This is a genomic window from Leucobacter ruminantium, from assembly GCF_017565705.1.
GTDB classification, from domain to species: Bacteria; Actinomycetota; Actinomycetes; order Actinomycetales; family Microbacteriaceae; genus Leucobacter; species Leucobacter ruminantium.
Window position 1 is genome coordinate 1 of record NZ_JAGDYL010000001.1, and the last position, 437,666, is coordinate 437,666.

At 70.1% G+C, this 437,666-nt stretch carries 398 protein-coding genes, 4 tRNA genes, 1 other RNA gene, 2 pseudogenes and 2 riboswitches; of the genes and pseudogenes, 150 read left to right on the forward strand and 255 right to left on the reverse strand.

Features of this window, described 5'->3' with window-relative positions; genetic code table 11:
• Window positions 1-118 (forward strand): annotated as a pseudogene (locus tag J4H91_RS00005) (IS481 family transposase); the annotation flags it as partial.
• A 116-nt stretch (window positions 119-234) separates the two neighbouring features.
• On the opposite strand, the gene J4H91_RS00010 reads toward J4H91_RS00005, so the two are convergent.
• Both J4H91_RS00010 and J4H91_RS00015 read right to left on the reverse strand, forming a co-directional pair.
• Window positions 235-3,618: an ATP-dependent DNA helicase gene (locus J4H91_RS00010; RefSeq protein WP_208044204.1), complete on the reverse strand. Its 3,384-nt coding sequence runs from the start codon at window positions 3,616-3,618 to the stop codon at window positions 235-237.
• Window positions 3,615-6,947 carry a UrvD/REP family ATP-dependent DNA helicase gene (locus J4H91_RS00015; RefSeq protein ID WP_208044205.1) on the reverse strand — a complete coding sequence of 1,111 codons (3,333 nt, stop codon included), beginning with the start codon at window positions 6,945-6,947 and terminating at the stop codon, window positions 3,615-3,617. Before J4H91_RS00015 ends, J4H91_RS00010 begins: the two co-directional genes overlap by 4 nt.
• Before the next feature lie 342 nt (window positions 6,948-7,289).
• Between J4H91_RS00015 and J4H91_RS00020 the strand changes: the two genes are divergently transcribed.
• Window positions 7,290-10,025 (forward strand): penicillin acylase family protein, encoded by a 2,736-nt coding sequence (locus J4H91_RS00020; protein ID WP_208044206.1) that lies wholly within the window; start codon window positions 7,290-7,292, stop codon window positions 10,023-10,025.
• A gap of 164 nt (window positions 10,026-10,189) precedes the next feature.
• Window positions 10,190-10,417, forward strand: a complete 228-nt coding sequence (locus J4H91_RS00025) for a DUF3107 family protein (protein WP_208044207.1) — start codon at window positions 10,190-10,192, stop codon at window positions 10,415-10,417.
• 86 nt (window positions 10,418-10,503) lie between these two features.
• On the opposite strand, the gene J4H91_RS00030 is transcribed toward J4H91_RS00025, so the two are convergent.
• The gene (locus tag J4H91_RS00030; RefSeq protein ID WP_208044208.1) at window positions 10,504-11,940 is read right to left on the reverse strand and encodes a bifunctional phosphopantothenoylcysteine decarboxylase/phosphopantothenate synthase; all 1,437 of its coding nucleotides are present in this window, start codon (window positions 11,938-11,940) and stop codon (window positions 10,504-10,506) included.
• 43 nt (window positions 11,941-11,983) lie between these two features.
• Between J4H91_RS00030 and J4H91_RS00035 the strand changes: the two genes are divergently transcribed.
• Complete coding sequence (locus tag J4H91_RS00035; RefSeq protein WP_341783357.1) at window positions 11,984-12,895, forward strand: HNH endonuclease family protein; 912 nt, start codon at window positions 11,984-11,986, stop codon at window positions 12,893-12,895.
• Between the two features lie 10 nt (window positions 12,896-12,905).
• Here the strand turns inward: J4H91_RS00035 and J4H91_RS00040 are convergent, their stop codons facing one another.
• Both J4H91_RS00040 and J4H91_RS00045 read right to left on the reverse strand, forming a co-directional pair.
• On the reverse strand, window positions 12,906-14,066 hold the full coding sequence (locus tag J4H91_RS00040; protein ID WP_208044561.1) for a methyltransferase domain-containing protein: 1,161 nt from the start codon (window positions 14,064-14,066) through the stop codon (window positions 12,906-12,908).
• A 14-nt stretch (window positions 14,067-14,080) separates the two neighbouring features.
• On the reverse strand, window positions 14,081-14,800 hold the full coding sequence (locus J4H91_RS00045) for a ferritin-like fold-containing protein (protein ID WP_208044209.1): 720 nt from the start codon (window positions 14,798-14,800) through the stop codon (window positions 14,081-14,083).
• Between the two features lie 179 nt (window positions 14,801-14,979).
• Between J4H91_RS00045 and J4H91_RS00050 the strand changes: the two genes are divergently transcribed.
• Window positions 14,980-16,485, forward strand: a complete 1,506-nt coding sequence (locus tag J4H91_RS00050; protein WP_243752483.1) for a DEAD/DEAH box helicase — start codon at window positions 14,980-14,982, stop codon at window positions 16,483-16,485.
• A gap of 98 nt (window positions 16,486-16,583) precedes the next feature.
• Here J4H91_RS00050 and J4H91_RS00055 read toward each other — a convergent pair whose 3' ends face one another.
• Window positions 16,584-17,435 (reverse strand): PHP domain-containing protein, encoded by an 852-nt coding sequence (locus J4H91_RS00055; RefSeq protein ID WP_208044211.1) that lies wholly within the window; start codon window positions 17,433-17,435, stop codon window positions 16,584-16,586.
• 103 nt (window positions 17,436-17,538) lie between these two features.
• Complete coding sequence (locus J4H91_RS00060) at window positions 17,539-18,294, reverse strand: SDR family NAD(P)-dependent oxidoreductase (protein ID WP_208044212.1); 756 nt, start codon at window positions 18,292-18,294, stop codon at window positions 17,539-17,541.
• A 161-nt stretch (window positions 18,295-18,455) separates the two neighbouring features.
• Between J4H91_RS00060 and J4H91_RS00065 the strand changes: the two genes are divergently transcribed.
• On the forward strand, window positions 18,456-19,877 hold the full coding sequence (locus J4H91_RS00065; RefSeq protein WP_208044213.1) for an aminopeptidase P family protein: 1,422 nt from the start codon (window positions 18,456-18,458) through the stop codon (window positions 19,875-19,877).
• A gap of 48 nt (window positions 19,878-19,925) precedes the next feature.
• On the opposite strand, the gene J4H91_RS00070 is transcribed toward J4H91_RS00065, so the two are convergent.
• Complete coding sequence (locus J4H91_RS00070; protein ID WP_208044214.1) at window positions 19,926-21,530, reverse strand: phytoene desaturase family protein; 1,605 nt, start codon at window positions 21,528-21,530, stop codon at window positions 19,926-19,928.
• Between the two features lie 66 nt (window positions 21,531-21,596).
• On the opposite strand from J4H91_RS00070, the gene J4H91_RS00075 reads away from it, so the two are divergent.
• Window positions 21,597-22,148, forward strand: a complete 552-nt coding sequence (locus J4H91_RS00075) for a hypothetical protein (protein WP_208044215.1) — start codon at window positions 21,597-21,599, stop codon at window positions 22,146-22,148.
• 48 nt (window positions 22,149-22,196) lie between these two features.
• On the opposite strand, the gene J4H91_RS00080 is transcribed toward J4H91_RS00075, so the two are convergent.
• Window positions 22,197-22,586, reverse strand: a complete 390-nt coding sequence (locus tag J4H91_RS00080) for a YchJ family protein (RefSeq protein WP_208044216.1) — start codon at window positions 22,584-22,586, stop codon at window positions 22,197-22,199.
• 166 nt (window positions 22,587-22,752) lie between these two features.
• Here J4H91_RS00080 and J4H91_RS00085 point away from each other — a divergent pair, with 166 nt between their 5' ends.
• Window positions 22,753-22,977, forward strand: a complete 225-nt coding sequence (locus tag J4H91_RS00085) for a hypothetical protein (protein WP_208044217.1) — start codon at window positions 22,753-22,755, stop codon at window positions 22,975-22,977.
• A 55-nt stretch (window positions 22,978-23,032) separates the two neighbouring features.
• Window positions 23,033-23,950, forward strand: coding sequence for a LysR substrate-binding domain-containing protein (locus J4H91_RS00090; protein WP_208044218.1), 918 nt, complete (start codon window positions 23,033-23,035; stop codon window positions 23,948-23,950).
• A 34-nt stretch (window positions 23,951-23,984) separates the two neighbouring features.
• On the opposite strand, the gene J4H91_RS00095 is transcribed toward J4H91_RS00090, so the two are convergent.
• On the reverse strand, window positions 23,985-25,463 hold the full coding sequence (locus tag J4H91_RS00095; protein WP_208044219.1) for an MDR family MFS transporter: 1,479 nt from the start codon (window positions 25,461-25,463) through the stop codon (window positions 23,985-23,987).
• 128 nt (window positions 25,464-25,591) lie between these two features.
• Entirely contained in the window at window positions 25,592-26,200 is a 609-nt protein-coding gene (locus J4H91_RS00100; protein WP_208044220.1) for a hypothetical protein, read from the reverse strand.
• A 49-nt stretch (window positions 26,201-26,249) separates the two neighbouring features.
• Between J4H91_RS00100 and J4H91_RS00105 the strand changes: the two genes are divergently transcribed.
• Window positions 26,250-26,591, forward strand: a complete 342-nt coding sequence (locus tag J4H91_RS00105; RefSeq protein ID WP_208044221.1) for a GNAT family N-acetyltransferase — start codon at window positions 26,250-26,252, stop codon at window positions 26,589-26,591.
• A 78-nt stretch (window positions 26,592-26,669) separates the two neighbouring features.
• On the opposite strand, the gene J4H91_RS00110 is transcribed toward J4H91_RS00105, so the two are convergent.
• Window positions 26,670-27,314 carry an asparagine synthase gene (locus J4H91_RS00110; protein ID WP_208044222.1) on the reverse strand — a complete coding sequence of 215 codons (645 nt, stop codon included), beginning with the start codon at window positions 27,312-27,314 and terminating at the stop codon, window positions 26,670-26,672.
• Between the two features lie 168 nt (window positions 27,315-27,482).
• Here J4H91_RS00110 and J4H91_RS00115 point away from each other — a divergent pair, with 168 nt between their 5' ends.
• Together J4H91_RS00115 and J4H91_RS00120 are read left to right on the forward strand one after the other, a co-directional pair.
• Window positions 27,483-27,797: an SMR family transporter gene (locus J4H91_RS00115; RefSeq protein WP_208044563.1), complete on the forward strand. Its 315-nt coding sequence runs from the start codon at window positions 27,483-27,485 to the stop codon at window positions 27,795-27,797.
• Between the two features lies 1 nt (window position 27,798).
• Entirely contained in the window at window positions 27,799-28,170 is a 372-nt protein-coding gene (locus J4H91_RS00120) for a DMT family transporter (RefSeq protein WP_208044223.1), read from the forward strand.
• Window positions 28,171-28,173: 3 nt separating this feature from the next.
• Here the strand turns inward: J4H91_RS00120 and J4H91_RS00125 are convergent, their stop codons facing one another.
• A complete protein-coding gene (locus tag J4H91_RS00125) occupies window positions 28,174-28,848 on the reverse strand; it encodes a metal-dependent transcriptional regulator (protein ID WP_341783359.1) in 675 nt (224 codons plus the stop codon).
• 58 nt (window positions 28,849-28,906) lie between these two features.
• Here J4H91_RS00125 and J4H91_RS00130 point away from each other — a divergent pair, with 58 nt between their 5' ends.
• Window positions 28,907-29,293, forward strand: a complete 387-nt coding sequence (locus J4H91_RS00130; protein ID WP_208044225.1) for a DUF488 domain-containing protein — start codon at window positions 28,907-28,909, stop codon at window positions 29,291-29,293.
• Between the two features lie 64 nt (window positions 29,294-29,357).
• Here the strand turns inward: J4H91_RS00130 and pdxR are convergent, their stop codons facing one another.
• Window positions 29,358-30,920, reverse strand: a complete 1,563-nt coding sequence (pdxR, locus tag J4H91_RS00135) for a MocR-like pyridoxine biosynthesis transcription factor PdxR (protein WP_341783361.1) — start codon at window positions 30,918-30,920, stop codon at window positions 29,358-29,360.
• Between the two features lie 95 nt (window positions 30,921-31,015).
• Complete coding sequence (locus tag J4H91_RS00140; protein ID WP_208044226.1) at window positions 31,016-31,876, reverse strand: DNA methyltransferase; 861 nt, start codon at window positions 31,874-31,876, stop codon at window positions 31,016-31,018.
• Window positions 31,877-31,991: 115 nt separating this feature from the next.
• Here J4H91_RS00140 and J4H91_RS00145 point away from each other — a divergent pair, with 115 nt between their 5' ends.
• A complete protein-coding gene (locus J4H91_RS00145; RefSeq protein ID WP_208044227.1) occupies window positions 31,992-32,348 on the forward strand; it encodes a VOC family protein in 357 nt (118 codons plus the stop codon).
• 29 nt (window positions 32,349-32,377) lie between these two features.
• Here J4H91_RS00145 and J4H91_RS00150 read toward each other — a convergent pair whose 3' ends face one another.
• Complete coding sequence (locus J4H91_RS00150; protein WP_208044228.1) at window positions 32,378-33,508, reverse strand: enoyl-CoA hydratase/isomerase family protein; 1,131 nt, start codon at window positions 33,506-33,508, stop codon at window positions 32,378-32,380.
• A 41-nt stretch (window positions 33,509-33,549) separates the two neighbouring features.
• On the opposite strand from J4H91_RS00150, the gene J4H91_RS00155 reads away from it, so the two are divergent.
• The 5 genes from J4H91_RS00155 to J4H91_RS00175 all read left to right on the forward strand — a co-directional run bounded on the left by J4H91_RS00155 (window position 33,550) and on the right by J4H91_RS00175 (window position 38,238).
• A complete protein-coding gene (locus J4H91_RS00155) occupies window positions 33,550-34,386 on the forward strand; it encodes a DUF3097 family protein (RefSeq protein ID WP_208044229.1) in 837 nt (278 codons plus the stop codon).
• 51 nt (window positions 34,387-34,437) lie between these two features.
• A complete protein-coding gene (locus tag J4H91_RS00160; protein ID WP_208044230.1) occupies window positions 34,438-35,280 on the forward strand; it encodes an arginase family protein in 843 nt (280 codons plus the stop codon).
• 86 nt (window positions 35,281-35,366) lie between these two features.
• The gene (locus J4H91_RS00165) at window positions 35,367-35,696 is read left to right on the forward strand and encodes a Fe-S oxidoreductase (RefSeq protein ID WP_208044565.1); all 330 of its coding nucleotides are present in this window, start codon (window positions 35,367-35,369) and stop codon (window positions 35,694-35,696) included.
• Window positions 35,697-35,928: 232 nt separating this feature from the next.
• Complete coding sequence (locus J4H91_RS00170) at window positions 35,929-36,996, forward strand: hypothetical protein (RefSeq protein ID WP_208044231.1); 1,068 nt, start codon at window positions 35,929-35,931, stop codon at window positions 36,994-36,996.
• A gap of 282 nt (window positions 36,997-37,278) precedes the next feature.
• Window positions 37,279-38,238: an alpha/beta fold hydrolase gene (locus J4H91_RS00175; RefSeq protein WP_208044232.1), complete on the forward strand. Its 960-nt coding sequence runs from the start codon at window positions 37,279-37,281 to the stop codon at window positions 38,236-38,238.
• Between the two features lie 154 nt (window positions 38,239-38,392).
• Here the strand turns inward: J4H91_RS00175 and J4H91_RS00180 are convergent, their stop codons facing one another.
• Entirely contained in the window at window positions 38,393-38,662 is a 270-nt protein-coding gene (locus J4H91_RS00180; RefSeq protein WP_208044233.1) for a zf-HC2 domain-containing protein, read from the reverse strand.
• Window positions 38,659-39,315, reverse strand: coding sequence for a sigma-70 family RNA polymerase sigma factor (locus tag J4H91_RS00185; protein WP_424960814.1), 657 nt, complete (start codon window positions 39,313-39,315; stop codon window positions 38,659-38,661). Before J4H91_RS00185 ends, J4H91_RS00180 begins: the two co-directional genes overlap by 4 nt.
• Window positions 39,316-39,359: 44 nt before the next feature.
• On the opposite strand from J4H91_RS00185, the gene aroA reads away from it, so the two are divergent.
• A complete protein-coding gene (aroA, locus tag J4H91_RS00190) occupies window positions 39,360-40,880 on the forward strand; it encodes a 3-phosphoshikimate 1-carboxyvinyltransferase (protein ID WP_208044234.1) in 1,521 nt (506 codons plus the stop codon).
• Window positions 40,881-40,883: 3 nt separating this feature from the next.
• A complete protein-coding gene (gene rsgA / locus J4H91_RS00195) occupies window positions 40,884-41,957 on the forward strand; it encodes a ribosome small subunit-dependent GTPase A (RefSeq protein ID WP_208044235.1) in 1,074 nt (357 codons plus the stop codon).
• A 74-nt stretch (window positions 41,958-42,031) separates the two neighbouring features.
• On the opposite strand, the gene J4H91_RS00200 is transcribed toward rsgA, so the two are convergent.
• Complete coding sequence (locus J4H91_RS00200; RefSeq protein WP_208044236.1) at window positions 42,032-44,248, reverse strand: NADP-dependent isocitrate dehydrogenase; 2,217 nt, start codon at window positions 44,246-44,248, stop codon at window positions 42,032-42,034.
• A 163-nt stretch (window positions 44,249-44,411) separates the two neighbouring features.
• On the opposite strand from J4H91_RS00200, the gene J4H91_RS00205 reads away from it, so the two are divergent.
• Complete coding sequence (locus tag J4H91_RS00205) at window positions 44,412-44,885, forward strand: peroxiredoxin (protein WP_208044237.1); 474 nt, start codon at window positions 44,412-44,414, stop codon at window positions 44,883-44,885.
• A 9-nt stretch (window positions 44,886-44,894) separates the two neighbouring features.
• On the opposite strand, the gene J4H91_RS00210 is transcribed toward J4H91_RS00205, so the two are convergent.
• Window positions 44,895-45,323 carry a hypothetical protein gene (locus J4H91_RS00210; protein ID WP_208044238.1) on the reverse strand — a complete coding sequence of 143 codons (429 nt, stop codon included), beginning with the start codon at window positions 45,321-45,323 and terminating at the stop codon, window positions 44,895-44,897.
• 194 nt (window positions 45,324-45,517) lie between these two features.
• Here J4H91_RS00210 and J4H91_RS00215 point away from each other — a divergent pair, with 194 nt between their 5' ends.
• Window positions 45,518-45,766 carry a WhiB family transcriptional regulator gene (locus J4H91_RS00215; protein WP_010156721.1) on the forward strand — a complete coding sequence of 83 codons (249 nt, stop codon included), beginning with the start codon at window positions 45,518-45,520 and terminating at the stop codon, window positions 45,764-45,766.
• 64 nt (window positions 45,767-45,830) lie between these two features.
• Here J4H91_RS00215 and argG read toward each other — a convergent pair whose 3' ends face one another.
• Together argG and J4H91_RS00225 are read right to left on the reverse strand one after the other, a co-directional pair.
• On the reverse strand, window positions 45,831-47,252 hold the full coding sequence (gene argG / locus J4H91_RS00220; protein WP_208044239.1) for an argininosuccinate synthase: 1,422 nt from the start codon (window positions 47,250-47,252) through the stop codon (window positions 45,831-45,833).
• Between the two features lie 53 nt (window positions 47,253-47,305).
• Window positions 47,306-48,787, reverse strand: a complete 1,482-nt coding sequence (locus tag J4H91_RS00225; RefSeq protein WP_208044240.1) for a PucR family transcriptional regulator — start codon at window positions 48,785-48,787, stop codon at window positions 47,306-47,308.
• 194 nt (window positions 48,788-48,981) lie between these two features.
• Here J4H91_RS00225 and J4H91_RS00230 point away from each other — a divergent pair, with 194 nt between their 5' ends.
• Both J4H91_RS00230 and speB read left to right on the forward strand, forming a co-directional pair.
• Window positions 48,982-50,340 (forward strand): MFS transporter, encoded by a 1,359-nt coding sequence (locus J4H91_RS00230; RefSeq protein ID WP_243752461.1) that lies wholly within the window; start codon window positions 48,982-48,984, stop codon window positions 50,338-50,340.
• Between the two features lie 43 nt (window positions 50,341-50,383).
• Window positions 50,384-51,331, forward strand: a complete 948-nt coding sequence (gene speB, locus J4H91_RS00235; RefSeq protein WP_208044241.1) for an agmatinase — start codon at window positions 50,384-50,386, stop codon at window positions 51,329-51,331.
• A gap of 126 nt (window positions 51,332-51,457) precedes the next feature.
• On the opposite strand, the gene J4H91_RS00240 is transcribed toward speB, so the two are convergent.
• Together J4H91_RS00240 and J4H91_RS00245 are read right to left on the reverse strand one after the other, a co-directional pair.
• Window positions 51,458-52,477 carry a malate dehydrogenase gene (locus tag J4H91_RS00240; RefSeq protein ID WP_208044242.1) on the reverse strand — a complete coding sequence of 340 codons (1,020 nt, stop codon included), beginning with the start codon at window positions 52,475-52,477 and terminating at the stop codon, window positions 51,458-51,460.
• 72 nt (window positions 52,478-52,549) lie between these two features.
• Complete coding sequence (locus J4H91_RS00245) at window positions 52,550-53,386, reverse strand: aldo/keto reductase (protein WP_208044243.1); 837 nt, start codon at window positions 53,384-53,386, stop codon at window positions 52,550-52,552.
• A gap of 45 nt (window positions 53,387-53,431) precedes the next feature.
• Between J4H91_RS00245 and hrpA the strand changes: the two genes are divergently transcribed.
• Window positions 53,432-57,541, forward strand: a complete 4,110-nt coding sequence (hrpA, locus tag J4H91_RS00250; protein ID WP_208044244.1) for an ATP-dependent RNA helicase HrpA — start codon at window positions 53,432-53,434, stop codon at window positions 57,539-57,541.
• 30 nt (window positions 57,542-57,571) lie between these two features.
• Here hrpA and J4H91_RS00255 read toward each other — a convergent pair whose 3' ends face one another.
• From J4H91_RS00255 to J4H91_RS00265, 3 genes are all read right to left on the reverse strand, one after another.
• Window positions 57,572-58,720: a hypothetical protein gene (locus J4H91_RS00255; RefSeq protein WP_208044245.1), complete on the reverse strand. Its 1,149-nt coding sequence runs from the start codon at window positions 58,718-58,720 to the stop codon at window positions 57,572-57,574.
• A gap of 94 nt (window positions 58,721-58,814) precedes the next feature.
• On the reverse strand, window positions 58,815-59,312 hold the full coding sequence (locus J4H91_RS00260; protein ID WP_243752462.1) for a YflT domain-containing protein: 498 nt from the start codon (window positions 59,310-59,312) through the stop codon (window positions 58,815-58,817).
• Between the two features lie 43 nt (window positions 59,313-59,355).
• The gene (locus tag J4H91_RS00265; RefSeq protein WP_208044246.1) at window positions 59,356-60,516 is read right to left on the reverse strand and encodes a YncE family protein; all 1,161 of its coding nucleotides are present in this window, start codon (window positions 60,514-60,516) and stop codon (window positions 59,356-59,358) included.
• 163 nt (window positions 60,517-60,679) lie between these two features.
• Between J4H91_RS00265 and J4H91_RS00270 the strand changes: the two genes are divergently transcribed.
• From J4H91_RS00270 to J4H91_RS00280, 3 genes are read left to right on the forward strand one after another with little or no spacing between them, the layout of a single operon-like run.
• Window positions 60,680-61,954, forward strand: a complete 1,275-nt coding sequence (locus tag J4H91_RS00270; RefSeq protein WP_208044247.1) for a magnesium transporter MgtE N-terminal domain-containing protein — start codon at window positions 60,680-60,682, stop codon at window positions 61,952-61,954.
• 2 nt (window positions 61,955-61,956) lie between these two features.
• A complete protein-coding gene (locus J4H91_RS00275; RefSeq protein ID WP_208044248.1) occupies window positions 61,957-62,505 on the forward strand; it encodes a DUF1003 domain-containing protein in 549 nt (182 codons plus the stop codon).
• Entirely contained in the window at window positions 62,489-63,640 is a 1,152-nt protein-coding gene (locus J4H91_RS00280) for an Mrp/NBP35 family ATP-binding protein (RefSeq protein ID WP_208044249.1), read from the forward strand. Before J4H91_RS00275 ends, J4H91_RS00280 begins: the two co-directional genes overlap by 17 nt.
• Window positions 63,641-63,660: 20 nt before the next feature.
• On the opposite strand, the gene J4H91_RS00285 is transcribed toward J4H91_RS00280, so the two are convergent.
• Window positions 63,661-64,020 carry a twin-arginine translocase TatA/TatE family subunit gene (locus J4H91_RS00285; protein WP_208044250.1) on the reverse strand — a complete coding sequence of 120 codons (360 nt, stop codon included), beginning with the start codon at window positions 64,018-64,020 and terminating at the stop codon, window positions 63,661-63,663.
• 119 nt (window positions 64,021-64,139) lie between these two features.
• On the opposite strand from J4H91_RS00285, the gene J4H91_RS00290 reads away from it, so the two are divergent.
• The gene (locus tag J4H91_RS00290) at window positions 64,140-64,772 is read left to right on the forward strand and encodes a class I SAM-dependent methyltransferase (protein WP_208044251.1); all 633 of its coding nucleotides are present in this window, start codon (window positions 64,140-64,142) and stop codon (window positions 64,770-64,772) included.
• A 94-nt stretch (window positions 64,773-64,866) separates the two neighbouring features.
• Here J4H91_RS00290 and J4H91_RS00295 read toward each other — a convergent pair whose 3' ends face one another.
• Together J4H91_RS00295 and dapE are read right to left on the reverse strand one after the other, a co-directional pair.
• Window positions 64,867-65,037, reverse strand: coding sequence for a DUF3117 domain-containing protein (locus J4H91_RS00295; RefSeq protein ID WP_208044252.1), 171 nt, complete (start codon window positions 65,035-65,037; stop codon window positions 64,867-64,869).
• A gap of 65 nt (window positions 65,038-65,102) precedes the next feature.
• Window positions 65,103-66,191, reverse strand: a complete 1,089-nt coding sequence (dapE, locus tag J4H91_RS00300; protein ID WP_208044569.1) for a succinyl-diaminopimelate desuccinylase — start codon at window positions 66,189-66,191, stop codon at window positions 65,103-65,105.
• A 107-nt stretch (window positions 66,192-66,298) separates the two neighbouring features.
• Between dapE and dapD the strand changes: the two genes are divergently transcribed.
• Window positions 66,299-67,255, forward strand: coding sequence for a 2,3,4,5-tetrahydropyridine-2,6-dicarboxylate N-succinyltransferase (gene dapD / locus J4H91_RS00305; protein WP_208044253.1), 957 nt, complete (start codon window positions 66,299-66,301; stop codon window positions 67,253-67,255).
• Window positions 67,256-67,806: 551 nt separating this feature from the next.
• Window positions 67,807-68,478: a hypothetical protein gene (locus J4H91_RS00310; protein ID WP_208044254.1), complete on the forward strand. Its 672-nt coding sequence runs from the start codon at window positions 67,807-67,809 to the stop codon at window positions 68,476-68,478.
• Between the two features lie 271 nt (window positions 68,479-68,749).
• On the opposite strand, the gene J4H91_RS00315 is transcribed toward J4H91_RS00310, so the two are convergent.
• The 7 genes from J4H91_RS00315 to J4H91_RS15820 all read right to left on the reverse strand — a co-directional run bounded on the left by J4H91_RS00315 (window position 68,750) and on the right by J4H91_RS15820 (window position 80,144).
• Window positions 68,750-70,042, reverse strand: a complete 1,293-nt coding sequence (locus J4H91_RS00315) for a citrate synthase (protein ID WP_208044255.1) — start codon at window positions 70,040-70,042, stop codon at window positions 68,750-68,752.
• 296 nt (window positions 70,043-70,338) lie between these two features.
• A complete protein-coding gene (locus J4H91_RS00320; RefSeq protein ID WP_208044256.1) occupies window positions 70,339-73,746 on the reverse strand; it encodes an OmpL47-type beta-barrel domain-containing protein in 3,408 nt (1,135 codons plus the stop codon).
• A gap of 21 nt (window positions 73,747-73,767) precedes the next feature.
• Complete coding sequence (locus J4H91_RS00325) at window positions 73,768-74,349, reverse strand: hypothetical protein (protein WP_208044257.1); 582 nt, start codon at window positions 74,347-74,349, stop codon at window positions 73,768-73,770.
• Window positions 74,346-75,101, reverse strand: a complete 756-nt coding sequence (locus J4H91_RS00330; protein WP_208044258.1) for a hypothetical protein — start codon at window positions 75,099-75,101, stop codon at window positions 74,346-74,348. The genes J4H91_RS00325 and J4H91_RS00330 overlap by 4 nt, the downstream gene beginning before the upstream one ends.
• A gap of 270 nt (window positions 75,102-75,371) precedes the next feature.
• Window positions 75,372-76,046, reverse strand: a complete 675-nt coding sequence (locus J4H91_RS00335) for a response regulator (protein ID WP_208044259.1) — start codon at window positions 76,044-76,046, stop codon at window positions 75,372-75,374.
• Between the two features lie 28 nt (window positions 76,047-76,074).
• A complete protein-coding gene (locus tag J4H91_RS00340; protein WP_208044260.1) occupies window positions 76,075-78,201 on the reverse strand; it encodes a sensor histidine kinase in 2,127 nt (708 codons plus the stop codon).
• Window positions 78,198-80,144 (reverse strand): histidine kinase, encoded by a 1,947-nt coding sequence (locus tag J4H91_RS15820; protein WP_208044261.1) that lies wholly within the window; start codon window positions 80,142-80,144, stop codon window positions 78,198-78,200. Before J4H91_RS15820 ends, J4H91_RS00340 begins: the two co-directional genes overlap by 4 nt.
• Before the next feature lie 153 nt (window positions 80,145-80,297).
• Here J4H91_RS15820 and J4H91_RS00350 point away from each other — a divergent pair, with 153 nt between their 5' ends.
• Entirely contained in the window at window positions 80,298-81,392 is a 1,095-nt protein-coding gene (locus tag J4H91_RS00350) for a DNA alkylation repair protein (RefSeq protein ID WP_208044262.1), read from the forward strand.
• Between the two features lie 89 nt (window positions 81,393-81,481).
• On the opposite strand, the gene J4H91_RS00355 is transcribed toward J4H91_RS00350, so the two are convergent.
• The 27 genes from J4H91_RS00355 to J4H91_RS00480 form a co-directional block, all read right to left on the reverse strand.
• A complete protein-coding gene (locus J4H91_RS00355) occupies window positions 81,482-81,760 on the reverse strand; it encodes a hypothetical protein (RefSeq protein WP_208044263.1) in 279 nt (92 codons plus the stop codon).
• A 16-nt stretch (window positions 81,761-81,776) separates the two neighbouring features.
• On the reverse strand, window positions 81,777-83,384 hold the full coding sequence (locus J4H91_RS00360) for a S1C family serine protease (RefSeq protein ID WP_208044264.1): 1,608 nt from the start codon (window positions 83,382-83,384) through the stop codon (window positions 81,777-81,779).
• A 252-nt stretch (window positions 83,385-83,636) separates the two neighbouring features.
• Window positions 83,637-84,743 (reverse strand): succinyldiaminopimelate transaminase, encoded by a 1,107-nt coding sequence (gene dapC / locus J4H91_RS00365; RefSeq protein WP_208044265.1) that lies wholly within the window; start codon window positions 84,741-84,743, stop codon window positions 83,637-83,639.
• Window positions 84,744-84,747: 4 nt separating this feature from the next.
• Window positions 84,748-85,068: a ferredoxin gene (gene fdxA, locus J4H91_RS00370; protein WP_208044266.1), complete on the reverse strand. Its 321-nt coding sequence runs from the start codon at window positions 85,066-85,068 to the stop codon at window positions 84,748-84,750.
• 149 nt (window positions 85,069-85,217) lie between these two features.
• On the reverse strand, window positions 85,218-87,869 hold the full coding sequence (locus J4H91_RS00375; RefSeq protein WP_208044570.1) for a glycoside hydrolase family 65 protein: 2,652 nt from the start codon (window positions 87,867-87,869) through the stop codon (window positions 85,218-85,220).
• The gene (locus tag J4H91_RS00380; RefSeq protein WP_208044267.1) at window positions 87,869-88,573 is read right to left on the reverse strand and encodes an HAD family hydrolase; all 705 of its coding nucleotides are present in this window, start codon (window positions 88,571-88,573) and stop codon (window positions 87,869-87,871) included. Before J4H91_RS00380 ends, J4H91_RS00375 begins: the two co-directional genes overlap by 1 nt.
• Window positions 88,574-88,593: 20 nt before the next feature.
• Window positions 88,594-89,550 carry a carbohydrate ABC transporter permease gene (locus J4H91_RS00385; RefSeq protein ID WP_243752464.1) on the reverse strand — a complete coding sequence of 319 codons (957 nt, stop codon included), beginning with the start codon at window positions 89,548-89,550 and terminating at the stop codon, window positions 88,594-88,596.
• The gene (locus J4H91_RS00390; protein ID WP_208044268.1) at window positions 89,547-90,902 is read right to left on the reverse strand and encodes a carbohydrate ABC transporter permease; all 1,356 of its coding nucleotides are present in this window, start codon (window positions 90,900-90,902) and stop codon (window positions 89,547-89,549) included. Before J4H91_RS00390 ends, J4H91_RS00385 begins: the two co-directional genes overlap by 4 nt.
• Before the next feature lie 13 nt (window positions 90,903-90,915).
• Window positions 90,916-92,037: an ABC transporter substrate-binding protein gene (locus tag J4H91_RS00395; protein WP_341783366.1), complete on the reverse strand. Its 1,122-nt coding sequence runs from the start codon at window positions 92,035-92,037 to the stop codon at window positions 90,916-90,918.
• Window positions 92,038-92,052: 15 nt separating this feature from the next.
• Window positions 92,053-92,244, reverse strand: coding sequence for a hypothetical protein (locus tag J4H91_RS15395; RefSeq protein WP_243752465.1), 192 nt, complete (start codon window positions 92,242-92,244; stop codon window positions 92,053-92,055).
• 166 nt (window positions 92,245-92,410) lie between these two features.
• Window positions 92,411-92,953, reverse strand: coding sequence for a prepilin peptidase (locus J4H91_RS00400; RefSeq protein ID WP_208044269.1), 543 nt, complete (start codon window positions 92,951-92,953; stop codon window positions 92,411-92,413).
• Window positions 92,950-93,852, reverse strand: a complete 903-nt coding sequence (argB, locus tag J4H91_RS00405; RefSeq protein ID WP_208044270.1) for an acetylglutamate kinase — start codon at window positions 93,850-93,852, stop codon at window positions 92,950-92,952. Before argB ends, J4H91_RS00400 begins: the two co-directional genes overlap by 4 nt.
• Window positions 93,853-93,860: 8 nt before the next feature.
• On the reverse strand, window positions 93,861-95,036 hold the full coding sequence (gene argJ, locus J4H91_RS00410) for a bifunctional glutamate N-acetyltransferase/amino-acid acetyltransferase ArgJ (RefSeq protein WP_208044271.1): 1,176 nt from the start codon (window positions 95,034-95,036) through the stop codon (window positions 93,861-93,863).
• 85 nt (window positions 95,037-95,121) lie between these two features.
• Window positions 95,122-96,180: an N-acetyl-gamma-glutamyl-phosphate reductase gene (gene argC, locus J4H91_RS00415; RefSeq protein WP_208044272.1), complete on the reverse strand. Its 1,059-nt coding sequence runs from the start codon at window positions 96,178-96,180 to the stop codon at window positions 95,122-95,124.
• An 80-nt stretch (window positions 96,181-96,260) separates the two neighbouring features.
• Complete coding sequence (locus tag J4H91_RS00420; RefSeq protein WP_208044273.1) at window positions 96,261-96,533, reverse strand: hypothetical protein; 273 nt, start codon at window positions 96,531-96,533, stop codon at window positions 96,261-96,263.
• 61 nt (window positions 96,534-96,594) lie between these two features.
• A complete protein-coding gene (locus tag J4H91_RS00425) occupies window positions 96,595-97,941 on the reverse strand; it encodes an aspartate aminotransferase family protein (RefSeq protein WP_208044274.1) in 1,347 nt (448 codons plus the stop codon).
• Between the two features lie 148 nt (window positions 97,942-98,089).
• Window positions 98,090-98,509 (reverse strand): RidA family protein, encoded by a 420-nt coding sequence (locus tag J4H91_RS00430; RefSeq protein ID WP_208044275.1) that lies wholly within the window; start codon window positions 98,507-98,509, stop codon window positions 98,090-98,092.
• Between the two features lie 78 nt (window positions 98,510-98,587).
• The gene (locus tag J4H91_RS00435) at window positions 98,588-99,382 is read right to left on the reverse strand and encodes a GntR family transcriptional regulator (RefSeq protein ID WP_208044276.1); all 795 of its coding nucleotides are present in this window, start codon (window positions 99,380-99,382) and stop codon (window positions 98,588-98,590) included.
• Window positions 99,383-99,461: 79 nt separating this feature from the next.
• Window positions 99,462-100,469 carry a phosphotransferase gene (locus tag J4H91_RS00440; protein WP_208044277.1) on the reverse strand — a complete coding sequence of 336 codons (1,008 nt, stop codon included), beginning with the start codon at window positions 100,467-100,469 and terminating at the stop codon, window positions 99,462-99,464.
• Between the two features lie 4 nt (window positions 100,470-100,473).
• Window positions 100,474-101,178, reverse strand: a complete 705-nt coding sequence (locus tag J4H91_RS00445; RefSeq protein WP_243752466.1) for a hypothetical protein — start codon at window positions 101,176-101,178, stop codon at window positions 100,474-100,476.
• 2 nt (window positions 101,179-101,180) lie between these two features.
• Window positions 101,181-101,462, reverse strand: coding sequence for a BMC domain-containing protein (locus J4H91_RS00450; RefSeq protein WP_208044278.1), 282 nt, complete (start codon window positions 101,460-101,462; stop codon window positions 101,181-101,183).
• Complete coding sequence (locus tag J4H91_RS00455) at window positions 101,452-101,760, reverse strand: EutN/CcmL family microcompartment protein (protein WP_208044279.1); 309 nt, start codon at window positions 101,758-101,760, stop codon at window positions 101,452-101,454. Before J4H91_RS00455 ends, J4H91_RS00450 begins: the two co-directional genes overlap by 11 nt.
• Window positions 101,757-102,185: a hypothetical protein gene (locus J4H91_RS00460; RefSeq protein WP_208044280.1), complete on the reverse strand. Its 429-nt coding sequence runs from the start codon at window positions 102,183-102,185 to the stop codon at window positions 101,757-101,759. Before J4H91_RS00460 ends, J4H91_RS00455 begins: the two co-directional genes overlap by 4 nt.
• Window positions 102,182-102,790, reverse strand: coding sequence for a BMC domain-containing protein (locus J4H91_RS00465; protein WP_208044281.1), 609 nt, complete (start codon window positions 102,788-102,790; stop codon window positions 102,182-102,184). Before J4H91_RS00465 ends, J4H91_RS00460 begins: the two co-directional genes overlap by 4 nt.
• Window positions 102,790-104,316: an aldehyde dehydrogenase family protein gene (locus J4H91_RS00470; RefSeq protein ID WP_208044282.1), complete on the reverse strand. Its 1,527-nt coding sequence runs from the start codon at window positions 104,314-104,316 to the stop codon at window positions 102,790-102,792. The genes J4H91_RS00465 and J4H91_RS00470 overlap by 1 nt, the downstream gene beginning before the upstream one ends.
• Before the next feature lie 268 nt (window positions 104,317-104,584).
• The gene (locus J4H91_RS00475; RefSeq protein WP_208044283.1) at window positions 104,585-105,511 is read right to left on the reverse strand and encodes a choline kinase family protein; all 927 of its coding nucleotides are present in this window, start codon (window positions 105,509-105,511) and stop codon (window positions 104,585-104,587) included.
• Window positions 105,508-106,452 (reverse strand): hypothetical protein, encoded by a 945-nt coding sequence (locus J4H91_RS00480; RefSeq protein WP_208044284.1) that lies wholly within the window; start codon window positions 106,450-106,452, stop codon window positions 105,508-105,510. Before J4H91_RS00480 ends, J4H91_RS00475 begins: the two co-directional genes overlap by 4 nt.
• A gap of 161 nt (window positions 106,453-106,613) precedes the next feature.
• Here J4H91_RS00480 and J4H91_RS00485 point away from each other — a divergent pair, with 161 nt between their 5' ends.
• From J4H91_RS00485 to J4H91_RS00515, 7 genes are all read left to right on the forward strand, one after another.
• Window positions 106,614-107,990, forward strand: coding sequence for an amidase (locus J4H91_RS00485; RefSeq protein ID WP_208044285.1), 1,377 nt, complete (start codon window positions 106,614-106,616; stop codon window positions 107,988-107,990).
• 25 nt (window positions 107,991-108,015) lie between these two features.
• Window positions 108,016-108,708 (forward strand): HAD family hydrolase, encoded by a 693-nt coding sequence (locus J4H91_RS00490; RefSeq protein WP_208044286.1) that lies wholly within the window; start codon window positions 108,016-108,018, stop codon window positions 108,706-108,708.
• Window positions 108,709-109,198: 490 nt separating this feature from the next.
• Window positions 109,199-110,215: a sugar ABC transporter substrate-binding protein gene (locus J4H91_RS00495; RefSeq protein WP_208044287.1), complete on the forward strand. Its 1,017-nt coding sequence runs from the start codon at window positions 109,199-109,201 to the stop codon at window positions 110,213-110,215.
• A 48-nt stretch (window positions 110,216-110,263) separates the two neighbouring features.
• A complete protein-coding gene (locus J4H91_RS00500; protein WP_208044288.1) occupies window positions 110,264-111,772 on the forward strand; it encodes a sugar ABC transporter ATP-binding protein in 1,509 nt (502 codons plus the stop codon).
• 38 nt (window positions 111,773-111,810) lie between these two features.
• A complete protein-coding gene (locus J4H91_RS00505) occupies window positions 111,811-112,848 on the forward strand; it encodes an ABC transporter permease (protein WP_208044289.1) in 1,038 nt (345 codons plus the stop codon).
• 76 nt (window positions 112,849-112,924) lie between these two features.
• Entirely contained in the window at window positions 112,925-113,467 is a 543-nt protein-coding gene (locus tag J4H91_RS00510; protein WP_208044290.1) for a MarR family winged helix-turn-helix transcriptional regulator, read from the forward strand.
• A 186-nt stretch (window positions 113,468-113,653) separates the two neighbouring features.
• Window positions 113,654-115,093 carry an amidase gene (locus J4H91_RS00515; RefSeq protein WP_208044291.1) on the forward strand — a complete coding sequence of 480 codons (1,440 nt, stop codon included), beginning with the start codon at window positions 113,654-113,656 and terminating at the stop codon, window positions 115,091-115,093.
• 133 nt (window positions 115,094-115,226) lie between these two features.
• On the opposite strand, the gene J4H91_RS00520 is transcribed toward J4H91_RS00515, so the two are convergent.
• The 7 genes from J4H91_RS00520 to J4H91_RS00550 form a co-directional block, all read right to left on the reverse strand.
• Entirely contained in the window at window positions 115,227-116,414 is a 1,188-nt protein-coding gene (locus J4H91_RS00520; protein ID WP_208044292.1) for a bifunctional 2-methylcitrate synthase/citrate synthase, read from the reverse strand.
• Window positions 116,415-116,457: 43 nt separating this feature from the next.
• Window positions 116,458-117,357: a methylisocitrate lyase gene (gene prpB, locus J4H91_RS00525; RefSeq protein WP_208044293.1), complete on the reverse strand. Its 900-nt coding sequence runs from the start codon at window positions 117,355-117,357 to the stop codon at window positions 116,458-116,460.
• A gap of 109 nt (window positions 117,358-117,466) precedes the next feature.
• Window positions 117,467-118,990 (reverse strand): MmgE/PrpD family protein, encoded by a 1,524-nt coding sequence (locus J4H91_RS00530; protein WP_208044294.1) that lies wholly within the window; start codon window positions 118,988-118,990, stop codon window positions 117,467-117,469.
• On the reverse strand, window positions 118,987-119,628 hold the full coding sequence (locus J4H91_RS00535; protein WP_208044295.1) for a GntR family transcriptional regulator: 642 nt from the start codon (window positions 119,626-119,628) through the stop codon (window positions 118,987-118,989). Before J4H91_RS00535 ends, J4H91_RS00530 begins: the two co-directional genes overlap by 4 nt.
• Window positions 119,629-119,728: 100 nt before the next feature.
• Entirely contained in the window at window positions 119,729-121,540 is a 1,812-nt protein-coding gene (locus J4H91_RS00540; RefSeq protein WP_208044296.1) for a YhgE/Pip domain-containing protein, read from the reverse strand.
• Entirely contained in the window at window positions 121,537-122,301 is a 765-nt protein-coding gene (locus J4H91_RS00545) for a P-loop NTPase family protein (RefSeq protein WP_208044297.1), read from the reverse strand. The genes J4H91_RS00540 and J4H91_RS00545 overlap by 4 nt, the downstream gene beginning before the upstream one ends.
• A 78-nt stretch (window positions 122,302-122,379) precedes the next feature.
• Window positions 122,380-123,285: a VOC family protein gene (locus J4H91_RS00550; protein WP_208044298.1), complete on the reverse strand. Its 906-nt coding sequence runs from the start codon at window positions 123,283-123,285 to the stop codon at window positions 122,380-122,382.
• A gap of 84 nt (window positions 123,286-123,369) precedes the next feature.
• On the opposite strand from J4H91_RS00550, the gene J4H91_RS00555 reads away from it, so the two are divergent.
• Window positions 123,370-123,648: a PIN domain-containing protein gene (locus J4H91_RS00555; RefSeq protein WP_208044299.1), complete on the forward strand. Its 279-nt coding sequence runs from the start codon at window positions 123,370-123,372 to the stop codon at window positions 123,646-123,648.
• Window positions 123,649-124,092: 444 nt separating this feature from the next.
• Here the strand turns inward: J4H91_RS00555 and pheT are convergent, their stop codons facing one another.
• The 5 genes from pheT to J4H91_RS16015 form a co-directional block, all read right to left on the reverse strand.
• Window positions 124,093-126,681, reverse strand: a complete 2,589-nt coding sequence (gene pheT, locus J4H91_RS00560; protein WP_208044300.1) for a phenylalanine--tRNA ligase subunit beta — start codon at window positions 126,679-126,681, stop codon at window positions 124,093-124,095.
• Entirely contained in the window at window positions 126,681-127,730 is a 1,050-nt protein-coding gene (pheS, locus tag J4H91_RS00565) for a phenylalanine--tRNA ligase subunit alpha (protein WP_208044301.1), read from the reverse strand. The genes pheT and pheS overlap by 1 nt, the downstream gene beginning before the upstream one ends.
• Window positions 127,731-127,803: 73 nt before the next feature.
• A complete protein-coding gene (locus tag J4H91_RS00570; RefSeq protein ID WP_208044302.1) occupies window positions 127,804-129,690 on the reverse strand; it encodes a 5-oxoprolinase subunit B/C family protein in 1,887 nt (628 codons plus the stop codon).
• A complete protein-coding gene (locus J4H91_RS00575; RefSeq protein WP_208044303.1) occupies window positions 129,690-130,445 on the reverse strand; it encodes a LamB/YcsF family protein in 756 nt (251 codons plus the stop codon). The genes J4H91_RS00570 and J4H91_RS00575 overlap by 1 nt, the downstream gene beginning before the upstream one ends.
• An 18-nt stretch (window positions 130,446-130,463) precedes the next feature.
• Complete coding sequence (locus J4H91_RS16015; RefSeq protein WP_208044304.1) at window positions 130,464-132,881, reverse strand: ABC transporter permease subunit; 2,418 nt, start codon at window positions 132,879-132,881, stop codon at window positions 130,464-130,466.
• Window positions 132,882-133,120: 239 nt separating this feature from the next.
• Between J4H91_RS16015 and J4H91_RS00585 the strand changes: the two genes are divergently transcribed.
• From J4H91_RS00585 to J4H91_RS00610, 6 genes are all read left to right on the forward strand, one after another.
• On the forward strand, window positions 133,121-133,972 hold the full coding sequence (locus tag J4H91_RS00585) for a GntR family transcriptional regulator (protein ID WP_208044305.1): 852 nt from the start codon (window positions 133,121-133,123) through the stop codon (window positions 133,970-133,972).
• Complete coding sequence (locus tag J4H91_RS00590) at window positions 133,965-134,810, forward strand: urea carboxylase-associated family protein (protein ID WP_208044306.1); 846 nt, start codon at window positions 133,965-133,967, stop codon at window positions 134,808-134,810. Before J4H91_RS00585 ends, J4H91_RS00590 begins: the two co-directional genes overlap by 8 nt.
• 36 nt (window positions 134,811-134,846) lie before the next feature.
• Window positions 134,847-135,479 carry a hypothetical protein gene (locus J4H91_RS00595; RefSeq protein ID WP_208044307.1) on the forward strand — a complete coding sequence of 211 codons (633 nt, stop codon included), beginning with the start codon at window positions 134,847-134,849 and terminating at the stop codon, window positions 135,477-135,479.
• 287 nt (window positions 135,480-135,766) lie between these two features.
• Window positions 135,767-136,468, forward strand: coding sequence for a copper resistance CopC family protein (locus J4H91_RS00600; protein WP_208044308.1), 702 nt, complete (start codon window positions 135,767-135,769; stop codon window positions 136,466-136,468).
• Window positions 136,465-137,010 carry a copper chaperone PCu(A)C gene (locus J4H91_RS00605; protein ID WP_208044309.1) on the forward strand — a complete coding sequence of 182 codons (546 nt, stop codon included), beginning with the start codon at window positions 136,465-136,467 and terminating at the stop codon, window positions 137,008-137,010. The genes J4H91_RS00600 and J4H91_RS00605 overlap by 4 nt, the downstream gene beginning before the upstream one ends.
• Complete coding sequence (locus tag J4H91_RS00610) at window positions 136,991-138,307, forward strand: Dyp-type peroxidase (RefSeq protein WP_341783371.1); 1,317 nt, start codon at window positions 136,991-136,993, stop codon at window positions 138,305-138,307. Before J4H91_RS00605 ends, J4H91_RS00610 begins: the two co-directional genes overlap by 20 nt.
• A 199-nt stretch (window positions 138,308-138,506) precedes the next feature.
• Here the strand turns inward: J4H91_RS00610 and J4H91_RS00615 are convergent, their stop codons facing one another.
• The 4 genes from J4H91_RS00615 to infC all read right to left on the reverse strand — a co-directional run bounded on the left by J4H91_RS00615 (window position 138,507) and on the right by infC (window position 140,712).
• Window positions 138,507-139,310, reverse strand: a complete 804-nt coding sequence (locus J4H91_RS00615) for a TrmH family RNA methyltransferase (protein ID WP_208044310.1) — start codon at window positions 139,308-139,310, stop codon at window positions 138,507-138,509.
• Between the two features lie 106 nt (window positions 139,311-139,416).
• Window positions 139,417-139,800: a 50S ribosomal protein L20 gene (gene rplT / locus J4H91_RS00620; protein ID WP_208044311.1), complete on the reverse strand. Its 384-nt coding sequence runs from the start codon at window positions 139,798-139,800 to the stop codon at window positions 139,417-139,419.
• A 41-nt stretch (window positions 139,801-139,841) separates the two neighbouring features.
• Entirely contained in the window at window positions 139,842-140,036 is a 195-nt protein-coding gene (gene rpmI / locus J4H91_RS00625) for a 50S ribosomal protein L35 (RefSeq protein WP_010156662.1), read from the reverse strand.
• Between the two features lie 76 nt (window positions 140,037-140,112).
• Complete coding sequence (infC, locus tag J4H91_RS00630) at window positions 140,113-140,712, reverse strand: translation initiation factor IF-3 (RefSeq protein ID WP_208044574.1); 600 nt, start codon at window positions 140,710-140,712, stop codon at window positions 140,113-140,115.
• A gap of 232 nt (window positions 140,713-140,944) precedes the next feature.
• Between infC and J4H91_RS00635 the strand changes: the two genes are divergently transcribed.
• Window positions 140,945-141,325: a DUF1844 domain-containing protein gene (locus J4H91_RS00635; RefSeq protein ID WP_208044312.1), complete on the forward strand. Its 381-nt coding sequence runs from the start codon at window positions 140,945-140,947 to the stop codon at window positions 141,323-141,325.
• Window positions 141,326-141,389: 64 nt separating this feature from the next.
• Here the strand turns inward: J4H91_RS00635 and J4H91_RS00640 are convergent, their stop codons facing one another.
• Both J4H91_RS00640 and J4H91_RS00645 read right to left on the reverse strand, forming a co-directional pair.
• A complete protein-coding gene (locus J4H91_RS00640) occupies window positions 141,390-142,439 on the reverse strand; it encodes an aldo/keto reductase (RefSeq protein WP_208044313.1) in 1,050 nt (349 codons plus the stop codon).
• Between the two features lie 23 nt (window positions 142,440-142,462).
• Window positions 142,463-142,897, reverse strand: coding sequence for an Lrp/AsnC family transcriptional regulator (locus J4H91_RS00645; RefSeq protein WP_208044314.1), 435 nt, complete (start codon window positions 142,895-142,897; stop codon window positions 142,463-142,465).
• A 79-nt stretch (window positions 142,898-142,976) separates the two neighbouring features.
• Between J4H91_RS00645 and J4H91_RS00650 the strand changes: the two genes are divergently transcribed.
• Together J4H91_RS00650 and J4H91_RS00655 are read left to right on the forward strand one after the other, a co-directional pair.
• On the forward strand, window positions 142,977-143,732 hold the full coding sequence (locus J4H91_RS00650) for an AzlC family ABC transporter permease (RefSeq protein WP_208044315.1): 756 nt from the start codon (window positions 142,977-142,979) through the stop codon (window positions 143,730-143,732).
• Entirely contained in the window at window positions 143,725-144,057 is a 333-nt protein-coding gene (locus J4H91_RS00655) for a branched-chain amino acid transporter permease (protein ID WP_208044316.1), read from the forward strand. The genes J4H91_RS00650 and J4H91_RS00655 overlap by 8 nt, the downstream gene beginning before the upstream one ends.
• Window positions 144,058-144,094: 37 nt before the next feature.
• On the opposite strand, the gene J4H91_RS00660 is transcribed toward J4H91_RS00655, so the two are convergent.
• The 9 genes from J4H91_RS00660 to J4H91_RS00700 all read right to left on the reverse strand — a co-directional run bounded on the left by J4H91_RS00660 (window position 144,095) and on the right by J4H91_RS00700 (window position 151,718).
• Entirely contained in the window at window positions 144,095-144,268 is a 174-nt protein-coding gene (locus J4H91_RS00660; protein WP_208044317.1) for a methionine/alanine import family NSS transporter small subunit, read from the reverse strand.
• Window positions 144,265-145,869 carry a sodium-dependent transporter gene (locus J4H91_RS00665; protein WP_208044318.1) on the reverse strand — a complete coding sequence of 535 codons (1,605 nt, stop codon included), beginning with the start codon at window positions 145,867-145,869 and terminating at the stop codon, window positions 144,265-144,267. The genes J4H91_RS00660 and J4H91_RS00665 overlap by 4 nt, the downstream gene beginning before the upstream one ends.
• 110 nt (window positions 145,870-145,979) lie before the next feature.
• The gene (locus J4H91_RS00670) at window positions 145,980-146,876 is read right to left on the reverse strand and encodes an SseB family protein (RefSeq protein WP_208044319.1); all 897 of its coding nucleotides are present in this window, start codon (window positions 146,874-146,876) and stop codon (window positions 145,980-145,982) included.
• Window positions 146,876-147,625, reverse strand: coding sequence for a bifunctional 1-(5-phosphoribosyl)-5-((5-phosphoribosylamino)methylideneamino)imidazole-4-carboxamide isomerase/phosphoribosylanthranilate isomerase PriA (gene priA, locus J4H91_RS00675; protein WP_208044320.1), 750 nt, complete (start codon window positions 147,623-147,625; stop codon window positions 146,876-146,878). The genes J4H91_RS00670 and priA overlap by 1 nt, the downstream gene beginning before the upstream one ends.
• A 36-nt stretch (window positions 147,626-147,661) precedes the next feature.
• On the reverse strand, window positions 147,662-148,342 hold the full coding sequence (gene hisH, locus J4H91_RS00680; RefSeq protein WP_208044321.1) for an imidazole glycerol phosphate synthase subunit HisH: 681 nt from the start codon (window positions 148,340-148,342) through the stop codon (window positions 147,662-147,664).
• The gene (gene hisB / locus J4H91_RS00685) at window positions 148,339-148,947 is read right to left on the reverse strand and encodes an imidazoleglycerol-phosphate dehydratase HisB (protein WP_208044322.1); all 609 of its coding nucleotides are present in this window, start codon (window positions 148,945-148,947) and stop codon (window positions 148,339-148,341) included. Before hisB ends, hisH begins: the two co-directional genes overlap by 4 nt.
• A gap of 29 nt (window positions 148,948-148,976) precedes the next feature.
• On the reverse strand, window positions 148,977-149,780 hold the full coding sequence (locus J4H91_RS00690; RefSeq protein WP_208044323.1) for a cytochrome c biogenesis CcdA family protein: 804 nt from the start codon (window positions 149,778-149,780) through the stop codon (window positions 148,977-148,979).
• A 14-nt stretch (window positions 149,781-149,794) separates the two neighbouring features.
• Window positions 149,795-150,571 (reverse strand): DsbA family protein, encoded by a 777-nt coding sequence (locus tag J4H91_RS00695; RefSeq protein WP_208044324.1) that lies wholly within the window; start codon window positions 150,569-150,571, stop codon window positions 149,795-149,797.
• A gap of 73 nt (window positions 150,572-150,644) precedes the next feature.
• Entirely contained in the window at window positions 150,645-151,718 is a 1,074-nt protein-coding gene (locus J4H91_RS00700; RefSeq protein WP_208044325.1) for a histidinol-phosphate transaminase, read from the reverse strand.
• Between the two features lie 259 nt (window positions 151,719-151,977).
• Between J4H91_RS00700 and J4H91_RS00705 the strand changes: the two genes are divergently transcribed.
• Window positions 151,978-153,636 carry an LPXTG cell wall anchor domain-containing protein gene (locus tag J4H91_RS00705; protein WP_208044326.1) on the forward strand — a complete coding sequence of 553 codons (1,659 nt, stop codon included), beginning with the start codon at window positions 151,978-151,980 and terminating at the stop codon, window positions 153,634-153,636.
• 143 nt (window positions 153,637-153,779) lie between these two features.
• On the opposite strand, the gene J4H91_RS00710 is transcribed toward J4H91_RS00705, so the two are convergent.
• Window positions 153,780-154,160, reverse strand: a complete 381-nt coding sequence (locus J4H91_RS00710) for a hypothetical protein (RefSeq protein ID WP_208044327.1) — start codon at window positions 154,158-154,160, stop codon at window positions 153,780-153,782.
• A gap of 256 nt (window positions 154,161-154,416) precedes the next feature.
• Between J4H91_RS00710 and lexA the strand changes: the two genes are divergently transcribed.
• From lexA to lipA, 3 genes are all read left to right on the forward strand, one after another.
• Window positions 154,417-155,082 carry a transcriptional repressor LexA gene (gene lexA / locus J4H91_RS00715; RefSeq protein WP_208044328.1) on the forward strand — a complete coding sequence of 222 codons (666 nt, stop codon included), beginning with the start codon at window positions 154,417-154,419 and terminating at the stop codon, window positions 155,080-155,082.
• A 206-nt stretch (window positions 155,083-155,288) separates the two neighbouring features.
• A complete protein-coding gene (gene lipB / locus J4H91_RS00720) occupies window positions 155,289-155,990 on the forward strand; it encodes a lipoyl(octanoyl) transferase LipB (protein ID WP_208044329.1) in 702 nt (233 codons plus the stop codon).
• Window positions 155,991-156,178: 188 nt separating this feature from the next.
• Window positions 156,179-157,147, forward strand: coding sequence for a lipoyl synthase (gene lipA / locus J4H91_RS00725; RefSeq protein WP_208044575.1), 969 nt, complete (start codon window positions 156,179-156,181; stop codon window positions 157,145-157,147).
• 70 nt (window positions 157,148-157,217) lie between these two features.
• Here lipA and J4H91_RS00730 read toward each other — a convergent pair whose 3' ends face one another.
• From J4H91_RS00730 to hflX, 4 genes are all read right to left on the reverse strand, one after another.
• The gene (locus J4H91_RS00730) at window positions 157,218-158,126 is read right to left on the reverse strand and encodes a methylenetetrahydrofolate reductase (RefSeq protein ID WP_208044330.1); all 909 of its coding nucleotides are present in this window, start codon (window positions 158,124-158,126) and stop codon (window positions 157,218-157,220) included.
• Window positions 158,123-159,355: a uroporphyrinogen decarboxylase/cobalamine-independent methonine synthase family protein gene (locus tag J4H91_RS00735; protein ID WP_341783372.1), complete on the reverse strand. Its 1,233-nt coding sequence runs from the start codon at window positions 159,353-159,355 to the stop codon at window positions 158,123-158,125. Before J4H91_RS00735 ends, J4H91_RS00730 begins: the two co-directional genes overlap by 4 nt.
• Window positions 159,352-161,706, reverse strand: a complete 2,355-nt coding sequence (gene metE / locus J4H91_RS00740) for a 5-methyltetrahydropteroyltriglutamate--homocysteine S-methyltransferase (protein WP_208044331.1) — start codon at window positions 161,704-161,706, stop codon at window positions 159,352-159,354. The genes J4H91_RS00735 and metE overlap by 4 nt, the downstream gene beginning before the upstream one ends.
• Before the next feature lie 190 nt (window positions 161,707-161,896).
• A complete protein-coding gene (gene hflX, locus J4H91_RS00745; RefSeq protein WP_208044576.1) occupies window positions 161,897-163,492 on the reverse strand; it encodes a GTPase HflX in 1,596 nt (531 codons plus the stop codon).
• Between the two features lie 368 nt (window positions 163,493-163,860).
• Here hflX and J4H91_RS00750 point away from each other — a divergent pair, with 368 nt between their 5' ends.
• Both J4H91_RS00750 and J4H91_RS00755 read left to right on the forward strand, forming a co-directional pair.
• Complete coding sequence (locus J4H91_RS00750; protein ID WP_341783373.1) at window positions 163,861-164,487, forward strand: class I SAM-dependent methyltransferase; 627 nt, start codon at window positions 163,861-163,863, stop codon at window positions 164,485-164,487.
• A 6-nt stretch (window positions 164,488-164,493) separates the two neighbouring features.
• The gene (locus J4H91_RS00755; RefSeq protein ID WP_208044333.1) at window positions 164,494-165,003 is read left to right on the forward strand and encodes a P-loop nucleotide/nucleoside kinase family protein; all 510 of its coding nucleotides are present in this window, start codon (window positions 164,494-164,496) and stop codon (window positions 165,001-165,003) included.
• Here J4H91_RS00755 and dapF read toward each other — a convergent pair.
• Window positions 164,976-165,851, reverse strand: a complete 876-nt coding sequence (gene dapF / locus J4H91_RS00760) for a diaminopimelate epimerase (protein ID WP_208044334.1) — start codon at window positions 165,849-165,851, stop codon at window positions 164,976-164,978. The two genes, J4H91_RS00755 and dapF, sit on opposite strands and share 28 nt — an antisense overlap.
• A 279-nt stretch (window positions 165,852-166,130) precedes the next feature.
• Here dapF and J4H91_RS00765 point away from each other — a divergent pair, with 279 nt between their 5' ends.
• Complete coding sequence (locus J4H91_RS00765; RefSeq protein ID WP_208044335.1) at window positions 166,131-167,111, forward strand: polysaccharide deacetylase family protein; 981 nt, start codon at window positions 166,131-166,133, stop codon at window positions 167,109-167,111.
• 19 nt (window positions 167,112-167,130) lie between these two features.
• Window positions 167,131-168,462, forward strand: a complete 1,332-nt coding sequence (locus tag J4H91_RS00770) for an aspartate aminotransferase family protein (RefSeq protein WP_208044336.1) — start codon at window positions 167,131-167,133, stop codon at window positions 168,460-168,462.
• A 73-nt stretch (window positions 168,463-168,535) separates the two neighbouring features.
• Here the strand turns inward: J4H91_RS00770 and J4H91_RS00775 are convergent, their stop codons facing one another.
• Window positions 168,536-169,948: a purine-cytosine permease family protein gene (locus J4H91_RS00775; RefSeq protein WP_208044337.1), complete on the reverse strand. Its 1,413-nt coding sequence runs from the start codon at window positions 169,946-169,948 to the stop codon at window positions 168,536-168,538.
• Between the two features lie 195 nt (window positions 169,949-170,143).
• On the opposite strand from J4H91_RS00775, the gene J4H91_RS00780 reads away from it, so the two are divergent.
• Window positions 170,144-171,277, forward strand: a complete 1,134-nt coding sequence (locus tag J4H91_RS00780; RefSeq protein WP_208044338.1) for an asparaginase — start codon at window positions 170,144-170,146, stop codon at window positions 171,275-171,277.
• Here the strand turns inward: J4H91_RS00780 and J4H91_RS00785 are convergent.
• The 17 genes from J4H91_RS00785 to dapA all read right to left on the reverse strand — a co-directional run bounded on the left by J4H91_RS00785 (window position 171,235) and on the right by dapA (window position 190,036).
• Window positions 171,235-171,936: a FadR/GntR family transcriptional regulator gene (locus tag J4H91_RS00785; RefSeq protein WP_208044339.1), complete on the reverse strand. Its 702-nt coding sequence runs from the start codon at window positions 171,934-171,936 to the stop codon at window positions 171,235-171,237. The two genes, J4H91_RS00780 and J4H91_RS00785, sit on opposite strands and share 43 nt — an antisense overlap.
• Before the next feature lie 47 nt (window positions 171,937-171,983).
• A complete protein-coding gene (miaA, locus tag J4H91_RS00790; protein WP_208044340.1) occupies window positions 171,984-172,922 on the reverse strand; it encodes a tRNA (adenosine(37)-N6)-dimethylallyltransferase MiaA in 939 nt (312 codons plus the stop codon).
• Window position 172,923: 1 nt separating this feature from the next.
• On the reverse strand, window positions 172,924-174,471 hold the full coding sequence (miaB, locus tag J4H91_RS00795) for a tRNA (N6-isopentenyl adenosine(37)-C2)-methylthiotransferase MiaB (RefSeq protein ID WP_208044341.1): 1,548 nt from the start codon (window positions 174,469-174,471) through the stop codon (window positions 172,924-172,926).
• 23 nt (window positions 174,472-174,494) lie between these two features.
• Window positions 174,495-175,367 (reverse strand): regulatory protein RecX, encoded by an 873-nt coding sequence (locus tag J4H91_RS00800; RefSeq protein WP_208044342.1) that lies wholly within the window; start codon window positions 175,365-175,367, stop codon window positions 174,495-174,497.
• A 3-nt stretch (window positions 175,368-175,370) separates the two neighbouring features.
• A complete protein-coding gene (recA, locus tag J4H91_RS00805) occupies window positions 175,371-176,456 on the reverse strand; it encodes a recombinase RecA (RefSeq protein ID WP_208044343.1) in 1,086 nt (361 codons plus the stop codon).
• Window positions 176,457-176,705: 249 nt separating this feature from the next.
• A complete protein-coding gene (locus J4H91_RS00810) occupies window positions 176,706-176,927 on the reverse strand; it encodes a DUF3046 domain-containing protein (protein WP_208044344.1) in 222 nt (73 codons plus the stop codon).
• Between the two features lie 64 nt (window positions 176,928-176,991).
• Window positions 176,992-177,300: a helix-turn-helix domain-containing protein gene (locus J4H91_RS00815; protein ID WP_208044345.1), complete on the reverse strand. Its 309-nt coding sequence runs from the start codon at window positions 177,298-177,300 to the stop codon at window positions 176,992-176,994.
• Window positions 177,301-177,464: 164 nt separating this feature from the next.
• On the reverse strand, window positions 177,465-178,016 hold the full coding sequence (locus J4H91_RS00820) for a nicotinamide-nucleotide amidohydrolase family protein (protein WP_208044346.1): 552 nt from the start codon (window positions 178,014-178,016) through the stop codon (window positions 177,465-177,467).
• Complete coding sequence (pgsA, locus tag J4H91_RS00825; RefSeq protein WP_208044347.1) at window positions 178,013-178,609, reverse strand: CDP-diacylglycerol--glycerol-3-phosphate 3-phosphatidyltransferase; 597 nt, start codon at window positions 178,607-178,609, stop codon at window positions 178,013-178,015. The genes J4H91_RS00820 and pgsA overlap by 4 nt, the downstream gene beginning before the upstream one ends.
• A gap of 78 nt (window positions 178,610-178,687) precedes the next feature.
• Window positions 178,688-179,152, reverse strand: a complete 465-nt coding sequence (locus J4H91_RS00830) for a hypothetical protein (protein WP_208044348.1) — start codon at window positions 179,150-179,152, stop codon at window positions 178,688-178,690.
• 96 nt (window positions 179,153-179,248) lie between these two features.
• Window positions 179,249-180,298 (reverse strand): hypothetical protein, encoded by a 1,050-nt coding sequence (locus J4H91_RS00835; RefSeq protein WP_208044349.1) that lies wholly within the window; start codon window positions 180,296-180,298, stop codon window positions 179,249-179,251.
• A 31-nt stretch (window positions 180,299-180,329) separates the two neighbouring features.
• Entirely contained in the window at window positions 180,330-183,278 is a 2,949-nt protein-coding gene (locus J4H91_RS00840) for an FtsK/SpoIIIE family DNA translocase (RefSeq protein WP_208044350.1), read from the reverse strand.
• Window positions 183,279-183,460: 182 nt separating this feature from the next.
• Window positions 183,461-184,504, reverse strand: a complete 1,044-nt coding sequence (locus J4H91_RS00845; RefSeq protein ID WP_208044351.1) for a peptidoglycan bridge formation glycyltransferase FemA/FemB family protein — start codon at window positions 184,502-184,504, stop codon at window positions 183,461-183,463.
• The gene (gene murJ, locus J4H91_RS00850; protein ID WP_208044352.1) at window positions 184,501-186,120 is read right to left on the reverse strand and encodes a murein biosynthesis integral membrane protein MurJ; all 1,620 of its coding nucleotides are present in this window, start codon (window positions 186,118-186,120) and stop codon (window positions 184,501-184,503) included. Before murJ ends, J4H91_RS00845 begins: the two co-directional genes overlap by 4 nt.
• On the reverse strand, window positions 186,120-187,295 hold the full coding sequence (locus J4H91_RS00855) for a peptidoglycan bridge formation glycyltransferase FemA/FemB family protein (RefSeq protein ID WP_208044353.1): 1,176 nt from the start codon (window positions 187,293-187,295) through the stop codon (window positions 186,120-186,122). The genes murJ and J4H91_RS00855 overlap by 1 nt, the downstream gene beginning before the upstream one ends.
• A gap of 4 nt (window positions 187,296-187,299) precedes the next feature.
• Window positions 187,300-188,976, reverse strand: coding sequence for a ribonuclease J (locus tag J4H91_RS00860; protein ID WP_208044354.1), 1,677 nt, complete (start codon window positions 188,974-188,976; stop codon window positions 187,300-187,302).
• A gap of 82 nt (window positions 188,977-189,058) precedes the next feature.
• A complete protein-coding gene (gene dapA, locus J4H91_RS00865; RefSeq protein WP_208044355.1) occupies window positions 189,059-190,036 on the reverse strand; it encodes a 4-hydroxy-tetrahydrodipicolinate synthase in 978 nt (325 codons plus the stop codon).
• Window positions 190,037-190,551: 515 nt separating this feature from the next.
• On the opposite strand from dapA, the gene J4H91_RS00870 reads away from it, so the two are divergent.
• Window positions 190,552-191,592 carry a hypothetical protein gene (locus J4H91_RS00870; RefSeq protein WP_208044356.1) on the forward strand — a complete coding sequence of 347 codons (1,041 nt, stop codon included), beginning with the start codon at window positions 190,552-190,554 and terminating at the stop codon, window positions 191,590-191,592.
• A gap of 156 nt (window positions 191,593-191,748) precedes the next feature.
• On the opposite strand, the gene J4H91_RS00875 is transcribed toward J4H91_RS00870, so the two are convergent.
• From J4H91_RS00875 to J4H91_RS00900, 6 genes are all read right to left on the reverse strand, one after another.
• A complete protein-coding gene (locus tag J4H91_RS00875; RefSeq protein WP_243752468.1) occupies window positions 191,749-192,327 on the reverse strand; it encodes a dihydrofolate reductase in 579 nt (192 codons plus the stop codon).
• A gap of 46 nt (window positions 192,328-192,373) precedes the next feature.
• On the reverse strand, window positions 192,374-193,183 hold the full coding sequence (locus J4H91_RS00880; protein ID WP_208044357.1) for a thymidylate synthase: 810 nt from the start codon (window positions 193,181-193,183) through the stop codon (window positions 192,374-192,376).
• Between the two features lie 260 nt (window positions 193,184-193,443).
• Window positions 193,444-195,042 (reverse strand): APC family permease, encoded by a 1,599-nt coding sequence (locus tag J4H91_RS00885; protein ID WP_208044358.1) that lies wholly within the window; start codon window positions 195,040-195,042, stop codon window positions 193,444-193,446.
• A 129-nt stretch (window positions 195,043-195,171) separates the two neighbouring features.
• Complete coding sequence (locus J4H91_RS00890; RefSeq protein ID WP_208044359.1) at window positions 195,172-195,633, reverse strand: tetratricopeptide repeat protein; 462 nt, start codon at window positions 195,631-195,633, stop codon at window positions 195,172-195,174.
• On the reverse strand, window positions 195,630-196,376 hold the full coding sequence (gene dapB / locus J4H91_RS00895) for a 4-hydroxy-tetrahydrodipicolinate reductase (protein WP_208044360.1): 747 nt from the start codon (window positions 196,374-196,376) through the stop codon (window positions 195,630-195,632). Before dapB ends, J4H91_RS00890 begins: the two co-directional genes overlap by 4 nt.
• A 27-nt stretch (window positions 196,377-196,403) precedes the next feature.
• Window positions 196,404-197,771, reverse strand: a complete 1,368-nt coding sequence (locus J4H91_RS00900; protein WP_208044361.1) for a M16 family metallopeptidase — start codon at window positions 197,769-197,771, stop codon at window positions 196,404-196,406.
• Between the two features lie 105 nt (window positions 197,772-197,876).
• Between J4H91_RS00900 and J4H91_RS00905 the strand changes: the two genes are divergently transcribed.
• Window positions 197,877-198,128 carry a hypothetical protein gene (locus J4H91_RS00905; RefSeq protein WP_208044362.1) on the forward strand — a complete coding sequence of 84 codons (252 nt, stop codon included), beginning with the start codon at window positions 197,877-197,879 and terminating at the stop codon, window positions 198,126-198,128.
• 323 nt (window positions 198,129-198,451) lie between these two features.
• Here the strand turns inward: J4H91_RS00905 and J4H91_RS00910 are convergent, their stop codons facing one another.
• Together J4H91_RS00910 and J4H91_RS00915 are read right to left on the reverse strand one after the other, a co-directional pair.
• Complete coding sequence (locus tag J4H91_RS00910) at window positions 198,452-200,719, reverse strand: polyribonucleotide nucleotidyltransferase (protein ID WP_208044363.1); 2,268 nt, start codon at window positions 200,717-200,719, stop codon at window positions 198,452-198,454.
• 309 nt (window positions 200,720-201,028) lie between these two features.
• Window positions 201,029-201,514 (reverse strand): SRPBCC domain-containing protein, encoded by a 486-nt coding sequence (locus J4H91_RS00915; RefSeq protein WP_208044364.1) that lies wholly within the window; start codon window positions 201,512-201,514, stop codon window positions 201,029-201,031.
• A gap of 63 nt (window positions 201,515-201,577) precedes the next feature.
• On the opposite strand from J4H91_RS00915, the gene J4H91_RS00920 reads away from it, so the two are divergent.
• The 4 genes from J4H91_RS00920 to J4H91_RS00935 are packed head-to-tail and all read left to right on the forward strand — an operon-like array spanning window position 201,578 to window position 204,929.
• Complete coding sequence (locus tag J4H91_RS00920) at window positions 201,578-203,224, forward strand: radical SAM protein (RefSeq protein WP_243752470.1); 1,647 nt, start codon at window positions 201,578-201,580, stop codon at window positions 203,222-203,224.
• Window positions 203,221-203,556, forward strand: a complete 336-nt coding sequence (locus tag J4H91_RS00925) for a hypothetical protein (protein ID WP_243752471.1) — start codon at window positions 203,221-203,223, stop codon at window positions 203,554-203,556. The genes J4H91_RS00920 and J4H91_RS00925 overlap by 4 nt, the downstream gene beginning before the upstream one ends.
• 7 nt (window positions 203,557-203,563) lie before the next feature.
• Window positions 203,564-204,370, forward strand: coding sequence for a prolipoprotein diacylglyceryl transferase (locus J4H91_RS00930; RefSeq protein ID WP_208044365.1), 807 nt, complete (start codon window positions 203,564-203,566; stop codon window positions 204,368-204,370).
• Window positions 204,351-204,929 (forward strand): hypothetical protein, encoded by a 579-nt coding sequence (locus J4H91_RS00935; RefSeq protein WP_208044366.1) that lies wholly within the window; start codon window positions 204,351-204,353, stop codon window positions 204,927-204,929. The genes J4H91_RS00930 and J4H91_RS00935 overlap by 20 nt, the downstream gene beginning before the upstream one ends.
• A gap of 107 nt (window positions 204,930-205,036) precedes the next feature.
• On the opposite strand, the gene J4H91_RS00940 is transcribed toward J4H91_RS00935, so the two are convergent.
• Both J4H91_RS00940 and J4H91_RS00945 read right to left on the reverse strand, forming a co-directional pair.
• Window positions 205,037-206,722, reverse strand: a complete 1,686-nt coding sequence (locus tag J4H91_RS00940; RefSeq protein ID WP_208044367.1) for an amidase — start codon at window positions 206,720-206,722, stop codon at window positions 205,037-205,039.
• Between the two features lie 166 nt (window positions 206,723-206,888).
• Window positions 206,889-208,109, reverse strand: a complete 1,221-nt coding sequence (locus tag J4H91_RS00945) for an acyl-CoA dehydrogenase family protein (RefSeq protein WP_208044368.1) — start codon at window positions 208,107-208,109, stop codon at window positions 206,889-206,891.
• Between the two features lie 177 nt (window positions 208,110-208,286).
• Between J4H91_RS00945 and J4H91_RS00950 the strand changes: the two genes are divergently transcribed.
• Window positions 208,287-208,970 carry a TetR/AcrR family transcriptional regulator gene (locus tag J4H91_RS00950; protein ID WP_208044369.1) on the forward strand — a complete coding sequence of 228 codons (684 nt, stop codon included), beginning with the start codon at window positions 208,287-208,289 and terminating at the stop codon, window positions 208,968-208,970.
• Window positions 208,971-209,054: 84 nt separating this feature from the next.
• Here J4H91_RS00950 and J4H91_RS00955 read toward each other — a convergent pair whose 3' ends face one another.
• The gene (locus J4H91_RS00955) at window positions 209,055-210,224 is read right to left on the reverse strand and encodes an ROK family transcriptional regulator (RefSeq protein WP_208044370.1); all 1,170 of its coding nucleotides are present in this window, start codon (window positions 210,222-210,224) and stop codon (window positions 209,055-209,057) included.
• A gap of 165 nt (window positions 210,225-210,389) precedes the next feature.
• Between J4H91_RS00955 and J4H91_RS00960 the strand changes: the two genes are divergently transcribed.
• The 3 genes from J4H91_RS00960 to J4H91_RS00970 are packed head-to-tail and all read left to right on the forward strand — an operon-like array spanning window position 210,390 to window position 213,543.
• Window positions 210,390-211,454 carry a substrate-binding domain-containing protein gene (locus J4H91_RS00960; protein WP_208044371.1) on the forward strand — a complete coding sequence of 355 codons (1,065 nt, stop codon included), beginning with the start codon at window positions 210,390-210,392 and terminating at the stop codon, window positions 211,452-211,454.
• A 59-nt stretch (window positions 211,455-211,513) separates the two neighbouring features.
• Window positions 211,514-212,320, forward strand: a complete 807-nt coding sequence (locus J4H91_RS00965) for an ATP-binding cassette domain-containing protein (RefSeq protein ID WP_208044372.1) — start codon at window positions 211,514-211,516, stop codon at window positions 212,318-212,320.
• Window positions 212,317-213,543, forward strand: coding sequence for a sugar ABC transporter permease (locus tag J4H91_RS00970; protein ID WP_208044373.1), 1,227 nt, complete (start codon window positions 212,317-212,319; stop codon window positions 213,541-213,543). The genes J4H91_RS00965 and J4H91_RS00970 overlap by 4 nt, the downstream gene beginning before the upstream one ends.
• Window positions 213,544-213,662: 119 nt before the next feature.
• Here J4H91_RS00970 and J4H91_RS00975 read toward each other — a convergent pair whose 3' ends face one another.
• The 4 genes from J4H91_RS00975 to J4H91_RS00990 all read right to left on the reverse strand — a co-directional run bounded on the left by J4H91_RS00975 (window position 213,663) and on the right by J4H91_RS00990 (window position 216,469).
• The gene (locus tag J4H91_RS00975; protein WP_208044374.1) at window positions 213,663-214,289 is read right to left on the reverse strand and encodes an MBL fold metallo-hydrolase; all 627 of its coding nucleotides are present in this window, start codon (window positions 214,287-214,289) and stop codon (window positions 213,663-213,665) included.
• The gene (locus J4H91_RS00980) at window positions 214,289-215,374 is read right to left on the reverse strand and encodes an S-(hydroxymethyl)mycothiol dehydrogenase (protein ID WP_208044375.1); all 1,086 of its coding nucleotides are present in this window, start codon (window positions 215,372-215,374) and stop codon (window positions 214,289-214,291) included. Before J4H91_RS00980 ends, J4H91_RS00975 begins: the two co-directional genes overlap by 1 nt.
• A 135-nt stretch (window positions 215,375-215,509) precedes the next feature.
• Window positions 215,510-216,082: a GNAT family N-acetyltransferase gene (locus J4H91_RS00985; RefSeq protein ID WP_208044376.1), complete on the reverse strand. Its 573-nt coding sequence runs from the start codon at window positions 216,080-216,082 to the stop codon at window positions 215,510-215,512.
• A 54-nt stretch (window positions 216,083-216,136) separates the two neighbouring features.
• Window positions 216,137-216,469 carry a hypothetical protein gene (locus tag J4H91_RS00990; RefSeq protein WP_341783374.1) on the reverse strand — a complete coding sequence of 111 codons (333 nt, stop codon included), beginning with the start codon at window positions 216,467-216,469 and terminating at the stop codon, window positions 216,137-216,139.
• A 197-nt stretch (window positions 216,470-216,666) separates the two neighbouring features.
• Here J4H91_RS00990 and J4H91_RS00995 point away from each other — a divergent pair, with 197 nt between their 5' ends.
• Window positions 216,667-217,377 (forward strand): helix-turn-helix transcriptional regulator, encoded by a 711-nt coding sequence (locus J4H91_RS00995; RefSeq protein ID WP_208044377.1) that lies wholly within the window; start codon window positions 216,667-216,669, stop codon window positions 217,375-217,377.
• Here the strand turns inward: J4H91_RS00995 and J4H91_RS01000 are convergent.
• From J4H91_RS01000 to J4H91_RS01020, 5 genes are all read right to left on the reverse strand, one after another.
• Window positions 217,359-218,669 (reverse strand): amidohydrolase, encoded by a 1,311-nt coding sequence (locus J4H91_RS01000; RefSeq protein ID WP_208044378.1) that lies wholly within the window; start codon window positions 218,667-218,669, stop codon window positions 217,359-217,361. The two genes, J4H91_RS00995 and J4H91_RS01000, sit on opposite strands and share 19 nt — an antisense overlap.
• A complete protein-coding gene (locus J4H91_RS01005; RefSeq protein WP_208044379.1) occupies window positions 218,666-219,325 on the reverse strand; it encodes a VOC family protein in 660 nt (219 codons plus the stop codon). The genes J4H91_RS01000 and J4H91_RS01005 overlap by 4 nt, the downstream gene beginning before the upstream one ends.
• A gap of 101 nt (window positions 219,326-219,426) precedes the next feature.
• Window positions 219,427-220,320, reverse strand: coding sequence for a dihydrodipicolinate synthase family protein (locus J4H91_RS01010; protein ID WP_208044580.1), 894 nt, complete (start codon window positions 220,318-220,320; stop codon window positions 219,427-219,429).
• Window positions 220,321-220,325: 5 nt separating this feature from the next.
• Window positions 220,326-220,691 (reverse strand): antibiotic biosynthesis monooxygenase family protein, encoded by a 366-nt coding sequence (locus J4H91_RS01015; protein ID WP_208044380.1) that lies wholly within the window; start codon window positions 220,689-220,691, stop codon window positions 220,326-220,328.
• Window positions 220,688-221,668: a MerR family DNA-binding transcriptional regulator gene (locus tag J4H91_RS01020; protein WP_208044381.1), complete on the reverse strand. Its 981-nt coding sequence runs from the start codon at window positions 221,666-221,668 to the stop codon at window positions 220,688-220,690. The genes J4H91_RS01015 and J4H91_RS01020 overlap by 4 nt, the downstream gene beginning before the upstream one ends.
• 208 nt (window positions 221,669-221,876) lie before the next feature.
• Here J4H91_RS01020 and J4H91_RS01025 point away from each other — a divergent pair, with 208 nt between their 5' ends.
• The gene (locus tag J4H91_RS01025; RefSeq protein ID WP_208044382.1) at window positions 221,877-222,551 is read left to right on the forward strand and encodes a hypothetical protein; all 675 of its coding nucleotides are present in this window, start codon (window positions 221,877-221,879) and stop codon (window positions 222,549-222,551) included.
• 172 nt (window positions 222,552-222,723) lie between these two features.
• Here the strand turns inward: J4H91_RS01025 and J4H91_RS01030 are convergent, their stop codons facing one another.
• The gene (locus J4H91_RS01030; protein ID WP_208044383.1) at window positions 222,724-224,580 is read right to left on the reverse strand and encodes an ABC-F family ATP-binding cassette domain-containing protein; all 1,857 of its coding nucleotides are present in this window, start codon (window positions 224,578-224,580) and stop codon (window positions 222,724-222,726) included.
• 76 nt (window positions 224,581-224,656) lie between these two features.
• On the opposite strand from J4H91_RS01030, the gene J4H91_RS01035 reads away from it, so the two are divergent.
• The gene (locus J4H91_RS01035; RefSeq protein WP_208044384.1) at window positions 224,657-226,435 is read left to right on the forward strand and encodes a lipase family protein; all 1,779 of its coding nucleotides are present in this window, start codon (window positions 224,657-224,659) and stop codon (window positions 226,433-226,435) included.
• 74 nt (window positions 226,436-226,509) lie between these two features.
• On the opposite strand, the gene J4H91_RS01040 is transcribed toward J4H91_RS01035, so the two are convergent.
• Window positions 226,510-227,985, reverse strand: a complete 1,476-nt coding sequence (locus J4H91_RS01040; protein ID WP_208044385.1) for an aldehyde dehydrogenase family protein — start codon at window positions 227,983-227,985, stop codon at window positions 226,510-226,512.
• A 221-nt stretch (window positions 227,986-228,206) separates the two neighbouring features.
• Here J4H91_RS01040 and J4H91_RS01045 point away from each other — a divergent pair, with 221 nt between their 5' ends.
• From J4H91_RS01045 to J4H91_RS01070, 6 genes are read left to right on the forward strand one after another with little or no spacing between them, the layout of a single operon-like run.
• A complete protein-coding gene (locus J4H91_RS01045) occupies window positions 228,207-228,401 on the forward strand; it encodes a tautomerase family protein (protein WP_208044386.1) in 195 nt (64 codons plus the stop codon).
• The gene (locus tag J4H91_RS01050; protein WP_208044387.1) at window positions 228,398-229,393 is read left to right on the forward strand and encodes an isochorismatase family protein; all 996 of its coding nucleotides are present in this window, start codon (window positions 228,398-228,400) and stop codon (window positions 229,391-229,393) included. The genes J4H91_RS01045 and J4H91_RS01050 overlap by 4 nt, the downstream gene beginning before the upstream one ends.
• Window positions 229,394-229,442: 49 nt before the next feature.
• On the forward strand, window positions 229,443-230,597 hold the full coding sequence (locus J4H91_RS01055; RefSeq protein ID WP_208044388.1) for a mandelate racemase/muconate lactonizing enzyme family protein: 1,155 nt from the start codon (window positions 229,443-229,445) through the stop codon (window positions 230,595-230,597).
• Window positions 230,594-231,661, forward strand: a complete 1,068-nt coding sequence (locus J4H91_RS01060; protein ID WP_208044389.1) for an NAD/NADP-dependent octopine/nopaline dehydrogenase family protein — start codon at window positions 230,594-230,596, stop codon at window positions 231,659-231,661. The genes J4H91_RS01055 and J4H91_RS01060 overlap by 4 nt, the downstream gene beginning before the upstream one ends.
• Window positions 231,662-231,695: 34 nt before the next feature.
• Window positions 231,696-232,583: a dipicolinate synthase subunit DpsA gene (locus J4H91_RS01065; protein WP_208044390.1), complete on the forward strand. Its 888-nt coding sequence runs from the start codon at window positions 231,696-231,698 to the stop codon at window positions 232,581-232,583.
• A complete protein-coding gene (locus tag J4H91_RS01070) occupies window positions 232,580-233,962 on the forward strand; it encodes a dihydroorotase (RefSeq protein WP_208044391.1) in 1,383 nt (460 codons plus the stop codon). The genes J4H91_RS01065 and J4H91_RS01070 overlap by 4 nt, the downstream gene beginning before the upstream one ends.
• A 472-nt stretch (window positions 233,963-234,434) precedes the next feature.
• Here the strand turns inward: J4H91_RS01070 and J4H91_RS01075 are convergent, their stop codons facing one another.
• Complete coding sequence (locus tag J4H91_RS01075; RefSeq protein WP_208044392.1) at window positions 234,435-235,553, reverse strand: M24 family metallopeptidase; 1,119 nt, start codon at window positions 235,551-235,553, stop codon at window positions 234,435-234,437.
• A 110-nt stretch (window positions 235,554-235,663) separates the two neighbouring features.
• On the opposite strand from J4H91_RS01075, the gene J4H91_RS01080 reads away from it, so the two are divergent.
• Both J4H91_RS01080 and J4H91_RS01085 read left to right on the forward strand, forming a co-directional pair.
• On the forward strand, window positions 235,664-237,091 hold the full coding sequence (locus J4H91_RS01080; RefSeq protein WP_208044393.1) for an amidohydrolase family protein: 1,428 nt from the start codon (window positions 235,664-235,666) through the stop codon (window positions 237,089-237,091).
• A gap of 150 nt (window positions 237,092-237,241) precedes the next feature.
• On the forward strand, window positions 237,242-238,237 hold the full coding sequence (locus J4H91_RS01085; RefSeq protein ID WP_208044394.1) for an ABC transporter substrate-binding protein: 996 nt from the start codon (window positions 237,242-237,244) through the stop codon (window positions 238,235-238,237).
• Between the two features lie 297 nt (window positions 238,238-238,534).
• On the opposite strand, the gene J4H91_RS01090 is transcribed toward J4H91_RS01085, so the two are convergent.
• Entirely contained in the window at window positions 238,535-239,818 is a 1,284-nt protein-coding gene (locus J4H91_RS01090; RefSeq protein WP_208044395.1) for an amidohydrolase family protein, read from the reverse strand.
• Between the two features lie 76 nt (window positions 239,819-239,894).
• On the opposite strand from J4H91_RS01090, the gene J4H91_RS01095 reads away from it, so the two are divergent.
• From J4H91_RS01095 to J4H91_RS01120, 6 genes are all read left to right on the forward strand, one after another.
• On the forward strand, window positions 239,895-240,665 hold the full coding sequence (locus tag J4H91_RS01095; RefSeq protein ID WP_208044396.1) for a FadR/GntR family transcriptional regulator: 771 nt from the start codon (window positions 239,895-239,897) through the stop codon (window positions 240,663-240,665).
• A gap of 283 nt (window positions 240,666-240,948) precedes the next feature.
• On the forward strand, window positions 240,949-241,731 hold the full coding sequence (locus J4H91_RS01100) for an ABC transporter ATP-binding protein (RefSeq protein WP_208044397.1): 783 nt from the start codon (window positions 240,949-240,951) through the stop codon (window positions 241,729-241,731).
• A 2-nt stretch (window positions 241,732-241,733) separates the two neighbouring features.
• Complete coding sequence (locus tag J4H91_RS01105; protein WP_208044398.1) at window positions 241,734-242,594, forward strand: ABC transporter permease; 861 nt, start codon at window positions 241,734-241,736, stop codon at window positions 242,592-242,594.
• Between the two features lie 52 nt (window positions 242,595-242,646).
• Window positions 242,647-243,630, forward strand: a complete 984-nt coding sequence (locus J4H91_RS01110; protein WP_208044399.1) for an ABC transporter substrate-binding protein — start codon at window positions 242,647-242,649, stop codon at window positions 243,628-243,630.
• A gap of 113 nt (window positions 243,631-243,743) precedes the next feature.
• The gene (locus J4H91_RS01115) at window positions 243,744-244,559 is read left to right on the forward strand and encodes a TIM barrel protein (protein ID WP_208044400.1); all 816 of its coding nucleotides are present in this window, start codon (window positions 243,744-243,746) and stop codon (window positions 244,557-244,559) included.
• Window positions 244,556-245,302: an SDR family NAD(P)-dependent oxidoreductase gene (locus J4H91_RS01120; RefSeq protein WP_208044401.1), complete on the forward strand. Its 747-nt coding sequence runs from the start codon at window positions 244,556-244,558 to the stop codon at window positions 245,300-245,302. Before J4H91_RS01115 ends, J4H91_RS01120 begins: the two co-directional genes overlap by 4 nt.
• Before the next feature lie 186 nt (window positions 245,303-245,488).
• Here J4H91_RS01120 and J4H91_RS01125 read toward each other — a convergent pair whose 3' ends face one another.
• Genes J4H91_RS01125 through J4H91_RS01140 form a run of 4 tightly spaced genes read right to left on the reverse strand, consistent with a single transcriptional unit; the run spans window position 245,489 to window position 248,555 of the window.
• Entirely contained in the window at window positions 245,489-245,764 is a 276-nt protein-coding gene (locus J4H91_RS01125; RefSeq protein ID WP_208044402.1) for a biotin/lipoyl-containing protein, read from the reverse strand.
• A 53-nt stretch (window positions 245,765-245,817) separates the two neighbouring features.
• The gene (locus J4H91_RS01130; RefSeq protein ID WP_208044403.1) at window positions 245,818-246,807 is read right to left on the reverse strand and encodes an alpha-ketoacid dehydrogenase subunit beta; all 990 of its coding nucleotides are present in this window, start codon (window positions 246,805-246,807) and stop codon (window positions 245,818-245,820) included.
• Window positions 246,804-247,790: a thiamine pyrophosphate-dependent dehydrogenase E1 component subunit alpha gene (locus tag J4H91_RS01135; protein WP_208044404.1), complete on the reverse strand. Its 987-nt coding sequence runs from the start codon at window positions 247,788-247,790 to the stop codon at window positions 246,804-246,806. Before J4H91_RS01135 ends, J4H91_RS01130 begins: the two co-directional genes overlap by 4 nt.
• A gap of 42 nt (window positions 247,791-247,832) precedes the next feature.
• The gene (locus tag J4H91_RS01140) at window positions 247,833-248,555 is read right to left on the reverse strand and encodes an SDR family NAD(P)-dependent oxidoreductase (RefSeq protein WP_208044405.1); all 723 of its coding nucleotides are present in this window, start codon (window positions 248,553-248,555) and stop codon (window positions 247,833-247,835) included.
• Between the two features lie 102 nt (window positions 248,556-248,657).
• On the opposite strand from J4H91_RS01140, the gene J4H91_RS01145 reads away from it, so the two are divergent.
• Entirely contained in the window at window positions 248,658-249,164 is a 507-nt protein-coding gene (locus J4H91_RS01145) for a VOC family protein (protein WP_208044406.1), read from the forward strand.
• Between the two features lie 124 nt (window positions 249,165-249,288).
• On the opposite strand, the gene J4H91_RS01150 is transcribed toward J4H91_RS01145, so the two are convergent.
• The 8 genes from J4H91_RS01150 to J4H91_RS01185 form a co-directional block, all read right to left on the reverse strand.
• A complete protein-coding gene (locus tag J4H91_RS01150) occupies window positions 249,289-249,492 on the reverse strand; it encodes a hypothetical protein (RefSeq protein WP_208044407.1) in 204 nt (67 codons plus the stop codon).
• Window positions 249,493-249,551: 59 nt separating this feature from the next.
• The gene (locus tag J4H91_RS01155; RefSeq protein ID WP_208044408.1) at window positions 249,552-250,238 is read right to left on the reverse strand and encodes a DsbA family protein; all 687 of its coding nucleotides are present in this window, start codon (window positions 250,236-250,238) and stop codon (window positions 249,552-249,554) included.
• A 54-nt stretch (window positions 250,239-250,292) separates the two neighbouring features.
• Entirely contained in the window at window positions 250,293-251,228 is a 936-nt protein-coding gene (locus J4H91_RS01160; RefSeq protein ID WP_208044409.1) for a 4-(cytidine 5'-diphospho)-2-C-methyl-D-erythritol kinase, read from the reverse strand.
• Between the two features lie 47 nt (window positions 251,229-251,275).
• Complete coding sequence (rsmA, locus tag J4H91_RS01165) at window positions 251,276-252,145, reverse strand: 16S rRNA (adenine(1518)-N(6)/adenine(1519)-N(6))-dimethyltransferase RsmA (RefSeq protein WP_208044410.1); 870 nt, start codon at window positions 252,143-252,145, stop codon at window positions 251,276-251,278.
• Window positions 252,138-253,076, reverse strand: coding sequence for a TatD family hydrolase (locus J4H91_RS01170; protein WP_208044411.1), 939 nt, complete (start codon window positions 253,074-253,076; stop codon window positions 252,138-252,140). Before J4H91_RS01170 ends, rsmA begins: the two co-directional genes overlap by 8 nt.
• Complete coding sequence (gene metG / locus J4H91_RS01175; protein WP_208044412.1) at window positions 253,073-254,659, reverse strand: methionine--tRNA ligase; 1,587 nt, start codon at window positions 254,657-254,659, stop codon at window positions 253,073-253,075. Before metG ends, J4H91_RS01170 begins: the two co-directional genes overlap by 4 nt.
• Window positions 254,660-254,810: 151 nt before the next feature.
• Window positions 254,811-255,413 (reverse strand): DUF4304 domain-containing protein, encoded by a 603-nt coding sequence (locus J4H91_RS01180; RefSeq protein ID WP_208044413.1) that lies wholly within the window; start codon window positions 255,411-255,413, stop codon window positions 254,811-254,813.
• A gap of 204 nt (window positions 255,414-255,617) precedes the next feature.
• Window positions 255,618-256,094 carry an OsmC family protein gene (locus J4H91_RS01185; RefSeq protein WP_208044414.1) on the reverse strand — a complete coding sequence of 159 codons (477 nt, stop codon included), beginning with the start codon at window positions 256,092-256,094 and terminating at the stop codon, window positions 255,618-255,620.
• Between the two features lie 48 nt (window positions 256,095-256,142).
• On the opposite strand from J4H91_RS01185, the gene J4H91_RS01190 reads away from it, so the two are divergent.
• Entirely contained in the window at window positions 256,143-257,495 is a 1,353-nt protein-coding gene (locus J4H91_RS01190) for an aminotransferase class III-fold pyridoxal phosphate-dependent enzyme (protein ID WP_208044415.1), read from the forward strand.
• 90 nt (window positions 257,496-257,585) lie between these two features.
• Here the strand turns inward: J4H91_RS01190 and J4H91_RS01195 are convergent, their stop codons facing one another.
• From J4H91_RS01195 to prmC, 15 genes are all read right to left on the reverse strand, one after another.
• A complete protein-coding gene (locus tag J4H91_RS01195) occupies window positions 257,586-258,425 on the reverse strand; it encodes a PP2C family protein-serine/threonine phosphatase (protein WP_208044416.1) in 840 nt (279 codons plus the stop codon).
• Between the two features lie 183 nt (window positions 258,426-258,608).
• Complete coding sequence (locus J4H91_RS01200; RefSeq protein WP_208044417.1) at window positions 258,609-259,532, reverse strand: PfkB family carbohydrate kinase; 924 nt, start codon at window positions 259,530-259,532, stop codon at window positions 258,609-258,611.
• 52 nt (window positions 259,533-259,584) lie between these two features.
• Window positions 259,585-260,373, reverse strand: a complete 789-nt coding sequence (locus J4H91_RS01205; protein ID WP_208044418.1) for a peroxide stress protein YaaA — start codon at window positions 260,371-260,373, stop codon at window positions 259,585-259,587.
• A gap of 228 nt (window positions 260,374-260,601) precedes the next feature.
• A complete protein-coding gene (locus tag J4H91_RS01210) occupies window positions 260,602-260,862 on the reverse strand; it encodes a F0F1 ATP synthase subunit epsilon (RefSeq protein ID WP_208044419.1) in 261 nt (86 codons plus the stop codon).
• Between the two features lie 3 nt (window positions 260,863-260,865).
• Complete coding sequence (atpD, locus tag J4H91_RS01215; RefSeq protein WP_208044420.1) at window positions 260,866-262,329, reverse strand: F0F1 ATP synthase subunit beta; 1,464 nt, start codon at window positions 262,327-262,329, stop codon at window positions 260,866-260,868.
• Window positions 262,330-262,351: 22 nt separating this feature from the next.
• Window positions 262,352-263,242, reverse strand: a complete 891-nt coding sequence (locus J4H91_RS01220) for a F0F1 ATP synthase subunit gamma (RefSeq protein WP_208044421.1) — start codon at window positions 263,240-263,242, stop codon at window positions 262,352-262,354.
• An 81-nt stretch (window positions 263,243-263,323) separates the two neighbouring features.
• Complete coding sequence (atpA, locus tag J4H91_RS01225) at window positions 263,324-264,949, reverse strand: F0F1 ATP synthase subunit alpha (RefSeq protein WP_208044422.1); 1,626 nt, start codon at window positions 264,947-264,949, stop codon at window positions 263,324-263,326.
• A 55-nt stretch (window positions 264,950-265,004) separates the two neighbouring features.
• The gene (locus J4H91_RS01230; protein ID WP_208044423.1) at window positions 265,005-265,781 is read right to left on the reverse strand and encodes a F0F1 ATP synthase subunit delta; all 777 of its coding nucleotides are present in this window, start codon (window positions 265,779-265,781) and stop codon (window positions 265,005-265,007) included.
• Complete coding sequence (locus tag J4H91_RS01235) at window positions 265,781-266,329, reverse strand: F0F1 ATP synthase subunit B (RefSeq protein WP_208044424.1); 549 nt, start codon at window positions 266,327-266,329, stop codon at window positions 265,781-265,783. Before J4H91_RS01235 ends, J4H91_RS01230 begins: the two co-directional genes overlap by 1 nt.
• Window positions 266,330-266,366: 37 nt before the next feature.
• Window positions 266,367-266,591, reverse strand: a complete 225-nt coding sequence (atpE, locus tag J4H91_RS01240; RefSeq protein WP_200132758.1) for an ATP synthase F0 subunit C — start codon at window positions 266,589-266,591, stop codon at window positions 266,367-266,369.
• A 63-nt stretch (window positions 266,592-266,654) separates the two neighbouring features.
• Window positions 266,655-267,461 (reverse strand): F0F1 ATP synthase subunit A, encoded by an 807-nt coding sequence (gene atpB / locus J4H91_RS01245; RefSeq protein ID WP_243752473.1) that lies wholly within the window; start codon window positions 267,459-267,461, stop codon window positions 266,655-266,657.
• A 171-nt stretch (window positions 267,462-267,632) separates the two neighbouring features.
• Window positions 267,633-268,106, reverse strand: a complete 474-nt coding sequence (locus J4H91_RS01250) for a Cg1360 family ATP-synthase-associated protein (RefSeq protein ID WP_341783378.1) — start codon at window positions 268,104-268,106, stop codon at window positions 267,633-267,635.
• On the reverse strand, window positions 268,103-269,320 hold the full coding sequence (locus J4H91_RS01255) for an MraY family glycosyltransferase (protein WP_208044426.1): 1,218 nt from the start codon (window positions 269,318-269,320) through the stop codon (window positions 268,103-268,105). Before J4H91_RS01255 ends, J4H91_RS01250 begins: the two co-directional genes overlap by 4 nt.
• 1 nt (window position 269,321) lies before the next feature.
• On the reverse strand, window positions 269,322-269,987 hold the full coding sequence (locus J4H91_RS01260) for an L-threonylcarbamoyladenylate synthase (RefSeq protein ID WP_208044427.1): 666 nt from the start codon (window positions 269,985-269,987) through the stop codon (window positions 269,322-269,324).
• A 153-nt stretch (window positions 269,988-270,140) separates the two neighbouring features.
• The gene (gene prmC / locus J4H91_RS01265) at window positions 270,141-271,040 is read right to left on the reverse strand and encodes a peptide chain release factor N(5)-glutamine methyltransferase (protein WP_424960815.1); all 900 of its coding nucleotides are present in this window, start codon (window positions 271,038-271,040) and stop codon (window positions 270,141-270,143) included.
• 134 nt (window positions 271,041-271,174) lie between these two features.
• On the opposite strand from prmC, the gene cysK reads away from it, so the two are divergent.
• A complete protein-coding gene (gene cysK, locus J4H91_RS01270) occupies window positions 271,175-272,110 on the forward strand; it encodes a cysteine synthase A (RefSeq protein ID WP_208044428.1) in 936 nt (311 codons plus the stop codon).
• 112 nt (window positions 272,111-272,222) lie between these two features.
• Complete coding sequence (gene epsC, locus J4H91_RS01275; RefSeq protein ID WP_341783380.1) at window positions 272,223-272,792, forward strand: serine O-acetyltransferase EpsC; 570 nt, start codon at window positions 272,223-272,225, stop codon at window positions 272,790-272,792.
• Between the two features lie 70 nt (window positions 272,793-272,862).
• On the opposite strand, the gene J4H91_RS01280 is transcribed toward epsC, so the two are convergent.
• From J4H91_RS01280 to argS, 9 genes are all read right to left on the reverse strand, one after another.
• Window positions 272,863-274,254: an MFS transporter gene (locus tag J4H91_RS01280; RefSeq protein WP_208044430.1), complete on the reverse strand. Its 1,392-nt coding sequence runs from the start codon at window positions 274,252-274,254 to the stop codon at window positions 272,863-272,865.
• Window positions 274,255-274,441: 187 nt separating this feature from the next.
• Window positions 274,442-274,990, reverse strand: a complete 549-nt coding sequence (locus tag J4H91_RS01285) for a GNAT family N-acetyltransferase (RefSeq protein ID WP_208044431.1) — start codon at window positions 274,988-274,990, stop codon at window positions 274,442-274,444.
• A gap of 202 nt (window positions 274,991-275,192) precedes the next feature.
• The gene (gene prfA / locus J4H91_RS01290) at window positions 275,193-276,266 is read right to left on the reverse strand and encodes a peptide chain release factor 1 (protein ID WP_208044583.1); all 1,074 of its coding nucleotides are present in this window, start codon (window positions 276,264-276,266) and stop codon (window positions 275,193-275,195) included.
• The gene (locus tag J4H91_RS01295; protein ID WP_243752474.1) at window positions 276,266-278,158 is read right to left on the reverse strand and encodes a hypothetical protein; all 1,893 of its coding nucleotides are present in this window, start codon (window positions 278,156-278,158) and stop codon (window positions 276,266-276,268) included. The genes prfA and J4H91_RS01295 overlap by 1 nt, the downstream gene beginning before the upstream one ends.
• 192 nt (window positions 278,159-278,350) lie before the next feature.
• Window positions 278,351-279,289, reverse strand: coding sequence for a homoserine kinase (gene thrB / locus J4H91_RS01300; RefSeq protein WP_208044433.1), 939 nt, complete (start codon window positions 279,287-279,289; stop codon window positions 278,351-278,353).
• Window positions 279,286-280,596 carry a homoserine dehydrogenase gene (locus J4H91_RS01305; RefSeq protein ID WP_208044434.1) on the reverse strand — a complete coding sequence of 437 codons (1,311 nt, stop codon included), beginning with the start codon at window positions 280,594-280,596 and terminating at the stop codon, window positions 279,286-279,288. Before J4H91_RS01305 ends, thrB begins: the two co-directional genes overlap by 4 nt.
• A 68-nt stretch (window positions 280,597-280,664) precedes the next feature.
• Window positions 280,665-282,068, reverse strand: coding sequence for a diaminopimelate decarboxylase (gene lysA / locus J4H91_RS01310; RefSeq protein WP_208044435.1), 1,404 nt, complete (start codon window positions 282,066-282,068; stop codon window positions 280,665-280,667).
• Between the two features lie 185 nt (window positions 282,069-282,253).
• Complete coding sequence (locus tag J4H91_RS01315; protein ID WP_208044436.1) at window positions 282,254-283,012, reverse strand: LmeA family phospholipid-binding protein; 759 nt, start codon at window positions 283,010-283,012, stop codon at window positions 282,254-282,256.
• A 6-nt stretch (window positions 283,013-283,018) separates the two neighbouring features.
• Window positions 283,019-284,692, reverse strand: a complete 1,674-nt coding sequence (gene argS / locus J4H91_RS01320; protein ID WP_208044437.1) for an arginine--tRNA ligase — start codon at window positions 284,690-284,692, stop codon at window positions 283,019-283,021.
• 149 nt (window positions 284,693-284,841) lie between these two features.
• On the opposite strand from argS, the gene J4H91_RS01325 reads away from it, so the two are divergent.
• On the forward strand, window positions 284,842-285,060 hold the full coding sequence (locus J4H91_RS01325; protein ID WP_208044438.1) for a hypothetical protein: 219 nt from the start codon (window positions 284,842-284,844) through the stop codon (window positions 285,058-285,060).
• A gap of 136 nt (window positions 285,061-285,196) precedes the next feature.
• The gene (locus J4H91_RS01330; protein WP_208044439.1) at window positions 285,197-285,583 is read left to right on the forward strand and encodes a DUF1304 domain-containing protein; all 387 of its coding nucleotides are present in this window, start codon (window positions 285,197-285,199) and stop codon (window positions 285,581-285,583) included.
• A gap of 255 nt (window positions 285,584-285,838) precedes the next feature.
• Here the strand turns inward: J4H91_RS01330 and J4H91_RS01335 are convergent.
• The 17 genes from J4H91_RS01335 to J4H91_RS15735 form a co-directional block, all read right to left on the reverse strand.
• Window positions 285,839-285,911 (reverse strand) — tRNA-Arg (locus tag J4H91_RS01335).
• A gap of 102 nt (window positions 285,912-286,013) precedes the next feature.
• Window positions 286,014-286,667, reverse strand: coding sequence for a dihydrofolate reductase family protein (locus J4H91_RS01340; RefSeq protein ID WP_208044440.1), 654 nt, complete (start codon window positions 286,665-286,667; stop codon window positions 286,014-286,016).
• Window positions 286,668-286,796: 129 nt separating this feature from the next.
• Window positions 286,797-288,209 (reverse strand): L-serine ammonia-lyase, encoded by a 1,413-nt coding sequence (locus J4H91_RS01345; protein WP_208044441.1) that lies wholly within the window; start codon window positions 288,207-288,209, stop codon window positions 286,797-286,799.
• Window positions 288,210-288,300: 91 nt separating this feature from the next.
• A complete protein-coding gene (gene glyA, locus J4H91_RS01350) occupies window positions 288,301-289,623 on the reverse strand; it encodes a serine hydroxymethyltransferase (protein WP_208044442.1) in 1,323 nt (440 codons plus the stop codon).
• Window positions 289,620-289,997 (reverse strand): glycine cleavage system protein GcvH, encoded by a 378-nt coding sequence (gcvH, locus tag J4H91_RS01355; RefSeq protein ID WP_208044443.1) that lies wholly within the window; start codon window positions 289,995-289,997, stop codon window positions 289,620-289,622. Before gcvH ends, glyA begins: the two co-directional genes overlap by 4 nt.
• A 48-nt stretch (window positions 289,998-290,045) precedes the next feature.
• Window positions 290,046-291,158, reverse strand: coding sequence for a glycine cleavage system aminomethyltransferase GcvT (gcvT, locus tag J4H91_RS01360; protein WP_208044444.1), 1,113 nt, complete (start codon window positions 291,156-291,158; stop codon window positions 290,046-290,048).
• A gap of 93 nt (window positions 291,159-291,251) precedes the next feature.
• Window positions 291,252-294,098 (reverse strand): aminomethyl-transferring glycine dehydrogenase, encoded by a 2,847-nt coding sequence (gene gcvP, locus J4H91_RS01365; RefSeq protein ID WP_208044445.1) that lies wholly within the window; start codon window positions 294,096-294,098, stop codon window positions 291,252-291,254.
• 48 nt (window positions 294,099-294,146) lie between these two features.
• A riboswitch (glycine riboswitch) is annotated at window positions 294,147-294,255 on the reverse strand.
• A gap of 1 nt (window position 294,256) precedes the next feature.
• Window positions 294,257-294,348: riboswitch (glycine riboswitch) on the reverse strand.
• A gap of 162 nt (window positions 294,349-294,510) precedes the next feature.
• A complete protein-coding gene (locus J4H91_RS01370) occupies window positions 294,511-296,889 on the reverse strand; it encodes a penicillin acylase family protein (RefSeq protein ID WP_208044446.1) in 2,379 nt (792 codons plus the stop codon).
• Between the two features lie 3 nt (window positions 296,890-296,892).
• A complete protein-coding gene (locus tag J4H91_RS01375; RefSeq protein ID WP_208044447.1) occupies window positions 296,893-297,906 on the reverse strand; it encodes an ABC transporter permease in 1,014 nt (337 codons plus the stop codon).
• Window positions 297,903-299,411 (reverse strand): ATP-binding cassette domain-containing protein, encoded by a 1,509-nt coding sequence (locus J4H91_RS15835; protein ID WP_208044448.1) that lies wholly within the window; start codon window positions 299,409-299,411, stop codon window positions 297,903-297,905. The genes J4H91_RS01375 and J4H91_RS15835 overlap by 4 nt, the downstream gene beginning before the upstream one ends.
• Before the next feature lie 59 nt (window positions 299,412-299,470).
• Window positions 299,471-300,511, reverse strand: a complete 1,041-nt coding sequence (locus J4H91_RS01385) for a sugar ABC transporter substrate-binding protein (protein WP_208044449.1) — start codon at window positions 300,509-300,511, stop codon at window positions 299,471-299,473.
• A 55-nt stretch (window positions 300,512-300,566) separates the two neighbouring features.
• The gene (locus J4H91_RS01390; RefSeq protein WP_208044450.1) at window positions 300,567-301,409 is read right to left on the reverse strand and encodes a polysaccharide deacetylase family protein; all 843 of its coding nucleotides are present in this window, start codon (window positions 301,407-301,409) and stop codon (window positions 300,567-300,569) included.
• Between the two features lie 34 nt (window positions 301,410-301,443).
• Window positions 301,444-302,166 (reverse strand): SDR family NAD(P)-dependent oxidoreductase, encoded by a 723-nt coding sequence (locus J4H91_RS01395; protein ID WP_208044451.1) that lies wholly within the window; start codon window positions 302,164-302,166, stop codon window positions 301,444-301,446.
• 22 nt (window positions 302,167-302,188) lie between these two features.
• A complete protein-coding gene (locus J4H91_RS01400) occupies window positions 302,189-302,908 on the reverse strand; it encodes an SDR family NAD(P)-dependent oxidoreductase (RefSeq protein ID WP_208044452.1) in 720 nt (239 codons plus the stop codon).
• Window positions 302,909-303,033: 125 nt separating this feature from the next.
• Window positions 303,034-304,761, reverse strand: a complete 1,728-nt coding sequence (locus J4H91_RS01405; protein WP_208044453.1) for an ABC transporter substrate-binding protein — start codon at window positions 304,759-304,761, stop codon at window positions 303,034-303,036.
• 151 nt (window positions 304,762-304,912) lie between these two features.
• Window positions 304,913-306,469 carry an amino acid permease gene (locus J4H91_RS01410; RefSeq protein WP_208044454.1) on the reverse strand — a complete coding sequence of 519 codons (1,557 nt, stop codon included), beginning with the start codon at window positions 306,467-306,469 and terminating at the stop codon, window positions 304,913-304,915.
• A 233-nt stretch (window positions 306,470-306,702) separates the two neighbouring features.
• On the reverse strand, window positions 306,703-306,825 hold the full coding sequence (locus tag J4H91_RS15735; protein WP_279542910.1) for a hypothetical protein: 123 nt from the start codon (window positions 306,823-306,825) through the stop codon (window positions 306,703-306,705).
• On the opposite strand from J4H91_RS15735, the gene J4H91_RS15420 reads away from it, so the two are divergent.
• The 5 genes from J4H91_RS15420 (at window position 306,826) to J4H91_RS01430 (ending at window position 312,043) form a co-directional block, all read left to right on the forward strand.
• Window positions 306,826-308,196 (forward strand): glutamine synthetase family protein, encoded by a 1,371-nt coding sequence (locus J4H91_RS15420; protein ID WP_243752475.1) that lies wholly within the window; start codon window positions 306,826-306,828, stop codon window positions 308,194-308,196.
• Window positions 308,183-308,971, forward strand: a complete 789-nt coding sequence (locus J4H91_RS15425) for a gamma-glutamyl-gamma-aminobutyrate hydrolase family protein (RefSeq protein ID WP_243752476.1) — start codon at window positions 308,183-308,185, stop codon at window positions 308,969-308,971. Before J4H91_RS15420 ends, J4H91_RS15425 begins: the two co-directional genes overlap by 14 nt.
• Window positions 308,968-310,323 carry an aldehyde dehydrogenase family protein gene (locus J4H91_RS01420; RefSeq protein ID WP_208044455.1) on the forward strand — a complete coding sequence of 452 codons (1,356 nt, stop codon included), beginning with the start codon at window positions 308,968-308,970 and terminating at the stop codon, window positions 310,321-310,323. The genes J4H91_RS15425 and J4H91_RS01420 overlap by 4 nt, the downstream gene beginning before the upstream one ends.
• Before the next feature lie 117 nt (window positions 310,324-310,440).
• Entirely contained in the window at window positions 310,441-311,232 is a 792-nt protein-coding gene (locus J4H91_RS01425; protein ID WP_208044456.1) for a 3-oxoacyl-ACP reductase, read from the forward strand.
• Between the two features lie 73 nt (window positions 311,233-311,305).
• Window positions 311,306-312,043, forward strand: a complete 738-nt coding sequence (locus tag J4H91_RS01430; RefSeq protein ID WP_208044457.1) for a FadR/GntR family transcriptional regulator — start codon at window positions 311,306-311,308, stop codon at window positions 312,041-312,043.
• Between the two features lie 9 nt (window positions 312,044-312,052).
• Here the strand turns inward: J4H91_RS01430 and J4H91_RS01435 are convergent, their stop codons facing one another.
• The 4 genes from J4H91_RS01435 to trmB are packed head-to-tail and all read right to left on the reverse strand — an operon-like array spanning window position 312,053 to window position 315,753.
• Window positions 312,053-313,309 carry a Zn-dependent hydrolase gene (locus tag J4H91_RS01435; RefSeq protein WP_208044458.1) on the reverse strand — a complete coding sequence of 419 codons (1,257 nt, stop codon included), beginning with the start codon at window positions 313,307-313,309 and terminating at the stop codon, window positions 312,053-312,055.
• A gap of 30 nt (window positions 313,310-313,339) precedes the next feature.
• Window positions 313,340-314,683: an MFS transporter gene (locus tag J4H91_RS01440; protein WP_208044459.1), complete on the reverse strand. Its 1,344-nt coding sequence runs from the start codon at window positions 314,681-314,683 to the stop codon at window positions 313,340-313,342.
• Between the two features lie 26 nt (window positions 314,684-314,709).
• On the reverse strand, window positions 314,710-314,955 hold the full coding sequence (locus tag J4H91_RS01445; protein WP_208044460.1) for a hypothetical protein: 246 nt from the start codon (window positions 314,953-314,955) through the stop codon (window positions 314,710-314,712).
• Between the two features lie 54 nt (window positions 314,956-315,009).
• Window positions 315,010-315,753, reverse strand: coding sequence for a tRNA (guanosine(46)-N7)-methyltransferase TrmB (trmB, locus tag J4H91_RS01450; protein WP_208044461.1), 744 nt, complete (start codon window positions 315,751-315,753; stop codon window positions 315,010-315,012).
• 268 nt (window positions 315,754-316,021) lie between these two features.
• On the opposite strand from trmB, the gene J4H91_RS01455 reads away from it, so the two are divergent.
• Window positions 316,022-317,008, forward strand: a complete 987-nt coding sequence (locus J4H91_RS01455) for a type IV toxin-antitoxin system AbiEi family antitoxin domain-containing protein (RefSeq protein WP_208044462.1) — start codon at window positions 316,022-316,024, stop codon at window positions 317,006-317,008.
• 253 nt (window positions 317,009-317,261) lie between these two features.
• Window positions 317,262-317,702 carry a type II 3-dehydroquinate dehydratase gene (gene aroQ, locus J4H91_RS01460; RefSeq protein ID WP_208044463.1) on the forward strand — a complete coding sequence of 147 codons (441 nt, stop codon included), beginning with the start codon at window positions 317,262-317,264 and terminating at the stop codon, window positions 317,700-317,702.
• A gap of 31 nt (window positions 317,703-317,733) precedes the next feature.
• Here aroQ and J4H91_RS01465 read toward each other — a convergent pair whose 3' ends face one another.
• From J4H91_RS01465 to J4H91_RS01480, 4 genes are all read right to left on the reverse strand, one after another.
• The gene (locus tag J4H91_RS01465; protein WP_208044464.1) at window positions 317,734-318,651 is read right to left on the reverse strand and encodes a CPBP family glutamic-type intramembrane protease; all 918 of its coding nucleotides are present in this window, start codon (window positions 318,649-318,651) and stop codon (window positions 317,734-317,736) included.
• A gap of 405 nt (window positions 318,652-319,056) precedes the next feature.
• Window positions 319,057-320,034, reverse strand: coding sequence for a ribose-phosphate diphosphokinase (locus J4H91_RS01470; RefSeq protein ID WP_208044465.1), 978 nt, complete (start codon window positions 320,032-320,034; stop codon window positions 319,057-319,059).
• 24 nt (window positions 320,035-320,058) lie between these two features.
• Complete coding sequence (glmU, locus tag J4H91_RS01475) at window positions 320,059-321,510, reverse strand: bifunctional UDP-N-acetylglucosamine diphosphorylase/glucosamine-1-phosphate N-acetyltransferase GlmU (protein ID WP_208044466.1); 1,452 nt, start codon at window positions 321,508-321,510, stop codon at window positions 320,059-320,061.
• A 171-nt stretch (window positions 321,511-321,681) separates the two neighbouring features.
• Window positions 321,682-321,753, reverse strand: a tRNA-Gln gene (locus J4H91_RS01480).
• Window positions 321,754-321,849: 96 nt separating this feature from the next.
• Here J4H91_RS01480 and J4H91_RS01485 point away from each other — a divergent pair.
• A complete protein-coding gene (locus J4H91_RS01485; RefSeq protein WP_208044467.1) occupies window positions 321,850-322,392 on the forward strand; it encodes a MarR family winged helix-turn-helix transcriptional regulator in 543 nt (180 codons plus the stop codon).
• 54 nt (window positions 322,393-322,446) lie between these two features.
• Here J4H91_RS01485 and serA read toward each other — a convergent pair whose 3' ends face one another.
• The 6 genes from serA to J4H91_RS01515 form a co-directional block, all read right to left on the reverse strand.
• Window positions 322,447-324,039: a phosphoglycerate dehydrogenase gene (gene serA / locus J4H91_RS01490; RefSeq protein ID WP_208044468.1), complete on the reverse strand. Its 1,593-nt coding sequence runs from the start codon at window positions 324,037-324,039 to the stop codon at window positions 322,447-322,449.
• A gap of 179 nt (window positions 324,040-324,218) precedes the next feature.
• The gene (locus J4H91_RS01495; protein WP_243752477.1) at window positions 324,219-324,641 is read right to left on the reverse strand and encodes a hypothetical protein; all 423 of its coding nucleotides are present in this window, start codon (window positions 324,639-324,641) and stop codon (window positions 324,219-324,221) included.
• Window positions 324,638-325,156 (reverse strand): hypothetical protein, encoded by a 519-nt coding sequence (locus J4H91_RS01500; protein WP_208044469.1) that lies wholly within the window; start codon window positions 325,154-325,156, stop codon window positions 324,638-324,640. The genes J4H91_RS01495 and J4H91_RS01500 overlap by 4 nt, the downstream gene beginning before the upstream one ends.
• An 86-nt stretch (window positions 325,157-325,242) precedes the next feature.
• Window positions 325,243-325,557 (reverse strand): hypothetical protein, encoded by a 315-nt coding sequence (locus tag J4H91_RS01505; protein WP_208044470.1) that lies wholly within the window; start codon window positions 325,555-325,557, stop codon window positions 325,243-325,245.
• Window positions 325,554-326,927, reverse strand: a complete 1,374-nt coding sequence (locus J4H91_RS01510; RefSeq protein ID WP_208044471.1) for a TFIIB-type zinc ribbon-containing protein — start codon at window positions 326,925-326,927, stop codon at window positions 325,554-325,556. Before J4H91_RS01510 ends, J4H91_RS01505 begins: the two co-directional genes overlap by 4 nt.
• Before the next feature lie 16 nt (window positions 326,928-326,943).
• A complete protein-coding gene (locus tag J4H91_RS01515; RefSeq protein WP_208044472.1) occupies window positions 326,944-328,161 on the reverse strand; it encodes an SHOCT domain-containing protein in 1,218 nt (405 codons plus the stop codon).
• A 131-nt stretch (window positions 328,162-328,292) separates the two neighbouring features.
• Between J4H91_RS01515 and J4H91_RS01520 the strand changes: the two genes are divergently transcribed.
• The 4 genes from J4H91_RS01520 to J4H91_RS01535 all read left to right on the forward strand — a co-directional run bounded on the left by J4H91_RS01520 (window position 328,293) and on the right by J4H91_RS01535 (window position 334,512).
• Entirely contained in the window at window positions 328,293-329,147 is an 855-nt protein-coding gene (locus J4H91_RS01520) for a hypothetical protein (RefSeq protein ID WP_208044473.1), read from the forward strand.
• A gap of 124 nt (window positions 329,148-329,271) precedes the next feature.
• Window positions 329,272-331,983 (forward strand): ABC transporter ATP-binding protein/permease, encoded by a 2,712-nt coding sequence (locus J4H91_RS01525; protein ID WP_208044474.1) that lies wholly within the window; start codon window positions 329,272-329,274, stop codon window positions 331,981-331,983.
• Window positions 331,980-333,710 carry an ABC transporter ATP-binding protein gene (locus J4H91_RS01530; RefSeq protein ID WP_208044475.1) on the forward strand — a complete coding sequence of 577 codons (1,731 nt, stop codon included), beginning with the start codon at window positions 331,980-331,982 and terminating at the stop codon, window positions 333,708-333,710. The genes J4H91_RS01525 and J4H91_RS01530 overlap by 4 nt, the downstream gene beginning before the upstream one ends.
• Window positions 333,711-333,834: 124 nt before the next feature.
• On the forward strand, window positions 333,835-334,512 hold the full coding sequence (locus J4H91_RS01535; RefSeq protein ID WP_208044476.1) for a VanZ family protein: 678 nt from the start codon (window positions 333,835-333,837) through the stop codon (window positions 334,510-334,512).
• Between the two features lie 45 nt (window positions 334,513-334,557).
• On the opposite strand, the gene J4H91_RS01540 is transcribed toward J4H91_RS01535, so the two are convergent.
• Entirely contained in the window at window positions 334,558-335,637 is a 1,080-nt protein-coding gene (locus J4H91_RS01540) for an ATP-binding protein (RefSeq protein ID WP_208044477.1), read from the reverse strand.
• Complete coding sequence (locus tag J4H91_RS01545) at window positions 335,630-336,388, reverse strand: response regulator transcription factor (protein WP_243752478.1); 759 nt, start codon at window positions 336,386-336,388, stop codon at window positions 335,630-335,632. Before J4H91_RS01545 ends, J4H91_RS01540 begins: the two co-directional genes overlap by 8 nt.
• Before the next feature lie 87 nt (window positions 336,389-336,475).
• On the opposite strand from J4H91_RS01545, the gene J4H91_RS01550 reads away from it, so the two are divergent.
• The 3 genes from J4H91_RS01550 to J4H91_RS01560 all read left to right on the forward strand — a co-directional run bounded on the left by J4H91_RS01550 (window position 336,476) and on the right by J4H91_RS01560 (window position 340,353).
• Window positions 336,476-337,153 (forward strand): M15 family metallopeptidase, encoded by a 678-nt coding sequence (locus J4H91_RS01550; protein ID WP_208044478.1) that lies wholly within the window; start codon window positions 336,476-336,478, stop codon window positions 337,151-337,153.
• Window positions 337,154-337,230: 77 nt separating this feature from the next.
• Window positions 337,231-339,900, forward strand: a complete 2,670-nt coding sequence (gene hrpB, locus J4H91_RS01555) for an ATP-dependent helicase HrpB (protein ID WP_208044479.1) — start codon at window positions 337,231-337,233, stop codon at window positions 339,898-339,900.
• 21 nt (window positions 339,901-339,921) lie between these two features.
• Window positions 339,922-340,353: an acyl-CoA thioesterase gene (locus J4H91_RS01560; RefSeq protein WP_208044480.1), complete on the forward strand. Its 432-nt coding sequence runs from the start codon at window positions 339,922-339,924 to the stop codon at window positions 340,351-340,353.
• Window positions 340,354-340,577: 224 nt separating this feature from the next.
• On the opposite strand, the gene ilvC is transcribed toward J4H91_RS01560, so the two are convergent.
• The 4 genes from ilvC to ilvD form a co-directional block, all read right to left on the reverse strand.
• Entirely contained in the window at window positions 340,578-341,603 is a 1,026-nt protein-coding gene (gene ilvC, locus J4H91_RS01565; protein ID WP_208044481.1) for a ketol-acid reductoisomerase, read from the reverse strand.
• 79 nt (window positions 341,604-341,682) lie between these two features.
• Window positions 341,683-342,192 carry an acetolactate synthase small subunit gene (gene ilvN, locus J4H91_RS01570; protein ID WP_208044482.1) on the reverse strand — a complete coding sequence of 170 codons (510 nt, stop codon included), beginning with the start codon at window positions 342,190-342,192 and terminating at the stop codon, window positions 341,683-341,685.
• Window positions 342,193-342,194: 2 nt separating this feature from the next.
• Entirely contained in the window at window positions 342,195-343,988 is a 1,794-nt protein-coding gene (locus J4H91_RS01575; protein ID WP_208044483.1) for an acetolactate synthase large subunit, read from the reverse strand.
• 88 nt (window positions 343,989-344,076) lie between these two features.
• Window positions 344,077-345,768, reverse strand: a complete 1,692-nt coding sequence (gene ilvD, locus J4H91_RS01580; RefSeq protein WP_208044484.1) for a dihydroxy-acid dehydratase — start codon at window positions 345,766-345,768, stop codon at window positions 344,077-344,079.
• Between the two features lie 84 nt (window positions 345,769-345,852).
• Between ilvD and J4H91_RS01585 the strand changes: the two genes are divergently transcribed.
• The 5 genes from J4H91_RS01585 (at window position 345,853) to J4H91_RS01605 (ending at window position 348,919) form a co-directional block, all read left to right on the forward strand.
• Window positions 345,853-346,068: a hypothetical protein gene (locus tag J4H91_RS01585; RefSeq protein ID WP_208044485.1), complete on the forward strand. Its 216-nt coding sequence runs from the start codon at window positions 345,853-345,855 to the stop codon at window positions 346,066-346,068.
• 104 nt (window positions 346,069-346,172) lie between these two features.
• Complete coding sequence (gene nhaA / locus J4H91_RS01590) at window positions 346,173-347,435, forward strand: Na+/H+ antiporter NhaA (protein WP_208044486.1); 1,263 nt, start codon at window positions 346,173-346,175, stop codon at window positions 347,433-347,435.
• Between the two features lie 131 nt (window positions 347,436-347,566).
• Window positions 347,567-347,639 (forward strand) — tRNA-Lys (locus J4H91_RS01595).
• A gap of 63 nt (window positions 347,640-347,702) precedes the next feature.
• Window positions 347,703-348,518: an inositol monophosphatase family protein gene (locus tag J4H91_RS01600; RefSeq protein WP_208044487.1), complete on the forward strand. Its 816-nt coding sequence runs from the start codon at window positions 347,703-347,705 to the stop codon at window positions 348,516-348,518.
• Window positions 348,515-348,919: a DUF3054 domain-containing protein gene (locus J4H91_RS01605; RefSeq protein WP_208044488.1), complete on the forward strand. Its 405-nt coding sequence runs from the start codon at window positions 348,515-348,517 to the stop codon at window positions 348,917-348,919. The genes J4H91_RS01600 and J4H91_RS01605 overlap by 4 nt, the downstream gene beginning before the upstream one ends.
• Before the next feature lie 22 nt (window positions 348,920-348,941).
• Here the strand turns inward: J4H91_RS01605 and J4H91_RS01610 are convergent, their stop codons facing one another.
• The 6 genes from J4H91_RS01610 to J4H91_RS01635 all read right to left on the reverse strand — a co-directional run bounded on the left by J4H91_RS01610 (window position 348,942) and on the right by J4H91_RS01635 (window position 354,672).
• Window positions 348,942-349,721 (reverse strand): pyrimidine reductase family protein, encoded by a 780-nt coding sequence (locus tag J4H91_RS01610; protein ID WP_208044489.1) that lies wholly within the window; start codon window positions 349,719-349,721, stop codon window positions 348,942-348,944.
• Complete coding sequence (folP, locus tag J4H91_RS01615; RefSeq protein ID WP_208044586.1) at window positions 349,718-350,539, reverse strand: dihydropteroate synthase; 822 nt, start codon at window positions 350,537-350,539, stop codon at window positions 349,718-349,720. Before folP ends, J4H91_RS01610 begins: the two co-directional genes overlap by 4 nt.
• Before the next feature lie 50 nt (window positions 350,540-350,589).
• Entirely contained in the window at window positions 350,590-351,810 is a 1,221-nt protein-coding gene (locus J4H91_RS01620) for an NAD(P)/FAD-dependent oxidoreductase (RefSeq protein ID WP_208044490.1), read from the reverse strand.
• Window positions 351,792-352,388, reverse strand: coding sequence for a GTP cyclohydrolase I (gene folE / locus J4H91_RS01625; RefSeq protein ID WP_208044491.1), 597 nt, complete (start codon window positions 352,386-352,388; stop codon window positions 351,792-351,794). Before folE ends, J4H91_RS01620 begins: the two co-directional genes overlap by 19 nt.
• 215 nt (window positions 352,389-352,603) lie before the next feature.
• A complete protein-coding gene (gap, locus tag J4H91_RS01630; protein ID WP_208044492.1) occupies window positions 352,604-353,605 on the reverse strand; it encodes a type I glyceraldehyde-3-phosphate dehydrogenase in 1,002 nt (333 codons plus the stop codon).
• A gap of 128 nt (window positions 353,606-353,733) precedes the next feature.
• On the reverse strand, window positions 353,734-354,672 hold the full coding sequence (locus J4H91_RS01635) for a helix-turn-helix domain-containing protein (protein WP_208044493.1): 939 nt from the start codon (window positions 354,670-354,672) through the stop codon (window positions 353,734-353,736).
• 86 nt (window positions 354,673-354,758) lie between these two features.
• On the opposite strand from J4H91_RS01635, the gene chrA reads away from it, so the two are divergent.
• The 3 genes from chrA (at window position 354,759) to ssrA (ending at window position 356,642) form a co-directional block, all read left to right on the forward strand.
• Complete coding sequence (gene chrA / locus J4H91_RS01640; protein ID WP_208044494.1) at window positions 354,759-355,997, forward strand: chromate efflux transporter; 1,239 nt, start codon at window positions 354,759-354,761, stop codon at window positions 355,995-355,997.
• A gap of 53 nt (window positions 355,998-356,050) precedes the next feature.
• Window positions 356,051-356,227 carry a helix-turn-helix domain-containing protein gene (locus tag J4H91_RS15950; RefSeq protein WP_424960818.1) on the forward strand — a complete coding sequence of 59 codons (177 nt, stop codon included), beginning with the start codon at window positions 356,051-356,053 and terminating at the stop codon, window positions 356,225-356,227.
• Window positions 356,228-356,270: 43 nt separating this feature from the next.
• Window positions 356,271-356,642: a transfer-messenger RNA gene (gene ssrA / locus J4H91_RS01650) on the forward strand.
• Between the two features lie 83 nt (window positions 356,643-356,725).
• Here the strand turns inward: ssrA and J4H91_RS01655 are convergent.
• Together J4H91_RS01655 and J4H91_RS01660 are read right to left on the reverse strand one after the other, a co-directional pair.
• On the reverse strand, window positions 356,726-357,532 hold the full coding sequence (locus J4H91_RS01655; protein ID WP_208044495.1) for a hypothetical protein: 807 nt from the start codon (window positions 357,530-357,532) through the stop codon (window positions 356,726-356,728).
• Between the two features lie 255 nt (window positions 357,533-357,787).
• A complete protein-coding gene (locus J4H91_RS01660; protein WP_243752479.1) occupies window positions 357,788-358,546 on the reverse strand; it encodes a 2-oxo acid dehydrogenase subunit E2 in 759 nt (252 codons plus the stop codon).
• A 118-nt stretch (window positions 358,547-358,664) separates the two neighbouring features.
• Between J4H91_RS01660 and J4H91_RS01665 the strand changes: the two genes are divergently transcribed.
• The 10 genes from J4H91_RS01665 (at window position 358,665) to J4H91_RS01710 (ending at window position 368,244) form a co-directional block, all read left to right on the forward strand.
• Window positions 358,665-359,648, forward strand: coding sequence for an AEC family transporter (locus J4H91_RS01665; RefSeq protein ID WP_208044497.1), 984 nt, complete (start codon window positions 358,665-358,667; stop codon window positions 359,646-359,648).
• A gap of 384 nt (window positions 359,649-360,032) precedes the next feature.
• Window positions 360,033-361,049 (forward strand): DctP family TRAP transporter solute-binding subunit, encoded by a 1,017-nt coding sequence (locus J4H91_RS01670; RefSeq protein WP_208044498.1) that lies wholly within the window; start codon window positions 360,033-360,035, stop codon window positions 361,047-361,049.
• Between the two features lie 62 nt (window positions 361,050-361,111).
• A complete protein-coding gene (locus J4H91_RS01675) occupies window positions 361,112-361,708 on the forward strand; it encodes a TRAP transporter small permease (protein WP_208044499.1) in 597 nt (198 codons plus the stop codon).
• A complete protein-coding gene (locus tag J4H91_RS01680; RefSeq protein WP_208044500.1) occupies window positions 361,705-363,183 on the forward strand; it encodes a TRAP transporter large permease in 1,479 nt (492 codons plus the stop codon). Before J4H91_RS01675 ends, J4H91_RS01680 begins: the two co-directional genes overlap by 4 nt.
• A 19-nt stretch (window positions 363,184-363,202) precedes the next feature.
• Window positions 363,203-363,970, forward strand: a complete 768-nt coding sequence (locus tag J4H91_RS01685) for an SDR family NAD(P)-dependent oxidoreductase (RefSeq protein WP_208044501.1) — start codon at window positions 363,203-363,205, stop codon at window positions 363,968-363,970.
• Between the two features lie 180 nt (window positions 363,971-364,150).
• Window positions 364,151-364,969, forward strand: coding sequence for a PCC domain-containing protein (locus J4H91_RS15840; RefSeq protein ID WP_208044502.1), 819 nt, complete (start codon window positions 364,151-364,153; stop codon window positions 364,967-364,969).
• A gap of 66 nt (window positions 364,970-365,035) precedes the next feature.
• A complete protein-coding gene (locus tag J4H91_RS01695; RefSeq protein ID WP_208044503.1) occupies window positions 365,036-365,263 on the forward strand; it encodes a biotin/lipoyl-containing protein in 228 nt (75 codons plus the stop codon).
• An 8-nt stretch (window positions 365,264-365,271) separates the two neighbouring features.
• On the forward strand, window positions 365,272-366,252 hold the full coding sequence (locus J4H91_RS01700; RefSeq protein ID WP_208044504.1) for a thiamine pyrophosphate-dependent dehydrogenase E1 component subunit alpha: 981 nt from the start codon (window positions 365,272-365,274) through the stop codon (window positions 366,250-366,252).
• Entirely contained in the window at window positions 366,249-367,238 is a 990-nt protein-coding gene (locus tag J4H91_RS01705; RefSeq protein WP_208044505.1) for an alpha-ketoacid dehydrogenase subunit beta, read from the forward strand. The genes J4H91_RS01700 and J4H91_RS01705 overlap by 4 nt, the downstream gene beginning before the upstream one ends.
• A 175-nt stretch (window positions 367,239-367,413) precedes the next feature.
• A complete protein-coding gene (locus J4H91_RS01710; RefSeq protein ID WP_208044506.1) occupies window positions 367,414-368,244 on the forward strand; it encodes an SDR family NAD(P)-dependent oxidoreductase in 831 nt (276 codons plus the stop codon).
• Window positions 368,245-368,327: 83 nt separating this feature from the next.
• Here J4H91_RS01710 and J4H91_RS01715 read toward each other — a convergent pair whose 3' ends face one another.
• The 5 genes from J4H91_RS01715 to prfB all read right to left on the reverse strand — a co-directional run bounded on the left by J4H91_RS01715 (window position 368,328) and on the right by prfB (window position 373,379).
• Entirely contained in the window at window positions 368,328-369,062 is a 735-nt protein-coding gene (locus J4H91_RS01715) for a FadR/GntR family transcriptional regulator (RefSeq protein ID WP_208044507.1), read from the reverse strand.
• 239 nt (window positions 369,063-369,301) lie between these two features.
• Window positions 369,302-369,781 carry an SsrA-binding protein SmpB gene (gene smpB / locus J4H91_RS01720; protein ID WP_208044508.1) on the reverse strand — a complete coding sequence of 160 codons (480 nt, stop codon included), beginning with the start codon at window positions 369,779-369,781 and terminating at the stop codon, window positions 369,302-369,304.
• Between the two features lie 119 nt (window positions 369,782-369,900).
• The gene (gene ftsX / locus J4H91_RS01725; RefSeq protein WP_208044509.1) at window positions 369,901-370,815 is read right to left on the reverse strand and encodes a permease-like cell division protein FtsX; all 915 of its coding nucleotides are present in this window, start codon (window positions 370,813-370,815) and stop codon (window positions 369,901-369,903) included.
• Window positions 370,812-371,957 carry a cell division ATP-binding protein FtsE gene (gene ftsE / locus J4H91_RS01730; RefSeq protein ID WP_208044510.1) on the reverse strand — a complete coding sequence of 382 codons (1,146 nt, stop codon included), beginning with the start codon at window positions 371,955-371,957 and terminating at the stop codon, window positions 370,812-370,814. The genes ftsX and ftsE overlap by 4 nt, the downstream gene beginning before the upstream one ends.
• A 312-nt stretch (window positions 371,958-372,269) precedes the next feature.
• Entirely contained in the window at window positions 372,270-373,379 is a 1,110-nt protein-coding gene (gene prfB / locus J4H91_RS01735; protein ID WP_208044511.1) for a peptide chain release factor 2, read from the reverse strand.
• A gap of 184 nt (window positions 373,380-373,563) precedes the next feature.
• Here prfB and J4H91_RS01740 point away from each other — a divergent pair, with 184 nt between their 5' ends.
• Window positions 373,564-374,664, forward strand: a complete 1,101-nt coding sequence (locus J4H91_RS01740) for an ABC transporter ATP-binding protein (protein WP_208044512.1) — start codon at window positions 373,564-373,566, stop codon at window positions 374,662-374,664.
• Window positions 374,665-374,732: 68 nt separating this feature from the next.
• Here the strand turns inward: J4H91_RS01740 and yczR are convergent, their stop codons facing one another.
• On the reverse strand, window positions 374,733-376,169 hold the full coding sequence (gene yczR, locus J4H91_RS01745; protein ID WP_208044513.1) for a MocR-like transcription factor YczR: 1,437 nt from the start codon (window positions 376,167-376,169) through the stop codon (window positions 374,733-374,735).
• A gap of 62 nt (window positions 376,170-376,231) precedes the next feature.
• On the opposite strand from yczR, the gene yczE reads away from it, so the two are divergent.
• Complete coding sequence (yczE, locus tag J4H91_RS01750; RefSeq protein WP_208044514.1) at window positions 376,232-376,858, forward strand: membrane protein YczE; 627 nt, start codon at window positions 376,232-376,234, stop codon at window positions 376,856-376,858.
• An 11-nt stretch (window positions 376,859-376,869) separates the two neighbouring features.
• Here the strand turns inward: yczE and J4H91_RS01755 are convergent, their stop codons facing one another.
• Window positions 376,870-378,294 (reverse strand): APC family permease, encoded by a 1,425-nt coding sequence (locus tag J4H91_RS01755; RefSeq protein ID WP_208044515.1) that lies wholly within the window; start codon window positions 378,292-378,294, stop codon window positions 376,870-376,872.
• Window positions 378,295-378,652: 358 nt separating this feature from the next.
• On the opposite strand from J4H91_RS01755, the gene J4H91_RS01760 reads away from it, so the two are divergent.
• The 4 genes from J4H91_RS01760 to J4H91_RS01775 all read left to right on the forward strand — a co-directional run bounded on the left by J4H91_RS01760 (window position 378,653) and on the right by J4H91_RS01775 (window position 381,765).
• Window positions 378,653-379,120: an Lrp/AsnC ligand binding domain-containing protein gene (locus tag J4H91_RS01760; protein ID WP_208044516.1), complete on the forward strand. Its 468-nt coding sequence runs from the start codon at window positions 378,653-378,655 to the stop codon at window positions 379,118-379,120.
• Between the two features lie 2 nt (window positions 379,121-379,122).
• On the forward strand, window positions 379,123-380,517 hold the full coding sequence (locus J4H91_RS01765; protein ID WP_208044517.1) for an aspartate aminotransferase family protein: 1,395 nt from the start codon (window positions 379,123-379,125) through the stop codon (window positions 380,515-380,517).
• Window positions 380,518-380,632: 115 nt separating this feature from the next.
• Window positions 380,633-381,160, forward strand: a complete 528-nt coding sequence (locus tag J4H91_RS01770) for a hypothetical protein (RefSeq protein ID WP_208044518.1) — start codon at window positions 380,633-380,635, stop codon at window positions 381,158-381,160.
• Window positions 381,161-381,201: 41 nt separating this feature from the next.
• Entirely contained in the window at window positions 381,202-381,765 is a 564-nt protein-coding gene (locus tag J4H91_RS01775) for a hypothetical protein (RefSeq protein ID WP_208044519.1), read from the forward strand.
• Window positions 381,766-381,862: 97 nt separating this feature from the next.
• Here J4H91_RS01775 and rpsO read toward each other — a convergent pair whose 3' ends face one another.
• Complete coding sequence (gene rpsO / locus J4H91_RS01780; protein WP_208044520.1) at window positions 381,863-382,132, reverse strand: 30S ribosomal protein S15; 270 nt, start codon at window positions 382,130-382,132, stop codon at window positions 381,863-381,865.
• A 438-nt stretch (window positions 382,133-382,570) separates the two neighbouring features.
• On the opposite strand from rpsO, the gene J4H91_RS01785 reads away from it, so the two are divergent.
• Window positions 382,571-383,815: an ammonium transporter gene (locus J4H91_RS01785; protein WP_208044521.1), complete on the forward strand. Its 1,245-nt coding sequence runs from the start codon at window positions 382,571-382,573 to the stop codon at window positions 383,813-383,815.
• A 192-nt stretch (window positions 383,816-384,007) separates the two neighbouring features.
• A complete protein-coding gene (locus J4H91_RS01790) occupies window positions 384,008-384,835 on the forward strand; it encodes an inositol monophosphatase family protein (RefSeq protein WP_208044522.1) in 828 nt (275 codons plus the stop codon).
• A gap of 38 nt (window positions 384,836-384,873) precedes the next feature.
• Here J4H91_RS01790 and J4H91_RS01795 read toward each other — a convergent pair whose 3' ends face one another.
• A complete protein-coding gene (locus J4H91_RS01795; RefSeq protein WP_341783390.1) occupies window positions 384,874-386,346 on the reverse strand; it encodes an NCS2 family permease in 1,473 nt (490 codons plus the stop codon).
• Window positions 386,347-386,583: 237 nt separating this feature from the next.
• Window positions 386,584-386,955 (reverse strand): FKBP-type peptidyl-prolyl cis-trans isomerase, encoded by a 372-nt coding sequence (locus J4H91_RS01800; RefSeq protein ID WP_208044524.1) that lies wholly within the window; start codon window positions 386,953-386,955, stop codon window positions 386,584-386,586.
• Window positions 386,956-387,129: 174 nt separating this feature from the next.
• On the opposite strand from J4H91_RS01800, the gene J4H91_RS01805 reads away from it, so the two are divergent.
• Window positions 387,130-387,999 carry a fumarylacetoacetate hydrolase family protein gene (locus J4H91_RS01805; RefSeq protein WP_208044525.1) on the forward strand — a complete coding sequence of 290 codons (870 nt, stop codon included), beginning with the start codon at window positions 387,130-387,132 and terminating at the stop codon, window positions 387,997-387,999.
• Between the two features lie 8 nt (window positions 388,000-388,007).
• Here the strand turns inward: J4H91_RS01805 and J4H91_RS01810 are convergent.
• A pseudogene (locus J4H91_RS01810) lies at window positions 388,008-388,433 on the reverse strand (L-serine ammonia-lyase, iron-sulfur-dependent, subunit alpha); the annotation flags it as partial.
• Between J4H91_RS01810 and J4H91_RS01815 the strand changes: the two are divergent.
• Window positions 388,396-388,647 carry a DUF6457 domain-containing protein gene (locus J4H91_RS01815; RefSeq protein ID WP_208044526.1) on the forward strand — a complete coding sequence of 84 codons (252 nt, stop codon included), beginning with the start codon at window positions 388,396-388,398 and terminating at the stop codon, window positions 388,645-388,647. The pseudogene J4H91_RS01810 and the gene J4H91_RS01815 overlap by 38 nt on opposite strands.
• Before the next feature lie 6 nt (window positions 388,648-388,653).
• Here J4H91_RS01815 and J4H91_RS01820 read toward each other — a convergent pair whose 3' ends face one another.
• The 4 genes from J4H91_RS01820 to J4H91_RS01835 all read right to left on the reverse strand — a co-directional run bounded on the left by J4H91_RS01820 (window position 388,654) and on the right by J4H91_RS01835 (window position 393,167).
• Entirely contained in the window at window positions 388,654-390,072 is a 1,419-nt protein-coding gene (locus J4H91_RS01820) for an aspartate ammonia-lyase (protein WP_208044527.1), read from the reverse strand.
• Window positions 390,073-390,198: 126 nt separating this feature from the next.
• Window positions 390,199-391,668, reverse strand: a complete 1,470-nt coding sequence (locus J4H91_RS01825; protein WP_208044588.1) for an MFS transporter — start codon at window positions 391,666-391,668, stop codon at window positions 390,199-390,201.
• Window positions 391,669-391,709: 41 nt separating this feature from the next.
• Complete coding sequence (locus tag J4H91_RS01830; RefSeq protein ID WP_208044528.1) at window positions 391,710-392,585, reverse strand: M48 family metalloprotease; 876 nt, start codon at window positions 392,583-392,585, stop codon at window positions 391,710-391,712.
• Window positions 392,586-392,597: 12 nt separating this feature from the next.
• Window positions 392,598-393,167 carry a LemA family protein gene (locus tag J4H91_RS01835; RefSeq protein WP_208044529.1) on the reverse strand — a complete coding sequence of 190 codons (570 nt, stop codon included), beginning with the start codon at window positions 393,165-393,167 and terminating at the stop codon, window positions 392,598-392,600.
• 126 nt (window positions 393,168-393,293) lie between these two features.
• On the opposite strand from J4H91_RS01835, the gene J4H91_RS01840 reads away from it, so the two are divergent.
• Window positions 393,294-393,367 (forward strand) — tRNA-Leu (locus tag J4H91_RS01840).
• Between the two features lie 293 nt (window positions 393,368-393,660).
• Here the strand turns inward: J4H91_RS01840 and J4H91_RS01845 are convergent.
• Window positions 393,661-395,502, reverse strand: coding sequence for a phosphoenolpyruvate carboxykinase (GTP) (locus tag J4H91_RS01845; protein ID WP_208044530.1), 1,842 nt, complete (start codon window positions 395,500-395,502; stop codon window positions 393,661-393,663).
• A 130-nt stretch (window positions 395,503-395,632) separates the two neighbouring features.
• On the opposite strand from J4H91_RS01845, the gene J4H91_RS01850 reads away from it, so the two are divergent.
• Both J4H91_RS01850 and J4H91_RS01855 read left to right on the forward strand, forming a co-directional pair.
• Window positions 395,633-397,102 (forward strand): helix-turn-helix domain-containing protein, encoded by a 1,470-nt coding sequence (locus J4H91_RS01850; protein WP_208044531.1) that lies wholly within the window; start codon window positions 395,633-395,635, stop codon window positions 397,100-397,102.
• A 168-nt stretch (window positions 397,103-397,270) separates the two neighbouring features.
• Window positions 397,271-399,133 (forward strand): DUF2207 family protein, encoded by a 1,863-nt coding sequence (locus J4H91_RS01855; protein WP_208044532.1) that lies wholly within the window; start codon window positions 397,271-397,273, stop codon window positions 399,131-399,133.
• A gap of 62 nt (window positions 399,134-399,195) precedes the next feature.
• Here J4H91_RS01855 and J4H91_RS01860 read toward each other — a convergent pair whose 3' ends face one another.
• From J4H91_RS01860 to J4H91_RS01885, 6 genes are all read right to left on the reverse strand, one after another.
• Entirely contained in the window at window positions 399,196-400,206 is a 1,011-nt protein-coding gene (locus J4H91_RS01860; protein ID WP_208044533.1) for a methyltransferase family protein, read from the reverse strand.
• Window positions 400,207-400,311: 105 nt separating this feature from the next.
• On the reverse strand, window positions 400,312-401,655 hold the full coding sequence (locus J4H91_RS01865; RefSeq protein WP_208044534.1) for an FAD-dependent oxidoreductase: 1,344 nt from the start codon (window positions 401,653-401,655) through the stop codon (window positions 400,312-400,314).
• A gap of 210 nt (window positions 401,656-401,865) precedes the next feature.
• Entirely contained in the window at window positions 401,866-402,348 is a 483-nt protein-coding gene (locus J4H91_RS01870; protein WP_208044535.1) for a DUF501 domain-containing protein, read from the reverse strand.
• Complete coding sequence (locus tag J4H91_RS01875) at window positions 402,345-402,872, reverse strand: septum formation initiator family protein (RefSeq protein WP_208044536.1); 528 nt, start codon at window positions 402,870-402,872, stop codon at window positions 402,345-402,347. Before J4H91_RS01875 ends, J4H91_RS01870 begins: the two co-directional genes overlap by 4 nt.
• Window positions 402,873-402,894: 22 nt before the next feature.
• Window positions 402,895-404,175, reverse strand: a complete 1,281-nt coding sequence (eno, locus tag J4H91_RS01880) for a phosphopyruvate hydratase (protein WP_208044589.1) — start codon at window positions 404,173-404,175, stop codon at window positions 402,895-402,897.
• 88 nt (window positions 404,176-404,263) lie between these two features.
• Window positions 404,264-405,775, reverse strand: coding sequence for a YibE/F family protein (locus J4H91_RS01885; protein WP_208044537.1), 1,512 nt, complete (start codon window positions 405,773-405,775; stop codon window positions 404,264-404,266).
• Window positions 405,776-406,093: 318 nt separating this feature from the next.
• Here J4H91_RS01885 and J4H91_RS01890 point away from each other — a divergent pair, with 318 nt between their 5' ends.
• On the forward strand, window positions 406,094-407,392 hold the full coding sequence (locus tag J4H91_RS01890; protein WP_208044538.1) for an oligosaccharide MFS transporter: 1,299 nt from the start codon (window positions 406,094-406,096) through the stop codon (window positions 407,390-407,392).
• A gap of 124 nt (window positions 407,393-407,516) precedes the next feature.
• Here J4H91_RS01890 and J4H91_RS01895 read toward each other — a convergent pair whose 3' ends face one another.
• The 6 genes from J4H91_RS01895 to J4H91_RS01920 all read right to left on the reverse strand — a co-directional run bounded on the left by J4H91_RS01895 (window position 407,517) and on the right by J4H91_RS01920 (window position 418,589).
• On the reverse strand, window positions 407,517-408,158 hold the full coding sequence (locus J4H91_RS01895) for a spermidine/putrescine ABC transporter substrate-binding protein (protein ID WP_424960816.1): 642 nt from the start codon (window positions 408,156-408,158) through the stop codon (window positions 407,517-407,519).
• Window positions 408,155-408,637 (reverse strand): hypothetical protein, encoded by a 483-nt coding sequence (locus tag J4H91_RS01900; protein ID WP_208044540.1) that lies wholly within the window; start codon window positions 408,635-408,637, stop codon window positions 408,155-408,157. The genes J4H91_RS01895 and J4H91_RS01900 overlap by 4 nt, the downstream gene beginning before the upstream one ends.
• Complete coding sequence (locus J4H91_RS01905; protein ID WP_208044541.1) at window positions 408,634-409,647, reverse strand: Asp23/Gls24 family envelope stress response protein; 1,014 nt, start codon at window positions 409,645-409,647, stop codon at window positions 408,634-408,636. The genes J4H91_RS01900 and J4H91_RS01905 overlap by 4 nt, the downstream gene beginning before the upstream one ends.
• Window positions 409,648-409,814: 167 nt before the next feature.
• Complete coding sequence (locus J4H91_RS01910; protein ID WP_208044542.1) at window positions 409,815-413,708, reverse strand: DNA-directed RNA polymerase subunit beta'; 3,894 nt, start codon at window positions 413,706-413,708, stop codon at window positions 409,815-409,817.
• Between the two features lie 81 nt (window positions 413,709-413,789).
• On the reverse strand, window positions 413,790-417,287 hold the full coding sequence (rpoB, locus tag J4H91_RS01915; protein ID WP_208044543.1) for a DNA-directed RNA polymerase subunit beta: 3,498 nt from the start codon (window positions 417,285-417,287) through the stop codon (window positions 413,790-413,792).
• 258 nt (window positions 417,288-417,545) lie between these two features.
• Window positions 417,546-418,589 (reverse strand): LacI family DNA-binding transcriptional regulator, encoded by a 1,044-nt coding sequence (locus J4H91_RS01920; RefSeq protein WP_208044544.1) that lies wholly within the window; start codon window positions 418,587-418,589, stop codon window positions 417,546-417,548.
• Window positions 418,590-418,831: 242 nt separating this feature from the next.
• Here J4H91_RS01920 and J4H91_RS01925 point away from each other — a divergent pair, with 242 nt between their 5' ends.
• The 5 genes from J4H91_RS01925 (at window position 418,832) to J4H91_RS01945 (ending at window position 423,714) form a co-directional block, all read left to right on the forward strand.
• Window positions 418,832-421,234, forward strand: a complete 2,403-nt coding sequence (locus J4H91_RS01925) for a PfkB family carbohydrate kinase (protein WP_208044545.1) — start codon at window positions 418,832-418,834, stop codon at window positions 421,232-421,234.
• Between the two features lie 87 nt (window positions 421,235-421,321).
• The gene (locus J4H91_RS01930) at window positions 421,322-421,993 is read left to right on the forward strand and encodes a phosphatase PAP2 family protein (protein WP_208044546.1); all 672 of its coding nucleotides are present in this window, start codon (window positions 421,322-421,324) and stop codon (window positions 421,991-421,993) included.
• Window positions 421,994-422,040: 47 nt separating this feature from the next.
• Window positions 422,041-422,367 (forward strand): glutaredoxin domain-containing protein, encoded by a 327-nt coding sequence (locus J4H91_RS01935; RefSeq protein WP_208044547.1) that lies wholly within the window; start codon window positions 422,041-422,043, stop codon window positions 422,365-422,367.
• Window positions 422,364-423,260, forward strand: a complete 897-nt coding sequence (locus J4H91_RS01940; protein ID WP_208044548.1) for a spermidine synthase — start codon at window positions 422,364-422,366, stop codon at window positions 423,258-423,260. The genes J4H91_RS01935 and J4H91_RS01940 overlap by 4 nt, the downstream gene beginning before the upstream one ends.
• Complete coding sequence (locus J4H91_RS01945) at window positions 423,253-423,714, forward strand: SprT-like domain-containing protein (RefSeq protein WP_208044549.1); 462 nt, start codon at window positions 423,253-423,255, stop codon at window positions 423,712-423,714. Before J4H91_RS01940 ends, J4H91_RS01945 begins: the two co-directional genes overlap by 8 nt.
• Window positions 423,715-423,722: 8 nt before the next feature.
• Here J4H91_RS01945 and J4H91_RS01950 read toward each other — a convergent pair whose 3' ends face one another.
• Window positions 423,723-424,298, reverse strand: coding sequence for an NUDIX hydrolase family protein (locus J4H91_RS01950; protein ID WP_208044550.1), 576 nt, complete (start codon window positions 424,296-424,298; stop codon window positions 423,723-423,725).
• 149 nt (window positions 424,299-424,447) lie between these two features.
• On the opposite strand from J4H91_RS01950, the gene J4H91_RS01955 reads away from it, so the two are divergent.
• Window positions 424,448-424,906 carry an NUDIX hydrolase gene (locus J4H91_RS01955; RefSeq protein ID WP_208044551.1) on the forward strand — a complete coding sequence of 153 codons (459 nt, stop codon included), beginning with the start codon at window positions 424,448-424,450 and terminating at the stop codon, window positions 424,904-424,906.
• A 50-nt stretch (window positions 424,907-424,956) separates the two neighbouring features.
• Here J4H91_RS01955 and J4H91_RS01960 read toward each other — a convergent pair whose 3' ends face one another.
• From J4H91_RS01960 to J4H91_RS01985, 6 genes are all read right to left on the reverse strand, one after another.
• The gene (locus J4H91_RS01960; protein ID WP_208044552.1) at window positions 424,957-425,292 is read right to left on the reverse strand and encodes a TfoX/Sxy family protein; all 336 of its coding nucleotides are present in this window, start codon (window positions 425,290-425,292) and stop codon (window positions 424,957-424,959) included.
• Window positions 425,293-425,383: 91 nt separating this feature from the next.
• Window positions 425,384-426,805 carry a mycothione reductase gene (locus J4H91_RS01965; RefSeq protein WP_208044553.1) on the reverse strand — a complete coding sequence of 474 codons (1,422 nt, stop codon included), beginning with the start codon at window positions 426,803-426,805 and terminating at the stop codon, window positions 425,384-425,386.
• A gap of 159 nt (window positions 426,806-426,964) precedes the next feature.
• Window positions 426,965-427,909 carry an ABC transporter substrate-binding protein gene (locus tag J4H91_RS01970; protein WP_208044554.1) on the reverse strand — a complete coding sequence of 315 codons (945 nt, stop codon included), beginning with the start codon at window positions 427,907-427,909 and terminating at the stop codon, window positions 426,965-426,967.
• 2 nt (window positions 427,910-427,911) lie between these two features.
• Window positions 427,912-428,700, reverse strand: a complete 789-nt coding sequence (locus J4H91_RS01975) for an ABC transporter permease subunit (RefSeq protein ID WP_208044555.1) — start codon at window positions 428,698-428,700, stop codon at window positions 427,912-427,914.
• The gene (locus J4H91_RS01980) at window positions 428,697-429,461 is read right to left on the reverse strand and encodes an ABC transporter permease subunit (protein ID WP_208044556.1); all 765 of its coding nucleotides are present in this window, start codon (window positions 429,459-429,461) and stop codon (window positions 428,697-428,699) included. The genes J4H91_RS01975 and J4H91_RS01980 overlap by 4 nt, the downstream gene beginning before the upstream one ends.
• Window positions 429,458-430,270, reverse strand: a complete 813-nt coding sequence (locus J4H91_RS01985; RefSeq protein WP_208044557.1) for an ATP-binding cassette domain-containing protein — start codon at window positions 430,268-430,270, stop codon at window positions 429,458-429,460. The genes J4H91_RS01980 and J4H91_RS01985 overlap by 4 nt, the downstream gene beginning before the upstream one ends.
• 338 nt (window positions 430,271-430,608) lie before the next feature.
• On the opposite strand from J4H91_RS01985, the gene J4H91_RS01990 reads away from it, so the two are divergent.
• The 5 genes from J4H91_RS01990 to J4H91_RS15740 all read left to right on the forward strand — a co-directional run bounded on the left by J4H91_RS01990 (window position 430,609) and on the right by J4H91_RS15740 (window position 437,578).
• Window positions 430,609-431,292, forward strand: coding sequence for a lysophospholipid acyltransferase family protein (locus tag J4H91_RS01990; RefSeq protein WP_341783386.1), 684 nt, complete (start codon window positions 430,609-430,611; stop codon window positions 431,290-431,292).
• A 103-nt stretch (window positions 431,293-431,395) separates the two neighbouring features.
• Window positions 431,396-432,334 carry an SDR family oxidoreductase gene (locus J4H91_RS01995; RefSeq protein WP_341783388.1) on the forward strand — a complete coding sequence of 313 codons (939 nt, stop codon included), beginning with the start codon at window positions 431,396-431,398 and terminating at the stop codon, window positions 432,332-432,334.
• A 100-nt stretch (window positions 432,335-432,434) separates the two neighbouring features.
• Complete coding sequence (locus J4H91_RS02000) at window positions 432,435-434,159, forward strand: NAD-dependent epimerase/dehydratase family protein (RefSeq protein ID WP_208044558.1); 1,725 nt, start codon at window positions 432,435-432,437, stop codon at window positions 434,157-434,159.
• A 90-nt stretch (window positions 434,160-434,249) separates the two neighbouring features.
• Window positions 434,250-435,431, forward strand: a complete 1,182-nt coding sequence (locus tag J4H91_RS02005; RefSeq protein WP_208044559.1) for a baeRF2 domain-containing protein — start codon at window positions 434,250-434,252, stop codon at window positions 435,429-435,431.
• Window positions 435,432-435,613: 182 nt separating this feature from the next.
• Window positions 435,614-437,578, forward strand: a complete 1,965-nt coding sequence (locus tag J4H91_RS15740; protein ID WP_208044560.1) for a DUF7507 domain-containing protein — start codon at window positions 435,614-435,616, stop codon at window positions 437,576-437,578.
• Window positions 437,579-437,666: the final 88 nt, after the last annotated feature.

The following is a 437,666-nucleotide window of genomic DNA, read 5'->3' on the forward strand; positions in this document are numbered from 1 at the left end:
CACGAACACGGAACGCACGAGGGCGCTTGCACCCTGGCTCGAGTTCTACAACACTGGACGCTGCCACTCAGCCCTGAGAGGCTTCCCACCGATCAGCCGACTGGAACCAACGTCCTGACCGGGTACAGCTAGCCGGCGCCGGCTGCGCGGCTCGTCCGCAGCCGGCGACTCGCGGCTGCACCGACGGAACGCTCCGTGCGCCGACGGTGCCAGGTACCGCTGCGCCCGCCGCCCTCAGCCTGTGAGCCGGGCTGCCGCCTCTCTCCAGATCCGTTCGAGCTCGGCGAGGCTGTGCGCCTCCCCGCCGCGCAGCTCCACACCCTCGGCCACGTAGAACAACGCGACGTCGATGCGCTCGGGGTCGACGCCCGCCCACTGCGCGTAGGCATGGCGGTAGAGGTCGAGCTGGAAGAAGCGTTTCTCGCGCTCGGCATCGGTGCGGGGCGATCGGCCCGCCTTCCAGTCGACCACCTCGAAGCGCGCATCGTCGCCCGAGCCCGAGCGGTAGACGGCGTCGAGCTTGCACACGAGGGTGCGGCCGGCGAACGGCAGGGTGACCTCCTGCTCCACGGCGATCGGCCTGAGGCCGGCCCATCGCGACCGCTCGAACACGTCGATGAGCGGTTCGAGCTCCCGTTCGACGTCGAACTCCGCGCGCCCGGGGTCCCACTCCTCGGGGTCGAAGCCGAACAGCGGAAGCGCTGTACCGAGCGCCGTGGTGGCCCTGCGCTCGACCCACTCGTGGAAGCGGTTGCCGATACGCGTGCGCCGGAACGGGCGCTGCGGAACGGGGCGAAGTCTGCGCCGCTCGGCCGCGCCGGGATCCTCGACGAACTCGTGGAAGGCGGAGGCCGTGATGCGCTCGGGCAGCCGCACGGCCGCTCCTTCGCCGCGCTCGGCCGCCGCGCGCTCGGCGAGCAGCAGCCGCACGGTCTCGTCGACGGCCGCGCGCGGCTGCGCCTCGTCGGCTGCGAGCTCGGCTCGGAGCGCGGCGGCGGCTCGCAGCACGGGCTCCGTGCGCGCTCCGAGCGGATCGAGCGGCCAGGTCTCGGTCAGCTCGGCCGCCCCTCCTGGGTCGGTGTCGTACGCGCTCGCGACGGGCAGGTCCGAGATGACGCCGTGCTCCTGCAGTTCGAGCAGGTAGGGCGACGGCTGCCGGGGCCTCGACTGCCCGCCCCAGAACGACCCGCTCAGCAGGAGACGACCGGCCGAGCGCGTGATCGCGACGTAGGCGAGTCTGCGCTCCTCCTCGGCATAGCGCTCCTTCGACTCGGCCTGGTAGTCGGCGATCCGGTCCTTCAGCTCCTTCTGGGTCGAGGCGAGCCGCCAGAGCAGCTGCGGACGCGCCGGGGCATCGCCGCGCAGTTCGTCGGGCAGCTGTCCCTTGCGCAGCCATCCGACGCCGCGCCTCGGCGCGGCGGGAAACTCCCCCTCGACGAGTCTCGGGATCGCTACGATGTCCCACTCGAGCCCCTTCGAGCCGTGCGCAGTGATGAGCTGCACGGTGCCGGGGGCGGGCGCGGCGACGTGCTCGTCCACCTCGTCGGCCTCGATCGCCCGTTCGATCCACTCGAGCAGCGAGGGCAGCGTGCCGCGGTCGTCGACGGCGAGGTAACCGGCGACGAGTTCGCCGAAGACGTCGAGGTTTGCGAGCGCGGCGGCCCCGCCACCGTGATCCCTCGCCTCGTTCGCCTCGAGTTCGATGTCCAGGCGCAGGGCGTGCACGGCCGCGGAGATGAGCTCGCCGATGTCTCCGCCGACGCTCTGTCTCAGGTTCGCCAGCATCCGGCCGGCCTCGCGCAGGCGCGCGATTCCGGTCTCGCTGATCCCGGTGAGGGCGCGGTGCGAGGGATCCCTGATCGTCGCGATCTGGTCGAGCGCGTCGATGAGCGTGAACTGCCGATCCGGGTCGGGGAGCACGCTGTCGGCCTCGCGGTCGGCCTCGCTGAGGCGCTGCTGGCCGACGTCGCGCGAGGAGAACCACCGTGCGGCGTCTCGGAGGCCCGCCAGGTCGGCGACGCCGATGCGGAAGCGTGGGCCCGCGAGCAGTCTGATGAGGTCTCCGCCGGCGTCGGCGTACCAGACGCAGCGCAGCGCGCTCACGACGTCGGTGACCTCCGGGGTGCTGAGCAGACCGCCCAGGCCGATGATGCGGTTGGGAACGCCGACCGCTGAGAGCGCCGCGGCGAAGGCGGGCATGTGGCGCCGGTTGCGGAAGATCACCGCGGCGCTCGGCGGTTCGCCGTGTTCGGCGAGGTGTGCCGCACGCGCGTCGGCGACCCAGCGGGCGAGCTGCTCCCGCTCCTCGTGCACGCTCTCCGGGAAGAGCCACTCGACGCTGCCTGCGACCGCGGCGGGACTCGGCGCCAGCCGCGGCACGGAGATCGGCGAGTCGGCGGCGAGCGGCGCGGACACGGCCGCGGCCGCATCGAGCACCGTGCGCGGATTCCTCCAGCTCGTCGACAGCGTGAGCGTGGCGGCGGCCTCGCGCTCCCCTGCGGGCCCGGCCGCGCGCCCGCGGAAATCGGCGTGGAAGGACTGCAGGCCCGCGGCCGAGGCGCCGCGCCAGCCGTAGATGGACTGGTGGGGGTCGCCGACCGCCATCACGGGCGACCCCGCGAAGATCCGCGAGAGCAGCCGGGTCTGCCCGACCGAGGTGTCCTGCACCTCGTCGAGCAGCACGGCCGCGTGGCGGCGCCGCAGCACGGCGACCGCGTCCGGGGATCCCTCGAGCGTGCGCGTCGCGAGCGCGAGCTGATCGGAGAACTCGATGAGCCCGCGACGCTGCTTGGCGGCCGCGAACTCTCGCGCGAGTCTCGTGAGCAGGGGCGTCTCCGCGACGTTCGCTACGGCCTTCGCCACGTCGGCGTAGTTCTTCCCGTCGGCGCCTCCGACGGTGTCTTTCTCGTTGTAAGGGAGCTCGATGACCCGCGCGAACTCGCCGACGATCTGCTCGACCCGATCGAACGAGGTCAGGTTGTCCGCGACCGCGTGGTCGATCGCGAGCACGTGCCGCACGAGCTCGGGCGTGCGGAGCGAACTCGTCACGAGGTCGGGGTCGTCGCTGGAGAGGATCGTCTCGCGCGCGACGCGCCAGGCGGTGGCCTCATCGATGACGACGGCTCCCGGCGGGATGCCCGCAGCGACCCCGAACTCCTGCAGCACGCCGGAGGCGAAGGCGTTGTAGGTGCTGACCTCCGGCAGGTCGAGGCCGTCGCCCAGCAGCCGCGCCAGCTCATGAGCGCGCTCGGACTCGCGGGCCGAGAGTCGGCCGAGCTCGGCAGCGTCTCCCAGCCGTGCGCTGAAGTTCTCGAGGCGGGTGGTGATCCGCTCGCGCAGCTCGCCCGCAGCCTTCCTGGTGAAGGTGAGGCCGAGCACCCGGTCGGGTTCTACCAGGCCGTTGGCGACGAGCCAGACGACGCGGTTCGCCATCGTCTCGGTCTTGCCGCTGCCCGCGCCGGCTATGACGAGCGCGCTGCCCGCGAGCGGGTGCTCGATCACCGCGCGCTGCTCCGCCGTCGGCAGGAGCGGCGGTCTCTCCGGGTCGGCGAGCAGCTCCGCGATGCGATCGGCGGTGAACACCGGCGCGGATCCCGCCTGGTTCGTGCTCGCCATCATGCGCGGCTCACCGCCTCGATGATGTGGAGTCTGCAATTGCCCGGCTGATGCGGGTCGGAGCAGTGGTGCTCGATGCGGGCGGTGAAGGCGCCGGCCGCCATGATCTCGGCCGCGGCGAGCACGCGCTGCACGAGTTCGGCACGCCCTTCCTCGGAGAGCGGCTGCTGGACTCGCTCGATGAAACCCGCGCCCTTCGCGGCGTCGGGATGCACGTAGAGCAGCCGTGCGCCGCCGCTGCGCACGGCGCCCGGGCCGGGCTCCCCCGTGTGGACCGAAGCGGCCTCGGAGCCGGGCTCTTCCGCGCCGCCCGGCCCGGCACCGGAGCCGGCCTCGGAGCCGAGCACGGCTTCGGACTCGTGCCCGGTCGCAGAGGAGTCGATGGCGGAGGCACCGAGGTCGAACGCACCGAGCATCACCCCGAGCTGATAGGCCTGCAGCTGAGCGTGGCGCTCGGCCTCCGGTTTCGACGGCGGCGTGGCGCCGGTCTTGAGATCGAGCACGGTGATCTCCGCCCCCGTCGGAGTCTCGCGCAGTTCGAGCCGATCGGCCTTGCCGCGCAGCTCAGCCGGCCCAAGAGGGATCGCGAAGCCCGACTCGCGCCCGATGAGGCGTCGGTCGGACGCGTCGAATTCGCGCAGGTAGTCGGCGAGGCCCCGGGCCATCGCCGCCGCGGTCGATTTCGCGCGCTCCGACTCCCACTCGGCGTCGAAGGGCAGTTTGCCCCACTCGCTCGTGATGGCCTCGAGCAGCTCCTCGGGGTCGTGCCCCTCCGCGGTCTCGAGCGCGTGATGCACGAGCGTTCCGAGGCTGGCCTGCACGCTGCCGCTGCTCCCCCCGAGCGCCGTCACCGCCCAGTCGAGAGGACAGCGCTCGGCGGCCTCGAGTTGGGAGGGGCTGACCGGGATCCTCCGCTCGCCGTCTCCCTCCCCCGCACGGCCGATCGGGGCGTAGAGCGGGGCCTCCGTGCTCGGCGGCAGCACGCCGTACCACTCGTCGGGGTGCGCGCCGGGCACGCCCGCGCGCACGAGTTCGGAGAGCGACACCAGCGCCTCGCCGTCCGACGGATCGGCGACGACCCTGCGACGCAACGCAGCGACGGCCCCGCGCAGGGTGAGCCGTGAACTCGGCAGTCCGTCGCGCAGGTGCTCGCGACCGAAGCCGAAGAAGGGGCTGGGGTGGTGATCCTCGTCTGCGATCGCCACCACCAGCAGTTCCTCGCGCGCCCGCGCGCAGGCCTGCGCGAAGAGCCGCAACTCGTCGTGGATCGTGTCCTTGCGCGACGGGGCGGTCGCCTCGCCGCCCCGCAACCAGCGTTCGAGAGCGACGGTGCCGAGCAGGGATCCGCGGGAACGCGTGTTCGGCCAGACCCCGTCTTCGGGACCGATGATCGCGACGAACCCGAACTCCCTGCCGATCGCGCCCTGCGGCGTGGTCACGGTGACCGCGGCGCGCTCGCCTCGCTGCGCCAGCGTGTCCTCGGGAACCGTGTTCTCGAGCAGATCGTCGAGCAGTTCGGAGACGGGCTGCTCGCTGGCCTGCTCCTCGTGCCGCTGCAGCGCGAAGAAGAGGCCGAGCGCGGCGTCGAGGGATCGGTTCGCCTCGTCCGAACGGGCCCCGCGGCCCGCGAGAGCCTCATCCTGCCACCTATCGGCGAGCCGCGTGCCGTCCCAGATCGCCCAGAGCACTTCGCGGGGGGTGCCCCCGGCCTCGCGTACCCGATCTCCCGCCGCCGCGATGAGGCCGAGGCGACGCAGAGCCCTGCCCCCGGCGCTGTCCACGGCCGGTTCGGCCCCGGGGAACGCGAACGCATCGAGCACCACCTCGTCGGTCGCCCTCGGGTCCCTCTCCTCGTCGCGCGCCGCGCGGCGCTCCCGCATGAGGAGCGCGCCGCGGAGCCGCCGCACCGCGACAGGGTCGAGCCCGCCGACCGGGCCGCCGAGCAGGTGGAGCACGCCCTCCGCGTCGAGTCGGGCGATGTCGAGGGCGTGCTGCAGCAGCCCCACGAGATCGCGCACGATCCGATGCTCGCGCAGCACGATGCCGCCGGCGACGACCCCCGTGGGCACCTGGTGCGAGGCGAGACCGCGCGAGATGCGCGCCGCCTCGGACCGCGAGCGGCAGAGCACCGCCATTCCACCCCAGTCGAGTGGTTCGCCGCCCTCGAGCCCGAGCCTGCGCGAGCGCATGCGGTGGGCCACGATCCCGAGCTGTTCGGCAGGCGAAGACGCCCGCGCGAAATCTATGCGCCCTGCGGCATCCCCGGACGCCGCGGAGCGCTGCGCACCTGCGCCGGCGGCGCCGACGCGGGCCGTGAGCCCGCGCACCAGCTCGCGGATCTCCCGCCCGTGTCGGTGCACCGTGCCGAGCACTGCAGCCTGCTCGGGCTCCGCACCCGCTACGCCGCCCGTCACTCCCCCTCCGCCGACTCCCCCGCGCCTCGCGAGCTCTGAGGTGAGGGCCGTGAGCATGCGGGTCCGCTCGCCGTGGAAGGCCGCTGTCGCCACGTCCGGGTCGCCGAAGACCCAGACGGCGCTGCCCGCAGCGGCGCAGGCGGCGAGCAGCGCGAGCTGCCCCTCGCCGAGTTCCTGGGCGTCGTCGACGAGCAGCAGGCGCGGTGGCTCTGCCCGGCCTGCGCGCAGCTCGCCCGCCGCGGCCCGCAGCAGCGCACTCGAGCTCAGCTCTTCCGGCCTCTCGACTCCGAGACGGCGATCGACCGCACCGATGATCGCGAGCGCCTCGCGCCAACGGGCGATCAGCTCATCGGCCGGGGCGTCGGTCCGCGCGTCGAGCGCGGCCCGGCCCCGCAGTCGCGCGAGCTCGTCGCCCAACGAGCCGGTGTGGAGGTCGAAGTCGTCGATCACGCGCCAGAACTCGCGCAGCTCCGCCCTGAACGCCGGACTGCGCAGCACCTCGTCGACGAGCACGGCGGAGGTCCCATCAGCCGCACGCTCCGCAAGACGATCCTCGATGACGGCGGCGATCGCCTCGTCCTGCGCCGTACCGGTGAGCAGCCTGGGCACGGGGTCGCCCGAGGCGGCCGCGGCCTGGGCGAGCACCGCGAAGGCGAGCGAGGCCGGAGTGCGGGCGGGGGTGCCCCCGAGTGCACGCCGCGCACGGGACTCGATGGAACCGCGCAGCGCAGCCGCGGCCAGGCGATTCGGCGCGATCGCCAGCACATCGGCCTCGCTGCGCCCCGGGCGCTCGAGCACCCGGGCGTAAGCCTCGACGAGCACGGAGCTCTTGCCGCTGCCGGGCGCCCCGAGCACACGTGCGTGCCGGTCGGGGTCGAACGCCAGAACGGCGAGCTGCGCGGGGTCGAATCGGATCATGCGATCAGCCTACTGAGCGCCTCGGACATTCCGGCCGGGGTGTCGGCGCGGGATCCCCGGCCCCGATGCGAGGCGCATCCCGACGCTGCGAAGCCCAGCCGAACGACGCTCAGGAGGACCGCCCGGAACAGCCGGGCCGCCGGTACGCGGCAGCCGTTCAGCGCGATGCGTCCGCGTCGCGGGATCCGACAATTCCGCGCCGATTCCGGAGCATTCCTTCGGCCCGTCCGACAACCCCTCCCGAGAATGTCCGGGGCGGTCGCTACTCTGTGCCGTGAGATCAGCGCCGAACACCGACCACCGGCAGGCGGGCGGCGCACGAGCAGCGAGGAGGCTGATCGCATGACCCAGCGCACCGACGAGCACCGACCCGCACGTCAGCGGAGGCGTCGCCTGCGGCGAGCGCTGCTCGGCGTGCTCGCCGGTCTCGTGGGCCTCGCGGTCGTCGTCGCGGGCATCGGCGCGTGGGCGGTGACGCGGTCGTTCCCGCAGCTCGACGGCCGAATCGACGCTGCGGGCATCGACTCGCGGGTCGATGTGCAGCGAGATGCCCGGGGCATCCCGACCATCACCGCCGACTCCAGCGCCGACCTCTTCTTCGTGCAGGGCTTCGTGCACGCGCAGGATCGCTTCTGGGAGATGGACTTCCGGCGCCACCTCACGAGCGGTAGGCTCTCCGAGCTGTTCGGCGAGTCGCAGCGCGACACCGACGTGTTCCTCCGCACGCTCGGCTGGCACCGGGTCGCCGAGCAGGAGGTCGAAGCGCTTCCAGAGGAGGTGCGCGGTTACTACGAGGCCTACGCCGAAGGGGTGAACGCCTACCTCGCCGACCGCAGCGGCGGTCGGATCTCGTTGGAGTACACCGTGCTCGGCATGCAGAACCCCGACTACGAACCCGAGCCGTGGACTCCGGCCGACTCCGTGGCGTGGTTCAAGGCGATGGCGTGGGATCTGCGCACGAACATCGAGGACGAGACGGCGCGGGCTCTCGAGAGCCGTTCGCTCTCCCCCGAACGGCTCGCCGAGCTGTATCCGGGCTACCCCTTCGACGAGCACCCGGTGATCCTCGCGGACGACCGGGCCGGCGGGGCGGTGATCGCGGCCTCCGCCGGCGCCCCCGCGGTGGAGGAGGCCGGGTCCGGTGGAGAGGGACTCGCCGAACCGGGCGCATCGGCCTCCGACCCGGGCGGCTCCGCCTCCCCGCAGTCCGAATCGGCGCAGTCCGCGCCCGCCGACGCCTCGGCGCCTGCCGCCGAATCCGTACTCGGCAGGGTCGACGCGCTCATCTCCTCTCAGAGCGAGGGTGTGGGATCGAACTCCTGGGTGGTGTCGGGCGAGTTCACCGAGAGCGGCAAGCCGCTCCTCGCCAACGACCCCCACCTCGGCGCGGAGATGCCGTCGGTGTGGACCCAGATGCAGTTGCGATGCCGATCCGTCGACGAGCGGTGCCCGTTCGACGTCGCGGGTTTCAGCTTCTCGGGCCTGCCCGGCATCGTGATCGGGCACAACCGCGAGGTCGCTTGGGGCTTCACGAACCTCACGACCGACGTCGCCGACCTCTACGTCGAACGGGTCGAGCCCGACGGCTACTGGAAGGACGGGAAGAAGCACCCCTTCGAGACGCGTAGGGAGACGATCCGCGTCGCGGGCGGGAGCGACGAGGAGATCGAGGTGCGCTCGACCGCGCACGGGCCGATCGTCTCCGGCCTCACCCCCGACTTCACCGCGATCGCCGAGCACCCCCGCGTGGGCACAGCATCCGGCGGGGGCGGGACCGCAGTCGATCCCTCGACCCTGGGAGCGCTGCCGCCCGGCGAGTTCGCGGTGAGTCTGCGGTGGACGGCGCTCGACGCGGGCAGCACCGCAGAGGCGATCTTCCTCATGAACACGGCATCCGACTACGCGGGATTCCGCGAGGCGGCGTCGAAGTTCGACGTCCCCGCGCAGAATCTGATCTACGCGGACCTCGACGGAAACATCGGGTATCAGGCTCCGGGCAGGCTCCCCGTGCGCGGGGCGGGCGACGGCTGGCTGCCCCAGCCGGGCTGGGACAGCGCATACGATTGGCGCGGCTTCGTCCCCTTCGACGAGCAACCGCGAACGCTCAATCCCGCATCGGGATACATCGTCACCGCGAACAACGCGATCGTCGACGACGCCTACCCCTACCTCCTCAGCAGAGACTGGGACTACGGCTACCGCGCGGCGCGCATCGTCGAGCTGTTGGAGGAGCGCATCGCCGCGGGCCCGGTCGACTCGGCTGATATGACGGCCATCCAGCTCGACAACCGATTTCCTGCGGCCGCGGAGTTGCAGGCGGCCTACGCCAGCGTCTTGGATCCGACCGGGAGCCACCCGGAAGGCGTGGGCGGCACCGACTCCGTCACGGCCTCCGCACTGCGGATGCTGCAGGAGTGGGACGGGCAGAACGATGCGGATTCGGCGGCTGCGGCCTATGCGAACGTGCTGTGGGAGCACGTCACCGCCGAGATGGTGCAGGCCATCGGCGGCACGGACGCGAACGGCACCGCTGCGATCCCCCGTGACGATCAGGGGCGCTTCGCGCTCTTCTTCGCCCGGCAGCTCGATGACCCCGAGAGCGTCTGGTTCGGCGACGACCGCGAAGCCCTGCTGCTCTCGGCGGCCGAGGCGGCATCGCACGAACTCGTCGAGGCGCAGGGATCGGACCCGTCGCGCTGGAACTGGGGCGAGCTGCACGCGCTCGAACTGACGAACGGCACCTTCGGCACGAGCGGCATCGCGCCGATCGAGGCGCTCTTCAACCGAGGACCCTATCCCGTCGGCGGCGGCTCGAGCGTCGTCAACGCGACGGGCTGGACGCTCGGGGAGGGCTACGAGACCGTCACCGTACCGTCGATGCGCATGGTGATCGACCTCGACGATTGGGATGCCTCGACCTGGCAGAACCTCTCGGGCCAGAGTGGACACGCGTTCCACCCGAACTACGCCGATCAGGCCGAGAACTGGGCCTCCGGCGAGACCTACGCCTGGCCCTACTCCAGGAAGGCCGTCGAGGCGGCCACGACGCATCGCCTGGTGATCGAACCCTCGACGTAGCCGGGACGGTTCGGTCGCGCTGCGCTGCTGGCGAACGGCGCCACCGGGCGGGACGACGACCGCCCACCGCCCCCTAGACTCGGAGGCAGCGGCGCCGGAACCCGTTGTTCCGGCGCCGAGCAGCACTGTGCCGCGGCCCCGCGCCGCAACCGAGGAGGTATTCCGTGGAAGTTCGCATCGGCATCATTCAGTCCCCCCGCGAGATCAGCTTCGAGTCCGACCAGGCCGCGGACGAGGTGCGCCAGGCGGTCGAGTCGGCACTCGCCGAGGGCAAGCAGCCGCTCGTCTCGTTCACCGACGCGAAGGGCAAGCAGTACCTCGTGCCGACCGCGGCGATCGCCTACGTCGAGCTCGGCGGCGACAGCGGGCGCAAGGTCGGCTTCATCAACTGACGAGCCAGTCAGCCGACGAACGGCTCAGCTGACGAAGCGGCTCGTCAGCCGTCGCACCGGTCGCGGCCCCGCGTCGCCTGCGGGTCTCACACGAGCGGGTGCGGGCCGCCCTCGAGCTCCTCGACCACCGCGTCGAGCAGCGCGTCGGCGGCCTCGCGCTTCGTACCCGAGGCGACGCGCACCAGCTCGCCGTCCGAGTCGAGCACGTGCAGCGTGTTCTCGCCCGACTCGAAGCCCTCGCGCCATCCCACCGCGTTGACGGCGAGCAGATCGACGCCCTTGCGGGCGAGCTTGCGGCGACCGCGCTCGAGCAGCTCTTCCTCGTCTTCAACGGTCTCGGCGGCGAAACCGACGATCACCTGACCGGGCCGCTGCGCCTTCACGAGCGAGACGAGAATGTCGGGGTTCTCGGTGAGCACGATCGACGGCGCCTCTCCCGGAGCGTCCTCCTTGCGGATCTTCCGGTCCGAGACCTCCGCGACGCGGTAGTCGGCTACCGCGGCGGCCATGAGGATCACCTCGGCCCCTGCCGACGCGGCGTGCGCGGCCTGCTCCAGTTCGGCGGTCGTGCTCACGCGCACGGTGCGCACGCCGGGCCGTTCCGCAGCCGCGAGCACCGACTCGTCGATATTGGCGGCGAGCAGCACGACCTTCGCCCCCCGCTCCGCCGCGGCCGTCGCGAGCGCTACTCCTTGCCGCCCACTCGAGCGGTTGCCGATGAAGCGCACGGGATCGATGGGCTCCCTGGTGCCTCCGGCGGTGACGAGCACGTGCACGCCCTGCAGATCCCCCATCGCAGGGGCGGAATCCGTCCGGTCCGCGGTCTCCTCCGTCTCCACGGGCGACCCTTCGGCATCCTCCCCGACCGCGACCCCGACGACGGGGGCGACGACGGTGCGCGCGTCGTCGAAGTCCGCCGCAGCGGCAGGGGCCGATCCCTCATCCCGGCCTTCCTGCCCGGCGGCATCGCGACGCCCCTCGAGCTCGCCCTCCAGCACGCCGTCGAGCAGATCGTGCACGCGCGCCGCGATCGAGTCGGGTTCGCTCATGCGGCCGAGCCCGCTGTCCGAGCCCGTCAGCCGGCCGCTCTCGGGGCCGACGAAGTGCACGCCGCGGGAACGCAGGATCGCGATATTGTCCTGCGTCGCCGGATGCTCCCACATCTCCGTGTGCATCGCGGGCGCGACGAGCACGGGCGCCCGGGTCGCGAGCAGCGTCGTGCCGAGCAGATCGTCGGCGATCCCCGCGGCCATCCGCGCGAGCGTGTTCGCCGTGGCCGGCGCCACCACCACCAGGTCGGCGCGCTGCCCGAGCGCGACGTGCCGCACCTCGGGCACGTCCTCGTGCACGGAGGTGGTCACGGAGTTGCGGCTGATCGCCTCCCAGGTCGGCTTGCCCACGAAACGCAGCGCGTCCTCGGTGGGCACGACGTGCACGTCGTGCCCCTCCTCGACGAGCAGGCGGGCGAGCAGCACGGCCTTGTAGGCGGCGATGCCGCCGGTGACTCCGAGCACGATGTTCATGGATTCATCGTACTCAGAGCGACCCGTCGATAGGCTCGTGCGGGTGGGGAAAGCCGAGAGAAGCGTCGAGAGGATCGCCGTTCGGGAGGCGGCGAAAGCCCTGCGGCGCGGCGCGCGGCGCGGTTCGAGCCGCCGCGGCCGCGGCCCTCGGCGGTGGATGCTCGGCGCGCTGCTGCTCATCGGATGCGCGGTCGCGGGAACCGTACTCGCAGCGGGCTTCCCCGATACCCCCTCCGGGGCGCCCTCTGCCCCGCCGCCCGTCTCCGGCCCGGTCTCATCGGACGCGCCGGAAGGCCCGGCGCCGGAGGACCCGGTGCGGGAGAGCCCATCGTCGGAGCCCGATCCCGAGCGCCCCGCGCCGGGAGACGCGCCGATCGCACCGGACACGGCCGTCGCCGTCCTCGACTCGTTGCCGGTGAAGGGCCGCGCGCCTAAGACCGGCTACGACCGCACGGGCGAGTTCGGCAAGGCATGGACCGACGTCGACGGCAACGGCTGCCGCACGCGCGAGGACATCCTGCGGCGCGACCTCGACGACGTCGTGCTCGACGGCGCGTGCAAGGTGATGAGCGGCACGCTCGTCGATCCCTATACCGGTCGCACCGTCGCGTTCGTGCGGGGCGAGCAGACCTCGGCGCTCGTGCAGATCGACCACGTCGTCGCGCTCTCCGACGCGTGGCAGAAGGGCGCCCAGGGGATCGGGTACGAGCGGCGCGTCGCCCTCGCGAACGACCCGCTCAACCTGCTCGCGGTCGACGGCGCAGCGAACTCGGCGAAGGGAGACGGGGATGCGGCGACCTGGTTGCCCGAGAACCGCGGCTTCCGCTGCGAGTACGTCGCCAGGCAGGTCTCGGTGAAGGCGGCCTACGGCCTGTGGGTGACGCAGGCGGAGCAGACGGCGATGCGGGGCGTGCTCGCCTCGTGCCCCGAGCAGCCGGTCGCGACGGCGGAATGACTGCGAGTGATCAGCCCGCGCGCTCCAGCAGCACCGCGACCTCGAGGTGACGCGTGTGCGGGAACATGTCGAACACGCGCGCCTCTCGCACCGCGAACGACGGCATGGAGGCGAGGTCCCTCGCCAGGCTCTCGGGATTGCAGCTCGAGTAGATCGCGTGCCGCGACGGCCCGCCGTCGAGCCACGCGCAGAGCTCGGGGCCGATCCCTCGCCTCGGCGGGTTCACGATGACGAGCTCGGGGATCTCCTCGCGCGGCGCTGCGAGCGCGAACGCGGTCGCATCGGCGGCCTCGAAGCGCGCATCGATGCCCGCCTCCCGCGCACTGCGGCGGGCCGACCGCACGGCTGCCTCCGACACTTCGACGCCGAGCACGCGGCGCGTCGCAGCGCCCGCCGCACCGACACCCGCGCAGTGCAGGGCGAAGCCGCCGACCCCGCAGTAGAGGTCCCACAGCGAGGAGGGATCGACGCGCGCCACCCACTCGGCGGCCTGCGCGTAGAGCGCCCGGGCCACCGCGGTGTTCGTCTGGAAGAAGCTCTGCGGCCGCAGATGCAGTGAGACGCCGTCGAGACGCATGTCGAGCGACGAGCCGAGCAGCAGCTCCTCGCGCTCTCCCTCGAGCACGGCCTTGTGCTCGGGCAGCAGGTTCACCGAGATCACGGTCGCCTCGGGAACCGCGCGCCTCAGCTCCCGGAGGCCGGAGCGCAGCCGCGCAAGGCCCTGCTCGCCTCGGGTGACGAAGCGCACCATGAGCGCGCCGTCCGGCGCCGCGGTCACGTGCACGAACTTCAGCTCGCCGCGCCGGCGCGGCACGTCGTAGGGTGCGAGGCCCGTGCTCTCGATGAACTCTGCGAGGCGAGGGATCGCAGCCCGGATCGCGGGCGACTGGATGAGGCAGTCGCGCAGATCGACGCCGGCCCCGTCCGGCCCGAGGATGCCGAGCGTGACGCTGCCCCGCCGCCCACCGACCACGAGCTTGGCCTTGTTGCGGAAGTCGCGCACGCCGCCGACGACACTCGGCAGCCATGCCGCCTCGGGGATCTCGGGCAGCAGCTCGCGGCAGCGGGATTCCTTCTCGGCGAGCTGCGCCTCGTACGGCGTCTCGATGAGCGCGCACGATCGGCAGGCCGCGGCCTCGAAGTAGTCGCAGCGCGGCGTCTCGAAGAGCATGTCCCGCGTGGCGCTCAAGCGGTGAGGCCCAACCCGTCCATGCGGCGGATGTGGTCGGCGATGAGCTCGGTGAAGACGGGCTCGACCTCGTCGGCGTCGAACTCGCGGTTCTCGCTCAGCAGCAGCACCGCGCGCGCGACGAGCAGGGTGTCTCCGACGAGACGGCGACCCCAGAGCGCGAGCCAGCTCGAGAGCTTCGGATCGTCTGCGAGGGCCTCCTCGAGGAGCTCCTTGAGCTGCGCTCGACCCGTGTCCTCGCCCAGGATCGCGATCGCCTCGCCGCGGTAGCCGTCCTTCAGCCCCGTCGCGAGGCTCGCGAAGAAGTCGTCGAACAGCCCGCCGACGAGGTAGAGCGAGAGCACGTGCTGGTGCCAGTCGCCCGTGTCGATGCGCTCGACGTAGGCCTCGATCACGCCGCTGAAGGGCTCCATCACCACGTGCGGCTCGTGACCGCGCCTGCGGATCTCGCCCGTCAGGCGGTGGTGCTTCGAGAGCGTCTCGCCCGCGACGTTCGCGAGCGCGTCCTTCGCCTTGAGCGTAGGGGCGCCTGAGACGCCGCGCGTGGCGGCCTCGTAGAGCTCGAGCTGGAGGTAGGCCGTCAGGCCGAGGAACGGCAGGATCCCCGGCGCGAACTCGGCCAGCTCCACGCGCTCGGCCTCGTTCGCCTCGCCGCGCGATCGTATCTTGCGCGCGGGCGCGCTCTTCCGGCGCAGCCCTCGGATCCACTCGAACACCCTGTCAGCTTACCTCCGGCTCGACCGCGGGCTGGAATAGACTGGCTCCCGTACGTTATTCGCCGCCATCGCCGCAGGAGCGACGGCCGCTGCGCCCCGATCAGATGCAGAGCGCAGCACCGCATCACAGAACAGGACGCAACGTGACGACCTTCCTCGAACTCGGGGTCGACCAGGACATGGTCGATTCGCTCGCAGACCAGGGCATTATCGACGCCTTCCCCATCCAGGAGCAGACGATCCCACTCGCCATCTCGGGTCAGGACATCATCGGTCAAGCCAAGACCGGTACCGGCAAGACCTTCGGTTTCGGTCTGCCTCTGCTGCAGCGCATCGGGGCGAACCCCGAGCCGGGCGTGCAGGCGCTCGTCGTCGTGCCGACCCGCGAGCTGTGCGTGCAGGTGTTCGAGGATCTCGAGCTGGCGGCGAAGAACCGCGGCGCCACGGTCGTGCCGATCTACGGCGGCAAGGCTTACGAGGGGCAGATCGAGCAGCTGAAGGCCGGTGCCCAGATCGTGGTCGGCACCCCCGGCCGCCTCCTCGACCTCGCGAGCCAACGCGTGCTGAACCTCGGCGATGTGCGCGAGATGGTGCTCGACGAGGCCGACAAGATGCTCGACCTCGGCTTCCTCGCCGACATCGAGAAGCTGTTCTCGAAGACGCCTCCCACGCGCCACACCATGCTGTTCTCAGCGACGATGCCCGGCACGATCGTCACGCTGGCGCGACGCTTCATGTCGAAGCCGATCCACATCCGCGCGACCGATCCCGACGAGGGTCACGTGCAGGCCAACATCGAGCACATCGTCTACCGCGCCCACTCGCTCGACAAGGACGAGGTGATCGGCCGCATCCTGCAGGCCGAGGGGCGGGGCAAGACCGTGATCTTCATGCGCACGAAGCGCGCCGCGGCGAAGCTGCAGGAGGAGCTGAACGATCGCGGCTTCGATGCGGCGGCGGTGCACGGCGACCTGAACCAGGATCAGCGCGAGCGGGCCATGGCGGCGTTCAAGGCGGGCAAGAAGGACATCCTGATCGCCACCGACGTCGCGGCGCGCGGCATCGACGTCGACGACGTCACCCACGTCATCAACCACACGGTCCCCGACGACGAGAAGACCTACCTGCACCGCGTGGGCCGCACCGGCCGCGCGGGCCGCACGGGCATCGCCGTCACCTTCGTCGACTGGGACGACCTGCACAAGTGGGCGCTCATCGACAAGGCGCTCGAATTCGGCACGCCCGAGCCGAAGGAGACCTACTCCTCCTCGCCGCACCTCTACACCGACCTGAACATCCCCGAGGGCTCGAAGGGCCGGCTCAAGGCGACTCCGGTCAAGGAGTCCGCGGGCGGGCGAGGCGGCAGGGGCGCTTCGTCCCGCGGCGAGGGCGCACGCGGCGAGGGATCCGAGCGCTCGGGCGAGGCGCGCAAGCGCACGCGCCGTCGCACCCGCAGCGCGAACCCGAAGGGTCCGGGCCGTCACGAATCGCACGGCCACGAGCAGCACGGTCACGACCAGGAGGGCGGCGGCGAGCCCGGCGCTCCCCTGCTGCAGGAGACGGGCGAGGGATCCGCGCCGCGCCGCCGACGCCGTCGCCGCCGGAGCGGATCGGGGCAGGCCGGGGCTCAGGGCGAGTCGTCGCAGGGCTCGGAGACGCCGCAGGGCGAGGCCGCCTCGGAGTAGTCGGCGGTTCCTCGCCGCGCCCGCTCGCCGTACCGGGCTCGCCGTACCGCCGGGCGCGGGATCCCTCGCCGCCGGGCGCCGCGATCGCGCACGCCCGGCTAGCGCGGCACGGCCACGTTCTCGCGGATGCGCGCGACGATCGCGGGGTCGCTCGTGCGCTCCCCCAACCGATTCGGCTTGCCCGCGCCGTGGTAGTCGCTCGCGCCGGTGACCTCCAGGCGCAGCTCCGCGGCCGCGCCCTCGAGCGAGGGAAGCCAGTCGGCGCGGTTCTCGGGATGATCGAGCTCGACGCCTCCCAGGCCGACCGCCGCGAGCGCTGCGAGATCGGCGGCGGGCAGCGGTGCGCTCTGCCTGGCTGCGGCGGGGTGCGCGATCACGGCGAATCCTCCGGCCGCGCGCACGAGACGGATCGCCTCGGCCGTCTCGATGGCCTTGGTGCCCATGTAGTAGGGCGAACCCGGGAACAGCACGGCCTCGAACGCGGCGCTCCGGTCGACGGCGTAGCCTGCGGCCACGAGCGCGTCGGCGATGTGCGGGCGCCCCACGGTGCGGGCGTCGTCCGCTCCGACCACCTGGTCCCAGGTGATCGCGTAGTCGGCGGAGAGCCGCCGCACCATCTCACGCGCACGGGTGACCCGGGATTCCCGCACCTCGGCGAGCGCCGCGAAGAGCTCACCGGCCTCGGGCCTGATCCCGTAGCCGAGCAGGTGCCGCGAGCGCCCCCGGAACTTCGTCGTGATCTCGATGCCGGGCAGGAAGTCGACGCCGGCATCGCGGGCGGCCTCACGGGCCTCGCCCCAACCGTCGATCGTATCGTGGTCGGTGAGCGCGAACCCCGCGAGCCCGAGCTCCGCGGCCTCGCGAGCGATCTCGCCCGGTCTCGTCGTGCCATCGGAGCACACGGAATGCGTGTGCAGATCAAAGCCCAACGGTGTGCCGGTTCCTCCCATTCCACCAGTCTACGACCGGAGGGGCGCGGGACTTCGCCATGCGAGGCGGAGCCCCGGAAGGGCGGGCCGACGCGGAGATCGGCGCCGGCCCTCCTCGTGCCGACTACTGCGCGGTGTAGCCGCCGTCGACGAGGTGATAGCTGCCGGTGACGAAGGACGCGGCGTCGCTCGCGAGGAAGGCGACGAGCTCGGCGACCTCCTCGGCGCGCCCGAGGCGTCCCATCGGGTGCAGGGAGATGAGGTGCTGCCTCGTGGCATCGTCCGCGTCCTTGAGCAGCGGCGTGTCGATGTAGCCGGGGCCGACCGAGTTCACGCGCACGCCGATGGGCGCGTTCTCGAGGGCGGCGGTCTTCGTCAGGCCGACGACCGCGTGCTTGCACGCGACGTAGGCGGGCGATCCGGGACTGCCCACACTGCCGAGGATCGAGGCGATGTTCACGATGGATCCGCCCGACCCCGCAGCGGTCATGGCCCTCGCCTGCGCGCGGGTGCCGCGGAAGACCGCGTTCAGATTGATGGATACCACCTTCTCCCAGTCGTCATCGCCGTAGTCGACCGTGGGAGCGACCCTGCCGCCGATGCCCGCGTTGTTGACGCCGATGCGCAGCGTGCCGAGCTCCTGGGCGGCCCGGACGGTCTCGTCGACGACGTCGGTCGCCGAGGCGTCGCCGACGACCGATACGGCGCTGCCGCCGGCGGCCTCGATCTCGGCGACAACGGCGTTCGCGGCCTCGGCGCTCAGATCCTGCACGACGACCTTCGCTCCGTTCGCCGCGAGCAGCAGGGCGACGGCCCTGCCGATGCCGGATCCCGCTCCCGTGACGATCGCCGAGCGGTCTGAGACCTCGTATGCAGCCATGTGGGATACCTCCTTCTGCTCCGGCCCGTTCGGTCGGGCCCGGGCTCCCCAGGCCACGCCCCGGATGCGGGGCGCACGCAAGCTCGGTACGCCTGGAATCGCTCGGCACCTCACTGCGCGGGCGGCGAGGCTCGAGCCCGGGCGGGTGGGAAGATGGAGGGATGAACGAGCAGCCCACCCACGATGCGCGGGTCGATCACAGCAGTCGCAGCACGACGCCGCGCTCCGGCGGTTTCCTGGAGTACATCTCATCGCACTGGGCGGAGCGAGACGAGCCGCTCCCCGACCCGATCGCGGCCGCGCCGTACGCGGCGGCGCGGCGGCGGGCTCTCGGCGCCCGCTTCCCCGGCCGACGCATCGTGATCCACGCGGGTGCGATGAAGCAGCGCTCGAACGACACCTTCTACCAGTTCCGGGCGCACAGCGCGTTCGCCCACCTCACCGGATGGGGTTCCGAGAGCGAGCCGGGCGCTGTGCTGGTGCTCGACCCGGTCGGCGAGGGATCCGCGTCCGGACACGACTCGGCCGATCCCTCGCCCACTCACTCGGCGACGCTCTACTTCCGAGAGCGGGCCGGGCGCGACAGCGACGAATTCTTCGCGAACCCCGAGATCGGCGAGTTCTGGATCGGCCCCCGACCCTCGCTCGCCCAGGTGTCGGCGCTGCTCGGCATCCGCACGGCTCCGCTCGAGACCTTCGTCGCCGAAGAGGACGACTGCACGCTCGACGACCCCGAACTCTCCCGCGAGACCTCGGAGATGCGACTGGTGAAAGACGCGTTCGAACTCGCCGAGATGCGGGCCGCGGTCGAAGCCACCGCGCGGGGCTTCGACGAGGTGCTGGCCGCGCTTCCGCGGGCGAGCGCGCACCCGCGGGGCGAGCGGGTGGTCGAGGGCGTCTTCAACCAGCGCGCCAGGCTCGACGGCAACACGGTCGGCTACGAGACGATCGCGGCCGCGGGTCCGCACGCGTGCACGCTGCACTGGATCCGCAACGACGGCGCCGTGCGCGACGGCGAGCTGCTGCTGCTCGACGCGGGCGTCGAGCTCGACAGCCTGTACACGGCCGACATCACGCGCACCGTGCCGGTGTCGGGCACCTTCTCGGAGCCCCAGCGCCGGGTCTACGAGGCCGTGCTCGAGGCGGCCGATGCGGCGCGCGCCATCGTGCGGCCCGGCATCCGGTTCGGCGACGTGCACGACGCCGCGATGGCGGTGATCGAGCGGCGCACGCGCGAGTGGGGCCTGCTGCCCGAGCCCGTCGAGGGAGAATCCGTCGCCTACCACCGCCGCTACATGGTGCACGGCACGAGCCACCACCTCGGGCTCGACGTGCACGACTGCGCCCAGGCGCGGCGGGAGATGTACCTCGACGGCGTGCTCGAGGCGGGCATGGTGTTCACGATCGAGCCGGGCCTGTACTTCCAGCCGGACGATCTGACCGTGCCCGAGGAACTGCGCGGCATCGGCGTGCGCATCGAGGACGACATCGCAGTCACCCCCGACGGCTGCGAGAACCTCTCGGCGGCGATCCCCCGCACGGCCGACGCGGTCGAAGCGTGGGTGCGGGGCGCCCGGGGCTGAGCAGATCCGCGCAGCTCACCGCGTGAGCGGCCGTGCGCGGCGACCCCCTCAGCCCAGCATCTCGAGAGCGGCCTGGGCGGCGTTGTGGCCGCCGATGCCGCTCACGGCCCCGCCGCGCCGTGCGCCCGAACCGCACACGAGCAGCGTCGGGAGGTCCGTCGAGACGCCCCAGCGCGCGGCGGGGGTGTCGAGCGGCTCGCCGTCCTCGGCCCAGGGCCACGACAGCCCGCCGTGGAAGATGTCGCCGCCGATCATGCCGAGCGACTCCTCGAGGTCGAGCGTCGTGCGCGCCTCGATGCAGGGCGTGCCGTCGGGCGCCGTGTAGAGGCAGTCGGCGATCGGCTCGGCGAGCACGGAGTCGAGCGACCGCTGCGCCGCGGCGAGCAGCTCCTCGCGCAGCGCATCGTTGTCGCCGCGCTCGGCGAGGGCGTGCGGCACGTGCAGGCCGAAGAGTGTGAGCGTCTGGGCCCCCTCGGCGCGCAGCTCGGGGCCGAGGATCGAGGGATCGGTGAGCGAGTGGCAGTAGATCTCGGCGGGCAGCGGATCCGGGAGGGATCCCTCGGCCGCTCGCCCGTACGCGCCCTCGAGCTGTGTGAGCGTCTCGTTGATGTGGAAGGTGCCGGCGAACGCGGCCGAGGGATCGACCCGCTCGTCTCGCAGCTTCGGGAGCCGCTTCAGCAGCATGTTGACCTTCACCTGCGCGCCCGCGGGCCGCTCGGGGGCGCCGGGCACGCGCGCGGCGGGGGCTCCGCCCGCGACGAGCAGGCGTTCGAGCACTGCGGGGCCGACTCCGCTCATGACGATGCGGCCGCGCACGGATCCCTCGTCCGATGCGTCGGAGAACCGCACCTCGCCGTCGGCCGTGACCGCGGAGACCTCGAGGCCGGTGCGCAGCTCGGCACCGGCCTCGCGGGCGACGCGCTCGAGCTCGCCGCTCACGCGTCCCATGCCGCCCACCGGCACGTCCCAGTCGCCCGTGCCGCCGCCGATGACGTGGTAGAGGAAGCAGCGGTTCTGGTCCAGGGAGTCGTCGTCGGCCGAGGAGAAGGTGCCGATGAGCCCGTCGGTCAGCGCGATGCCGCGCGCGATGTCGCTCTCGAGCGACGAACGGATCATCTCGCCGAGCGGGCGCTCGAAGAGCTGCTCCCAGAGCTCGTCGTCGCCGACGAGCTCGCGCACCTGGGAGCGGGTCATGAGCGGGTCGGTGACCGTCGGGAAGAGGCGCTGCGCGAGCGGGGAGAGCCGCTCGTAGAAGGCGGCGAAGCGGTCGGCCTCGGCGCGGTCGCCGGTGACCCGCTCGAAGGACGCCGCGGTGGCCTCTGCGTCGCCGTTGTCGACGAGCACGCCCCGGCTCGGGTCGGAGGGGTCGGGCGTGTAGGAGGAGTAGCGCCTGCGGCTCAGCTCGATGCGCAGACCGAGGTCGTCGACGATGCGCTGCGGCAGCAGGCTTACGAGGTAGGAGTAGCGGGAGAGCCGAGCGTCGAGACCGGGCCAGGGCTCCTCGGAGACGGCGGCGCCGCCCAGGTGGTCGAGTCGCTCGAGCACGAGCGCGCTCTTACCCGCCCTGGCCAGGTATGCGGCGGCGACGAGGGCGTTGTGCCCGCCTCCGACGATGACGACATCGTGCGTGTGATCCGGGGATGCTGCGGTCATGGGCAACAGCCTATCGCCGGTCGGGGCCTTTACCGCGCCAAGATCCCGAGATACAATCGTTACATTGTGCCTGCTTCCTCCATCGCCCGCCCGCACCCCTCTCCGCTCCCCTGGGCGCGGGTCCGCGGTGTGGCGGCCGCCTCGGCGGTCGTGGTCTTCCTCGGCAGCGCGATCATGGCGCCCTTCTCGATGACGGGCGCCCTCGCCGACGGGGGCGCCGCCGGCTTCGAGCGTCAGGCCTTCACCGCCGGCGCTGCGTCCGAGCAGGCCGTCGACGTCGAGGTTCCCGCTGTCGACACGGCGAAAGCAGCGGCCGCCGTGCCGGGCGGGGCGGCTTCGGGCGCTCTCTACACGCTCGAGGAGTTCATGTTCAGCGGCGTCGTCAACTGGGGCGGCTACAAGTTCACCTACTACAGCCAGCAGGTGCTGCCCGGCTCCGGCCTCGACATCCCGGGCCGTCACGTCAACGAGGGGGGCTTCGTGAGCGACGCCGACGGCTACCTCGTGCTCGCGGGATCGGCGCCCAAGGGCACCGTCTACGAGACGCCGTTCGGCGCCCCGGGCAAGATCTACGACCGCGGCACCACGGGCAACCACCTCGACGTCTACATCCGCTGACGCGTCGGGCCCGGCGCCCTCACGTTCAGGCGTGACACCGCGCTCGCGCTACGCGGGCTCCTCGCCGTCGACGTAGACCCAGCGCCCGTCTTCCGCGCGGGAGAAGCTGCTGCGCTCGCGCTGCTCGAGTCTGCCTCCGGGGGTGCGCGCAACGGCGGTGAAGGTCACGCGCCCCTCGCGGTCGAAGGGACCGCCCGCCTCGACCGCCTCCACGAAGAGCCGCCTCCAGGCGATGGTCGGGTCGAGTTCGAGCGAATCGGGTCGGGTTGAGGGATCCCACGTGGAGAGCAGGTAGTCACCGAGCCCGAGGGCGAAGGCGCTGTACCGCGAGCGCATCAGACGTTCGGCGGTGGGAGCTGCTGCGCCGTCGTGCAGCGGCAGGCAGCAGGCGCCGTAGGGCTCGCCCCTTCCGCAGGGACAGGGATGCGTCGCGTCCATCCCTCCAGCGTAGCCGCGCGGACGGGGCGCAGCTCGAGCGGAACGCAGCTCGAGCGGGACGCAGTGCGCGCGCCGACGAGCGCACCGGCGGACGGCCGCGGCGCGAATCCGGGATAGGATGGTGGCATCGGCGCCACGCGCCCCCTGACACTCGCGAGGAGACAACGTGAAGATCCGCACCCGCATCGCCGCAGCCGTGACCGTAGCGCTCGCCTCGGTGTTCATCGGCGCCCCCGCCTTCGCGCACGACGGCCACGGCACCGAGTCGATGTTCTCGAGCGCCGGCCACCCGGTCGACGTCGTCGCGGTCTCGATCGTCGGCGTGGTGATCCTCGCGGTCGTGCTCATCGGCTCGACCCTCATCGGCAATCTCTTCGAGAAGAAGCAGTAGCAGTCCGGCAGCGGCGGCACCCGGGCGGTACCAGAGGTAACCGGGAGACGGCGTCGTGATCGATCTGCGTCAGTTGCAGGCGCTCAGCGCCGTGGCGGCCGAGGGATCGGTGGCGCGCGCAGCCCTGCGCCTCGGTTGGAGCCAGCCGACGGTCGACTACCACCTCCGCAACCTCGACCGGCTCGTCGGCGTGGAGCTCACGACGCGCAGTACGCGGGGCAGCCGCCTCACCGCCGCCGGCACCCTCATGCTCGAACGGGGCGAGGAGATTCTGAACCTCGCCGATCGCGCGGTCACCGACGTGCGCGATCTCGCCCAGCTGGGCCGCATCAGGTTGCGTTTCGGCACCTTCCCCACCGCGGCCGCGCGCCTCCTCCCCGGCATCGTGAGCCGGGTGTCCGAGCTGGGCATCGAGCTCGACGCCACGCTCGAAGAGCTCGCGCCGCTCGTCACCGGGATCAATCAGCACACCCTCGACGCCGCGCTCGTCTACACCGCGGGCGGCTACCAGCTGCCGTTCCGTTCCGAGGTTCACACGACCCACGTGTTCACCGACCCGATGCTGCTCGCGCTGCCGGCGAACCACCCGGCCGCCAGACACGCGAGCTTCGACCACGATGCGTTCATCGGTCTCGCCAGGGATTCGTGGGTGATGGGTTCCACACCCGGCGACACCCTCGACGATCTCGTGCGCGAGGTCTTCCACGCCGCGGGCCACCCGAGCGTCAACGTCGCGATCCGCACCGACGACTACTCCGTGGTGCTCGGTCTCATCTCGGCGGGGCTGGCCGTCGCACTCGTACCGAGCCTCGTCGGCAACAATCCGCCCGACGGCGTCGTGCTGCGGCCGATCGACGATCCCCGCTTCACCCGAGAGCTGCTGCTCGCGGCGCCCGCCGGCCCCGGAGGTCCCTCGGCCGCCGTGCGTCAGCTGGCCGAGGTGGTCCGCCGCTCGATCGCGGCGCTCGGGTAGCCCCGGCTCTTGCCGTGAGGCCACCCGAACGGCGTCAGTGACCGCCCGCTCCGGGCTCCTGGTCGGCAGGCTTCCGAATGAAGAACGCGAGCACGACCGGCACCACCGCGATGCACGCGGCGACGAAGAACGCGGCGTGGGCACCCGGCTCCCCCGCCACCGCCGTCGGCACGCCCTTCGCCTCTCCCGTGTGCAGGAACACCGAGTAGATCGAGATCAGGACCGCGGTGCCGGCTGCACCGCCGACCTGCTGCAGCGTGTTGAGCGCGGCGGAGCCGTGCGAGTACAGCGAGCGGTCGAGGGATCCGAGCGAGGCCGAGAACAGCGGGGTGAACGATCCGGCGAGACCGAGCGACATCAGGATCTGCACGATCATGAGGAACCAGGTCGGCGTGTCGGTACCCACCGTCGAGTAGACGAACATCGAGACCGCGATGAGGATCGTACCGGGCACGAGCAGGGTCTTGGGGCCGCGGGCATCGTAGATGCGGCCCATGACCGGGCCGAGGAGGCCCATGAGGATCGAGCCGGGCAGCAGCACCAGACCGGCCGCAGTCGGTTCGAGGCCCGCGACGTCCTGCAGATAGAGCGGCAGCAACGAGAAGGTGCCGAACATCGACAGCGCGACCACGCCCATGATGATCACGGCGACCACGTAGTTCCGCGAGGTGAACACCCGCAGGTCGAGCAGCGCGTCGTTCTTCTTCTGCAGTACGAGCTGGCGCCACACGAAGAGCGCGAGGAACACCAGCCCGCTCGCGATCACGGTCCAGGGCAGGGCTCCGCCTCCGGCTCCGCCGTGGCCGCCGAGCTGGCTGAGGCCGTAGACGATACCGCCGAAGGCGAGGGCCGACAGAACGATGGAGAGCACGTCGATGGGAGCGCTGGTGGTCTCGCCGAGGTTGGTCATCCACTTCGCGCCGAGCGCGAGGGCGACGACTGCGATGGGCAGGATGATGCCGAACAGCCAGCGCCACCCCAGGTGATCGAGCACGACGCCGGAGAGCGTGGGGCCGAGCGCCGGAGCGAGGCTCATGACGAGGCCGACGCGCCCCATCATGCGTCCACGAGAGTTCGGCGGCACGACGTTCATCATGGTCGTCATGAGCAGCGGCATCATGACGCCGGTTCCCGCAGCCTGCACGATGCGGCCGACGAGCAGCAGCGAGAACCCGGGGGCCACGAGGCAGATCGCCGTGCCGAGCACGAACGAGCCGATCGCCGCGAGGAACACCTGTCGAGTCGTGAAACGCTGCAGCAGGAAGCCCGTGGTCGGGATCACGACCGCCATCGTCAGCATGAACGCGCTGGTGAGCCACTGCCCGAGCTCCGGTGGGATGCCGAGGGTGTGGTTCAGCGAGGGGATCGCGATGGCCATCGTCGTCTCGTTGAGGATGGCGACGAAGGCCGCAGCGAGCAGAAGCCAGATGACCCGCATGCCTGCGGGATCGATACCGGCGGAGCGGTCGGGGGCGGAAGGGGTGTCGAGGGGCTTCTCGGCAGTTTCAGACATAAGAGGTTTATCTTACACCTGTTTCGCCGATCCCGCGGGTCGAGCGAGCGAAGCGAGTCGAAACCCAGCAGCCCCGACGGTTTCGACTCGTCGCAAGCTCCTCGCCGGGCCAGCGGAGTGGGGCTCCGTCAATCGGTGGGGCGTTCACCTTTCTTCTCGGTCTGCTTCGCGGCCTTCTCGGCCTCCTCCGCAGCCTCCGCCTCGGCACGCTGCTGCTCCCACTGCGCGCACGCCGTGACCGGGTCGGCGGGAAGGCCGAGCACCGCGCGCGCCTCCGCGGCGGTCGTTCCGACCTCGGCCGAGTCCTTCCAGGCGTAGCCGAGCACGTCGTCGATCGGCATGGCGGCCACCTTCGCCGCCTGCTTCGCATCCGAGCGCAGCGTTTCCCGAACGGCCGCGATCTCATCGGTCGCGTCATCCGGCCAGGCTCGGTCCTTGGGCTCGAGCTGCTTCGCCGCCTCTTCGCTCGCCTTCCCGACCGCGCGCATCGCCTCCGCGAAGTCGTCGGTGCCCGTCTCACCCCGGGTCTGGGCGATGCGCAGGCGGTCGATCTCCACGTCGACAGCGCCCCAGGCCTCGTTCACGGGACAGACGGCGTCGAGGTACAGCCCGCCCGCCTTGGTAGCGGAGAGCACCTCGACCTCGGGTTCGGCGGGCGTCTCGGGCTCCGGCGCGCAGCCGCCGAGCACGAGCAGCAGAGCCGCCCCGGCCACGACGGGCAGAGTCTTCCTACGCATCCCCTCAGAATACCTCGGCCGACGCGGTCGGCCGCGCTAGGGTGGCGCCATGGCCAGATACCGGGACGAGGATCAGGCGGCCGCCGACGGCATCCGCATCGTGCACGAGCCGGAGCGCAGCAGATATGCGGCGTTGCGGGGATCCGGTGACGACGCGCTCCTCATCGGGGAGGCGCACTACACCCTGCTCGGCGACGATGCGATCGACTTCGACCACACCGTGGTGACTCCTCCCATGCGCGGCACCGGCGTCGCAGGCCTGCTCGCGCAGCGCGCCCTCACCGGCGAGGCCGCACGGGGGCGGCGGGTGCGAGCGTCCTGCTGGTTCATCGCGGGGTACCTCGGGAGACACCCCGAGCTGCTTGATGACGAGGGCCGGCCGACGCGCTGAACCCACCGGCTCGGCGCACCGATTCGTCAACCCCGCCAACGCCCCGGGCTCGACCGACACCACGAGTTCGACCGAAGACTACTTCTCCTTGCGGATGCGCTTCCGGACCTTCGACGGCTTCTCGCCGCGCTCCTGGAGCAGTTCGGTCAGGTCGTGCTCGATGAGCTGCTGGATGCGCTCGTCGCGATGGCTGCGATACTCCTCGTCGTGCCCGCCGCTGTAGTAGGGGTGCGTTGCGCGCTCCTTCAGCGAGTCGCCGATCTCGCCCCAGGCGAGATCGCGGGCCCGGGCGGCGGTCTCGGCGAGATACTGCTCGTCCGCGCAGCGCAGGCGCAGCTCGGCGGCGACGCCCTCGTAGACCTCGAGCCGGTGCCGCAGCGTGCGGCTGTCGTCATTGCCGTAGTCGGATTCGCTCCACGAGCTGCGCCCCGTCTCGCGGATCTCGCCGATCATCCGCGAGATGTGCTTCGCGTCGCGCTCGCGCTCCTCAGCGAGCGCCTCGGTGGCCGAACGCACCATCTCCACGATCTGCGCCTCGTCGTAGTCGATGTTGCGCTTCAGCGCGTTCATGATGATGTCGTTCTTCACCGTCATGCGCACGGCGACGTCGGCGACCATCAGGCCCTGCTCGACGATCTCCTCGACGGGGGCCAGCACTCGGCGCGGCAGGCGTCGCGAGCTATGCCCGCCACGACGCTTGCGTTTCTTCGACCAGCCGAACACGGCACTCCTCCCGGGGCGCACATGCGCACCTCGATCCATTATCGCCGATACTCACTCCGCACGGGCACAGGAGTGTGAGAGAATCGAGTGAGGCCCCGCGAACCGGGGCGCGGACGAGGGAGCTGTACCCGCACACTGACGACGGCCGGAAGGATGATCGTCATGTCCATCGCATGGGTGCTCCTCATTCTGAGCGGCATGCTCGAGGCGGTCTGGGCGACCGCGCTCGACGCCTCTCACGGTTTCAAGCGGCTGCGGCCGACCCTCCTCTTCGTCATCACCTACATCGCGAGCATGGCCGGGCTCGCCTACGGCATGTCCGAGATCCCCGTCGGCACCGCCTACGCGGTGTGGGTGGGCATCGGGGCCGTGCTCACCGCGGCCTGGGCGATGATCACCCGCAAAGACCGGGCGACCGTGCTGCGCGTCGTCCTGCTGCTGGGGCTCATCGCCTGCGTCGTCGGCCTGAAGGCGGTGAGCTGAGATGGCGCGCGCGGAGAAGACGCCGACGGGCGTGCACTGGGTCGTGCTCATCGTCAGCGCGGCGCTCGAGGCGCTCTGGGCGATCATGCTCGACGAGTCGCACGGATTCACGAGGCTGCTGCCGAGCCTCGTGTTCGTCGTCGCCAACGTGCTCAGTCTCGTCGGCCTCGGCTATGCGATGCGCGGCCTCCCCGTGAGCGTGGCCTACGCGATCTGGACCGGGCTCGGCGCCGCCCTCACCGTCGGCGCGTCGTTCGCGCTGGGCACCGAGGATCCCTCGCCCCTCAAGATGCTCTTCCTCGCGGGAATCGTCGGGTGCGTGATCGGCCTCAAGTTCGCAGGCGACCCGAAGCCGCGCACCGAGGCAGGCTGAGCGCTACAGCAGCGAGGCCCACACCGAGGCGGCCGCGGCGGGGCCGAGGCTGACGGGCCCCTCCGAGCCCGCGACGCGCACCGTCACGGTCTCGGAGTAGGGCTCCCCCGGCAGCACATCGAGTTCGGCGTCCACGACGAGCCCGCGGCTCGCGAAGTACTGCAGCATCTCGTTGTCGGCGTCCGAGATCCGCTCGACTCGCACCCGGCAGGGTGCGGAGGCCTCTGCGAGCACGATCGCGTCGGGGCGGTGCACCCGCCCGTCGGCGCTCGGGATGGGGTCGCCGTGCGGATCCCTCGTCGGAAAACCGAGCACCCGGTCGACGCGGTCGATGAGCTCGTCGGAGACCGCGTGCTCAAGGCGGTCGGCCTCGTCGTGCACCTCGTCCCACTCGTAGCCCAGCATCTGCACGAGGAAGGTCTCGAGCAGCCGGTGCCTCCGGATCATGGAGACCGCGTGCTCCCGGCCGTCGTCGGTCAGCGTGACCGCCCCGTAGCGCACATGACCGATGAGCTCGAGGTCCGAGAGCTTGCGCAGGGCGTCGGAAACGGTGGACAGCCTCACGCCTGCGGCCTCGGCGATCGCCGAGTTCGACACCGGCGCGTCGGACCACTCCTGCAGCCCCCAGATGACCTTGAGGTAGTTCTGCATGCTCGGAGAGATGTCGTCGACGCCCACCCGCACAAGGGTACCCGCTCCCCTGGCGCCGCGGCACCTCGAGAGGGACACTGGGAGCATGGACATCAGGATCAAGCGGGTGTATGAACCGGCGGCTCCGGGGGACGGCTTCCGGGTGCTCGTCGACCGTCTCTGGCCCCGCGGAGTGTCGAAGGAGGCGGCCGCGCTCGATCTCTGGGAGAAGGAGGCGGCCCCGAGCACCGAGCTGCGGCGCGCGTGGCACGCGGAGGTCGACAGTCGATCCCCCGCGCACTTCGCCGGGTTCGCCGCCGACTACCGCGCCGAGCTGTCGGGCGGCGCGGCCGGCGCGGCCCTCGACGAGCTCGTGCGTCTGGCGCGCGAGCACTCGCCGCTCACCCTGCTCTACGGGGCGAGGGATCCGGAGACCAACCACGCCGTCGTGCTGCGCGAGGCGCTGCTGGAGCGCCTGCGCGGGGACGGCTGAGCGGGGCGCGGATGCTCCCGCGCCCGGCGTCTCCCGAGGCTCGGGGCCGGCTGTCCGGCGAAGCTCAGGAGGGGGTCAGCACCTCGCGCAGGCGTTCGATCGCGTCGGCGAACTCGGCGTCGTCGGGCCCGCCCATGCCGAGCACGATGCCCGCCGTGCGGTCGGGGCGCCGATGCTGCCAGTAGTCGCCGAGCGCCGCGACGCCGAGGCCCGCCGGGAAGCGGGGCGCAGGCTCGGCGGCGCGCGCCACCACGGCGGCCTCCCACTCGATCGGGGCGAGGGACCCGGGAGCGCGGTCCGCGGTCGTCGCCGCGGCCCCCGAACCGCCCGCGCGACCGGCCCCGCCCGGCGGGGCAGTGAGCTCGAGCACCGCGTGCAGGCCTCCGCTCATCGGCCGCACCCGCACCCCGGGCACCCCGGCGAACCGCGCGGAGATGCGGTCGCGGCGCGCCGAGTGCCTGCGCCGCACGCGTGCGATGTTGCGGCGCAGCTCCCCGCTCGCCAGGTAGTCGGCGAGCGCGAGCTGCACCACCGATGACACCGGGGATCCCAGGTCGAGGCGCACGGGCTCGAGCAGGGCTCGCAGGTTCTCGGGCGCGAGCAGAAAGCCCGCGGCGAGCGCCGGCGAGATCGTGCTCGAGAACGTGCCCAGGGTCACGACGGATCCCCGCAGCGGGTCGTCGAGCGCTGCGAGCGCGGGCAGCGGGCCGCCGGAGTGCCGCAGCTCCGAGTCGTAGTCGTCCTCGACGACGATCACCCCGGTGCGCGCGGCCCAGTCGAGCAGTTCGCGGCGGCGCGGCAGCGGGAGGGATCCGCCGACGGGGTACTGGTGGCTCGGGGTGACGATGACGAGGTCGAGCATGCCCGCAGCGGGCAGGGCCGAGGTCCGCAGCCCGTCGGCGTCGACCGGCAGCGAGACGATCCGGGCGCCGTGTCGGGCCGCGACGCCGCGCAGCGACGGGTATCCCGGATCCTCGACGCCGACGACGAGGCCGTTGCCGCGCGTGGTGCCGAGCGCCGTGAGCAGCAGGCCGAGCCCCTCGCGGGCGCCCGCGGTGACGATGACGTCGCGGACGGATCGCGATGTGCCGCGCATGAGTCGCAGGTGCTCGGCGATCTCGTGCCGCAGCCTCGGATCGCCGAGAGCCGGCTGGCGCCGATCCGCCACGCGCACCGCATCGCGCCACGCGGCCCGCCAGGCCGGCCGCTCGGTCACGTCGGTGAGCGGGGTGCCGGGCGCCAGCGGCGGTCGCAGCGGGGGCTCCTCGGCCCCGACCGGGGTCGCGCGATCCGCGTCGCCCGTGTTCGGTGAGGGATCGGGAAACGCCGCACGGGGCTGCCCGCCGAGCGCGCCCAGGTCGGGGTTCACGGCGGTGCCCCTGCCGTGCTCCGCACGCAGGTACCCCTCGGCGACGAGCTGCTCGTACGCCGTCACGACGACGCCGCGCGCCACCCCGAGCCGCGAGGCGAGCGCCCGGGTCGCGGGCACGCCCTCGCCCGGCCGCAGGCGGCCGGCGTCGATCTCATCGCGCAGCGCCGCGGCGAGCTGCACGGGCAGCGAGGCGTCGGCCGCGCGATCGAGCTGCAGGGGGAGCTCCGCAGGGGTTCGCAAGGAGTTCGTGCTCACCCGAGCAGTCTGGCACGCCGGACCCGACTGGTCCAGGCGCATATACCGACATCCGATATCGCGCTGGACCAATAGCGCCGCCCGCGCCCTATCCGTCACCTGAAGGCCGGAGCCGTCCCCGCCAGCCGCTCGCGCATCACCCGGAGCGCGGACTCGTTCTCGTCCATGAGCACGAAGCGGCGGTCGAGCTGCGCCGCAGCCTCCCCCGTCGTGCCGCTCCCCGCGAAGGGATCGAGCACCCAGTCCCCCGGCCGGCTCGACGCCTGGATCATGCGCCGCAGGATGCCGAGCGGCTTCTGGGTGGGATAGCCGGTGCGCTCCTTCCCCGTCGGCGAGACGATCGTGTGCCACCAGGTGTCGGTCGGCAGCTTGCCGCGCGCGGCGCGCTCGGCCGTCACGAGGCTCGGGGCCATGTAGGGCTCGCGGTCGACCGCCTCGGCGTCGAAGTGATAGCGGTCGGGATCCTTGACGTAGACGAGGATGTTCTCGTGCTTGGTCGGCCACTTGCGCCGGGACCGCGCACCGTAGTCGTAGGCCCAGATGATCTCGTTGAGGAAGCAGTCGCGGCCGAAGAGCGCGTCGAGCAGCACCTTCGCGTAGTGCACCTCCCGGTAGTCGAGGTGCAGGTAGAGCGTGCCGTCCGGCGCGAGCAGGCGCCAGGCCTCCTCGACGCGGGGTTCGAGGAACTCCCAGTAGTCGACGAAGCGGTCGTCGAAGGCGAGCGTGCGCTCGCGGGTCACCTCGTAACCCTGCCCGCGGAAGCCGAGCCTACCGCCCTCGGTCTCGCCGCTCGTACGCACGCCGCGGACCCGTTCGGCCTGCCGGAACAGCCCCGTGTTGAACGGCGGATCGAGATAGACGACCGTGAAGGCGCCGTCGGGCAGCGCGCGGAGGTGCCGGAGGTTGTCGCCCGCGAGCACCAGATCGGGTCCGTCGGGTCGCCAGGCTTCGTGCACCGATCCAGCCTAACGGTGTCGGAGGCGGGCGGTAACGTGAGGCGCAGCCGGCGAGGGCCGGTCGCAGCCTCGGGGTCGACCGGCCCGGCGAGGCAGCCGGACGAATGGAGCAGTCATGATCCGACTCGGAATGATCACGATCGACACGGCGGATGCCCGCGGCCTCGCCGCCTGGTGGGCCGAGCGGCTGGGCGGCGAGATCGTGCACGACGCCGAGGGGTGGTTCTGCATGGTCCGCGCTCCACAACTCCCCGTCGCCCTGGGCTTCCAACGGGTGGACGAGCCGACTCCGGGGAAGAACCGGCTGCATCTCGACCTCGACCGGGGCACCGAGGCCGCCCGCGAGAGCGTCGTCGCGGACTGGGTCGCAGCCGGGGCGACGCATCTCGGGCAGCGCGGCGAGGCGGACTTCAGGTGGGACACCTTCGCCGACCCCGACGGGAACGAGTTCTGCATCGGCGACCCGCACTGAGCGGTCGGGTCGCACCCGCAGCTCGGAAGTCAGAGGTCCGCGAGTTCGAGCGGCGGCTCGTTCGGGCCGAGCTCGGGGTGCAGGATCTCGGCGAGCTCGGCGGGGTCGAGTTCGCCGACCGTCGCGGGCGACCAGTGCGGATCCCTGTCCTTGTCGATCACCTGGGCGCGCACGCCCTCCGCGAAATCGGCCCGGGGTGCGAGCCTGCCGACCACGCGCAGGTCGTCGCGCAGCACCTCGGTGAGCCCGAGCCCGAGCCTGCGCGTGCGGTCGAGCTGGGCGAGGGTCACGGCGACCGAAGTCGGGCACATGCCGCGCACGGCAGTCGCGATGCGGGCGGCATCGTCAGCCGCGGGCGCGCCTGCGGCGCCGGCTGCATCGAGTGCGGCGAGCAGACGCAGCAGCGCGCCCTTCGGGTCGTCCGCGGCGCGCGCGAGGGCGGTCTCTGCGATCGGCTCCCACCACTCGCGGGTGGCGAGCAGCGGCGCCTCGGGCGCCGGTTCGGCGAAGCGAGCGCACACGGTGCCGGGGTCCTCGCCCGAGGCGAGCGCCGCGCGCAGCCCGTCCAGCCGCTCGGAGGGCACGTAGTGGTCGGCGAAGCCGAGGGCGATCGCGTCGCCCGCACGCATCTCACCCGCGGTGATCGCGAGCAGTTCGCCGAGCCTGCCGGGAGCGCGGGCGAGCAGCAGGTGCCCGCCCACGTCGGGGATGATCCCGATGCGCACCTCGGGCATCGCCAAGCGGCTGCGCTCCGTGACGACGCGGTGCCGAGCGTGCCCGGTGAGGCCGATCCCGCCGCCCATCGTCACGCCGTCCATGAATCCGACGACGGGAATGGGCGAGAAGCCGACCGCGTGGTCGACTCGGTACTCGATCGCGAGAATCTCTCGCGCGCCCCCGCGCGCGAGCTCCTTGATGTCCCCGCCCCCGCAGAAGCCCCGTTCTCCCGCTCCGTCGAGCACGATCGCCGAGGGAGCGTCCGCTCGCGCCGCGGCGAGCGCGGCCTCGAGACCGAGGAACATCTCCCGGTTGAGCGCGTTGATGGCGCGCGGCCGGCTCAGCGTGATGCGGGCGATCGCCCCCTCGCTCCTGCTGATGATGAGCGGTTCCCCCGGTTCTGGTGCGGGCGGTACCTGAGAGGGATCGGCTGCGATGCTCATGCCAGCACCGTAGCAGCCCGCAGGCGGTAGGCTCGGTTCCCGTGTTCGACGACCGCTATGACAACGACCCCGTCGCCAGGATGAAGCCGAGGCGCGGGCCCGTGCAGCGCCTCGAGGTGCCCCTCGCGAAGGGCCTCGTGGTCGAGCACACGGAGTCGGAGTGGTGCGGTGCCGTGGTCGGCGCTCGCGAGGGCCTCGTGCAGCTCGAGGACTTCCGTGGCAAGGTGCGCGCCTTCCCGCTCGCCGACGGCTTCCTCATCGACGGCGAGCCCGTGTCGCTCGTGATGCCGAAGCGCAAGCCGGCCGGTCGGCAGCGCACGGCATCGGGCTCCTTCGCCGCTCCGCAGCAGCGCGCGCGCATCGCGATGCCGAGCCGCATCTTCGTCGAGGGCAAGCACGATGCCGAGCTGGTCGAGCAGGTCTGGGGCGATGACCTCCGGGTCGAAGGCGTCGTGGTCGAGCTGCTGCAGGGCGCCGACAACCTCGAAGCGGTGCTGCGGGAGTTCGGCCCGGGCGAGGGCAGGCGAGCCGGGGTGCTGCTCGACCACCTCGTGCGCGGCAGCAAGGAGACCCGCATCGCCGACGCCATCGCACGGGGCCCCCACGGCGCGCACGTGCTCATCGTGGGCCACCCCTTCGTCGACATCTGGCAGGCGGTGAAACCCGCCCGGGTCGGCCTGCAGGCGTGGCCTCAGATCCCTCGCTCGATCGAGTGGAAGACCGGCATCTGCCGCGCCCTCGGCTGGCCGTCCGACGAGCCCGCCGACATCGCCGATGCGTGGTCGCGCATCCGCGGTCGCGTGCGCGACTTCCGCGACCTCGAGCCCGAGCTGGTCGGTCGGGTCGAGCACCTCATCGACTTCGTCACCGTGGGCTGAGCCGGCGGGCGTATCCTGCTGGGAGAGCCGTGCGCGATCGGAGGAGGCGCTGTGTCGAGACCCCTGTTCCTGCTCATGCCCGAATGGCAGGGCTCGTCGTCGTCGCGGGCCATGCAGCTGGCCGACGGGGCCGAGGCGCTGCGCGAGGACCTGCCGTCCTCTTCGACCCGCGAGGTGGCCGTGCCGCTCGAGGCCGGCGACGCTATGGGCACCCCGGTAGCGAGGCTCAGCAGCCTCCTCCGCGCCCGGGAGGCCGCGCGCGAGGCGCTCGCCGATGCGGAGGCTCCCCCGATCGTGCTCGGGGGCGACTGCGCGTCGTCGCTCGCGGGCCTCGACGCCGCGATGAGGGGCGAGGGATCCCTCGCCGTCCTCTGGTTCGACGCCCACCCCGATCTGCAGCATCCCAGCACCTCGCCCTCGGGAGCCGCGTCGGGTATGACCCTGCGGCACGCACTCGGCGACGGCGCCGCCGACCTCGTCTCGCAGCCGGCGATCGATCCCTCGCGCCTCACGCTCATCGGCACCCGCGCCGCCGATCCCGAGGAATCGGAGGAGATCGAGCGCCTCGGCATCACGACGCTGCTGCCCGGCGACGAGAGCGCAGAGACGTTCGCGGCTCGCGTCGCGGAGCGCGTCTCCGGCGCCGACCGCGTCTACATTCACGTCGACCTCGACGTGCTCGACCCGGCCGAGTTCGCCGCGGTGCACGCCCCGGTGCCGTTCGGCCTCCCGGTCGCCCACCTCACCGCGGCGATCCGCGCGGCCGTCGCGGCCGTACCGCTGGGCGGGGCCGCGATCTGCGAGTTCGCACCCGCCGACGCCGGCGCGGCCGCCGAAGACCTGCCGACCGTGCTGCGCGTGCTCGGCGCGCTGACCTCGGGCTCCGCGGCGTGAGCGCGCCCCGGCCGGCTCCCGAGAGCGCAGAGACTCCCTCCGGGGCCGAGCGGTATCGCGACGCGCGGCCGTGGCCGCTCGCCCGGATCGGCTACCTCTACGCGACGTGCGTCGGCTTCGTGTGGGGCTCGATCTGGAGCACCGGGCGCGTGCGGCGCCACGACGGGCTGTGGGTGTTCCGGGGCATGCCGAAGTGGACCTTCGGGCGCGGGGGCAGCTGCGTCGGGGCCTGCTACCTCACCGACCGGAACGCCTCCCCCGCCGTCCTGCGCCACGAGCGCGTGCACCGCGAGCAGTGGCGGCACTACGGACTCGCGCTGCCGCTGCTGTACCTGCTGGCGGGGCGCGACCCGTTGCGCAACCGCTTCGAGATCGAGGCGGGCCTCGAGGACGGCGGCTACGTGCGCCGCGGCTGACCGCGCGGCAGGATCCCTCGCCTCCCCGACCCCACCCGCGAGATGCGGGTGTTCGCACCAGATGACCCGGATATCCCGGGAAATAGGCCGCATCTCGTGACACGTCCGCCATCTGGCGACATGCCCATCCCGCGCACGCGGTTCTCCCTCCACAGCTAGAAAGTGCCCTGACCTTTCCACAGATCGCCCGGATCGCCCCCACCGGGCGCGTTCAGGGGCCATGATCGCCGGTATGGAGCTGAGAGAGAAGATCGACCGGGCGGTTGCCGCAGTCTTATCCCGCGGCGCCCTGATGCGCTCGGGCCTGAGCTGGCGAGGGATCGCCGACCGGGTGTCGTCAGGCGAACTCATTCGGCTGCGCAACGGCTGGTACGTTCGCGGCGAAACGTGGGAGGCCGAACGGCCGGATGTGCGGCACCTCATGGTGATGCACGCGGCACGGTCCGACCGGCACGGCAACGGCGTGTTCTCGCACCGCAGCGCCGCGACGCTGCACGGGCTTCCGGTCTGGTCCGATTGGATGAGGGGCGAGCGCGATCGAGCGGTGCGCGACTGCCTGACCGCGCACCTGCTCGCGCCCATCGCCGCCTCGGGAAGCGGCGGCGCGCGGTCGAAGCTGTACCGCCGCCCGGACGGGAGCGCCGACACCGTCCGCATCGCGGGTTTCACCTGCACCTCGGCGGATCGCACGCTCGCGGACCTCGCCGCGAGCGAGCCGTTCGCCGTCGCGCTCTCCTGCGCCGACCGGCTGCTGCGCGACGAGGTCGCCGTGGGTCGGCTCATCGACCCCCGGGGCGTGGAGGCGTGGCGCGCACGCCTCCTGGCGCTGGCGCGCTCACGAGCGGGAGCGCGGGGAGTCCGTGCGCTGCGCGCACTCGCGGCTCTCGCCGACCCGCGGGCCGAGTCGCCGCTCGAAAGCGTCAGCCGCCTGCGATCGTGGCAGATCGGCCTCGAGCCCGAACTGCAGGTGCCCGTGAGGTCGGAGCGGGGCGGCACGCTGTATCTGGACTTCCTGTTCCGCAGCGTCGGGTTCTTCGGCGAGTGCGATGGCAAGGGGAAGTACTTCGACGACGAACTGCGCGGGCAGCGCACCCCCGACGAGGTCTTCGAGCACGAACGACGGCGGCACAACTGGGTGAGCGGCGTCACCCGCATGAACGGAGTGCGCTGGGGCGTTCGAGAGGTCGTGACGGTGGAGCGATTCGCGACGCACCTGCGCGAGTTCGGGGTGCCGTTCCCGGGGCGAGCCGTCGAGTGCTTCGGGCCCGAGATCGCGAGGTTCCTGCGCGAGGCGCGGTGAGATATCGGGGCTGAGGGTCGTCCAGCATCACACGGCGCCCGCACGAGGCCCGCGCGGGGCCCGCGCGCCGGTCGACGCACGCGCCGCGAGCGCCGAAGCTGCGCCGCGAGACGCGGATGTTTGCACGAAAAGGCGCCGAAATCAACGTGCATATGCGTGCGTCTCGTGAAAATGGGCGCATCTCGGGTCAGGACGATCGGGGCGGGACGGAGGGATCGGACCGGCACGGATCGACCCGTGCGGCCCGGCCCGGCCCGGCACAGGCAGGATACTGTGAGACGCATGAGCGAGCAGCGCGACGACGACAGCAGTGACGAGTTCCGGTTCCTGGTGGGAGACGCCGCGCGCGTCGGAGCGGACGGGCCGCTGCCGGCCGTGCGGCGCGTGCGGGTCGAGGTCTCTGATGGGCGAGGGATCAGCGGGCTCGTGTTCACGCCGAACGCGCAGGCATCCGACGCGAGCGCTCCGCCCGCGGTCGCGGCGCTGCACGGGGCCGGGCTCAACGCGCACAGCTTCGACCCGATGCTGCTCGCGCTCGGCGCGCCCGCCGTGGCGCTCGACCTGCCGGGCCACGGACGCAGCGACTGGCGAGCCGACGCCGACTACCGCCCGGGCACGATGGCCTCGGACGTCGCCGCGGCGATCGAACGGCTCGCACCGCAGCCCGTCGCGCTCGTCGGCCACTCGCTCGGCGGACTCACCGCCGCGATCATCGCCTCGGAGCGCCCCGACCTCGTCGAGCGACTCATCGTCGTCGACATCACGCCCGGCGTCTCTCCCGCGGGAGACGCGGGGGCCGTCGCCGAGTTCATCCTGGGCAAGCGCGACTACGGATCGATCGAGGAGATCGTCGACCGCGCCGTCGAGTTCGGCATCGGCAGCGACCGCACCGCGCTCACCCGAGGCGTCACCCTCAACACCCGGCTGCGCGCCGACGGCCGCATCGAGTGGACGCACCACCTCGCCCACCTCGACCGGCTGCCCGCGGCACCGGGAGACCCGCTCCCCTACGCCCCGATCTGGGCGGCGCTCGAAACGGCGCAGGAGCACGGCATCCCCGTCTCGCTCGTCCGCGCGACGCGCGGCATGTTGACCGAGGCGCACGTCGCCGAGTGGCGCCAACGGCTGCCGCACAGCGAGATCGTCGAGGTGGCCGGGCCGCACAACCTCCACGAGGCCGCACCCGTCGAGCTGGCCGGCGCTGTACGCGGGCTCTGCGGAGGTGGAGGGAACGCCGGTTGAGCGGAACGGGGGCGAACATTCCACCGGCTTGGCGAGGAGCTCAGCGACGAGTCGAAACCGGAGTATCGTCTCGGTCGCCGGGCTTCGACTCGCTTCGCTCGCTCAACCGGCGGTGGAGACTCGCCCGCTCAACCAGCGGTAGGAGCGCGCCGGGTCAGGCCGCGGGCGAATCCGCAGGCGAATCCACGCTCAGCGCCCGCAGGATCGCGTCCCGCAGCTCCTCGGGCGGGCAGTTGCTGTCGCGCTCGTCCTCGCACGCCCGGCGCACCACCTCGGTGAGGCTGATGCAGACCGACTGCTCGTCGCGGCAGTGCGGGCAGCTGTCGAGATGCTCGCGGATCGGTGCCGATTCTTCAGCGCAGAGCTCGCCGCGCAACAGCTCGTACAGATTGGCCTTCGCCTTCTCGCAACCGCAATCGCTCATCGCGCGTCCTCCTCGCTCTTCCCTCGGGTCGATGCCGCCGCCTTCGCCGACTTCTTCCCCATGCTCTGTCCAACGCCCTGCTCGCCCGCATATTCCCCGAGAGCCTTGCGCAGTCGCGCGCGTCCCCGGTGCAGACGGCTCATGACCGTGCCGATGGGCACCTCGGCGATGTCGGCGATCTCCTGGTAGCTGAAGCCCTCGACGTCGGCGAGGTACACCGCCATCCTGAAGTCCTCGGGCAGCGCATTGAGCGCGTCGGTCACCACCGAGTCGGGCGTGCGGTCGATCGCCTCCGCCTCGGCCGACCGCGAGGACATCGCCGTCGTCGACTCGGCGCCGCCCAGCTGCCAGTCCTCGAGATCCTCGACCACGCCCAGGTAGGGCTCGCGCTGCTTCTTGCGGTAGGTGTTGATGTAGCTGTTGGTCATGATGCGGTAGAGCCAGGCCTTGAGGTTCGTGCCCGCCTGGTACGAGGCGAACGCCGAGTAGGCCTTGAGGAAGGTCTCCTGCACCAGGTCCTGCGCATCCTGGGGGTTGCGCGTCATCTTCATCGCGGCGCCGTAGAGCTGATCGAGCAGCGGCAGCGCCTCCTCCCGGAACCGGGCCTCGAGCCGCTCCGGCGTCTCGTTCTCCTGCACAGCGCGCTCACTCACGTCTCCGATCCTATCCGGCAGGCCGACGGGTAGACTGGACACCGATGCTCGAAGCGAAGATGAACCACGGCAAAGACGGCGACGAGATCCGGACGGGCGAGGGATCCGGCGGATCCGCGCACTGGTCGGCCCCGATGGCCGCAGGGTCGGTCGATGCGCGCGTGCCGCTCCCCGGCTCCAAGTCGCAGACGGGGCGCGAACTCGTGCTCGCAGCGCTCGCGGACGGGCCGGGCCTGCTCCGCTCGCCCCTGCACTCCCGCGACTCCGCGCTCATGGTCGACGCGCTGCGCGCCATCGGCACGACGATCGAGGAGGTCCCGAACGATGGCCTCTACGGCCCCGACCTGCGCGTCACCCCGGCGGAGGAGCTGATCGGATCGACGAGCATCGAATGCGGGCTCGCGGGAACGGTCATGCGTTTCGTACCCCCGGTCGCGGCGCTCGCGCTCGGTCCCGTCGCGTTCGACGGCGATCCCTACGCTCGCAAGCGGCCCATGCGGCCGCTGCTCGAGGCGCTGCGCGCGCTCGGCGCCGACATCGCCGACGAGAACCGCGGCGCGCTCCCCTTCACTGTGCACGGCACCGGTTCGCTGCGCGGCGGCCGCGTCGAGATCGACGCATCGCTCTCGAGTCAGTTCGTCTCGGCGCTGTTGCTCTCGGGCTCCCGCTTCGACGAGGGCGTGCACGTGGTGCACATGGGAGCGCGCGTGCCGAGCCTCCCCCACATCGAGATGACGATCGACGCGCTCCGCTCGCGCGGTGTCGAGGTCGAGCGGCCCGCCGAGGGCGAGTGGGCGGTCGGCCCCGGGTCCATCGCGGCGCGCGACCTCGCGATCGAGCCCGACCTGTCGAACGCCGCTCCGTTCCTCGCCGCCGCGGTCGCGGTGGGAGGCAGCGTGACCGTTCCGGGCTGGCCGGGCGAGACCACCCAGGTCGGCGACCGGCTGCGCGAGCTGCTGCCCGAGTTCGGCGCGCGCGTCGAACTGACGACCGACGGATCCCTCACCGTGTCGGGCGATGGCCGAGTGCGCGGCGTCGAGCTGTACGTCCCCGAGGCGGGCGAGCTCGCCCCGACCCTCGTCGGCCTCGCCGTGCTCGCCGGAATGCAGGGCGAGTCGAGCCGCATCACGGGTATCGGGCACATCCGCCATCACGAGACCGACCGCATCGCCGCGCTCGTCGCCGAGATCAGGCGTCTGGGCGGCGAGGCCGAAGAGCTCGAGGACGGCATCGCGATCCACCCGGCCGAACTGCACGGCGGGCTCTGGGGCGCCTACGCCGATCACCGCATGGCGACGACAGGTGCGCTCATCGGTCTCCGGGTGCCCGGCGTCGAGGTCGACGACATCGGCTGCACGTCGAAGACGCTGCCGCAGTTCACCGAGCTGTGGGGCGGGATGCTCGACGGGGAAACGCAGGAGCGCCGAGGCGGCTCGGGCGACGCCGGAACCGGAGAGGAGGGCGATCTGATCGCCGGCCTCGTGAATCACATCGGCATCCCCATCGCGAAGGGCGTGGGTCGCACGGTCGGGCGCATCGCCCGCGGCATCTCGGAGTGGGACTGACGCGTGAGCTGGCTGCTGCCCGACGACGATGACGACGTGCCCTACGGCGAGTACGCCGACCACGCCGTGCGGCAGCGCCCCAACCCGAAAGCCAACAGACCCCGCACGAAGCGCAGACCCGAGCACGCCGACGCCCTGATCGGCATGGTGACCGCCGTCGATCGGGGTCGTTACACCGTGCTCATCGCCGCGGGAGCCGATCCCTCCGACCCGGCCGAACGCTCGGTGCTCGCCGCCAGGGCCCGCGAGCTGCGCCGCACCCCCATCGTCATCGGCGACCGGGTGCAGCTCGTCGGCGACACGAGCGGGGCCGAGGGATCCCTCGCCCGCATCGTCGCCCTCGAGGAGCGGCGCACCGTGCTGCGGCGCAGCGCCGACGACAGCGATCGGCTGGAGCGCGTGATGGTCGCGAACGCCGACCAGATGCTCATCGTGGTCGCGGCGGCGAACCCCGAGCCGCGCGTCAGACTCGTCGACCGCTACCTGGTCGCGGCCTACGACGCAGGGATCGCTCCGCTCATCTGCATCACCAAGGTCGACCTCGCGGATCCCGAACCGTTCCTCGGGCACTTCGCGGCGCTCGAGGTGCCGGTCTTCAGGTCGGCCCCCGGATCGTGGCCGCTCGACGAGATCCGGGCGGCGCTCGCGGGGTGCACGACCGTGTTCGTCGGCCACTCGGGCGTCGGCAAGTCGACGCTCATCAACGCTCTGGTGCCCGACGCCGACCGGGCCACGGGCCACGTCAACGAGGTCACGGGGCGGGGTCGTCACACCTCCTCGTCGTCGGTCGCGTTCCGCGCCGACACCCCGGGAGGCATCGGACCCGACGGCGCCCCGGCCGATACGGGCTGGGTCATCGACACTCCGGGCGTGCGCTCCTTCGGGCTCGGACACGTGACGGGCGAGAGCATCCTGCGCGGCTTCACCGATCTCGCGGAGATCATCGACGGCTGCCCCAGGGGCTGCTCGCACTCCGACGACGCCCCCGACTGCGAGCTCGACGCGGCGATCGCCGACGGGCGCCTCGACGCCGCGGGCGCGGCGAGGGTCGAGTCGCTGCGCCGCCTCCTCAAATAGCGCCGCGTCGAATACCGGAAACGTCGAAGGGACCCGGAACCGAGGTTCCGGGTCCCTTCTCGCGAGGGAACCGCCTACAGCGCGTCGATCACCGCGTTGAGCGTGGCCGACGGACGCATCACCTGCGCGACCAGTGCCGCGTCGGGGCGGTAGTACCCGCCGATCTCCACCGGCTCGCCCTGCACGGCGAGCAGTTCGGAGACGATCTGCTGCTCATCGGCGGCGAGCCGCTCTGCGACGGGGGCGAAGGCCGCGGCCAGTTCGGCGTCTTCGGTCTGCTGCGCGAGCTCCTGCGCCCAGTAGAGGGCGAGGTAGAAGTGGCTGCCGCGGTTGTCGATCGTGCCGAGCTTGCGACCGGGCGAGCGATCCTCCTCGAGGAAGGTGCCGGTGGCGCGGTCGAGGGTGTCGGCGAGCACCTGGGCCTTGGCATTGCCCGTGGTGGTGGCGAGGTGCTCGAGCGATGCCGCGAGCGCGAAGAACTCGCCGAGCGAGTCCCAGCGCAGGTAGTCCTCCTCGAGCAGCTGCTGCACGTGCTTCGGGGCCGAACCGCCGGCGCCGGTCTCGAAGAGGCCTCCGCCCGCGAGCAGCGGCACGATCGAGAGCATCTTGGCGCTCGTGCCGACCTCGAGGATCGGGAACAGGTCGGTCAGGTAGTCGCGCAGCACGTTGCCGGTCACCGAGATGGTGTCTTCGCCGCGGCGGATGCGCTCGAGGGAGTACCGGGTCGCATCGGCGGGCGCGAGGATCTCGATGGTGAGGCCCTCGGTGTCGTGATCGCCGAGGTACTCGCGCACCTTCGCGATGAGATTCGCGTCGTGGGCGCGGTTCTCGTCGAGCCAGAACACCGCCGGGGCGCCGGTGGCGCGCGCGCGGGTCACGGCGAGCTTCACCCAGTCGCGGATCGGGGTGTCCTTGGTCTGGGTGGCGCGCCAGATGTCTCCGGCCTGCACGTCGTGGGCGATCAGCACGTCGCCCGCGCCGTTGACGATCTCGACCCGGCCGGCGGCGGGGATCTCGAAGGTCTTGTCGTGGCTGCCGTACTCCTCCGCGGCCTGCGCCATGAGGCCGACGTTCGGCACGGTGCCGATGGTGGCGGGGTCGAGGGGGCCGTTCGCGATCGTGTCCTCGATCGTGGCCTGGTAGACGCCCGCGTACGACGAGTCGGGGATCACAGCGATGGTGTCGGCCTCGCCGCCATCGGCGCCCCACAGCCTGCCGCCGTTGCGGATGAGGGCGGGCATCGAGGCGTCGACGATCACGTCGGAGGGCACGTGCAGGTTGGTGATGCCCTTGTCGCTGTTCACGTAGGAGAGGCGCGGGCCGCGGGCGATGTCGGCCGCGATCTCGTCGGCGATCGTCTGGCCGCCCGGCACGGCGTCGAGGCCGGCGAGGATGGCGCCGAGACCGTTGTTCGGGGTGAGGCCGGCCTCCTCGAGGGCGGGGCCGTGCTTGTCGAACACGTCCTTGAAGAACGCCTTGACGGCGTGCCCGAAGAGGATAGGGTCGCTGACCTTCATCATGGTCGCCTTGAGATGCAGCGAGTAGAGCACGTCGTCGGCCTTCGCCTGCTCGATGGTCTCGGCGAGGAAGGCGTCGAGCGCCGAGGCCGACATGAAGGTCGCGTCCACGACCTCGCCCTCGAGCACGGGCAGGCTCTCCTTGAGCACGGTCTCGGTGCCGTCGGCCGCGGTGAAGCGGATAGAGAGGGTGTCGCTCTCCGGGATCACGACCGACTTCTCGTTCGAGTAGAAGTCGTCGTGGCCCATGGTCGCGACGCGGGTCTTCGATCCCTCGCCGAAGGCCTTGTTCACGTGCGGGTGCTTGCGCGCGTAGCCCTTGACCGCGAGCGGGGCCCTGCGGTCGCTGTTGCCCTGACGCAGCACCGGGTTGACCGCGGATCCCTTGATGCGGTCGTAGCGGGCGCGCGCCTCGCGCTCGTCGTCGGTCTGCGGCTCGTCGGGATAGTCGGGCACGTCGAAGCCCTGCTCCTGGAGCTCCGCGATGGCCGCCTTGAGCTGAGGGATCGAGGCCGAGATGTTCGGCAGCTTGATGATGTTCGACTCGGGGGTCTTGGCCAGCTCGCCGAGCTCGGCCAGCGCGTCGCCCACCCGCTGCTCCGGCTGCAGCCGCTCGGGGAACGCCGAGAGGATACGACCCGAGAGCGAGATGTCGCGGGTCTCGAACGAGACGCCGGCGGCGCCGGCGAAGGCCTCCACGATCGGAAGGAGCGATGCGGTCGCGAGCGCGGGCGCCTCATCGGTGTGCGTGTAGATGATGGTGGAGTCGGTCACGTCTCGTATTTCTCCCGTTCGAAAATCTCGGCGTAATTCACTCGCCAGTTTAGCCCACGATCGGCAAGTATCTTGATATCGAGAGATTTCGGACGCGTCGAGGATCCGCGAGGGATCCATGTCCGCAGTCGGCGCCCGGCACGATGCCGCTACGCTGGAGTCCATGAGCGAACGCGTGATCCTCGAGCCAGGCCACCCCGCACCCGAGTTCTCCCTGCAGGATCAGGACGGCGAGACCCGTTCCCTCGCCGACTTCCGCGGCGAGAAGGTCGTGCTGTTCTTCATCCCCGAGGCGATGACGCCCGCCTGCACGAAGGAGTCCTGCGAGTTCCAGGATTCGTCTGAGGCGCTCGCGACGGCGGGATACCGCGTGCTGGGCATCTCCCGCGACTCCGTCGAGCGCCTGCGCCGCTTCGCGGATCGCGACGGCCTCGAGTACCCGTTCCTCAGCGACCCCGAGGCCGAGGTGCACCGGGCCTACGGCGCCTACGGCACGAAGAACAGCTATGGCCGCATCATCGAGGGCGTCATCCGCTCGACCTTCGTGATCGACGAGGGGGGCCTGATCGCCCACGCCCTCTACAACGTCAAGGCCACAGGGCACGTGGCCCGCGTGCGCAAGCTGCTCGGAGTGTAGCCGCCGGGGCTACTCCGCAGCCGATCCCTCCCCCGGGATCTCCTGCAACGTCGGCCGCGCGAGGATCGCGGCGAAGAAGCCCGCGAGCGCCGCCGCGACGAGCGCGAAGCCGAACTGCCACGGCCCGATCCCGAGTTGCAGGCACCCGGTCCCGGCTGCGAAGAGCAGCACGTGGATCGTGAGCGCCGAACCCCGCACCCAGCTCGCACGCGTGCGCAGCGCTCCGACGAGCGTGATCACGAGCCACAGCAGAGACAGCGCCGCCATCGCGATGAGGCTCACGTTCTGCACGAGGATGACGCTCGCGCCCGAGCCGAAGGTCGCGAGCACCGCGATCAGCAGCACCCAGGCGAGCAGCAGCGCTTCGAGCACGAGCAGCACGTCGAGCACCAGCCAGGCCACGGCCGATCGTGCGTTTCCCGAGGGTGACGGGGTCATTTCGCGAACCTTTCCAAGTTCTTACAAACTATCTATTGATTTGCTTCTGCATCCGTGAAACTATATATTCCGTCGAGTTTCGCGCACACCGACGTGAGCATTCTCAGCCACGTTTCAGGTAGTTACGGCGCGAGATCTAGGCTATACGGCCTCATCAGTATTTCGCGTGCGTGCGTTTACAGATGGAGGACAAGATGGATTGGCGCGAACAGGCTGCGTGCCTCACGGTAGACCCCGAGCTCTTCTTCCCGGTCGGCAACACCGGCCCGGCCGTCGAGCAGATCGAGCGGGCGAAGTCCGTGTGCGCCCGCTGCACGGTGACCGAGATGTGCCTGCAGTACGCGATGGACACCGGTCAGGATTCCGGCGTCTGGGGCGGCCTGAGCGAGGACGAGCGCCGCGCGCTCAAGCGCCGCGCGGCTCGCGCCCGCCGCGCCAGCTGACCGCTGCGAGAAAGGCCCCGGATCGTCACGATCCGGGGCCTTTCTGCTGTTCGTGCGATGGAGGTCAGTCGGTGCCTGCGTCGAACGCGGCCGAGAGGCCGAGCTCGTCGGCATCCTCGTCGATCCCGCCGACGGCGTCGGCGATCTGCTCCGCACCGCCCTGCTCGAGCTGGCCGACCACGTCGGCCGTGCTGACGCCGACGAGGCCCATCGACGCGTACTGCTCGAGGCGCTGCCGCGAGTCCGCGATGTCGAGGTTGCGCATGGTCAGCTGGCCGATGCGGTCCTCGGGACCGAACGCCGCGCCAACGGTGCGCTCCATCGAGAGCTTCTCGGGGTGGTAGCTGAGGTTCGGACCCTCGGTGTTCAGGATGGTGTAGTCGTCGCCGCGGCGCAGGCGCAGGGTCACCTCGCCGGTGACGGCGGAGCCGACCCAGCGCTGCAGCGACTCGCTGAGCATGAGAGCCTGCGGATCGAACCAGCGGCCCTCGTACATGAGGCGGCCGAGCTTGCGTCCGTCGGTGTGGTAGCTCGCCAGCGTATCCTCGTTGTGGATCGCATTGACGAGCCGCTCGTAGGTGATGTGCAGCAGCGCCATGCCGGGCGCCTCGTAGATGCCGCGCGACTTCGCCTCGATGATGCGGTTCTCGATCTGGTCCGAGACGCCGAGACCGTGGCGTCCGCCGATCGCGTTCGCCTCGTACACGAGCGCGACCGGGTCGTCGAACTCGACGCCGTTGATCGCGACGGGACGGCCGGCCTCGAAGCGCACCGACACCTCCTCGGTGGCCACCTCGACGTCGTCGCGCCACGCGGCGACGCCCATGATCGGCTCGACGATATCGAGGCCGGTGTCGAGGAACTCGAGCCGCTTCGCCTCGTGCGTCGCCCCCCAGATGTTCGCGTCGGTCGAGTAGGCCTTCTCGGCGGAGTCGCGGTAGGGGTAGCCGTGGGCGACGAGCCACTCGCTCATCTCCTGGCGGCCGCCGAGCTCCTCGACGAACTGGGCGTCGAGCCACGGCTTGTAGATGCGCAGCGCCGGGTTCGCCATGAGGCCGTAGCGGTAGAAGCGCTCGATGTCGTTGCCCTTGTAGGTGGAGCCGTCGCCCCAGATGTCGACGCCGTCCTCCTTCATGGCGCGCACGAGCAGCGTGCCGGTGACGGCGCGGCCGAGCGGCGTGGTGTTGAAGTAGGTCTTGCCACCCGAACGCACGTTGAAGGCACCGGTCGCGAGCGCGATGAAGCCCTGTTCCACGAGCGGGCGCTTCGCGTCGACGAAGCGGGCGATCTCGGCGCCGTACTCCTTCGCGCGGCCGGCGACACCGTCGATGTCGGGCTCGTCGTACTGGCCGATGTCGGCGGTGTAGGTGCAGGGGATGGCGCCCTTGTCGCGCATCCACGCGACCGCGCAGGAGGTATCGAGGCCACCGGAGAACGCGATACCGACGCGCTCCCCCACGGGAAGAGATGAAAGCACCTTAGACATGCCCTCTATCCTATGGCGTGGAGGGGGTCGGTCGGACCCGGCCGGGCCGCCCGTCAGTGCAGCAGCGACGCGTGCAGCGTGAGGGCGACCCACGTGCGCGCGATCGCGTCCGTCGACCCGAGGCGCACCCCGAGCAGCTCCTCGATCTTGTGCAATCGCTGCACCACGGTCTGCCGGTGCACGACGAGCGCCTCGCTCGTGCGCTTCAGCGAGCGGTCGAGCTCGAGATACGTGCGGAGCGTCAGCAGCAGCTCGGCGCGCATGGGCGAGGGATCCAGGAGGCCGCCGAGCATGCTCTGCACGAAGTGCTCGGCCTCGCCCGGGTCGTGGAAGCCCATCCAGGATCCCGCTGGCCTGAACTCCGCGACGCGTCCTCTCGGCGCCTGCGCCGCGAGGAGCGACCACACCGACTCGCGCAGCGACTGGTGGACGGCGCCGATCTCCAGTTCCGAGCCCACGCCGGCCCGCACTCCTCCTTCGAGCGAGTGCTCGATCAGCTCCACGAGCCGTGGGTGCTGGGCGACGAGCAGCTGACGCTCGTGCTGCAGCGTCCAGGTGAGCTTCACCCCGTGCCGCTGCAGTCGCCGCACGGTGGACTCGCGCGCCTCCTGCGTGCCGTCGACGAGCACGACGCCGCGCGCCTCTCCGGCGAAGCCGAGCCTGCGCATCCAGGTCTCGCTGCCGCCGCGGAAGCGCTCCTGTTCGAGGAGGATCCGGTCGAGGTACTCCACCTTCCTCCGGTTCTCCTGCAGTTCGTCGAGGGCGCGGCGGGACAGGGCGGCGCCCAGCACCGCGGCGGCGTGGAGCAGCAGGTACTGGTTGGCCCCGTTCCCCGGCCTAGGGCGGAACCACGCGAGCGCTCCCGGCATCGCCGCCAGCGGGACGACGTGCGCGTTCTCCCCGCTGTCGATCTCCCGGACTCTGGGCACCTGCGCACCGGTCGCGCGCGGCGACGCCGGCTCTCCTGCCGGTAGCCATGCCGGTGGCGGCGCCCCATCCGTCCAGCGATGCGAGCAGACCGCATCGACGACGGCGATATCGTGTCCGACGAGCTGTTCCACGGCTTCGATGACGCTCTGCACGCCGTCCGAGGCGCCCAGGTCTCGCGTGGTCAGGTCATACAGTCTGCCGATGGTGCGCATCCGCTTCGCCTCGGCGAGCGAGGCGGAGGCCGCGACGGCCTGCGCCACCGCCGAGAAGGACAGCGGGTACGGGATCAGGAAGCACGGCAGGCGGAGCTCATCGCAGCGCGAGATGAGCTCGGCCGAGAACTCGGGGGCGCTCATCTCGACGCCGATGCCGACCGCGGCGACCCCCGCGCGGTCGAGCCGCTCGGCCCACGCCACCTGGCCGCCCGGGTCCTCGGGGATCTCGCTGCCGTTCGTGAGCAGCGCCTGCCGCTCGCCCACCCAGTTCCATGGATCCGGCAGATCGCAGGTGTGCGCCCACTCCAGCTCACGGTCGAGACCGCCCGCTCCGGCCAGCAGCCGCAGCTGCAGCTGCGGCTGCTCCAGCACGTCCCGAACCGCCGGCATCGCTCCCCCGTCTCCGCGCATCGATCCGCGCATCGCTCCGCGCGTGGCTCCGTGCGTGGCTCCGTGCGGAATGTACTTTCGTCTATCCGCTCCTTTAAAAGATATACCCGAGTCGCGCGCCCGCGCACCGCGGTTCCAGAAGAATCGTGAGCACCACCCGTCACCGCAGTCCGAACTGTTCAAGGAGGATCATTTTGGAAACGACGACCCGCCGGAGCGTGGACGAAGCGCCGCTCACGCGATTCCACGTCAAGCTGACCGTGTTCTCGTCTGGCGGTCCGTTCATCGACGGCTACGCGCTGTCGATCATCGGAATCGCCCTCATCACCATGCAGCCGGCCCTGCAGCTCTCCGCGACCGAGATCGGCCTCCTGGGAGCGGCGAGCCTCATCGGCATCTTCGTCGGCGGAGGCCTCTTCGGCTGGGTGACCGACAAGGTCGGCAGGCACAAGATGTATATCATCGACCTCCTGGCTCTCGCACTCTTCTCCGTACTCTGCGGAGTGTCCACCGACGTCTGGCAGGTCATCGCATGCCGGTTCATGCTCGGCGTCGCGATCGGGGCGGACTACCCCATCGCCACCTCGCTGCTCGCGGAGTTCCTCCCGCGCAGATACCGGGGACGGCTGCTCGGCGCGACCTTCGTCGTCTGGGCGATCGGCGCCGCGGCCGCATACCTCGTCGGATACCTCTTCCGCGACTTCGGCCCTGACGCCTGGCGCATCCTGCTGGCCACGCCCGCCGTCTTCGCGATCATCACCCTGCTCTTCCGCCTCGGCACGCCGGAATCGGCCCGTTGGCTCCTCTCCCGGGGACGAGTCGACGAGGCGCGCGCGGTCGTCAAGAAGGTGTACGGCGAGCAGTACGAGGTCGAAGATCTCGGCGAGCCCTCGGACGCGAGCACGCCCCGCGCGACCTTCGCCTCCGTGTTCAGGGGCGAGTACCTCAAGCGCACGCTGTTCGTCGCGATCTTCTGGACGGCCCAGGTGATCCCGATGTTCGCGGTCTACACCTTCGCGCCCGACCTGCTCGCCTCGTTCGGCATGACCGGGGATGCGAACCTCTACGGCGGTTCGCTGATCATCTCCCTCTTCTTCGTCGTCGGCGGCATCCCCGGCCTGCTGGTGGTCGACCGGATCGGGCGCCGCAAGCTCATGATCTACTCGTTCGCCCTCGCCACGGCGGTCCTCATCATCCCGGCGCTCATCCCCGGCGTCGGCGCCTGGCCGCTGTTCATCGCCCTGACGCTGTTCGCCTTCGCGTCGGGCTCGGCGAACTTCCTCCAGATCGTCTACCCGAACGAGCTCTTCCCCACCGAGGTCCGAGCTACCGCCGTCGGCATCGGCACCGCGTTCAGCCGCATCGGCAGCGCGACGAGCACCTACCTGATGCCGCTCGCGATCCTGCACTTCGGCGCGGCGGGATCCCTCGCCATCGGCGGCATCGTGAGCCTCGTCGGCCTCATCGCGACCTTCGTGCTCGCCCCCGAGACGGCGAACCGCTCGCTCACCGACACGGCGACCAACCGCGTCGTCGCCGGCTCAGGCGGTTGACCGGCCCCAGCACAGACACCCAGAGATAGAGAAGGAGTTCCACATGGTGGCTCATCAGCCCGTAGGCCCGGTCGAGGCGACCGAGGTCCCCCGCTACGCCGGTCTCGGCACCTTCGCCCGCCTGCCGCAGGTCCACGAGGTGCCCGACTACGACGTCGCGATCCTGGGCGTACCCTACGACGGGGGCGTCTCGTTCCGGCCGGGGGCGCGCTTCGCACCGTCGGCGATCCGCGAGGCCTCCCGCCTGCTCCGCCCCGGATACCACGTCGAGCTCGACACGACCCCCGTCGCGAAGAAGCAGTTCGTCGACGCCGGCGACGTGGCCTGCACGCCCTACAACATCGGGAGGGCCGTCGAGCAGATCGAGGCGGCCGCGTCGAAGTTCGTCGGCGAGGACAAGGTCGTGATCGCGCTCGGAGGCGACCACACGATCGCCCTGCCGATGCTGCGGACGACCGCGAAGGTGCACGGACCGGTGGCGCTGCTGCACTTCGACGCGCACCTCGACACCTGGGACACGTACTTCGGCGAGCCCATCACGCACGGCACGATGTTCCGCCGCGCGTTCGAGGAGGGCCTGCTCATCGAGGACCGCTCGATGCACGTGGGCATCCGCGGTCCGGTGTACGACCGGGACGACTTCGTGCGCGACCACGAGTTCGGCTTCCAGATCATCCGCTGCTCCGACATCGACCGGATCGGCGTGCCCTCGGCGATCGAGCGCGTGAAGGAGCGCATCGGCGACGCCCCCGTCTACCTGTCGATCGACATCGACGTGCTCGATCCGGCGTACGCGCCCGGCACCGGTACGCCCGAGATGGGCGGGCTGCACTCGCGCGAACTGCTGCAGCTGCTGCGCGGGCTCAAGGGGCTGAACATCGTGGGCGCCGACGTCGTCGAGGTGGCTCCGGCCTACGACCACGCCGACACCACGGCGCTCGCGGCCGCGACCCTCGTGTTCGACTACATGGCCCTGCTCACGCAGGACTGAGCGGGCCGGCTCTCCCGCACGCCGCAGGCGGGGACGCGTTCCGGGGTTTCGCTGATGCCGATACCCCGAAACGCGTCCCCGCCTGCGGAGCGAGGGCCCCCGGTGCGAGGGCCCCGGTGCGAGGGATCAGATCAGCCCGAGCTCGCGCACCGCGTCGCGCTCGGCCTCGAGCTCGGCGACCGAGGCGCCGATCCGCTCGCGCGAGAAGACGTCGACCGACAGGCCCTCCACGATCTCCCAGTCTCCGCCGTGCGAGACGACGGGGAACGACGACACCAGCCCCTCGGGCACGCCGTACTCGCCGTGCGAGACGACCGCGGCGCTCGTGCGGCGCGGGACCCCATCGGCAGCCGTCCCCGTGCCGAGCACCCAGTCGCGCACGTGCTCGATCGCGGCGTTCGCCGCGGACGCGACCGACGAGCCGCCCCGCACCTCGATGATCTCGGCGCCGCGCTTCGCGACGCGCTCGATGTACGCCCCGCGCGCCCAGGACGCGTCGACGGCGTCGAGCGCGGGCCGCCCGGCGACGGTCGCGTGCGACAGGTCGGGGTACTGCGTGGCGGAGTGGTTGCCCCAGATCGTCACACCGTCGACCTCTGAGACGGCGACCCCGGCCTCGGCGGCGAGCAGGCCGACGGCGCGGTTGTGGTCGAGCCTCGTGAGCGCGGTGAACCGCGAGGCCGGCACGTCGGGCGCGTGCTGCTGCGCGATGAGCGCGTTCGTGTTCGCGGGGTTGCCCACCACGATCACGCGCACGTCGTCGGCCGCCCCCGCGCCTATCGCCGCGCCCTGCGGCCCGAAGATGGCGCCGTTGGCGGCGAGCAGATCGCCGCGCTCCATCCCCGCGGTGCGCGGCCGCGAGCCGATGAGCATGGCAATGTTCGCACCCTCGAAGCCCGCCCCGGGATCATCGGTGATGTCGACCCCGGCGAGCAGAGGGAAGGCGCAATCGGCGAGCTCCATCGCGGCGCCCTCGGCCCCGCGCATGCCCTGGGGGATCTCCAGCAGCCGCAGCCGCACGGGCTGGTTTGCGCCGAGCATGTCGCCCGCCGCGATGCGGAACATCGCCGCGTAGCCGATCTGCCCGCCCGCCCCCGTCAGGGTGACGGTGACGGGCGCCTTCGCGGTGTTCGTATCGTGGGTCATGCCGATCCCTCTCTGGTCTGGGCGTCCGCGCGGCGGTCGCTCCGGCGCCGCCGGGCGGCGGGTATTGATCGTTCAGCGGTCGTTGAAGGCGCGCGGGTCGGGGCCGAAGCCCCGCTGCTCGTCGAGCGCATCGATGGCGGCGAGCTCGGCATCGCTCAACGCGAAGTCGAAGATGGCGGCGTTCTCGAGCAGCCGCTCGCGCCGCGAAGTCTTCGGGAAGACGATGCGCTGCTGCTGCACGTGCCAGCGCAGCACGACCTGGGCCGGGGTCTTGCCGTGCGCCTCGGCGGCGGCGACGATCTCGGGGCGCTCGAGCAGGTCGGACTTGCCCTGCGAGAGCGGGCCCCACGCCTCGACCGCGATGTCCTGCGCTCGGCAGAAGTCGGCGAGTTCGCGGCGCTGGTGCAGCGGGTGCAGCTCGATCTGATCGACGGCGGGCACGACGCCGGTCTCGTCGATGAGCTGCTGCAGGTGCTCGATCTCGAAGTTCGAGACGCCGATCGACGTCGCCCGGCCGGACTCCGCGATCTCGATGAGGGATCGCCACGCGCCGAGCGCCTCACCGCGCTCAGGCTGGGGCCAGTGGATGAGGAAGAGGTCGACGCGGTCGAGGCCGAGTCGATCGAGACTCTCGTCGAAGGCCTCGCGCGGGCGCGGCTGGTCGGTGTTCCAGAGCTTCGTCGTCACGAAGATCTCGTCGCGATCGATGCCGCTCGCGGCGATCGCCCGGCCCACCTCGGCCTCGTTGCGGTAGTAGCTGGCCGTATCGATGTGACGGTACCCGGCCTCGAGCGCCTCCGACACGAGGCGCTCGGTCTCGCCCGGTTCGACCTTGAAGACGCCGAGTCCGAGCTGCGGGATCCCGCGGCCGTCGTTCAGGGTGATATTCGGAATCTGCAGCGCACTCATGCCGCCCAGTCTAGAGCGGCCCGGGCGCGCGATAATAGAAGCGTCATGACGAATCCCGCGCTGCGCATCGAGTTCCCGGCCGATCTCCCCGTCTCGCAGATGCGCGACGAGATCTCCGACGCCATCCGCGACCACCAGGTCGTGATCGTCGCGGGCGAGACCGGTTCGGGCAAGACGACGCAGCTGCCGAAGATCGCCCTCGCGCTCGGCCGCGAGCGCATCGCGCACACCCAGCCGAGGCGCATCGCGGCGCGCACGATCGCGGAGCGCGTCGCCGAGGAGCTGGGAAGCGAGCTCGGGGGGCTCGTGGGCTACCAGGTGCGCTTCACCGACAGGGTGTCGGCCGAGACTCGCATCCGCCTCATGACCGACGGCATCCTGCTCAACGCGATCCACCGCGACCGCGACCTCACCGCCTACGACACGATCATCATCGACGAGGCGCACGAGCGATCCCTCAACATCGACTTCCTGCTCGGCTACTTGAAGACCCTGCTCCCCCGCCGCCCTGATCTCAAGGTGATCATCACCTCGGCGACGATCGACCCCGAGTCGTTCGCGAGGCACTTCGCCTCGTCCGACGGAGAGCCGGCCCCCGTGATCGAGGTGTCGGGGCGCACCTACCCCGTCGAGATCCGCTACCGGCCGCTGGTGGAGGAGGTCACGACACCAGACCCGAAAGGCGGGGCCGACCGCGTGCGCAAGGTCGAGCGCGACCTCTTCGACGCGATCGGCGACGCGGTGCAGGAGCTGGGGCGCGAAGAGCCGGGTGACGTGCTCGTGTTCCTGAGCGGCGAGGCCGAGATCCGCGACGCGGCCGATGCGCTGAACGGTCGGTTCGCGAGGGATCGAGCCAGGCCGCTCGAGATCCTCCCCCTCTACGGCCGGCTCTCCGCGGCCGAGCAGCACCGGGTCTTCGAGCCCAAGCGCGGGGCGAACGCCGCCGCCCGCCGCGTCGTGCTCGCCACGAATGTCGCGGAGACGTCGCTGACGGTGCCCGGCATCCGCTACGTCGTCGACGCGGGCACGGCGCGCATCTCCCGCTACTCGGCGCGCAGCAAGGTGCAGCGGCTGCCCATCGAGCCGGTCTCGCAGGCGAGCGCCAACCAGCGCTCCGGCCGCTCGGGCCGCACGAGCCCCGGCATCGCGATCCGGCTCTACTCCGAGGAGGATTTCGAGAACCGCCCCGAGTTCACCGAGCCCGAGATCCGCCGCACGGGCCTCGCCTCCGTCATCCTGCAGATGCTCGCGCTCGGCCTCGGCGACATCGCGCGCTTCCCCTTCCTCACGCCTCCCGACCAGCGAGGGATCGCCGACGGTCTGGGGCTGCTGACCGAGCTCGGCGCGGTGGAGACCGCACCCGCCTCCGGGTCGGGCCGCGGTTCCGGCGGATCCCGGCGCGGGAAGGCCGCCCATCGCATCACGAAGATCGGCCGCGAGCTCGCCCGCCTGCCGATCGAGCCGCGCTTCGCGCGCATGGTGATCGAGGCCAGGCGCCACGACGCGGTGCCGGATGTACTCGCGATCGTGGCCGGCCTCACCGTCCAGGACGTGCGCGAGCGGCCGAGCGAGAAGCGCGCGCAGGCCGATCAGCTGCACGCCCGCTTCGCCGATCCCCAGGGCGATCTCATGACCCTGCTGAACCTTTGGAACTACCTGCAGGAGCAGCAGCGGGAGCTGTCGTCGAGCGCGTTCCGCAGGCTCTGCAAGGCCGAGTTCCTGAACTTCCTGCGGGTGCGCGAGTGGATGGACCTCTTCCGGCAGCTGTCGCGGATCGCCGGAGTGAAGCGTTCAGCGGGCTCCGCCGCCGCCCTGGCCCCCTCAACGCCTGCCGCGACCTCCGCCCTCCCCGAGCAGGGGTCGCAATCGGGGGTATCAGGGCGTCGGAAACCCCCGAACGCGACCCCTCGCGCCCAGGGGTCCGGGGCAGGCCAGGGATCCGCCTCGGGGGCGGAGTCCGGTTCGTCGGACGCGATCCACCGCTCGATCCTGGCGGGCCTGCTGTCGCAGCTCGGCGTGCGCGACGATCGGCAGGACCGCAGCGCCCCGTCCCGCGGGCGGAACGTCGCGGGCGCCGTCAAGCGCAAGCCCGCCCAGGAGTACCTCGGTTCGCGCGGCACCCGCTTCGTGCTCTACCCCGGCTCGGTGCTCGCGAAGAAGCCGCCCGAGGTCGTCATGAGCGTCGAGCTCGTCGAGACGTCGCGGCTCTTCGCACGCTCCAACGCGGTCATCGACCCGGCCTGGGCCGAGGAGCTCGCGGGGCCGCTCGCGAAGCGCCAGATCTCCGAGCCGCACTGGGAGAAGAAGCAGGGCGCTGCCGTGGCCGTCGAGCGCGTCACGCTGTACGGCGTGCCGATCGTGACAGGCCGACGCGTGCAGCTGTCGCGATTCGACCCCGAGCAGGCGCGCGAGCTGTTCATCAGGCACGGGCTCGTCGAGGGCGAGTGGGAGGTGCCGGCAGGGGGATCCCTCTACGCCTTCGACCGCGCCAACCGGCAGCTGCGCCGAGAGCTCGAACAGCTCGAGGAGCGCACGCGCCGCCGCGACATCGTCTCCGACGACGAGACCGTGTTCGACTTCTACGACGAGCGGATCCCTCGGCACATCACGACCGTGCGCGACTTCGAGGGCTGGTGGAAGGAGGCTCAGCGGAAGCAGCCGAAGCTCCTGACCATGCGCCGCGAGGACCTGCTCGAGGACGACGCCGAGCAGGTGGACGAGAGCGAGTTCCCGCGGCAGTGGCGGCACGGCGACCAGACGCTGCGGCTGAAGTACCGCTTCGATCCGACGGCCGAGGACGACGGCGTGACGGTGAACGTGCCGCTGCCGCTGCTGCCCCGGCTGGACGGCTCCGATTTCGAGAAGCTCGTGCCCGGCCTGCGCCAGGAGCTCGTGACCGCACTCATCAAGACGCTGCCGAAGGCGATCCGCAAGCACGTCGTGCCCGCGGCCGACTGGGCGCGCACGCTGCTCGCGACCGTCGAGCCGAAGCTCGACGCGTCCGCGGACGCTCCCGCCCTCACGCAGCTGCTCGCGGACGAGATCCGGCGCCGCACGAGCGTCTCGGTCTCCCCCGACGACTTCGATCCCTCGCGGCTGCCCGCGCACCTCACCCCCACCTTCCGCGTGGTCGACGCCCGCGGGCGCACCCTCGGCAGCGGCAAGGATCTGTCCGAGCTGCAGGCGGCGCACAAGCAGCGGGCCACGCAGGGCGTCGCCAAGGTCGCGGCGGCCGCGCTCCCGAAGAGCGACCTGGAACGCACCGGCGCCACGACCTGGGACTTCGGCGAGCTGCCGCGCCACGTCGACACGGCCTACGCGAAGGGCCGCGCGAGCGGCGGCGGGGTCGTGCGCGCCTACCCGGCCATCGTCGACCGGCGCACGAGCGTCGATCTCGTGCTCGTCGCCGACGAGGCCGAGCAGGCCAGGCTCTCCCGGCGAGGGATCCGCCGTCTGCTCGTCCTGAGCTCGCCCTCGCCCGCGAGCTACGTGCGCGAGCACCTCTCGAACCAGGAGAAGCTGCTGCTCGGTGCGGGCCCCTACCGCACCCTCGACCTCGCGATCGCCGACGTCTCGCTCGCGGTCGCCGACCGCGCCATCCGCCGCCACGCCCCCGACGGCCTCGTCTGGTCGGCGGAGGCGTTCGCCGCGATCGCCGACGAGTACGCCCGATCCCTCATCGACGACATCTACGCCGCCATCGCCCTCACCGCTCGCGCGCTCGACCGGGCGCGGCTCGCGCGCAAGGCCATCGACGGCGCGAAATCCATCCACGTGCTCGGTCAGGTGGCCGATGCGGCGCGGCAGGTGGACGGGCTCGTCTGGGCCGGCAACGGCGCGGACGGCTTCGTGTCGCGCACGGGCCTCGAACGGCTCGAGCGCGTGCCCGTCTACCTGGAGGCCGTCGAATTGCGCATGCGGGGTCTCGTCGAGAACCCGGGGCGCGATCGCGCCTGGCAGAACGAGGTCGACCGCGTGCTCGCGATGTTCGCGGAGGCGGGCGGCGAGATCCCGCTTCCCGTCGACGCGCCCGATCGGCTCGTGCGCGCGAGGTGGCTGATCGAGGAGCTGCGGGTCAGCCTCTTCGCGCAGCGGCTGCGCACGGCCGAGCCGGTCTCGGTGCAGCGCATCCAGAAGGCGCTGCGCGAGGGGTAGGCGGGATCCCTCACCGCCTCCCGCAGGGACTCAGCGCGACGCCGCCCACTCCGGGTCGACCGCGATCGCGTGGACGTGCAGGTCGCGCTTCGGGAAGTCGATGTCGTCGACCTCGATCTCGACGCGGCGCTCCCCCGTCACCGTGTCGATGCCGAAGATCGCGAGGCCCTCGAGCCTGTCGTACGAGGGCCCCTTGCTCGGGTTGACGAACTCCTCATCGGCCGCGACGCCGTAGACGCGTCCGCCGGCCTGCGCCAGCACGCCCTCGCCGATGCCGACGACCGGGTCGTAATCATCGACGAAACCGCTGAGCTCCGCGGCGAGCTCGACCTCCGCGACCGGGCGATCATCGCCGACCACGGGCCGCTCCGCCGCATCGGGCAGCCGCACCGACCACAGGCGCCAGTCGGCCGCCCAGTACAGCCGTCCCTCGCGCACGAACGGCGTCTCGGGGTAGGCCTGCCCGACGGAATCGGGGTAGCGCAGCTCGACCTCGCCCATCTCCCCCGTCTCGCGGTCCCACACGCGCAGCGCCTGCGCCGAGGGCGACCCGTCGGAGATCTCCCCGAGCCCATAGGCGCGGTCGGCGTCGCACGCGAGCGCGGTGACGCCGTCGAAGAGGCCGAGCCCCGCGAAGTCCTCGGTCTCGGGCGTGACCGTCTCGACGCCGTTCGGGCCGACCATGACCGCCTGCCCGTCGCACCCGGCCAGCGCCGGCACGGCGTAGTCCGTGTCGGCCCGGGAGAGCGTCCCCGAGGCGGCATCCACGAACGCGATCTCGGGACGCTGCGGCGAAGACATCATCACCGCGAAACCCGTGTCGGTCGCGGTCCGGCTCCACTCGCTGCGACCCTCGTGCTCTCCGGGGAGAGGGATCTCCGTGAGACCGTGCTCGTGCAGCACGTACTCGTGGCCGGGGTCCCCCGTGCTGAGCCCGTTGGAGGACCAGACCAACCGCGAGTTCTCGAACCCCCGCTCATCGAGACGCACCGAGCGCGTCTCGCCGGCCTCGTTCACGAGCACCAGGTACGAGATGTCGCGGGCGTCGAGCCGCAGCGCGACGACCGCGTCCTCGATCCCGAACCCCTCGGAGATGGCGGGCGCCTTGAGGTACCTGACGAGCGGCCCCAGGCCGAAGATCGCCCCCAGCACGAGCGCGACCACGAGCCACGCGGTCAAGGCGGCCCGACCGCCTTTGCGCGCGTGCGATTCCCGGGCGCGCGCCGATCCCTCGCCCTGCCGACGAGGCTTTCCCCGCTGTCCCATCTCCGCGCTACTGCACCGACGCGGTGAGGATCTTGCGGGCCTCGTGCAGCAGTTCGGGCTCCGTGACGAGGTCGTAGCGGTTCGCGACCATCTGCATGACCGAGGAGAAGTCGCGGCGGTTGCGGTTCATCGCGTACGAGAGCACGCCGAACAGCATGCCGAAGCCTGCTCCGATCACGACTGCGGCGGCGAAGACACCGAGAATAGCGGCGTTGTCGGGCTGGAAGATGAAGAGCAGCAGGCCGAGGAAGAGACCGAGGTAGGCGCCCGACAGCGCGCCCATGAGCGCGACGCGACCGTAGGTGAGGCGGCCGGTGACCCGCTCGACGCTGCGCACGTCGTTGCCGAGAATGCTGATCTGACGCACCGGGAAGCCCGCTCGCGCGAGCACGTCGACCGCGTGCTTCGCGTCTTCGTAGCGATCGTAGGTGGAGATCACCTCGCCCTTGGGGATCTCGGGGATCATCGGCAGGCGCGAGGAGGAGACGGGGCCCGGAGTGCTCATGCTCCTATTCTCTCACCGTCGCCTGCGGGAAGGCCGCCGAGTTTCAGCTCCGGGCGAAACGGACGATGGCCTGCGGATACCCGGGAACCGGGATCTCTCGCGTCGAGAGGTCGTCGAGAGCGACCAGTGTGATGCCGTCCCACCCCGCGTCTCGCGTGTTCCCTCCGGCCATTGCGGCGTATTCGCGGCCTGCGGGATCCTTCCACGGCGCGACGGTCTCGTGAGGCACCGCGGTCGGTACGAGGCGCTCCGATCCGCTGTCGAGATCGAGGACTGACAGGTTCGGGCCGCCTGTCGCATTGCCGAACGCCCCGGTGCCGACGGTCAGCAGGCTGCGCCCGGCGAGGGCGGTGCCGTGCGAGTGCGAGTTCGCGGCGCTCGGGATCGCGGAGGTCGCTCCCGTGCGCGGGTCGAGGCGCACGACGGTGCGGCCCTGCACCGGCAGGAGGACCGAGCCGTCTGCCTCCACCGCGCCGTAGTGCGGCTTCTCCCACGACGCGAGACCGCCCTCGCTCCCGAACGGCGCGACCCGGTGGGTCGTGGGCTCCAGGGAGACGGCGTCGATCACCGTCACGCCGAAGCCGTCGTGATCGACGGTCGCAGCCCATGAGCCGTCGGGCGCGACGAGCACGTCGAAGGGTCGCTCGCCGACTGCGGCCTCCCCGACGAAGGCTCCGGCAGCCGTGTCGAAGACCTCGAGCACCGCCCCGCCCGCACCACTCGACACCGCGACGTACACCCGCGAGCCATCGGGCGAGACCGCGAGCCCCAGGCCGCCAGGCCGGTACTCGCCGCTCGAGACGAACGGGGCGGGATGTCGGTAGGCCACGAGGGCGGAGCGCTCGCCCGCCGCGAGGTCGATGACCGCCAGCCCCTCGGCGGTCGCGGCATAGGCCGTGGCACCGCCGGACGCGACGGCCACACCCCAGGGCGCCGCACCCGCCCTGATGCGGTGCACGGCCTCGGCGTCCGGGAGCGCCGGGTCGATCACCGCGACCTCGTCGGAGCGCGCGAGCGAGACGAGCAGGAGCTCCCGCGCGACCGGCTGCGGCTCCTCGGGAACCGCTTCATCGCGAGGAGCACGATCGCCGTCTCTCGACGCCCGCGGCTCTGCGGCGCAGCCCGCGAGGACGAGGCCCGCGACAGCCGCCGCGCCGAAGAGGCCCCGTCGTGAAAGCGGGGCGTGGGTATGGGCGCGCGGCATCTCCCCAGTCTCCCGCAGTCGGCTGACGGCTCTCTGACCATGGAGCCCGCAGCGGCGCGTGTTCGGCGAGGGATCGTGCCCACGAGGCCCGTCCCCCGGATCCCTCGCCGGAAAGCGCCGGCCGAGCGCCCCGGGGCACGCCCAGGACCGGTAGCGTAGGGGTGTGAGTACTTCGAGGGTCTTCGTGGGGCGCCTCGCCGGGCGCGGTGTGTTCGATCCCGTCGGCGATCGGATCGGCAAGGTGCGCGACGTGCTGGTCGTCTATCGCGCGGCCAGCGCACCGCGCGTCGTCGGCCTCATCGTCGAGATCCCGGGGAAACGCAGAGTGTTCGTGCCGATCGGCCGCGTCACCTCGATCGGATCGGGCCAGGTCATCACGACCGGTCTCATCAACGTGCGCCGCTTCGAGCAGCGCGGCGGCGAGACGAGGATGATCGCCGAGATGATCGGACGCGAGGTGCTGGTGGCCGGCGAGCGCCCGGGTGCGCCCGTCACCGCGAAGATCGAGGATGCCGCGATCGAACGTGCGAAGAACGGCGAATGGCTCGTGTCCGAGCTGTTCGTGCGACTGCCCAAGCCGTCGGCTCCGTTCGCGCGCGCCGAGTCGCGCATCGTGCGCTGGTCCGAGGTGCGACTGCCGAGCTCGAAGGTGGGAGCGCAGTCGGCGGAGCTGCTCATCCAGACGATGGTCGACCTCAAACCGGCCGACCTCGCCGAGGCTCTGCTCGAGCTGCCGCAGGCCCGCATGCTCGAGGTCATCGACGAGCTGCCCGACGAGCGCGTCGCCGATGCTCTCGAGGAGATGAGCGAAGCCGACCAGCTGGCGCTGCTCGCCCAGCTCCCCGCCGACCGCACGGCGGACGTGCTCGACCGCATGGAGCCCGACGACGCGGCCGACCTGATCTCGGCCCTCCCGACCGCGAAGGGCGAGGAGCTGCTCGACCTGATGGAGCCCGAGGAGGCGGAGGATGTGCGCCGCCTGCTCGAATACGACAGCGACACCGCCGGCGGCCTCATGAGCCCCGCCCCGATCGTGCTCTCGGGCGAGTCGAGCGTCGCCGAGGGGCTCGCCATGATCCGGCGGAGGGAGATCCCTCCCGCGATGGCCTCGGCGGTATACGTCACGAACCCGCCCTACGAGACGCCGACGGGCGAGTACATCGGCATGGCGCACTTCCAGCGCATGCTGCGCTTCCCTCCCCACGAGCGTCTGTCGTCGCTGCTCGACACCGAGATCGAGCCCGTGCCGGTCGACGCGAGCGCGGCCGAGGTGTCGCGACGGCTGGCGAGCTACGACATGGTGGCGATGCCCGTGGTCGACGATCAGCAGCGACTCGTCGGAGTCGTCACGGTCGACGACGTGCTCGACCATCTGCTTCCCGACGACTGGCGCCACGCCGACGACGAGGACGCCGACGACCGCGCGGGGAGGGCCTGATCATGGGACTGTTCAAGCGCGACACCGGTCTCGACGCCCCGCGTTCCGCCGGCTCCCGGGCCGTCAAGGTGCGGCCCTCGGACGCTTCGGACCGGAGCAGCAACGAGCGCTTCGGGCGCTGGAGCGAGGCGATCGCCCGCGGGATGGGAACGCCCTGGTTCCTCTTCATCCTCACCCTCGTCTGCCTCGTCTGGCTCGCGTGGAACACCTACGGCCCCGAGCAGTGGCGCTTCGACTCCGCGGCGCTCGGCTTCACCGCGCTCACCCTCATCCTGTCCCTCCAGGCCTCGTACGCCGCTCCCCTGATCCTGCTGGCGCAGAACCGGCAGGACGACCGCGACCGGGTGCAGATCGAGCAGGACCGGCAGCGCGCCGAGCGCAACCTCGCCGACACCGAGTTCCTCGCCCGCGAGGTCGTCGCGCTGCGCCTCGCGATCAAGGATCTCCCCGATCGCGATTTCGTGCGCGCCGAGCTGAAGGCCCTGCTGACCGAGCTGCAGGAGGAAGAGGATCCCGCGCCCGAGGAGAATCCGGATGCCGACCGCGCCTGAGGCGGCGGTCCTGGCCGCGCTCGATCGGGTGAGGGATCCCGAGATCCTGCGTCCGATCACGGAGCTCGGCATGGTGCGCGCCGTCGAGGTGGACGCCGACGGGCGGGCGACCGTGTCGATCCTGCTCACGATCGCGGGGTGCCCGGCGGCGCGACGCATCGAGGCCGACGTGCTCGAGGCGGCGTCGCAGGCGCCCGGCGTCTCCGAGGCGCGCGTGGAGGTCGGCGTCATGACCCCCGAGGAGCGGCGCGACTTCGTCGAGCGTGTGCGCGGCGACCGGGGCTCGCGCCCCCGGCAGTTCGGCCCCGAGTCGCTGACACGGGTGATCGCCGTGACGAGCGGCAAGGGCGGTGTCGGCAAGTCCTCGCTCACCGCGGGGCTCGCCGTCGCGCTCGCCGAGCGGGGTCTCGCGGTCGGCCTCGTCGACGCCGACGTGTTCGGATTCTCGATCCCCGGCCTCCTCGGGCTGAGCCGCGACGGCGTCACCGAGCAGCCCACGCGAGTCGACGACATGATGCTGCCGCCCGTGGCGCACGGTGTGAAGGCGATCTCGATCGGCATGCTCCTGGGCGACGCCGACCCACGCACGACCGCCGTGTCGTGGCGCGGTCCGATGCTGCATCGCACGATCGAGCAGTTCCTGCGCGACGTCTGGTTCGGCGACCTCGACGTACTGCTGCTCGACCTGCCCCCGGGAACGGGCGACGTCGCGATCACCGTGGGGCAGCTGCTGCCGCAGGCCGAGGTCATCGTCGTGACCACCCCGCAGGAGGCCGCGGCCGATGTCGCGGTGCGCAGCGCGCTCGTCGCCAGGCAGACGGGTCAGCGGGTCATCGGCGTGATCGAGAACATGGCCGGCCTGCTGCAGCCCCACGGAAGCGTGCTCGACCTCTTCGGCACGGGCGGCGGTGCGCTCGTCGCCGAGCGGCTCGGCGACGCCGAGCACGGCGAGGTGCCGCTGCTCGGCAGCGTGCCCCTCTCCCCCGTCTTCCGCGCAGGGGGCGATACGGGTGAGCCGGCGGTGCTGCGGCATCCCGACGATCCGGCAGCGGCCGAGGTGCTGCGCATCGCCGAGCGCCTGATGGCCGGCGGCCGCGGTCTCGCGGGGCGATCGCTGGGTCTCAGCGTCCGCTGATCGGCCGCGAGGGATCCGCGCTACGTCGCCTCGTCGTCGAAGTGGAACTCGCCCGTGTCGGGCCGCCGGGGTGCAACGATCCGCTCCGCGGCTGAGGCTCCGCGCGCGGGACGCGCCGCCTCACGCTCATCCTCGAGCAGCGCGTCGCGGATGATGCGGCGCGGATCGTACTGGCGAGGATCGAGCTGCTTCCAGTCGACGTCGTCGAACTCGGGGCCCATCTCGTCGCGCAGCCGATCCTTCGCGCCGTCGGCCATCCGCTTGACGGTGCGGACGAGGTCACCGAGCTTCTTCGCATAGGCCGGCAGTCGTTCCGGGCCGACGACAAAAACCGCGATCACGAGGATCACCAGCAGTTTCTCGAAGGTCAGGCCCAGCATCACCCCAATCGTACCCGCCCGGACGCTGTGGATTTGGCCCGGCGAGAGCGTGTGCGCGCACCGCCGGGGCCGCGCGGCCCTACTCTAGGAGGATCGGCATCGGCACGACGGAGGAGAATGTGAGCAAGCTCGAACGCAACTGGCAGTACGCCGAGCAGTACCCGGGCGAGACCGAGGCGCTGGTGCGTGCTCGTCGCCTGTCGCTGGAGCTCGGCGTGGAGCCTGTGAGCCGCTCGGTCGGCGCCCACCTCTCCGCGGTCGCCGCCCTGAGCCGCGCGCAGGCGATCTGCGAGATCGGAACGGGTGTGGGCGTGAGCGGCCTCTCGCTGCTGCGCTACGTCGATGACGCGACCCTCACCTCGATCGAGATCGAGCCCGAGCACCTGCGCGAGGCGAAGACGATGTTCGCCGAGGCCGGCATCCCCGGATCTCGTTTGCGCCTCATCGAGGGCGACGCCAGGCACGTCGTGCCCCGGCTGAACACCTCGGCCTACGATCTCGTGCTGCTCGACGCGAACCCGCTCGAACTGCTCGACCACTTCGAGCACGCCCTCGGCATCGTTCGCCCGGGCGGCTCGATCATCGTGACGAACGCGTTCTCGCACGGGCGAGTGCCCGAGCCGGCGGCCCGCGACACCGCCACCCAGAACATGAGGGATCTGCTGGCGCTCGTCTCGGAGTCGGCCGCGATCGCCCCGGTGCTCTCGCCCGCCGGCGACGGAGTGCTGACGCTCGTGCGCCTCGACGACTGAGCGCCGCCCCGTCGGCCCGGCGAGCGGAGCTCCCCGAGAACCACGAAGGCCCCGCGATCCCTGTCGGATCGCGGGGCCTTCGAAGCTCAGCGCCTCAGCCGTCGAGCACGCCGGCCAGCACGTCGCGCAGCTCCGCCGCTTCCTGGTCGGTCACGGAGATCACGATGCGTCCGCCGCCCTCGACCGGAACGTATACGACGATCGCCCGGCTCTCGCGCACCGCTTCCATGGGGCCATCCCCAGTCCTCGGTTTCATTGCAGCCATGGCGCCTCCTCATCACGTTTGGTGGTTCCCGTCCATTATCCCGCGGTTCGAGCCGATCCGCGAAATCATCCGGCGGTGAGCCACGCCCGGAGGGCCGCGGCGCATGACATGATCTGGCTGATCGGCACCTGCTCGTCGTCGGCGTGGGCGAGCAGCGGGTCGCCCGGCCCGAAGTTCACGGCCGGGATGCCGAGCGCCGAGAACCGCGACACGTCGGTCCAGCCGAGCTTCGCGGTCGGCTGCTGACCGACCGCCTCCACGAAGGCGCGGGCGAGCGGCGCGTCGAGGCCGGGCCTGGCGCCGGGGGCCGCGTCGACCACCTCGACCTCGTCGGCATCAGAGAAGAAATCGCGCACGAGTGCCTCTGCCTCGGCGACGCTGCGGCTCGGCGCGAAGCGGTAGTTCACCTCGATCGTGCAGCGGTCGGGGATCACGTTGCCCGCGATGCCGCCCTCGACGCGCACCGCGTTCAGACCCTCGCGGTATTCGAGGCCGTCGACCACCACGCGCTCGGCCTCGTAAGCCGCGAGCCGTTCGAGCATCGGCCCTGCGCGGTGGATCGCGTTCTCGCCCATCCAGCTGCGCGCCGAGTGGGCGCGACGCCCGAGCATCGTCACGCGGGCCCGCAGGGTGCCGTTGCAGCCGCCCTCGATCGTGCCGTTCGACGGCTCGCCGAGGATCGCGAAGTCGGCGGCGAACAGCTCGGGACGATTGCGCATGGCACGGCCGAGCCCGCTGAGGTCGGACGCGACCTCCTCATGGTCGTACCAGATCCACGTGATGTCGACGGAGGGATCGGACAGCTCGACGGCGAGCGCCAGCTGCACGCCGACGCCGGCCTTCATGTCGACCGTGCCGCGGCCCCAGATCACAGGTTCACCCGATTCGGGGTCGAGGACATCGCGAATCGGCAGGTTCCCGTTGATCGGAACCGTATCGAGATGGCCGGCGATCGCGACGCGGCGAGCGCGACCGAGTTCCGTGCGCGCGATCAGGGTGTCGCCGTCGCGCGTCACCGCGAGGTGCGGCGCGTGCTCCCGCAGCATCGCCTCGATCGCGTCGGCGATCGCCCGCTCGTCGCCGGAGACCGACGGGATGTCGCACAGCCGCCGCGTCAGCGCGGCGGGACCGAGCGACGGGTCGAGCACGGGCACGGGGGCGGGGTTCGCTGCGGAATTCACGCATGCAAGCCTATGCGATCCCTCGCCCCGGCAGGGCCCCGGCGATCCCTCGCCCGTGCCGCTCCCCTACGATAGAAGCCATGACAGAGACTCGCTTCGCATGGGCCGCAGGCCTCGCCACCATCGCCGCCGACGGCACCGTACTCGACGCCTGGTTCCCGGAGCCCGCACTCGGCCGCCGTCCCGGAGGGCGCGACCCCTGGGTCGCCCCGGCCGAGCTCGAGGCCCTCGCCGGAACCGACGAGCTGCGCGGCGTCGAGCTGCGACCGATCGACGTCGAGATCGACCTCGACGCGGCCCCCGTCTCCACGGAAGACGCCTACCTGCGCCTGCAGCTGCTCTCCCACTGCCTCGCGCAGCCGAACTCCATCAACCTCGACGGCATCTTCGGCCGATTGCCGAACAACGCCTGGACCGGCGCGGGCCCCATGCAACCCGAGGTCTACGCCGAGCGCCTCCCCCGACTCAAGCGCGCCGGCCTCACCGTGCTCGGCGTCGACAAGTTCCCGCGCCTCACCGACTACCTCGTGCCGAAGGGCGTGCGCATCGCCGACGCCTCGCGCGTGCGCCTCGGCGCGCACCTCGCGCCAGGCACCACCGTCATGCACGAGGGTTTCGTGAACTTCAACGCGGGCACCCTCGGCGCTTCGATGGTCGAGGGCCGCATCTCGCAGGGCGTCGTGGTCGGCGACGGCTCCGACATCGGCGGCGGCGCCTCCATCATGGGCACGCTCTCGGGCGGCGGCACCCAGCGCATCACGATCGGCGAGCGCGCGCTGCTCGGCGCGAACTCGGGCATCGGCATCTCGATCGGAGACGACAGCGTCGTCGAGGCCGGGCTCTACGTGACCGCGGGCACGAAGGTCCTGCTGCCCAAGGGCACCGCGGAGGCGCCCGGCGAGGCGATCGAGGTCAAGGCGGTCGAGCTCTCGGGCCTCCCGAAGCTGCTGTTCCGCCGCAACTCGCGCACGGGCGCCGTCGAGGCACTGCCGCGCGAGGGCGCGGGCATCGAGCTCAACGCCGCGCTGCACGCGTAGGGATCCCTCCTTCTTCTCCCGAGGGGTCGCGTTTGGGGGTTATTCATGCCTCGAAACCCCCGAATGCGCCCCCTCGAGCGAGATTCCGAGGAATCGACCTCGCGAGCCTCGACCGCATTCGCCGAAGTCAGCGCCTGCCGACCTTCTTCCCCCGCGTCACCTGTGCATAACTTGCTCTCGGCATATCGACGGGGAGAACACCCGCCCGCCTGTGGATAGTGCTCTCCGCCTCTCCCCGCTTCGTGCACACTGGCGACATGCCTCGCGTCGCAACCCCACTACCGCCCGAGTTGGGCCCTGCGTTCTCGGTTTCCTCCGCCAGGGATCTCGGAGTGACGATCGACCGCCTCCGCTCGCCCCATCTCGAACGGCCGTTCCAGGGGGTCCGTATGCAGCGCACTCCGGCAGATCCCTCCTTGCACCCCCTGGAGGCGCAGCGCTGGAACCAGCTCGCTCTGATTCGGGCTCTCTCCCAGCGCCTCACCCCCGGGCAGTTCTTCAGCCACAGCAGCGCCGCTGTGCTGTGGGGCGCGCCTCTGCCGCCTCGGTCGATGCGTGAGCTGCATGTCAGCGCGCACTCGCCCGGACGGGCTCCGCGGATTACCGATGTGATCGGTCACCGCGTCGCCCCTGGCCGTTGCCCGGTCCGCGAGGTCGACGGCGTTCGTGTCGCAGCGCCGGCCACGACGTGGGCGATGCTGGGATCCCTCGGCCTCTCGGTACCGGAACTCGTGGCCGCGGGCGACCAACTCGTGCGAATGTATCGGCCGGGATACGGCCGTCGCGAAGTCGGGAAAGCTCCCACGACCACACGCGAAGAACTCGCGGCAGTGCTCGAGCTCGGCCGCTGGGTCGGCTCCCTCAGCCTGCATCGAGCCGTCGAACTCGTCCGGGAGGATTCGTGGTCTCCGCAGGAGTCGTTTCTCCGCGTCAACCTCGTCAACCGCGGGCTCCCGGAACCCGAGCTGAACCGCGATATATATTCCGCCAACGGCGACTTTCTCGGGTGTCTCGACCTCTCCTACCCCGAGTATCGCCTCGGGGTCGAGTATCACGGGGTGATGCATTCCGAAAGCTACTCCCGCGATGTCGAACGCATGGCAGCCTTCCGCAGCGAGAAGTGGGAGATCATCGAGGTGACCAGCGCACTGGGCGCCCAGTCGATCACGGTAGCGGCTCGAGTCGAAGAGGCGCTTCGCGCCAGAGGTTGGTCTCCGCGCTGAGCAGACCGCGACGTCCCCAGATCGAAACGTCGCACACCACACACCGCACACCGACACGTCTGCGCAACCGCCTGAGCCTCAGTTCACCACGCCCCAGTTCAAGGAGTCACATTCGGGGGTTTCACAGCCCTTGAAACCCCCGAATGTGACCCCTTGAAGAGACAACAGCGAGGCGATCCGGGTGGCACCGGGGAGGGCGGGCACCGCGTCGTGGGCGCGCGAAAAGCCCCGGCCCACCAGGAACCGAGGCTCTTCGAGGGCGCCCGCGCGCCTAGCGGTCGAGGTGACGCTCCGGGCTGCCGATGTAGAGCTGCTGCGGGCGACCGATCTTCGTCTGCTTGTCCTGGTGCGCCTCGCGCCACTGCGCGATCCAGCCGGGCAGGCGGCCGATGGCGAAGAGCACGGTGAACATGCGCGTCGGGAAGCCCATGGCCTTGTATATGACGCCCGTGTAGAAATCGACGTTCGGGTAGAGCTTGCGCTCCTTGAAGTAGTCGTCCTCGAGGGCGATCTGCTCGAGCTCCTGCGCGAGGCCGAGCAGCGGGTCGTTGACGCCGAGCTCCTCGAGCACCCGGCCCGCGCTCTCCTTGACGATGCGGGCGCGCGGATCGTAGTTCTTGTAGACGCGGTGTCCGAAGCCCATGAGCTTCACCCCGTCCTCCTTGCGCTTGACCTTCTCGACGAAGGTCTCGACGCTCTGTCCCGAGTCGCGGATCTGCGCCAGCATGTCGAGCACGGCCTCGTTGGCGCCGCCGTGCAGCGGGCCCGAGAGGGCATTGATGCCCGCGGCGATCGACGAGAACATGTTCGCGCCGGTCGAACCGACGAGTCGCACCGTGGAGGTGGATGCGTTCTGCTCGTGATCGGCGTGCAGGATGAGGAGCTTGTCGAGCGCGTCGACGAGCACCGGGTTCATGACGTACTTCTCGGCCTTGTTGCCGAAGTTGAGGCGCAGGAAGTTCTGCACGAAGTTGAGGTCGTTGTCGGGGTAGAGCGTCGCCTGGCCGATCGACTTCTTGTGCGCGTACGCCGCGAGCACCGGCAGCTTCGCGAGCAGCCGGATCGTGTTGACCTCGACGAACTCGGGCACCGAGGTGTCGAGCGAGCTCTCGTAATAGGTCGACATCGTCTGCAGGCCGCCCGAGAGCATCGCCATCGGATGGGCGGTGTGCGGCACGGCCTCGAAGTAGTACTTCATGTCCTCGTGCAGCAGCGTGTGCCTGCGGATCTCGCCGTCGAAGGCCGCCAGCTCGTCGGCGGAAGGGAGCTCGCCGTAGATCAGCAGGTAGGCCACCTCGAGGAAGGTCGACTTCTGCGCGAGCTCCTCGATCGGATAGCCGCGGTAGCGCAGGATGCCCTCGTCGCCGTCGATGTAGGTGATGGCCGACTTCGTCGAGGCCGTGTTCACGAACCCGTAGTCGAGGGCCGTGTACCCGCTCTGCCTGGTCAGGGTGCTGACGTCGATGGCCGCGTGACCGTCGACCGCCTCGTGGATCGGAAACTCGGCGGAGCCTCCGGGAAACGTCAGCTGGGCCGTGCTCGGGTTCTGAGTCGATTCGGTCACATCGTCTCCTCGTGAGGTCTCGTGCGGGCCGGACATCGCGTGTGACGTCGCCCTGTTTCCACCATATCCGCTCCGAGGAGCTTCAGGCCTCCACCGCGGGTGCGCAGCAGACTGCGTCTAGATTATCTCGACGTCGAGCAAAATGCGATTCGTGCGACGGTCGCAGGGCAGGCGGTCGGGCCTCTCGATCCGCCGCGACGGGAGAGGGATCGGGACTCGGGAACCGATACGACGGGAGAGGGATCGGGACGCCGCGACCGCTCGACGGCGGTGCTGCGGCGCCCCGATCCCTCCGGTCACTCCGCGCGCGAGTCGCGGCGGCGGAGCATCAGCATCGCCGCTGCGCCGAGCCCCGCGAGCGCGAGCGCGGCGCCCGCGAACCGGCCCGCCGATTCGGTTCCGGTGCGCGCCAGCCCTCCGACGGTCTTGGGCGAGGGATCGCCTCCGCGAGCCGTCGAGTTCGCACCGGCGCCCGACGCCGAAGCGCCCGCTTCGCTTCCGGCACCGCCGTCGGGGTCCCCGCTCGCACCTCCGTTCGGATCGCCCTCGGCGCCGCCGTTCGGATCGCCGTTCGGATCACCGTTCGGGTCGCCTTCGGCACCGCCGTTCGGGTCCACGCCGGGATCCCCGCCCGGATCGCCGGCGACGACGGTGTACTGCACGGTCTCGCGCGTGATGTTGCCGGCGTTGTCGATCGCGGAGGCGGTGAACTCGAAGACGCCTTCGGTATCGGTCGGCAGCGGTTGGCCGAGCGGCACGGACCCCTGGCAGGTGAGCACGCCCGAGAGCGCGTCGTCACAGGTGAACGCTGCGGGCAACGAGGCGCCGAGCGCGACGCGCGCACCCGCGATCGAGGGGTCGACCGTCACGACCGGGTCGGTCTTGTCGATCCGCACGCCGTGGCTGCGCAGCGCGGTCTCGTTACCGGCGCGATCCGTGGCGCGGTACTCGACGGCGTAGATGCCCTCCTCGCTCAGCGGCACGTCGGCGAACCCGGGGTAGGCGACCTGCCACGGGCCGTCGCCCACCCGGAAGTCGAGACGCTGCACGCCGGAGTCCTGATCGCTCGACTCGATCCGCATGTTCGTGTCACGGCGCAGCCACCCGCGCGCGTTCGGCACCGGATCCAGGATCGACGACGCCGTCGGCGCCGTCCGATCGATGCGGATGTCGAGCGTCTTCACCGGACCGCGGCGGCCGTACTCATCGACGGCCTGGTAGCTGAGCACGGTGTGCCCGGTCGCGTCGACCGAGATCGACTCGCTGCCGTCGGTGATGCCGCTGCCGGTCTGCGCGCCCGTCAGCCGCCACTCGACGCCCGAGGCACCGGTCTGCGGGATCGGGTCGAGCATCACGTCCACCGGCCCGTTCCACCAGCCGCCGGGCCGCTCCGGGTCGGGAGTCGCCGTCGCGTCGAGCACGGCGTCGGCGGGTACGACCTGGTAGTTCACGATGCGCACGTTCGTGTTGCCCGCGACGTCGCTCGCGGTGATGCGCAGGCTGTGCCACCCCAGCGTGTCGCTCGGCAGCGGGTGGCCGTGCGGCGTCGATCCGACGCAGCTCTCGACGCCCGATGTCGCGTCGGAGCAGCCGAAGCTCGCGTTCACCGACGCGCCGAGCGGCACCTGGCGATCCTCGAGGGTCGGATCGATGTCGATCGCCGGCCGCGTCGTGTCGATGTTCACGGGCACCGACTGCTCGCCGGTCGAGTTGCCTGCGGCGTCGCTCGCGCGCCACCACACCCGGTGGTGGCCGTCGCCCGTCACGAGCACGCGCACGGGCTCCCCGAGCACGGGCGGGTCGGTCCAGGGGCCGTCGTCGACGCGGTACTGCAGCGAGGCGAGCCCGCTGTCGTCGTCGCGGGCGTCGAGGATGACCTCGACCTCGCCGCGGTGCCAGCCCTGCGAGTTGGGTTCGGGCGTCACCTCGTGGTCCACGGTGGGCGGGGTGACGTCGCCGGGATCGACGATGAGGGATCCGACATGACGCATCACGTTGCCCGCGCGATCGGTGGCGATGACCGCGAAGGCGAGGTTGCGCGCGACGGAGGTGTCGATCGCGGTGCCGCTCGGCAGCACGGGGCCGCCTTCGAAGGAGATACCGCAGTCCACGACACCCGAAGTCGCGTCGTCGCAGGCGAAGTCGGCGGTCGCCTGCTCGCCGCGCTCGACCGTGCCCCGTTCGAGCGCGCCCGAGAACGTGACGGTGGGTCGCGTGCGGTCGATACCGAACTCGAGCACGCGCGGATTCGACTCGTTGCCGAGACTGTCGCGCGCCACCACCTCGAGCCGGTGCTGCCCGTCGGTGCCGAAGGTCACCAGCGAGTCGTTGGCCACGGTCTGGAAGCTGCCGTCGTCGCGTTTCGCCCGGATCCACTCGATGCCGTCGGGGTCCTGCACAGAGATGCGCACCTGCATCACGCGGTTGAAGTAGCCCTCGCTCATGCCGACCTCGGGCTCGAACGTCAGGCTCACTCGCGGCGCATCAGCCGCGGCGATCACGGTGGCGCCCGTGACCTGGCGCGACACGGCTCCGTCGACGTTCACCACCACATGCACGGTGTAGTTGCCGGGTGCGAGACCGCGGGCGAGGTAGTCGTAGGAGGCGCGCTGGCCGTCGCTCGTGGAGTTCACCGTGAAGTTGCGGTGCTCGCCGTTCGCCCCGGTGATCGTGCCGCCGATGCTCACCTCCTTGCCCGCTGGGAGCGGCAGCACGTCGCCCCACACGCGCAGCTCGGTGCGGTTGGTGGTCGTGTACACGCGCAGCTGCTTGTGCGTGGCATGGTCCTGCTCCCAACCGCGGTCCACGAACACGTCGGCCGTCTGCTCGCCCATGTTGCGGATCACGAGACGAACGGTGCCCGTGAAACGACCGCCCTCACCGTGATAGAAGTTCAGCCGAGCCTGCTCTCCGGTCTTGTGCCACCCGGTGCTCGAGCGCCCCTCGGCTTCGAGCCTGAACTCGATACCGGGCGGGCCCGCGACACTCGCGGTGTATGAGAAGGCCTGCGAGACGTTCTCTGTGTAGAAACGCATCTGCCCGGGCTCGATGCCGGTCACGGTGAAGTCGGCGTCGGAGGCCGCCTCCGAGACCTCCTGCTTCTCCTGCACCGGCTTCTCGGGTTTCTCCTCACCCTCGGGCTTCTCCGCCTGCTCGCCCTCTGCCTCGGTCTGCTCAGAGGTCTCCTCATCGGCGTCGGCGGTCCCCGAGGGATCCTCCCGCACCTGCTCACCCGAGGCTTCGGCATCGCCTCCGGGGGCGTTGTCAGGCGCGACCCGCTTCAGCGCGGCGGCCTCCTCTGCGGCTGCGCGCTCGGCGGCGCGCTCGGCGGCGTCTTGCTCAACGGCCGCCTGTTCGGCAGCGGCTTGCTCTGCGGCCTCGCGCTCAGCATCGGCGCGCTCCGCCTCGAGGCGGAGGCGTTCGGCCTCCGCCTGTTCGGCGGCCAGCCGCTCGCGCTCCAGCCGTTCGGCCTCGGCCTGAGCCTCAGCGGCGGCCTGAGCCTCAGCGGCCGCCTGAGCCTCGGCCTGCGCGTCTGACCCCGCGCCCGGCGTCTCGTTCGCGCTCGCCGGAACGGAGCCCCCGAGCAGCAGCGCCGCGCTCAGCAGCACCGCGCCCGTTCCCAATCCCCTGCGCTGCAACGCCCCTTCGGCGCGCACGGCGCCGAAGGGGCCCGTCCCGTCCTGTGGTTCTCTTCGTTTCCTCATCGTGTATCCCTTTCCGTGCCCCTACTCGAGCGGGGCTTCGTTGTCGACGAAGGCGATCACGAAGCCGCCCTCCGCCTCGCGGATCTGAAAGCCGAACGCCCCGCCGTCGGAGCTGTCGAGCGATGCGTAGCCGGTGCCGTTCTCCTCTCCGGAGATTCGCACCGGTGCGTACTGCGCGAGCGCCCCTTCGAAGTGGGCGAAGACCTCCTCGCTCGGGCTCTCCGTCACGTAGCTCGCCGTCTCCACGGCGCCACCCGACTGCGTGGTGCAGATCGTCGCGCCCTCCGGCGCCTCCGGCCACCCGTCCGGCACGAGCGCCAGGTCGTCGAGGCTCGCCGGCCCCGTTGCCCAGGGGTAGACCTCTGCGCACTCCTCCGGCACGCCGGGCGCGGTCTCCTCGGGGAGCGGAGCAGAGGCCCCGGTCTCCTCCGGCGCGGCGACCTCGGCATTCCCGCCGGCCGAGCATCCGGCGAGCACGAGCACCCCGAGAAGAGCAGCGCCGACGGCCGAGCGGCGCCCGAGAGCGGGCGAGGGATCGACTGCGCCGCGATCCCTCGCCCGCCGCGCGGACCGCGCCGCGCTGCACCCTTCGCCGGACCTCATGCCGGATCCCTCTCGGTGACGCGGCTGCGACCCACCGCGAGCCAGACCCCCGCGATGACCAGCCAGCCCTGGATGAGGGTGCCGGGAATGCCGGGCACGCCCGAGACGAGCATGAGCGTCAGCAGGCCGAGCCCGAACAGAGCGCTGACCACGCCGAGCACGCGCGACACGAGGCGCTCGGCGAAGGCCATCCAGACCATCGCGAGGGCCGAGACGAGCACGCCGAACCACGGGAAGTAGGCGCCGAAGTCGGTGAGCATGTAGTAGACGAAGAGCCCATGCTCGTCGTAGAGCCCGGCCTCAGGGCCGAGGTAGTTCGCGAGGGCGCCCTTCCAGCCGTAGCCGAGCAGGCCCGCGGCGGCCGTGGCGATGGCGCCGAAGGCGACGACCTTCGCCCCGACGGAGCTCTCGAAACGCTGCATGCGTCGCCACCACACGGCCGCGAAGACCAGCAGCAGCGCCATCGCGAAGAGGCCGGCGGTCCAGCCGAGGCGGCCGGGCAGCACCGCGAGGCCGAGCATGTCGGCGCTCGTGACGGAGTAGTCCTCGCCCGAGAGCCAGGCCTCCGTCTCGGCGTCGGGGCGCACGTCGAACACGATCGTGCCCGCGAAGCCGAGAGCCCCGGCTGCCGAGGCCCAGAGGGGCCACGCGGTGAAGCCCTGCCTCGCCGGTCTCGCGACGGGAGCTGGGGCGGACGACGACGGCGCCTGCACGGAGGCGGCGACGCTCGATTGGCCTGGGAGTGCGGTCATGGTCGTTCTCTTTCGTGCCAGGGGCTGGGCGCCCCGGATCGGATGGTTGCGATGACCACGATCCCGCCGCGGCGTCCCGGGCCGGCAGGTCGCGATGTCCTCGTTCGCGCCGGGACGCGGGCGGGGACGCGCGGGCAGGGGACGCGGAGACGGGGACGCAGGGGCGTCGGCCCGGCGGTGGAGCGAGCGAGCGAGGCGAGTCGGAGCCCGAACGGCGGGCCTCGATTTCGACTCGGCTCCGCCCCGCTCGATCAGCGGCGGAGGGCAGCGCTACGGGCGCGCGAGCCTGCCCGAGCCGAAGCCCGCCTCGCGCGCCATCACGATGAGCGCGCTGCGGTCGGGCGCGCCGAGCTTCGTGATGATCGCGTAGACGTAGTTGCGCACCGTCTTGCTCGTGAGCACGAGCGTGCGCGCGATGGAGCCGTTGTCGAGGCCGCGCGCGACGAGGTCGAGCACCTCGACCTCGCGGTCGGTGAGCTCGGGGAAGGGCCTGGCCTCGGCCCGATCGGCTCCACTGCCGAAGAACGAGACGGCGCGGGCGGCCACATCGGCGCCGAAGAGCACCTCTCCATCGGCGACCGCGTGGATGGCCCGTTCGACCTCGGTCGGCGAGGCCACCTTGAGCAGGTAACCGCGCGCGCCCGCGGCGAGCGCCGAGAGCAGCGAGCGGTCGTCTCCGAGCATGGTGAGCACGAGCACCGCGGTCTCGGGCCTTCGCCCCAGGATGGCGCGCGTCGCGTCGATGCCCGACTCGTCGCCGAGGTCGAGGTCCATGAGCACGACGTCGGGGTGGGCCGTCTCGAGGATGCGCAGGGCCTCCTCGGTGTCGGCCGCGGAGCCCGCGACCTCCACACCCTCGAGCGTGTCGAGCAGCGAGATGATGCCGCGGCGGAAGAGGGGATGGTCGTCGACGACCATCACACCGATCGTTCCGCCAGATGCCATCGGCCCTCCTCACGCAGGTGCTGTCGACTCAATTCTGCCCCGAGGCAGCGCTTCCGGCCACGGGCGGATGTCCCGGCCCGGGCGAGGACGCGGAGTCCCCATCACCCGCGAGTGGCAGCGCGACGGCCACGCTCGTGCCCTCAGGCCCCGAGGTCAGCGACATGGACCCGCCGAACGCCTCGGCCCGCCTCCGCAGCGAGAGCAGCCCGACGCCGGGCGCGTGCGCCTCGGGCAGCCCCCGTCCGTCGTCGCTCACCTCGAGCCGGAGCAGGCCGGGCTGGGTCTCGAGCACGATCCGCACCGCTTTCGCACCGGAGTGGCGCGCCGCGTTCGTCAGCGCCTCCGCGGCGATGAGGTAGACCGCGTCCTGCACGCGCTGGGAGAGTTCGGCTGCGAGCGGCCCAGGGCGGATCTCCGTCGTGACCTCCATCCGCTCGGTGCGGAAGCGCGCGGCGAGCTCGGCGAGCGCCTCGGGAAGCAACGAACCGTCGAGCGGCGAGGGCGACACCTCTCCCGCGAGCTGCCGCACGGCCCGGGTGCGCCGCGCGACGTCCTGTTCGAGCTCGGCGAGCAGTTCCACCGCCCGGTCGGGGTTCGTCTCGGCGAGGTTCGCGACGGCGGCGAGGCCGAAGCCGATGCCCGCGAGCGCCGGTCCGAGGCCGTCGTGCAACTCCTGCTGCACCGCCCGCCGTTCCCCCGCGCGTCTCGCGAAGAAGTCCTCCCGTGCCACGTCGAGGTGCCGGTTCGAGTCGATCAGATGCACGGCCGCCGCCACGAGGCCCGCGAGATCGCGCAGCACGGAGATCGACCGCCGGTCGAGCCGCTGCCCGCCCGGCGCCGTCGCCACCAGCTCGCCGGCCGATCCGGGGAGAGGGATCCGCACCGCGGCGCCCGTGGGCTCGCCCGCCCTGGCGACCGTGCGCGAGACCCCCGATCGCACCTCGACCGAGGCGAGCCGCAGCACGCGGCGCAGCGCAGCGCACAGCTCCCGGAGGCCGGCGGGTCCCGCTTCGAGCTCGCCGATCCCCGCCCCGAGCCTCGCGAGCATCGTGGCGGGCTCGGCGCTCTCCCCGTAGACGAGCCGGTCGATACGGCCCTGGATCCAGCCGCGCAGGGGCTGGATGGCGAGCGCGATGAGGATCGGCACGGCGATCTCGAGCCCCTCGGGCCAGGGCAGGAAGCCGGGGGCCGCGAGCACGATCCCGAGGTAGAGCGCCGCGCCGCTGATCGTCAGCAGACTCCACAGGAGGATGCGGCTGACGACGACGCGCTGTCCCCAGAGCCCCTGTCCGAGCACCACGACGAGGATCCCCGCAGGGTAGATCACCTGCCCGAGCACCGGTGCCAGCAGGGCGGGCTCGGCCAGCGCTCCGGGAAGCCGCAGCGGCGCGGGGAGCACGAGCACGGCGTAGCTGCACGTCAGGAAGAGGTGCCCGAGCGTCAGCCAGGCGAGCCCCGTGCGGCCCGATCCCATCGCCCTCGCCCAGCGGGCGGCCAGGATCCCTCCCGTGATGAGGGCCAGGCCGACCGCCGCGAACGAGGTCACCAGGTAGATGCCGGGCAGCGACGACTGGAACGCGCCTCCGCCGAGGGCGAGCGGGTTGCGGGGCTCGACGGCCGACTGGTGCACGAGCGCGGCAGCCGTCGCGACGCAGGCGTTCGCCGCGCCGATCGCCACGAGGCAGCGCTGCCAGCGCGGCAGCCGCGCGCGCGTGACGAGCACCGGGAGCACGGCCGTCATGAACGTGCCGGGGATGTAGCCCCAGCCCGATGCGTGGGCCAGCAGGCCCCAGAGCGGCAGCCCGGGCAGCTCCTCGCCGAGCAGCCCCCACTGGACTCCCAGCGCGCCGAGGCCCGAGCCGAGCGCGTGCACGGCGAGGATCGCCCCGACCGCGCCGACGCGCCTGGAGAGGAGCAGCGCCGACACCGGCCCGTAGACGAGGGCGACCGTGAGGCCGATCGCCGGGAAGAGATCCAGCACCTCCGCGGGCGGGCGCGCGAGCACCAGGCCCGGCAGCGGCCGGGCGGGAAGATCGTGGGCGATGGCGAGCCAGACGGCGGCGAGCGCGAGCGCCCAGGAGAGCCCCCAGACCGTCGCGCCGAGTGCGATCCCCAGCCGGCGGCCGTCTGCCGAGGAAGTGCCAGGCGCGGTCATGCGGGGATCACCACCTCGACGCGGCCGGATGCGAGATCGCCGGTGAGGGCGCCCGCCGCCTGGGCGCAGCGCTCCGCGATCGCCGAGCGGGATCGCTCCGCCGCGTCGCCTCGCACGCCGTCGATGTCGAGGCGCACTCGCACCGACGCGTCCTCGACGCCAGCGACGATGCCGATGCGGGTCGGGCGGCACTCGCGCAGGAGGATCTCGACGGTGTCGGCGATGACCAGATAGACGGCGACCTGCTGCTCGCTCCCGAGTTCATCGGTGCCGGGTGCCGAGGCGTTCACCGCGCAGGACGCCCCGCTGAATCGGCGCGACAGCTCGCGCAGCGCGCCGTCGAGGTCGCCCGCGTCGAGCGCGGCCGGCAGCAGAGCCCTGGCGAGGCGGCGCACGCTCTCCGTGGTCTCGGCCAGTTCGACGCGGAGCTCTTCGAGCGAGTCGGAAGCCCCGGGGGCCCGGGAGGCGATCAGCCTCCGCGTCCCGGCCATCGCGAAGCCGATGCCTGCGAGGGCGGGAGCGAGCTCGTCGTGCAGTTCGCGGTGCAGCATGCGGCGCTCCTCACGGCTCACCCCGCGGGTGCGTTCACGCAGCGCCGCCAGATCCTGGTTCGCCTGCGCGAGCTGAACGGCGACGGCCACGAGCCCGGCGGTCTTCTCCAGCATCGGCTCGACCAGGTTGCTCAGCAGCGCGGGGTCGTCGGCGGTGCACACGACGGTGCAGAGCGGCGCCCCGGCGGATCCCTCGCCGGCCGCCGCTCCCTCGCCGCGGCCCGCCGCTCCCACCGCGTCCAGGCGACGTGAGAGCACCGCCCGGCCGGAGTCCCCCGCCCGCGCGATCTCCACGGCGTCCGCGCCCACCAGGAACGACACCGACCGCAGGTGCCAGATCTCGCGAAGCGCCTCTGCCAGCCCGGTCAGGCCGCCGCTGTCGCCGCTCGCCGATACGGGCTCGCCGAGGCGCGAGAGGATCCGCCGCACGCTGCTTCCCGGCCCGAAGAAGATGAGCCCCGTGAGCTCGCGGAGCACCCCGAGCATCACGCTGAAGCCGAGCGCCAGAATCGCGGCGGCGAGGCCGCCGGCCAGGGTCTCCCCCGCGCCGAGCGCCCGTGCGACGGTGTGCAGCAGAACGTAGAGGCCGATCGCGCTCGCGAGCGCCTGCGCCCACACGATGCCGGCCAGGAGACGACGGTCGATGACGGTTCCCGAGCCGCCGAACACCGCGGCCAGGATCGCGGTCGGCAGCAGGCCCTGCGCGATGACGAAGAGCGCCGTTCCGATGCTCGATGCGGCCTCGGTGCCGGGCAGCAGGGTGAGATAGCTCGCCACCAGCAGCGCGGCCCCGAGCCCGAACCAGATCAGGACGACGCGCTCGATGTCGCTCCCCCGCCACCACCTCCGCACCGTCGCGCCCGCGCCGAGCAGGAAGCCGATCAGCGCGACGCAGAGCGGCAGCAGGAGGAGCTGAACCGGCGCGCCCGTCGGCCACAGCCGGTTCGTCACGGCGATGCCGAGATCGAGCGCGATCGCGACGGCGCCGAGCCGGAGCCCGCTCCTCCTGAGGGGCGAGTCGCCGAGCAGCCAGATGAGGATGCCGAGCGCCGCCAACTCGGAGAGGTGCATGGCGTAGGCGGTGGCGTCGCCCGCCGCATCGATCCACGCCGCTCGCCCCGGGAGCCGTTCCAGCACCATCATCAGCGCCGAGAGCCCGGAGCTCACCGCCAGCCCCGTCACGACCGAGGCGACGGCCCGCTGCCCGATCGACAGCAGAACACCGGCCGCGGGAGCGTAGACGAGGGCGGTGACGATCATGCGGAGCACGTGCTCCCACCCGACCCCGCTCAGACTCCCGACCACGCACGCGGAGAGCGCGGGCAGCCAGGCGAGGGCGATGATCGCCCCCGCTCCGAGTCGCACGGCCCGTGCCCGATCCGGTTCGCCCACACCGCCTCCCGATCCTCGCGGCCCGCGCCGCGCCCGACTCAATCCTCTCCCGGCCCGCGCACCGGACGGGAGGGGCAGATGTCCCGGGTGGCGCGCCGCGCTCGCCGGGTCACCGCTGTGCTAGCTTCGACGGAGACGACGGAGGGAGCCCGGATGCCGTTCGCCGACGAGATGCTCGGAGCGCAGCAGGCCGAGACGCTCGTCTCGATCATGGGCGATGCGGCTGGTCGACCGCTCGCGGCCACAGCCGAGACCGCGCGGGGCCTCGACGGCCTCTCCCTCAGCGGGAGGGCGCGGGCGCTCGCGGCGGGGCTGCTCGCCGATGTCGGCGGCGACCACACGGTCATCGCTGCAGCGGTGCGGCGCGCGCTCGATCGGCCGGACTTCGACGGCTGGCCGCTGTGGCCGGTCGGCCTCGCGGTCGCGACGCGCGGAGTCGATGAGGGATCCGCGGAGAGCTTCGACACGGCGATGGACGTGCTGCGCGAACTCACGCCTCGCATGACCTCGGAGTTCGCGATCCGTCCCCTGCTGCGGCACGACCTCGATCGCGCGCTCGGGCACATGCGCTCCTGGACGGCCGACCCCGACTGGAACGTGCGCAGGCTCGCGTCCGAGGGCAGCCGGCCGCTGCTGCCGTGGGCCGAGCGGATCCCTCGCCTCGTCACCGACCCCTCGCCGACCCTGCCGATCCTCGACGCCCTCTTCGACGACCCCGAGGAGTCGGTGCGACGCTCGGTCGCCAACCACCTCAACGACCACAGCCGCGCGCACTCGGACTTCGCGGTGGCCGCAGCCGGCGGCTGGCTCGCGCGCGGCGGCGCCCACTCCGAACGCACGGCGCGGCATGCCATGCGCACCCTCGTGAAGCGCGGCGACCCCGGCGCGCTCGAGCTGCTCGGCTTCCCTCCGGCCGAGCTCTCGGTCGCCCCGCTGCGCGTCACCCCCGAGGCGGTCGCCCTCGGTGGGGCGGCCGCCTTCGCCGCCGCCGTCGAGAACCGGGGAGCGAGCGAGGCCAGGCTCGTGATCGACTACGTGCTCTTCTTCCCCGGCGCGCGCGGCGACGAGCGCCGCAAGGTGTTCAAGCTCGCGCAGCGCACGCTCGCGCCGGGCGAACGCGCACTCGTCGAGGGCAGGCACGTCTTCCGCGAGATCTCGACCCGGAGGTACTACCCGGGCCGCCACGGCCTCGCGCTGCAGATCAACGGCGTGCTCCACGACCGGGCCGACTTCGCGTTCGGAGGATAGGAGGCCGCGCCCCGTTCGGCGAGGGATCGGTCGCGGCCGCGCCGCGGGACCGATCCCTCGCGGCGTCGGGCGAGGGATCCCTCGCCGCCTCAGGCGTCGGCGAGCAGCGCTCCGACCAGGAACAGGCTCCACCAGGCCGCGGCGAGGAGCGCAGGAGCGCCCAGCACGAGCGCGATGATCGCCATCGGCAGGTATCCCCGCCCGGCGAGCGGCCGGGATCCCCGCCTGGCGAGCGTGAGGATCGCCAGCACGAGCGCGGCCGTCCCCGTCGCTACAGGCACGAACGGCACCCACCACCCGAGCGCCGTGAGCGATGCCAGCACGAGTGCGGCGACTGCGAGGCGTCGATCCCTCACCTGCGCACCCATGCCGACCCCGCTCCGCTCAGCTGTAGTCGGCGACGAAGCTGCCGATCACGCGGTCGATGGCGTCCAGATCCGACTCACGCACGGCCTGCACCGCGACGAGCACGACGTACTCGCCGCTGTCGGCCACCGCTCCCACGACGAGGAACTTCGCCTTCTCCGGCCCGCAGTTCTCCCACAGCTCGTAGACGCCCGTGTGCAGGCCGTCGGCGTAGTCCTCGCTCGCCGCCGAGGTGCAGCCGTGGCCGGGCAGGTCGCCCGCCATGAGTTCCACGAAATCGCGCGCCGTCGCCTCGGAGACGTCCTGCTGCGACGCGAGCACGTTGACGCCCGGCACGGCCCAGCCGCTGCGGTAGGCCTGCAGGTCGGGGCTGGCGATGATCGACTGCACATCGGTGCTCCCGTCGACGATCGCGGTGCCGTCGACCTGGGTCCACGATGCCGGCACCTCGACGCTCACCCGACCGCTGTCGTCGGTCACGGTCACGTACTCGCCGGTCGCCTGGTTCTCGCCTCCGGCGTCGCCCAGCACCGAGACCGGCTCGAGCTTCTCGTCGCCGTTGAACTTGCCTCGGTAGAACACGCCCTCCGACGGCCGCAGCACGTCGACATCGATCGAGGAGTCCGTCCCGTGCGTGCGCAGCACGTCGCAGTACGCCGCCATGGTGCCGTCTGCGCCCACCGGCACGCCCTGCATGCGTGTGATGAGGTCTCCCGGCTTCAGCCCGGCCTTGTCCGCGATGCCGCCCGACTCGAGCGAGGATACCCAGATGCCCAGTCCCGCGCCCTCCTCGTCGACGAGACCCATGCCGTTCACACCGAGGCTCAGCACGTCCTCGCCCGCAGCGAGGCGCTCCACCACGGCGGTCACCTCGTCGCGGTGGATGGCGAGGTTCTCGTCGTAGAGGTCGCTGCCCGCGTAGTTCACGCCGACGAGCTCGCCCTCCGGCGTCACGAGCGGACCGCCGGAGTTGCCGCCGCGAATCTTCGCGTCGTGCTCGATCACGCCGTCGACCGAGGCCCACGGGCTGTCGTACGAGGTCTGGGCGGTGGAGATGATGCCCTTCGTCATGGTGAAATCCGGATCGCCGTGCGGGTAGCCGGCCGCGTAGACCTCCTCCGCCGTCGAGATGTCGCCCTTCTTCCACTCGAAGTAGGGGTAGTCGCCCTCCTCGAGCTGGATCGCGGCGAGGTCGAGGCACTCCGACGACCCGAGCACCTTCGCGTTCATCGCCTTCGACCGGTCGGCGTCGCGCCACACCTTCAGCGTGCCCGCCCCGACCACGACGTGATTGTTGGTGAGGGCGAGCCCGTCGGGCGAGACGAGGAAGCCGGATCCGGCGCCCGCGGCCTCGTAGGCGCCCACCTCCGGGTGCACGAAGGTGCCCTGCGCCTCGATCTGCAGCGTCGCCGACTGCACCCCGTCGAAGTCGACTCCCCCACCGCCGCCTTCTGCCCCGCCCTCGCCCGCGGCGCCTGGCAGCATGCCGCAACCGGTGAGCAGCGCGAGGGCGGCGGCCAGCACCGTCGTCACCGTCGTGGCCGTGCGCATGCCGCAGCGCGGGCGGCGCCTGCGGGGCGGGCGCCCGTGTTCGGGCGCGGACTCGGAATCCGGGTGTGCGGTCATGAGAGCTCCTCTGCGGCAGCGCGCCGACGGGGGTCGGCGGTCGGTCGTGCGACGGATCCGCCGCATCGCCACCGAGGTTAGGAGCGCGCCCGTCCCATGCGGAATGGGCCGAAGTCCTCGAAGGGGCCGGGCCTCATCGCCCGGCCAGGCCACCGCTGCGAACGAGCACTCCGGGTACGAACGAACACTCCGGGAAGGGTCCCCGGCGTGTGCTCTCGCCCCCGCCGTGTTCGCTCGCGCTTTGCGGGAGCGTCAGGGTGCGCTCTGCTCCAGGCGCTGCGCTGCGGCCGTGATGTCGGCGTCGCTCGCCGTGAGCGCGAGGCGCACGTGCTGCGGCGAGTGATCGCCGTAGAAGTGCCCGGGGCCCACGACGATGCCGAGCCGCGCGAACTCCGCGATGCTCTCCCACGCGTCGACGCCGCGGGTCGCCCACAGGTAGAGGCCGGCCTCGCTGCCCTCGACGCGGTAGCCCGCGGCTTCGAGGGCCGGGAGCAGCACGTCGCGGCGGGAGCGGTAGCGGGCGCGCTGCTCGGCCACGTGCTCCTCGTCGCCGAGCGCGGCGACCATGGCGGCCTGCACGGGCGCGGGTTGCATGAGACCCGCGTGCTTGCGCACGGTGAGCAGGGTCTCGATCAGCGAGGGATCCCCCGCGATGAACGCCGCGCGGTAGCCCGCGAGGTTCGACTGCTTGCTCAGGGAGTAGACGCTCAGCACGCCCGTGTGGTCGTCGCCGACGACGCGGGGATCGAGGATCGATGGGATCCGTTCCGCATCCCACGGCGCGTCCCAGCCGAACTCGGCGTAGCACTCGTCGCCCGCGATGACCGCGCCGAGCTCGCGCGCCCGCTCGACCGCGGCGCGCAGGGCCGGCACGTCCATGACGCGCCCGTCGGGGTTCGAGGGCGAGTTGATCCAGATGAGCCTCGTGCGCTCGGGCCAGTCGGCCGGGTCATCGGACGCGATGGCCTCCGCGCCGACGAGGGCGGCGCCCATCTCGTACGACGGATAGGCGATGCGCGGGAACACGACCGCCTCGCCCGCGCCGATCCCGAGCAGGAACGGCAGCAACGCCACGAGCTCCTTCGAGCCGATGGTCGGGAGGGTCGCCGTCGGGGCGATGGTCACTCCGCGGCGTCGCAGGAACCACTCCGATATCGCGTCGCGCACGGCCGGGGCGCCCGCCGTCGCCGGATAAGCGTGCGCGTCGGTCGCGGCGGCGAGCGCGTCGCGCACGCTCTGCGGCGTCGGGTCGACCGGTGAGCCGATCGACAGGTTCAGCGCCCCGCCCGGGTGGAGCGCCGCCTCCGCGGCGTAGGGCGCCATCGCGTCCCACGGGTAGTCGGGAAGGGCCCCGCGCATGCCGCTACTCCCCCTGCGGCGGGAGCGCCGCGACGATCGGGTGATCGAAGTCGTAGGCTCCGACCTTCGCCGCCCCGCCCGGGGAGCCGATCTCGTCGAAGAACCCGACGTTGGCGGTGTAGTAGTCGGCCCACTCCTCGGGCAGGTCGTCCTCGTAGTAGATGGCCTCCACGGGGCACACGGGTTCGCACGCCCCGCAGTCCACGCACTCGTCGGGGTGGATGTAGAGCGAGCGCTCGCCCTCGTAGATGCAGTCCACCGGGCACTCGTCGACGCACGCGCGGTCCTTCACGTCCACGCACGGAAGCGCGATCACATAGGTCACGGTGCCACCTCTCGTTTCACTCCATGGGCTGCGCGGGCATCGCAACGGTCGAACCGCGCGCGTCGTCGCGTTCGACCGTCTCGCGATCGGAACGCCACCATCTTACTCTCGGCGGAGCGGCCGGCAGGCGCGGCCCGCGCGCCGTGCACTCACTCGGGCGCGTCCGAGGGCTTCGACGGGACCGTCGGGATCGTGGGGATCGTCGTGGTGATGATGGGCACCTCGGTTCCCGGCAGCAGCACGGCTCCCGTATCGCCCTCGTGCGGCAGGATCCCTGCGGAGAGCCCGGCGAACGCGCCCAGATCCGGCCCCTGATCCTCGAGCGCCACCGTGCGCGGGAAGCCCGGCGCGACCTCGACGGTCTCGCCGCGCACCGACACCTCGATCGCGTCCTCCCCCTCGACGACCTCGAAGCGGATCGCGCGCGGCTCGAGCCGCACCCCGAGCCTGCCTCCGCGCCAGGCGAGCTTGAATTCGAGGGATCCCCACCCCTCCGGCAGTCGCGGGTCGAAGCGGAGCGTGCGACCGGCGTCGCGCATACCGGCGAAGCCCTGCACGAGCGCCATCCACACACCGCCCGCCGAGGCGATGTGCACGCCGTCCGACGAGTTCTGATGCAGGTTGTCGAGGTCGACATGCAGCGCGTGCTCGAAGTAGCGGTAGGCGAGCTCGCGATAGCCGACCTCGGCCGCGATGATCGACTGCACGACGGCCGAGAGCGTCGAGTCGCCAGTGGTGAGCGCGTCGTAGTACTCGAAGTCGCGTCTCTTCTCCTCACGGCTGAACTCATCGCTCGCGAGCAGCAGCGCGAGCACCACGTCGGCCTGCTTGAGCACCTGGAAGCGGTAGATCACGAGCGGGTGGAAGTGCAGCAGCAGGGGCTTCTGCTCGGGCGGAGTCGCCGCGAGATCCCACACCTCGCGCTCGAGGAAATGCGCGTCCTGGGGGTGAATGCCCATCTCGTCCGAGTAGGGCACGCTCATGCCCTCGGCGGCCCGCTCCCACGCGTCGACCTCGGATGGATCGAGGCGCAGACGCTCGGCGAGCTCCGCGTAGTGCTCGGGCGCCTCGGCCCGGAGCCGCCGGGCCACCTCGACGGCGAAACGCAGGTTGAAGCGCGCCATGACGTTCGTGAAGAGGTTGTCGTTGACCACGGTCGTGTACTCGTCGGGCCCCGTCACCCCGTGGATGTGGAAGCTGCGCCCGCCCCCAGGATCCTGGCGCCAGAAACCCAGGCTGCACCAGAGCCTCGCGGTCTCGATGGGGATCTCGCTCGCACCCGTGAGCATGAACTCGAGATCGCCCGAGGCCGCGACGTAGCGTGCGAGGGCGTAGGTGATGTCGGCATTGATGTGGTAGGCCGCGGTGCCCGCTGCGTAGTAGGCGCTCGCCTCCTCGCCGTTGATGGTGCGCCATGGGAACAGGGCGCCCTCCTCGCTCAGCATCTGAGCACGGGTGCGCGCCTGATCGAGCATGCGCTCGCGCGCCCGCAGCGCGTTGCGCGCCCACAGCGGCGTCGTGTAGCTCAGGAACGGCAGGGCGTAGATCTCGGAGTCCCAGAAGTAGTGGCCGCTGTAACCGGAGCCCGTGAGCCCCTTGGCAGGGATCCCTCGCCCGTCCGCCCTCGCCGCTGCCTGGGCGATCTGGAAGAGGTTCCAACGCACCGCCTGCTGCACGCCCGGCTCCGCGTCGACGCGCACGTCGCTGCGCGACCAGAACTCGTCGAGGAACGCGCGCTGGCGCTCCCAGCGCGACTCCGCGGGCTCGGCCGCGGCCTGCTCGAGCGTGTGCACGCAGCGGTCGAGCAGCTCGGGCAGCGCCGCCGTCGATGACGAATGGTAGGCGACGGTCTTCACCAGCCGCACCGTGCGACCGCGCCGCGCCGTGCCCTGGAACATGTGCCGCACGCGGTCGGCCGAGGTCTCGACCCGCGCGTGCCACGCACCGGGAACGGAGTCGTCGACGAGCGCGTCGATCTCGCCGAAGCCTGCGATGCCGTCGAAGACGAGCGGGGCGTCGTCGCCCGAATCGAACTCGTGGTCGACCCCCACGCCGAGGCGCATGCCGGAGTTGCGCACGCGGTAGCTGACGACGCTGCGACCGCGATGGTGCCTGGCCGGCCCGGGCTCGAGCACACGCCCGGCCAGCTGCTCGCTCTTCCGGGGGTCGGTCATGACCGCCTCGAAGATCCCGCCGGGGTTCTCGGTGTCCACACGGCCGAGGTCCTGCCGGTTGATGAGGAGGCTGTTCACCGTGAGCTCGGCATCGGCGTCGAGCAGCGTGATCCGCATCTCCAGCGTCGCGAGGTGTCGCGAGGAGAACGACACCATGCGGCGCGTCTCGATGCTCACGCGCTTGCCCGTCGGCGTGAGCCAGAGCAGACTGCGCTCCAAGACGCCGCTGCGCATGTCGAGGGTGCGTCGCACTTCGAGGATGTCCGAGGTCTCGAGGTTCAACCGCTCGTCGTCGACGTAGACGCGAATGGTCTTGGCATCGGGCGCGTTGACGATGGTCTGCCCGTGCTCGGCGAAGCCGTAGGCGTTCTCCGCGTGCTGGATGCGCCAGGTCTCGTGAAGCCCGTTCACGAAGGTGCCGTGCGCGCCGAGCGGCAGCCCCTCCTCGTGGTTGCCGCGCAGGCCGAGGTAGCCGTTGCCGAGCGAGAACAGCGTCTCGTCCTCCCCCGTGAGCGCGCCGTCGATTCCGTGCACCACGAGGCGCCAGGGGTCGGGACCGAAGTCGCGGAACGCCTCGGGGGCGACGTGTCCCGTCGCGTTCGGACGGTCGTCGGCGGGAAGGGGCATCATCGCAGGCACTCCTCGAGATCGTTGACCACCGTGTCGGCTCCGGCGAGGCGCAGCTCCTCCGCCCCCGCGCCGCGGTCCACTCCCACCACCAGGCCGAAACCGCCGGCGCGGGCGGCCGCGACCCCGGACCCGGCGTCCTCGAACACTGCGGAGCGGCCGGGCGCAGCGCCGAGCAGTTCGGACGCGCGCAGGAAGGTGTCGGGGGCCGGTTTTCCAGGCAGGCCCTCTCGCGCCGCGACCACGCCGTCCACCACCGCCGCGAAGCGGTCGCGCAGACCGGAGGCCCGCAGCACGGGCTCCGCATTGCGCGAGCTCGATACGACGGCGAGGGGCTTGCCCACGGCCGCGAGCGCGTCGAGCAGCCGCAACGATCCGGGATAGGGATCGATGCCGTCGCGCTCGAGCAGTTCGGAGAACATGCGGTTCTTACGGTTGCCGATCCCCGTGACGCTCGCGAAGCCGTCGTCATCGGGGCTGCCCTCGGGCAGGACGATGCCCCTCGCGGCCAGCAGCGTCGCGACACCCGCGAAGCGCGGTCGGCCGTCGAGGGAGGCGTAGTACTCGTCTTCGCCGTAGGGCGCCAGACCGCGTTCGGCGAAGAAGCGGTCGAAGGTCTCGGCCCAGGCGCGCATGTGCAGGTCGACGGTGGGCGTGAGCACCCCGTCGAGGTCGAACAGATAGGCGTCGTAGCGGTCGATCAAACGGCAGGCCCTTTCGGAAGCTATTTCTGCGACCCCGCCAGCAGTGCCTGTACGAAGTAGCGCTGGAACGCAAAAAACACTATCAGCGGAATCAGCATGGACAGGAAGGCCCCCGCCGACAGCACGTCGATGTTCGAGCCGAACTGTCTGAGCTGAGACTGGATCGCCACGGTGAGGGGCTGCGAGTCGGTGTTGGTGAAGATCAGCGCCACCAGCATGTCGTTCCAGGTCCAGAGGAACTGGAAGATCGCGAGCGAGGCGATCGCGGGGAGCGCGAGCGGCATGAGGATCTGGAAGAAGATCCGCCAGTCCCTCGCACCGTCGATGCGCGCCGCCTCGAGCATCTCCTCCGGCACCTGGGTGAAGAAGTTGCGCAGGAGGAAGATGGCGAACGGGAGCCCGAACGCCGTGTGGAAGAGGATGACGCCGACCACGCTGCCGAAGATGCCCAGGTCGCCGAAGAGCCGCGCGAGCGGGATGAGCGCGACCTGCAGGGGCACTGCGAGCAGCACGACGACCGCGAGGAAGAGCCAGTCCCTGCCGGGGAAGCGCAGCCACGCGAACGCGTAGGCGGCGAGCGCGCCGATGCCGACGACGAGCACGGTGGTCGGCACGGTGATCACGATCGTGTTCCAGAACGACCCCGTGATCGTCGGGTTGGACAGCAGGTTCGCGTAGTTCTCGATCGTCAGTTCGGCCGGCTTCGTGAGCACGGTCCACCAGCCGCTCGCCGCGTTGTCGCCCGCGCTCCGGAACGACGTGAGCAGCAGGCCGATGGTCGGCACGAGCCAGAACACGGCGACGACGAGCAGCACGACATTGACGAGACCCCGCCCCGCGCCGCGCGCGAGACGCCGGGCGAGCCCCGGTCCCCGCCGCCCCTCATCACCTACGCGCGTTCGAGCGCGGGCGCGCACCGGCGGCCGGCCCGGTTCCCCGTTCGTCTTCGGCCCCACGGCCGCGGTGTCGGCGGTCATCGGCTCCGCTCCTCTCTGAAACGGCGGACGTTGATGATCATCGACGGCAGGACGAGCACGAGCAGCAGGATCGCGAGCGCCGAGCCGAGGCCCTGGTTGCTGCCGCCTCCGAAGGAGACCGTCCACATCTCGACGGCGATCACGTTCGCCGCGGGTTTCGACGCACCGGGCGGGATGACGTAGACCAGGTCGAAGATCTTCAGCACATTGATGATGAGGGTGACGAAGACGACGACCAGCACCGGTGCCAGGAGCGGCACCGTGATCCGCGTGAACACCTGCCACTCGTTCGCCCCGTCCGTGCGGGCGGACTCCTGCAGCGAGCGATCGATCGCGGAGAGGCCGGAGGCGATCATCACCATCGCGAATCCGGCCCAGATCCAGATGTAGGCGAGGATCACGACGATGTTGATGAAGGCGGAGCTCAGCCAGGAGACGCCCTGAGCGCCCGCGTCGAAGTTGGAGGCGGGGAGGGCGATCCGGTAGCTCTCACCGGCCTCGAGCCCTTCGATCGTGTACCTGCCGCCCGCGCCCGTGGTCGCGTAGCCGCGGATCGAGCCGTCCGCGTCGACCGCGTCCACCCGGATTCCCTCGAGTCCTTTCTTCCCCTCACCGATCTCCCCGTTCACGCCGCCGCCTCCGCGCACGACGTCCAGGAAGACCGTCCCCGCGATCTCCGTGTCCGCCGGCGCCGCCGCCTTCCTGGCATCGACGATCCCTTCCGGCAGCGCGCTCTGCCTGATGCCCGTGAGCGGGAAGTTCTGCACCGTCCCGGCCTCGATCGCGTCGCTCGTCGCGATGATGCCGCCGTCGGCTTCGATCCCCGTCTCGCCCCTCGGCTTCGCGCCCGGGTAGCTCGAATCCTCGCCGAAGATGCTCTGCACGCCCACGATCGCCGCGTTCACGACTCCGAGCTGCGGGCTCTCCTGGAACATGCCGCGGAAGATGACGCCGGCCGCGAGCATCGAGATCGCCATCGGCATGAACACGATGAGGCGGAACGCCGTCTTCCATCCCAGCTTGTCCGCGAGCACCGCGAAGATGAGGCCGATGATCGTCACCGTGACGGGCACGACGACCACCCACATGAGGTTGTTGCGGATCGCGGTGAAGGTGGTCTCGTTGGTGAACATGGTCGCGTAGTTCTGCCAGCCCACGAAGGCGGTGCCACTGCGGTCGAAGAAGGAGCGCACGATCGTGTAGACGATCGGATACACGACGAGCGCTCCGAGGATGAGCATTCCCGGACCGAGGAATGAGAGGACGAGCAGTCCTCTGAGCGCGCGGCCGCGTCCGCGGACGCCGCCCCCGCGTCCGCGGACCCGCACCGGAACGGTCTGCGTACGGCTCATCGCCGACCCGCTTCTACTCGTACGCCGCCGCCGCGGCGGCCTCGAGACGCTGCGCCGCGCCGTCGACGTCGCTCGGGTTCTGGTAGAACGCGATCATCTCCTGCCAGAAGCCCTGGCCGGGGGTGCCGCCGAACGCACTCGGAGTGAGATCCGACATGTCGAAGCGCCGGTCCTCCGCCTCCACGAGGGCCTCGGCGATGTCGCGCGACACGTCGTCGGGGTACAGCGAGGTGTCGACCGCCTGATTCGGCGAGATCAGGCCCCCGTTCTGCACCCAGATCTCCGCCGCGTCGGGCGATGCCAGGAACTCCATGAGCGCCGTCGTCGCCTCGCCGTCGTCGAACTGCACCGCGACGTCGCCGCCCGACACCACCGCGGGCGCGGAGCCGCTCACCGCTGGGAAGTCGTAGAAGAGGGCGTTCTCGCCGACCGTCGAATTGCCGTCGGCCGCGATGTTGCCCGCCACGAAGTCCGCCTCGAACACGGTGCCGGCCTGCGGGTCGGAGCCGAAGACCTCGGTCACGCTCGTCGGGAAGTCGCGCTGATCACCGCCCGGCTGCACGAGGTCGCTCCCCCACAGCTCGCCCAGCACTCGCAGCGCCTCCTTCACGGAGTCGTCGGTCCAGGGGATCTCGTGATTCGTGAGCTGGTCGTACTTCTCGGGGCCGGCGGTGCGCAGGTACACGTTCTCGAACCAGTCGGTGAGGGGCCAGCCCACATCGGCGCCGATCGAGATGCCCGCGTACCCCGCATCGCTCACGAGGCCCAGCTGGGTCTTGAAGTCGTCCCAGTCCTCGGGTTCCTGAGCGCCGGCCTCGTCGTAGATGTCCGCGTTGTACCAGACCGTGGACTTGTTCGCGCCCTTGAACCAGACGCCGTAGAGGTCGTCGTCGACCGTGGCGAGATCGATCCAGTCCTGCGCGTAGTTCTCCTCGACCGCCGATCTCACGGAGTCGGCGACCGGCTTGATGTCGCCGTTCTGCGCGAGAGAGCGCATGAGCGCGGGCTGTCCCAGGATGGCGACGTTCGGCGGGGTGCCGCCCTCGAGCTGGCCCTGGATGTAGGTCGGGCCGTTGTCGCCGAAGCTCGTGTACGTCACCTCGGCGCCCGTCCGCTTGCCGAACTCCTCGAGCACGGCCTCGAAGTTCTTCTACTCGTCTCCCGACCAGGCGGCGACCACCTTCAGCGTCTCGCCGGAGAACTCGTCGCCGGAGGCGTCTCCGCCGCCCCCGCCTCCCGCGCATCCGGCCAGCACCAGCGCCGCAGCAGCCGCCCCGGCGCCGAGGGCCGTCGCCCTGCCCCGTCCGCGCCTCCCGACGCTCCTCGAGAATCCGACACCCATGACGTCCTCCATCCGGCAGTTCCGACCTCGCCGAGGACCGGGTGGACCTCGGCCGAGGAGCGCACTCGCTCCGTTCCTCACGCTAGCCTCGGCGCTGGAAGGGCGGCACGGCCTTGCGGAGGAACGGGGTGACGTTGTAAGGGAGACAGGTGAGGGCGAGGGATCCCTATCCCCCTGCGGACAGCCGCGCGACGACGGGGAACGCCGCGATCGCGAGCCAGGCGCCCCCGAAGAGGCACGGGGCGAAGGGGACGCCGCGCTCGGCGCGACCGGAGCGCCGCACCGCGAAGCCCCAGACTGCGGCGATCAGGCAGGCGAGCACCGCCGCCGCGACGATCGCCCACACGCCGCCGAAGAAGCCGAGCGCGCCGCCGACGAGCGGTGCGACTTTCGCATCGCCTCCGCCGATGCCGCCCCGAGCGAATCGCCACAGCAGCGCGAACAGCGCGAACAGGCCGAGCGCGCCGCCGAGCATCAGCGCCAGGCCCTCGAGCGCCGAACCGCGCAGCGCCGTCGGCAGCAGCACCGCGCCCGACGCCGCCAGGGGCGCGAGCGTCGAGGCGGCGCCCCAGCCCACCAGCCGATTCGGCAGGCGTCGCGTCGCGAGGTCGACGATGCTCAGCCAGACCGAGAACACGAGGAAGCCCAGTGCCCCCAGCACCCAGAGCAGCGTCGAGAGGTGGATCAGGAGCCGTGAGCCCTCGCTCACGGCGTGACTTCGGTGCCGATGCCGCGTTCGGTGAAGATCTCGAGCAGCACCGAGTGCGGCTCGCGACCGTCGATGATCGCCGCCTTCGGCACGCCGCCGCGCACCGCGTCGAGGCAGGCCCGCATCTTCGGGATCATGCCGCTCTCGAGCGAGGGCAGCATGGCCTCCAGTTCGTCGGCGGTGATCGACGACACGAGCGAATCGGTGTCGGGCCAGTTCGCGTAGAGGCCCGCGACGTCGGTGAGGATGACGAGCTTCTCGGCGCCGAGAGCCGCGGCGAGCGCGGACGCCGCCGCGTCCGCGTTGACGTTCAGGGAGTCGCCCGGCCGGTCCGCGTCGGGGGCGATCGACGACACGACGGGGATGAGGCCGGCGTCGAGCAGCGCGAGCACGGGCTCGGGGCGCACGTCGACGACGTCGCCGACGAGGCCGAGGTCGACCGTCTCGCCGTCCACCTCGAACGGCGGGCGGCGGCGACCCACGAAGAGCCCCGCGTCCTCGCCCGTCGTGCCCGCGGCGAGGGGGCCGTGCGCGTTGATCTCGTCGATCAGCTCGGGGTTCACCTTGCCGGTGAGCACCATGCGCACCACGTCCATCGTCTCGGGGGTCGTGACGCGGTAGCCGCCCTTGAACTCGCTCTCGATGCCGAGGCGCGCGAGCATCGCGTTGATCTGCGGGCCGCCTCCGTGCACGATGACGGGCCGGATCCCGGTGTGGCGCAGGTACACGACATCCTCGGCGAAGGCGCGCAGCAGCGCGTCGTCGACCATGGCGTTGCCGCCGAACTTGATCACCATGACCCGGTCGCGGAACTTCTTGAGCCACGGCAGCGACTCGATGAGCACCTTCGCCTTGGCCGCTGCCTGCTCGTGGTCGAGCGTGGTGGTGGTGTTGGTCATGTGGCTTCCTAGCTCGAGTAGGCGCTGTTCTCGTGCACGTAGTCGTGCGTCAGGTCGTTGGTGCGGATGGTCGCCGTGTGCTCCCCCGCGAAGAGGTCGATCTCGACGTGCGTGCGCCGCGGAGTCAGGTCGCACTCCTCGACCGGGCGGTCGGGGGCGCCGGCGTGGCAGAGCCGCACCCCGTTGAAGGCCACGTCGACCCGGTACGGATCGAAGTCGGCCTCCGTCGTGCCGATGGCGGCGAGCACGCGTCCCCAGTTGGGGTCGTTGCCGAAGATCGCCGCCTTGAACAGGTTGTTGCGGGCGACCGAGCGGCCCACCTCGACGGCGTCGGCGACGCTCGCGGCTCCGCGCACCTCGATGTCGATGTCGTGGCTCGCGCCCTCCGCGTCGGCCTGGAGCTGCGCGGCGAGCGAGTCGCAGACGGCGGCGAGCGCCGCGGCGAAGGCGTCCTCGTCGGGTGCGACGCCCGAGGCGCCGCTCGCGAGCAGCGTGACCTGGTCGTTCGTCGACATGCAGCCGTCGGAGTCGAGGCGGTCGAAGCTGGCGGAGGTGGCGCGCCGTAGCGCGCGGTCGAGGGCCGCGTCGTCGAGCACCGCGTCGGTCGTGATGACGACGAGCATGGTGGCGAGGCCGGGCGCGAGCATACCCGCGCCCTTCGCCATGGCGCCGATCGTCCAGCCGTCCGGCGAGACGTGGGTGGCGGTCTTCTCGACGGAGTCGGTGGTGAGGATCGCGGAGGGTGCCGTCGTGTCGTCGGCGTCGAGCGCTTCGACGAGCGCGGGCACGTTGTCGACGATCTTGTCGCGGAACACCTGGTCGCCCGTGCCGATGAGGCCGGTCGAGCAGACGAGGATGCGCGCGGCGGCGTAGCCGGCAGGGTCGCCCTCGCCGAGCGCGGCGGCGACGGCTTCGGCTGTGAGGCGCGTGGTCTCGTAGCCGAAGTCGCCGGTGAAGCAGTTGGCACCGCCCGAATTCAGCACGATGGCGCGCGCCGCGCCGTGCTGCGCGACCCTGCGGCTCCAGAGGATGGGGTTGGCCTGCGCGCGATTGCTCGTGAAGACGACGGCGCTGGCGCGCTGCGGGCCGTCGTTGACGACGAGCGCGAGGTCGGGCTTGCCCGTCGTCTTGAGGCCTACGGCGAGGCCGGAGGAGCGGAAGCCCCCGGGGGCGGTGACGGTCATGGCGTTCTCTCCGTGTCGAGGGGCGGAAAACCCGGCTGGATTCGATGATTCTGGCCGAAAAGTCGCCCCTCGGCACCGGCGCGGCTCACGGTGCGACCCCGTTCATGGGGAGGCCGGTAGTCTCGGGGATGCCGAGCGCGATGTTCGCCGACTGGATCGCAGCGCCCGCTGTGCCCTTTGCGAGATTGTCGAGGGCCGCGACGACGACGACGCGGCCCGCGGCCTCGTCGATCGCGAGGCCCATGAGGCAGGTGTTGGCGCCGAGTGCGTCGGCGGTGCGCGGGAAGACTCCCTCGGGCAGCAGGTGCACGAACGGCTCGTCGGAGTACGCGGCCTCCCACGCGGCGCGCACCTCGCCCGCGGAGGCGCCCGCGGCGAGCCTGGCGGTCGAGGTCGCGAGGATCCCTCGGCTCATCGGCACGAGCACGGGGGTGAAGCTGAGGCTCGGCTCCTCGCTCGCGCCTGCGGCGCGCAGAGCCTGCCTGATCTCGGGGATGTGCCGGTGCGTGCCGCCGACCGCGTAGGGGTTCGCGGTGCCCATGAGCTCGGCCCCGAGCAGGTGCGTCTTCGCGGCCTTGCCCGCTCCCGACGGCCCGACGGCGAGCACCGAGACGATGTCGCGCGGCTCGATCACGCCGGCGGCGATGCCGGGTGCGAGCGACAGCGAGACCGTCGAGGCGTTGCATCCGGGAGCGGCGATGCGCGCGGCCCCGACGAGGCGGTCGCGCTGCTTCGCGAGGGATCCCTCGCCCGCCACCGGCAGCTCCGGCACGCCGTAGGCCCACGGCTCGTGATGCTCTCCGCCGTAGAAGGCGGCCCAGTCGGTCGCGCTCTCGAGCCGGTGGTCGGCGCCGCAGTCGACGGCGAGGCGCACGTCGCGCAGCTGCGCGGTGAGGGCGCCGGACGCGCCGTGGGGCAGCGCGAAGAAGACGATGTCGTGGCCGTCGAGCACCTCGGGCTCCGTGGGCTGCAGCGTCAGCTCCGCGAGGGATCGCAGGTGCGGCTGCGACTCGATGAGCGGGCGCCCGGCCGACGAGTGTCCCGTGACCGTGCGGATCTCGAACTCGGGGTGCCCGGCGAGCAGCCGCAGCAGCTCCCCGCCCGCGTAGCCGCTGGCTCCGGCCACGGCAACCGAATAGGTCATCGACTTCCCTCCGTCAAGACACGCGAACGCCTTCTATTCTGGCACCTCGCGCGGCCCGGTCGGGCGCCTTCGGCTCGGGGTCAGGCGAGGCGGCCGTGAGCGCGCGCCTTGGGGCCGAAGCGCTCGCCGATCGCGATCTCGAGCATCTGCTCCCCCTCGCCGAGGGCGTTCTCGAGCAGTCCTATGGCGCGCTCGCTGCCGCGCAGCACGATCGTGAGCTCGTGCTGCGCAGGCACCCGCTGCTCGTAGGCGACGGCCTCACCCTCTCCGTCGCGCTGCTCCTCGCGCAGAACGTCGAGGATGGCGCGGCGCACCAGGTCCCTCACTTCGCCCATCTCGCTCAGCTCATTCATGCGAGCCACCGCCTTTCTCGCCGTCCGTCTCGGCCGACCGCCGTCTCCATGCCCGCACTCCTCACACGCCGACCCGGCGCACGACCCGCTCGAAGCTGCTCAGGAACCGGTCGGCGTCGGCGTCGTCGAAGACGAGCGGGGGCCGGATCTTGAGCACGTTGCCGTTCGGGCCCGCCGCGCTGATGAGCACGCCCTCCTCGCGCATCCCGTCGACCACCTGACCGGTGACCTGCGGGTCGGGGGTGAGCGCCGGATCGCTGCGACTGAACTCGACGCCGATGTAGAGGCCGGCGCCGCGCACGTCGGTCGCCCGCCCCGCGCGGGAGAGGATGCGCTCCATCTCGCCGCGCAGGCGACGACCCTGGGTCGCGACGTTCGAGAGCACGCCCGAATCCTGCACGATGTTGAGCACCTCGTGCGCGGCGGCGATGCAGGCGTTGCCGCCGCCGAAGGTGTTGAAGTAGGGCACGCGAGCCCCGAAGTCCTCGAAGAGGTCCCACTGGCCGACCACGCCTGCGACCGGCAGACCGTTGGCCATCGGCTTGCCGAGGGTCACGAGGTCGGGGAGGATGCCGAAGCGCTCGTAGCCCCAGAGGTGGTCGCCCGTGCGCCCGAAGCCCGACTGCACCTCGTCGAGGATGAACAGGCCGCCGGCTCGCCGCACCACCTCCGCGGCGCGGCGCAGCACGCCGTCGTCGGCGGGGTGGATGCCGTCGGTGGAGAAGACGCCGTCGACGATGAACGCCGCGAGGCCGACGCCGCGGCTGGCCAGGTCGTCGATCTGCGCCTGCACCTGCGCGGCGAACCACTCGCCGAGATCGATCCCCCGCATGCGGTAGGAGTCGGGGGCGGGCACGAGGCGCACGTCGCGATCGAGGATCGTGCCGGGGCCGCCCGCGGGCGAGAAGCTGCTGACGAGCGAGGTGTTGCCGTGGTAGGCGAACTGCGAGGCAATGATGCCGTTCTGGCCGGTGACCTGGCGCGCCACGCGCACGGCGAGGTCGTTGGCCTCCGAGCCGGTGCACACGAACATCGCGCGGTTGAGGGCCGGGTGGAAGGTGCTGAGCAGCGCCTCGGCGTAGGCCACCACCTCGTCCTGCAGGTAGCGGGTGTTGGTGTTGATCATGCTGAGCTGATCGGACATCGCCCGCACGACCCGCTCGTTCGCGTGGCCGACGCACGGCACGTTGTTGTAGGCGTCGAGCAGTTCCTCGCCGCTCGCGTCCCACAGCCGCGTGCCCTTGGCGCGCACGGGATGGACGGGGCGGCTGTACTGCAATCGGTAGCTGGGGCCGAGCAGTGCGGAGCGGCGCTCGATCATCCGCCTGGTCCCGCCGTCGACCAGCGAGAGATCCTGCACGCTGTTGACGGTGACGGCGTCGAAACGGGCCGGTGCCTGTCCACTCATATTGCTTCCGTTCTTCCCAGGGGTCCGAAACCCATGCAACCACACATTGCAACCATTTACAACCATTTATTGCGACGGCGAGGGATCCGTTCCCGGCGCCGCCGGGAACGCGCGCAACGGGCATGTCGCCCGCCGCGTCCGCGAGGGATCAGACCAGGTCGGTGCGCACCGTCGCGGTGACCTCGTAGAGCTGCCCCGGCAGCACGAGCTCGGTCACTCCGAAGGCGCTGCTCGCGGGCCAGTGGTCGCCGAAGAACGCGTGATGGGCGCGCGAGATCGCGCCGAAGTTCGCGGCAAGATCCACGGCGTAGATCTTCGTCTCCACCACCTGGGTGCGCGAGGCCCCGTACGACCGCAGCACCCGGTCGAGGTTCGCGAACACCGCCGCGGCCTGGGCTTCCGGATCCCCTGCCCCGACCAGCTCCCCCGCATCGTCGTGCGGCATCTGCCCCGAAATCCGGATCTCGTCGCCCACTCTGAACGCCTGCGAGTAGCCGTGGCTCTCCTCCCACGGCATCCCGAAGCCCAGACGCTCCACGCGTCGCGCATTCCGTCCGGTCGAACTCATCGCGTCTCCTTCGTCGCGCCCCGCGTCGTCGCGGTGCGCTTCATCGTCTCGGAGCAGCGGCGTTCCGGCCGCTGCGGGTCAGTCGGCGTGGCCGATGTACCGTCGCACGGTGCTCGCGCCCGCGGGGGCGCGCACGATCATCTCGGTGCGATCGGCCCTGTAGAGCTCCTCGCTGTATTCGAAGACGTCGCCGCCCGCCGTGCGGGCGACGCGCGAGACCGCCAGGATCGGCGAGCCCGTGTGCACCTGGAGGGAGGCGGCGTGCTCCCGATCGACGGGGCGGGCGCTGATCGTCTCGACCGCCTCGCCGCGCTCGAGGCCGTACTCCGTCTCGAGCAGTTCGTACATCGACCCGACGAGCGAGCGGTCGAGCAGCCCGGGGAAGCGCTCGGCCAGCAGCCAGATGGTCTCGAGGCTGAGCGGCAGGCCGCCCGCGAGGCGCAGCCTGTCGAGCCGCAGCACCCAGGTGCCCTCGGGCACCTCCATGCGGGCGGCGAGCTGCTCATCCGCGGGCGTGGTGGCGGTGCCCAGCACGGTGGCACCGGCCTCGAGGCCGCGCGCCCGCACGTACTCGGGAAGACCGACGTGGCCGCGGAGGTCGCGGACCACCTTGTCGTGCGCCACGAAGACACCGCCGTTGCGACCGTTCGTGCGCAGGATCCGCCCCTGCTCCTCGAGCGCCTCGAGCGCCTTCCGGATCACCCAGCGGCTGACGTCGTAGCGGGCCGAGAGCTCGCGCTCCGCCCCGATCCGGTCGCCGGGCTGCAGCCCGTCCTCCGTCGCCTTCGCCCAGATCGCTTCGGCGACCTCGGCAGCGGTCATGGCCCGTTCGGAGCCCGAGGTCCCGTCCGTCGCACTCGATGTCACGCTCATGTCCCCGCTTCGATCACTCTGCGAATACCGTGTGAACGAGTCTAGTTGGACTGCAGCCGAAAACATCGCCGTCACCGACCTATTCCTCTGAAATGGCCGCGAGGAATCGGCCGGAGAGGTAGCGGCGGGCGACATCGACGGTACCGATGGCGTGCGCCTCCCCGATCTCCACCGCGGCATCGGCGCCCGGGTGGGAGCCGATCCACGCGAGCAGGTGGAGCCGCCGGAGGAACACGAGGTCGGGGATCGCGGCGAGGTCGAGCGCGTCGAGCGGCCGCTCCGCGGTGTATCCCGCGAGCCACGCGCGCACGATGCCGTCGACCTCGTCGGTGTGCTCGATGAACGAGGTCGTCGAGCACAGATCCCACAGCAGCCAGCTGTACCCCGAGTCGTCGAAGTCGATGACCCAGAGGGTGCCGTCCGGACCCTCCAGCACATTGGTCGTGCGGAGGTCGCAGTGCACAAGACCCGAGTTCCGCGGCGTCTGCGGGTAGTCGGCGAGCCGCTCCCGCAAGCGGGCCTCGGCCCGCTCGATGATCGAGACGTCGTCGGCGGAGAGCGCGGGTGCGCGCCGCCAGTCGCCCCAGGGCGCCGCGGGGCCGAGAATGCTCTCCGCGTCCCAGTGCATCCGCTCGAACCAGTCGGGCTGCCGCCACTCGAGCACCTGCCGGTGCAGCGTGGCGACGATCGCCCCGACCCTGCCGTAGACGGCGGGATCGCTGCTGGCGCGACCGCTCGTCGCGAGCTCGCGCCCGGCGACGAACTCGAACATCACGCAGTCCCTCGCGTCGCCGCCGAGTTCGACCCTGGCGAGCTCGTCGCCCCCGGCGGTCGCTATCACCGCCGGCGTCGCCACCACCTCGGCCGCGCGCAGGGCGTCGATCCAGGCCAGCTCCGAGCGCTTGGCCGCCTCGGTCTGGTAGTCGGGCCGGTAGACCCTGAGCACGCCGACCGGCGGATCCTCGCCGACGAGGAAGGTGGCGTTCTCCGAGAGGCTGATCAGCCTGAGCGGCGTCGCGGCATCGAGTCCGTAGGATGCGAGCGCCGCCTCCGCATAGCGCAGCCCCGAATCGTCTCCCCAGACCACGGCGTCATCGGCCTTCCACGGCCGAGAGCACCCGGGTGATCTCCTCGCGGGCCTTCCGCACGCTCGCCGTGGGTCCCGAGATGAAGAGTCGTCCTGCGGCCCCGATCATCTGGACGTCGACGAGGGTCAGGTCGGGCGCCGCCTTCTCCGCGCTGTTGGCCGCCACGGCCGCGAACAGGGCCGGTGCCATCTCGTAGACGAGCAGCGCCGATCCGGGGAGGATCATCGAGGCCTCGCGGGTGCGATTGAGGATCACCGCGTGCTGATCCGTGATGTCCTCGATGATCTCGCTGTAGAGGATCTCCGGCTTGAGGCGGTCCTCGGCGGTCGCTCCGATCGCCGAGAGGATCGCCTCGCCCGCGCGATCGACGTCGGCCGGGTCCGATGAGTGCACCTCGAGGATCCCGTACTGACGCTCCACGTAGAGCAGACCGGGCTCGACGTGGGGTGAGGCCTTGAGCGCCGCGTCGAGCACGCGCTGGATCGCGAGCGCAGGCGCGACCTCGACGATCAGCGAGTGATCGCCCGCCTTGGGCGGGTATCCCCTGGCGCGCGTCGGCGTGGCCATGTAGGCAGCGAACTGGCGCTCGAGCCCGTCGAGCCGGAGGTACACCCGCAGTTCGGCCGTCGCGGCCCGAGCGGCACCCGCGCGCGGCTCGCGCGCGGGTGCCGGCGCCGCCGGAGCTCCACTCGTCGGGCTGTCGGCCATGCTCAGGCCTCGCCGACCGAGAAGTGCTTGTTGAGGTCCGAGTGGGGACGGGGGATGACGTGCACCGAGACGAGCTCGCCGATGTTCGACACCGTCTCGGCGCCGGCCTCGGTCGCCGCCTTCACCGCGCCCACATCGCCGTTGATGATCACGGCGACGAGGCCGGATCCGACCTGCTCGCGCCCCACGAGGGTGACGTTCGCGGCCTTCACCATCGCGTCGGCCGCTGCGAGCGCCGCGACGTATCCCTTGGTCTCGATCATGCCGATCGCGTTACTGCTCATTTTCTGTTTCCTTTCGGTTGGTTGTGGTGGGTCTTGCGTGCTGGCCGGTGCTGCTGCCCGTCGTCTCGTCGACGACGCCGACCACCAGTGCGTCGAGCGGGGCCCTGCCGGGGAAGTGCCCGGCCACGCCGGCTCCCTCGGTCACGAGCACCGTGTCACCCGGGCCGGAGCCGAGCTGGTCGAGTGCGACGAGGCGCCTCCCCGTGCCGACCTCCTCGAGTTCGAGGAGCGCACCCCCGGGCAGGTCGTCGATCCGCTTGGTCGCCCAGATGGGCCCGAGTACCGTTGCGGTGATCATGATGCGCGCTCGATTCCGACGCCGTGCTTCCTGGCCGCCTCGCGCGCGAGCGGCGTCACGACCGCGCGCGGGCCGAGCACCAGGCGCGTGCCGTTCGCAACCGCCTGTGCGATCGTCTTCTCGGTAACGGCGCCCTTCTCGATGCGCAGCACCGGAGCTGCGGGCCGCGGCTCCGGCGAGGGATCCCCCTCCCGGCTCGACGGGGCGCCCTCGAGCACGAAGCGGACTCGCCCGGAGCGCACGGCGTCGGCCTCGGCAGGATCCCTCGCGATATCGAGGATGCGGTTCGCGAACGCGGCCAGATCGGCGTCGCTCGCGATGCGCACGCGGCGCTCCTCGGAACGCGCTCCCGGGTCCGCGGGCATCACCTCGCGGAGCAGTTCGCGCACCAGGGCGCGGATCTCGGTCTCGACGGGATTCGTCATCGCAGCCCCCTCGTCAGCGCGGCCTCAGCCGCGTCGGCCGCGGTGCGCACGGCGTCCTCGTTGCCTGCGAGGTAGACGCGACCCGTCGCACCCATCATCCGGAAGTCGACGACCTTGATGGGGCTCGCCTTCTCGGCCTCGTTCACCGCGAGGATCGCGTAGGCGGCGGGCTGCATCTCCATCACGAACAGCGACTCGCCCGGCAGCAGCATCGAACCGGCTTTGTTGCGGTTGATGAGGAACGCGTGCTCGTGGTCGATGTTGGTGATGATCTTGGAGGCGAGGATCTCGGGTCTTCTGGCGTCGGCCTCCGTCGCGCCGAGCGCGTCCATCACCGCGCCGGCCGCCGTGCGCACCGCCGCGGTCGAGCGGGAGTGGATCTCGAGATAGCCGAACTGGCGCTCGACGACGAGCAGGCCGGCCTTCACATCGGCGGACTTCAGCGCCACGTCGGTGAGCGGCTCGATGTCGAGGCCCGGCGCGATCTCGATGATCTGCGCGGCCATGTTGGTGCGCGGCAGGCTGCCCCTGACGAAGGTGCCGAGGTAGCACATGGTCTGCGGCTGCAGCTTGTCGACGAAGATGCAGGAACGGAGGTCAGCCATTATCGGGCCCCAATCAGGTCGCGGAGTTCCTCGAGGACGATGCGCCGGAGTCCGTCGCGGTCGATCACCCGCGCGATCTCGGCCGGCATCGCGGGGGTGCTCGCGCTCCCCTCCTGCATCGCCCGCGGCGCGGAGACGCGCGGAGCGCTGCGCTCGAGCCCGTCGAAGTCGGGGAAGCGGTCGAAGATGTTGGTCGAGTAGGCCGCCCGGCTCCACTGCACGAAGTGCTCGGGGTTGAGGTTCTCGGACGAGGAGCTGCCGCCGATGTAACCGGTGCCGAGCGACATGGAGACCGGCAGGTGGGTGCCGATGCCCGCGTTGCCGAGGCTCGCAGGCACGTTCACGGCGATGCGATGCACCGGCAGCGCGAAGGAGTAGTCGAGCACGCGCTGCGGATCCTCGCTGTGGATCGCCGCCGAGTGCCCGAGCCCGGCCGCGTCGAGGATGGCTCGGGCTTCCGCCACCGCGGTCGCGAAATCGGGCACGGCGCGGAAGGCGAGCACAGGGCTGAGCTTCTCGTGGGTGAGCGGCTCCTCGCTGCGCACGCTGTCGATGGGGGTCAGCAGGATGCGCGTGTTCGCCGGCACCTCGATGCCCGCGTCCGCCGCGATGACCGTCGCGTCGCGGCCGACGACCTTCGTGTTGAATCGGCCGCCCGGGTAGACGTGATCTCGCACCCGGCGGGTCTCCTCGGGCGAGCACAGGTGCACTCCCCTGGCCTTCAGCAGGGTGAGCAGTCGGGGCGCGATCGTCTCGACGGCGATGAGCACCGACTCGGTCGTGCAGAGCACGCCGTTGTCGTAGGTCTTGGAGCGGACGAGCTTCTCGGCCACCTGCTTCAGGTCGGCCGTCTCGTCGACCACCACGGGCGCGTTGCCCGGCCCGACGCCGATGGCGGGCGTTCCCGAGCGGTAGGCCGCGCGCACGACCGCACCGCCGCCCGTGGCGATCACGAGCTTCACCCGCGGATCGGCCATCATCGCCTCGACGACGGGGATCGAGGGCTCCGAGAGCACCTGCACCGCCCCGCGCGGGGCGCCGGCCTGCTCGGCGGCGCGGGCCAGCATGAGCGCGGTATCGGTGCACACCCGCTTCGCTCCCGGGTGGGGGCTGATGACGATGGCGTTGCGGGTGAGCAGGGCGCAGAGCACCTTGAAGCAGACCGCGGCGACCGGGCTCGTCGACGGCGTGATGCCCAGCACGACTCCGGCCGGGCGGGGCACGAGCAGCATGCGGCTGACCGCATCGCTGCGCTGGCCGCAGTAGTCGGCGTCCGCGTAGTCCTCGAGGAAGGTCTTGGCGATCGTCTGGTTCTTCAGGATCTTGTCGGCCACCACTCCGAAGCCGGTCTCCTCGACGGCCCGCACCGCAAGCGGCTCGGCCTGTTCGAGGGCCGCGGTCGCGACGGCCTCGACGATGCGTGCGACCCGATCTCGGTCGTAGTCGACGAACTCTGCGGCGGCGCGCTCCGCCGCAGCCAGCAGTTCCTCCGCCTCGCGCGGAAGCCTCGCCTCAGTCTCGCTCATCTTCAAGCTCGCCTTTCGTCACGGGCCCGGGCGGTTGCCGCCCGCGGGCGAGGGTCTCGATCCCGCCGCCTCTCCGAGCCGGTTCGAGTTCGAGTATGCAGCCGTTCCCGACCACATGTCAACCATTTGAGGCAATTGGTTAGATATTTCGGTTCGCGTTAAGGTTGCGGTCGCTGCGCGTGCATGGCGGGGCCGGCTCCGCCGTGCACGCGCAGCGGCCCCCGGGAGACCAATTCACCCCGGGGCCGCGATCCCACGAGGCGAACCGTCAGCGCGCGGCCTCGAGCCACTTCCGGTAGTCGGGGTGCCGCGCGATCTGGAAGGTGCGGTAGAGCTTCCAGCTGCCGTACTTGTAGTAGTCGAAGTCGGCGTCGCGCATGTAGTGGGTGCTGATGCCCCACAGCCCCCACTTGGTGTCGGCGATCATGCGCGAGAGCATCGCCCGGGAATAGAACTTCTCGTCGTCGTAGCCCCGGTAGACGGCGCAGAGGCGGCGCGAGCGCTCGACATCGACGAACATCTCCGCCAGGAGGATGCCCACCTCGTAGCTCGCATCGTTGTTGGCCGCGAACTCGAAGTCGATGAGTCGCACCTCCCCGTCTCCGCGCAGCAGGAAGTTGCCGGGCATCGGGTCGTTGTGCGCGGGGACGAGCTCGAGCCCCGTCTCCATGAAGGCGTCGTAGGCGTCGCGGTAGTTCGCGAGCACCTCGTCGCTCCACGGAGGCAGCTCGAAGCCCTCCTCCTCGACCTGGCGCAGATGCTCCTCGACCTGGTCGAACATCGTCTTGGTCACGTCGAACATATCGGTGCCGTGCAGCGTGCGGTACACGCCGAGCACGCCCTCGAACGCCGCGTCCTCCTGGAAGTCGAGCGTGGTCGACGCACGGAAGCCGTCTTCGACGAACTCGCCGAACTCGACGCCCGTCGCCTCGTCGAAGAACAGCACGCGCGGACTGATGCCCGCGGCCGAGGCCTGACGCGCCGCGGCGAGCGACATCTGCCGGTTCACGAACAGCTCCGTGCCGACGCCGGGGATCTTCGCGAAGACCGGCGATCCCTCGCCGATCGTGATGCGCCAGTTCTCGTTGTTGATGCCGCCCGAGACGGGAGCGCCGGTCACCGCAAGACCGGCCCACTCGGGGTTGCGGCCCACGGCCTCCAGAATGACCTGGGGAATCTCGTGATTCGCGCTCATGACAGCTCCGCCTCCAACTCGGCTCGGACATCGGGATCGTTCAGCAGCATCTCGGCGAAGGTCATGCGCCACATGCCGTACTTGGTGGAGTCGAGGTTGACGTCGGGATCGGTCTTCGCCCTGAGCCTCGTGAGCACGGCCCAGCGCAGGTGCTCGATGCCCGTGACGAGCTTGACGACGGCACGCTCCGTGGAGCTCGCGCCGGGTGCGAGCTCGGCGATGTAGTCGTCCATGTCGAGCGCACCGGGGCAGGCCTCGGCGATGAGCGTCGCGTGGTCGTGCACCGCGGAGAGGCGCGCCGCCGACCCCCAGCCCACGAGCTTCACCTGCGCGTTGGGGCCGACCATGATGTTGGAGCTCGTGCCCTCGCCCTGCGACGGCCGCATCTCGAGCGTGCGCCGGTAGGCGAGGAGCGCTTCGCGGAAGCCGTTCACGTAGCCGACCAGGTCGATGACGCGATGGTCGATCGAGATTCCGCGGTCGCCGCACTCGTCGACGAGCTGGTTCAGGTCGACGAGGGGGCTGCGCGTCGAGAGCTCGACGTCGAGCTCCGCGAAGCGGCGCCTGGCCTCGACGAGGGATCGACGCACCTCCCCGTCCTTGAACATCACGAGACGCCCGACGCGCCACTCGGCGGGCAGACGCTCCATGAGCACGAGCCCGAGCTCGGCATCCGCCACGTGCACCCGCGGGGCCACGCCGATCTCGCCCGCCGCCGTCGACGCGGTGATCAGGTTGTGGCGGTTGCGCCACGACCAGGCGTGGCGGCTGATGCGCTTGAGCATCACCTCGCCGAGCTCGGCGCTGCGGCCCGCGACGAGCTCGCTGTCCGACGCCCACCAGCTCGGCGAGGGCACCTGCGCAACGGGCACCTCCCACCGGATCCCGTCGGTGTCGAAGCCGGCGGCCCACTGTCCGATGTCCTCATACCACTCAGTCATACGTGCGCGGATCCCTTCTCGTCGTCGAGAGCTCAGGCTGGACGGCGAGAACGCCGACCATTTATACTTGCCGCAAGCATATATTTAAAAATATGGTTGTAAAAGGGTTTCTTGAAACTCTGCGTTCACGATTCACTTTCCACGATGAGGCGGTCCCACCGATGACGCACACCCCGTCCGTTCCCGAGGCGCTCCGACCCGGCGATCTCGCAGATCTTCCCGGCAGGATCGTAAAAACCCTGGACTACGCCGAGACTGTGGGGGCCGCGACGTCCGCTTTCTCCGTACTCGACCGCGAGGGTGCCGTCGCCGCGGCCGAGCGCATCGCACAAGGCGACCATTCGAGCGCCACCGAGCAACCATTGCTCGGCGTCGCAGTCACGGTGAAGGACAGCCTCCATGTTCCGGGCTTGCCGAGGTGGCACGGCAGCGCCACGCACCCCGGCGAGATCTCCACGACGAAGTCGGTGCCGGTGCGCCGCCTCGAGGAGGCGGGCGCGATCATCGTCGGCAAGACCGCGATGCCCGACTACGGCCTGCTCGGCGCCGGCGTGAGCTCGCAGTACGGCATCATCCGCAATCCGTGGGACCTCTCGAAGAATCCGGGCGGATCGAGCTCGGGCGCCGGCGTGTGCGTCGCCGCCGGCGTCACCCCGCTCAGCATCGGCACCGACATCGCGGGCAGTGTGCGCCTGCCCGCCGCCGCATGCGGCATCTCCGCGCTGAAGCCCACGCAGGGCAGCCTCGGCTACGCCCCGGCGAGCACCTGGCGCTCGGCCGGCCCCATGGCCCGCACGATCGCCGAGGTTCGGGCCCTCTACCGCGTGGTCGCGGGGCCGCACGTCGAAGATCAGTTGTCGCTCTCGACCGACCCGATCGAATCGGCTGTGGACCTGCCGCTGCAGGGTCTGCGCGCCGGCGTGATCGAGTACCCGGGATACGGCATCGGGATGGACGACGAGACGGGCCGCCTCTTCGAGCAGACGCTCGCGACCCTGTCGAGTCTGGGCGTCGAGCTCACCCGAATCGATCCCGGACTGCGGGACGAGGACTTCGCGGCGCTCGACCGCTGCCTGATGGCGCGCTGCCTGTCGGAACTCGCGACCTGCGAGGAGGAGGCGAGGGATCGCCTGCTGCCCGAGATCCGGCGCTGGGTGGAGCCGGGACGCTCCTTCAGCTCCGAGACCTACTACACCGACTTCGAGCACCTGTCGGCGACGGCGTCGCGCCTCGCGACGATCTACGACGAGTTCGACGTGATCTTCTCCCCCGTGCTCGGGAATCACCAGTTCGCCGCGGAGGATTTCGCTCCCGACACCTCGCAGGCCCTGCTCTACCACACGAGCTACACCCTCTGGTACAACCAGACCGGTCAACCCGCGGTCTCGATGCCGATGGGGCTCTCCACCGAGGGCAACCCCGTGGCGCTGCAGATCGCAGCGCCGAGGTTCCGCGACTACACCCTGCTGAACGTCGCCGAGGCGGTCGAGCGCGTGCTCGACCTCGGCCTCTCGTACCCCGACCTCTCGTCGCGCTGACGCGGCGCCCGTTCCAAGGAGACCCATGCCACAGTCGTACGCCACGCTCGACGACACCCGTTCCCTCCTCGAGCAGGCCGATGTGCTGCTGCTCGACTACAACGGCACCCTCTCGAACGACGAGGAGCTGTGCGCCGAACTCATCAGCGAGGTCTCCGAGGATCATCTCGGTCTCCCGGTGAGCCGACAGCGCTACTTCGACGAGTTCGCCGGAGTCACCGAGGAGGCCGTGTACGGGCGCCTCACTGCGGAGGCGGGAGGCGCAGACCTCACGCCGTACGAACTCATGCGCGAGTTCAACCGCCGATACCTCGAGCGCTTCCGCTCGAACAGCACGATCACGCGCGAGGCGGCCGATTTCGTGCGCACCGCCCGCACGCTCGGGAAGCGACTCATGGTGGTGACCGCGGCGAGCCGGGAGGTCGTGGTGCCCGCCGTGGAGATCGCGGGGCTCGGCGAGTGCTTCGAGGGCATCGTGGGGCTCGAGGACGTCGCGGCGTCGAAGCCCACGCCCGAGTGCTACCTGCGCGCCGTCGAGCAGCTCGGAGCCGAACCGTCGCGCACCGTCGCGTTCGAGGATTCGCGGACGGGTCTGACCGCGGCGCTCGGCGCGGGGCTTGCCACCGTCGGCATCCTCGGCAGCCTCGACCGCGAGAGCATCGGCGGGTTCACCCCGCACATCGTCGATGGACTGCACCCGCACCTGCTGGAGGCCTAGGCGCGCGGGAGGCGTCGGGAGCAGGACCTCCGAACGCCTCCCACGGAGAACCAGAACCAATTGTAACGAGAAGGTAACGAGTAACCATTTACGGGTTGCGCTCCAACCTTTTGCGATCCAAAATCAAGGAACACACAACAGTCGGAGCACCGAGGCGCTCCGGAACGACGCGGCGAGGAGGCTGCGCCGACCGGGGAGGCCGAGGATCCGAACGACCTCGGCCTTCTCCATGTCACCAAAGGGGGGACATGTCCTTCTTCCGCAGCACACCGAGTCGTGCATACCTCCCGGAGCTGACCGCCGAGCACCCCCTGCGCACCCGTGGCGCGGACACCGCCTTTACGCGGCCGAGTTGCGACCGAAACGACTCGGCAACATCTGCTGGCTACCATTTACAACCATAAGCCCTCCACCGACGGGCGTTCGGTCGCTCCTCAATCCGAAGAGTCCGCTTCCCGTCTCAACCATGTATGAGAAAGGTATTCGTCCAATGAACAAAGAGGTTTTCTGGAAGAACCGCCGCTTCTGGGCCGGCGCGCTCGCGGTCGGCGCGACGCTCGGCCTCGTGACCGGCTGTTCCGGTGGCGGCGGAGGCGACGAGGCAGGTGGCGCCAAGGCGGGAGCCGACTGCGAAGAGACCTACACGATCGCCTTCAGCCACCCCGCGGGCGAGGTGGCCGCGGTCAAGGCCGTGAAGAAGGCCGTCGAGGATCGCGCGGCCGAGAACGGCTGCGTCAACCTGCTGCTCGACAACACCGTCGACAGCAACCTGGAGACCCAGCGCAAGTCCGTCGAGAACTGGGTCACCCAGAAGGTCGATGCGATCGTCGTCTGGCCCGTCGACGTCGCGGCGATGGAGGGGCTGCGGGAGCAGGCGCAGGCCCAGGGCACCAAGTGGCTGACCTACGCCTCGCCCAACCCCGAGGAGGACGGCAGCGTCGGGTTCGACAACGACACCGCGGGCGAGGAGCTCGCCGCGGAGCTTGAGGCCTGGGTCGACGACAACTACCCGGACCGCAACATCAAGGCCGCCGTGACGACCTGGACGGCGCTGCCGTCGCTCGAGGGCCGCTGGAAGAACATCCTCGACAAGCTCGACGAGATGGGCATCGAGGTCGTCTCCGAGCAGGACTGCCTCAGCCAGGACTGCGGCATGACCATCGCCGAGGACGCGATCCGAAAGAACCCCGACGATCTCAAGATCTTCGTCGGCGCGAACGACGACGTGGGAACGGGCGCCCTCCGCGCCCTCAACAACGCCGGTGTCGACATGAGCGGCTTCTTCGTCGCGGGTTACGACGGCACGGAGGAGGCGTTGACCTCGCTCAAGGACGGTACCGGCTACACCCGCAGCGCGGCCATCCCGCTCGCCGAGCTCGGCCACTCGATCATCGACAACTCGATCGCGGCGATCACCGGCGAGGGCAACCCCTCGAACCTGACGCCCATGATCATCGTCAGCCCCGACGACAAGGACCAGATCGACGAGTTGCTCGCGCTCTTCTAAGAAGCGCTGACTGCGGAGTTCGGGCCTGATCAGGAGAAGAGGAACAATATGACGGCCGTGCTTGAGACGAGGAAGCTCGTCAAGTCCTTCGGCGCCAATCACGTGCTGAAGGGTATCGACCTCGAGTTCCACGCCGGTGAGGTCACCGCGCTGCTCGGCGCCAACGGAGCCGGGAAGTCCACCTTCCTGAGCTGCATCAGCGGAGCCGAGGTGCCGAGCAGCGGCGAGATCCTCATCGACGGCGTCTCGCACGGGGCGACGAGCCCCCGCGAGGCCATCGAGGCCGGCATCGGAATGATCTACCAGCACTTCCAGCTCATCGGAGCGCTGACGATCGCCGACAACGTCTTCCTCGGATCCGAACTCCGCACCGCCCTGGGCACGACCGACCGTCGTGCCCAGGAGCGGGAGACCCTCGCCCAGCTGCAGTCGCTCGGGCTGCGGCTCAATCCCTCGGCCACGGTCGAGAGCCTGAGCGTCGGGCAGCAGCAGATCGTCGAGATCATCCGCTCGCTGCGGAAGAATCCGCGGGTACTGATCCTCGACGAGCCGACGGCCGCCCTCAGCCGGAGCGAGGTCGACGCACTGCTCGAGCTCGTCTCCTCGCTCGCCGCGGAGCGGAACATCGCCGTCATCTACGTCAGCCACATCCTCACCGAGGTCATGGAGGTGGCCGATCGGGTCATCACGCTCCGCGACGGCATCGTCTACGAGGACCGCCGCCGGGGCGACTTCACCATGCAGGATCTGGTGTCGTTCATCTCCCCCGACAAGCGCGCAGCGGAGCTGAGGGATCGCACGGACACCGGCCGCCCCGTCGTGCTGCGCATGAACGGCTTCGCGGGATCGGTGAGCGGCCCGCTCTCGATCCAGGTGCGGGAGGGCGAGATCATCGGCGTCTTCGGCCTACTCGGATCGGGCCGCACCAACCTGCTCGAGACGATCGCAGGCATCCGGCCCAGATACGGCGGACGCCTCGAGCTCGACGACGTGCTGCTCGAGCCGAAGTCTCCCGGCAAGGCCGCATCGCAGGGCATCGTGCTCGTGCCCGCCGATCGCAAGAGCCAGGCGCTCTTCCCCGAGATGACCGCGGTGGACAACGTCGTGCTGCCCCACATGAAGAAGCTGGGGCGCTTCGTGCGCTCCAAGCGCGCGGAGACGAAGACCTTCGAGCAGGTCGCCGATGCGCTCGACGTGCACCCGAATACGCCGACGCTCACCGGCGGCTCCTTCTCGGGCGGCAACGCGCAGAAGCTGATGATCGGCAGGTGGACCAACCCGGCGAGCAACGCCAGGCTGCTGCTGCTCGACGAGCCGACGCAGGGCGTCGACGTCGGCGCCCGCGAGGACATCTACGCCTTCGTCAGGGAGTACGTCGACGGCCCCGGTCGCTGCGCGATCTTCAGCACGAGCGAGCACGAGGAGGCGGTCGCGCTCGCCGACCGGATCATCGTGCTCTACGAAGGCGAGGTCGCCGGCATCGTCGGCCCCGACATCACGGAGCCCGCGCTCATGTCGCTCGCCTTCGGTCAGCTCGACGAGTACGACGCAGCCTGACGCCCAGACCTTCCGCACCGAATAGGAATTCCTCGAACATGACTACCTCCGCAGCCTCGCACTCCGCCCCGAGGGGATGGAAGGCGCTCCGCGCCCGCCTCGACATGCAGCTGGTGATCCTCGTCATCGCGACCCTGGCGCTGATGGTGTTCTTCGCCACGCAGTCCCCCGTGTTCTTCCGCGGCGACAACCTCCTGAGCATCCTGAACCAGAACGCCGCCACCTTCGTGGTCGCCGCCGCGGCCGGGCTGCTGCTCATGGCGGGCTACATCGACATGTCGGTGGGCTCCACGATGTCGCTGGCCGGCGTCTGCGCCGCCTTCGTCTTCATCGACCACGGCCTCCTCCCCGGCGTCCTCGTCGGCATCGCGGTCGGGATCGCCGTCGGCGTATTCAACGGCGTTCTCGTCGGCTACATCGGGATGTCGCCGATCGTCGTGACGCTCGGCGGCCTCGCCGCGTTCCGCGGTCTGGCGCAGTTGCTCTCCCCCGGCTCGCTGTACGGCCTCCCCCAGGAGGTGCTCTCGCTCGGCAACGGCAAGTTCCTCGGCATCTCCTATCTGGTATGGACGGCCGCGGTCGTCTGCGCGGTCCTCTACTTCGTCGCCTCCCGACTGCCCGCGGGCAAGCACACGCTCGCCATCGGAGCCAACCAGCGCGCGGCATTCCTCACCGGCATCCCCGTGAAGCGCTTCGTGTTCCTGCTCTACGTGCTCATCGGCGCCACCGTGGGCATCGCGGCGGTGCTGCAGGTCGCGCGCCTCGGCAGCGCGCCGTCCGGAACGCTCGGCATCGGCTTCGAGGTCTCGATCCTGACCGCCGTGCTGCTCGGCGGCATCCCCTTCACGGGCGGCCGCGGCAGCATGTTCGGCGTGCTGCTCGGCGTGTGGCTGATCGCGGTGCTCAACAACGGCCTGTCGCTCATGAACGTGCCTCCGGAGGCCTCGGGTATCATCACGGGCCTCGTGCTGATCCTCGCGGCCGCGACCTCGCTGACCGGCTTCCAGCGCAGGCGCAAGAAGAGCCGCCGTCTGACTCTCAACACCGCCGCGATCAAGCAGATCCAGGGCGAGTAGCCGCCGGCTCCGCGAAGGGGTGCGCATCCGTCACCGGACGCGCACCCCTTCGCGCGCACCCGGTAACGTGAGGGGCATGGTCTCACAGCACCCGCTCCGCACCGATCCGATCGCAGAGGCGAAACGCCAGTGGACCGAGCGCGGCTGGGACGACGCCGCGCTCGGCATGGCGGCCGTGACCTCGGTGATGCGCGCTCAACAGCTGCTGCTCGCGAGCGTGGATGCGCAGCTCCGGCCGTTCGGTCTGACCTTCGCGCGGTTCGAACTCCTGCGTCTCCTGGCGTTCACGCGCGAGGGCCGCATGCCGCTCGCCAGCGTCGTCTCGCGGCTCCAGCTGCACCCGGCGAGCGTCACGAGCGCCGTCGATCGTCTGGTCTCGGCGGGTCTCGTGCGGCGCGAACCGCATCCGACCGACGGCAGGGCGACGATGCTGGTGATCACCTCTGACGGGGTCGCCCTCGTGGAGAATGCGACGGATGCGCTCAACCTCCACGTGTTCAGGGATATCGGACTCGAGGAGGAGGACGTCTCGGATCTCGTGCGCATACTCGCCCGCTTCCGCAAGAACTCCGGTGACTTCTCGGATCCGCCGCCGCTGCCGGATCCGCTCGAGCACTGATCCGCCATATTTAGCATTCAAACTAATTATTATGATGTCAAACTAAACAGCGCGCAAGACGCTTTTCCGCCAAGAAGAGCGGTGCTTTCCTGCGGAGTCCGAAAAATGGTTAGGAACCATTTAAAAATGGTTGGTTGTGGCATACGCTGGCCCTGACCGGACCAACGCCCCGAAAGGAACGCAGCAATGACGCTCGACATCGCGTGGAACAGCGCCCAGGAGATCGCCCGTGCGATCAGGGCCGGCGAGATATCTCCCGAGGAAGTCGCCGAGGCGACGATCGCCCGCATCGAGAAATACGACCCGGGGCTCAATGTGTTCTCGGTCTTCGACCCCGAACGGATCCGCGCCCAGGCTCGCGCGATCTCACGGCGACTCGCCGAGGGCGAGGACGTGGGTCCGCTCGCGGGCGTCCCATTCGCGATCAAGGACATGACCGCGGTGAAGGGCGATCCGCAGACGGCCGGGCTCATCGCGCTCAAGGACAGCGTGCCCGACCACAATGCGGCCCTCTTCGACCGGCTCATCGACGCCGGTGGAATCTACGTCGGCAAGACCACCGTTCCCGAGGCCGGCTACGCCGTGTACGGCGAGAGCCATCTCTTCGGCGCGACGCACAACCCGTGGAAGCCGGCGCACACCGCCGGCGGGTCGAGCACGGGCTCCGCCGTGGCGGTCGCGTCGGGACTCGTGCCGATCGCGGAGGGCAGCGACGGGGCCGGCTCCGTGCGCGCACCCGCATCGCTCAACGGGATCGTCGGCTTCAAGCCCAGCCTCGCCAGGATCCCGTGCACGGTGCTGCCGACCCGATACGAGACCTGGGCCTTCCACGGCCCCCTCACCCGTACCGTCGCCGACGCTGCGCTCATGTTCCAGGTCATGGCCGGTCCCTCCGAGCAGGATCCCATGAGCCTGCCCGACGACGGCACCGACTACCTCGCCGAGATCGAGAAGGACATCGCGGGCTTGCGCATCGCCTACTCCCCCGACCTCGGCACCGGCTACGAGATCGATCCGGAAGTCGCAGAGGTATGCCGCCGGGCCGTCGGGAAGTTCGAGCAGCTCGGCGCGACCGTCGTCGAGGCGACCCCGCCATGGGCGCGGCCGGAGGACGCCTTCTGGCACAGCATCTGGGTGCCCGGCTTCTCAGCCGAGCGCGACCTGATCGACTGGGACGCCTGGGAGGGGCAGATCGACCCTGAGCTCATCGACCTGATCAAGGAGGCCGACACCGTCGCGGTCTCCGACTACGGACGCGCAAACCTCGCCCGGGCTCAGATGTACGAGACCTTCGTCGAGTTCATGCGGGACTACGACGTGATCGTCTCCCCGTCGCTCACGCACGCGGCGCACCCGCACGGGCAGTTCGCGCCCGACCACCTGCTGGGGCAGTCCGTGCAGCGCCAGCTGCTCGGCTGGCTGCTCACCTACCCCTACAACATGCTGACGGTGCCGGCGATCTCGATGCCGGCCGGCTTCACGGAAGACGGTCGCCCGATCGGGCTCCAGATCGCGGGCCGCAAGCTCGCGGACGCCGAGGTGCTGCGGGTGGCGGCGAACTTCGAGCGGGTGCACAGCCCCTGGACCGACGGCGCGCGCCCGGACCTCGCCCCGTTCGAGTCGTAGCGCGGATCCCTCGCACGAGGACCGCACGAGCGGAGGCCCCGAACCGATATGGTTCGGGGCCTCCGCGTGTCCCGATGAGCCGCGGCGCCGTCGGTGCGCCCGGGAGCGATGCGCGCCGACGGCTCGGCTCAGCTCAGCTCTGCTCGGCCGGCCGCGCGGCCGCCGCGAGCGTCGCGGCGTCGGGCACGTAGCCGGCGATGTGACGCTCATCGACGCCGTTGTAGGCCGAAAGCGGACGGATCAGCGCATTCGAGGCGGCCTGCTCCATGATGTGAGCGGTCCAGCCCGTCACCCGCGATGCGATGAACAGCGGGGTGAAGGTGAGCGTGTCGAAGCCGATGAGGTTGTAGGCCGGGCCCGACGGGTAGTCGAGGTTCGGGTAGATCCCCTTGCGCGAGACGAACTCGCTCTCGAGCTTCGCGTAGAGCTCCGCGACGTCCTGCCTGCCGTAGTGCTCGATGAGCGTGTCGAGCGCGGCCTTCATCGTCGGCACGCGCGAATCGCCCTTCTTGTAGACGCGGTGGCCGAAGCCCATGATCTTCCGCTTCTCGGCGAGCGCCCTGTCGAGCCACGGCACGACGTTGTCGGCCGAGCCGATCTCGCTCATGATGTGCAGCACCGCCTCGTTGGCCCCGCCGTGCAGCGGTCCCTTGAGTGCGCCGATCGCGCCGGTGACCGCCGAGTAGAGGTCGGACAGCGTGGACGTGATCACGCGGGCGGTGAAGGTCGATGCGTTGAAGGAGTGCTCGGCGTAGAGGATCATCGAGCGGTTGAACGCGTCCACGACGATCTCCTCGGGCTCCTCGCCGAACGTCATCCAGAGGAAGTTCGCCGAGTAGTCGAGGTCGTCCCGCGGCTCGACGACGTCGAGTGCGCGGCGGCGTCGCTGACCGTAGGCCACGATCGCCGGCAGCGCCGCGTACAGGCGGATGCTGCGCGCGAGGTTCTCCTCCGGACTGCCCGACGCGTCGAGCACGGAACCGCCGCCGGTGACATCGGAGGCTCCGATCACGCTGACCGCGGTGCGCACCTCGTCCATCGGGTGCGAGTCGAGCGGCAGAAGGTCGATCGCGGCCTTCACGTTCTCGGCGAGGGATCGATGCCGTCGCTCCTCCGCCCGGAGCTCGGCGAGCTGCGCCTCGGTCGGCAGCTCCCCGTGCCACAGCAGATATGCGACGGCCTCGAAGGGCTGGGTCGCCGCGAGCTCCTGCACCGGATAGCCGCGGTAGAGCAGGCTGTTCGTCTCAGGGTTGACCTTGGAGACCGCGGTGTAGTCGACGACGACGCCCGCAAGCCCCTTCTTGATCTCGGTTTCAGTCATGTCGGCTCCTTTACCTGTCGACTTCGAAGTCTCTCGTCGGGCGCTAGCGCTCGACGGAGAAGTTGAAGACGTTCGTGTCGAAGTGGTTGTAGTCCTCGTAGTCGATGAGATCGTAGAGATCAGCTCGGTGCTGCATCTCATCGAGCTTCGAGGTGAGATGCCCCTCCTCCACGAGCGTATCGAGTGCCCTGCCCGTCGCGCCCATGGAGATGCGCAGCATCGATACCGGCCAGATCACGATGTTCAACCCGACGTCGGCCAGCTGGCGGGCGGAGAAGAGCTCGCTCTTGCCGAACTCCGTCATATTGGCGAGCAGCGGCACGTCGACCGCCTTGCGCATCGCCTCGAACTCCTCCAGCGTGCGCATGGCCTCGGGGAAGATCGCGTCGGCCCCCGCGTCCACGAGCGCCTTGGCGCGGTCGACTGCGGCGTCGAGCCCCTCGGCGGCGCGGATGTCGGTGCGCGCCATGATGAGGAAGTTCTCGTCTCGCCTCGCATCGACGGCGGCGCGGATGCGCTTCGTCGCCGTCTCCTCGTCGACGACGGCCTTGCCGTCGAGGTGACCGCAGCGCTTCGGGTTCACCTGGTCCTCGATGTGGCAGCCGGCCAGGCCCGCGTTCTCGAGCTCCTGGATCGTGCGGGCGACGTTCATCGGCTCGCCGAATCCGGTATCCGCGTCGATGATGGCCGGGAGCTCGGTCATGCGGGCGATCTGCTCGCCGCGACCGGCGACCTCGGTGAGCGTGGTCAGCCCGATGTCGGGCAATCCGAGATCGGCCGCGAGAACGGCGCCCGAGATGTAGACGCCCTCGAATCCCTTGCGCTCGATCAGGCGCGCCGAGAGCGGATTGAACGCGCCGGGGAATCGGAGCAGCTCTCCGCTCGCCAGCTGTTCCCTGAAGAGACGGCGCTTCTCGGTCGGCGAGGTTTTGGCATACAGCATAAGTTCGTCCTTTCGAAGTGAGGAGCGCGCGTTCCCTGAGCCTGTCGAAGGGATCGAGTGCTCCGTCCCGCCCCCTTCGACAGGCTCAGGGGGCGGGCTCGGGAGTGTCCTAGAACAGACCCTTCGGGGCGGCGGCGAGGTCGAGCAGACCCGGCTTGGCGACGATGTTCAGCTCGCGCACCTCGTCGGCCGAGAGCTCGGGCAGGCGCTGCACGAGGTCGAGGAAGCGCTCGATCTCGGCGCTCTCGAGCACGGGCTCCGCCAGCAGGCGGAACTTCGCGATGTACTGCTCGCGGGCGAAGGGCCGCGCGCCCAGCGGGTGCGCGTCGGCGACGGCGATCTCGTCGACGAGCTTCGTGCCGTCGGCGAGCTCGATCTCGACGCGGCCGCCGAACGACTTCTCGTCGGGATCCTCGGAGTGGTAGCGGCGCGTCCACTCGGCGTCCTCCGCCGTGGTGATCTTGTGCCAGAGCTCGACCGTATCGGCGCGTCCGGCGCGCTCGGGGGCGTAGGAGTCGACGTGGTGCCAGCCGCCATCCTGCAGCGCGACCGCGAAGATGTACGGGATCGAGTGGTCGAGGGTCTCGCGCGAGGCGGTGGGGTCGTACTTCTGCGGGTCGTTCGCGCCCGAGCCGATCACGTAGTGCGTGTGGTGGCTCGTGTGCAGCACGATCGCCTTGATGTTGGCGGGATCCGCGAGCTCCGGGCGCTCGTTGTGGAGCTTCCGGGCGAGGTCGATCCAGGCCTGGGCCTGGTACTCGGCCGAGTGCTCCTTGGTGTAGCTGTCGAGAATGGCGCGCTTCGGCTCGCCGGGAGCCGGCAGCGGCACGTCGTAGGAGGCGTCGGGGCCGTCGAGCATCCATGCGATAACGCCGTCCTCACCCTCGTAGATGGGCGACGGCGAGGTCTGGCCGCGCATCGCGCGGTCGACGGACTCGACGGCCATCTTGCCCGCGAAGGCGGGGGCGTGAGCCTTCCACGTCGAGATCTCGCCCTTGCGGCTCTGACGCGTGGCGGTCGTGGTGTGCAGGCCCTGGCCGACGGCCTGGTAGATGGTCTCGGCGTCGAGGCCGAGGAGGGTGCCGATGCCGGCAGCGGCCGACGGGCCGATGTGGGCGACGTGATCGATCTTGTGCTTGTGCAGGCAGATCGAGCGCACGAGGTCCATCTGGATCTCGTAGCCGGTGGCGATGCCGCGCACGAGGGCTCGGCCGTCCGACCCGACGTGCTGCGCAACGGCCAGGATCGGAGGGATGTTGTCACCGGGGTGCGAGTACTCGGCGGCGAGGAAGGTGTCGTGGTAGTCGAGCTCGCGCACCGCTACGCCGTTGGCCCACGCCGCCCACTCGGGGCTCGACTTCTCGGCGGCGAGGCCGAAGATGGCGGATCCCTCGCCACCCGTCGAGACGGGGTGCGAGAGCGCCTGCGCGCGCGCCGCGACGATGGGGCCTCGGTTGAGCGACGCGGCTGCGACCGAGGCGTTGTCGATGATCCGGTTGATGATCATGTCGACCACATCGGGCTCGACCTCGACGGGATCGGTGGCGACCTCCGCGATCTTCCATGCGAGCTGCTGCTCGCGGGGCAGATCTTCTTCGCTCTTGTAGACGCGGACGTGGTGGTTGACGGTCATTGCTGTCCTTCCGGGATGGAGTTCAGGATCGAGGTGAGTGCGTGATGCAGGTGCACGTGGGTGGCATGGGCGGCGAGGTCGGCGTCGCCCGCGGCGATCGCCCCCGCGATGAGCGCGTGCTCGGAGACCGAGGCGACGAGCCGCTCCTGGTTGTCCCTCGCGAGCCTCCTGGCGCGCGAGAGGTGGGTGCGCACGTTGCGCAGGGCCTGCACGAGGTAGACATTGTCGACGGCGGCATCGATAGCCGCGTCGAAGCGGCCGATGAGTTCGTAGTAGGCGTCGGTCGCGAGCTCCCCGCGCTCGGGGTGCGCCTCGGAGAAGGCGTCGGAGAGCTCGGCGAAGGCGTTGCGATCGCCGCGCTCAGCGGCGATCCTGGCGGCGGTCTCCTCGAGCGCGCGCCTGGCCTCGAAGAGGTCGCGGATGTCGTCGGTGTCGAAGCCGGAGACGACCATCACGCGCGGGGACTGCTGCAGGATCAGCCCATCGGAGACGAGCCGGCGGATCGCCTCGCGCATCGGCGTGCGGCTGACCCCGAGCCTCGCGGCCTGCTCGACCTCGCCGACCACGGTGCCCGGTGCGAGTTCACCGCGCTGGATCTCCTCCAGCAGCGTCGTGTACGCCCGGTCCCCCGCTCGCATGCCGCACCTCCCTCGGTCACCACGATCGTATACATAAAACTGCGATCAGGCAAGAGAAGCACGCAAAATAGGCCTTTACGTATACACAGAGATCCGTGCCCTACCCGATGAGACTGGGCTGCAGATCCCTCAGCGTGCGCGATCGCATCATGCGGGCGACTCCGAGCGCCGAGACGAGCAGCGCGATGACGAGCACGAGGCCCAGCTTCAGCGCGGCTGAGCCGGCTTGCTCGATCACTCCCCCGTACATCAGCTGCCGCAGCCCGTCGACCGCGAACGACATCGGCAGGTAGTGGTGCAGGCTCGACAGCGGCTCGGGCAGCGTCTGCCACGGGAAGGTTCCACCCGCCGTCACGAGCTGCAGCACCATGAGCACGAGGCCCATGAACTGCCCCACGCTGCCGAGCCAGATGTTCAGCGCGAGGATGATCGCAGCGAAGGTGGCTGAGGCGAGCGCCATCATGCCGTACGCCGGCACGGGGTGGGTCACGCCGAAGCCGAGCACGCCCGCCACGATGCCGAAGAGCGCGAGCATCTGCACCCCGCCCAGCAGCGCGGGCGTGGCCCAGCCCGCGATCGTCACCCGGATCGGCGCGTAGATCGCGGTGACCGCGCGCCGCGAGACCGGCTTCAGGATGAGGAACAGCGCGTAGATGCCGATCCACGCGGCGAGGCTCACGAAGAAGGGGGCGAGGCCTGCCCCGTAGGTGCCGGCGGAGGTCACCTGCGAGGTGCGCACGTCCACGGGGTCGGCGATGTTCGCCGCCTGCTTGCCGCGCAGCTCGTCGCTGCTGTCGGGGATGCGCTCGACGCCTCCCGCGAGGCCGTCGTGCAGCCGCGAGGCCCCGTCCACGAGCGCGCCGAGCCCGGTATCGAGCTGCCCCGCTCCATCTGCCGCGGTCGCGATGCCCGCCGTGAGCTGCGGGGTCGCATCGGCGAGCTGCCGCGCGCCGCCCGCGAGCTGCTGCGATCCGCTCGCGAGCGCGTTCAGCTGAGCGCTCGCGCTCTGCACACGGGTGTTCGCGTCGCGCAGCACCGGATCCGCCGCCGCCAGCCTGGACTGCACCGAGGCGATGACCGCGGGGTCGACGCCCGCCGCTTGGAGCTCGGCGATGATGGCGTCGCGGTCGCCTGCGAGCCGGTCGATGGCCTGCTGGCTCGCACCGGCCACCTGGTTCCCGATCTCCGCGATCTGCGCGTTGCCCGCCGAGACCTGAGCGGCGCCGCCCGCGAGCGCCTCGGTCTGCGCCGGAAGGTTCGCGGTCCCGTCGCGCAGCTGCCCGAGCCCGGCCGCGAGCTGCCCCGCTCCGGTGCGTGCCTGCTCGGTGCCCGCGAGCAGCTGCCCGGAGCCGTCGCTCGCGTCGACCAACGAGACGCGGATCTCGGCGATGCCGTCGAGCATGGTGCGCGCCGCCTCCTGGTTCACGGAGCGCACGATCTGCTGCTGGATCCGCTTCACGGCCTGCTCGCCGATGGTGGAGGCGAGATAGCTGTTCGCGTCGTTGGTGGTCAGGACGACGTCGGCCTGATGGGGGGTGTCGCTGCGAGACGACTCGAGCGCCTGCGTGAAATCCTCGGGCAGCGTCACCGAGAAGTCGTAGAGCCCGCTCTCGACCCCCTCGGCGGCCTGCTTCGCGCTGACGCGCTTCCAGTCGAAGCTGCCGTCCTCGATGAGGTTCTTCGCCACCTCGTCTCCGACCGAGCGCACGGTGTCGCCGTGCTGCACGCCCTCGTCGGCGACGACCAGCGCCACGGGCACCTGGTCGAGCCGGGCATAGGGATCCTGGTTCGCCCACAGGTAGAGGCCGCCGTAGAGCAGCGGCACGCACATGAGCGCGACGAAGGCGAGCCTCGCCATGGGGGTCGCCCAGAGCCTCGCGAACTCGGCTCGGATCAGCTGAGGGATCTTCATGCGCGTTCCTCCCCCGTCGGCGCCTCGGCCGAGGCGCCAGCGGCGTGCTCGGGGCGGTGGGGAGCGGCGCTGGACGCGTGCGCGGCGGAAACCGCCTCGCGGGAGGCCCGCAACGGCGACACCTCGCCCGTTCCCCAGCCTTCGGGGTGCGCATCGATCGCGGCGCGCGCCGCGAGTCCGGCGATCACCAGCACGGCGGGCCCGCGCTCGGCGATCTCGCAGGCGATGCTCCACCACTGCTCGGGGTCGCCCCCGTGCCGATCGGGAGAGACGAGCACGATGCCCTCGACGCCCGGCCTCCGCAGAGCGAGCTCGCAGAGCGCGCGCACCCTGGCGCCCGGGTCGAGATCGGCCATCGGCGTCTTGGCCTCACCCGTGAGCCCGAGGTGCTCGAGCTCACGGCGCACCGCGTGCGGACCGCGGGCGAGCCCCGCGAACATCAGCTCCTCCGCGACGACGTCGGCGAGCCGCACGTCTCCGTGCGGCTCGCTCACGTCGGGGGCGTCGACGAGCGCGATGCGATCCCTCAGCGCGCGCCGATCCGCCTCTCCATCGATCGTCACCTCTCCCGTGTCAGGGCGCATCCGCCCCGACACGATGAGCCCCATCACGGTCGGCCGCTGCGCCGTCTCGGCCTCCACGAACACCGCGGTGCCCGAACTCATCCCGACGTCGCTCGCCGGAAGCGCCCGGCCGCCCGGCCCCTTGCTGATACCCGTTGCACGCACGTACATCGGAACCCCGCCCCTCTGCCTCTTCAAACCCGCTGATTCTACTCCTCGCGCACGCTGCGGTGCACGGGCGGCTCGCGGATGGCGAGAGGGAGGCGGGCCGCGGGCTCAGATGTCTGCGATGACGATCTTCTTCATCTCCATCAGGTGCGCATAGGCGTCGGGACGCTCCATGAGCTCGCCCATCTTCTCGGGCACCACCTGCCAGCTCACGCCGAAGCGATCCTGCAGCCATCCGCACTGCTCTGCCCGCGGTTCGGCCGACAGCGCCTCCCAGAGCCGGTCGATCTCGGCCTGATCGGCGCACCGCACCTCGAGCGAGACGCCGCAGGTGAAGGAGAAATCCTGTTCCACACCGGAATCCATCGCCGCGAACCACTGCTCGCCGATCCGGAACTCGCCGAACATCAGCGCCTGCGGAGCAGCCGGACCCGTCTGCACGCCGTAGGGGAAGCGGCCGCCCGCCGCCGCGTCATCGAAGGTCGCGGCATAGAAGTCGATGGCCTCGGCCGCGCGATTCTGCGCAGCACCTCCGAACATCAGGGACGGTATGACGAACGGCCGCGGCTCGCCGGCCGGATCCGTGAGCATCAGCTGCCAGCTCACGCCGTAGCGATCCTCGACCCAGCCGTAGCGCTTGCTGAACGGGTACTCGCCGAGCGGCATCAGCTCGCGCCCGCCCTCGCAGAGCGCGCGCCAGACGGCGCCGAGTTCGGCGCGGGCCGCGGTCTCATCGCCGAACATCAAGGGGTCGAAGTTCAGCATGAGCGAGATCGAGGGGTTCGGCCGGAACTCGGCACCGGCGTTGATCAGCACGATCTCGAAGCCGTCGACATCGACCTCGACCGTGAGCGGCAGCCCGGCCATCTCCTGCTGGAAGTCGAGCAGGCCCGTCTGCGGGTAGCGCGATGCGACCCGACTCGTCGCCCTCGGCAGCACGGTGGAGTAGAACCGACCCACCTCCTCGGCATTCCCCTGGCACCAGACGTTCGGCACGATCTTCTGCGCAGCCATGACATTCCCCCTTCGGACCGTCGTTCGAGCGGCGCGCCCTCGCGCCGCTCCTCACAGGTTGCCACGAACCGGTGACATTCGGGTGTGAACCGCGCAGGGCGGCCTTCTGAGTCGGAGGTCCTGGAGTTCGACGACGGCGAGGGCGTGGTGCGGGCGCTGACGCTCGCCGAGCAGAGTGCCGACTTCGGCGACGCGCTCATCGCCGGTGCGATGGGGCTTTTCGGTGTCGATCGCGTCGTGGCGTTCGACCGCAGGGCCGCGTCGCGCCTCGGGTGGGCGCTGCTCCCCGAGCGAATCGGTGAACGGATGCCCTGCCGACCGCACCCGCCGACCCGGCGAGGCGAAGCCGACCCACCCCGCTGATTGAGCGAGGCGGAGCCGACCCACCTCGCTGATTGAGCGAGCGCCAGCGAGTCGAAATCAAGGGTCGCTCGAGGGTTTCGATTCGCTTCGCTCGCCGTGCCAGCAGAAGAGGACGCCTTGCCGATTTCAAGTCCATCGTGCGACGCGACACGTCGTCCCGCACGATCGAGGTCGCTTGTGGGGTGTGTCGCAGAGTTTTCAGGCGCAACACACCTCACAAGTGCCCCCGATCGCGCAAGAGCCCGCGATGCTGCAGTAAACGGGCACGAGCAGCGCTTCGAAGGCCACTACTGCACAACTGCGTGTTTCTACCGGGAAAGGCGATTCCCGCAATACATACTCATCTACGATGAGCCGGTTCCCGCTGCAGGTTTCGACTCGGCTTCGACTCGCCGGGCCGGCGGAAGGGTGCGCCTCGCCGGGCCGGCGGCGGAGACGCGATCCCTAGTCGCGCAGGCGAGCGCCGAACGCGGTCTCGGCCGCGGCGACGCCCGCGAGCTTCGCCTCGCTGGCCTCTTCGGCCTTCAGCGTGCGATCGCCCGCGCGGAAGCGGAGGGCGAAGGTGAGCGCCTTCTCCCCCTCCTCGACGCCTGCTCCGCGGTAGTCGTCGACGATTCGCGCGTCCTCGAGCAGTTCACCCGCTCCCGCGACGACCACGGCGAGCACATCGCCCGCGGGCACATCGGCCGCAACGACGAGGGTGAGATCCTGCGTCGCCGCGGGGTAGCTCGAGAGCGGGAAGGTCTCGGGTTCGCGCGGGGCCAGTTCGATGAGGCGGTCGAGATCGAGCTCGAACGCCGCCACCCGACCGTGCAGGTGGTGCTCCGCCACGAGCTCGGGCAGCAGCTCGCCGGCCACGCCGACGACCTCGAGGCCGCCCTCGTCCCCCTCGACATCGCTGCTCACGCGCACGGCGAGCTCGGCGGTGCGGCCCGGGTGGAAGGCGCGGTGCGAGCCCTGCGACACGACGAGCTCGGCCGAGACGGCCCCCGCGACGGTGCGCGCGGCGTCGAGCGCGTCGGCCCAGTCGTAGGCGCGGGCGCTCTCGCCCGGCTGCTTGGCAGCCGCGTCGCCGAGCAGCAGGCCTGCGGCGCGGCGCGGCTGCGCCGGGATCGACGCGTTCAGCTCGGCGAGCACCGCGTCGCTCGGCCGTTCGGCGAGCGGCGGCACCGAGTCGGTGCCGAGCCGGGCCTCGCCCGAACCGGCGGTCGGCTCGAACACCGAGCCGAACTCGACGAGGGCGAGGTCGGTCATGCCGCGCGAGGCGTTGCGCTGCGCCGCGCCGACGAGGCCGGGCAGCAGCGAGCGGCGCATGAAGGGGGTCTCCCCGTCGAGCGCGTTCGCGAGGCGCACGGCGTGCACCGCGTCGGGCTCGCCGGACGCCGCGGCCGACTCCGGGCCCGCGCCGAAGGCGTTCAGCTGCGCCCGCGACACGAACGGATAGCTCTGCACCTCGTCGAGGCCCGCGGCGGTCGCGACGTTCGCGGCCCTGCGGCGCAGTCGCTGCTCGCGGGTGAGCCCGCGTCCGGCGGGCGCGACCGGCAGCACCGAGGGGATGCGGTCGTAGCCGACGATGCGGGCGACCTCCTCGATCAGGTCGGCTGCGCGGGCCAGGTCGGAGCGCCAGCTCGGCGGGGTCACGACGATCTCGCCCTCGGCGCCGTCGGTCACCTCGCAGCCGATCATCTCGATCGCGGCGCGGGCCTCCGCATCGGTGTAGTCGGCGCCCGTGAGGCCGTTCACGCGGGAGAGCCGCAGCTCGACGCGGGGAGCCTCCCACGGCGCGACGATCTCGGTGCCGAGCTCGTCCGCGGTGCCGCCCGCGAGCTCGACGAGCAGGTCGACCATGCGCTGGGCGGCCGCGCGCGCGACGAGCGGATCGACGCCGCGCTCGAAGCGCTTGGACGCCTCGCTCGGCAGCTTGTGGCGGCGCGCCGTGCGGGCGATCGACACCGGGTCGAAGGTCGCGGCCTCGACGAGCACGTCGACCGTGCCCTCGCCGACCTCGGTCGTCCGGCCGCCCATGACGCCGGCGAGACCGATCGGGCCCGACTCGTCGACGATCAGCAGATCCTCGGGATCGAGCTTGCGCTCCTGCCCGTCGAGGGTGACGAGCGTCTCGCCCCGGGCCGCGCGACGCACCGTGAGGCCGCCGCGCACCTTGGCGAGGTCGTAGGCGTGCAGCGGGTTGCCGAGCTCGAGCATCACGTAGTTCGAGATGTCGACGGGCAGCGACAGGGATCGGATCCCCGCGAGCTGCAGGCGCGTGACCATCCACGTCGGCGTGGGCCGGGTGGGGTCGATCCCTCGCACCACCCTGGTGATGAAGCCGGTCGCGCCCACTCGGCCCCTGATCGGGGCCTCGTCTGCGAGCACGACGGGGAAGCCGGATGCCGGCGCGGGCGACACGGCGAGCGCGGGATCGCGGAACTCGGCACCGGTCGAGTGGGCGTACTCGCGGGCGACCCCGCGGATCGAGAACGCGTAGCCGCGGTCGGGCGTCACGTTGATCTCGACCGCGCTGTCGTCCATGCCGAGCAGCGGCAGCGCGAGCTCGCCGACCTCCGGGTCGAGGCCGAGACGCGACAGCACGATGATGCCGTCGTGGTCCTCGCCGAGCGACAGCTCGCGGGCCGAGGCCATCATGCCGTCGGAGACGTGGCCGTAGGTCTTGCGGGCCGCGATCTCGAAGCCTCCCGGCAGCACCGAGCCGGGCAGCGTGACGACGACCTTGTCGCCGACCTCGAAGTTGTGGGCTCCGCACACGATGCCGCGCACGTCGTCGCCGCCGTCGGCCGCGCGCTGCCCCTCGGGCGCCACGCGCACGCTGCACCAGTTGATGGTCTTGCCGTTCGACTGGGGTTCGGGCTCGCGCGTCAGCACCTGGCCCACGACGAGCGGACCCGACACGTCGAAGCGGCGGATCGACTCCTCCTCGAACCCGACGCGCACCAGGTCGGCGTGCACCTGCTCGGGCGTGGTGCCTTCGGGCAGCGAGACGTACTCGCCGAGCCAGCTGAGTGGAACGCGCATTAGACCAGTCCTCCGAACTGACGGTTGAAGCGGATGTCGCCCTCGACCATGTCGCGCATGTCGTTCAGGTCGTGGCGGAACTGCAGGGTGCGCTCGATGCCCATGCCGAAGGCGAAGCCCTGGTACTCATCGGGGTCGATCCCGGCTGCGGCGAGGACCCTGGGATCGACCATGCCGCAGCCGCCCCACTCGACCCAGCGGGCGCCGCCCTTGGCGTTCGGCTGCCACACGTCCATCTCGGCGGAGGGCTCGGTGAAGGGGAAGAAGTTGGGGCGGAGGCGGATCTTCGCCTCCTCGCCGAACATCTGCCTGGCGAAGTGCTCGAGCGTGCCGCGGAGGTGCGCCATCGTCAGCCCTCGGTCGATGGCGAGGCCCTCGATCTGCTGGAAGACGGGGGTGTGGGTCGCATCGAGCTCGTCGGTGCGGTAGACGCGGCCGGGCGCGACGACGTAGACGGGGAGCTCGCGGTTCAGCAGCGCCCTGATCTGCACGGGCGAGGTGTGGGTGCGCAGGATCAGGTGCCGGTCGGCGGGCTCGACGAAGAAGGTGTCCTGCATCGCGCGCGCGGGGTGGTCGGGGTCGAAGCCGAGCGCGTCGAAGTTGAACCACTCGTGCTCGATCTCGGGCCCCTCCGCGATCTCCCAGCCCATGCCGATGAAGATGTCGGAGGCCTCGTCCTGCAGCTGCGCGAGGGGGTGACGGGATCCCGTGCGCCTGCGCACGGGCGCCTCGGTGACGTCGACCGTCTCGGCGATGAGCCGCTCGGCGGCCTCCTTCTCGACCAGCTCGGCCTCGCGGCCCTTGTACGCGCCCTCGATGCGCCCGCGGGCCTGCCCCATGAGCTTGCCCGTGGCTGCCTTCTCATCCTTTGGCACGTCGCGCATGCGCGCGTTGAGCTTCGCGATGTCCGAGGCCTCGCCCGAGTGCTCGGTGCGCGCCGCCTTCAGCTCGGCCACGGTGCCGGCGGCCGCGAACGCGGCGAGCGCCGCATCGACGGCTGCCTGGGCCGCTTCCTGGGTGATCGGGTTGGTGCTGGGAGTGTCTGACACGAGGCTCTATCTTACCGGCGTCGGCACGGGGTATCCGGCGCGATCGCTCCGCCGGACCCCTCGGGCGCGGCGTCTATCGCGCCCCGGATCCGGTTCCCGCGTCGAGGCTGCGCACGATCTCCCCGATCAGCGCTTCCGAGGCCGAGCGGTCTCCCTCGGCGCCAGCCCGGTCGATGGCCGACGCGAGCGCGCCCGCCATCGCGACGGCGTGGCGGCGGCCGTCGACCTCGATCGAGAAGTCGACGCGCTCGGGCGGTGCCGCGGCCCCCCGCGGCTCGCCGATGTCGTCGGGGTCGACCGCGACGAAGCGCACCTCGCTGCCGGGGCTCAGCTGGGCGGCCCGGTCGAGGTCGTCGTCGACGACCGTGCCGATGACGGGGTAACCGCCGGTCGTGGGATGGTCGGCGAGGAACAGCACGGGCAGGCCGTTGGGCGGCACCTGGATGGAGCCGCGCACCATGCCCTCGGTGGGCAGCTCGCCCTCGCGCTCGCGCTCGAGCGGTTCGCCGTCGAGGCGCAGGCCGATGCGGTTCGACTGCGGCGTGACCCGCCACGGGCGCTCGGCGAATGCGGCGAGGGATCCCTCGGTGAACCAGTCGTCGCGCGGGCCGGCCACGAAGCGCAGCACCGGCACGAGATCGGCTGGCGCCGGTGCGGGCGAGGGATCCCTATCGGTCCCGCTCCCATTCACGGACTCTGGATCCGGCTCGCCGATCGCCTCCGTCGCGATCGTGTCGCCCGGCGCGAGCGGAGCCGTGCCCAGGCCGGAGAGGCTGTCGTGGGCGAGGCTGCCGAGCACGGTGCGACCGGCGATCCCGCCTCGCACCGCCACGTAGCAGCGCAGTCCGTGCTGCGGCGCACCGAGCGTCAGCCGGTCGCCCGCCCGCAGCGCGATCTCCTCGCCCGCGGCCGCCTCCCGCGTCTCCGCAGAAGTCTCCGCGCCGGAGCGGCCGTCTCCGGTCGTGACGGAGATCTCGGCGTCCGCACCGGTCACCGCCACGGCGGTGTCGCGCTCGGCGCGCAGCACGAGGCCACCGCCGAGGTGCTCGAGGCCGGCCGCGTCGAGCCGATTGCCGACCGCGCGATTGGCGGCGCGCAGCGCGGCACGGTCGAGCGCGCCCGACTCCGTGACGCCGAGTGCGGCGTTGCCCGGCCTGCCGCCGTCCTGCACGAGCGTGAGCATGCCGGGTCGCACGACCGCGAGTGCGGGGCTCGATCCCTCGCGCGCGATCGCGGCTTCAGCAGTGTCCGCCGCGTCGTCCGAGCCTGCCGAGAGGGTGAGGGATCCCTCGCCGTCCGCGCCGCTCGCGCCCCGGGCGGCAGCGACGCGCTCCCGCACTGCGCGGAAGCGCACCGAGTCGCCGGGCGATACGAGCGCGGGGCGATCCCTCGACTCGTCCCACATCCGCTCGCCCGTGCGACCGAGCAATCGCCAGCCCCCGGGCGACTCCCCCGGGTAGACCGCCGAGAACTCTCCGGCGATCGCGACCGAGCCCGCGGGCACGGCCGTGCGCGGCGAGTCGAGTCGGGGCACTCGCAGGCGCTCGTCGCCGCCGACGAGGTAGGCGAAGCCGGGCGCGAAGCCGCCGAACGCCGCGCGCCAGGCGGCGCCGGTGTGCGCGGCGACGACGCCCTCGGCGCCGAGACCGGTGAGCTCGCCGACCGCTTCGAGATCGTCGCCGTCGTAGACGACGTCGATCGTCACCTCCCGCCCGACGGTCTCCCCCGCCGCGACATCGGGCTCGAAGCCGGAGACGGCGTCGGAAACGCGGTGCACGGCCTCCCGCCCGTCGCAGACGACCAGCACCGTGCACGTCGCGGGCACGATGTCGACGACGCCGGGAATCGCGAGCTCACGCAGCCGCGCCGCGACGCCGAGCACACGATCGAGGTCGGGCAGATCGACGATGCAGGCGCGATCGCCGACCGGGCGCACTGGGAAGCCGCGGTCGCGGGGCATCAGGCGAAGCTTCTGATCTCGACCCCCGCGGCCTCGAGGCCCGCGCGGATCTCTCCGGCCAGACGCACCGCAGCCGGGTTGTCGCCGTGCAGGCAGATGCTGTCGGCGGCGACCTCGAGATCGGTGCCGTCGACCGCGGTGATGCGCCCCTCGGTCGCGATGCGCACCGCCTGGGCCACCGCGGCCTCCGGGGTGTGGATCGCGCCGGGCGTGCCGCGCTTCACGAGCGTGCCGTCGGCCTGGTAGCCGCGGTCGGCGAAGGCCTCGGCGACCGTGCGCAGGCCGGCCTCGCGCGCCACGCGCTCGATGACCGATCCGCTCAGCACCATGAGCGGCAGCTCGGGGGCGAGCTCGGAGAGTGCGCGCGCCACTGCGCCTGCCTGCTCCTCGTTCACCGCGATCGTGTTGTAGAGACCGCCGTGCGGCTTGACGTAGCGCACCTCGGCTCCGACGCTGCGCGCCATGGCCTGCACCGCGCCGACCTGGTAGATGACCTCGTCGGTCAGCTCGTCCAGGTCGTAGTCGATGAAGCGGCGACCGAATCCGGGCAGATCGCGGTAGCCGGGGTGCGCACCGATCGTCACGCCGAGTTCGAGCGCCTTGCGGCAGGTCGTGCGGATGCCGTGCGGGTCCCCGCCGTGGAAGCCGCAGGCCACGTTCGCGCTCGACACGGAGGCGAGCACCGCCGCGTCGTCGCCGAAGGTGTAGTTGCCGAACGATTCGCCGAGATCGCTGTTGAGGTCGATGCGGGGCATGGATCCCTCTCCTTCTGCTTAGTCAGTCGCGTGCACGCGCTTCAGGAAGCGCCGCGTCCGATCGTGCTCGGGGCGGTCGAACACCTGCTCGGCCGGCCCCTCCTCGACGACGACTCCCTGGTCCATGAACACGACCCAGTCGGCCACCTCTCGGGCGAAGCGCATCTCGTGCGTCACCACCACCATAGTGAGGCCCTCGGCTGCGAGTTCGGTCATGACCCGCAGCACCTCGTCGACGAGCTCGGGATCGAGGGCGGAGGTGGGCTCGTCGAAGAGCAGCGCCTCGGGCTCCATGGCGAGCGCCCGCGCGATCGCGACGCGCTGCTGCTGACCGCCCGACAGCTGATGCGGGTACTTCTCGGCATGCGCGTCCATGCCGACCTTCGCGAGCAGCGCCATGGCCCGCTCCCGGATCTCGGCACGCGACGCGGTGCGCAGGTAGTCGGGCGCGAAGGTGACGTTCTCGATGACCGTCTTGTGCGGGAACAGGTTGAACTGCTGGAACACCATGCCCACCTCGGCGCGCGTCGCCGCGACGACCCGGTCGGAGACCGGCTTCTTCGCGCCGCTCGCGTCGCGGGCGTAACCCACGGGCTTGCCGTGGAAGAGCACATCGCCCGAGTTGATCGGCTCCATCGCGTTGAGCGTGCGGATGAGGGTCGTCTTGCCCGAGCCGGAGGGGCCGATGATCGCGATGACCTCGCCGCGGTGCACGTCGAGGTCGATGCCCTTGAGCACCTCCGTCTCGCCGTACGACTTGCGCAGTTCGCGCACCTGCAGCACCTGCTCGCCCTCGTGCGGCGTGCGCTCGCGCTTCGGGGCGGGCGGGAGCACGTCGATGTTCGAGGTGGCGGTGCCGAGCTTCGCGCGCTTGCCCCTGCGGTTCACGTCGAGTCGGCGCTCGAGCAGGCGCAGCGCCTGGTCGAAGACGGTGACGAGCATCACGTAGAAGATGCCGACCGCGAGCAGGGTCTCGAGCACCTTGAAGTTCTGCGTGTAGATGCGCTGACCCACGAGCAGGATCTCGGTCAGCGAGATCGCCGAGACGAGCGAGGTCAGCTTGATGATGGTGACCAGCTCGTTGCCGAGCGCGGGCAGCGCGACGCGGAAGGCCTGAGGGATCACGATGAGGCGCTGCACGCCGCCCCAGGGGATGCCGAGCGCGCGGCCCGCCTCGCCCTGACCGCCCGCGACCGACTTCAGGCCGCCGCGGTGGATCTCGGAGATGTAGGCCGTCTCGGAGAGCACGAGCGCGAGCAGACCGGCCATGAACGGCGATCCGACGATCGCGCGCAGCTCGGGGATCACCTGCGGCGCGTTGTAGACGAAGATCAGCAGCACGAGCAGCGGGAGGGATCGGAAGAACCACACGTAGGCCCCGAGCACGGCGCGCAGCCAGGCGAAGCGCGACTGCCTGCCGAGGGCGACCGCCATGCCGAGCACGGTCGAGATGCCCCACGCGAGGGCCGAGAGCACGAGCACCGTGAGCGCGGCGGACCAGAAGTCGGGCACCGCGAAGAGGCTGAAGAAGTAGGGCCAGTCGAAGACGAATCCCTGCTTCGCTCCCGCCTCGTCGCCCTCGGCCGGCGCGTTCTTCCCCATCGCCTCGGCCACGGCCTCGGGATCGGGCTCCGCGAGGTTGTACTGCGCGAGCAGCTTCTCGTAGGTGCCGTCCTCGCGCATGCGCTCGATGCCGCCGCGCAACTCCTCGGCGAGTTCGGTGTCGCCCTTGGCCACGGCGATGCCGACGGAGGCGGGGAACAGCAGTTCATCGCTCGTGATCGCGAGCGAGCCGTTCGAGGCGTCGACCGCGCTCTTGGCGACGGCCGCGTCGGTCACCTGCGCGTCCACCTGCCCGGCGAGCAGCGCCTGGGTGCCCTCGGTGTCGGAGGTGAAGTCGCGCACGTCGATCGCGGCGCCGCCGTCCTTCTCGCAGGCCGCGCTCGCCTCGCTGCGTAACTGGGTGGCGACCTCTCCGCCCTTGATCACGGCGACGCTCAGGCCGCACAGATCACCCGCATCGCGCACGGGCGCCGAGTTTGTCGGTGAGACGATCGAGTTGCCGGTGGTGAAATACGGGATGAAGTCGACCTGCCCCGCTCGCTCCTCGGTGATGTAGAGCGCCGAGGCCACGACGTCGAAGTGGCCCGCCTGAAGGCTCGTGATGAGCTGCTCGAAACGGGTGTCGACGAACTCGGGCTCGCGATCGATCTGCGCCGCGAGCGCCCGCATGAAGTCGGGGTCGAAGCCGGCGGGCTCCTCGCCGTCGAGATAGGCGTAGGGCGGGTAGGTGAGATCGGAGCCGATCCGGAGCACGCCGTCGTCGGCGGCGGCGCCGGCGCTGCTCGCCTGCGTGAGTGGCGCCGCGACGGCGGCGAACCCGAGGAGCGCGGCCGCGAGGCCGACGATCAGGGTCCTGCTTCTTCGAAGAATCATGACGCAACCATACGGATCATTGAACAATCTTGTCAATGGTCGAGTAACGAAATGTCATAACTCGTATTGCTTGAGCGAATGACCCTCCCGTGCGCGCGGACAGGGAAACGCGGCATTTCAGGGATCCTTCGCCCCGAGCGGCAAGGGATCCCGCCCCGCCGCTCTCCTTCATCGCGCAGCGCTCCGTCCCGATAATCGATTTTGTTCAACAATCTAGGGCGAGGTGATACAGTGACCGCATGTCTCCAGCCCACGTCGCACCCGGAGAGTCCGCCGCCGAGGCCGCACTCCACGCGCTGCGCCGCCGCATCATCGCAGGCGAGCTCCCGCCCGGCGAGCGCCTGGTCGACGCCGTCGTCGCCGAGCAGCACGGCGTCTCGCGCAACACCGCGCGCGACGCGCTGCGCCTCCTCGCCGCCGAGGGTCTCGCCGTCTCGGTGCGCAACGTCGGCTACTCCGTGCGCGCCCTCGCGATCGACGACATCCGCGACCTCTACGCAGCTCGCCGGATCATCGAATCGGGCTCCGTGCTGCAGAGCCACGCCGCGTCGGAGGATCTTCTCGCCGACATCGACGCCGCCGTCACGCGCACCGAGCGCTCCGTGCGCGGCGGCGACTGGTCGAGCGTCGGCACCGGGAGCCTCGCCTTCCACCAGGCGATCGTGCGGCTGGCCGGCTCGCCGAGCCTCGAGCGGGCCTTCGACGTCATCGCAGCGCAGCTGCGCCTCGCCTTCGCGGTGATCCCCGACGAGGGCGCGTTCCAGGTGCGCTGGATCGCGCGCGACCGGGAGATCGCCGAACTCGTGCTCTCCGGCGCCCGCGCCGAGGCCGCGAAGGCGCTGGCCGCCTACCTCGACGACTCCGAGGCGAGCGTGATCGACGCGCTGCGCGCGGCCGAGCGTCTGCGGACGCGCGCCGGCGAGGAGCCCGCCGACGACGCGCCCGCCGGCTCGAGCCCCCCGGCGATCGGCGAGGCCGAAACCCACCCGGGCTCCTCTGTCGGCGCCGGCGCGCCGACCGGCGCCGATCCCTCCCCTCACTCCGCCGCCGCACAGCGCGGCGCAGCAGCCCCGAAAGGACACCATGACTGAACAGGTCGCCTCACTCACCGACGCCGCCTACAAGGGCCCCGCCCTCGAAGTCGACCGCGATTTCTACGGGGCCATCGCCGAGCAAACCGCCACGCGCACCCTCGTCGACAGCTTCGAGATCCCGATCCGTTCGGGCCGCGCCTGGGAGGTGCCAGCCGGGCACGTCTGCCGCCTTCTCACCGTCGACGGTCCGCAGGTCGGCGACCTCAACATCTGGAACCGCCACAACCCGCGCGAGCGGTTCTGGGCCGCCCGCACGCGTCAGCTGCAGGCCGCCCACGTCACCACCTTCGACCGGCTCTGGTCGACGCTGCCCTACATCAGGCCGCTCGTCACCATCACCGCCGACACCCTCGAGAACTACGGAGTCGACGCCGAGGGCGGCCGGGTGCACGACACCCTCGGCACGCGCTGCGATCCCTACATCAACCGCAAGCTCACGGGCGAGGACTTCGACTACCACTGCCACTCGAACCTCGTGCGCGCCGTGCGCCCCTACGGACTCACCGAGTTCGACGTGCACGACGTGCTCAACGTCTTCCAGTGCACGGGCCTCAACGACCGCGATCAGTACTTCATGAAGACCTGCCCCGCGCAGGTCGGCGACTACTTCGAGATGTTCGCCGAGCAGGATCTGCTGATGGCCCTCTCCACGTGCCCCGGTGGCGATCTGTCGGTGCCGATGTGGGGCGACGGAGCGCACGATCCCATCGAGGTCTGCCGCCCCATCGGCGTCGAGATCTACCGCATCGACGACACGCTGCTCGAGGGCTGGCAGCAGCCTGCGCTCCCCGAGTACGCCGGCGGGCACGCCCTCGTCGAGCGCCCCTGGAGCTGACCCGCGGTCGTCCGCGGCGGCGATAGGATGGTCCCCATGGAGGGATCGCGACCGGCCGTACGCCCGCGGCGCGCGCATCGCGCGAGCCGCGGGGCGCGCACGCTCCGCGGCACCCTCGGCGCTGCGGCCGCGACCCTCATCGCCGCCGCCTCCCACTCGCTGGCGGGAGGATCCCTCACCTGGCAGGCCCTGGCCGCCACCGCGATCCTCTCGCTGCCCGTCTGCGTGCTGCTCGCCGGCCGCGCCGCCTCGCTGTGGCGCCTCTCGCTCGCCGTCTGCACCTCGCAGTTCCTCTTCCACTGGAGCTTCGCGGGCCTCGGCGCCCCCACCGCGACCGGCTCGCCGGCGCCGCTGCACGCCGCGCACCTCGCAGCGCTCGAGCGGTTCGCGCCGACTCCGCTCGCCTCGGGCGCGGCGGAGGCGGACGCCGCCATGTGGCTCGGCCACGCCGTCGCCGCCCTGCTGACCATCGCGCTGCTGCACCGCGGCGAGCGCGCCGGCCTCGCGCTCCTGCGCCTCATCCGCCGCGCACTCCCCTGTGCGGCACCGCGGCTCTCCCCCGTCTCCCGGCGCCCGGCTCCCACTGCCGTCATCCGGCCGATCGCGCTCCGCGACCGGCTGTTCTCCTCCTCCGCGATCACGCACCGCGGGCCGCCGCTCGCCGTCTGAGCCCGATGACTGCGCATCGCAGCCCGTTCAGCACGCGCGCTCCGCGCGTGCTGGTTCGGGATGCACGATGCTGCACGGCCGCTCGGACCTGAACGCTCATTCGGACCAGGGAGACCGTTCTCGTCCGAATGACGCGTCATCTCCGCATCAGCGAACGCATCCGCCCGGCTCAGAACGCCGGCCGCGCGAGCCGCTCAGGCCGCGCGAGCCGCTCACAGACTCTTCCACACGCGCCCGCGATCGCGGCGCCATCGACCCGGCCATCGCCGGAGAAACTTGGAGACCCCATGTCTCGCACATCCCGCCCCGCCCCCCGACCCGCTCGCGTCGGCCGACGCATCGCCCGCGCCGCGGGCGCAGCACTCATCGCCGCAGTCGCGGCCACCAGCATCGCCTCCCCCGCGCTCGCGCACGACGAGCTCGTCGACCGCACCGTCACCGTCGATCCCTCGACCGGGACCGTCGACGACATCACCCTCACGTTCAGCGACAGCATCATCGAGGTCGGCACCGAGATCGTCGTGACCGGCTCCGACGGGGCCGACGCGACCGACGGCGAGCCTCAGGTCAGCGGCCCCCGAGTGGTGCAGCCGCTCGCCGCGGACCTGCCCGACGGCGACTACGCGGTCGCGTGGCGCGTCGTCTCGAGCGACGGCCACCCGATCGAGGGATCCTTCACGCTGCAGGCCGCAGGCGCCGACTCCGCCATCCTCGAGGCCGATCCGCGCTTCGAGGACGGCGCATCGGCCGCTTCCGACGCCTCGGAGCAGGCGGCGGAGCACGACCACGCAGCCGAGGGCGAGGGATCCGAGGGCGGCGCCCCGGTCGGCGCCCTCATCGCCGTGATCGTCGGCGGAGCAGCTGTCATCGCGGGCGGGCTCGCCGCTGCCACCGCGGGGCGCAAGCGCCGCGCCCGGGGCATGGCCGCGGACACCGAACGCACCGACGGCGCCGGAAGCGCCGCTCAGGGCGAGGAGGACCGCGCATGATCCGCCCCGCGCTCGGCAGCACGACCGCCGCCGCAATCGCCGTCGCACTGCTCCTCTCGGGTTGCGCCGGCTCCGAATCCCGGACCTCGACGGCGCCCGAGCCCGCCGCGACCGAGGAGCGCGCCGAGGTCTCCTCGGTCACAATAGACGCAGGCTGGGCCAAGGCCGCCGAGGCAGACGGCATGACCGGGCTCTTCGGCACCCTCCGCAACGAGGGCTCCGATGACCTCGTCATCTCGGGCGTCGAGAGCGACGCCGCGAAGACGGTCGAACTGCACGAGGTCACCGCCGACGGGGCGATGCAGGAGATAACGGGCGACGTCGTCATCCCTGCGGGCGGCACGCTCGAACTCGCCCCCGGATCCGACCACATCATGCTCATGGGTCTGACCCGCGAACTGCTCGCGGGCGACGACGTCTCGGTGACGGTGACGTTCGAGAACGGCGACACCGTCCGGATCACGGTGCCGGTCAAGGACTACGCGGGCGCCAACGAGGAGTACGCGGGCGCGGAGGATCACGGTGAGCACGGCGGGCACTGACCCGGTAGAGCTCCGAGACGAACGCACACTGGATGCGGAACCCTCCCGGCCCGGCCTGGGCCGACGCGCGCTGCTCACCGGCGGCGCCGTCGGCCTCGGGGCGCTGCTCGGGGCGGGCGGAGCACTCGGTACCCGAGTGCTCCGGGAGGCCGCGGCACCGCCGCCTCCCGGAACCGCGGCCGCAGCCGAGACGGTTCCCGCAGCGGGCGGGAGCGGATCCCTCGCCGGGTTCGGCGGCGAGTCGCTCCCCTGCCACGGCGCCCACCAGGCGGGGATCGTGACCGCCCCGGCCGCGCACGTGGTGCACTCTGCGTTCGCGCTGCGCGCCGCGACCGATGCGGCCGCGCTGCGACGCATGTTCCGCGTGCTCACCGACGACGTCGAGGGGCTCACCTCGGGCAACGGACCGCTCGCCGATCCCGAGGTCGAGCTCGCGGCCCGGCCGGCCCGGCTGACGGTGACGGTGGGCGTCGGCCCCGAACTCGTCTCCCGGACCGGCGCCGCACGGCCCGCATGGTTGGCCCCGCTCCCCGCCTTCGAGCGCGACCACCTCGGCTCGGGCTTCGACGGCGGCGATCTGCTCGTGACACTGCAGGCCGACGACCCGCTGCCGATCGCGCACGCGATGCGCATGATCGGCCGCGACCTCGCAGGCTTCGCGGAACCGCTGTGGACGCAGCGCGGCTTCCGGCAAGCCCGGGGAGCGGAGGCTGACGGCACCACCATGCGCAACCTCATGGGCCAGGTCGACGGCACCGTGAACCCCTCGCCCGCCGACGGGGAGGACTTCGACGATCTCGTGTGGCTCGGCCCCGAGGCGGGCTGGCTCGCGGGCGGCAGCGCGTTCGTGCTGCGGCGCATCCGCATGGAGCTCGCGACGTGGGACGCGGTGGACCGCCCCGGTCGGGAGCAGACGATCGGGCGCCGCCTGTCGGACGGCTCGCCGCTCAGCGCTCCGTCCGAGACGGCGACCGAGTCCACGCCCGCCGACTTCTCCGCGACCGACGAGCGCGGGCTCAGCCGCATCCCGATGGCGGCGCACATCCGCCGCGCGCACTCGACCGACCCGGCGGAGCGCGTCTTCCGCCGCGCCGCGAATTACGACGAGGGCGGCGAGTCGGGGCTCCTGTTCGGCTGCTACCAGCGCGATCCGCTGCGGCAGTTCGTACCGATCCAACGCCGACTCGACGAGGCCGATCTGCTCAACGAGTGGGTCACGCACGTGGGTTCGGCCGTGTTCGCGATCCTGCCGGGGTTCGAGCGGGGCACCCTGCTCGGCGACCCGCTGTTCGAGTAGGCGCTCATCCGCCGCTCGCACGAGGCGGAGCCGAACAACTCCGCTGGTTGAGCGAGGCGGAGCCGAGTCGAAACCGTCGGAGCAGACCCCTCGATTTCGACTCGCTTCGCTCGCTCAATCAGCGGGGTGGGCTTCGCTCGCTCAATCAGCGGGGTGGTGCGGCACCGCAGCTCGCGGCGAAACGCTGCCGCGTTTCGCCCTAAGCTCGCTGCGCAAACGCCGTCTCGTAGAGAAGCACGCTCGCCGCCGTCGCGAGGTTCAGCGACTCGGCCGCGCCGTAGATGGGCAGCTTGAGCGAGCGGTCGACGAGGGCGCGATCGGCATCGCTCAGGCCCCGAGCCTCGTTGCCGAACACCCATGCGACGGGCTGCGCGAGCTGAGCGCGCGACTCGAGCAGATCATCGCCTCGCACGTCGGCGGCATAGCTCGTCAGGCCCGCGGCGCGCGCCGCGTCCACGGCCTCGGCGAGGGATCCGGCCCGCGCCACCGGCAGGTGGAACAGCGACCCCGTCGTCGATCGGACCACCTTCGGGTGGAAGGCGTCGATGCTCTCGCCCGCGAACACCACGGCGTCGGCTCCCGCGGCGTCGGCGGCGCGCAGCACGGTGCCGGCGTTGCCCGGATCCCTGATCTCATGCAGGATCGCCACCAGCCGGGCGCCCGCCAGCGCCTCGGCGAGCGGCGGCTCCGCGACCCTCGCGACGGCGACGACTCCCTGCGGCTGCACGGTGTCGGCCATCGCGGCCAGGACCTCCTCGGTCGCGCGCTCGATGCGCACTCCCCCGTCAGAGGCGAGCCGATCGATCTCATGCTGCCAGGGTTCCGTGCCGGTCGTGGCGTAGACGGTCTCGGCCAGCTCGGGGCGGTGCGCGAGCAGCTCCCGCACCGCCTGCGGGCCCTCGACCAGGAAGCGCCCCTGCGTCTGCCGCTCTCTCTTGCGCGCGAGTGCCGCGGCCCGCTTGATCCGAGGGGCCTTCGGGTTCGTCAGGATCGCATCGTTCACCGCACCAGCCTATCCGGCGTGCGATCCGTCTCGGGCCCGCCGCCGGCCCGGAAACGCGAGAACCCCGCGGCCCTGACGGGCGGCGGGGTTCTCGAGACGAGGCTGCTTACGCGGCCTTCGGAGCCGAGGTGTCCTCGGGGAGGGCGCCCTTGGCGACCTCGACGAGCGCGGCGAAGGCGGTGGGCTCGTTCACCGCGAGCTCGGCGAGCATGCGGCGATCGACCTCGACACCCGCGAGGCCGAGGCCCTGGATGAAGCGGTTGTAGGTGAGACCGTTGGCGCGGGCGCCGGCGTTGATGCGCTGGATCCACAGGCGACGGAAGTCGCCCTTCTTCTTGCGGCGGTCGTTGTACGAGTAGACCAGCGAGTGGATGACCTGCTCTTTGGCCTTGCGGTACAGGCGCGAACGCTGACCGCGGTAGCCCTCGGCGCGCTCGAGGATGACGCGACGCTTCTTGTGGGCGTTGACTGCCCGCTTGACTCTTGCCATTTCAGTTCTTCCTTACGAGAAAAGGTTCGGGGTGGCCGGGATCAGTGGCCGAGGAGCTTCATAGCCTGCTTGGCGTCGCCCTTGGCGAGCACCTGCTCGGCGTTCAGACGGCGCTTGCGCTTCGAGGCCTTCACCTCGAGGTTGTGGCGCATGCCGGCCTGCTGCTTCATCAGCTTGCCGGAGCCGGTCAGCTTGAAGCGCTTCTTGGCCCCCGAGTGGGTCTTCTGCTTGGGCATCGTTCTCTCCTTGTTGTGGTGCGCGCCGCACACGGCGGCAGCGTCTGTCGCGGCTGGCCTCGGGGCCGCCGCAGTTCTACTCGCTCGCCGAATCGGCCGACTTCTCGGCGCGGCGAGTGGCCTTCTCCTCGGCACGGCGGGCGTTCTGCTCCGCCTTCGCCTCGGACTTGTTCTTGATCGGCGCGATGACCATGACCATGTTGCGGCCGTCGATGCGAGGGTTCGACTCGACGGTGCCGTACTCGGCGATGTCCTCCGCGAACTGCTGCAGCAGGCGCACACCCATCTCGGGGCGCGACTGCTCACGGCCGCGGAAGAGGATCATCGACTTGACCTTGTCGCCCTGCGACAGGAAGCCGATGGCGCGCTTCGTCTTCGTCTCGTAGTCGTGCTTGTCGATCTTCAGGCGGAAGCGCACTTCCTTCAGCACCGTGTTCGCCTGGTTGCGACGGGCTTCCTTCTGCTTCTGGGCTGCCTCGTACTTGAACTTCCCGAAGTCCATGATCTTAGCGACGGGAGGCTTCGAGTTCGGGGCTACCTCGACGAGATCGAGATCCGCGTCGGCCGCCAGGCGCAGCGCAGTCTCGATCGGGACGACCCCGACCTGCTCGCCACTGGGGCCAACCAGTCGCACCTCGGGGACGCGGATTCTGTCATTCGTACGGGGATCGCTGATCGCCGGCTCCTCTGATCTCGTGGTCTGGTCGCTCCTGACAGGAGCACGGAAGGAGATCGGGCCGCGCACGCGCGTTCCGCACCCTGCAAGCTGCCGCGCGAGCGGCGGGGTGCCAACTACCCGGTAACCTTGGAGCGGTGCCGGGTGGGAGTATCTCCTCTTCCGTATCCCGGCAAATCGCCGAGAACCGGAACAAGCCTAGCACAGAATCAGCCGCAACAGTCAGGACAGTATGAGCGAGAACACCGCCGACCAGCCGCAGCACGACAGCACGACGCACGACGCGGAGGCCGCGCAGGCCGCTCGCGACATCGCGGAGGTGCCCGCGGTCGAGATCATCACCGCCGCAGCGGTCAACCTGCTCAGCGCGGCCGCGATCAAGTGCGGTCTCTCCGACGACCCCGAGAACGAGACCGACCTCGACGAGGCGCGCAAGCTCATCAACGCTCTCGCGGGGCTCATCACCGCCGGCGCCCCCGAGATCAGCGACTCGCACGCACGTCCGCTGCGCGACGGCCTCCGCTCGGTGCAGCTCGCCTTCCGCGAGGCCTCGACGATCCCCGATGCACCGGGTCAGGGACCCGGCGAGAAGTACACCGGATCGGTGATCTGAGCACACCCGTCGCGGCAGAGGCCGAGGGCGGCCTCCGGACATACGGCGCGGGCAGCGCCGCCGCTCATCCCAGCAGCGGCACCTCGCCACCCCTGCGGGCATCGCGCCACAGATCGACCCCGGCGTCGGCCAGCAGGCCGTCGATCTCCGACAGCTCCTCCGCGGTGAAGTCGAGTCGCTGCAGCGCCCGCCAGTTCTCGTCGAGCTGCGAGAGTCGGCTCGCGCCGATCACGAGGCTCGACACGCGCTCGTCGCGCAACGCCCATGCGAGCGCGAGCTGCGCGAGGCTCTGCCCGCGCCTCTCGGCGACCGCGACGAGTGCGCGCAGCCGGCCGCGCAGCTCATCGGTCAGCGCCTCGGAGGTGAAGGAGCCCGGACCCGAGCCGCGCGATCCCTCGGGGGCTCCGTCGAGGTATTTGCCCGTGAGCAGACCCTGCGCGAGCGCGGTGAAGCCAATCACGCCGAAGCCCTCGTCGGCCGCCGCATCGAGCAGCCCCTCCGTCTCGATCCAGCGGTTCACCATGCTGTACGACGGCTGGTGAATGGTGATCGGGGTGCCGAGCTCGCGCATGAGACCCGCGAGCTCGCGGCTCGCCTCGGCGGAGTACGACGACATGCCGACGTAGTGGGAGCGGCCAGAGCGCACGATGTGGTCGAGGGCCCGCGCCGTCTCCTCGAGCGGGGTGCGCGGATCGGGGCGGTGGGTGTAGAAGATGTCGACGCAGTCGACGCCGAGGCTCGCGAGCGAGCGGTCGAGGCTCGACACGAGGTGCTTGCGGCTCGCACCGGCGCCGTGCGGGCCCGGCCACATGTCCCAGCCGGCCTTCGTGGAGATCACGAGCTCGTCGCGGTGCGAAGCGAGATCCTCCCGCAGAATGCGCCCGAAGTTGCGCTCGGCCGCCCCGTGCGGCGGGCCGTAGTTGTTCGCGAGGTCGAAGTGGAAGATGCCCCGGTCGAAGGCGCCGAGCACGAGCTCTCGCTGCGACTCCAGCGGGCGGTCGTCGCCGAAGTTCTGCCACAGCCCGAGCGACAGCAGCGGCAGGTGCAAGCCGCTGCGGCCCACTCGGCGGACGGGGGTGCGGTCGTATCGCGAGGGCGCTTCGTCGTTGCTCATGCCCCGATGCTAGTACGGGGCCCTCATCCTTTCAGGTTCTTCATCGCGAAGTGAGAGCTCAGCTTGCCGACGCCGCGGACCGACATGATCCGCCGGGTGAGGAAGGACTCGTAGCTCGCGAGGTCGGCGACCGCGACGCGCACGAAATAGTCGGGCGTGCCGAAGAGGCGCTTGAACTCGACGACCTCGTCGAGGGCGGCGACCTCCCGTTCGAATCCTTCGACGACGGATGTCTCCTGCGAGGCGAGGTCCACCTGCAGGATCACCTCGAAGCTGCGCCCCAGCGCCTCCGGGTCGACGACGGCGCGGTAGCCCCGGATGACGCCGCTCGCCTCGAGGCGCTGCACCCGCCGCAGGCAGGGGCCGGGCGTCAGACCGATGCGCGAGGCGAGCTCGACGTTGCTGATGCGGCCATCCCGCTCGAGCTCTGCGATGATTGCGTGATCCAGAGAATCCATGAATCAATATTGCAGTATTACGAAGGTGGATGCACCGATACGCACACACATTGCTCCCCCGTTGCGGGATGATGGTCGCATGCGCCCTCCCCGTCCCGCCACGTCCGCCACCGCTCCGACGGGGCGGCGCTCGCAGGTACTCGCGGGCCTCGGCGACTCGCTCGGCGTGGGCATCGGCATCTTCCCGCTCGGCGTGGCGCTCGGCGTGCTCGTGGTGCAGGCCGGGCTGCCGTGGTGGCTCGCCCCTGCACTCTCCGTCGGCATCTTCGCGGGCTCGGTCGAACTGCTGCTCGTGAGCATGCTGGCCGCCGCGACACCCCTCGTCACCATCGCAGTGACGGTCTTCGCCGTGAACTTCAGGCACGTCTTCTACGCCCTGTCATTCCCGATCCAGCGCGTCGCGCCCGGGCTGCCGCGCGCCTACTCGGTGTACGCGATGATCGACGAGGCGTACGCCACCTACGTGCTGATGCCGGAGGAGCGTCTCTCCTCCGCGCGCATGGTCGCGGGGCAGCTCGCCATGCAGGCGTACTGGGTGTTCGGCGGCCTCGTGGGCGTCGTGATCGCGGGGGCGCTGCCCGAGCCGATCGAGGGCTTCGAGTTCGCGCTCGTCGCGCTCTTCGTCGTGATGACGCTCGACGCCGCGCGCAGCAGGCGCGAGGTGCCCTCGGTGCTGCTCGCCGGGCTTTCGGTGGGAGTGTCGATGCTCATCGCGCCGGCGCAGGCGCTGCTCGTCGCGCTCGTGCTCTACACCGTGCTGCTGGCGGCGCGCTACGCGCTCGCGCAGAAACGCGGGCTTGCGGTCGAGGAGAAGGGCGAGGGATCCGATGCCTGAACAGCTCGCGCCGATCTATCTGATCGCCGCCGTCGCAGTCGCCGGGCTCATCACGCTCGGACTGCGCGCGCTGCCCTTCGCGGTGCTGAAGCCCCTCCGCCGCTCGCGCTTCGTGCAGGCGCTCGGCCGCTGGATGCCTGCGGGCATCCTGCTGATCCTCGCGGTCGTGGTGCTGAGGGACCAGTTCGTCTCGTCCGGACGCATCTGGCCCGTCGCCATCGCGACGGCCGTCACCATCGCCGTCCACCTGCTGGGCGGGCGGCGCGCCCTGCTGAGCATCGCGGCGGGAACCGCCTGCTACATCCTGCTGATCAACTTCATCTGACGCGATCGAGCCGGGCTCGGCCTGCGCGGGCCTCAGCTCACGTGTCCCGGATCGGGGGCAGGTCGTAGACCTCCTCGCCCGCGGGGTCGTCGCCGCCCGGCGGGTACTCGTCGACCTCGGGCCGACGACCGAGGAAGATTCCGCTCACCACGAGCCCGCCCCACACGACGGCGGCGGCGAGCACGAGGAAGACGATCGCGATCGGGGTCATCGGGCACCTCCGGTGGAATCGTTGCCGGCAGCGCCGGGCCGGGCCTTTGCACCGGCCGCTTCGAGCACCGGCCAGGGAACGAAGTTCGAGGGGTCTCTCTTCCACGGCAGCAGCGTGAGCACCGCGGATCCCGCGATCATCGCGAACACGGAGCCCCAGCCCACGACGAGCAGGTAACCGGGGCTGTAACCCGAATAGGGGTTCTGAATCAGGTCGATGATCGTCACGATGAGCATGTAGCCGAGCACGATCGGCCCGAGCACGGAGACGAGCAGCAGCCAGGTGCGCCCCACCTTGAAGGTCGAGAGAGCGCTGAGGTGCCCGCTCAGCTCGCGGCCGGCTCGTCTGATCCACAGCACGGTCACGGTCATGACGACGGCCGAGCCGACGATGCCGATCTCGTTCGCCCACTTGTCGATGGTGTCGAGGGCGATGAGGCCGGTGGTCGTGCCGAAGAGCAGGATGGAGACGACCGCGAGCGCGCCGCCGATGCCGTAGGCGGCGCCCTTGCGGCTCATGCCGAACTTGTCGATGATGCCCGCGAACACGACCTCGAGGATCGAGATGAGCGAGGTGAGCGCGGCGAGGGTGAGGGATCCGAAGAACAGCATGCCGAAGAAGGGGCCTCCCGGCATCTCGGCGACGATCGCGGGGAACGTCACGAAGGCGAGCCCGACGCCGGTCAACCCCTCGAGATCGGCGATGCCCACCCCCTGCTGGTGCGCGAAGAAACCGAGGGTCGCGAAGACGCCGATGCCCGCGAGGATCTCGAACGAGGAGTTCGCGAACGCCACCACGAGCCCGGGCGTCGTCATGTTCGACCGGCGCTTGCGATACGAGGCGTAGGTCATCATGATGCCGAAGGCGACGGAGAGGGAGAAGAAGATCTGGCTGTAGGCCGCGACCCACACGCCGGGGTCGGCGAGGGCTGCGAAGTCGGGGGTGAACAGCGCGTTCAGCCCGTCGGCCGCGCCGGGCAGGAAGAGCGCGCGCACCACGAGCACGACGAAACCGATGACGAGCAGCGGCATCGCGATCATGTTGGCCCGCTGCACGCCCTTGACCACGCCCTGGCCGAGCAGCACGATCGTGACCACCCACATCAGCACGAGCGCGATCAGCACGCCCGGCACGAAGTCCATCGAGAACAGCGTGCCGTCATCGGGCACCCGCAGGAACTCCCCCTGGAAGAAGCCACCGGCATCGTCGCCCCACCGCAGGTCGAAGGAGAACACGAAGTAGCTGCCGGCCCACGCGAGCACAGCCGTGTAGTAGATCGCGATGAACACGCAGATCATCACCTGGAACCAGCCGAGGCTCTCCCCCAGCCGCCCCGCGACGCGACGCAGGGCGAGCGGCGCCGAGCCGCGGAAGCGGTGCCCGATCGCGTAGTCGAGGAAGAGGATCGGGATACCCGCGGTGAGGAGCGCGACGATGTACGGGATCAGGAACGCTCCGCCGCCGTTCTCGTATGCGACGCCCGGGAAGCGCCAGATGTTGCCGAGGCCGACGGCCGAACCGATCGCCGAGATGATGAAGCCGATCTGGCCGGTCCACTCGGCGCGCTGCGGCGCGGCCTGCTTCGGTGTGCCCTGGGTCACGTGCTCAAGCTCCTTGTCCTCGCGTACGTTCCCGGAGAGACTAGCACCGGTGGGCGGCACGCCGTTCCCGTTCGGGCCGCTCTCGGCGGGATTGCTCGAGGCCTGCGCCCTCAGCCCCGGGGGCCTGCGACGGGGCGCACGCGCATCGAGTCGACGCGCTCCGCGATCACGGCGTTCGCCGCCCAGCGGCGCTGCAGCGATTCGAGCAGTTCGCGCAGCCCCGCATCGTCGAGGCCCGGCGCGACGAGCAGGCGCACCTCCGTCTCGGCCTGCAGCAGACGGGCCTCGGGGTCGCCCGGCAACAGGGCCAGCGCCTCGACCCCGGGGCCGGCGCTGGCGCCGATGAACGCCTCGCGCACCGCGGCGTCGTCCCACGCGGGCGGCACGGCTTCGCCGAGCGCCATCGCACGCAGCGCCGGCCTTCGCACGCCGATCTCGCGATCCGACGATCCCGGGTCGACGATGATGAGATCGGTCTCCTCCTGCGCGGCGGCGAGCGCGAGCTGGGGTCCGGGAACAGGGATCGGCCTGGCCTCAGCATTCCAGCTCCGCATGGCCTCCGTCGAGCTGAAGACGGGCATCACCCTGCGGCCGTCAGGCCCCGCGACCGTCACGATGGACAGCTCCTGCGATTTCTCGACCACCCGCCCGTCGGGCGTCAGCCCCGTGTCGCCCGCCTCCGCGAGCAGCGGCACGAGCAGCCGCGACTCCGAGAGCGCGAGCACGGCGTCGGCGTGGGCAGCCCCGAGGCGGGCGAGCGCCGCCGCCTGCTCGCCCGCCGCAGCGGTGACGAAGCCCCTCGCCGCCGCCCGGACCTCCGCGACGGCCGCGGCGAGGCGCGCGGGGGTCGCGCCGTCGTCGTCGGCGAAGGCCGTGCCGTGGTGATCGAAGGTGCGTCCCTGCCAGGGGAACCCCGCGGAGTCGGCGGGGCCGCCCGGCACGAGGCTCGCCGGCACACCCGTGGACCGCGGAGCGTCGCCCGTGGACGGGAGCTTCCTGATGGCCATTACCGGCCGGCGACGTCCAGTGCTGCGGGCAGTGTGAAGGCGCCGTCGTAGAGAGCCTTGCCGACGATCGCGCCCTCGACGCCGAGGTGCACGATGGACCGCAGCGCCGCCAGATCGTCGAGACTCGAGATCCCGCCCGAGGCGATGACTGGGCGGTCGGTGCGGGCGCAGACCTTCTGCAGCAGCTCGATGTTCGGGCCGCTCATCATGCCGTCCTTCGTGACGTCGGTCACGACGTAGCGGGGACAGCCCGCATCCTCGAGGCGCGCGAGCACGTCCCAGAGGTTGCCGCCCTCCTCGGTCCAGCCGCGGGTCGCGAACTGCTCGCCGCGCACGTCGAGACCGACGGCGATCTGGTCGCCGTAGCGGGCGATCACCGCGCGCGTCCACTCGGGGTTCTCGTGGGCGGCGGTGCCGATGTTCACGCGCCTGGCACCCATCTCGAGTGCGGCCTCGAGACTGGCGTCGTCGCGGATCCCTCCCGAGAACTCGATGTTGACCCGGTTGCCTGCGCGCTTGATGATCTTGCGCGCCACAGCGACATTGCTGCCGCGGCCGAATGCGGCGTCGAGGTCGACGAGGTGGATCCACTCCGCGCCCTGCTCGATCCAGTCGAGCGCGGCGTCGACCGGGCTGCCGTAGTTCGTCTCAGTGCCGGCCTCCCCCTGAGTGAGGCGGACCGCCTTGCCGTCGACCATGTCGATGGCGGGCAGCAACTGCAGTTTAGGGCCCTCGGCGAGCTCGGTCATGATGGGTGCGCTCCTTGCGGGTAGTGCGGATTCGGGTCAGAAGGTGGCGATCCAGTTGCGCAGCAGCTGGATGCCCGCCTCGCCGGACTTCTCGGGGTGGAACTGCGTAGCCGTCAGCGGTCCGTTCTCGGCCGCCGCGACGAATCGCTCGCCGTGCTCGGCCCAGGTGACGAGGGGCTTGGTGGCCTCTCCCCGCCCCTCGAGCGTCCACTCGGTCGCGGCGTAGCTGTGCACGAAGTAGAAGCGCTCGTGCTCGATGCCTGCGAACAGCCTCGATCCCTCGGGGGCATCGACCGTGTTCCAACCCATGTGCGGTAGCACGGGAGCCCGCAGCTCGCGCACGGTGCCCGGCCACTGGCCGAGGCCGTCGGTCTCGACGCCGCGCTCGACGCCGCGCTCGAACATGACCTGCTCGCCCACGCAGATGCCCAGCACCGCACGGCCGCCCGCAAGGCGTCGGTCGATCAGCTCGTCGCCGCGCACCTCGCGCAGCTGGCTGATCACCGCGTCGAACGCGCCGACGCCCGGCACGAGCAGACCGTCGGCATTCATCACCGCAGCGGGATCCCTCGTCAGCTCGACGTCGGCACCCGCACGCGCGAGGGCCTTCACCACGGAGTGGACGTTGCCGGACCCGTAATCGAGAACGGCGACGCGCTTCCGACCGGTCCCTGAGCCTGTCGAAGGGCCGGCCCCGGTAGCGCTTTCCGCGGTCACAGAGCGCCCTTCGTGGAGGGGATGCCGGTCTCGAACGGGTCGAGGGCCTTCGCCTGACGGAACGCGCGCGCGAAGGCCTTGAACTCCGCCTCGGCGATGTGGTGCGGATCGCGGCCTTCGACGAGGCGCAGGTGCACCGTGAGACGCGCGTTCAGCACGAGCGCCTCGAAGAAATGACGCACCATCGACCCCGTGAAGTGGCCGCCGATCAGGTGGAACTCGTAGCCAGCAGGCTCGCCGGAGTGCACGAGGTAGGGACGGCCCGAGATGTCGACGACAGCCTGAGCGAGCGCCTCGTCGAGCGGCACGAGCGCATCGCCGTAGCGGGTGATGCCGCGCTTGTCTCCGAGCGCCTCGAGGATCGCCTGACCGAGCAGGATGCCCGTGTCCTCCACCGTGTGGTGCACGTCGATGTGGGTGTCGCCCTTCGCACGCACCGTCAGATCGGTGAGCGAGTGCTTCGCGAACGCGGTCAGCATGTGGTCGAAGAACGGCACGCCGGTGTCGATGTCGGAGGCGCCCGAGCCGTCGAGGTCGAGACTGAGGACGATCTGCGACTCGCTCGTCGAACGCTCGATCGAGACGGTGCGTGAGGCTGAGGTCATGGGCTCCAGTCTAGTCGGCCTAGTCGGCCTCACGGATGGCGACGCCGCAGCCGCACGATCCCCCAGGCTCCGGCGACGGCCGCGATCGCGATCAGCACGATCCAATCGGGCACCGTAGACGAGGCGCTCATCACCGCGGCCTCGAGCCGGGCCTGCTGCGTGGCGCCGAGCACGCCGCCGAGCGCCGAGGTGCCGTCGGTCACGAGCAGCAGCACCCCGATTCCAGCGGTGAGCAGACCGCCCACGACGTTCGTCCAGGCGTTGCGCCATCTCCCGATCACCAACTCGCGCGGCCGCACCAGGCGCCGCACCACCGGGAGCCGGTTCCAGAGCAGGGCGAGCAGCAGAAGCGGCAGCGTCATGCCCAGCGCGAAGACCAGCAGCACGAGCCCGCCGAAGAGCGGATCTCCGCCGAACGCCGCGAAGGCGAGCGCCGCGCCCAGCAGGGGCCCGGCGCACACGCCCGAAAGCCCGTACACGGAGCCGAGCGCGAATACCGACGCGGCGGATGCGCCGCTCGGACCCCGCCCGCGCATCGCGGCGGGCGGACGCACGCCCGCGGCGACCGCGAGACCCAGCACGATCACGAGGATCGCGGCGGCGGTCACGAGCTCGAAGCGATAGCGGTTGACCCACGCTCCGACGGTGCCCGCGAGCAGGCCGAGCGGCACGAGTGCGGTCGCGAGACCGAGGAAGAACACGCCGGTGCGCGAGAGCAGTTCGCGCGGGCTCGTGAAGGCGTACGCGAAGAAGGCTGGGAGCAGCATCACCGAGCAGGGGCTCAGCAGCGTGAGCACGCCGCCGAGAAGAGCGCCGAGCAGGCTGAGGTTCATCGGAAGCCCGGTGCTCAGGAGGCCGAGGCGACGGCCTCGTCGAGCAGCTGCCGGAAGGCCTCGATCGGCTGCGCCCCGCTCATCGCCTGCCCGTCGACGGCGAAGAACGGCACGCCGGTGACGCCGAGGCTCTGCGCCGTGTCGGTGCTCGCCTGCACCGCCGCTCGCAGCTGCTCACTGCTCATGTCGCGCTCGAAGCGCTCGAGGTCTTTCACACCGGCGCGCTCGGCCAGCGCCACGAGCTCGTCCACCGGCAGCTCGGGGTGCCCGCTCTCGGGCGCGACCGCGAAGACCGCCTGCACGAACTCGACGTAGCGCCCCTGCTCGCCCGCGGCCCGCGCCGCCGCAGCGGCCCGCAGCGATTCCTCCCCGAAGAACGCGGCGTCGTGCATCTCGATCCGCACCTTGCCGGTCTTCACGTACTCCTCCATGAGGATCGGGAACGTCTCCCGGCTGTACACGGCGCAGTACGGGCAGCGCATGTCCACCCACTCGCTCAGCACCACGGGAGCGTCGACGTCTCCGACAGCCATGGGGTCGCCCTCGATCCTGCGCTCGAGCGAGTTCGCGGCGGGAGCCGCATCGGATCCCTCGCCGCTGTCGCTCTCGGAGACCGAGGATCCCTGCCCCGCTCGCCCGGCGGCATCTCCCGAGACCCCTGTGCTCCACTGCACACCGGTGACGACGAGCAGCGCCGCCGCCGCGATGGCGAGCACCACCGTGACGGAGCGGAGCCGACGATAGCGTCGTTCGAGTTCCGGGCGCGGCAGGGCTTCGATCGGGCGGCTCATGCGATCCACGCTATCCGAGCACCGCGGGCCGGGCCGAATCAGGGGCCCGATCTTCACCCGTCGTTCGAACCGGTCAGGCCCCCAGAGCCGCTATGGCGTCGATGAGCGCCGTGGTCTCGGGCTCGGTGCCCACCGTCAAGCGCAGGTGGCCCTCGATTCCGAGATTGCGGATGAGGATGCCCTGGGCTCGGAGCGTCTCGAAGGCTCCCGTCGGATCGGCGAAACCGCCGACGAGCAGGAAGTTCGCGCCCGAGGGGTGCACCTCGTAGCCGAGCTCGGTGAGCGCCGTCGCGAGACGGTCGCGCTGCTCGCGGATGTCCGCAACGGTCGCCAGCATCTCACCGGAGTGCCGGATCGCGGCCGTGGCGGCCGCCTGCGTCAGCGCCGAGAGGTGGTAGGGCAGCCGCACCAGGCGGAGAGCGTCGATGACCGCGGGATCGGCCGCGAGGTATCCGAGACGCACGCCGGCGAAGGCGAAGGCCTTGCTCATGGTGCGGGAGACGAGCAGCCGGTGCCGGCCCGGCAGCAGGGCGACGCTGCTCTCGCGCTCGGCGTCGAACTCCTGATAGGCCTCGTCGACGATGAGGATGCCATCGAAGGCATCGTAGGCCGCGAGCACGACGTCGCGGTCGAGGGGCGTGCCCGTCGGATTGTTCGGGCCGCAGAGGATCGCGATGTCGGGGCGGTGCTCGCGCAGCGCCGCGACCGTGAACTCCGGGGTCAGCGCGTAGCCCTCCGGCCGGGGCACGTCGATCCAACCCGTATCGGTGCCGGATGCGAGCAGCGGGTACATGGAGTAGGTGGGCGAGAAGCTCAGCAGGGTGCGGCCCGGGCCGCCGAAGGCCTGGAGGATCTGCTGCAGCACCTCGTTGGAGCCGTTCGCGGCCCAGAGCTGCTCGGCGGTGAGCCCGTGGCCGAGATACCCCGCCAGGGCGGTGCGGAGCTCCACGAACTCCCGGTCGGGATAGCGGTTGACGCCGCGCACGGCCTCGGCGAGGGACGCGACGATGTCCTCGATGACCGGGTCGGGGATCGGATGCGTGTTCTCGTTGACGTTCAGGCTGATCGGCACCGCGTCCTGCGGGGCGCCGTAGGGCTCCTGGCCCACGAGGTTGTCGCGGAGGGGAAGATCGCTCAAGCTGGTCACCGCACCAGTCTAGAACCTCGACGCGCGGCGAATCGCGTCAGCGCAGGGCCCTTCGAGGCCGTCTTCGATCAGATCGCGCACCGATGAGCCAAGACGCGCAGAACACGGATATTGCTCACCACTGCCTTTCCAAATGCACCTAGGCTGAGTATCGGCTGTGCATTCCTGGTCGACCAGGGATCCGCCTTCGGCGTTCGGGGAACAGCGCCGGAATCACCGACCGTGCCTCGTCACGGCCGACCGGGGGAACACTTCACACATGAGAACACATCGACTCCTCGCGCTCGGCACCGCCGCCGCGCTCGCTCTGGGAGGCATCGCGATCGCGTCGCCCGCATTCGCCGTCGAACCCCAGCCGCAGGACCGGGAGATGCAGCCACTCGCAGCCGAGACACGGCTCAGCATCACCACCCCGGGCGACTCGGGGTACTACACCGGTGGGCTCGGCCGGCTGGGAGGCACGGCTGTGCCCGGAGCTCAGCTGAACATCAGCGCGGCCACGGACAATCGCTCGACCCTCGACATCATTGCCGTCGGCCCCTCCGGCGACTGGTCCGTGACGATGCAGCCTCCGCTCATGACCGGCAACGTGCGCGTCGAGGTGTCCCAGTATGAGGACGGGGGCAGTCGGCTGACCGACACCCAGCAGGTGGACTACACCTTCTTCGCCCCGGTGAACATCACCTCGATTCCGCCGAGCGGGGTATTCGGCCCCGACGAAGCGGTGACGAGGATCTCGGGCACGGTCGACCCCGCCCTCGCATCCCGCAGCGACTACCGGATCACGCCGATCCTGAACGGCGCTTCGTTCGACTACACGATGGACGACTCGGGCAACTGGTCCGTCACCTTCCCGGAACCCCTGCAGCCCGGCAACTACAGCCTGGTCGTGCAGCAGGCCGTCACCGACCCGGCGGTCCACTCCTCGCTCAGCCCGGCTTCGGCCACGTTCACGGTGGCGGCCGCCCCCGGCCCCGTCTACGCCGAGGTCACCATCGACGGATTCTCGGACGATCTCGAGATCCGCACCGGCCCGGTCGCGAAGCTGGACGGCACCGGCGAACCCGGCGCATGGATCGAGGGAAGCTACGCCCGGGCCGAGGACCCCTTCGGCCCGAGCCCCGAGTTTCACGATTTCACGGCGCAGGTGTCGGAGGACGGCACCTGGTCGTATGCCTTCCCCGAAACGATCCGCCGCGGAATCTTCACCGCCGCGGTGCATCAGTACGTCGAGGATGAGACGTGGAACAGCAGCTCCTTCGTGCTCGCTCTCCTGGCGGATCCCTCGCAGATCACTTCGATCGCTCCGGGGCAGGTGTTCACCGCGGCGAACGCGCCCAACAGCATCGCCGGAACCGTCGACCCGTTCCTGCCGAACGCGTTCTTCAGCGAGGGCCCGGGCGAACCGGAGGGTCCGGTCAATCTCCTGGCGCAGACCGCCGACGCCCTCGCCGGCTCTCTCGAGCAGGGCGGCGATCCGGCTGAGGCCGCGGAGTCCGCCGGCGAACTCCTCGCCGATGCCGGGCCGACGGCGACCCCGACCGCTTCCTCCTCGTTCGTCCCGACGCTGACCTCGAGTACCGGCGCCTCCTACCCGGTGGAGGTCGACGAGAACGGCGATTGGTCCGCCGACCTCGGCGGGCGCCTGCCTGTCGGCGAGTACACGATGACGTTCACGCCGGTGTTCGCCGACGATTCCATCCAGGAGATCAACCACCTGGACACGGTGAGCGTCAGCTTCTCCGTCGTCGCGGGCGGCGGCTCCAAGAGCGTCGACCCCGGAACCGGCAAGACCGGAATCACAACGCTTCCGAGCACCGGCGGCGCCAGCCTCCTCCCCTACGCGCTCGGAGCGGCCGGGCTCCTGCTCATCGGCGGCGCGGCCCTGTTCGTCGCGCGGCGCCGGAACTCCGAGTAGCGCAGCGCCGAGCAAGGCGTCTCGAAGGGCGGTGGGGATCCTTGATCCCTACCGCCCTCGCTCATCATCGGTCAGTGGCCCTCCGCTGAACGCAGCCTCCGCAGCCGACGGCGGGTCGATCAGCCGACCGGGCAGCTGCGATATCAGTCGAGACCGAGCTCTTCCGCGGAGACCACCGCGTCACTGTCGGAATAGCGCAGCGGCACGGCGATCGGCTGCCCCGCCTGCACGCCCGATCCCTCGAGCTGGTTGAGCTGCACGATCTCGGCCACGAGGTCGCGCGGATCCATCGAGGGGTCGAGTTCGGTGGCCACCGACCACAGCGAAGTGCCGGGTTGCGCGACGACGTAGTGGAACTCCCCGCCGCCCTCGGCCGTGTTCGAGGCCTGGGCCTGCGGAGCGGCGATCGCCGCGATGAAGGCGAGGACGGCCGCCACGAGCACCGTCGCGAGAGCGCCGAGCACGGCTCGACCGCGCCGGGTCAGGCGGAGCTTCGGCGAACCCACCGTGATTGCTGCACTCATAATCGGTTTCCCTTCCTCAAGGCGACGCCGAGGCGAACACCTGTTTCGAATATACCTTCGATTCTCGAAACCATCAAGCATTCATCGAACATCCGTTCCGATGTTTTTCGCGACACTCGAACATACGTTTGTCGATGTTCGAGCGCTGCGGCTAGGGTTTCGAGCAACGGGATCACTGAAACAGCAACCACTGACATTCATGGTTCCGGCGCATGTCGCGAGGCCCGCTCGTGCGCATCACGACGGAAGGACAGCGATGAGCCCCACCGACGCGTCTCGCCCCGAGAAGCCGCTGAGCGAGAAGCAGCAGGCGATCCTCGAGTTCATCTGCCGCTCGGTCGAGAGCCGTGGATATCCGCCGAGCATGCGCGAGATCGGCGACGCCGTCGGCCTCTCCTCGCTGTCGAGCGTGACCCACCAGCTGAGCCGCCTCGAGCTCGCAGGCTACATCCGTCGCGATCCCAACAGGCCGCGCGCGCTCGAGATCCTCATCGAACTCGCCCAGACCAGCGCCGCCGTCGCCGACGCTCCGGAGCAGCAGGTCGAGGAGGCGGCGTACGTGCCGCTGGTCGGCCAGATCGCGGCGGGCGTGCCGATCACGGCCGACCAGCAGGTCGAGGAGATCGTGCCGCTCCCCCGCGCGCTCGTCGGCGACGGCCAGCTCTTCATGCTGAAGGTCGTGGGCGACTCGATGATCGACGCCGCCATCTGCGACGGCGACTTCGTCGTCGTGCGCCAGCAGCGCGAGGCCGAGAACGGCGACATCGTCGCCGCCATGCTCGACGGCGAAGCCACCGTGAAGGTCTTCCGCCGCCGCGACGGGCACACCTGGCTGCTCCCCCGCAACAGCGCGTTCGAGCCCATCCTGGGCGACCACGCCGAGGTGCTCGGCAAAGTCGTGGCGGTATTCCGCTCCGTGTAGATCCAAGGTTCACCCCGGCCTCCGAAGCGGCTCCCTCCGGAGTTCACGGGTGAACCCCTGCCCGCTCTCAGGACGAAACCCTCCCGCACCTCAGCGCGGATCCCCTCCGGGTTCCCCCATCGCACACCGCGCGGGAGACCCTCCCGAAGAACGCGTTTCCGCATCCGCATTGATTTGTTGAATCGAGTTCAACTAATCTGGGGGCCATGCTCGCCACCACCGCCCAGCCCGCTCGTACCTCCCCTCCCGTCACCCCTATCCCCACCCGCAGCGCCGGGCTCTCCGGGTCGCCCGTGCCCTACGAACTGGGGATGGAACTCCAGACCGCGGCCGCGGAACGCGTGCGCAACGGCGAGGACCGCGGCACTCTCCTGCTCCTCGAGCACGAGCCCGTCTACACGGCGGGTCGCAGATCCCTCCCCGAGGAGTATCCGCGGGACGGCACGCGCGTCATCCCCGTCGACCGCGGCGGCAAGGTCACCTGGCACGGGCCCGGCCAGCTCGTCGCCTATCCCGTGATCCGGCTGCGCGAGCGCTACCGGGTCGTCGAGCTCGTGCGCGTGCTCGAGGGTGCGCTCATCGAGGTCGCACGGGAGTTCGGGGTCGAGGGGTTCCGCGTCGAGGGTCGCAGCGGCGTGTGGGTCGACGAGGCCGAGCGCGGAGCCGATCCCTCGCCCGCGAAGATCGCGCAGATCGGTCTGCACACGAGCGACGGCATCGTCACCCACGGCATCGCGCTCAACTGCTCCAACAGCCTCGAACCGTTCGGCCGCTTCATCCCCTGCGGCATCTCGGATGCGGGCGTGACGACGCTCAGCCGCGTACGCGGGGCCGAGGTGACGCCCCGCGAGGTCGCGCCGGTGCTCGAAGCCGCGTTCGTCTCCGTCTTCGAGGAGGTCGCCGAGTGAGCGCCAGGAACATCGGCACCCCGCTCTCCGAGGTGCTCGAGCAGCAGAGGGGCGAGGGATCCGGCCGCACGGCACCGCCCGCAGAGGAGACGCGCACGGCGCCGGGCACCGCGGCGTCCGGATGCGCCGCACCGGCGTCGTGCGCCGCACCATCGCCGGGCGCTGCGGCAGCACCCGAGGGCCGCCGCCTGCTCCGCATCGAGGCGCGCAACGCCGAGACGCCGATCGAACGCAAGCCCGCCTGGATCAAGACCCGCGCCCGCCTCGGGCCCGAATACCGGGACGTGCACTCGCTCGTGCAGCGCGAGGGACTGCACACCGTCTGTCAGGAGGCCGGCTGCCCCAACATCTTCGAGTGCTGGGAGGATCGCGAGGCGACCTTCCTGATCGGCGGCTCCATCTGCACCCGGCGCTGCGACTTCTGCATGATCACCTCGGGCAAGCCGCTGCCGCTCGACACCGACGAGCCGCGCCGCGTGGCGGAGTCGGTGCGCACCATGGGACTGCGCTACGCGACCATCACGGGCGTCACCCGCGATGACCTCCCCGACACGGGCGCCTGGCTCTACGCCGAGACGATCCGCCAGATCCACGCGCTGAACCCGGGCTCGGGCGTCGAGTGCCTCGCCGACGACCTGGGCGGACGTCCCGAAGACCTCGCGCAGGTGTTCGAGGCCGCGCCCGAGGTGTTCGCGCACAACCTCGAGACCGTGCCCCGCATCTTCAGGCGCATCCGGCCGGGATTCCGCTACGAGCGCTCGCTCGGCGTGATCTCTCAGGCGCGCGACGCCGGCATGATCACGAAGTCGAACCTCATCCTCGGCATGGGCGAGGAGCGGCGGGAGATCTCGGACACCATGCGCGAGCTGCGCGACGCGGGGTGCGACATCCTCACGCTCACGCAGTATCTCAGGCCCTCGAAGCTGCACCACCCGATCGACCGCTGGGTCCGCCCGGAGGAGTTCGTCGAGCTGAAGGCGGAGGCCGAGGCGCTGGGGTTCGCGGGCGTGCTCGCGGGCCCGCTCGTGCGCTCGTCGTATCGCGCCGGGCGGCTGTGGGCGCAGACGATGGCGAAGCAGGGCCGCCCCGTGCCCGAGCAGCTGCGGAACCTCGCCGAGAGCGCCGGAGCCGACGACGCGTTCCTCCAGGCGGTCTGAGCGGCGTCGTCGGCTGCGCGGCGGAGCCGGATCCCTCGCCGACCGACGAGGAGGCGCGGAAACCGCTCCCCTACACGGCGACCGGGTCGGGGGTGAGCAGCTGCAGCTCGCGCAGCACCGAGAGCACCTGCTCGTGACGGTTGAAGGTGTAGAGGTGAATCGAGGGCGCGCCGCCGTCGAGCAGTTCGCGTGCGAGTCCGACCACGTGCTCCACCCCGAGCTCGGGCGCGAAACCGCCCGACTCGTCCATCTCGCGCACCAGTTCGGCCGGCGCCGGCCGGCCTGCGAGCGATGCGACCTTGCGCAGCTGCGCGCTCGTCGACGCCGGCATGAGACCCGGGACTACCGGGATCGTCAGGCCGGCGGCTCGCGCGTCTGCGACGAAGGAGAGGTACTCCTCCGCCCGGAAGAAGAGCTGCGTGACCGCGAAGTGGGCGCCGGCCTCCTGCTTGGCGATGAGCCAGTCGATGTCCTCCGCACGCGAGCGCGAGAGGGGGTGGCCGTTCGGGTAGGCGGCGACGGCCGTGCGGCCGACGCTCGTGAACGGCGGACGCTCGGCGCGCGCCTCGGTGATCAGGCGCACGAGTTCGAGCGAGGAGAGGGATTCCGCCACGACAGCGTCGTCCTCGGAGAGCCCGCGCGGAGGGTCGCCGCGCAGCGCGAGGAAGTCGTGCACACCGGCGTCCATGATGCCGTGGATCGCGGCGCGCACGGCGTCGCGCGTCTCTCCCACGGTCGTGAGGTGCGCGAGCGGCAGTGCGTCCGTGTGGTCGCGGAGGTATTGCACGAGGTCGAGCGAGGCGTCGCGGTTCGAGCCGTTGGCGCCGTAGGTCACCGAGATGAAGTCGGGCCCGGCGGCTGAGAGGTGCTGCGCCGCGTGCCCGAGCGCGAGCGCGGCTGCGCCCGTGCGCGCTGGGAACACCTCGAACGAGAAGCGGGCGCGTGTGGGGGCGCTGCCCGTCAGCAGCAGTGCGTTCACGCGACCGTCTCCCTCGGCACCGCGACGCCGGTCGCGCCGTAGCCCGCGTACGAGAGCGGCACCGCGGGGGCCCCGCCCCCGAGCTCATCGCTCGCGAGCGCCGTGCCCCGCACGCGCGCCGCGATCTTGGCGAACGCGACGTCGCGTGCGAAGTCGGGCGAGCCGTGCCGCGGCTTCTCGTCGATCAGGTACGGGGAGAACCCGCAGTCGTCGGTGGACCCCAGCAGCTCGGCGGGGATGAAGCGGGCCGCCCTCACGAGCTGGTCCCTGATCTCCTCCGCGGTCTCGAGCTTGGGGCTCGTCGGCTGCGTGACCCCGAGCAGCACGCGCGGCGCGTCGCCCCGGCTCCGGGAGAGGTGCCGCAGCTGCCGCCCGACCAGGCGCGCGACGCGGTCGGGATCCCTCTCGCTCGCCGCCTGCACCAGGAAGTAGCCCGCCTCGATCTGGAACAGCTCGGGGATCAGCTCGGCGTAGTCGACGTCGGCACTGTGCGCCGAGTCGTTGTCGTTGCCCGGGCAGGTGTGCACGCCCACCGCGGCCCGCTCGGCCTCGGTGAGCCGTGCGAGCACGCGGTTGATGAGCTCGATGAATCCCCCGAGCGCTTCGGGGCCCGCCCACGGGGCGCGCAGGTCGCGACGCAGGGCGAGACGGCCCTCGGTGAAGTCGATGGTCACGCGCGCGGCGCCCGCGGCGAAGCAGCGGCGGATGTCCTCGGCGCAGCCGGCGATCACGTCGTCCAGGAACTCGACGCGCGTGTAGTCGCCGAGCCCCGCCTCTGGCACCATGAGCGAGAGCATCGACGGCGAGATCACCGCCTGCTTCAGCGGCAGATCGGTGAGGGATCGGGCCGCCGCCACGTCCTCCGCCGCCCACGCCCGGAACTCGAACGGGCCGCGGGCGAGGCTCGGGATCACGCGGTGATGACCGTCCGCGAACACCGCGAACACCGGCCCCGGCTCCGCGATGCCGTCGGAGGAGGTGCCGAGCGGGTAGCTCGCGAAGCTCTGCCTGCGCTGCTCGCCGTCGGTGACGATGGGCGAGCCGGTCTCGGCGAAGCGCGCGAGCGTGTCGCGCACCGCGAGTTCCTGCTCGGCCCGCAGCTCCTTGTGGGATGCGAGTCCGGTCGAGGCGTCGAGCACGACGCGCTGCAGCCTCGTCGGCCTCGGCAGGGAGCCGACGGGCTCGGTGGGGAGCCCGCCGGCCGGCCAGGCCGCCGCGGTCGCCGTCACCGGCCCGAGGTCGCGAGCGCCGACTCGCGCACCGTCCGCGCCGCCCGCACAAGGTTCGTGAGGCTCGCCACGGTCTCCTCGTAGCCGCGGGTCTTGAGCCCGCAGTCGGGGTTCACCCACAGCTGCTCGCCCGGGATGCGCGAGGCCGCGATGCGGATGAGCTCGGCCTGCTCCTCGACGCTCGGCACACGAGGCGAGTGGATGTCGTACACGCCGGGGCCGATCCCTCGCGAATATCCGTGCTCCCCGAGCGGCTCGACGACGTCCATGCGGCTGCGCGCCGCCTCGATCGAGGTGACGTCGGCGTCGAGGCCGTCGACCGCGTCGATGATCTCGCCGAACTCCGAATAGCAGAGGTGCGTGTGGATCTGGACCTCCGGGGAGGCACCGCCCGTGGCGAGGCGGAAGGCCCCGACCGACCAGTCGAGGTAGGCCGCCTGGCGATCCGCGTCGAGCGGCAGCAGCTCGCGCAGCGCGGGCTCGTCGACCTGCACGATCCTGATGCCCGCGTCGACGAGGTCGTCGATCTCGTCGCGCAGCGCGAGCGCGACCTGCGCCGCGGTGTCGGCGAGCGGCTGGTCGTCGCGCACGAACGACCAGGCGAGGATCGTGACGGGACCGGTGAGCATGCCCTTCACGATGCGGTCGGTGAGCGACTGCGCATAGGCCGACCACTCGACGGTGATGGGCGCGGGCCGCGAGACGTCGCCCCACAGGATCGACGGGCGGGTGGCGCGGGTGCCGTACGACTGCACCCAGCCGTGCTCGGTCACGGCGAAGCCGTCGAGGTGCTCCGCGAAGTACTGCACCATGTCGTTGCGCTCGGCCTCGCCGTGCACCAGGATGTCGAGGCCGATCTCCTCCTGCAGCCGGATCACGCGCTCGATCTCCTCGCGCAGGAACCCGTCGTAGGCCTGCCGGTCGATCTCCCCGCGGGTGAATGCCGCGCGGGCCCTGCGAATCTCGCCGGTTTGCGGGAAGGAGCCGATGGTCGTGGTGGCGAGTTGCGGGATGCCGAGCGATCGCTGAGCCTCGCGCCGCTCCCCCTCGGAGACGCGGGAGCGATCGGCGCCGCCTACGGCCGCCGTCCTGGCGCGGATCGCGTCGACGCGCACGCCGGGAGCGGCAGCGCGGTCGGCGAGCACGCGCTCGGAGGCAGCGAGTTCGTCCTCGATGGCGGCTGCGCCCTCAGCGAGACCGCGCGCGAGCACCACCGCCTGCTCGACCTTCTGATCGGCGAAGGCGAGCCACGACTTCAAGCGCGCGTCGAGCTTCGACTCGTCGGCCACGTCGTGCGGCACGTGCTGCAGGTTGTTCGAGGTGCCGACCACCGCGGCGATGCCGGCCCGCTGCAGCTCCTCGACCCGCGCGAACGCGGTCCGAAGATCGGTGCGCCAGATGTTGCGGCCGTCGACGACGCCCGCGACGAGCTGGGTGCCCTCGAAGGCGCGGGCGAGCGAGCCGTCCGCGAGGGATCCCTCGGGGAGTGCTCCGCGCACCAGGTCGGCCTGCACCGCCTCGGCGGGCAGCGCGCCGAGGCGCGCGAGCACCCTCGAGGAGTCGCCGTAGGGTGCGGTGAGCAGGATGGCGGGCCGCTCGGCGGCGGAGCCGAGCTCGCGGTAGGCGCGCTCGACGAGCGCGAGGGTCTCGTCGCGGGTGGTCGGCAGCGAGTCGGAGATGAGCGCGGGCTCGTCCAGCTGCACCCAGGCGGCGCCGGCTGCGGCGAGCGCGCTCAGCAGCTCGGCGTAGACCGCAACGACCTCGTCGAGTCGATCGATCGGCTTGAAACCCCCGCCGGCCTCGTCGGACGCCTTGGCGAGCAGCAGGTAGGTGACGGGACCCACGAGCACGGGGCGCGAGTCGACGCCCTGCGCCCGCGCCTCGGCGACCTGCTCGACCAGGGCGGCCGCGTTCGCGGCGAACGGCGTGCGCTCGTCGATCTCGGGAACGCTGTAGTGGTAGTTCGTGTCGAACCACTTCGTCATCTCGAGCGGCTGGTGGTTCTCATCTCCTCGGGCGAGCGCGAAGTAGACGTCGAGGTCGCTCGCGCCCTCGCGCGCGGCGACATCGGCGAAGCGGTGAGGGATCGCGCCGAGCGCGAGCGTCGCGTCGAGCACCTGGTCGTAGAAGCTGAAGCTCTCGGGCACCGCTCCCCCGAGCGCCGGCAGGCCGAGCTCGACGAGACGGGCCCGGGTCGCGGTGCGCAGCTCGGCCGCGGTGGCTCGCAGCTCGGCCTCGCTCGTCGCGCCCTTCCAATAGGACTCGACCGCGCGCTTCAGTTCGCGACGGCGGCCGATCCGGGGATAGCCGAGGATCGTGGCGTTGGGCAGGGGCGTCGTTGCGGCGGTCATGCGTGTCCTTCGACTCGGAGTGCGTGCGGGGCGAGCCCGGCGCGGTGCCGGGCTCCCCACAACGTAACCGGATCCCTCCCGGACACGCCCCTATGTTGCGCCGTATGAATGACGAAGTGTGACGTCCCGACCCGTCGGCCGGCGGGCACGCGCCTCTCGCCGACCGGCGAGCGAAGCCGCGCCGCGCTCCTTAGGCGACGAAGGGTTCCAGCTTCGCGAGCATCTCGGCCGTCACATAGGCCCGCACCCGGGTGCCCTCCTCGACGTACTCCGTGTCGAGCACGCGATTGCGCTCGTGCATCTCGGCGACGAGCTCGCCCCGATCGTACGGGATCACCGCCGTGACCTCGCGGTCGGGAACGGGCAGCGCGGCGTCGATGCGCCGCTTCAGCTCCTCGACGCCCTCGCCGGTGCGTGCGGAGACGAAGACCGCGTCGGGCACGAGACCGTGCAGCACGAGACGCTGCGACTCGTCGATGAGATCCGACTTGTTGAAGGCGACGAGTTCGGGAATGCCCTGCGCGTCCACCTCCGCGATCACGTCGCGCACCGTGCTCAGCTGCGCCTCGGGGTCGGGGTGGGAACCGTCCACGACGTGGAGGATCACATCGGCCTCACCGACTTCCTCGAACGTCGACCGGAACGCCTCGACCAGCTGGTGCGGCAGGTTGCGCACGAAGCCGACCGTATCGGCGTAGGTGAAGCTGCGTCCGTCGTCGGTCTCGGCGTGGCGCACGGCCGTGTCGAGCGTGGCGAAGAGCTGGTTCTGCACGAGCTCCTGCGTGCCCGTCAGCCGGTTGAGCAGACTCGACTTGCCCGCGTTCGTGTATCCGGCGATCGCGACCGACGGCACCTCGCCGCGCTTGCGGTTGGCGCGCTTCGCCTCGCGCGCGGGCGCGAAGCCCGCGATCTGCTTGCGCAGCTTCGCCATGCGCGTGTGGATCTTGCGGCGATCCAGCTCCATCTTCGTCTCGCCGGGGCCGCGCGAGCCCATGCCGGCCCCGCCCGAACCGACCTGACCGCCGGCCTGACGCGACATCGACTCGCCCCAGCCGCGCAGGCGGGGCAGCAGGTATTCGAGCTGCGCGAGCTCGACCTGCGCCTTGCCCTCGCGGCTCTTCGCATGCTGGCTGAAGATGTCGAGGATCACCGCGGTGCGGTCGATCACCTTCACCTTCACGACGTCCTCGAGGGCGCGCCGCTGGCTCGGGGCGAGCTCGGTGTCGGCGATCACGGTGTCGGCGCCGACGGCGGCGACGAGCTCGGCGAGCTCCTGCGCCTTGCCCTTGCCGAGGTAGGTCGCGGGGTCGGGGTTGGCGCGCCGCTGCAGCAGTCCGTCGAGCACGCGTGCGCCCGCGGTCTCGGCGAGGGCCGCGAGCTCGCGCAGCGAGTTCTCCGCCTCCTCCAGCCCCTGCTGGCCCGAGCCCGAGTACACGCCGACGAGCACCACGTTCTCTAGCCGCAGCTGGCGGTACTCGACCTCGGTGACGTCTTCGAGCTCGGTCGAGAGACCGACGACGCGCTTGAGGGATGCGCGGTCCTCGCGCTCCATGCGGATGGCTTCGAGGTCTTCCGCGAGCCGGTCATGGGCCTCGTCGCCGAGCGCCTGCGCGCCGCCGGTGAGGTTGCTGACGCGGCCGTCATCGGGGTCGCGCAGCACGGTAGCCGAGCCGGAGCCGGCCGCACGGGCAAGCAGCCGCTCGAGCGGGTCGGCACCCGTCGCGGTCGTCTCTTCCGACTCGGCGTCGAGTTCGGGGGTGCGGTCGGCCTCGGAGCCGCCCCGCATGTCTGCATCGTCTGAGAAGCGTTGTGTCATCTGGCCTCCAGTGTACGTCGGGCGCGGCGCCAGGGCATCCGTGTTCGCCCACAGCGCTCGGGCGAGCGCTGCCGTCGGTTGGATCCCTCGCTCCCGCGATTCCTCCGGTGCGCACCCGTGCGGTGACTCGTGCGGTGGAGCGGGTCGATCCCTCGCTCGGATCTGGTAGCTCATTCGGACGCAGACGGCCGATCCGATCCGAATGAGCTGCCGGATCCGAATGAGCTGCCGGATTCGAGCCCGAGGGGACTCGCGCTGATGAGGGCTCGCGGCGGTGGGCGCGGGTGGAAGGAATCCGCGGAACCGTCTTCATGCTCGCGGCTGGAATACTGGACTGCGTGAACCAGCACTACTTCTCCGAGTCGCCCGAGGGCGAGTTCAGGCCGCGGGAGATCGAGACCCTCCTCGCGGGATCGCCGAGATCGGTGCTTACGGCAGGCGGCGTGTTCAGCCCCGACGGCCTCGATCGAGGAACCGCGGTGCTGCTGCGCGAGCTGCCGGATCCCTCGCAGCTCGAAGACGCGGGGCCCGAGGGGCCGATCCTCGACATCGGCTGCGGCTGGGGGCCGATCGCGCTCGCCGCGGCGCTCGAGCACCCCGGCCGAGAGGTGTGGGCGGTCGACGTCAACGAGCGCTCCCGCGAGCTCACCGCGCGCAACGCCGCGCGGCTGGAGCTCGGGAACGTGCGCGTGGCCGCACCCGAGGAGGTGCCGCCCGGCCTCGCGTTCGCCGAGATCCGTTCGAACCCACCGATTCGAGTGGGCAAGGAGGTGCTGCACGGGATCCTGCGGGAGTGGCTGCCCCGGCTCCTGCCCGGCGGCGCGGCCTACCTCGTCGTCGCCAAGCACCTCGGGGCCGACTCGCTGCAGCGCTGGATCGCCGCCGAGTTCCCCGAACTCGAGGTGTCGCGCGCTGCCCGCGACAAGGGCTTTCACGTCATCGAGGCGCGGGCGCCGCGAGCCTAGGGCACGATGGAGGCGAGCCGGATTCCAGTACCCCGCGTCGTGATGATGTGCGGGCCGGCCGGTGCAGGCAAGACCACCTACGCCAAGCGCCTGGAACGCGAGGGATGGACGCGCCTGTCGTTCGAGGTGGAGTTCTGGGAGCGGGGAATCACGGGGCTGCCCTCCCCCGACGCGTTCGCCGAGGTGGCGGCGGACCTGCGGGCGCGCCTGCTGCGCGGGGTCGCCGAGGGGAACGATGTCGTCCTCGACTTCGGGTTCTGGTTCCGGCGGCAACGCGACGACTTCCGCGCCCTGCTCGCGCCCCGAGGGATCGTGCCCGAGACCGTCTACCTCGCGACGAGTCTCGAGACGATCGTGAGCCGGGTCGGTGAGCGGCACGGCAGGTGGGCCGACGACTGGCCGCTCACCGAGCAGACGGCGACCGAGTACTTCGAGAGGTTCGAGCCGCCCACGCCCGACGAGGGGCCGCTCGAAGTGATCCGCGAGCCCTACGGCAGCTCGATCTCCCCGCGGTAGACGAGCTCGGCCGGCCCCGAGAGCGAGACGTGCTCGCCCTCCTCGGTCGGGAACATGCGGACGGCCAGGCGACCGCCCGGCACGTCGACCCGCCAGTGGTTCGGCATGCCCTCGCCGCCCCAGTGCCGGAAGGCGAGCGCCGCCGCCGCCGTGCCGGTGCCGCAGGAGAGCGTCTCGCCGACGCCGCGCTCGTGCACCCGCATGCGGATGCGCGCGACGCCGTCTTTCACGAGCGGCTCCTCGGGCACGACGAACTCGACGTTGGCCCCCTCCGCAGGGATCGGATCGAGCGCGGGCGCGCTGTGCAGGTCGAGGCCGTCGAGCTCGCCGACGTGGGCGAGGGCGGCGACGATGTGCGGGTTGCCGAGGTCGATACCGAGACCCGGCCGCGCGACGTCGAGACCGTGCGCGGCGACGAGGCGCTCGGGTGCGAGGCGCCACCTGCCGAGATCGACCGTGTAGCCCGACGCGCCGGCCAGCACGTCCTTCACCCCGGCCCGCGTGCCGATGGGCAGAGTGTCGCGGCGCTCGGGAGAGACGAGCCCCTCGGTGATCAGGTAGTGGGCGTAGACGCGCACGCCGTTGCCGCACATCTCGGCGGGGGTGCCGTCGGCGTTCCAGTAGTCCATGAACCACTCGGCCTCGGGCTCCTCCGCGAGGATCGCCTCGCCCTCGGGAATGGCGCGCGAGCGGACCGCGCGGATCACTCCATCTGCGCCGACGCCGAAGCGGCGGTCGCAGAGGAAGCGGATCTGCTCGGGGCTCAGACTCAGCTCGCCCTCGGGGTCGGTGAAGAGCACGAAGTCGTTGCCCGTGCCGTGGCCCTTGGTGAATGCGAGCGAGGTCATCACTCCAGTGTACTGACCGGTCGCGGGACGATTGTGTCCGGCCTACCAGCCCTGTAGCATCTATATCTGTCTAGCAGGTTGACAGATAATCCGAGTTCGAAGGAGAACCATGGCGCGCAGCGACACGGCCGGCCTCCTCGGAGCACGAGACTGCTTCCTCTCCGCTCAGCGCTCGCCCGGATCCCTCAGCCGCTCTGTTCCGGCCCCGCGCATCCACGCCCCGTCCCTCCCCTTCCGAGGGCGCCCCTCCCAATCCACCGATCCGAAGGGAAACCAGACATGCCCGACCCCCAGCAGGTAGCGAAGAACCACTGGTACCGCAACGACGACATCCCGGGAGTTCCCGGGCCGGACCGCGAGATTCAGGGATACGGCGAGAAACCGCCGGTCATCCGCTGGGAGGGCGGAGCGAAGGTCGCCATCAACATCGTCATCAACTACGAGGAGGGATCGGAACTGACGTTCGCCATGGGCGACGGCCGCAACGACGGCATGTACGAACTCCCCTTCGACGTCGATGACCAGCGTGACCTCGCCAAGGAGTCGATGTACGAGTACGGTTCCCGCGCCGGCATCTGGCGTCTCTTCCGCACCTTCGACCGCTACGACATCCCGATCACGGTCTTCGGCGCGGCCGTCGCGCTCGAGCGCAACCCGCGAGTCGCAGAGAAGATCCGTGAGCGCGGTGACGAGCTCGTCGGCCACGGCTACCGCTGGATCGATCACTACGAGTACTCGCGCGAAGAGGAGCGCGAGCTCATCGCCCTCGCGATGGAGTCGTTCGACCGCATGGGCCTCACCCCTCGTGGGTGGTACTGCCGCGAGATGTCGGTGAACACCCGTGAACTGCTCGTGCAGGACGGCCGTTTCCTCTACGACTCCGACTACTACGGCGACGACCTGCCCTATTGGACCTTCGTCGAGGGCGAGTCCCACCTGGTGGTCCCCTACTCGCTCGCCGTCAACGACTGCCGCTACATCATGGGAACGGGCTTCGGCTCCCCCACCGACTTCGTCGACGTGGCCAAGCGAACCGTTCTGCAGCTGCTCGACGACGGAGACGAATGCGGCCGCATGATGTCGATCGGTCTCCACCCCCGCATCACCGGCAACCCGGCCCGAGCCCACGGCTTGGCCGAGTTCATCGCCTGGGCCCAGCAGCAGGAGGGCGTCGCCTTCATGCGCCGGATCGATATCGCCGAGCAGTTCATCGAGCAGGTCCCGCGACCCGCGTCTCCGGCGGAGCGGCCGAACAGCTGAGCGGGATGGACGGCGACCCATGCAGCATGAGGAACTGATCCGCCGCGACGCGGCCGCGGTGGCAGGCGTCGAGAAGCTCCGCTTCTACCCGGCCACGATGCGTTCGGGCTCCGGCGCGAAGCTCACCGATCTCGACGGTCGCGAGTACATCGATCTCACGGCGACGTGGACGGCGGCCGGCCTCGGATACGGGCACCCCCGGGTCGCCGAGGCCGTTCGGCAGGCGCTCGGCGGCCAACCGGGATCCGGACTGTCGATCATGCACGAGAACGCCGTGCTGCTGGCCGAGCGGCTGCTCGAACTGGTCCCGGGAAGCGGCGACCGGCGCGTCTACATCGGGCACGCCGGCTCGGACGCCTGCGACGTCGCCCTGCGATGCGCCCGCCAGGCGACCGGGAAGCCGCGCGTCGTCGCGTTCCAGCACTCCTACCACGGCGGCTTCGGCCTGGCGCAATCGGTCTCGGGAGTGCTCGTGGAGGGCGGGGCCGAGCCCGATCCCGGAGCGGTCTTCGTACCCTACCCGAACCCGTTCCGCCCTCACGCCGGAACAGTCGAGGCCTCGGTGGACGACTCGCTGCGCCTGGTCGAGGAGGCGCTCGCCTGCGGCGACGTCGCGATCGTCGCCGTCGAACCGATCCTGTCGGATGGCGGGTTCGTCGTTCCGCCGGAGGGCTTCCTGTCGCGCCTGGCGGATCTGGTGCAGAGCACCGGCACGCTGCTCATGGTCGACGAGGTGAAGATGGGGCTTGCCCGCCCGGGACTCATGCACGCCTACGACCACGAGGGAGTCACTCCCGACATCGTGTGCTTCGGCAAGTCGCTCGGAGGGGGGCTGCCGATCGGCGCTGCCGTGGGACCGGCCTGGGTGCTCGACGCACCGCCTGCCTCGGCCCTGCTGACGATGGCGGGCAACTCGGTGTGCTCCGCAGCGGCGCTCGCCGTGCTCGACGAACTCGTCGAGCACGGCTATGCAGCGCGGGCCGCGCGACTGGGCGAACACTTCATGGGCCGACTGCGCGAACTGCAGTCCGGCGGCGGTTCGCAGGACGGGCGCAGCGCGCGCTACATCGGCGACGTGCGCGGGCACGGGCTCTGCATCGGGCTGGAACTCGTGAAGGATCGCGCGTCGAACGGCATCGCCCCCGAGTTCACCAGGAAGGTCGTCTACCGGATGTGGCAGCTCGGCGTCACGGTGTTCTCCGTCGGGGCGAACGTGCTCGAGATCACACCGCCGCTCGTCATCGAGGAGGAGGAGATCGATCGCGCCGTCACGGTGATCGATCAGGCGATCTGCGATGTCGCCGACGGCCTCGTCTCCGATGAGGAGGTCGCGCCGTACTCCGGCTGGTGACTCCTGCACCGAGCGCAGCGAGCCCCTGCCCCGGATCGTTCCGGGGCAGGGGCTCGCCGCTGAGAGAGAGGGATCAGCGCATCCCGGCGTCGACCGATTCGATCAGCTGCTGCTCCGGACGAGCCGCCATCAGCTTCGAGAGCAAGATGTGCACCGCGAAGGTGATGATGAGCGCACCGAGGCCAGCGGGGAAATCGCCCGGAAGCGGCACCCAGTACTGGAAGACGATGCCGAGCACGGCACCGACCAGGAACGAGACGATGCCCGGCCAGCGCACCTTCGGCAGCTCGTCGACGTTCGCCGTGGTGTACTCCCGACGACGCACGACGAAGAAGTCTGCGAGGATCGGACCGGCCAGGGGCACGAACGCCGCACCGAGCACGGTGATGAAGTCGGCGAAGAAGAACGAGTAGAACCCGAACGCGCCGAGAACACTGCCGATGGCGCCCACGATGATGACGATCTTCGTGCGCGAGACCTTCGCCCCCATCGCGTTGATGGCGGGGCCGATGTACAGGGCGTTGCAGTAGAGCTCGGACATGTTGGTGGTCCAGAGCGCGACCACCCAGAGAATCACGCCGAGGATCGCGAAGACGATGCCCTTGGTGACCATCCATGAGATGAAGTTCGCATCGCCGGTGGCGATGGAGCCCGTGTAACCGACGATGTTGAGCAGGGGGTTCGTCAGGATGAAGCAGGCGCCCGCGCCGATGAAGACATGGGCCGCGGTCTTCGCGAAGCGGAAGATATCCACGCCCATGATCACGCCGGCGATCCAGGCACCGATGATCAGCGTCACGCCCGTCCCGATCGAGGTTCCCGACCTCGTGGCCCCCTCCGCGAGGACGTTGCCGAAGCCGCCGAACTCCGAGGTCATCATGATGGCCGCGATGATGGCGACGATCAGCACGAACGGAGCCGCCGGGGCGGAGATCCGCTCCAGCGCGACGATGCCCTTCCACGCCGACCAGGTGAAGATCGCACCCCAGATCAGGGAGAAGATCACGAACTCGAGGCTGAGTCCGTTGAAGATGGTGATGCCCGTGAAGCTGCCGAACGCAGCGTTGAAGATGTCGCCGACCATGCCCACGATCGATGCGAACCAGCCGAGCGTCAGCAGGCCCATGATGATCATGGGGAGGATCATTCCCCTGGTGCCGTAGGAGAAGCGTGAGATGAGCGACAGGTTGAGGCCGGTCTTCATCGCCGCGAACCCGAGGGCGAAAGTGAGGAGCAGCAGCACGCCCTGGCCGATCACCACGGTGAGCATCGCGTCGCCGAAAGGCATGCCGCCGCCATCGGCGCTGCCTGCCAGCTGACCGCCGACGATGAGCCCGGTCGGAACATACCCGAAGCCCACCCAGATGACGAACTGCGACCACCACGAGCGGCGCGCCTTCTGCGGCACCCGCTCGAGCATGTACTCCTCATTGGTCTCGTCGACCGCCGGTCTCTCGTGCGGACCGACCTCAGTTGTCGCGCTCATGCGCTCTTCCTCTCCGTTGTGGAACGTGGACGCGGGGAAGCACAGGGCCCGCGCAGGGACGGCCCGGCGCGAGGCGTCTGCCCGCTTCGCGAACCAGGCTATGTCATTTCGACCGAACCTGTCTAGCAGGTTTACAAGTTGGTAACATGACTCGACCGCACGTGCTCACCCGAGACGACCGAGAGAGAACCCACGATGACTCCAGCTGAAGACACGATCCGAGCCGAGACGCGAGCACCGTTCGTGCTGTACACGGGCGGCACGTTCGGCATGCGCGACCTCGGCGGAGGCCTCGAGGTCGAGCCGAATCTCGAGGATGCTCTCGCCGCGCTCATCCCCCCGACGGCGAGTGCCGCCGAGTGGCGCTACCTGCAATTGGAGCGCATCATCGACAGCGCCGATGCCGATCTCGCGCACGCGCTTTCGGTGGCCTCGCTCATCCGCGCGCACGCCGATCAGACGACCGGGATGGTCGTCGTGCACGGCACGGACACACTCGCCTACACGGCCGCGGTCGCCGCCTTCGCCCTCATCGATCTTCCTTTCCCGATCGTCTTCACGGGAGCCCAGAGGTCGGTGAACGAGGTCGGCTCAGACGCACCGGGCAACTTCGCCGCCGCCTGCCGAGAGGCGCAGACGCGCACCCCGGGGGTGCGTCTCGCCTTCGGGGGCTCAGTGATCCCGGCCGTGCGGGCGATCAAACGATCGAGCGATGCCGATGAGGCGTTCGCTGCGCTCCGCCCGCTCACCCCGGGGGCTCGGGGGGCCAGGGCGCTCCGACTCCACGGCGCCGATCTCGACCGGCTGGCGCGGATCGGTCGCTCCGTTCCCGGAGCACCGCAACGCGCCACCCCCTCCGTCGGCCTTCTGCGGGTCTTTCCCGGCTTCGCTCCCGAACTCATCGAGGCCGCCGCCCGTCTCTATCCCGACGGCCTCGTCCTGGAGTGCTACGGAGCAGGAACCGCACCCATGAGCACACCCGGTCTCTACGACGCGGTCTCCGATGCGTGCCGGCGAGGGATCCCAGTGGTCGCGCTCACTCAGTGCCATACCGGGGAGGTGAGACTCGAACGCTACGCCCTGGGAGCCGCGCTTCAGCGCGCCGGCGCCTGGAGCGGTTCAGACCTCACCGCGGACGCAGCACTCGCCAAGCTCGGCGTGCTCGCCGCGCTCGGGCTCGAGGGATCTGCCCGGCGCAGGATCTTCGAGACGAACCTCGTCGGAGAGCAGCTACCGACGAGAGGAGAGAGCAGTCGCGGGCCGGCGACCGATGTCGCGGCCCTCGCTCACTCCCCCTCGATCAGCGGGCGGACGACGGCTTCGACGTAATCGAGGTGCGCCTGCATCGCGCGCGAGGCCCGATCCGGATCCTCCGCGAGAATCGCCTCGGCGATCTCGCGATGCTCGACGTTCGACGGCTCTCGCCGGTGCGCGACGAGGTTGATGATCTCCGACTGCTGCGAGAGGGCCTCGCGGGTGTCGGCCACGACGGAGGAGAACACCGCGTTCCCCGATGCGGCGGCGATCCGGGCGTGGAACAGCGAGTCGAGGCGCACCCAGGCCTGCGCCTGGAACTCGTGCTCCATGCTCACGCAGATATCGAGCAGTTCCGCGGCCTGCTCCTCGCTGCGGCGAGCGGCCGCGAGCCCGGCGGCAGGGACCTCGATCGCGGGCCGGGCCTCCATGAGATCCCGAGTGGTGTAGTTGCCGAACCTCTGCGGAGGGCGGAGCGTGTCGGAGACGACGTAGGTGCCGCTCCCGCTGCGGGTGCGCGTCAGCCCCAGTGCCTGGGCCGACCGCAGCGCCTCGCGCACCACGGGCCGGCTGACGCCGTAGTGCTCGGCGAGGGAGGTCTCGGAGGGCAGCCGGGAACCCACGCCGAGGGATCCCTCGCGGATGCCCTCCTGAATGTCGGCGAGAATCGCCTCGGCGGCGTTGACACGAGGCAGGGCCCGCCGCACCGCGAACCAGTCTTGCCGAGCGACCATCCCTCTACTATGCCACCAAACACCGCACCGGAGGGCGCGACGATCCTTCAGCCCGCCGTCGACTCCTCCGGCGCGGAGAGCTCGGGCCCGTCGAACCACCGGGCGCCCGGGTAGCGCTTGAACCAGCTGACCTGACGCCGCGCGTAGCGCCGCGTGAGCGCCTGGGTCTCGGCGATCGCCTCCGCCTCGGTCATGCGCCCCTCGAGCTGCGCGAGTGCCTGCGCGTAGCCGATGGCGCGGCTCGCGGTCCTGCCCTGCGCCAGGCCGCGAGGGATCAGCTCCCGCACCTCGTCGAGCAGCCCGTCCGCCCACATGCGCTCGACCCTCCTGTCGAGGCGTTCGACGAGGGCGGAGCGCGCGCAGCGCACGCCGAGGATGCTCGTGTCGGCTCGCCACAGGGTCGGCTCCTGCGGCAGCACGACCTGCGGGTCGCCTCCGAGCAGCAGCACCTCGAGGGCGCGCACCACGCGGCGAGGGTTCCGGGCGTCGACGGCGTCCGCAGTCTTCGGAGCGAGGGATCGCAGGCGTTCGAGCAGAGGCTCCACGCCGCGCCGCTCGAGCTCAGCCTCGAGTTCGGCGCGCAGCGCATCGTCTCGGGGCGGGAACCGGAAGTCGAAGAGCACGCTGGACACGTACAGACCCGAGCCCCCCACCAGGATGACGTCGGATCCGCCTGCGGTGAGCTGATCGATCATCGAGCGCGCGAGTGCCTGGTACCAGGCGACGGCGCCCTCCTCGCCCGGTTCGAGCACGTCGAAGAGGTGGTGAGGGATCCCGCGCCGCTCATCCGGGGCCAGCTTGGCGGTGCCGATGTCCATGCCCCGGTAGAGCTGCATGGCATCGGCGTTCACGATCTCGACGCGCCGGCCCGCGGCGACGAGCTCTTCGGCGAGGTCGAGGGACAACGCCGACTTCCCGGTGCCCGTCGCACCGACGATCGCCCAGAGCCGCGCGTCGGCGGAACTCGCCTGCGTGTGCCGGTCCACGTCAGCCGTCGGCGCTGGTGCGCACGGTCGGCATGCCGAGCCCGACGGCGCGGGGGGCGGTGGACGCGGGCGACGCGGGCACGCCGCAGCTCTCCGCCTGCCTGCGATCCCACGCGTCGCCTGCGCGGGTGCGCCTCACGGTGTAGGCCGCGGCGTCGTCGGCGATGAGGAAGTGCGGGGCGGCCCCCGTCACGCGAACCGTGACGACGTCGCCGGGCCGGGGCGACTCGGCGGAATCGGGCACCGTGAAGTGCACGAGCCGGTTGTCCTCGGCTCGGCCGGAGAGACGCAGGGTGGCGGCGTCCTTCTTACCCTCCCCCACGGAGACCAGCACCTCGACTTCCCGGCCGATCTGCGCGTGGTTCTCCTCGAGCGAGATGCGCTCCTGCAGCTCGATGAGGCGGTCGTAGCGACGCTGCACGATCTCCTTGGGCAGTTGGCCGTCCATCTCCGCGGCGGGTGTGCCTGGACGGATGGAGTACTGGAAGGTGAACGCGCTCGAGAAGCGGGACTGCTCGACCACCCGCAGGGTGTCCTCGAAGTCCTCCTCGGTCTCGCCGGGGAAGCCGACGATGATGTCGGTAGTGATGGCCGCGTCGGGAATCTGCTCGCGCACACGGTCGAGGATGCCGAGGAAGCGCTTCGAACGGTAGGAGCGCCGCATGGCCTTGAGCACGGTGTCGGAGCCCGATTGCAGCGGCATGTGCAGCGAGGGCATGACGTTCGGCGTCTCGGCCATGGCGGCGATGACGTCGTCGGTGAAGGCCGCGGGGTGCGGGCTCGTGAAGCGCACGCGTTCGAGACCCTCGATCTCGCCCATCGCGCGCAGCAGCTTGCCGAAGGCCTGACGGTCGCCGAACTCGACGCCGTAGGTGTTGACATTCTGTCCGAGCAGGGTGACTTCGACGGCGCCGTCGTCGACGAGCGCCTGCACCTCGGCGAGGATGTCGCCCGGTCTGCGGTCCTTCTCCTTGCCGCGCAGCGAGGGGACGATGCAGAAGGTGCAGGTGTTGTTGCAGCCCACCGAGATCGAGACCCAGCCGCTCGACGCGGAGTCGCGCTTGGTGGGAAGCGTCGAAGGGAAGACTTCGAGCGCTTCGAGGATCTCGACCTGCGCTTCGGCGTTGTGGCGCGCGCGCTCGAGGAGCGTGGGCAGCGAGCCCATGTTATGCGTGCCGAAGACCACGTCGACCCAGGGGGCCTTCTCGATGATCTCGCCCTGGTCCTTCTGCGCCAGGCAGCCGCCGACCGCGATCTGCATGCCCTCGCGCTCCCGCTTCACGCCCGCGAGTCGACCGAGGTTGCCGTAGAGCTTGTTCGCGGCGTTCTCGCGCACCGCACAGGTGTTGATCACGATCACATCGGCGTCTTCGGCGTTCTCGGCAGCGACATAGCCTGCGGCCTCGAGGGATCCCGACATGCGCTCGGAGTCGTGCACGTTCATCTGACACCCGAGGGTGCGCACGGCGTAGCTGCGGGGGCTGCCGTTCGGCCCGAAGGCGGCGGGGGAAGGAGCGATCGCGATGGGGTCTGCGGTTGCGGCACTCATGGCGGCAATTCTACCGGCGGCGCTCAGCGGAACCGGACGCCGGAGCCACCCGGGCCGTTCGAACGACGCCCTCCCCCGGAGCCGCCCGCCCCTCCGCGGGAGCCGGCGCCGTCGAACGCCTCGCGCACAGCGCGCATCGCAGGTTCGCCCGACCAGCCGCGCCGCGCGAGGAAGCCCAGGAGCCGGCGCTCGGCGGTCTGCCGGTCGAGCCCGCCGAGCTTGCGCGCCCGCTCGGACGCCGCTTCGCGCAGCAGTTCGTATTCCTCGTCGGTGTCGAGTTCTCCGATGGCGGCCTCGATGACTGCGTCGGGAAGACGGCGCTCGCGGAGCTTGAGGCGGATCTGCGACCTGCTGGCCCGCTTCGTCTCGCGCAGCTTCTCGGTCAGGGCACGGGCGAGACCCGTGTCGTCGAGATAGAGGCTCTGCTCGAACTCGGCGACGACGCCTTCGACGATGTCGGTCTCGTGGAGCCTCCCCAGCTCGTCGCGGAGTTCACCGCTCGACCGCGCGCGCCGCGCGAGCAGTTTCACGCCGTCCTGCCGACACGCTTCGAGCCGAGTCTCGAACGGCGAGTCAGACGCTTCGACGCTTTCGAAGTCGCCGTCGTCCGGCTCGACCCAGTCGGCCTCGGCACCTTCCGACATCCCAACGCATTCCGATCTCCCAGCATATTCTTCAGATGCGTCGGCGCCTTCCGACGCCCCAGCAGCTTCGTAGCCCTCGCCTTCTTCCGACGCTGCGTCGCCGCTCGGTGCGGCGGCGTCCGCCGGACTCGCACCTCCCCACCCGCGCTGGGAGAGCAGGGAACGCAGCTCGATCACCTCGGCGAGATCGGCGCGGTCCTCGGAGACCGCGCCGCTGCGCTCCTCCGGCGGCGGCAGGAACCGGACGGCCACGGGTCAGGCGCTCGCGCGCTTCGAGTCCATGGCGACGGGCGCGACCGACGCCTTCTCGGCCCCCTCCGCCTCCGCAGGCGACTCCTCGCTGCGCCCGTTCACGCCGAGCTTCGTGAGGATCTTCTCCTCGATCTCCGCCGCGACGTCGGGGTTGTTCAGCAGGAAGCGACGCGCATTCTCCATGCCCTGCCCCAGCTGATCGCCGTCGTAGGTGAACCAGGCGCCGCTCTTCTTGATGAGCCCCTGCTCCACGCCGTAGTCGATCAGCGATCCCTCGCGCGAAATGCCGACACCGTAGAGGATGTCGAACTCCGCCTGCTTGAAGGGCGGCGCCATCTTGTTCTTGACGACCTTCACTCGGGTGCGGTTGCCCACCGCGTCCGTGCCGTCTTTCAGGGTCTGGATGCGACGGATGTCGAGACGCACCGAGGCGTAGAACTTGAGGGCCTTGCCACCGGAGGTGGTCTCAGGGCTGCCGAAGAACACGCCGACCTTCTCGCGCAGCTGATTGATGAAGATGCAGGTGGTCTTGGTGGCGTTCAGGCTGCCGGTGATCTTGCGGAGCGCCTGCGACATCAGACGCGCCTGCAGACCGACATGGCTGTCGCCCATATCGCCGTCGATCTCGGCCTTGGGCACGAGCGCCGCCACCGAGTCGATGACCACGAGATCCACGGAGCCAGAGCGAATCAGCATGTCCGCGATCTCGAGAGCCTGCTCGCCCGTGTCGGGCTGGGCCACGAGCAGCGCGTCGATGTCGACGCCGAGCTTCTTCGCGTATTCGGGGTCGAGCGCGTGCTCGGCGTCGATGAACGCGGCGATGCCGCCGGCGCGCTGCGCGTTCGCGATCGCGTGCAGGGTCAGCGTCGTCTTGCCCGACGACTCGGGGCCGTAGATCTCGATGATGCGACCGCGGGGCAGGCCGCCGATGCCGAGCGCGACGTCGAGCGCCACCGATCCCGTCGGAATCACCTCGACCGGCGCCCGCTCCTGGCTGCCCATGCGCATGATCGCGCCCTTGCCGAAGTTCTTGTCGATCTGCGCGAGTGCGGCTTCGAGTGCCTTCTCGCGGTCCTTGGCTGCGGCCATTGTCCTGCTCCTTCGTTCGCGCGGCTGCGCCGCTGGGTTGCTGCCTACCGGCTGTCCTGACCCGAGGGCGGACAAGGCATCGGCGGGTGATGCATCACACCCTAGATCGCACCACCGACATTCGCGGCCGGAGAGTGGAAATGTGGATGAGAAACTGCATCAACCTGCCTGTGGACGAAGATAGCACCATTCGAACACATCTTCGAACGCAACACGCCACACGCGCTTCATGCGCTCTCGATCCCTCGCCTATTCGCGAGGATCGATGAGCCCGCGGCCATGACGCCGAGCCGGCGGAACACCCAGTTCGACGCAGAGCGCCTCCCACACATCGCGGGCGGGCGCGCCGGAGTCGAGCGCCTCCTGCGCGGTTCCACCGAAGGCCGCCAACCAGTGGTCCCTGATCAGCACCCGGGCGTAGTCGGCCCCGAACTCCTCGGCGCAGGCGCGCTGGAACTCGCTCAGACGCATACGATTCCCCTCGGGCAACGAAGAAGCGCCCGAGCCGTCGGCCCGGGCGCCCCGATTCGAACGATCACGACACCAGTTCTGGCGCGTATCCGCTGACGAGCTCCGCCGGCACCGTGTCGGGCACCGGAAGCGACAGCCCCTCGATCACGGCGAGCCGTTCGCTCACCTCGCCCATGATCACCGAGAGCGGCGTGTCGAGCGCATCGGCGACCGCGGCGAGAATCTCGCTGGACGCCTCCTTCTGACCGCGCTCGACTTCGCTGAGGTAGCCGAGCGCGACGCTGGCGTCACCGGCGACCTGGCGCAGCGTGCGCCCCTTCTGCTGACGGAAATCACGCAAGACGTCGCCGATCTCCTGACGCATCAGCACCATGCGACCCTCCTTCACCACTCGCACATCCCGTGCATCCACCATACCCGCCGAAGATGTTTCCCCATCGGCGAGGACTCCCCACCAGTCTGGTGGGTGTCACTGGAAGTAACCACGAGAATAGCCTGGGCATTCCTGAGACTTCACTGAACTTGAGCGCAGTCGACTCAAGTTAGGGATCCGCACTCGCTCACGGCGAGCTCGAGCGCCGCGCGCACCGCCGCCTCGCGGATCGTGGGCCGATCGAGTCCGGCGAGCCCAGGCAGCAGGAGCGTCCGCTCTCCGTGCCGCCCGCTCGCACCGATCCATACGGTGCCCGCCGGCTGCCCGGTCTGCGGGTCGGGATCGGGTCCCGCCACACCCGTGGTCGAGATGCCCAGATCCGCGGGCGCGGGCGTTCCCTCCCCCAGCGGCACGGCGCAGGCTTCCCGCACACCCGCCGCCATCTGAGCGGCGACATCCGCATCGACCGGTCCGCGCTCGCGCAGCAGGGCCGCGTCCACCCCGAGCAGCGAGCGCTTCAGCGCGGTGTCGTAGGCGACGATCCCCCCGGAGAAGACGCGCGAGGCACCCGGCACCGAGACGATGCTCGCGGCGAGCAGACCGCCCGTCAGCGACTCGGCGACGGCAAGCCGCAGGCCGAGACCGGCGGCCCGCTCGACGAGCAGCGCGGCGAGTTCCGGGACACCTCGCCCTCCGGCCGCCGCGGCACCGCTCACCGCTGCACCCTGCGGTTCCTCGCGAAGGCGATGATGTAGTCGATACCGCTCAGGATCGTGAGCGCGACGGCGATCGACATCGTCACGACGTTCGCCCAGTAGGCCACGGGGGCGGCCGGGCCGAGAACGCTCGCGAGGGGCAGCAGCCCCAGCGTGATCGCGACCGACTGCGCGACGGTCTTGAGCTTGCCCATCCACGCGGCCGCGACCACCACGTCGTGCACGATCATGAGGCGGTGGACGGTGATGCCGATCTCTCGGACCAGGACGACGACGGTCACCCACCACGGCAGTTCGCCGAGGATCGACAGGCCGACGAGCGCGGCCCCCGTCAGCGCTTTGTCGGCGATCGGGTCGAGCAGCTTGCCGAGGTCGGTGATGAGGTTGCGGGATCGCGCCAGATAGCCGTCCCAGGCGTCCGTCGCGATCGCGACCACGAAGAAGACCGCGGCCGCCCAACGCCACGGCCCGTTCTCGCCGCCATCGGCGAGCAGCATCCACAGGAAGAACGGGGTCGCGACGATGCGGGCGCCCGTGATGATGTTCGGGGCGTTCCAGTTGCTGGGGCGGGCGGCCGACTCCGTGGACGTCATGCCAGCAGCCTAGCGGAGCGGGGTCCGCGGCCGCTCAAGCGGGCGGCCGCACTGGCGAGGGAGGGCGGAGAGCCGCCCCTAGCCGACCGTACCGGTGAGGAGTCCGACCGCGTGGCGGTCGAGCACCAGCATCTCGTCGTCCGATTCGGGCAGGCCCAGCTGCTCGGCGACCACGTGCATGATCGGGGCCGCGGCACGGACCGCGTCTCCGCGCGTCGGGTAGTCGGCGGGTTCGCCGGGAACGATCGAGACGAGCACCGAGTGGCGACCGACGGACGGCTCATCCCGGATCGCCTTCGCGATATCGCGCACCGCAACCGCGGACGACGGCACGTCGAGCGCGTCGGTGAAGGCCCAGACGCTCACCTGCGTGTTCGTCGGCAGTCCGGGGTGCTGAACTTCGACCAGGGCTCCGTTGAGCTCCGGAAGCCGCTCCAGGCGCTGCTCGAAGGATGCGGTGTCCACCTGTGCGGCGCAGCCGGACAGCGCCACCGCCAGCGCGGCGGAAACACCCGCCGCACCGATTCGAATCGTGTTCCTCACGTCGCCTCCCACGTTCGCTCCCTGCCCTATTCGCTGCGGCGCTCGAGAATCATGGCGATCGCCCGGCGGCGAGTCCCGGAGCGCGATTACGGCGGTCTAGTAGTAGGGCGTGACCTCGACGCGCATTTCACCGTCCGACGAGATCTCGACGGAGGCTTCGGCGTAGGAATTGCGTCCACTCAGCTCGCTCGCGCCCCCGTCGTCCGTCTTCGGCCGCGCCAGGAACTCGCCGTCCGTATCGACCTCGAACGTCTGCCAGCCGTAGCCCTCGATGATGCCGGGCTCGCGCACCACCTCGACGTCGAGTTCTGCTGCCACCGCCGAGAGCGGCACGTCGATCTCGATGCCGCAACTGCGCAGTTCGGCCGCGGTGCCCTTCTCGGCGCAGTCGTCGTACCACTCGGCCACCCGGGTCCGCATCTCGTCCCAGTAGGCGTCGGTGGGCCGCGTCCACACGCCGTGCTCGGGGGCCCGCTCGTAGTCCCCGAACAGGTCCGTGCTCTCGGGCGCGGCCACCATGCGCCCGTCGCCCACGACCTCGAAGAACTCGTTCGGCGCTTCGATGCCGTAGACGGCCGGATAGACCTCGAGGCTCTCCGCACCGCTCAGCACCTCGTCGAATCCGGCCAGTGCGAACGGGCCGCCTTCGCCGCTCCAGTCGAACGGCAGCTCGATGGTCAGGCCGTCGCGAACGTACCAGCCGTCGGAGTCCCGTGCGAGCTCGAGACGGTCGCTGTAGCGCCGTCCGTCGAGCCGGTACTCGACGGCGCCCCACGCGCTGCCGCGCTCGGAATCCACGCGCAGCCGGCCGAGATCGACATCCGAGATGCGTTCGTCGGCCTCCTCCAGCACGTCAGATCGCAGCAACTCGGTCTGCCGGCTCCGCGTATCGACACGGGCGTGTCCGTTCGCTTCCTCGGCGTCACCGGCCTCGACCGCGTCGAGGTAGGCCTCGGCAGCGGCACGGGCATTCGAGGAGTCGCCGGAGTTGGCGTCCGCCCAGATGATCGCCGCGACGCCGCCGAGTACCAGCAGCGTGATGCCGAGCACGAGCCACCACGCCCAGACGGGCACCCGGTGCCCCGACATCGGCGCCTGCTCCTCGGTGCCGCCCGCGTGCCGACCGTCCGTCCATGTCCCGCTCATCGCAGCCTCCTCGTGCATCTCTCGGATGCCTCTAGTCGCGTCCCGTCAACTGCCACGCGTCCTCGTCGCCGTCGCCGTCGACCTCTTCGAGGCCCGACTGATGACGGGAGATCGGATCGTCGTAGCGGTCGTCGCCGAAGCTCCCGCCGCCGAAGCCGTCGTCCAACGGTTCGATCACGTCGGTGGCGCCGTCGGGATCCTCGGAGGCCGCGGGGTCGCCCGCAGTGTGCGGAGCTTCGCCCGCCGCGACTGGTGCCTGCGCCGAGCCCGCCTGCGGGGCGGGGGCCTGCGGAGCCTGGGCCTGCGCCGGACTCGCCTGCGGAGCCGCGAAGGCCTGCTGCGCGGAGCCTCCCTTGATGCGGGCGATCACCTCGGGCAGCTGCTCCGGAGACACGAGCACGTCGCGAGCCTTCGAACCCTCGGAGGGGCCGACGATATCGCGCGACTCCATGAGGTCCATGAGGCGCCCGGCCTTCGCGAAGCCGACACGCAGCTTGCGCTGCAGCATCGACGTCGACCCGAACTGCGAGGTGACGACGAGGTCGATCGCGGCGAGCAGCACCTCGAGATCGTCGCCGATGTCTTCGTCGATCTCCTTCTTCTCGGCTGCCTGAGCGACGTCCGCACGGTACTCGGGCTGCGCCTGAGCCTTGACGTGAGCCACGACCTGGGCGATCTCCGCCTCGTTCACCCACGCTCCCTGCACGCGCATCGGCGTGGATTCGCCGTTGAGCAGCAGCAAGCCGTCGCCCTGGCCGATCAGACGCTCGGCGCCGACCTCATCGAGGATGACGCGCGAGTCGGTGCCCGAGGCCACCGCGAAGGCGTAACGGCTCGGCACGTTCGACTTGATCACGCCGGTGACGACGTTCACGGAGGGGCGCTGCGTCGCGAGGACGAGGTGAATGCCGGCCGCTCGGGCGAGCTGGGTGATGCGCTGGATCGAGTCTTCGACGTCGCGGGGCGCGATGAGCATGAGGTCAGCAAGCTCGTCGACGACGACGAGGAGGTAGGGGTAGGGCTTGAGAACGCGCTGGCTGCCCTCGGGCAGCACGATCGATCCCGACCGCACCGCCTCGTTGAAGTCGTCGATGTGGCGGAACCCGAAGCTCGCCAGATCGTCGTAGCGCATGTCCATCTCCTTCACGACCCACTGCAGCGCTTCCGCCGCCTTCTTGGGGTTCGTGATGATGGGAGTGATGAGATGCGGCACACCCTGGTAGACCGTGAGCTCCACGCGCTTCGGGTCGACGAGCACCATGCGCACCTCGGACGGGGTCGCCCGCATGAGGATGCTCGTGATCATCGAGTTGATGAAGCTCGACTTGCCGGAGCCGGTGGCGCCGGCTACGAGGAGGTGAGGCATCTTCGCGAGGTTCGCGACGACGAAGCCGCCCTTCACGTCCTTGCCCACGCCGATCGTCATCGGGTGCTTGCTGTTGCGGGCCTTGTTCGACCTCAGCACGTCGCCGAGCGCGACGTTCTCGCGATCCTTGTTGGGGATCTCGATGCCGATGGCGCTCTTACCGGGGATGGGCGAGAGGATGCGGACCTCGTTGGAGGCCACGGCGTAGGAGAGGTTCTTCGACAGCGCCGTGACCTTCTCGACCTTCACGCCGGGGCCGAGCTCGACCTCGTACTGCGTGACCGTCGGTCCGCGCGAAAAGCCGCTGACCCGCGCATCGACCTTGAATTCCTCGAACACCCGGGCGATCGCGGCCATGATCTGGTCGTTCGCATCGGTATGGGTCTTCGGCGCGTCGCCGGCGGACAGCGTGCCCTGATCGGGCAGGCGGTAATCGGCCTGCACGGGCCTGTGCGGAGGCGCCACGGCGAAGGGGATGGCCGGCTCCTCCCCTGCTGAAGCCGGAGCTGCGGCAGCGGGTGCCGCGGCCGCCGGGGCGTCCCATGAGTCGTCTCCGAGGCCCGAGGCGGGTGATGCGCCCGCGTGCTCGACTGCTGCCTCGGCCTGTGCGAGGTCGTCGAAGAGATCGGCCGGGAAGGCGTCGGTAGCGGTGTCCGATGCGAGTGCCGTTTCGAACGCCCCCTCGCTCCCGGCAGGCTCATCGGCGCCCGCCAGCGCCGAGTCGAGCGCCTGCTGATCGGCCGCGTACTCCGGATCCTGCTCGCGACCCGAGGCGTTGCGCCGCCACCAGGGCATGCTGCCCGGCTCCGCCTCCTGCTCCTCAAGGTCGAAGAGCGTCTCCTGCTGCCGCTGCTCGCGCTTCCGAGGGCGCTCGGCGACGGCGGGCTCGGCGGGAGCCTCCTCCCCCATCCCGAACAGGAACACGTAGGCTTCGCGCAGCCGGCGCACGATGCGTCCGGGCGGCGTCTTCGTGATGATGAGCACCGAGAAGGCGAGCAGGATCGACAGCAAGGGCACCGCGACCCACACGGTGAGCGCGAGCAGCGGCGTTCCGACCATCCAGCCGAGCAGTCCGCCGGCCTCGGCGAGCGAAGGCATGCCGTCCTTCGGATTCGGGCGACCTCCGTAGACGTGGCTGAGACCGGCGATGCTCGTGATCGCGAGGAAGAGTCCGATCGCAATGCGACGGTTGTCGTTCACGCTCGAGGGGTGGTTGAACAACCACAGTGCGAAGCCGACCATGATGATCGGGAATCCGAACGCCACGCGCCCGAACAGACCGCCGAAGGTCCAGGCGTCGAGCTGCACCGCCACCGGGTTGCCGATCAGGAACCACTCGATGACCGCGCCGACGATCGCCAGGATCACGAGCAGCAGCGGCACGCCGTCGCGCCGGTCGGCCCCGTCGAGCGGCTCGGTGCGGAACATGCGGGCGGCCCCGCCGACGGCGTGCGCGAGCCCGTTCCAGGCGCGCACCGCGACGCCCTCGCCGGGCTCGGGCTCGGCGAGCACGCGCGTCTTCGCGGTGCGATTCGCACCGGTCGACTGCGCACCGCGAGCACCCCGGGTGGGGGTCTTCTCGGTTTTTCCGCGCGTCGAAGCTTTGCTGGCCATGCTACGAGGGTACTTTCGACTACTGACATTCGCGAGGTGACGCTCCGAACAGCCCGGCCTTCGCCTCGCGCATCCCGCGGTTCGCACCGTACGGTTCAGGCCGAGCCGTCGAGCGCGGCGGCGCGGCGAACCATCTGTTCGACGCTGCCCGCCGCCCGACCTGCCCGCCGCCCAGCAGCCGGCTAACGCCGCCGCAGCGCCCGCACGACCCTCTTCGCGAGCGGCAGCCCCTCGGTCCACAGCTTGTACCCGGGGCCGGGCCGATCCCACGTCCCCGCGAGCAGGTTCTCGTGCGACGCCCAGCCCTTCTTGAAGGTGGTCACGCCGTCGTTGATGAGCCCGCCGAAGTCGTAGCGCTCGATCCCCAGCCGCTTCATCTCGCGGATCACGTGCCACTTCAGAGCGTAGTTGGCGCGCAGGCGCTGGCCGGTCTCGTCCATACCGCCGTAGAGTTCGAACGCGGTGCGCTCCGACTTCGCCATGAACAGGAACGCGACCGGCCGGTCGTCGACGTAGGCCGCCCAGACGGGCGAATCATCGCCCAGCATGGTGAATGCGTCGTGGTAGTACGAATCCTCGTGCAGCCCGAAGTCGGCCCGCTCGCTCGTCTGCCGGTACACCTCGAGGCACGCGTCGAGCTGCTCGATCGTCTCGACCGGGCGGATCGACAGCGATTCCTCGCGGCCCGCCTTGCGCACGTACTGACGGTGCTTCTTCGACATGTCGGCGAGCAGCTCGTCCTCGGAGCGCCGCAGATCGAGGATCAGCGTACGCGCGGGCAGCACGGGTGTCTTCGCCTCGCGCCAGGACGCGGGCAGGGAGAACGCGCCCGCGTCCTCGTCGGGCTCGATCGACACGGCGACTGCGCGGCGCGAACCGTGCACGTAGGCGGCGATCGCATCGGCGACGGCGGAGGGCGAGGGATCCGCCGCAGGCCGCTCGGGGTCGGCCTCCGAACGCGCGACAACCGGGCCGCGCGGGGCGTAGACGAAGCCGCCGAGCGGGCCGGGCAGGGCGCGGGTCAGCAGCTGGCAGGCGCCGACCACACGGGCCTGCGGCCCGGATCCCTCGCGGACCAGCACCCGCTCGGCGCTCCAGCGGTGCGCCGCCTTGAGATCGCCCCACCCCCACAGCTGCAGCGGATGGCCGCCGAGGCGCTTCACCGTGTCGTCCCAGAGCGCGCGGTCGTCGCACGGCGTCACGTGCAGGGTCGCAGAGGAGGTCACGATCGGTTCCTTCCGAGTTTGCTGGAGACTGTGCCCGCGATGTCCGCTATCTCGGGCGAGCGGAGCAGGCGGAGCGTGATGACGTACACCGCCGCGACCACGCCGGCGACGGCCGCGGCGAACCCGACGGCGACGAGCGCGTTGACGTCGCCCGCGGCGGCGCGGAGCAGCCGGGAGACGATCATCCCGAAGACGAGGGCCGGAACCGCGGCCAGCACGAACTTGACGACGCTCTGCAGGATCTTGCGCCCGTCGAAGGATCCGATCTTGCGCCGCAGCAGCCAGGTCGCGAGCAGGGTCTCCACGATCGTCGCGAACGACCAGACGATCGCGAAGGAGAGGCCGATGTAGCGCCGCTCGACGACGAACGGCAGCAGCAGCGAGAGCAGGATCACGAGCCCCATCTGGATCGTCGTGAAGACGAACGGCGTGCGGGTGTCGGAGAGCGCGTAGAACGCGCGCTGCACTACGAACAGGAAGCTGTATGCGGCGAGGCTCACCGAGTACGCCTGCAGCGCCTCGCCGAACATCTCCACCTGCTCGCCCGTCGCGCCGAAGTTGATGACGCGCCCGATGAAGGGGGCCGCGGCGAAGAGCACGATGGCCGCGTAGACCATGACGAGCGCGATCTGCCGCGCCGACGCCGAGAGATCCTCGCGGAACTCGGCCATCCTCCCGGTCTGGCCCCACTGGGCGAGACGCGTGAAGTAGGCGGTGGCGAGCGACACCGCGATGACGGAGTGCGGCATCATGAAGATCAGCCACACGTTCTGCATCGCGCTCGTCGAGGGACCTGCGCCGGAGCCGATCGAGACGATGCGGTTCGTGACGATGCCGCCGAGCTGCATCACCACGACCATCGCGAGGGTCCACGATGCGAGCCGAGCCGTGCGTCCGAGCCCCACACCGCGCCAGGCGAAGTCGGGCCGGAAGCGGATGCCGGCCTTCTTCCACGACACGAAGAGGATGAGTGCCTGCGCGACGATGCCGAGCGTCGCGGACCCCGCCAGCACCGCGATCATCGTCGGCGTCCAGGCGTCGACCGGCAGCCGTCCCTCGGGGTCGGATCCGAACATCGCGACGAACACCGCGATGCCCGCGATGGCGATGACGTTGTTGAGCACGGGCGCCCAGGTGAACGGTCCGAAGATGCTCTTCGCGTTCAGCACCTCGCCCATCACCGTGTAGACGCCGTAGAAGATCACCTGCGGCATGCACCAGTAGGCGAAGGCGGTCGCGAGCTCGATCTGCTGCTGACCCCAGTCCTGGACGGTGAGCCACACGATCCACGGCGCGGCGAGCATCGCGAGCGCCGTGATCCCCACCAGCATGGTCGTGATGAGCGTGAGGATCTTGTTGATGTACCCCGCTCCCCCGTCGGGGTTCTGCGCCGCCTTCACGATCTGCGGCACCAGCACCGCGTTGAGCACGCCGCCGATGAGGATCATGTAGACCGTGTTCGGCAGCAGGTTGCCGTTCGCGAAGGCATCGGCCGAGCGTGCGCCCACCGACCCGATCGCGTAGGCGAGCAGAATCGCCTTCACGAGGCCGAGGATGCGCGACACCATGGTGCCCGATGCCATCACCGCGCTCGCCCGCAGGAGTCCGCCGGCCATCAGTAGTAGGGATCCTTCTTGAGCGCGAGAGAGGCACGGCGGGCGATGCGGTCTCCGAGCTTCGACCAGATCGCGTAGGCGCGGGGCTTCAGCGGCAGGTCGAATGCGCCGGCGTAGTCGGTGATCTCGGGCGAGAAGGAGCGCTTGAACTGCCCCACGCCGTGCAACGGATGGCCCTTGTCGTCCGCGCGATCATTCGGCGGTGCGCCGCACAGATCGTGCACGGTCGCACCGCGCTCGTGCGCCCAGCGCAGCACCTCCCACTGCAGCGCATGCGAGGCGCCGTATGCGGTCTTCGCGCGCACGGAGGCGCCGTCCTTGTAGGTGGTCTTGGCGCCGAGCCCCATCGCGAACGCGCCCGCGACGAGCCGCGGCTCGCCCGCGGCACCCGAAGCGGTGGCGTCGGCGTCGGAAGGATGCGATGCTTCCTTCCCCGAGGGATCGGCGCGGTACGCGAGGAAGATCTGGCCGGACCCCTCGCGCTCGAACGCCTGCCAGAACTCGCGATAGTACCCCTCCCGCCGCAGCACGAAGCGGCCCTCCGCCGTCTCGCGCAGCAGCCCGTAGAGCGCGGCGCAGTTCTCGTCGGTCGCGGGGGCGCGTGTCACCTCGATGCCGTCGCGGCGGGCGCGGTTGATCGAGTTGCGGGCCTTCTTGCCGAGGCTCGCGAAGAGCGCGTCCTCCACGGCGGAGGGATCGCCGAGGTCGACGAGCACCGTCGACGGATTCGGCACGATGCGCACCGTGTCTCGGTAACCGGCGGCGTGGATCGCTGCGCGCGCGTCGAGTCCGAGGCGCGGCTCGATCTTCAGCAGGAAGGCTCCGCGATCCCTCGCGAAACGCGCGACCGCCGCCGCGACCTCGAGCACCGCCTCGGTGCTCTCACCGGCGGGCCCGGCCGGCAGATGCCACCACTCGCCGAGCAGCGGCACGCGCTTCGCGAGCACGCCGACGGCGATGGGCTGCCTGCCGGGCCGCTCCACCACGACGCGGTAGTCGCGGTAACGGCCCTCTCGGCGCTTCACGCCGAGGTAGGCGTCGCCCATCCAGACCTCGCCGCCGCCCGGGTTCGCCGCGACGAGCGCATCCCAGGAGGAGCGCTCGGCGTCGGTCGCGAAGCGGGCGGTGACGGCCTCGGCCGGCGCCGGGCCCCCGGAGACGAGGGATCCCTCCACGTCGTTACACCACCACCACGACGGGCACGATCATCGCCTTGCGGCGCAGCTTCGTACCGACCCAGCGGCCGATGGTGCGGCGCACGATCTGCTGCAGCTGGTGGTGGTCGGTCACGCCGTCCTTCATCGCTGCCTCGAGAGCGTCGGCGATCTGCGGCTTGATCTTCTCGAAGACCTTCGCCTCCTCGGCGACGCCCTTAGCGTGGATGTCGGGGCCCGACACGATGTGCGCGGTCGTCGGCTCGACGACCGTGATCACCGAGATGAAGCCCTCCTCGGCGAGCGTGCGGCGATCGCGCAGATCGTCGTCGGTCACCCGACCGACGCTCTTGCCGTCGACGTAGATGAACTCGGTGTCGAGCTGGCCGACCGGCCTTGCGACGCCGTCGACGAGGTCGACCACGGTGCCGTTCTCGGCGATCACCGTGCGGTTCTGCGGCACGCCCGTCTCGATCGCGAGTGCAGCGTTGGCCACGAGCATGCGGTACTCGCCGTGGATCGGCATGACGTTCTTGGGGCGCACGATGTTGTAGCAGTAGAGCAGCTCGCCCGCTGCGGCGTGACCCGAGACGTGCACCTTGGCGTTGCCCTTGTGCACGACGTTGGCGCCGAGCTTGATGAGGCCGTCGATCACGCGGTAGACCGAGGTCTCGTTGCCCGGGATGAGACTCGATGCCATGATCACGGTGTCGCCCTCGCCGACCTCGACCTGGTGCTCGCGGTTGACCATGCGGCTCAGCACCGCCATCGGCTCGCCCTGCGAACCCGTCGACATGTAGACGATGCGGTGATCGGGGATGTCGCCGCTCTTCTTGAGGTCGACCAGCACGCCCTCGGGCACCTCGAGGTAGCCGAGGTCTGCCGCGATCTTCATGTTGCGAACCATCGAGCGGCCGAGCAGCACGACGCGGCGGCCGTTGGCGTGCGCGGCGTCGAGCACCTGCTGCACGCGGTGCACGTGGCTCGAGAAGCTCGCGACGACGACCTTGCCCTTCGTCTTCGCGATGACCTGCTCGATGACGGGGCCGATGTTCTTCTCGAGCGGGGTGAAGCCCGGCACGTCGGCGTTCGTCGAGTCGGTCATGAAGAGGTCGACGCCCTCCTCGCCGAGCCGAGCGAAGGCGCGCAGGTCGGTGATGCGGCCGTCGAGCGGCAGCTGATCCATCTTGAAGTCGCCCGTGCCGATGACCAGGCCGGCCTCGGTGCGGATCGCGACCGCGAGCGCGTCGGGGATCGAGTGGTTCACCGCGACGAACTCGAGGTCGAAGGGGCCGTAGGAGACGCGGTCGCCCTCGGCCACGACGCGCGTGACCGGCCGGATGCGGTGCTCCTTGAGCTTCGCGGTAACGAAGGCGAGGGTGAGCTTCGAGCCGACGAGCGGGATGTCCTCGCGCTTCTTCAGCAGGTAGGGCACACCTCCGATGTGGTCCTCGTGGCCGTGCGTGAGCACGACCGCGACGATGTCGTCGAGGCGGTCCTCGATCTTCGTGATGTCGGGGAGGATGAGGTCGACGCCCGGGTGCTGCACCTCGGGGAAGAGCACGCCGCAGTCGACGACGAGCAGCTTGCCGTTGATCTCGTAGACCGTCATGTTGCGGCCGACCTCGCCGAGTCCGCCGAGCGGAACGATGCGGAGGGTGCCCGGTTCGAGCGCGGGCGGAGCGTAAGGGGGATTCGTCATGTATTCCTTGCCTGCGCCCCGAGCCTGTCGAGAGGAGCAGCTGTCGTTCGCCCCCGTCCGACAGGCTCAGGGGGCTGTTTCGTCAGCGGGTGGTGCCTGCGATCTTGGGCAGGGCACCGCCGGCGGCCGCGTTGCGGTCCGGCCTGAAGTTCGAGAAATCGACGCCCGGCACATCGTGCACGAGTGCGAGCTCGTCCTCGATGATGGCGGCCTCCCACTCCTCGGGGCCGACGAGCGGCAGGCGCACGCGCGGGCTGCCGATGCGGCCGAGGCCGTGGAGGATGTACTTCGCGGCGACCGTGCCCGGCACGTGGGTCATCACCGCGCGCACGAGCGGCTCGAGGTTCTGATGCGCGGCGGTGGCCGCGCGCAGATCGCCCGCGTTCACCGCGTCGACGATGGCCCGGTAGGGCGCAGCCGCGATGTTCGCGGTGACGCCGATGAGCCCGGTCGCGCCGATCGAGAGCTCGGGCAGCACCGCAGCGTCGTCGCCGCAGAAGTACATGAGGTCGGTCTGGTTGAGCACGCGGCTGACCTCGCTGAGGTCGCCCTTCGCGTCCTTGATCGCGAGCACGTTCGGGTGCTTCGCGAGACGCAGGATCGTCTCGTACTTGATCGGCACGCCGGTGCGGCCGGGGATGTCGTAGAGGATGACCGGCAGATCGGTCGCGTCGGCGACCATGCGGAAGTGCGTGAGCAGGCCGGCCTGGGTCGGCTTGTTGTAGTAGGGGGTGACGATCATCACACCGTCGGCACCGGCCTTCTCGCTGGCCTTGTAGAGCTCTATCGCGTGCGCGGTCTCGTTCGACCCTCCGCCCGTGATGATCTTCGCGCGCCCGCCCGAGACCGACTTCGCGACCTCGACGAGCTTGATCTTCTCGGGGTCGGTGAGCGTCGAGGTCTCGCCCGTGGTGCCGGTGACGACGATGCCGTCGGCGCCGCTCACGATGCAGTCGTCGATGTGCTTCTCCGTCGCGGCCCAATCGACCTCGCCGTCAGCCTGGAAGGGCGTAACGAGCGCGACGAGCACCTGACCGAAGGGATTCTCTACCTGTGCCACTCGTCTAGGGTACCGGACGCGGGCTGACACCGGGTCCAGCGGTGGTGCCCGCGCGCCTCCGCTCCGCAGTCGTCTCGCCCCGTGCCCGTGCCCGTGCCCGTGCCGCACGTGCCCGTGCCCGCGCCGCACGTTTCCCCGCAGGCCGCACCTGCGACATTCCCCTGCGCGCCTCGCCTCTCCCTCGCGCACGTGCCCCGCGTGCATCGACTTGACGCGTTCGGACCTCAAACACGCAGGAGACAGCAGCATGCGTCAAGTCGACGCTCGCGCGGGGCGAGAGGAGTCGATCGAGACGGCGTAGGGGCGGCGCTCGATTCCACCCCAGCGGTGGCCCCGCGCCCCTCCAGTGGCTCCGGCGCCTGTGGGCTCGAATACGACGACACCGGCGAGGGATCGCGACGGATACCCCGAGCTTCTCCCCTCACAGGCCCGGTCCACCGGATAATTCGTGAGAAAAGGTCCTTCCGCCTGTGCATTACCCGCGCCGGTGGCTCAGCCTGGAGCACGATGGCAGCATGCCCTCTCCTCCTGTGCCGCTTCCCTCGCACCTACGCGACCGCGCGTTCTCGCTCTCGGACGGCCTCGCCGCGGGTCTCACGATCCCTCAGTTGCGCCATTCGCGTCTCAGCGCACCGCACCGCGGAGTGCGCTCCTCTGCACCGTCGCCGCCGGAGCCCGAGCTGCTCTCGGAGTACACCGTCCGCACCGCGCAGGCCTATCTGCCACGGCTTCGCACACGCCTCGGCGAACTCTTCAGCCACACGACGGCACTGGTGCTGCACGGAGCCCCGATCCGTTTCGAACGAACGCCGCCGCACGTGTCGATCCCCCTTCCCCACGGCCCGGCAAGATCCCCGGGCGTGCGGGGCCACAACTCGGTCGACCCGACCTCCGCTGCATTCGTCGCCGACGAGGAGCTCATATGCGATTTCCCGTGCGTGCCGGCTTCTGTGGCCCTGATACAGTCGGCGCCGCTGCTGGGCTTCCGCGAACTCGTCGTCGCCGTCGACCACCTGATCAAGTGGCGCGACAACGGGGCGACACCGCCCATCGTCGCGCAGGAGGACCTCCGAGAGACCGTCCGCACCGCATCCACGCGGGGCATTCGAAGGCTGCGACTGGCCGTTGATGTGGCACGCGTCGGGGCCGAGTCACGCGGCGAGTCCCTGATGCACTACGAGCTCGCGAAGCACGGCCTGGACCTCCTGGAGCTTCAGGCCGTGATCCACGACCGCGGCGGAGCCTTCATCGGTCGCTTCGACGCGTGCGATCGGACGTCGCGGAAGATCCTGGAGTACGACGGCGAGCAGCATCGCACGAGTCGCCGACAGTACCTGCGCGACATCAGGCGTCTGGAACGCGTCCGCGACGAGAAATACGGCGTGCTGCGGCTGCACAGTGAAGACTTCGCCGAGGACGCGATCGAAACGACGGCGGCCAGGATGCGCGACTTCCTCGGGGAGACGGCGCGTCCCATCGACCCCGCTCTCGCTCGCTGCTTCGCCGAACCGGAGTGGCACGATCGTCCGAGTCGGGAAGCGAGCGCATCGACTTGACGCGTTCGGCTCTCAAACCGCCGGAAGACAGCAGTACGCGTCAAGTCGGTGGCGCGGGCGGGCTCGGAGCGGCGCGGGCGGCTCGACGCGGCGCCGCCAAGGCGGGCGGGTTTGGCGCCGACCCGGCGCGACACGAGCGCCACCGTCAGCGGCCGCTCAGCGACGCACCCAGCGCTCGAAGCGGTAGCCGAGTCCGGTCTTGGAGACGAGCGGTTCCCCGGCCTCCGCGAGCTCCCACTCGGGCCCGATCTCGGGCGCGAAGGTGTCGGCGCCGTCGACCTCGAGGTCGATGCGCGTCACCGACAGCTCGTCGGCGAGGGGCATCGCCGCCCGGTAGAGCTGTCCGCCGCCGGTCACCCAGGCGATCTCGGGCGAGGGATCCCCCGCCTCGCCGTCGACCACGGCACCCGCCGCCCCGGAACCCCCGCCGCTCAGCTCGGCGACGGCGTCCTCGAGCGAGGCGACGACCCCGGCACCCGGGGCGTCGTACACCGGGTCGCGGGTCACGACGAGGTTCCTGCGGCCGGGCAGCGGCCGGAACCGCTCGGGCAGCGACTCCCAGGTGCGGCGCCCCATGATCACGGGCGCGCCGAGCGTGACCCGCTTGAAATACGCGAGATCCTCGGGCAGATGCCAGGGCATGTCGCCGCCCCGGCCGATCACCCCCCTGCCGTCCGCGTCCCGGGCCTCGGCCCAGATCATGCCGAGCCGCATCGACCCCTTCTCGATTCTCATTTCGACTCGCTTCGCTCGCTCAATGGGCGGGTAGCCTGTCGCATCGTCACACCGCTACCGGGGCCTTGATGCCCGGATGATGCTCGTAACCAACGAGTTCGAAATCGTCGAGGGTGTAGTCGAAGATCGAATCGGCCTTGCGGATCTCGATCCGCGGGTAGGGATAGGGATCCCTCGCCAGCTGCCGCTCCACCTGCTCGACGTGGTTGTCGTAGATGTGGCAGTCGCCGCCCGTCCAGATGAACTCGCCCGGCTCGAGACCCGCCTGCTGCGCGACCATGAGCGTCAGCAGGGCGTAGCTCGCGATGTTGAACGGCACGCCGAGGAACATGTCCGCGGAGCGCTGGTACAGCTGGCACGAGAGCCTGCCGTCGGCCACGTAGAACTGGAAGAACGCGTGGCACGGCATGAGCGCCATCTCGTCGAGATCGGCCACGTTCCAGGCCGAGACGATGATGCGCCGCGAGTCGGGGTTCGACTTCAGCTGCTCGATCACCTGCGAGATCTGGTCGATGTGCTCGCCCCCGGGGGTCGGCCACGACCGCCACTGCACGCCGTAGACGGGTCCGAGGTCGCCGTTCTCATCGGCCCACTCGTCCCAGATCGTGACGCCGTGCTCCTTGAGGAACGCGATGTTGCCCTCGCCGCGCAAGAACCACAGCAGCTCGACCGCGACCGATTTGAAGTGCACACGCTTCGTGGTGATGAGCGGGAACGACTCCGAGAGGTCGTAACGGATCTGCTTGCCGAAGAGGCTGCGCGTGCCGGTGCCCGTGCGGTCGCCCTTCGGCGTTCCTCGCTCGAAGATCTCGCGCAGCAGGTCTTCGTAGGGGGTGGGGATCGCGTTCGCAGTCACCCTGCGATTCTACCGCCGCGGTACTCGGCGGGGGCTGGGCGGCGAGCGGGTGGGACTCGCGAGGGATCCCTCACGGAGCGCCCACCCGCTCCTCCCGGCTAGGGCGTGTCTCGCAAACCCTCGCCTACTGCGCGCGCCCGTTCGGGGCGCCTCGCTGCGTTGTCGTCGTCAGATTTACATCCAGCAAACCGTCCTCCTCCGCCTTGCGAGGCACCCCGCCCAAGCGCTGCTCGCAACGGCAACGATTTACGAGACACGCCCTACGAGCCGAGGCCGTCGTCGAAGACGTCGATCGCCGAGGTGTCGTTGCTGGCGTCGGCCTTCGCGAGCACCTCCCCGCGGAAGAACGCGGGCGATGCTTTGGCCTGCACGAACATGAGCACGACGCCCAACCCCAGCACGACCACGCCGATGATGCCGACGAGCCCGACGCCCGCGATGTTGCTGCCCGACCCCGCGGCCGGGTCCATGGCGTCGATCGTGGTCTTCACGAAGACGATCAGCAGCAGGATACCGCCGATGCCCGGCAGTACGACCTTGGAGATGACGGATCCCAGCCCCTCGCGCGCCGCCGTCTTGCGGAAGTACCAGGGGCTCGCGAGCGCGGTGACGCCGTAGTAGAAGCACACCATCATGCCGAGGGCGGTGATCGTGTCCCAGAGCACGTCCTCGCTGATGAAGCGCATCACCGCGTAGAACGCCGAGGCGACGACGGACGACACGAGCAGCGCCACGTGGGGCGACTTGTACTTCGGGTGCACCTTCTTGATGGCGGGCGGGAGCGCCTGGTAGTGCGACATGGCGAGCAGGGTGCGCGCCGGGGAGATGGCCGTGGAGTTGATCGACGCCATCGCGCTCACGAGGATCGCGAGCGAGAGCAGGATCGCGGCCCCGCCCATGACGGGGTGCGCGAGCGCGGCGAACACGTTCTCGATGATGTCGGGGTTGCCGAGGCCGGTGGGTCCGTCGCCCAGACCGGCGTAGGCGACGGTCGCGGTCGCGGTGCCGACGTACAGCACCACGAGGATGGCGACGAGGATCATCGCGGCCTTGCTCTCGGTCGAGAGGCGCCCCTTCGACGGCTTGGTCTCCTCACCCATGGTGAGCACGGTGTCCCAGCCCCAGTAGACGAAGATCGAGACGGCGATGCCCGCGGCGAAGGCGCTGAAGCTCGACACTTCGAAGGGATTGAACCAGGAGAGCTGCGGGGTGGTGCCCTCGGCGTTCGCGGGATCGCCCGACCCCACGAACATCGCGATGATGAACCACACCATGACGGCCATCTGGAAGAACACGGTGACGTACTGGAACACCTTCGTCGAGGTCATGCCCCGGTAGGAGATGAAGGTCGCGAGCGCCATGAAGCAGAGGCAGACGGCGATGTTGATGAACTTGTTGTCGGCGAGGTCTGCGATGCCCGGGTCTCCGACGAGGATGCCGATCGACTGGAAGAGGAACTCGACGGCGATGCCTGCGAGGTTCGACAGCACGAGCACGGTCGCGGCGACGAGGCCCCAGCCCGCCATCCAGCCGATCCAGGGCCCGAAGGCGCGGGTGGCCCAGGTGAAGGAGGTGCCCGAGTCGGGCATCGCACTGTTGAGGGCGCGGTAGCCGAGAGCGACGAGCAGCATGGGGATGAAGCCCATGAGGAAGATCGCCGGGGTCTGATATCCGACCTCGCTCGCGGCAGGGCCCACCGCCGCGGTGAGGGTGTAGGCGGGGGCGCAGGTGGAGATGCCGATGACGAGAGCGCCGAGCACGCCCACCGTGCCCTGCGGAAGCCCCTTCTTGCTGATCCCGCTCACCGAGTCGAGTGTTCGTGTCGCCGGCGCTGGGGCATTCATGTCGTATTTGGACACCAGGGATCGTCCTTACTCTCGCAGCAGTGCGCGCAGCTCCGTTGCCGCTCGCGTACCCCAGGATAACAAGCGCCCGGAGCCCGGACGATTCTAGGCGCTTCCTGCCGATATCACCTAATCAACGAGGGATCAGCTTCGGATTTCGTTGCGTTCCAAGGTGATTGCTTGCCGAATCGCCGCTCGGGCTCGCTTCCGGTCTCCCGCCGCGTCGTACACGATGCCGAGCCGCATCCAGGCCGACCACGAACCGGGGTCGGCCTCGGCCTCCTCGCGATACCTCGGGAAGGCTGCGTCGGCCTCCTCGCGCAGGGGCCGGCCCGACGGGAGGGTCTCGACCGTCTCGTCCGGCATGCGTCCCTCGGCTTCGAGTCGGTCTGCGAGCCGCGTGGCATCACGGCCGAAACGCAGCTCGCGCAGCAGCGCCCACGCCCCGATGAGGGGCAGCACCAGCATCGCGACGCCCATGGCCACCGCGATCGGCGTACCCGAGCCGATGAGCGCGATGCCGCGCACGCCCGCGAGCGCGAAGTAGAGCACGAGCACGGCGCTCATCACCACGACCCCGGTCAGGGAACGCGCGCGAGCGCTCATGCGCGCACCGCTCCCCCGGCGATCCCCAGCACGGCGTCGAGCCCGACGACGAGGCCCTCGGTCCCCCCGATGGCCTCGAGCGCCGCGACGACACCCGCGCGGTAGGCCTCGTTCGAGTGGGTGTCGTGCGTCACGGTCAGCACCTCGCCCGGCCCCCCGAAGCGCACCTCCTGCTTCGCGACCACGCCGGCGAGGCGCAGGCTGTGCACGGGGATGCCGGCGATCAGCTCGCCCCGGGCGGGCTGATCGGCGTAGGGAGCGTCGACCGGCCGACCACCGCGGGCTTCGGCCATGAGCTCGGCCGTGCGCACGGCGGTGCCCGACGGCGAGTCGATCTTGCCCGGGTGGTGCGCCTCGACGACCTCGACCGCGTCGAAGTAGGGCGCGGCGATGCGCGCGAGCACCGTGCCGATGACCGAGCCGAGCGAGAAGTTCGGCACGACGATGACTCCCGCGCCCGGCGTGCCGTCGACCCGTGCGCGCAGCCCCTCCAGGCGCTCGGCCGACCACCCGCTCGTGCCGATGATCACTTTCTGACCGTGGTCGAGCGCCCGCTCCACGATCGCGGGTGAGGCATCGGGCCGGGTGACATCGACGAGGACGTCGGCCCCGGATCCCTCATCGGGATCGGAGGAGCTGCTGAGGCGGGCGGCGAGTTCGAAGTCCGGGTGCCCCTCGACCACTTCGCAGATGAGGGATCCGAGACGCCCGGTCGAACCCGAGACGGCGACGCTGAGTGACATGATCTCCAGTCTACGTTCCGCCCGGTGCTACAGGCGTGCGCGGCTCGTGTCTCCGACGGCGACCGCGGTGGTCGGGCGCTCGGCGAGCTCGGTCGCGACGGCGCGGATCTCGCCGGCGGTGACTGCGGCGAATCGTTCGAGCGAGGTGTCGAGGTCGAACAGCTCGCCGCTGCCGAGCTCGGCGCGCGCGAGCCTCCCCATGCGCGTGTCGGAGTCCTCGAGCGCGAGCGCGGAGGAGCCGGAGATCTGCCCGAGCGCGCGCTCGCGCTCCTCCTCGGTGATGCCGCCGTCGGCGATGCGCTGCAGTTCGAGGCGGCTGAGTTCGAGCACCTCGGCGGCCTTCTCGGGCGCGGTGCCCGCGTACATGCCGAAGAGCCCGGCGTCGGAGTAGCTCGCGCCGAAGGAGTAGGCGGTGTAGGCGAGGCCGCGCTTCTCCCGGATCTCCTGGAAGAGCCGGCTCGACATGCCGCCGCCCAGCACCGAGTTCATGATGCCGAAGGCGAAGCGGCGAGGATCGTTCGAGCGGAAGCCCTCGGTGCCGATGAGCAGGTTGATCTGCTCGGAGGGGCGTTCGGTGATGTGCACGGCGGGTGCATCCGCAGCGTGTGCGGCCGTGGGTGCGGTCGTGCCATCGGGCTGCGCGCGCCGCACGGGGCGCGCGTCGCGCTCCATGCGCCAACGCGCCTCGGGAGAGAGACGGAGCGCCTCGAGGATCTGCTCGACGAGGCGGTCGTGGTCGACGGCCCCGGCGGCGGTGATCACGAGGGTCGAGGGATCGTAACGGTCGCGGTAGTGACGGTCGACGTCGTCGCGCCGCGCGGCGCGGATCGTCTCGGGGCTGCCCCCGATGGGACGGCCGAGGGCGCGATCCCCGAAGACCGCCTCGAAGAAGCGCTCGTTCGCGACGTCTGCGAGGTCGTCGGCCGCCATCGCGAGTTCCTCGAGGATCACGCCGCGCTCGGTCTCGAATTCACCCTCGTCGAGCACCGAGTTCGTCACCATGTCGGCGAGCACCTCGACCGCGATGTCGAGGTCTTCGTCGCGCACCTTGGCGTAGTAGCAGGTGTACTCCTTGGCCGTGAGAGCGTTGTGCTCGGCGCCGATGCGGTCGAATGCCGTGGCGATGGAATACGCGTCGCGGCTCGGGGTGCCCTTGAACAGCAGGTGTTCGAGGAAATGGGTGGAGCCGAGGCTGCCCGGGGCGTCGCCGCGTTCGGCCTGCTCGTCGCGCGAACCGACGCCGACCCAGAAGCCGATCGAGGCACTCCGGGCGCCCGGCATGCGCTCGGTGAGCACGCGGAGGCCGCTCGGGTGCACGGTGCGGCGCATCGTCCCGCCGCCCAGCTCGGCGGTGATCTCGGCTCGGTCGAGGGGCAGCAGGATCGGTTCGCGCATCACCCCAGCTTAGAGGTCGCGACGAACCCTGCGCTCGCGCGTCGCCCTATACTGGGTGCCGTACCTGTTTCGTTCGCGCTCTAGTGAATCAGCGAGGCTTTCTCCATGTCGAACCCCGAGTCCAACGGTCAGTCGCACCCCACCGCAGTCTTCGCGCCCTCCCCGCGTCCGCGGTTGTCAGCGGGATCGGCGATCGCCGTGCTCTTCGCCATTGCGCTGATGCTGGGCGGCTTCTACGTGATGGCGACCGCTTTCTCCGTCCACGAGTACGCGATCCCGCTGTTCGCGGCCGGCCTGCTCATGGAGGTCATCGGCTTCTGGTTCACCTTCGGCTGGCTGCCCGGCCGCGAAAGCTGAGCGCCCCGGCCGTCGGAGCCGGCTGACTCCCGCTCGGGAGACGGCCGGCTCCAGCTCTGCAACGGGCTCCGCCCCCGAGGGGCGGGGCCCGTTTGCCGTTCGCCCGACGCCGGTTTCGCCCGAGCGATCGCTCGGCGAACGGCAGAAACGTGTGGATGGCCTCGGGCTCGCCGGCCCGTGCCGGCCCAGCCCGTGACCCGTACACGGGCCCCGACGTCCGGACAACGACGAAGCGCCCGCCGCTCCCCCGCTCGGGGTCGCGACGGGCGCTTCGTCGTGCGGCGAGGGATCCCTCGCCCGTGACGCATGAGGCAGCCGCAGCCTTACTCCGCGGCGGCCTCAGCAGCCTCAGCGGGAGCGGCCTCGGCCGCGGCCGCCTGCTCCTCGAGCACCGGCTCGAGCGAGAGCTTGCCGCGGTCGTCGACCTTCGTGATCTTCACGAGGATCTTCTGACCGATCGAGAGCACCTCGTCGACACCCTCGATGCGCTTGCCGCCGACGAGCTTGCGCACCTCGGAGATGTGCAGCAGGCCGTCCTTGCCCGGGAGCAGCGAGATGAACGCACCGAAGGTGGCGTTCTTCACGACGGTGCCGAGGTACTGCTCGCCGACCTCGGGGTTCTGCGGGTTGGCGATGGCGTTCACCTGGGCGCGGGCGGCCTCGGCCGAGGGGCCGTCGACCGCGCCGATGTACACGGTGCCGTCGTCGTCGATCGAGATGTCGGCGCCGGTCTGATCCTGGATGCCGTTGATCGTCTTGCCCTTGGGGCCGATCAGCTCGCCGATCTTGTCGACCGGGATGTTGACGGTGATGACGCGCGGTGCGGTGGGCGCCATCTCGTCGGGGGTATCGATCGCCTGGTTCATGACGCCCAGGATCTGGGTGCGCGCCTCCTTGGCCTGCGACAGGGCGCCCGCGAGCACATCCGAGGGGATGCCGTCGAGCTTGGTGTCGAGCTGCAGCGCGGTCACGAACTCCGAGGTGCCTGCGACCTTGAAGTCCATGTCGCCCAGCGCGTCCTCGGCACCGAGGATGTCGGTGAGGGTCGCGTAGCGGGTCTCGCCGTCGATCTCGTCGGAGACGAGGCCCATCGCGATGCCCGCGACGGGGGCGCGCAGCGGCACGCCGGCGTTGAGCAGCGACAGCGTCGAGGCGCAGACGGAGCCCATCGAGGTCGAGCCGTTGGAGCCCAGCGCTTCGCTGACCTGACGGATCGCGTAGGGGAACTCCTCGCGGCTCGGCAGCACCGGCACGAGCGCGCGCTCGGCCAGGAAGCCGTGGCCGATCTCGCGGCGCTTCGGGCTGCCCACGCGGCCGGTCTCACCGGTCGAGTAGGGCGGGAAGTTGTAGTGGTGCATGTAGCGCTTGCTGGTCGTGGGCGACAGCGAGTCGATCTGCTGCTCCATCTTCAGCATGTTCAGCGTGGAGACGCCCATGATCTGGGTCTCGCCGCGCTGGAAGATCGCCGAGCCGTGCACCCGGGGGATGACCTCGACCTCGGCGTCGAGCGCGCGCACGTCGCGCAGCCCGCGGCCGTCGATGCGAGCGCCCTCCGTGAGGATGCGGCCGCGCACGATCTTCTTGGTGACCGACTTGTAGGCTGCCGATACCTGACCCTCGGCCTCGGCGGGCAGTTCCCCGGCCTCGACCTTGGCCGCGACGGCCTCCTTGACGCGCGCCTTCAGCGCGTCGTCGGCGTCCTGGCGCTCCTGCTTGTCGGCGATCTGGTAGATGCCGGTGAGCTCGTCGAGCGCGAGAGCCTCGACCGCGGCGTAGACCTCGTCGGTGTAGGGCAGGAAGACGGGGTACTCCTGCACCTCCTTCGCCGACTGGGCGGCAAGCTGCTCCTGCGCCTTGACGAGCTGGGCGAGGAACGGCTTCGCGGCCTCGAGGCCCTGCGCGACGACGGTCTCGTCGGGCTTCACGGCGCCGCCCTTGATGAGGTTCCAGGATCCCTCGGTCGCCTCGGCCTCGACCATCATGATCGCGACGTCCTCGGTGCCGTCGGCCTTGGTCACGACGCGGCCGGCGACCATGAGGTCGAAGACCGCGTCCTGCAGCTGCTCGGCGTTCGGGAAGGCGACCCACTGCTCGCCGATGAGCGCGAGGCGCACACCCGCGATGGGGCCCGAGAAGGGCAGGCCCGAGATCTGCGTCGACGCGGAGGCGGCGTTGATCGCGAGCGCGTCGTAGAACTCGCCCGGGGCGATCGACAGCACGGTGACGACGATCTGCACCTCGTTGCGGAGGCCGTCGACGAACGACGGGCGCAGCGGGCGGTCGATGAGGCGGCAGACGAGGATCGCCTCGGTCGAGGGGCGGCCCTCGCGACGGAAGAACGAGCCGGGGATCTTGCCCGCGGCGTACGAGCGCTCCTCGACGTCGACGGTCAGCGGGAAGAAGTCGAAGTGATCCTTCGGGTTCTTCGATGCGCTGGTGGCCGAGAGGAGCATGGTCTCCTCGTCGAGGTACGCGGCGACGGCGCCCTGCGCCTGCTGCGCGAGACGGCCGGTCTCGAAGCGGATGGTGCGCTTGCCGAACGAGCCGTTGTCGAGCACGGCCTCGGCGAACTTGATATCAGGACCCTCCACGGGCTCTCCTCACTCACGAGAGCACGCGGCGGGCAGCCCGGAGCGCCAAAAGCCTCTGCGGCAGGCTGCGGGTGCTGATGTTCAGTAGAAGGCCACTCTCCGCCCTTCGACAAGCTCAGGGGCCCCGTCGACAGGCTCGGGGACCGCCCGGCGAACGCGGGAACGGGAGAGGGATCCACCACCGAAGACCAGCCCGCCAGCCGACGTGCTCGGTTCATCGTTGATACGGGCATTCGCCCGCAGGTCCAGAATACCACCGCGACCCGGGGAAACGACAGAACGGCGGTTCGGGCCGCTTTCCGGCGCGCGCTACTTGTAGAAACCGTCGCGCAGATCGATCCGGTGCTCCAACCACGCCTTCATCGCGGCGAGCATCCCGGTCCACCCCATGCAGTTGCCGAAGGCGGCCTGGGCTCCACCGGGAGTCGGTCGCCAGGATCGTTCGGTCACGCGCACCTCCGTGCGGACACCGTCGTCGACGGCGCGGAACTCGAAGCGAACCTCGGTGTCGTCGGCTCCGCCGACGATCGCGGCCGGGTCGCCGCCCCACCGGAAGACGATCCGCTGGGGCGGCACGGCCTCGGTCACCCGCACGGGGAACGCGCCGGGGAAGTCGGCGAAGTCCCACTGCACCGTCGTTCCCGCAGTCATGCGCCCGACCGCTCCCCCTGTCGTGAAGTAGCGGCTGAGGGTCGAGGGATCCGCGACGGCCTCGTACACCTCGGCGGGCGGCCGGGAGATGAACCCGAACACCGTGAACTCCAGTTCGTCCAGCGTGTCGTCCGATGCGCTCATACCCGCATCCTACGCCGCGAAGGCGGCCCCGCACAGGGAGCGATCCGGTAGTAGCGTGGAGCCATGTCAGCGAAGACCGCAGCACCCAGGCCCGGAATGCCCCTGCGCGACTATCGCGTGCACCGCTATGTGAACGCGTTCTGCCCCGAGTGCCACGAGGAGCGGCCCGACCGGCCGCTCACCGAGGTGCAGCGGCTCTCCGGCTGGCTCGCCGAGCGCGACGGCAGGATCTGGCTCGAACGGGGCTGCCGCTTCCACGGCGTGCAGCGCACCCTCTACGACGAGTCGGCCGAGATCCTGAGCTACCTGGAGCAGTGGACCGCGCCGACGAAGATCCACACCCCCGACCTCGCGGGCAACTTCAAACCGGTGCCGGAGGCCTACGAGGACGGCCTTCCCGAGATGCAGACCCAGCACACCTGCATCCTGCTGCAGGACATCACCGACCACTGCAATCTGAAGTGCCCCACCTGTTTCGCAGAGTCGAGCCCGGCGGCGAGCGCGGTCGCGCCTCTGGAGGAGGTGCTCGCCTCGGTCGACGCGCGGCTCGCGCGCGAGAACGGCCGCATCGACGTGCTCATGCTCTCGGGCGGCGAGCCGACGCTCTACCCGTGGCTGGAGCAGCTGCTGGAGCATCTGGTCGCGCGGCCGGTGGTGCGGATCCTCATCAACTCGAACGGGCTGCGCATCGCGAACGACGACGCCTTCGTCGAGACGCTGAGGCGGCACCGGGAGCGCGTCGAGATCTATCTCCAATACGACGGGGAGGAGCCGGAGTCGTCTCGCTACCACCGCGGTGCCGACATTCGCCGTTTCAAGGAGCGCGCGCTCGCGCGCCTGTCGGAGGCGGGGGTCTTCACGACGCTGACGATGACCGCGGCCCTGGGCGTGAACGACCACGAGATCGGCGCCGTCATCCGCCGCGCGATGGTCACCCCCTACGTCGGAGGGGTGACCATCCAGCCGGTGTTCGGATCCGGGCGCTCCGCCGGCATCGACGCGCAGGACCGGCTCACGCACACGGGCGTGCTCGCCCGCCTCGGGCCTCAGACCGACGGCGAGGTGACGTGGCGCGACCTCACGGCGCTGCCCTGCTCGCACCCGCACTGCTGCTCGGTCGGCTATCTGCTGCGCGACGACTCGGACGAGTGGAAATCGCTGACCTCGCTCGTCGGGCACGAGCAGCTCAAGGAGTTCCTGGATCTCAACCCCGATCTGATCGCGAATCGGATCGCCGACAGCGGCGTCAACCAGGCGCTCAAGGAGAGCGTGAAGCAGTCGCTGCTCGATCTGCTGAGCGAGCAGTCGTCGCTCTCCCACCCCTCGATCGGCTCGCTGTGGAAGGACATCTGCGCAGGCTGCGATCTCGGGATCGGCACGCTGACGCAGCTCGCGACGGCGGCGCTGCCCGGTCAGCACCGCCGGCTGCGGAGGTTCCTCGGCGAGCGGGTGAAGCGGATCACGGTGAAGCCGTTCATGGACATCAACACGATGATCGAAGAACGGTTGACCCAGTGCTGCGTGCACGTCGCGACGGTGCACGAGGAGCCGACGGCCGACGGCGGCAGCGCGCACCAGTGCGCGCCGTTCTGCGCGGTGCAGGCCTGGGCGCCGCTCGCCGACCGGAAGCTCTCGACCGCGACGGGCAGGCGCGGCGCGACACGGCTGCCCGACCCCGTATCGCGCGCAGAGGAGGCGGTCTCCCGATGAGCGACGTGTCCGCGCACCTGACTCCGAGCACTCCCCCGCTGAACCAGCGGGACGCGGGTGTCGGCCCGGCCGAGCCCGGTTTCGACCCCCTGCGGCTCTGCGTGCACACGACGGTCGCCCTCATCGTCTGCGTGTTCGGACCGGCGGCCCTGCTCGGCTTCGCCCTGGTCGCCATCGCGGGGTACGCCCGCGCGCGGCGGGCTGGGCTGGTGCGATCCAAGTGCAAGCTGGGCGACACCCGGCTCGTCATCGGCTACCTCACGGTCGTCGCGCTGCTCGCCGCGGCTGCGATTCCGCTCTGGGTCCTCATGTGGATCCGCGTCTTCGGGTAGCCCGGACATGTTCCCGCGCCTCGACGACCTCCTCGGCTTCGGCCCGCCGCTCGACACGCACGGCGTGTTCGTGGCGCTCGGCCTCGCCGCGGGCGGCCTCGTGTTCTGGCTCGAGGCGCGGCGCAGGCGGGCCAGCGATCCGCGCATCCCCTACCTCGTCATCGGCGCGCTCGTCGGAGCGGGCGTCCTCGCCCGACTGGGCACCTGGGCGCAGCACCTCGATCCCTCGCAGAATCTGAACCTCGGCGAGCAGCTGCTCCGGGGCAACGCTTCGATCCTCAGCGCTCTGGTGGGCGCGTGGCTCGGCGTCCACATCACGAAACGCATCGTCGGCTACCGCGAGCGCACCGGCGACCTGTTCGCTCCAGCCGTCGCCATCGCGCTCGCGATCGGCCGCTTCGGCTGCCTCCTCACGGAGCGGCCGGGCACGCCCACCTCCGGCGGCTGGGGCATCGTGCTCGACCGGGAGGCCGCCGAGCGGCTCGGTTCCCCCGCGGGTGTCGGCCTGCACCCCAGCTTCATCTACGAGATCGCCTTCCACGCGATCGCGTTCGCGCTGCTCTGGTTCTGGCTGAGGCATCTCGGCCTCGGCGCGGGCGAGACCCTCACCCTGTACATCGGCGCGTACGCCGTGTTCCGGTTCCTCGTCGAGTTCGTGCGCGGCAACGAGGTCGCCTGGCTCGGCCTGACCCGGCCCCAGCACTTCCTGCTCGTGACCATTCCGCTGTTCGTCGCGCGGATCTGGTGGTTGGCGAGGCAGGGCAGACTCACCCCCGACCGATCGAGGAGGCAAGATGAGCGCCAACCAGCCTGAGCCGGGGCAGCCCGAGCAAAACCCGCAGCCGGAGCAGTACCCCCGCCCCGAGCAATACCCGCAGCAGCCGCGACCCGAACAGCAGCAGGTGCCCGAACAGCAGCAGGGCCCGTATCCGCAGCAATCGTGGCCCTACCCGCAAGGGTCGGAGCCTTACCAGCAGCAGCCGGGACCCTACCAGCAGCCCCACGAGTCGTACCCGCAGCAGGCTCTGCCCTACCAGCAGCCCGGATATCCCGGCGCGCCGCCCGGGCAGTACCCCTCGTACCAGGCGCCTCCGCCCGCGGGAGGCCGCATCTGGCTGGGCATCCTCCTCGCGATCGGGATCCCGCTCCTGGGCGCCCTCCTCCCGTGGGCGCTGGAATCGCTGCTGACCGATCCCCCGTACGAGATGCTGTTCCTGCTGCCGATCATCGGATTCGTCCTCGCGATCATCCTCGCGATCGTGCTCACCTGCATCCGCGGCACGAGGCGCACCGGCATCGGCATGTGGATCGGCATCGCCTGCCTGCCCGTCATCGCATTCGGCACCTGCGTCGCGATCCTCTTCAGCTACTGAGTCGAGAACCGAAGTATTCAGGAGACGAGGGATCGCGGCCCCGGCGATCACGGGCTCAGGGAACGCGGGCCGCGGATCGGCACGGCCCGCCGCTGCTCCCCGTCGAATCAGGCGCCCGGACGGTCCTCGGGCAGCGCGGGCGTCGAGGCGGGCGGCACGCGGAAGGATCCTTCTCCCCCGGTCTCGAACGCGGTCGCGTACGCGAGCAGCGAGGGATCGGAGTAGGCCGCCCCCGCGAAGGTGAGGCCGACGGGCACGCCGATGTCGCTCAGCGGACCCATCGTCACGGTGACCGAGGGGATGCCGAGGTGGCGCAGCGCGTAGTTGCCGTTCGAGAAGAACACGCCGTTCGACCAGGCGTGGTCGGCCGATTCGAGGTTGAACTCCGCGTCCTCGCGTCCCACGTCGGCGTTGGCCGGGAAGACCACGCCGTCGAAGCCCTGCTCGTCGAGCCAGGTCTCGAGCAGATCCCTCCGCAGCCGGTTCAGCGCCCGCAGCCCGTCGGCGAAGTCGCTCCGCTCGCGCGGGTCGGGGATGCCCTGCGCGGCGAGCGCGACCGTCGCCCGGTAGCGGTTCTCGTAGTCCTCGACCTCCTCGTAGCGATCGGGCAGCGCGCCCTCGACGCGCGGGAAGATCGTGTCGGGGTCGACGGAGGCGAGGTCGGGGATGTTCGGATCGCGGTTGGCCTTCAGGAAGTCGTCCCAGCCGAAGGCGAGGAAGTGGTTGAACTCGGTGTCCATCCATCCCTCGGGCAGCACGCCGGGCGCGCCGACGTTCTCCTGGCCGGGGCGGTCCCCCTCGTACTGCTCGATGAGCGGGAAGTCGGTGACGACGACCTCCGCGCCGAGCGCCTCGAGACGGGCCTTCGAGCGCTCCCAGAGCTCGAGCACGGTCGGGCGCACGGCGATCGGGAAGTTCGGATCCTGCCCCAGATACATCCGGGGCGCCGCCAAGCGCTTGCCGCGCAGCGCGTCGGGATCCCTCACCTCGAGATAGGAGGCGGGCCGATGCTCGCTCGGCTTCGGCAGCTCGACCACGCTCTGATTGCGCCAGAAGTCGCCGCGGGTGATCGGGTCGTCCTGCACGAGCACGTCGAGGAGGCGGAGCATGTCGGGCATCGAGCGCGTGTGCGGCACCACGACGTCGCGGGCGGGGAAGAGCGGCCAGTTGCCGCGGATCGACAGGATGCCCCAGCTCGGCGTGTACGCGCAGAGGCCGTTGTTCGAGGCTGGGCTGCGGCCGCTCGACACCGTCTCCTCGCCCATGCCGAACACGGCGAGGTTCGCCGCGGTCGATGCGCCCGAGCCGTTCGAGGAGCCGGAGGCGTACGCCGCGGCGAGGTACTCGCGGTTGTAGGGGTTCTCGGCGCGGCCGTAGACGCCGCGCTGCATGCCGCCGTCGGCCATGGGCGGCATGTTGGTCTTGCCGATGAGCACCGCTCCGGCCTCCCGCAGCTTCTCGACCGAGAAGGCGTCCCACTGCGCGACGAGGTTCTGGAAGGCGGGCGAGCCGGAGGCGACCGTGAGGCCGCGCACCATGTACGAGTCCTTGACGGTGAACGGCACGCCCTCGAGCGGGCGGGCCTCGCCCGCGGCCCAGCGGCGGTCGGACTCGGCTGCCTCGGCGAGCGCGTCGGGGTTCAGGACCACGATGGAGTTGAGCCCGTCGGGGCCGCGATCGTAGGCCTCGATGCGCGCGAGATAGCGCTCGGTCAGCCAGGTGCTCGTGATCTCCCCGCTGCGCAGCGCGCCCAGCACATCCTCGATGCTCGCCTCGATCAGTTCGAACGCCATGATGCGCCGCCTTCCGGTTCTCGATGACCCACTGCAGAGCACTATAGCCGCCGCGCGGCCCCGGGTGAGACGGCGCCCGTGATTCGGATCGCAGCGATATTTCGGAACGGATCGTCGGCGCCAGATCCGAACGACGGGCGTGATCCGAACGAGGGTGCGCTCGGACTCAGGCGAAGGCCGACAGGCCCGTGATCTCACGGCCGATGATGAGCGCCTGCACGGTCTCCGTGCCCTCGTAGGTGTGCAGCGCCTCGATGTCGGCGAAGTGCCTGGCGACGCGGTTCTGCAGCAGGATGCCGTTGCCGCCGAGCAGGTCGCGCGCGTTCGCGGCGAGGGATCGGGCGGTGCGCGTCGCCGTGTACTTGCCGAGCGAGGCCCCCGGCCCGCTGAGCTCGCCCGCCTCCTCCGCGCGGGTGAGCTGCATCAGCAGCGTCTGCAGCGACGTCAGCTGCGAGAGCATCTCGGCGAGGCGCGCCTGCACGATCTGCGAGGCGGCGAGCGGGCGGCCGAACTGGATGCGCTGCCTCGCGTAGTGCACGGCCGTCTCGTACACGGCCGTCGCGTGCCCGAGCGCGCCCCAGGCGACGCCGAGCCGGGTCGCCGCGAGCACGCGGCCCGTGTCCTTGAAACTGCGGGCTCCCGGCAGCTTCGCGCTCGCGGGCACCCGCACGCCGTCGAGCTCGATGTGGGCCTGCCAGATCGCACGCAGCGACACCTTGCCCTCGATCGTCGTCCCCGTGTAGCCCGGGGCGTCCTGCGGCACGAGGAAGCCCTGCACCTGTCCGTCATCGCCGCGCGCCCAGACGACGGCGACCTGGCCGACGCTGCCCGACCCGATCCACTTCTTGTGGCCCGTGATCACGTACTCGTCGCCGTCCGCGGCGGCTCGCGTCTCGAGACTCACCGAGTCGGAGCCGTGCGTCGGCTCCGTCAGTGCGAACGCGCCGAGTTCGGTGCCGCGCGCGAGCGGTTCGAGCCAGCGCTCGCGCTGCTCGTCGGATCCGCACATCGCGATCGAGCGCAGCGCGAGCCCGCCCTGCACGCCGACGATCGTGGCGATCGAACCGTCGCCGCGCGAGAGCTCCATCGTGACGAGGCTCGCGGCGAGCAGGCTCTGCTCGGGGAAGCCGGGCACGTCGATGCCGTCTCGCAGCAGGTCGAGCTCCCCGAGGCGGCGGGCGAGGTCGAGCGGATACTCCGCGCGATCCCAGATGCCGTCGATCACGGGGCGCACCTCCTCCTGCACGAAGGCGCGGGCGCGGTCACGATAGGCGAGGTCGTCGGCGGAGAGGCCGCGGAAGACGCCGACCATATCCGGGTCGAGCGGCTCCCAGAGCTCGTACTCGGGTTCTGCGGTCCCCTGGCCGGCTGCACTCGTATTCGACATCGCGCTTCCTCCCTCTGTCGGCGGATCGTCCGACGCGTCCGACACGAGCATGCCTGACACGGCGTCTCAGGTCAAGGCGAGGGATCCCTCACCTACCCGTCAAGATCCTCGAAGCAGCGTGCGTGCAGCATTCGATACTGAGTGCCAGAATGCGTCCGCTGTGCTACCTTGCTGTGCATGCCACCCGCACGAATCGGCCCCGCATCGCCCGGCGACAACTCGGCGGCGGCCATCCGCAGCCTCGCCGAACGCGGCTACGACGCGACCACGGCAGAGGATCTCGCGGAGGCGCTCGGCGTGAGCCGCAGCACCTTCTTCCGCCGCTTCGGCGGCAAGGACGACATCGTCTTCGCCGACCACGACCACGCGCTCGCCCGGCTGACGGTGTTTCTGGAGTCGACCGAGCGGCCCGCGCGGGAGGCGGTGGTGCAGGGCACCCTCGAGGTCATGCAGCTCCTCACCCGGGATGCCGAGACCGCGCGCCTCCGCTCGGAGCTGCTCAGGAGGACCCGCCCGCTCCGCGAGCGCGAGCTCGTGATCACGCACCGCTACGAGCGCCTCTTCGCCGACTACCTCGCCGCGCATACCCCGGCCGACACGCCGAGATGGGTGGCCGTCGCCGCGGCCGCGGGGGTCGTCGCCGTGCACAACGCGGCTCTCCGCAGCTGGCTGCGCGATCCGGATCCCGGCGTCATCGCCTCGCTCGACCGCGAGCTGCGGGAGCTGCTCGCGCGTTTCTCCCCCTGGCTCGGGGGCCCCGACGGTGCGGACGGCAGCACTCGCGTCGTCGTCGCAGTCGCGGACGCCTCGGAACCGTCCGAGCGGATCCTGGAAGCCGTGCGCGACGCGCTCGAGCGCTGAGCACCGGGGCGATCTCTCGCGAGCGCCCAGAGATCCCTCCCGATCTGGTCTCTCACGAGCGTCCGGGGGATCCCTCGCGGTCGGTCAGCGATCCCTCGCGGCCTCTCCGACCGGCAGCTCGACGGCCTCGAGCGCCAGCAGCACGCTTCCGAGACACGATGCGCGCCCCTCGATCGTCGACGCGAGCACCCGCACATCCCGCCCGATCGGCGTCAGCACGTGGCGCCGCAGTGAGGCGCGCACCTCGTCGAGCAGCAGATCTCCCGCAGCCGACATCTCGCCGCCGACGACCACGACCCCCGGCCCCAGCAGATTGACCACGACCGACACCGCCCTGCCGAGCTGACGCCCCGCGTCCTCGATCAGGCGGCGAGCGCCCTGGTCGCCTCCGAGCGCCGCGGCGACGAACGACGCGACGTCCGTCTCGCCGCTCACCTGGGCGTACTGCTGCACCAGCGCCGCGCCGCCGACGTAGGCCTCCAGGCACCCGCGACTGCCGCAGCGGCACAGCGGGCCGCCCTCGTCCAGGGTGAAGTGGCCCAGCTCGCCCGCCGTACCGAGACTGCCGCGGTGCACGCGCCCGTCGAGCACGAGGCCGCAGCCGACCCCCGATCCCACCTTGATGTACACGAGGTCGTCGTGACCCCGCCCCGCTCCGAGGGCGTGCTCGGCCAGTGCGCCCAGATTCGCGTCGTTGTCGACCAGCACGACGCAGCCGAAGACGGCTTCGGCCTCGAGACGCGCATCGACCCCGACCCATCCGGGCAGGATCATGCCGGAATCGATCGTGCCGTCGCGGCCGATCGGCGACGGCACGGCCATGCCGACCGCGCGCAGCTCAGAGCGGGTGCGCCCGGCAGCAGCCAGCATCTCGTCGATCAACGAGTCGGCGAGGCGCAGAGCATCGCCGCTCGCCGTATCGGGCGCGAGGGGCACCGAGCGGGAGCGGGAGATGCGACCCGCCAGATCGGCCACCGCGACCTCGAGGTGGGAGTGACCGAAGTCGACCCCGGCCACGACGCCGGCCGACGGCGCGATCGTGACGGCCGCGCCGCGTCTGCCCGCGCCCGCCTCGGAGTGGAGGAATCCGTGCGCCACCAGGTCGCGGATGATGCCGGAGACAGTCGGAGGCGCCAGCTGCGTGCGGCGCGCGATCTCCGCCTGACTCAGCGGACCGGCCTCTCGGATCGCGCGGACCACCCGATGCTGGTTGGCGGCTCTGAGCGCTGCGGTGGTTGCGGGAAGGGAGGTCATGGAACAACTGTGCTCACTCTCGCCTTTGTCGTCAAGACATAAACACTAATTGCCAAAAAATACGATTCTTTATCTCTTTACATTCATGTATTGACCCTTAATCCGCGATGTAGTTCAATGAGCTCACTCCACGACGTCGTGGACTGATATCTCTCGGAGGACAACGTGAACACCTTCAAACGTGTCGCCGCCGTGACGGCGACCCTGACCCTCGCCATCGGCGGCCTCGCAGCGTGCGGATCGAACGGCGGCGGCTCGGACTCGGGCGACTCGGGCGATGGCGCCACGATCGCGCTGCTGCTTCCCGAGACGAAGACGACCCGCTACGAGAGCTTCGACAAGCCGCTCTTCGAGGCCAAGGTCAAGGAGCTGTGCGCCGACTGCAAGGTCAACTACCTCAATGCCGACCAGGACGCGGCGAAACAGCAGCAGCAGGCCGAGTCGGCCCTGACCGACGGCGCCTCCGTGCTCGTTCTCGACCCCGTCGACGGCAAGGCCGCGACCTCGATCGTCAAGTCGGCGCAGAGTTCCGACGTGCCCGTCGTCGCCTACGACCGCTTCATCGAGGGCGCCGACTACTACATCTCCTTCAACAACGAGCGGGTCGGCGAGATGCAAGGCGAAGCGCTCGTCGAGGCGACGGGCGACAAGGGCGACATCCTCATGCTCAACGGCTCGCCCACAGACCCCAACGCCGCCCAGTTCAAGAAGGGCGCCCACTCGGTGCTCGACAAGAGCAACCTGAACATCGTCGGCGAGTACGACAACCCCGACTGGAGCCCCGACAACGCGCAGAAGTTCACGAGCTCGCAGTTCAACAAGATCGACCCGGGTTCGCTCGCCGGCGTCTACGCCGCGAACGACGGACAGGCCGGAGGAGTCTTCGCCGCGTTCCGCGCCGAAGGCGGCGACGCCGTGCCCCCGATCACGGGCCAGGACGCCGAGCTCGCGGCCATCCAGCGGATCGTGGCCGGCCAGCAGTACATGACGGTCTACAAGCCGATCAAGCTCGAAGCCGAGCAGGCCGCCGAACTGGCCGTGAACCTCGCCACGGGGAAGGATGTCAGCGGCACCAGCGACTTCGAAGGCGTCCCCTCGTACATCCTCGACCCGATCTCGGTCACGAAGGACAACGTGAAGGACACGGTCGTCGCCGACGGCTTCTACCAAGTCGAAGACATCTGCACGGCCGAGTACGCCGACGCCTGCGCGGCAGCCGGACTCTCCTGACCGACGCGGAGCGGAGCGGCCTCGGGCCGCTCCGCTCCCCCACCTCTCAAGGAGGCCCCATGACTCAGTCCGTACTGTCGCTGCGCGGCATCGGCAAGCGCTTCGGCGCCGTGCAGGCGCTGACCGACATCGACTTCGATGTGCGACCAGGCGAGGTCGTCGCGCTCGTCGGCGACAACGGCGCAGGCAAGTCCACGCTCGTCAAGATCATCTCGGGCGTGTACGGCCCGGATGCCGGAACCATCGAAGTCGACGGGAAGCAGGTCGAGATCCACGGCCCGCGCGCCGCGCAGGCGCTCGGGATCGCGACGGTCTTCCAGGATCTCGCGCTCGCCGACAACCTCGACGTCGTCGCCAATCTCTTCCTCGGCCAGGAGACCACCAGGGCCGGCGCCCTCGACGAGGAGACGATGGAGGCGCGCAGCTGGGAGCTGCTGCGCCAGCTGTCGGCCAAGATCCCCTCGGTGCGGATCCCCATCGCCTCACTCTCGGGCGGACAGCGCCAGACGGTGGCGATCGCCCGCAGCCTCGTCGGCTCCCCCAAGGTCGTGCTGCTCGACGAGCCGACCGCGGCGCTCGGCGTCGCCCAGACCGCAGAAGTACTCAACCTCATCGAGCGCCTCAGGGACTCGGGCCTCGGCGTCGTCGTGATCTCGCACAACATGGCCGACGTGCAGGCCGTCTCCGACCGCATCTACGTGCTGCGCCTCGGGCGCAACGCCGCGGAGTTCGCGATCGAGGACGTCACGACCGAACAGCTCGTCGCGGCGATCACCGGCGCCTCCGACAACGTGGTCGCCGCACGCAGGGCGCGCTCGACCGACGCGGCCGCACCGGCCGCCTCGACGAAGGAGGAAACCCGATGAGCTTCGCCGACCGAACCGATGAGCGACTCATCGACGACAACTCTCCCCGTGCGCTGTGGGGCAACCTGGTGCGCCGCCTGCGATCGGGCGACCTCGGGATGATCCCCGTCGTGGTGGGGCTCATCGTGATCTGGATCGTGTTCTACGCGATGAACAGCCGCTTCCTGTCCTCGCGCAACCTCGTCCAGCTCAGCCTCGACTCCGCGACGATCGGCATGATCTCCGTCGGGATCGTGCTCGTGCTGCTGCTCGGCGAGATCGACCTCTCCGTCGGCTCGGTCTCCGGACTCTCCGGCGCCGTGCTCGCCGTGCTGCTCGTCTACCTCGGCTGGCCACTGCCGGCGGCCATCCTCGCCGCCCTCTGCACCGGGCTGGTGATCGGCATGCTCTACGGGGTGCTCTGCACGAGATTCGGCGTGCCGAGCTTCGTGATCACCTTGGCAGGCCTGCTCGCCTTCCTCGGTCTGCAGCTGCTGACGCTCGGCAAGAACGGCACGGTCAACCTTCCGGGCGAGTCGGCGCTGATCGCCTTCGCCAACTTCACCTTCCTGCCGCCGTGGGCGTCCTACGCGCTCGCCGTCGCGATCGGCGCGGTCTACTTCCTGGCGAGACTGCGCACCATCAGGCGCCGCGCCGCCGCGAACCTGTCGGCGCCGAGCGTGCGCTCTGCGGTGATCCGCGCGGTCGTGCTGATCGCGGCCGTGGCGCTGGTGGCCTGGTACCTCAACCTCGACCGCGGCATCGGCGCCATGCCGCTGCTGTGGGTGGGCGTGATCATCGGCATGGACTTCCTGCTGCGCCGCACGACCTGGGGGCGGCACGTGTACGCCGTCGGCGGCAATGCCGAGGCGGCCCGTCGAGCCGGAATCAACGTCAACCGCGTCTACATCTCGGTCTTCGCACTGTGCTCGACCTTCGCGGCGCTCGGCGGAGTGCTCGCGGCCGCACGCCTGCAGTCGGTCAGCCAGACGAGCGGCGGCACCGACACCAACCTGATGGCGATCGCGGCGGCCGTCATCGGCGGCACGAGCCTGTTCGGCGGGCGCGGATCCGTCTACTCCGCGCTGTTCGGCATGCTCGTGCTGCAGTCGATCACGAGCGGCCTCAACCTCATCGGCGTCGACGCCTTCGTGCGCTACATGGTGACCGGCGGCGTGCTCGTGCTCGCCGTGACGATCGACTCGCTCTCGCGTCAGGCGCGCAAGAGCAGCGGCAGCGGATGAGCAGGGTTTGACCATCGGTCGGCGTGCCCTCCGTCGACTGGACGAGCGAAGCGAGTCGAGACCACCGTGGTCTCGACCCGCTTCGCTCGTTCGCTCAGTGGCGGGTGGGGCTCGTTCGCTCAGTGGCCGCGGTCGATCCACTCCTGGAGGTGCGGCTTCTCGGCGCCGATGGTCGTCGTGTCGCCGTGACCCGTGTAGACCACGGTCTCCTCGGGGAGCGTCAGCAGCCGCTCGCGGATCGAATCGATGATCGTCTCGAAGCTGCTGTACGAGCGCCCCGTCGCCCCCGGCCCGCCCTGGAAGAGCGTATCGCCGGTGAACACCGCGCCCAGAGCCGGTGCGACGAAGCAGGTGGATCCGGGCGAGTGCCCGGGCGTGTGCTTCGCGTGCAGCTCGACGCCCGCGACGGCGTAGACGTCTCCGTCGGCGATCGCCGCGTCGGGAGCCTCGTCGTACACGGCGTCCCACAGCATCCGGTCGGCGGGGTTCAGGTAGAGCGGAGCGTGCAGCAGGTCCGCCGCCTCGCGCGCGGCCCTGATATGGTCGTCGTGCCCGTGGGTCAGCAGGACCGCGTGGACCCTGCGCTCTCCCACAGCCGCGGCGGCTGCCGCCGCGTCATGGGCGGGATCGATCACGATGACCTCGGCATCGTCGCCGACGATCCAGACGTTGTTGTCGACCTCCCAGGTGCCTCCGTCGAGCGAGAAGGTGCCGCTCGTGACGAGCCGTTCGATCCGCACGACCATCAGAGCACCACCACCGAGCGCAGAATGTTGCCGCCGGCCATCTTGCCGAAGGCCTCCTCCACGTCGCCGAGACCGATGCGCTCGGTCACGAACCCCTCGAGGTCGAGGCGACCCAGCTTGTACTGGTCGATGAGCATCTGGAAGTCGCGGCTCGGCAGGCAGTCGCCGTACCAGGAGGACTTGAGGGATCCGCCCCGACCGAACACGTCGAGCAGCGGCAGTTCGAGCTTCATATCGGGCGTCGGCACGCCGACGAGCACCACGCGGCCCGCGAGATCCCTCGCGTAGAAGGCCTGCTTGTAGGTCTCGGGGCGTCCCACGGCGTCGATCACCACGTCGGCGCCGAAACCTCCCGTGAAGCCCTGGATCGCCTCGACCGGGTCGTCGGAGCGCGAGTTCACCGTGTGCGTCGCACCGAACCGCTTCGCCTGTTCGAGCTTCGCGTCGTCGATGTCGACCGCGATGATCGTGGTGGCTCCCGCGAGCTGTGCGCCCGCGATCGCCGCCGTGCCGACACCGCCGCATCCGATCACGGCCACCGACTCGCCGCGCTTCACCTCGCCCGTGTTGATAGCGGCGCCGATACCCGCCATGATGCCGCAGCCGAGCAGCCCGACCGCCGCGGCGTCGGACTCCTCGTCGATCTTCGTGCACTGTCCGGCGGCGACGAGCGTCTTCTCGGCGAAGGACCCGATACCGAGCGCCGCCGACAGCTCCGTGCCGTCCTCGAGGGTCATCTTCTGCTTCGCGTTGTGCGTGGCGAAGCAGTACTGGGGCTGCCCCTTCTTGCACGCCCGGCACTGGCCGCACACGGCGCGCCAGTTCAGGATCACGCGATCCCCGACCGCGACCTCGGTCACGCCCTCGCCGACCACCGCGACGCGAGCCGTCGACTCATGGCCCAGCAGGTAGGGGAACTCGTCGCCGATGCCGCCCTGCTGGTAGTGGTAGTCGGTGTGGCAGACGCCGCAGCTGAGCACGTCGACGACCACCTCGCCCGGGCCCGGCTCGGGCACGATGATCGTCTCGATCGTCGCGGGCGCGTTCTTCTCCCGCACTACAACACCTTGAACTCGATAGGCCACGGGGGCTCCCTCCTCGGAACGTCGTCAGGGCCGAGCGGCCCTGCTCCCCAGGCTAGCGGGGAACGCGGACATTCGTGCCGGGTGAGGGTCCGCGGCGGCCGAAGGGCCGCGAGGGGTCCCTCACCCGATCCGCGCTCAGGCCAGCTCGAGCCGCATGAGCACGCGCGGAAAGCCGTTGAGCACCGATCCCGTGTCGGCCGCCTTCGCGAAACCGGCCTTCTCGAACAGGCGGCGCGTGCCGACGTAGGCCATGGTCAGGTCCACGCGCGCGTCGCCGTTGTCGACCGGGTAGCCCTCGATCGCTGGCGCGCCGCTGCGCCTCGCGTGCTCGACCGCACCGTCGATGAGCGCGTGCATGATCCCCTGCTTGCGGTGCCCGGGGCGCACGCGGAAGCACCACAGCGACCACACGTCGAGGTCATCGACATGAGGGATCAGGCGGTTCCGAGCGAAGCTGGTGTCCGCCCGCGGATGCACGGCCGCCCAGCCCACCGGTTCGTCGTCGAGGTAGGCGAGCACGCCGGGCGGTGGATCCTGCGCGCACAGCTCGCGCACACGTGCGGAGCGCGCCGGCTCGCGCAGCGCGTTGTTCTCCTTGTTACCGATGCGGTAGCTCAGGCAGAAGCAGACATTCGATGTCGGCTTCTTCGGCCCGACCACCGCCGCGACGTCTTCGAACACCGTCGCGGGACGTACCTCGCTGTTCACGATTCCCAGTATGTCCCGACGCGCTTCCGAGGGGAAGCGACGTTCCCGTCGGCACTACGACCTCGTCGCGCGTCGGGAGAACGCGAGCGCGGACAGCGCGAGGCCGCCGACGAGCAGGCCGAAGTCGCGCAGAGCGATGTCGAGGTAACCGCCCACGGAGACGAGACTGACGATGATTCCCGCGAGCCAGGCTGCAACGAGCAGACCGCCGAACCGGGGCAGGAACGCCACTACGACACCGGCGACGATCTCGACAACACCCACGATCGCCATGGCGGTCGTGGCATTGCCGGGGATGAGGCGGTCCATCCATGGGGCCAGGTAGCGCTCCCAATCGTCGGTCAGGACGCGGACGAACTTATCGAGACCGAAGAGGATCGGCGCCACCGTGTAGACGGTGCGCAGCAGGAGGAAGGCGACGCGGTCGCCGCTCGAGGCTCGGACATGCGGCCTCGGCTGGACGGGGCTTGGATTGCGGACATGATCGGGGTCCTTCGCAAGATCGATGCTTCTATCGGAAGTTAATATGAACGTTAGATATCCCGACCTCTAAAGTCAAGTTCTGCGGACGATAGAATGGGTGCATGTCCGAACACCCCTCGGTAACCGCGATCGGCTCCCTCTCCGACCCGTTGCGCATGCGCCTCTACCGCTTCATCGTGGGCCGTCGCAGCGCGGTGAGCCGCGAGGAAGCCGCAGAGGCCCTCGACATCCCCGTCTCGAAGGCGAAATTCCACCTCGATCGCCTCGCCGATGAGGGCGTGCTCGACATCGAGTACCGGCGCCTGACCGGCCGGCGCGGACCGGGCGCCGGGCGACCCGCGAAGCTCTACCGTAGGTCGGCGACGGAATTCCGCGTGTCGCTTCCCGAACGGCGCTACGACATGATGGGCCACATCCTCGCCGCGGCGATCGAGCGGACCCGCGCGGACAGCGAGGACCTCGAATCGGCGATCGACGCAGCCGCCCTCGCCGCGGGCCGCGCCGCCGGCGCGGGCGCGCATCCGAGCGACACGGCACCTGCAGCCTCCTCCACGGATGATGTTCTCGCCCGCGCGGGATCGGTGCTCACCGCCCTCGGCTACGAGGCCGACGTCGATCGCGACGAGGTGCTATTGCGCAACTGCCCGTTCGACGCGATCGCGCGGCAGCATCGCGAACTCGCCTGCGGCGCGAACCGGCATTTCGTGCGCGGCGTGCTCGACGGCGCCGACTGCAGCGGCGTCGAGGCGGAGCTCGAACCCTGCCCGGGGCGCTGCTGCGTGGTGGCGCGTCGTCATTCGCCCCAGCGGTAGCGGCCGCCTCGCGCGACGAACTCCTCCGCGACGGCTGCGCGCAGCTCGGCGTCGGCGAGGTAGTCGGCCGCGGCGCAGGCGAGCCCGAACGCGGCGTCGGCCATCGCATCGAACGCCGCGGCCCGCACCGACCACTCGGCGAAAACCGCGTTGTGCGGTTGCACGTCTTCCGGTCCGCCGAGCCCGATGGAGGGGTGGATGGCGGGGATCAGCTGGGTGACGTTGCCCATATCGGTGGAGGCGCCGCTCAGCACGGGAACCGGCGGCGACGGCGGCGCCACGCGACCTCGGGCCGCGAGCGCCGCGGCCCAGCGCTTCGTGAGCGCGACGTTGGGTTCGAGCGGCAGGTAGGGCGGCACCGGATCGACTTCGATCTCCGCCGCGGTGCCGGTGGCGAGCGCCGCGCCCTCGAGTGCGGCGACGACACGGTCGGTCAGCGCGCGCAGGGTGTCGATCTCGCCGGAGCGCACGTAGAACAGGGCGGACGCGCGCTCGGGGACGATGTTGGGCGCCGCGCCGCCGTCGGTGATGATGCCGTGCACGCGGTCGATCGGGAGGATGTGCTGCCGCAGCTGAGCGACCGACTGATAGGCGGTGACGACCGCGTCGAGGGCGTTGAGGCCGAGCCAGGGTGCTCCGGCTGCGTGGGCTGCACGCCCGCGATAGGTGACGGCGACGCGGCGCACCCCGGTGCTGCGCTCGCCGGCCACGGGAGACAGGGCCGATCCCCCGCCGGGATGCACCATGCCCGCCGCGTCGACCCCGTCGAAACCACCCGCGCGGATGATGTGCTCCTTGCCTCCGCCGTTCTCCTCGGCGGGCGTGCCGATGAGCGAGAGCCTGCCACCGAGTCGCTCGACAACCGGTGCCGCCGCGAGGAAGGCGCCGACCCCGATCCCGGCGATGATGTTGTGCCCGCAGGCCTGGCCGATGCCGGGGAGCGCGTCGTATTCGGCGATGACCGCGAAGTGGGGGCCGTCGCCCGAGCCGACCGTGGCGCGCAGCGCGGTGTCGAGACCGAACGCGCCGACCTCGGCCCGCACGCCGTGCCGCTCGAGCAGTGCGGCGAGCTTGCGCACCGAGCGGTGCTCGGCGAAACCGATCTCGGGCTCTTCGAAGAGCGACACCGCCAGCGCCTGCAGTTCGGGGCGCAGGGCGTCGACCGCGCCGCCGATCTCGTCGGCCGCGGCCGCGCCCGCACCCGCGAAGCCCGACGGAGCATCGTCGGGCGCCGCCGACGGCCGCGCGTTCCGCTGCTGATACGCGAGGTAGACGTCTCGCGGGTCGCTCACGACCGGCCTCGCAGCACGAGGCTCTCGCCATCGGCGAGACGCAGTTCGAGGCGGTAGCCGGGCTCCTCCCCCGCTTCGACCGCAGCGGCACCGTCCCCGAGCCCGAGGGCAGCGAGCGTCTGGCGCAGCAGCGAGGGATCGGCCTCGACCCGCACGAAGGAGACGAGTTCGATCGACGGGAGGTCACCGAGACCCGGCTGCGGTGTGCTGCCCCAGTCGATGAGGAAGGGCAGGTCGAGACGATCCTCGCCGGTTCCCGTGAGCCGCCACTCGAGCAGCTGCCCGCCGGGCGTGCGCCGCGAGAGGCCGCGCACCTCGCCCGGATCATAACCGCGCTCGCGCGCGCCTGCGACCGTGGCGTCGATGTCTTCGGGGTGCACCGCGTAGGCTTGCACGCTCGGCCCGGCGAGGCCGTCGATGCCGAAGGTCTTCGGCGGGGCCTCGCCCGCCCTCGCCGGGTCGGGTCCGATGAGCTCGATGTAGTGCGGGCCCCGCCTCCCATCGACGGTGAGGGCGACGAGCGCGTTCGCGGTGCCCGTCGGGTGCGCACCGCCGGGGGCCGCGGTGACCCCGGTGCGCTCGGCGAACCAGGCGACAAGGGCGTCGAGGTCGGGACCGGCGATGACGATGTGATCCAGCAGTCGTGGGATGCTCATGGCGATGAGTTCACCACACGTCGCCCGCGCGGCGCGCGGGGACTCGTCACACGCCGTAAGACGGCGTCCACCCTCGCCGTCCGGTTCCCGGCCGAGGCGCCTCAGGTGAGACCGAGTTCGCCCACCACGGCGGCGACGCGATCGCGCTGCGCCTCGGTGAGCCCCTGGATCGGCAGCGGCAGGCAGTTCCTCGGCGCGAGACCGAGGTGCTCGGCGATCGCGGCGGTCACGCGCAGGCTTCCCCCGAACTCGGAGAAGAGCCCCCACAGGGGCGCGAGCCGTTTCGACTCGGCGACGGCTTCGGCCGCGCGTCCCGCTTGCGCAGCGCGGGTGATGCCCAGCGCGGCGCCGGGCAGAGTGCCGCCGATGACGGAGTACCAGGCGTCGCAGCCGGCGTTCAGCCCCGCGGCGGCGGACGCGTCTCCCGAGACTCCGATCGTGACGTGCTCAGGTACCACCGCCCGGATCGCGGCGATCCTCTCGGAGGCCTCGGCCGAATTCGCGGGCACGCCCGGGATCTTGATCGACGCGATGCCCGGCAGCTCGGCAATACGCGCATACAGTTCTACCGTGAACGTGAAGCGGGTCGTACCCGGGTTGTCGTAGACGATCACCGGCAGCTCCGTCGAGGCGGTGACGGTGCGGTAGAGCTCGAACACGTCGTCCACGGTCAGCGGCTGATAGCTCATCGGCGCCAGCAGCAGACCCGCCGCACCGGCTGCCTCGGCGGATGCGGCATGGGCGAGGACGTGCGAGGTGCGCAGTCCCCCGACCCCGACGAACACGGGCGTCGACCCTGCGTGCTCGACGGCGAGGCGGGCCACGCTGGCACGCTCCTCCGGGGTGAGGTAGGCGTAGGATCCCGTCGAACCGAGCGCAGTGATCGAATCCACGCGCGCCGTGACGAGGCGCTCGATGAGCCCCGCGAAGGCGCACTCGTCGACGCGGTCGTCGCGCAGCGGGGTCAGCGGGAACGCGCTCAGGCCGGTGAAGATGCCGGTCACGGCCGATCCCGTCCGGGTCGGTGGTCAAGGCCGAGGATCGGGTTGCCGTAGACGGACCGCACCTCCGAGATGACGACGCGGTAGTCGCCGAGCCACTCGTCGTGGCGGCTCTTCGCAAGCCGATGCGTATCCATGCCCATGAGCTGCTGCAGAGCATCCATGTCGGTCCAGTAGTAGACCTCGGCATGCAGGCCGGTCTCCTCATTGTGCCAGGCCTCCTCCCCCAGGAAGCCGGGGATCTCGCGCGCCCGGCGCGCGATCTCGCCGTCGAGGCGGTGGAACTCCTCGGTGAGTTCCCCCGTCTCGAAGATGAAGGTCGAGCTGTACCGTGGCCTGGGCGCGGGTTGGGCTGCGACGGTCACGATCCGCCCTCCGTTCGAGGGTGCTCCTGCAACCAGGCCAGCACCTGCTGCGCGTGGGTGTTCGGCGGGAAGATCGGGTAGAAGACGTGCTCGATCGCGCCGTCCGCCACGACCAGCGTGAGGCGGCTGTAGAGACGGTCGTGCCCCTCGGCCGCGAAGGTCGGCAGCCGCAGCGCGTCGGCCAGCGCGAGTGACACGTCGGAGAGCATCGGGAACGGCAGCCGCAGGCGATCCACGACCTCGGCCTGGTAGCTCGGGCTCTGGCTCGACATCCCGAACACGCGGGCGGCTCCGGCCTCGTGCAGCTCGGAGAAGTGGTCCCGGAAGTCGCACGCCTCCGTCGAGCAGCCCCGCGCGCCGGGGATCGCGTCCCACCCATCCGGCAGGTCCACTCCGGGGCGGCCCGTGAGGGGGTAGAGATAGATCACCGTGCGTCCGGACCCCAGCTCGTCGAGACGGGCGGATCCGCCGTCGCTCGTGGCCAGCTCCAGCGGCGGCAGCGCCAGGCCCGGCAGGTGCCGCGCGGCCCCGTCGTCCTCTGGCACCGGCAGCCCCTCGGGCAGGATCGTGTAGTCGGTCATCCTCGTCTCCTTCCGGTCGTCGGGCGGCGGCGACCGATCGAACGTCCTCGACGCGCCCGCGTCGAGGCGCTCCTGCAGCTCGGCCCGCCGCCGCGTCAGCTCAGCCGCCACGCGGTCGATCTCGGCGATCGCGTCGCGGTACACCGCGAGCGAGCTGACGCACTCGTCGCCGTGCTCATGGCCCGCATCCAGGCACTCCACGAACGGCCGCGCGCGGCTCGGCGCGATCCCGAGCCCGCTCAGCTCGCGGATCTCGCTCACCACCCGCGCGTCGCGCTCGCTGAACGAGCGGTACCCGTTCTCCTCGCGCACGGGCGAGAGCAGTCCGAGCCGCTCGTAGTAGCGGATCGCCTTCGTCGAGACGCCCGAGCGCTGCGCGAGTTCTCCGATTCGCATGGCTGCCACCTCCGGCTCCACCGTAAACCCTGCCCTATGGGGCAGTGTCAAGTGGAGCAGCGAGACGGCCGGACACCGCCTTGATCGCTCGAGGGGGCCTTCACACGCGATGTTGCGGTAGTGGGGCTCAGCAGGGCACCGACAGCTCCAGCCAGCGCTCCTCGAGCTCGTCCCCGTGAATGTCGTATGCGCCTGGGACGATTCGTGAATGGTAGCGTCCGAAATCCAGGCAACGCGGTTGCGACTGCTCCAAGATGCGTATCGACGCCTCGGCGCCGACACGCATGTAGCCTTCGTCGACGAGAGCTACGTCGTGCCAGAAGTCGCTCACGGCGGCCGCACGTTCTACATCGCCACCGCTTACGTCTCACCAGTTCGGCTTCATGAGCCGGTGAGACGCGACCTCGTCGATATCGTAGGCGGCACTTACTGGCACACGAACGAAGCACACGGTTCCGGAAAGGCACGCAAGATACGGGAGCTCTGCGAGTACCTCGCTGAAGCCGAGGCCGACGAGTCTTTTCTCCTCGCGGTGAAGTCGCCCATCGAAGTTATAGCGGACGGAGATGAGCGTGCGCGCGAAGTCTGTCTTACGGCGTTGCTCGAGGCGTTGCATCGAGGCGATGTCTCACAGCGCCCGTCTCTCGTCATCGCCGAGGAACGACATCATCAGCGTCAACGTGCCAGGGATCAGCGGACCGTCAGGAGCGCCAGACGAGCCCAGAGGATCGGACAAACGCAGGTCTTGTTCACGTCCCCCGCAGTCGAAACGCTGCTCTGGGTTCCCGACATCGTGTCGTTCGCGCAGAATCATAAGGAGCGAGGCAGCAACATCGGCTACGTCGCGCCGCTCGAGCCACTACTCAGGATCATCTCGCTGTGAAACGAAGCAACCCCCGGCAGCCGAAGCATGAGACCGGGGGCCTCCGGAGCTATCGAGCATTGCCGCTGGAATGCTCCGGATTGCACATACAAGTCTACAGCAAAAGCATCACGAGACTACTGGCACTTCCAGAAACTAGCCGTAATCACAGGCCGATAGTCGCTCCAAACGACTATTCCAATAGCGTCGACAGCTCGAGCCAGCGCTCCTCGAGCTCGGCCACCTCGTCCTCGACGGCCGTGATCTTCGCCATCTCGGCGTTCAGCAGCGCGTAATCGCTCTGGTCGAGCTCGGCGAGACCATCGCGCGACCTCACGATATCGGCCTGCAGGCGCTCCATCTTGCGCTCCACCGAGGCGAGTTCCTTCTCGGCCGCGCGGCGCTCCGCTCCGGAAAGGGCGGGTGCCGCCGCACCGCCGGCCCGGCGAGGCGAAGCCGAGTCGAAACCCGGCTCGCTCGACTTCGACTCGCTTCGCTCGCTCGATCGGCGGGAGGGATCGGCGGAGGCGGCCTCCTGCGCCGCGCGCAGCCGCAGGTACTCGTCCACTCCGCCTGGCAGGTGCCGCAGGTGCCGGTCGAGGATCGCGTACTGCTGATCGGTCACCCTCTCCAGGAAGTACCGGTCGTGCGATACCACGATGAGGGTGCCGGGCCACGAGTCGAGCAGGTCCTCCATCGCGGCCAGCATGTCGGTGTCGAGGTCGTTGGTCGGCTCGTCGAGGATCAGCACGTTCGGCTGATCGAGCAGGATGAGCAGCAGCTGCAGCCGCCGCTTCTGCCCACCCGAGAGATCCTTCACCGGGGTCGACAGCTGCGCGCTCGTGAACCCCATGCGCTCGAGCATCTGCCCCGGCGTGAGCTCCTGCGCCTTCGAACCGCTGCCGACCGTGAAGCTCGTACGCAACCGCCCGATCACCGTGCGCACCGGCTCGTTCAGGTGCTCCTCGAGTTCGTCGAGACGCTGCGTGAGCGTCGCGACTTTCACGGTCTTGCCGCGCTTCACAGTGCCGCTCGTCGGCTCGACGTCGCCCGAGATGAGGCCGAGCAGCGTCGACTTGCCCGCGCCGTTCACGCCGAGGATACCCGTGCGCTCGCCGGGGGCGAGCCGCCACTCGACGTCTTCGAGGATCGTGCGCCCGTCGTACGCGACACCCGCCTCCTCCAGGTTCACGACCTCCTTGCCGAGGCGCTGCACCGCCATCGACTGCAGCGAGACCCGGTCGCGGATCTCGGGCACGTCGGCGATGAGCGCGTTGGCGGCGTCGATGCGGAACTTCGGCTTGGATGTGCGCGCGGGAGCCCCTCGGCGCAGCCACGCCAGCTCCTTGCGTGCGAGGTTCTGCCGCTTCTGCTCGATCGCGGCGGCCTGGCGATCCCTCTCCACCCGCTGCAGGATGTACGCGGCATAGCCGCCCTCGAACGGCTCGACGATGCGGTCGTGCACCTCCCACGTGGTGGTGCACACCTCGTCGAGGAACCAGCGGTCGTGCGTCACGACGAGCAGCGCCCCCTGCCCCGCGGGCCAGCGGCGCTTCAGGTGCTCGGCGAGCCAGGCGATGCCCTCGACGTCGAGGTGGTTGGTCGGCTCGTCGAGGAAGAGCATCTCATGGTCGCCGACCAGCAGCCGTGCGAGGGCCACCCGTCGCCGCTGCCCGCCGGAGAGCGCGTCGAGCCGGGCGTCCCAGCCGAGGTCTCCGACGAGGCCGTCGATCACGTTGCGCGTGCGCGCCTCGCCCGCCCACTCGTACTCGGGCCGATCGCCGACGATCGCGTGCCCCACCGTCTCATCGGCGTCGAACGCATCGGCCTGATCGAGCACGCCGATCGTCGTGCCGGAGCGCTTCGTGACCTGCCCACCGTCGGGCTCCCGTCGCCCCGCGAGCATCATGAGCAGCGACGACTTCCCGTCGCCGTTGCGGCCGACGATGCCGATGCGGTCGCCCTCGGCCACGCCGAGGGTCACGGAGTCGAACACGACCTTGGTCGGAACCTCGAGGTGCAGGGCCTCGGCCCCCAGAAGATGCGCCATAACCCGTTCAGTCTAGTTCGCCGTGGCTGCGCAAGGGTTCTACCCGTGCGGTGAGGGCCTGTGCCAAAGTGGGTGCATGACCCACTCGGCAGCCCACTCGACGACGCCGCTCCGCATCATGCTCGGGCTCAGCTCGGTGCTCGCGGGAGTCGCACTGATCCTGGCACCGCTCTCACCGCAGGCAATCGCTGTCATCGTCGGCATCGGGCTCTCGCTCACCGGCGTCGCACTGCTGCTGCGCGCTGGGCGAGACCGCCACGAGCACCGTGATGCGCTCTCGGCATCCGGAATCGGACTAGGGTTCGTGGTGCTCGCGCTGGGAACGATCATCGCACTCTGGCCTTCCCTGGGCGCCCCGGGGCTCGCCGCCTTGATCGGCGCGGCACTCATCGCGCACGGGCTCTTCTCCGCACTGCGCGCGCTGCGAGCGGCGGCATCGGACCGCGCCTCCGAGATCATCGCCGCTGCCGCGACGGTGATCTTCGGCGCTCTGACCTTCGCCTGGCCGGTGCTCACCCTCACCGTCTTCAGGTACGCGCTCGGCGCCTGGTTCGTGTTCTTCGGCCTGCGGGCACTCGTCGGGCTGCTGCCCCGGAAGGGATCCCTAGCCGCACCTGCCGCCGCCGGCACGCGGCACCCGGTCCTCCGTCGCTGGACCCGCACGATCGGCTCGGTCGCGGCGCTCGTCGTCGCCGTGGCGTTCGCCTGGGGCAGCGGCTCCATCCTCGGCGGCGTGCCGCTGCCCGAGCCCGACGGCTTCTACACCGCGCCCTCGCAGGTTCCCGACGAACCGGGCAGGCTGCTGCGCTCCGAGCCCCTCACCACCGGCGTCCCAGCCGGGGCGGAGGCCTGGAAGATCCTCTACACGACCACGCACCCCGACGGCTCCCCCGCCGTCTCGAGCGGCACCGTGATCGCGCCGAAGCAGCGCGGTAAGACCCCTCTCCCCCTGCTCACGATCTCGCACGGAACAACCGGTGTGGTGCCCAAATGCGCGCCCTCGCTCAGCGCGACGCCCTTCGCGGACGGCGCGGGAGCGGCCCTCGCCGAGATGGTGACCGAGCACGGCTGGGCGGGCGTGATCTCCGACTACATCGGACTCGGCACCGAGGGTCCGCACCCGTACCTCATTGGGGAGGCCGAAGCCAGGAACGTGCTCGACGCGTCACGCGCGGTGCAGCAGCTCGGTCACATTCGGACCACCACCGACACCGTCGTCTGGGGCCACTCGCAGGGCGGGCAGGGCGCGCTCTGGACGGGACAGATCGCCGAGGACTACGCCCCCGAACTGACCGTCAAGGGCATCGCCGCCTTCGCCCCGGCCTCGGATCTCTTCGGACTCGCGGAGATCGAGAAGACCGAGGTCGGCGGGAAGACGGTCTCGGCTTACATTGCCTCCACCTGGGACCGAATCTACCCCGATCTCGAGCTCGAGCAGCACCTCACCCCCGGCTCCGCGGGGCCCGTGGAGCAGATCGCGGACCACTGCTTCGACGGTCGGGACGCGCTCGCCGCGCTGCTGCGCGGTTCCCAGGTGCCCAATCAGATCTTCCCCGACAGCGTGCTCGACGGCCCGTTCGGCGATCGACTCAAGGCGCAGGAGCCGAAGGGACCGTTCCCGGCGCCGGTGATGGTCGCGCAGGGTCTCGCCGACCCGCTCGTGAAACCTCAGATGCAGCACGACTGGGTCGAGGGTCGGTGCCGAGCAGGCGAGCAGATCGACTACCGCACCTTCCCCGGTCTCAGCCACAACACCCTCGTCGCCGCGGATTCGCCGCTCACCCCGCAGATCGTGCAGTGGACGCTGGATCGTTGGAACGGAAAGGCGGCGACGCCGAACTGCCCCGCCGGTTGAGCGAGGAGCTTGCGACGAGTCGAAACCTGCGGGCGGACGTTGGTTTCGACTCGCTTCGCTCGCTCAACCAGCGGTCAGAACAGGTTCGGGTTGGAGTCGAAGTTGAGGTGCTTCGTCTCGGTGAACTCGAGCAGTCCCTCGATGCCCTGCTGGCGCCCGATGCCGGAGCGCTTGAAGCCCCCGACCTCGGTCTCGCCGTAGAAGTGGTGGTAAGTGTTGATCCAGATCGTGCCCGACTCGATCGCGCGCCCCATCCGCCAGGTGCGGTTGAGGTCGTTCGTCCACAGGCCGCAGGCGAGGCCGAACTCCGACGAGTTGGCGATCGCGATCGCCTCATCCTCGTCGGCGAACGGCTGCACCGCCAGCACGGGGCCGAAGACCTCCTCGGCGACCAGCCGCGACGTACTCGGCAGATCGGCGACGATCGTGGGTCGCACGAAGTGGCCGTTCGCGTGCGCGCCGCTCTCCATGGCCTCGCCTCCGGCGATGATCGTGCCCTCGCTGCGGCCGATCTCGATGTAGTCGAGCACCGTGCGCTTCTGCTCCGCCGAGACGACCGGTCCCATCTCCGATGAGGGATCGAGGCCGTCGCCGACCCGCATGGCCTCGGCCCGCTCGGCGAGGCGCCCGACGAACTCATCCTTGATCGACTCCTCGACGAGCAGGCGGCTTCCCGCCGTGCAGATCTGCCCCGCCGCCGAGAAGATCGCGTTCTCGGCGCCGGCAAGCGCCTTCTCCATGTCAGCGTCCGCGAAGACGATGTTCGGCGACTTGCCACCGAGTTCGAGCGATACCCGCTTCAGACCGTCCGCCGCGCTCTTCATGACGTTGATGCCCGTCGAGGAGTCACCGGTGAAGGCGATCATGTCGACGTCGGGATGGGTCACGAGGCGGTCGCCGACGGTGCCGCCCGGGCCCACCACGACGGCGGCGATGTCGGCGGGCAGGTCCTCGTGGTCGAGCAGCGACATCGCGGCGGCGACGATCGCCGGGGTGAGGCTCGCGGGCTTCACGACGACGGCATTGCCCGCGGCGAGCGCGGGGGCCACGGCGCGGATGGTGAGGTTCAGCGGGTAGTTCCAGGGCGTGATGGCCGCGATGACGCCGACGGGCTCGCGCAGCACGACGCCGTGCACGCCCTCCTTCAGCGCGATGGAGCGGCCGTAGATGGCGCGCGCGAGACCCGCGTTGTACTCGATCATGCTGATGCTGCTCGCGACTTCGCCGCGCGCCTGGCCGAGTGTCTTGCCCTGCTCTCGGGTGAGGAGTTCGGCGAGCCACTCGCTGTTCTCCCGCATGCGCGCGGCCCAGCGGAAGAGCACTCGGGCGCGGAGGGCGCCGTCGTTGCGCCACGGCGATCGCCGCACGCGTGCGGCCGCACGATCGATGGCGTCGTCGACGTCCGATATCCCGGAGGTCGCGACGGTCGCGACGAGCTCGCCGGTTGCAGGGTCGTACGACTCCAGCTCACCGGCCGTGCCGAGCACCAGCGGGTGCGTTGCCGGGCTGATCTTGACGACGTTCCAGGAGCTTCTTCCCGTGGCGGCCATTTCTCACTCTCCATTGAATCTCTCGCACGTCTCCGCCGGTCGCGGTGGGGGAAAATCCCCCTTCCCACTGGACTGACATGTGATAAGTTGATGACAACAGCAATCGTCCAATGACCCGTACACGGATGTCAAGCGCAGGAGCTGACACCGGGAGCCGCCGAGAGCGGCCGGGCGGGGCGGATGCCGTCGGCCACATGAACACCACCAATGGAGGAGGAACCATGCCATTCGTCCAAGTACACATCTGGGAAGGGCGCACGGTCGACCAGAAGCGGAAGCTCGCCAAGGCGATCACCGATGCCATGGTCGAGCACGTCGACGCCGATCCGACCGGCCTGCACGTCGCGATCGCGGAGTACCCGCGCGAGAGCTGGGCGCGGAACGGCGTACTCGGAGTGGATCGGAAGGACGTATGAACGCCGAAGCACTCTCAGGTATCGCCGCGGGCTCAGCCGCCCTGCTCGTCATCGACCCGCAGAACGCGTTCGTGCACCCCGAGGGCACGCTCGGCCTCTCCGGCGTCGACATCGCGCCCGCGCAGGCGGCGATGCTGTCAATCCGCCGCCTCGCGGAGCAGTTCAAGGCCGCGGGCCTCCCGGTGATCTGGACCCAGCAGGTGCACCTCGAGAAAGACGCGTCGCGCGAGCGCAAGGTGCTCGCCTCGCACACCTCGAAGCGCAAGCGCGTCTCGGCGCTCTCGGGCACCTGGGACGCTGAGTTCGTGGACGAGGTCGCCGACCTGGTCGACGACCCGACCTACGTGATCGTGAAGCACCGCTTCGGCGGCTTCTACGAGACCCGCCTCGACGAGTTGCTGCGCATGCTCGGCACCCAGACCATCTTCATCACCGGCGTCACCGCCAACGCCTGCGTCGAGACCACCATCCGAGAGGCATATCTGCGGGATTACGACGTCGTCGCGGTGCTCGACGGCATCGCCGCCGTTCGACCCGAGTGGACGCAGACCGCACATGAGGTGTGGTCGCACTACCTCGGCGTCACCGCCTCGGAGGACGACGTGTCGACGTGGCTCGAAGAGCAGCAGAAGCCATCGGTCGGCGCACTGCACCACATCCAGCTCGAGGTCGGTGACATTCAGGCATCGGAGGACTTCTACGTCGGCGTGCTCGGATTCACCGTGCGCAAACGCGAAGCCTTCCGCGACGGGCGCCCCTTCTTCAACACGCACCAGGGCCTCGGCCTCGTGCAAGCTGCGGGCGAGCTCGCGCAGGAGGGTCGCACACTCGGCCACTTCTGCTTCCCTGCGCAGGGCGTCGATGAGATCGCCGCGCGCGCGGAGGCCGCAGGTCATCGCATCGTGCGGGGCCCCGGCCCCGGCCCCTACGGCCACACGGTCTACATCGCCGATCCCGACGGCAACGAGGTCGAGCTCTTCGACCAGAAATGACCCGAGCGGTCACCGCAACTCCACGTCCTCCGACCCGAAAGTCCTCAACATGCACATCGCAGACATCAAAGTGCACCTCGTAGCACTCCCCGCCCGGCGCGACCACAACTGGGCCTCCAAGATGGCCACCCCCATCGGTCACCACGCCATCATCGAGATCACGACCGACGACGGCATCGTCGGCTGGGGCGAATCGCCGGCAGGAGCCACCTGGGGCGGGTCGCACGGGAAGTACTTCGGCGAATCGCCCGAGACGGTGCAGGTCGTCATCGAGACCCTGCTGAAGCCCGTGCTGATCGGCGCCGATCCCACCCAGATCTCCCTGATCCACGCGGCGATGGACAAGCAGGTCAAGGGCAACGTCTACGCCAAGGCCGCCATCGACATCGCCTGCTACGACATCACCGGCAAGGCGCTCGGCGTCCCCGTCAGCACCCTGCTGGGCGGCGCGCACCGCGATTCCATCGAGGTCGCCCACTCGCTCGGCATCATGGAGCTCGAGCGCTGCTACGAGGAGGCCGAGCAGGCCGTCGCCGAGGGCGCGCTCACGATCAAGTGCAAGACCGGCCTCGACGCGGAGCGCGACGTCACCCTGGTGCGCGAGCTGCGCAGCCGCCTCGGCTCCGGTGTCAAGATCCGCGTCGACGGCAACGAAGGCTACGCGAGCGTCGCCGAGGCGGTGCGGGTGACCCGGGAGCAGGAGAAGTACGACATCCTCCTCTGCGAGGAGCCGGTCGTCGGCGCCGTCGGCCTGAGCCGCGTCGCCGACCGCATCGACTCTCCCGTCATGGCCGACGAGTCGGCCTGGAACACCTACGACGTGCTCGAGCTCTACCGCCTCAACGCGGCCGCCTGCATCTCGCTGTACGTGACCAAGCCCGGCGGCCTCTACCACGCCCGCCGCCTCGGGTCCCTCGTCGAAGAGCTCGACATGTACAACGACATCGGCGGTTCGATCGAGACCGGCATCGGCAACGCGGCCAACCTGCACCTCGGCGCCGCCGTGCGCACGGCCACCCTGCCGAGCGTCTGCCCCGTCTCGCAGCCCGCGGGCTCCGGCGGCCCCGAGGTCGCCGGCGTGTACTACCTCGACGACCTGGTCACCGAGGGCTTCCGCTTCGAAGAGGGCCGCGTCCACGTGCCCTCCGGCCCCGGCCTCGGCATCGAGGTGGACCGCGAGAAGATCGAACGGTACTCGGTATGACGATCGCAGTGCTCGGGGCTGGGGCCGGCGGGCTCGCGGCGGCCGTCGAGCTGACCCTCGCGGGTCACGAGGTACGGCTCTGGAACCGCAACCCCGCCCGGCTCGAGCCCCATCGAGCCGAGGGCATCCGGCACCGGGGAGTGCTCGGCGAGGGCGCCCTCCCGCCGGCCGGCGGCTTCACCAGCGACCTGGCCGAGGCCATCGCCGGCGTCGACGCCGTCGTGGTCTGCCTGCCGTCGGCCGTGCACCCGGCGCTCTTCGCCGATCTCGCCGAGCTCCGCTGCGCCGCCCCGATCGTGCTGAACCCCGGCCACACGGGCGGGGCGCTCCATCTGCGGCAGGTGTTCGCCGCGGCCGGGGCTCCCCTGCCGCCCGTCGCCGAGTTCTCCACGCTCACCTACGTCGGTCGCGTCTACGACGGCGTGGCGGACATCACCGGTCGGGCCGGGCAGGTGCGCGTCGGCGCCCTGCCCGGCGGCCGGGCCGCCCTCGACTGGGCGGTGCGCCTCTTCCCCGGCGCGAGCCCGGTGCCCGACGTGCTCGCCTCGAGCCTCTCGAACGTCAACCTCGTGCTCCACCCGCCGGGGGCGATCCTCGGCGCGTCCTGGGTCGAGGCGACGGGCGGCGCCTTCACCTTCTACGTCGAGGGCATGACCCCGGGCGTCGCCCGGGTGCTCGAGCGGCTCGACGCGGAGCGCCTGGCGGTCGCCCGCGCCTTCGGGCACGAGCTGCCCTCCCTCATCGAGGAGATGTCGGCCGTCGGCACAGTGGACGCCGACGCGGCGAAGCGGGGCGACACCCTCGCCGCGATCCGCGGCGGGGCGGCGAACGCCACGATCCCCGCGCCCGACTCGCTCGAGCACCGCTACTACCGCGAGGACTTCGCCTTCGGCGTGCTCCCCTTCATCGCGCTCGCCGACGTCGCCGGCGAGCAGGTGCCCGTCGCCCGATCCCTCTTCGCGATCGCCTCCGCGCTGGTTCCCGGCGACCTGCACGGCCTGAGCGCCGAACGGCTCGGAGTCGCCGGCCTCTCGCGGGACGAACTGACCGCCAGCGTCCGGTAACCGACCGGCGCGCGACCGTTTAAGGACACAGACTATGGACTTCTCCCACCTCACGATCGCCGTCGTCGGCGGCGATGAGCGCGAGCAGGAGATCGCGCGGCTCGCCGCGACGACCGGGGCGACGGTGAAGGCGTACGGCTTCCCCTGGCCCGACGAGGGCGTGCCCGGCGTCGAGCTCTCGGCCACGCCCGAGGAGGCGCTCGCCGGCGCGAACTACGCGCTGTTCCCGATCCCCGGTCAGGCGAAGGACGGCACGCTCTTCGCCCCCGAGTCGCCGGCGCCGATCCTGCCGAACCGCGAACTGCTCGAGGGCATGGCCCCGGGCGGCGCCATCATCCTCGGCTGGGCCAACGAGATGCTGCAGGACGCGGCGAAGGATCTCGGCCTGTCGATCAGCGAGTACGAATGGGACGTCGAGCTCATGCTGCTGCGCGCCCCGGCGATCGTCGAGGGCGCCCTGCAGCGGGCCATCGCGAACTCACGGGTCACGATCCACAACACCGACGTGCTCGTGGTCGGTCACGGCAACATCGGCCGGATCCTCGCCCGAACGCTCGTGCTGCTCGGCGCGCGCGTGCACCTGGCGGCCCGCAACCCCGTGCAGCGCGCCGACGCCCTGTCGGCGGGCTGCATCCCCGTGCCGCTCGAGGACATCCGCGAGGTCGCGCCGAAGGTCGGCATGGTGTTCTCCACCGTGCCCGCCGCGGTGGTCGACGCGGAGACCCTCGCGCTGCTGCCGCCGCACTCGCTCGTCATGGATCTCTCCGCCCCTCCCGGCGGCATCGACCTCGCCGCGGCCGAAGAGCTCGGACACACCGCGCTCTGGGCCCGCGGGCTCGGGCGCCGCGCCCCCATCACGGTCGGCGCCAGCCAGTGGAGCGGCATCGCGAAGCGCATCGCAGACATGGAGGAAGCACGATGAACGTCGATCTGATCATCAGGAATGCCAGGCTCGTCGACCACTCGGGCGAGCAGCACGGATCGATCGCGATCGCGAACGGCCGCATCGTCGCGATCGGGGCCGACGAAACGATGCCCGACGCCGAACGCGTCATCGACGCGGGAGGCAAGGTGGTCATGCCCGGCGTGATCGACCCCCACTGCCATCTGGGCGTCGACTACGACTACGACGAGGACATGCGCACGGAGACCGCCGCGGCCGCCCGCGGAGGCGTGACCACCATCCTGCTCTTCGCGCGCAGCATGAACGGACCCTACGTGCCGTTCTACCGCGAGCGCCGCGCGCGCGGGGAGGCGGCCTCGGTCATCGACTTCGGCTTCCACTTCGGCATCCAGCGCGAGGAGCATCTCGATGAGATCGACGACATCGTCGAGCACACGGGCGTGCAGTCGTTCAAGTGCCACATGGGCTACGAGCCCGGCAACTCGATCGGCATCAACTCCTCGCCCGACAGCTGGGTGTTCGCGGCGATGCAGAAGGCGGCGAAGCTGCCCCGCGGCGTCGTGTCGGTGCACTGCGAGAACACCGACCTCGTCGGCCTCCTGAAGAAGCAGATGATCGCCACGGGCCGGGAAGACCTCGCGGCATACACCGAGTCCCGCCCCGTCTACGTCGAGGAGGAGGCGATCGCCCGCATGATCCGCTTCTCCGAGGTCACCGGCTGCCCGCTCTACGTCGTGCACACCACCGCCGCGAACGGGCCGCGCATGGCCGCGGAGGCTCGGAATCGCGGCGTCGATGTGACGATCGAGACCTGCCCCCACTACCTCACCCGCACCGCCTACGACGAGGACCTCGGCCCCACCGCCCGCATCTCTCCGCCGCTGCGCGACCGGGAGCAGCTCGAAGGGCTGTGGGAGGGCATGCTGAACGGTCAGATCGGCACGCTCGGCACCGACCACGTGCCGTTCCGAAAGAACGGCGGGCCGGTCTGGACGGAGAAGCCGGGCGTCGTGAGCTTCGCGTGGGAGCTGCCCCTCATGCTGCACTTCGCGGTGAACGAGCGGGGCATGTCGCTGTCGCGCCTGTCGGAGCTGAACGCCGCGAACCCGGCCAAGCAGTTCGGCCTGTTCCCCCAGAAGGGATCGCTGAGCGTCGGGGCTGACGCCGACCTCGTGCTGATCGACCTCGACCTCGAGCAGGAGGTGACGCACGAGAGCGGCAAGGGCACCTGCCTCTACGAGGGCTGGAAACTGCGCGGCTGGCCCGTGCTCACGCTGTCCCGCGGCGAGGTCGTCTTCGACGCGGACGAGCCGGCCTCCGAACCGAAGTACGGTCGGGGACAGTGCGTCACCGTGCCGGACGCCGAGCGCGAGGCGCGCCTGGCCGCCGCCGGTTGAGCGCAGCTCACTTCGCTGGTTGAGCGAGGAGCGAAGCGACGAGTCGAAACCGAGGAGCACGCCACCGACGGTCTCGACTCGGCTCCGGCCCGCTCAACCAGCGGGAGGGGTTCGTCTCGTGGCTCCACTTACCCAACCAGCGGGCGATTCGCGCTTGACAGGCATCAGTCGCGGCGCACACTCATCGAAGAGGGTGCCGAGGGTCCGAAGGGGTGGAGTCGAAGAGAGCGCGCAGCGCGGTTGAGCGGGGATCCGGTGGTTTCGACTCGCTCCGCTCGCTCAACCGGCGGAAATGCGTCGACACCACCCGCTGGTTGAGCGAGGAGCCTGCGACGAGTCGAAGCCGAGGAGCGAGCCGTCGACGGTTTCGACTCGGCTCCGCCTCGCTCAACCAGCGGGACGGGTTCGACTCGCGGCTTCGCTCCTCGCTCAGCACGGTGTTCGCTCCGCTCGCGAGACCGACGGCGTGCGCTCAGGCCTCGATGCGGAAGAGGGCGTCGGTGTCGGTGACGTCGGAGAGCAGGCGCGCCCCGCCGGCCTCGACCGCGATCATGTCCTTGATCTGCATGCCGAAGCCGTGGCCGCTGCGGTACACGAGCGGCTCCATGCCGAGCACCATGTTCTCCTCCACGACGTGGTCGGAGTGCGGGCCGAAGTAGACCGGCTCGTGCAGGTTCACGCCGATGGAGTGGGCGACGAACGAGATGGCGGGCATCTTGAGCGCGTTGAAGGTCTCGCGGTAGGTCTCGTAGACCCCTCTCGTGCTCGCGCCGGGCCTGATCGCGTCGAAGACGGCGTGCTTGCACTCGACGAGGTTCGCGTAGATGCGTTCCGCGATGGGCGGCGCCTCCCCCACGACGGCCGTGCGGCAGACGCCGGCGTGGTAGCCGTCGATGACCGAGAAGATCTCCACGCGGCAGATGTCCCCCGGCGTCAGGATGCGCGAGGTGGGGCCCACGTTCGGCAGTTCGCTTCGCTCGCCCGTCGCGACGATCATGAGCTTGAACTGCTGCGCCCCCTGCTCGTAGACGCTGCGAGTGAGTGCGGCCGCGATGTCCATCTCGCTGTCGCCGGCCGAGACCGAGCTCAGCGCGTCGCGGATCGCCGTGTCGGAGATCCGCGCCAGACGCCCCAGCAACTCGATCTCGCCGGGCGTCTTGACCTGCCGCGAACGGGTGAGCAGATCGTCCACGGCCGAGAAGGCGGCGTCGGGCAGCAGTTCCTGCAACCGCGCGAAGTCGCCGGCGGGCAGGAAGCCCAGCTCGATACCGATGCGCCCTCGAGCAAGGCCCCAGTCGCGCAGCATCTCGGCGAGCACGTCCATGGGCGCGTCGACGAACTCGCGCCACACCCGCAGTTCGGTGTCGGGCGCCGCCGCGCGCACGGTGGTCTCCTCCATGTCGATCGAGAGGATCCCTTCTCGGCCGTCGGCCCCGATCAGCACGGCGGCGTGCCGCCATCGCATGAGCGGCTGCGAGGGGATCACGAATCCGGCGGTGTATGCGACGTTCTCCGGCGACAGCGCGACGAGAACGTCGAGGCCCTGCGTCTCGAGACTGTTGCGGAGCCGCTGCGTCACTTCTTCGCGCATAACAGGAACCTTCCGACTTTCTCTCTGGTCATACAACTGACATCCTATTAGTATCGAGAGCAACCCCCACCGTCAAGTAGTCACCCCAACCGAGAGGTCAGGTCACCACCTTGCTGAAACTCATCGAGCATCTCGAGTTCGCGATCACCGCCGACCGCGAGGACCGCATCATCCGCGACGCGGCCCTCCTGATCGGGGACAGCCGGATCGTCGACATCGGCACCACCGAGGAGGTGCTCGGCCGCCTGGGCGGGCGCACGCCCGACGAGACCGTCGACGGCCGACGCAAGGGCGTCACCCCCGGTTTCATCGACACCCACGTGCACCTCTCCGAATCGCTCAGCCGGGCGGTCTTCCCCGACGTGCTGGCGACGCGCGCATGGGTGTTCCACTGGGCCAAGCCCTTCTACGCCCACGTGCGCGAGTCGGATGAGGGCGTCAGCGTGCTCACCGGCGCGGCCGAGATGCTGCGCAGCGGCACCACCTGCTTTCTCGACATGGGCGCCCAGAACGACGCCGGCCTCACCGCCCGAGCCGTCGAGCAGATCGGCATCCGCGGCATCGTCGCCCGCCACGCCGCCGACGTGCGCCCCGCAGAGGCGCCCCCGGGGTGGTCGCAGGAGATGATGGACCACCACTTCTTCCCCGATCACAGGGTCGCGCTCGAGACCCTCGAGGCGAGCGTTCGGGAGTGGAACGGCTACGCTGACGGCCGCGTGCGCTGCTGGGTGAACATCGAGGGCAAGGAGCCCTGCAGCCTCGAACTCCACATCGGCGCCCGCGCGCTCGCCGAGGATCTGGGCGTCGGCACGACCTACCACATCGCCTCGAGCATCGAGGAGTCGAACGTCGCCGAGCAGAAGTACGGCGTCACCCCGGTCAAGCGCATCGCCCAACACGACGGCCTCGGGTCGAACCTCGTGCTCGCGCACGCCGTCGCCCTCAGCGACGAGGAGGTCGACCTGCTCGCCGAGCACCGCACCTCCGTCGCGTTCTGCCCCTCGACCTCTCTGAAGCTCGCGAAGGGCGCCACCGACATCGGCAAGTACCCTGAGATGATCGAGCGCGGCGTCACCGTAGGCCTCGGCACCGACGGGGTCTCTGCCGCGGGCAACCTCAACCTGCACCGCCAGATCCACCTCGTCGCGGGTCTCTTCAAGGATTCGCGCCGCGATCCCACCCTCATCGGCGCCACGAAGGCGATCCGCATGGCGACGATCGAGGGCGCTCAGGCGCTCGGCTGGGAGGACGAGATCGGATCCCTCGAGGCGGGCAAGCAGGCCGACCTCGTGCTGTTCGACCTGAACCACCACGAGTGGACGCCCTACCTCCGCCCAGAGCAGGCCCTCGTCTGGTCGGCGAGCCCCGCCAGCATCGCAGAGACCTGGGTCGCCGGCCGCGCCGTGTTCGCCGACGGAAAGGTCACGACCATCGACGAGCAGAGCCTGCGCGAGGAGGCCCGCGAGCGCGCAGCCACCATCGTGAAGCTCGCCGGGCTCGACGGCGACGTGCCGGTCACCACGAACCTCTACGACTGACCCAGACTCCGGCCGCGGGGCCGCCGTCCGCCAAGCAGGGCCCCACGGCCGGATCCGCTCCATCCGACCATCACGACGAAAAGGATCCACACCCACCCCACCGGGCCGTCACGCGACCGTCGCACCAGGCCCACACCCAAGGAGGAGACGATGAAGTCTCGTTTGACCGCCACACTCGCCGCAGCCGCACTCCTCGCCGCGGGCCTCTCCGCCTGCGCATCCTCGAGCGCGAACGATCCGCCGGCAGACAGCGATCCCGCAGCGGAGAAGCAGTCGGCCACGATGCTCATGAACTACTTCGCGCAGGCCGAGCAGGGCGGCTACTGGGACACCGCCGTGCATCAGTACGCGGAGGATGCCGGGGTGACGATCGACGTCGAACAGGGCGGTCCGGGAATCGCCACCGTTCCGCAGGTCGCATCGGGCAGCTACGACTTCGGCGTCGCGCAGGCCGACGACATCGTGATCGCCCGCGCCAGCGGCATGCCGGTCGTCGCCCTCATGGCGCCGATCGACAAGACCCTCTTCGTGCTCATGACGCATAAGGACAGCGGCGTCACCGACTTCGACCAACTCGGCGGCCACCAGGTCGCGGTGCGACAGGGCGCCCCCTACTGGGACTACATCAAGGCGAAGTACGAACTCGACGACGTCTCGCAGATCGCGTTCCACGGCTCGATGTCGGAGTTCAAGGCCCAGCCCGACCTGGCCCAGCAGGGCTACGCGACCTCGGACGTCTATCTCGCGGCGCAGAACGACATCGATATCAACGTGCTGAGCGTCGCCGACCAGGCGGGCTACAACCCCTACAGCCAGGTGCTGTTCACGAGCGAGGACTTCATCGAGAAGAACCCCGAGCTCGTCGCCGAGGTGGTGAACGCCAGCATCGAGGGGTGGCAGCACTTCCTCGACGACCCCGCAGACGCGAAGGAGAAGGTGCTCGCCACGAACACCGACACCGATCCCGAGGTCTTCGACGCCTCGGTCGAAGAGCTCCACGCCGACGGCTGGTTCACCGACCCCATCGGAAGCATGACCGCCGACCGGTGGGAGGAGCTGCGCGATCAGCTCGCACTCATCGAAGCCGTACCGGAGGACTTCGACATCTCGACCACCTGGACCGACGAGTACCTTCCGCAGAAGTAGATCATCCGGTCGGTCGAGGGATCGGACCTCCTGCCGGACCGCGAGGCGGAGCGAGCCGAAACCACCCGCTGGTTGAGCGAGCGGAGCGAACGGAAACCCGGGGCAGGGCCTTGATTTCGACTCGCTCCGCTCGCTCGATCGGCAGGAGGGGCCGCTCGCTCAATCGGCAGGAGGGTCCGCTCGCTCCGCAGGAAAGCGGCTCCGCTTCCTCCTCAGCTCGGCAGTAGATGTTCGCAGATTTCGAGAAGAGAGCATCTACCGACCAGCGCAGAGTCTCCACCGCCGGACCGGCGAGCCTCAGCGAGCCGAGACCTCGGGCGCGAACTCGGTCTGCACGCGGGTGCGCGCGACCACGCGGCCGCGCGAGATCACGACGCGATCCTCGCTCGCCCTCCCCACAGCCTCCTCGAGATTCTCGGCGCGGATCGCGAGGAGGCTCGCCTCCGAGCCCGCCTCGACAGCGACGGGCTCGAGCCCCATGACCGACCGCGCCGAGGTGGACACGCGAGCGTACGCGTCGGCGACGCGGCGGTGCCCGGCGGCGACGAGCAGGGACGCGGTCTCCATCGGGTCGATGCGCCCCATGGGGTTGAAGGGATCCCGCCAGTTGTCGCCACCGCCCGCGACCACGACGCCGGCCTCGTCGAGCAGCGAGATGGCCGTGATCCCTCGCGGCACGCTCGCCTCGGGCCCGCGCCCCTGCAGGTAGAGGTTGGTCTGCGGCAGCGCGACCACTCCGATGCCGGCCTCGGCAACGCGCGCCGCGGTCTCGCGGATGTCTGGGAGCGGTTGCTCAGAGAGGCTGACGCAGTGCGAGGCGGTCACGCCCCCGGAGAACCCGGTCTCGATGACGCGCTCCGCGAGCAGCCGCAGCACCCGCGCGCCGGGGTCGAGGGTCTCGTCGACGTGCAGGTCGAGGCCGACCCCGGACCCGGCCGCGATCGCGAGCAGTTCGCGCAGGGATCCTTCACTGTCGCTCTCCAGGGTGGGCACGCCGCCGACGAGATCGGCGCCCGCCCGCAGGCTCTCGTCGAGCAGTGCCCGCGACACGGCCCCCTCCGTCCCGGCGACGGGGCCGGCGAGCGCGACGACCTGCAGGTCGATCACCCCGCGCAGCTGCTCCCGCAGCTCGACGAGCACCTTGACGCTGCGGGCGCCGATGCCCTCGCGGCAGTCGATGTGGGTGCGCACGGCGGTGTATCCGTGGGCCACCGCCTGGCGGATCGCCTCACGGGCGCGGCGCTCGGTATCGACCGCGTCCATCGAGCCGTAGGCGGCGATGATCGCCGTGATCGCCCCGTCGAGGTCCTCGCTCTCGTTGCGCACCCGAGCGCCGAGCAGCGCCTTGTCAAGGTGGGCGTGCGGTTCGGCCGGAGCAGGCAGCAGCACGTAGCCGTCGAGGTCGAGCTGCTGCGCGGAGAGCGGCCCGGGGTCCGGGTCGACGCCGGGCGCAGCGGTGTGCATGGACCCCGGCTCCCCCACGCGAACGATGCGCCCGGCTGCGATATCGATATCGCGACGCCCGAGACCGGGGACGAATGCGTTCCGCAGAGTCAACGACGATGCTTGGTCAGATGTCATACTAGTAAGGGTATCTGCCCCGGCCCCTCGCTGCACATATAGTTTGGGGAAGCAGTACCCATAAGGAGTTGGTGATATGAATGCCCTCAGCACGCCCGGTACCGGCCCCGCCCCAGGGCTCGGAAACGGCGGTCTCTCCGCCGTCTCGCGAGTGAGCCCGACGCAACAGGTGCAGAACCAGTTGCTCGCGGCGATCAACGGCGGCGAGTACCCCCCGGGGAGCAAACTCCCCTCGGAGCGCATGCTCTGCGAGGCCTTCGGCGTCAGCCGTGTGAGCGTGCGCGAAGCGCTCGCCGGACTCGTCGCCACCGGACTCATCGAAGTGCGACAGGGGCAGGGCGCGTTCGTGCGAGCCCGCATCGCGGACAAGTACGCGGGCCCCTTCGGCCTGTACATCGCGGCGAACCGCGGCGAGCTCGCCGAACTCCTCAGCGTGCGAGGAGCACTCGACGGACTCGCGGCGGCCGAGACCACGCAACGACTCACCGACGAGGGCCGCGCCTCCATCGAGGCATGCCACCGCGCCTTCACCGAGGCGGCCGAGAGCGGCGCCGACCCGAAGACCCTCACCGAGCTCGACGTGGCCTTCCATCAGGCGATCGCGGCGGCGGGCGGCGGAGAGCTGCTGCCGACGCTGCTGCAGCAGTTGAACTCGCTACTGGTCGAGTCTCGGCACATCCTCTATGCGCGCGAGGGCCAGCCCATTCGATCCCTCGCGGATCATCAGGGCATCCTCGACGCCATCATCTCCGGCGACTCGGCGACCGCCCAGCAGCGCGCCACCGAGCACGCGTGGAAGATGCGGGCCTGGGTCGAGGCCTTCGAGACCGCGGACCAACCGGCCTGACACCCGCGCCGACCACTCACGGCGCACTCCAGACTTCCCGAGCAGGGGCCGGACCCCTCCCCTCGGAAGCGAGCACACCGGCCCCGCGGGGGATCCGCGCAATGACGCGCGGATCCCCCGCGGGGCCTTCGCATGCTCCGAAAAACCGCTGCGATCAGGCATCCACCCAGCCCGATCGGCACTTCGTAACAATTTCAGCCCGGGTTGTTCCGTTCGCAACATTCACCTGGTAAGTTGTCACACAAGTTGAATCGCCGTTGATCAGCAAGGAGCCGTCAGAATTATGCAAGATACCGCAGAACGGGCCGCACACGGGACCGGTGCCGCTGAACCGTTCGACCGCATCCGGGTCGAAGGCGCGAGCAAGGTCTACCCCAACGGCACGGTGGCGCTGTCGCCGGTCGACCTCAACATCAGGGATCGCGAGTTCGTCTCGCTCCTCGGCCCATCGGGTTGCGGGAAGTCGACGCTGCTGCGCGTCATCGCCGGCCTCATCGACCCGAGCGAGGGCGATGTGAAGATCAACGGCGACGCGCAGCGCGCCTTCGTCTTCCAGGATCCGACCATGCTGCCCTGGCGCAATGTCGAGAAGAACGCCAGGCTCCTGCTCGAGCTCGAGAACATCCCGCGCGAGGAGCGGGAGCGCCGAGTCTCCGATGCGCTCGAACTGGTCGGCCTCGCCGGATTCGAGAAGTCGTATCCCCGCGGCCTCTCGGGAGGCATGCGCATGCGCCTTTCGCTCGCCCGCGCCCTCGCGCTCCAGCCCGAGCTCTTCCTCATGGATGAGCCGTTCTCGGCCCTCGACGAGATCACCCGTGAGGTCATGCAACTCGAGCTGCTGCGCATCTGGCAGGAGCGCGGCTTCACCTCGGTGTTCGTCACCCACAACCTGTTCGAGGCGGTGTTCCTGTCGCACCGCGTCGTCGTGATGTCGCCGCGGCCGGGCCGCATCGTGAAGGTGTTCGACATTCCGTTCGAGTATCCGCGCAAGGAGGAGCTGCGGGCGGACCCCGAGTTCCAGGCGCTCTGCCAGGAGATCTCGGACTGCCTTCGGGAGGTATCGTAACCATGACCGCGACCACGAACATCAACCTGATCAGCAAGCCCGGTCAGAAGGTCAAGCCGCAGCAGCAGAACCGTCTGCGCAGGTTCGTCTTCAACGCGGGGCCTCCCGTGCTCGTCTTCATCCTCTTCATCGCGCTGTGGTGGGTCGTCTCGGCGACCATCTACGCCGACCGCAACTACCTGCTCCCCCGCCCGCCCGCCGTGATCAAGGCCATGGTCGACAACTGGTCGCTCATCGCCGAGGGCACGTGGATCACCTTCACCTCCGCGGTGACCGGCTTCGCGCTCGCGATCGTGCTCGGCATGCTGGGCGCCGTCATCATGTCGCTGAGCAAGGGCCTCGAACGCAGCTTCTACCCCTACGCGGTGCTGCTGCAGACGGTGCCGATCGTGGCGGTCGCCCCCGTCATCGTGCTGTGGTTCGGTTACAACCAGAACTCCGTGATCGTCATCGCGTTCATGATCGCGGTGTTCCCGATCCTGAACAACACGATGCTCGGCCTCGCGAGCGCCGATCGCAACCAGATCGACCTGTTCCGCATGCACCGCGCGAACAAGATCACCGAGTTCACGAAGCTCCGCTTCCCCGGCGCCCTGCCGAACATCTTCGCCGGTCTGCGCATCTCTGCGGGCATGTCGGTCATCGGCGCGATCGTCGGCGAGTTCATCATCGGCTCCGGCGGCGAGAAGGGCGGCCTCGGCGTGAAGGTCATCTTCGCGCAGGCCCGCCTGCAGACCGACCTGCTGTTCGCCGAGGTCATCGCGGCGACGCTGCTCGGCTTCGTCTTCTTCATGGTCGTCAGCTGGATCGGCAACCTCTCGCTCCGCTCTTGGCACGAGTCCGCACTGAAAGCCGACGCCTGATCCCTCATCCTCCGAACTCCTCTACCCCGTTCTTCGAAGGGAACACACGGAAATGAACAGAAAAACAGTCATCGCCGGATTCGCCGGCATCGCAGCGCTGGCGCTGACCCTCACGGGCTGCGCCGGCGGCGACAGCGGCTCCGGTGGCGGTGAGGGATCGAGCAAGGAGGCCACGATCCTCACCAACTGGTTCGCGCAGGCCGAGCAGGGCGGCTACTGGGCCGCCGAGGCCGAGGGCCTCGCCGAGGCCGAGGGGGTCGACCTCACGGTCACCCAGGGCGGCCCGGGCATCCAGACGATCCCCCAGGTCGCGGCCGGAGAGGCCGACTTCGGGGTTGGCAACGCCGACGAGGTGCTCGTCGCGATCGACAGCGGCCTCCCGATCGTCGCGGTCGCGGCGGGCCCGGCGAAGAACCTGCAGTGCATGGCCTACCACGAGAGCACCGGCATCAAGGGCTTCGAGGATCTCAACGGCCACACGGTGGCACGCGTGCCGAGCCCCTACTGGGACTACATCCGCGATTCGTTCAAGCTCGATGACGTGAACGAGATCAACATCGGCGACCTCGCGAGCTTCCAGAACGACCAGAACATGGTCACCCAGTGCTTCCTCACGTCCGAGCCGTTCATCATCGAGAAGATGGGCATGACCGACGTGGGCTTCCTCTCGGTCGCCGACGACGGCGGCTACAACGCCTATCAGAATCTGCTCTTCACGACGAAGAGGTTCGCCGACGAGAACCCCGAGACCGTGCAGGCCGTCGTCGACGCCAGCGTCGAGGGCTGGAAGGCGATGCTCGAGGATCCGACCGCGACGAAGGAGCTCATCCTGAAGACGAACTCCGACGGCGACCCCGAGGTGTTCGACTACACGGTCGACCTCTTCAAGACCGATGAGTCGCTGCTCGGCGGCGACGAGGTCGGCCAGATGACCGACGAGCGATGGGAGGAGCTGAGCAAGCAGCTCATCAGCATCGGTCTGCTCTCCGAGGACTTCGACGTGAGCAAGGCCTACACGACCGAGTTCCTGAAGTAGAAGGCCGGAAGACCCATCGACGGGCAAGGGGCGGGCTGCTCGGATTGTCGGGCGGCCCGCCCCTCGGTGTTTCATGCCGCACCTCCCCGGCACCGCAACAGAAAGGAGCGCACATGCTCTGGTCGATATCCATCCAGCTGATGTGGGATCGGCTGCCCTTCCCCGACCGCGTACGCGCGGTCGCCGCCTCGGGCTTCGATCTCGTGGACCTGTGGGACTGGCGGAACAGCGACATCGACGCCGTGCACGCCGCCTGCCTGGAGACGGGCATCGGCGTCAACGGCTTCTTCGGCACGCGCGATACGGCGCTGTGCGATCCCGCGGAGCGCACCGACGTGCTCGACGAGATCAAGCGCAACCTCGACGTCGCCGTGCGCGTCGGGGCCAGACAGCTGCACGTGTTCTCGAACGCGATCCTGCCCGGCGGCGTCGTGCGGCCGGGCCCCGACCTCGATGCCGCACAACTGCTCGACGTATGCGCCGAACGGCTCACCGAGGCCGCCGACGTCGTGGCGGGCAGCGGCGTGCAGATCGTGCTCGAGCACCTCAACACCGTGTTCCTACCCGGTTATCTGTGGGACGACGTGCGCATCACCGCCGAGCTCGTGGGGCGCATCGACAGGCCCGCGGAGGTCGGCGGCGTCTTCGATACCTTCCACCAGCAGCTCACCCACGGCCGGCTCACCGACGCCCTGATCGAGACGCTCCCCCGGCTCAGCCGCATCGACCTCGCACAGGTTCCCGGTCGATTCGAACCAGGCAGCGGCGAGATCGACCTCGGCTTCCTGCTCGAGACCGCGCGGAACCGCGGTTGGGACGGCACGGTGACCTTCGAGTGCGTGCCGAGCAACGGGAACCCCGAGACGGCGATCGCGGCTGTGCGATCCCTCATCCAGAGATTCGAGAACGGTCAGGAGGACCAGAGATGAACCAGCCCTTGCCACTGCAGGATCGCGTCGCGATCATCACGGGCGCGGGGTCGCGCGGCGGACAGGGAGAGGCCGAGGCGCGCCTCTTCGCGGAGAACGGCGCCCGCGTCGTCATCGCAGACCTGCCCGGTTCGGAGGGCGCCGCGATCGCGGCCGAACTCGGCGACCGCGGGCTCTTCGTCGATCTCGACGTCACGTCGGAGGAGGCATGGACCGCCTGCGTCGCCCACGTCGCGGAGCACTGGGCCCACCCCGACATCCTCGTGAACAACGCGGGCGTGTGGCTGGCGAAGCGGCTCGAGGAGACGAGCGCCGCCGAGTTCCGTCGAGTCGTCGAGATCAACGAGACCGGCACCTTCCTCGGCATGGCCGCCGTGGTCGAGGGCATGAAGGAGCGACGCTCGGGCGCCATCGTGAACATCTGCTCGGTCGCAGGCATGAAGGGCGGCGGGCAGCCGTTCGCATACGCGGCGAGCAAGTGGGCCGTGCGCGGTATGACGCGCGTCGCCGCCTACGACCTCGCCCCGTTCGGCATCCGGGTGAACTCGATCAGCCCGGGCGTCGTCGCCACTCCGATGATCGGCGGCGGCCCGGAAGAGCTCGAGCGCCTCGCCTCGTTCATCCCCTCGGGGCGGGTGGCCGAGCCTCGCGAGATCGCCACCGTGGCGCTCTTCCTCGCGAGCGATGCGAGCAGCTACGTCTCGGGTATCGAGGTCACCGCTGACGCCGCGCTGACCGCCTGACGGCCGTCCTCGCCGGCTGACTACTCCCGTTCCGGCCGAGCACACCCGTACTGTTCGGGTGTGCTCGGCCGGAACGGGAGTAGTCGTTTCTGCGCGGCCGCGGACAGCGCCAGGCGGAACCGGCGGAGCACACACGAGAACCCCCGCGCCCATGGGCGCGGGGGTTCTCGTATCAGGGGCCGGGGATCAGGCCTGCGAGGCCCTGTAGGCGTCGTAGTCGGCCTGATCGTCGGCGATCACGAGCACGTCGACACCGCACTCGACGTCATCGCCCTCATCGGCGAGGAGCGCTGCGATGACGCCGTCGGCCGGGCTCTCGAAGTCGATGTCGATCTTGTCGGTCGAGACGGAGGCGATGATGTCGCCCTCCTTCACCGCGTCGCCGGGCGACACGGTCCACTCGTTGATCTGTCCGCTTTCCATCGTGACGCCCCACTTGGGCATCGGGTACGTAGTCGCCACTGTTCTCTCCTTCTCGAAGTTCTTATGGTTTCGCTGATCGAGCGAGCGGGTTCTTACGAGCCCTCGACCACCGCGCGCACCTCGCGCACGATGTCGTCGACTCCGGGCAGCACGGTCTGCTCCAGGATCGGCGCGTACGGGATCGGTGCGTTCTGGGCGCCGATCCGGGAGACCGGCGCCTTGAGATCGCCGTAGCACTCCTTCGCCGCCCAGGCCGCGATCTCGCCGCCGAAGCCGCCGCGCAGCGGCGCCTCATGGGCGATGAGCAGCCTGCCCGTCTTCTCGACCGAGGCCTTCAGCCCCTCGTAGTCGAAGGGGTTGAGGGTGCGCGGATCCCACACCTCGCAGCTGATGCCCTCTTCCGCCAGCTTCTCTGCGGCCTCGAGCGAGTGATGCAGGGTGCGCAGGTAGGAGACGATCGTGATGTCGGTGCCCTCGCGGTGCACGCGGCCCTTACCGAACGGGAGCGGGTCGATCGGCACGACGTCGCCGGCGGGGCCGCCGCGACCTCCGTAGAGCAGCTTGTGCTCGAAGAAGATGACCGGATCGGGGTCCTGGATGGCAGCGCGCAGCAGGCCCTTCGCGTCCTCTGGCGTCGACGGCGCCACGACCTTGAGGCCGGGCACGTGCGTGAACCACGCCTCGAGGCTCTGGGAGTGCTGGGCCGACGTCGATCCGCCGGTGCCCGTGACCATGCGCACCACCATCGGCACCGACAGATTGCCGCCGGTCATGTAGTGCAGCTTGGCCGCCTGGTTCACGATCATGTCCATCGCGTAGGTCACGAAGTCGCTGAACATGATCTCGGCGATCGGCTTCGCGCCCACCATCGCAGCTCCGACCGCTGCGCCGACGATCGCCTCCTCCGAGATCGGGGTGTCCCAGAGCTGGTGAGGGCCGTGAGCATCCCACAGGCCCTTCGTCACGCCGAAGACTCCGCCGGGTGCACCGACGTCCTCGCCGATCATGAAGACGTCGGAATCCGCGTCCATCTCCTCGGAGATCGCCTGGCGGATCGCATCTGCGTAGGTGAAGCGGATCATCGCAGCGCCTTCCCTTCGTAATCGTTGACAAACACGTCCTCGGTCGATTCGGTCGGCACGGGGTGCGGCTGCTCCTCGGCCCAGGCCGCGGCGTCGTCGAGCTGCTGTTCGACCGCGGCGCGCACCTCCTCGATCCGCTCGTCGGAGATTCCTCGCTCGCTCAGCACCGCGATGTAGAGATCGATGGGATCCCTCGCCATCCAGTGCTCGACCTCCTCCTTGGGCCGGTACTTCGCCATGTCGCCCTCGAAGTGGCCGCGGTGGCGGTAGGTCTTCGCCTCGAGCAGCGTGGGGCCCTCGCCGGCGCGCGCACGGGCGGCGGCCTCGGCTGCGACCTCGGCCACGGCCTCGACGTCGTTGCCGTCGACGACGACACCGGTCATGCCGTAGCTGTCGGCCCGGTCGGCCACGTCGGTGATCACCTGGTGCTGGTCCTGCCGGGTGAACTCGCCGTAGAGGTTGTTCTCGCAGACGAACAGCACCGGCAGCTTCCACAGCGCGGCCAGGTTGAGGCTCTCGTGGAAGCTGCCCTCGTTGCTGGCGCCGTCGCCGAAGAAGGTGACCGCGAGACCGTCGCTCTCCTTGCGCTTGAACTGCAGGGCCGCACCCGTCGCGAGCGGGATACCGCCGCCGACGATGCCGTTCGCGCCGAGGAAGCCGAGGGCCGTGTCGATCATGTGGAGGGATCCGCCCTTGCCGCGGTTGTACCCGGTCGTGCGGGCGAAGAGCTCCGCGTACATACGGGCCGGGTCGGCGCCGCGGGCGAGCATGTGCCCGTGACCGCGGTGGGTCGACGTGAGCACGTCGTTGCTCTGCAGGGCGTCGCAGACGCCGACGGCCACCGCCTCCTGCCCGATGTAGGGGTGGAGGAAGCCGGGGATGAGGCCCTTGGCACGCAGACGCGCTGACTTCTCCTCGAATCTCCGGATGAGGATCAGCTGGCGCAGAAGCTCCAGCTGTTCTTCTTGCGTTCGGTCAGTCATCACTGCTCCTTCGTGAACGTGCGTACAAGACGGTCCCGCCTCTCACGCCATCGAGTAGCCGCCGTCGACCATCATCGCGCTGCCCAGCACGAACGAGGACTCGTCCGAGAGCAGGAAGGCGACGCCGGCGGCGATCTCGGACGGCTCTGCGTAGCGTCCGATCGGGTGGCGTTCGAGGAAGTGGTCGCGGCCGACGCGGCTGGCGTCGATCTCGCGCATCATCGGGGTCATGGTGCCTCCGGGGCAGATGCAGTTACTGCGGATGCCGCGCGAGCCGTACTCGGCTGCGATCGACCGGGTGAACTGCAGCACCGCACCCTTGGCCGCGGCGTAGGAGGCGAGCTCGGGGGCCGCGCCCACGGCGGCCGTGGACCCGAAGGTCACGATGCTGCCGCCCCCGGCTTCGAGCATGCGAGGGATCACGAAGCGCGTCGCGAGGAAGGTGCCGACGAGACTCACGTCGACGACCTTGCGCAATTCGTCGACCGTCAGCTCGTGGGTGGGCTTCGAGACCTGGATACCCGCGGTGGCGACGAGGCCGTCGATGTCTCCGACCGCGTCGACGGCGGCCTGGAAGACGCCGTCGACGCTCTGCTCGTCGGTGACGTCGCAGGTGCCGCGGAACTCGGCGCCCGACTCCTTCGGCTCGACCATGTCGACGGCCAGCACGCGGCAGCCCTCCTCGACGAGGCGGCTCACGATCGCAGCGCCGATGCCTCCGGCCGCTCCCGTCACCAGCACACGTTTTCCAGAAAGTCCGCGCATTTCGCCTCCTCGACGCCCATGTCCTATAGTCATCATACATGTGACAGGTTGGCGATTGGAAGGGGCGCTCGGGAAACTGGAATGACGAACACGAGGAGCGACATGACGAACCGCATCGAGCGCGGCGGCGAACCCCTGCGCACCGAACCCCGCTATCGCGTCGATCATCTCGGCCTCGCGGTGCCCGACCTCGACGAGGCGGTCGGGTTCTTCGCGGCGCACCTCGACGCCGAGGTGGTCTTCCGCCTCGACCGCTTCATCGACGAGAGCGGCGAGGCCCCGGCGCGGCTCGGCGCCGATCCCTCGGCGAGTTTCGCGCTCGCGATGCTGCGCATCGGCGACGCCGAGATCGAGCTGCTGCAGTGGTGGCCGGCGCTCGACGGCGCGGACGATGGTACGAACGCGCCGAACAGGGTCGGCGCGGCGCATCTCGCGCTCTCCGTCGCAGATGTCGCCGAGGCCTACGAGCGGCTCTGCGCCGTGCCCGGAGTGCGGCGGCTCGGCTCACCCGTGACGTTCTCGGGCGATCCCACCGACGGCCTCACCAACGCCTTCGTCGCGACGCCATGGGGCCTGCTCATCGAGCTGATGGGGTGGCCGAGAGGCTGAATCTCCGCCGGGTGAGCGCACCCCTCCGCTGGTTGAGCGAGGAGCCTGCGACGAGTCGAACCCGAGGCCCGCGCTCAGGTCCCAACGATGAGTCGACGTATCGAAGCCCAGGGCGCCGCGGCGCTCAGGCGCTGCAGCAGCTCCCGCCGCAGCACGACCCTCCGGCCCCCGCGTCGCCCAGCAGGTTCAGGATCTCGCGGGTCTCCGCGTCGGCGAACGACGCCGCGCCCCCGAAGCCGGCCTCCTCGCCGAGCTCGGCCGCCCCAGCGGCCTCGGCGATCCTCTCTCCGGCCTCCTCGACCACCGTCGTCTCCCGTTTCTCGCTCATGACGCTCCTTCTGCTCCGTGTCCGTTCTCGACGAGGGACCCCTCCCCCGCTCCGGATCCCTATGCCGTTGCGGCCCCGGCGGCCTCGGCCTCGCGCAGCCCGAGCACCTGCTCGAACGCCCCGGCGAAAGCATCGGCCGTCTGCGCACCCGAGACGCCGTATTTCTGATCGATCAGGAAGAACGGAACGCCGGTGACACCGAGCATACGCGCCCGCGTGATGTCGGCCTCGACGGCGGAGCCGAGCTCGTCGTCGTCGAGCGCGGCGCGCACGGCATCGGGGTCGAGACCCGCCTCGGCGCCCAGCCTGGCGAGGGTGTCGGGATCCGACATGTCCTCGCCCTCGGCGAAGTAGGCGCGGAAAAGCCGCTCCTGCACCGCCTGCTGCACGCCCTCGCGCTTCGCGAGGTGCAGCACGCGATGAGCCCGGGCGGTGTTGGCGTGCTTCACCCGGTCGAAGTCGAACTCGATCCCCTCCGAGGCGGCGAGCGCGGTCATCTGCCCGAGCATCTGCTCCACCTGCGCGGCTGGCATGCCCTTGTGGCGCACGAGGAAGTCGACCTCGCTGCCCGCGAAGTCGAGCGGGGTGTCGGGCGCGAGCTCGTAGCTGTGGCTCTCGACCTCGAACTCGACATCGGGGCGGCGCTTGCGCAGCGCGGCGACGCCCGCTTCGAAGCGGTGCTTGCCGATGTAGCACCAGGGGCAGGCGATATCCGACCAGATGTCGACGCGGATCTTCTCGTTCACACCGAGTGCAGCGCTCGCGGTCCCCGCGCTATTCCCGCACATTCGCGGCGATGCTCAGGCCTGGTCGATGACCCGCGCTCCAGGCACGGGCCCCGTCGCGGTGAGCGCGCGCACGCCGGCCCTGCACAGCGCGCTCCGCAGTTCGGCGGCCTGCAACGCGTCGTCGACGAGGAACGCGACGGTGGGGCCCGAGCCCGAGACGATCCCCGCTCGCGCGCCGTGCGACTCCCCGAACTCGAGCATCTCGATGAGTTCGGGGGCGAGCTTGAGGGCGGCGGCCTGCAGGTCGTTGTGCATCGATTCGGCGAGGGATCCCGCGTCGCCGACGCGCACCGCCTGCAGCACGGCGGTGTCGACCTTCACGAGGTCGGGCTGCGGCCCGAGCGCACCGGCGTTCGCGTCGCGGTGGCGGTCGAGGGCGCGGTAGACGACGGGGGTGCTGAGGCCTGCGTCGGAGAGCGCGAGCACCCAGTGGAAGGTGCCCTTGGCGAGCGCGGGGCTGAGCTCGTCGCCGCGTCCGGTGCCGACGGCGGTGCCGCCCTCGAGCGCGAACGGCACGTCGGCTCCGAGCTCGGCGGCGATGGGCAGCAGACCCGCTCGGCCGAGTCCGGTGCCCCAGAGTTCGTCGCAGGCGAGCAGCGTCGCGGCGGCATCCGCCGATCCGCCGCCCATGCCGCCTGCGATCGGCACGCGCTTGAGCACCGTCAGTTCGACGCCTCCCGAGTGCCCGGTGCGCTCGGCGAGCGTGCGAGCGGCGCGCATGGCGAGGTTGGTCTCGTCGGTCGGCAGCGAGCTCGAGTCGATGGGTCCGGTGAAGCGCAGCGAGAAGTCCGCGGCTTCCGTTGCCGTGACCTCTTCGAACAGGGAGACGGCCTGGTAGAGCGACGCGACTTCGTGGTAGCCGTCAGCCTGCAGAGCTCCGACGCGGAAGAACACGTTGATCTTTCCGGGAGCGCGCACGGTGACCGTTCGTCGCTGCTTCGTCCCCATGACTCATACGCTATCGCAACCCGGCATCCGAGAACGTGAACGGCGTGTCAGTCGCGCGCGGCCGCGCGGGCGATCGCCAGGTACTGCTCGATGCCGAGCTGCTCGGCGCGCAGGGTGGGCTCGACGCCCGCCTCCCGAAGCACCGCAACGGCCTCGTCGGTCGATCCGAGCACGGGTTGCAGCGACTGCCGCAGCATCTTGCGGCGCTGCGCGAAGGCCGCGTTCACGAGTTCGAAGGTGAGGGATCGCTCGGCCTCGTCGCCGCGCGGCGCGTCGCGGCGCTCGTAGCCGACGAGCACCGAATCGACACCGGGCACGGGCCAGAAGATGCGGCGGCTCACGTTGCCCGCGATGCGCCATTCGCCGTACCAGGCGGCCTTCGCGCTGGGCGCCCCGTACTCCTTGGAGCCCGGAGCCGCGGCGATGCGGTAGCCGACCTCGGCCTGCACCATGACGAGCCCGCGCTCGAGGCCGGGGATGAGTTCGAGCAGGTGCATGAGGATCGGCACCGACACGTTGTAGGGCAGGTTCGCGACGAGCACGGTCGGCGGCTCCCCCAGCATCTCGCCCGTCACGTCGAGCGCGTCGCTGCGCACCACGCGGAAGCGCCGCTCGGCACCGGGCTGCATCGCGCGCACGGTGGCGGGCAGTTCGGCCGCGAGCCGGTGGTCGATCTCGACCGCGGTCACGTCGGCGCCGGTCTCCAGGATTCCGAGGGTGAGGGATCCGAGGCCCGGACCCACCTCGATGACGCGGTCGTCGACCTCCACACCCGCGAGCCGGACGATCTTGCGCACGGTGTTGGGGTCGATCACGAAGTTCTGGCCGAGCTTCTTGGTCGGCGAGACGTCGAGCCGTTCGGCGAGTTCGCGCACCTCGGCCGGTCCGAGCAGCCCGCTCGAGTCGCCGTCACTCATCGCCGTCGTCCCAGGCGCCGTAGACGCGCTCCGTGTTTGCCGCGAGGCGGGCGCACAGCTCGTCGAGAGGCGCGTCGAGGGTCTCGGCCATGCGGCGCACGGTGTGCGGCATGAGGTACGGCGCGTTGGGGCGACCGCGGAAGGGCTCGGGGGTGAGGAACGGGGCGTCGGTCTCGACGAGCACGAGTTCGGGTTTCGCGACGGCGAGCGCCTCGCGCAGGGCGGGGGCGTTCTTGAAGGTCGCGGTACCCGAGAACGACATGTACCACCCGTGCTCGTTGCAGATGCGCGCGAGTTCCGCGTCGCCCGAGAAGCAGTGGAAGACGGTGCGTTCGGGGGCGCCCACCCGCTTCAGCGTCGCGACGACGGCGTCGTGCGCGTCACGATCGTGGATCTGCAGTGCGATGCCGTTGGCCTTCGCGATATCGATGTGCGCTTCGAACGACTCGATCTGGGCCTCGCGCCCGTCCTCTCCGGTTCGGAAGAAATCGAGCCCCGTCTCACCGACGGCCCGCACGCGCGGCTGCGCTGCGAGCCGGGAGATCTCGGAGAGGTGCGCGCTCAGCAGCCCCTGTGCGAAGAGCTTGGGCGCCTCGTTGGGGTGCAGGGCGACCGCCGCGAGCACGCGCGGGTCGCTCTCGGCGAGCGCGGCGCCCCACCTGCTCGTCTCGAGGTCGGTGCCGACCTGCACGACGCCGCGCACGCCGACGGCCGCCGCGCGATCGAGCGATTCGACGGGGTCGAGCTGGTCCACGCCGTCCTCGAACTCGAGGTGGGTGTGGTTGTCGTAGAGCGCGACGGGCAGCGGTTCGGGGCTCGCGGGGCGGGTGAGGTCGCGCTTGGCCGATCCCTCGCCGCTCGCACCGTCGGTGTTGCGCCTCCTCAGCCCGCCGGCCGGCGCCTTACCGTCGCGCGGTGCGTCAGAGCTCACTTGCTCTCCGTCTCGATGCGGGGGAAGAGCACGTCGAGCCGCTGCTGCGCAGTGCCCGCCGGGAGGCGGCCCCAGGAGCCGGCCTCGCGGATCGGCTGGTCGGCGAGCGCGCCGAGCACAGCCTCGGCTCCGAGCGCGGTCCACAGCTTCGCCGCGGCGACGGGGATCACCGGGGAGAGCAGCTCGGCGAGGGCGCGAAGCCCCTCGGTGGCGGTGTAGAGCACGGCCGCGAGGCGGGGGCGCTGCTCTGGATCCTTCGCGAGGGACCAGGGCTGCTGCTCCTGCACGTAGCCGTTGAGGGCGTCGACGAGCTCCCAGATCGCGGCGATCGCCTCGTGGATCGCGAAGGCGTCGATCTTCTCGTCCGCGCGACGCGCGACGCTCTCGGCGAGCTCGCGGATGGCGATGTCGGCGGGCTGCTCGGCCCCGGCGGAGGCCTCGGGGACCACGCCGTCGAAGTACTTCGCATTCATCGCGAGCACGCGGCTCGCGAGGTTGCCGAAGCCGTTGGCGAGCTCGGCCTGGTAGCGGGCGGAGAGGTCCTCCCAGCTGAACGAGCCGTCGTGCCCGAACGAGATCGCGCGCATGAAGTAGTAGCGGAACGCGTCGGAGCCGAAGGTGTCGGTGATCTCGTTCGGCGCGATGCCCGTGAGCTTCGACTTCGACATCTTCTCGCCGCCGACCAGCAGCCAGCCGTGCGCGAAGACGTGCTCGGGCACCTCGAGGCCGGCGGCCATGAGCATGGCGGGCCAGATGACGGCGTGGAAGCGCAGGATGTCCTTGCCCACGATGTGGTTGGCCGGCCAGCGGCGCGCGAACTCCTCGGCGTTCGAGCCGTAACCGGTCGCCGTCACGTAGTTCAGCAGGGCGTCGAACCAGACGTAGGTGACGTGCGACGAATCCCACGGGATCGGGATGCCCCAGTCGAACGAGGTACGCGAGATCGAGAGGTCTTCGAGGCCCTGCTGCACGAACGCGACGACCTCGTTGCGCGCGCTCGCGGGCTGCACGAAGTCGGGCCGCTCCTCGTAGAGGGCGAGCAGACGGTCCTGGAACGCGCTCATCTTGAAGAAGTAGTTCTTCTCCTGGAGCAGTTCGAGCGGCTTCGAGTGGATCGCGCAGACCTTCTCGCCCTCGAAGGCGCCCTCGCCGTCGACGATCTCGCTCTTCGGCTTGAACTCCTCGCAGCCGACGCAGTAGAGCGCCTCGAACTCGCCCGCGTAGACGTGCCCGTCGTCGTAGAGCTTCTGCAGGAACTTCGCAACGCCCTCCTCGTGGCGGGCGTCGGTGGTGCGGATGAAGTCGTCGTTCGAGATGTCGATCGTGTCGAGCAGCGGCTTCCACGCCGACTCGACGAGGCGGTCGGCCCATTCCTTGGGCGCGACGCCGTTGGCGGTCGCGGTGCGCAGGATCTTCTGGCCGTGCTCGTCGGTGCCCGTGAGGAACCAGGTGTCATCGCCGGCCTGACGGTGCCAGCGCGCGAGCACGTCGGCCGCCACCTCCGTGTACGCGTGCCCGATGTGCGGGGCGTCGTTCACGTAGAAGATGGGCGTGGTGAGGAAGAACTGCTGGCGTTCGGGCATGGCCTCCATTGTATTGGGAACCGCCGACACTCCAGGACCGCGTTACGGGCCGCCCCCTCGGGAGGAACAGCGGAGACGCCGCCTCGGCCCGATGGCGTATCTGATCATTGTCTCGTCCACGCGATGGCTGCGTGGATGAGGACGTCGGCGCTCAGCTGTCGAGGATCGCCCGCAGGTCGTCACGCAGCGCGGTGGCGCGCTCGGGCACCTCCGGCAGCGCCACCTCGGCGATGCGCCGGGCCAGCGCGCCGTCGCCGACGAGCTGCGCGACGCGCGCCCACGTGCGCATGTGTCCGGGGTGCACCGGATGCTCCGGCATCCGCTTCGCCGCCCGGTGGAAGCCGCCGGGGTACTCGCTGAGCGGGCCGAAGAACACGTCGGCCTGGCGTCGCCACTCCGAGACGAGGAAGGAAACCGACTCGGATGCCTCCTCGGGAGTGCTGCCGTAGGCGAACTCAGCGTCGGAGCTATTGCGGAAGCCCGAGAAGATCGATCCGCGCCAGGCGCAGTCGTAGTCGCGCACGGTGTCCGCCGCGACGGCCGTCGTGCCGGAGAGCTCGTCAAGGGCGAGCAGGTGCGCGCCCAGATTGATCTGGAAGACGTTCCGGCGCGGCAGGTGCTGCACCTCGACGACGTGCACGACGGGGCCGACGAGCGCCCGGCGGGCGATGTCCCCCGCGCGGGTGAAGCCCTCGGCCACGAGCTGCGGGTAGAACTGCCTGCGCAGCTCGGCATTGATCGTCTTGCGGTCCACGGACCGATTCTATGGGCAGGGCTCCGGACGCGTGTCGACGGTGCATCCAGATTTCGACGGAGCCGGGCAGAGGCGCGCGTCCCCGGGAACATGAAGACCTCGTGCCATCCACGCTCTTTCTAGCGGGTACCGAGGGCCGTGATGCGGGATCGAGGGGAGAAATCACCGCCTCTCACACGAGAGCCCGGTGTCGACCAGCTCGGTTCACTCCGCATTCACTATCAGGATCTCCGGCTCGTGCCGCACTGGGAAGTTCACCGAGTTCGCGATGAAGCAGTGCTCTCGGGCCTCGGCGTGCGCGGTCCGGGCCGCATCGACCATCGAGGGCTCCGCCACCGTCACGCGCGGTCTCAGCACGACCTCGGTGAAGCGTCCTCCCAGCCCTTCCTGCTTCAGCGTTCCGACGGCGTCGTCCTCGTAGGCCGCGACCACGACACCCGCGCGCACGGCCATGTGCAGGTACGAGAGCATGTGGCACTCCGCCAGGGCCGCGATGAGCAGTTCCTCGGGGTTCCAGCGGTCGCGGTCGCCGTGGAACGCGCGCGCGGCCGATCCCTCGATATCGCTCTTGCCCTCCCCCGAGATCGTCAGCTGCCTGCCGTAGTCGCGGTAGCCGCTCGTGCCCGACCCGCGGTTGCCCTGCCACTCGATCCGGGCCTCGAAGACGTGTTCATCGCGCATGCGCCCAGCGTAACGCCCCCCTCACCCGCCGGGAGTAAGATCGAGCGTATGAGCCAAGCCACTGTCACCGAAGCCAGCATCCCCCAGGAACGTCTCGTCGTCACCGAGATCCCCGGACCCCGCTCACGGGAGCTGCACGCCAGGCGACAGGCGGTCGTGCCTCCCGGGGTGCACAGCGTGCTCCCCGTCTACATCGAGCGCGCCCACGACTCCGTGCTGGTCGACGTCGACGGCAACCGGATCATCGACGTCTGCGGCGGCATCGGCGTCACGACGATCGGCCACACCGACGACGCCGTCGTCGAAGCCGCCCGCGAGCAGCTGGGCAGGGTCACCCACACGCTCTTCACCATGACGCCCTACGAGCCCTATGTGCGCGTCGCCGAGTTCCTCGCGCAGCACGTTCCCGGTTCCACCCCCGAGAGCCCCTACAAGACCCTGCTCATGAACTCGGGCGCCGAAGCGGTCGAGAACGGCGTCAAGATCGCCCGCAAGCACACCGGCCGCCCCGGCGTGGCCGTGCTCGAGCACGCCTACCACGGCCGCACCATGCTGACGAGCAGCATGAACTTCAAGGGCGCACCCTACGCTCAGGGCTACGGCCCGCGCGCCGGCGACATCTACAAGGCCCCCAACTCCTACCCGCTGCACGACGGACTCACCGGCCCCGAGGCCGCGGCGCGCACCATCAAGTACCTCGAGAAGGTCGCGGGGGCCGAGGATCTCGCGTGCCTCGTCGTCGAGCCCATCCAGGGCGAGGGCGGCTTCATCGTGCCCGCCGACGGCTACCTGCCCGCGCTCGCCGAGTGGTGCCGCGCGAACGGCATCGTGTTCATCGCCGACGAGGTGCAGGCCGGCATGGCCCGCACCGGCACCGTCTTCTCCATCGAGCAGTTCGGCGTCGAGCCCGACATCGTGCTCTCGGCGAAGGGCATCGCGGGCGGGCTCCCCCTCGCGGGCATCACCGGCCGCGCCGAGATCATGGACAAGTCGCAGCCCGGCGGCCTCGGCGGCACCTTCGGCGGCAACCCGGTGTCGTGCGCCGCAGCGGTCGCCGTCTTCGAGCAGATCGAGCAGCAGGGCCTGCTGACCGAGGCGAAGCGCATCGAGGCGACCTTCGGCTCGGCGCTGCGCCGCCTCGCCGAGAAGCACGAGAGCATCGCCGAGGTGCGCGGCAAGGGCGCGATGCTCGCGATCGAGTTCGTCAAGCCCGGCACCCTGGAGCCCGACACCGAGCTCGTGACGCACGTCATCGACTTCGCAGCGCAGCGCGGCGTGCTGCTGCTCTCGAGCGGCGTCTACAACCAGGCGATCCGCTTCCTGCCCTCGCTCAAGATGACCGATGCGCTCATCGAGGACGTCGTGAGCGTGCTCGATGAGGCGCTCAGCGCGCGCGCGTAGCGCGGCGTTCTCGGCCGACCGGCGGTGAGGGGTCCCTCTCCGCCGGTCGGGCGGGGCGCACTGAGACGACGGGAGGGATCCCTCGCGGATTCAGGCCCCGTCGAGTTCGATGCCAGCCGCTTCGATGCTGCCGGTGTCGATCACATCGCCGACGGCGTGCACGTCGATGACGATGACCGTGACGTTGTCGCGCCCCATGTTCTCGAGCGCCTCGTGCACGAGGGTGCGCGCAGCGGCCTCCGCCGTCGGCTGCGTGGCGAGGAAGTGCTGGATGCCGATATCGGTGAGCTCCTTGGTGAGCCCGTCGGAGCAGATCAGCAGCCTCTGACCGGGGATCAGAGCGAGCGAGGTGTAGTCGGGGATCGGCGCCTCGTTGAAGCCGACGGCGCGCGTGATCACGTTGGCGTGCGGATGCACCTCCGCCTCCTCCTCGGTGATCGCACCGGTGTCGATGAGGTGCTGCACGACCGAGTGGTCGACCGTGATCTGGCTGAGCGCGCCCTTGAAGTACTGGTAGACGCGGGAGTCGCCGATGTTGAAGACCCGCCACGTCGGGGCATCGGCGCAGCTGTCGATACTGACACCGGTCACGGTGGTGCCCGCCCCGAGCTCGGTCTCGCCCGCATCGAGTTCGATGTCGTCGACGGCGTCGCCGAGCACCGCGTCGATGTCGGCCTGAGAGACGCTTTCGCGCCCGCCGAGTTCGGCGAGGCGCCGCACCACGGCGGCCGAGGCGATCTCGCCTGCGGAGTGACCGCCCATGCCGTCGGCGACCGCGAAGATCGGGGGCGACACGACATAGCTGTCCTGGTTGGTCTCGCGCCGTCGGCCGACATCGGTGAGCGCGAACCACGAGAGTTCGATCTCGAGGTCGCAGTCGGGACGGTAGCGCAGGCGCCTGCGTGCCGCGTTCGTGCCGCGTTCCGTCATCGCTTCCTTTCCAGAGACGTCCGTGCAATCCTACCCCGAACCGCGAGCCGTCTCGTTCCATCGGCGCCTATGCGACGGCTTTCGCGGGGTCGCCCTCGGCCCGATGGTCGGCGCCCCGGGCCCGCCGCGGTCGGGTGCCCATCGCAGCGCGGCACCGTACCGGCCCCCACCGCGGCACGGGGCTCAGCCCATCGGCGCATGCGCTCGCATGAACTCCTCGACCTCGGTCCGCTCGGCATAGGAGGGCTGCGCCCCCATGCGCTGCACGGCCACGGCCGACACGGCGGTCGCGAAGCCGACGGCCCGCCGCAGTCCCTTCCCCGCCGCCAGTTCGGCCGCGAGCGCGCCCACGAAGGCGTCGCCGGCCCCGGTGGTGTCCACGGCGCGCACGCGATAGGCGGGGGTTTCGCTGCAGCCCTCGTCGTCGAGCACGAGCGCTCCGTGCTCGCCGAGCGTGATCACGACGGACCGCGCACCGGCGTCGCGCAGCCCCTCCGCGAGCGCGCGGAAGTCGGATCCCTCCCCCGCCCCGAGCACGTCCCGTGCCTCGTGCTCGTTCACGACGAGCGGATCGCAGAGCCGCAGGGTATCGGGATCGAGGCGCACCGAGGGCGCCGCATTGAACAGCACGCGCGCGCCGCTCGCGTCGCCGATGCGTGCGGCCTCGACCGCGGTGGCGAGCGGGATCTCGAGGCTGATCACGACGACCTTCGCGGCGCCGAGCACCCCGCTCGCGCCGCGCAGCCGTTCCACGGTCATCTCGGCGTTGGCGCCCGGGGAGACCACGATGGAGTTCTCACCGTCGGGCGTGACGAAGATCACGGCTGTGCCGCTCGGACGCTCCACGATCACGAGTGAATCGGTTCGCACGCCGGCTGCGGCGAGTCGCTCGCGCAGAAACTCGCCGTTGCCGTCGCGGCCCACGCACCCGAGGAATGAGACGTTCGCGCCCGATCGGGCCGCCGCTGCGGCCTGGTTCGCCCCCTTGCCGCCGGGGAGCGTGCGCAGTTCGCCGCCGAGCAGGGTCTCTCCCCCACCCGGCCGGCGCGGCACCTCGACCACCAGGTCGGCATTGGCGCTCCCCACGACCACCACGTCACTGCGCACGATGCTCCTCCTCCGGCTGCGACACTACGGTTCATCCTGGCACGGAGCGGCGTCAAGCCGAGTCGGCTGCTGCGGCCGGAGCTCCCAGGTCGGTGACGAGCGTGATGGTGCGCGCGTCCTCGTCGCAGTCCATCTCGAGACCCTCGGAGCGGGCCCAGGCGAGCAGCCCCGCGGGGTCTGAGATATTCGCGAGGGATCGGGCGAGGCGCCGCACGAGATCGCCCTTCGCGGCCTTGTTGAAGTGGTTGAGTGCACGCGTGCGACCGTCCTTCCCGCGCTGCACCACATGCAGGAACCACCCCACGCCGTCCGGCAACGGCGCGAGCGCGGCGTAGTCCTGCGAGCGCAGGTCGAGCACGAAGGCGTCGCCGTCCCATTCGAGGGCCGAATGGGCCTCGCTCCAGATGCGCTTGAGCGGCGCGCCGAGGCCTGGTAGCCGTGACCCTGCGGAGAGGCGGTAGGCGGGGATCGGGTCGCCCGCTGCCACGAGGCCGAAGAGCGCCGACTGCACCGCGGCGTGCTCGTCGAGCCAGGCTCGCGCCTCCGAAGTCAGCGTACCGACGTCGAGCGCGTCGTACAGCACCCCGGTGTAGCGTTCGATCGCCGCCATCGTGCCGCTCGTCTCGAGTTCGAGGTTGTGCGCGAGCTCGCCGCGGTTCTTCACCCCGAGCTTCAGCGCCTTCGCCGCCGCGTCCTCCTCACCGCTGCTGAGCTCGACGAGCGCGGTGCGCACGCGCTCGCGGGCCTCCGCGAGTGCTCCGTGCGCGCGCAGCTTATTCGGGGCGAGAGATCCCTCACCTCCGACGCGCTTCGTCTCAGACGGGGGCAGCAGAAGCAGCACTGGACGTCCTTTCGGTGGGCATGCATTCGAGAGCGGGCGGGGTGGGCGCCGCGGGCTTTCGCCCTTCTGCGATCGAGGAGTATGCGACATCTGCATACTCCGTGAGCGCAGTGTCGAGCGGAAGATCGTGGCGCCCGCCCCGCCCGCGGCCGACTGTCTGCAGGCGAGCCCCGCAGACGCCGAAGGCCGGGGCCCGTGAGGTACCCCGGCCTTCGCCGCATAAGGGAACTAGGCCGCGATCGCTGCCCTTCCCGCCACGATGGTGACGGTGTCGTGGTCGACCGAGAGGAAGCCTCCCTCTGCGTCGACCGTGATCTTCTCACCGTCGGCGGTGGTCACCCGCACCTCGCCCTGCGCCAGCAGTGCGAGCAGCGGTTCGTGACCACCGAGGATGCCGATCTCGCCCTCGACCGTCTTCGCGACGATCTGGGAGGCGGTACCCGCCCAGACCTCGCTGTCGGCCGAGACGACACTCACGTTGAGCGCCATGGCTTAGGCCAGTTCCTTCTGCATCTTGGCCCAGTTCTCCTCGACGTCGGAGATGCCGCCGACGTTGAAGAAGGCCTGCTCCGCGACATGGTCGAACTCGCCCTTGCAGATCGCGTCGAACGACTCGATCGTCTCGGTGAGCGGAACCGTCGAGCCCTCGACACCGGTGAACTTCTTCGCCATGTAGGTGTTCTGCGAGAGGAACTGCTGGATGCGGCGTGCGCGCGCCACGGTGATCTTGTCCTCTTCGGAGAGCTCGTCGACACCGAGGATCGCGATGATCTCCTGCAGCTCCTTGTTCTTCTGCAGGATCGCCTTGACGGTGGTCGCCACGCGGTAGTGGTCCTCGCCCAAGTAGCGGGGGTCCATGATGCGCGAGCTCGAGGTCAGCGGATCGATCGCGGGGTACAGACCCTTCGAGGCGATCTCGCGCGACAGCTCGGTGGTCGCGTCGAGGTGCGCGAAGGTGGTCGCCGGGGCCGGGTCGGTGTAGTCGTCGGCGGGCACGTAGATGGCCTGCAGCGACGTGATCGAGTGGCCGCGGGTCGAGGTGATGCGCTCCTGGAGGATGCCCATCTCGTCGGCGAGGTTCGGCTGGTAGCCCACGGCGGAGGGCATGCGGCCGAGCAGCGTCGACACCTCGGAGCCGGCCTGCGTGAAGCGGAAGATGTTGTCGATGAAGAGCAGCACGTCCTGCTTCTGCACATCGCGGAAGTACTCCGCCATGGTCAGCGCCGAGAGGGCGACGCGGAGACGCGTTCCCGGGGGCTCGTCCATCTGGCCGAACACGAGAGCGGTCTTGTCGAAGACGCCCGCCTCGTCCATCTCGTGGATGAGGTCGTTGCCCTCACGGGTGCGCTCGCCCACACCGGCGAACACCGAGACGCCGCCGTGATCCTGCGCCACGCGCTGGATCATCTCCTGGATCAGAACGGTCTTGCCCACGCCGGCGCCGCCGAAGAGGCCGATCTTACCGCCCTGCACGTAGGGGGTGAGGAGATCGATCGACTTGATGCCGGTCTCGAAGAGCTGGGTCTTCGACTCGAGCTGATCGAAGGCCGGGGGCGTGCGATGGATGCTCCAGCGCTCGTTCACCTCGATGGTCTCGCCCTCGGGGAGGTTGAGCACGTTTCCGGTGACGTCGAACACCTTGCCCTTGGTGACGTCGCCGACGGGAACGGTGATCGAATCACCGGTGTCGACGACCTCCTGGCCGCGCACGAGGCCGTCGGTGGGCTTCAGCGCGATGGCGCGGACGAGGTTGTCGCCCAGGTGCTGCGCGACCTCGAGCACGAGCGTGAAGGGCTCGGCGCCCTCGCCCATGTTCACGGTGGTCTCGAGAGCGTTGTAGACGGCGGGGATCGCGTCGTGCGGGAACTCGATGTCGACGACGGGGCCGGTCACTCGAGCGATCCGCCCGACAACCTTCGTTGCGGCCTCAGTCGCCACTGCGGCGGTTTCGGTCATGTTTCTCTCTCTTCGTGCTTTTCTAGCTCGACAGCGCGTCGGCGCCGCCTACGATCTCGGAAATCTGCTGGGTGATCTCGGCCTGGCGAGCGTTGTTCGCGAGGCGCGTGTAGTCGCGGATCAGCGTGTCCGCGTTGTCGCTCGCCGACTTCATCGCCTTCTGCGTCGCGGCGTGCTTGGCGGCGGCCGACTCGAGCATGGCGTTGAAGATGCGCGACTCGATGTAGGCCGGCAGCAGCTGGTCGAGCACCGTGTCGGCGTCGGGCTCGAACTCGTACAGCGCCTCGGGAGCCTCAGTGGCCTCCGCGACGCCCTCGACGACCTGCAGCGGGAGCAGGCGGTGCACCTCGGGGACCTGGCTCACCATGCTGATGAGGCGGTTGTAGACGAGGTGGATCTCCTGCGCGCCGCCCTCGGCGGCGGGGCGGGCGAAGATCTCCAGCAGGGACTCCGCGACCTCCTTAGCCGTCTCGAAGGCGGGGTTCTCGGTGTCACCGGCCCAGACGCGCTCCGAGGGGCGGCGACGGAAGGAGAAGTACCCCTGCGCCTTGCGGCCGATCAGGTAGTACACGACTTCCTTGCCCTCTTCGCGGAGCAGCTCGGTGAGCTCTTCCGCTTCGCGCAGCACCTGCGAGTTGAATGCACCCGCGAGGCCGCGGTCGGAGGTGAAGATCACCACTGCCGCGCGCTCGACCCTGTCGGCCTCGACGAGCAGCGGATGGGTGGTGTTCGAGTGCGTGGCGACGGCGGACACCGCGCGCGTGATCGCGGTGGCGTACGGCGTCGACGCCTCGACGCGGGCCTTGGCCTTCTGAATGCGAGAGGCTGCGATCAGCTCCATCGCACGGGTGATCTTCTTGGTCGTCTGGGCAGACTTGATCTTCTGCCGGTAGACCCGAAGTTGCGCTCCCATGTCTCTCCTGTAGTGGTCGGGGCTGGCTGGTCGAAGTGGTGCGGGATCGGCGGGGGCTCGCGCCCCCGCCGGGATCCCTCACTACTTCTTGACGACCAGCTGCTCCTGCTTGATCTCTGCCTCGTCGAGCGCGTCGAACTGCTCGTTCAGGCTCTTGCCCGCCGAGGTGCGGAACTCGCTCTTGAACTTCTCGATCTGCGCGGTGATCTCGGCGACGGTGTCGTCGTCGAGCACATTGGTCGAGCGCAGCGTGGTGAGCGCCTCGGAGTTGCGGCCGAGGTAGTCGAGGAACTCGCGCTCGAAGCGCAGGATGTCCTCGACCGGGACCTCGTCGAGGAAGCCGTTGGTGCCGGCCCAGATCGAGACGGTCTGCTCCTCGACCGGGTACGGCGTGTACTGCGGCTGCTTGAGGAGCTCGGTGAGGCGCGCACCGCGCTCGAGCTGACGGCGGCTGGCCGCGTCGAGGTCGGAGGCGAACATCGCGAACGCCTCGAGCGCGCGGTACTGGGCGAGCTCGAGCTTGAGGGTACCGGAGACCTTCTTGATCGACTTCACCTGCGCGTCGCCGCCGACTCGCGACACCGAGATGCCCACGTCGACCGCGGGGCGCTGGTTCGCGTTGAAGAGGTCGGACTGCAGGAAGATCTGGCCGTCGGTGATGGAGATCACGTTGGTCGGGATGTAGGCCGACACGTCGTTGGCCTTCGTCTCGATGATCGGCAGGCCGGTCATCGAGCCGGCGCCCAGCTCGTCCGAGAGCTTCGCGCAGCGCTCGAGCAGGCGGGAGTGCAGGTAGAACACGTCGCCCGGGTAGGCCTCGCGCCCCGGCGGACGGCGGAGCAGCAGCGACACGGCGCGGTAGGCCTCGGCCTGCTTCGACAGGTCGTCGAAGATGATGAGGACGTGCTTGCCGTCGTACATCCAGTGCTGGCCGATTGCCGAGCCGGTGTAGGGCGCCAGGTACTTGAAGCCGGCAGGGTCGGAGGCCGGAGAGGCGACGATGGTGGTGTACTCCATCGCACCCGCGTCTTCCAGCGCACCCTTCACCGAGGCGATGGTCGAGCCCTTCTGGCCGATCGCGACGTAGATGCAGCGCACCTGCTTCGTGACGTCGCCCGACTCCCAGTTGGCCTTCTGGTTGATGATCGTGTCGATCGCGATCGCGGTCTTGCCGGTCTGGCGGTCGCCGATGATCAGCTGGCGCTGACCGCGGCCGACGGGGATCATGGCGTCGATCGCCTTGATGCCGGTCTGCAGCGGCTCGTGCACCGACTTGCGGGCCATGACGCCGGGGGCCTGGAGCTCGAGGGCGCGACGGCCCTCGACGCCGGTGATCTCCCCGAGACCGTCGATCGGGTTGCCGAGCGGGTCGACCACGCGCCCGAGGTAGCCCTCGCCCACGGGCACGGAGAGCACCTCGCCGGTGCGGGTGACCTGCTGGCCCTCCTCGATGCCGGTGAACTCGCCGAGCACGACGACGCCGATCTCGTTCTCCTCGAGGTTCTGCGCGAGGCCGAGCGTGCCGTCTGCGAAGCGCACGAGCTCGTTCGCCATGACGCCGGGAAGGCCCTCGACGTGCGCGATGCCGTCGGCGGCGTCGACCACGGTGCCGACCTCGGTCTTCTCCGCCTGAGCCGGCTCGTACGACGCTGCGAAGTCTTTCAGCGCGTCGCGGATCTCGTCCGGGCTGATTGAGAGTTCTGCCATTTCGTTTCCTCTGTCTGATCCGGAAGCGCCGCCCCCGGGGGTGAAAAGTAGTGCCCTATGCAGCGAGCTGCTGGCGGAGGTCGTCCAAGCGGGCGCGGACGCTGCCGTCGATCACGTCATCGGCGATCTGAATGCGGACGCCGCCGATGAGCTCGGGGTCGATGACCGTGGTGATCTTCACCGGACGGCCGGTGGACTGCTCGAGCGCGCGCGCCAGGCGCTCCTGCTGAGCCGCCGAGAGCGGGGCCGCGACCGTGACGGTCGCGAGGTCGCTGCCGTTCTGGTCGGCGGCGATGCGAGCGGCGCTACGGAGTGCGGCGTCGAGACGGCGGCCGCGCGGGTTCGCGACCAGGTGGCTCACGACCGCGACCGCGGAGGCCGAGGTCTTGCCGTCGAGCAAGCGCTGCACGAGCGCGACCTTGCCGACCGGATCGGCGAGCTTGCTGCCCAGGCTGAGCTGCAGCTCGTGGTTGCGGTCCACCACGTCGGCGACCGCGAGCAGTTCATCGGAGAGCGCCGGGTTGGCGAGGCCCTCGGCGCGCAGGCCGAGCTCCTCGACGCCCGCGACGAACTCCTCGACGTTCGACCAGCGCGCCTGGACGGCGGCGGCGAGCACGGAGCGCGCGTCAGCGGTCAGCCCGCCGAAGAGCCGCGCGACGATCTGCCCCTTGGCCTCGGCGCTCGCCGAGGCGTCGCCGAGGGCCGAGGCAAGCGCGGGGCTCTCGGCGATCCGATCCGCGGCCTGCAGCAGCTCGCCGCCGGTCGCCGGGTCGATTCCCGCCCGCAGCGCGGCGCGCGCCTGGGCCAGTGCTTCGCGTGACGCGCTTCCCATCAGTTCGCCGCCTTCTCGGATGCCTCGAGGTCGGCGAGGAAGCGATCGACGAGCGCCGACGCCTTCTGGTCGTCGGAGAGGCTCTCGCCCACGACGCTCGAAGCGAGGCCGAGTGCCAGCGAACCGACGTCCTTGCGCAGCGAGACCACGGCGCTCTGACGGTCGGCCTCGATCTGGGCCTGTGCGGCCTGCGCGATGCGGGCCTGCTCCGCGAGGGCTTCCTCACGGGCCTTGGCGCGGATCTTGTCGCCGTCGACGCGGGCGGCCTCGCGGATCTCGCCGGCCTCCTGGCGGGCGCTGGCGAGCTGCGCGGTGTACTCCTGCAGCGCGGCCTCGGCCTTCGCCTGGGCCTCATCTGCCTTCGCGATGTTGCCCTCGATCGCCTCGGCGCGCGCGTCGAGCATCGCCTGCAGCTTGGGAAGGAACACCTTCCAGAACGCAATGAGGATGATCGCGAAGACGACCGCAGACCATACGATGTCGTAGGTGGCGGGGAGCAGCGGATTGTGATCCGCTCCCTCTGCAGCTACGAAGACTGCGTTAATCATCGAGCCTCCCTTTCGAGACTAGGGAAAGGTGAACGGCTTACTGGAAGATGAAGTGCGTGGCGATGCCGATGAGGGCGAGCGCCTCGGTGAAGGCGATGCCGATCCACATCAGCACCTGGAGACGACCGGCGAGCTCGGGCTGGCGCGCGACGCCCTCGATGGTCTTGCCGACGACGATGCCGAGGCCGATGGCCGGGCCGATGGCCGCGAGGCCGTAGCCGACGGTCGAGATGCTGCCGGAAACTTCAGCGAGAACAGACACAGTGGGTGTTTCCTTCCGTAGGGGTGAGCGCGGCGGTTGCCGAGCCCAGGTAGGTATTGAGGTTTAGTGCTCTTCAGCCAGCGCGAGCTGGATGTAGACGCCGGTGAGGATGGTGAAGATGTAGGCCTGCAGGAACGCGACCAGGATCTCGAAGAGGGTGAACGCGAAGCCGACGACGAAGGTGCCGACGCCGAAGAGCTTGAACAGGCCCTCACCCTCGATGAGGAAGAAGTTGGTGGCGCTGAAGAACAGCACCAGCAGCAGGTGGCCGACGAGCAGGTTCATCAGGAGTCGAAGCGTCAGCGTCACCGGGCGCAGCACGAAGGTCGAGAAGAACTCGATCGGCGTCACGATGATGTAGAGCGGACCGGGCACACCGGCGGGGAACAGCGCGTTCTTGAAGAAGTTGCCCGGGCTCTTCTTGATGCCGGCGTAGATGAAGGTCACGTACGAGACGACCGCCAGCACGAGCGGCAGGCCGATCACGGCGGAGACGCCGATATTGAAACCGGGGATGATGCCCGTGATGTTGAACGACAGGATCGTGAAGAAGATCGCCGTGAGGATCGGGAGGAAGCGACGGCCGTCGACCTTGCCCAGCAGATCCTCCGCGATGTTGACGCGCACGAAGTCGAGCGCCATCTCGGTGAGCGACTGCCCGCGGGTCGGGATGACTTTCATGTTGCGCGTGCCGAGCCAGAAGAGCAGCAGGAGCACGAGGGTCATGATCACTCGGATGATCATGATGCGGTTCATCTCGAACGGCGTGCCGTGGAACAGCACCGCATCGGGGAAGAAGTCGGCGATCGACGGCGGATGGAAGCCGCCCTCCTCTGCTGCGACGAACAGACTGGGGGTCACGAATTGCATAGCGTTAGCGAACAGCGCCATTCTCCTGATTCGGGATGCGGCCGCGGGCCGCAATGCGTCGAACGATGGTCGTGCCCCCGGCAGTGTACCGGCACACACGCATAGCGCGGCCTCGCAGGGAACTCTCACATCCTACCAAGGATTTCGCCCCAGGTGAAACCGCGGGCCGAGCTACTCTCCGACGCCGCCGATCACCGGGATGCGCGACTTCGCGATGACGACGGCGTCGATCACGAGCGAGACGAGCACTGCCGCGACGATGCCGATGAAGAGGATCACCGGGTCGAGCCACGGCTGATCCCTCAGAAGCAGCGAAGTGACGATGAAGATGACGAACTTGAGGATCCAGCTGCCCAGCACGATCGCGAAGAACAGCGCGAGATACGAGGGGGACTCGATGAAGCGGTTCGCGAAGGCGATGCTGCCGACCGTGAGCACCAGGAAGAAGCCGCCCATGGCGGTGCCGATCACTCCGCCGATGAGCCCCGGCGCGCCGGAGACCAGCCAGCCGATGCCCGCGAAAGCCGCGACGAGCACCGCGGTGACCACGAGCCCCCAGCGCAGCGCGCGCATGAGCACGGGCTGCGATGTCGGCATCGCGATCGCGGGCTTCTCGACGGGGTCGGGCATGGAGGGATCGCTCACTCGGGAGTCCTTTCACTCGCCGGGGCACCCGAGTGCTCCGGCGCTTCGGCGGCGGTGGTCTTCGCCGGCGTGCGAGGCGCGCGCCGGCTCAACGGTAGCAAGCCGCGCTGAACGGCGGCCTCGCGGATGCGCTGCGCAGGGAACAGCAGCAGCACGAGGCACGCCGCTCCCCCGACGAGCAGCACGAGCGACGGCAGCGCGAAGCTCTGCAGCGTGAACACCAGGAGCACCGCGACCGACAGCACGGCCGTGCCGAGGTAGAAGACGAGCACCGCCTGCAGCGGCGAGTGTCCCCTGTCGAGCAGTCGGTGGTGCAGGTGCTGGCGGTCGGCCGTGAAGGGGCTCTTGCCCGCTTTGAGGCGGCGCACGACGGCGAGGATGAAGTCGGCGAGGGGCAGCGCGAGCACGGCGACGGGCAGGATGATCGGGATGTAGCTCGCGAGCACCAGCTTCTGGTCGAGGGCTCCGGGGTTCAGCTGCCCGGTCACCGACACGGTCGACGTCGCCATGAGCAGACCGACGAGCAGCGCGCCCGTGTCGCCCATGAACATGTGGGCGCGGTGCCAGTTGAACGGCAGGAAGCCGGCGCAGATGCCGAACACGACCGCTGCGATGAGGCTCGCGATCGCTACCGAGTCGACGTGCCCGATGCGGTCGTCGAGAATGCGGGTGTAGGCGAAGAACGCGGCGTTGGCGATGATGGCGACCCCCGCCACGAGGCCGTCGAGGCCGTCGACGAAGTTGACCGCGTTCATCACGAGCGTCATCAGGAAGACGGTGATCACGAAGTTGACCGCGGGCGAGCCGACGATGAGCGTGTCGCCGAGCGGCAGCGAGACGATCTGCAGGCCGTTCCAGGCGAGCAGGCCGGCTGCGGCGAGCTGCGCGGCGAGCTTGATCATCCAGTCGAGATCGAGCAGGTCGTCGAGCACGCCGATGCCCGCGATGATGGTGCACGCCCCCATGAGCGCCCACATCTCGGGCCCGTTGGCGAACAGCTCGGAGAACTCGGGCCGCACCGCCGCGACCGCGAAGGCGACGAGCAGGCCGATGAACATCGCGATGCCGCCCAGCCTCGGGGTCGGGGTGCTGTGCACGTCGCGCTCGCGCACCTCGGGGGCGAGGCGCAGGCGGCGGCTCATCCGCAGCACTCCGAACGACACCGCCGCGGTCACGACGGCCGCGACGAGCACGATCACGAGGTAGGCGGTCACATCAGCCCTCGATCGTCACCTGCGGCAGCAGATCCGCGATGGCCTCGCGAGGGATCGCGCCATCGCGCAGCACGCGCAGCGAGCCGCCCTCCTCGGTCATCGCGGTGGCGTCGACGATCGTTGACGCCGTGCCGTCACCGTCGGACTCGCCCACCTCGAGGTAGACGGCGACCGAGTCGCCGAGCATCTCGCGGGCCTCCGCGGCCGTGCGTGCGGCGGGCCGCCCCGTCAGGTTCGCGGAGGACACCGCGAGCGGCCCCGTCTCCTGCAGCAGTTCGAGGGCGAGTGCCTGGTCGGGGATGCGGAGGGCGACCGTTCCCCCGGTCTCGCCGAGATCCCAGCTGAGCGACGGGTTGGCCTTCAGCACGATCGTGAGACCGCCGGGCCAGAAAGCCTCCGCGAGCGCGTGCACCGGGGCGGGCACATCGGCTGCGAGCGCGGCGAGGGTCGCGGTGTTCGGGATGAGCACCGGCGGCGGCGACTGCCTGCCGCGGCCCTTCGCGTCGAGCAGGCGCTGCACCGCCGCCGGGTTGAACGCGTCGGCAGCGACGCCGTAGACGGTGTCGGTGGGCAGCACGACGAGCTCGCCGCGGCCGATCGCGTGGCGCGCGGTGCGCGTTCCGCTCAGCAGCTGCGAGTTATCGGAGCAGTCGTACACTTCGGCCATGACCGACAATCCTACTCGGGGCGCTCCCCCGGAGGCTGTGCGCCCGCGCGGGCGGTTCGTGCGGTCCGCGGTTCAAATCCCTCCCGTGTTTCGGATGGAACCGCGTCGATCCATCCGAAACACGGGAGGGATCCGAACTCCGGGACATGGCTATCAGCGCCGGGCCGTCGTGGCACGGTCCCTGCCCGTGAGGTCGGGGTGCGTCGCCGCGGCCCGCCACCCGTCGGCCGAGAGCAGCTCGCGGATCGCCCGGCCCTGATGCTCGGCGTGCTCGAGCACCAGCAGCCCTCCCGGCCGCACCGCCTCCAGGCCGATCCGGCTGATCACACGTATGAGGTCGAGGCCGTCGGCACCGCTGTAGAGGGCGAGCTCGGGGTCGTGGTCGCGCACCTCGGGGTCGCGGGGCACCATGCCCTCCGGCACGTAGGGCGGGTTCGAGACGAGCACCGACACACGGCCGGCGAGCGGCACCCCCTCGGAATCGCGGCCGGCATCGAGATCCCCGACGTCGCCGAGCCGCAGCTCGACCCTCCCATCGCCCCACTCCGCGACGTTGCGGGCAGCCCAGGCGTGCGCCTCCCGGCTCTTCTCGACCGCGAGCACCCGCGCCGTCTCCACCTCGTGCGCAATGGAGAGCGCGATCGCACCGCTGCCGGTGCACAGGTCGAGGGCGAGGGGCGAGGGATCGGGCACCGCGAGCAGTTCGTCGATCGCGAACTGGGCCACCATCTCGGTCTCGGGCCTCGGCACGAAGACGCCCGGGCCGACCGACAGCTCGATCGAGCGGAACGGCGCTCGGCCGGTCAGGTGCTGCAGCGGCACGCGCCTCGCCCGCTCGTCGGCGAGCTCCGTCACCGCGGCGAGCTGCGCACCGTCGAGCTCGCGGCCCATGACGGCGAGCGCCTGCACACGCCCGCGCGAGACGCCGAGCACATGACCGACGATCAGTTCGGCGTCGGCGGCCGGATCCTCGATACCCGCGTCGGCGAACCGCTCGCACAGCCCGCCGACGACGGCCCGGATCCCTCGCCCCTCACCCGCATCGATATGCACTCCCCCACCCTACCGAGAACGCGTGGAGCGGACCGCGCGTCATACGGCGACTCATTCGCATAATGCAACATGAATAGTCGGATAAGGAGACGGTATAGTTCTGGGTGGCCCCGATCACAGGAGGATTCACAGACATGGCACGGACCTACGAGAACATCACCGAGGCGTTCGGCAACACCCCGTTGGTGCGCCTGAATCGCGTGACCGACGGCGCGGAGGCCGAGGTCTACGCGAAGCTCGAGTTCTACAACCCCGCCGGCTCCGTCAAGGACCGCATCGGCATCGCGATCATCGACGCGGCGGAGGAGTCGGGCGCGCTCAAGCCCGGCGGCACGATCGTCGAGGGCACGAGCGGCAACACCGGCATCGCGCTCGCCTTCGTCGGCGCGGCGCGCGGCTACCGCGTGATCCTCACCATGCCCGAGACCATGAGCATCGAGCGCCGCAAGCTGCTCGCGGCCTACGGCGCCGAGATCGTGCTCACCGAGGGCCCGCTCGGCATGAAGGGCGCGGTCGCCAAGGCCGAGGAGATCGCCGCGAACACCGAGGGCGCCGTGCTCGCGCAGCAGTTCGCCAACCCGGCGAACCCCGCCATCCACCGCGCCACCACCGGCCCGGAGATCTGGAACGACACCGACGGCGCGGTCGACATCTTCGTCGCGGGCATCGGCACGGGCGGCACCATCACCGGCGCGGGCGGCTACCTCAAGGAGCAGAACCCCGACGTCAAGGTGGTCGCCGTCGAGCCCATCGACTCGCCGCTGCTCACCGAGGGCAAGGCCGGCCCGCACAAGATCCAGGGCCTCGGCGCGAACTTCGTGCCCGACATCCTCGATCGCGAGGTCTACGACGAGGTCATCGATGTGACCCTCGCCGACTCGATCGCGAAGGCGCGCGCGCTCGGCACCGACGAGGGCATCCTCGCCGGCATCTCCGGCGGCGCGGCCGTCTGGGCGGCCACGCAGGTCGCCAAGCGCCCCGAGAACGCGGGCAAGAAGATCGTGGTCGTCGTGCCCGACTTCGGCGAGCGCTACTTCTCGACCGTGCTGTTCGAGGACCTCACGGTCTGATCACGACGGCGGCGCCGGGCCGGTGCGGGAATCCTCCGCACCGGCCCGGCGTTGGCGCATGTGCGGGGCGGCTCGGTCCGCCCTACGCACCACCACCGACCGAGAGGGAACCGTGAGCATCTTCTCCCGCGTCCGCGAGGACATCCGCGCCGCCAAGGCCGGCGACCCCGCCGCCCGCAGCTCGGCCTCCGTCTTCCTCATCTACTCGGGGCTGCACGCCGTGTGGTGGCACCGCGCCTCGCACGCGCTGTGGGGCCGCGGCATGCGCTTCCTCCCGCGCGCGATCTCGCAGCTCGCCCGCTTCTTCACGGGCATCGAGATCCACCCCGGTGCCACGATCGGCCGCAGGCTCTTCATCGACCACGGCATGGGCGTCGTGATCGGCGAGACCGCCGAGGTCGGTGACGACGTGCTCATCTATCACGGCGTCACCCTCGGCGGCACCGGCCACGACAGCGGCAAGCGCCACCCCACCGTCGGCGACCGCTGCGTGATCGGAGCGGGGGCGAAGCTGCTCGGCGCGATCGAGCTCGGCCACGACTGCGCCGTCGGTTCGAACGCGGTCGTCGTGCACTCGGCTCCCCCGTGGACCACGCTCACCGGCATTCCGGCGCAGGGTCGCCCCCGCCGCGGCGCTCCGCTCGCCGAGACCCCGGACGAGGCCGACTTCTACGTCATCTGAGGCGCTCTGAGCGGTGGGGCCCCGGCTGCTCGTTCGGGATCCCTCACCGAGGGATCCTCCCCGTCCCGCCTCAGCGGAGCCGTCGGCCGTGCTCCCTCATCCACCGCTTCGTGCGGTGCTGCTCGACGAAGATCATGGTGAGCCCGAGCAGCCAGAACGGGATCTGCACGGTGAAGGCGATCTGGAAGGCGTGCAGGGAGTAGTCCTCGGGCGAGCCTGCGCCGAGGGCGTCGAGCACGAGGCCGATCAGCACGATGACGATCAGCGACGACGTGAAGCCGCCCGTGTTCACAAGACCGGTGCCGAAGCCCGAGAAGCTGCGGGGGGTGTGCGAGCGCGAGACCTCGAAAGCGACCATCGAGGCCGGTCCCCCCAGCGGCATCACGACCACGAGGACCACCAGCAGCCACATCGGCGGCGTTCCCGGCCAGAAGATCACCGTGAGCCAGACCGCGACGATCGCGAACACGATCACGACGTACATCGGCACGCGCCGCTCGACGAAGCGCGAGCTCAGCGGGCCGAGCAGCAGCGCGGCGCCCATCGAGGAGAGGATGACGAGGTTCAGCAGCCCCGCCGCCTGCGCCCGGTCGAGGCCCACGCCTCCCGTGAGGAACGGCGTGCCCCACAGCAGCACGAAGGCGTTCAGCGCGAACGGCGAGGTGAAGTGCATCCAGTAAGCCAGCCGGGTTCCGGGGATCGACAGCAGTCGCCGTGCCCGCGCCCAGAAGCCGAGGCCGGGGATCCGCGGAGCGGTGACCACGGGCATCATCTCGGTCGCGGGAGGCGGAACCGTGAAGGCGCCGGTCGGCTCGTCGGCACCGAGCGGCCTGGCCGTCCGGCTGATGCGGCCGAGCCTGCCGGTCATGCGCTCGATGACCGTCCCCGCGCCCGGCCGGTCGCGCAGCACGAGACAGCCGAGGATGAGCACGAGCACGCCGACCCCGGCGACGCCCAGGAACCCGCTCGCCCACCCGAACGAGGCGACCGCGAGCGCCAACGGGGTGATGGAGACGAGCTGCCCCGCCTGACCGATGAGCCCCGTGAACTGGCTGATGACGGGGAGCTGGCGCACCGAGAACCACTCGGGCAGCATGCGCATCACGCTGATGAAGGTGCACGCATCGCCCGCGCCGACGAGCACGCGCGCGAGGATCGCGAGCCAGACGTCGGAGACCGTCGCCATCACGACCTGACCCACGACCATGAGCAGCGTTCCCGTGAGCAGCATGGAACTCGCCCCGAAGCGGTCGAGGAGCAGGCCCACGGGGATCTGCAGACCCGCATAGACGATGAGCTGGATCATCGCGAACATCGAGAGCGTGGTCGCATCGATGCCGAAGTGCTCCTGCGTAGCTGGGCCGAGAGCCGCGAGCGAGGAGCGGTTCACCACAGCGGCAGCATAGGCGAGGACGGCGACTCCCCAGACCACCCACGGGAGGAGCGGACGGCCGTTGCGCATGGATTCCAGTCTACTCCCGCAGCGGGGCGGGCTGCGCCGTGCTCCCCGCTGCGCCGTGGGGCATGTTATCGCTCGCGGGGCGCATTGCGTCACGAAATAACGCGCCCCACAGTGAGCAACATGCCCCGCGGCGTCAGGGATCGCGGGCTAGGGATCCCTCGCCGCACCTCGGGAACGGCAGGATCCCTCAGCCGCGCTGCGGCAGCGGCGGCCCGTCGGGGAAGTCGCTGCGAGTGAGGTCCATGAAGAGGGCGTCCTCGAGGTGGCCGCCCGGGCGCACCTGGTAGTCGCGCAGCACGCCGATGCGCCGGAACCCGAGGCGCTCGTAGCTGCGGATCGCACCCTCGTTGTGGATGTTGGGATCGAGCGTGACGCGGGTGATGCCGGCCGCGAACTCCTCGCGGATGGCGAGCGCGAGCGCCTCCTCGCCGATGCGGTTGCCGCGGAAGCGGGTGCCGATGAAGATGTGGATCACCGTGGTCGGGTATTCCGGGTCCTCGCCGCGCAGCACGTACATGGCTCCGGCGCACTCCCCCGCGGCCTCGATGATGCGCACGGTTTCGGGGCTCTCGATGAACTCGCGTTGCACGCGCTCCTCCGTGTAGCCGACCCACCAGAGCGAGACCTCGGGCTCCTCGAGGATGGCAAGCAGCGGTGCGGCGTCGTCGGCGCGCGGCGCGCGCAGCACGACGAGCGGGCCCACGACGGGGGCTTCGAGCGGTGCGGAGGCGGTCATGATCACAGCATAGTGAGGGATCCGACCGCGAGCCGTCCTTCCCGCCGTTTGCGCACGCGCAGCATCGCTGAGCGAACACCGCGGGCGCGAACGAACACTCTGCGCGCCCTCTCCCGCGTGTTCGCTCGCACCCTGGGTGTTCGTTCGCGGAGGCTCCGCTCGCTCGAACGCCCCGACGTCACGGAACGAGCAGTGCAACCCGCTACTGGCCGAGCGCCTTCAAGCGGTCTTCCTCGTCCATGCGGATGCACGACTCGATCACCGGTTCGAGGGCGCCGTTCATCACCTGGTCGAGGTTGTAGGCCTTGTATCCCGTGCGGTGATCCGCGATGCGGTTCTCCGGGAAGTTGTAGGTGCGGATGCGCTCCGAACGGTCCATGGTGCGGATCTGGCTCGAGCGGTGAGCAGACGCCTCTGCCGCGGCCTCCTCCTGCTGCTTCGCGAGCAGTCGGGCGCGGAGCACGCGCATCGCGGCCTCGCGGTTCTGCAGCTGCGACTTCTCGTTCTGCATCGCGACCACGATGCCCGACGGCAGGTGCGTGATGCGCACCGCCGAGTCGGTCGTGTTGACCGACTGCCCGCCGGGGCCCGACGAGCGGTAGACGTCGATCTTGAGGTCGTTCTGGTTGATCTCGACCTCTTCGGGCTCATCGACCTCGGGGTAGACGAGCACGCCCGTGGTCGAGGTGTGGATGCGCCCCTGCGACTCGGTGACGGGCACGCGCTGCACGCGGTGCACGCCGCCCTCGTACTTGAGATGCGCCCACACGCCCTGCGAGGGATCCGAGGCGTTCGACTTGATCGCGACCTGCACGTTCTTGTAGCCGCCGAGATCGCTCTCGTCCTTCTCGAGGATCTCGGTCTTCCAGCCCTTGGACTCCGCGTAGTGCATGTACATGCGCAGCAGGTCGCCGCCGAAGAGCGCCGACTCGGCCCCGCCCTCGCCGCCCTTGATCTCGAGGATCACGTCACGGGCGTCGTCGGGATCGCGAGGGATCAGCAGTCGGCGCACCTTCTCCTGGGCCTCGGCGAGACCCGCCTCGAGCTCGGGGATCTCCTCGGCGAAGGCGTCGTCCTCCTTGGCGAGCTCGCGCGCTGCGTCGAGGTCGTCGCCGAGCTGCTTCCAGCCCTCGTAGGCGGCCTTGATCTTGCTGAGCTCGGCGTAGCGCCGGTTCACCTTCTTGGCGCGCGCGGCGTCGGCGTGCAGAGCGGGGTCGGCGAGCTCGTCCTGGAGCCGCTCGTGCTCCTCGAGGAGCCCGGCGACCTGCTCGAACATCATTCGGCCCGCAGCTTCGACAGCTCGGCGAGCTCGGCGGCGCTCAGCATCGCCTCGGCGCCGAGCGTGTACGAATCCTCGGTCTCGACCTCGGGCGTGAAGCGGCCGCCCGAGACCTTGACGAAGCTGTTCGCAGCCGGGGTGATCTCGCGCAGCAGCTCCTTGTCGAAAGCGACTCCGCTCTTGGTGCGGGCCGTCGCGACGAGGGTGAGGGATCCGCCGTTCTCGATGTTGCGGGCGGAGGCGAGCAGGCGCTTGACCTGGGCGATCGCCTGGGCCTGCGCGGCCTCGGGAGCCGTGCGGCCACCCTGCTGGGCCTGCACGTAGGCCTGGGCGAGATCGCTCAGCGAATCGAGCAGCACGACCACGTCGTGGCCGAGCTCGACGAGGCGGCGAGCGCGATCGATCGAGAGCTCGGCGACGGTCGCCTGATCCTCAGCCGGGCGGTCGAAGGCCGCGGCGACGACCTCGCCGCGCACGGTGCGCTGCAGCTGGGTCGCCTCCTCGGGGCGCGCGTTCGTGAGCACGAGCATGAGGTGCGCGTCGGGCTTCGACGCCGCGACGCCCTCGGCCAGCTCGGCGAGCAGGCCGGCGGCCGGGATCTTCGCCGGGATGGCGATGATCGCGCGCTGACCGAGACCCATCGGGGCGATCGCGTCGACGGCGGCGCCGAATCGGCTGCCCTCGCCCTGCGCGAGGCGGAGGCGCTCCTGCGGCAGCACCGGCGTGAGCTCGGCGATGTCGGCGCGCTTCTCGTTCTCGTCGACGGTGCGTCCGTTGATCGAGTCGACCTTCACGATGGCGTTGTACTTCTGGCGGCTGCCCTCGCCCTCGCGGGGCTGGCGGATGGCGCCGACCACTGCGTCGCCGCGGCGCAGGCCGTACTTCTTCACCTGGCCGAGCGAGACGTAGACGTCGCTCATGCCGGGGAGGTAGCCGCTCGTGCGCACGAAGGCGTAGTTGTCGAGCACGTCGAGCACGCCCGCGATCGGCAGCAGCACGTCATCCTCGGTGATCTCGGGCTCGAGGTCGTCGTTCTGACCGCGGCGCTTGCGGTCGCGCTGACGGGTGCGGCTCGAGCGCGGGCCCTCGGCGTTCTTGTCGCCGTTCTTGCCGCCGCGGTCGCTCTGGCCGTTCCCGTTCTTCTCGGAGCGGTCGCCCTTCTCGGAGCGGTCGTCGCCCTGGTTCTTCGCGCCGTCTTGGGCTTCGCCGCCCTCGACGGTCTCACCGTTGTCCGACTTCTGCGAGCGGTTGCGGCGGCCGCGGCCGCGGCCGCCCTTCTCACCGTCGGTACGCTCGCCGTCGGACTTCTCAGCGCCCTCGGTCTTCTCTTGAGCGGGCTTCTCGCCCTGCTCGTCGCTCTCGCTCTGCTCTGCGGGGGCCTGCTCCGAAGCGGGCTCCGACGCGGCGTCGGCCGCGCCGGCCGGGGCGCTCGCGCGGCGACGGCCGCGACCCGCGGGTGCGGTCTCGGCGGCCTGAGCCTCCTCGGCAGCGGGCTCGACCGCCGGGGCATCGGCCGGGGCCTCGGCCGCCTCCGCCTTCTTGCGGCTGCGCGACACCCGCTTCTTCGGGGCCTCCGCGGTCGGAGCCTCCTCGGCAGCGGGCTCGACCGCCGGGGCATCGGCCGGGGCCTCGGCCGCATCGGCCTTCTTGCGGCTGCGCGAGACCCGCTTCTTCGGGGCCTCGGCAGGAGCCGCATCGACGCTGCCCGCGTCGGCCGCCGGGGCGGAGGCCTCGGCAGGAGCCGCGCTCTCGACCGGAGCCGACTCGGCTACCGGCTCGGGCGCACCGGCCGCGGCGGTCGCGCGACGCGGCGCGCGCTTGCGCACCGGCTTCTCAGCGACCTCGGGGGCCGACTCGGGAACGACGGGGTTCGTGTCTTCTACGTTCAATTTCACATTCTCTCTCTGTGAACGCCGCCGGAAGAACGCACTCATTCAGCAATGCCTTCCCGCGGCCATGCACATCCGTGCAATTCGGGATCGCCGGGCGAAACGACCCGGCGAGGAAACGATCCACACTTCGCGAGCGCGAGACGAACTCATGGGGTACTCCCGGTCTCGGACACGACGCAACCGCAGGGGCTACGCGGGGATCTCCTCCACTGTAGCACCCTTGGTGTCGACCGCGAGGAGAAGCCTGCGCCAATCGCCGTGCCGCTCCTCTACCAGGTCGGAGGCGGCGAGACGTTCGGCCGGCCCGTTCGCGAGCACCAGCACCGAGGGGCCTGCGCCCGAGACGACCGCCGGGAAGCCGGCCGATCGGAGTTCGCCGATCAGATCCCTCGTCGCGGGCATGGCCTCGCCGCGGTAGTTCTGGTGCAGCCGGTCCTCGGTCGCCTCGAGCAGCAACTCGGGGCTCTGCGTGAGGGCTGCGATGAGGAGCGCGGAGCGGGAGACGTTGAAGACCGCGTCCTCGTGCGGCACGTGCTTCGGCTGCAGGCTGCGCGCGAGCTCCGTCGACATCGTGAAGCTCGGCACGAGGACGAGCGGCGAGACCCCGCGGTGCACCATGAGCCGCTTGAACCGCGGCCCGCTGTCGGTCGTCCACGCGATCGTCAGACCTCCGAAGAGCGCGGGCGCCACGTTGTCGGGGTGCCCCTCGAGATCCGTCGCGAAGGCGAGCAGTTCGTCCTCGCCGAGCTCGATCGGGTCGGCCGGATCGCTCTGCAGCAGACCCGCCGCGATCATCACGCCCGCGACGATCGCGGAACCCGACGACCCCATGCCCCGCCCGTGCGGGATGCGGTTCTCGGCCACGACGTCGAGACCGGGCATCGTGCGCCCCAGGCGCTCGAAGACGTGGGCGGCCGAGCGCACCACGAGGTTCGTCTCGTCGGTCGGCACCTCCCCCGCCCCGATACCGCGCACGTCGACCCTGGCGCCGGGAGCATCTCGGGTGGTCGCGGTGAGCTCATCGCCATAGGCGAGGGCGATGCCCAGAGTATCGAAGCCGGGGCCCAGGTTCGCGCTCGTCGCGGGCACGCGCACGCGCACCGCCCGCTGCGCACCCGACCCGCTCACGCCTCGCCCTCCAGCCGCAGCACGCTCGTGACCTCGAGCACCACGTCGCTGCCGCGCAGCGCGTCGACCGTCGCCGCGAGGTCGGCCTCGCGCGCTCGGTGCGTGCCGATCACGAGTCGGGCGCGCCCATCGGCCTGGTGCGAAACAGGCTGCTCGACGCTCGCGGCGGAGACGCCGTGCTCCGCGAGCGTGCCGGCGATCGCGGCGAGCACGCCGGGCTGATCCCTCACCTCGAGCATGATCTGGTAGGCCGTGCTGACCTCGCCCACCGAGAGGATCGGCAGCTCGGCGTGACGCGAGCCCGAGATGCCCGGGCCGCCGACGACGTGCCTGCGCGCGGCCGAGACGACGTCGCCGAGCACGGCCGACGCGGTCTCGGAGCCGCCGGCTCCGGCGCCGTAGAACATGAGCTCGCCCGCGGCCTCGGCTTCGACGAACACCGCGTTCTTGCCGCCGTGCACCGCTGCGAGGGGGTGGTCGCGCCCGATGAGCGCCGGGTACACGCGCGCCGAGACCCCGTCGGTGCCGTCGGCCGCGGTGAGCCGCTCGGCGATGGCGAGCAGCTTGACGACGTAGCCGGCGTGCTTGGCCGCCTCGATCTGATCGGCCGTCACCGTCGTGATGCCCTCGCGGTGCACGGCATCGACCGGCACATTGGTGTGGAAGGCGATGCTCGCGAGGATGGTCGCCTTCTGCGCGGCGTCGTAGCCCTCGACGTCGAGCGTGGGATCGGCCTCGAGGAAGCCGAGCTCGCTCGCGACGCGCATCGCGTCGTCGGCGCTGTCGCCGAAGCGGTCCATGCGGTCGAGGATGTAGTTCGTGGAGCCGTTGACGATGCCCATGACCCGGGTGATGTGATCGCCCGCGAGGCTCTCGCGGAGCGGGCGGATGATCGGGATCGCCCCCGCCACGGCGGCCTCGTACGAGAGCTGCGCGCCGACCTGCTCGGCAGCGGCGGCGAGCTCCGGCCCGTGCGCGGCGATCAGCGCCTTGTTCGCGGTGACCACGTCGGCGCCGCCCTGCAGCGCCTGCAGGATCAGGCCGCGCGCGGGCTCGATGCCGCCCATGAGCTCGATCACGATATCGGCGCCCTGCACCAGGCGCTCCGCGTCGGTCGTGAACAGATCGCGGGGCAGCTCGACATCGCGCTTCGACTCGAGGTCGCGCACCGCGATCCCCGCGAGCGTGAGACGCGCGCCGATGCGCGCCGCGAGCTCATCCCCGTTCTCGATGATCAGCCTGGCCACCTGCGCGCCGACCGAGCCGCAGCCCAGCAGCGCGACACGAAGGTCGCGATACCCGTTCAATTCATCTCCTTGGTTGTTCCCGGTCATCATCTTCCGGCCGGCCGGGGCGCCGTGCCGGTCTCCTTGCATCAGTAGACGCTCTTGGCGAGCAGCTCGTCCTCGGTCTCGCCGCGCACGATCAGCCTCGCGGTGCCCGCGGAGACCGCCACGATCGGCGGCCGGGGCACGTAGTTGTAGTTGCTCGACAGCGACCAGCAGTAGGCACCGGTCGCGGCGACGGCGAGCGTGTCGCCCGGGCGCACATCCCCGGGCAACAGGTCGCGCTGCACCACGATGTCGCCCGACTCGCAGTGCTTGCCGACCACGCGCACGAGGGCGGGAGCGGCGTCGCTCGCCCGGTTCGCGAGGCGCACCTGGTAGTCGGCGCCGTAGAGCGCCGGCCTGGCGTTGTCGCTCATGCCCCCGTCGACGCTCACGTAGAGCCGTTCCGCGAAGCCCAGATCCGCCGGGTCTCCCCCGGCTTCCGAGCCCGCGAGTTCGACCGGCTTCGTCGTGCCGACCGTGTAGAGCGTGACGCCCGACTGCCCGATGATGCTGCGGCCCGGCTCGAACGCGAGGCGGGGCATATCGATGCCGAACTCGGCGACGCTGTCGGCGATGATGTCGGCGAGCTCGCGCGCGATGTCGGCGATGGCGGGCGCCTCGTCGGCCTGCGCAGAGGTGTAGGCGATGCCGAAACCGCCGCCCAGGTTGAGCTCCGGGATCGGACGCCCCGCGATCTCCGCGAGCTCGGCGTAGACCCCGAGCAGGCGCCTGGCCGATTCGCGGAAGCCGTCGGTCGCGAAGATCTGCGAGCCGATGTGGCAGTGCAGGCCGACGAAGTCGAGGCTGTCGTGCGCCAGGATCCCTCGCATCCGCTCGGCCGCAGCCGAGAGCGGCTGGCCGAACTTCTGATCCTCGTGGGAGGTCGCGAGGAAGTCGTGGGTCGAGGCGTGCACCCCGCTGTTCACGCGCAGGCGCACGCGCTGGCGCCGACCGGCTACGCTCGCGGCCCTGGCGACGCGCTCGATCTCGATCTCGCTGTCGAGGATGATCGTGCCGACGCCCGCCCCCACCGCGCGCTCGATCTCGGCCACCGACTTGTTGTTGCCGTGGAAGCCGATGCGCGAGGGATCGACCCCCGCCGCGAGCGCCACGGCGAGCTCGCCGCCGCTCGCGACATCGATCGCGAGTCCCTCCTCGGCCATCCAGCGCGCCACCTCGACGCACAGCAGAGCCTTGCCCGCGTAATAGACGGTGGCCTCCGTGCCGATGCGCCCGGCCTCGGCCTGCAGGGCTTCGCGCACCTCGCGCGCGCGGGAGCGCGCCGCATCCTCGTCCACGACGTAGAGCGGGGAGCCGAACTCGGCCATGAGCTCGGTCGCGCGCAGATCGGCGAGCTTCAGCTGGCCGCACTCGCGGCCCCGGCGCGCCGTCGGCGGGAACACCCTGGGGTCGATCCCGTTCGGGTCGGCGGCGTTCACCTGCGTCATCGTTCGCTCCTGCTGCGGTCGGGGGTGCGTTCGCGCTCGCAGTGACCGCGCGCGGGCGGCCGGTGGCGAGCGGACCCGGATTGGCCCCTGAAGCCGTGCGAACGGGGGCGTCGCCCCTGGTCGAACCCGATCATTCTACAGGGATCGCGGCCCCATGACGGAATGCGGCGCAGATCGCGCTCCGTTCAGCCAGCCTCGCAGCTCCCAGTGTCGCGCTGTGCCGGGTCCGAGAGGATCCCCGGCGCCAGATCGGCCTCGATCGTCGCCGAGCCCGTGCTCGAGAAGCTGATTCCCGTGAGCTTCAGGCCCTTCGGCAGCTGGTCACGCACGCAGACGGTGCGGGGCTGCAGCAGCGGCTCGAGCACGGAGCCGCCGGCCTGGGCGATCATCTCGGTGCTGAGGTCGAGCCCGGCCGCGCTCAGCCCCTCGGGCGTCACCTCCACGTCGCCGTCACCGACGACGGCGAGCTGCAGCGTCGCGGTGAGCGGCACCTGCTGGCCGAAGAACTCCATGGTGCGGCCGACGACGAGCGAGCCGTCGCGCACCTCGCCGGTGTCGGCGACCCCGCTCGTCAGCGTGGAGATCACAGCGCCCAACTGCTCGGGCGAGAGCGTGAGCGCCACGGATCCCTCTCGGATCTCGCCCGACGTCGGATTGAAGGGCACCGAGGCCGCATGCAGACTGGCATCGGCCGTGAGACCCTCGATCAGCGGCGTGTCGGGCACGTCCACCGTGACATCGCCGACGCGGCCGGTCACCGCGTAGAGCAGCGCCGATCCGCCGAGCGACACGTCGACGGGATGGTCGGGCGTCAGCTTCAGCTGGCTGCGCACCGCCCCCGCGATCGCGTTCGGGATGATCAGTCTCAGTGCGATCTCGCCGAGACCGGCGAGCACCGCGACCGACACGACGATCGCGATGAGGCGCTTCACCCAGATCGCCATGATCGCCTACAGCCGCTCGGGCGCGGAGACGCCCAGCAGGTCGAGGCCGTTGCGCAGCACCTGGCCCGCCGCGTCGTTGAGCCACAGTCGGGTGCGGTGCAGATCTTCCACCGGCTCGTCTCCCTGAGGGATCACGCGGCAGTTGTCGTACCAGCGGTGGTAGGCGGCCGCGAGCTCCTCGAGGAAGCGGGCGATGCGATGCGGCTCGCGCAGCTCCGCCGCGCCCGCCACGATGCCGGGGTACTGCTGCAGCTTGCCGAGCAGCTCGGTCTCCGTCTCGTGCGTCAGCAGCTCGGGCGCGAAGGCGTCCTCGCGCCGCACGCCGGCCGCGACGGCGTTGCGATCGACGGCGCAGGTGCGGGCGTGCGCGTACTGCACGTAGAAGACGGGGTTGTCGTTCGTGCGGCTGCGCACCTTCTCGCCGTCGAGCGCGAGCGGCGAGTCGGCCGGGTAACGGGCCAGCCAGTAGCGCAGGGCGTCGCTGCCGAGCCATTCGAGCAGGTCGTCGAGCTCGATGATGTTGCCCGCGCGCTTCGAGAGGCGGGCGCCGTTGAGGTTCACGAGCTGGCCGATGAGCACCGTGATGTCGGTCTCGATGTTGTCGCCCGCAGCCCCCGCGATCGCGGTGAGGCGGCCGATGTATCCGTGGTGATCCGCGCCCAGCAGGTAGATCTTCTCGCCGAAGCCGCGATCCATCTTCGACAGGTAGTAGGCGGCGTCGGCCGCGAAGTAGGTGTAGACGCCGTTGCCGCGGGTGAACACGCGATCCTTGTCGTCGCCGAAGTCGGTCGTGCGCACCCAGATCGCGCCGTCGTCCTCGAAGACGTGGCCCTGCTCGCGCAGGCGGTCGATCGCGGCCTCGATCGGGCTCGGCTCGCCGTTCTCGCCCCGCGCGTGCAGCGTGCGCTCCGAGAAGTAGACGTCGAAGTGCACGTTGAAGCGCTCGAGCGAATCCTTGATCTCCGCGAGCTGCAGCTGGTAGCCGAGTTCCTGCGCCTGCTCGAGGGCGGCCTCGCGATCACTCGCCGCGAGTTCCGAGAGATGAGGGATCCGCTCTCGCACCTGCGCGCCGAGCGCCTGGATGTACTCGCCCGGGTAGGCGTCCTCGGGCGCTTCCTCTCCGAGGGCTGCGGCGAGCACGGAGCGCCCGAACTTGTTCATCTGCGCGCCGGCGTCGTTGATGTAGTACTCGCTCGTCACCTCGGCGCCCGCCGCCCGCAGCACCCGGGCCGTCGAGTCGCCGAGGGCGGCCCAGCGGGTGTGGCCCATGTGCAGCGGGCCCGTGGGGTTCGCGCTCACGAACTCGAGGTTGATGTGCTGGCCGACGAGGGCGTTCCCGCGACCGTAGGCCTCGCCCTGCTCGACGACGCGGCGGGCGGTCTCGCCGGCGCTGGCCGCGTCGAGGGTGATGTTGATGAAGCCCGGGCCCGCGATCTCGGCTTTCGCAACACCGTCGATCCCGGCCGCTCGCTCCGCGATCTCCTGGGCGAGTTCGCGCGGGTTCGTGCCGATCCGCTTCGCGAACTTCATCGCCGCGTTCGACGCCCAGTCGCCGTGCTCCCGGTTCTTGGGGCGCTCCACCTGGGTGTCCTGCTCGGTGACCTCGATCTCGGAGCCGCGTGCGGCGACGATGTCGGTGAGGATGCGGGCGAGGGCGCTGGCGAGTTCTTGTGGCGTCACGAGGGTCCAGTCTACTCGTGACGGCTCGTGCGCACGCCCATGCGGGGCGAGGGCTGTGCGTCGTTGTCAGCGGGGCCGCATACCCTGAACGCGGACGGAGCAGAAGTGCGAGCCGACGCAGGTATGCGAGCGGGGCAGGGGGGAAAGCCGTGGGCATACGGGAGCAGGGCGGGCTCGACGCATCTGCGTCGCGCTACGACGCCGAGCACTCGACGTCGACCATCCGCGAACTCGAGCGGCAGTTCGAGCGGGGTGAGCTCAGCAGGCACGCCTACTTCGAGAAGAAGCAGGCCCTCGTGCGGCTCTTCCTGAAGGCGACCACGCAGCCGCGCAGGCGCAGGCGCGTCGAGAACTACGACGGCGACTGAGTGAGACGCAGCGCTTCGGCCCTCGCGCCATCGACTTGACTCGTTCGGCTGTCTCACGTCGCTTTGAGAGCGGAACGCGTCAACTCGATGCGGCGAAAGGCGGGTCGCGCCGGCCCGGACGGGTAGACTTCGCCGCATGATCGTCGCCGCTCTCGTGCTCGCCGGCATCGCCGCGCTGCTGCACGTCTACATCTTCACCATGGAGTCCATCGCCTGGACCAGCCCGAAGGTGCGCGCGACCTTCGGCACCTCGGAGGCCGAGGCGGAGGCCACCCGGGAGATGGCTTTCAACCAGGGCTTCTACAACGTGTTCCTGGCGATCGTGACCGGCATCGGCATCGCGCTGATCGCGACCGGCGCGGTCGCGATCGGCTCCGCACTCGTATTCGCCGGAGCCGGGTCGATGGCCGCCGCCGCCCTCGTGCTGCTGCTCTCCTCCCCCGACAAGCGCGGCGCTGCGCTCAAGCAGGGCACGGTCCCTCTCCTGGCCGTCGTCGCGCTCACCATCGGCCTGCTGCTGTAGCGACGGCGGGCATCGCGGTTTCGACTCGCTCGGTTTCGACTCGCTCCGCTCGCTCGACCCAAGGCTCGCTCAACCGGCGGGGCGGGCCTACGCTCGCCGGGTCGGCGGCAGGGACTCTGCGCTGGCCGGTAGACGTTCCGTTTCCGACTTCCAGCAGCGTCTACTGCCGAGCTACCGCCGAACTCCCACGCTTCCCGACCGAAACGAAAAGCCCCTCCTCCCGCGTGATTCTGCGGAAGGAGGGGCTGTCGCTCGTGCCCCCGGAGGGATTCGAACCCCCGACCTACGGTACCGGAAACCGGCGCTCTATCCCCTGAGCTACGGAGGCGAGCATCTGCGACCCGACCAGCCTAGCGCACATTCCAGGCCCGCTTCGCACAGCGCACCCGCACCGCCGTCGCCCGCCCGCCTCGCCCACCGCAGACGCCCCTCACCGGCGCGTGAACACCAGGTGGGTCACCCCGCTCGGCGTCGACGTCGACTCGACCTCGTAGTCGCGCTCCCACCCCTCGAGCCCGCTCCACAGCGATACGCCCCGTCCGAGCAGCACGGGCACCTGCACCACGTGCAGCAGATCAACCAGACCGGCCGCCATGAACTCGCGGATCGAGCTCGGCCCTCCGCCGAGCCGAACGTCCAGTCCGCCCGCGAGTTCGAACGCCCGGTCGAGCGCCTCGCGCGGCTCGACCGCCGCGAAGTGGAAGGTCGTCTCGCCGAGCTCGAGCGGCGGCCTCGGCTCGTGCGTCAGCACCAGCACAGGCGTGTGGAAGGGCGGCTCATCGCCCCACCAGCCGCGCCACTCGGGGTCGCGCTGCCAACCGGGCGGGCCGAACTTTCCCGCTCCCATGATCTCGGCGCCGATGCCCTCCCAGGCTCGCCTGGCGAACGCGTCGTCGGGCCCGGACGCGGGGTCCACGGCCTGCCGCTCGCGGTCCCCCGACAGCCCCTGGAAGGTGGCCGTCGGGAAGAACCACTCCATGAGCCGAGTCCCCGCGTGCCCGAACGGCGCTTCGCGCGACTGTCCCTCACCCGTGGCGAAGCCGTCGAGCGAGACAGCGATGTTGTGAACCCTTGCGAGCGGCATGGCGGCTCCTTCCGACCTGCTGCGAGCATACGCCCGGAAGGCGCGCGGCGCACGGGTTCGACGAGGCGCTGCGAGGGACCGGCATCCCTCAGCACTCACTGGGCATGGGGGCGAGGGATCCGCGCCCCCTCAGCACTCCACCACGTTGACGGCGAGGCCGCCCATCGCGGTCTCCTTGTACTTGTCGCTCATGTCGCGGCCCGTCTCGCGCATCGTGATGATGACCTCGTCGAGGCTGACGTGGTGCGAGCCGTCGCCCATGAGCGCCATCTTCGCGGCGTTCACGGCCTTCGACGCCGCGATGGCGTTGCGCTCGATGCACGGGATCTGCACGAGCCCGCCGATGGGGTCGCAGGTGAGGCCGAGGTTGTGCTCCATCGCGATCTCCGCGGCGTTCTCGACCTGCTCGGGAGTACCGCCGAGCACCTGGGCGAGACCCGCGGCGGCCATCGAGGAGGCCGATCCCACCTCGCCCTGGCACCCCACCTCGGCGCCCGAGATCGAGGCCTGCTCCTTGTAGAGCACGCCGACCGCGGCGGCCGCGAGCAGGAAACTGGCGATCTGACGCCGCTTCTCCTCGTCGCTCCAGGTCTCGGCCCCCGGCGCGTAGTGCGTCGCGTAGAAGAGCACGGCCGGGATAATGCCTGCGGCGCCGTTCGTGGGCGCCGTTACCACGCGGCCGCCCGAGGCGTTCTCCTCATTGACGGCGAGGGCCACGAGGTTCGTCCACTCCTGCCAGTAGCGGGGATCCCTGTCGGGATCCTGCTCGCTGAGCCGGCGGTGCCACTCGGGAGCGCGACGGCGCACGTTGAGGCCGCCCGGCAGCACGCCGGTGCGCTCGAGCGCCGAGTTCTTGCATCCCTCCATCACGTCCCAGATGTGGTGCAGTCCGTCGCGCACGGTCGCCTCGTCGCGCAGTGCCTTCTCGTTCTCGAGCATCACCTCGGCGATCGAGAGATCGTTCGCCCTCGCGTGCTCGAGGAGTTCCACGGCGGTGGTGAAGGGATACGGCAGCTCCGAGACCGCGGACTCGAGACGATCGAGCACCTCGTCCTCGGCGCCCTCTCGGATGATGAACCCGCCGCCGACCGAGAAGTAGGTCTGCTCGTCGATGAGCTCGCCCTCGGCGTCCACGACGCCCATGCGCATGCCGTTGGTGTGCCGAGGCAGCACCGTCAGCGGGTGGAGCACCATGTCGGGCACCCCGAAGCGCACGAGCACGGGATCCCTGCCGAGCTGTTCGCCGAGCCGCAGCTCGCCGGTCTCCTCGATGCGGGCGAGCGAGCTGTCGACCTCGTCGGGGAGCACGGTCTCGGGGTCGTAGCCCTCGAGCCCCAGGAGCACGGCCGTGAAGGTGCCGTGCCCCTTGCCGGTGGCCGCGAGGGATCCGTAGAGATCCACCCGCAGCCCCCGGACGGCATCCAGCAGCCCCGTGCGTTCCAGGTGCGCCACGAAGAGGTGCGCTGCGCGCATCGGCCCGACGGTGTGCGAGCTCGACGGACCGATGCCGACCTTGAACAGGTCGAAGACGCTGATCGCCATGGTGTGCTTCTTTCTGCTGGTGATTCACGAAGGGGTTGCGCGGAGGGATCCTGCCGATCCGCGCAACCCCCGGGAAATGCCGCGAACCCGGTTACGCGAGCGGCGCGAGTTCGGGGTACAACGGATGCGCGTCAGCCAACACGGTGACACGATCACGCAGGCCCGCGAGCGTCGCCTCGTCAGCCCCGCCGTCGGCGGTGCCCGCGATCAACGTCTCCGCGATCACATCCGCGACCTCACGGAACGCCTCCTCACCGAACCCACGCGTCGCGAGCGCCGGAGTCCCGATCCGCAACCCCGACGTGACCATCGGGGGGCGCGGATCGAACGGCACCGCATTCCGATTCACCGTGATCTCCACCCGCGCCAGCAGATCCTCCGCCTGCTGGCCGTCGAGCTCGCTGTTCCGCAGATCCACGAGCACCAGATGCACATCGGTGCCGCCGGTCAACACCGAGATACCGCGCTCGGCCACATCCGGACGCGTGAGACGCTCAGCCAGAATCGCAGCCCCCCGCAGCGTGCGCTGCTGCCGCTCCCGGAACTCCTCCGACGCCGCCACCTTGAACGCGACCGCCTTGCCCGCGATGACGTGCTCGAGCGGGCCGCCCTGCTGACCCGGGAACACCGCCGAGTTGATCTTCTTCGCGATCTCGGCGTCGTTCGTCAGGATGATGCCGCCGCGCGGACCCGCGAGGGTCTTGTGCGTGGTCGAGCTCACGACGTGCGCGTGGGGCACGGGGTTCGGGTGCAGGCCCGCCGCGACCAGACCCGCGAAGTGCGCCATATCCACCATCAGATACGCCCCCACCTCGTCCGCGATCTGACGGAACCGCGCGAAATCGAGCTGCCTCGGGTACGCCGACCAGCCCGCCACGATCAACTGCGGCTTGTGCTCGCGCGCGAGACGCTCCACCTCGTCCATGTCGATCGTCAGGGTCTCCTCGTCCACGCTGTACGCGGCGACGTTGTAGAGACGACCCGAGAAGTTGATCTTCATACCGTGCGTGAGATGCCCGCCGTGCGCGAGGTTCAGGCCCAGGATCGTGTCCCCCGGACGGATGAGCGCATGCATCACCGCCGCGTTCGCCTGCGCACCCGAGTGGGGCTGCACGTTCGCGAACCCGGCCCCGAACAGCGCCTTGACCCTGTCGATCGCGAGCTGCTCGACCACGTCGACTTCCTCGCACCCGCCGTAATACCGGCGACCCGGATACCCTTCCGCGTACTTGTTGGTGAGCACCGAACCCTGCGCCTGCATCACAGCCACCGCAGTGTGATTCTCCGACGCGATCATCTCCAAACCCCGACGCTGACGCGCAAGCTCCGCATCGATCCGCTCGGCGACCTCGGGATCCAGCTGCGCGATGGGCTGATTGAGCGAGGGCGAAACAACCGGCTCGAAGCGGCTCACAGCTCGGCCCCGTTGTCGGCGGCGTACTGCTCGGCCGAGAGCAGGGGGCCCTCCTCCGAGACGGCGACCTTGATGAGCCAGCCGGCGCCGTAGGGATCGGAGTTGACGAGCGTCGGGTCGTCGACGACGGTCTCGTTGACCTCGACGACCTCGCCCGAGACGGGCGAGTAGAGCTCGGAGACCGACTTCGTCGACTCGATCTCGCCGATCACGGAGCCGGCCTCGATCGTGGCGCCCACCTCGGGCAGTTCGACGTAGACGATCTCGCCGAGGGCGTCGGCAGCGACCTCGCTGACGCCGACGACCGCGGGGCTCTCGTCGTTGATCCACTCGTGCTCGGCGGAGTAACGCAGACCGGACTGTACCTTGCTCATGATGTGTTTCCTTTTCGGGGAGAGTTGGGGTGTGGTGTTCGGATAAAACTACTGGGCGCGCTTGTAGAAGGGCAGTGCGACGACCTCGAAGGGCTCGGCCTTGCCGCGCAGGTCGACGGCGAGCTGCGTGCCGACCTCCGAGAACTCGGGCTTCACGTAGGCGAGCGCCACGGGGTAGCCGAGCGTCGGGCTGGGCTGGCCGCTCGTGATCTCGCCGATCTGCTCGCCGTCGGCGAGCACGGCGTAGCCGCCGCGGCCGGCGCGGCGGCCCGCGCCCTTGAGCCCGACGAGCACGCGCTCGCGGGGCGCCTCGCGCTTCGCTTCGAGGGCGTCGCGGCCGACGAAGCGCTCCTCCTTCTTGAAGGAGACGACGGGGCCGAGACCGGCTTCGAAGGGGTCGATGTCGCGGCTCAGCTCGTTGCCGTAGAGGGGCATGCCCGCCTCGAGGCGGAGCGAGTCGCGCGAGGCGAGGCCGGCGGGGATGAGACCGTGGGCCTCGCCCGCCTCGAGCAGGGCCGCCCACAGCGCGGAGGCCTGCTCGTTCGGCACGTAGAGCTCGAAGCCGTCCTCGCCCGTGTAGCCGGTGCGGGCCAGCAGCACGGTGATGCCGGCGACGGTCACCTCGTCTGCCGAGTAGTACTTCATGTCGGTGACGATGCCGTGCTGCTCCTCGGGCACGAGGGCGAGCAGGATCTCCACCGACTTCGGGCCCTGCACGGCGACGAGGCTGGTGGCGGCCGACTCGTCGGTCACGGTGACGTCGAAGCCGGCGGCTCGCTCGGCGAAGGCCTGGGCCACCACGGGCGCGTTGCCGGCGTTCGGCACGACGAGGTACTCGTTCTCGCCGCGACGGTAGCTGATGAGGTCGTCGACGATGCCGCCGTCCTCGGCGAGGATCAGCGAGTACTTCGCCCGGCCCACCGCGATGACGCCGAGGTTGCCTGCGAGCGCGGTGTTGAGGAACGCGGCCGCGTCGGGCCCCTCGACGCGGATCTCACCCATGTGGGAGAGGTCGAAGAGTCCGGCGGCCTCGCGCACGGCGCGGTGCTCGGCGAGCTCGGAGCCGTACTTGAGCGGCATGTCCCAGCCGCCGAAGTCGGTGAAGGAGGCGCCCAGCTTCTCGTGCTCGGCGTGCAGTGCGGTGTGCTTCGGTGCAGTCATGTTTCTTCTTCCGTCATCCCGCGTCGAAGGTCGGGATCCGTTGCTGATGTTCGTGATGTGGCTGCTGCGCCGCCGGCGCAGCAGGGCGAAGGCCTACTCGAAGGCTTCGGGCGCCGGGCAGGCGCAGACGAGGTTGCGGTCGCCGAACGCGCCGTCGATGCGGTCGACCGGCGGGAAGTACTTGTCGGTGCGGAGGCGCGCCACCGGATAGGCGGCCTGCTCGCGCGAGTAGGCGCGATCCCACTCCCCCGCGATGATCGTCTCCGCGGAGTGCGGGGCGCGGCGCAGCGGCGACTCGGCGAGCTCGTGCTCGCCCGCGATGACGGCGTCGATCTCTGCACGGATCGCGATCATCGCCTCGATGAAGCGCTCGATCTCGTGGAGATCCTCCGACTCGGTGGGCTCGACCATGAGCGTTCCCGCGACGGGGAAGGCGAGGGTCGGCGCGTGGAAGCCGAAGTCGATGAGGCGCTTCGCCACGTCTTCCGCGGTGACGCCCGACTTCGCGGTGAGCTCGCGCAGGTCGAGGATGCACTCGTGCGCGACGAGGCCCGCGTTGCCCGTGAAGAGCACCGGGAAGTGCTCGGTCAGGCGCGAGGCGATGTAGTTCGCGCTGAGCAGCGCGGTCTTCGTCGCCTGAGTGAGGCCGTCGGCGCCCATCATCGCGATGTAGGCGTAGGAGATGGGCAGCACGCCGGCCGAACCGAACAGCGTGGAGACCACGGGGGTGCCGTCCGCGACGCTGTAGGTGCCGGTCGCGTCGCCGGGCAGGAAGGGCCTGAGGTGCTCGGCCACGCCGATCGGGCCGACGCCGGGGCCGCCGCCGCCGTGCGGGATGGCGAAGGTCTTGTGCAGGTTGAGGTGCGACACGTCGCCGCCGAACTTGCCGGGCTGGGCGAGGCCGACGAGGGCGTTCATGTTGGCGCCGTCGATGTAGACCTGGCCGCCGGCCGCGTGCACCTTGTCGCACACCTCGCGCACATCGGCGTCGTACACGCCGTAGGTCGAGGGGTAGGTGATCATGATGGCGGCGAGCTCACCGCGGTGCTTCTCGATCTTCGCGTCGAGATCCTCGATGTCGATGAGACCGGTCTCGGTGTTCTTCACGACCACGACCTTCAGGCCCGCGAGCACGGCGGAGGCGGCGTTGGTGCCGTGCGCCGAGGCCGGGATGAGGCAGATCGTGCGGTCGGCGTCGCCATTCGAGAGGTGGAACTGGCGGATCGCGAGCAGGCCCGCGTATTCGCCCGTGGCGCCCGAGTTCGGCTGGATCGACAGGGCGTCGTAGCCGGTGATCTCGATGAGGCGGCCCTCGAGGTCGGCGATCAGCTCGCGCCATCCGACGGTCTGGTCCTCGGGCGCGTAGGGGTGGATGCCCGCGAACTCGGGCCAGGAGATGGCCTCCATCTCGGCGGTGGCGTTCAGCTTCATGGTGCAGGAGCCGAGCGGGATCATGGTGCGGTCGAGCGCGAGGTCGCGGTCGGCGAGGCGGCGCAGGTAGCGCAGCATCTGGGTCTCCGAGCGCACGCTGTTGAAGATCGGGTGGGTCAGGTAGTCGCTCTCGCGCACGAGCTCGGCCGGGAAGGCGTAGTCGCCCACGGCGACGGCGGGCGCGGTCTTGGCGCCGAATGCGTGCGCGACGGCGGCCACGTGGGCCGCGGTGGTCGTCTCGTCGGTGGAGATGCCGACAGTGTCGGCGTCGATGCGGCGCAGGTTGATCCCGGCATCGGCCGCGGCGGCGATGACCTCATCGGCACGACCCGCGACGGTGGCGACGACCGTGTCGAAGAACGAGTCGGAGGCGAGAGGGATCCCTGCCGCCCGGAGGCTCTCGGCGATGGTGCGGGCGTGCGCGTGCACGCGCTCGGCGATGGCCTTGAGACCGGCGGGGCCGTGGTAGACGGCGTACATGGAGGCGGTGATGGCGAGCAACGCCTGAGCCGTGCAGATGTTGCTGGTGGCCTTCTCGCGGCGGATGTGCTGCTCGCGGGTCTGGAGGGCGAGGCGGTAGGCCTGGCGGCCCGCGGCATCCTTCGAGACGCCGACGAGGCGGCCGGGGAGCGAGCGCTCGAGGCCGGCGCGGATGGCGAGGTAGGCTGCGTGCGGACCGCCGAAGAAGAGCGGCACGCCGAAGCGCTGCGTGTTGCCGACCGCGACATCGGCGCCCTGCTCGCCCGGGGCCTTGATGAGGGTGAGCGAGAGGAGGTCCGCGATGACCGTGGCCATCGCGCCGCGCTCCTTGGCTGCGGCGATGATGTCCGACTGGTCGGAGACCGAGCCGTCGCTCGCGGGCTGCTGCAGCACGATGCCGAAGATGTCGCCCTCGGGGAGTCCCTGCGTCAGGTCGGCGACCTCGACCTCGAAGTCGAGCGCCGCGGCGCGACCGCGGATCACGGCGAGGGTCTGCGGGAAGACATTGGCGTCGATGACGGCCTTCGCGGTCGGCGCGGCCTTGCTCGCGCGGCGCATGAGCAGCACGGCCTCGGCGGCGGCCGAGGACTCGTCGAGCATCGAGGCGTTCGCGACGGTCAGCGCGGTGAGGTCGGAGACCATGGTCTGGAAGTTGAGGAGGGCTTCGAGGCGGCCCTGCGAGATCTCGGGCTGGTAGGGCGTGTAGGCCGTGTACCAGGCGGGGCTCTCGAGCACGTTGCGGCGGATCACCGGCGGAGTGTGGGTGTCGTAGAAGCCCTGGCCGATCATCTGGGTCTTGAGCGTGTTCTTGCCGGCGAAGGCGCGGAGATCGGCGAGAATCTCCTCTTCGCTGCGCGCCGGCGGCAGATCGAGCGGTTCGGCCTTGCGGATGACCGCGGGGACCGCAGTGTCGACGAGCTCGTCGATGTCGCTGTAGCCCAGGCGATCGAGCATGGCCGCGATATCGGCCGGGGTGGTGACGCCGATGTGGCGATCAGAGAAGTGGCGTACTTCAGGGCTGATGCTCAAGAGGATCTCCGTCGTGAGTGCCGCGCGGGGCGCGAATGGATGTGGGATCCTCCCCGCTCTGTTATGGAACCTGAGAGATTCGGGCGCTGCGATAGGGATCGGAGCACCGTTGCACCTTCGGTGGGCCGCGGTCGCCCGCGGTCGCTTTCCAGAGTTGCCGTGCTGCGGCGGTACGGATGCCTGAGAGATTCCCGGGGAGGGTTTGCTCCTACGGCGCCAGGTCTGGCCTGGGCTCTCCCGCTGCAGCTTGATAGCCGATATTCAGAAGTCTGCTCATAGTAGCATCTGTGCGACGCTCCGAGAACCCCGCGTCGCGGTTCCGCGGGGGAACGACCGCGGGCCGGATCGGCACTCCCCCGGAAACACGGGGAAGCGCCGTTCCGGCCCGCAATTCATCGACTCCGACCATAAATTAAGACGCGGGGTCTACTCCCGTTCGACCGCTCGCCCGTAGGCGCAGGATGCGGGCCGTGCGCGCCTCGACCGCGGCGCGGGAGTACACGAGGGGGAACGTCTCCCCCGCCACCCAGGGGCCGAACAGGTCGCCGTAGTGCGTCGATCTCGGGTCGCCCGATTGACCCGGGCTGTTCATCGCGACGCTCCGATCCCAATCCCCCACATCGAGCACCATGCGGAACGTCGAACCGATGGACTGACGGAAGCCCGCGTCGTACCCCGCCATCCCGACCGTATCGCCGCTTCCGCCGCGCGGGGTCGGGCCGAGCGCGACCCAGGAGGGATCGACCTTATCGGCGCGACGGGCGAACGCCGGATGGGTCACGGACGAGTGATGCAGCCGTCCCCAGGCCCAGGGCCCGTCGGCCTCCGACCCCAACCGATCCTCGATCTCCGCGATCGCGGCCCGCAGGGTCTCCTCGACGAGCAGGCCGCATGCCGCATCGCCGAGCGCGTCCCCCATCCACCGGGCCAGGATCAGCTCCCCGCGGAGGTCGCCGCCGAACGATTCGTCGGTGAGCAGCAGCGAGACGGCCTCCTCGAGCGCCGCCCCCTGCACGCCGTCCGCAGTCAACCGTTCACGCACGAGCCGCTCCCGCAGATGCCGCCTCACCCAGATCTGCGCAATCAGCGCCTCCCGGGAATCGGCCCCCTCGTGGCCGTCCCAACCGATCAGAGCGTCGAACTCCCGCGCCAGGCTCGGCGCTGCGGGTGGGAACGCCGAGAGGAGCCCGAGCAGCTCGCGCATGTGCACGCTGAGCTCATCCATCTGCATGTCCGCCGACCGCGCCACGCTCACCGAGTCATCCTCGGCCAGCCACTCGCGCAGCCTCCGCGCGCGAGCGCCCGAGTACCAGTCGTAGGTCGCGGTGAGACCCCGATCCGTCCAATCGGCCGGCAGGTTCTCCTCGTTCGCGGTGGCGATCCAGCCGCGATCCGGCCTGCGCTCGGAAGGGAGCTCCGACGACGTGACGAATCCCCGCCACTCGCGACCCGAGTCGCCGGCCACGGGCATGCTCCCGTCCCAACCTTCGCGGCGAGGGATCCGGGCGGCGACCTGCCAGCCCCAGTCGCCATCGACCGTCGCGAAGACCTGATTCACGGCGGGGGCTCCCCAGCGATCCAGCGCGGCGATGAACTCGTCGCCGTCTCGCGCGTCGCCGTATCCCAGGCTGGCGACGTACGGCGCCATCCCGGCCTCGAGCCAGACCGCTCGCAGGGCGATCGCGATCCCTCGCTCCGGATCATGGTGGATCACCGGCCCGTGCTCCGCGAACCTGAGCCCGACCACCCGGGGCGCGGTGCCCCGGACGGGAACGGACTCCTCGGCGCGTTCGAACTGCTGCCAGCCTCGATCGGTCAGGTACCGTTCGGCGTCTTCGGGATCGAGCCGATACACGTACAGGTCCTCGACATCGGCCGGCCAGATCGTGAGCCCGAAGGCGACCCGCTCATTGTGCCCGATGGAGATCCCGGGGAGCCCCGGTTCCCCGGCGCCGATGACGTCGAGGTCGGGCGTCACGAGGTGGGCGACGTACCTGAGCGACGGCAGCGTGACCGCACGGTGCGGGTCGTTGGCGAGGATCGGGCGGCCGGTGTCGGTGCGCGACCCGTCGACGACCCAGTTGTTGCTCCCGCTGACGCCTTCGATGGCGGACGCGGGGTCGGCGGTGCCGTCGAACGATACCGGAGCGAACGCCAGCCGATACGTGCGGAGCACGCCCTCGTCGATCAGGCTCCAGTCGATGCCGTCCGGGACGACGAGCGGGTCGGCCGGTTCGCGCGCCTGGCGCAGCTCGTCCGCCGCCGCACCGGCGAGGTGCACCGTCCGGGCACGCGCGACCTCCTGCTCGACGTTGTAGAAGAGGCCGTGGGTGCGGAACCTGACGACATCCGCCGGATCCCACCGGCTCGGCAGGTAGTCGTAGAGTCCGAACTCCGGAGGGAGCCGTACCGGATCGGCGCAGGCCCACTCGATGTATGCGTTGACCCCCGCGACGAACGACTCGACCGCCTCGCGGACGCCCGCACCGTATGCCGCCCATTCCACCGCCATATCACCGCGGTAGAGCAGCAATCGGTTGGCCGCATCCTGCTCGACGTACGCCTCTCCGAAGACCTCGGAGAGCAGACCGTGCCCGCGCCTGCGCCACAGATCGATCTGGAACAACCGGTCGCGCGCCGCGTTGAACCCCTGCGCCAGGTACGCATCGTCTCGGCTCTGCGCGTAGATATGAGGGATCCCCGACGCATCGATGCGGATCTCGACGTCCGCGGCGAGTCCCGGGACGTCGATCGCGTCCTCGGGCGAGCCCGGCTGCAGCTCATCGCTCATCGCTCAACCCCGCTTCTTCGCACGGATCACGGCGTCGACCGCGACCGCCGCAACCACGATGATGCCCTTGGCGATCAGCTGCCAGTGCTGCGAGACGTTCAGGCTGTAGAAGACGTTCGTGAGGGTCGCCAGGATCAGGAGGCCCACCGCGGAACGCCAGATCGCACCCTCGCCGCCGAGCAGCGAGGTGCCGCCGACCACGACGATCGCGATCGCGTCGAGCGCCATCGCACCCCCGACGTCCGCCTGCCCGACGCCGAGACGGGAGGAGTCCATCATCCCGGCGAGCGCCGCGAGTGCACCGGTGAACACGTAGACGCTGCTGTTCAGCCCCTTCACCCGCAAGCCCGTCAGCCAGGCCGCCTCGTAGTTCCCGCCGACCGCGTAGACGTTCCGTCCGTAGGTCGTCTTCGCGAGCAGGACCGCGGCAAGGACGAACGCGATGATCAGGATCCAGATCGGCAGCACCACGCCGGCGATCCGGGTCAGCGCGAGATCCTGGAACGCCGGAACGCTGTTGACGATAAACGGCGAGGAGTTCGAGTAGATGTAGGCGATGCCGCTGATCACCGAGGACGTCCCCAGCGTGGCGACGAACGGGTTCACGCTCAGCCGCGAGATGATCAGCCCGTTCACGAGGCCGGCGATGAGCCCGGCCGCCAGGGCGCCGATCCCTGCGACGACGACCGATCCCGTCTGCAGGGTCAACCCGGCGAACAGCGTCGCCCCGAGCGCGTATGTCGCCCCGACCGACAGGTCGAACCCCCCGCTGATGATGACGAAGGTCATCCCGATCGCGATCAGCCCGACGGCCGCGTTCTGCGCGAGGATGTTCCCGATGTTAGCGGGGTTCAGGAACCCCGGATAGAGGATCGTGGCGACCACGATCAGGGCCACGAGCACACCGAACATCGCGTACTTCGTGGCGAAATGGCCGAAACTCCGGTTCCCGTTTCCGACACCGTCGGAGACCCTGGGGGTCGCCGCGGTCGCCGCGGAACTGCTGACGTCGTTCATGCTGATTCTTTGCTTTCTCCGAATCCGAATTTCAAGATCTCTTCGACCGAGGTCTCCCCCTCGGCCATGTCCACCTCGTGCACCACCCGCCCGTGCGAGAACACGAGCAGGCGATCGCAGATGGCGAGCACCTCCTCGAGCTCGGAGGAGGTCACGATGATGGTCGCGCCGTCTGCGGCCAGGTCGCGCAACGAGTCGAGCACCTCGACCTTGGCCCCGACATCGATGCCGCGCGTAGGCTCGTCGATCAGGAAGAGATGCGGGTCGCGGCCCGCCCACTTCGCGAGCAGCACCTTCTGCTGGTTGCCACCGGAGAGGTTTCGCACCTGATCGCGCAGACGCCGCGCATTGAAGCCGAAGAACTCCGAGACGCGCTTCGCCGGTGCTTCCTCCTGCCGCGACGACACGAAGAACCTGCCCGGCGGGCGGCGGCCGAGCCAGTAGTTCGAGATGCTGTCCATCCCCATGACGAGAGCCGCCTTGCGGCTCTCGGGGACCATCACGATTCCCGCGGCGATGGCCTGCCGCGCCGAACGCGGCAACGGTCGTCGACGGCCGCGGATCTCCACCGTGCCCGTGGCCTGAGGGATCAACCCGAAGAGCGAGCGGAAGAAGGTCGTGCGGCCGGAGCCGACGAGACCCCACATGCCGATGATCTCGCCGCGGCGCGCGCTGATGTCGATGCCGTGCAGGCCGCCGGCGAGCGAGACGTCCCCGATCCGCACCTCGACCTCCCCGAGCTCGTGCTGCCGTGGCTTGCGCACGATCGCCGCGTCCTTGCCGACCATCGCGCGGACGATCGACTGCTTGTCCCAGACCGCGCGCGGGTCGGAGCGAACGACCTCGCTGTCGCGCATGACCGTGATGTGGTCGCTGAGCGCCAGCACCTCGTCGAGGTTGTGGCTGACGAATACGATCGTGGTGCCGTCGCGCTTGAGCTTGGAGAGCACTCGGTAGAGCACCTCCCGCTCGGACTCCGCCAGCGCGGCGGACGGCTCGTCGAGCATCAGGATCCGGCTGTCCGCCTGAACCCCGCGCATGATCTCGACGATCTGCTGCTGCGAGATCGAGAGGTCCCGGGCCTGCGCGTCGGGGTCGATCTGCACGTCGAACTCGCGGCACAGTTCCAGGAACCGCGCGCGCATCCGAGCGTCATCCGCGAATCCGGCGGTCGACCGCAGCTGGCCGAGGAACACGTTCTGGGCCGCGGTCAGCGCCGGGACCATCGTCAGCTCCTGATAGACCACCGCGAGCCCGTGCTTGCGGGAATCGCGCGGGCTCGCCGCCCGGAGCTCCTCGCCGAATACCAGGACGCGGCCCTCATCGTTCGCGAGGCGCCCGGAGATCATCCCGAGCAGCGTCGACTTGCCGGCCCCGTTCTCGCCGACGAGCGCATGGATCGAACCGGCGGCGACCTCGAGATCTGCGCGGTGCACCGCGTACTTGCCCGAGAACTTCTTCGACACGCCCTCGCAACGGATGGCGTACCTGCTGTCACTGCTCACTTCCACTCCTCAGTGCTGAGTCGGGATCCGGGCCCCGGTCTCCCGGGCCCCGGAACCGTTTAGTACTCGGCCTCGTACGAGTCGACGTTGTCGGGATAGACGAACGGCGATCCGCCGGGCAGGCTGTCGAGCGTCGCGAGGTTCACGAACTTCGGCGTGTCCTCGCCCTGGATGAGCTCCACGAACCCCTGCAGCGCGTACTTCGTCTCCTGCCTGGGGAGCATGATGATCGTCGAGGCGAGCCCGCCGCTCTTCACGTTGTCGAGCGCCCACTGGTCGCCGCCGAAGTCGAACACCGCGACCTCCGTGCCGCTCGTGGCCTGCAGCACGCCTCGGGTCATACCCGAGAAGTTCGACATGATGATGTCGAGATCCGGGTTCGCCTGGATGATCGTCTGCGCCGCCTGGAAGGCCTGCGGCGTCGTGTAGTCGGTGGTCTGCTGCGCCACGACCTCCCACGGACCGTCCGCGAAGGCTTCCGCGGCCTGGAAGAAGGCGATCGAGTTCGCGTTCAGGTCGGGGCCCGAAATGAGGGCGATCTTCGCGCCGTCCGGGTACTGCTCCTTGACCTGCTCGACCCAGGATTCGTACACGTCCAGCGTCTGGCCGCCGACGTAGTTGACGGTGCCGGGCTCCCAGGTCTCCTCGCCGAGGTTCGTCGCACGGCCGCAGATCGGGAGATTGAAGACGGCGACCATGACCCCCGCCGCGGGCGCGTCCTGCGTCAGCAGGTTGCAGACCAGGTTGCCGTCGTTGGGCTCGACGGCGAACGCGTTGTACTTCCCGCTCGTCAGCGCCGTCTGCATCTGATCGAACTGCACCTGGGCGTCGAACTCGCCGTCGAAGACGTCGAGCGAGAAGCCCTGCTCATCCGCATAGGCCTTCGCCTCGTCGATGGCGGCCTGGAGATACTGGTTGCTGCTCCCGGCCGAGAAGTAGGCGACCTTCAGCTCCGATACGGATTCGACGGTCGGCTCGGGCTGCCCCTCGACGGCGGAAGCGCTCTGCTCCGATGCCGTCTGGCTCGGGCTGGAGCAACCGCTGAGCAGCAGCGCTCCGGCGGCGAGCGCCGCGGGGATCAAGAGTTTTCGATATCGCATGGTGACTCTCCTTTGAATCGTCGGGTGATGTACTGCGGGAAATCGGTGCGAAGGCTCAGTCTTCGACCCAGGTGTCGTAGATCTCGCTCAGCGAACCGAACCAGGTCCCGGGGAACGAGGCCATGTAGTCGATGAACTTCTCGAAGCCGATCATGTGGTGCGCACGACCGATGGTCTGCGGGTGCACGGTGATCGTCAGGACGCCGCCCTGAACGTGCTTGTAGGCGTAATCGAAGTGATCCTTGAACCGCTGGAACATGTCCTCGCTCGATGCGAGCCCCTGGTTGACGCCGGGGATGTACTCCGCCGCCGGGAAGTCGTCGAGGAACCAGGAGACCGGGAACTCGAGCACCGGGCTCGGGTCCCCGAAGGTGCTGCCGTTCTCCCAGCCGACCGTCACCGGGCGCGGGTGGTACGGCTGGAAGTCGCGCCCCATCAGCGAGGAGTCCCAGTCGAACTCGAACTCCTCGAGGAGCTCGAGCGTCTGCTCGGTGAAGTCCCAGGCCGGCGACCGATATCCCCTCGGCCGCTTGCCGACGTGCTTCTCGTGCAGCTTGAGGGTCTCCTCCATGAGTCGCCGCTCCTCGGGCGCTTCGAGCTTCGGCACGGGCTCGTGCCAGCAGCCGTGAGCCGCGATCTCGTGCCCCGCGTCGATGATGGAGCGGAACCGCTCCGGGAAGGTGATCATCGTGTGCGCCGGCGTGCACCAGGTCCCGTGCACCCCGTAGCGGTCGAACAGGTCGAGCAGCCGCGGCACCCCGACCTCCGCACCGAACTCTCCGCGGGAGAGATAGCTCGGGCTCGACAGGCCGAACGTTCCCATCCAGACGCTGTGCGCGTCGAAATCAGCGCCGATGTTCACGGCGAGGGTCTTGCCTTCAGGAAGCTGCAGGCTCATTGATGTACTCCAATCTGGTGGTGGTCGGTGGCCGTCAGACGGCGAGGAAACCGCCGTCGACGACGAAATCGGTGCCGGTGACGAAGGCCGATGCGTCGGAGGCGAGATAGAGGCACCCCTCGGCGATGTCGGACGGGCGCCCGCCGTGACCCATCGGCGTCGAGCCGATGACCCGCTCGTTCGCCTCCGACGGCTGCCGGTCGGTCAGCGGCGTGCTGATCCAGCCGGGGATCATCGAGTTGACCCGGACCCCGTCGCGCGCATAGGTCACGGCGGCATTGCGCGACATCCCCCGCACCGCGCCCTTGGCCGCGTTGTACGCGGCGACGCCGATGCCGCCGACGACGCCCCAGTCTGAGGACAGGTTGATGATCGACCCGGATCCCTGCGCCCGCATCAGAGGGATCACCGAGCGCATGCCGAGGAACACCCCGGTCTGATCGACGCGCAGGATGCGCTCCCACTCCGCTACCTCGAGCTCGTGGATCGCCTCGTAACCGATGATGCCGGCCGCGTTGACCAGCACGTCGACCCGGCCGAAGACGCGCCTGATATCCGCGACGAGCGCCTCCCAGTCGGCCTCGTTGCCGACGTCGACCCGCCGCTGCTCCAGCCGCGTCGTCGCCGGCGCGGGGAACGGCGCCAGGTCCACGGCGATCACCCAGGCCCCCTCCTCGAGGAACAGGCGCGCGACCTCGGCCCCGATCCCCATCGCTGCACCGGTGACGATCGCGACTTTTCCGTCCAATCTCTTCATGTCTCTCATCCCTCTCGATGGGCTAGCGGGCCAGGTATCCGCCGTCGACCGGCAGATCGACGCCGGTCACGAACGCGGACTCGTCGGATGCGAGGAAGACGGCGGCACCGGCCACGTCGGCCGGGCTTCCCGGCCGGCGCAACGGCGTGGCGTCGAGGAACACCCGGTTCACCGCATCGCTCTGCCCCGCGGTCATCGGCGTCGCGATCCACCCCGGGAGGATCGCGTTCGCGCGGATCCCGTCGGGCGCGTAGGTCACCGCGGCGTTCTTGGTCAGCGTGAGCACCGCGGCCTTGGCCGCGTGGTACGGCGCGATGTCGGGGACTGCGGCCGCGCCGCAGATCGAGGAGATGTTGACGATCGCGCCCCCGCCCGCCGCGATCATGCCGGGGATCACGGACTTCATCCCCAGGAAGACGCCCGTCTGGTCGACGGCGATGATGCGGTTCCATTCGTCGAGCGAGATCTCATCGATGGCCTCGGTGCCGGTGACCCCGGCGTTGTTCACCAGCACGGTCGGGACGCCGAAGCGATCGATCACCGAGCCGATCAGGGTCTGCCACGCCTGTTCGTCCACGACGTCGAGCTGCTCGCACGCCGCGAACGCCGCATTCTCGAACGGGAGGACATCGCACGCGATGACCGTGGCGCCCTCCTCCGACATGGCTTCCGCGATGCCGGCCCCGATCCCTCGAGAGGCTCCGGTCACCACCGCAATCTTGTCGCGCAGTCTGCCGCCCATCGCGTCCACTCCATCCCGTGCTCTGCAGCCTTTGAAGAACACTCCTCACGTTATGAGCGGGATGGGGTGCTGCGAATCGGAAGGATTACGTACGCGCCGGTCACAGTCGCGTAACGGAGGCGGCGTCAGCGCTTCGAGAACCAGGGCGGCTGCATGAAGTGACCGTCCGCGTACGGATCCGGGTCGAGGATCCGCTGCTTTCCCGCCTGGATCTGGAACACCAGGTGCGCTTGCGACATCGAGGGATCGCCGCCGGGGCCCGAATAGGTCTGGGCCGCCTGCGAGGCGTCCCCGAAGTGGTAGACCCCGTTGACGCCGCGGTGGATCACCCGACGGAGCTCATCGGCGACGAGCCCGGCATCCCGCGGGTTCGCGGAGAACTGCCAGGCGTGCGCGATGAGGGAGACCCGGTCGTAGGCGATGCCCGCGTGGGACCGGCCGGGATTCACGCCGAAGCGGTTGCGGAAGCGATGGACGAACGCGCGGGCGTGGGCATCGGAGTAGGTGCCCGTCACCGTCGCCCAGAGCAGACCGTCGGCGGCATCTCCCATGCGCTCGCGGAACTCGGGGACGCTCGGCGAGTACAGCGAGTAGACGAGCGTGTCGCTCGGGGCGCGGAGGAAGCTCTGCATGAAGGAGACGGTGTCGTCGACGAGATAGTTGCCGATCATCACCGCCGCGGGCGCCGAGGAGGACATCAGGGTCGCGAGGTCGTTCCAGCCCTGCGGGCCGGTGATCCCGAGACGCATGACCTCCAGATCCCAACCGTGCTGCTCCGCGAGGCCGGACGCGCGGACGATCCCGAGGTCGGTCTGCTCCCATCCGCCCTGCGCGATGACCAGCCGGCTGGACGACGGCCGCCACTGCCCGCGATCCCTCAGCTGCGTCATCATCTCGACGAACCGGGGAGCATAGTTCGAGTCGCTCGGGCAGACCTGGAAGATCTTGCCGTATCGGGTGGAGTCCTCGCGCACCCGCTGCGTCATGGCGTCGAGCGTCGCGGCGTGCAGGTACGGGATCCGGGCCTCCGCGATGACCTCGTGCGCGACGTCCTGACGCGCGAGGTATCCCGAGGTCACGACGTCCACGCCGCGGCCGATCAGCTCCTCGAACGCCGTGCGCACCTGATCGCCGTCGAACAGATCGATCCCGACGATCTCGAGCCCGACCTCTCGGCCGCCGATGCCGCCGCGCGCGTTCAATTCCTCGACCGCGAGCTGGCTCGCACGCGCCATCTCGATCCCGTCGGCGACCGCGGCGCCGCGCAGCGGCAACGCCGCGCCGATGACGAGCGGCCTCTTCACCGACCGACGTGCCGCGTCCCCGCGAGTCGTCGTGCCGCGCATCGTGCGCCCGAGACGGAGGACCCCGGAGTCCTCCCCTGCGCCCTCGGGCAGCGGCACGCGGACGATCCCCTGGTCGACGGCCATCACCGCCGCCGCGGTACGGCTCTGGGCTCCCATCTTCCGCATGATCCGGTCGACGTGCGTCGTGATCGTGCGGGGCGAGACGTGGAGCCGGCCGCCGATCTCGCCGCTCGGCAGCCCCAGCGCGAGCATGGTGAGCACGTCGAGCTCCCGGTACGTCAGAGCGAACGGGAGCTCCTCGAGCCACTCCCCGGAGACGTAGACGCTCGCCCGAACCGGATCCTCGGAGGTCGCCGGCGCGACCTGGATCTGGCACGCCTCGTTCTGCGACTCGGGTGCCCAGATGAACCCCGACTCGAGCACGCGCTCGGCGGCGAAACGGCCGAGCAGCGGGAGCAGTGCGGCAGGGAGGGAGGACGCCTCCCCCTCCTCGACGGAGATGATCTCTCCACCTGCGTCGACCTCGACGAAGAACCGGGTTCTCATGCGTGCAGAGCCTATCCTCATTCGACCGGAAACAGGTTACGGCCTTCGAACGATTCCGAACGCCGTCGGGCGGAGCCGCACGGGGAAGCTGCGCTTCGCCGTGCGCCTCCGCCTGCTCGACCGCACTGCGGTCCGGGGCTGCTCCGCGAGGCTACCTCGCGTCGGGGTCGTCGACCCCGTCCATCGCGAGGATCTCCTCCTCCACCGCGCCGCCGTAGCCCTCCGCCTGCGGGTCGCCGTGCAGGCCTCCCGACACCGCGTACTCCTCCTCGGGAGAGAGGATGAGGCGGTGACGGGTGTAGACGCCGAAGATGACGAGACCCACGACGTAGACGATCACGATCGCGACGATCGCCGGGCGGAACGTCTCGTTGAGCAGGAAGCCCAGGAAGATCAGGGCCGAGATCACGGCAGCGGCAGCGGCGCCGAACATGCCCCACGGGCTCTTGTAGGGACGCTTCGCGTTCGGGAACTTCTTGCGCAGCATCATGAACGACACCATCTGCATGAAGTAGGCGACCACAGCGCCCCACACGGCGATGTTCAGCACGACCGCACCGCCGACGCCGCTGTCGCCGCCCGTGAGCTCGACGACGATGAGCGCGGCGAGGCCGATGAGCGCGCCCGCGATCAGCGCCACCCAGGGGGTCTGACGCTTGCCGGTGAGCGACAGGAACTTCGGGTAGTAGCCGGCGCGGGAGAGCGAGTACAGATTGCGGCCGTAGGCGAACATGATGCCCTGCAGCGAGGCGAGCAGGCCGAAGAGCGCGAAGAGCGCGAGCAGACCCGCGACCCAGGCGAGGTCGTCGCCGAGGATGGCGCGGAAGCCGTCGAGCAGCGGCTCGCCCGCGACGCCGGTCGCCTCGGCACCGAGCACCGCGGTGTTCAGGAAGAGCACGAGCAGACCGGTGACGATCAGCGTGCCGCGAGCCCACAGACCGGCGCGGGGGATGTCGCGGACGGGGTTGTGCGACTCCTCCGCGGCGAGCGGCAGCTCCTCGATGCCGAGGAAGAGCCACATCGCGAAGGGCAGGGCGAAGAGGATCGGCAGCACGCCGTGCGGCAGGAAGGCGGTCTGGCCCGGATCGGGCGCGATGTCCATGAGGCTGCCCCAGTTCACCGAGCCGCTCGCGAAGGCCATGACGGCGAACAGCACGAGCACGCCGATCGAGACGAAGGAGACGACGACCGCGAACTTCAGCGAGATCGATGCGCCCGCGGTGTTGAGGCCGACGAAGGCCGCGTAGAGGATGATCCACCACACCCAGGTCGGCAGCGAGAAGCCCATGAGCCCCTCGGTCACGCCGTTCGCGTAACCCGCGGAGAAGTAGACGATCACCGCCGTCGTCGCGACGTACTCGATCGACTCGGCGAGACCGGTGACGAAGCCGCCCCACGGCCCCATCGCCGCACGACCGAAGGAGTAGGCTCCCCCGGTGTGCGGCATGGCCGCCGCCATCTCGCCGATCGAGAAGACCAGGCCGTAGTACATCACGACCAGGATCCCGAAGGCGATGAGCATACCGCCGAAGCCGGCTGCCTCGATGCCGAAGTTCCAGCCCGAGAAGTTGCCCGAGATCACCGCGCCGACGGCGAGGCCCCACAGACCCCAGATGCCGGCGGACCGTTTGAGCTGCCGCTTCTCGAAGTATCCCGAGTCAGCCGTCGTGTAGGTGACGCCTGAAACCTTGAGCGTGTCTTTAGCCATATCTTCCTCTGTATTCACTTCATCGTGACGACCCGTGCGCTCGCCCTTCGGTGGGGCCGCGACCGGGTCGGTGCGTGGCAATTCAGAACTATAGTGTTTATTGGTGGCATCAAGCCACCTTTAGCGAAGAATTCTTCGCCCCGATGCGGTTTCGATATGGTCGCCGACCATTTCGAGAGAAGTTCGATAACGTCGAGTGCGGCACCCTGTTCCGCGGAGCGGGGTTCCGTGCTTTAATGGTCGACAAGCAGACCATAGACGTTCTTGATCGCCGCGAAACCGGTGAACAGCTCGGCCGCCGAGGCGGCGCAGGTCGCCGAATTCCCCCAGTACTCGAAGACGAGCAGGAGAGCCATATGAATCCCGTGAGCGGAAACCTGAATCCCCAGGAACTGCGCGACGCCGTCGCGGCAGGCGAGATCGACACCGTCATCGTCGCCTTCACCGACGTGCAGGGCCGCCTCGTCGGCAAACGCGTCTCGGCCCGTCTCTTCCTGGAGGAGACGATGAACGGCCACGCCGAGTGCTGCAACTACCTCCTCGCCGTCGACGTCGAGCTGAACACGGTCGACGGTTACGCCCTCACCAGCTGGGAGAGCGGCTACGGCGACATGGCCATGGTGCCCGACCTGAACACGCTGCGCCGCACGCCGTGGATCCCCGGCACCGCCCTCGTGATGGCCGATCTCGTCAGCGCCACCTCGCACGAGCCCATCCCCGTCGCCCCCCGCTCCGTGCTGCAGCGCCAGATCGACCGCCTTGCCGAGCGCGGCTTCACCACCGCGGTCGCCACCGAGCTCGAGTTCATCGTCTTCGACGACGACTACCGCACCGCGTGGAAGAAGCGCTACAACGACCTCGCCACCGCGAGCGACTACAACATCGACTACGCGCTTCACGCCTCGACCCGTATGGAGCCCCTGCTGCGCGACATCCGCCTCTCCATGGACGGCGCCGGCATGTACAACGAGGGCGTGAAGGGCGAGTGCAACTTCGGCCAGCAGGAGATCGCCTTCCGCTACGGCCACGCCCTCGCCACCTGCGACAACCACTCGATCTACAAGAGCGGATCCAAGGAGATCGCCGACAAGCACGGCAAGTCGATCACCTTCATGGCGAAGTTCAACGAGCGCGAGGGATCGAGCTGCCACATCCACGCGAGCCTGCGCGACTTCGACGGCAATCCGGTCTTCGCCGACGAGTCGGCGGAGAACGGCATGTCCGACACCTTCCGCCATTTCATCGCGGGGCAGCTGAAGCTCATGCGCGAGTTCACGCTGCTGTATGCGCCCAACATCAACTCGTACAAGCGCTTCGTCGACGGCAGCTTCGCCCCCACCGCGGTCGCCTGGGGCTTCGACAACCGCAGCTGCGCCCTCCGCGTCGTCGGTCGCGGCCACAGCATGCGCGTCGAGAACCGCGTGCCCGGTGCGGACGTCAACCAGTACCTCGCGGTCTCGGGTCTGCTCGCGGCCGGCCTCTACGGCATCGAGAACGAACTCGAACTCGAGGACGCGCTCTCGGGCAACGCCTACACGAGCGACGTCGACCGCGTGCCGACCACGCTGCGCGAGGCGGCCGACCTGTTCGATCGGTCGACGATCGCGCGCGAGATCTTCGGCGACGAGGTCGTCGACCACTACGTCCACGCTGCGCGCACCGAGGTCAAGGCCTTCGACGCAGCCATCACCGATTGGGAGAGGATCCGCGGCTTTGAGCGTCTCTGACCGCGCCGACGCGACCGGGGACGCCCCGGTCATCGGCATCACGAGCTACCTGGAACAGGCCCAGACGGGGGTATGGGACGTGCGCGCCTCCTTCCTCCCCCAGGTCTACCTGAACGCCGTCACCGACGTCGGGGGCATCGCGACCGTGCTGCCGCCCCAACCGGTCTCCCCCGAGATCGCGAGACGCATCGTGGCCGGCCTCGACGGGCTGATCCTGTCGGGCGGCGCCGATATCGATCCCTCGCGATACGGAGCTGACCCCCACGAGCGCACCGGCGCCCCCCGCACCGACCGCGACGAGTTCGAGGCCGCCCTCATCGAGGCGGCCCTCGAGGTGCAGCTGCCGCTCCTCGGCATCTGCCGCGGCGCCCAGATGCTGAACGTCGAGCTCGGCGGCACCCTGCAGCAGCACCTGCCCGACGTCGTCGGCGACGACCGCTACCAGATCGGGGCGGGCGTCTTCAACGAGATCGAGGTCGAGGTCGATGAGGGATCGCGCATCGCCGAGATCCTCGGCGATGACCGCAGGGCAGGCGCCCACCTCTATCACCACCAGGCCATCGGCGAGGTCGGAGAGGGCCTCGCCGTGACGAGCCGCACCGAGGACGGCGTCATCGAGTCGCTCGAGCTGCCCGACCACCCCTTCGGCGTCGCCGTCCAGTGGCATCCCGAGGAGAACACGGCCGACCGGCGCCTCTTCCAGGGCCTCGTCGACGCCGCTCGCACCTACCGCACCGCCGGCGGCGCCGGCACAGTCCGCAAGGAGAACGCATGAGCTACACCATCATCAACCCGGCGAACGAGACCGTCGTCACCGAGGTCGAGCACCTCGACGTCGAGGGCACCGACCGCGCCATCGCCGCCGCGACCCGCGCTCAGAAGGAGTGGGCCGCGGTCGCCCCCGCAGACCGCGCGAAGGCGCTGCGTCGCTTCGCCGCCGCCGTCGACGCCGACATCGAGCACCTCGCGTCGCTCGAGACGACGAACTCCGGCCACCCCATCTCCCAGTCGCGTTGGGAGGCGGGCCACGTGCGCGACGTTCTCGAGTACTACTCGGCCTCCCCCGAGCGCCTCATCGGCCAGCAGATCCCCGTCGCGGGCGGCCTCGACGTCACCTTCCACGAGCCGCTCGGCGTCGTCGGCGTCATCACGCCGTGGAACTTCCCCATGACGATCGCCGCCTGGGGCTTCGCCCCCGCGCTCGCCGCGGGCAACGCCGTCGTGCTGAAGCCCGCCGAGTGGACCCCGCTCACGAGCATGCGGCTCGGAGAGCTCGCCCTCGAGGCCGGGCTGCCCGAGGGCCTGTTCCAGGTGCTCAGCGGGCGCGGCTCGGTGGTGGGAGAGCGCTTCGTCACGAACCCCGACGTGCGCAAGGTCGTCTTCACCGGATCGACCGAGGTCGGCAAGCGAATCATGGCCGGCTGCGCCGAGCAGGTGAAGCGCGTCACCCTCGAGCTCGGCGGCAAGAGCGCGAACATCGTCTTCGCCGACTCCGACATCGAGAAGGCCGCAGCGACCGCGCCCTACTCCGTGTTCGACAACGCCGGCCAGGACTGCTGCGCCCGCAGCCGGCTGCTCGTGCAGCGCAGCGCCTACGACCGCTTCATGGAGCACTTCGAGCAGGCGGTGAAGGGCGTCAAGGTCGGCGATCCCTCGCTCGAGGAGACCGAGGTCGGACCGCTCGTCACGCTCGCGCACCGCGACAGCGTCGCCTCGTTCATCACCGACGACGTGAAGGTCGCGTTCCGCGGCTCGGCCCCCGAGGGGCCCGGCGCCTGGTTCGCGCCCACGGTCGTCGAGGGAGCGCACGGCGACCGCCTCTCGACCGAGGAGATCTTCGGCCCGGTCGTGTCGGTGATCCCGTTCGAGGACGAGGCCGACGCCCTGCGCATCGCCAACGACACCGAGTACGGCCTGAGCGGATCGATCTGGACGAGGGATCTCGCCCGCGGCATCCGGGTGGCGCGCGGTGTCGAGGGCGGCAATCTCTCCGTCAACTCCCACTCCTCGGTGCGCTACTCGACCCCGTTCGGCGGCTTCAAGCAGTCGGGCCTCGGCCGCGAGCTCGGCCCCGACGCGGCGGAGCACTTCACCGAGACGAAGAACGTCTTCTTCGCCAGCGAGTAACCGCCGGCCCGGCGAGCGAAGCGAGTCGAAACCCGGTCCCTCGACTTCGACTCATCCCCTTCGCTCACTCAGCAGAGCATCCCTTCTCAACACCCCCACACTCTCAAGGAAACGACTATGAGCGACATCACCCCCATCGACCTCACCCAGCGCCTCGCGGGCAAGGTCGCCGTCATCACCGGCGGCGCCAGCGGCATCGGCCTCGCGACCGCGAAGCGCATGCGCGCCGAGGGCGCGACCATCGTGATCGGCGATATGAACCCCGAGAGCGGCGAGGCGGCCGCTGCCGAGGTCGGCGGCCTCTTCGTGCAGGTCAACGTGACCGACGAGGATCAGGTCAACAACCTCTTCGACACCGCGGCCCGCGAGTACGGCTCGGTCGACATCGCCTTCAACAACGCGGGCATCTCGCCCGACGACGACGACTCGATCGAGACCACCGAGCTGCCGGCGTGGCAGAGGGTGCAGGACGTCAACCTGAAGAGCGTCTACCTGTGCTCGCGCGCGGCGCTGCGCCACATGACGAAGCAGGGCAGCGGTTCGATCATCAACACCGCGTCGTTCGTCGCGGTGATGGGCTCGGCGACCTCGCAGATCTCGTACACGGCGTCGAAGGGCGGCGTGCTCGCCATGACCCGCGAGCTCGGCGTGCAGTTCGCCCGTCAGGGCATCCGCGTGAACGCGCTCTGCCCGGGACCGGTGAACACCCCGCTGCTGCAGGAGCTGTTCGCGAAGGACCCCGAGCGCGCCGCGCGCCGACTCGTGCACGTGCCGGTCGGCCGCTTCGCGAAGCCCGAGGAGCTCGCGGCCTCGGTCGCGTTCCTCGCGAGCGACGACGCCTCATTCATCACCGCGTCGACGTTCCTGGTCGACGGAGGCCTCTCGAGCGCGTACACGACGCCGCTCTGAGCCGGGCTAGACTCGCAGTCACGGGGTCCGCAGGGCAACTCCTGCGGGCCCCGTTTCTCTTCGAGGAGGATAGATGAGGCCGAATGGCGAAGGCGCCGAACTGCTCATCAAGGCGGTGCGGCCGACCAACGCCTACGAGGAGACGATGCAGCGGCTGCTGCAGTCGATCAGGCTCGGCCTGATCCCTCCGGGCGAGCGGCTGCCCGCCGAGCGCGATCTCGCGGGCATGCTGAAGGTGAGCCGCGACACCGTGCGCGAGGCGATCTCGACGCTCGCCGACGCGGGGTACGTGGTCTCGCGCCGCGGCCGCTACGGCGGCACCTTCGTGGTCGAGGAGCTGCCGAGCGCTCCCGTTTCGGGTGCCCGCGCCGTCGTCACCCCCGAGGAGGTCGCCGACGTGACGGTGCTGCGCCGGGTGCTCGAGATCGGGGCGGCTCGCGAGGCCGCGGCGAGGGATCTCACCTCCGAGGAGCGCTCCGCGTTGGCCCAGGCGCTCGACGCCTGCGCGAACGCTCCCGCGGGTGACCGCCGGCGCCTCGACTCGCGCCTCCACCTGCTCATCGCCGAGCTCTCGGGTTCCCCGAGCCTCGTACCGCTCGCCGCCAACATCCGCACCCGCGTGAACGCGCTGCTCGAAGAGATCCCCGTGCTCGAGCCGAACATCGCGCACTCCGAGGAGCAGCACTCCGTCATCGTCTCGGCCATCCTCGAGGGGCGGCCCCAGGCTGCGGCTGCCGCGATGGCGGAGCACATCGAGGGATCGGCCGCGCTGCTGCGCGGCTTCCTCAGCGACACGCTCGACGCCGACTGACGCCGACGCTCAGGCGGCGAGCACCCGCGCGCAGAGCCGCTGCACCGCCGCGGCGAGCGCAGCCTCCCCGTTGACGAGGTCGACATCGCTCGTGAACTCGGCGGCGTTGTGCGTGATCCCGTCGTGGCTCGGGACGAACAGCAGCGTCGTCGGCACTCCGGCCGCGTTCATTACGACCGCGTCGTGCCCGGCGATGGTGGGCATGCGCTTCGTCGAGAGCCTGAGCTCCCGCACGGACCGCTCCACCTCGTCGGCGAGCGCGGCGTCGAAGCTCTCGGCACGCCGCTCCGACCACACGCCCACCTCGAACGCGACGCCGCTCTCGGCTGTGATCCCTCCGAGCAGGCCCAGCAGTTCGTCGCGCGTCCGTGCGAGCAGTTCCTCGTCGGGCCCGCGCAGCTCTACCTTGAACTCTACGGCCGAGGGGGTCGCGTTCGGAGAGTTCGGGGTGATCCGCATCCACGCGACCGCGGTGTGCAACCTGCCGTCGGTGCGCGCAAGGCCGAGCTCGTGCACCGCGGCGATCGCACGCGCGGCGCCGTAGAGCGCGTCGATGCGTTTCGCCATCGGCGTGGGACCCGTGTGCGTCTGCACACCGCGCGCGACGACGTCGGCCTTGTAGGCGGCCCAGGTGCCGTCGACGACCCCGATGTCGACGCCCTCCTCCTCGAGCCGCGGCCCCTGCTCGACGTGCAGCTCCGCGTAGCCGGCCACGCGGCCCGCCAGCTCGGCGTCTCCGGCGAGCGACAGGCGTTCCAGCTCATCGGCGACGCGCACCTCGCGGGTGTCGCTCGACGCGAGTGCCGCGTCGAGCGACAAGACCCCCGCGAAGACGCTGCTGCCCATGACGCTCGGCTGGAACCGCGCGCCCTCCTCGTTCGTCCAGTTCACCGCTCCCACGTTGACGCCGGATGGGATGAGCCCGCGATCCCTCATCCCGCAGACGACCGCGAGCGCGCCCAGCACACCCACCTGCCCGTCGAAGCGGCCGCCGTCGGGCTGGCTGTCGAGGTGCGACCCGACGAGCACGAGGGGCTTCGCGGAGTCGAGCGGCTGCACGAGACCGAACTGGTTGCCGATGCGGTCGCGATAGACGTGCAGCCCGCGCTCCGCCCAGAGCGCCTGCAGCTCGCCGCGGGCGGTGGCGTCCAGGTCGCTCAGCGCGAGCCGCTCGATACCGGTGCCGTTCTTGCGCCCGATCTCCGAGAACCGTTCCAGCAATCCGGGCAGTTCGGCCCCGGTCCCGTCTTCTCCTGCGATCCCCATCGATGCTCCCCTTCTCGAATCGGCGTGCGCTCAGCGGTCGTCGAGCGCCTTCCCCCGGTGCTCGACCAGGCCCCACGCGGCGCCGGCCGCGACGACGAAGAACACGGCGAACACCGCGAAGGTCATCCCCGCTCCCCCGGCCGCGAGCATGACGGGAACGGCGAGCGGCGCGACGATCGAGGCGATGCGGCCGACACCTGCCGCCCATCCGGCACCCGTGGCGCGCAGCGAGGTCGGGTAGAGCTCAGGCGTCACGGCGTAGAGGGCGCCCCAGGCCCCGAGGTTGAAGAACGAGAGCGCCATACCCGAGCCGATGATCGCGGGCACCGCGTGCACGGTACCGAAGGCGATGGCTGCTCCCGCCGAGCCGAGGAGGAACACCGACAGCGTGAGGCGGCGCCCCCAGACCTCGATCAGCCAGGCCGCCACCGCGTAGCCCGGCAGCTGGGCGAGGGTGATGAGCAGGGTGAAGCCGAACGACCTCACCAGACCGAAGCCCGCGTCGACGAGGATGCTCGGGATCCAGATGAAGGCGCCGTAGTAGGCGAAGTTCACGCAGAACCAGACGACCCAGATCGACAGCGTGCGTACGCGGAACTCCGACCCCCAGAGCGCGGCCACACGGTTGCCGCGGGCCGCGGGCCTCGCGGGCTCGAGTCGGATCGGCACGACGTTCACGATGCCCGCCTCGCGTTCGAAGCTCGCGATGATGCGCTCCGCCTCGTCCGCGCGCCCGCGGCCGGCGAGCCACCGCGGCGACTCCGGCATCCCCCAGCGCACCACGAGTGCGTACACCGCTGGCACCGCGCCGAGTGCGAAGGCCCACCGCCACCCGTTCTCGCCGTGCGGCACGACGAAGTAGCCGATGAGCGCCGACGCCGTCCATCCCACGGCCCAGAAAGCCTCCAGGATCACGATCAGACGACCGCGGATGCGCGCGGGCGCGAACTCGCTCACGTACGTGGAGGCGACCGGCAGCTCGGCGCCAAGACCGAGGCCGACGAGGAAGCGCAGGGCGATCAGCATACCGATGCCCGCAGCGAGCGCGCTCGCTCCCGTCGCGATGCCGTAGACCAGCAGCGTCAGCGCGAAGACCTGGCGTCGGCCGACGCGGTCGGCGAGCAGCCCGCCGAGGCTCGCGCCGATCGCCATGCCTGCGAAGCCGACCGATGCGATGAGGCCGCTCTCGCCCTTCGTGATCCCCCAGTGCTCGACGAGCGCCGCGATGATGAACGAGATGAGTCCCACGTCCATCGCGTCGAGAGCCCAGCCGATTCCCGATCCGGCCAGCACCCTGCCGTGCTTGCGGGTGAAAGGCAGCGCGTCGAGTCGCTCGGCGATCGACGGGGGCGTCTGCGTTTCCTGAGCGGTCATACGTTCATCGTAGAGGTCGGCGCGCCTCACTGCACCCGCGCCCAGCGCACCTCCGCCGGCTCGGTGAGGCGCAGCAGCTCGACGCATTCGCCGCCGTCGCAGCGCAGCAGTTCGACGACCGCGGATCCCTCGCCCACCGAGGCCACCCGCCAGGTGCCGCCCGCGGTCTCCCAGCGCTCGACCGCCTCGGGCTGCGCGGGCGTCGCGTCGCCCGGGTGCGCGGGCGTCGCGTCACCGGGGTGCGGCGCGCGGGGGTCGGCTTCGTCGCTCATGCCTGCAACGCTACCCCGGGTGGTCCGCAGTTCGGAAGCCGGTCGGTTCGACGCTCAGAGCCTGCGGTAGGCGAGGTCGCGGATCGCCCGGCCCTTGTCGGCGCCCTTCTTCTCGAAGGCCGTGAGCACGCGACCCTCGAATCGCTCGGCCCACTCCCCCGCGAAATCCCGCTCGAAGCCGTCGGCTGCGTCGAGCACCTCGCGCATCTGCTCGGCGTAGTCCTCCCAGTCGGTGGCGAGGCGCAGTACGCCGCCCTCGCGCAGCGCCTGCCGCGCTATGCGGGCGAAGTCGGCGCTCACGAGCCTGCGCTTGTGGTGGCGCGCCTTCGCCCACGGATCCGGGAAGAACACCCAGATCTCGTCGACCGAGCCGGCCGGCAGATACTTCTCGAGCAGCTCAGGCGCGTTCACCTCGGCGAGCCGCAGATTCTCGAGGCCGGCGAGCTCGGCGCGGATCATCGTGCGTGCGAGCCCGGCGCGGAACACCTCGATCGCGAGGAAGTTCGTGTCGGGGCGCTGCTCCGCCGCGTGCAGGATGGCGTGACCCTGGCCCGAGCCGACCTCCACCACGAGCGGCGCGCGTCTTCCGAAGATCTGCTCCGGATCGCCGTGGGCGCCGTCCGCGACGCTCGTCGCCGCGGGGCCGTGCGGGATGTCGAGCACATACTTCGCGTGGTGATCGTTCCAGGCGCGCTCCTGCGACGGGGTCATCCGGCCGCTGCGGCGCACGAACGAGACGGGCTTCTCGCGGAAGGTGCTCGGGTCGAAGCTCTTGTACGGGAGGGGTTGCTCGGTCACCCGTCTACGCTAGCCGATCCCTCGGCGCCCCGCGCGCCGCGCCGTTCCCTGCTGACCACGCCCTTTCCGTCCCAGTACACCCGCACTGTTCGGGAGTAGTGGGCCGGATCGGGCGTACTCGCCGCACCGCGCCTCTCCCGTCCGGGAGCGCGCCGGTCTCCCTCCACAGGACGCCATTCTCGCCCTCCGTCAGGGGAACGAACGCCGCGTCATCCACAGGCCCCGTTCTCCCGCCCCGTTCGGACGCGATGCGTGTCACTCTCGTGCAATGGACAGGCATGAGCGCTTCACGCGCGTGAACGGTTTGATCCGCCTCCGCGACGAGCTGGAGGCCGCGGGCTGGAGCAGGCGAGGGATCGCCACCGCAGTCCGGGCGGGTGAGCTCGTGCGCCTGTGCCGAGGCGCCTACATGCGCGGCTCCGATTGGGAACCGCTCTTCGCAGAGGACCGTCTGCTCTCCAGAGTCATCGCAACGGCGCCGCTGCAGGGGCCCGGGCGCTTCGTCTGTTCGGAGTCGGCAGCGGCGCTGCACGGACTCCCGCTCTACCGATCCCGGGTGGAACGGGTTCAGTTGCTGGTGCCCGATGCGACGACCGTGCACGGCTCAGCCTCCGTTCACCGCCGCATCGCCCCGCTGCCTCACAACGACGCCGTCGATGTCGAGGGCATCCTCTGCACGTCGCTCCGCCGAACGGTCCTCGATCTCGCTCGCTTCTCGGCGCGCATGTCGGCGCTCGTCTGCGCCGACGCAGCGGTCGCTGCGGTAGTGAGGGGACTCCCGCGTTCGCAACGCGCGGCGGCGGCAGACGAGTGGATCGCCGGCCTCCTCGCCGAACTCCGCCGCGGCGAACGCGGCGTCCGGCGTGCGGCCGAGCTGCTGGCGCGCGTCGACCACCGCTCGGAATCGCCGCTCGAGAGTGTCGCGCGGGCGCTCTTCGAGGAGCTGGGTTTCAGCGTCGACACCCAGATCGCCGTGCGGGCACCGAACGGCAGGAAGTACTACGTGGACCTCGAGCTGCGCGGCGTCGGAGTATTCTGCGAGGTCGACGGCGCGGCGAAGTACCGGGACGGGGAGATGCTGAGGGGGCGGAGCGCCGAGGACGTCTTCCTGGAGGAGAAGCACCGCGAGAATTGGATCGAGGGCGTCACGCAGAAGCGCGTCATCAGGCTGAACGCCGCGGACCTGCGGTCCATGCGGACGCTCGCCGAGAAGCTGCGCGCATTCGGCATCTCTATCCCGCGGCCTCCGCGCTGAGGCCGACGAGTCGGGCCACGGAATCGGGCCGGGCTCAGCACGCCTGCTCCCCCGCGAGACCCCCATAGGCTGACTACGCCCGCTGTGTTCGAGTACACCCGGACAGAGCGGGCGTAGTGGGACAGAACGGGTGTAGTCGGAAAGAGGGCGAGGCGAGGCGGGACGGGACCGCTGAAGGCGCACCGCGGAAGGATCCCCTCGCGGCACCCCGGGTACCATGGAGGCAGAAGACCGCCGAGGAGAGGTGAGCACGATGTCCAGAAGGATCCTGCTGGTGAACGGCCCCAACCTCAACTTGCTCGGCACCCGGGAGCCCGAGATCTACGGCGAGGAGACGCTCGCCGACGTCGAGGCGCTCGTCACCCGCGCAGCCGGCGACTTCGGTCTCGAGGTACGCGCCGTGCAGTCGAACCACGAGGGCGCACTCATCGACGCGGTGCACGAGGCCCGCGAGGACTGCTCGGCGATCATCATCAACCCCGGCGCCTTCACCCACACCTCGATCGCGCTGCGCGATGCGCTCGCGGGCGTTGCCATGCCCGTCGCCGAGGTGCACATCTCGAACGTGCACGCGCGCGAGGAGTTCCGTCACCACTCCTACATCTCCGGAATCGCGAACTGCGTGATCGTGGGCTGCGGAGTGCAGGGCTACGACTTGGCCGTGCGGCGCCTCGCGCACCTGCTCGCGGGCTGAGCCCACCCGCTCGCGGGCCGAGTGGGCCCGGTCATGGTGCCGTCGGGAACACATCGAACAACTGCGGGTCGTGCGCGTGCACGAGCACGGCGAACACCACAGCGTCGAACAGCAGGTGCACCGTCACCACATACGACAGGGATCGCGTGCGCAGGAAGATGAACCCCTGCACGAGCGCGAACGGGACCGTGAGCACGGGCCCCCACGCCCGATAGCCCAGCTCCCATAGGAACGAAACGAACACCGTCGCCTGCAGCAGGTTCGCGGCCCACGCCGGGAAGTGTCGCAGCAGCACCGCGAACACCGTGCAGATGAAGAACAGCTCGTCCCAGATGCCGACCGCGCCGACGCCGACGAAGAGCCTTCCGATGAGCTCGGGGGTGTCGACCACCGGCCAGTTGCGGTACACCCCCGAGCCGATGAAGTACCACGGCAGGATCAGCCAACCGAGCAGCAGCACCGCCCCGAGCCACGACCAGTGCAGCCGACCCCACCGCGGATTCGGTCGGCCGTCGTGATCGCGCAACCACGGGAAGCCGATCGCGCGGTCGCGGTAGACGAAGCGCGACACAAGGTAGGGCACGAGCACCGCTCCCCCGAGCGCCAGCGCGAAGCGCGCCATCGCCCAGTCGTCGAGCTCGGCCGCGAGCGGGATGATCCGCACGATCGCGAGCCCGGTCGCGATGAGCGAGAGGTCGCGCATCAGCGAGGGGTCGCGGCGCGACACTTCGGAGGCGGGCGAGGGATCCTGCCGCGCGGCTTCCCCGGGCACGGAGTGCAGGTGGCGCGAGGAGCGCGCCCCGCGTCGCTCCCCGACCCAGGCGACGGCGAGCCCGGCCAGCAGCAGCGCGAAGCCGACAGTCGCCCACTCGAGCACGAAGAACGCAGGCGCCGCGAGCACGACGAGCACCGCCGCGGTATATGCGACGACGCCTGACCGAGCGCTCATCCGTTCACCCCCTCATCAGAGGATACGGGTACGAGAGCGCTGAGGGCCCCGCTCCGGCTCCCGTCCGATTCGCGACAGAGCGATGCGCGACAAGCGAAGCGGCGCATCGCGACGACGCGATTCTCGGCCCGAAACCGACACGTCACATCCCCACCAGGAGAACACACGGGTACGCGAGCGCCGAGGGCCCCGCTCCGGCTCCCGTCCGATTCGCGACAGAGCGATGCGCGACAAGCGAAGCGGCGCATCGCGACGACGCGATTCTCGGATGGGAGCCGGAGCGGGGCCCTCGGCGCTCAACGCTCCGCGTTTTTCTACGCCGCCACCCGGCACGTCGCTCCGCTCCGTGCTCCATGGGCTGCCGCTGCAGCGGCACCGCGGCTTGAAAAAACGCTCTGCGTTCTTCTACGCCGCGCCCTCGAACATCGACGTCACGGAACCGTCCTCGAAGACCTCGTGGATCGCCTTCGCGAGCAGCGGTGCGATCGACAGCACGGTGAGCTTGTCGAAGCGCTTCTCGGGCGGCAGGGGCAGGGTGTCGGTGACGACGACCTGGTCGATGAAATCCTGCGAGAGGTGGTCGATCGCGCTGCCCGAGAAGATCGCGTGGGTGCAGGCGATCGTGACGCCCTTGGCGCCGTTGTCCTTGAGCGCCTGCGCGGCCTTCGAGATGGTGCCGCCCGTGTCGATCATGTCGTCGACCATGATGCACCAGCGGTCCTTCACGTCGCCGACGATGCCGTGCACCGATGCCTGGTTCGGCACGCTCGGGTCACGGCGCTTGTGGATGATCGCGAGCGGCGCGCCCAGGCGGTCGCTCCAGACGTCGGCGACGCGCACGCGCCCCATGTCGGGCGACACGACGGTGATGTCGTCGCGGTCGATCGTCTTCCTGAAGTGATCGAGCAGCACGGGCATGGCGAAGAGGTGGTCGACGGGGCCGTCGAAGAACCCCTGGATCTGCGGGGCGTGCAGATCGACCGACATGATGCGGTCGGCGCCGGCTGCCTTGAAGAGGTCGGCCACGAGGCGCGCCGAGATCGGCTCGCGGCCGCGGCCCTTCTTGTCCTGGCGGGAGTAGGGGTAGAAGGGCGCGACGACGGTGATACGCTTCGCGGAGGCGCGCTTGAGAGCGTCGACCATGATGAGCTGCTCCATGAGCCACTCGTTGATCGGGTTCGTGTGCGACTGGATGACGAAGGCGTCGGAGCCGCGCACGCTCTCGTCGAAGCGGGCGTAGAGCTCGCCGTTGGCGAAGGTGCGCGCGTCGGTGGGCACGAGTTCCGCACCGAGCTCCTCCGCCACCTGCTCCGCGAGTTCCGGATAGGCCCGGCCGGTAATCAAGACGAGCTTCTTCTGCCCCGCCATCTCGATCTTGCTCATCAGTGCTGATCCCTCAATCTGCTGTTACTGGTCGTCGCTCGGCGACGCTTCGGTGCCTGCGGCGCGTTCGGCCGCCTCGGCCGTGCTGGTGCCCGGCCGGTGCTCTGCCACCCATCCCGCGATGTTGCGCTGCGGTGCCACGTTCAGGGCGAGCGACCCGGAGGGTACGTTCTTCCGCACCACCGTGCCGGCCGCCGTGTACGTGCCGTCCTCAATCGTAACCGGTGCGATGAGCACATTCTTCGACCCGATGCGCACGGCATCGCCGACGACGGTCTGGTGCTTCTGCACGCCGTCGTAGTTCGCGAAGATCGTGCCGGCGCCGATGTTGGTCCCGGTGCCGATGACGCCGTCGCCGACATAGCTGAGATGAGGGATCTTGCTGGCCGCGCCGACCTTGGCGTTCTTCGTCTCCACGAACGCGCCGATCTTGCCGCCCTCGCCGAGCTCGGTGCCCGGGCGGATGTAGGCGAAGGGTCCCACCTCGGCGCCGGCCGCGATCACCGCGAGGGTCGCCTCGCTGCGGCGCACGCGGGCGCCCTCCCCCACCTCGCAGTCGACGAGGGTGGTGTCGGGCCCGACGACGGCACCCGCCGCGATCGAGGTGGCGCCCTGCAGGAAGGTGCCGGGCAGGATCTCGACATCGGCCTCGATCGAGACATCCGCGTCGATCCAGGTGGTGCGGGGATCCCTGATCGTGACGCCGGCGCGCTGGTGCGCGCGCACGATGCGGGCGTTGAGCTCGCGCCCCGCCTCGGCGAGCTGCACACGATCGTTGACGCCGGCGATGAGCCAGGGATCGTCGGTCGCGACGGCCTCGACGCCGCCGCCGCTCGCGAGGATGCGCGACGCCGCGTCGGTCAGGTACTTCTCTCCCTGGGCGTTGTTCGTGTCGATCTCGGCGAGCGCGCGTTCCAGTGCGCGACGCGCGAAGACGTAGATGCCGCCGTTGATCTCGGTGATGCGGCGCTGGGACTCGCTCGCGTCCTTCTCCTCGACGATGCCGGTGACGGAGCCGCCCGAGTCGCGGAGGATGCGGCCGAGGCCCGTCGGGTTGTCGAAGATCGCCGAGAGCATGGTCATGCTGCGGCCCTGCTCGAGGTGCCCGCCGACGAGGCGCTCGAGCGTCGCGGAGTCGATCAGCGGAACATCGCCCGAGAGCACGACGACGGATCCCTCGAAGTCGGCGGGCAGCGCCTCGAGCGCCTGCTCCACCGCCCTGCCGGTGCCGGGCACGTCGTCCTGGTCGACGATCACCGTGTCAGGGGCGTGGTCGAGGATGGCCGCGGCGACCCACTCGCGCTCGTGGCGCACGACCGAGAGCACGACCTCCGGCGACAGACCGGCCGCGGTGTCGAGCACGTGGGAGATGAGCGGCCGACCTGCGATGCGGTGCAGCACCTTCGGCAGCGAGGACTTCATCCTCGTGCCCTGGCCTGCGGCGAGGATGATGACTGCGATGTGACGGTCTGACATGTGTTTTCCTTAGGCGGTATCGGAACGGTTCCCGGATCAGCGCCTTTCGGAGCCGTTCTCCGAGTGGGCTGCTGCTCCCCGCACACGGAGAAGCTGCGCTTCACTCATCTCTGCCTGCGCTTGTGAGCGCAGGGCGGAGCGGGCTTTCGATGCTCCGCATCGAAAGTTCCGCTCCGCCCCTAGGACTCGAACCTAGACCTCACAGCTCCAAAGGCTGTCGTGCTGCCATTACACCAAGGCGGATCGTGCCCGGAGGCACGGCTACCAGTCTGCCAGATCCGGGCGCGCCCGCCGCACGGCGCACACGCGCACGGCGCGGGAAGCGGGATAATGGTCCTCATGAAGCACGAGGACGAGGTCGACCGCATCCTGGCCGATTGGCATACCGCGAGACCGGATCTGGACCTCGCGCCCCTCTCCATCTTCTCTCGGCTCATGCGCATCGCGAAGCACCTCGACCGCGCACGGTCGCACGCCTTCGAGCGCTCGGGGCTGACGTCGTGGGAGTTCGACGTGCTCGCAGTGCTGCGCCGAGGCGGCCAGCCGTACCGGCAGAGCCCGAAGGTGCTCGTGCAGCAGACCATGGTGTCGAGTGGCACGATGACCAACCGCATCGACCGCATGACCGAGCGCGGACTCGTCCGCCGGCTCACCGACCCGAACGACGGCAGGGGCGTGCTCGTCGAGATGATGCCGCTCGGGCAGACGCTCGTCGACGCCGCGATGACGCGGCTGAGCGATGCCGAGGAGCGCATGCTCGGCAGTATGCCGCGATCCGAGAGGGATCGACTGGCTGCGCTGCTGCGTCGCCTCGCGTTGAGCATCGACCGCTTCGAGCCGGTCACCGGCCCGATCACCCTGCCCGACGCAGAGATGCTCTAACGCGGAGGGCCCGGGATCCCTCGCGGAATCCCGGGCCCTCCCCTCGCGAGCCTCCTACAGCTCGGCGATGTCGATGACGCTGATCTGCTCGGCGCCGATCGCGTCGCGCAGCTGCTCGACGAGCTCGTCGGCGATCGGCGCGTCGATCGAGAGCACCGACAGCGCGGTGCCCTTCTTCTCGTCGCGGGCGATCTGCAGGCCCGCGATGTTGACGCCGGCCTCGCCGAGCAGGCTGCCGTAGGCCGCCACGATGCCGGGGCGGTCGGTGTAGCTGAACACGATCAGGTGCTCGGGGATCGGCAGCTCGACATCGTAGCCGTTCACCTCGACGATCTTCTCGATCTGCTTGGGGCCCGTGAGCGTGCCGGAGACGGAGATCTGAGTGCCGTCGGTGAGAGCGCCGCGCAGGGTGATGACGTTGCGGTAGCTCTCGGAGATCGAGTCGACGCTGAAGCGCACCTCGAGGTTGCGCTGCTCGGCGAGCAGCGGCGCGTTCACGTACGAGACCGGCTCGCTGACGATGCGGGCGAACAGGCCCTTGAGCGCGGCGAGGCGCAGCGCCTCGACCCGGTGCTCGGAGAGTTCGCCGTGCACCTCGATGTCGAGCGAGGCGATGGGGCCGTTCGCGAGGCCCGCGAAGACCTGGCCGAGCTTCTCGGTGAGGGGCAGGCCGGGGCGCACGTACTCGTCGATGCCCGCGCCCGCGAGATTCACGGCGTCGGGCACGAGGTCGCCCGCGAGGGCGAGGCGCACCGACTTCGCGACGGCGATGCCCGCCTTCTCCTGGGCCTCCTCGGTCGAGGCGCCCAGGTGCGGCGTCACGTTCACGTTGGGCAGCCCCGTGAGCGAGGCGTCGGCCGGCGGCTCCTGCATGAAGACGTCGAGCGCGGCACCCGCGATCTGACCGTCCGCGAGCGCGGCCGCGAGCGCGGCCTCGTCGATGAGTCCGCCCCTGGCGACGTTCACGACATAGGCGGTTGGCTTCATGGCAGCGAGCTGATCGGCGCCGATCATGCCGAGCGTCTCGGGCGTGCGCGGCATGTGGATCGTGAGGAAGTCGGCGCGGGAGACGAGCTCCTCGAGGCTCACGAGCTCGACCCCGAGCTGCTGCGCGCGCACGGCGGTGACGTAGGGGTCGAAGGCGATGAGCTCGACGCCGAAGCCGCGGAGACGCTCGGCGACGAGGGCCCCGATGCGGCCGAGACCGACGATGCCGACGGTCTTCTCGTAGAGCTCGATGCCGGTGAACGAGGAGCGCTTCCACTCTCCGGCCGCGAGGGATCCGTGGGCGCGGGGCAGGTGGCGGGCCAGGCCGAGGATATGGGCTACGGTGAGCTCGGCCGCGCTGATGATGTTCGAGGTGGGTGCGTTCACGACCATGACGCCCGCCTGGGTGGCCGCCTTGATGTCGACGTTGTCGAGGCCGACGCCCGCGCGGGCGATGACCTTGAGCTTCGGCGCCCAGCCGATGGCCTCGGCGTCGAGCTGCGTCGCCGACCGCACGAGTACGGCGTCGGCGTTCGCGAGCGCGGCTCGCAGCGCCTCGCGGTCGGTTCCGTCGGCCTGCACGACTTCGAAGTCGGGGCCGAGTGCGGCGACGGTCGCGGGCGAGAGTTGTTCGGCGATCAATACGACCGGCGCAGTCATCAGGCAGTTCCTCCGAGGGCTCGACATGCGGGATCGGCCTCACGGGCCGGGTTCCAGTCTAGAGGCACGCAGGCGCGTGTTTCATTCCGTGAAGGCTGCGGCCGGTCGAGCGACGCGCGCCTCCGCTGGTCGAGCGAGCGAGGCGAGTCGAAATCGTCGACGATTTCGACTCGCCTCGCTCAGGATGCGAAGAAGCTCGACTGAGGTACGAGGTGCATGATCTCGAGCTGCACGGCTGCGACGGCGCACAGGCCGACCGCGAGCACGAGCAGGCGCAGCGGCGCCGAACGCCTCCGCCCGAACAGCAGGGCGAGCGCGTAGGCGATGACGGGCAGCGCGACCCCGAATCCGAGCCACCACCAGCCCACGGGAGTGATCCCATAGCCGATCGCCGCCCCCATCCTGGGCAGCATGACGAGGTTGCCCACGGCCGCGACGACCGTGTATGCGTACAGCAGCGTGAGCAGAACGCCGACGACCCAGGCGACGACGACGCCCGCCGTGAGCCGCCGCGCGGAGGGAGGCGCGGCTCCGGGGCTCTCGCCAGCTTCTGCCGATCCCGTGGTCACGGTTTCGACGGGTCCGGTGGTCTCAGCGCTCATGAGGCTCCCCCTCCCCCGAAGACGGGCAACGGCAGCAGCACGATCGCGCCGATGACGATCCAGAGCGCGAGGCGGCGGATGCCCGCTCCGCGATTCAACAGCACCGCCGCGAGGAACCACAGGATCGGCGCCAGCGGCGCGGCCCAGAACACGAGCTGCTGCAGCGCACCGCCCAGCGAACCGCTCGCCGACGCGACCTCCGCGTTCGCGCTCGCGTAGAACTGCGCCCAGCTCAGCCACACCCATGCGTAGAGCAGATACAGGCCGCCGAACACGCCGAGCAGCACGAGCGCGGCGTTCGAGAGCTGCCCCCGCTGCTCCTCGGCTTCACTCGCGAGAGCATCCCCGGCCGCGGCGTCGGCGACCGGAGCGGCGTCGCTCTCGGGTGCGCTCTCGGCCGCCAACGGCACCGCGCCCTCGGGTTCGGGGTCCGCGTCGCCCTGCACCGTCCATCCGCTCGCGAGCGCGCTCGCGCGGGACTCCTCCCGTGCGCGGTCTCCGCTCTTCTTTCGCATCCCCTCAGACTAGCGAGCGCAGGCTTCGAGACCGCAGTGAGCGGGGAGCCCGAGGCTCGTCGGCGGCATATCGGAAGGGATCCCCGTCACTGCACCCGCTGCACCCGCTCGCGATGCTTGCGCACGTTGTTCCCCTCGATGGAGGTGCGTTTCGTTCCGTGCACCTCGCCCACCTTGGCGTCGCCGCCCGTCACCGGCTGCGACTGGATGAGCGTCTCGCGCTCGAACTGGTGCGACTTGTCGGTGTTGCGGTAGTAGCGGAACAGCGCCCAGTAGATGGCGGCTCCGCCCGTCGGGCCCGCGAGCAGCAGCCAACCGGTGCCGTCGGAGTCCGAGGAGGCGAGCACCTGCGCGAGGTGGGGTTGCACGAGGCCGGCCAGGCCGATCAGCAGCGGGATCACATCGTCACCACCAGGAAGCCGATGGCGAGCGCTTCGATCACGGTGCCCGCCGTGATCGCCGCGAGCAGCAGGCGCCCCTGGGAGACCGGCACGCTGCCCATCGTCTCGCCCGTGCGCCCGTTCACCGCGATGTAGTGCACCATGCCGCGCCCCCGCTCGACGTGGTAGTAGGAGTAGAGCCACACCGGCAGATACATCGATACCCAGCGGGTGCCTTTCACCTCGAGCCGCTCATGCTCCCAGCGCACGCCGCGACCGTAGCCGGACACCGAGGCGGCGACCTCCGATCGCCCGATCGAGAGCAGTTGGTGCTCGAGCACCGGCTGGATCGCCGAGACATCCTGGTCGCGCCGCTCCGACGTGAAGCCCGTGAGGTAGCTGGCGTTCCACCGCACCGCGTTCTTGGTGTCGAACGGCAGGATCGTGTTGATGATGTTGTTGGTGTTGACGAACGCGTTCATGTCGGCCCGCTCCGCCGAAGACTCGATGGTGAGGTCGTCGACGGTGAAGTCGACGTGCCGCTGCACCTGATAGACGTCGGCGTCGTAGTAGGTCTCCTTGTCGTCGCCGCTCCCCCGGGTGTATCGGCGGGTCTCCACCTCGCCGTAGCCCCACACATCGGCGGAGGCGTTGCCGTCGACGACCATGTAGGGCAGGTAGACCCCCACGACGTTCTCGGGAGTGAACTCGCTCTTGAAGCGCCGGTGCGCGAACATGCGGCGCTTGCCCGCGAACTCCCTGATGCGCTCCACGGCCTGCGCGTGCGTGAGGGCGAACGGCAGCACCGCATCGGGCACGGCCCCGTTGGGGACCTGATCGTTGACGGTGAGCACGTGCCTGCACCAGTGGCAGCGCGCCGACATGGCCTGCGCCGTGTTGACCACGACCTCCGCTCCGCAACCCCCGCACTTCAGCGTGAGCACCCCGGAGACGGCCGGGTCGATATCGGCTGCACCCGAGGCGATGATCGTGCCGCTCAACTGCGAGAGGTCTCCGTCGCCGGAGATGACGGGGTCGATCTGCGCCTCGGCCCACTCGTAGCGGCAGAAGAGGCAGATGAGCATCCCCGTCGCCGGGCGCAGTTGGATCTCGGTGGATCCGCACCGCGGGCAGCGGTTCACGCCGTCGTCCAGCCGTCTGTTCTCCGTGTCGATGGTAGCCGGCTGCGGCGGAGCGAGCGCCTCCGGCAGTTGCGCGGCGGAGGGCGAGGGATCGGCACCGGCCGGCTGCGTCCCCGCGTTTGCCGGTGCGGCGCCGACTTCGATGGGCGGCACGGCGGAAGCCGGCACCTGCGGCGCGGCGGGCTGGGGAAGGGGCGGCGGAGGGGCTCCCTCGCCGCCGATCCCCGCTCCCTCGGGCGACTCGTTCATCGGGATCGGCGTCGCGTCAGAGACCCAGCAGCTTCGCCTTGGCCGCGTTGTAGTCGTCCTCCGTGATGAGCCCCGCGTCGAGCATCGACTTCATCTGGGTGAGCTTGGCCACGGGATCCTCGGCCGCGGGAGCGGCTTCGGCCGGTGCGGCGGGCGGAGCCGCCGTTGCGGGTGCGGCCTGCTGCGGCGCCGACTGCGCACCCACGCCGGGAACCGGCTGCTGCAACCCGCCCAGACCGGCGGTCCCCGCGGCCATGCCCATCCCGAAGATGCCGCCGGCACCCGCGTTCTCGCCCGCGGCCTCGAAGCCCGCTGCCACCGAGGCCTGCAGATTCGAGTTGCCCCGCGCCCCCGAGAGCGCGTCCGCGCGCTGCACGTTCTTCAGCAGCTCGCGCGTGTTCTCGTCGTACTCGATCGCGATGATCGCGGTCGCCGCGATCTCGAGGCCCCGGGCCGAGCTCCACTGATAGTTCTGCTCCACCGCGGCCGACAGACTCTGCGCGAACCCCACCGAGTCCTGCTGGATCTTCGTGATCCGGTTCCCCTTCGCAGGATCGTTCGTGTACATCGAGAACGCCGGGGCGAGCGACCCGACGACCTCGTTGAACAGCTGCGACGCCGCATCGTTGTCGATGTCCGTGAAGTCGAAGACCTGTCCGGGCTCGAGATACTTCGCCGGCACGAACGCCTTGACGAACAGGATCGGATCGGAGATCTTCAGCGTGTACGTGCCGCGGGTGATCGCGCCCACCTGCGCGTTCAGGTAGGCGTCGTCCCAGTAGATCTCCGACTGCGTGCCGAAGCGGTTGTTCGGCAGCTCCTTCAGCGCGACGAAGTATGCGCGCTGCTGGGCGCCGGGGCGGCCGCCGAACTTGAAGCGCTCCCAGGAGGTCGTGATGAGCGGGCTGACGATGCCGTTGCCCGCGAAGATCGACTGCGAATCCTGCGCCTCGGAGTTCCACTCGTAGGCGCCCGCCTCGGCGGCGAAGCCCGTGATCGCGCCATCCTGCATCAGGATCAGCCCGTACCCCTCGGGCACGAGAATCCTGCTGCCGTTCGTGATCACGCCGTCGGAACCCCGGGTGTTCGACCCGCGCCCCGCGTTCTGCCCCTGCGGCACCGCGGAGAACAGCGCCGCCGTCGGCGCGAGACCGCTCGGCACCGTGTAGAAGTCTTTCCACTGATCGGCGAGCGTGCCGCCGATCGCCCCGACCGCAGCCTGAATCAGTCCCATCGCACACTCCATCGTCGTAGCCGAGATTCTGGCTCACAGTGTAGCGACGTGACCGACCCGGGGCTAGTGGGCGGGTCGGCCGGATGCCTCCGACGGAATATGCTGAATAGGCGATGAACGAAGGAGCAGAGATGAGCGAGACGCCGAAGAAGAAGGTCGTGCGCGTCGAGAGCGCCAAGGCATCGACGACCGAAGGGACCGGCACCGATGAGCCTGTCTGGACCCCCGAGCCGGAGGCCAAGGCGAAGGCGACCCGGCTCCGCTGGATCTCCTGGGCCGCGTGGGCCGTCGCGATCGGCCTCGAACTGTTCGCCATCTTCTGGGTGCTCAAGCAGGTGCCGGTGAACCTCTGGCTGCTCATCGGCATCATCGTCGTGACCGGCGCCCTCTCGGTCGCGGGCTCGCTGTGCTGGAAGCAGGCGAACCGCCTCGACCCCGCGTCCAAGCGCGACGCGGTTCGATTCTTCGTGCAGAACCAGCTCGGAGCGATCGTGGCGATCGTGGCCTTCCTGCCTCTCATCATCCTGATCTTCCTGAACAAGAACATGGACGGCAAGCAGAAGGCCATCGCCGGCGGCATCGGCATCGTGGTGCTGCTCATCGCCACCGCCTTCGGCATCTCCTACCAGTCCCCCTCGCAGGAGCAGTACGCCGAGGAGACCAACATCGTGCAGCAGCTCACCGGCGAGGACCGCGTGTTCTGGGTGAAGGGCGGCTCGGTGTTCCACGTCTGCGAGGCCGTGCCCGACGTGAACAAGGAGTCCCAGGACGGGCAGATCTACGAGGGCACCGTCGCCGCGGCCCACGAGTCGGGCAAGGATCGCCTCACCAAGCGCTGGCAGAGCGAGGCCGTGAACTACTGCGGGTACACGCAGGCGCAGGTCGACGAGGTCGAGGCCGTGCTCTCGGGCGAGGCACCGGCGAGCGATGTCATCCGCGACACCGGCGAAACGGACCCTTCTCCGGCGGCAGGCGACTCGGAATAGACCGGCCACCCGCACGCCGGGATCTTCGCGTATCCCGCAAACCCCACTTCATATGATGAAGGTGAGGGTATCCTGATCTGGTGAGCGCGCACGCGCTCACGGATCGAGAGCGGAGGGGTGCGCGATGGCGAAGCGCGGCTTTCAGGGGGCCATGATGCGCACCATGCAGGTGCGGGATCACACGGTGACGGTCGTCTCCAAGGAGTTCCTCACCCCGAGCTTCCTCCGGGTGCACCTGCACTCCGACACGATCTTCGAGGACGCCGAGCTGGTGCCGACGGCATGGCTGCGCGGCTGGTTCCCCGACCACACCGGGCGCGACACCGAGCATCAGCGCGGCTACACCATCAGCTCGGGCGACGCCGAGACGGGTGACCTGGCGATCGACTTCGTGCTGCACGAGCCGGCCGGTCCCGCCTCCGCGTGGGCGCAGCGCTGCGAGCCGGGCGACGAGCTCTCGATGAACACGCTCGGCTCCTCGAAGTTCGAGCTGCCGGAGGAGCGGCCTGCCGGCTATCTGCTCGTGGGCGATGCGGCGGCCATTCCGGGCCTCGCCGGCATCATCGCCGCTCTGCCCGCCGACGTGCCGGTCGAGCTCTACCTCGAGCAGCACCACGACGACGACCGTCTCATTCCCATCCCCGAGCACCCGCTGCTGCGCACCCACTGGACGCCGCGCACGGGCCCGGATTCGCTCGCCCAGGCGATCGAGACGCGCGACTGGTCGGACTGGTACGTCTGGGCGACACCCGAGAGCGCCTCCCTCAAGCAGCTCCGATCCCGGCTGCGCGACGAGTTCGGCTTCCCGCGCAGCGAGATCCACGCGCAGGCCTACTGGATCGAAGGGCGCGCAATGGGCAAGCTCCGCGGCAAGGACACCGAGCCGCAGAGCGCGGAGGCGGCCGGGCCCCCAGGGCCCGATCCCTCGCCGGCCGAGGAGCCCGCCGAGGCGGGGGCGGATCTCTCGACCGCGATCGGGGCTCCCCCGGCCGAGACGCCGACGACCGACGCCCCCGCAGCGGCGCAGGCGCCTGCCGGAACGACTCAGCAGCCGCCGAGGGGCGAGTGGCGAGCGGCCGCAGGATCGCGCCTGCTCGCTCCGCTGAAGCCCGTGTTCATCGCGGCCGGCGTGCTGCAGGCCGTGGTCACGCTGATCGAGCTCGCGCCGTTCTTCCTGCTGATCGAGCTGTCGCGGAGGCTGCTCTCCGGCGGGTCGGACGGCGCCGGGCTGTGGGCGATCGGCGTCTGGGCGCTCGTGCTCGTCGGCCTCGGAGCGCTGCTGGGCGCCGCGCTGCTGCTGTGGCTGCACGCCGTCGACGCGCGCTTCGAGCGGGACCTGCGGGCGCGCCTGCTCGACAAGCTCGCCCGGCTGCCGCTCGGCTGGTTCGCGGCGCGCGGCTCGGCCCAGGTGAAGCGCGTGGTGCAGGACGACACCCTCGCGCTGCACTACCTCGTGACGCACGCGGTGAGCGACGCGGTCGCCGCAGTGGTCGCCCCGGTCGCCGTGCTGGTGTACCTCTTCGCAGTCGACTGGCGCCTCGCCCTGCTCATGTTCGTGCCGGTGCTCGTGTACGCCTTCACGATGTACCTGATGATCCTGCGTTCCTACGACGACACCCCGCGTGCGCTGAAGTGGGCCGAGCGCATGAACACCGAGGCCGGCGCCTACCTCGACGGGCAGCCGGTGGTGCGCGTGTTCGGCGGGGCGGCGGCGTCGACGTTCCGCGCGCGCCTCGGCGAATACGTTGCGTTCCTGAACGCCTGGCAGCGGCCGTTCACCGGCCTCAAGACCCTCATGGATCTCGTGACGCGTCCGACCACGTTCCTGCTGCTCATCTGCGTGTTCGGCACGCTGTGGGTCGCGGGCGGCTCGATGGATCCGCTCGACCTGCTGCCGTTCCTCCTGCTCGGCACGACGTTCGGCTCGCGCCTGCTCGGTATCGGCTACGGCCTGTCGGGCCTCCGCGACGGCCTGCTCGCGGCGAAGCGGGTGCAAGTGGTGCTCGAGGAGCCGGAGCTCGCGGCGGCCCGTTCCGGCGCGGAAGAGAGGCCCGCGGGCGAGGGATCCGGGTCAGGCGCCCGCGGCGCCGTGCGGTTCGAGGGTGTCGGCTTCGCCTATCGCCGGGGATCTCCGGTGCTCCAGGACGTATCGCTGGCGCTCGAGCCTGGCACCGTGACGGCGCTCGTCGGCCCGTCCGGTGCGGGCAAGTCGACGCTCGCGGCGCTGCTCGCCCGCTTCCACGACGTCGGCGAGGGATCGATCAGTGTCGACGGCACCGACATCCGCGCCCTCACCGCTGACGAGCTCTACTCGAGGGTCGGCTTCGTCTTCCAGGAGACGCAGCTCGTGCAGGGCACGGTGCGCGAGAACATCGCGCTCGCCGACCCCGGCGCCGGCATGGAGCTCGTCGAGCGCGCCGCCCGCGCCGCGAACATCCACGAGCGCATCCTGCGTCTGCCGCAGGGCTACGACACCCCGCTCGGCCCTGACGCCGCGCTCTCGGGCGGCGAGCGGCAGCGGCTCACGATCGCCCGCGCCATCCTCGCAGACACCCCGGTGCTCGTGCTCGACGAGGCCACGGCGTTCGCCGATCCCGAGTCGGAATTCCTCGTGCAGCAGGCGCTGGGCAGGCTCACCGCCGATCGCACCGTGCTCGTGATCGCGCACCGACTGCACACGATTGCCGGCGTCGACCGCATCGTCGTGCTCGACGGGGGCCGCATCGCCGAGAGCGGCCGCCACGACGAGCTGCTCGCGCGCGGCGGCAGATACCGGCAGCTCTGGGAAGCCGGGCAGCACGCCCGCCCCACCGCAGAAACGGAGACCATCCGATGATCCGCGCCGTCCTCTCGCTCATGCCGGCCGGCAGCACCGGCCGCATCCTCGCGCACCTCGCCCTCACCGTCGTGAGCGTCGCCCTGCGGGCGGCGAGCGCCGTGCTGCTCCTGCCGCTGGTCTCGGCACTCTTCGGCGCGGCGCCTGCCGAGGCCTGGCCCTGGGTCGGATGGCTCGCGCTCGCCATCTCGGCCGGCTGGCTGATCGACTGGCTGATCACGAGGATCGCCTTCGATCTCGGATTCGGCCTGCTCGACCACGGCCAGCAGGGCATCGCTGAACGGTTGAACCGCATCGGCCTCACGTGGTTCGACGCCGAGCGCACCCCCGTCGCTCGGCAGGCGGTGGCTTCGATCGGGCCCGAGCTGGTCGGTCTGTTCGTCTACCTGGCGACGCCGCTGCTCTCGGCGACGCTGCTGCCCGTCGGGATCGCGATCGCGCTCATGCCGATCTCATTGCCGCTCGGGCTCGCCGCGCTGGCCGGGGTGCCCGTGCTGCTCGGCGCGTACTGGCTCGCCGCGCGCCTGAGCCGCGCTGCCGATCGGGCGGCGAGCGAGGCCAACAGCGCACTGACCGAGCGGGTCATCGAGTTCGCCCGCACGCAGCAGGCGCTGCGCGCCGCCCGACGCGTGGAGGTCGAGCACAGCCACGTCGGCGCCGCGCTCGAGGCTCAGCACGGCGCGACCATGCGGCTGCTCACGATGCAGGTGCCCGGCCAGCTGGTGTTCAGTCTGGCGAGCCAGCTCGCGCTGCTGCTGCTCGCGGGCACCACCGTGTGGCTCGCGACGAGCGGCGGCATCGGCGCTCCCGAGGCGGTCGCGCTCATCGTCGTGATCGCGCGCTACCTCGAGCCGTTCACCGCGCTCTCCGGCCTCGCCGCCGCAACGGAGGGCACGCTCACCTCGCTGCGCCGCGTCCGCACCGTGCTCGAGGCGCCCGTCGTCGGCTCCGGCGACGTCGCTCTCGCCCCAGCCGCCCCGCCGCGGCTGGAGCTCCGCGGCGCCGCCTTCGCCTACGGCGAGGGATCGGCGCCCGTGCTCGACGACCTCGACCTCGTCTTCGAGCCGGGCACCACGACGGCCATCGTCGGGCCATCGGGATCGGGCAAGAGCACGATCCTCGCCCTGCTGGCCGGGCTGCATCTGCCGACCGCAGGGACCGTGCTCGTCGACGGAGTGGACGCGGCCACCCTCGACGAGGACTCGCGCCGGGCGCTCTCCACCTTCGTGTTCCAGCACCCCTATCTCTTCGACACGAGCCTGCGCGAGAACCTGCTGGTCGGCGATCCGGGGGCCGACGAGTCGCGGGTGGAGACCGCCGCCGGTCTCGCGCGGGTCGACTCCATCGTCGACGGCCTGCCGGGCGGCTGGGACTGCCCGGTCGGCGAGGGCGGCTCCTCGCTCTCCGGAGGCGAACGGCAGCGCGTGTCGATCGCGCGGGCCCTGCTCAAGCCGGCGCCGGTGCTGCTCGTGGACGAGGCCACGAGCGCGCTCGACACGGAGAACGAGGCCGCGGTCGCCGCGGCGCTCGGAGGCGACCCGTTCCCTCGCACACGGGTGGTCGTGGCCCATCGGCTGTCGAGCATCCGGACGGCCGACCGGGTGGTGTTCGTCGATGACGGCCGTGTCGTCGAGCAGGGCGGCTACGACGAGCTGCTCGCAGCCGGCGGTCGCTTCGCCGAGTTCCACGCGCAGCAGTACGCGGCAGCCGAGTGGCGCCTGCGCTGAGCCTGACCGAAGCCGGTGGCCGCGCACTGCGCGCAGCCGCCTCGCAGCCGGCAGTCACCGTGTTTCGCGGGCGTATCGGAATCATCAGACGCCGCCGCAACACGGCGTGCGCTGAGCTGGGGGCATGCACCACGAAACGCTCCCCGTAGAACCAGCCGCCGTGCAGGGCCGGCCGTCCAGGCAGTCCTCCTCTCGGCCGTACCCGGTCGACGGCGCGGCAGCGCGCCGGCGTCAGCTGAGGCTCCTGGCCGTGCTGTTCGCGGTCTACCTGGCGCTCCTCGTGTGGGTCGTGCTCTGGAAGCTCGAGGCGCCGCACGTCGGTCGCGGCGGCCTCCGCCCCGTCAAGCTGATCCCGTTCGTCGCGGCCGGCACCGACGCCGCGAGCGACCCGTTCGAGGTCGCCGCCAACCTGATGCTCTTCCTGCCGTTCGGCGCCTACCTGAGGTGGCTGGCGCCGTCGTGCTCGTGGTGGGGTGCGACCGCTCTGGCCGCGGCGGCGAGCCTGCTCCTCGAAAGCGCGCAGTTCGCCCTGGCGATCGGCAGCTTCGACATCACCGATGTCATCGTCAACGCACTGGGCGGGCTCACCGGCTTCGCGCTCGCCTCGGTGCTGTCATGGCGCGCCCGTCGCACCCGCGCGGAGCGGGGCGGGCGGCGGGGCGGATCTCTCGCCTCCGCTGTGCGCTGGTGCGCCGTCGGCACGTGCGCGGCCCTGCTCGCCGTCGGCGCATTCGTCGCGTCCCCGGTGCACCTCGTGCGGCCCGACACCGGACCGCTCGTCGCACCGACGCAGGAGCGCTGACCGCGGAGGTGATGTGACCGCGACCAGCGTCACCGGACATCCGCCTCAGTGTGCGGCCGGGAGCTCCACCGAGACCCGCAGACCGCCCTCGGAGATGGCTTCGAGACGCAGCCTCCCGTCGTGCGCGCGCACGATGCTCTGCACGATCGCGAGCCCCAGGCCGACCCCCGCGTGGTCGCTGCGCAGCCGGTCCGTGCCGCGTTTGAAGGGCTCGGTCAGGGTCGACAGCAGTTCCTCGCCGAGCCGTTCGCCGCTGTTCTCCACCGCGACGACGGCGACGCCGCCCTCCGACCCCGTGCTCACGCGCACGAATCCTCCGCTGGGCAGGTTGTGGACGATCGCGTTGTGGAGCAGGTTCGCGGTCATCTGCAGCAGGAGCGGCGGCGAGCCGGGCGCCCGCGTGATGTCGCCGGAGACCTCGACGTCGACCCCGTGCTTCTCGGCGAGCGGCAGCAGCGTCTCAGCGGCCTCCTCCGCGACGAGCGAGAGGTCGACGGGTTGCCTCGCGAACGACCGCTGCTCGGCCCGGCTCAGCAGCAGCAGGGCTTCGGTGAGCTCGATGGCGCGCGCATTGACCGCGCCGAGGCGCTCGATCAACTCGCCGCTGTCGCGCCCCGGATCCTTGCGGGCGACGTCGAGCAGGGTCTGGGTCACCGCGAGCGGCGTGCGAAGCTCGTGCGACGCGTTCGCGGCGAACCGCCGCTGCTCGGCGACGTGAGCCTCGAGCCGCTCGAGCATGGCGTCGAAGCCGTCGGCCAGTTCGCGGAACTCGTCGCGGCCGCCCTCCAGCTCGATCCGGTGCGAGAGCGACCCGGCCTCCGCCTTGCGCGTGGCCGCGGTGATGCGCCGCAGCGGCGCGAGCATGCGGCCCGCGAGGATCCAACCGCCGAGCAGTCCGAAGAGCAGCAGGAAGAGCACCGCCCACGCGGCGGCCGGCACGAAAGCCCGGATCAGGTCGAAACGGCCGGGGAAGAAGCCTTCGGCGCTGTGGGTCGCGTTCGGCGGCACGTAGCGCAGCAGGAACACCCAGACCACCGCGAGCAGCAGCGTGCCCGCGAGCAGCAGGAAACCGGCGTAGCTGAGGGTGAGCTTGAGGCGCACGCTCAGACCGGGCCGCCTATCCACGGTCGGCGCCCTCGCGTGCGCCCGAACCGGATCCCTCGCCCGAACCGACCCCGGATCCCGCATCAGCACCCGCCAGGGATCCCTCGCCCTCGCCCGTGTCGATGCGGTAGCCGACGCCGGGCACGGTCGCGATCACCCACGGCTCGCCGAGACGCTTGCGCAGCGCCGAGACCGTGATGCGCACGGCGTTGGTGAACGGGTCGGCGTTCTCGTCCCACGCCTTCTCGAGCAGTTCCTCGGCGCTGATCACCCCGCCGTCTGCGGCGACGAGCACCTCGAGCACCGCGAACTGCTTGCGGGTGAGCGCGACATAACGGCCGTCGCGATAGACCTCGCGGCGGAAGGGATCCACGCGCAGGCCCGCGATCTCGCGAACCGGCGGGCGACTGCGAGCGCGCCTGCGGTCGAGCGCCCGGAGCCGCAGCACGAGCTCCCGCAGCTCGAACGGCTTGGTGAGGTAGTCGTCGGCGCCGAGCTCGAAGCCCGAGGCCTTGTCGTCGAGCCGATCCGCCGCAGTCAGCATCAGGATCGGCATGCCGCTCCCCGAGGCGACGATGCTCTTCGCGATCTCATCGCCGGAGGGACCGGGAACGTCGCGATCGAGCACGGCGATGTCGTAGTCGTTGACGCTGAGCAGTTCGAGAGCCGTATCCCCGTCGCCGGCGATATCCGCGGCGATCGCCTCGAGCCTCAGGCCGTCGCGGATCGCCTCCGCCAGATAGGGTTCGTCCTCGACGATCAGCACGCGCATGCGATCCATGCTACGGAGCGCGGCATATGGTGCGCGTATCGAGAATCGCATACGGCGCCGCAACCGGGCCCGCGCTTCACTGGACCCATGACCGACATGATCCCCGTTCCTCCCCGGGCGACGACGGCCCTCATCGTCGCGGCGATCGGCCTGGCCGGAGCCGTCGCGCTCGCGGCGTTCGCCGTGCTCGCCGCCGCGGATCCCTCGCCCGCGACCGCGGCCCCCGAGGGCGCCCGGCACGACGCGGCGCGCACCGCGGAGACGGGGGCACCGGCCGCACCGGCCGCTGCAGCCGCTCCGGACGCGAGCACCGAGCCCGGACCCGCCGACGGCACGCTGCCCGACGGCTCGACGGTCGACACCGAACTGCCGGGCATCACGGGGCTGCGGCCCGAGCTGCTCGCGGCGCTGCGGGCGGCCTCGGCCGATGCGTCGGCGGAGGGCGTCGCGCTCGGGGTGACGAGCGGTTGGCGCTCCACGGCCTACCAGGAGCGGCTGCTGCAGGACGCGATCGGACAGTACGGCTCGGCCGAGGAGGCCGCCCGCTGGGTCGCGGAGCCGAGCGCATCGGCGCACGTCTCCGGCGACGCCGTCGACATCGGCCCGGCAGAGGCCGCCGCCTGGCTCTCCGAGCGCGGGGCCTCATACGGCCTGTGCCAGATCTACGCGAACGAGGCCTGGCACTTCGAGCTGCGGCCCGGGGCCGAGACCTCCGGTTGCCCCGGCATGTACGCCGACGCCTCGCAGGATCCGGGGATGCGCTGAACCGTCCTCCGTGCTGACGGCGAGGGATGCGGGTTCGGGCGCGACTCGGGGGCGGGCCGCGCTCCTAGGATGAACTGGTGACCTCGCACCGCTTCGACCTAGACGCGATCGGCGCCGGCCTGCCGGTTGCGGCTACCCGTGCCGAGCTCGAGCGCGCGGCGACGACCGGCGCCGCGGTCGTCACCGCCCCGCCGGGCACGGGCAAGACGACGTTCGTGCCGCCGCTCGTCGCGAACCTCGTCGCGGCACGGGGCGGCGGCACGACGCTGCTCACCCAGCCGCGTCGCGTCGCGGTGCGCGCAGCGGCCTCGCGCATCGCGAGCCTCGACGGCGGTGCGGTGGGCGACATCGTCGGCTTCACGGTGCGCGGAGAGCGGAAGGTCGGGCCGGGCACCCGCATCGAGGCGCTCACCCCCGGCGTGCTGCTGCGCCGGCTCATCGCCGATCCCGGCCTCGACGGCGTCGGCGCAGTGATCCTCGACGAGGTGCACGAGCGCTCTGTCGAGGGCGATCTGCTGCTCGGCATGGTCGCCGAGGTGCGTGCGCTGCGCGACGACCTGCTGGTGGTCGCGATGTCTGCGACGCTCGATGCCGAGCGCATCGCCGAGATCCTGGGCGAGGGATCCTCCCCTGCCCCCGTGGTCGACGTCCCGTCGCCGCTGCACCCGCTGCGGGTCGACTACCGCCCGTTCGACGGGGCGCGGCTCACGGAGCGCGGGGTCTCGCGCGACTACCTCGCCCACCTCGCGGCGACCGCCGCGAAGGAGCAGGCCGCGGCGGCGGCGCACGACCCGGACGCCTGCGACGCGCTCGTCTTCGTGCCGGGCGCCCGCGAAGTCGATGAGGTGGTCCGACTGCTCCGAACCGAGACGGCGCGGGAGGCCGCCTGCACCGACGGCGAGCACCGACGCGTCGAAGTGCCTATCCTGAGCGAGCGTCAGCGAGTCGAAGTGCTCCCCCTCCACGGACGCATCCCGGCCCGCGAGCAGGACCGTGCGGTGCGGGGCCGCGCGCCCGGTGATCCGCCGCGCATCGTCGTGAGCACGTCGCTCGCGGAGAGCTCGCTCACGGTGCCCGGCGTGCGGCTGGTGATCGACTCGGGCCTCGCGCGCGAGGTGCGGCGCGACCGCGCGCGCGACATGACGGGGCTCGTCACCGTGAGCGCATCGCGGGCGAGCGCGGAGCAGCGCGCCGGCCGTGCGGCCCGACAGGGGCCGGGCCGCGCGGTGCGCGTCTACTCCGAGACCGACTTCGCGCGCATGCCCGCCGCGGCCGCCCCGGAGATCGCCTCGGCCGACCTGGTCGACACAGCGCTGCTGCTCGCCGCGTGGGGCACGCCGGGCGGCGAGGGGCTCGCGTTGCCGACCCCTCCCCCGCCGCAGGCGATGGCGCGGGCGCAGGCCGTGCTGCACACGCTCGGGCTCACCGACGCCGCGGGGCGCGTCACCTCCGACGGAGCCGAGGTCGCGCGCATGCCGGTCGGTGTGCGCGAGGCCCGCGCGCTGCTCGAGGGCGTCAGGGAGCTGAGGGATCCGACCAGCGTCTCCGAGGTCGTCGCCGCCGTGTCGGACGACCACCGCGAACCGGGCGCCGACCTCCCGCGCTTGCTGCGTGAGCTGCGCTCGGGGCGCGCACCGGGTGCCGAGCGGTGGCGGAGAGAAGCGCGACGGCTCGCCCGCCTGGTGCCGCCCCCGACCGCATCGGACCCCGAGGCGGAGGGCCCGGGTCTCGCCGACGCGTCGGGCGCGGTGCTCGCGCTCGCCAGGCCCGAGTGGATCGCCAGACGAACGGGCGAGGGATCGCGCAGCTACCTCTTCGCGAGCGGCACCCGTGCCGCCCTGCCGGAGCGCAGCGGCCTGATCGGCGTCGAGTGGTTGTCGGTGCGCGAGGTGCAGCGCGCCGACGGTCGCGCAGCCGACGGCACCGGCGCCGTCATCCGGCTCGCCGCGCCACTGCCGGAGGAGGATGCGCTGCGCTTCGGCGACGCCCTGACGACGCACGAGCGCGTCGCGCGCATCGTGGATGGCCGCGTGCGGGTGCGCGAGGAACGCCGACTGGGCGCGATCCCTCTCGCTTCCGCCCCCGCGTCTCCCACCCGCGACGACACCGGCCCCGCACTCGCGGCCCACCTGCGCGAGACCGGCCTCGCCGCGCTCGACTGGCGCGAGGAGGCGATCCGGCTGCGCGCCCGACTCGCTCTGCTGAGGCGCGAGCTCGGCGATCCCTGGCCCGCCGTCGACGACGACGCGCTGCTCGACGGGCTCGAGCGCTGGCTCGGCCCCGACCTCGACCGGATGCGCCCCGACGCCTCCCTCGGAGGCATCGACGTCGCCGCGGCCCTCGCCAGGCTGCTCCCCTGGCCCGAGGCCACCCGCCTCCTCGAGCTCGCGCCCGAGCGGCTCGCCGTGCCCTCCGGCTCGCACATCCGCATCGACTATCCGCGCCCGGGCGACGACGACGCGCTGCCCGTAGTGGCCGTCAAACTCCAGGAGGCGTTCGGCCTCGCCGACACGCCGCGGCTCGTCGACGGTCGCGTGCCGGTGCTCTTCCACCTGCTCTCACCGGCCCGCAGACCTCTCGCCGTCACCGCCGACCTGTCCTCGTTCTGGAACGGCCCCTACCGCGAGGTGCGCAAGGAGATGCGCGGGCGCTACCCGAAGCACCCCTGGCCCGAGAACCCCTGGACCGCGCAGGCGACCGCGCGCACGACGCGGGCCTCCCGAGCGGCCGGAACCGAATCGAAATAGAGAGTCGATAAGCTGCGGCGTATGGGAAACGCACGCCAGAACGACTCGATCAACTTCTACACCCGCAAGTGGGTCAAGCCCGAGGATCTGAACGCGAACGGCACCCTCTTCGGCGGCAGCCTGCTCCGATGGATCGACGAGGAGGCCGCGATCTACGCGATCATCCAGCTCGGCAACCATCGCGTCGTCACCAAGTTCATCTCGGAGATCAACTTCGAGGCGTCGGCCAGGCAGGGCGACCTGCTCGAGATGGGCCTCGTCGCCACGCACTTCGGCACCACGTCGATCACGATGCGCGCGCAGGTGCGCAACATGATCACGCGCAAGACGATCCTCAGCATCGAACGCCTCGTCTTCGTGAACATCGGTGAGGACGGCGAACCCGCTCCCCACGGCTACTCCACCATCACCTTCGACAGGGATCGCATGCCCACAACGCAGCCCGCCGGTTGAGCGAGGAGCCCGCGACGAGTCCCGCTGGTTGAGCGAGGAGCTTGCGACGAGTCGAAACCGTCGGCTCGGCACGCTCGGCCCGGGTTTCGACTCGCTCCGCTCGCCGGGCCAGCGGGCCCTCGCTCCGCTCGCGGGGCCAGCGGATACGCGAAGGAGGGACCCGGGCGGACCCGGATCCCTCCTCGCTCAGCCGATCGGCGAACGCCGACCGACAGTCGCCGATATCAGCGCGCGGCGCTGCCGTCGACGTAGTCCTCGTCCTGCTGCTGCCACGCGAACAGCTTGCGGAGCTCGAGGCCGGTCTTCTCGATCGGGTGCGACTCCTCCTTCTCGCGCAGCGAGGTGAACTCGGGGGCGCCCGCATCCTGGTCGGCGATGAAGCGCTCGGCGAAGGCACCGGTCTGGATGTCCTTCAGCACGGCCTGCATGGCCTCCTTGACCTGCGGGGTGATGACGCGCGGGCCCGACACGTAGTCGCCGTACTCGGCGGTGTCCGAGATCGACCAGCGCTGCTTGGCGATGCCGCCCTCCCACATGAGGTCGACGATGAGCTTGAGCTCGTGCAGCACCTCGAAGTAGGCGATCTCGGGCTGGTAGCCCGCCTCGGTGAGCACCTCGAAGCCGGCCTGCACGAGGTGGCTCATGCCGCCGCAGAGCACGGCCTGCTCGCCGAAGAGGTCGGTCTCGGTCTCCTCGGTGAAGGTGGTCTTGATGACGCCGGCGCGGGTGCCGCCGATCGCCTTGGCGTACGACTTCGCGGTCTCCCACGCGGTGCCCGACGCGTCGACCTCGACGGCGATGATGTCGGGGATGCCACGGCCGGCCTCGAACTCGCGGCGCACGGTGTGACCGGGGGCCTTGGGGGCGACGAGGATCACGTCGACGCCCTCGGGTGCCTCGATGTAGCCGAATCGGATGTTGAAGCCGTGCGCGAAGGCGAGGGTCTTGCCCGGCGTCAGCTTGTCCTTGATCGAGTCGGCGAAGATCGAGCGCTGGTGCTGATCGGGCGCGAGGATCATGATGAGGTCGGCCCACTCGGCCGCGTCGGCCACGTTCTTGACCTCGAAGCCGGCCTCCTGGGCCTTCTGCGTCGACTTCGAACCCTCCTTGAGGGCGATGACGACCTCGACACCCGAGTCGCGCAGGTTCATGGCGTGCGCGTGTCCCTGGGAGCCGTAGCCGACGACGGCCACCTTCTTCCCCTGGATGATCGAGAGGTCGGCGTCGGCGTCGTAGTACATCTCTGCCACTTGGGATTCTCCTTTGTTGTGAGGTTGCTGCTGCGCTCGAGGCGCGTGGTTCGGGTTGGTGTGCGTGGGCGAGGGATCCCTATCCCTTGAAGACCCGCTCGCTGATCGACTTCGCACCGCGACCGAGGGCGATCAGGCCCGACTGGGCGATCTCCTTGATGCCGTACTGCTCGAGCACCTTCAGGAAGGCGTCGATCTTGCCGGTGTCGCCCGTCACCTCGATGGTGAGGGCGTCGGGCACCACGTCGACCACGCGGGCGCGGAACAGCGACACCGCCTCGAGCACGTGGGAACGGGTCTGGTTGTCGGCGCGCACCTTGATGAGCACGTGCTCGCGCTGCACGGAGCTGGCGCTATCGAGCTCGACGATCTTGATGACGTTGACGAGCTTGTTGAGCTGCTTGGTGACCTGCTCGAGCAGCACCTCGTCCTCGTCGACCACCACGGTGATGCGCGAGAGGCCGCGCATCTCGGTGGGGCCCACTGCGAGCGACTCGATGTTGAAGCCGCGGCGGGCGAAGAGCCCCGCGACACGGGTCAGCAGGCCCGGCTTGTCCTCTACGAGGAGGCTGAGTACGTGACGGCTCATGCTTACTCTCCCTCCCACTCGGGGCTGTGATCGAGTGCGTACTGAATATCGCTGTTGGACGTGCCCTGGCGCACCATCGGCCACACCATGGCGTCGGCGCTCACGACGAAGTCGATGACCACGGGGCGGTCGTTGGTCTCGAGCGCGAGCTTGATCGCGTCGTCGACCTGGTCCTCCCGCTCGACGCGGATCGCGAGGCAGCCGTAGGCGTCACCGAGCTTCACGAAGTCGGGCACGCGCTGCGAGCCGTGGCCCGTGTTGAGCTCGGTGTTCGAGTAGCGGCCCTCGTAGATGAGGGTCTGCCACTGGCGCACCATGCCGAGCGACGAGTTGTTGATGACCGCGACCTTGATGGGGATGTTGTTCACCACGCAGGTGGCGAGCTCCTGGTTCGTCATCTGGAAGCAGCCGTCGCCGTCGATCGCCCACACGACACGGTCGGGCTGGGCGACCTTCGCGCCCATGGCGGCGGGAACCGAGTAGCCCATCGTGCCCGCGCCGCCGGAGTTGAGCCAGGCGTTCGGGCGCTCGTAGTTGATGAACTGGGCGGCCCACATCTGGTGCTGGCCGACACCGGCGGCGTACACGGCCTCGGGCCCGCTGAGCTCGCCGATGCGCTGGATCACGTGCTGCGGGGAGAGCAGGCCGTCGCTCGTCGGCTGGTAGCCGAGCGGGTACTTGCGCTGCAACTCGCGGAGGCGGGCCCACCAGTCGCCGAGGTCGGCGAACTCTCGACTGAGCTTCGCCGTCGAGACGGCGGCGATCAGGTCTGCGATCACCTCGGCCGCGTCGCCTACGATGGGCACGTCGGCCGAGCGGATCTTGCCGATCTCGGCGGGGTCGATGTCGGCGTGAATCACCTTGGCGTCGGGCGCGAAGAGTGCGGCCTTGCCGGTCACGCGGTCGTCGAAGCGGGCACCGAGGGTGATGAGCAGGTCGGACTCCTGCAGCGCGAGCACCGCGGGCACGGTGCCGTGCATACCGGGCATGCCGAGGTGCTGCGGGTGCGAGTCGGGGAACACGCCGCGCGCCATGAGGGTCGTCACGACCGGGGCGCCCACGAGCTCGGCGAGCTGCAGCAGTTCCTCGGAGGCGCCGGCGCGGCCGACTCCGCCGCCGACGTAGAACACCGGCCGCTCGGATTCGGCGATCAGCTCGGCCGCGGCCTGGATCTGCTTGCTGTTCGCCTTGGTGATGGGACGGTAGCCCGCGAGCTCGACGCGGGGATCCCACACGAAGTCGACGAGGCCCTCCTGCGCGTCCTTCGTGATGTCGACGAGCACCGGACCGGGACGGCCGGTCGATGCGAGGTGGTAGGCCGCAGCGATGGCGCCGGGCACGTCCTCGGGGCGCTTCACGAGGAAGGAGTGCTTGGTGATCGGCATGGTGACGCCGACGATGTCGGCCTCCTGGAACGCGTCGCTGCCCATCAGGTGCGAGAACACCTGGCCGGTGATCGCGAGCAGCGGCACCGAATCCATGTAGGCGTCGGCGATCGCGGTGACGAGGTTCGTCGCGCCGGGGCCCGAGGTGGCGATGCAGACGCCGACCTTGCCGCTCGCGGCGGCGTAGCCCTCTGCGGCGTGGCCGCCGCCCTGCTCGTGCCTGACGAGGATGTGACGCAGATGCTCGTCGCCCATGAGGGTGTCGTAGAGCGGCAGCACCGCTCCGCCCGGCAGACCGAACACGTCGGTGACGCCGAGCGCCTCGAGGCTGCGGACGACGGCCTGGGCACCCGTCATGCGCTCGCCTTGCGGGGCGTTCTTCGGGGGAATTGCACTCGATTCCGAGGTCATTGCTTGCTTTCTATGGCTCGATGGTGATCGCGGTTCACGCGTGAATGCGCGGGGCAGGGGTCTGTCCCGCGCGTGTCGGAGGCGGAGGTCAGCCGGTGACGGCGCCCTCGGAGGCGGAGCGGACGAGCTTCGCGTACTTGGCGAGGACACCGCGCGTGTACCGCGGGGGAAGCGGGGCCCAGCTTTCTCGTCGGGCCTCAAGCTCAGCGGGTTCTACCAGCAGGTCGAGCGTCTGTGCGGCGATATCGACCCGAATCAGGTCGCCGTCGCGCACCAGGGCGATCGGACCGCCGTCCGTCGCCTCGGGTGCAATATGGCCGATGCACAGGCCGGTTGTGCCGCCCGAGAATCGTCCGTCCGTCAATAGTAGTACATCTTTTCCGAGGCCCGCGCCCTTGATGGCCGCGGTGATCGCGAGCATCTCCCGCATGCCGGGGCCGCCCTTCGGGCCCTCGTAGCGGATCACGACGATGTCGCCCTTCGCGATGCGCCCCTCCTCGAGGGCGTCCATCGCGGCGCGCTCGCGCTCGAACACGCGCGCCGGCCCCTCGAAGGTCTCGGCGTCGAAACCCGCGGTCTTCACGACCGCTCCCTCGGGGGCGAGGGATCCCGACAGGATCGTCAGGCCGCCGTTGCGGTGCAGCGGGTCGTCGAGCGTGCGGATCACCTTGCCGTCGAGTGCGGTGTCGACGTCGGCCAGGTTCTCGGCGACCGTCTTGCCGGTCACGGTCAGCGCGTCGCCGTGCAGCAGCCCGGCGTCGAGCAGCGCCTTCATGATGACGGGCATGCCGCCGACGCGGTCGAAGTCTTCTGCGACGTACCGGCCGAACGGCTTCATGTCGGCCAGGTGCGGCGTGCGGGCGCCGATGCGTGTGAAGTCCTCGAGCGTCAGTTCGACGTCGGCCTCCCTCGCGATGGCGAGGAGGTGCAGCACCGCGTTGGTGGAGCCGCCGAGCACCATGGCGACGGTGATGGCGTTCTCGAATGCCTGCTTGGTGAGGATGTCGCGGGCGGTGATCCCCCGCCTGAGCAGTTCGACGACTGCCTCGCCGGAGCGGTGGGCGTAGTAGTCGCGACGGCGGTCGGCGCTCGGCGGAGCCGCGGAGCCGGGGAGGCTCATGCCGAGGGCCTCGGCGACGCACGCCATCGTGTTGGCCGTGTACATGCCTCCGCATGCGCCCTCGCCCGGGGCGATCGCGCACTCGACGCGCTTCAGGTCCTCTTCGCTGAGGGTCCCGGCGACGCAGGCGCCCACCGCTTCGAAGGCGTCGATGATCGTGACCTGCTTCTCGGTGCCGTCGGAGAGCTTCACCCAGCCGGGCGCGATCGAACCCGCGTAGAGGAACACGGACGCGAGGTCGAGGCGGGCCGCGGCCATCAGCATGCCGGGCAGCGACTTGTCGCAGCCCGCGAGGAGCACGGTGCCGTCGAGGCGCTCCGCCATCACCACGGTCTCGACGGAGTCGGTGATCACCTCACGCGAGACGAGCGAGAAGTGCATGCCCTCGTGCCCCATCGAGATGCCGTCGGACACCGAGATGGTGCCGAACTGCATCGGGTACCCGCCGCCCGCGTGAACGCCCATCTTGGCGCCCTGGGCGAGTCTGTCGAGGCTCAGATTGCAGGGGGTGATCTCGTTCCAGGAACTGGCGATGCCGATCTGGGGCTTCTCCCAATCCTCGTCGCCCATGCCGACCGCGCGGAGCATGCCGCGAGCGGCGGCCTTTTCGATGCCGTCGGTGACGTCACGGCTCCGCGGCTTGATGTCGATCTCTGCCATGCGGTCCAGTCTATGCCCTCGCCCGCGCGCAGCGGCGGATACTAGGCTGGGTCGCACGGCTAGAGCAAGAACGAAGGAGGAAGCGTGTCGATCGGCAAGTACGTCACCAACCCCGGAGTGATCGGCTCCGCACTCGGCGCCCTGAGCACGGCGCGCCGTACGCAGTCCATGCGCAAGGATTGGCGTCGACTGCTCGTGTGGGGGGTCTGGCTCGCGGGCCTCGCACTCTCCGTCGCCACGGTCGCGATGCAGGAGCAGGACGACGAGTTCGAGGAGCGGCGCAAGCTCGAGAAGAAATAGAGACGAGGGATCGCGCTACGGCCCCGGAGGCGTATACTCGCTAGCGGTGTGTCGGGAAGTCTGGTCGACGAAGCCATCAGCCGCGCCCGTCGAAGGGGACTCCCATGAACGCCGTCGATCCCTCACCCATGCACGAGCCGGGAGCCCCGAGCACCCGCACCCGCACCATCCGCGTGCTGTCCCTCGTCAACAAGCGCGAGAGCGCCCGCGTCGCCCGCCTGCTGCGCGCCGAGCTCATCGGCGGCGTCATCATCATGGTGGCGGCCCTCATCGGCTTCATCGCCGCGAACTCCCCCGCGTCCGAGTGGTACTTCTCGCTGCGCGACCTGCGCTTCGGCCCCGAGGCGCTGCACCTGAATCTGTCGGTCGGTCACTGGGCCTCCGACGGCCTCCTCGCCATCTTCTTCTTCATGACGGGACTCGAGCTGAAGCGCGAGTTCGTCGAGGGCGCGCTCAGCAGGTTCTCGACCGCGGTCGTGCCGGTCGCAGCGGCGTTCGGAGGCGTCGCGGTGCCCGCGCTCATCTACGTCGCATTCAACGCCGGCGGGCCGTGGATGCACGGCTGGGCGATCCCCACCGCCACCGATATCGCCTTCGCCGTCACGGTGCTCGGCCTCATCGCGCCAGGGGTGCCTCCCGCCCTGCGCATGTTCCTGCTCACCCTCGCGGTCGTCGACGATCTCATCGCGATCGCCATCATCGCCGTGTTCTACACGGGCGGCGTCGAACTGCTGCCCCTGCTGCTGTCGCTGATCCCGATGGCGGCCTACGCCGTCGTCGCGCGCCGTTTCCCGCAGCAGCTCGCGAAGACCGTGTGGGGCCCGTGGCTCGTGCTGCTGCCGCTCGGCGTCATCGCCTGGGCCCTGTTCCACGCCTCGGGCATCCACGCGACGATCGCCGGCGTGATCCTCGCCTTCCTGGTCCCGGTGCGCGGCAAGGGCGTCGCCCTCGCGGAAACGCTCGAGCACCGTTTCCGGCCGCTCTCGACCGGCATCGCGGTGCCCGTCTTCGCCTTCTTCGCGGCAGGCGTGGCGATCGGCGGCGAGTCGAGCTTCCCGCTCAGCCCGATCGCGCTCGGCATCATGTTCGGCCTCGTGCTCGGCAAGCCCATCGGCATCACCCTCACCACCTGGCTCGTGACGAAGTTCACCCGCGCCGAGCTCGACCCGGCCGTGCGCTGGCGCGAACTGATCGGCGTCGCCGCGCTCGCGGGCGTGGGTTTCACGGTGGCGCTGCTCGTAGCCGAGCTCAGCTTCGCCGACGAGGCCGACGCCGATACGGCCCGCCTCGCGGTGATGGTCGGATCCCTCGTCGCCGTCGGCGTCGCGGCCGCCCTGCTGGTGCGGCCTCGCAAGAAGCGGGGCTGAGTCGGGGAGGGGCCGGGGCGCTGGCCAGTCGCGGCGGCCGACGGCCCCGCGACTCGCCCGGCGATCCCTCGCCGATTTGAACAGCCGCGTCCGATCGTGCTAACTTATATCCGTTGCTCAGCGAGCAGCACGCGCCTTTAGCTCAGTTGGTAGAGCAGCTGACTCTTAATCAGCGGGTCCACGGTTCGAGCCCGTGAGGGCGCACGATAGGCCCGGGATCATCGAGATCTCGGGCCTTTTCTGTTGCAGCCGACGATTGGAGTGCCGATGTCCGAGCAGCCTCCCGCCCCCTCCGCCGACCTCGCGTTCGCGCTCGAGCTGGCGGATCTCGCGGATTCGATCTCGCTCCCCCGCTTCCGCGCGGCCGACCTCGCCGTGGCGACGAAACCCGACCGCACCTTCGTCACCGACGCCGACACGGCCGTCGAGCGGGCTCTGCGCGCGCGCATCGAGGCCGAGCGCCCGGGCGACGGCTTCTTCGGCGAGGAGTCGGGCCGCGCCGAGAGGGGCGACCGCCGCTGGATCATCGATCCGATCGACGGCACCTCCAATTTCCTGCGCGGCGTGCCCAACTGGGCGACGCTCATCGCGCTCGAGGTCGCGGGCGAGCAGCGGGTCGGCGTCGTGTCGGCCCCGGCGTTCGGCGCCCGCTGGTGGGCGGAGACCGGCTCGGGGTCGTGGGCCGTCGACGCGGGTCAGGCGCCCCGCAGGCTCCGTGTCTCCGGCATCTCCGAGCTCGAGCACGCGTCGCTGAGCTTCCAGAGCATCGCGCAGTGGCGCGACGCGGGCTATCTCGCCCCGCTGCTGGCGCTCGGCGAGCGCGTGTGGCGCGACCGAGCCTACGGCGACATGTGGTCGTACATGCTGCTCGCCGAGGGCCTCGTCGACATCGTCGCAGAGTTCGACGTGAAGCCCTACGACCTCGCCGCGCTCGTGCCGATCGTGCGCGAGGCCGGCGGCCGCTTCACCGATATCGAGGGATCCGAGAGCGCTTGGAACGGCAGCTCGCTCGCCACGAACGGCGCCCTGCACGAGGCGGTCGTCGCGGTCGTGGAGGCGGCTCGCGAGGAGGAGGCGCGATGAGCGCGTCGTCGGTCTCCGTGGCTCCCAGGGGCGCTCGGGTGCGCACCGCGGTGCTCGCGCTGCTCGGCGACGCGGCGCTCGTGCTGCTCTTCGCCGGCCTCGGCCGCAGCAGCCACGCGCGCGACGCGACGGTGCTCGGGCTGCTCGAGACGGCGTGGCCGTTCCTCGCCGGCCTCGCGATCACCTGGATCTCCGCGCGCATCTCCCGTCGCCCGCTCGCGATCGTGAAGTCGGGCATCCCGGTGTGGCTCGGCTCCGTCGCGATCGGCATGATCCTCCGGGCGCTCGCGGGGCAGGGTACGGCGCTCGCATTCGTCATCGTGGCGACGGTGACGCTGGGGGTCTTCCTGCTCGGATGGCGGGCGCTCGTCGCGCTCTTCGGCCGCCTGCGCCGCAGCTGATCGGTCGCCTGCGCCGAGCGCGTCAGTGCCCCGGAACCTCCGCGCCGCGACCGTCCTCGCGATCCCTCACGTATCTGAGCAGGAGCTCGTCCGAGGCCCGTAGCACGGCAGCAAGTCGCATGCGCTGGGGCGCCGCCTCGGGACCCGTTGCGATGCGGCGCGCGTCGCCCGACTCGAGCGACGGCGCCACGGTGAGGCAGAGCTCGTCGACGACGTCCGCCGCGATGAACGATCCGAAGAGGCTCGGGCCTCCCTCGCTGTGCACGTGCGTGTGCCCGCGGGCCGCGAGGTCGTCGAGCACGCGAGCCGGCTCGACGTCGCGCTCGCCCGCATCGACGACATCGGCGACGGCGGCGAGCGCGGCCCGGCGCTCGGCGGGGGCCGCCGCGACGGTGTAGACGACGGGGCGCACCGGCGCGTCGGAGAACACGTCGGACTCCGGGTCGAGGTCGAGGCTGCGGGTGACTATCGCGAAGGCGGGCTGGGATGCCAGGCCGTGTGCGGCGCGCCAGGCCGCCGCTTCCTCGTCGAGGCGCATGGCGTCGTACCCCTCGATGCGCACGGTTCCCGCGGCTACCAGCACCGCGTGGGCGTGACGGCGCAGCAACTCGAAGACCCTGCGGTCGGCCGCGTCGCCGAGACCGCCCGACTTCCCCTCGCGCGTGGCGGCGCCGTCGATGCTCGTCACGAAGTTCATGCGGAGCCAGCGGCGCTCGGTCGGAACCGCGTAGTGCGCGAGCAGCCGCTCGTCGTCCAGGTCCTGCTCCGGCTCGGGCCAGAGACGATCGATGCGCGCGCTCATACGTTCCTCGTGGGGTGCATGTTGTGCTCCATCCGGGTCGGGGTGCGCAGTCCGAGCACCGCCTCGGTCATCCGTGCTGCGTCGACCGCGGCGGCCACGTCGTGCATGCGTACGATTCGCGCACCGCGCTCGATGCAACTGGTCATCGCGGCAAGGGATCCCGCGAGGCGCCGCCCCTGCTCGCGGTCCGTCGACTCGCCGATGAAGTCCTTGTTCGAAACGGCGACGAGGAGCGGCAGCCCGATCGCGGCGATCTCGCCGAGACGGCGCGTGAGTTCGAGCGAGTGCATCGTGTTCTTGTCGAGGTCGTGCCCAGGGTCGATGATGATGCGTTCGCGGTCGACTCCGGCGGAGACAGCGCGCTCGATCCGGTCCTCGAGGAATCGGCGCACCTCGTCGACGACGTCGTCGAAGCGCGCGGGCGGCTTCTCCTCCCGCGGCGGGCCGACGCTGTGCGTGATGACGACGTGCGCTCCGGACCCGGCGACCACCTCGGCCATCTCGGGATCCCCGAGACCGCTGGTGTCGTTGATGACGGCCGCGCCGGCCGTCACCGCTGCCGCCGCGACGGCGGCCCTGTTCGTGTCGACCGAAACGACGACATCGCTGACCTCGGCGATCGCCGCGATCACCGGAACGACGCGGTCGATCTCCTCTGCGGTGGAGACGGCGGGTCCGCGCCCGAACGGCACTCCGCCGATGTCGACCCAGTCTGCGCCCAGACTCGCGGCCCCGACCGCCGCCTCCACCGCACGGTCGAGGGCGAAGGTGCGGCCCCGGTCGTAGAACGAATCCGGCGTCCGATTCACCACGGCCATCACGGCGACCCGGCGTGCGAAGTCGAACTCCCGCTCGCCGATGCGCCGGATCACGCGATCTCCCTCAGGTCGACGCCCGCATCCGCGAGCCGAGCCCGGTCGACCGCGACGCGATCCCTGATGAGCCGCTGCACCTGGTCGTTGACCTCCCACACGTTGACATTCATCCCGGCGACCACGCGCCCGTCTGCAACCCAGAACGCGACGAACTCGCGCGCCTCCAGGTCTCCCCTGATCACGAGTTCCGCCTCATCGGCCGACGAGGCGTACCCGGAGTACTCCATGCCGAGGTCGTACTGATCGGTGTAGAAGTAGGGGATGTCGTCGAGCACCGCGTCGCCCCCGAGCATGTTCGCGCCCGCGACCTTACCGCCCGCGATCGCGTTGGCCCAGTGCTCGCTGCGCAGGCGCGCGCCGAGCACCGGGTGGAACGCGTTCGCGACGTCGCCGGCGGCGTAGATCGCAGGAGCCGACGTCCGCAGGTGCTCGTCGACGAGCACTCCCCCGTCGATCTCCAGTCCGGCGGTCTCCGCCAGCGAGGTGTCGGGCACGGCGCCGATCCCCACGATCACGACGTCAGCGGGAACGGAGCGGCGGTCGGTGATCACGCCTGATGCCGCGCCCGACTCGTCCGTATCGATCCCCGTCACGGCCTCGCCCAGCAGGAACTCGACTCCGTGCTGCTCGTGCAGTCCCCGGAACATCGAGCCCATCTCCGGGCCCACCGCCTTCACGAGCGGGATCGGATCGGGCGACACCACGGTGACCTCGTTGTCGTAGCCGCGGGCCGCCGCGGCCAGCTCGAGGCCGATCCAGCCCGCACCGACGAGCACCACGCGCCTGCCGCCCGCGGAGAGCGCCGCGCGCAACCGGTCCGCATCGTCGAGCGTGCGGAGCACATGGAGACCGTGAGCATCGCCCCCGGGAACCGCGAGCCGTCGCGGCTGCGCGCCCGTCGCGAGCAGCAGGCGGTCGAAGGGCAGCACCGCCCCGTCCGCGAGCTCGACGGAGCCTTCGGCGATGCGCACGGCCGGGTTGCCGACGTGCAGGGCGATGTCATGCTGTGCTTCCCAACCATCGGGGTGAGCGTACACGGCGTCGAGCCCCTCCTTCCCCGCGAGGTAGCCTTTGGAAAGCGGCGGACGCTGATAGGGACGGTGCTGCTCCGCCGTGACCAGGTCGATGCTTCCGCTGTGGCGGCGGGCGCGCAGCTCCTCGGCCGCGGTCGCGGCGGCGAGGCCCCCTCCGACGATCACGATTCGGGTGGACATGGTGCCTCTCCTCTCCTCGGCGGATCGGTCTCCAGGCTCGTCAGCTCTCCCCGGAACGCGCTCGTCCTGAGCGTGGTGGAGCGGTCCCCGATGCCGCGGAACGACATGCAGAAGTGCTCGGCGCGAACGACGACGCCGACGCCGCGTGCCGGCAGCCGATCGGCGAGCCAGTCGGCGATCTCCTCGGTCATGCGCTCTTGGAGCTGCAGTCCGCCCGAGAAGTGGTCGACGACCCGCACGGGCAGCGAGACCCCGACGATCCGTCCGTCGGGCAGGTATCCGATGTCGACCGTGCCCCTGAACGGCAGCAGGTGGTGCTCGCAGAGCGACTGGAACGGAATGCCCTCGATCGCGATGAGCTCGCGCGATCCCTCGTTCTCCAGGAAGGCGACTTCCGGGAGTTCGGGGCGCCGCAGGGCCTGACTCAGCGCGTTCGCGACGCGCGCGGGCGTGCCGCGCAATCGCTCCTCGTCGGGGTCCTGTCCGAGCGCGCGCAGCAGTTCGGCGACGGAGCGCTCGGCGCGTTCGAGACTCGCATGTGCGGGCGCGAGATCCGGTCGAGCGAGTGAGGAGCGCATTGCGGCCACATCAGCCTTTCTGCATCGGGTGATGTGCCTCACCCTAGCCTCGCGCCATCTCTAACGTCAAGATTCACCAATGATAGAAAAGGGGTCTTCCTCACGAATATCCGTGAGGAAGACCCCTCCCCGAGAACGCGCAGAGAACGCGCAGAGGCCGCCCGAATGGACGGCCTCTGCGGGAGCGGCGGAGCGTGGCTCGCCGAGCGGGTGCCTCAGGCGGAGAGCTTCTCCAGCATCTGCGCGGCGCGGTTCGAGAAGCCCCACTCGTTGTCGTACCAGGAGACGACCTTCACATAGCGGCCGCCCGCCTGCGTGAGAGCGGAATCGAAGATCGACGAGTAGGGGTTGCCGACGATGTCGGACGAGACGAGCGGATCCTCCGAGTACTGGAGCACGCCGACGAGCGAGCCCTCCTCCGAGGCCTTCCGGTAGGCGTCGAGCACCTCGTCGAGCGTCACGTCGCGCGAGACGGTCGCGTTGAGCTCGACGATCGAGCCGACAGGCACGGGCACGCGGATCGAGGTGCCCTCGAGCTTGCCGTCGAGCTGCGGCAGCACGAGGCCGATCGCCTTGGCGGCGCCGGTCGTGGTGGGCACGATGTTGAGCGCGGCGGCGCGAGCGCGGCGGGGGTCGCTGTGCGGGCCGTCGATCAGGTTCTGATCCTGGGTGTAGGCGTGCACGGTGGTCATGAAGCCGTGCTCCACGCCCGCGAGCTTGTCGAGCACGTCGGCGAGCGGGGCGAAGGCGTTCGTGGTGCACGAGGCGTTCGAAACGATGAAGTGCTGCTCGGGATCGTAGAGATCGTCGTTGACGCCGTAGACGACGGTGAGGTCGGCGCCCGTCGCGGGGGCGCTGATGAGCACGCGGGTGGCACCGGCGTTGATGTGCTTGCGAGCGGCCTCGGCCTTGGTGAAGTGACCGGTCGACTCGAGCACCACGTCGACGCCGAGCTCGCCCCAGGGCAGCGCCTCGGGATCGCGCTCCGCGAAGACCTTGATGCGGCGGTCGTCGACGCGGATCTCGCCGTCTGCGAAGGAGATGTCGTGGCCGAGGCGGCCGTAGACGCTGTCCCACTCGAGCAGGTGCGCCAGCGTGGCACCGTCGGTGAGGTCGTTGACGGCGACGACCTCGAGGTCGCTCTCCTGGGAGAGCAGAGCGCGGAGCACGCCGCGCCCGATGCGTCCGAAGCCGTTGATTGCTACGCGACCGGTCATGAATTCACGTTCCTTTCAGATGCACGTTCACACTGTCTGGAAACAAGCCTGTCGCACTCGCGCAACAGAGTCCAGTGGCTGCAATGCCATAGATCGAAACGATCTAGCCAAGCTTATTCGGGCCGCATTCACCCGTCCGAGAAGGTGCGACGGTACTCGGTCGGCGTGGTGCCCAGCACACGCCGGAAATAGCGGCGCAGATTGGTCGCCGTGCCGAGGCCGACGGTCGCCGAGATCTCCTCGACGCCCAGGTCGGTCTCCTCGAGCAGCTCCCTCGCCCGGTCGAGGCGCGAACGCATGATCCACTGCATCGGCGTATACCCCGTCTCATCGCGGAACCGCCGCGAGAAGGTGCGCGAGGAGACCCGGGCGTGCGCCGCGAGCTGCTCGATCGTGATCGGCTCGCCGAGATGCTGCAGCGCCCAATCGCGCGTGCGGGTGAAGCGCTCGCCGTGCGACTCGGGTACGCTCTGCGGCACGTACTGCGCCTGCCCGCCGCTCCGGTAGGGGGCGGCCACGAGCCTGCGGGCCGCGTGGTTCGCGACCGCCATCCCCGCCTCCTTGCGGAGGATGTGCAGGCACAGGTCGATCCCCGAGGCAGCGCCCGCGGAGGTCAGCACGGATCCCTCGTCCACGAACAGCACGCGCTCGTCCACCTGCACGCGCGGGAATCGGTCGGCCAGGATCCGCGAGTAGTGCCAGTGCGTCGTCGCGCGGCGGCCGTCGAGCAGCCCGGCCGCGGCGAGCGCGAACGCGCCCGTAGAGATGGCCGCGATGCGGGCTCCGCGCGAGTGCGCCTGCCGCAGCGCCCGAGCCAGCTCCTCGGGCGGGGACTCGCTGTCGGGGCGGCGGTAGCCGGGCACGAAGATCAGGTCGGCGAGCTCCAGCGCTTCGAGCCCGTGCTCGACGTGGTACGACAGCCCGTCTCCCCCCGCGATGAGGCCGGGGCGCACGCCGCAGACATCGACCGAGTAGGGCATGCTCGTGCGCGTCGTGAACACCTGGGCGGGAATGCCGACGTCGAGGGGCTTCGCCCCCTCCAGCACCACCACAGCAACGCGCCTCACAGTGCTTCAGCCTACCTCCGCATCGACCGCTCGGCGGCGGAGATGCGCCTTGCGGGCCGGCGGACGCCTCCGTCACGATAAGAGCGATGAGCGCGGCAGAGGAGCGGACGAGGACGGGGCCCGAGGGATCGCCTTCGGAGGTGTTCCGCGTCTTCCTGAGACTCGGCCTCACATCGTTCGGCGGCCCCGTCGCGCACCTGGGCTATTTCCGGGAGGAACTGGTCGAGCGCCGGAGGTGGTTGAGCGAGACGGGGTACGCCGAACTCATCGCACTCTGCCAGTTCCTCCCCGGTCCCGCCTCGAGCCAGGTCGGCTTCGCGCTCGGTCTCCTCCGGGGCGGCCCGCTGGGAGCCGTCGCCGCATGGGCGGCGTTCACGCTTCCCTCTGCGACGCTGCTCGTGGTGTTCGCGCTCGGCGCGGTATCTCTCGAGGGTGCCGTCGGGCACGGGATCCTCACGGGCCTCAAGGCGGTCGCCGTCGCCGTCGTCGCCCACGCGGTCTGGGGCATGGCGGGGACGCTGACGCCCGACGTGCGGCGAAAGCTCATCGCCCTGCTCGCCGCCGGGCTCGCACTGCTGCTGCCGGGCACGCTCGGACAGCTCGCGGCGATCTCGGTCGGCCTCGCCGCCGGCACGGTGTGGTGCCGCCACACCGCTGCCGCGCGGGCGGAACCGTTCGGCATCCGCATCTCGCCTCGCATCGGGGCGATCGCGCTCGCCTCGTTCAGCCTCCTGCTCGTCGCACTCCCCATCGCCGCATGGATCACCCGGAACTCGTGGATCGGCATCGCGGACGCGTTCACGAGAGCAGGAGCCCTCGTCTTCGGCGGCGGTCACGTCGTGCTCCCGCTGCTGCAGGCCGAACCGGCGATCTCGGGCTCCGTGACCCCCGATCAGTACCTCGCCGGGTACGGAGCGGCACAGGCCGTGCCGGGACCGCTGTTCACCTTCGCCGCATACCTGGGCTTCGAGATGCATCCGGGGCCCGCAGCTCCGCTAGCGGCGCTCCTCGCGCTCATCGCGATATTCACGCCCGGGCTCCTGCTCCTCGTCGGAGTACTCCCATTCTGGGCCCGGCTCCGCGAGAGTCGAGCGATCCGATCGGCGATGGCGGGCGCCGGCGCCGCCGTGGTCGGGGTCCTCGCCGCCGCGCTCTGCACGCCGATCGGCACGTCGGGCCTCACCGGGCCTGCTCCGCTCGTCATCGCCGCCGGATGCCTGCTCATGCTCGCGACGCGGAGGACACCCGCCTGGGCGACCGTGATCCTCGGCGCCGCAGCCGGAGCGCTGGCAGGCGCACTCGACCTCGGTCTCTCCTGGATATGAACGCCGCCCATCTCTGAGCACGCCCGAGCACCCCGGAACGCCGGATCGGCTCGATCCCGGATGCCGCGAAACGTCTCTTCGCCCACACCAACGCGGTCAGGCAGAGGTTCGAACGTGCCGCCGCGCTCCTCGGACCCGCATGGGCGGAGGGCTCTCACCTTGGCAGACTGCGACGTCGGTGGTATTCTGGAGGGCCGGGCGATGCCCGGTTTGACAATTCCACAGCGTGATGCGAATGCCCCGACAGGGATCCCTCGCGGATTCCATCGATACGGGGCCGATCGGTTTCGACACGTCGATTTGAGACTGTGAGAAGCGAGCCGAGGACGCGGAGTTATCTCGTAAACGCCCTTCGCAAATCATAGGTGCCAACGCTAAGCGCACCGACTTCGCTCTCGCTGCCTAAGCACGAGACCGAGTCCGTCAGGTCGGGTGGGCCTCCGCCCCGGTTTCCTGGCGTCATCTAGGGGGCTTGCTGATGCGTCGCGTCTCAGGGCGCATCGGGACTTTCACTGAGACTGGGCCTGTCACCCTAGGTGTTCGTGACAAAGGATGGGGCCGAGCAGAACGTCTGCACGAACTACGCTCGTAGAAGGCACGGAATCGTCGAAGTGGACCGGGGTTCGATTCCCCGCGGCTCCACCGGAGCACTCGCATCACGCGCGCAATCATCAGCGAAGGGAACGCCCGGTGGGCGTTCCCTTCGCCGATGATTGCGACGGGCCGGATCAATACGGGATGTCGAGCGCGAGGAAGGCGTCGAACTCCGCGTCCTCGGGGATCTTGACGTCACCCTCGGGAACCTCGTCGTTCGCAGCGTAGTCGAGCCTGCACGACGCCGTGAACGCCCCGTTCGCGGGCACGTCGGGCCAGTCGGAGCAGACGGCGAAGATCTCGTCGTCGACATAGCCGACGATGTAGAGGTACGGGTACTGCACCGCCTGGCTGAGCGACGAGGTGAACTCTCCCTCGACGTATCCGCTGTCGCTTCCCGCAAAACCATCCACCGCGATCCCTCCGGTCATCGCCGGGGTCGCGAATTCGAGCGAGGTCTGCTCGATCTTGATCATCTCCGCCGCGAGCATGTCGCTCGAGATGATGCCTTTGAAGATCGACTGCTGCTCGGGCAGCAGGTACATGCTCGCCGGGTTGCGCCCGATGACGCGACCATCCGCGTCGTAGGCCGTCAGATCGAAGAAGACCTCGGCCGCCTGCTCGGCATCCTCATTGGTCACGTGGGAGTAGAGCGCCAGAAGCCCCTGCGAGTCGGGGGCGGTTCTGACGAACTCCGAGAACGAGATGTCCGAGACGATCACCAGTTCGAGATCCCCGAGAGTCTGAGTCGTTCCGACGTCGAGGTCGGCCAGTTCCTTCTCCGCCGCGGCGAGAGCGGTGTCCGCCTTCGCACGCTCGTTCCACAGCCATGCGGCGGCACCGCCGAAGCCGATCGTCGCGAGCAGCAGCACGCCGCAGGCGACGGCCAGCCCGATCACCAGGGGGGACGCGCCCCGCTTGCGCACGATCGGAGCGGGCACGCTCGCCTCATCGAGATGGGGGGCGACCGGCCCCCCGTGAACCGGGGTGCCTTGTTCGCCGGGGGCTCGGCCGCCCGGCTCGCCGGCGCCCTGAGCGCTGTAACCACCGTAATCGCCCTGAGGCTCGGAACCCGTCATCTCCCCGCCCTCGCATCTGGGCCGGAGGTCCGCTCCGCCAGCGCAGAACCGCGCCCCGATCGCGTTTCCCTGCGACGAAGTGTAGCAGCGGAGACGCGAGGCGCGGCGGCGGTTCCGCTAGATCGCCATCTCGCCGGATTCGAGACGCTGCTTGACGAGGCTGAGGAAGCGGCCGGCGTCGGCCCCGTCGATCAGGCGGTGGTCGTAGCTCAGTGAGAGATACATCATGCTCCGCACCTCGACGACCTCGCCGCGCTCGGGATCCTGCACCGCCACCGGTCGGCGCACGATCGCGCCGGTGCCGAGGATCGCGGCCTGCGGCTGGTTGATGATCGGCGTGTCGATCAGCGTACCGACCGAGCCGTAGTTCGTGACGGTGAAGGTGCCGCCCGAGAGGTCTTCGAGCCCGACCTTTCCGGTGCGCGAGCGCTCCGCGAGGTCGCCGATGCTCCGGGCGAGTTCGGCGACCCCCATCGTCCCGGCGTCCTTGATCACCGGCACCAGCAGGCCCCTCGGGGTATCGACGGCGACGCCGATGTGCTCCCCGTCGGGGTAGCGGATGAGCCCCGCGTCGAGGTCGATCGTCGCGTTCATCTTCGGGTGGGCCTGCAGCGCCTCCACCGCAGCCCTGATGATGAAGGGCAGGTAGCTCAGACCGACACCCTCGCGCTCGCGAAATGCGTCCTTCTCCTGCGCCCGGTAGGCGGAGATCGCACTGAGATCGACCTCCACCGTGGCGGTGAGCTGCGCGGACCCCTGGAGGGATTCCGTCATGCGCCTGGCGATGGTCGCCCGGATGCGGGTGACCTTCTCGGTAGTGCCGTAGAGGGCTTCGGCGGGCGTAGCGCCCTCGTGCGGAGCGGAGTGGGTGTTCATCGCTGCGGTATCTCCATCGATATCGGGTGCGGCTCCCGGGGTGGCGGAGCGCGCTCTGGTCCAACCAGGGTAGCATCCTGGGGAGACTCCGACGCGGCAGACTCCGAGGGGACCACGAATGCTTGAAGTGATACCGACCATCGCGCCGCTCTTCGTGCTCCTCGGCGTCGGCATGGCGGCCGGATTCTCGCAGCGCTTCCGCAGCGCCCAAGCGGGACTCAACGCGTTCGTCTTCACCTTCTCGCTGCCGGCGTTCCTCTTCACCGCGCTCTCCAAGGCTCCGATCGCCGAGGGCATTCCCCTGCCGTTCGTCGTCGTCTCGTTCGCGCTGCCCGGGGCCGTCGCCCTCGTCGTCTACGCCGCCGCGCTCATCCGGCGGCGCTCCTCGCGCGGCGACTCGGGGCCGATTCTCGCGGGGCCCCTGGCGGTCGCCGCCACCTACGGGAATGTGGGCTACCTCGGCGTGCCGATCGCGATGAGCATCGTCGGGCCGGGCGCCGCACTCGCTGCGGCGCTCGGACAGCTGCTCCACAACGTGCTGTTCATGGTGGGGTACCCGCTGCTCAAATCGATCGGCAGCGGCGCGCCGGCAGCGGGCTCGGCGCTCAGCCGTCTGCTCTCGGTGCTCTGGACCGTGCTGAAGCGCTCGGTGCTGCTCAACCCCGTGGTGCTCGGCGTCGTCGCCGGCGTGCTCGCGGGCGCCCTGCCCGTCGAGATCCCCGAGGTGATCGACGCGAGCATCACGATGCTCGGACAGGCGGCGGTTCCCGCGGCGATGTTCGCGGTCGGTCTCTCGATCAAACCCGCCTTCGAAGGAATGCGGTCCGGGAGCGTGCCCCTCGGAGCCGTCCTGCTCGCCTCAGCTGTGAAGCTCCTGGCGCTGCCCCTGCTGACGATACTGGCGCTACTCCCTCTCGGCGGATCCCTCGCACCCGAGTGGGTCGCGACGGCGGTGATCATGGCCGCCGTGCCCGTCTCCTCCACCGCGAGCATCATCGTCTTCGAGTACGACGGGGACACCCGGCTCACGAGTGCGACGACCCTGCTCACGAGCGTCGCCGCGATCGTCACGGTGCCGCTGATGATCGCGCTCACCCCCTGACGCGAAAGGCGACGCGAAGGGCCCGGACGAACGCCTCCCGCGCCGCATGACGGGCTCGAAACCGGCGGACCCGGGCCTCCCACACCCGCCAGCACGAAGAGCCCCGAAACGCGAACGTCACGTTTACGTAACGGATTGTGCGGAGGAAAAGCGCAGCTCAGAACCGAGTTCGCAGCCGATCACCGACGCCTGGACCAACCAGAGATGCCCGCCGTGAGGCTCTCGCGCTTGCCTGGTTCTACCAGAGTGTGCATACTGTTCCGAGGCGTTTCCCCGCTAGCACGGTGGAATCGCCGAGAGAGCGAAACCACCAAGCTTGCTCACCGCTACACCTGGGCGGAGACAACCATCCAACCAGTCACACGTCTCAAGGAGGAGATGAACTTGAAGAAGAAAACCACCCTCGTCGCAGCGGCCATCGCCGCTTCGGCTCTCGCCCTCACCGCGTGCTCCGGCGGCGCCTCCGGCGGCAGCGGCGCAGACGGCGAGACCTACAACTGGGACATGACGATCACCGTCTCCGAGACCTCGACCTGGTGGGCCGGCGCCGAGAAGTTCGCGGAACTGCTCGACGAGAAGTCCGACGGTCGCATGACCCTCAACCTCTTCGCGAACGAGCAGCTCTCGGGCGGCGACCCCGCGGCCGGAGTCGAGATGCTCGCCAACGGTGACAAGGCCTTCTCCTACAACTCCCCCATCATCTACTCGGGCATCGACCCCCGCTTCTCGGCGATCACCGCACCCTTCCTGTACGCCGACTACGAGCAGGCCGACGCCGCGATCGAGGGCGGGGCCGCAGAGGCCTACGAGGGCCTCACCGAGGAGATGGGCATCAAGATGCTCGGCTTCGGCGAATCGGGCTTCCGCCAGATCACGAACAGCAAGCACGAGATCGTCGAGCCCGCCGACGTCAAGGGGCTCAAGCTGCGCGTCGCCGGCTCCGACCTCTTCCTCGACATCTACAAGGAGCTGGGCGCCGACCCCGTCTCCATGAACTTCGCCGAGGTCTTCACCTCGCTGCAGACCGGCGCCATCGACGGCCAGGAGAACCCCTTCGACGTCATCTACTCGAACGGGCTCATGGAGGTGCAGGACTACCTCACCGTGTGGAACTACGTCTACGACCCGCTGATCCTCGGCATGAACCTCGAGCAGTACGAGAGCCTGAGCGACGAGGACAAGAAGATCGTCGACGAGGCCGCTGCGGAGGCGAACGAGTACCAGATCAACCTCAGCCGCGAGCGCGAGGCCGAGCAGCTCGCCGAGATGCAGGACCAGATGACGGTCACCGAGCTCACGCCCGAGCAGCTCGAAGCGTTCCGCGATGCCATGCAGCCGGTGTACGAGAAGTACACCGACAAGTGGACCCCCGAGCTCGCCGAAGCGGTCCAGCCGAAGTAGTCCGACTCCGCCGCGGAGGGCGGTGCCGACAGGCCCCGCCCTCCCGAGAGTTCGAAACGCTCATGTTCGATCTGATCCTGCGCAGGCTCGAGAACACGATCATCGCGGTCACCTTCCTGTTCATCACGCTGTTGGCCTTCGCCAACGTGGTGGCGCGATACGTCTTCCATGCCTCTTTCTCGTTCACCAGCGAGTTGCTCGTCAACCTCGCTGTGCTGCTGACCATGGTCGGCGCCTCCGCCGCGACGCGGCTCGGCACCCACCCCAGCTTCAGCCTGCTCCGCGACTCCACCCGCGGAGCCCTCCACAAGCTCATCATCGTGGTGGTCTGCCTCGCGATGCTGGCCTTCTACGCGGTCTTCCTCTGGCTCGGGTGGGACACCGCCATGAAGCAGTTCGAATCCGGCCGCCTGACCCCGGCCCTGCAACTGCCGCAGGGGCTCTTCTCGCTCGCGCTGCCCCTCGGCGCGCTGCTCGGCACGATCCGCACCATCCAGGTGGCCGTCATCGAGCTGCGCGGCGGCGAGGCGTTCAAGGGCGAGGAGGCCGAAGCGCTCGAAGCAGTGGCGGTCATGCAGGCCGTCGAGCAGCCCACCGACGCGTCGCAGAGCGACGATCCCGTAGACACGACCGACACGAAGGCAGGTGACCGCTCATGATCGAGCTCGTACTCTTCGGCACCTTCCTGGTCTGCCTGTTCATCGGCGTGCCGATCGCGATGTCGATGGGACTCTCGGCGTTCGCCACGATCATCTACGCGAGCGGTTTCAAGGCGCTCGCTCCCGCATCGGCGATCCTCTACGCGGGCATGTCCTCCGAGACTCTGCTCGCGATCCCGTTCTTCATCCTCGCAGGCGTCATCATGGAGCTCACCGGCATATCGAAGAGACTGGTCGAACTCGCCGACGCCGCCTTCGGGCACATGAAGAACGGCATCGCCCTCACGACGATCCTCGTCGCTCTCGTGTTCTCCTCCATCTCGGGGTCCGGTCCCGCGACGGTCGCCGCGATCGGCGGCATCCTGATCCCCGCGCTCGCCAAGCACGGCTACACGAAGCGGCACGCCGCCTCGCTCGTCGCGACCTCGGGCGAGCTCGGCATCATCCTGCCCCCGAGCATCGCCTACATCGTGTTCGCGGTGGTCGCGGCCGACTACGCCGGCCCGGGGGTCGATCGCGTCACCATCGGCCGCCTCTTCATGGCGGGCGTCGTGCCCGGTCTCATCCTCGTCGTGGTGCTCTACATCATCGCCCGCTTCCTGCCCCGCGACATGGAGCTCGCGAAGGCGAACGCGGCGGCGCATCTCAGCTCGGCGATGGGCAAGAGCCCGCGCACCAGGGGTGCCACGGTCACCGCGACGGGCGCCGTCGCGAACACCTCGGACAACACCGGCCTGCTCACGATCGACGAGGTGACCCCCGAGAACGCGGCCGCGGGCGGCGGTATCGGCATGCGCACCAAGCGCGCACCGGCCTCCGTCGTGCTCAAGGCGTTCGCACGGGCGATCCCCGGCCTGCTCGTGCCCGTGATCATCCTCGGCGGCATCTACGGCGGCATCTTCACGCCGACCGAGTCGGCCGCGGTGGCGTCGGTCTACGCCCTCGTCGTCGGCCTCGTCTCGCGCGAGCTGAAGCTCGGATCCCTGTTCAAGATCTTCACCTCGGCCGGCGTCATGTCGGGCCGCATCATGCTGATCATCGCGTCGGCGACCCTGTTCGCCTACGTCATCACGCGCAACCAGATCGCACGGCACGTCGCCGACTGGATGCTCAACCTGACCGACAGCATGGTGCTGCTCGTGCTGATCATCAACCTGGCGCTGCTGATCGCGGGCATGTTCATGGACGCCATCTCGGCGTTCTACCTCTTCATCCCGCTCTTCGTGCCGGTACTGCTCGAATTGGGCATGGATCTCACGACGATCGGCGTCATGATGACGATGAACCTCGCGATCGGCCTCATCACGCCGCCGGTGGGCATCGACCTCTTCGTGGCGGCGAGCATCGCCAAGATTCCGTTCGGAGAGGCCGTGAGAGGCATCGCGCCGTTCGTCGTATCGGGCGTCGCCGTGCTCATGCTCGTCACCTTCATCCCGGCGCTGAGCAACTGGCTGCCCGACCTGCTCGGCCTCTGAGCCGGGAAAGGACCCTCACATGTCACAGGAACTCTCCGGCAAGGTCAGCGTCGTCACCGGCGCCGCCGGCGGTATCGGCGCGGCCATCGCGCGCGAGCTCGCCGCCCGCGGATCGGACGTGCTGATCATCGACGTCACCGACGGCGCGCAGACCGTCGAGTCCATCCTGACGCAGACGGGCGGTTCGGTGCGTGCGCGCAGCGAGATCGTCGACATCAGGGATCGCGACGCGGTGCGCGCGTGCCTCGACGGCCTGGTCGCCGACTGGGGATCCCTCGACGTGCTCGTGAACAACGCGGGCACCGCGGGTCGCCTCAGTCTCGAGGACATGACCGATGAGATCTGGGATCGGGACATCGAGACCAACCTCAAGGGCACCTTCCTCATGACCCAGTGCGCGGTCTACCCGCACATGCGGGCCGCAGGATCGGGCGCGATCGTCAACGTGAGCTCGATCTCCGGGATCATCGGCGGAGCGAACTCCGGCGGCGACGGCGCGGCGCGCACCGGCCCGGCCTACGCCGCGTCGAAGGGCGGGGTCATCGCCTTCACCAGGTGGGTGGCGAAGGAGGTGGGGCCGCTCGGCATCACCTGCAACACCGTCGCCCCCGGCCCGGTCGAGACGCCGATGACGCAGGGCGTGCCCTATCCCGTCGAGGCCCAGCCGATCCAGCGCATCGGACAGCCCGAGGACATCGCGTCCGCGGTGGCGTTCCTCGCCTCTCCCGGAGCGAGCTACATCACGGGCGAGACCCTCAAGGTGTGCGGGGGTACGGCTATCGGCTGATCCCTCGCCGCACACCCCCTTCGCCTGTGCGCTCCCCACCCCGGAGCGCACAGGCGCCGCCCCCAACAGGGGCGCCGGGAAGAACTCCCACCTCTCGAAGTCACAAGCTGATAGGAGGCTGCGATGCGACCGCTGGTACATCCAGGCCCGAAGACCCAACCGAGAATCATCTCCGTTCCGGTGCGCACTGAGCGCGCGATCTGCGAGCTGCAGCCCGGACGCCCCCTCGCCGAGCAGTTGCACGAGACGCTGTCGCAGCTCGGCTCCGACAGCGGGTTCGCCGAGATCCACGGCGGCGACTACTCACCGCTGAGCTACTGCGTGCCCGACGTCGCGACCGCGGAGAAAGCGCTCAGCTTCTCCGAGACCCGCGGGCACGACACCGCCCACCTCGTCTACGGCTCGGTCACGCTCGGCCTGCGCGAGGGATCGCCCTACATGCACAGCCACTGCTGCTGGCAGGCGGCGGACGGCGCCCTCGAGGGCGGGCACGTCTGGCTCGAGACCGAGCCGGGATCCCCTCCCCCGTTCGCCGTCGTCACCGCCGTCCACGGGGCGCGGTGGAACAGCGCGACCGACCCGGAAACCCAGATGCCGGTGTTCACGCCGACGGAACGGAGTATCGACATGCCCGATCACGAGACCCTGCAGCCCGACACTGTGATCGCCCGCGTGCTGCCGGGAGAGGACATCACGGAGGCACTGCTCGAGGTCTGCCGCGAGGCCGGCTTCGAGCGGGCGACGGTGCGCGCCGGGCTGGGCAGCTTCGTCGGCGCGACCTTCGTCGACCGCGCGAGCGGCGAGCACCGCACCGCCGACGGACCGGCGACCGAGGTGATCGCGCTCATCGGCGACGTGCGCACCGTCGACGGAGAACCCGAGACGCGGCTCAGCTGCACGCTCGTCGACCGCCACGGCGTCGTCCACGCCGGCGAGCTCGTGCCCGGCGAGAACCCGGTCGCCGCGACGTTCGAGCTCACCGTGCAGCGCATCGGCTGACCGCCCGCCGCGCACCACCGCACCCGACCAGATCAGAGAACCCCACCCAACCGAAGGAGAACCACCATGGACGTCAACCTCACCCAGGACCTGCTCGGCGAAGAGACCGAGGCCGACATGGGCGAGTGGCTCGTCGAAGACGGCGCGACCGTCGCCGAGGGCCAGGTCATCGGTTCGATCGAGACCTCCAAGCTCGTGAACGAGCTCGTCGCGCCGGCTGCCGGCGTGATCTCGCTCAAGAAGGAGGCCGGCGACCTCGTCGAGCTCGACGAGACCCTCGCCACCATCGACTAGGGAGCACCATGACTCAGTATCAAGCAGCAGAACAGGGCCTCGCGGGCCTGAAACTCATGGCGAAGATCCGCGAGTTCGAGCGCCGCATGCCCCTCCTCTCGGACGAGGGACTCATCCGAGGCTCGACCCACCCGTCGCTGGGCATGGAGGCGATCGCCGTCGGCGTCTCGCTCGCGCTCACCGACGAGGACGCGATCGCGAGCACGCATCGCGGACACGCGCACACGCTCGCCAAGGGCGCCGATTTCGGGCGCACCATGGCCGAGATCCTCGGCCGCTCCACCGGCTACTGCGGCGGCAAGGGCGGTTCGATGCACATCGGCGCCAAGGAGATCGGCGTGCTCGGCACCAACGGCATCGTCGGCGCAGGGATCGGTCTCGCGACCGGCGCGGCGCTCGCCTCGAAGCAGAAGGGCGACGGCACCGTCGCCGTCTCCTACTTCGGCGACGGCGCGTCCAACCAGGGCGTGCTCGCCGAGGCGTTCAACCTCGCGGCCATCTGGAAGCTCCCGGTCATCTTCGTGCTCGAGAACAACCACTACGCGCAGTCGGCGTCCATCGACGACATGGTGGCCCAGACCGATCTGAGCCGGCGCGGCGAGGCCTACGGCGTGCCGTCCTTCAACGGCAACGGCATGGACCTGCAGGAGGTGTTCGAGCTCGCCACCGCGGCGGTCGAGCGGGCCCGTGCGGGAGAGGGCCCGAGCTTCCTCGTGCTCGACACCTACCGCTACCTCGGCCACATGGCCGGGGACACCGAGATCTACCGCAGCGCCGACGAGGTGGAGGCTGCGAAGGGCAACGACCCCATTCAGAAGCTGCTCGCCCAGCTCATCGAGCAGGGCGTCATCACCGCAGAGGAGTGGGAGGCCACCACCGGGGAGATCTTCGCGGAGGTCGAGGCCGCGGAGCAGTTCGCCCGCAACTCGCCCTACCCGGAGGTCGCCGAGGCCTTCACCGATGTCTACGCGAAGGGAGCGAACGCATGAACGCGGAGACGAAGGACATGGTGACGTGGCGCGCGCTGAACGCGGCGATGCACGACATCATGGAGACGCTGCCCGAGTCGTTCGTGCTCGGCGAGGACATCACCACCTGGGGCACGGGAGGCGGCACCTACGGCGTCACCCGCGGTCTGAAGAAGAAGTTCGGCGCGGATCGCGTGCTCGACACCCCGATCAGCGAGGAGGTGCTGCTCTCCGCGGTGTCCGCGGCAGCGGCACGCGGCACCCGGCCGATCCTCGAGATCATGTATTCCGACTTCTCCTTCCTGGGCTTCGACGGCATCATCAACCAGGCGGCGAAGGCGCGCTACATGTTCGGCGGCCAGTTCGACACCCCCCTCGTGATCCGCAGCAACGGCGGTTCGGGCATCGGCAAGGCGGCCCAGCACTCGCAGTCGCTCGAGACGCTGTTCGCCCACATCCCGGGCCTCGAGGTGGTGGTGCCGGGCACGCCAGGCGACGCCTACGGTCTGCTGCGCACGGCGGCGCTCTCCGACAACCCGACGATCTTCCTGGAGCACAAGAACCAGTACTACGATCGCGGACCCGTCGGCCGAGAGCCGATCCCCTTCGGTCAGGCGCGCATCGCCCGGGAAGGCGCGCACGCCACGGTCGTGGCGACGCAGCAGATCCTCGCCTACTCCCTGCAGGCAGCCGAGGAGCTGGCAGCGGAGGGCATCGAGATCGAGGTCGTCGACCCGCGCACGCTCTACCCGTTCGACATGGACGCCGTGTACGCGTCGGTCGGCAAGACCCGCCACCTCGTGGTCGGACACGAGGCCGTGCGCGACTACGGCTGGGGCGCCGAGTTCGTCGCCCAGACGGTCGAGGCCGCGTGGGACAAGCTCGACGCCGCCCCGGTGCGCGTCGGCGGCGCGCGCACGCCGATCCCCTATTCGCAGCCGCTCGAGGAGGCTGTGATCCCGTCGAAGGACGACATCGTCCGGGCGGTCAAGCGCACCCTCGCCTAGGAGCCGCGCGGAGCGAGGCGGAGCCCTCTCCCGCTGGTTGAGCGAGGAGCTTGCGACGAGTCGAAACCGAGCAGCGGTTCCTCGATTTCGATACTTCGACTCGTCGTTGCGCTCCTCGCTCAGCACGGCGCTCGCTCGATCAGCGGAACCACACACATCACGAGAAAGGCCCCCCATGAACCGGCTCCAGAACAAGACCTGCCTGATCTTCGGCGGCGGCTCCGTCGGAGGCGAGATCACGAACGGTCTCGCGGCGGCGATCGTCTACGTCCGCGAGGGCGCGAACGTCGCGATCGTAGACCTGAGCGAGGACGCGGTGCGCGACGGGCTGAGCCGGATCCGCACGGAGTGCGAGGCGCCTGGCATCGACGAGCGGCTGCTCGGCGTCGTCGGCGATGCGACCGAGGACGCATCGGTGCGAAACGCGGTCGAGCGGACCGTCGCTCGCTTCGGCCGCATCGACGTGCTGCACAACAACGTCGGCATCGCCCGCATGGGCGGCCCCGTCGAGCAATCGATCGACGAGTGGAACCTCGTGATGAACGTCAACCTCACGAGCATGTTCCTCAGCTGCAAGCACGTGCTGCCCGTGATGCTCGAGCAGGGTTCGGGCAGTATCGTCAACATCGGCTCGATCGGCGGCATGCGCTACATCGGATACAACTACCCCAGCTACTCGGCGAGCAAGGGGGCGGTGACCCAGTTCACGCAGAACCTCGCGCTCGAGTACGCATCGCGCGGCATCCGCGCGAACACGATCGCCCCCGGCTACATCAACACCCCGATGATCTACCGCCAGATCAGTTCGGCCTACGAGACGGTCGAGGAGATGGTCGCCGCGCGCGACGCGCTCTCCCCGACCGGCAAGATGGGCGACTCCTTCGACGTCGCGAACGCCGCTCTGTTCCTGGCGTCCGACGAGTCGCGCTACGTCAACGGCATATGCCTGCCCGTCGACGGCGGCCTCGTGCAGAGCGCGGCGCCGCCCTCGGCCGACCGCTCGTGAGGGAGGAGGGATCCCGGCTCCGGGATCCCTCCTCCTCATCCCGCGACCCGCGCCAGCAACTCTCGCCGCGCGGCCCGCGCTCCTCAGAGCTCGTCTGCGAGCTCCCGCTCCCGCAGCTCGCGCAGCCACTCGAAATGCGCGTCGATCGCGACCGTGGCGGCCTCGGCGTCGCGCGCCTCGACCGCGCGCAGCACGTCGGCGTGCACGCGGCGCATCGTACGGAAGTCGCGCTCGAGCGTCAGGTGCCGCAGGGTGCCCTGGAGCACTCCGTGCAGCATCTGCGAGAAGAACAGCAGCGCGGGCGAGGCCGATGCCGTGAACAGTGCCTTGTGGAACGCCCAGTCGGCGACGAGCAGCCCGTGTCCGTCCTCGGTGCTCTGCATGCTCTCGATGGCCGCTGCGATGGCGCCGAGCGCCTCGGGCGTCGCATTGCGGCACGCCTCGATCGCGGCCTGCCGTTCGAGGGCGTGGCGAACGGAGATCAGCGATTCGAAGGTCATCTGGTGGAACATGAGGCCGAGGATCAGCACGCTGCCCGCCTGCTCCGCCTGCAGCCCCGAGTAGAAGGTGCCCTGGCGTTCCTTGCGCGTCAGCACGCCGATCGACTCGAGCTTGCCGATGCGGTCGCGGAGGGTGTTCCGGCTGATGCTCAGCTGCTGCGTGAGCTCGCGCTCGCTGGGCAGCCGATCCCCGGGCTGCATGTCGACGAGCAGCCCGACGAGTGAGCCGAGCGCCGAATCGTTGAACAGGCTGGCGTAGAACTGGTGGTTCTTCAGCACTTCAGTCGAAACCAGCTTCTGCCGACCCAGCTCCTCCATCGAGCCACCTTTCCGTCCAGTCGCGCCCGCCTTCGGACCGCTGCCGAGCGGCCGCACGACTGGGGTCGCGCGACACCGACGCTGCACCGTCCGCCGAGCACGGGGCTCGGTCCGGAGGCACGCACGGCACCCGCCGTGCAACCGCTCTCAGCTTAGTGGAACGGCGTCGTTCGGCCGGGCACCACTCGGGGCCGCGCACGCATCCCTGCGAGGAGCGGCGCTTCACGGGCGCGACGCGGCTACTCCCCCATGCGGTTGCGGGTGCGCATGGCCCGCTCGGCCTCGCGCTTGTCCTGCCGCTCACGCAGGGTCTGGCGCTTGTCGTACTCCTTCTTGCCCTTCGCCAGGGCGATCTCGACCTTGGCGCGACCGTCGAGGAAGTACAGGCGCAGCGGCACGATGGTCATGCCGCCCTCGCGGGTCTTCTGGTAGAGCTTGTCGATCTGCTGGCGGTGCAGCAGCAGCTTGCGCTTGCGCCGCGGAGCGTGGTTCGTCCACGAGCCGTTGAGGTACTCCGGGATGTAGGCCGCATCGAGCCAGGCCTCGCCGCGCTCGATGAACACGTAGCCGTCGACGAGCGAGGCCCGCCCCATGCGCAGCGACTTCACCTCGCTGCCGGTCAGCACCATCCCCGCCTCGTAGGTGTCGAGGATGTGGTACTCGTGCCTGGCCTTCTTGTTGGAGGCGATCAGCTTCTCGCCGGTCTCCCTGGGGCTCATGTCACATCCTCTCTCTGACGGGTACGGGCGTCAGGATCCCTCGCGGAGGAGCGAGGGATCCGCGCCGGCGCGCGAAAGACAAGCTTATCGCGCCCGGCGCGCGGCCGCCTCGCGCTGCGCTAGACCCGCAGGTATCTCGTGATCGCGATCTTCGCCGCGATCGCGGAGAGCGCGACGCCCAGCAGCACGAGGATCGGCGGCACGATGAGCGACTGCTCGACTGTGATGTAGCTCGTGAACGGCACCTCGTGCGCCAGGAAGTCCTGCACGAAGAACTTCACGATCGCGACCGATGCCGCGCTCGCGAGCACCGCGCCGACGAGGGACGCGATGATGCCCTCGATGATGAAGGGCGTCTGGATGAACCGGTTCGAGGCGCCCACCAGCCGCATGATGCCGATCTCCCTTCTGCGCGAGTACGCGGAGAGCCGGATCGTGGTCGAGATGAGCAGCATCGCCGCGACGAGCATGAGGCCCGCGATCGCGATCGCCGTGTAGCTCGCGACGCCGAGGAACAGGAAGATGCGGTCGAGCAGGCTGCGCTGATCGGAGACGCTCTGCACCCCCGGGATACCCGAGAACGTCTCCTGGATGATGTCGGAGCGCGAGGGATCCTTGAGTTTCAACCAGAAGGTCTGGTTGAGCTGCTCGGGTCTCGTGATGTCGACGATCGGGTTGCCCTCGAACTGCTTCTTGAACTCCTCGTACGCCTGCTCGTGGTCGACGAAGAAGTAGTCGTCGATGTAGGGCTTCAGCGTGTCGGAGTTCAGCGCGTCGTCGACCGCCGAGATCTCCTCCTCGCCGGCGTCGGCACCGGAGCAGGTCGCGCTCTCGTCGTACTCCGTGCACAGGTAGATCGCGACCTGGGCTCGGTCGTACCAGAAGGTCTTCATCTGCTGGATCTGCAGCTGCATCAGGATAGCGGCGCCCACGAAGGTGAGCGACACGAAGGTGACGAGCACGACGGAGATGACCACCGACATGTTGCGGCGCAGGCCGTTCCAGACCTCGCCGAGCACCAAACCGAACCTCATCGCACGGGCCCCACATCCGTCTGATCGTCGTCGTTCTTGCGATTGAGGCCGAGGGCTTCGGCGAGATTGCCGGTCTCGGACATGCGCACGGGGTCCATCGGCTCCGCCGGCTGCCGTTTCTTGGGCGCGGGCGGGGCGGGTTCGCGCGGCTCGAGGAACGCGGGGATGCTGCGACCCTCGCCCGCGCGTTGCGTGTCATCGGGGTCCTCGTCCTCGTCGCCGAAGGGGTGGGGTTCCTCGAAGATGGTGGCCTCGCGCAGCTCCTCGGGCTGCGGTTCCGGCGCGGGAGCAGCTGCCGACGGCGCCGGGGCGTCGGGGAGACCCGGGGCGTCGGGCCGCGATGCGGGCGAGGGATCGGCCTCCCCCGGCTCGGGCGCGAGCGCCGCGCGCACGACGGCCTCGGTGGTGCGCAGCACCTGCATGCCCTCCTCGGAGAGATCGGCGACCGGGATCGACGCGGTCTCGCCGTAGCCGCCTCCGACCTCGTCGCGCACGACGACGCCCTGCGACAGCTCGACGACACGCTGCTGCATGATGTCCACGAAGGTGGCCTCGTGGGTGGCCATGACGACCGTGGTGCCCGAGGCGTTGATCGCGCGCAGCAGCTGCATGATGCCGAGGCTCGTCGCGGGGTCGAGGTTGCCCGTCGGCTCGTCGGCGAGCAGGATGGCGGGCTTGTTGACGATCGCGCGGGCGATCGCGACGCGCTGCTGCTCACCGCCCGAGAGCTCGTGCGGGAAGCGCTTGGACTTGTTCGCGAGGCCGACCATCTCGAGCGTGTCGGGCACGGCCTCCTGGATGAAGCCGCGCGACTTGCCGATCACCTGCAGAGTGAAGGCCACGTTGTCGTAGACGGTCTTGTTGGTGAGCAGCCGGAAGTCCTGGAAGACGGTGCCCAGGTTGCGGCGGAAGTAGGGCACCTTGCGGGAGGAGATCTTGCTGAGATCCTGCCCCAGCACATGCACCTTGCCCACGCTCGGCTGATCCTCGCGGAGGATCAGGCGCAGGCAACTCGACTTGCCGGAACCGGACGCGCCGACGATGAAGACGAACTCGCCGCGATCGACCCTGAGGTCGATGCCGTCGAGCGCCGGCTTCGCGGTGCCCCGGTATTTCTTGGTGACGTTCTCGAAGAGGATCATGACGACACGACCCTACGCCCGACTGCTGTGGGAACGCCCGAGGCGCGCTGTGTCTCGATTCTTTTGCGTGCGGTTCGGTCGGCGCGGCGACGAGGTTTCAGCGAGACCGACTGTTTCAGCGAGACCGACGGTTTCAGGAGTGCCAGAACCATCGGTCTCGCTGAGACCGTCGTGTTCGGTGCGGGGCGGCGACCCCGATCGTCGCAACGCGGGGCGCACGGCAGCCGGGTAGGGGCGACGACCGGTGCGAGTGCGCGGCGCTGAACACCCCGGATGCCCGGGCGGGCCTGGCCGAGAAACGTGTGCCGGCGCCTACTCGCCCTTGGAGAGGGATCGCCACCGGATACCGGCAGCGATGAAGCCGTCCAGGTCTCCGTCGAACACCGCCTCCGGGCGCGACGACTCGTGCCCCGTGCGCAGATCCTTCACGAGCTGCTGACCGTAGAGGAAGTAGGAGCGGATCTGGTCGCCCCAGCTCGCGGTGACGGAGCCCGCGAGTTCCTTCTTCTTCGCGGCCTCCTGCTCCTGCTGCAGCAGGAGGAGCCGGGTCTGCAGCAGGCGCATGGCCGCGGCGCGGTTCTGGATCTGCGACTTCTCGTTCTGCATCGAGATGACGATGCCGGTCGGGAGGTGCGTGATGCGCACCGCGGAATCGGTCGTGTTGACCGACTGGCCGCCGGGGCCCGAGGAGCGGAAGACGTCGACGCGGATGTCGCTCTCGGGAATGTCGACCTCGGTGGCCTCCTCGAGCAGAGGGATCACCTCGACGCCCGCGAAGCTCGTCTGCCGCTTGTCGGCAGAGCCAAAGGGGCTGATGCGCGCGAGGCGGTGCGTACCGGCCTCGACCGAGAGCGTGCCGAAGGCGTAGGGGGCGTCGACTTCAAAGGTGGCCGACTTGATGCCCGCGCCCTCGGCGTAGGAGGTGTCGAGCACCTTCGTCGCGTAGCCGTGCTGCTCGGCCCAGCGCAGGTACATGCGCAGCAGGATCTCGGCGAAGTCGGTCGCGTCGTCGCCGCCCGCGCCGGAGCGGATCGTGACTACGGCGGCGCGCTCGTCGTACTCGCCCGAGAGCATCGTCTGCACCTCGAGATCCTGCAGCGTCGCCTCGAGCGATTCGAGCTCGGAGGCGGCCTCGGCGGCCGAATCCTCGTCGTTCATCTCCTGCGCCAGCTCCACGAGCACCTCGAGATCGTCGATGCGGCGCTCCACACCGCGCAGACGCTTCACCCGAGCCTGGCGGTGGCTGAGGCCGCTCGTGACCTTCTGGGCGGCCGCGGGATCGTCCCACAGGCCGGGCGCGGCGGCCTGCTCCTCGAGATCGGCGATCTCGCGATCGAGTCGGGGCAGGTCGGTGACCGCCGCGATGTCGGCGTAGGTGGCGCGGAGCGACTTGATGCGGGCGCTGAAATCGAGATCGAGCATGATCCCTCAAGCCTACCGCCCCGACCCTGCGCTCTCTCGACCGCCGGAGCCCATTTGCGACGAGGGCTTGGTCTCGGGCCGCGGATGTGGAAGGCTTCAGGGGTCGGCAGCGATGCCGGCGGCAATTCGCTCTCACTACGGATCGTCCGGCACGTACCTGCCGGTGGAACGAAAGGAAAACTCAATGGCGAGCGTCGTCTACGAAGACATCACCCTGCAATACCCCGGAACCGATCGTCCGGCGGTCTCGAATCTCCAGCTCGACATCGCGGACGGCGAGTTCCTCGTACTCGTCGGCCCCTCGGGCTGCGGCAAGTCCACGGCGCTGCGGATGCTCGCCGGCCTCGAGGAGGTCACGAGCGGCCGGATCCTGATCGGCGGCGAGGACGCCACAGAGGTCTCGCCCAAGGACCGCGACATCGCGATGGTGTTCCAGAACTACGCGCTCTACCCGCACATGTCGGTCGCCGAGAACATGGGATTCGCGCTCAAGATCGCGGGCGTGAGCAAGGAGGAGCGCCGCAAGCGCGTCGAGGCGGTCGCCGAGCAGCTCGACCTCACCGAATACCTCGACCGCAAGCCGAAGGCGCTCTCGGGCGGTCAGCGGCAGCGGGTCGCCATGGGTCGCGCGATCGTGCGCCAGCCGAAGGTCTTCCTCATGGACGAGCCGCTGTCGAACCTGGATGCCAAGCTGCGCGTGCAGACACGCACCCGTATCGCCGCCCTGCAGCGCGAGCTCGGCGTCACGACCGTCTACGTGACCCACGACCAGACCGAGGCCCTCACCATGGGCGACCGCATCGCCGTGATGAAGCTCGGCGTGCTGCAGCAGGTCGGCACCCCGCGCGAACTGCTCGACCACCCGAACAACGTCTTCGTCGCCGGCTTCATCGGCAGCCCCGCGATGAACCTCTTCGACGCCGAGGTCGACGAGACGGGCCTGCTGTTCGGCAGCGCGTCGATCCCGCTCGCCTCCGAGGTCCGCTCCGCGATCTCGGGCAACCGGGTGACGGTGGGTGTGCGCCCCGAGGACATGATCCTGGGAGCCGACGGCTCCTCGGGGCTCACCCTCGACGTCACGCTCGTCGAGGAGCTCGGAGCCGACGGCTACCTGTTCGGATCCGCGGCGCTGGCAGGCAAGGATCTCGACCTCGTCGTGCGCGTCGACGGCCGCACGCACCCGAACGCGGGAGAGACCGTCACGGTACTGCCCCTTCCCGAGCGGGTGCACCTCTTCGACGCGGAGAGCGGCACGCGCATCGGCACCCCCGGGGGCATCGACTGACTCCGGATCGCTCGACGCCGGTCGGCTCCCCCGCGTGCGGGGAGAAGGGGGAGCCGGCCGGCATCGGATCAGATGATCACCGCGCCCTCGCCCAGTCGCTCGGAGTCGGGCCTCGGTTCGGTGTTCCAGGCCGCCTCGAGCAGTCGAACCGCCTCGATCAGCCGGTCCTCGTGCTCGGTGAACGGGAGACGGACGAAGCGCTCGAAGACGCCGGGACTGCCGAAGCGCGGACCGGGCACGAGCCTCACGCCGAGCAGAGCGCTCTGCCTGCACAGGGCCGTGCTCGACCTCGCACCGAGATCGGCCCAGACGCAGACCCCGCCATCGGCTCGCGACAGGCTCCAACCGGGGAGCCGCGCGGCGATCTGCTCGGAGAGCACGCGGTGACGGGCCGTGAGCTCGCGAGAGCGCTCGTCGAGTATCTCGTCGTAGCGTTCGAGCGCGAGGGCGGCGATCGCCTGCTGCCACTCCCCCGTGCCGAGGTCGCCGACGCGTCTCGACGCTTCGAGACGCGCGATGAGGTCGGGCGTCGCCCGGATCCATCCGACCCGCAGCCCTCCCCACACCGTCTTCCCCAGGGAGCCGACAGTCAGGATCGTGTCCTGCTGGAAGGCCCGGTCGGCCGCAGCTGCGAACGGCAGCACCGGCCGCGCACCGCCGAGCGCGAGCTCGGCGGTGGTCTCGTCCACGACCACGTAGGCGCCCTGCGCACTCAGCTCGTCGATGAGACGCGGCCTGAGCTCCTCCGGCATGCTCATTCCCGTTGGATTGTGGTGGTCGGGGATGAGGTAGGCAAGACGCGGGGCGACGCGGCGCGCGATGTCGAGGATGCTCGCCGCGTCGTAGCCGTCGACCCCGACGGGCAGCTCCGCGACGAGCGCGCCGTTCGCGACGAGCGCTTCGCGGGCGTGAGGGTAGCTGGGCGACTCGATCAGGCTGCGGTCGCCGCGCCTCAGCAGCGTTCGCGCGATGAGGAAGATCGCGTGCTGCGCGCCGAGGGTGACCATGATCTGGTCGGGCGTCGTGGGGAGGCCGCGCATCGCGTAGCGCTCGGCGATGGCCGTGCGCAGCCCGACGCCTCCCAGGAGGTCGAAGCCGCGGCTGCGGAAGATCTCGGGATGCCGAGACTGCGCGACCGCAGCGAGTTCCTCGACGCCCGCCCAGGGGTCGGGGCAGGCCTGGGAGAAGTCGATGGCGGCAACGCCGTCGGGAGTCGCGTACGGGGCGTCAGGGCGCTGCGCTCTGACGACCGTGCCCGATCCCTGTCGGGACGCGGCGGTACCTGAGTCGCGCAGCCGCTGATAGGCGGCGCTCACCGTCGTCCGGCTGACGCCGAGCGCGTCGGACAGCGGGCGCTCGGCCGGCAGCACCGTGCCGGCGGGGATCGCCCCGTCGCGCACGAGCAGCCGGATGCTGTCTCCGAGCTCGACGTAGCCGTGCCCGGCGCCCCGCCACTCGCCGAGCAGGTCGAGCAGGCGTCGGGCGGAGAGCCGCTGGGTTGTCATGTAGCCACTTTATGCACACTGGCATCTTGATGACCAGTCCAAAATGAAGTGGACTGATCCTCATGACGCTCCGCATGCTGCAATTGATCCCCGGCCTCATCCTCTACGGCGTGGCGGACGCGTTCATGATCGAGGCCGCGGTGGGCGTCGACCCCTGGACCGTCTTCGCGCAGGGCCTCTCCCGGCACACCGGCATGGGGATCGGACTGCTCACGAACATCATCGGCCTGCTCGTGCTGCTGCTCTGGATCCCTCTCCGACAGCGGCCGGGCATCGGCACGGCCTGCAACATCCTGCTCGTCGGGCCGGGGATCGAGCTCGGCCTGTGGCTGCTCCCCACCCCGGACGAGCTCTGGGTGCGGGTGCTGTTCTTCGCGATCGGACTGGTTCTGCTCGCCGTCGCGAGCGGCATCTACATCGGCACGGACCTCGGGCCGGGGCCGCGCGACGGGCTCATGACGGGGATCCACCTCCGCTTCGGCGCCCCGATCTGGGTGGGCCGCACCGCGGTCGAGGCGAGCGTGCTCGCCATCGGTTGGATCCTCGGTGGCGATGTCGGCGTCGGCACGCTCGCCTTCGCCCTCCTCATCGGCCCGCTCTGCAACCTGACGCTGCCGTTCTTCGCCCGCGGTCGGCGCGCGACGGTCGCCGCCGACCCGGCGAGCGCGGTGCCCCGTTCCGCCGGTTGAGCGAGTCGAAGCTACGACTCGTCGATCTGGTCGGCGGGGATCTTGTTGAAGCCGGTCACCGGCTGATCCTCATCGAACGATGCCGCCTTCTTCTTGAACCCCTTGGTCAGGAAGATCAGGTAGATGAAGCCCAGCACGGTCCAGACGAGACCGCCGATGAGGGCGTCGGCGTGCAGGTTCGCCCAGAGGATCCCCGTCATCGCGACGCCGATCGCGGGAAGCACGATGTAGTTGAAGATGTCTCCCGGCGTCTTACGGCGTCCCTGACGGATCGCGAACCAGGCGAATACCGAGATGTTCACGAAGGAGAAGGCGATGAGGGCGCCGTAGTTGATGAACGCGGCGATCATCTCGAGCGTGAACACCACGGCGGTGAGGCAGACGACACCGGTCAGCACGATGTTGAAGGTCGGCGTGTGCGTGGAGGGGTTGATGTAGCCGAAGAACCTCTTCGGCAGCACGTTGTTGCGGCCCATGACGAGCAGCATGCGCGACACCGAGGCGTGCGAGGCGAGGCCCGAGGCGAGCGTGGCGCAGAAGCCGGCCGCCGTGAGCACCGCCATGAGCACCGGCCCGCCGACCGCGTCGCCGATGAGCGGCAGCGTCGAATCCTCGACGAACTGCATGTCGCCGCCGGGCGCGAAGACCTCCCACGCGGGGAAGCGGGCCTGGGTGAAGTAGCCGGCGATCAGGAAGATCGCGCCGCCGATCAGCACGGTGAGGATGAGGGCGCGGGGCACGATCTTCGGAGTGCGGGCCTCCTCCACGTACATGGTGACGGCGTCGAAGCCGATGAACGAGAAGCAGACGATGGTCGCCCCCATGAGCACGGCGCCCATGGTCACGCCGTCGTGGAAGAAGGGCTGCATGGTGGCGACGCTGCCGACGCCCTCGCCGCCCGCGAGCTGCGCCCACACCATCACGACGAACACGGTCATCACGACGATCGAGAACACGAGCAGGATCATGTTCACGTTCGAGGTGCCGCGCATCGTGAGGTAGATGATGCCGGTCGTCAGAATGCAGTAGAGCACGACCCAGATCCAGCCCGGGACCGCGGGGAACACGGCCTCGAGGTAGCTGCGGATGATGAGACAGTTCACCATCGGCAGCAGCATGTAGTCGATGAGCGACGTCCACCCGACCATGAAGCCCATGTTCGGGTGCATCGACTCGCGCACGTAGGTGTAGGCGGAGCCCGCGCTCGGGATCGCCGCCGACATCTTGCCATAGCTGATCGCGGTGAAGATCATCACGATGAGCGCGACGAGGTAGGCGAGCGGCACCACGTTGTTCGTGTCGCGTGCCACCATGCCGAAGGTGTCGAAGATGACCGTCGGGGTCATGTAGCCGAGGCCGAGGCCGACGATGGCCCACAGACCCAGATTGCGCTTCAGCGTCGCGCCGCGCGCGACACCCGGCTTCGTGCTCGTCATGTTCTCTCCTTCAAGAACCGAAGTGGCACTCGGAGGCGCGGCCGCCGTGCGGCGTCGGCGCGTCTGCGCGAGTCGATCGAGTTCGAATATGGCATACCGGGGTGCCCCGACCAAGCGTTTCCGCCCCTTTGCAACACGAGCGTCACGAAACCGTTACTTTTCTGGCATTCGGCGACTGATTCTGCGTCGAAACACGGCAATCACCGTCGAATGCAGAGGATCCCTTGCGAAATCGCTTCGGATCCCTCGCAGCAAACTCCGCAGCAACGGAGGTGATAATGACCATATAGACAGGAAACAAGTCTTGATTCTTCGGAATCCTTTGCTTTTTCGTATCTGCACTGTAAGAATCGGTAGCGTGAGCAGCAAACGAAACGCGCTGGTGCTCGACGCGACGTCGAAGGCCATCATCGAGCAGTTGCAGACCGATGGCCGTCGTTCGTACGCCGAGATCGGCAAGGCGGTCGGCCTCAGCGAGGCCGCGGTGCGCCAGCGCGTGCAGAAGCTCACGGACGCCGGTGTGATGCAGATCGTCGCGGTGACCGACCCCATGCGGCTCGGTTTCAACCGACAGGCCATGCTCGGCGTCCGCGTCTCTGGTGACACCAGGGTCGTCGCGGACGAGCTCGCAGAGCTGCCGGAGGTCGCCTATGTGGTGCTCAGCGCCGGCACCTTCGACATCCTCGCCGAGATCGTCTGCGAAGACGATGACGCCCTCATCGAGCTGCTGAACGAGAAGATCCGCAGGCTCGACGGGGTCGCATCAACGGAGACCTTCGTCTACCTCCAACTCAACAAACAGAAATACGACTGGGGAACACGATAACCATGTCATTCGATCCGACAGCAGCGGTGGACACAGCCGCGCTTCAGGCCTCGGCCAAGAGCCACATGTGGCCGCACTTCACCAACCGCAAGGTGCTGAACGACGGCATCCCCGTCATCACCCGCGCCGAGGGCCACCACATCTACGACGCGGCGGGCAAGGCGTACATCGACGGCCTCGCCGGCCTGTTCGTCGTGAACGCGGGTCACGGCCGTCAGCGCATCGTCGAAGCCGCCGCCAAGCAGATGCAGCAGCTCGACTTCATGCCGCTGTGGTCGTACGCCCACCCGGCCGCGATCGAGCTTTCGGAGCGTCTCGCCTCCTACGCCCCCGGCGAGATGAACAAGGTCTTCTTCACGACCGGCGGCGGCGAGGCCGTCGAGTCGGCCTTCAAGCTGGCGAAGCACTACTGGAAGATCCAGGGCAAGCCGATGAAGCACAAGGTCATCTCGCGCTCGGTCGCCTACCACGGCACCCCGCAGGGCGCGCTGGCCATCACCGGCATCCCCGACATGAAGAAGTTCTACGAGCCGCTGACCCCGGGCGGTCACCGCGTGCCGAACACCAACTTCTACCGTGCCGAGGAGATGGGCGCGCCCTCGAACGACCTCGAGGCCTTCGGCCAGTGGGCCGCGAACCGCATCGAGGAGGCCATCCTCTTCGAGGGACCCGACACCGTCGCGGCCGTGTTCCTCGAGCCGGTGCAGAACTCGGGCGGCTGCTTCCCGCCTCCCCCCGGCTACTTCAAGCGCGTGCGCGAGATCTGCGACCAGTACGACGTGCTGCTCGTCTCGGATGAGGTTATCTGCGCCTACGGCCGCATCGGCGACTTCTTCGCGTCGAAGGCGCTCGGCTACGAGCCCGACATCATCACCTCGGCGAAGGGCATCACCTCGGGCTACGTGCCCCTGGGCGCCATGATCGTCAGCGACAAGGTGTCGGAGCCCTTCAACTCGACCGAGAACACCTTCTACCACGGCTTCACCTTCGCGGGTCACCCGGCCGCCGCGGCCGCGGCCCTCGCGAACCTCGACATCTTCGAGGAGGAGGACCTCAACGGCCGCGTGCGCGAGAACAGCCCGCTGTTCCGCGCCGAGCTCGAGAAGCTGCTCGACATCGACATCGTCGGCGACGTGCGCGGCGAGGGCTACTTCTTCGGCATCGAGCTGGTGAAGGACAAGGCCACCAAGGAGACCTTCAACGAGGAGGAGTCGGACCGTCTGCTCCGCGACTACCTCTCCCCCGCGCTGTGGGAGGCCGGCCTCTACTGCCGCGCCGACGACCGCGGAGACCCCGTCATCCAGCTCGCTCCCCCGCTGACCATCGGCCCGGCGGAATTCGCCGAGATCGGCGGCATCCTGCGCAGCGTGCTGAAGGACGCATCCTCGAAGATCTGATCGGTTTTCGACAGGGATCCGGGCCCCGCGCATCGACGAGTTCGATGCGCGGGGCCCGTTCTCGTCTCGCGCACGAGCACGTCGAGGTGGCGGAGCCGCGGACTATGCTGGGCGCATGAGCTCCCCGGATCAGCAGCCCGAACCTCAGCAGTACGCTCAGCCCCGGTACGCCCCGCCGCAGCAGCAGTATGCTCAGGCGCACGCACAGCAGCAGTACGCCGCAGATCTCGGAGCAAGCGCGACGCAGCATCACTACCAGCAGGCGCCGTACCAGCAGGCTCCGCACCCACAGGCCCCGATCGGTGCACCCACGGCCTCGCCCACGGGCGAGCGTCTCAACCTGCTGGGCGTCATCGCTCTGGCGCTCCTCGTGCTGCTCGCGCTCCTGAGCTTCATCCAGCCGCTCTTCTATCGGCAGGCGGCGATGGTCGGCGACTTCTCGACGCTCTCGATGGTGCTCGCGATCATCCACGCGGGCGTGACGTTCGCGGCCCTCGGCCTCGCGATCGGCGGCGTGCTCCAGCGCACGGCGCGGCGCCTGCGCTGGACTGCCGTGGGATCCCTCGTGGCAGGCGGCCTCGCGCTGCTCTCGATGATCGGCAACCTGGTCGGCGGCTGGATCTCCTCGGCCCTTCCCTACTGATCGCGGTCGGCCGTGACGGCGGGCTCGGATACACTCGGCCCATGAGCATACCTCCTCCGCAGCAGCCCGGTTCCCCCTCCCCACAGCAGCAACCGCAGCAACCGCCTCAGACGGCATACCAGCAGCCCCAGTCGCCTCCGGGCTACGCCCAGCCGCAGGGAGCCCAGCCGCAGCCGCCCTACCAGCAGCCCGGGTACGCGCAGCCCTATCAGCAGCAGCCCGCTCAGCAGCCGTACCAGCCGGTGGCTCCCCGGCAATACGCGCAGCAGCCGAGCGATCGCAACGTGCTCGCCCTCATCTCGCTGATCATCACGGGCGCCGTGGCCGTGATCTGGAGCGCCTGCCTGCCCCTCGTGTTCCAGGCCGTCTACGCCAGCGCCGCACTCACCTTCAGCCCCGTGAGCCTGTTCTTCTCGCAGTGGATCGACGTGATCGTCGCGGTGCCGCTCTACCTCGTCGCGCTGTGCCTCGCCCTCGTCGCCGTCAGGCAGCAGGCCCGCCCTCGCGGCCGCGTGCTCGCGTTCATCGCGATCGGCGGCGCATCGGTCGGCATCGTGATGACCGTTCTGACGAACATCGTCTCCAACTTCGCCTACCGCTTCTGAGAGCGGGCGCCCGGCAACGGAAACGCCCCGCACCTCCGAAGAGGTACGGGGCGTTTCGCAGCGGTGTTCCGGCGATCACCGAAACGTTCCGCGAACGTTATCGACGCAGACCGAGACGCTCGATGAGCGAGCGGTAGCGGTTGATGTCGACGTTCTGCAGGTAGCCCAGCAGACGGCGGCGCTGACCGACGAGCAGCAGGAGGCCGCGGCGCGAGTGGTGGTCGTGCTTGTGGCTCTTCAGGTGCTCGGTCAGATCCTTGATCCGCTGGGTCAGCATCGCGACCTGCACCTCGGGGGAACCGGTGTCGCCGGGCTTGGTCGCGTACTCATCGATGATCGCCTTCTTGACCTCTGCATTCAGTGCCATAGGGATCCCCTTCCTCTTGCTGCGCGGCGCCGTCAGCGGGTTGCTGGGGCTCTCTTTATCCGCGGCCGTTCGAACGGCAACCTGTACAGCTTATCACCTCTCCACGCGCGACGCACTGCCACGACGGCAAGAGGGATCCCTCACTCCGAACAGGCCCCGCCCGTAGATATGGGATCGGCCGAAGATATGGCGGGAATCACCGAATCGGGCATATCTTTCGCGGATCCCATATCTTCGGCGACGGTCCTGAGGGGCGGTCCTGCTGCGACGGTCCTGAGGGGTAGTCCTGGGCCGGCAACGCGGCAGCGCAGGACGCGAGGGATCTCGAAACACGATCGTGACGGGGGCGAAACCTCGGCGCGATGGCTGCGAAACAGCCGCAGCGCAGACTGGAGCCACTGATGCGATCCCGGCGATCGGGAGGAAGGCGGCTGCAACATGGAAGACATCACCGCACCGGAGGTGTGGACTCTCGCGAGTTCCGCACTCGTGCTCATCATGACCCCTGGCCTAGCGCTCTTCTACGGCGGACTCGTGCGGGTGCGCTCCGTCGTCAACATGATGCTCTTCAGCGTCAGCGCGATGGGCGTCGTCGGAGTGCTCTGGATCCTGTTCGGCTACAGCATGAACTACTTCGCCGAAGGCGAGAGCGGATTCGCCGGCAGCCCGTTCAAGGACTTCGGCCTGCTGAATACCGACTCGGCCGACTACATCGGTGTCGGCTTCGGCGCCGTGTTCGCGATGATCACCACGGCACTCATCTCGGGCGCGATCGCCGACCGCGTCGGCCTCGGATCGTGGGTGCTGTTCTCGGGCGTGTGGGCGACGCTCGTCTACTTCCCCGTCGCGGCCTGGGTCTGGGGCGGCGGCTGGATCATGAACCTGGGCGCGACCCTCGGCACGGCAGACGTCATCGATCTCGCGGGCGGCACGGTGATCCACATCAACGCCGGCGCTGCCGCGCTCGCGCTCGCCATCGTCGCGGGCAAGCGCCTCGGATTCGGTCCCGGCTCGCACAAGCCCCACAGCATCCCGCTCGTGACGATCGGCGCCGCGCTGCTGTGGTTCGGCTGGATCGGCTTCAACTCGGGGCTCGCCTCCACTGCCCCCGACGCCGGCCTCATCCTGGTCAACACGCTCGGGGCGCCCGCTGCGGGCATCATCGGCTGGATCGTCGTCGACGTGCTGCGCGGCAAGAAGCCGGGCGTCATCGGCGCGGCCTCCGGCGCGGTCGCGGGCCTCGTCGCGATCACGCCGGCCGCGCTCAACCTCGCGCCGCTGTGGGCACTGCTGCTCGGCCTGATCGCCGGCATCGCGTGCGCCTTCGCGATCGACCTGAAGTATCGTCTGGGCTATGACGACTCGCTCGACGTGGTCGGCCTGCACCTCGTCGCGGGCGTCATCGGGTCGCTCTACCTCGGCTTCTTCGCCTTCGACGACGGCCTCCTCATGGGCGGCGATGCCGGTCTGCTGCTCGTGCAGGCGATCTCGGTGGTCTCGGTGATGGTCTACTCCTTCGTCGTGTCGCTGATCATCGCCTTCGCCATCAAGATGATCACGGGGCTGCGCGTTCCGGCCGAGGTCGAGGAGCGAGGGATCGACGCCGAGGCGCACGGCGAGGAGGCCTACGCCTACGAGTCGCCCGAGGAGCAGCTCGCCGTGCAGGTGGCCCAGCTGCGGTAGACGGCGACGGCTACCCGACGCGAGAGGCGGGGGTGGGGGGGGGGGGGGGGTTTAGACCACCCCCCACCCCCCCCGCGCCCGGGGGGCCCCCCCGCGGCTTGTGGGGGTTGGGGGCGCTCTATTTTTTTCCGGCCCCCCGAAACCCGCCTTTCGCGAGGGATCCCGCCGAGGCGCACACGTTAGTGTCGAACCATGAGCGAATCGTATGCCGCAGCACCGGAAGCCCTCGCCCGCCTCGCTTCTCGCGTCGCGGAGGCGGCGGGCGACCGGGTGCTCGAGCTCCGCCGCAGGGGCGTGACCGTGGCCGGACTGAAGTCGAGCGCGATCGACATGGTCACGGAGGCCGACCGCGAGGCCGAGGAGATGATCGTCGCGGCCCTGATCGCCGAGCGGCCCGATGACGGCCTGCTGGGTGAGGAAGGGGCGGGCGCCGAGGGCACGAGCGGTATCACCTGGGTCATCGACCCGATCGACGGCACCACCAACTACTTCTACGACATCCCGGCCTACGTGGTGAGCATCGCCGCGACGGTCCCCGACCCCGAGTGGACGGCCGAGGGCAGGCGCACCATCGCTGCGGCCGTCTACAACCCGAGCACGCGCGAGCTCTTCACGGCGTGGGAGGGCGGCGGGGCCTTCGTGAACGGCGAGCCGATCTCGGTCGCCGCCCGCGAGGAGCTCTCGACCGCGCTCGTCGGAACGGGCTTCGGCTACACGGTGGAGCGCAAGCTCGAACAGCTCGAGGCGGCTCAGCGGCTGCTGCCGAAGATTCGGGATCTGCGCCGCATCGGCGCGGCCGCCTACGACCTCTGCCTGGTCGCCTGCGGTCGGCTCGACGCCTACTACGAACGCGGGCTGAATCCGTGGGACTACGCCGCGGGCGCACTCATCGCACGCGAGGCGGGGGCCGGGCTCCTGGGCATCGACGAGGCCACGCCGCCCGGCACGCCGCTGCTGTGCGCGGCCTCCCCGGGGCTCGTGCGCGAACTCCGCGACACCATCACGGGCGCGGCGGAGTGAGCGGGGTGAGGGATCCTGCCGGATCCCTCACCCCGCTTTCAGACTCCGAGCAGCGCCTCGATCGGGCCGCGGGCGAAGAACACGACGAAGCCGGCCGCGACCACCCACAGCAGCCAGTGCACGCGCTTGGCCCTGCCGCTGAGCGCGTGCACCAGCACCCAGGCCACGAAGCCGGCGCCGATACCGTTGGCGATCGAATAGGTCATGGGCATCACCGCCACGGTGAGGAACACCGGCAGCAGCACCCGGAAGTCACCGAGGTCGATGTGCTTGATCTGCGCCATCATGAGCGCTCCGACGATCACGAGCGCCGCGGCTGCGACCTCGGTGGGCACGATGCCGGTGAGCGGGGTGAAGAACATCGCGAGCAGGAACATGCCGCCCGTGACCAGGTTCGCGAAGCCGGTGCGGGCGCCCTCGCCGATGCCCGCGCCCGACTCGATGAACACGGTGTTCGACGACGATGAGGTGAGGCCGCCCGCGATCGCGCCGACACCCTCGACGACCAGTGCCGACTTGAGACGGGGGAAGTTGCCCTTCTCGTCGGAGAGACCGGCCTCGCGGGAGAGGCCGGTCATCGTGCCCATGGCGTCGAAGAAGTTGGTGAAGAGCAGCGTGAACACGAGCATGACCACGGTCACGAGACCGACGCGCCCGAAGTCGAAGCTGACCGCTCCGATGAGGCCGAGGTCGGGGAGACTGAAGGGCGCCGAGCCGAGTTCGGGCACGGTGAGACCCCACCCGCCCCCATTCGCGACCTCGCCGTCGGCTCCCGTGCGCGGGCCGAGGTGCCAGATGGCCTCCACGATCACGGCGATCACGGTGCCGGTGACGAGGCCGATCAGGAGGCCGCCCTTCACCCGCGCGGCGACGAGCACGCCGGTGAGCACGAGCGTGATCACGAAGAGCAACGTCGGCACGGTGACCACCGAGCCGCCGATACCGAGACCCACCGGGGGCGAGTTCGCACCCGTCGCGGTGACGAAGCCCGAGTTGACGAAGCCGATGAAGGCGATGAACAGGCCGATTCCCACCGTGATCGCGAGCTTCAGCTCGACGGGCACGGCGTCGAAGATCATGCGTCGCAGCCCCGTGGCTGCGAGCAGCACGATCAGCACGCCGTTGATCACCACGAGGGCCATCGCCTCGGGCCAGGTGACCTGTCCGACGACCGAGAAGGCGAGGAAGGCGTTGATGCCGAGGCCCGCGGCGAAGCCGAAGGGGAGGCGCGAGACCAGGCCGAAGAGGATCGTCATCACGCCCGCGGTGAAGGCCGTCACAGCGCTCGCCTGGGCGAAGGCCTGCTCGCCGTCGGCCGAGCCGTCGATGAAGTTGCCGAGCACATCGGGGCTGCCCGAGAGGATGATCGGGTTGAGGATCACGATGTAGGCCATCGTGACGAAGGTGACGAGACCGCCGCGCACCTCGGTACCGAAGGTCGATCCCCGCTCGGTGATGCCGAAGTAGCGGTCGACCGATCCGAGCCCGCCGCCGCGCGGCACCCGCTTCACGGACTCTGTCTGCTGCGGCGCCTGAGTCACCGTTTCTCCCCCTCTGCCTGTCGTTCCGGAACAGAAGAACGGTACCACCGCGCTCGGGTCCGCAACGCAACGAGCCCGCCCGGAGGGATCCGGACGGGCTCGAGGGGTGCTCCAGCTCAGCCGCCAGAGGAGAAGCCGCGCTTCACCTTCTCACCCGAGCCCGAGACGGGCTCGGCGTCAGCTGGCGAAGGCGGGAAAACGCCTTCGTCAGCTGACGCCCAGCAGATCGATGACGAAGATGAGGGTCTTGCCCGCGAGCGGGTGACCGCCCGCATTGCCGTAAGCCTGAGCCGGGGGCACGATGATCTTGCGGCGGCCGCCGACCTTCATGCCGGGGATGCCGACCTGCCACCCCTGGATCAGGGAGCGCAGCGGGAAGTTGATCGACTCGCCGCGGCTCCACGACGAGTCGAACTCCTCGCCCGAGTCGTACTCGACGCCGAGGTAGTGCACATCGACGGTCGAGCTCGCGAGCGCCTCCTCACCGGTTCCGACGACGATGTCCTCGACGACCAGCTCGGTAGGGGCCGGGCCCTCGGGCGCGTCGAGCTCGGGCTTGGTGTTCGCTGTTTCACTCATGCCTCCATCCTCCCCCGGAAGCGAGTGCTCCGCCTGGGCGTTCGCTCTCAGGGAACCCGTACCCTGCTCGAGCCGGATCGAGCCCGGACGGATTCCCGAGCCCGATCCTCGCCGGCCCGCCCGTGCAGCGGCGCGCGGGCGCGGCAGACGCCGCGGGTCGGTTACCCTTGAGGGGTGAGATTCGCGCACCTGACCACCGGCCCAGATTCCGCCCCCGAGTTCGTCGTCGTGCGCGGTGAGCGCTATCTTCCGGTCGCGGCTCTCGGAACCCCCTACCCGACCCTGCAGGCCCTCATCGAGGCGGGCCCCAACGCGCTCGCCTCGCTCCGCGCAGCGGTCGAGGCGCAGCCGGAGGGCGAGGGATCCCTCATCGCGGATGCCGCGCACGCCCCCGCCGTCATCGACCCCCCGATCGTGCTGGCCGTCGGCCTCAACTACGACGAGCACGCGAGCGAGCTGAGCCTCGACAACGATTCGGGCCCGGTGCTCTTCTCGCTCTTCCCGAACTCGCTCGGCGGCCATGAGGGCGAGGTGCCGCTGACCGCGAGCATCAGCGAGGAGGTCGACTACGAGGGCGAGCTCGGCGTGATCATCGGCAAGCCCGCCAAGAACGTGGCGGTCGAGAATGCGCTCGACTACGTCTTCGGCTACACCGCCGTCAACGACATCACGGCCCGCAACATCCAGTTCCAGGAGCCGCAGTGGTCGCGCTGCAAGTCGTTCGACGGCTTCACTCCGATCGGCCCCGTGGTCGTGACCGCCGACGAGATCCCCGACCCGCAGGCGCTCGGCATCACCACCGACGTCGACGGGCTGCGCGTACAGGATTCGACGACGGGCTTCATGATCCGCTCGGTCGCTCAGCTCATCGCCTCGATCTCGCAGTCGCTCACGCTGCTGCCCGGCACGGTCATCTCCACCGGCTCGCCCGGCGGGGCGGGGCGCTCGCGCAAGCCGCCGCTCTACCTCTTCCCCGGCACGCAGGTGACGGTGACGATCGAGGGCATCGGCGCGCTCACCTCGCACTGCGTCGCTGCCGAGTAGGCCTCGCGTCAGCACTCGATGACGTTGACGGCGAGGCCGCCGCGTGAGGTCTCCTTGTACTTCGTCTTCATGTCGAGGCCGGTCTGACGCATCGTGGTGATCGCCTGATCGAGGGTGACCCGGTGGGAGCCGTCGCCGTGCAGCGCGAGCCTGGCCGCGTTGATGGCCTTGACCGAGGCGATCGCGTTGCGCTCGATGCAGGGCACCTGCACGAGCCCGCCCACGGGATCGCAGGTGAGACCGAGGTTGTGCTCCAGCCCGATCTCGGCCGCGTTCTCCACCTGGTCGGGCGTTCCGCCGAGCACCGCGCACAGTCCGGCCGCCGCCATCGAGCAGGCTGATCCGACCTCGGCCTGACACCCCAACTCGGCCCCCGAGATCGAGGCGTTGCGCTTCATGAGCGAGCCGATCGCACCTGCCGTGAGGAGGAACGCCGCGAGCGAGCTCGAGCTCGACGCCGACGCGGTCGACATCGCCACGGTCCTGAACGTCGCGCGAGACGTCGCGCATCAGGTCGCCAGGCCGGCGGCGCCGCTGAGCACCTTCCTCCTGGGCGTGGCCGTCGGCAGGGCCTCGGAGGCGGACGCCTCCGCCGAGCTCGCGGCGCGCGCCCGCGCGCTCAGCGAGCTGGCCGAGCGCTGGGAGTGAGATCCTTCACACCTCGGGGGTGATACCCGCGAGAGTGGCGGGCTTGAGCAGCTCGTCGAGGGTCGCCTGGTCGAGCAGCCCGCGAGAGACGACGAGTTCCGAGACCTTTGCGTTGGTCGCGAGCGCCTCCTTCGCGAGCTTCGCGGCCTCGGCGTAGCCGATAACGGGTGCGAGCGCCGTGATCACGGTCACCGAGCGCGCGACCATGTCCTCGAGGCGCGCCTCGTTCGCGGTGATCCCGTCGACGCAGTTGACGCGGAACGTCTGGCATGCGCGCTCGAGCCAGGTGATCGACTGGAACAGCGAGTGCGCGATGATCGGCTCGAAGGCGTTGAGCTGCAGCTGACCCGCCTCCACCGCCATCGACACCGTCACGTCGGCGCCCGCCACCGAATAGGCCACCTGCGACACCGCCTCAGGGATCACCGGGTTCACCTTGCCCGGCATGATGGACGACCCCGCCTGGCGCGCAGGCAGGTTGATCTCTCCGAGGCCGGCCTGCGGGCCGGACGAGAGCAGTCGCAGGTCGTTCGCGATCTTCGAGAGCTTCAGGGCCGAGCGCTTGAGCGCGCCCGAGAAGGTGATGAAGACCCCCGTGTCGCTGGTCGACTCGACGAGGTCTCCCGCCGTGACGAGCTCGAGGCCGGTGATCTCCCGCAGGTGCTTGATCACCGCCTCCTTGTAGCCGCGGGGCGCGTTGATGCCCGTGCCGATCGCCGTGGCGCCCATGTTCACCTCGCCGAGCAGCGATACCGCCTCGCGCAGCCGCTCGACGTCCTCGCGCAGGGTCACGGCGAAGGCGTTGAACTCCTGGCCGAGGGTCATCGGCACCGCATCCTGCATCTGCGTGCGACCGACCTTGATGATGTGCGCGAACTCGCGCCCCTTCGCGGCGAACGAGGCGGCGAGCAGCTCGAGCTGCTCGAGCAGGCTGCCGAGCGAGAACGCGAGCGCGATCTTGATCGCGGTGGGGTAGGTGTCGTTCGTCGACTGGCTGTGGTTCGTATGATCGTTGGGGTGGATGAAGGCGTAGTCGCCCTTCTGGCGGCCCGCGAGCTCGAGTGCCCGGTTCGTGATGACCTCGTTCGCGTTCATGTTGGTCGAGGTGCCGGCGCCGCCCTGCACGACACCCACGACGAACTGCTCGTGCAGCAGGCCGGTCTTGATCTCCTCGCACGCGCGGTCGATGAGGGTGGCGCGCTGCTCGTCGAGCGCCCCGATCTCGAGGTTCGCGCGCGCAGCCGCCTGCTTCACGCAGGCGAACGCCCGGATGAAGTCGGGGTACACCGAGATCGGGCGCCTGGCGATCGGGAAGTTCTCGTGCGCTCGGGCCGTGTGCACGCCCCAGTAGGCGGAGGCCGGGATCTCGAGGCTGCCCAGCGAATCGGTCTCGGTGCGGGTCTGTGCTGATGTGAAGTCGCTCAACGGTATCTGCTCTCCCGGATCGTGCGAACGCGGTCGGCTCCGCGCGGACGCCTCAAGACTACTCCGCACCCTTCGCCGCCCGAGGGACCGACGAGCGCGCCCGGGGTCGGCCGGCGACCGGCCGGCTCACCGGGGCCTGCGATCTCGCGACGATCCCTCGCCGTCGTCCTCGTACTCGTCGGTGAAGGCCTCATCCGCAATGCCGCCCACGGGGATCGCGCCCGTCGCGGCGCCCGATCCCTCCTGCGGCACCGACTCGCCCGCACCGATCGCGGCGCCTCCGCGGCGCAGCACCGAGATCGGCGCGGTCAACGTCTCGCTCTGCCGTCCGGGATCGTCGCCGAGCCCCGGTCGGCCGGCGTGCGTCACCGTGAAGCGCAGGCCGCGATCCCTGTGGAAGCGCAGTCTGCGCTCGGTGAAGAGCCATCCCATGCCGATCGCGAAGGCCGCGAAGCCGCCGATGGCACTGATGACGAGGGTCGAGCGCGGTCCGAGCGCGTCCGCTGCCATGCCGACGAGCGGCGCGCCGATCGGGGTGCCGCCCATGAGCACCGCCACGTAGAGCGCGAGCACTCGCCCGCGCACCGCCGGGTCGGAGGTGGTCTGCACGAAGCCGTTCGCCGTCGTGAGCATCGTGGAGGTCGCGAGCCCGAAGAAGATGAGCAGCGCGGCGAACGACCAGAAGGTGGGCGCGAGGGCCGCGCCGAGGCTCACGACACCGATCCCTCCCACCGCGACGATCACGACCCGCATGCGCGCCGCGGGCCGCCGCGCCGCCAGGAGGGCGCCGGTGAGGGATCCGATCGCGAGCACCGAGGAGAGCAGGCCGTAGTCGCTCGCGCCGCGCCCGAACTCGACGGCCATGGTCGACGAGATCACCGGGAAGTTCATGCTGAGCGCGCCGACGATGAACACCATCACGAAGATCACGAGGAGGTCATGGCGGCTGCGTACATACCGGAATCCGGCGGAGAGGGCGCGCAACTGCGATTCGGGCGGGCCGCTCGGCATCGGCGCCGGGCGGGCGGAGATGAGCAGCAGCGCGCCGAGCACCGCGAGGAACGAGGCGGCGTTGATGAGGAACACCCAGCCCGAGCCGACGAGCGCGATGAGCACGCCCGCGACGGCCGGGCCGACCAGTCGTGCCGAGTTGAAGGAGGCGGAGTTGAGCGCGACGGCGTTCGACAGCTGCGCCGGCCCCACGAGGTCGGAGACGAAGGCCTGCCGCGACGTGGTGTCGAATGCGTTGACGACCCCGAGGGCGAGCGCGAAGCCGTAGAGGTGCCAGAGCTGGGCAGCGCCCGTGACGAGCAGCAGACCGAGGCCCGCCGCGAGCAGCATGAGCAGGCTCTGCGTCACGAGCAGCACCCTGCGCCGGTCGAAGCGGTCGGCCACGGCTCCGCTGAACGGCACGAGCAGCAGCTGCGGGCCGAACTGCAGCGCCATGGTCGCGCCGACAGCGGCGGCGTTGGTGTCGGTGAGTTCGGTGAGCACCACCCAGTTCTGGGTGGTGGCCTGCATCCATGCGCCGATGTTCGAGATGAGCGCGCCGCCGAACCAGATGCGGTAGTCGCGCACCGAGAGGGATCGGAACATGTTCGCCACGACGCGGGCAGCCTCCTTCAGAAGTCAGACGGTCAGAACTTGCCGCCGATATCGAGCAGACGGCGGATGCGATCGGGAATCGGAGGATGCGTCGCGAAGAGGCGCTGCACCACGCCCGGCTTGAGCGGGTCGGCGATCCAGAGGTGCGCCATGCTCGACTGCTGCTTCTGCAGCGGGCGGCCGTACTCCGACAGCTTGTGCAGGGCGCTCGCGAGCGCCTCGGGGTGTCGTGTGGTGAGCGCGCCGGTCGCATCGGCCAGGTACTCTCGCTGACGCGAGACGGCGAGCTGCACGACCGTCGCGATGAGCGGGGCGATGAGCATCGCGACCAGCCCGAAGATCAGCACGACCGGGTTGCCGTTGCTGTTATTGCTGCGGCCGAAGAAGGCCATGCGCACGAGCACGTCGGAGATCATGCCGACGGCGACGACGAGGCCGTAGACGATCATCGACACCCGGATGTCGTAGTTGCGCACGTGCCCCAGCTCGTGCGCCATGACCCCCTCGAGCTCGGAGTCGGTCATGATGTCGAGCAGACCGGTCGTCGCCGCGACCATCGCGTGCTCGGGATCCCGCCCCGTCGCGAAGGCGTTGGGCGCCGGGTCGTGCACGATGTAGACCTCGGGCATCGGCGTCCCCGTGGTGATCGAGAGGTTCTCGACGATGCGGTAGAGGCGCGGGTTGTCGGCCTCGGTGATGCGCTGTGCCCCGCTCATGCCGATGGCCTGGCGACCCGCCGCGAAGTATTGGATCACCGCGTAACCCACGGCGCACACGACCACCGCGATGACGATGCCCGGCGAGTTGTAGATGTACGACGCGAGCCAGCCGAGACCGCCGACGATGGCGATGAACAGCAGGATGATGAGGAAGCTGTTGACCTTGTTGCGGCGTATGGCGCTGTACACGGCCCTCCCCTGCTAGAACTGGATGCGCGGCGGCTCCGAGATCGAGGCGACGTTCTCAACCTCGAAGAACTCGCGCTCCGTGAAGCCCATGCCCCGCGCGAAAATGGTGTTCGGGAAGATCTGGATCTTCGTGTTGTACTCGCGCACGCCACCGTTGTAGAAGCGGCGCGAGGCCTGGATCTTGTTCTCGGTGTCGACGAGTTCGCCCTGCAGCTGCAGGAAGTTCTGGCTCGCCTGCAGCTGCGGGTAGGCCTCGGCGACCGCGAAGATGCTCTTGAGAGCCTGCTGCATGTGGTTCTCGGCGAGCGACGCCTCGGCGGGGCTCTCGGCGGAGATGGTCTCGGCGCGTGCCTTCGTCACCGCGTCGAAGACGCCCTTCTCGTGCGCCGCGTAGCCCTTGACCGATTCCACCAGGCTCGGAATGAGATCGGCGCGGCGCTTGAGCTGCACCGTGATATCGCTCCACGCCTCGTCGACGCGCACACGCAGCGTGACGAGCGAGTTGTACGTGATCCAGACGTAGCCGACCAGCAGCACGAGAACACCGACCACGATGAGCGTGGCAATCAATCCACCAGACATGCCTGCATCCTATCCGTCCAGTCCATGAATCCCCTGTGTCGGCAGGGATCCCTCGGGGGATTACGGCAGGGATCCCTCGCTGCCGCACGATCATGGTCTCGGTGGCGGCGTGGGAGGATGGACTCACCCCCCATAGCCCAACCGGCAGAGGCAGCCGACTTAAAATCGGCACAGTCAGGGTTCGAATCCCTGTGGGGGGACTTCACGACCCATCATCGGAGCAGCTCAGGATAGCGATCGCAGCCCGGGAGGTCGAAGAACCGGAAAAACGACCTCCTGAGCTGCGATCCACTGCGCGAGCTGAAAAGGAGGTGCGCGGGCAGGAGAGATCTGCCGGAGAGCTGCGGGCGAGCGGGAAATAGTAGGCCCCGCCGTCGGGCAGAACGGCGGGGCCTACGGTCGGTGGGCCGCCCCCTTCGACAGGCTCAGGGGCGGTGGGGCGGGCGGGAGGGGTCCCTGTTCCAGTTCCTCCCGGCGCGCCCGATGAGCGCGGTTACGCGCCCAGGCGGGCTCGGAGCGCGGCGAGCTGCTCGCGCAGCGCGGCGGGCACGCGGTCGCCGAACTGCGCGAAGAACTCCTCGGTGAGGTCGGCCTCGGCGAGCCACGACTCGGCGTCGATCGAGAACAGCTCCTCGAGGTCGGCGGCGGGGACATCGATGCCGTCGAGGTTCAGCTCGCCCTCGGCGGGCACAGTGCCGATCGGGGTCTCGCGACCGGTGCGCTCGCCCTCGACGCTGCGGATGATCCAGTCGATCACGCGCGAGTTCTCACCGAAGCCCGGCCACAGGAAGCGACCGTCGGATCCCTTGCGGAACCAGTTGACCTGGAAGATCTTCGGAGCCTTGTCGCCGAGCTTCTCCCCCATCTCGAGCCAGTGGCCCCAGTAGTCGGCCATGTTGTAACCGCAGAAGGGCAGCATCGCGAAGGGATCCCGGCGCAGTTCGCCGACGGTGCCCTCCTGGGCGGCGGTCTTCTCCGACGAGACGGTCGCGCCGACGAAGACGCCGTGCTCCCAGCTCAGGGAACGGGCGACGAGCGGCACGTTCGTGGCCCGGCGTCCGCCGAAGAGGATCGCGTCGACGGGCACGCCGTCCTGCTCGTACCAGTCGGCTGCGAGGGTCGGGGTCTGCTGGATGGGCACCGTGAAGCGCGAGTTCGGGTGCGCGGCGGGGCGGTCGGCGTCGGGCGTCCAGTCGTTGCCCTGCCAGTCGACGAGGTGCGCGGGCACCTCGTCGGTCTTGCCCTCCCACCACACGTCGCCGTCGTCGGTCAGCGCGACGTTCGTGTAGATGGTGTTGCCCCACAGGGTCTCCATCGCCACAGGGTTGGTGGACTCGCCGGTGCCCGGTGCGACGCCGAAGAAGCCGGCCTCGGGGTTGATCGCGTAGAGACGCCCGTCCTGGCCGGGACGCAGCCAGGCGATGTCGTCGCCGATCGTCTCGACCTTCCAGCCGGGGATGGTGGGCTGGAGCATGGCAAGGTTGGTCTTGCCGCAGGCCGAGGGGAACGCTGCGGTCAGGTGGTAGGCCTTGCCGGTCTCGGTGTTGGTGAGCTTGAGGAGCAGCATGTGCTCGGCGAGCCAGCCCTCCTTGCGTCCCATCACCGAGGCGATGCGCAACGCGAAGCACTTCTTCGACAGCAGCGCGTTGCCGCCGTAGCCCGAGCCGAAGGACCACACCTCGAGGGTCTCCGGGAAGTGCGTGATGTACTTCAGGTCGTTGCAGGGCCACGCGGTGTCTTCCTGGCCGTATTCGAGGGGCGCGCCCACCGAGTGCACCGTGCGCACCCACTCACGGCCGGGCTCGATGCCGTCGAGCGCCGCCTGACCCATGCGGGTCATGATGCGCATGCTGAGCACGGCGTAGGGCGAGTCGGTGATCTCGATGCCGAGCTGGGTGATGGCGCCCCCGACCGGGCCCATCGAGAACGGCACGACGTACATCGTGCGGCCGCGCATCACGCCGTCGAAGAGCGGCATCAGCTCGGCCTTCATCTCGGCCGGATCCCTCCAGTTGTTGGTGGGGCCGGCGTCCGCCTCGTTCTCCGAGCAGATGAAGGTGCGATCCTCGACGCGGGCGACATCGGCCGGGTGCGAGCGGGCGAGGAAGCTGCCGGGGCGGAGATCCTTGTTGAGAGGGATCAGCGAGCCCGCCTCGACCATCTCGGTCGTGATGCGGCTCCACTCGTCCTGCGACCCGTCGCACCAGACGACGGCATCGGGCTTCGTGAGCTCGGCGACCTCGGTCACCCACTCCAGAACCTCGGGGTTGCTCGTCGTGGCCTCTGCACGGACGAGATCGGCGATCGTCTGGTCGAGAACTGCTGCGGTGCTCATGTCGGTGATGCTCCTCGGGTGAAACACAGGTGAAGATTTCGTCTTCTGCCATCCATCTTGCGGTCCGTTTTTGACAGCGGAAGGCGATTTGAGATGTAAAGATTTGATCTTTTTGACGTATAGTCAAAATATGGCCCCTGAATCGACCCCCGCACTCAGCGCAGCCGAACTCGACCGCCTGCTGATCGGCAAGCGCCTGCGTCACTTCCGCACGAACGCCGGGCTCACCCTCGACCAGCTCGGCGAGCGGGTCGGCGTCGTCGCCAGCCAGCTCTCCCTCATCGAGAACGGGCGCCGCGAGCCCAAGCTCGGACTGCTGCAGGCGATCGCTCGCGAACTCGAGCTGGATCCCTCGGAGCTGCTGAAGCCCGAACCCCCGGACCACCGCAGCGCTCTCGAGATCGAACTCGAACGGGCGCAGAGCGCCCCGGCCTACACCCGACTCAAGCTTCCCCACGTGCGCGCACCGCGCACCCTGAGCGACGACACCCTCGAAGCCCTCGTCGGCCTGCACCGCGAGCTCGCGCGCCGCTCCCGCGCGGCCGCCGCGACCTCCGAGGAGGCGAGACGGGCCAACACCGCCATCCGATTGAAGATGCGCGAGCGCGACAACTACATCCACGAGATCGAGCTCATCGCCTCCGACCTCATGCGCCGCATCGGGCACACCGCCGGCGCGGTCACCCACCGCGAGGTCGCCGTGCTCGCCGAACTGCTCGGCTTCACCCTCATCTTCGTCGACGATCTGCCTTCGAACACGCGGAGCATCACCGACCTCGCGAACGGTCGCATCTACCTGCCTCCGGCGTCCATCCCCGGCGGGCACGGGCTGCGATCCCTCGCTCTCCAGGCCATGGCCCACCGCGTCCTCGGGCACCAGGAGCCTGCGAGCTATGCCGAGTTCCTGGAGCAGAGGATGCAGATCAACTACTTCGCCGCAGCCTGTCTCATCCCGGAGGCGCGAGCCGTCGAGTTCCTGCAGCAGGCCAAGCGCAACCGCAACCTCGCGATCGAGGATCTGCGCGACGCCTTCGGCGTGACGCACGAGGCCGCGGCGCACCGCTTCACGAACCTGGCCACGCGCCACCTCGATCTGCGCGTGCACCATTACCGCGCCGACGGCGAGGGCGTGCTCGTGCGCGGATACGAGAACGACGGGCTCCCCTTCCCCTCCGACTCGTCCGGTTCGATCGAGGGCGAGGTGCTCTGTCACAAGTGGGGCGGCCGCACCGCCTTCGACCGGACGAACCGCACGAGCGAGTTCTACCAGTACACCGACACTCCTGTCGGTACCTTCTGGTCGAGCGTGCAGACGGGCGACGCCGAACTCGGCCCCTTCGCGATCTCATGCGGCGTGCCATTCGACGACGCGCGCTGGTTCCGCGGCCGCGACACGCAGGTGCGCGCGGTCTCCACCTGCCCCGACCCCACCTGCTGCCGCACCCCGAGCCGCGCGCTGCTCGAACGGTGGAAGGGCAAGGCGTGGCCGAGCGCCCGCATGCACGCGCACGTGCTCGCCCCGCTGCCGACCGGCACCTTCCCCGGTGTCGACGACACGGAGATGTACGCCTTCCTCAGCAGGCATGCGCCGGAAAGTTGATGCGAGAAGCGCCAGCTTCTCGCCTTTCCGGCGCGGCGCCCACAGGCGCCGGAGGCTTAGGGAGAAACGCGCCAGCGTTTCTCTGCCGCAGGCGCGGCGCCCACAGGCGCCGGATTTGAGTAGTCGTTACCCAGTGCCGGGCACCACTGCGAACCATAGACTCGCCCCATGAGAAGCTTCATGCGCTGTGCGAGCCTCCTCGCGGTCGTGCTCTGCGCCGTTCTGCTCACGGGCTGGGCGGTATCACCACCCGCAGCGGCATCACCATCCGCAGCATCACCCGCGGCCCCGACGATCGTGCAGGCCGGCGTCGACGACTTCTCCTTCGAGTCCTTCGATGCCGAATACCGTCTGGGCCGCGACGAGGCCGACCGCGCGACGCTGCGCACCACCGAGCGGCTCGTCGCCCGATTCCCCGATTTCGACCAGAACCGAGGGATCAGGCGCGACATTCCGCGCAGCTACGACGGGCACTCGACGGATCTAGCCGTCGTCTCGGTCACCGACGGGGAGGGTCGCCCGCGCCCCTACACCGCGAAGAAGGGCCGCGACTTCCTCTCGCTCACGATCGCGGTGCCCGAGGGCGAGTACGTGCGCGGCCGCCAGGTCTACGTGATCGAGTACACGCAGCGCGACGTCACGAAGCGCTTCGCCGACACGGATGCGGACGAGTTCTACTGGGACGTGAACGGCACCGACTGGCGGCAGTCGTTCGGTCGGGTCGGCGCGAGGGTCGCCCTCGAAGACGGTCTCGCGTCGGCGCTGACGGGCTCCGAGTCCTGCTACCGCGGTCGATACGGCTCGACGGAGCGCTGCGAGATCGTGCGCGACGGCGACGCGTTCACCGTCGACGAGGCGCAGCTCTGGCCGCAGGAGAACGTGACCTTCGCGATCGGCTTCGCGCCGGGCACCTTCGCCGAGCGGCCCTTCTCGCTGTTCGAGCGCGTGCCGCCGCTCGCGTTCGCGGGCTTCGCGAGCGGGGCCTGCGCGCTGCTGCTCGGGCTGTGGGCGCTGACGTTCGGGCGGCGAGGGGCGCGCACGGGCCGCGCGATCATCGCCCAGTACGAGCCGCCGGAAGACATCGACGTCGCAATCGCCGCGCAGCTCCTCGGCCAGCCTAAGCGTGCGATGACGGCGATGCTGCTCGACCTGGCGGTGCGCGGCAGCATCCGGCTGCTGCACGATCGCGAACGCGATCGCTTCGGCGCCCGCCCGATCAGCGACCGCGGCCTGGAACAGCGCGAGCAGCTCGCGTTCTCGGCGATCGAGCGCATGGCCGCCGCAGGCACGAGCGGCACGCGATCCGGCGCCGGTGCCTCCGAGGAGGCCTGGTTCGGGGGCGCGAGCACCGCGCTCGGAGACGCGGCGGCGAGCATCCGCAGCTCGGCCGCGCGCGAGGTGGAGCGCCGCGGGTACACCCGCGGTCCGGCCAAGGGTGTCGGCTGCGCGGTGCCCCTGCTGAGCGTGCTGTCGCTCGCGCTGCTCACGGTCCATGCGGTGATGGACGGCAGCGACGGTCTGCTCGCGGTGGTGCTCGCCGTCGGGATCAACGCCTGCGTGTGGCTGCTGCTCGGGTTCTTCGCCCTGTTCGGCAAGGTGCGCAGACTCACCCCGGAGGGCGCTCTGCTGCACGAGCACCTGCAGGGATTGCGCGAGTACATCCGGCTGGCGGAGGCCGACCGCATCCGCATGCTGCAGGGCGTCACCGGCGCCGAGGTGGACGAGCAGCGCGTCGTGCGCGTGTACGAGCGGCTGCTGCCCTACGCCGTGCTCTTCGGGCAGGAGCACGAGTGGCAGGCCGAGCTGGCGCGGCACTACGCCGCCTCCGTGCCGAGTTGGCTCGAGGGCGGCGGCGCGGATCTCGACGGCGTTTCGTTCTCCCGGCTGCAGACGACCGTGGCGTCGAGCCCGGTCACGCACGTCCCCTCGTCCTCGTCGAGCACGGGCAGCTCGTTCTCTTCGAGCGGCGGTTCCTCTGGCGGCGGGTCGTCGGGCGGGGGCGGCGGAGGCGGAGGAGGTGGCGGCGTGTGAGGGTTGCTGTCGTTCCGCGAGGGATCCCTCACGGCGCGATCGGTCTCTCCGCGAGGGATCCCTCACTCCGCAATCGGGGGCGCGGGTACGGGCCGGAGCCGCGGCGCCCAGCATCTCACGCACTGCCGGTACGACACGAACGCAGCGCCGAAGCGCACCTCGAGGTCGGCCTCCTCGAAGGGCCGCACGAGCGCGTTCCAATAGAGGGCGCCGCAGAGCGCATAGACCACGACGAGCCATGACTCGCCGACCAGCCCGACACCTGCGGCCTGCGCGATGCCCGCGAGCGCCATCGGGTTGCGCACCCAGCGGTAGGGGCCGGCGACGACGAGGCGGTTCGCCGAGGCCGACGGCAGGGGCGTTCCGTCGCCGCGCAACGACATCGCGAAGGCGGCCCAGACGCCGAGCGCGCTCGCGAGCAGCAGCAGCGCCGAGCCGAGCGCGCGCGACCATGCCGGCAGCGGCAGGTGCAGCGCCCAACGGTGCTCGACGAACACGATCAGTGCGGGCAGCGCAGCCAGGAAGAGCACCCAGAAACCGCTCAGCTGCAGCAGTGTGCGCGCCAGTTGGCGGCCCAGCGACGCGGAGCCCGCCGTGTCGAATCCGAGCGGGCCGGCGAGCAGTGCCTCGGCAGGGATCCTGCCGTACGAGACCAGCAACCACGCCGCCGTTGTGCCAACGCTCGCCGCCGTCATGATGAGCGCGCCCCAGCCGGCCTCGCCGGTGATCGTCGCGTAGACGCCGAGCCCGGCGGTGACGAGCAGCGTCCAGACCGCGACCGCGCAGGCTGCCCGGCGCGCGACGGGTCGGGCATCCCCCGTCGCCGCGAACGCGGAGCCGAGCACGAACAGCGGAACGTCGAAGAGCCCCATGAGCACCGGGTCGATGCGACCGAGCGTGGCCTCGCGCACGCCGGGTGCCGTGAAGACAGCGACCCACCAGGCCGCGCCGGCCACCGCCTGCAGCGCGAAGTAGCCGCGGCCGACACGACGGGCGGCCGCCGAGGGGATCACCCAGAACCCGCGCACGCGCGGCGTCGGCGCCGCGACGGCGGCCTCCGGGATTTCGGCCATGCACTCACCGTATCGGGTGCGGCGCGATCCCTCGCCGGATCCCTCCCCGGAAACGGCGAAGCGCCCCGACGAGCACACGGCTCGCCGGGGCGCTGCAGCGGGAGGTTACTCCGCGGCCGGCTTGGGACGCGAGGCGAACTCCTCAAAGATCGCGCGGGGCTCCTGCACGGCCTCGATGTTCACGATGTCGCGGCCCAGGAAGAAGTGGCCGACCCAGCCGCCGAACACGCGCCACTTGCGCTCCCACGAGGGGATCGCGAGGCCGTGGTAGAAGCGGTGCGCGAGCCACGCGAAGTAGCCCTTCATCGCGAAGCTGCCGCCCGAGCGGAACACACCGGTGTTGACGCCGAGGCCGGCGACCGCGCCCATGTTCTTGTGGTTGTACTGCGCCACGCCCTCTCCGCGCAGGTCGGCGACGATGTTCTTCGCGAGCAGCTTGCCCTGGCGCACGGCGTGCTGCGCGTTCGGCACGCAGAAGCCGCCGGGGCCCGGGGTCGACGAGATGTCGGGGGTCTGCGAGGTGTCGCCCGCGGTCCAGGCGCCCTCGAGTGCCTCGCCCTCCTCGGTCGTGATGCGCAGCTCGGGGCTGCCGATGACGTGGCCGCGGGGTCCGATCGGCAGGTCGGTGCCGCGCAGGAACGGCCGGGGCATGACGCCGGCGGTCCAGACGATGAGGTCGGACTCGTAGACCTCCCCGGTCGACAGCTCGATCTTGCCGTCGACGGCCGAGCTCAGCTGCGTGTTGAGGTGGATGTCGACGCCGCGGCGGGTCTGGTCGGCGACCACCCAATCGGCGAGCTTCTCCGTGACCTCGGGCATGATGCGGCCCATGGCCTCGACGAGGTGGAACTTCGTCTCGTCGAAGGTGATCTCGGGGTAGCGGCGCAGCAGGGAGGTGGCGAACGAGCGCAGCTCGGAGATCGTCTCGATGCCGGCGAAGCCGCCGCCCACGACGGTGACGGTGAGCAGGCGCTCGCGCTCGGGCGAACCCGCGGGCAGCGAGGCGGCGCGCTCGAAGTTGCCGACGAGACGGTCGCGCACGGCGACGGCCTCTTCGATCGTCTTCATGCCGATCGCGTTGTCGGCGATGCCCGCGATCGGGAAGGTGCGGGACACCGAACCCGTGGTGACGACGATGTGGTCGTAGGTGAGCTCGAAGGGCTCGCCCACGTTCGGCGTGACGGTGGCGGTCTTCGTGGCGTGCGAGATGCCCGTCACCTTGCCCGCGATGTTCGCGGTGCTCTTGAGGTGGCGGCGGCGCGCGACCACCGCGTGCCTCGGCTCGATCGAACCCGCTGCGACCTCCGGGAGGAACGGCAGGTAGGCCATGTAGGGCAGCGGATCGACGATCGTCACTTCGGCCTCACCGGCGCGAAGCAGCTTCTCGAGCTTCCACGCCGTGTAGAAACCGGCGTAGCCACCACCGACGATCAGAATCTTCTTCGCCACGAAGCGGTCTCCTTGAATGATGCGTTGGGCAGAAAATGTGCGGGCACAGAAAAGATGGGCGTCTCACGCCCACCGCAACATCTTATCCCCTTTACGGGGAGTCCGAGGCCGTTTCTGCGGAAATGAGGGAGGACGGCGAGGGATCCCTCCCCGACCGCTGCACCGCCGGCGCCCGCGAGCACCGAGCGCTCCCGGCCGTCAGCGCCGCATTCACCCGTCCCAGTCGGCGCGCTCGAGCGCGAGGTCCCCGATGGGGTTCACGCCCGGCCCGGCCGCGAGCGCGTGACCGATGAGCGCGTGCAGGCACTTCACGCGGGTGGGCATACCGCCCGCGCTGACACCCGCGACCTCGGGCACCTCTCCCACGAGATCGCGATCGGCGATGTACTGCTCGTGCGCACGGGCGTAGTTCTCGCGCAGCTCCTCGTCTTCGGCGAGCATCGCGTTGAACTCGTTCATGACGCCGACCGCCTCGAGTCGCGACGCCGCGGCGACGGCCTCCGGGTGGCAGAGGTAGTAGAAGGTCGGGAACGGCGAACCGTCGGGCAGGCGGGGCGCCGTCGCGACGACAGCCGGCGAGCCGTCCTTCGCCCGCGCGGCGATGCCGACCACGCCGCGGGCCTCGCGGCCGAGCTGCTCGCTCACAGCCGCGATGTCGGCCTCGGTCGGCGGTTCGTAGGGCGGTCGGGTCATGGGGTGGGCTCCTCGGTCGGGGCTGGTTCGGGCGCGAGATCCGCGCCGGTATCGCTCGCATCGGCGGGCGGGGCTTCGGTGGTGGCGGCGCTGAGCACGGAGGCGGCGAGGCCTCGGGCCCAATCGCTGTCCATGCGCGCGAGCGACGCGTTCGTCTCCTCGGTCGACTCGACCGGCATCGGAACGTCGTCGATGATGTTGAGCTGAGTCTCGCCCGGCATCACGTAGAAGAGGCGGTCGCGCGCCTGCGATCTGACGTAGGCGGGGTCTTTCCACCTCGCCCGCTCGGAGTCGATCTCCTCGACGGACTCGCGGTGCTGCCGCACGCTCTCGCGCAGCTCGGCGATCTCGCGATGCTGCTGCACGTAGGTCGACAGGCTGGGGCTGATGATGATCGCTCCGCCCGTGATGAGGGCGACGATGAGCACGGTGAAGCCGCTGAAGCGCAGGCTCGAGAGCCAGGCGCCGAGCGAGGCGTCGTTCGACGCCCCGCTGTCGGTCGCTCGCTCGCCTCGGCGGTTCACCGTGCTCTAATCCTCGCCGCGATCAGGCCGAGAAGCGCGGGAAGGCGTTGCGGCCGGCGTAGTTCGCGGCGGCCCCGAGCTCCTCCTCGATGCGGAGCAGCTGGTTGTACTTGGCGACGCGGTCGGAGCGGGCGGGGGCGCCGGTCTTGATCTGTCCGCAGTTGGTGGCCACGGCGAGGTCGGCGATCGTGACGTCCTCGGTCTCGCCCGAGCGGTGCGACATGACGGCGGTGTAACCCGCGCGCTGCGCGAGCTGGACGGCGTCGAAGGTCTCGGTGAGGGTGCCGATCTGGTTGACCTTGACGAGCAGCGAGTTCGCCACGCCCTTCGCGATGCCCTCGGCGATGCGCTCGGGGTTGGTCACGAAGAGGTCGTCGCCGACCAGCTGCACGCGGTCGCCGATCTCGGAGGTGATGTGCGCCCAGCCCTCCCAGTCGCTCTCGTCGAGCGGATCCTCGATCGAGACGAGCGGGTAGCGGTTCAGCAGATCCTCGTAGTAGGCCGTCATCTCGGCGGCCGTGCGCTGCTGCCCCTCGAACTTGTACACGCCGTTCTCGTAGAACTCGGAGGAGGCGACGTCGAGCGCCACGGCCACGTCGCGACCCGGCTCGAGGCCGGCGCGCTGGATCGCCTCGACGATGAGGTCGAGCGCCTCGGCGTTGGTGGGGAGGTCGGGGGCGAAGCCGCCCTCATCGCCCAGGCCGGTCGAGAGGCCCTTCTCGTTGAGCAGCGCCTTGAGAGCGTGGTAGACCTCGACGCCCCAGCGCAGACCCTCCGAGAAGGTCTCGGCGCCGAGCGGCACGGCCATGAACTCCTGGATGTCGACGCCGGTGTCGGCGTGCGCGCCGCCGTTGATGATGTTCATGAGCGGCACCGGCAGAGTGCCGGCGGTGGGACCGCCCAGGTAGCGGTAGAGCGGCAGCTCGGCGGATGCGGCCGCGGCGTGCGCGACCGCGAGGCTGACGCCCAGGATCGAGTTGGCGCCGACACGCGACTTGTTGTCGGTGCCGTCGACCTCCTTGAGCACGGCGTCGATGATGCGCTGGTCGTCGGCCGCGAAGCCCTCGATCGCGGGGGCGAGCTCGTCGAACACGGCGTCGACCGCCTTCGTCACGCCCTTGCCGAGGTAACGGCTCTTGTCGCCGTCGCGCAGTTCGTAGGCCTCGAAGGCGCCGGTCGAGGCGCCGGAGGGGACCGCGGCGCGGCCCACGGAGTCGTCGGTCAGGCCGACCTCGACCTCAACGGTCGGGTTGCCGCGCGAATCGAGAATCTCGCGTGCGATCACCGCGTCGATAAATGCCACCATGCGCTCCTTGGGGTCGTGCCGGCGCTGCGGGCGCAGAGTTCGCCGGGCTCGTGTGGGTGCGGGATGACCGCGCACCACGACCAGTTTACTCGGGCGGGCTGCCGCCCGGCAGTGAGGCCTCGGCCGGCGGAACGAACAGCGCGGCAGCCCACGTGGTCACGGGGACGGCGAGGATGAGGCCGATGCTGCCGCACAGCGTGCGCACGATCTCGATGGCGATGTCCTCGCGGGTCAGCAGCGACAGCACCGGGCGATCGTAGAGGTAGAGCACGATGAGCACGCTCAGCGCGGCGCCGACGTAGGCGAAGAAGACCGTGTAGACGGTCGATGCGATGTGATCACGGCCGATGCGCATGGCCCGGGAGTAGATCTCGTGCCGGGACATGGCGGGCGCGGCTGCTCGCAGCTCCCAGACGGCGGAGGCCTGCGTGATCGTCACGTCGTTGAGCACGCCGAGCCCGGCGATGATGATCGCGCAGCTCAAGAGCCCCCGGAAGTCGATCTCGGAGGTCATCGCGGAGAGTAGGCTCGACGACTCGTCGCCGATGCCGCTCAGCCGGGTCGCCTTCACCGAGATCAGCGAGACGAGCGCCATGATGAGGATGCCGAACAGGGTGCCGACGAGGGCAGCCGTGGTACGCAGATTGGGACCGTGCACGAGGTAGAGGATCACGAACATGATCGCGCTCGAGCCCACGAGGGCGATGGGCAGCCCGGGGCCGCCGGAGACGAGCGCGGGCAGCACGAACGCGAGCAGCACCCCCGCGCTGATCACGAGGGCCACGAGTGCGAGCAGGCCGCGCAGTCTCCCCACCCAGATCACGACGGCGGCGAAGACGAGCGTCAGCAGCAGGAGCGGGAGGCCGCGCAGCACGCCCGACACCTCGTAGCCCCGCTCGAACTCGTAGCGCGCCGAGACACCGGACTCCCTCTCCGCCGCGCGTTCGGAGGCGCTTGCGGCCGCGCTGTCGGCGGCACCCCCGGCGGCGCCCGCGGCCCCGCCCACGGCGTCGCCGCCCGCGGAGGTCGACGGACCGACGCCCGGGTCGACCTTGGGATAGGCCATGAGCTCGACCTCGTCGCCCTCACGCAGCCCGGCCTCGACATAGGATCCGCGCACCTCGACCGACACGAGGCGCCCGGCATCGGGGCCGGTGCGCAGCCCCACGCTCAGCTCCAGACAGGCTGCCTGCGGGGGCCCCGCCTGCACAGGCCCGGACTGTTCGGGGTCCGTCGAGCCGGATCCCGCCTGGCCCGTTCCGGTCGCATCAGCCCCTGCCCGACCCGGATCTGTCGGGCCCGAGGCGCCGAGACCCGCAGCGGCGCCCCCGCATTCCTCGGAGATGCCGAGGATCTCGCCTCGTTCGAACGTAGCGCCGGGCGCCATGTAATCGGCGCGCTCGGCGAGCCCAGCGACCTTCGCGTAGTCGGGCTTCAGCAGGAAGAGCCCGAGCACGGTGAACGCGGCGACCGTCGCGAGCAGCCCGAGGGCGATCCAGGTGACGAGACGGGAGGTGACGACCCGCGATGGCTCCGCTGCTCCGGCGCCCGAGTGCGAGTGGGAATGCGCCCCCCACCGCCTGATAATGCCTCTCATTATGAGCAATACTCTAGCGAGCCCCTCACCGCCGATGCCACCCGCCCCCTCGCGCTTGGCCTGCGCTAGCCATCGGAACGGGTGCAGCGCCGAAGATCCTCGTTCCGCGATTCGGACCTCACCCTTCGCTCGGACGGCATCCCGCGATCCGTTCCGAATAACGGGTGAGATCCGAACGAACAGCCACCCGGAGCGAGGGATCCGCCGAATTCTCACGCCCGACTTCCCCTCGGCCTCCGAGCGTGTTAGTGTGCGCTGAAAGCATTCAGCAACGATGCTGAAATAATTCAGCACCCATAAAGACCAACGGAGGTCCGGATGGCCATCAGCGCGAGACTGTTCAAAAACGGCGCGTATCTGCAAAGCTCGACGACGCTCTTCATCTTCTTCGCCTCGTGGGGCATCTGGTGGTCGTTCTTCTCGACCTGGCTCGACAAGAGCCTCGGGCTCAACGGAGGCCAGATCGGCACGATCTACTCGGTGAACTCGCTCACGACGATCGCGGTGCTTCTGTTCTACGGCATGGCGCAGGACCGGCTCGTGCTCAAGCGCCACCTGGTGATCCTCGCCTCGGCGGTCATGGCCTGCCTCGCACCCTTCGCGATCTTCGTCTACGAGCCGATGCTCGTGAGCAACTTCCCGCTGGGCGTGCTGCTCGGCGCGATCTATCTGCCCTTCGGCTACACCGCCGCCGTGGGCCTGCTCGAGGCGTTCTCAGAGCGCCTGAGCCGCACCTACGGCTTCGCCTACGGTCAGGCCCGGGGTTGGGGCTCGCTCGGCTACGCCGTCGCCGCCCTCTTCACGGGGTTCATCTTCACCGTCAACCCGCACATCAACTTCTACCTCGGCTCCCTCTTCGGCGTCGTCTGCCTCCTCGTGCAGATCTTCTGGAAGACCGACAAGGTGCCGCTCGCGCCGGGCCACAGCGATCACCCGCACGCACCCTCCCTGCGCGAGATCTTCTCCGTGCTGAAGCTGAAGCACCTCTGGATCGTCATCGGCTTCGTGATCTTCAGCTGGACCTTCTACAACCTCTACGACAACCAGATGTTCCCGAACTTCTACAGGGAGCTGTTCGTGAACGAGGACACCGGCCTGCACACCTACGGCATCCTGAACTCCGGTCAGGTCTTCCTCGAGGGCTTCTGCATGATGCTCGTGCCCATCCTCATGCGCCGCGTCGGCGTGCGCAACATCCTGATGCTCGGCGTCTCGGTGATGTGCCTGCGCATCCTCGGCTCCGCCGTCTTCACCGACCCGGTGATCGTCTCGGTCATCAAGATGTTCCATGCCATCGAGGTGCCTCTGTTCGTGCTCGGCATCTTCCGGTATCTGACGCTGCACTTCCCGGCCGCGCTCTCGGCGACGCTGTACATGGTCGGCTTCGAGATCTCGGCGCAGCTCGGCAGTGCCCTCTTCTCGACCCCCTTCGGCTACATCCGCGACGCGCTCGGCTTCCAGCCGACCTTCCTCATCATCGCCGGCGTCGTCGCCTGCGCGGGCGTCTGGGCGTTCTTCGCACTGAAGAAGGACGACGAGGACGTGCAGGGCGACCCGTTCATCAGGGCGAGCCGCTCAGGCGTCACCGGCGTCATCAAAACGGTGCAGCAACCGTAGCCGTGGAGCGATACGGACCCCCTCCGAGCGGCGCGCTCGGAGGGGGTCCGTCGTTCTCCGGCTCTTCGTACCCGAGAGCGGGAGCGATCCGGGCCCGCCGGTTTCGAGCCCGTCGCGCGGCGCCCTACTGCGGAGGCTCCAGGTGGCGGCTCAGCTCGTCGAGCATCGCGCGGATCTGCGGTTCGACGAAGCGGGAGATCGCGGCCTGCACCCTCGCCTGATGCGACATCAGCGCGAAGCACAGCTCCTGCCCCACCCGGCTCGAGTAGGCGTCGACGAGCTCGATCTCGCGCCTGAGCCGCTGCTTCTCATCGGCGCTGAGCGGCGGACGCGGCAACGGCGGCTCCGGTCGGGTCTCCTCCGCGAGTCCGGCGAGCGTGAAGAGGAAGGGCTGACCGTCGTCCTCCGGCTCTGGATCGGGGTCGACGCCGTCGAACTCCGGGTCGAGCCCGGCGGCCGGATCGTAGCCGCCGGCCTGCCACATATCCTGATCGGCGAGCTCGGCGTGCAGGGTCGGAAGCTCGGCGGCAGTGTACTCCTCGACCTGCTTGTCGATGATGCGGTGCATCCGGGAGACGAGCGCGTGCGTCACCTGATGCGGCACGTCGCGGCCCAGGCCGGCGGCCGCGACGATCGGCGAACCCGTGCACTTGCCGCACAGCCGGGAACGCGTGCGCTGCGAGCTCGGCGACCAGCTCGGCACCCACCTCAGCCAGGCGTCCACGGCGACGCCGACCCGCTCGTCGATGGTCCCGACCACGATCACCCGTCCTCCTCGTCGCGCTCCCACGGCCACCTGGGCGGCGGGCGATCGGTGTAGACGCGGCGCGCGAGCACGGCCCAGAACAGCAGCGAGGCGAGCGCCCAGATCGGCGCGAGCACCGCGGCGAACGGGCTCGTCCACGTCTCCTCGACGCTCAGCCCCGCGAGCACTCCCCCGAGGCACCACAGCAGATATGCTCCCCCGGCGAGCGACACGACGATGCCCCACGCGGGCGCGCGGCGCCCGCGCAGCAGCACGATCGCCTGCCGCCAGACGCCCCAGGCCAGCACGCCGAGCAGCACCGCCAGGATGAGCGGTGCCGCCCACACGGGCACGCCGTCGCTCGACACCGGATCTCTCCCCAGCGCCAAGGAGAGCAAGCCCCACACGGCGACGACCAGCGCGACCGCGACGATGACGGCGGCGGCGGTCAGTGCGCCCGCGTACCCGCGGGTGACCGAGCGCCGAACGCCTTCGCTCATGGCTGCTTCGCCTGGACCTCGGCCAGAGCCTGCTCGTAGTCGGCGAGGGCCTCGGCGTTGCGCAGCTTCACCCGACGGCCGCGAGCGCCGATCCACGCGCCGAACCACACGGTCGCCTCGCGCGCCACGAGGGTCGCCAGCACGACGGGGATCGTCAGGCCGTACTCGCGCACGAGCGCGACCGGATCCCAGCTCACGCGCTCGCCGAGCACGAAGTGGTCGTGCAGGGCGCTGCCGAGCACGGCGGAGGCCCAGACTGCCGCCGCCACCAGGAATCCGCCGAGCACATAGGCCCACCAGCCGGCGCGACCGACGATCACGACGAGCAGGATCAGCGCGATCAGGAAGCCCGCGACCGCGGCGGCGAAGCCGATCGAGGTGACGAGCGGCAACAGCCCCTCGCTCAGGAAGGTGGAGGGCGGATAGCTCGGGCTGATCCAGAGCGCGAGCGCCCCGGCGTAGACGAGCGCGAAGCCGATCGCGGCCAGCAGCGCGATCAGCGAGCCGGCCGCCCGGTTGCCGCGGATATCGGGCGGCGTCGGCGACTGCGTGTAGAGTGCGGCCATCGGGTGATCCTCGCTGATGCGGATCTCGCCGTCGCGCACGGGGGTGTCGTCGATGCTCGGCTTCGGTTCGAGCACCGGGTCGGCCGCGGCGCTCGGCATCACCTCGGTCTCGGCGATGCGCGATGTCTTGGACTTCGGGGGCGCCTCGAGGTCGAGCTGCGTGTCGACCTCCGAGACCTCGCGCCGATGCGCCAGCTCATCGTCGGCGTCGCCGTCCGATGCGGCGTCGGAGGAATCGCTCACGACGATCTCCTCCTTCTTCTCGACGACGATCTCGCGCACCGCGGACTCCCCGCCGTCGACGCCCGTGCCCTTCGCCCGCTCCACGGCGGCCAGCACGTCGGTGCGGCTCGCCTCGGTCTCCTCGACGGGAGCTCCCGGATTCGTCGACGTCTCCGGAGCCTCTGCCGCTCTCGATGCTGGGGTCTCGCGGTCATCGCTCATCGCTGCACCTCTCGTCGTGGGCGCATCCGGATCCCTGTCCGAACGCATATTCTGGCCGCCACACTACAAGCAGCCGCCGATATCGCGGCGATCCCGCGCGGGTCGGCGCGAAAAACGCGACGGGGCGCCCGCACCGAAGTGCGAGCGCCCCGTCGATCGGACCCGGGTTACGAGTAGTTGCCCGGGTTGAACTCGTCAGCGGTGAAGCTGTCGAAATCCACGAACGAGAGATCGTTCTCGTCGAAGGTGCCCTCGGTCGAGAAGAGGCGGTTCGGGTAGCGCTCCGCCTTGGCCTCCTCGGTCGCCTCGACCTCGACATCGCGGTAGACGCTCAGGCCGGTGCCTGCCGGGATGAGCTTACCGATGATGACGTTCTCCTTGAGGCCGATGAGCGGATCCTTCGACCCCTCCATCGCGGCCTGCGTGAGCACGCGGGTCGTCTCCTGGAACGACGCGGCCGAAAGCCACGACTCGGTCGCGAGCGAGGCCTTGGTGATGCCCATGACCTCGGGGCGGGCGGTCGCGGCGCGCTTGCCCTCGAGCAGCGCCTCGCGGTTGATCCGCTGGTAGCGCGCGCGGTCGACGAGCTCGCCCGGGAGCAGCTCGGTCTCGCCGTGATCGACCACCGTCACCTTGCGCAGCATCTGGCGCACGATGACCTCGATGTGCTTGTCGTGGATCGGCACGCCCTGCGAGCGGTAGACGCCCTGCACGCCCTCGACGAGGTACTTCTGCACCGCGCGCTCGCCCGGGATGTGCTTGCCGTTCTCGGTCGAGCCGACCTGCAGGATGTCCTTCGGGTCGAGCGTTCCGGCGAGGAACGGCTGGCCGAGCTCCACGTGGTCGCCGTCCTCGACGAGGAGGGTCGCGCGCTTCAGCACGGGGTACTGCTTCTCCTCGCTGCCGTCGTCGGGCGTGAGGAGGATGCGGCGGCTCTTCTCGGTGTCCTCGATCGTGATGCGGCCTGCGGCCTCGGCGATCGGGGACGCGCCCTTCGGGGTGCGGGCCTCGAAGAGCTCCTGCACGCGGGGCAGACCCTGCGTGATGTCATCGGCCGAGGCCGAACCTCCCGTGTGGAAGGTACGCATGGTCAGCTGCGTACCGGGCTCGCCGATCGACTGGGCCGCGATGATGCCCACGGCCTCGCCGATGTCGACGCGCTGACCGGTCGCGAGCGAACGGCCGTAGCAGGTCGCGCAGACGCCGACCGCCGACTCGCAGGTGAGCACCGAGCGCACCTTGATCTCGGTGACGCCGGCCTCGACGAGGCGGTCGATCAGCACGTCGCCCACGTCCTCGCCGCCGGTCGCCACGACGGTGCCGTCGGCTGCCGTGGCGTCGGTGGCCAGCGTGCGGGCGTAGACCGAGTTCTCGACGTTGTCGTCGCGCACGAGCACGCCGTTCGCGTCCTCCGCGGCGATCGCCAGGTCGAGTCCGCGCTTCGTGCCGCAGTCCTCCTCGCGGATGATGACATCCTGCGAGACGTCCACCAGACGACGGGTCAGGTAGCCCGAATCGGCGGTGCGGAGCGCGGTATCGGCGAGGCCCTTACGGGCACCGTGGGTCGCGATGAAGTACTCCGCAACCGACAGGCCCTCTCGGTACGAGTTGATGATCGGACGCGGGATGATCTCGCCCTTCGGGTTCGAGACGAGGCCGCGCATGCCGGCGATGTTGCGGATCTGCAGCCAGTTACCGCGCGCACCCGACGACACCATGCGGAAGATGGTGTTGTCCTCGGGGAACGCGTCGCGCATGGCCGCTGCCACCTCGTCGGTCGCCTCGGTCCAGATCTCGGTGAGCGCCTTGTGGCGATCGACGTCGCTGATCATGCCGCGGTCGTAGTCGCGCTGCACCTTGGCCGCGCGCTTCTCGTGCTCCGCGATGATCTCGCCCTTGTTGGACGGGGTCACGATGTCGGAGAGCGCGACGGTCACACCCGAGCGCGAGGCCCAGTAGAAGCCCGCGTCCTTGATGCGGTCGAGCGTCGCGGCGACCTCCACCTTCGGGTAGCGCTCGGCTAGGTCGTTGACGAGACCGGAGAGGCTGCCCTTGTCGGCGACCCGCTCGAAGTACGGGTAGTCGGCGGGCAGCGCCTCGTTGAAGATCGCCCGGCCGAGCGAGGTCTCCACGATGACCGGCTTCTCCGACGTGACGCCCGACGCATCGGTGTAGCCGATGAGACGGATCTTCGCCTTCGCGTTGAGGTCGAGGGATCCCTCGTCCATCGCGAGAATCGCCTCGGCGATCGAGCCGAACGCGCGACCGGTGCCGACCGCGTCCTGCTTGATCGTCGTGAGGTGGTGCAGGCCGATGATCATGTCCTGCGAGGGCAGGGTCACCGGACGGCCGTCCGACGGCTTCAGGATGTTGTTCGACGCGAGCATGAGCACGCGGGCCTCGGCCTGGGCCTCGACCGACAGCGGCAGGTGCACGGCCATCTGGTCGCCGTCGAAGTCGGCGTTGAAGGCGGTGCAGACGAGCGGGTGCAGCTGGATGGCCTTGCCCTCGACGAGCTGGGGCTCGAACGCCTGGATGCCGAGGCGGTGCAGGGTCGGTGCGCGGTTCAGCAGCACGGGGCGCTCGCGGATGATCTCCTCGAGCACGTCCCACACCTCGGAGCGCGCGCGCTCGACCATGCGCTTCGCGGCCTTCACGTTCTGCGCGTGCGACAGATCCATGAGGCGCTTGATCACGAACGGCTTGAACAGCTCGAGCGCCATCTGCTTCGGCAGGCCGCACTGGTGCAGCTTGAGCTGCGGGCCGACCACGATGACCGAACGGCCCGAGTAGTCGACGCGCTTGCCGAGCAGGTTCTGACGGAAGCGGCCCTGCTTGCCCTTGAGCATGTCGCTGAGCGACTTCAGAGCGCGGTTGCCGGTGCCCGTGACGGGGCGGCCACGGCGGCCGTTGTCGAAAAGCGCGTCGACGGCCTCCTGCAGCATGCGCTTCTCGTTGTTCACGATGATCTCGGGGGCGCCGAGATCGAGCAGGCGGCGCAGACGGTTGTTGCGGTTGATCACACGACGGTAGAGGTCGTTGAGATCGGAGGTCGCGAAGCGGCCGCCGTCGAGCTGCACCATGGGGCGGAGCTCCGGCGGGATCACCGGAACGACGTCGAGCACCATCGCAGCCGGGCTCGCGCCCGTCTGCAGGAAGGAGTTCACGACCTTCAGGCGCTTGATGGCGCGGATCTTCTTCTGACCCTTGCCCTCGGCGATCTGCAGGTGCAGCGCGTCGCTCTCGGCCGCGAGGTCGAAGCTCTCGAGACGCTTCTTGATGGCCTCGGCACCCATGTAGGCGTCGAAGTAGTCGCCGTAGCGGTCCATGAGGTCCGCGAAGACCGCGTCCTCGGGCTTGAGGTCGCCGACCTTGAGGTTGCGGAAGTCCTCCCACACGCGCTCGAGGCGAGCGATGTCGTCCTCGAAGCCCTTGCGGATGGCCGCCATCTCCTTCTCGGCGGACTGCTCGGCGCGACGGCGCTGATCGGCCTTGGCGCCCTCGGCCTCGAGCGCGGCGAGATCCTGCTCGGCCTGCTGCTGACGCTGCGCGATCGCGATGTCGCGCTGGTCGGCGAGCGCCTTCAGCTCGAGGCGCAGCTCGGCCTCCAGCTCGGCGAGGTCCTCGTGACGGCCCTCCTCATCGATGTCGATGATCATGTAGGCCGCGAAGTAGATGACCTTCTCCAGGTCCTTCGGCGCCATGTCGAGCAGGTAGCCGAGGCGGCTGGGCACTCCCTTGAAGTACCAGATGTGCGTGACGGGCGCGGCGAGCTCGATGTGGCCCATGCGCTCGCGTCGCACGCTCGACTTCGTCACCTCGACGCCGCAGCGCTCGCAGACGATGCCCTTGTAACGGACGCGCTTGTACTTGCCGCACGCGCACTCCCAGTCGCGGCTCGGACCGAAGATCTGCTCGCCGAACAGGCCGTCCTTCTCCGGCTTCAGCGTGCGGTAGTTGATGGTCTCCGGCTTCTTGACCTCGCCGAACGACCAGCTGCGGATATCGTCGGCGGTGGCCAGACGGATCTGCAGCTCGTTGAAACTCGTACCCTCGAGCAAAATGTTCTCCTTGAGAATCTGAAAATCTGTGGTGCGGGATCGGCCCGCGCCCCGCTATCGCGCGGGGCGCGGCCGATCTACTCAGATCTCGTCGACGGACGAGGTCTCGAAGCGGCTGGACAGGTTGATGCCGAGCTCCTCCGCGGTGCGGTGGGCCTCGTCGTCGTTGTCGCGCAGGTTGACGGCCTGGCCGTCTGCGCCGAGCACCTCGACGTTCAGGCAGAGCGACTGCATCTCCTTCATGAGCACGCGGAACGACTCGGGAACGCCCGGCTCGGGGATGTTCTCGCCGCGGACGATCGCCTCGTACACCTTGACGCGTCCGAGGATGTCGTCGGACTTCACCGTGAGCAGCTCCTGCAGCGCGTATGCGGCGCCGTAGGCCTCGAGCGCCCACACCTCCATCTCACCGAAGCGCTGGCCGCCGAACTGGGCCTTACCGCCGAGCGGCTGCTGCGTGATCATCGAGTAGGGGCCCGTCGAGCGCGCGTGGATCTTGTCGTCCACGAGGTGGTGCAGCTTCAGGATGTACATGTAGCCGACCGAGATCGGGAACGGGTACGGCTCGCCGGAGCGCCCGTCGAACAGGCGGGTCTTGCCGCTCGAGTCGATGAGACGCTCGCCGTCGCGGTTCGGGAGGGTCGAGTCGAGCAGACCCGCGATCTCCTCCTCCGAGGCGCCGTCGAACACCGGGGTCGCGACCTTCGTGCCGGGGGCTGCGGAGAGTGCCTCGGGCTTGAGCTTCGCGGCCCACTCCGGGTTGCCGTCGACCTTCCAGCCCTGCTGCGCGATCCAGCCGAGGTGGATCTCGAGCACCTGACCGAAGTTCATGCGACCAGGGATGCCGAGCGGGTTGAGGATCACGTCGACGGGGGTGCCGTCGGCGAGGAACGGCATGTCCTCGACGGGCAGGATCTTCGAGATGACGCCCTTGTTGCCGTGGCGACCCGCGAGCTTGTCGCCCTCGGTGATCTTGCGCTTCTGGGCGATGTAGACGACCACGCGCTGGTTGACGCCCGAGCCCAGCTCGTCGTCGTTGTCGTTCTCGGCGTCGAAGACCTTGACGGCCGTGACCGTGCCCGAGACGCCGTGCGGCACCTTGAGCGACGTATCGCGCACCTCGCGGCTCTTCTCGTTGAAGATCGCGCGGAGCAGGCGCTCCTCGGCCGAGAGCTCGGTCTCGCCCTTCGGGGTCACCTTGCCGACGAGGATGTCGCCCTGCTTGACCTCGGCGCCGATGCGGATGATGCCGCGCTCGTCGAGATCCTTCAGCGCCTCCATGCTGGCGTTGGGGAGATCGCGGGTGATCTCCTCCTTGCCGAGCTTGGTGTCGCGGGCATCGATGTCGTACTCCTCGATGTGGATCGAGGAGAGCGTGTCGTCCTTCACCAGGTTCTGGCTGAGGATGATCGCGTCCTCGAAGTTGTGACCCTCCCACGACATGAACGCGACGAGCAGGTTCTTGCCGAGCGCGAGCTCGCCGTTCTCGGTCGCGGGGCCGTCGGCGATGACCTCGCCGGCCTCGATGCGCTCGCCGGCCTTCACGATGACGCGGTGGTTGTAGTTCGTGCCCTGGTTGGAGCGGTCGAACTTGCGCATGAAGTAGCTCTTCGTGCCGCCCTCGTCGTGCTGGATCGTGACGAAGTCGGCCGAGACCTCGGCGACCACACCGGCCTTCTCGTTGATGACCACGTCACCGGCGTCGATGGCCGCGTAGCCCTCCATGCCGGTGCCGACGACCGGCGACTCGCTGCGAACGAGCGGCACGGCCTGGCGCTGCATGTTGGCGCCCATGAGCGCGCGGTTCGCGTCGTCGTGCTCGAGGAACGGGATGAGCGAGGTCGCGACCGACACCATCTGGCGCGGCGACACGTCCATGTACTGCACCTCGTTGGCGTCGGCGAGCACGACCTCGGAGCCGCGGGGGCGCGCGAGCACCTGCTTCTCGGCGAAGTGGCCGTCCTTGGTGAGGGGGGCGCCGGCCTGCGCGATGAGGTATTCGTCCTCCTCGTGCGCGGTCAGGTAGTCGACCTGATCGGTGACCTTGCCGTCGACGATGCGGCGGTAGGGGGTCTCGATGAAGCCGAAGGCGTTGATGCGCGCGAAGGTCGCGAGCGCGCCGATCAGGCCGATGTTCGGGCCTTCAGGGGTCTCGATCGGGCACATGCGGCCGTAGTGCGAGGGGTGCACGTCGCGCACCTCGACGCCCGCGCGGTCGCGGGAGAGGCCGCCGGGGCCGAGCGCCGAGAGGCGGCGCTTGTTGGTCAGGCCCGCGAGCGGGTTGTTCTGATCCATGAACTGCGACAGCTGCGAGGTGCCGAAGAACTCCTTGATCGCCGCGAGCACGGGGCGCGTGTTGATCAGGGTGTTCGGGGTGATCGCCTCGATGTCCTGCGTGGTCATGCGCTCGCGCACGACGCGCTCCATGCGGCTGAGGCCGGTGCGCACCTGGTTCTGGATGAGCTCGCCGACCGCGCGGATGCGGCGGTTGCCGAAGTGATCGATGTCGTCGGTGTCGAGGCGGACCTCGATCTCCTTGCCGTCGCGAACGCCGGGGAGGGTTTCGGTGCCCGCGTGGAGGCCGACGAGGTACTTGATCGTCGCGACGATGTCTTCCAGCGACAGCACCGAGTCGGTGATGGGCGCGTCGAGGCCGAGCTTGCGGTTGATCTTGTAGCGGCCGACCTTGGCGAGGTCGTAGCGCTTCGGGTTGAAGTAGCTGTTGTCGAGGAGCGAGCGCGCAGCCTCGATGGCGACCTGCTCGCCCGGACGCTGCTTGCGGTAGATGTCCTTGAGCGCCTCCTCCTGCGTGAGGATGCCGTCCTTCTCGAGGGTGAGCGCGATCGACTCGTAGCCGGCGAACTCCTCGAGGATCTCCTCGCTCGTCATGCCGAGCGCCTTGAGGAACACGGTGACGGACTGCTTGCGCTTGCGGTCGATGCGCACACCGACCTGGTCGCGCTTGTCGACCTCGAACTCGAGCCAGGCGCCGCGGCTGGGGATCACGCGGGCGGTGAAGACGTCCTTGTCGGAGGTCTTCTCCTGGGTGCGCTCGAAGTAGACGCCGGGGCTGCGCACGAGCTGAGAGACGATGACGCGCTCGGTGCCGTTGATGATGAAGGTGCCCTTGTCGGTCATGATGGGGAAGTCGCCCATGTAGACCGTCTGGCTCTTGAGCACCTGCGTCTCGGTGTTGTAGAACGCGGCTTCGACGTACAGCGGGGCGGCGTAGGTCTTGCCGCGCTCCTTGCACTCCTCGATCGTGAACTTCTGCTCGTCGAGGATCGGGTTCTCGAACGACAGCTGCATCGTGGCGGCGTTGTCCTCGATCGGCGAGATCTCGTCGAAGATCTCCTCGAGGCCGCTCTTCAGGGCGATGTCGTCGCGACCCTCGGCCTGGGCCTGCTTGACGCGCTCCTTCCAGGCGTCGTTGCCGACGAGCCAGTCGAAGCTCTCCAACTGCAGTGCCAGCAGGTTGGGCACCGACAGCGTGTCGGAAATCTTGGCGAAGGAGAGTCGCGAGTGGTCGCGACCGTTCTTCGGTTGGGTGGTTGACGATGCGTTGCGCGCAGCAGCCAAGGAAACTACCTCCGTGGGCCCCGTCGGGCCGGTTGACCTGGTCTTGCGAGAATTGCATCGGATCACGCGAGCGAGGCTCATATGCGCTTTCGCGCCAGCTCCCGGGGCCTACCGCTATATGAAGGCATACTGGTGTCCGTAGTGCAACTATCAACTGTAACACCATCGTTATCTGCTGTCCACTATCAGATGGTCGCCCGCGACTCTCCCAGCGCATTCCAAGATTGAGGGATCCTTACCGCCGATCGGGCGAGGCGATCAGCCGTGTCGAGATCGAGGCCCCTCGATCCTCCGCACCGAGTCGCGCACGACGAGCGGCATCGGCAGCAGCAGGCGGCCGGCCTCCCGGTCTCCGAGCAGCATCTCGACGCCGCGGCGCGCCATCTCCTCGTAGGGCAGTCGCGCGGTCGTCAGCCCCGGACGAAGGTAGGCGGCCAGCTCCTCGTCGTCGAACGAGATCACCGAGACGTCGTCGGCGACGCGCAGCCCGCGCTCCGCCATCGCCTGGTACACGCCGAAGGCCATGTTGTCGTTGCCCGCCACGAGGGCGGTGAGCTCGGGGTGCTCGTCGAGCAGGCGGTGGGCGCACTCGTAGCCGATCTCGGGCGACCACTCCGAGGTCTCCGTGAGCACGGGGCGCACCCCGGCCCGCGCGAGCGCTTCGAACAGGCCGGCGAAGCGGTCGCCGATGGTCGCGGAGCGGCGCGGGTCGCCGATCACGTCGGGCAACTCGCCGACGACGCCGATGCGGCGGTGTCCGCGCTCGATCAGGTGCTCGGCCACGGCCATGCCCGCGGCCCGTTCGTCGGGGAGCACGTGCGGATGCCCGCCCGGTGTGACGCCGTTCACCACCACGAGCGGGGTGCTCCCCTGCTGCTCGGGGATCTCGATCAGCCTGGCCGACATGAGGCCGATGAGCAGGCCGTCCACGCGCCGGTCGGTGAGCTCCTGGAGGGCGTCCGCGAGGTCGTCTCCCCCACCCGTCTCGGTGATGAGCACGGTGTGCCCGTGCGCCTTCGCCGCATCGAGCACCCCGCGGATCATGCCGGATGCGTATCTCGTGATCGTGACCTGGTCGGAGACGAAGCCGATCGTGCGGGTCTTGCCCGAGCGCAGACTCTGCGCCGCGGGGTTGGGCCGGTAGCCGAGCTCGTCGGCCGCCGCGCGCACGCGCTCAGCCGCCTCCGCCGAGAGCCGTGTGTCGCGGCGGTCGTTGAGGATCATGCTGACGGCGGACTTCGACATGCCCGCGCGTCGGGCGACGTCGGCCAGCGTCGGGCGGCGTGCGGTGCCTCCGGCCATGTTCCTCCCAGCGTCGTGTCCGCTTCAACGCTATCCGGTCTCGGCCGCACCCGCAGCGGGATCGGCGGCGCAGCACCCCGGTGCGCGTTGACGGCGCGTCGGGCGACGTGTTACTTTGCGTGTGCTGAATGCTTTCAGCGCGTCGCGGATCCCTCGCCCATGCGGAGAACCGAACGATGTCAGCGCCGCTCCCACCCCGTATCCGAACGCGAGAGACGTTCCCCGATCCCGAACCCGGAGCCATGACCAGCCTGCACTTCGCCCCGCCGCTCAACTGGATGAACGACCCGAACGGCCTCGTCTTCCACGACGGCCGCTACCACCTGTTCTTCCAGCACAATCCGCTGGGCACGGTGCACGAGAACATCAGCTGGGGCCACGCGTCGAGCCTCGACCTCGCGACGTGGGAGCTGCACCCGCTCGCCATCCCCTTCGACGAGGACGAGGAGATCTTCTCCGGCTCCATCGTGCTCGACGGCGAGGGATCCACGGGTCTCGGTACCCCGGAGAGCCCCGCCCTCATCGCCTTCTACACCTCCATGTCGAAGCGCGACGGAACCCAGGCGCAGTCGATCGCCTACAGCCTCGATGCGGGCACGAGCTGGACCAAGTACGCCGGGAACCCGGTGCTGGACCGCGGCTCCCTCGATTTCCGCGACCCGAAGGTGTTCCGGTGGACGGGCGCCGACGACTCGTACTGGGTGATGATCGCGGCGGAGGCCGAGGATCGCCAGATGGTGCTCTACCGCTCCGACGACCTGCTGAGCTGGACCCACCTGTCGACGTTCGGCCCGGCCGGCGCCGTGGGCGGCGTCTGGGAGTGCCCCGATCTCTTCCCGCTGCGGCTCGAGGGAACGGACGAGACCCACTGGGTGCTGCTCGTCAGCCTCAATCCGGGAGGGATCGCAGGGGGCTCGGGCACGCAGTACTTCGTCGGCGACTTCGACGGCACGGCCTTCACCCCGCTGGAGCCCCGCCGACCGGTCGAGTCGTCGGAGTCGGAGGGGATGCGCGAGCTGGACTGGCTCGACTACGGACGGGACTGCTACGCGGGTGTGACCTTCTCCGGGCTCCCGGACGACGAGCGCACCCTCATCGCCTGGATGGGCAACTGGGATTACGCCAGGGAGATGCCGGTCGACCCCCGCGCACCGCAGCGGGGCGCGATGACGCTCCCCCGCAGGCTGTCGCTCGTCTCGGAAGCGGGTCGGCCCGTACTGCGTCAGACCCCGATCGGGCCCGAGCTCGCGGAGGAGACCCGACTCGAGGGGCTGGAGATCACGGACAGGACTGAACTCGCGATGCCCGTGCCCGCAGCCGGGCGCATCGAGGCGACCGTCGCCGTCGGGGGCGCGGCCGGCTTCGCCTTGCGCCTCGACGGCGAGGAGGGACGGAGCGTCGAGCTGAGCTACGACGCCGGGACCGGGGAGCTGCGGCTCGACCGGCGCGGCGCGGCGGCCGGGCTTCCCGACTCCTTCGGCAGCGTCGAGCGGATGCCGATCGGGTCGGGCGTGCCGCTCGAGGCGGCCGAGCCGATCGAGCTGGTCATCTGGATCGACGAGCGCGCGATCGAGGTCTACGCCGACGGCGGAGTGCGGGTGCTCACCGACCTCGTCGGCGGCCTGCGGGCGCCGCGCATCTCCGTCGAGGGCGTCGACGGATCCGTCGCGCTCACCAGCATCACGAGCGCGGGGAGCGTCGCGAGCGCGGCGGCACGCGATACGGAGAGCCTCCCACCCGCCTGCGCCGCAGTGATCGGCGAGGCACTCGTCGACGTCGTCGAGGGGGCCGCCTACCCCGGCGGGTCGCCGCTCAACATCGCCATCGGCCTGAGCCGGCTCGGGGTGCCGACGGTGCTCCACACCCGGATCGGGTCTGACGACCACGGCCGGGGCCTCTCCGAGCACCTCTCGCGCTCGGGCGTCGAACTCGCGCAGGGATCCCTCGTCGAGGGCCCGACGGCGACCGCGGTCGCGACGATCGATGCGGAGGGGCGGGCGAGCTACGAGTTCGACATGGACTGGAGCATCCCGACGCCCGACACCTCGGCGTGCTCCATCGTGCACACCGGCTCCATCGGGGCCGTTCTCGAGCCCGGCGGGCGCGTCGCGCGCGAGGCCATCCGCAACGCAGGGGGTACCGTGCTGCGCAGCTTCGACCCGAACATCCGCCCCGACATCATGGGCGACGCCGATACGGTGCGGGCGCTCGTGCGCGAGCTCGCAGCGCTCTGCCACGTCGTCAAGCTCAGCGACGAGGATGCGCTCTGGCTCGGCGCCGACAGGGGCGCGGCTCCCGAGCAGGTGCTCGACGAGCTCGCGGCGACGGGCGTCCCGTTCGCGGTGATGACGCGCGGCGAACAGGGCTGTCTCGCCGTCGTCGACGGCGTGCGGCACGAGCGCACCGCCCGCGCCGTCGAACCGGTCGACACCATCGGAGCCGGCGACGCGTTCATGTCGGGCCTGCTGTTCGGGCTCGTGCGCGACGGCAGCGACCGGCTGCTCGTCGAGGGAGTGCGGCTCTCGGCCGAGCGGGTCGAGCGTGCGCTCGACGCCGCGCTGGCGAGCGCCGCCGTCGCGGTGTCCCGCGCCGGCGCCGACCCGCCCGTGCGGGGAGAGCTCGAGGCCGTCCGCCGCGCGGGTTGATCGGGGCGGCCTGCGCGCGGCGACCCCTCAGGCGGTTGTCAGAGCTTCCGCAGTTCCGAGCCGAGGGCACCCGCTAGCGTTTGCGACATGTCAGGCACCTCCGTCTCCGCCGCGCCCGCGGTGCGAGCGGCGGTGCCGTTCGCGTTCCTCGGCCTGGGCGCCATCGTGGCGGTCGGCGCCTATCTGCGCTTCGTCAGCTCCTCGGCGTTCGGCATCGATCTCTGGTGGGGCGGGATCGTGCGCCTCACCCGGGGCTCGGCCCCGTATGCCGTGGCCGTCTTCTGCGCCGAGGTCGGCACGGCGGTGGGCGTCGCCGCCCTGGGCGCGGTGGCCATGGCGCTGCTGTTCGCGACGCGCAGGCCGCGCGACGCGGCCGCGGTGGGGACCTCGCTGCTCATCGGCGTCGCCGGGTCCGAGCTGCTGAAGTCGCTCGTGCTGCGGCCTCGCCCCGAGCACGCGATCTATTCGGCGCACGGCAGCTCCTTCCCGTCGGGGCACTCCATGGGCGCGGCCGCCCTCGCCTGCTCGCTCGCCCTCGTGGTGCACTGCTCCGACGACGTCGCGGCGCGCACGAGACGTCTGGCCTGGATGGTCGCGGCCGCGTGGGCGCTGCTCATGATGTGGAGCCGCACGGCGCTGGGTGTGCACTGGCTGAGCGACACGATCTGCGGCGCGCTGCTCGGGGTGGCGGCGGCGCTGCTCGGGCGCCGCATCTGGACGGGTCGCGGACCGTCCGGCCGTGCGCGCACCGTGGGCTGACCGTACCTCGCGCCTCGATGTCGGGGGTCGCGCGTAGGCTTGCAATCATGACCGAGACCATCATCTTCGGCGCCGACTGGTGCCGCGACTGCCGTCGCGCGAAGCTCGTGTTCGACCGCGCCGGGGCCGCGTATCGCTACGTCGACCTCGTGCAGGAGCCCGAGGCCGCTGCCGTCGCGAAAGACATCAGCGGCCGCACCAACATCCCGGTGATCCTCTATCCCGACCGCAGCCACCAGGTCGAACCGTCGAACGCAGACATGCTGCGCAAGATCGAGGAGCTGGGCCTCGTCGGCGCATCCGGAGGCGGCGCAGCCGAGCCCGAGGCGGCGGAGCCCGGCGCACCGGAACCCGGCCGGGCGGAGTCCGAATGAGACTGCCCGCGCCGGTCGAGCTGAGCTCGGGCCTCACGGCCGAGATGGAGGAGGACCGCTGGGTGCCCGGCAGTCTGCAGCTGCTCGTCGACGGCACCCCGCAGTCGCACGTGAATCTGCGCGACCCCTCCGAGCTCTTCTTCGAATACGTGCGCCGCATCGGACACGTGATCGATCTCATCGCCGAGCCGGGCCGCCCCGTCTCGGCGCTGCACCTGGGAGGCGGCGCGTTCACGCTGCCGCGCTACATCGAGGCCACGCGACCGGGCAGCAGGCAGCAGGTGATCGAGCTCGAGGGGGCGCTCGTCGATCTGGTGCGCGAGGCGGCCCCGCTGCCGCAGCGCGCGAGCATCCGCGTGCGCCGCGGCGACGCCCGCGAGGTGCTGGCCAGGCTGCCCGAGGGCATGCGCGGCGCGATGGACGTCGTGGTCGTCGACATCTTCGCCGGTGCGCGCACGCCGGCCCACGTCTCGAGCGTCGAGTTCTACGAGCTGATCCGCCCGTTCCTCGCGCCGGGCGGCGTGGTCGTGGTGAACGCGGCAGACGGGAAGGGGCAGCCGTTCGTGCGCGGCCAGATCGCGACGCTCTCGGCGCTGTTCTCCTCGGTCGCTGCGATCGCCGAGCCCCAGGTGCTCAAGGGCCGACGCTTCGGCAACGTCGTGCTCGTCGCCTCGGGCGCCCGCTCGCCCGGCGTGGAGGGCGCCGGGCGCAGCGTCTCGACCGACCCCGACCGCCTCGACTGGCTCCCCCGGCTGCTCGCAGGAGGGCCGCACCCCGCGCGCATGCTCGTCGGCCGCGAGCTCGAGGATTTCGCGCGCGGCGCGAAGCCGGTCACCGATGCGACCGCCGTCGACTCGCCGCTGCCGGCGAAGGAGTTCTTCGACCGTGGCTGAGCTGGCGCGCGTGCGGGTGTGGGCCGAGGCGCTGATCCGCATGCACCTCGACCCTGTCTTCGGCGAGGGATCGTGGAGCTTCGACTTCGACCACGCGAAGCGCCGCGCGGGGCTCTGCAACTACACCGAGCGCCGCATCACGGTCTCGCGCTACCTCGCGTCGAAGTTCGAGGACGACGAGATCCACCAGGTGCTGCTGCACGAGGTGGCGCACGCGATGGCCGGGCCGGATGCCGGGCACGGCGCGGTGTGGAAGCGCACGGCGGCCGGGATCGGCTACGTCGGGGGCCGCACCCACGACGGCGAGATCGCGCACGAGCGCGCCCCCTGGATCGGGGCCTGCCCGGCGGGCCACGAGCACTTCCGCTTCCGCAGACCGACCCGTGTGACGTCGTGCGCGAAGTGCGCGCGCGGCTTCTCCCCCGCCCACGTCATCTCCTGGCGCAGGCGCTGAGGGATCCCTCAGCAGCCCACGGCGGCGAGCGCCTGCCGCAGCAGCGCCCCGCGTCCGCCGGGCAGTTCGTCGAGCGTCGCGGCGGAGAGCGCCTCCTCGGGCGCCATCCAGGTCACCTCGAGTGCGTCCTGCCGCGGGCTGCACGAGCCCGTGACAGGCACGACGTAGACGAGCGACACGGCGTGCTGGCGCTCGTCGACATAGCTCGAGATGCCGGGCATCGGGAAGTACTCGGCCACCTGCACGGGCACGAGGGCAGCCGGCATCTGCGGGAACGCCATAGGCCCCAGGTCGTTCTCGAGGTGGCGGAAGAGCGCCTCGCGCAGCGTCTCGCCGTAGCGCACCCGCCCGGAGACGAGCGCCCGGGTCATCACACCCTCGGGGGTGCTCCGCAGCAGCAGACCGACCTCGGTCACCTGCCCGAGACCGTCGAGCCGCACCGGCACGGCCTCGACGTAGACGACCGGCAGTCTCCCCCGCACGAAGGCGAGTTCGTCGTCGCTCAGCCAGCCCGGGTTGCCCGGGGGCGACGGGCGATCCTCAGGCCCTTCGGGTTCGGGCAGCTCGGCGGTGTCGATGCTCATGGTCAACATTGTGCAGCACTCCGGCGCTCGGCGCAGCGTGCGCGTTGAAAGCGGCATCCGAACGCGCCCGGCCGCTCACCGGGCCTCGCGATGCACGCCTGCCCGCGCGGCTCTTGGGCGACGGGCCTCCGACGCGGGACACTGGAGGCATGAGCGATTCCCCGACCCCCTCCGTTCCCGCGCACGTCACCGGCTCCGGTGAGGAGGGCGCGGAGACGCGCGTCATCCGGGTGAGCGCCGTCGTGATGCGCGACGCCTCGGGGCGGGTGCTCAACGTGCGCAAGCGCGGCACCTCGTCGCTCATGCTGCCGGGCGGCAAGCACGAGGCCGGCGAGGATCCGCGCGACACCGCCGTGCGGGAGTTCGAGGAGGAGCTCGGGGTCGCGCTCGACGCGGCGCTGCTGCGCCCGCTCGGCGTCTTCCGCGCTGCGGCCGCGAACGAGCCGGGGCACGTCGTGGAGGCGACCGTCTTCGAGCACCCCTTCGCGGCGGGCGTCGTCCACCCGCGCGCCGAGATCGAGCACCTGGAGTGGGTGGACCCCGCGATCCGCCGCAAGGACATGGCACCGCTGAACAGCGAGCTCGTATTCCCCGCGCTGCTCGCGTAGGGGCCGCCAGGTGAGCGCCCGCTCCGCCGGTGAGCGACCGCTCCGCTCGCTCAGCCGGCGGTGCGGGGCTTCTTCGGCTTGGGCGCCGGAAGCGCCGCCGCGGTCGTGTCGATGAGGCCTGCGAGCCACTCGCGATCCTCCCACCGGTCGCCAGAGATGCGGAAGTAGAGCTTCGATCCCGGGTAGGCCTCCGCCTCGTCCGGCGTGCCGATGTAGGTGCGGCCGGCATCGGTGGGCTTGACGAACAGCTCGTCGTCGCACACGAACGCCACGGGCTTCTCCTCGAAGTAGAGGCAGTACTCCCCGAACATCTTGCGCGTGCGGATGCCGGGCAGCGCGCTCAGCTGGTCGGTGAGGAATTCGACGGTCTCGGCGCGGGTGCTCATGCGCTCAGCCTACGCCGCGAGCCGTCCGGCCAGTAGCGCGGGTTCCGACTCGCTCGGTTCCGAATACTCCGACTCGTCGCTTCGCTCCCGCTCAACGCCCGTCGATCTCGACGCCGAGCATCGCGTTCTCCGTGACCTCCATGAGCGCGGGGTGGATCCAGTACTGCCCGCGCGCCGCGGTGTGCGCGTCGAGTCCGAAGCTCATCGCCATGATCGCGGGCTGGATGAGGTTCGACGCCTGGTAGCCCATCGCGTGCACGCCGAGGATCGTGCCGTCGCGGCGGTCGGCGATCACCTTGAACACTCCGGTCGTGTCCTCCATCGCCCAGCCGTAGGCGGTGTCGCCGTAGTCCTGCAGCTTCACCGAGAGGTGCTCGGCTCCGACGCGCTCGGCGGCCTGCGACTCGGTGAGGCCGGCCTGCGCGATCTCCGGCGAGGTGAAGACCGCAGACGGCACCGGCAGCAGACGCGAGGAGCGCGGCTCGTCGGGGTGCTCGAGGTTGTGGGCGACGATGCGCGCCTCGTGGTTGGCGACGTGCTTCAGCTGCCAGGGCGAGCAGACGTCGCCGAGCGCGTACACGCCCGGCACGGGCGCGCCGGCCGAGAGCACCCGCTGATACTCGTCGACCGCGATGCGCCCGTCGTCGTGCAGGTCGAGCCCGGCCTCGGCCGCCCCCACCAGGTCGGAGTTCGGGCGGCGCCCGGTGGCGACGAGCACGACGTCGGCGGCGACCCGCTCGGTGCGCTCCTCGGATCCCTCGCCCGTCGCGAACTCGGCGACGAGGCCGCGCACGCCCTCGCCCGCCGAGATGCGCTGCAGCCGCCGACCGCGCAGCAGCTCCCACTGCCGCGCCGCCTCGACGGTGAAGCGCTCGGCGATGTCGTCGTCGGCGCTGCGCAGCAGACGATCGGTGCGCACGGCCTGCAGCACCTCCGAGCCGAGGCCCGAGAACACGCCGGCGAACTCGCAGGCGATGTAGCCGCCCCCGATCACGAGCACCCGCTCCGGCGGCTCGGGGATGCGCATCACGGTGTCGGAGGTGTGCACGCCGGGCAGGTCGATGCCCGGCACGTCGGGCAGCACGGCCCGTGAGCCGGCCGCGATCACGATGCGGTCGGCCTCGATGCGGGTGCCGTCTTCGGCGATGAGGGATCCCGGCGCGTCGAACCGCACCCGCTGCGAGACGAGTTCGACGTGGCCGAGCTCCTCGCGGTAGCGCTCCCCCGCCTCGGAGATCGCGTCGATGCGCGAGAAGACGCGGTCGCGGATGCCGGGCCAGTCGACGGCGGTCGTGACCTGGCTCACCCCCAGTCGCGCGGCCTCCTCGGGACCGCGGGCGAGCGCTGCGGGGCGCACGAACATCTTCGTCGGAATGCAGCCGACGTTGAGGCAGGTGCCGCCGAACACACCCGACTCTGCGAGCACGACCCGCTTGTCGTCCCAGTACGGGGTGATCAGCGAGTTGCCCGATCCAGAGCCGATGATCGCGAGGTCAGCCGTGAGTGTGCGCATGGGGCAATCCTCTCAGATCGATCGCCGCCGAGGCCCGGGCCAGGTCCGAGGCCCGGGCCGGGCCCCGCTGCGGCTGGGCGAATCGGGTCGGGATCGCGACCGGCGCCCGGCCGGCGGCCCGGCGCCGGCCGGGCGCCGGCGTCGATCCCTCGTCGTCCCTCACATCAGCTGCTTCTCGTCGAGCCAGTCCTTTGCGATGTCGGAGGCCGAGCGCTCGTCGTTCACGCTCTCCCCGTTCAGCGCGACGAGATCCTCAGGCGACAGCGCGGCGTCGACCTCGTCGATGACCTTCGCGGCCGCATCGTCGATCTTGTCGCTCGCGATGGGCACGACGTGCGAGGCGAGGAAGATGCCCTTGGTGTCCTCCAGCGTCACGAGGTCGTTCGCCGCGAGCGAGGGATCGGCGGAGTAGATGTTGGCGAGCTGGATCGAGCCGTCCTTGAGCGCCTTCACGGTGAGCGGGCCGCCGCTGTCTTCGATCGGCGTGAACTTCACTCCCTCGATGCCGTAGGTCTCCTCGAGCCCCTTCGGGCCGTACGGCCGCGTCTCCGCCTCGGAGTTCGACCCGAAGGTGAGGGGCTCGGTGACGTTCTTCAGGTCTTCGACCGTCTTCAGCTTCCACTTGTCGGCGAACTCCCGCGTGACCACGTAGGTGTCCTGATCGGTGGCCGGCGACTGATCGAGCACGCGCAGTCCGTCTGGCATCGCGTCCTGCAGCGCGGAGTAGACCTCGTCGGAGACACGCTCGGGGGCGTCGGGCTCGAAGTACTGCAGCAGGTTGCCCGTGTACTCGGGGAAGAGGTCGATCGAGCCCGCCTCGATCTCGGGCAGGTAGACCTCGCGCTGGCCGATGCGGAACTGGCGGTCCACGTCGTAGTCGTTCGCCTCGAGCGCCTGGGCGTAGATCTCGGCGATGATCTCGTTCGAGTAGTAGTCCTGCGAGCCGATGACGATGGTGTCGCCCGCCGCCGGCTGCGAGGCGTCGGGATCGTCGAGCGGATCGCCGCCCAAGCAGGCGGTGAGCAGGGTGGCCGAGAGCGCGAGTGCGCCCGCGGCGAGCGCGGCGGAGCGGAGCCGGGGGCGGCGGGCTTCGGTCGGGTGCATGATCAGGGTTCCTCTCGATCGGTGGTGCGGTCGTGACTGGGGGTTCCGGGGGCCGCGGCGGCGGGAGTCGCGGCGTCATGAGTCGCGGCGTCGGCCGATGCGGCCGCGCGCTTCGCAGCGGCGGGGAGGGATCCCGGCCGGGCGAAGCGGGTCGCGGCGCGCTGGCACGCGGCGAGCAGCGCCTCGAGCAGCAGGGTGAGCGCGACGACGAGCAGCGCGCCGGCGAGCATCTGCGGGTAGTCGCGCGATTTGAGGCCGGCGAAGAGGTAGCGGCCGAGCCCGAGGTCGGCGGTGTAGGCGGCGAGCGTGGCCGTCGAGACGACCTGCAGCGTCGCGGCCCGCACTCCGCCGATCATGACGGGGAGCGACAGCGGCAGCTCGACGCGCAGGATGACCTGCGCCGGGCTGAATCCGACGGCCTTCGCGGCGCCGGGGATCGCGGCGTCGACGGCCTGCACGCCGGAGTAAGCGCCAGCGAGCAGCGACGGTATCGCGAGCACGACGAGCGCCAGCAGCGGGGCCGCGAGCCCGATGCCGAGGGCGAGGCCGAAGAGCGTCAGCAGGCCGAGCGTCGGCAGCGCGCGGGCCGCGCCGGTGAGGCCGCCGACGAGACCGGCGCCGCGGCGGCTGTGCCCGATCAGCACGCCGGCCGGCAGCGCGATCACCGCCGAGATGCCGAGCGCGAGCGCCGTCACGCCGAGGTGCTGCAGGGTGCGCACGGGAATGCCGCCGGGACCGCTCCAGTGGGCCGGGTCGGCGAGCCATGCGAGGGCGTCGGCGAAGAGGTTCACGGCGTCACCGCCGACTCCGCGCCCCCGGAGGTCCCGCGGGGCTCCGCGGGTTCCGCGGCGTCGATCGACTCGACGTCCTCCCCCTCCTCGAGCCGCCCGGAGGCAGGGGTGAGGGATCCGCGCCGCGCCGCGCCTCGGCTCCACGGCGTCAGGGCCCGGCCGAGCAGCAGCACGAGGGCGTCGAGCAGCAGCGCGAGCAGCGCAGTCGCGATGACGCCGGTCCAGACCTCCGCAGCGATCCCTCGCTGGAAGCCGTCGGTGAGCAGCGTGCCGAGGCTCGGCACGCCGATCAGCGCCCCGAGCGTCACGAGACTGATCGTCGAGACCGTGACGACGCGGACGCCGGAGACGAGCACCGGCACGGCCAGCGGCAGGTCGACGCGCCAGAAGAGGCCGCGGCGCGAGAAGCCGACCGCCTGGGCCGCGTCGCGCAGCTGCGGGTCGACGGAGGAGAAGGCGTCGCACGCCGTGCGCACGAGCAGCGCGACGCCGTAGACGGAGAGCGCGACGACCATCGTCTGCCACGACCGCAGCGAGGTGCCGATCAGCGCGGGGATGATGATCAGGAGCGGGAGCGCTGGGATCGCATAGGCGATGGTCGCGACCGAGAGGAGCGGGCCGCCCACGCGCGGCAGCCGGAAGGCGAGCCTGCCGATCGGCACCGCGACGAGCACGCTGACGAGGATGGCCGGCAGGCTCAGCAGCAGGTGCTGGAGCAGCAGCTCGGCCACCCAGTCGCTGTTCTCGAGCAGCCAGTTCACGCCTCGAGCACCCCCACGGGCCGTCCCTCGCCGTCGACCGCCACGCGAGCCCCGTCGACGTCGACCTGCCGGAGACGGCGATCGGCGCGATCCGCACCGACGAAGTCGCGCACGAACGCGCTCGCCGGCGTCGCGAGGATCTCGGCCGGGGCGCCCCGCTGGGCCACCCGCCCCCCGCTCTCGAGCACGACGACCTCGTCGCCCAGCAGGAAGGCCTCGTCGATGTCGTGGGTGACGAACACGATCGTCTTGCCGAGCTCGCGCTGCAGCTGCAGCAGCTCCCGTTGCAGCTCGCGGCGCACGATCGGGTCGACCGCGCCGAACGGCTCGTCCATGAGCAGGATGTTCGGATCGGCGGCGAGCGCTCGCGCGACGCCGACGCGCTGCTGCTGTCCGCCGGAGAGCTGACCCGGGTAGCGGTCGCCGAGCGAGGGATCGAGCCCCACCCGCTCGAGCAGCGACCCAGCGGCGGCACGGGCCTCCCTGCGGGAGGCGCCCGCCAGCACGGGGACCGTGGCCACGTTGTCGCGCACCGTGCGGTGCGGGAGCAGGCCGCCGTGCTGCATCACGTAGCCGATCGAGCGGCGGAGCGCGACGGGGTTCATGCCGCGCACGTCCTCGTCGTCGATGAGCACCCGGCCCTCCGTCGGGTCGACCATGCGGTTCACCATGCGCAGCAGCGTGGTCTTCCCCGATCCCGACGAACCGACGAGCACGACGGTGCGGTGCGAGGGGACGATGCAGGAGAAGTCGCGCACCGCCGCGGCCCCGCCGGGGTAGATCTTCGATACGTGCTCGAATTCGATCACGTGGCCACCTCCGGGGTGGACGCCCCGCGCGCCCTTCCCTCCACCCTAGCCCGCTCCGGTGCGGCGCGATCAAGACCGCGCGAGGGGCTTGCGCGGGCCGTTCCCCGCGGTGTATCGGGGCGGCCCTGGCTCGGGGTGCACCGCGTCTCCCGCGGTGTCCCGGAGCACCCCGACACCCGGGCACCCGGCACCCGGGCGCCCCGACACCCGGGGCACTCCGGCACCCCCGCACGCGCGCTTCCGCACGATGCGAGTGCCTATGCGCGCATAGGGGGTCATCTCGTGTACAAGCCCGCGTATTGCAGCGCGGCCGAGGGCGGACGTTCTAGGCTCGGAGGGTGAGCTCCCCCGCACCCCGGACCGCGCGCCCCGGCCCCGTCTTCACGATCGGGCGCGCCGTGCTGCGACCGCTGCTGCGCCTGCGGTTCCGGCCGCGCATCTCGGGCAGGGGCCACGTGCCCGCCGCTGGCCCGGTGCTGCTCGCGAGCAACCACCTGTCCGGGCTCGACACGATCCTGATCCCCTCGTTCTCGCCCCGCAAGGTGCAGTTCCTCGCGAAGGCCTCGCTCTTCCACTCGCGTCTGGGCGGCTGGTTCTTCCGCCAGATCGGCGCGATCCCGGTGCATCGCGAGGCCTCCTCCGCGGCGCAGGCGGCACTCGACGCCGGCCGCGAGGTGCTCGCCGACGGCAATGTCTTCGCCGTCTTCCCCGAGGGCAGCCGCTCGCGCGACGGCCGCCTCTACCGGGGCCGGAGCGGCGCCGCGTGGCTCGCGCTGGAGACCGGCGCCGCCGTCGTGCCCGTCGGTCTCGTCGGCACGAATCGGCGGCTGCGCAACCCGCGGACGGGCCGGCCCGACCGCGTGAAGGTGCGGTTCGGCGCGCCGGTCCCTCTCGACGACCTGGCCGCCCTGCCTCGCGGCCGCGCCCGCCGCGAGGCCACCGAGCGCATCATGGCGGGCATTCACGCGCTCACCGGGCAGGAGCTCGCGGACGATCACGCCTCGGGCGGGCGCGGAGCGTAGAGAACGGGCATCGGCTGTGAATGCAACCCCGTAGACGCACCGATTCCGGTGTACGAGGGTGGGTCGGACACGTTATTCGACCACGCCGAGTAAGGAGTGCCCAGTGTCAGACTTCAGCGCACACCCCGAGACAACGAAGAGCGGCCGCACGACCGACCAGCTGACCTTCCAGAACCCGGTCACCCGCTTCCCCGAGATCTCGCCGCCCGAGCAGCACCAGCCCGAGCCCGGGCTCGACCAGGAGCTGATCCCGCAGACCGACCGCGGCCAGCACTCCTATCGCGGCACGGGCCGCCTCGAGGGGCGGAAGGCGCTCATCACCGGCGCCGACTCCGGCATCGGAGCAGCGGTGGCGCTCGCCTTCGCGCGCGAAGGCGCCGACGTGGCGCTCTCGTACCTCCCGGCCGAGGAGGAGGACGCGCAGGAGATCAAGTCGTTCATCGAGGAGGCGGGCAGCCGGGCCGTGCTGCTGCCGGGCGACATCTCCGACCGCGGCTTCTGCGAGCAGCTCGTCGAGCGGGCCGCCGCCGAGCTCGGCGGTCTCGACGCCCTCGTGAACAACGCGGGGCGGCAGATCTCGGTGGAGGACATCGCCGATCTGCCCGACGAGCAGTGGGTCGACACCTTCGACACCAACATCCACGCGATCTACCGGATCTCGAGGGCGGCGCTGCGGCACATGCCGGCCGGGTCGACGATCGTGAACACCACCTCGATCCAGGCCTACAAGCCTTCGGCCCACCTCCTCGACTACGCGTCGACCAAGGCCGCGATCAACAATTTCACCAAGGGGCTGGCGCAGCAGCTCGCGCCGCGAGGGATCCGAGTGAACGCGGTGGCGCCCGGCCCGATCTGGACGCCGTTGCAGGTGTCCGACGGCCAGCCGAAGGAGGCGCTCCCCGAGTTCGGCAAGAACACGCCGCTGGGGCGCGCAGGTCAGCCGACCGAGCTCGCGCCGGCCTATGTGTTCCTGACCTCGCCCGAATCGAGCTACGTGCTGGGCGAGACCCTGAACGTCAACGGCGGCACCCCCTCGCCGTAGTCGACCACCGGTCGCACGGCGGCACGGCCGGCCTCGCGACCTACCACAGACACAGGCCGCATCCGAGGGGCCGTGCCCCTCCCGAGTCAGGAGGATCCTCATGCGCGTAGCGGTCGTCGGCGCCACCGGGAACACGGGCACCGCGGTGCTCAGAGCTCTCGAGCGCACCCCCGAGGTGACGTCGGTGCTGGGCATCGCGAGACGCATGCCCGACCGGCGTGCCGATCCCTATTCGAGTTGCGACTGGGTGTCGATCGACATCGCCGCGGCCATCGCGGAGGCGGATGCCGAGCGGCGGCTGCGGGAGGCGTTCACCGGCGTCGACGCGGTGATCCACCTGGCGTGGCTGATTCAGCCGAACTCGCAGCGCGAGCTCCTGCGCCGCGTGAACGTCGACGGTACCGCCCGCGTCGCCCGGACCGCGGCCGCAGCCGGGGTCGCGCACCTCGTCGTGGCGTCGTCGGTGGGGGCCTACTCCCCCGACCGGGCGGCGACGCCTCGCGATGAGAGCTGGCCGGCAGACGGCATCTCCTCCTCCCACTACAGCGTCGACAAGGCGGCGCAGGAGCGGGTGCTCGACGAGTTCTCCGCCGCGCACCCGGAAGTCGTGGTCACCCGGCTGCGACCGGCCCTCGTCTTCCAGGCCGACGCCGCGTCGGAGATCCAGCGCTACTTCCTGGGCGGCCGGATGCCGGTGCAGGTGCTCGGGGCGGTGAAACCCCCGGTGCTCCCCGTGCCCAAGGGCCTGCGCGGCGTGCAGGCCGTGCAGGCCGACGATCTCGGCCGCGCCTATGCCGCAGCCGTGGTGCGTCGTGTGCCGGGCGCGTTCAACATCTGCGCCGACGACGTGCTCGGCGCGCAGGATCTCGCCGACATCGTCGATCACGGGCGGTTCATCGAGCTGCCGCCGCGTCTCGTGCGCGGCTTGCTGTTCGGCGGCCACAAGGCCGGCCTCGTCGCGGCCGACGAGGGGTGGATCGATATGGCGATGGCCGTGCCGATCATGGACAACGCGCGCGCGAAGGAGGAGCTCGGTTGGGAGCCTCGGAGCACGGCGGCTGCGGCGCTCGGAGAGCTGCTGCGCGGCATGGTCGAGGGTCGCGGCGCAGGGTCCCTTCCGCTACGGGCGAGGGATCCCGGAGACGGGCGCGGCCTCGCGGAGGTCGAGGCTGCGGAGGAGGGATCGGAGGTTTCCGCGAGCAAGGGATCGGACGTCGCCGCGGGCGAGGGCGGCGACGGAGTCGACGCGCGCGGTGAAGGCGCCGATGGCGATCGTGAGGGATCCCACCCCGACGGGCTCTCCCTGGGCCTGCTCGGGCTGTATCTGTCGGATCACCTCACGGGGGCGACCGCCGGCGCCGATCGGATCGAGCGCATGTCGGAGGTCTACGTCGACGCTCCCGTCTACGCCCGGCTCTCGGAGCTGGCCGAGGAGATCAGACTCGAGCGGGCGTTCCTGCAGCGCCTCATGCAGGATCTCGGTCTGCGGCGGCGCCCGTATCGGCAGGCGGTCTCCTGGGCCGGCGAGCATCTCGGTCGGCTGAAGAGCAACGGTCGCCTGTTCTCCCGTTCGCCGATGACCCTCGTGCTCGAGGCGGAGCTCATGCGCAGCGCCGTGATGGGCAAGCTCGGAGTGTGGCAGACGCTGGAGGAGCACGCCGACGAGCTGGGACTCGACGCGGGGGTCTTCGCCGACCTCGCAGAGCGGTCTCGGGAGCAGGCCGGGGTGCTCGACGAGGTGCACGAGTACGCCAGGGCGAGGGCATTCCGGGAGGGACGCGAGACGTACGGGCCTCCGGCCGACGAGCGCGCCGGCCCGGCGTGAACGACCCATCCGGACAATCCGAATCATCGGAACCATCCGGAAAATCCGAATCATTCGATTCATCCGAATCACTCAAGGAGGGAACGAATAATGAGTATCGAACGAGGCAACACCGATCGTGCTGCTGATCTTGCGGGAATGACGGGACAGGGATCCCTCGCGGATCTGCTCTCCGCGACCGGCACCGCGACCGTCGCCTACATCGACGGCCACGGCCCCCGCCCGCAGGTCGAGGAGGAAGCGGCGCGCGACGCGGTCGTCGCGCGCCTCGAGGAGGCCGGCGCGCCGGCCGCCGATGTCGCGGCGATCAGTGCGGCGCTGCCCGCGAAGGACGGCACGCCGAGTCCGTCTGCGCGCTATCTGCTGGCGCGCGATGGCGCGGTCGTGGTCGACGAGGTGTTCCCGGGCGCGCGCCTCGGGCCGGAGCGCACCTGCTCGGGCCCGGTGCCCGAGATCGTGCCGCTGCTGCGCCACCTCGCGCGGGGCTCGCGCTACCTCGTCATCGAGACGGGGCGGGAGGGCGCCGAGATCCGGCTCGAGCGCGGCGACCGTCACACGCCGGAACGGGCGGAGGAGGTCGAGGGGCGCGCCGACAGCCTGACGAAGGTGCAGGCGGGCGGCTGGTCGCACGCGCGGTATCAGCGGGCCGCAGAGGAGGTCTGGAAGCACAATCAGAGCGAGGTCGCGGCGGCCGTCGATCGGCTCGTCGAGGAGCAGCGGCCCGATTTCATCGTGCTCGCGGGTGACGTGCGGGCGCGTCAGGTGCTGAGGGATCGCCTCGGCGAGGCCTCGCTGCGCCTCGTCACCGAGTACGAGAGCCACACCCGCGCCGACGGCGCGGATGAGGGCGGCCTCGCGAATGCGATCTCGGAGATCGCGGAGCAGCGGATCCGCGATGAGATCGCGTCGGTCGTCGACCGTGCTCGAGCGGACGACGGGAGCGCCGGCGCCGAGGGCGTCTCGGCGGTGGTGGATGCGCTGCAGCAGGCGCGAGTCGACACGCTGTTGCTCGACGCGGGCATCCTGTCCGATGAGCGCACGCTGCGGGCTCTCGACGCCCAGCCTTGGGTCGCGGATGCCGAGCACGGCGAGTTCGATGCCGCGACGCTCGCGGACGTGCCGCTCTCGGAGGGCCTCGCCCGTGCCGCTGTGCTCACGGGCGCCCGCGTGCTCTTCCGCGAGGAGGAGTTCGACGCGCCCGACGAGCCGCGGGGCCCCGCGGCGACTCCCGAGCCCATCGCGGCGCTGCGCTGGGCCGAGGGGTCGGTGTAGCCCTTCGGCATTCCCTGATATTTCTCGACACCCGCGCATCACCTTTTGCGCAATGCGCACTCCCTTGCAGGTGATGCGGTTCGCGCGAGCGCGTACGGCATGGAAATAAAAGGGGGAAGCGGACTCATCGCTGCCGCGGCTGCGATCGGGTCCTGTTTCCATTGCGTACTGAAGGAGAAACTATGCCTTTCGACTCGACTGGAGTCGCGAAGCGCCGCGTCGGAGCCATCATGGCCTCCTCCGCGCTGGTCAGTGCATCGCTGTTCACGGGTCTCGGCACGGCGAACGCCGCGCCGGCGGCAGACGCCGCACCGACATCGTTCGGCCAGGCCGCCGGAGAACAGCTCGTGACCGTGCCCGACGGGGTCTGCGCGGTGAACGTCACGATCGGCGGCGGCCGTGGTGGCGTCGCGGTGGGCGAGGGAACGCCCGACCCCGAGGCCCCGGAAGCCCCCGAGGTGCCCGGTGAGGAGACCGGCTTCGAAGGTTCGGGCGCGCGCATCAGCGCCACGCTGAACGTGCAGGCAGGCACGGCGATCGAGCTGAGCGTGGGCGGCGACGGCAGCAATGCCGGCATCGGCGGCTTCAACGGAGGCGGTGACGGCGGCGTCGGCGGCCACCGCGGTGGTGGTGGCGGCGGCTTCACCACGATCAGCGTCGGCGGCGATCTGCTGCTGCTCGCGGGCGGCGGCGGTGGCACCGGCGGCGGTCACCAGGCCGGCGAGGGATCCGGCGGCGACGCCGGCTTCGGCTCGTCGACGCTCCCCGGTGTCGCGGTCGAAGGCGGCACGGCATATCCCGGCAGCAAGGGCGGCGACGGCTGGGACGTCGAGAAGGACGGCGTGCGTGTGATCCCCACCGGCGGTGGCGGCGGCACCGAGGTTGCGGGCGGTGCCGGCGGCACCAGCACGCTCAGCAGCGAGGCTCACAGCTACGACGGCGAGAGCGGAGCCGCCCGGCAGGGCGGCAACGGCGGAAACGACGGCAACCTCGACACCGCCGGTGGTGGTGGCGGCGGCCTCTTCGGCGGGGGCGGCGGCGCGTCCACCCAGGGCGCCGGCGCCTTCACCGGCTCGGGCGGAGGCGGCGGCTCGAGCTTCATCGCCGACTCCAGCCTGATCAGCAGCCCGGCCATCGAGAACAACCGCGCCATGGACGAAGAGGGCCACGCCGGCAGGGCCGAGCCCGCGTTCGCCTCGTTCGAGTGGGTCATGTGCGACTACAACCTCTCGATCGAGAAGAAGGTCGTCGGCAACCCGGTCTACGAAGAGGGCAGCACGGTCCGCTACGCGGTGACCGTGACGAACGACGGCCCCGACGTCATGGCGATCGGCGACACCGTCACGCTCATCGACGACCTGGCCGTGGGCGGCACGCTCGTCTCGGTCGACGGCCTCGACTCGTCTATCCCCGCAGCGGGCGAGACCATCACCGGCACCGGCATCGAGCTGTTCGACACGGTCGTGCTGCAGCCCGCGGAGACCGACGACGAGGGCAACGAGACCGCTCCCGCGCAGACCGCCAAGCGCGGTCTCGTGGTCGGCGACTCGGTCACCGTCACGTACGACGTGGTCATCACCGGTTCCACCGGCGAGCCCATCACCAACACCGTGTCCGTCGCCGATCGCAACGGCACGCACGAGGCCGATGCGGTGGTCGACCCCGCCAAGCCCTCGCTCAGCCTCACCAAGTCGGCCGATACCGAGCGCGCCACGGCTGCCGGCCAGAAGATCACCTACTCCTTCGTGGTCACGAACACCGGCAACATCGATCTCAAGGACATCGCCGTCGCCGAGGGCTCGTTCAGCGGCAAGGGCGATCTCCCGACCCCGAGTTGCCCGGCCGCTACCCTCGAGCCGAGCGAGTCGATGACCTGCACCAGCGTCTACACCGTGGTCGCCGAGGATCTGACCGGTAAGGATCTCACCAACACCGCGACCGCGACGGGCAAGACCCCGCTCGGCGCCCCCGTCGCCAGCGAGGAGTCGAGCGCGGCCGTGACCACGGTCGTTCCGGTTGTTCCCGCCCCGCTCGCCATGACCGGTGGCGGCAACCAGCTCCTGCTCGCGGGTGCGGCTCTCCTGCTGCTCGCCCTCGGCGGAACGGGCATCGCGCTCGCCCGCCGTCGCGCGGCAGCTGCGAAGTAACGCCGGCTGAGACGAGGGGCGGGGGGCCCGGGGGGGATTACCGGGCCCCCCCCCCCGGGGGTTGCGGGGTGGGGGATTAGGCCGCGGT

What these genes read in the sequence shown, in the direction of transcription:
- J4H91_RS00010 (WP_208044204.1), bottom strand. Translation starts at nt 3,618, where the DNA reads ATGATGGCGAGCACGAACCAGGCGGGATCCGCGCCGGTGTTCACCGCC.
- J4H91_RS00015 (WP_208044205.1), bottom strand. Translation starts at nt 6,947, where the DNA reads ATGATCCGATTCGACCCCGCGCAGCTCGCCGTTCTGGCGTTCGACCCC.
- J4H91_RS00020 (WP_208044206.1), top strand. Translation starts at nt 7,290, where the DNA reads ATGACCCAGCGCACCGACGAGCACCGACCCGCACGTCAGCGGAGGCGT.
- J4H91_RS00030 (WP_208044208.1), bottom strand. Translation starts at nt 11,940, where the DNA reads ATGAACATCGTGCTCGGAGTCACCGGCGGCATCGCCGCCTACAAGGCC.
- J4H91_RS00040 (WP_208044561.1), bottom strand. Translation starts at nt 14,066, where the DNA reads ATGCTCTTCGAGACGCCGCGCTGCGACTACTTCGAGGCCGCGGCCTGC.
- J4H91_RS00050 (WP_243752483.1), top strand. Translation starts at nt 14,980, where the DNA reads ATGGTCGATTCGCTCGCAGACCAGGGCATTATCGACGCCTTCCCCATC.
- J4H91_RS00055 (WP_208044211.1), bottom strand. Translation starts at nt 17,435, where the DNA reads ATGGGAGGAACCGGCACACCGTTGGGCTTTGATCTGCACACGCATTCC.
- J4H91_RS00060 (WP_208044212.1), bottom strand. Translation starts at nt 18,294, where the DNA reads ATGGCTGCATACGAGGTCTCAGACCGCTCGGCGATCGTCACGGGAGCG.
- J4H91_RS00065 (WP_208044213.1), top strand. Translation starts at nt 18,456, where the DNA reads ATGAACGAGCAGCCCACCCACGATGCGCGGGTCGATCACAGCAGTCGC.
- J4H91_RS00070 (WP_208044214.1), bottom strand. Translation starts at nt 21,530, where the DNA reads ATGACCGCAGCATCCCCGGATCACACGCACGATGTCGTCATCGTCGGA.
- J4H91_RS00080 (WP_208044216.1), bottom strand. Translation starts at nt 22,586, where the DNA reads ATGGACGCGACGCATCCCTGTCCCTGCGGAAGGGGCGAGCCCTACGGC.
- J4H91_RS00095 (WP_208044219.1), bottom strand. Translation starts at nt 25,463, where the DNA reads ATGTCTGAAACTGCCGAGAAGCCCCTCGACACCCCTTCCGCCCCCGAC.
- J4H91_RS00100 (WP_208044220.1), bottom strand. Translation starts at nt 26,200, where the DNA reads ATGCGTAGGAAGACTCTGCCCGTCGTGGCCGGGGCGGCTCTGCTGCTC.
- J4H91_RS00105 (WP_208044221.1), top strand. Translation starts at nt 26,250, where the DNA reads ATGGCCAGATACCGGGACGAGGATCAGGCGGCCGCCGACGGCATCCGC.
- J4H91_RS00120 (WP_208044223.1), top strand. Translation starts at nt 27,799, where the DNA reads ATGGCGCGCGCGGAGAAGACGCCGACGGGCGTGCACTGGGTCGTGCTC.
- J4H91_RS00130 (WP_208044225.1), top strand. Translation starts at nt 28,907, where the DNA reads ATGGACATCAGGATCAAGCGGGTGTATGAACCGGCGGCTCCGGGGGAC.
- J4H91_RS00145 (WP_208044227.1), top strand. Translation starts at nt 31,992, where the DNA reads ATGATCCGACTCGGAATGATCACGATCGACACGGCGGATGCCCGCGGC.
- J4H91_RS00150 (WP_208044228.1), bottom strand. Translation starts at nt 33,508, where the DNA reads ATGAGCATCGCAGCCGATCCCTCTCAGGTACCGCCCGCACCAGAACCG.
- J4H91_RS00170 (WP_208044231.1), top strand. Translation starts at nt 35,929, where the DNA reads ATGGAGCTGAGAGAGAAGATCGACCGGGCGGTTGCCGCAGTCTTATCC.
- J4H91_RS00175 (WP_208044232.1), top strand. Translation starts at nt 37,279, where the DNA reads ATGAGCGAGCAGCGCGACGACGACAGCAGTGACGAGTTCCGGTTCCTG.
- J4H91_RS00180 (WP_208044233.1), bottom strand. Translation starts at nt 38,662, where the DNA reads ATGAGCGATTGCGGTTGCGAGAAGGCGAAGGCCAATCTGTACGAGCTG.
- aroA (WP_208044234.1), top strand. Translation starts at nt 39,360, where the DNA reads ATGCTCGAAGCGAAGATGAACCACGGCAAAGACGGCGACGAGATCCGG.
- J4H91_RS00205 (WP_208044237.1), top strand. Translation starts at nt 44,412, where the DNA reads ATGAGCGAACGCGTGATCCTCGAGCCAGGCCACCCCGCACCCGAGTTC.
- J4H91_RS00210 (WP_208044238.1), bottom strand. Translation starts at nt 45,323, where the DNA reads ATGACCCCGTCACCCTCGGGAAACGCACGATCGGCCGTGGCCTGGCTG.
- J4H91_RS00215 (WP_010156721.1), top strand. Translation starts at nt 45,518, where the DNA reads ATGGATTGGCGCGAACAGGCTGCGTGCCTCACGGTAGACCCCGAGCTC.
- argG (WP_208044239.1), bottom strand. Translation starts at nt 47,252, where the DNA reads ATGTCTAAGGTGCTTTCATCTCTTCCCGTGGGGGAGCGCGTCGGTATC.
- J4H91_RS00225 (WP_208044240.1), bottom strand. Translation starts at nt 48,787, where the DNA reads ATGCCGGCGGTTCGGGACGTGCTGGAGCAGCCGCAGCTGCAGCTGCGG.
- speB (WP_208044241.1), top strand. Translation starts at nt 50,384, where the DNA reads ATGGTGGCTCATCAGCCCGTAGGCCCGGTCGAGGCGACCGAGGTCCCC.
- J4H91_RS00240 (WP_208044242.1), bottom strand. Translation starts at nt 52,477, where the DNA reads ATGACCCACGATACGAACACCGCGAAGGCGCCCGTCACCGTCACCCTG.
- J4H91_RS00245 (WP_208044243.1), bottom strand. Translation starts at nt 53,386, where the DNA reads ATGAGTGCGCTGCAGATTCCGAATATCACCCTGAACGACGGCCGCGGG.
- hrpA (WP_208044244.1), top strand. Translation starts at nt 53,432, where the DNA reads ATGACGAATCCCGCGCTGCGCATCGAGTTCCCGGCCGATCTCCCCGTC.
- J4H91_RS00260 (WP_243752462.1), bottom strand. Translation starts at nt 59,312, where the DNA reads ATGAGCACTCCGGGCCCCGTCTCCTCCTCGCGCCTGCCGATGATCCCC.
- J4H91_RS00265 (WP_208044246.1), bottom strand. Translation starts at nt 60,516, where the DNA reads ATGCCGCGCGCCCATACCCACGCCCCGCTTTCACGACGGGGCCTCTTC.
- J4H91_RS00275 (WP_208044248.1), top strand. Translation starts at nt 61,957, where the DNA reads ATGGGACTGTTCAAGCGCGACACCGGTCTCGACGCCCCGCGTTCCGCC.
- J4H91_RS00280 (WP_208044249.1), top strand. Translation starts at nt 62,489, where the DNA reads ATGCCGACCGCGCCTGAGGCGGCGGTCCTGGCCGCGCTCGATCGGGTG.
- J4H91_RS00285 (WP_208044250.1), bottom strand. Translation starts at nt 64,020, where the DNA reads ATGCTGGGCCTGACCTTCGAGAAACTGCTGGTGATCCTCGTGATCGCG.
- J4H91_RS00295 (WP_208044252.1), bottom strand. Translation starts at nt 65,037, where the DNA reads ATGGCTGCAATGAAACCGAGGACTGGGGATGGCCCCATGGAAGCGGTG.
- dapD (WP_208044253.1), top strand. Translation starts at nt 66,299, where the DNA reads ATGACAGAGACTCGCTTCGCATGGGCCGCAGGCCTCGCCACCATCGCC.
- J4H91_RS00310 (WP_208044254.1), top strand. Translation starts at nt 67,807, where the DNA reads ATGCGTGAGCTGCATGTCAGCGCGCACTCGCCCGGACGGGCTCCGCGG.
- J4H91_RS00320 (WP_208044256.1), bottom strand. Translation starts at nt 73,746, where the DNA reads ATGAGGAAACGAAGAGAACCACAGGACGGGACGGGCCCCTTCGGCGCC.
- J4H91_RS00325 (WP_208044257.1), bottom strand. Translation starts at nt 74,349, where the DNA reads ATGAGGTCCGGCGAAGGGTGCAGCGCGGCGCGGTCCGCGCGGCGGGCG.
- J4H91_RS00330 (WP_208044258.1), bottom strand. Translation starts at nt 75,101, where the DNA reads ATGACCGCACTCCCAGGCCAATCGAGCGTCGCCGCCTCCGTGCAGGCG.
- J4H91_RS00335 (WP_208044259.1), bottom strand. Translation starts at nt 76,046, where the DNA reads ATGGCATCTGGCGGAACGATCGGTGTGATGGTCGTCGACGACCATCCC.
- J4H91_RS00340 (WP_208044260.1), bottom strand. Translation starts at nt 78,201, where the DNA reads ATGACCGCGCCTGGCACTTCCTCGGCAGACGGCCGCCGGCTGGGGATC.
- J4H91_RS00350 (WP_208044262.1), top strand. Translation starts at nt 80,298, where the DNA reads ATGCCGTTCGCCGACGAGATGCTCGGAGCGCAGCAGGCCGAGACGCTC.
- J4H91_RS00355 (WP_208044263.1), bottom strand. Translation starts at nt 81,760, where the DNA reads ATGGGTGCGCAGGTGAGGGATCGACGCCTCGCAGTCGCCGCACTCGTG.
- J4H91_RS00360 (WP_208044264.1), bottom strand. Translation starts at nt 83,384, where the DNA reads ATGACCGCACACCCGGATTCCGAGTCCGCGCCCGAACACGGGCGCCCG.
- dapC (WP_208044265.1), bottom strand. Translation starts at nt 84,743, where the DNA reads ATGCGCGGGGCCCTTCCCGACTACCCGTGGGACGCGATGGCGCCCTAC.
- J4H91_RS00375 (WP_208044570.1), bottom strand. Translation starts at nt 87,869, where the DNA reads ATGCCCCTTCCCGCCGACGACCGTCCGAACGCGACGGGACACGTCGCC.
- J4H91_RS00385 (WP_243752464.1), bottom strand. Translation starts at nt 89,550, where the DNA reads ATGACCGCCGACACCGCGGCCGTGGGGCCGAAGACGAACGGGGAACCG.
- J4H91_RS00390 (WP_208044268.1), bottom strand. Translation starts at nt 90,902, where the DNA reads ATGAGCCGTACGCAGACCGTTCCGGTGCGGGTCCGCGGACGCGGGGGC.
- J4H91_RS15395 (WP_243752465.1), bottom strand. Translation starts at nt 92,244, where the DNA reads ATGGGTGTCGGATTCTCGAGGAGCGTCGGGAGGCGCGGACGGGGCAGG.
- argB (WP_208044270.1), bottom strand. Translation starts at nt 93,852, where the DNA reads ATGACCAACACCACCACCACGCTCGACCACGAGCAGGCAGCGGCCAAG.
- argJ (WP_208044271.1), bottom strand. Translation starts at nt 95,036, where the DNA reads ATGACCGTCACCGCCCCCGGGGGCTTCCGCTCCTCCGGCCTCGCCGTA.
- argC (WP_208044272.1), bottom strand. Translation starts at nt 96,180, where the DNA reads ATGACCTATTCGGTTGCCGTGGCCGGAGCCAGCGGCTACGCGGGCGGG.
- J4H91_RS00420 (WP_208044273.1), bottom strand. Translation starts at nt 96,533, where the DNA reads ATGAATGAGCTGAGCGAGATGGGCGAAGTGAGGGACCTGGTGCGCCGC.
- J4H91_RS00425 (WP_208044274.1), bottom strand. Translation starts at nt 97,941, where the DNA reads ATGAGTGGACAGGCACCGGCCCGTTTCGACGCCGTCACCGTCAACAGC.
- J4H91_RS00430 (WP_208044275.1), bottom strand. Translation starts at nt 98,509, where the DNA reads ATGAGTTCGACCGGACGGAATGCGCGACGCGTGGAGCGTCTGGGCTTC.
- J4H91_RS00435 (WP_208044276.1), bottom strand. Translation starts at nt 99,382, where the DNA reads ATGAGCGTGACATCGAGTGCGACGGACGGGACCTCGGGCTCCGAACGG.
- J4H91_RS00445 (WP_243752466.1), bottom strand. Translation starts at nt 101,178, where the DNA reads ATGGCCGACAGCCCGACGAGTGGAGCTCCGGCGGCGCCGGCACCCGCG.
- J4H91_RS00450 (WP_208044278.1), bottom strand. Translation starts at nt 101,462, where the DNA reads ATGAGCAGTAACGCGATCGGCATGATCGAGACCAAGGGATACGTCGCG.
- J4H91_RS00455 (WP_208044279.1), bottom strand. Translation starts at nt 101,760, where the DNA reads ATGATCACCGCAACGGTACTCGGGCCCATCTGGGCGACCAAGCGGATC.
- J4H91_RS00460 (WP_208044280.1), bottom strand. Translation starts at nt 102,185, where the DNA reads ATGACGAATCCCGTCGAGACCGAGATCCGCGCCCTGGTGCGCGAACTG.
- J4H91_RS00465 (WP_208044281.1), bottom strand. Translation starts at nt 102,790, where the DNA reads ATGGCTGACCTCCGTTCCTGCATCTTCGTCGACAAGCTGCAGCCGCAG.
- J4H91_RS00470 (WP_208044282.1), bottom strand. Translation starts at nt 104,316, where the DNA reads ATGAGCGAGACTGAGGCGAGGCTTCCGCGCGAGGCGGAGGAACTGCTG.
- J4H91_RS00475 (WP_208044283.1), bottom strand. Translation starts at nt 105,511, where the DNA reads ATGAGCGCGAATCACGAGATTCCCCAGGTCATTCTGGAGGCCGTGGGC.
- J4H91_RS00480 (WP_208044284.1), bottom strand. Translation starts at nt 106,452, where the DNA reads ATGACTGAGTGGTATGAGGACATCGGACAGTGGGCCGCCGGCTTCGAC.
- J4H91_RS00485 (WP_208044285.1), top strand. Translation starts at nt 106,614, where the DNA reads ATGACGCACACCCCGTCCGTTCCCGAGGCGCTCCGACCCGGCGATCTC.
- J4H91_RS00490 (WP_208044286.1), top strand. Translation starts at nt 108,016, where the DNA reads ATGCCACAGTCGTACGCCACGCTCGACGACACCCGTTCCCTCCTCGAG.
- J4H91_RS00495 (WP_208044287.1), top strand. Translation starts at nt 109,199, where the DNA reads ATGAACAAAGAGGTTTTCTGGAAGAACCGCCGCTTCTGGGCCGGCGCG.
- J4H91_RS00500 (WP_208044288.1), top strand. Translation starts at nt 110,264, where the DNA reads ATGACGGCCGTGCTTGAGACGAGGAAGCTCGTCAAGTCCTTCGGCGCC.
- J4H91_RS00505 (WP_208044289.1), top strand. Translation starts at nt 111,811, where the DNA reads ATGACTACCTCCGCAGCCTCGCACTCCGCCCCGAGGGGATGGAAGGCG.
- J4H91_RS00510 (WP_208044290.1), top strand. Translation starts at nt 112,925, where the DNA reads ATGGTCTCACAGCACCCGCTCCGCACCGATCCGATCGCAGAGGCGAAA.
- J4H91_RS00515 (WP_208044291.1), top strand. Translation starts at nt 113,654, where the DNA reads ATGACGCTCGACATCGCGTGGAACAGCGCCCAGGAGATCGCCCGTGCG.
- J4H91_RS00520 (WP_208044292.1), bottom strand. Translation starts at nt 116,414, where the DNA reads ATGACTGAAACCGAGATCAAGAAGGGGCTTGCGGGCGTCGTCGTCGAC.
- prpB (WP_208044293.1), bottom strand. Translation starts at nt 117,357, where the DNA reads ATGCTGTATGCCAAAACCTCGCCGACCGAGAAGCGCCGTCTCTTCAGG.
- J4H91_RS00530 (WP_208044294.1), bottom strand. Translation starts at nt 118,990, where the DNA reads ATGACCGTCAACCACCACGTCCGCGTCTACAAGAGCGAAGAAGATCTG.
- J4H91_RS00535 (WP_208044295.1), bottom strand. Translation starts at nt 119,628, where the DNA reads ATGCGAGCGGGGGACCGGGCGTACACGACGCTGCTGGAGGAGATCCAG.
- J4H91_RS00540 (WP_208044296.1), bottom strand. Translation starts at nt 121,540, where the DNA reads ATGAAGATCCCTCAGCTGATCCGAGCCGAGTTCGCGAGGCTCTGGGCG.
- J4H91_RS00550 (WP_208044298.1), bottom strand. Translation starts at nt 123,285, where the DNA reads ATGGCTGCGCAGAAGATCGTGCCGAACGTCTGGTGCCAGGGGAATGCC.
- pheT (WP_208044300.1), bottom strand. Translation starts at nt 126,681, where the DNA reads ATGCGCGTTCCACTCAGCTGGCTCGGCGAGTACGTCTCGCTGCCCGAA.
- J4H91_RS00570 (WP_208044302.1), bottom strand. Translation starts at nt 129,690, where the DNA reads ATGCCCCGCGACCGCGGCTTCCCAGTGCGCCCGGTCGGCGATCGCGCC.
- J4H91_RS00575 (WP_208044303.1), bottom strand. Translation starts at nt 130,445, where the DNA reads ATGCCCCGCATCGACCTCAACAGCGATCTCGGCGAATCGTTCGGCAAC.
- J4H91_RS16015 (WP_208044304.1), bottom strand. Translation starts at nt 132,881, where the DNA reads ATGATTCTTCGAAGAAGCAGGACCCTGATCGTCGGCCTCGCGGCCGCG.
- J4H91_RS00585 (WP_208044305.1), top strand. Translation starts at nt 133,121, where the DNA reads ATGTCTCCAGCCCACGTCGCACCCGGAGAGTCCGCCGCCGAGGCCGCA.
- J4H91_RS00590 (WP_208044306.1), top strand. Translation starts at nt 133,965, where the DNA reads ATGACTGAACAGGTCGCCTCACTCACCGACGCCGCCTACAAGGGCCCC.
- J4H91_RS00595 (WP_208044307.1), top strand. Translation starts at nt 134,847, where the DNA reads ATGGAGGGATCGCGACCGGCCGTACGCCCGCGGCGCGCGCATCGCGCG.
- J4H91_RS00600 (WP_208044308.1), top strand. Translation starts at nt 135,767, where the DNA reads ATGTCTCGCACATCCCGCCCCGCCCCCCGACCCGCTCGCGTCGGCCGA.
- J4H91_RS00605 (WP_208044309.1), top strand. Translation starts at nt 136,465, where the DNA reads ATGATCCGCCCCGCGCTCGGCAGCACGACCGCCGCCGCAATCGCCGTC.
- rplT (WP_208044311.1), bottom strand. Translation starts at nt 139,800, where the DNA reads ATGGCAAGAGTCAAGCGGGCAGTCAACGCCCACAAGAAGCGTCGCGTC.
- rpmI (WP_010156662.1), bottom strand. Translation starts at nt 140,036, where the DNA reads ATGCCCAAGCAGAAGACCCACTCGGGGGCCAAGAAGCGCTTCAAGCTG.
- J4H91_RS00635 (WP_208044312.1), top strand. Translation starts at nt 140,945, where the DNA reads ATGAGCGAGAACACCGCCGACCAGCCGCAGCACGACAGCACGACGCAC.
- J4H91_RS00640 (WP_208044313.1), bottom strand. Translation starts at nt 142,439, where the DNA reads ATGAGCAACGACGAAGCGCCCTCGCGATACGACCGCACCCCCGTCCGC.
- J4H91_RS00645 (WP_208044314.1), bottom strand. Translation starts at nt 142,897, where the DNA reads ATGGATTCTCTGGATCACGCAATCATCGCAGAGCTCGAGCGGGATGGC.
- J4H91_RS00650 (WP_208044315.1), top strand. Translation starts at nt 142,977, where the DNA reads ATGCGCCCTCCCCGTCCCGCCACGTCCGCCACCGCTCCGACGGGGCGG.
- J4H91_RS00655 (WP_208044316.1), top strand. Translation starts at nt 143,725, where the DNA reads ATGCCTGAACAGCTCGCGCCGATCTATCTGATCGCCGCCGTCGCAGTC.
- J4H91_RS00660 (WP_208044317.1), bottom strand. Translation starts at nt 144,268, where the DNA reads ATGACCCCGATCGCGATCGTCTTCCTCGTGCTCGCCGCCGCCGTCGTG.
- J4H91_RS00670 (WP_208044319.1), bottom strand. Translation starts at nt 146,876, where the DNA reads ATGGCCATCAGGAAGCTCCCGTCCACGGGCGACGCTCCGCGGTCCACG.
- priA (WP_208044320.1), bottom strand. Translation starts at nt 147,625, where the DNA reads ATGACCGAGCTCGCCGAGGGCCCTAAACTGCAGTTGCTGCCCGCCATC.
- hisB (WP_208044322.1), bottom strand. Translation starts at nt 148,947, where the DNA reads ATGACCTCAGCCTCACGCACCGTCTCGATCGAGCGTTCGACGAGCGAG.
- J4H91_RS00690 (WP_208044323.1), bottom strand. Translation starts at nt 149,780, where the DNA reads ATGAACCTCAGCCTGCTCGGCGCTCTTCTCGGCGGCGTGCTCACGCTG.
- J4H91_RS00695 (WP_208044324.1), bottom strand. Translation starts at nt 150,571, where the DNA reads ATGAGCCGCCCGATCGAAGCCCTGCCGCGCCCGGAACTCGAACGACGC.
- J4H91_RS00705 (WP_208044326.1), top strand. Translation starts at nt 151,978, where the DNA reads ATGAGAACACATCGACTCCTCGCGCTCGGCACCGCCGCCGCGCTCGCT.
- J4H91_RS00710 (WP_208044327.1), bottom strand. Translation starts at nt 154,160, where the DNA reads ATGAGTGCAGCAATCACGGTGGGTTCGCCGAAGCTCCGCCTGACCCGG.
- lexA (WP_208044328.1), top strand. Translation starts at nt 154,417, where the DNA reads ATGAGCCCCACCGACGCGTCTCGCCCCGAGAAGCCGCTGAGCGAGAAG.
- lipB (WP_208044329.1), top strand. Translation starts at nt 155,289, where the DNA reads ATGCTCGCCACCACCGCCCAGCCCGCTCGTACCTCCCCTCCCGTCACC.
- metE (WP_208044331.1), bottom strand. Translation starts at nt 161,706, where the DNA reads ATGACCGCCGCAACGACGCCCCTGCCCAACGCCACGATCCTCGGCTAT.
- hflX (WP_208044576.1), bottom strand. Translation starts at nt 163,492, where the DNA reads ATGCGGGGCGGCTCCGAGGCCGACCGCACCCCCGAACTCGACGCCGAG.
- J4H91_RS00755 (WP_208044333.1), top strand. Translation starts at nt 164,494, where the DNA reads ATGGAGGCGAGCCGGATTCCAGTACCCCGCGTCGTGATGATGTGCGGG.
- dapF (WP_208044334.1), bottom strand. Translation starts at nt 165,851, where the DNA reads ATGACCTCGCTCGCATTCACCAAGGGCCACGGCACGGGCAACGACTTC.
- J4H91_RS00765 (WP_208044335.1), top strand. Translation starts at nt 166,131, where the DNA reads ATGCCCGACCCCCAGCAGGTAGCGAAGAACCACTGGTACCGCAACGAC.
- J4H91_RS00770 (WP_208044336.1), top strand. Translation starts at nt 167,131, where the DNA reads ATGCAGCATGAGGAACTGATCCGCCGCGACGCGGCCGCGGTGGCAGGC.
- J4H91_RS00775 (WP_208044337.1), bottom strand. Translation starts at nt 169,948, where the DNA reads ATGAGCGCGACAACTGAGGTCGGTCCGCACGAGAGACCGGCGGTCGAC.
- J4H91_RS00780 (WP_208044338.1), top strand. Translation starts at nt 170,144, where the DNA reads ATGACTCCAGCTGAAGACACGATCCGAGCCGAGACGCGAGCACCGTTC.
- J4H91_RS00785 (WP_208044339.1), bottom strand. Translation starts at nt 171,936, where the DNA reads ATGGTCGCTCGGCAAGACTGGTTCGCGGTGCGGCGGGCCCTGCCTCGT.
- miaB (WP_208044341.1), bottom strand. Translation starts at nt 174,471, where the DNA reads ATGAGTGCCGCAACCGCAGACCCCATCGCGATCGCTCCTTCCCCCGCC.
- recA (WP_208044343.1), bottom strand. Translation starts at nt 176,456, where the DNA reads ATGGCCGCAGCCAAGGACCGCGAGAAGGCACTCGAAGCCGCACTCGCG.
- J4H91_RS00810 (WP_208044344.1), bottom strand. Translation starts at nt 176,927, where the DNA reads ATGCGTCTGAGCGAGTTCCAGCGCGCCTGCGCCGAGGAGTTCGGGGCC.
- J4H91_RS00815 (WP_208044345.1), bottom strand. Translation starts at nt 177,300, where the DNA reads ATGGTGCTGATGCGTCAGGAGATCGGCGACGTCTTGCGTGATTTCCGT.
- pgsA (WP_208044347.1), bottom strand. Translation starts at nt 178,609, where the DNA reads ATGACGTCCACGGAGTCGGCCGCCCGCCCCAGCAACTGGAACGCCCCG.
- J4H91_RS00835 (WP_208044349.1), bottom strand. Translation starts at nt 180,298, where the DNA reads ATGAGCGGGACATGGACGGACGGTCGGCACGCGGGCGGCACCGAGGAG.
- J4H91_RS00840 (WP_208044350.1), bottom strand. Translation starts at nt 183,278, where the DNA reads ATGGCCAGCAAAGCTTCGACGCGCGGAAAAACCGAGAAGACCCCCACC.
- murJ (WP_208044352.1), bottom strand. Translation starts at nt 186,120, where the DNA reads ATGGCCGGCGGACTCCTGCGGGCGAGCGCGGTGATGGCATCGGGCACC.
- J4H91_RS00860 (WP_208044354.1), bottom strand. Translation starts at nt 188,976, where the DNA reads ATGACGAATCCCCCTTACGCTCCGCCCGCGCTCGAACCGGGCACCCTC.
- J4H91_RS00870 (WP_208044356.1), top strand. Translation starts at nt 190,552, where the DNA reads ATGCCCTCTCCTCCTGTGCCGCTTCCCTCGCACCTACGCGACCGCGCG.
- J4H91_RS00875 (WP_243752468.1), bottom strand. Translation starts at nt 192,327, where the DNA reads ATGAGAATCGAGAAGGGGTCGATGCGGCTCGGCATGATCTGGGCCGAG.
- J4H91_RS00890 (WP_208044359.1), bottom strand. Translation starts at nt 195,633, where the DNA reads ATGAGCGCTCGCGCGCGTTCCCTGACCGGGGTCGTGGTGATGAGCGCC.
- dapB (WP_208044360.1), bottom strand. Translation starts at nt 196,376, where the DNA reads ATGTCACTCAGCGTCGCCGTCTCGGGTTCGACCGGGCGTCTCGGATCC.
- J4H91_RS00900 (WP_208044361.1), bottom strand. Translation starts at nt 197,771, where the DNA reads ATGCGCGAACCGATCCTGCTGCCCCTCGACCGAGCCGAGATCACCGCC.
- J4H91_RS00905 (WP_208044362.1), top strand. Translation starts at nt 197,877, where the DNA reads ATGTCGAACCCCGAGTCCAACGGTCAGTCGCACCCCACCGCAGTCTTC.
- J4H91_RS00915 (WP_208044364.1), bottom strand. Translation starts at nt 201,514, where the DNA reads ATGAGCGCATCGGACGACACGCTGGACGAACTGGAGTTCACGGTGTTC.
- J4H91_RS00920 (WP_243752470.1), top strand. Translation starts at nt 201,578, where the DNA reads ATGTCAGCGAAGACCGCAGCACCCAGGCCCGGAATGCCCCTGCGCGAC.
- J4H91_RS00925 (WP_243752471.1), top strand. Translation starts at nt 203,221, where the DNA reads ATGAGCGACGTGTCCGCGCACCTGACTCCGAGCACTCCCCCGCTGAAC.
- J4H91_RS00930 (WP_208044365.1), top strand. Translation starts at nt 203,564, where the DNA reads ATGTTCCCGCGCCTCGACGACCTCCTCGGCTTCGGCCCGCCGCTCGAC.
- J4H91_RS00935 (WP_208044366.1), top strand. Translation starts at nt 204,351, where the DNA reads ATGAGCGCCAACCAGCCTGAGCCGGGGCAGCCCGAGCAAAACCCGCAG.
- J4H91_RS00940 (WP_208044367.1), bottom strand. Translation starts at nt 206,722, where the DNA reads ATGGCGTTCGAACTGATCGAGGCGAGCATCGAGGATGTGCTGGGCGCG.
- J4H91_RS00945 (WP_208044368.1), bottom strand. Translation starts at nt 208,109, where the DNA reads ATGTCGAATACGAGTGCAGCCGGCCAGGGGACCGCAGAACCCGAGTAC.
- J4H91_RS00950 (WP_208044369.1), top strand. Translation starts at nt 208,287, where the DNA reads ATGCCACCCGCACGAATCGGCCCCGCATCGCCCGGCGACAACTCGGCG.
- J4H91_RS00955 (WP_208044370.1), bottom strand. Translation starts at nt 210,224, where the DNA reads ATGACCTCCCTTCCCGCAACCACCGCAGCGCTCAGAGCCGCCAACCAG.
- J4H91_RS00965 (WP_208044372.1), top strand. Translation starts at nt 211,514, where the DNA reads ATGACTCAGTCCGTACTGTCGCTGCGCGGCATCGGCAAGCGCTTCGGC.
- J4H91_RS00970 (WP_208044373.1), top strand. Translation starts at nt 212,317, where the DNA reads ATGAGCTTCGCCGACCGAACCGATGAGCGACTCATCGACGACAACTCT.
- J4H91_RS00975 (WP_208044374.1), bottom strand. Translation starts at nt 214,289, where the DNA reads ATGGTCGTGCGGATCGAACGGCTCGTCACGAGCGGCACCTTCTCGCTC.
- J4H91_RS00995 (WP_208044377.1), top strand. Translation starts at nt 216,667, where the DNA reads ATGTCCGAACACCCCTCGGTAACCGCGATCGGCTCCCTCTCCGACCCG.
- J4H91_RS01005 (WP_208044379.1), bottom strand. Translation starts at nt 219,325, where the DNA reads ATGAGCATCCCACGACTGCTGGATCACATCGTCATCGCCGGTCCCGAC.
- J4H91_RS01020 (WP_208044381.1), bottom strand. Translation starts at nt 221,668, where the DNA reads ATGCGAATCGGAGAACTCGCGCAGCGCTCGGGCGTCTCGACGAAGGCG.
- J4H91_RS01025 (WP_208044382.1), top strand. Translation starts at nt 221,877, where the DNA reads ATGGTAGCGTCCGAAATCCAGGCAACGCGGTTGCGACTGCTCCAAGAT.
- J4H91_RS01030 (WP_208044383.1), bottom strand. Translation starts at nt 224,580, where the DNA reads ATGGCGCATCTTCTGGGGGCCGAGGCCCTGCACCTCGAGGTTCCGACC.
- J4H91_RS01035 (WP_208044384.1), top strand. Translation starts at nt 224,657, where the DNA reads ATGACCCACTCGGCAGCCCACTCGACGACGCCGCTCCGCATCATGCTC.
- J4H91_RS01040 (WP_208044385.1), bottom strand. Translation starts at nt 227,985, where the DNA reads ATGGCCGCCACGGGAAGAAGCTCCTGGAACGTCGTCAAGATCAGCCCG.
- J4H91_RS01045 (WP_208044386.1), top strand. Translation starts at nt 228,207, where the DNA reads ATGCCATTCGTCCAAGTACACATCTGGGAAGGGCGCACGGTCGACCAG.
- J4H91_RS01050 (WP_208044387.1), top strand. Translation starts at nt 228,398, where the DNA reads ATGAACGCCGAAGCACTCTCAGGTATCGCCGCGGGCTCAGCCGCCCTG.
- J4H91_RS01055 (WP_208044388.1), top strand. Translation starts at nt 229,443, where the DNA reads ATGCACATCGCAGACATCAAAGTGCACCTCGTAGCACTCCCCGCCCGG.
- J4H91_RS01060 (WP_208044389.1), top strand. Translation starts at nt 230,594, where the DNA reads ATGACGATCGCAGTGCTCGGGGCTGGGGCCGGCGGGCTCGCGGCGGCC.
- J4H91_RS01065 (WP_208044390.1), top strand. Translation starts at nt 231,696, where the DNA reads ATGGACTTCTCCCACCTCACGATCGCCGTCGTCGGCGGCGATGAGCGC.
- J4H91_RS01070 (WP_208044391.1), top strand. Translation starts at nt 232,580, where the DNA reads ATGAACGTCGATCTGATCATCAGGAATGCCAGGCTCGTCGACCACTCG.
- J4H91_RS01075 (WP_208044392.1), bottom strand. Translation starts at nt 235,553, where the DNA reads ATGCGCGAAGAAGTGACGCAGCGGCTCCGCAACAGTCTCGAGACGCAG.
- J4H91_RS01085 (WP_208044394.1), top strand. Translation starts at nt 237,242, where the DNA reads ATGAAGTCTCGTTTGACCGCCACACTCGCCGCAGCCGCACTCCTCGCC.
- J4H91_RS01090 (WP_208044395.1), bottom strand. Translation starts at nt 239,818, where the DNA reads ATGACATCTGACCAAGCATCGTCGTTGACTCTGCGGAACGCATTCGTC.
- J4H91_RS01095 (WP_208044396.1), top strand. Translation starts at nt 239,895, where the DNA reads ATGAATGCCCTCAGCACGCCCGGTACCGGCCCCGCCCCAGGGCTCGGA.
- J4H91_RS01100 (WP_208044397.1), top strand. Translation starts at nt 240,949, where the DNA reads ATGCAAGATACCGCAGAACGGGCCGCACACGGGACCGGTGCCGCTGAA.
- J4H91_RS01105 (WP_208044398.1), top strand. Translation starts at nt 241,734, where the DNA reads ATGACCGCGACCACGAACATCAACCTGATCAGCAAGCCCGGTCAGAAG.
- J4H91_RS01110 (WP_208044399.1), top strand. Translation starts at nt 242,647, where the DNA reads ATGAACAGAAAAACAGTCATCGCCGGATTCGCCGGCATCGCAGCGCTG.
- J4H91_RS01115 (WP_208044400.1), top strand. Translation starts at nt 243,744, where the DNA reads ATGCTCTGGTCGATATCCATCCAGCTGATGTGGGATCGGCTGCCCTTC.
- J4H91_RS01120 (WP_208044401.1), top strand. Translation starts at nt 244,556, where the DNA reads ATGAACCAGCCCTTGCCACTGCAGGATCGCGTCGCGATCATCACGGGC.
- J4H91_RS01130 (WP_208044403.1), bottom strand. Translation starts at nt 246,807, where the DNA reads ATGATCCGCTTCACCTACGCAGATGCGATCCGCCAGGCGATCTCCGAG.
- J4H91_RS01135 (WP_208044404.1), bottom strand. Translation starts at nt 247,790, where the DNA reads ATGACTGACCGAACGCAAGAAGAACAGCTGGAGCTTCTGCGCCAGCTG.
- J4H91_RS01140 (WP_208044405.1), bottom strand. Translation starts at nt 248,555, where the DNA reads ATGCGCGGACTTTCTGGAAAACGTGTGCTGGTGACGGGAGCGGCCGGA.
- J4H91_RS01145 (WP_208044406.1), top strand. Translation starts at nt 248,658, where the DNA reads ATGACGAACCGCATCGAGCGCGGCGGCGAACCCCTGCGCACCGAACCC.
- J4H91_RS01150 (WP_208044407.1), bottom strand. Translation starts at nt 249,492, where the DNA reads ATGAGCGAGAAACGGGAGACGACGGTGGTCGAGGAGGCCGGAGAGAGG.
- J4H91_RS01160 (WP_208044409.1), bottom strand. Translation starts at nt 251,228, where the DNA reads ATGGGGACGAAGCAGCGACGAACGGTCACCGTGCGCGCTCCCGGAAAG.
- rsmA (WP_208044410.1), bottom strand. Translation starts at nt 252,145, where the DNA reads ATGAGTGACGGCGACTCGAGCGGGCTGCTCGGACCGGCCGAGGTGCGC.
- metG (WP_208044412.1), bottom strand. Translation starts at nt 254,659, where the DNA reads ATGCCCGAACGCCAGCAGTTCTTCCTCACCACGCCCATCTTCTACGTG.
- J4H91_RS01185 (WP_208044414.1), bottom strand. Translation starts at nt 256,094, where the DNA reads ATGCGCGATGAACACGTCTTCGAGGCCCGGATCGAGTGGCAGGGCAAC.
- J4H91_RS01190 (WP_208044415.1), top strand. Translation starts at nt 256,143, where the DNA reads ATGAGCCAAGCCACTGTCACCGAAGCCAGCATCCCCCAGGAACGTCTC.
- J4H91_RS01195 (WP_208044416.1), bottom strand. Translation starts at nt 258,425, where the DNA reads ATGACGGAACGCGGCACGAACGCGGCACGCAGGCGCCTGCGCTACCGT.
- J4H91_RS01210 (WP_208044419.1), bottom strand. Translation starts at nt 260,862, where the DNA reads ATGGCGCTCAACGTGAGTGTCGTCTCGGCCGACAGCGAGGTCTGGGCG.
- atpD (WP_208044420.1), bottom strand. Translation starts at nt 262,329, where the DNA reads ATGACCGAAACCGCCGCAGTGGCGACTGAGGCCGCAACGAAGGTTGTC.
- J4H91_RS01220 (WP_208044421.1), bottom strand. Translation starts at nt 263,242, where the DNA reads ATGGGAGCGCAACTTCGGGTCTACCGGCAGAAGATCAAGTCTGCCCAG.
- atpA (WP_208044422.1), bottom strand. Translation starts at nt 264,949, where the DNA reads ATGGCAGAACTCTCAATCAGCCCGGACGAGATCCGCGACGCGCTGAAA.
- J4H91_RS01230 (WP_208044423.1), bottom strand. Translation starts at nt 265,781, where the DNA reads ATGGGAAGCGCGTCACGCGAAGCACTGGCCCAGGCGCGCGCCGCGCTG.
- J4H91_RS01235 (WP_208044424.1), bottom strand. Translation starts at nt 266,329, where the DNA reads ATGATTAACGCAGTCTTCGTAGCTGCAGAGGGAGCGGATCACAATCCG.
- atpB (WP_243752473.1), bottom strand. Translation starts at nt 267,461, where the DNA reads ATGCAATTCGTGACCCCCAGTCTGTTCGTCGCAGCAGAGGAGGGCGGC.
- J4H91_RS01260 (WP_208044427.1), bottom strand. Translation starts at nt 269,987, where the DNA reads ATGGCCGAAGTGTACGACTGCTCCGATAACTCGCAGCTGCTGAGCGGA.
- cysK (WP_208044428.1), top strand. Translation starts at nt 271,175, where the DNA reads ATGGCACGGACCTACGAGAACATCACCGAGGCGTTCGGCAACACCCCG.
- J4H91_RS01280 (WP_208044430.1), bottom strand. Translation starts at nt 274,254, where the DNA reads ATGCGCAACGGCCGTCCGCTCCTCCCGTGGGTGGTCTGGGGAGTCGCC.
- J4H91_RS01285 (WP_208044431.1), bottom strand. Translation starts at nt 274,990, where the DNA reads ATGACCGCCTCCGCACCGCTCGAAGCCCCCGTCGTGGGCCCGCTCGTC.
- prfA (WP_208044583.1), bottom strand. Translation starts at nt 276,266, where the DNA reads ATGTTCGAGCAGGTCGCCGGGCTCCTCGAGGAGCACGAGCGGCTCCAG.
- lysA (WP_208044435.1), bottom strand. Translation starts at nt 282,068, where the DNA reads ATGACGCAGGTGAACGCCGCCGACCCGAACGGGATCGACCCCAGGGTG.
- J4H91_RS01315 (WP_208044436.1), bottom strand. Translation starts at nt 283,012, where the DNA reads ATGGCGATCTGGGTGAAGCGCCTCATCGCGATCGTCGTGTCGGTCGCG.
- J4H91_RS01330 (WP_208044439.1), top strand. Translation starts at nt 285,197, where the DNA reads ATGATCGTCGCCGCTCTCGTGCTCGCCGGCATCGCCGCGCTGCTGCAC.
- J4H91_RS01340 (WP_208044440.1), bottom strand. Translation starts at nt 286,667, where the DNA reads ATGCCGCTCGCAAGGGTTCACAACATCGCTGTCTCGCTCGACGGCTTC.
- J4H91_RS01345 (WP_208044441.1), bottom strand. Translation starts at nt 288,209, where the DNA reads ATGGCGATCAGCGTCTTCGACCTGTTCAAGGTCGGCATCGGTCCGTCG.
- gcvH (WP_208044443.1), bottom strand. Translation starts at nt 289,997, where the DNA reads ATGAGCAAGGTACAGTCCGGTCTGCGTTACTCCGCCGAGCACGAGTGG.
- gcvT (WP_208044444.1), bottom strand. Translation starts at nt 291,158, where the DNA reads ATGACTGCACCGAAGCACACCGCACTGCACGCCGAGCACGAGAAGCTG.
- J4H91_RS01370 (WP_208044446.1), bottom strand. Translation starts at nt 296,889, where the DNA reads ATGAGCGATGAGCTGCAGCCGGGCTCGCCCGAGGACGCGATCGACGTC.
- J4H91_RS01375 (WP_208044447.1), bottom strand. Translation starts at nt 297,906, where the DNA reads ATGAACGACGTCAGCAGTTCCGCGGCGACCGCGGCGACCCCCAGGGTC.
- J4H91_RS01385 (WP_208044449.1), bottom strand. Translation starts at nt 300,511, where the DNA reads ATGCGATATCGAAAACTCTTGATCCCCGCGGCGCTCGCCGCCGGAGCG.
- J4H91_RS01390 (WP_208044450.1), bottom strand. Translation starts at nt 301,409, where the DNA reads ATGAGCCTGCAGCTTCCTGAAGGCAAGACCCTCGCCGTGAACATCGGC.
- J4H91_RS01395 (WP_208044451.1), bottom strand. Translation starts at nt 302,166, where the DNA reads ATGAAGAGATTGGACGGAAAAGTCGCGATCGTCACCGGTGCAGCGATG.
- J4H91_RS01400 (WP_208044452.1), bottom strand. Translation starts at nt 302,908, where the DNA reads ATGGGCGGCAGACTGCGCGACAAGATTGCGGTGGTGACCGGAGCCTCT.
- J4H91_RS01405 (WP_208044453.1), bottom strand. Translation starts at nt 304,761, where the DNA reads ATGAGAACCCGGTTCTTCGTCGAGGTCGACGCAGGTGGAGAGATCATC.
- J4H91_RS01410 (WP_208044454.1), bottom strand. Translation starts at nt 306,469, where the DNA reads ATGGCTAAAGACACGCTCAAGGTTTCAGGCGTCACCTACACGACGGCT.
- J4H91_RS15735 (WP_279542910.1), bottom strand. Translation starts at nt 306,825, where the DNA reads ATGGCTCTCCTGCTCGTCTTCGAGTACTGGGGGAATTCGGCGACCTGC.
- J4H91_RS15420 (WP_243752475.1), top strand. Translation starts at nt 306,826, where the DNA reads ATGAATCCCGTGAGCGGAAACCTGAATCCCCAGGAACTGCGCGACGCC.
- J4H91_RS01420 (WP_208044455.1), top strand. Translation starts at nt 308,968, where the DNA reads ATGAGCTACACCATCATCAACCCGGCGAACGAGACCGTCGTCACCGAG.
- J4H91_RS01425 (WP_208044456.1), top strand. Translation starts at nt 310,441, where the DNA reads ATGAGCGACATCACCCCCATCGACCTCACCCAGCGCCTCGCGGGCAAG.
- J4H91_RS01430 (WP_208044457.1), top strand. Translation starts at nt 311,306, where the DNA reads ATGAGGCCGAATGGCGAAGGCGCCGAACTGCTCATCAAGGCGGTGCGG.
- J4H91_RS01435 (WP_208044458.1), bottom strand. Translation starts at nt 313,309, where the DNA reads ATGGGGATCGCAGGAGAAGACGGGACCGGGGCCGAACTGCCCGGATTG.
- J4H91_RS01440 (WP_208044459.1), bottom strand. Translation starts at nt 314,683, where the DNA reads ATGACCGCTCAGGAAACGCAGACGCCCCCGTCGATCGCCGAGCGACTC.
- J4H91_RS01445 (WP_208044460.1), bottom strand. Translation starts at nt 314,955, where the DNA reads ATGAGCGACGAAGCCGACCCCCGCGCGCCGCACCCCGGTGACGCGACG.
- J4H91_RS01455 (WP_208044462.1), top strand. Translation starts at nt 316,022, where the DNA reads ATGGACAGGCATGAGCGCTTCACGCGCGTGAACGGTTTGATCCGCCTC.
- aroQ (WP_208044463.1), top strand. Translation starts at nt 317,262, where the DNA reads ATGTCCAGAAGGATCCTGCTGGTGAACGGCCCCAACCTCAACTTGCTC.
- J4H91_RS01465 (WP_208044464.1), bottom strand. Translation starts at nt 318,651, where the DNA reads ATGAGCGCTCGGTCAGGCGTCGTCGCATATACCGCGGCGGTGCTCGTC.
- J4H91_RS01470 (WP_208044465.1), bottom strand. Translation starts at nt 320,034, where the DNA reads ATGAGCAAGATCGAGATGGCGGGGCAGAAGAAGCTCGTCTTGATTACC.
- glmU (WP_208044466.1), bottom strand. Translation starts at nt 321,510, where the DNA reads ATGTCAGACCGTCACATCGCAGTCATCATCCTCGCCGCAGGCCAGGGC.
- J4H91_RS01485 (WP_208044467.1), top strand. Translation starts at nt 321,850, where the DNA reads ATGAAGCACGAGGACGAGGTCGACCGCATCCTGGCCGATTGGCATACC.
- serA (WP_208044468.1), bottom strand. Translation starts at nt 324,039, where the DNA reads ATGACTGCGCCGGTCGTATTGATCGCCGAACAACTCTCGCCCGCGACC.
- J4H91_RS01495 (WP_243752477.1), bottom strand. Translation starts at nt 324,641, where the DNA reads ATGAGCGCTGAGACCACCGGACCCGTCGAAACCGTGACCACGGGATCG.
- J4H91_RS01500 (WP_208044469.1), bottom strand. Translation starts at nt 325,156, where the DNA reads ATGCGAAAGAAGAGCGGAGACCGCGCACGGGAGGAGTCCCGCGCGAGC.
- J4H91_RS01510 (WP_208044471.1), bottom strand. Translation starts at nt 326,927, where the DNA reads ATGAACGAGTCGCCCGAGGGAGCGGGGATCGGCGGCGAGGGAGCCCCT.
- J4H91_RS01515 (WP_208044472.1), bottom strand. Translation starts at nt 328,161, where the DNA reads ATGGGACTGATTCAGGCTGCGGTCGGGGCGATCGGCGGCACGCTCGCC.
- J4H91_RS01520 (WP_208044473.1), top strand. Translation starts at nt 328,293, where the DNA reads ATGAGCGAGACGCCGAAGAAGAAGGTCGTGCGCGTCGAGAGCGCCAAG.
- J4H91_RS01525 (WP_208044474.1), top strand. Translation starts at nt 329,272, where the DNA reads ATGGCGAAGCGCGGCTTTCAGGGGGCCATGATGCGCACCATGCAGGTG.
- J4H91_RS01530 (WP_208044475.1), top strand. Translation starts at nt 331,980, where the DNA reads ATGATCCGCGCCGTCCTCTCGCTCATGCCGGCCGGCAGCACCGGCCGC.
- J4H91_RS01535 (WP_208044476.1), top strand. Translation starts at nt 333,835, where the DNA reads ATGCACCACGAAACGCTCCCCGTAGAACCAGCCGCCGTGCAGGGCCGG.
- J4H91_RS01545 (WP_243752478.1), bottom strand. Translation starts at nt 336,388, where the DNA reads ATGCGCGTGCTGATCGTCGAGGACGAACCCTATCTGGCGGAGGCGATC.
- J4H91_RS01550 (WP_208044478.1), top strand. Translation starts at nt 336,476, where the DNA reads ATGACCGACATGATCCCCGTTCCTCCCCGGGCGACGACGGCCCTCATC.
- J4H91_RS01560 (WP_208044480.1), top strand. Translation starts at nt 339,922, where the DNA reads ATGGGAAACGCACGCCAGAACGACTCGATCAACTTCTACACCCGCAAG.
- ilvN (WP_208044482.1), bottom strand. Translation starts at nt 342,192, where the DNA reads ATGAGCCGTCACGTACTCAGCCTCCTCGTAGAGGACAAGCCGGGCCTG.
- J4H91_RS01575 (WP_208044483.1), bottom strand. Translation starts at nt 343,988, where the DNA reads ATGACCTCGGAATCGAGTGCAATTCCCCCGAAGAACGCCCCGCAAGGC.
- ilvD (WP_208044484.1), bottom strand. Translation starts at nt 345,768, where the DNA reads ATGGCAGAGATCGACATCAAGCCGCGGAGCCGTGACGTCACCGACGGC.
- nhaA (WP_208044486.1), top strand. Translation starts at nt 346,173, where the DNA reads ATGAACGCCGTCGATCCCTCACCCATGCACGAGCCGGGAGCCCCGAGC.
- J4H91_RS01600 (WP_208044487.1), top strand. Translation starts at nt 347,703, where the DNA reads ATGTCCGAGCAGCCTCCCGCCCCCTCCGCCGACCTCGCGTTCGCGCTC.
- J4H91_RS01605 (WP_208044488.1), top strand. Translation starts at nt 348,515, where the DNA reads ATGAGCGCGTCGTCGGTCTCCGTGGCTCCCAGGGGCGCTCGGGTGCGC.
- J4H91_RS01610 (WP_208044489.1), bottom strand. Translation starts at nt 349,721, where the DNA reads ATGAGCGCGCGCATCGATCGTCTCTGGCCCGAGCCGGAGCAGGACCTG.
- folP (WP_208044586.1), bottom strand. Translation starts at nt 350,539, where the DNA reads ATGGCCGTGGTGAATCGGACGCCGGATTCGTTCTACGACCGGGGCCGC.
- J4H91_RS01620 (WP_208044490.1), bottom strand. Translation starts at nt 351,810, where the DNA reads ATGTCCACCCGAATCGTGATCGTCGGAGGGGGCCTCGCCGCCGCGACC.
- folE (WP_208044491.1), bottom strand. Translation starts at nt 352,388, where the DNA reads ATGCGCTCCTCACTCGCTCGACCGGATCTCGCGCCCGCACATGCGAGT.
- gap (WP_208044492.1), bottom strand. Translation starts at nt 353,605, where the DNA reads ATGACCGGTCGCGTAGCAATCAACGGCTTCGGACGCATCGGGCGCGGC.
- chrA (WP_208044494.1), top strand. Translation starts at nt 354,759, where the DNA reads ATGAGCGCGGCAGAGGAGCGGACGAGGACGGGGCCCGAGGGATCGCCT.
- J4H91_RS01660 (WP_243752479.1), bottom strand. Translation starts at nt 358,546, where the DNA reads ATGAACACCCACTCCGCTCCGCACGAGGGCGCTACGCCCGCCGAAGCC.
- J4H91_RS01665 (WP_208044497.1), top strand. Translation starts at nt 358,665, where the DNA reads ATGCTTGAAGTGATACCGACCATCGCGCCGCTCTTCGTGCTCCTCGGC.
- J4H91_RS01675 (WP_208044499.1), top strand. Translation starts at nt 361,112, where the DNA reads ATGTTCGATCTGATCCTGCGCAGGCTCGAGAACACGATCATCGCGGTC.
- J4H91_RS01680 (WP_208044500.1), top strand. Translation starts at nt 361,705, where the DNA reads ATGATCGAGCTCGTACTCTTCGGCACCTTCCTGGTCTGCCTGTTCATC.
- J4H91_RS01685 (WP_208044501.1), top strand. Translation starts at nt 363,203, where the DNA reads ATGTCACAGGAACTCTCCGGCAAGGTCAGCGTCGTCACCGGCGCCGCC.
- J4H91_RS01695 (WP_208044503.1), top strand. Translation starts at nt 365,036, where the DNA reads ATGGACGTCAACCTCACCCAGGACCTGCTCGGCGAAGAGACCGAGGCC.
- J4H91_RS01700 (WP_208044504.1), top strand. Translation starts at nt 365,272, where the DNA reads ATGACTCAGTATCAAGCAGCAGAACAGGGCCTCGCGGGCCTGAAACTC.
- J4H91_RS01705 (WP_208044505.1), top strand. Translation starts at nt 366,249, where the DNA reads ATGAACGCGGAGACGAAGGACATGGTGACGTGGCGCGCGCTGAACGCG.
- J4H91_RS01710 (WP_208044506.1), top strand. Translation starts at nt 367,414, where the DNA reads ATGAACCGGCTCCAGAACAAGACCTGCCTGATCTTCGGCGGCGGCTCC.
- J4H91_RS01715 (WP_208044507.1), bottom strand. Translation starts at nt 369,062, where the DNA reads ATGGAGGAGCTGGGTCGGCAGAAGCTGGTTTCGACTGAAGTGCTGAAG.
- smpB (WP_208044508.1), bottom strand. Translation starts at nt 369,781, where the DNA reads ATGAGCCCCAGGGAGACCGGCGAGAAGCTGATCGCCTCCAACAAGAAG.
- ftsX (WP_208044509.1), bottom strand. Translation starts at nt 370,815, where the DNA reads ATGAGGTTCGGTTTGGTGCTCGGCGAGGTCTGGAACGGCCTGCGCCGC.
- ftsE (WP_208044510.1), bottom strand. Translation starts at nt 371,957, where the DNA reads ATGATCCTCTTCGAGAACGTCACCAAGAAATACCGGGGCACCGCGAAG.
- prfB (WP_208044511.1), bottom strand. Translation starts at nt 373,379, where the DNA reads ATGCTCGATCTCGATTTCAGCGCCCGCATCAAGTCGCTCCGCGCCACC.
- J4H91_RS01740 (WP_208044512.1), top strand. Translation starts at nt 373,564, where the DNA reads ATGGCGAGCGTCGTCTACGAAGACATCACCCTGCAATACCCCGGAACC.
- yczR (WP_208044513.1), bottom strand. Translation starts at nt 376,169, where the DNA reads ATGACAACCCAGCGGCTCTCCGCCCGACGCCTGCTCGACCTGCTCGGC.
- yczE (WP_208044514.1), top strand. Translation starts at nt 376,232, where the DNA reads ATGACGCTCCGCATGCTGCAATTGATCCCCGGCCTCATCCTCTACGGC.
- J4H91_RS01755 (WP_208044515.1), bottom strand. Translation starts at nt 378,294, where the DNA reads ATGACGAGCACGAAGCCGGGTGTCGCGCGCGGCGCGACGCTGAAGCGC.
- J4H91_RS01765 (WP_208044517.1), top strand. Translation starts at nt 379,123, where the DNA reads ATGTCATTCGATCCGACAGCAGCGGTGGACACAGCCGCGCTTCAGGCC.
- J4H91_RS01770 (WP_208044518.1), top strand. Translation starts at nt 380,633, where the DNA reads ATGAGCTCCCCGGATCAGCAGCCCGAACCTCAGCAGTACGCTCAGCCC.
- J4H91_RS01775 (WP_208044519.1), top strand. Translation starts at nt 381,202, where the DNA reads ATGAGCATACCTCCTCCGCAGCAGCCCGGTTCCCCCTCCCCACAGCAG.
- rpsO (WP_208044520.1), bottom strand. Translation starts at nt 382,132, where the DNA reads ATGGCACTGAATGCAGAGGTCAAGAAGGCGATCATCGATGAGTACGCG.
- J4H91_RS01785 (WP_208044521.1), top strand. Translation starts at nt 382,571, where the DNA reads ATGGAAGACATCACCGCACCGGAGGTGTGGACTCTCGCGAGTTCCGCA.
- J4H91_RS01790 (WP_208044522.1), top strand. Translation starts at nt 384,008, where the DNA reads ATGAGCGAATCGTATGCCGCAGCACCGGAAGCCCTCGCCCGCCTCGCT.
- J4H91_RS01800 (WP_208044524.1), bottom strand. Translation starts at nt 386,955, where the DNA reads ATGAGTGAAACAGCGAACACCAAGCCCGAGCTCGACGCGCCCGAGGGC.
- J4H91_RS01815 (WP_208044526.1), top strand. Translation starts at nt 388,396, where the DNA reads ATGAGCGAGCCGATCGCACCTGCCGTGAGGAGGAACGCCGCGAGCGAG.
- J4H91_RS01825 (WP_208044588.1), bottom strand. Translation starts at nt 391,668, where the DNA reads ATGTTCCGATCCCTCTCGGTGCGCGACTACCGCATCTGGTTCGGCGGC.
- J4H91_RS01835 (WP_208044529.1), bottom strand. Translation starts at nt 393,167, where the DNA reads ATGTCTGGTGGATTGATTGCCACGCTCATCGTGGTCGGTGTTCTCGTG.
- J4H91_RS01845 (WP_208044530.1), bottom strand. Translation starts at nt 395,502, where the DNA reads ATGAGCACCGCAGCAGTTCTCGACCAGACGATCGCCGATCTCGTCCGT.
- J4H91_RS01850 (WP_208044531.1), top strand. Translation starts at nt 395,633, where the DNA reads ATGGCCCCTGAATCGACCCCCGCACTCAGCGCAGCCGAACTCGACCGC.
- J4H91_RS01855 (WP_208044532.1), top strand. Translation starts at nt 397,271, where the DNA reads ATGAGAAGCTTCATGCGCTGTGCGAGCCTCCTCGCGGTCGTGCTCTGC.
- J4H91_RS01860 (WP_208044533.1), bottom strand. Translation starts at nt 400,206, where the DNA reads ATGGCCGAAATCCCGGAGGCCGCCGTCGCGGCGCCGACGCCGCGCGTG.
- J4H91_RS01870 (WP_208044535.1), bottom strand. Translation starts at nt 402,348, where the DNA reads ATGACCCGACCGCCCTACGAACCGCCGACCGAGGCCGACATCGCGGCT.
- J4H91_RS01885 (WP_208044537.1), bottom strand. Translation starts at nt 405,775, where the DNA reads ATGAGAGGCATTATCAGGCGGTGGGGGGCGCATTCCCACTCGCACTCG.
- J4H91_RS01890 (WP_208044538.1), top strand. Translation starts at nt 406,094, where the DNA reads ATGGCCATCAGCGCGAGACTGTTCAAAAACGGCGCGTATCTGCAAAGC.
- J4H91_RS01900 (WP_208044540.1), bottom strand. Translation starts at nt 408,637, where the DNA reads ATGAGCGAAGGCGTTCGGCGCTCGGTCACCCGCGGGTACGCGGGCGCA.
- J4H91_RS01905 (WP_208044541.1), bottom strand. Translation starts at nt 409,647, where the DNA reads ATGAGCGATGACCGCGAGACCCCAGCATCGAGAGCGGCAGAGGCTCCG.
- J4H91_RS01920 (WP_208044544.1), bottom strand. Translation starts at nt 418,589, where the DNA reads ATGGCCGGAGGCACCGCACGCCGCCCGACGCTGGCCGACGTCGCCCGA.
- J4H91_RS01925 (WP_208044545.1), top strand. Translation starts at nt 418,832, where the DNA reads ATGACCAGCCTGCACTTCGCCCCGCCGCTCAACTGGATGAACGACCCG.
- J4H91_RS01930 (WP_208044546.1), top strand. Translation starts at nt 421,322, where the DNA reads ATGTCAGGCACCTCCGTCTCCGCCGCGCCCGCGGTGCGAGCGGCGGTG.
- J4H91_RS01935 (WP_208044547.1), top strand. Translation starts at nt 422,041, where the DNA reads ATGACCGAGACCATCATCTTCGGCGCCGACTGGTGCCGCGACTGCCGT.
- J4H91_RS01940 (WP_208044548.1), top strand. Translation starts at nt 422,364, where the DNA reads ATGAGACTGCCCGCGCCGGTCGAGCTGAGCTCGGGCCTCACGGCCGAG.
- J4H91_RS01950 (WP_208044550.1), bottom strand. Translation starts at nt 424,298, where the DNA reads ATGAGCATCGACACCGCCGAGCTGCCCGAACCCGAAGGGCCTGAGGAT.
- J4H91_RS01955 (WP_208044551.1), top strand. Translation starts at nt 424,448, where the DNA reads ATGAGCGATTCCCCGACCCCCTCCGTTCCCGCGCACGTCACCGGCTCC.
- J4H91_RS01960 (WP_208044552.1), bottom strand. Translation starts at nt 425,292, where the DNA reads ATGAGCACCCGCGCCGAGACCGTCGAATTCCTCACCGACCAGCTGAGC.
- J4H91_RS01965 (WP_208044553.1), bottom strand. Translation starts at nt 426,805, where the DNA reads ATGCGCACACTCACGGCTGACCTCGCGATCATCGGCTCTGGATCGGGC.
- J4H91_RS01970 (WP_208044554.1), bottom strand. Translation starts at nt 427,909, where the DNA reads ATGCACCCGACCGAAGCCCGCCGCCCCCGGCTCCGCTCCGCCGCGCTC.
- J4H91_RS02000 (WP_208044558.1), top strand. Translation starts at nt 432,435, where the DNA reads ATGCGCGTAGCGGTCGTCGGCGCCACCGGGAACACGGGCACCGCGGTG.
- J4H91_RS02005 (WP_208044559.1), top strand. Translation starts at nt 434,250, where the DNA reads ATGAGTATCGAACGAGGCAACACCGATCGTGCTGCTGATCTTGCGGGA.
- J4H91_RS15740 (WP_208044560.1), top strand. Translation starts at nt 435,614, where the DNA reads ATGCCTTTCGACTCGACTGGAGTCGCGAAGCGCCGCGTCGGAGCCATC.